331 protein-coding genes, 3 tRNA genes, 1 other RNA gene, 4 pseudogenes and 3 riboswitches (1 of these 342 cut by a window edge) are annotated in these 339,854 nt (G+C 55.0%); of the genes and pseudogenes, 255 read left to right on the forward strand and 84 right to left on the reverse strand.

Annotation, left to right across the window (positions count from 1 at the left end):
- The 14 genes and pseudogenes from atoS to G7K71_RS09170 all read left to right on the forward strand — a co-directional run.
- Positions 1-289, forward strand: partial view of a two-component system sensor histidine kinase AtoS gene (atoS, locus tag G7K71_RS09105; protein WP_313884943.1) — the 3' portion only. The gene continues 1,520 nt to the left of window position 1, outside the view; only the last 289 of its 1,809 coding nucleotides appear in the window; the start codon falls outside the window, past its left edge; the stop codon is at positions 287-289.
- 30 nt (positions 290-319) lie between these two features.
- On the forward strand, positions 320-1,681 hold the full coding sequence (locus G7K71_RS09110; RefSeq protein ID WP_207712826.1) for a sigma-54 dependent transcriptional regulator: 1,362 nt from the start codon (positions 320-322) through the stop codon (positions 1,679-1,681).
- A gap of 40 nt (positions 1,682-1,721) precedes the next feature.
- Complete coding sequence (locus G7K71_RS09115) at positions 1,722-2,213, forward strand: HPP family protein (protein ID WP_013823871.1); 492 nt, start codon at positions 1,722-1,724, stop codon at positions 2,211-2,213.
- A 386-nt stretch (positions 2,214-2,599) separates the two neighbouring features.
- Positions 2,600-2,845, forward strand: coding sequence for a hypothetical protein (locus G7K71_RS09120; protein WP_166345485.1), 246 nt, complete (start codon positions 2,600-2,602; stop codon positions 2,843-2,845).
- 1 nt (position 2,846) lies between these two features.
- Positions 2,847-4,022 (forward strand): sulfite exporter TauE/SafE family protein, encoded by a 1,176-nt coding sequence (locus tag G7K71_RS09125; RefSeq protein ID WP_207712827.1) that lies wholly within the window; start codon positions 2,847-2,849, stop codon positions 4,020-4,022.
- 1 nt (position 4,023) lies between these two features.
- Positions 4,024-4,272 carry a hypothetical protein gene (locus G7K71_RS09130; RefSeq protein WP_013823868.1) on the forward strand — a complete coding sequence of 83 codons (249 nt, stop codon included), beginning with the start codon at positions 4,024-4,026 and terminating at the stop codon, positions 4,270-4,272.
- A gap of 111 nt (positions 4,273-4,383) precedes the next feature.
- Positions 4,384-4,851 (forward strand): hypothetical protein, encoded by a 468-nt coding sequence (locus G7K71_RS09135; RefSeq protein WP_013823867.1) that lies wholly within the window; start codon positions 4,384-4,386, stop codon positions 4,849-4,851.
- Positions 4,852-4,889: 38 nt separating this feature from the next.
- The gene (locus G7K71_RS09140; protein ID WP_166345488.1) at positions 4,890-5,303 is read left to right on the forward strand and encodes a CBS domain-containing protein; all 414 of its coding nucleotides are present in this window, start codon (positions 4,890-4,892) and stop codon (positions 5,301-5,303) included.
- Between the two features lie 549 nt (positions 5,304-5,852).
- Positions 5,853-7,808, forward strand: a complete 1,956-nt coding sequence (acs, locus tag G7K71_RS09145) for an acetate--CoA ligase (RefSeq protein ID WP_166345490.1) — start codon at positions 5,853-5,855, stop codon at positions 7,806-7,808.
- A 301-nt stretch (positions 7,809-8,109) separates the two neighbouring features.
- Positions 8,110-9,441, forward strand: coding sequence for a histidine kinase (locus G7K71_RS09150; protein WP_013823864.1), 1,332 nt, complete (start codon positions 8,110-8,112; stop codon positions 9,439-9,441).
- Positions 9,413-10,197 (forward strand): annotated as a pseudogene (locus tag G7K71_RS09155) (LytR/AlgR family response regulator transcription factor). Before G7K71_RS09150 ends, G7K71_RS09155 begins: the two are co-directional and overlap by 29 nt.
- A gap of 454 nt (positions 10,198-10,651) precedes the next feature.
- The gene (locus G7K71_RS09160; protein ID WP_166345493.1) at positions 10,652-11,002 is read left to right on the forward strand and encodes a hypothetical protein; all 351 of its coding nucleotides are present in this window, start codon (positions 10,652-10,654) and stop codon (positions 11,000-11,002) included.
- Positions 11,003-11,080: 78 nt separating this feature from the next.
- On the forward strand, positions 11,081-11,491 hold the full coding sequence (gene acpS / locus G7K71_RS09165; RefSeq protein ID WP_166345496.1) for a holo-ACP synthase: 411 nt from the start codon (positions 11,081-11,083) through the stop codon (positions 11,489-11,491).
- A gap of 14 nt (positions 11,492-11,505) precedes the next feature.
- Entirely contained in the window at positions 11,506-13,065 is a 1,560-nt protein-coding gene (locus tag G7K71_RS09170) for an NAD(P)H-hydrate dehydratase (RefSeq protein WP_166346176.1), read from the forward strand.
- Here the strand turns inward: G7K71_RS09170 and G7K71_RS09175 are convergent.
- The 4 genes from G7K71_RS09175 to G7K71_RS09190 form a co-directional block, all read right to left on the reverse strand.
- The gene (locus tag G7K71_RS09175) at positions 13,062-14,570 is read right to left on the reverse strand and encodes a diguanylate cyclase (protein ID WP_166345499.1); all 1,509 of its coding nucleotides are present in this window, start codon (positions 14,568-14,570) and stop codon (positions 13,062-13,064) included. The two genes, G7K71_RS09170 and G7K71_RS09175, sit on opposite strands and share 4 nt — an antisense overlap.
- A gap of 252 nt (positions 14,571-14,822) precedes the next feature.
- Positions 14,823-14,954, reverse strand: coding sequence for a cyclic lactone autoinducer peptide (locus G7K71_RS09180; RefSeq protein ID WP_166345502.1), 132 nt, complete (start codon positions 14,952-14,954; stop codon positions 14,823-14,825).
- A 21-nt stretch (positions 14,955-14,975) separates the two neighbouring features.
- Positions 14,976-15,605, reverse strand: a complete 630-nt coding sequence (locus tag G7K71_RS09185; RefSeq protein ID WP_166345505.1) for an accessory gene regulator ArgB-like protein — start codon at positions 15,603-15,605, stop codon at positions 14,976-14,978.
- A 7-nt stretch (positions 15,606-15,612) separates the two neighbouring features.
- The gene (locus G7K71_RS09190; RefSeq protein WP_166345508.1) at positions 15,613-16,089 is read right to left on the reverse strand and encodes a hypothetical protein; all 477 of its coding nucleotides are present in this window, start codon (positions 16,087-16,089) and stop codon (positions 15,613-15,615) included.
- A gap of 574 nt (positions 16,090-16,663) precedes the next feature.
- On the opposite strand from G7K71_RS09190, the gene G7K71_RS09195 reads away from it, so the two are divergent.
- The 4 genes from G7K71_RS09195 to G7K71_RS09210 are packed head-to-tail and all read left to right on the forward strand — an operon-like array spanning position 16,664 to position 22,945.
- Positions 16,664-19,111, forward strand: coding sequence for a DUF4350 domain-containing protein (locus tag G7K71_RS09195; protein WP_166345511.1), 2,448 nt, complete (start codon positions 16,664-16,666; stop codon positions 19,109-19,111).
- On the forward strand, positions 19,108-20,034 hold the full coding sequence (locus G7K71_RS09200; RefSeq protein WP_166345514.1) for an ABC transporter ATP-binding protein: 927 nt from the start codon (positions 19,108-19,110) through the stop codon (positions 20,032-20,034). The genes G7K71_RS09195 and G7K71_RS09200 overlap by 4 nt, the downstream gene beginning before the upstream one ends.
- A complete protein-coding gene (locus G7K71_RS09205) occupies positions 20,031-21,101 on the forward strand; it encodes an ABC transporter permease (RefSeq protein WP_166345517.1) in 1,071 nt (356 codons plus the stop codon). The genes G7K71_RS09200 and G7K71_RS09205 overlap by 4 nt, the downstream gene beginning before the upstream one ends.
- On the forward strand, positions 21,098-22,945 hold the full coding sequence (locus G7K71_RS09210; RefSeq protein ID WP_166345520.1) for a hypothetical protein: 1,848 nt from the start codon (positions 21,098-21,100) through the stop codon (positions 22,943-22,945). The genes G7K71_RS09205 and G7K71_RS09210 overlap by 4 nt, the downstream gene beginning before the upstream one ends.
- Before the next feature lie 25 nt (positions 22,946-22,970).
- On the opposite strand, the gene G7K71_RS09215 is transcribed toward G7K71_RS09210, so the two are convergent.
- The 3 genes from G7K71_RS09215 to G7K71_RS09225 form a co-directional block, all read right to left on the reverse strand.
- The gene (locus G7K71_RS09215; protein ID WP_166345523.1) at positions 22,971-23,975 is read right to left on the reverse strand and encodes an anti sigma factor C-terminal domain-containing protein; all 1,005 of its coding nucleotides are present in this window, start codon (positions 23,973-23,975) and stop codon (positions 22,971-22,973) included.
- A 2-nt stretch (positions 23,976-23,977) separates the two neighbouring features.
- A complete protein-coding gene (locus G7K71_RS09220) occupies positions 23,978-24,457 on the reverse strand; it encodes an RNA polymerase sigma factor (protein ID WP_166345526.1) in 480 nt (159 codons plus the stop codon).
- 384 nt (positions 24,458-24,841) lie between these two features.
- Positions 24,842-27,508 (reverse strand): protease complex subunit PrcB family protein, encoded by a 2,667-nt coding sequence (locus tag G7K71_RS09225; protein WP_243174794.1) that lies wholly within the window; start codon positions 27,506-27,508, stop codon positions 24,842-24,844.
- Here G7K71_RS09225 and G7K71_RS09230 point away from each other — a divergent pair.
- On the forward strand, positions 27,495-27,875 hold the full coding sequence (locus tag G7K71_RS09230; RefSeq protein ID WP_166345532.1) for a hypothetical protein: 381 nt from the start codon (positions 27,495-27,497) through the stop codon (positions 27,873-27,875). The two genes, G7K71_RS09225 and G7K71_RS09230, sit on opposite strands and share 14 nt — an antisense overlap.
- A gap of 105 nt (positions 27,876-27,980) precedes the next feature.
- Positions 27,981-28,538, forward strand: coding sequence for a DUF6141 family protein (locus G7K71_RS09235; RefSeq protein ID WP_243174795.1), 558 nt, complete (start codon positions 27,981-27,983; stop codon positions 28,536-28,538).
- A gap of 221 nt (positions 28,539-28,759) precedes the next feature.
- Here the strand turns inward: G7K71_RS09235 and G7K71_RS09240 are convergent, their stop codons facing one another.
- On the reverse strand, positions 28,760-30,370 hold the full coding sequence (locus G7K71_RS09240) for a PD40 domain-containing protein (protein WP_166345538.1): 1,611 nt from the start codon (positions 30,368-30,370) through the stop codon (positions 28,760-28,762).
- A gap of 140 nt (positions 30,371-30,510) precedes the next feature.
- Between G7K71_RS09240 and tnpA the strand changes: the two genes are divergently transcribed.
- From tnpA to G7K71_RS09265, 5 genes are all read left to right on the forward strand, one after another.
- On the forward strand, positions 30,511-31,026 hold the full coding sequence (gene tnpA / locus G7K71_RS09245) for an IS200/IS605 family transposase (protein WP_243174796.1): 516 nt from the start codon (positions 30,511-30,513) through the stop codon (positions 31,024-31,026).
- Positions 30,929-32,197 (forward strand): RNA-guided endonuclease TnpB family protein, encoded by a 1,269-nt coding sequence (locus tag G7K71_RS09250; protein WP_166345541.1) that lies wholly within the window; start codon positions 30,929-30,931, stop codon positions 32,195-32,197. The genes tnpA and G7K71_RS09250 overlap by 98 nt, the downstream gene beginning before the upstream one ends.
- Before the next feature lie 171 nt (positions 32,198-32,368).
- The gene (locus tag G7K71_RS09255) at positions 32,369-32,854 is read left to right on the forward strand and encodes a hypothetical protein (protein WP_166345544.1); all 486 of its coding nucleotides are present in this window, start codon (positions 32,369-32,371) and stop codon (positions 32,852-32,854) included.
- Positions 32,855-33,274: 420 nt separating this feature from the next.
- Positions 33,275-33,607, forward strand: coding sequence for a nucleotidyltransferase domain-containing protein (locus G7K71_RS19405; protein ID WP_166345547.1), 333 nt, complete (start codon positions 33,275-33,277; stop codon positions 33,605-33,607).
- A complete protein-coding gene (locus tag G7K71_RS09265) occupies positions 33,604-34,050 on the forward strand; it encodes a HEPN domain-containing protein (protein WP_313884944.1) in 447 nt (148 codons plus the stop codon). The genes G7K71_RS19405 and G7K71_RS09265 overlap by 4 nt, the downstream gene beginning before the upstream one ends.
- Here G7K71_RS09265 and G7K71_RS09270 read toward each other — a convergent pair.
- The 3 genes from G7K71_RS09270 to G7K71_RS09280 form a co-directional block, all read right to left on the reverse strand.
- Positions 34,039-34,254: a hypothetical protein gene (locus G7K71_RS09270; RefSeq protein WP_166345550.1), complete on the reverse strand. Its 216-nt coding sequence runs from the start codon at positions 34,252-34,254 to the stop codon at positions 34,039-34,041. The two genes, G7K71_RS09265 and G7K71_RS09270, sit on opposite strands and share 12 nt — an antisense overlap.
- 98 nt (positions 34,255-34,352) lie before the next feature.
- The gene (locus tag G7K71_RS09275; protein WP_166345553.1) at positions 34,353-35,546 is read right to left on the reverse strand and encodes a VCBS repeat-containing protein; all 1,194 of its coding nucleotides are present in this window, start codon (positions 35,544-35,546) and stop codon (positions 34,353-34,355) included.
- 96 nt (positions 35,547-35,642) lie between these two features.
- The gene (locus tag G7K71_RS09280; protein WP_166345556.1) at positions 35,643-37,037 is read right to left on the reverse strand and encodes an ATP-binding protein; all 1,395 of its coding nucleotides are present in this window, start codon (positions 37,035-37,037) and stop codon (positions 35,643-35,645) included.
- A 261-nt stretch (positions 37,038-37,298) separates the two neighbouring features.
- Here G7K71_RS09280 and G7K71_RS09285 point away from each other — a divergent pair, with 261 nt between their 5' ends.
- Positions 37,299-37,811: an RNA polymerase sigma factor gene (locus G7K71_RS09285; RefSeq protein ID WP_013823835.1), complete on the forward strand. Its 513-nt coding sequence runs from the start codon at positions 37,299-37,301 to the stop codon at positions 37,809-37,811.
- 41 nt (positions 37,812-37,852) lie between these two features.
- Here G7K71_RS09285 and G7K71_RS09290 read toward each other — a convergent pair whose 3' ends face one another.
- Entirely contained in the window at positions 37,853-38,536 is a 684-nt protein-coding gene (locus G7K71_RS09290; protein ID WP_166345559.1) for a response regulator transcription factor, read from the reverse strand.
- A 186-nt stretch (positions 38,537-38,722) separates the two neighbouring features.
- On the opposite strand from G7K71_RS09290, the gene G7K71_RS09295 reads away from it, so the two are divergent.
- From G7K71_RS09295 to G7K71_RS20045, 4 genes are all read left to right on the forward strand, one after another.
- Positions 38,723-39,781, forward strand: a complete 1,059-nt coding sequence (locus tag G7K71_RS09295) for a MoxR family ATPase (RefSeq protein WP_207712828.1) — start codon at positions 38,723-38,725, stop codon at positions 39,779-39,781.
- A gap of 21 nt (positions 39,782-39,802) precedes the next feature.
- Positions 39,803-40,729, forward strand: coding sequence for a DUF58 domain-containing protein (locus G7K71_RS09300; protein ID WP_166345562.1), 927 nt, complete (start codon positions 39,803-39,805; stop codon positions 40,727-40,729).
- Positions 40,730-40,873: 144 nt separating this feature from the next.
- Positions 40,874-42,796 carry a BatA and WFA domain-containing protein gene (locus tag G7K71_RS09305; protein ID WP_166345565.1) on the forward strand — a complete coding sequence of 641 codons (1,923 nt, stop codon included), beginning with the start codon at positions 40,874-40,876 and terminating at the stop codon, positions 42,794-42,796.
- Complete coding sequence (locus tag G7K71_RS20045) at positions 42,786-45,806, forward strand: VWA domain-containing protein (RefSeq protein ID WP_166345568.1); 3,021 nt, start codon at positions 42,786-42,788, stop codon at positions 45,804-45,806. The genes G7K71_RS09305 and G7K71_RS20045 overlap by 11 nt, the downstream gene beginning before the upstream one ends.
- Positions 45,807-45,827: 21 nt before the next feature.
- Here the strand turns inward: G7K71_RS20045 and G7K71_RS09315 are convergent, their stop codons facing one another.
- Positions 45,828-46,712 (reverse strand): SDR family oxidoreductase, encoded by an 885-nt coding sequence (locus tag G7K71_RS09315; RefSeq protein WP_166345571.1) that lies wholly within the window; start codon positions 46,710-46,712, stop codon positions 45,828-45,830.
- Between the two features lie 17 nt (positions 46,713-46,729).
- Entirely contained in the window at positions 46,730-49,039 is a 2,310-nt protein-coding gene (locus tag G7K71_RS09320; protein WP_166345574.1) for a CRISPR-associated endonuclease Cas3'', read from the reverse strand.
- A gap of 281 nt (positions 49,040-49,320) precedes the next feature.
- On the opposite strand from G7K71_RS09320, the gene G7K71_RS09325 reads away from it, so the two are divergent.
- The gene (locus tag G7K71_RS09325; RefSeq protein WP_166345577.1) at positions 49,321-49,809 is read left to right on the forward strand and encodes an HIT domain-containing protein; all 489 of its coding nucleotides are present in this window, start codon (positions 49,321-49,323) and stop codon (positions 49,807-49,809) included.
- Between the two features lie 95 nt (positions 49,810-49,904).
- On the opposite strand, the gene G7K71_RS09330 is transcribed toward G7K71_RS09325, so the two are convergent.
- Positions 49,905-50,939 carry an alpha-hydroxy-acid oxidizing protein gene (locus G7K71_RS09330; RefSeq protein ID WP_166345580.1) on the reverse strand — a complete coding sequence of 345 codons (1,035 nt, stop codon included), beginning with the start codon at positions 50,937-50,939 and terminating at the stop codon, positions 49,905-49,907.
- 76 nt (positions 50,940-51,015) lie between these two features.
- Positions 51,016-53,619, reverse strand: coding sequence for an alpha-glucan family phosphorylase (gene glgP, locus G7K71_RS09335; RefSeq protein ID WP_166345583.1), 2,604 nt, complete (start codon positions 53,617-53,619; stop codon positions 51,016-51,018).
- A 239-nt stretch (positions 53,620-53,858) separates the two neighbouring features.
- Here glgP and thrC point away from each other — a divergent pair, with 239 nt between their 5' ends.
- The 6 genes from thrC to G7K71_RS09365 all read left to right on the forward strand — a co-directional run bounded on the left by thrC (position 53,859) and on the right by G7K71_RS09365 (position 60,709).
- On the forward strand, positions 53,859-55,355 hold the full coding sequence (thrC, locus tag G7K71_RS09340; protein ID WP_166345586.1) for a threonine synthase: 1,497 nt from the start codon (positions 53,859-53,861) through the stop codon (positions 55,353-55,355).
- A gap of 201 nt (positions 55,356-55,556) precedes the next feature.
- Positions 55,557-56,795 carry an HD domain-containing phosphohydrolase gene (locus G7K71_RS09345; protein WP_166345589.1) on the forward strand — a complete coding sequence of 413 codons (1,239 nt, stop codon included), beginning with the start codon at positions 55,557-55,559 and terminating at the stop codon, positions 56,793-56,795.
- A gap of 86 nt (positions 56,796-56,881) precedes the next feature.
- On the forward strand, positions 56,882-58,063 hold the full coding sequence (locus tag G7K71_RS09350) for a Xaa-Pro peptidase family protein (RefSeq protein ID WP_166345592.1): 1,182 nt from the start codon (positions 56,882-56,884) through the stop codon (positions 58,061-58,063).
- A 150-nt stretch (positions 58,064-58,213) separates the two neighbouring features.
- Positions 58,214-58,993 (forward strand): LytTR family DNA-binding domain-containing protein, encoded by a 780-nt coding sequence (locus tag G7K71_RS09355; protein WP_166345595.1) that lies wholly within the window; start codon positions 58,214-58,216, stop codon positions 58,991-58,993.
- The gene (locus G7K71_RS09360) at positions 58,972-59,832 is read left to right on the forward strand and encodes a sensor histidine kinase (RefSeq protein WP_166345598.1); all 861 of its coding nucleotides are present in this window, start codon (positions 58,972-58,974) and stop codon (positions 59,830-59,832) included. Before G7K71_RS09355 ends, G7K71_RS09360 begins: the two co-directional genes overlap by 22 nt.
- Positions 59,833-59,854: 22 nt before the next feature.
- Positions 59,855-60,709 carry a Spo0B domain-containing protein gene (locus tag G7K71_RS09365; RefSeq protein WP_166345601.1) on the forward strand — a complete coding sequence of 285 codons (855 nt, stop codon included), beginning with the start codon at positions 59,855-59,857 and terminating at the stop codon, positions 60,707-60,709.
- Positions 60,710-60,925: 216 nt separating this feature from the next.
- On the opposite strand, the gene G7K71_RS09370 is transcribed toward G7K71_RS09365, so the two are convergent.
- From G7K71_RS09370 to G7K71_RS09395, 6 genes are all read right to left on the reverse strand, one after another.
- Entirely contained in the window at positions 60,926-62,446 is a 1,521-nt protein-coding gene (locus G7K71_RS09370; RefSeq protein ID WP_166346184.1) for a PQQ-binding-like beta-propeller repeat protein, read from the reverse strand.
- Positions 62,447-62,609: 163 nt separating this feature from the next.
- Positions 62,610-63,833 (reverse strand): PD40 domain-containing protein, encoded by a 1,224-nt coding sequence (locus G7K71_RS09375; RefSeq protein WP_166345604.1) that lies wholly within the window; start codon positions 63,831-63,833, stop codon positions 62,610-62,612.
- A gap of 119 nt (positions 63,834-63,952) precedes the next feature.
- Positions 63,953-64,588, reverse strand: a complete 636-nt coding sequence (locus G7K71_RS09380) for a hypothetical protein (protein ID WP_166345607.1) — start codon at positions 64,586-64,588, stop codon at positions 63,953-63,955.
- A gap of 99 nt (positions 64,589-64,687) precedes the next feature.
- Complete coding sequence (locus G7K71_RS09385; protein ID WP_166345610.1) at positions 64,688-65,086, reverse strand: zinc ribbon domain-containing protein; 399 nt, start codon at positions 65,084-65,086, stop codon at positions 64,688-64,690.
- Positions 65,087-65,097: 11 nt separating this feature from the next.
- Positions 65,098-65,649, reverse strand: coding sequence for a zinc-ribbon domain-containing protein (locus G7K71_RS09390; RefSeq protein ID WP_166345613.1), 552 nt, complete (start codon positions 65,647-65,649; stop codon positions 65,098-65,100).
- Positions 65,650-65,670: 21 nt separating this feature from the next.
- Positions 65,671-66,174 carry a hypothetical protein gene (locus G7K71_RS09395; protein ID WP_166345616.1) on the reverse strand — a complete coding sequence of 168 codons (504 nt, stop codon included), beginning with the start codon at positions 66,172-66,174 and terminating at the stop codon, positions 65,671-65,673.
- Positions 66,175-66,931: 757 nt separating this feature from the next.
- Here G7K71_RS09395 and G7K71_RS09400 point away from each other — a divergent pair.
- The 4 genes from G7K71_RS09400 (at position 66,932) to G7K71_RS09415 (ending at position 71,607) form a co-directional block, all read left to right on the forward strand.
- Entirely contained in the window at positions 66,932-67,696 is a 765-nt protein-coding gene (locus tag G7K71_RS09400) for a stalk domain-containing protein (RefSeq protein ID WP_166345619.1), read from the forward strand.
- A 207-nt stretch (positions 67,697-67,903) separates the two neighbouring features.
- Positions 67,904-69,172: an FAD-dependent oxidoreductase gene (locus G7K71_RS09405; RefSeq protein ID WP_313884963.1), complete on the forward strand. Its 1,269-nt coding sequence runs from the start codon at positions 67,904-67,906 to the stop codon at positions 69,170-69,172.
- A 54-nt stretch (positions 69,173-69,226) separates the two neighbouring features.
- Positions 69,227-71,089, forward strand: coding sequence for an anaerobic carbon-monoxide dehydrogenase catalytic subunit (cooS, locus tag G7K71_RS09410; RefSeq protein WP_166345625.1), 1,863 nt, complete (start codon positions 69,227-69,229; stop codon positions 71,087-71,089).
- 14 nt (positions 71,090-71,103) lie between these two features.
- Positions 71,104-71,607, forward strand: a complete 504-nt coding sequence (locus G7K71_RS09415) for a 4Fe-4S dicluster domain-containing protein (RefSeq protein ID WP_166345628.1) — start codon at positions 71,104-71,106, stop codon at positions 71,605-71,607.
- Between the two features lie 495 nt (positions 71,608-72,102).
- Here the strand turns inward: G7K71_RS09415 and G7K71_RS09420 are convergent, their stop codons facing one another.
- Positions 72,103-72,630, reverse strand: coding sequence for a hypothetical protein (locus tag G7K71_RS09420; RefSeq protein ID WP_166345631.1), 528 nt, complete (start codon positions 72,628-72,630; stop codon positions 72,103-72,105).
- Between the two features lie 49 nt (positions 72,631-72,679).
- Complete coding sequence (locus G7K71_RS09425) at positions 72,680-74,035, reverse strand: penicillin-binding protein activator (protein ID WP_166345634.1); 1,356 nt, start codon at positions 74,033-74,035, stop codon at positions 72,680-72,682.
- 506 nt (positions 74,036-74,541) lie between these two features.
- Between G7K71_RS09425 and G7K71_RS09430 the strand changes: the two genes are divergently transcribed.
- Genes G7K71_RS09430 through G7K71_RS09450 form a run of 5 tightly spaced genes read left to right on the forward strand, consistent with a single transcriptional unit; the run spans position 74,542 to position 77,723 of the window.
- On the forward strand, positions 74,542-75,249 hold the full coding sequence (locus G7K71_RS09430) for a nitrite reductase (RefSeq protein WP_166346187.1): 708 nt from the start codon (positions 74,542-74,544) through the stop codon (positions 75,247-75,249).
- 13 nt (positions 75,250-75,262) lie between these two features.
- A complete protein-coding gene (locus G7K71_RS09435) occupies positions 75,263-75,718 on the forward strand; it encodes a hypothetical protein (protein WP_166345637.1) in 456 nt (151 codons plus the stop codon).
- Positions 75,719-76,501, forward strand: coding sequence for a globin-coupled sensor protein (locus G7K71_RS19860; RefSeq protein ID WP_279286318.1), 783 nt, complete (start codon positions 75,719-75,721; stop codon positions 76,499-76,501). It begins immediately after the preceding gene.
- Between the two features lie 11 nt (positions 76,502-76,512).
- Positions 76,513-76,842, forward strand: coding sequence for a hypothetical protein (locus G7K71_RS09445; protein WP_166345640.1), 330 nt, complete (start codon positions 76,513-76,515; stop codon positions 76,840-76,842).
- The gene (locus G7K71_RS09450; RefSeq protein WP_166345643.1) at positions 76,824-77,723 is read left to right on the forward strand and encodes a methyl-accepting chemotaxis protein; all 900 of its coding nucleotides are present in this window, start codon (positions 76,824-76,826) and stop codon (positions 77,721-77,723) included. The genes G7K71_RS09445 and G7K71_RS09450 overlap by 19 nt, the downstream gene beginning before the upstream one ends.
- Here G7K71_RS09450 and G7K71_RS09455 read toward each other — a convergent pair.
- Both G7K71_RS09455 and G7K71_RS09460 read right to left on the reverse strand, forming a co-directional pair.
- Entirely contained in the window at positions 77,691-79,763 is a 2,073-nt protein-coding gene (locus G7K71_RS09455; protein ID WP_166345646.1) for a cell division FtsA domain-containing protein, read from the reverse strand. The genes G7K71_RS09450 and G7K71_RS09455 overlap by 33 nt on opposite strands.
- 102 nt (positions 79,764-79,865) lie before the next feature.
- Entirely contained in the window at positions 79,866-80,957 is a 1,092-nt protein-coding gene (locus tag G7K71_RS09460; RefSeq protein WP_166345649.1) for a DUF2225 domain-containing protein, read from the reverse strand.
- 343 nt (positions 80,958-81,300) lie between these two features.
- Here G7K71_RS09460 and G7K71_RS09465 point away from each other — a divergent pair, with 343 nt between their 5' ends.
- From G7K71_RS09465 to G7K71_RS09540, 16 genes are all read left to right on the forward strand, one after another.
- Entirely contained in the window at positions 81,301-81,894 is a 594-nt protein-coding gene (locus G7K71_RS09465) for a TetR/AcrR family transcriptional regulator (protein ID WP_166345652.1), read from the forward strand.
- A gap of 303 nt (positions 81,895-82,197) precedes the next feature.
- Complete coding sequence (locus G7K71_RS09470; RefSeq protein WP_166345655.1) at positions 82,198-83,421, forward strand: efflux RND transporter periplasmic adaptor subunit; 1,224 nt, start codon at positions 82,198-82,200, stop codon at positions 83,419-83,421.
- Positions 83,418-86,549: an efflux RND transporter permease subunit gene (locus tag G7K71_RS09475; RefSeq protein ID WP_166345658.1), complete on the forward strand. Its 3,132-nt coding sequence runs from the start codon at positions 83,418-83,420 to the stop codon at positions 86,547-86,549. The genes G7K71_RS09470 and G7K71_RS09475 overlap by 4 nt, the downstream gene beginning before the upstream one ends.
- A 142-nt stretch (positions 86,550-86,691) precedes the next feature.
- A complete protein-coding gene (locus tag G7K71_RS09480; protein WP_013823795.1) occupies positions 86,692-86,943 on the forward strand; it encodes a thioredoxin family protein in 252 nt (83 codons plus the stop codon).
- Between the two features lie 37 nt (positions 86,944-86,980).
- Positions 86,981-87,196 (forward strand): heavy-metal-associated domain-containing protein, encoded by a 216-nt coding sequence (locus G7K71_RS09485; protein WP_013823794.1) that lies wholly within the window; start codon positions 86,981-86,983, stop codon positions 87,194-87,196.
- A 2-nt stretch (positions 87,197-87,198) separates the two neighbouring features.
- Positions 87,199-89,124: a cation-translocating P-type ATPase gene (locus tag G7K71_RS09490; RefSeq protein WP_166345661.1), complete on the forward strand. Its 1,926-nt coding sequence runs from the start codon at positions 87,199-87,201 to the stop codon at positions 89,122-89,124.
- A gap of 298 nt (positions 89,125-89,422) precedes the next feature.
- Entirely contained in the window at positions 89,423-90,001 is a 579-nt protein-coding gene (locus tag G7K71_RS09495; protein WP_072866855.1) for an HPP family protein, read from the forward strand.
- A gap of 36 nt (positions 90,002-90,037) precedes the next feature.
- Positions 90,038-90,604, forward strand: a complete 567-nt coding sequence (locus G7K71_RS09500; RefSeq protein WP_166345664.1) for a CBS domain-containing protein — start codon at positions 90,038-90,040, stop codon at positions 90,602-90,604.
- A gap of 16 nt (positions 90,605-90,620) precedes the next feature.
- Positions 90,621-92,264 carry a DUF3365 domain-containing protein gene (locus tag G7K71_RS09505; RefSeq protein ID WP_207712829.1) on the forward strand — a complete coding sequence of 548 codons (1,644 nt, stop codon included), beginning with the start codon at positions 90,621-90,623 and terminating at the stop codon, positions 92,262-92,264.
- A 131-nt stretch (positions 92,265-92,395) separates the two neighbouring features.
- Entirely contained in the window at positions 92,396-93,106 is a 711-nt protein-coding gene (locus G7K71_RS09510; protein WP_166345667.1) for a response regulator transcription factor, read from the forward strand.
- Between the two features lie 221 nt (positions 93,107-93,327).
- A complete protein-coding gene (locus G7K71_RS09515; protein ID WP_166345670.1) occupies positions 93,328-94,656 on the forward strand; it encodes a cytochrome c biogenesis protein ResB in 1,329 nt (442 codons plus the stop codon).
- Positions 94,646-95,461, forward strand: a complete 816-nt coding sequence (gene ccsB / locus G7K71_RS09520) for a c-type cytochrome biogenesis protein CcsB (protein ID WP_166345673.1) — start codon at positions 94,646-94,648, stop codon at positions 95,459-95,461. Before G7K71_RS09515 ends, ccsB begins: the two co-directional genes overlap by 11 nt.
- A gap of 106 nt (positions 95,462-95,567) precedes the next feature.
- Entirely contained in the window at positions 95,568-96,200 is a 633-nt protein-coding gene (gene nrfH / locus G7K71_RS09525) for a cytochrome c nitrite reductase small subunit (RefSeq protein ID WP_166345676.1), read from the forward strand.
- 24 nt (positions 96,201-96,224) lie between these two features.
- On the forward strand, positions 96,225-97,634 hold the full coding sequence (locus tag G7K71_RS09530) for an ammonia-forming cytochrome c nitrite reductase subunit c552 (RefSeq protein ID WP_166345679.1): 1,410 nt from the start codon (positions 96,225-96,227) through the stop codon (positions 97,632-97,634).
- 213 nt (positions 97,635-97,847) lie between these two features.
- Entirely contained in the window at positions 97,848-98,621 is a 774-nt protein-coding gene (locus G7K71_RS09535; RefSeq protein ID WP_166345682.1) for a phosphate ABC transporter ATP-binding protein, read from the forward strand.
- A 6-nt stretch (positions 98,622-98,627) separates the two neighbouring features.
- Positions 98,628-99,395, forward strand: coding sequence for an ABC transporter permease (locus G7K71_RS09540; RefSeq protein ID WP_166345685.1), 768 nt, complete (start codon positions 98,628-98,630; stop codon positions 99,393-99,395).
- Here the strand turns inward: G7K71_RS09540 and G7K71_RS09545 are convergent.
- The 3 genes from G7K71_RS09545 to G7K71_RS09555 all read right to left on the reverse strand — a co-directional run bounded on the left by G7K71_RS09545 (position 99,367) and on the right by G7K71_RS09555 (position 102,858).
- Positions 99,367-100,575 (reverse strand): glycosyltransferase, encoded by a 1,209-nt coding sequence (locus G7K71_RS09545; RefSeq protein ID WP_166345688.1) that lies wholly within the window; start codon positions 100,573-100,575, stop codon positions 99,367-99,369. The genes G7K71_RS09540 and G7K71_RS09545 overlap by 29 nt on opposite strands.
- A gap of 156 nt (positions 100,576-100,731) precedes the next feature.
- Positions 100,732-101,406, reverse strand: coding sequence for a deoxyribose-phosphate aldolase (gene deoC / locus G7K71_RS09550; RefSeq protein WP_166345691.1), 675 nt, complete (start codon positions 101,404-101,406; stop codon positions 100,732-100,734).
- Between the two features lie 54 nt (positions 101,407-101,460).
- Entirely contained in the window at positions 101,461-102,858 is a 1,398-nt protein-coding gene (locus G7K71_RS09555; protein ID WP_166345694.1) for an SLC13 family permease, read from the reverse strand.
- 152 nt (positions 102,859-103,010) lie between these two features.
- A riboswitch (cyclic di-GMP riboswitch) is annotated at positions 103,011-103,100 on the reverse strand.
- 165 nt (positions 103,101-103,265) lie between these two features.
- Here G7K71_RS09555 and G7K71_RS09560 point away from each other — a divergent pair.
- Both G7K71_RS09560 and G7K71_RS09565 read left to right on the forward strand, forming a co-directional pair.
- The gene (locus G7K71_RS09560; protein ID WP_166345697.1) at positions 103,266-103,700 is read left to right on the forward strand and encodes a universal stress protein; all 435 of its coding nucleotides are present in this window, start codon (positions 103,266-103,268) and stop codon (positions 103,698-103,700) included.
- Between the two features lie 165 nt (positions 103,701-103,865).
- Positions 103,866-104,387, forward strand: a complete 522-nt coding sequence (locus G7K71_RS09565; RefSeq protein WP_243174798.1) for a nitroreductase family protein — start codon at positions 103,866-103,868, stop codon at positions 104,385-104,387.
- Between the two features lie 41 nt (positions 104,388-104,428).
- Here G7K71_RS09565 and G7K71_RS09570 read toward each other — a convergent pair whose 3' ends face one another.
- Positions 104,429-104,935, reverse strand: coding sequence for a 4Fe-4S dicluster domain-containing protein (locus G7K71_RS09570; protein ID WP_013823781.1), 507 nt, complete (start codon positions 104,933-104,935; stop codon positions 104,429-104,431).
- 194 nt (positions 104,936-105,129) lie between these two features.
- Positions 105,130-105,798 carry a Crp/Fnr family transcriptional regulator gene (locus G7K71_RS09575; protein ID WP_013823780.1) on the reverse strand — a complete coding sequence of 223 codons (669 nt, stop codon included), beginning with the start codon at positions 105,796-105,798 and terminating at the stop codon, positions 105,130-105,132.
- A gap of 546 nt (positions 105,799-106,344) precedes the next feature.
- On the opposite strand from G7K71_RS09575, the gene G7K71_RS09580 reads away from it, so the two are divergent.
- From G7K71_RS09580 to G7K71_RS09605, 6 genes are all read left to right on the forward strand, one after another.
- Complete coding sequence (locus G7K71_RS09580) at positions 106,345-107,535, forward strand: sulfite exporter TauE/SafE family protein (RefSeq protein ID WP_166345703.1); 1,191 nt, start codon at positions 106,345-106,347, stop codon at positions 107,533-107,535.
- An 89-nt stretch (positions 107,536-107,624) separates the two neighbouring features.
- Complete coding sequence (locus tag G7K71_RS09585; RefSeq protein WP_166345706.1) at positions 107,625-108,164, forward strand: hypothetical protein; 540 nt, start codon at positions 107,625-107,627, stop codon at positions 108,162-108,164.
- An 89-nt stretch (positions 108,165-108,253) separates the two neighbouring features.
- The gene (locus G7K71_RS09590; protein WP_166345709.1) at positions 108,254-110,338 is read left to right on the forward strand and encodes a molybdopterin-dependent oxidoreductase; all 2,085 of its coding nucleotides are present in this window, start codon (positions 108,254-108,256) and stop codon (positions 110,336-110,338) included.
- Between the two features lie 20 nt (positions 110,339-110,358).
- Entirely contained in the window at positions 110,359-110,868 is a 510-nt protein-coding gene (locus G7K71_RS09595) for a 4Fe-4S dicluster domain-containing protein (RefSeq protein ID WP_166345712.1), read from the forward strand.
- Positions 110,869-110,884: 16 nt separating this feature from the next.
- The gene (locus G7K71_RS09600; RefSeq protein ID WP_166345715.1) at positions 110,885-113,671 is read left to right on the forward strand and encodes an FAD-dependent oxidoreductase; all 2,787 of its coding nucleotides are present in this window, start codon (positions 110,885-110,887) and stop codon (positions 113,669-113,671) included.
- Between the two features lie 97 nt (positions 113,672-113,768).
- Entirely contained in the window at positions 113,769-115,652 is a 1,884-nt protein-coding gene (locus G7K71_RS09605; protein WP_166345718.1) for a methyl-accepting chemotaxis protein, read from the forward strand.
- Here the strand turns inward: G7K71_RS09605 and G7K71_RS09610 are convergent.
- Both G7K71_RS09610 and G7K71_RS09615 read right to left on the reverse strand, forming a co-directional pair.
- Positions 115,649-115,819, reverse strand: a complete 171-nt coding sequence (locus G7K71_RS09610) for a hypothetical protein (protein ID WP_013823773.1) — start codon at positions 115,817-115,819, stop codon at positions 115,649-115,651. The two genes, G7K71_RS09605 and G7K71_RS09610, sit on opposite strands and share 4 nt — an antisense overlap.
- 85 nt (positions 115,820-115,904) lie before the next feature.
- Positions 115,905-116,774, reverse strand: coding sequence for a CoA ester lyase (locus tag G7K71_RS09615; RefSeq protein ID WP_013823772.1), 870 nt, complete (start codon positions 116,772-116,774; stop codon positions 115,905-115,907).
- A 224-nt stretch (positions 116,775-116,998) separates the two neighbouring features.
- On the opposite strand from G7K71_RS09615, the gene G7K71_RS09620 reads away from it, so the two are divergent.
- The 7 genes from G7K71_RS09620 to G7K71_RS09650 all read left to right on the forward strand — a co-directional run bounded on the left by G7K71_RS09620 (position 116,999) and on the right by G7K71_RS09650 (position 121,996).
- Positions 116,999-117,484 (forward strand): hypothetical protein, encoded by a 486-nt coding sequence (locus G7K71_RS09620; protein WP_013823771.1) that lies wholly within the window; start codon positions 116,999-117,001, stop codon positions 117,482-117,484.
- A gap of 66 nt (positions 117,485-117,550) precedes the next feature.
- Positions 117,551-118,219 (forward strand): DUF421 domain-containing protein, encoded by a 669-nt coding sequence (locus tag G7K71_RS09625; RefSeq protein ID WP_166345721.1) that lies wholly within the window; start codon positions 117,551-117,553, stop codon positions 118,217-118,219.
- A gap of 237 nt (positions 118,220-118,456) precedes the next feature.
- Positions 118,457-119,116, forward strand: a complete 660-nt coding sequence (locus tag G7K71_RS09630; RefSeq protein ID WP_166345724.1) for a ComEA family DNA-binding protein — start codon at positions 118,457-118,459, stop codon at positions 119,114-119,116.
- Between the two features lie 87 nt (positions 119,117-119,203).
- Positions 119,204-119,917: a lytic transglycosylase domain-containing protein gene (locus G7K71_RS09635; protein ID WP_166345727.1), complete on the forward strand. Its 714-nt coding sequence runs from the start codon at positions 119,204-119,206 to the stop codon at positions 119,915-119,917.
- A 112-nt stretch (positions 119,918-120,029) separates the two neighbouring features.
- Complete coding sequence (locus tag G7K71_RS09640) at positions 120,030-120,209, forward strand: small, acid-soluble spore protein, alpha/beta type (protein WP_166345730.1); 180 nt, start codon at positions 120,030-120,032, stop codon at positions 120,207-120,209.
- 147 nt (positions 120,210-120,356) lie between these two features.
- Entirely contained in the window at positions 120,357-120,791 is a 435-nt protein-coding gene (locus G7K71_RS09645; protein WP_166345733.1) for a MarR family winged helix-turn-helix transcriptional regulator, read from the forward strand.
- Positions 120,792-120,811: 20 nt separating this feature from the next.
- On the forward strand, positions 120,812-121,996 hold the full coding sequence (locus tag G7K71_RS09650) for an MFS transporter (RefSeq protein ID WP_166345736.1): 1,185 nt from the start codon (positions 120,812-120,814) through the stop codon (positions 121,994-121,996).
- Positions 121,997-122,301: 305 nt separating this feature from the next.
- Here the strand turns inward: G7K71_RS09650 and G7K71_RS09655 are convergent, their stop codons facing one another.
- Positions 122,302-122,544 carry an alpha/beta-type small acid-soluble spore protein gene (locus G7K71_RS09655; RefSeq protein ID WP_166345739.1) on the reverse strand — a complete coding sequence of 81 codons (243 nt, stop codon included), beginning with the start codon at positions 122,542-122,544 and terminating at the stop codon, positions 122,302-122,304.
- Positions 122,545-122,672: 128 nt separating this feature from the next.
- On the opposite strand from G7K71_RS09655, the gene G7K71_RS09660 reads away from it, so the two are divergent.
- The 12 genes from G7K71_RS09660 to G7K71_RS09715 all read left to right on the forward strand — a co-directional run bounded on the left by G7K71_RS09660 (position 122,673) and on the right by G7K71_RS09715 (position 135,472).
- Positions 122,673-125,168 carry a DNA internalization-related competence protein ComEC/Rec2 gene (locus tag G7K71_RS09660; RefSeq protein WP_166345742.1) on the forward strand — a complete coding sequence of 832 codons (2,496 nt, stop codon included), beginning with the start codon at positions 122,673-122,675 and terminating at the stop codon, positions 125,166-125,168.
- A gap of 131 nt (positions 125,169-125,299) precedes the next feature.
- Positions 125,300-126,277: a GTPase gene (locus G7K71_RS09665; RefSeq protein WP_166345745.1), complete on the forward strand. Its 978-nt coding sequence runs from the start codon at positions 125,300-125,302 to the stop codon at positions 126,275-126,277.
- Between the two features lie 225 nt (positions 126,278-126,502).
- Complete coding sequence (locus G7K71_RS09670; RefSeq protein WP_166345748.1) at positions 126,503-127,099, forward strand: RNA polymerase sigma factor SigX; 597 nt, start codon at positions 126,503-126,505, stop codon at positions 127,097-127,099.
- Between the two features lie 4 nt (positions 127,100-127,103).
- The gene (locus G7K71_RS09675) at positions 127,104-128,210 is read left to right on the forward strand and encodes a zf-HC2 domain-containing protein (RefSeq protein WP_166346199.1); all 1,107 of its coding nucleotides are present in this window, start codon (positions 127,104-127,106) and stop codon (positions 128,208-128,210) included.
- Complete coding sequence (locus G7K71_RS09680) at positions 128,207-129,121, forward strand: ABC transporter ATP-binding protein (RefSeq protein WP_313884945.1); 915 nt, start codon at positions 128,207-128,209, stop codon at positions 129,119-129,121. The genes G7K71_RS09675 and G7K71_RS09680 overlap by 4 nt, the downstream gene beginning before the upstream one ends.
- 1 nt (position 129,122) lies before the next feature.
- Positions 129,123-129,953 (forward strand): ABC transporter permease, encoded by an 831-nt coding sequence (locus G7K71_RS09685; protein ID WP_166345754.1) that lies wholly within the window; start codon positions 129,123-129,125, stop codon positions 129,951-129,953.
- Positions 129,954-130,265: 312 nt separating this feature from the next.
- Positions 130,266-130,706 carry a MarR family winged helix-turn-helix transcriptional regulator gene (locus tag G7K71_RS09690; RefSeq protein WP_013823753.1) on the forward strand — a complete coding sequence of 147 codons (441 nt, stop codon included), beginning with the start codon at positions 130,266-130,268 and terminating at the stop codon, positions 130,704-130,706.
- Positions 130,707-130,791: 85 nt separating this feature from the next.
- Entirely contained in the window at positions 130,792-131,247 is a 456-nt protein-coding gene (locus G7K71_RS09695) for a hypothetical protein (protein ID WP_313884946.1), read from the forward strand.
- Between the two features lie 75 nt (positions 131,248-131,322).
- The gene (locus tag G7K71_RS09700) at positions 131,323-131,955 is read left to right on the forward strand and encodes an IS607 family transposase (RefSeq protein ID WP_243174801.1); all 633 of its coding nucleotides are present in this window, start codon (positions 131,323-131,325) and stop codon (positions 131,953-131,955) included.
- Positions 131,912-133,345, forward strand: a complete 1,434-nt coding sequence (locus tag G7K71_RS09705) for a zinc ribbon domain-containing protein (RefSeq protein ID WP_166345757.1) — start codon at positions 131,912-131,914, stop codon at positions 133,343-133,345. Before G7K71_RS09700 ends, G7K71_RS09705 begins: the two co-directional genes overlap by 44 nt.
- Positions 133,346-133,849: 504 nt before the next feature.
- Complete coding sequence (locus G7K71_RS09710; RefSeq protein ID WP_243174804.1) at positions 133,850-134,551, forward strand: 4Fe-4S dicluster domain-containing protein; 702 nt, start codon at positions 133,850-133,852, stop codon at positions 134,549-134,551.
- A gap of 63 nt (positions 134,552-134,614) precedes the next feature.
- On the forward strand, positions 134,615-135,472 hold the full coding sequence (locus tag G7K71_RS09715; protein ID WP_166345760.1) for a carbon-nitrogen hydrolase family protein: 858 nt from the start codon (positions 134,615-134,617) through the stop codon (positions 135,470-135,472).
- A 190-nt stretch (positions 135,473-135,662) separates the two neighbouring features.
- On the opposite strand, the gene G7K71_RS09720 is transcribed toward G7K71_RS09715, so the two are convergent.
- Positions 135,663-135,944, reverse strand: a complete 282-nt coding sequence (locus G7K71_RS09720) for an AbrB/MazE/SpoVT family DNA-binding domain-containing protein (protein ID WP_166345763.1) — start codon at positions 135,942-135,944, stop codon at positions 135,663-135,665.
- Between the two features lie 244 nt (positions 135,945-136,188).
- Between G7K71_RS09720 and G7K71_RS09725 the strand changes: the two genes are divergently transcribed.
- From G7K71_RS09725 to G7K71_RS09760, 8 genes are all read left to right on the forward strand, one after another.
- Positions 136,189-137,388, forward strand: coding sequence for an MFS transporter (locus tag G7K71_RS09725; RefSeq protein ID WP_166345766.1), 1,200 nt, complete (start codon positions 136,189-136,191; stop codon positions 137,386-137,388).
- Between the two features lie 96 nt (positions 137,389-137,484).
- On the forward strand, positions 137,485-138,849 hold the full coding sequence (locus G7K71_RS09730) for a uroporphyrinogen decarboxylase family protein (protein WP_166345769.1): 1,365 nt from the start codon (positions 137,485-137,487) through the stop codon (positions 138,847-138,849).
- 92 nt (positions 138,850-138,941) lie between these two features.
- Positions 138,942-139,565, forward strand: a complete 624-nt coding sequence (locus tag G7K71_RS09735; RefSeq protein ID WP_166345772.1) for a B12-binding domain-containing protein — start codon at positions 138,942-138,944, stop codon at positions 139,563-139,565.
- A gap of 59 nt (positions 139,566-139,624) precedes the next feature.
- Positions 139,625-140,425 (forward strand): methyltetrahydrofolate--corrinoid methyltransferase, encoded by an 801-nt coding sequence (locus G7K71_RS09740; protein WP_013823745.1) that lies wholly within the window; start codon positions 139,625-139,627, stop codon positions 140,423-140,425.
- Between the two features lie 81 nt (positions 140,426-140,506).
- Positions 140,507-141,196: a Vitamin B12 dependent methionine synthase activation subunit gene (locus tag G7K71_RS09745; RefSeq protein WP_243174806.1), complete on the forward strand. Its 690-nt coding sequence runs from the start codon at positions 140,507-140,509 to the stop codon at positions 141,194-141,196.
- A 73-nt stretch (positions 141,197-141,269) separates the two neighbouring features.
- Positions 141,270-141,989: a GntR family transcriptional regulator gene (locus G7K71_RS09750; RefSeq protein ID WP_313884948.1), complete on the forward strand. Its 720-nt coding sequence runs from the start codon at positions 141,270-141,272 to the stop codon at positions 141,987-141,989.
- Positions 141,982-142,617: a B12-binding domain-containing protein gene (locus G7K71_RS09755; RefSeq protein ID WP_243174808.1), complete on the forward strand. Its 636-nt coding sequence runs from the start codon at positions 141,982-141,984 to the stop codon at positions 142,615-142,617. Before G7K71_RS09750 ends, G7K71_RS09755 begins: the two co-directional genes overlap by 8 nt.
- Position 142,618: 1 nt before the next feature.
- Entirely contained in the window at positions 142,619-144,454 is a 1,836-nt protein-coding gene (locus G7K71_RS09760) for an ASKHA domain-containing protein (protein WP_166345778.1), read from the forward strand.
- Between the two features lie 16 nt (positions 144,455-144,470).
- Here the strand turns inward: G7K71_RS09760 and G7K71_RS09765 are convergent, their stop codons facing one another.
- Positions 144,471-145,325, reverse strand: a complete 855-nt coding sequence (locus tag G7K71_RS09765; RefSeq protein ID WP_166345781.1) for a uroporphyrinogen decarboxylase family protein — start codon at positions 145,323-145,325, stop codon at positions 144,471-144,473.
- Positions 145,326-145,625: 300 nt separating this feature from the next.
- On the opposite strand from G7K71_RS09765, the gene G7K71_RS09770 reads away from it, so the two are divergent.
- The 16 genes from G7K71_RS09770 to G7K71_RS09840 all read left to right on the forward strand — a co-directional run bounded on the left by G7K71_RS09770 (position 145,626) and on the right by G7K71_RS09840 (position 157,543).
- Complete coding sequence (locus G7K71_RS09770) at positions 145,626-146,762, forward strand: sensor histidine kinase (protein WP_013823739.1); 1,137 nt, start codon at positions 145,626-145,628, stop codon at positions 146,760-146,762.
- A 54-nt stretch (positions 146,763-146,816) separates the two neighbouring features.
- On the forward strand, positions 146,817-147,458 hold the full coding sequence (locus tag G7K71_RS09775) for a response regulator transcription factor (protein WP_166345784.1): 642 nt from the start codon (positions 146,817-146,819) through the stop codon (positions 147,456-147,458).
- Positions 147,459-147,603: 145 nt separating this feature from the next.
- Positions 147,604-147,801, forward strand: a complete 198-nt coding sequence (locus G7K71_RS09780) for a Flp family type IVb pilin (protein ID WP_166345787.1) — start codon at positions 147,604-147,606, stop codon at positions 147,799-147,801.
- A 21-nt stretch (positions 147,802-147,822) separates the two neighbouring features.
- Positions 147,823-148,353 (forward strand): prepilin peptidase, encoded by a 531-nt coding sequence (locus tag G7K71_RS09785; protein ID WP_166345790.1) that lies wholly within the window; start codon positions 147,823-147,825, stop codon positions 148,351-148,353.
- A gap of 8 nt (positions 148,354-148,361) precedes the next feature.
- Positions 148,362-148,751 (forward strand): TadE/TadG family type IV pilus assembly protein, encoded by a 390-nt coding sequence (locus tag G7K71_RS09790; protein ID WP_166345793.1) that lies wholly within the window; start codon positions 148,362-148,364, stop codon positions 148,749-148,751.
- 13 nt (positions 148,752-148,764) lie between these two features.
- Complete coding sequence (locus G7K71_RS09795; protein ID WP_166345796.1) at positions 148,765-149,700, forward strand: TadE/TadG family type IV pilus assembly protein; 936 nt, start codon at positions 148,765-148,767, stop codon at positions 149,698-149,700.
- A gap of 36 nt (positions 149,701-149,736) precedes the next feature.
- Positions 149,737-150,462, forward strand: a complete 726-nt coding sequence (gene cpaB, locus G7K71_RS09800) for a Flp pilus assembly protein CpaB (RefSeq protein WP_013823733.1) — start codon at positions 149,737-149,739, stop codon at positions 150,460-150,462.
- 27 nt (positions 150,463-150,489) lie between these two features.
- Positions 150,490-151,767, forward strand: coding sequence for a CpaE family protein (locus tag G7K71_RS09805; protein ID WP_166345799.1), 1,278 nt, complete (start codon positions 150,490-150,492; stop codon positions 151,765-151,767).
- 16 nt (positions 151,768-151,783) lie between these two features.
- A complete protein-coding gene (locus G7K71_RS09810) occupies positions 151,784-153,163 on the forward strand; it encodes a CpaF family protein (protein WP_166345802.1) in 1,380 nt (459 codons plus the stop codon).
- 13 nt (positions 153,164-153,176) lie between these two features.
- Positions 153,177-154,151: a type II secretion system F family protein gene (locus G7K71_RS09815; protein ID WP_166345805.1), complete on the forward strand. Its 975-nt coding sequence runs from the start codon at positions 153,177-153,179 to the stop codon at positions 154,149-154,151.
- A gap of 101 nt (positions 154,152-154,252) precedes the next feature.
- Positions 154,253-155,089, forward strand: coding sequence for a type II secretion system F family protein (locus G7K71_RS09820; protein WP_243174810.1), 837 nt, complete (start codon positions 154,253-154,255; stop codon positions 155,087-155,089).
- 12 nt (positions 155,090-155,101) lie between these two features.
- A complete protein-coding gene (locus G7K71_RS09825; protein ID WP_166345810.1) occupies positions 155,102-155,497 on the forward strand; it encodes a DUF192 domain-containing protein in 396 nt (131 codons plus the stop codon).
- The gene (locus G7K71_RS09830; RefSeq protein ID WP_166345813.1) at positions 155,460-156,368 is read left to right on the forward strand and encodes a HAMP domain-containing protein; all 909 of its coding nucleotides are present in this window, start codon (positions 155,460-155,462) and stop codon (positions 156,366-156,368) included. The genes G7K71_RS09825 and G7K71_RS09830 overlap by 38 nt, the downstream gene beginning before the upstream one ends.
- Positions 156,368-156,538, forward strand: a complete 171-nt coding sequence (locus G7K71_RS20235; protein WP_353928532.1) for a HAMP domain-containing protein — start codon at positions 156,368-156,370, stop codon at positions 156,536-156,538. The genes G7K71_RS09830 and G7K71_RS20235 overlap by 1 nt, the downstream gene beginning before the upstream one ends.
- On the forward strand, positions 156,514-156,579 hold the full coding sequence (locus tag G7K71_RS20240; RefSeq protein WP_395858275.1) for a hypothetical protein: 66 nt from the start codon (positions 156,514-156,516) through the stop codon (positions 156,577-156,579). The genes G7K71_RS20235 and G7K71_RS20240 overlap by 25 nt, the downstream gene beginning before the upstream one ends.
- Before the next feature lie 55 nt (positions 156,580-156,634).
- Entirely contained in the window at positions 156,635-157,543 is a 909-nt protein-coding gene (locus tag G7K71_RS09840; RefSeq protein WP_166345816.1) for an NAD(P)/FAD-dependent oxidoreductase, read from the forward strand.
- A 119-nt stretch (positions 157,544-157,662) separates the two neighbouring features.
- Here the strand turns inward: G7K71_RS09840 and G7K71_RS09845 are convergent, their stop codons facing one another.
- Entirely contained in the window at positions 157,663-159,021 is a 1,359-nt protein-coding gene (locus tag G7K71_RS09845; RefSeq protein ID WP_166345819.1) for a PFL family protein, read from the reverse strand.
- A gap of 35 nt (positions 159,022-159,056) precedes the next feature.
- The gene (locus tag G7K71_RS09850; RefSeq protein ID WP_166345822.1) at positions 159,057-159,350 is read right to left on the reverse strand and encodes an ACT domain-containing protein; all 294 of its coding nucleotides are present in this window, start codon (positions 159,348-159,350) and stop codon (positions 159,057-159,059) included.
- A 534-nt stretch (positions 159,351-159,884) separates the two neighbouring features.
- On the opposite strand from G7K71_RS09850, the gene G7K71_RS09855 reads away from it, so the two are divergent.
- The 6 genes from G7K71_RS09855 (at position 159,885) to G7K71_RS09880 (ending at position 166,073) form a co-directional block, all read left to right on the forward strand.
- Positions 159,885-161,090 (forward strand): ABC transporter substrate-binding protein, encoded by a 1,206-nt coding sequence (locus G7K71_RS09855; RefSeq protein ID WP_166345825.1) that lies wholly within the window; start codon positions 159,885-159,887, stop codon positions 161,088-161,090.
- Between the two features lie 76 nt (positions 161,091-161,166).
- Positions 161,167-162,039, forward strand: coding sequence for a branched-chain amino acid ABC transporter permease (locus G7K71_RS09860; RefSeq protein WP_013823722.1), 873 nt, complete (start codon positions 161,167-161,169; stop codon positions 162,037-162,039).
- A 5-nt stretch (positions 162,040-162,044) separates the two neighbouring features.
- The gene (locus G7K71_RS09865) at positions 162,045-162,929 is read left to right on the forward strand and encodes a branched-chain amino acid ABC transporter permease (protein ID WP_166345828.1); all 885 of its coding nucleotides are present in this window, start codon (positions 162,045-162,047) and stop codon (positions 162,927-162,929) included.
- Between the two features lie 43 nt (positions 162,930-162,972).
- Positions 162,973-163,737: an ABC transporter ATP-binding protein gene (locus G7K71_RS09870; protein WP_166345831.1), complete on the forward strand. Its 765-nt coding sequence runs from the start codon at positions 162,973-162,975 to the stop codon at positions 163,735-163,737.
- Positions 163,734-164,444, forward strand: coding sequence for an ABC transporter ATP-binding protein (locus tag G7K71_RS09875; protein WP_166345834.1), 711 nt, complete (start codon positions 163,734-163,736; stop codon positions 164,442-164,444). The genes G7K71_RS09870 and G7K71_RS09875 overlap by 4 nt, the downstream gene beginning before the upstream one ends.
- A gap of 15 nt (positions 164,445-164,459) precedes the next feature.
- Positions 164,460-166,073 carry a sigma-54-dependent Fis family transcriptional regulator gene (locus tag G7K71_RS09880; RefSeq protein WP_166345837.1) on the forward strand — a complete coding sequence of 538 codons (1,614 nt, stop codon included), beginning with the start codon at positions 164,460-164,462 and terminating at the stop codon, positions 166,071-166,073.
- On the opposite strand, the gene G7K71_RS09885 is transcribed toward G7K71_RS09880, so the two are convergent.
- The 7 genes from G7K71_RS09885 to G7K71_RS09915 all read right to left on the reverse strand — a co-directional run bounded on the left by G7K71_RS09885 (position 166,070) and on the right by G7K71_RS09915 (position 173,222).
- Positions 166,070-167,890, reverse strand: a complete 1,821-nt coding sequence (locus G7K71_RS09885; RefSeq protein WP_166345840.1) for a sigma 54-interacting transcriptional regulator — start codon at positions 167,888-167,890, stop codon at positions 166,070-166,072. The genes G7K71_RS09880 and G7K71_RS09885 overlap by 4 nt on opposite strands.
- 42 nt (positions 167,891-167,932) lie before the next feature.
- Positions 167,933-169,480 carry an L-glutamate gamma-semialdehyde dehydrogenase gene (gene pruA, locus G7K71_RS09890; protein ID WP_166345843.1) on the reverse strand — a complete coding sequence of 516 codons (1,548 nt, stop codon included), beginning with the start codon at positions 169,478-169,480 and terminating at the stop codon, positions 167,933-167,935.
- Between the two features lie 87 nt (positions 169,481-169,567).
- Positions 169,568-170,710: an FAD-binding oxidoreductase gene (locus tag G7K71_RS09895; protein WP_166345846.1), complete on the reverse strand. Its 1,143-nt coding sequence runs from the start codon at positions 170,708-170,710 to the stop codon at positions 169,568-169,570.
- Positions 170,697-170,981, reverse strand: a complete 285-nt coding sequence (locus tag G7K71_RS09900; RefSeq protein ID WP_166345849.1) for a (2Fe-2S)-binding protein — start codon at positions 170,979-170,981, stop codon at positions 170,697-170,699. The genes G7K71_RS09895 and G7K71_RS09900 overlap by 14 nt, the downstream gene beginning before the upstream one ends.
- A gap of 337 nt (positions 170,982-171,318) precedes the next feature.
- Entirely contained in the window at positions 171,319-171,810 is a 492-nt protein-coding gene (locus G7K71_RS09905; RefSeq protein ID WP_166345852.1) for a 4Fe-4S dicluster domain-containing protein, read from the reverse strand.
- Positions 171,811-171,829: 19 nt separating this feature from the next.
- Positions 171,830-172,921: an FAD-dependent oxidoreductase gene (locus G7K71_RS09910; protein WP_207712832.1), complete on the reverse strand. Its 1,092-nt coding sequence runs from the start codon at positions 172,919-172,921 to the stop codon at positions 171,830-171,832.
- On the reverse strand, positions 172,905-173,222 hold the full coding sequence (locus tag G7K71_RS09915) for a (2Fe-2S)-binding protein (protein WP_166345855.1): 318 nt from the start codon (positions 173,220-173,222) through the stop codon (positions 172,905-172,907). The genes G7K71_RS09910 and G7K71_RS09915 overlap by 17 nt, the downstream gene beginning before the upstream one ends.
- Positions 173,223-173,538: 316 nt before the next feature.
- On the opposite strand from G7K71_RS09915, the gene moaA reads away from it, so the two are divergent.
- From moaA to holA, 6 genes are read left to right on the forward strand one after another with little or no spacing between them, the layout of a single operon-like run.
- Entirely contained in the window at positions 173,539-174,519 is a 981-nt protein-coding gene (gene moaA / locus G7K71_RS09920) for a GTP 3',8-cyclase MoaA (protein WP_166345858.1), read from the forward strand.
- Between the two features lie 18 nt (positions 174,520-174,537).
- Positions 174,538-175,035: a cyclic pyranopterin monophosphate synthase MoaC gene (gene moaC, locus G7K71_RS09925; RefSeq protein ID WP_166345861.1), complete on the forward strand. Its 498-nt coding sequence runs from the start codon at positions 174,538-174,540 to the stop codon at positions 175,033-175,035.
- The gene (locus G7K71_RS09930; RefSeq protein WP_013823709.1) at positions 175,026-175,481 is read left to right on the forward strand and encodes an MOSC domain-containing protein; all 456 of its coding nucleotides are present in this window, start codon (positions 175,026-175,028) and stop codon (positions 175,479-175,481) included. Before moaC ends, G7K71_RS09930 begins: the two co-directional genes overlap by 10 nt.
- Before the next feature lie 5 nt (positions 175,482-175,486).
- Complete coding sequence (gene mobB, locus G7K71_RS09935; RefSeq protein ID WP_013823708.1) at positions 175,487-175,981, forward strand: molybdopterin-guanine dinucleotide biosynthesis protein B; 495 nt, start codon at positions 175,487-175,489, stop codon at positions 175,979-175,981.
- A gap of 21 nt (positions 175,982-176,002) precedes the next feature.
- Complete coding sequence (locus tag G7K71_RS09940) at positions 176,003-176,305, forward strand: MTH1187 family thiamine-binding protein (RefSeq protein WP_166345864.1); 303 nt, start codon at positions 176,003-176,005, stop codon at positions 176,303-176,305.
- 31 nt (positions 176,306-176,336) lie between these two features.
- Positions 176,337-177,389 carry a DNA polymerase III subunit delta gene (gene holA / locus G7K71_RS09945; RefSeq protein ID WP_166345867.1) on the forward strand — a complete coding sequence of 351 codons (1,053 nt, stop codon included), beginning with the start codon at positions 176,337-176,339 and terminating at the stop codon, positions 177,387-177,389.
- Between the two features lie 82 nt (positions 177,390-177,471).
- Here the strand turns inward: holA and rpsT are convergent, their stop codons facing one another.
- Entirely contained in the window at positions 177,472-177,741 is a 270-nt protein-coding gene (gene rpsT / locus G7K71_RS09950; RefSeq protein ID WP_166345870.1) for a 30S ribosomal protein S20, read from the reverse strand.
- A 124-nt stretch (positions 177,742-177,865) separates the two neighbouring features.
- On the opposite strand from rpsT, the gene G7K71_RS09955 reads away from it, so the two are divergent.
- Positions 177,866-178,207 (forward strand): phage holin family protein, encoded by a 342-nt coding sequence (locus G7K71_RS09955; RefSeq protein ID WP_013823704.1) that lies wholly within the window; start codon positions 177,866-177,868, stop codon positions 178,205-178,207.
- A gap of 93 nt (positions 178,208-178,300) precedes the next feature.
- Positions 178,301-179,344, forward strand: a complete 1,044-nt coding sequence (gene spoIIP / locus G7K71_RS09960) for a stage II sporulation protein P (RefSeq protein ID WP_166345873.1) — start codon at positions 178,301-178,303, stop codon at positions 179,342-179,344.
- A 16-nt stretch (positions 179,345-179,360) separates the two neighbouring features.
- Here the strand turns inward: spoIIP and G7K71_RS09965 are convergent, their stop codons facing one another.
- The gene (locus G7K71_RS09965; RefSeq protein WP_166345876.1) at positions 179,361-180,140 is read right to left on the reverse strand and encodes a tRNA (adenine-N1)-methyltransferase; all 780 of its coding nucleotides are present in this window, start codon (positions 180,138-180,140) and stop codon (positions 179,361-179,363) included.
- A 137-nt stretch (positions 180,141-180,277) separates the two neighbouring features.
- Between G7K71_RS09965 and G7K71_RS09970 the strand changes: the two genes are divergently transcribed.
- From G7K71_RS09970 to G7K71_RS10050, 17 genes are all read left to right on the forward strand, one after another.
- Positions 180,278-180,442, forward strand: a complete 165-nt coding sequence (locus G7K71_RS09970; protein WP_243174813.1) for an HPP family protein — start codon at positions 180,278-180,280, stop codon at positions 180,440-180,442.
- 65 nt (positions 180,443-180,507) lie between these two features.
- Positions 180,508-180,813 (forward strand): hypothetical protein, encoded by a 306-nt coding sequence (locus G7K71_RS09975; RefSeq protein WP_166345879.1) that lies wholly within the window; start codon positions 180,508-180,510, stop codon positions 180,811-180,813.
- Positions 180,814-180,882: 69 nt separating this feature from the next.
- A complete protein-coding gene (gene lepA / locus G7K71_RS09980; protein WP_166345882.1) occupies positions 180,883-182,685 on the forward strand; it encodes a translation elongation factor 4 in 1,803 nt (600 codons plus the stop codon).
- Complete coding sequence (gene hemW, locus G7K71_RS09985; RefSeq protein WP_207712833.1) at positions 182,686-183,843, forward strand: radical SAM family heme chaperone HemW; 1,158 nt, start codon at positions 182,686-182,688, stop codon at positions 183,841-183,843. It abuts the gene before it with no gap.
- Between the two features lie 83 nt (positions 183,844-183,926).
- Positions 183,927-184,973, forward strand: coding sequence for a heat-inducible transcriptional repressor HrcA (gene hrcA / locus G7K71_RS09990; RefSeq protein ID WP_166345885.1), 1,047 nt, complete (start codon positions 183,927-183,929; stop codon positions 184,971-184,973).
- A 13-nt stretch (positions 184,974-184,986) separates the two neighbouring features.
- Positions 184,987-186,555 carry a TCP-1/cpn60 chaperonin family protein gene (locus G7K71_RS09995; protein ID WP_166345888.1) on the forward strand — a complete coding sequence of 523 codons (1,569 nt, stop codon included), beginning with the start codon at positions 184,987-184,989 and terminating at the stop codon, positions 186,553-186,555.
- Between the two features lie 17 nt (positions 186,556-186,572).
- The gene (gene grpE, locus G7K71_RS10000; RefSeq protein WP_166345890.1) at positions 186,573-187,307 is read left to right on the forward strand and encodes a nucleotide exchange factor GrpE; all 735 of its coding nucleotides are present in this window, start codon (positions 186,573-186,575) and stop codon (positions 187,305-187,307) included.
- Between the two features lie 16 nt (positions 187,308-187,323).
- Entirely contained in the window at positions 187,324-189,150 is a 1,827-nt protein-coding gene (dnaK, locus tag G7K71_RS10005; RefSeq protein WP_166345892.1) for a molecular chaperone DnaK, read from the forward strand.
- Between the two features lie 157 nt (positions 189,151-189,307).
- Positions 189,308-190,444, forward strand: coding sequence for a molecular chaperone DnaJ (gene dnaJ, locus G7K71_RS10010; RefSeq protein ID WP_013823693.1), 1,137 nt, complete (start codon positions 189,308-189,310; stop codon positions 190,442-190,444).
- A 16-nt stretch (positions 190,445-190,460) separates the two neighbouring features.
- Complete coding sequence (prmA, locus tag G7K71_RS10015) at positions 190,461-191,387, forward strand: 50S ribosomal protein L11 methyltransferase (RefSeq protein ID WP_166345894.1); 927 nt, start codon at positions 190,461-190,463, stop codon at positions 191,385-191,387.
- Positions 191,375-192,145 (forward strand): 16S rRNA (uracil(1498)-N(3))-methyltransferase, encoded by a 771-nt coding sequence (locus tag G7K71_RS10020; RefSeq protein ID WP_313884951.1) that lies wholly within the window; start codon positions 191,375-191,377, stop codon positions 192,143-192,145. Before prmA ends, G7K71_RS10020 begins: the two co-directional genes overlap by 13 nt.
- Complete coding sequence (gene mtaB / locus G7K71_RS10025) at positions 192,142-193,479, forward strand: tRNA (N(6)-L-threonylcarbamoyladenosine(37)-C(2))-methylthiotransferase MtaB (RefSeq protein WP_313884952.1); 1,338 nt, start codon at positions 192,142-192,144, stop codon at positions 193,477-193,479. The genes G7K71_RS10020 and mtaB overlap by 4 nt, the downstream gene beginning before the upstream one ends.
- Before the next feature lie 76 nt (positions 193,480-193,555).
- On the forward strand, positions 193,556-193,900 hold the full coding sequence (locus G7K71_RS10030; RefSeq protein ID WP_166346220.1) for a histidine triad nucleotide-binding protein: 345 nt from the start codon (positions 193,556-193,558) through the stop codon (positions 193,898-193,900).
- 115 nt (positions 193,901-194,015) lie between these two features.
- The gene (rpsU, locus tag G7K71_RS10035) at positions 194,016-194,192 is read left to right on the forward strand and encodes a 30S ribosomal protein S21 (RefSeq protein ID WP_013823688.1); all 177 of its coding nucleotides are present in this window, start codon (positions 194,016-194,018) and stop codon (positions 194,190-194,192) included.
- 150 nt (positions 194,193-194,342) lie between these two features.
- Positions 194,343-194,843 carry an NfeD family protein gene (locus tag G7K71_RS10040; protein WP_166345896.1) on the forward strand — a complete coding sequence of 167 codons (501 nt, stop codon included), beginning with the start codon at positions 194,343-194,345 and terminating at the stop codon, positions 194,841-194,843.
- Between the two features lie 448 nt (positions 194,844-195,291).
- Positions 195,292-196,308, forward strand: a complete 1,017-nt coding sequence (gene floA / locus G7K71_RS10045; RefSeq protein ID WP_166345898.1) for a flotillin-like protein FloA — start codon at positions 195,292-195,294, stop codon at positions 196,306-196,308.
- Between the two features lie 3 nt (positions 196,309-196,311).
- On the forward strand, positions 196,312-197,034 hold the full coding sequence (locus G7K71_RS10050) for a hypothetical protein (RefSeq protein ID WP_166345900.1): 723 nt from the start codon (positions 196,312-196,314) through the stop codon (positions 197,032-197,034).
- 155 nt (positions 197,035-197,189) lie between these two features.
- Here G7K71_RS10050 and G7K71_RS10055 read toward each other — a convergent pair whose 3' ends face one another.
- Positions 197,190-197,540 carry a hypothetical protein gene (locus G7K71_RS10055; RefSeq protein WP_243174815.1) on the reverse strand — a complete coding sequence of 117 codons (351 nt, stop codon included), beginning with the start codon at positions 197,538-197,540 and terminating at the stop codon, positions 197,190-197,192.
- Between the two features lie 16 nt (positions 197,541-197,556).
- Between G7K71_RS10055 and G7K71_RS20245 the strand changes: the two are divergent.
- Positions 197,557-197,643 (forward strand): annotated as a pseudogene (locus G7K71_RS20245) ((2Fe-2S)-binding protein); the annotation flags it as partial.
- Between the two features lie 63 nt (positions 197,644-197,706).
- Here the strand turns inward: G7K71_RS20245 and G7K71_RS10060 are convergent.
- The 10 genes from G7K71_RS10060 to G7K71_RS10105 all read right to left on the reverse strand — a co-directional run bounded on the left by G7K71_RS10060 (position 197,707) and on the right by G7K71_RS10105 (position 209,090).
- Positions 197,707-198,834, reverse strand: coding sequence for an ATP-binding protein (locus tag G7K71_RS10060; protein ID WP_166345902.1), 1,128 nt, complete (start codon positions 198,832-198,834; stop codon positions 197,707-197,709).
- Between the two features lie 166 nt (positions 198,835-199,000).
- Complete coding sequence (locus tag G7K71_RS10065; RefSeq protein ID WP_243174818.1) at positions 199,001-200,185, reverse strand: MFS transporter; 1,185 nt, start codon at positions 200,183-200,185, stop codon at positions 199,001-199,003.
- A gap of 296 nt (positions 200,186-200,481) precedes the next feature.
- Positions 200,482-200,910, reverse strand: coding sequence for a HEAT repeat domain-containing protein (locus G7K71_RS10070; protein ID WP_166345904.1), 429 nt, complete (start codon positions 200,908-200,910; stop codon positions 200,482-200,484).
- Between the two features lie 136 nt (positions 200,911-201,046).
- The gene (locus G7K71_RS10075) at positions 201,047-202,819 is read right to left on the reverse strand and encodes a dynamin family protein (protein WP_166345906.1); all 1,773 of its coding nucleotides are present in this window, start codon (positions 202,817-202,819) and stop codon (positions 201,047-201,049) included.
- A gap of 82 nt (positions 202,820-202,901) precedes the next feature.
- Positions 202,902-202,963: riboswitch (Fluoride riboswitch) on the reverse strand.
- 9 nt (positions 202,964-202,972) lie between these two features.
- Entirely contained in the window at positions 202,973-203,404 is a 432-nt protein-coding gene (locus G7K71_RS10080; RefSeq protein ID WP_166345908.1) for a universal stress protein, read from the reverse strand.
- A gap of 135 nt (positions 203,405-203,539) precedes the next feature.
- Positions 203,540-204,712, reverse strand: coding sequence for a cation:proton antiporter (locus tag G7K71_RS10085; protein ID WP_166345910.1), 1,173 nt, complete (start codon positions 204,710-204,712; stop codon positions 203,540-203,542).
- Between the two features lie 67 nt (positions 204,713-204,779).
- Positions 204,780-204,843: riboswitch (Fluoride riboswitch) on the reverse strand.
- A gap of 81 nt (positions 204,844-204,924) precedes the next feature.
- The gene (locus G7K71_RS10090; RefSeq protein WP_166346229.1) at positions 204,925-205,674 is read right to left on the reverse strand and encodes a heparan-alpha-glucosaminide N-acetyltransferase; all 750 of its coding nucleotides are present in this window, start codon (positions 205,672-205,674) and stop codon (positions 204,925-204,927) included.
- A 16-nt stretch (positions 205,675-205,690) separates the two neighbouring features.
- Positions 205,691-205,894, reverse strand: coding sequence for a hypothetical protein (locus G7K71_RS10095; RefSeq protein WP_166345912.1), 204 nt, complete (start codon positions 205,892-205,894; stop codon positions 205,691-205,693).
- 52 nt (positions 205,895-205,946) lie between these two features.
- Positions 205,947-208,517 carry a heavy metal translocating P-type ATPase gene (locus tag G7K71_RS10100; RefSeq protein WP_166345914.1) on the reverse strand — a complete coding sequence of 857 codons (2,571 nt, stop codon included), beginning with the start codon at positions 208,515-208,517 and terminating at the stop codon, positions 205,947-205,949.
- 309 nt (positions 208,518-208,826) lie between these two features.
- Positions 208,827-209,090, reverse strand: coding sequence for a metal-sensitive transcriptional regulator (locus G7K71_RS10105; RefSeq protein WP_114362040.1), 264 nt, complete (start codon positions 209,088-209,090; stop codon positions 208,827-208,829).
- 409 nt (positions 209,091-209,499) lie between these two features.
- Between G7K71_RS10105 and G7K71_RS10110 the strand changes: the two genes are divergently transcribed.
- Entirely contained in the window at positions 209,500-210,567 is a 1,068-nt protein-coding gene (locus tag G7K71_RS10110) for a YncE family protein (protein WP_166345916.1), read from the forward strand.
- A 155-nt stretch (positions 210,568-210,722) separates the two neighbouring features.
- Here G7K71_RS10110 and yedF read toward each other — a convergent pair whose 3' ends face one another.
- Together yedF and selD are read right to left on the reverse strand one after the other, a co-directional pair.
- Entirely contained in the window at positions 210,723-211,340 is a 618-nt protein-coding gene (gene yedF, locus G7K71_RS10115) for a sulfurtransferase-like selenium metabolism protein YedF (RefSeq protein WP_207712835.1), read from the reverse strand.
- A gap of 18 nt (positions 211,341-211,358) precedes the next feature.
- On the reverse strand, positions 211,359-212,399 hold the full coding sequence (gene selD / locus G7K71_RS10120) for a selenide, water dikinase SelD (protein WP_166345918.1): 1,041 nt from the start codon (positions 212,397-212,399) through the stop codon (positions 211,359-211,361).
- Between the two features lie 239 nt (positions 212,400-212,638).
- On the opposite strand from selD, the gene yqfC reads away from it, so the two are divergent.
- The 9 genes from yqfC to mgtE all read left to right on the forward strand — a co-directional run bounded on the left by yqfC (position 212,639) and on the right by mgtE (position 221,732).
- Entirely contained in the window at positions 212,639-212,908 is a 270-nt protein-coding gene (yqfC, locus tag G7K71_RS10125) for a sporulation protein YqfC (RefSeq protein WP_207712836.1), read from the forward strand.
- Positions 212,909-213,367: 459 nt separating this feature from the next.
- Positions 213,368-214,657, forward strand: a complete 1,290-nt coding sequence (yqfD, locus tag G7K71_RS10130; RefSeq protein ID WP_166345922.1) for a sporulation protein YqfD — start codon at positions 213,368-213,370, stop codon at positions 214,655-214,657.
- Positions 214,658-214,705: 48 nt separating this feature from the next.
- On the forward strand, positions 214,706-215,662 hold the full coding sequence (locus G7K71_RS10135) for a PhoH family protein (RefSeq protein ID WP_013823671.1): 957 nt from the start codon (positions 214,706-214,708) through the stop codon (positions 215,660-215,662).
- Positions 215,663-215,686: 24 nt separating this feature from the next.
- On the forward strand, positions 215,687-217,873 hold the full coding sequence (locus G7K71_RS10140) for an HDIG domain-containing metalloprotein (protein WP_166345924.1): 2,187 nt from the start codon (positions 215,687-215,689) through the stop codon (positions 217,871-217,873).
- Positions 217,827-218,285 (forward strand): rRNA maturation RNase YbeY, encoded by a 459-nt coding sequence (gene ybeY, locus G7K71_RS10145; protein WP_166345926.1) that lies wholly within the window; start codon positions 217,827-217,829, stop codon positions 218,283-218,285. Before G7K71_RS10140 ends, ybeY begins: the two co-directional genes overlap by 47 nt.
- A gap of 18 nt (positions 218,286-218,303) precedes the next feature.
- Positions 218,304-218,699: a diacylglycerol kinase family protein gene (locus tag G7K71_RS10150; protein WP_166345928.1), complete on the forward strand. Its 396-nt coding sequence runs from the start codon at positions 218,304-218,306 to the stop codon at positions 218,697-218,699.
- A 1-nt stretch (position 218,700) separates the two neighbouring features.
- Positions 218,701-219,180 carry a cytidine deaminase gene (gene cdd, locus G7K71_RS10155; RefSeq protein ID WP_313884954.1) on the forward strand — a complete coding sequence of 160 codons (480 nt, stop codon included), beginning with the start codon at positions 218,701-218,703 and terminating at the stop codon, positions 219,178-219,180.
- Positions 219,181-219,234: 54 nt separating this feature from the next.
- Positions 219,235-220,140: a GTPase Era gene (era, locus tag G7K71_RS10160; RefSeq protein ID WP_166345931.1), complete on the forward strand. Its 906-nt coding sequence runs from the start codon at positions 219,235-219,237 to the stop codon at positions 220,138-220,140.
- Positions 220,141-220,379: 239 nt separating this feature from the next.
- Positions 220,380-221,732 carry a magnesium transporter gene (gene mgtE / locus G7K71_RS10165; protein ID WP_166345934.1) on the forward strand — a complete coding sequence of 451 codons (1,353 nt, stop codon included), beginning with the start codon at positions 220,380-220,382 and terminating at the stop codon, positions 221,730-221,732.
- Here mgtE and G7K71_RS10170 read toward each other — a convergent pair.
- Positions 221,725-222,294 carry a UbiX family flavin prenyltransferase gene (locus tag G7K71_RS10170; protein WP_166345937.1) on the reverse strand — a complete coding sequence of 190 codons (570 nt, stop codon included), beginning with the start codon at positions 222,292-222,294 and terminating at the stop codon, positions 221,725-221,727. The two genes, mgtE and G7K71_RS10170, sit on opposite strands and share 8 nt — an antisense overlap.
- Before the next feature lie 228 nt (positions 222,295-222,522).
- On the opposite strand from G7K71_RS10170, the gene G7K71_RS10175 reads away from it, so the two are divergent.
- Complete coding sequence (locus G7K71_RS10175) at positions 222,523-223,029, forward strand: YhcN/YlaJ family sporulation lipoprotein (RefSeq protein ID WP_166345940.1); 507 nt, start codon at positions 222,523-222,525, stop codon at positions 223,027-223,029.
- Between the two features lie 84 nt (positions 223,030-223,113).
- On the opposite strand, the gene G7K71_RS10180 is transcribed toward G7K71_RS10175, so the two are convergent.
- From G7K71_RS10180 to G7K71_RS10205, 6 genes are all read right to left on the reverse strand, one after another.
- A complete protein-coding gene (locus G7K71_RS10180; RefSeq protein WP_166345943.1) occupies positions 223,114-223,572 on the reverse strand; it encodes a pyruvoyl-dependent arginine decarboxylase in 459 nt (152 codons plus the stop codon).
- A gap of 21 nt (positions 223,573-223,593) precedes the next feature.
- Complete coding sequence (locus G7K71_RS10185) at positions 223,594-224,256, reverse strand: coenzyme F420-0:L-glutamate ligase (protein ID WP_243174869.1); 663 nt, start codon at positions 224,254-224,256, stop codon at positions 223,594-223,596.
- Positions 224,257-224,358: 102 nt separating this feature from the next.
- Positions 224,359-225,225 carry a lipid II flippase Amj family protein gene (locus tag G7K71_RS10190; protein WP_166346238.1) on the reverse strand — a complete coding sequence of 289 codons (867 nt, stop codon included), beginning with the start codon at positions 225,223-225,225 and terminating at the stop codon, positions 224,359-224,361.
- Positions 225,226-225,244: 19 nt separating this feature from the next.
- Positions 225,245-226,156 carry a peptidoglycan-binding protein gene (locus tag G7K71_RS10195; RefSeq protein ID WP_166345946.1) on the reverse strand — a complete coding sequence of 304 codons (912 nt, stop codon included), beginning with the start codon at positions 226,154-226,156 and terminating at the stop codon, positions 225,245-225,247.
- A 32-nt stretch (positions 226,157-226,188) separates the two neighbouring features.
- Positions 226,189-227,085 (reverse strand): N-acetylmuramoyl-L-alanine amidase, encoded by an 897-nt coding sequence (locus G7K71_RS10200; protein WP_166345949.1) that lies wholly within the window; start codon positions 227,083-227,085, stop codon positions 226,189-226,191.
- Between the two features lie 35 nt (positions 227,086-227,120).
- Positions 227,121-227,816, reverse strand: a complete 696-nt coding sequence (locus G7K71_RS10205) for an N-acetylmuramoyl-L-alanine amidase (protein WP_166345952.1) — start codon at positions 227,814-227,816, stop codon at positions 227,121-227,123.
- Positions 227,817-228,019: 203 nt separating this feature from the next.
- Between G7K71_RS10205 and recO the strand changes: the two genes are divergently transcribed.
- The 41 genes from recO to rnpB all read left to right on the forward strand — a co-directional run bounded on the left by recO (position 228,020) and on the right by rnpB (position 266,990).
- A complete protein-coding gene (recO, locus tag G7K71_RS10210; RefSeq protein ID WP_166345955.1) occupies positions 228,020-228,766 on the forward strand; it encodes a DNA repair protein RecO in 747 nt (248 codons plus the stop codon).
- Positions 228,767-228,827: 61 nt separating this feature from the next.
- Entirely contained in the window at positions 228,828-229,274 is a 447-nt protein-coding gene (locus tag G7K71_RS10215) for a DUF4342 domain-containing protein (protein ID WP_013823655.1), read from the forward strand.
- Between the two features lie 406 nt (positions 229,275-229,680).
- Positions 229,681-230,550, forward strand: coding sequence for a glycine--tRNA ligase subunit alpha (gene glyQ / locus G7K71_RS10220; protein ID WP_166345958.1), 870 nt, complete (start codon positions 229,681-229,683; stop codon positions 230,548-230,550).
- A gap of 39 nt (positions 230,551-230,589) precedes the next feature.
- The gene (glyS, locus tag G7K71_RS10225) at positions 230,590-232,695 is read left to right on the forward strand and encodes a glycine--tRNA ligase subunit beta (RefSeq protein WP_166345961.1); all 2,106 of its coding nucleotides are present in this window, start codon (positions 230,590-230,592) and stop codon (positions 232,693-232,695) included.
- Positions 232,696-232,807: 112 nt separating this feature from the next.
- Positions 232,808-233,446 (forward strand): helix-turn-helix transcriptional regulator, encoded by a 639-nt coding sequence (locus G7K71_RS10230; RefSeq protein WP_166345964.1) that lies wholly within the window; start codon positions 232,808-232,810, stop codon positions 233,444-233,446.
- A gap of 40 nt (positions 233,447-233,486) precedes the next feature.
- Positions 233,487-234,293 (forward strand): pyruvate, water dikinase regulatory protein, encoded by an 807-nt coding sequence (locus G7K71_RS10235; protein WP_313884955.1) that lies wholly within the window; start codon positions 233,487-233,489, stop codon positions 234,291-234,293.
- Positions 234,283-236,925 (forward strand): pyruvate, phosphate dikinase, encoded by a 2,643-nt coding sequence (gene ppdK, locus G7K71_RS10240; RefSeq protein ID WP_166345967.1) that lies wholly within the window; start codon positions 234,283-234,285, stop codon positions 236,923-236,925. Before G7K71_RS10235 ends, ppdK begins: the two co-directional genes overlap by 11 nt.
- Before the next feature lie 214 nt (positions 236,926-237,139).
- A complete protein-coding gene (locus tag G7K71_RS10245; RefSeq protein ID WP_166345970.1) occupies positions 237,140-238,153 on the forward strand; it encodes an HD domain-containing phosphohydrolase in 1,014 nt (337 codons plus the stop codon).
- Positions 238,146-238,727, forward strand: a complete 582-nt coding sequence (gene thpR / locus G7K71_RS10250) for an RNA 2',3'-cyclic phosphodiesterase (protein ID WP_166345973.1) — start codon at positions 238,146-238,148, stop codon at positions 238,725-238,727. The genes G7K71_RS10245 and thpR overlap by 8 nt, the downstream gene beginning before the upstream one ends.
- A gap of 109 nt (positions 238,728-238,836) precedes the next feature.
- Positions 238,837-239,454, forward strand: coding sequence for a flavodoxin family protein (locus G7K71_RS10255; protein WP_166345976.1), 618 nt, complete (start codon positions 238,837-238,839; stop codon positions 239,452-239,454).
- Between the two features lie 59 nt (positions 239,455-239,513).
- Positions 239,514-240,518 carry a deoxyguanosinetriphosphate triphosphohydrolase gene (locus G7K71_RS10260; protein ID WP_166345979.1) on the forward strand — a complete coding sequence of 335 codons (1,005 nt, stop codon included), beginning with the start codon at positions 239,514-239,516 and terminating at the stop codon, positions 240,516-240,518.
- 119 nt (positions 240,519-240,637) lie between these two features.
- On the forward strand, positions 240,638-242,449 hold the full coding sequence (gene dnaG, locus G7K71_RS10265) for a DNA primase (RefSeq protein ID WP_166345982.1): 1,812 nt from the start codon (positions 240,638-240,640) through the stop codon (positions 242,447-242,449).
- On the forward strand, positions 242,415-243,515 hold the full coding sequence (rpoD, locus tag G7K71_RS10270; RefSeq protein WP_207543829.1) for an RNA polymerase sigma factor RpoD: 1,101 nt from the start codon (positions 242,415-242,417) through the stop codon (positions 243,513-243,515). The genes dnaG and rpoD overlap by 35 nt, the downstream gene beginning before the upstream one ends.
- Positions 243,516-243,627: 112 nt before the next feature.
- Positions 243,628-243,703: transfer RNA gene (locus tag G7K71_RS10275), tRNA-Ile, on the forward strand.
- Positions 243,704-243,834: 131 nt separating this feature from the next.
- Positions 243,835-243,910, forward strand: a tRNA-Glu gene (locus tag G7K71_RS10280).
- 3 nt (positions 243,911-243,913) lie between these two features.
- Positions 243,914-243,989 (forward strand) — tRNA-Val (locus tag G7K71_RS10285).
- Positions 243,990-244,261: 272 nt separating this feature from the next.
- Positions 244,262-245,464: a CaiB/BaiF CoA-transferase family protein gene (locus G7K71_RS10290; protein ID WP_166345985.1), complete on the forward strand. Its 1,203-nt coding sequence runs from the start codon at positions 244,262-244,264 to the stop codon at positions 245,462-245,464.
- 159 nt (positions 245,465-245,623) lie between these two features.
- On the forward strand, positions 245,624-246,397 hold the full coding sequence (locus G7K71_RS10295) for an IclR family transcriptional regulator (protein ID WP_166345988.1): 774 nt from the start codon (positions 245,624-245,626) through the stop codon (positions 246,395-246,397).
- Positions 246,398-246,437: 40 nt separating this feature from the next.
- Positions 246,438-247,601, forward strand: a complete 1,164-nt coding sequence (acd, locus tag G7K71_RS10300; protein WP_166345991.1) for a glutaryl-CoA dehydrogenase Acd — start codon at positions 246,438-246,440, stop codon at positions 247,599-247,601.
- A 24-nt stretch (positions 247,602-247,625) separates the two neighbouring features.
- Entirely contained in the window at positions 247,626-249,167 is a 1,542-nt protein-coding gene (locus G7K71_RS10305) for an acyl-CoA carboxylase subunit beta (protein ID WP_166345994.1), read from the forward strand.
- 141 nt (positions 249,168-249,308) lie between these two features.
- Positions 249,309-250,079 (forward strand): electron transfer flavoprotein subunit beta/FixA family protein, encoded by a 771-nt coding sequence (locus G7K71_RS10310; RefSeq protein ID WP_013823639.1) that lies wholly within the window; start codon positions 249,309-249,311, stop codon positions 250,077-250,079.
- A 15-nt stretch (positions 250,080-250,094) separates the two neighbouring features.
- Entirely contained in the window at positions 250,095-251,090 is a 996-nt protein-coding gene (locus tag G7K71_RS10315; RefSeq protein WP_013823638.1) for an electron transfer flavoprotein subunit alpha/FixB family protein, read from the forward strand.
- Between the two features lie 57 nt (positions 251,091-251,147).
- Complete coding sequence (locus tag G7K71_RS10320) at positions 251,148-251,363, forward strand: biotin/lipoyl-containing protein (protein WP_041282950.1); 216 nt, start codon at positions 251,148-251,150, stop codon at positions 251,361-251,363.
- A 337-nt stretch (positions 251,364-251,700) separates the two neighbouring features.
- Positions 251,701-252,705, forward strand: a complete 1,005-nt coding sequence (locus G7K71_RS10325) for a TAXI family TRAP transporter solute-binding subunit (RefSeq protein WP_166345997.1) — start codon at positions 251,701-251,703, stop codon at positions 252,703-252,705.
- Between the two features lies 1 nt (position 252,706).
- Positions 252,707-253,201, forward strand: a complete 495-nt coding sequence (locus G7K71_RS10330; protein WP_166346000.1) for a DUF1850 domain-containing protein — start codon at positions 252,707-252,709, stop codon at positions 253,199-253,201.
- A gap of 633 nt (positions 253,202-253,834) precedes the next feature.
- Positions 253,835-255,148, forward strand: coding sequence for a TRAP transporter fused permease subunit (locus tag G7K71_RS10335; protein WP_166346003.1), 1,314 nt, complete (start codon positions 253,835-253,837; stop codon positions 255,146-255,148).
- A 259-nt stretch (positions 255,149-255,407) separates the two neighbouring features.
- Positions 255,408-256,100, forward strand: coding sequence for a class I SAM-dependent methyltransferase (locus G7K71_RS10340; protein WP_166346006.1), 693 nt, complete (start codon positions 255,408-255,410; stop codon positions 256,098-256,100).
- Positions 256,091-257,212 carry a Nif3-like dinuclear metal center hexameric protein gene (locus G7K71_RS10345; RefSeq protein ID WP_166346009.1) on the forward strand — a complete coding sequence of 374 codons (1,122 nt, stop codon included), beginning with the start codon at positions 256,091-256,093 and terminating at the stop codon, positions 257,210-257,212. Before G7K71_RS10340 ends, G7K71_RS10345 begins: the two co-directional genes overlap by 10 nt.
- A gap of 333 nt (positions 257,213-257,545) precedes the next feature.
- On the forward strand, positions 257,546-258,775 hold the full coding sequence (gene ablA, locus G7K71_RS10350) for a lysine 2,3-aminomutase (RefSeq protein ID WP_166346012.1): 1,230 nt from the start codon (positions 257,546-257,548) through the stop codon (positions 258,773-258,775).
- A 1-nt stretch (position 258,776) separates the two neighbouring features.
- Complete coding sequence (ablB, locus tag G7K71_RS10355; RefSeq protein WP_166346015.1) at positions 258,777-259,619, forward strand: putative beta-lysine N-acetyltransferase; 843 nt, start codon at positions 258,777-258,779, stop codon at positions 259,617-259,619.
- Positions 259,620-259,646: 27 nt separating this feature from the next.
- Entirely contained in the window at positions 259,647-260,411 is a 765-nt protein-coding gene (locus tag G7K71_RS10360; RefSeq protein WP_166346018.1) for an ABC transporter substrate-binding protein, read from the forward strand.
- Positions 260,412-260,468: 57 nt separating this feature from the next.
- Entirely contained in the window at positions 260,469-261,119 is a 651-nt protein-coding gene (locus tag G7K71_RS10365; protein WP_013823629.1) for an amino acid ABC transporter permease, read from the forward strand.
- Between the two features lie 19 nt (positions 261,120-261,138).
- On the forward strand, positions 261,139-261,861 hold the full coding sequence (locus tag G7K71_RS10370; RefSeq protein ID WP_166346244.1) for an amino acid ABC transporter ATP-binding protein: 723 nt from the start codon (positions 261,139-261,141) through the stop codon (positions 261,859-261,861).
- Between the two features lie 172 nt (positions 261,862-262,033).
- Positions 262,034-262,360 (forward strand): YtrH family sporulation protein, encoded by a 327-nt coding sequence (locus G7K71_RS10375; protein WP_013823627.1) that lies wholly within the window; start codon positions 262,034-262,036, stop codon positions 262,358-262,360.
- A complete protein-coding gene (locus tag G7K71_RS10380; protein ID WP_166346021.1) occupies positions 262,357-262,887 on the forward strand; it encodes a hypothetical protein in 531 nt (176 codons plus the stop codon). Before G7K71_RS10375 ends, G7K71_RS10380 begins: the two co-directional genes overlap by 4 nt.
- A 475-nt stretch (positions 262,888-263,362) precedes the next feature.
- Positions 263,363-264,373 carry a 4Fe-4S dicluster domain-containing protein gene (locus G7K71_RS10385; RefSeq protein ID WP_207712842.1) on the forward strand — a complete coding sequence of 337 codons (1,011 nt, stop codon included), beginning with the start codon at positions 263,363-263,365 and terminating at the stop codon, positions 264,371-264,373.
- Complete coding sequence (locus G7K71_RS10390; RefSeq protein ID WP_166346024.1) at positions 264,363-265,097, forward strand: formate dehydrogenase subunit gamma; 735 nt, start codon at positions 264,363-264,365, stop codon at positions 265,095-265,097. The genes G7K71_RS10385 and G7K71_RS10390 overlap by 11 nt, the downstream gene beginning before the upstream one ends.
- Positions 265,098-265,125: 28 nt before the next feature.
- The gene (tatC, locus tag G7K71_RS10395) at positions 265,126-265,884 is read left to right on the forward strand and encodes a twin-arginine translocase subunit TatC (RefSeq protein ID WP_166346027.1); all 759 of its coding nucleotides are present in this window, start codon (positions 265,126-265,128) and stop codon (positions 265,882-265,884) included.
- A 25-nt stretch (positions 265,885-265,909) separates the two neighbouring features.
- Positions 265,910-266,122, forward strand: coding sequence for a twin-arginine translocase TatA/TatE family subunit (locus G7K71_RS10400; protein ID WP_166346030.1), 213 nt, complete (start codon positions 265,910-265,912; stop codon positions 266,120-266,122).
- 190 nt (positions 266,123-266,312) lie between these two features.
- Complete coding sequence (locus G7K71_RS10405) at positions 266,313-266,480, forward strand: histidine kinase (RefSeq protein WP_166346033.1); 168 nt, start codon at positions 266,313-266,315, stop codon at positions 266,478-266,480.
- A gap of 78 nt (positions 266,481-266,558) precedes the next feature.
- An RNA gene (gene rnpB / locus G7K71_RS10410) (RNase P RNA component class A) lies at positions 266,559-266,990 on the forward strand.
- A gap of 106 nt (positions 266,991-267,096) precedes the next feature.
- Here rnpB and G7K71_RS10415 read toward each other — a convergent pair.
- From G7K71_RS10415 to G7K71_RS10425, 3 genes are all read right to left on the reverse strand, one after another.
- Entirely contained in the window at positions 267,097-268,197 is a 1,101-nt protein-coding gene (locus G7K71_RS10415) for a glycosyltransferase family 2 protein (RefSeq protein ID WP_166346036.1), read from the reverse strand.
- Between the two features lie 18 nt (positions 268,198-268,215).
- The gene (locus G7K71_RS10420; protein ID WP_166346039.1) at positions 268,216-269,313 is read right to left on the reverse strand and encodes a mannosyltransferase family protein; all 1,098 of its coding nucleotides are present in this window, start codon (positions 269,311-269,313) and stop codon (positions 268,216-268,218) included.
- A 118-nt stretch (positions 269,314-269,431) separates the two neighbouring features.
- Entirely contained in the window at positions 269,432-269,638 is a 207-nt protein-coding gene (locus G7K71_RS10425; RefSeq protein ID WP_166346042.1) for a hypothetical protein, read from the reverse strand.
- 147 nt (positions 269,639-269,785) lie between these two features.
- Here G7K71_RS10425 and G7K71_RS10430 point away from each other — a divergent pair, with 147 nt between their 5' ends.
- Together G7K71_RS10430 and G7K71_RS10435 are read left to right on the forward strand one after the other, a co-directional pair.
- Positions 269,786-270,559, forward strand: a complete 774-nt coding sequence (locus G7K71_RS10430; protein ID WP_166346045.1) for a DEAD/DEAH box helicase — start codon at positions 269,786-269,788, stop codon at positions 270,557-270,559.
- A gap of 11 nt (positions 270,560-270,570) precedes the next feature.
- Positions 270,571-272,133, forward strand: a complete 1,563-nt coding sequence (locus G7K71_RS10435; protein ID WP_166346048.1) for a helicase-related protein — start codon at positions 270,571-270,573, stop codon at positions 272,131-272,133.
- 154 nt (positions 272,134-272,287) lie between these two features.
- On the opposite strand, the gene G7K71_RS10440 is transcribed toward G7K71_RS10435, so the two are convergent.
- From G7K71_RS10440 to G7K71_RS10480, 9 genes are all read right to left on the reverse strand, one after another.
- Complete coding sequence (locus G7K71_RS10440; protein ID WP_166346051.1) at positions 272,288-272,413, reverse strand: cyclic lactone autoinducer peptide; 126 nt, start codon at positions 272,411-272,413, stop codon at positions 272,288-272,290.
- Complete coding sequence (locus G7K71_RS10445; RefSeq protein ID WP_166346054.1) at positions 272,403-273,050, reverse strand: accessory gene regulator ArgB-like protein; 648 nt, start codon at positions 273,048-273,050, stop codon at positions 272,403-272,405. Before G7K71_RS10445 ends, G7K71_RS10440 begins: the two co-directional genes overlap by 11 nt.
- Positions 273,047-273,703: an ATP-binding protein gene (locus tag G7K71_RS10450; protein ID WP_313884956.1), complete on the reverse strand. Its 657-nt coding sequence runs from the start codon at positions 273,701-273,703 to the stop codon at positions 273,047-273,049. The genes G7K71_RS10445 and G7K71_RS10450 overlap by 4 nt, the downstream gene beginning before the upstream one ends.
- Positions 273,704-273,898: 195 nt before the next feature.
- Complete coding sequence (locus G7K71_RS10455) at positions 273,899-274,495, reverse strand: hypothetical protein (RefSeq protein ID WP_166346057.1); 597 nt, start codon at positions 274,493-274,495, stop codon at positions 273,899-273,901.
- A 144-nt stretch (positions 274,496-274,639) separates the two neighbouring features.
- Positions 274,640-275,167: a gamma carbonic anhydrase family protein gene (locus G7K71_RS10460; RefSeq protein WP_166346059.1), complete on the reverse strand. Its 528-nt coding sequence runs from the start codon at positions 275,165-275,167 to the stop codon at positions 274,640-274,642.
- Between the two features lie 301 nt (positions 275,168-275,468).
- Positions 275,469-275,831: a nucleotidyltransferase domain-containing protein gene (locus G7K71_RS10465; protein ID WP_166346062.1), complete on the reverse strand. Its 363-nt coding sequence runs from the start codon at positions 275,829-275,831 to the stop codon at positions 275,469-275,471.
- Positions 275,832-275,933: 102 nt separating this feature from the next.
- A complete protein-coding gene (locus G7K71_RS10470; RefSeq protein ID WP_166346065.1) occupies positions 275,934-276,566 on the reverse strand; it encodes a GNAT family N-acetyltransferase in 633 nt (210 codons plus the stop codon).
- A gap of 173 nt (positions 276,567-276,739) precedes the next feature.
- Positions 276,740-278,092, reverse strand: a complete 1,353-nt coding sequence (locus G7K71_RS10475; RefSeq protein WP_166346068.1) for a sigma-54 dependent transcriptional regulator — start codon at positions 278,090-278,092, stop codon at positions 276,740-276,742.
- Positions 278,067-279,623 (reverse strand): ATP-binding protein, encoded by a 1,557-nt coding sequence (locus tag G7K71_RS10480; protein WP_166346070.1) that lies wholly within the window; start codon positions 279,621-279,623, stop codon positions 278,067-278,069. The genes G7K71_RS10475 and G7K71_RS10480 overlap by 26 nt, the downstream gene beginning before the upstream one ends.
- Positions 279,624-280,006: 383 nt before the next feature.
- On the opposite strand from G7K71_RS10480, the gene G7K71_RS10485 reads away from it, so the two are divergent.
- From G7K71_RS10485 to G7K71_RS10495, 3 genes are all read left to right on the forward strand, one after another.
- The gene (locus tag G7K71_RS10485; protein ID WP_166346073.1) at positions 280,007-280,678 is read left to right on the forward strand and encodes a hypothetical protein; all 672 of its coding nucleotides are present in this window, start codon (positions 280,007-280,009) and stop codon (positions 280,676-280,678) included.
- 194 nt (positions 280,679-280,872) lie between these two features.
- Positions 280,873-281,826 carry a sulfite exporter TauE/SafE family protein gene (locus G7K71_RS10490; protein WP_013823605.1) on the forward strand — a complete coding sequence of 318 codons (954 nt, stop codon included), beginning with the start codon at positions 280,873-280,875 and terminating at the stop codon, positions 281,824-281,826.
- A gap of 32 nt (positions 281,827-281,858) precedes the next feature.
- The gene (locus tag G7K71_RS10495; RefSeq protein WP_166346076.1) at positions 281,859-282,341 is read left to right on the forward strand and encodes a DUF1634 domain-containing protein; all 483 of its coding nucleotides are present in this window, start codon (positions 281,859-281,861) and stop codon (positions 282,339-282,341) included.
- Positions 282,342-282,461: 120 nt separating this feature from the next.
- On the opposite strand, the gene G7K71_RS10500 is transcribed toward G7K71_RS10495, so the two are convergent.
- Complete coding sequence (locus G7K71_RS10500) at positions 282,462-282,782, reverse strand: hypothetical protein (RefSeq protein ID WP_166346079.1); 321 nt, start codon at positions 282,780-282,782, stop codon at positions 282,462-282,464.
- Positions 282,783-282,802: 20 nt separating this feature from the next.
- Positions 282,803-283,792, reverse strand: coding sequence for a sulfite exporter TauE/SafE family protein (locus tag G7K71_RS10505; RefSeq protein ID WP_166346082.1), 990 nt, complete (start codon positions 283,790-283,792; stop codon positions 282,803-282,805).
- Positions 283,793-284,111: 319 nt separating this feature from the next.
- On the opposite strand from G7K71_RS10505, the gene G7K71_RS20050 reads away from it, so the two are divergent.
- Positions 284,112-286,148: an FAD-dependent oxidoreductase gene (locus G7K71_RS20050; RefSeq protein ID WP_166346085.1), complete on the forward strand. Its 2,037-nt coding sequence runs from the start codon at positions 284,112-284,114 to the stop codon at positions 286,146-286,148.
- On the opposite strand, the gene G7K71_RS10515 is transcribed toward G7K71_RS20050, so the two are convergent.
- Positions 286,105-287,685, reverse strand: a complete 1,581-nt coding sequence (locus G7K71_RS10515; protein WP_313884957.1) for a PAS domain S-box protein — start codon at positions 287,683-287,685, stop codon at positions 286,105-286,107. The genes G7K71_RS20050 and G7K71_RS10515 overlap by 44 nt on opposite strands.
- A gap of 273 nt (positions 287,686-287,958) precedes the next feature.
- On the opposite strand from G7K71_RS10515, the gene G7K71_RS10520 reads away from it, so the two are divergent.
- The 47 genes and pseudogenes from G7K71_RS10520 (at position 287,959) to G7K71_RS10740 (ending at position 331,820) form a co-directional block, all read left to right on the forward strand.
- Entirely contained in the window at positions 287,959-288,993 is a 1,035-nt protein-coding gene (locus G7K71_RS10520) for a bis-aminopropyl spermidine synthase family protein (protein WP_166346091.1), read from the forward strand.
- A 155-nt stretch (positions 288,994-289,148) separates the two neighbouring features.
- A complete protein-coding gene (rpsB, locus tag G7K71_RS10525) occupies positions 289,149-289,856 on the forward strand; it encodes a 30S ribosomal protein S2 (RefSeq protein ID WP_013823598.1) in 708 nt (235 codons plus the stop codon).
- Between the two features lie 146 nt (positions 289,857-290,002).
- A complete protein-coding gene (gene tsf / locus G7K71_RS10530; RefSeq protein WP_166346094.1) occupies positions 290,003-290,656 on the forward strand; it encodes a translation elongation factor Ts in 654 nt (217 codons plus the stop codon).
- Positions 290,657-290,737: 81 nt separating this feature from the next.
- Positions 290,738-291,469, forward strand: coding sequence for a UMP kinase (gene pyrH, locus G7K71_RS10535; RefSeq protein WP_013823596.1), 732 nt, complete (start codon positions 290,738-290,740; stop codon positions 291,467-291,469).
- Positions 291,459-292,019 carry a ribosome recycling factor gene (frr, locus tag G7K71_RS10540; protein ID WP_395858273.1) on the forward strand — a complete coding sequence of 187 codons (561 nt, stop codon included), beginning with the start codon at positions 291,459-291,461 and terminating at the stop codon, positions 292,017-292,019. Before pyrH ends, frr begins: the two co-directional genes overlap by 11 nt.
- 5 nt (positions 292,020-292,024) lie before the next feature.
- Positions 292,025-292,240: a hypothetical protein gene (locus G7K71_RS10545; RefSeq protein WP_166346097.1), complete on the forward strand. Its 216-nt coding sequence runs from the start codon at positions 292,025-292,027 to the stop codon at positions 292,238-292,240.
- A gap of 3 nt (positions 292,241-292,243) precedes the next feature.
- Positions 292,244-292,411, forward strand: a complete 168-nt coding sequence (locus G7K71_RS10550; RefSeq protein WP_166346100.1) for a DUF362 domain-containing protein — start codon at positions 292,244-292,246, stop codon at positions 292,409-292,411.
- Positions 292,412-292,507: 96 nt separating this feature from the next.
- Positions 292,508-293,332: an isoprenyl transferase gene (locus G7K71_RS10555; protein WP_207712843.1), complete on the forward strand. Its 825-nt coding sequence runs from the start codon at positions 292,508-292,510 to the stop codon at positions 293,330-293,332.
- Positions 293,311-294,099, forward strand: a complete 789-nt coding sequence (locus G7K71_RS10560; protein WP_313884958.1) for a phosphatidate cytidylyltransferase — start codon at positions 293,311-293,313, stop codon at positions 294,097-294,099. Before G7K71_RS10555 ends, G7K71_RS10560 begins: the two co-directional genes overlap by 22 nt.
- 10 nt (positions 294,100-294,109) lie before the next feature.
- Positions 294,110-295,183, forward strand: coding sequence for a sporulation integral membrane protein YtvI (gene ytvI / locus G7K71_RS10565; protein WP_166346102.1), 1,074 nt, complete (start codon positions 294,110-294,112; stop codon positions 295,181-295,183).
- A gap of 13 nt (positions 295,184-295,196) precedes the next feature.
- Positions 295,197-296,348 carry a 1-deoxy-D-xylulose-5-phosphate reductoisomerase gene (locus tag G7K71_RS10570; protein ID WP_166346105.1) on the forward strand — a complete coding sequence of 384 codons (1,152 nt, stop codon included), beginning with the start codon at positions 295,197-295,199 and terminating at the stop codon, positions 296,346-296,348.
- 5 nt (positions 296,349-296,353) lie between these two features.
- Positions 296,354-297,373, forward strand: coding sequence for an RIP metalloprotease RseP (gene rseP, locus G7K71_RS10575; protein ID WP_166346259.1), 1,020 nt, complete (start codon positions 296,354-296,356; stop codon positions 297,371-297,373).
- Positions 297,374-297,386: 13 nt separating this feature from the next.
- A complete protein-coding gene (gene ispG / locus G7K71_RS10580; protein ID WP_166346108.1) occupies positions 297,387-298,448 on the forward strand; it encodes a flavodoxin-dependent (E)-4-hydroxy-3-methylbut-2-enyl-diphosphate synthase in 1,062 nt (353 codons plus the stop codon).
- Positions 298,449-298,469: 21 nt separating this feature from the next.
- Positions 298,470-300,188: a proline--tRNA ligase gene (locus tag G7K71_RS10585; protein ID WP_166346110.1), complete on the forward strand. Its 1,719-nt coding sequence runs from the start codon at positions 298,470-298,472 to the stop codon at positions 300,186-300,188.
- 11 nt (positions 300,189-300,199) lie between these two features.
- Entirely contained in the window at positions 300,200-301,369 is a 1,170-nt protein-coding gene (locus G7K71_RS10590) for an MGDG synthase family glycosyltransferase (RefSeq protein WP_166346113.1), read from the forward strand.
- 31 nt (positions 301,370-301,400) lie between these two features.
- The gene (locus tag G7K71_RS10595) at positions 301,401-302,075 is read left to right on the forward strand and encodes an MgtC/SapB family protein (protein WP_013823584.1); all 675 of its coding nucleotides are present in this window, start codon (positions 301,401-301,403) and stop codon (positions 302,073-302,075) included.
- A gap of 505 nt (positions 302,076-302,580) precedes the next feature.
- A complete protein-coding gene (gene rimP / locus G7K71_RS10600) occupies positions 302,581-303,048 on the forward strand; it encodes a ribosome maturation factor RimP (RefSeq protein ID WP_166346116.1) in 468 nt (155 codons plus the stop codon).
- A gap of 12 nt (positions 303,049-303,060) precedes the next feature.
- Positions 303,061-304,146 (forward strand): transcription termination factor NusA, encoded by a 1,086-nt coding sequence (nusA, locus tag G7K71_RS10605; RefSeq protein ID WP_013823582.1) that lies wholly within the window; start codon positions 303,061-303,063, stop codon positions 304,144-304,146.
- Positions 304,147-304,172: 26 nt separating this feature from the next.
- The gene (gene rnpM, locus G7K71_RS10610) at positions 304,173-304,439 is read left to right on the forward strand and encodes an RNase P modulator RnpM (RefSeq protein WP_013823581.1); all 267 of its coding nucleotides are present in this window, start codon (positions 304,173-304,175) and stop codon (positions 304,437-304,439) included.
- 20 nt (positions 304,440-304,459) lie between these two features.
- Positions 304,460-304,753: a L7Ae/L30e/S12e/Gadd45 family ribosomal protein gene (locus tag G7K71_RS10615; RefSeq protein WP_166346119.1), complete on the forward strand. Its 294-nt coding sequence runs from the start codon at positions 304,460-304,462 to the stop codon at positions 304,751-304,753.
- A gap of 95 nt (positions 304,754-304,848) precedes the next feature.
- Positions 304,849-307,408, forward strand: a pseudogene (gene infB, locus G7K71_RS10620) (translation initiation factor IF-2).
- Between the two features lie 25 nt (positions 307,409-307,433).
- Positions 307,434-307,793 (forward strand): 30S ribosome-binding factor RbfA, encoded by a 360-nt coding sequence (rbfA, locus tag G7K71_RS10625; protein WP_013823578.1) that lies wholly within the window; start codon positions 307,434-307,436, stop codon positions 307,791-307,793.
- On the forward strand, positions 307,786-308,757 hold the full coding sequence (locus G7K71_RS10630) for a bifunctional oligoribonuclease/PAP phosphatase NrnA (RefSeq protein WP_166346262.1): 972 nt from the start codon (positions 307,786-307,788) through the stop codon (positions 308,755-308,757). Before rbfA ends, G7K71_RS10630 begins: the two co-directional genes overlap by 8 nt.
- A 1-nt stretch (position 308,758) precedes the next feature.
- On the forward strand, positions 308,759-309,511 hold the full coding sequence (gene truB / locus G7K71_RS10635) for a tRNA pseudouridine(55) synthase TruB (RefSeq protein WP_243174826.1): 753 nt from the start codon (positions 308,759-308,761) through the stop codon (positions 309,509-309,511).
- Positions 309,498-309,683 carry a hypothetical protein gene (locus tag G7K71_RS19435; protein ID WP_243174828.1) on the forward strand — a complete coding sequence of 62 codons (186 nt, stop codon included), beginning with the start codon at positions 309,498-309,500 and terminating at the stop codon, positions 309,681-309,683. The genes truB and G7K71_RS19435 overlap by 14 nt, the downstream gene beginning before the upstream one ends.
- 40 nt (positions 309,684-309,723) lie before the next feature.
- Entirely contained in the window at positions 309,724-310,680 is a 957-nt protein-coding gene (locus tag G7K71_RS10640; protein WP_013823575.1) for a bifunctional riboflavin kinase/FAD synthetase, read from the forward strand.
- Between the two features lie 370 nt (positions 310,681-311,050).
- Complete coding sequence (locus G7K71_RS10645; RefSeq protein WP_013823574.1) at positions 311,051-311,278, forward strand: hypothetical protein; 228 nt, start codon at positions 311,051-311,053, stop codon at positions 311,276-311,278.
- 13 nt (positions 311,279-311,291) lie between these two features.
- On the forward strand, positions 311,292-311,513 hold the full coding sequence (locus G7K71_RS10650) for a hypothetical protein (protein ID WP_041282941.1): 222 nt from the start codon (positions 311,292-311,294) through the stop codon (positions 311,511-311,513).
- A gap of 90 nt (positions 311,514-311,603) precedes the next feature.
- Positions 311,604-311,873: a 30S ribosomal protein S15 gene (gene rpsO / locus G7K71_RS10655; protein WP_013823572.1), complete on the forward strand. Its 270-nt coding sequence runs from the start codon at positions 311,604-311,606 to the stop codon at positions 311,871-311,873.
- Positions 311,874-312,046: 173 nt separating this feature from the next.
- On the forward strand, positions 312,047-314,242 hold the full coding sequence (locus tag G7K71_RS10660; protein ID WP_013823571.1) for a polyribonucleotide nucleotidyltransferase: 2,196 nt from the start codon (positions 312,047-312,049) through the stop codon (positions 314,240-314,242).
- 170 nt (positions 314,243-314,412) lie between these two features.
- On the forward strand, positions 314,413-315,141 hold the full coding sequence (locus G7K71_RS10665) for a polysaccharide deacetylase family protein (RefSeq protein WP_166346121.1): 729 nt from the start codon (positions 314,413-314,415) through the stop codon (positions 315,139-315,141).
- A 426-nt stretch (positions 315,142-315,567) separates the two neighbouring features.
- A complete protein-coding gene (locus G7K71_RS10670) occupies positions 315,568-316,779 on the forward strand; it encodes a D-alanyl-D-alanine carboxypeptidase family protein (protein WP_166346124.1) in 1,212 nt (403 codons plus the stop codon).
- A 118-nt stretch (positions 316,780-316,897) separates the two neighbouring features.
- Positions 316,898-318,160, forward strand: a complete 1,263-nt coding sequence (locus G7K71_RS10675) for a pitrilysin family protein (RefSeq protein WP_166346127.1) — start codon at positions 316,898-316,900, stop codon at positions 318,158-318,160.
- 59 nt (positions 318,161-318,219) lie between these two features.
- Entirely contained in the window at positions 318,220-318,549 is a 330-nt protein-coding gene (locus G7K71_RS10680) for a hypothetical protein (protein ID WP_013823567.1), read from the forward strand.
- Between the two features lie 15 nt (positions 318,550-318,564).
- Complete coding sequence (locus G7K71_RS10685; protein ID WP_013823566.1) at positions 318,565-318,834, forward strand: YlmC/YmxH family sporulation protein; 270 nt, start codon at positions 318,565-318,567, stop codon at positions 318,832-318,834.
- A 412-nt stretch (positions 318,835-319,246) separates the two neighbouring features.
- On the forward strand, positions 319,247-320,047 hold the full coding sequence (gene dapB / locus G7K71_RS10690; protein ID WP_013823565.1) for a 4-hydroxy-tetrahydrodipicolinate reductase: 801 nt from the start codon (positions 319,247-319,249) through the stop codon (positions 320,045-320,047).
- 78 nt (positions 320,048-320,125) lie between these two features.
- Positions 320,126-321,010 carry a dipicolinate synthase subunit DpsA gene (gene dpsA, locus G7K71_RS10695; protein ID WP_013823564.1) on the forward strand — a complete coding sequence of 295 codons (885 nt, stop codon included), beginning with the start codon at positions 320,126-320,128 and terminating at the stop codon, positions 321,008-321,010.
- A 30-nt stretch (positions 321,011-321,040) separates the two neighbouring features.
- Positions 321,041-321,628 (forward strand): dipicolinate synthase subunit B, encoded by a 588-nt coding sequence (locus tag G7K71_RS10700; RefSeq protein ID WP_013823563.1) that lies wholly within the window; start codon positions 321,041-321,043, stop codon positions 321,626-321,628.
- 162 nt (positions 321,629-321,790) lie between these two features.
- Positions 321,791-322,807: an aspartate-semialdehyde dehydrogenase gene (locus G7K71_RS10705; protein ID WP_013823562.1), complete on the forward strand. Its 1,017-nt coding sequence runs from the start codon at positions 321,791-321,793 to the stop codon at positions 322,805-322,807.
- Complete coding sequence (gene dapG / locus G7K71_RS10710) at positions 322,808-324,034, forward strand: aspartate kinase (protein ID WP_013823561.1); 1,227 nt, start codon at positions 322,808-322,810, stop codon at positions 324,032-324,034.
- Between the two features lie 50 nt (positions 324,035-324,084).
- On the forward strand, positions 324,085-324,969 hold the full coding sequence (gene dapA / locus G7K71_RS10715) for a 4-hydroxy-tetrahydrodipicolinate synthase (RefSeq protein ID WP_013823560.1): 885 nt from the start codon (positions 324,085-324,087) through the stop codon (positions 324,967-324,969).
- 608 nt (positions 324,970-325,577) lie between these two features.
- The gene (locus G7K71_RS10720; protein ID WP_013823559.1) at positions 325,578-327,242 is read left to right on the forward strand and encodes a ribonuclease J; all 1,665 of its coding nucleotides are present in this window, start codon (positions 325,578-325,580) and stop codon (positions 327,240-327,242) included.
- 119 nt (positions 327,243-327,361) lie between these two features.
- A complete protein-coding gene (locus G7K71_RS10725) occupies positions 327,362-327,595 on the forward strand; it encodes an AbrB/MazE/SpoVT family DNA-binding domain-containing protein (protein ID WP_166346130.1) in 234 nt (77 codons plus the stop codon).
- The gene (gene mazF, locus G7K71_RS10730; protein WP_313884959.1) at positions 327,592-327,933 is read left to right on the forward strand and encodes an endoribonuclease MazF; all 342 of its coding nucleotides are present in this window, start codon (positions 327,592-327,594) and stop codon (positions 327,931-327,933) included. The genes G7K71_RS10725 and mazF overlap by 4 nt, the downstream gene beginning before the upstream one ends.
- Positions 327,934-328,310: 377 nt before the next feature.
- Positions 328,311-328,523: pseudogene (locus G7K71_RS19440) on the forward strand (ISLre2 family transposase); the annotation flags it as partial.
- Between the two features lie 500 nt (positions 328,524-329,023).
- Entirely contained in the window at positions 329,024-330,388 is a 1,365-nt protein-coding gene (locus G7K71_RS10735; protein WP_166346133.1) for a short-chain fatty acid transporter, read from the forward strand.
- A gap of 58 nt (positions 330,389-330,446) precedes the next feature.
- Positions 330,447-331,820 carry a TIGR00366 family protein gene (locus G7K71_RS10740; protein WP_166346136.1) on the forward strand — a complete coding sequence of 458 codons (1,374 nt, stop codon included), beginning with the start codon at positions 330,447-330,449 and terminating at the stop codon, positions 331,818-331,820.
- A gap of 772 nt (positions 331,821-332,592) precedes the next feature.
- On the opposite strand, the gene G7K71_RS19445 is transcribed toward G7K71_RS10740, so the two are convergent.
- Positions 332,593-333,093, reverse strand: coding sequence for an integrase core domain-containing protein (locus G7K71_RS19445; protein ID WP_243174830.1), 501 nt, complete (start codon positions 333,091-333,093; stop codon positions 332,593-332,595).
- A complete protein-coding gene (locus G7K71_RS19450; protein WP_243174832.1) occupies positions 333,032-333,529 on the reverse strand; it encodes a helix-turn-helix domain-containing protein in 498 nt (165 codons plus the stop codon). The genes G7K71_RS19445 and G7K71_RS19450 overlap by 62 nt, the downstream gene beginning before the upstream one ends.
- Before the next feature lie 313 nt (positions 333,530-333,842).
- Here G7K71_RS19450 and G7K71_RS10750 point away from each other — a divergent pair, with 313 nt between their 5' ends.
- The 5 genes from G7K71_RS10750 to G7K71_RS10770 all read left to right on the forward strand — a co-directional run.
- Positions 333,843-334,670 carry an SDR family NAD(P)-dependent oxidoreductase gene (locus tag G7K71_RS10750; RefSeq protein WP_013823557.1) on the forward strand — a complete coding sequence of 276 codons (828 nt, stop codon included), beginning with the start codon at positions 333,843-333,845 and terminating at the stop codon, positions 334,668-334,670.
- Positions 334,671-334,767: 97 nt separating this feature from the next.
- Complete coding sequence (locus G7K71_RS10755; protein ID WP_166346139.1) at positions 334,768-337,257, forward strand: glycyl radical protein; 2,490 nt, start codon at positions 334,768-334,770, stop codon at positions 337,255-337,257.
- A gap of 114 nt (positions 337,258-337,371) precedes the next feature.
- Entirely contained in the window at positions 337,372-338,313 is a 942-nt protein-coding gene (locus G7K71_RS10760; RefSeq protein ID WP_013823555.1) for a glycyl-radical enzyme activating protein, read from the forward strand.
- 136 nt (positions 338,314-338,449) lie between these two features.
- A complete protein-coding gene (locus G7K71_RS10765; protein ID WP_166346142.1) occupies positions 338,450-339,163 on the forward strand; it encodes a GntR family transcriptional regulator in 714 nt (237 codons plus the stop codon).
- 227 nt (positions 339,164-339,390) lie between these two features.
- Positions 339,391-339,854: ATP-dependent Clp protease proteolytic subunit (locus G7K71_RS10770; protein ID WP_313884960.1), on the forward strand; the 464-nt coding region annotated here is incomplete at its 3' end.

Consider the following 339,854-nt stretch of genomic DNA (forward strand, 5'->3'; position numbering starts at 1 on the left):
TATAATCTTTAACGCCATCCAGGCTATGCCCGAAGGTGGCACCATATCCATAACCACCGCTTACCTGCCCGACCGGCACCAGGTGGCGATGACTATTGCCGATACCGGGTGCGGCATACCCAAAGAGAACCTGGCCCACCTTTTTGACCCATTTTATTCCACCAGGCCGAAGGGGACCGGCCTGGGGCTGGCCATTGCCTACGAGATCGTACAGGCCCATGGCGGGCAGATAGAAGTGGAGAGCGAAGTGGGCAAGGGAACCAGGTTTACCGTCTATCTCAGGGCATAGCAGGATTGTGTTTGCTTAGAGGTGAAAGTGATGGAAGATTTGATTTTAATTGTCGACGATGAAGAGAGCGTACGGCAAAGCCTTAAAGACATTCTTACCGACTACGGTTATCGTGTGGAGACGGCACGGGACGGCCGGGAGGGGTTAGAAAAAATAACCACGCTTGATCCGGCAACGGTAATAATGGATATCCGCATGCCGGAAGTAGACGGGATCAAGGTCCTGGAACTGGTGCGCTTAAAGGGGCAGGATACTCCCATTATTCTCATCACGGCTTACGGTTCCACCCAAAGTACCATCGAAGCCATGAAGATGGGTGCTTTCGACTACCTTTTAAAACCTCTTCAGGTTAATGAACTTATTGAAACGGTTAAAAAAGCCACAGAGGTTAAGAGGCTGATGCGAAAAACCCCCTCCTTGACCGCCCGGGATGTTATTGAGCGGGCTGATGTCATGATTGGGTTATCCCCGGAGATGCAAAAAGTGTACAAGGCTATCGGAAGGGTGGCCAATTCCAATGCCACGGTGCTTATCCGCGGCGAAAGCGGTACCGGTAAAGAACTTGTGGCCAGGGCGATACATTACAACAGCGACCGGCGCGATAAGCCTTTTATTAAAATCAACTGTGCCTCCATACCCGAGAATCTCCTGGAGAGTGAAATGTTCGGTTATGAAAAGGGCGCCTTTACCGGCGCGATAACATCAAAGCCGGGCAAATTTGAGCTGGCTCAGCGGGGAACTATTTTTTTCGATGAAATCGGGGAGATGTCCTTGAGCCTCCAGGCCAAGCTGCTCCGCGTCATCCAGGAGCGGGAATTTGAGCGCCTGGGAGGCACCGAAACCATCAAGGTGGACGTACGCATTATTGCCGCCACCAATAAGGACCTGGAAAATTGCATTGCCGAAGGTACTTTCCGGGAGGACCTGTTTTACCGCCTGAACGTGGTGGATATCTACCTGCCGCCTTTGAGGGAGCGCAAGGATGACATTCCCGTGCTGGTTGAACATATGATTAAACTCTGCAACGCCGAGTACAAAAAACAGGTGACCGGGTTTACGGACCAGGCCATGAAACTGCTGCTGGAATATGACTGGCCGGGCAACGTGCGGGAATTGAAAAATGTTTGCGAGCGGGCCGTATTGATGTCCACCGGTCCCCTGCTAACGGTGGAGGACCTGCCCCGCAACATCCGCAAAAGTTCCCGGCGCCTGCACTGGTTAAAGGGTTTGAGCGGGGATTCCTTTAAAGAAATGATCGCCGAAGTGGAGCGGGAGATCATTCTGCAGGCCCTGGAGGAGCATAACTGGAACCGTTCCGCGGCCGCCCAGGCGCTGAAGATGAACCGGAGTTCGCTTTATTTAAAAATGAAAGAACTGGGTATTATCGATTAAGATCCTGTTTGCTTCCTTGATTTACCAGGGGGGACTACCCATGCTTCCGCGAAAAGCCCGGGAAATTATGATTCCGATTGAGCAGTTTACCACTATTACCGAGGATGCCACCCTTCACGAGGGCATTCAGGCTTTGAGGCAATCCCTCCACCTTGAAGGAAGGCCGTGGCACGGTAGCCGTATTCTGGTTGTACTGGACCAAAACGGGAATCTAAGCGGTATTTTAACTCTGCGCGGTATTCTGACGGCAGTCGGATTGTATGAACTACTTAAAGATCCCCTGTTTAAATCAGAGTCATGGAGCTGGTATTTTTTACAAAAATTGAAAGAGGGTTCTCGCATGCGGGTCCGGGATATAATGCGACCTTATAAGGTGGCTACGGTACAGGCTGATGATGATCTTTTGGACGTGGTTCGCGCTTTTTTAAAGTACAGTGTTAATTCCCTGCCCGTTTTGGACCGGGGGCGCCTGCTGGGTGTTGTACGTATCGTAGATGTGTTTAAAGTGTTGAGTGATTACTATCAGCAGTAAAAAAGCATGAAAAATTTTTATCCCACCACTTTCCTGAACATGATATTGCACACACATTCTCAAGCAGCTTGTTGAAAAAATCAACATTACGAAAGGACGGCGGTCCGGCCGGCGGGTGGGAGAAGTCCGGCGTTGGGGCATGAAATCCCGGTTGAAAAGTTTTATGTTGAAGAGTTCAACAGCTGACCATGATTTAATCAGTCGGAAAATTAAGACAACTCTGTGGGGCCTTGAAATTACGGGCCTTTTTTTTGTGCCTAAAGGCACAGGCTTTGCACCATTGATCACAAAAAAGTTTCGGTTTTTAAGGAGGTGAGGGGCAAAATCGAGTAGCTCATTTGCTGTTCCAAATGAAAGCATTTCCCGGAGGGGGAGGTAGATAACTTATGAAAAAAAATAATCAGGGGAAAACTGTCAGGCATGTAATTACCTGGGGGATTATTACTTTAGCGGCGTATCTTTTAGTTTTTCTAAACGAACATACCGTGACCAGTTACTTTTCCCGGGGAGGGGGCCTGGCTGCCGCAGGCGTTATCATAACAGCTATAACTTTTTCCATCATTCACGGTTCTTTTGCGAATTATCTCCTGGAAATGTTTGATATCAAGCCTTTAAAGAAAGGGGTGCATTAAGATGGAGCGCCGTAAAAGAATAATGCGCTGGAGCCTGGCAGCCCTCGGGGCATTGTTTTTGCTTTCCATTCCCTCTGTGGGTGAAGCAGCCGGGGAAGTGCTTGGCTCGGGCGATGTGGTTAAGCAGTTTGTCCGGCTTGACGCCTTTGGGATGCTTTACCTGATAGTCCTGGGCTTTCTGGGGGGGCTGATCAGCGGCTTTATTGGGTCCGGAGGAGCCTTTGTGCTGACTCCCGGCATGATGAGTTTGGGTGCGCCGGCGGCCATCGCCGTGGCCAGCAATATGTGTCACAAGTTTCCCAAGGCTATGGTGGGAGCCTACAAGCGTTACAAGTATGGTCAGGTGGATATCAAGCTGGGTCTGATTATGGCCATTTCGGCGGTAATTGGCGTGCAAATAGGGATACGCATTCAAAAATTAATTTTTGCCAAATGGGGTGCGGCCGGTTCAAACCTTTACGTAAGCCTGGCGTTTGTGTCCGTTCTTACTCTTTTAGGTTTGTATATGCTTTATGATGCCAGAAAAGCAATGCATATAAAGAGGGAGGATACGACTTCCGGGCTTGCGGAAAAAATTAAGAAGTTCTCGCTCCCGCCGGTAATAAACTTCAATGTGGCCAACACCAGAGTTTCTTTCTGGGTCATCGTCCCTCTGGGCCTGGGTACCGGTATGCTGGCGGCAACAATAGCCGTAGGTGGTTTTATCGGTGTTCCGGGCATGATTTACTTGCTGGGCGTACCGCCCATTGTGGCCAGCGCTACTGAGCTGGTGGTTGCCTTCGTCATGGGGTTAACAGGTACCTTAACCTGGGCATTGGGTGGCTTTGTAGATATCAGGATGACCCTTCTCATTCTAGCCGGTTCCTTAATTGGAGTGCAGTTGGGAGCTGTGGGTACGACTTACGTCAAGGAATATATGATCAAATTGGTCATGGCCACCATAATGCTGATTGTTTCCATCAGCAGGGCCATAGCCGTTCCCACCTACCTGCACCAGCTGGGTGTTTTAAAGCTGGGCGAAGATACTGTGAAAATGCTGACAAGTACAAGTTTCGTCATTATGTGTATAGCCCTGGCCACAGGCGGAGTGATTATTTTAGGCAACATGTGGCAGAGCAGGAGAAAACTCAAAATTGAAGAGGAAACCGTTGTAGCGGTTGGTGAAGGGAGGATTTAGTATGCAGGACGGCAGGGCCGGTTGTCTTTCGCGGGAGGAATACCTTGGTGAGGAAGCTTTGCCGTCGCGCCAGAGCAAACCGACCCCGGATTACGACCCTTCTCTTTTAGAGTATCTGGAGGAATCTTTTGCCCGGATCGAGTTATATCGTGCCGGGGACCATGACGAAGAAAAAGGCAGTTTGTGGCCGGTTATTGTACTTGGAGCCGCTCTGTCAACCTGCCTGCTGTTTGTGCTGAGCATTGTTTAAGATCTTTATTGATGAAGGCCAGGACTGGGGGGAGGTAACACTCCCCTCCTGCATTACCTGGAGGAGAGGGAGGGAACTTCTCTGCACGCCAATCAGGACTGGGGAGTTCTTTTGAATGAAATTTGCCGGCGGATAGAACAAAATCTTTTGCAACGGGGAATAGCGGTTAAATGCGTTTCTGCGGCCCGCTGGGGGAAAGCGAGAAGTTCGGCCCTGTGCCTGGTGATGCCCGGCCTGCAGGATGTTTTCTACCGCCTGTGCCGTACTCAGCCGCGGACAGGAATTTATTCCGGGCGTAAAATCCTTATGGGTGAAGTTGTACTGGATGGCCATAAACACAGCCTTTACCTGCCGCTTCTTAACTACCAGTCCGAAATGGAGCGCCGCCTGGGCTTCCGGTTGGAACGGGAGTCTCCAAGTATGGAACAAACGGGCAGGTACCGGTTTAAAATGTGTTTTCCCGTGGACAAGGAGAAGGTGGATTTATCAACCATCGAGGAAATTGCCGGGGTGCTGACAGAATTTATCCTGGTGACCAGCGATTATATTCGAAAAATCCAGGCGGCAAAAACAGGGTAACCTGGAGCAGAGCTCCCCGGGGGAGAGGTGCGGACGCCATGCCCCTTCGTTTGAGGGTGCGTGAAATTATGGTTCCCGCAGAAGAATTTCCGGTCTTGCACGAAGATGCCGACGCTTTGTCCGCCTTTAAATTGCTGCGCGATTATTTTCGCGGTAAAGACGGCACCTGGATCGGCTTTGAATCTGCCCTGGTTTACAATCGCCAGAAGAAGGCGGTAGGCATCCTTACCGTGCGGGGGCTCTTGAGGGCCCTGCACTTCCAGGCTCTCCTGGATGACCTGTTAAAAGGCGATCCGGCAGGTCTTTTTTTCCTGCCCGCTTGCTGGAAGCAGCAATTTGTCACGGTTAAAGAAGTAATGAGGCCTGTGGAAGTAGCCTGCGTCAATGAGAATGCGGCTCTATGGGAAGCCGCGCTGGTAATGTTGAAAAAAAAGTCAATTCTATACCGGTAATGGCCGGGGATAACTTGTGTGGTGTTGTGCGGACTATTGACCTGTTCTGGCTCATTGGCGAGATCCTGGAGGATATGGCCTGAGAAGTGTGCTCGCTAAATCACCGTCTGAATTAGGCGGCCTTTTCAGGCGCTAACGCCGTCATCCAGGCAGGCATTGGCGGAAGACGCGCTTTTAGCCTGCAGTATGGGCCGCCGAACGGATGGAAGAGCACGGTGAATGTTTGTTCATTGGTTGGGAAACCGGCACGCTGAAAACATTTTTCCACTCTGTCCTGGGGTCCGGGGCAGAGTGTTTATTTTTGCCCGCCAACGGCGAACGCTGCACCCGGGGGTTCACTTTTTGCCATTTACATTATTTAAAAACACGCTGGAGCTATAATTTGGGCAATTGGACTTAAAATTCTTAAAATTTGTTCAGTTGTAGTGTAAAATCTTTTGCAGAGAAGAAAACACTGGCGCTGGCTTAAGACGGGGGTGATGCTGGGATCTTGGTTCCAGTTGGGGAGAATTAACATTATCAGAAAAAGAAAAAGGAGGTCTTGTTTTTATGGCCAATGAAGATAAGGTCCTTGAGGCGTTGTTAAAGGAAGAGCGGACATTCCCGCCGCCGGCATATTTTGTCGAGAAGGCGTTGGTAAAAGATACCTCCCCATATGAAGAGGCGAAGATAGATCGCGAGGCTTTCTGGGCCAAACAGGCCGAAAACCTGGACTGGTTCCAGAAGTGGGACAAAGTACTGGATACCAGCAACGCTCCCTTCTTCAAGTGGTTTGTAAACGGCAAATTGAACGTTTCTTATAACTGCATCGACCGCCACCTGAACACCTGGCGGAAGACCAAGGCGGCCATCATCTGGGAAGGGGAGCCCGGGGACGACCGCGTGTTAACCTACCAGGACCTGTACCGGGAAGTAACCAAATGCGCCAATGTGCTTAAAGAGCTGGGCGTCCGGCGGGGGGACCGGGTGACCATTTACCTGCCCATGATTCCCGAGTTGCCCATTGCCATGCTGGCCTGCGCCCGCATCGGTGCCCCCCACAGTGTTGTGTTTGGCGGTTTCAGCGCCGAATCCTTGCGGGACCGCATTAACGACTGCCAGGCCAAGCTGGTCATTACCGCCGACGGCGGCTGGCGCCGGGGCGGCATTGTACCCTTGAAGAAGAACTGTGACGATGCGCTGGCCGAATGCCCCACTGTGGAAAAGGTGCTCATGGTTAAACGCACCGGCCAGGACGTTAACTTCGTACAGGGGCGCGATTACTGGTGGCATGAAATGATGGCCAGTGCGCCTATCGGCTGCGAGCCGGAGCACATGGACGCCGAGGATATGCTGTACATTCTTTATACCAGCGGTACCACCGGCAAGCCCAAGGGCGTAGTGCATACCACCGGCGGCTACCTGGTTGGAGTTTCCACCACCCACCGGATGATCTTTGATATTAAGGACGATGACATTTACTGGTGCACCGCCGACATCGGCTGGGTGACCGGACACTCCTACATTGTTTACGGTCCCCTGGCCAACGGCTGTACCACGGTAATGTACGAGGGCAGCCCCGACTGGCCGGAAAGGGACCGCTTCTGGGCCATTGTGGAAAAGTATCGCATCAACATCCTGTACACTGCTCCCACGGCCATCCGGGCGTTCATGAAGTGGGGTACCGAGTGGCCCGCCAGGCGCGACCTCTCCAGCCTGCGCCTGCTGGGTACGGTGGGTGAGCCCATTAACCCCGAGGCCTGGATGTGGTACTACAAGTACATCGGCAACGAGCGCTGCCCCATTGTGGATACCTGGTGGCAGACGGAAACCGGCATGATTCTGATTTCACCGCTGCCGGGTGTTACCACCTTAAAGCCCGGTTCCGCTACCATACCCTTCCCGGGTGTAGAGGCCGCCGTGGTGGATAATACCGGCAAGGATGTACCCCTGGGCAGCGGCGGCTACCTGGTCCTCAAGTCCCCCTGGCCGGCCATGCTGCGTACCATTTACGGCGATCCCGACCGTTACGTGGCCCAGTACTGGAGCCGGTTCGAGAATATGTACTTCACCGGTGACGGGGCCAGGTGGGATGAGGACGGCTACTTCTGGATCATGGGCCGGGTGGATGACGTGATTAACGTCAGCGGGCACCGCCTGGGGACCATGGAAATTGAGAGCGCCCTGGTGGATCACCCGGCAGTGGCCGAGGCTGCTGTTATCGGTAAAGCCCACGAGGTAAAAGGTCAGGCCGTAAGCGCCTTCGTTACTCTGAAGGAAGGAATCCAGGGAACACCTCAACTGATTGATGAATTAAAAGCCCACGTGGTTAAGAAGATCGGCGCCCTGGCCCGGCCGGAGGATATATTCTTCACCGCTGAACTGCCCAAGACCCGCAGTGGTAAGATCATGCGGCGCCTGCTGCGGGATATCGCCGAGGGCCGGGTGCTGGGAGATACCACCACCCTGGCAGATCCCTCGGTGGTGGCACAAATTAAGGAACAGTACGAATCACAGGAAAGCTAAATGTAATTTGGGCCTGCCGGGCGGCGGTTATGCCAGCGCTTCCGCCTGCGGGGGCGGTTTAAGTGAATACTTGGGCATTACCTCCGCCCGCCGTCCGGCGGGTCCATTTATTTTTTGCGATAGCAGTAAACAGCGGGCACTGGCGGCGCCCGCTTTTTTCCGGCCTGCCGGCCGGTTTTTTTCTTTATGAAGGAATAGACATTTTAGTGTGGAATTTATATAATAAAGTTAACCGGTTAATAAATTTTTTATCTTAAAAATGTTGTGAATTGTTAAAAAACATGATAGGGAGGGGAGGGTAGTGCAGAGGAGACTGGCCCTGGGGGTAATTGCCCGCTGGTTGCCGATCAATTTTTTAGCCACCGGTTTTGTGCTTTTATGGGACCCCCTGGCGTGGAAGCTGGTGCTGGCCATGGTCTGTGTCAATGCCGTGGCTGCCTTTGTGGTCAGTGACTACATCCAAAAACAAAAGATAATTAACTTAAAGACCGAACAGCATCCTCTGGATTCCACCCTCCAGATTGCCAGCGAAACACTGCCCTATTTGCGCCGGGGATTAAACGAGGAGACGGCGGCAAAAACCGCGGAGATCATTCAAAAAATCAGCGACGTGGCGGCCGTGGCCATCACTGACCGGGAGAAAGTCCTGGCTTACATCGGTGCCGGGTCCGACCACCACCAGCCCGGGGGTGCCATCATGACTGACGCCACCCGGGAGGTGCTGGCCACGGGCGAGCTAAAAGTGGTCCGCAGCGGCCGGGATCTGCAGTGTCCCGTGCCTCACTGTCCTTTGGAGTCGGCGGTGATTTCCCCTCTTAAGTGTAAAGAGGAAATTGTGGGAACCATTAAGCTTTACCGGACCCAGCCGGGGGAAATCCCCCAGAACCTGGTTAAGCTGGCCGAAGGTCTGGCCCAGCTGCTGGGCATGCAGATGGAGCTGGCGGAGTTGGACCGGCAGGCCCAGCTGGTGACCAAAGCGGAGCTGGACGCCCTTCATGCCCAGATAAACCCGCATTTTCTATTCAATACCCTTAACACGATCATTATGTTCAGCCGTACAAACCCGGAAACGGCGCGGCGCCTGCTTATCCGCCTGGCCTCCTTTTTCCGCCACGCTTTAAAGCGCCACGGCCATTTCAACACTTTAAGGGAAGAAATAGAATACCTGAACACTTACCTTATTCTGGAAAAAGCGCGGTTTCGTGAGAAGTTGCGGGTAATCAGGAATATTGACCGGGAACTGCTGGACTACCAGGTGCCGGTACTTACCATCCAGCCTTTAGTGGAAAATGCCATTAAACACGGGATTCTCCCCAAGCCGGGACAGGGTACGGTGCAGATTACGGCCCAGCGGTTGGATGAGGATATGCTGATTGTGATTAGAGATGACGGGGTGGGTATACCCCCGGAAAGATTGTCCGAGGTGCTTCGGCCCGGCGTTGGCTCGGGCAACGGTGTTGGCCTCAGTAATGTGCATGAGCGGTTAAAGAGCCTTTTTGGCAAAGATTATGGCCTGCGCATTATCAGTGCACCCAATGCCGGAACGTCGGTTTATGTGCGGGTACCATTATTGTGCAAACTGGGGCAAGGGGAGGGGAATTTAGGTGAAGTTAAAGGCGCTCATAGTAGATGATGAATATCCGGCCCGGCAGGAATTGCGTTACGCCTTGAGCAGCTTTGAAAATATCGAGATTGTGGGAGAGGCCACCAATGCCCAGGAGGCCATGACTCTGATTAAGGCTCTGGACTACCAGGTTCTTTTTTTAGACATTTCCATGCCCGGGATGAGCGGTCTTGAGCTGGGAGCGGTTATCCAGGAACTGCCCAGGCAACCCCAGGTGATTTTCGTGACCGCTTACGATGAATATGCAGTGCGGGCCTTTGAGGTCAATGCGGTGGATTACCTTTTGAAGCCGGTAGATCAGGCCCGGTTAAAAAAGGCCGTGGACAAAGTGCTGAAAAAATACCAGGAGATCACTCCGGCCGAAGCTGCGGCTTCGGAGGAGGACCTGGTTACGCCGGCCGTCCGGGGTGGCAACGGGGCGGGTCAATTTAAAATCGACCGTATCCCCGCGGAAAAGCAGGGCAAAACGGTGCTGGTTGCCGAGTCGGATATTGTGTACGCCTTCACGGAGCAGGATTATATTTACATTAAAACTTACGCCGATAAGTTTTTTACCCGTTTCACCTTAAAGGAATTGGAGGCTCGCTTAAACCCCAACATGTTTTTCCGCACCCACCGCTGCTATATAGTAAACCTCCACAAGGTAAAAGAAATCGTGCCCTTCTTTAACGGCACTTACAACCTGGTGGTGGATGACAAGGAAAACGCGAGGTGCCGGTGAGCCGGGCCCAGGCAAAGAAGTTGCGCAAGATCTTGGGTTTTTGAACAGGCTGTATACCAGGCAATCGGAGAAAACGGCATGGCTATACACGGTCATGCCGTTTTTTTTGTGTTCAGCTGCCCTGAAATATCCCTAGTTTGTTAAAGCCCCTGTTTTGGCTCTGTAGCGAGCGACTTGAGCTGAGCGGCCGGCCAAACTTAGCGAGGTGAAAAGCGAAGGCAGGCCCGAGGGCATGGATGCCCGAGGCCGGCAACTGAGGCAGGATGCCGAATTTGCCGGGAAGCCTGCCGGAGCTTTGAACCGAGCATTAGTTTGGCCCGCGAAGCTCAGCGGAGCGAGCGGGAGCCAAAACAGGATAGTTGGAAAGTGGGGATAACTCAGCCAACTGCCTGCAGGTCGTGGGGCGTATAAACAAGTGTCCTTTTGTGAAAACTATGCTGAAGGACTACTGGCAGGAAGTTGTTCTCGAGTGGAAACCTGGCATGGATGGTGATGTAGATGCAGGCCGTCTGGGAGATGTTAAGCGACCAGAAGATCTGGAACCTGTTGGGCGACGTGCAACGCCCCCTGGATGGAGACATAATTCGTTTAATGTTCATTGAGCTTTTCAGCCGGGTTAAGGTTTTAGAAGAGGAGAATCTCGCCCTGCGCGTTTTGCTAGTGGAGCAGGGCCTGCTGGATGAGGAGCTTTACGCCCTCACCCGGCGGGCGGTGCGGGAATTTCTCAAAGAAAAGGATGATGAGCGGGCTGCAGAGAGCGAGTTCTTTGCCCGGTCGGGGATTCCTTTCCCCGAATGGGTGAACTTTAAGCTCCGGGGGACCTTCAGCAACAACGGCGAAGGGCTTTAAAGGCAGGGTTTTGCCATTTAAAGGAGAACTATTTAGAAGCAAGGAGTGGAATTTACTGAAGGAGACTTGAAGGGGAAAATGGAACGCGATACGCGAGGTAACATCTGCAGCATTGGTTCGGATCTGGTTTCCGTGGGCAGGATCAGGGAAGTGATAGTGAAATTTGGGGAACGCTTTATAACCAGAGTTTTTACCGGGCAGGAGCGCCGGTATTGCGCTGCCCGCCGGGATCCCTACCCCTGTTACGCAGCCCGTTTTGCCGCCAAGGAAGCGGTTTTAAAGGCCCTGGGCACCGGATTAACTGCGGGTTGCAGCTGGCGGAACGTGGAAATAGTTCCCGGCAGGCAAGGTGTCCCGCAGGTGCAGTTGTACGGTCGGGCCGCCCTGCTTGCCCGGGAGCGGGGGATTAAAAAGTTTCTGATCACTCTTTCCCACGACGATTCGTATGCCGTAGCTTTTGCTGTGGCCCTTGGTGATTTAACTGATTGAGCGAGGTGTTTCCCATGCGGGTGGTTACCGGAGGGCAGATGCGCGAGCTGGACCGCACTGCCATGGAAGATTACGGCATACCGGGGTTGGTGTTGATGGAAAATGCCGGTCTGGCGGTGGTACGGGTCGTCCAGCAGGTGCTGGGTGAAGTGGCGGGCAAACGGGTGGCCGTTTTTGCCGGTAAAGGTAATAACGGGGGAGACGGACTGGTGGTGGCCCGTCACCTGTTTAACGCCGGGGCGGAGGTCAAGGTTTTGCTCCTGGCTAAGCCGGAGGAAATTACCGGAGATGCGGCAGTGAATTTAGCTATCTGGCAGAAGATGGGCCAACCGGTGTATCCCGTGGCCAGGGGCGAGGACTTGAATGCGGTGCGCCTGTTCCTCGTAGGTGCCCACGCCGTGGTAGATGCCATCTTTGGCACCGGATTTAAAGGTGCGGCCCGGGAGCCGGCGGCGGGAGTGATTGAGGCCATCAATGCCAGCGGCAAGCCGGTGGTGGCCGTGGACATACCCTCCGGGGTGGAGGCCGATACCGGGCAGGTGCATGGACCCTGTGTGCGGGCCACCCACACCGTAACTTTTGCCCTGCCCAAGCTGGGCCTGGTGCAGGAACCCGGGCGCAGCCACGTTGGGGAACTGCATGTGGCCGATATTTCCATTCCTTCTTTTTTGCTGGAAGAGGGTGCACCCGGTCGCTATCTGATCACTGAAAAAATGGTCCGGGAATGGCTGCCTCCCCGGCCCGCCTGGGCTCACAAGGGGTCCTGCGGCCGGGTGCTGGTGGTGGCCGGTTCCCGGGGTATGACCGGGGCAGCCTGCCTGGCAGCCCTGGGTGCCGCCCGGGCCGGGTCGGGGCTGGTGACCCTGGCCGTGCCCGCAGAGCTGCAGGATGTGATGGCGGTAAAGCTGACGGAAGTCATGACGGTCGGACTGTCCGGAACCCAGGAAGGAACCCTGGCCCGCAGCGCCCGGAGCGAAATTCTGGCCCTGCTGGAAAGGGCCGATGTGCTGGCCATCGGCCCGGGTCTTTCCCGGCACCTGGAAACAGTGGCCCTGGTGCGGGAGTTGTTGCCGGCGTTACGGGTGCCCTGCGTGATCGATGCCGATGGTCTGAACGCCCTGGCCGGCGATGTACAGTTGTTGAACCGTATTTCCATGCCCGCGGTGGTTACGCCCCACGAAGGGGAGATGGCCCGCCTGCTGGGGCGTCCCCTGGAGGAAGTCCGCTCCCGGCGCCTGGCAGTGGCGGAGGAAGCGGCGGCGGCCTGGGGCGTGGTGACCCTGCTGAAAGGGGCCGCTACTCTGGTCGCCTGCCCCGACGGTACTACTTACATCAATCCCACCGGCAATCCCGGTATGGCCACTGGAGGCAGCGGTGATGTCCTTACCGGGATAATTGCCGGGCTTTTGGCCCAGGGGATGAGTGCTCCCCGGGCCGCGGCGGCGGGTGCATACCTGCACGGCCTGGCCGGGGACATGGCCGCCCGGGAAAAAGGCATGCGGGGCTTGCTGGCGGGCGATATTCTGGAATTACTGCCGGCGGCTATATCACGGGTGGAATGTATATTATCTTAACCCGCCGCCGGTTTTCGGCGGGATTGAGGTGAAATAGAATTCTTTCTTTCCTCCTGCTCCAGGATAAACTTCGTGAATAATTCGACCAGGTGGGGGTCAAACATTTTCCCTGCCTCTTCTTTTAAGACCATGCATGCTTCTACAGGGGTTTTAGCCTCTTTATAGGGGCGGTCTGTGGTCATGGCGTCAAAGCTATCGACAATCCGCAAAATACGGGCAAAAAGGGGGATCTCTTCTCCGGCCAGGCCATCGGGATAACCGCTGCCGTCGTAGTTTTCATGATGGTGGCGGATCAGCGGGACAATGGCCGAGAGCAGGGTAAGGGGCTGCACAATGTTGCCACCCCACTCGGGGTGGTTTTTAACTATCTCCCATTCTTTTGGATCCAGTTTATCAGGCTTATTGAGTATTTCCGGTGGTATTTCAACCTTTCCTATGTCATGCAGGTACGCGCCGCACTGGAGCAGGCTGACATGATCCGGGGGGAGCCCCATCCTCTCCGCCAGGGCAACGGCGTAACCGGCCACCCGTTCGGAATGCCCAAAGGTATAACGATCCCTGGCGTTGATAATGGTAAGAAGGGTTTTTAATGAATTAAAGAGCTCTTTTTCCGAGTGGCTAAAGGCGCGCAGTTCGTCCACCACGGAGAAGTACAGGTGGGTTTTCCGGCCGTATTTGGCCCGGTAAAGGGCGTCATCCGCCACCCGGATCAGTTCCCGCGCGGTGGTACCGTCCCCGGGGTAGCAGGCTATGCCCGAGGAGATGGTCATCCTGCCTGCCGGCAGGTTTTCGGCACCTTCAAAGGGAAAGCCGGCCACCTCCCGCTTGATCTGCTCGTCCAGTTCCCGGGCTGCCTCCCGGGTTGCCCCGGGCATAACTACTACAAATTCTTCCCCTCCATAACGGGCCGCAAAAGAAGGCTCCTTTACCAGCCGGGCCAGTATACGGCCGATGGTGGCCAGGACTTGATCACCCTTCTGGTGACCGAAGGCATCGTTATAAAACTTGAAGTAGTCTATGTCCATCATGATCAGGCTTAAAGGCCTGCCGGTTTTTTCGGCTTCTGTCAGGCGGCGGCGCAGTTCTTCCTGGAAGTACCGGTGATTGTAAAGCCCGGTCAGGCCGTCGGTATTGGCCAGGTGGATCAGGCTGTTCCTGGTTTCGGTTTCGATATCCGTAAGCCCGCCGATAAACCACCCCGTCAGGACGATTACACCGGCATTGACCAGATCTATCTGGAAAGCCCGGGGTGAAAAAGGATGCAGGATGGGGAATAAATCGCTGATAAGCACCACGCAGCTGGAAAAGGCGGCTACTGCCACCCCAACCTTTTTACCCCAGGTGGTAGCGGCGATAATTACCGGTATAAGGAGAAGGAATTTAGTTGCCGGAAAGGCTACGGCCAGGGAAAGGGTGAGGGGTAGTAAAATGCAAATTATAAATAGTTCACCTACATAAGGCAGGTAAGGCTCACTTTTGAGGGTTAATTTTTTGATTAAATACAAAGTGATAATTAAAGCGATTGTTGCCGAAAGGACTACTGAGAAGTAAAAAAAATTACGGTAAGCTTCCCACGGTGTAAAATTATATAGAGCCGGTAATACCAATAATGCTAACAGGATGCATACGATATGGGTACAGGTAATATGCTCTGTAATATTTCTTTGTCTTTTATCCTTCCATGTAACCATAACATTTCCCCGTTGTACAAAAGGTATTAGGAGAGGTATAAAAGCCTCTCCTAAATACACAAAATGTTACTTTTTTAAGGCGCGAGGTATTTCTGGTTGGTAGAACCATGTGAAGCATGCCGGTTTTATACTGACCGTGGCAACAAAGGCCAGGACACTGAAAAGAGCAGACAGAGCACTGAAATATAGCCTCTTCATTTGCCAGGATCACCTCCCCACTCAGATGAATTCTAACAGTTTGTCTATCCTGGCTACAAAGCGGTGACCGGTACGGGTCAGGGAAAAAACCTGCCACAGCATACCCATTTCGGCAGCCAGGATTAGGATTGCCATGTTGGGGCTGGAGAGTACTAGAAGAGCGAGTTGAAGCGTAACAATACCTAACACTGCTGCTGATGAGAGCCAGCGAAAACGTTGCCGTTCCCGTGATGAGGTAATGGGCTTGGCCGGGGAATCCACCGGCGCCAGCCGCCAGACAACCGCAAAAGCCAGTACCCCGCCGGCCAGAACCACCAGGGCCAGTAAAGGGCGTGAGAAAAATGGTGTAAGATTGGTTGCCAGCGTTCCAAACAAGGGGACAGTCAGGATACTTAAAATAGTACACCGTGCGGGCGATGTACAATGGGCGCCGCCGGAAAAAGAGCGCAGAAAGGCGCTTGTAAAAAGTGTTGCCAGGGCGGCCGGCAGGCATCCTGCCAGCCATGCCACCAGCGATATGCCCAGCAGGGAGATGACGGTTTGAAAGAGGATCAGGAGACTATAGGCCGCGACCTCTTCCTGCTCTTCTGTCAGCGCCAGGGTTTTGCGCAGGTAACCGGCTAATTCCCGGGAGGGATTGAAGCGAACCATCGAGGCATCACCTGGATGCTTGTTTGCGATTCCGCTGGTTGAAATAATTTTTCCCCAGGGCCAGCATTAATAAAGCAATCTCATAGGGAAGGCTGAAAAGGCCCCTTAACAGAGGGTTTTTAACTGCCTGTTCATATGAAAGATTGCTTAAGGCCATCAATGGCTTAACGCTAATCAATTCGACTAGAGATATTACAATAAAGCAGACGAGAACTGCAAAAAAACCCCTGCTGAGCCTCGCACCAGTGACCAGCCTGGTGTAAACTGCCAGGGAAATGGTCAAGATCACCGTGTGCATCCCAAAGGCAATGGGCAGTAAACGGACCAGGTTGGTGGCTGTCTGTAAAAGGGCTACCGCTGCAATCTTTTTCCATTCCAGCGGCAGGCCCAGAAGGGCAAAAACGGCCATGGCCATGGTTATGCTTTCAGGCAGGTCCTGTACGGGCAGGGCCAGTAAAGCCTGAGCTAATGTCTCTCCAAACATGTTATAAGTCTCTCCAGGTAGGAATAACCAGCCCCTTGTTTTTTTCTTCATAAAACAAGAAAATCCTGCTACCTGCCGCAAAAAGAAGAAACCTGCCCCCTCTTTTCCCTTCGACATAAAGTTGCAATGAACCCGGTAGACAGGATTCCGGACATTATGACCATAAAGAAAAATTTAAAAAAATTTTCCCGGCCATGGAACCGGAGGGCCTTCCGGTTCGTCTTATGATGTAGGGGTATGGATAGAGTATATGTTGATTTGAAGTGAAAGGGGCGTGCCTGGAAGTTCGATGTGTCCAAAATTGATGAGATGGTTAACTAAAACCTTGGCCGGAAGTGCAGGTTGTTATGCTTACCCGGGCCGGTTTCTGCCTTTTCAGTCAGGGAAGTGTTACTACCCGCCCGGTGTGATCGCTCAACTCTTGTGGTGGCTGCCGTTGCGGCGATGGTCCACCGCCGCACTGGCAGTTGTATTGATCTTTTGTTTTTTGCCGGCTGTTTTTGCCGCCCCTGATCCAGAAAGTCAGTCCGGTCCCGTAAAAATTAATGTTGAGCCCGGCTGGCAGGGGGAGGTGGTGCCGGGAAAACCCGGCCCGGCGGTGGTAACTCTGAGAAATAACAGCGGGCGGGACATCAGCGGTGTGGTGGAAGTAATCAACCACTATAAGCACCAACCACCTCCGCCTCCCGGTTCTCCACCCGGTACCAAACCGGGGCCGCCCATTTTTATTCCCGCTTCGGCCTTTGGCGAGAAAATTTCCCTGCCTGCCGGTGCGGAAAAGCGTGTGGTGCTGTGGTTTCCCTGGCATGGTCCCGGGGACAAGATGATCTTCCGTTTTCTGGAGGGGCAAAAAGTCCTGGAAAGCATAGAAGTGAATGTACCGGGCACCGCCGGCGTAATACACGGTCCCATGGCCGGGGCGGTGGGGGTGCTTGGGCAGGTGCCCCCGGCGCTGGAGAAGGTGCGTTTGACCATGCCCGACGGTGTTCCCCGGGCTCCCCGGATAATTTCCCTGAGCGCCGATCTTTTTCCCCGGCGTAGTGAAGACTTAAATGCCTTTGACACCATCCTGGTAACCGGGTCCGGGGCGGGTACCCTGACGGAAGAACAGCGGCGGGCCCTGGCCGGTTGGGTGGAGTTCGGAGGTCACCTGGTCCTGGCTGGAGGGCTTGAGATTAGCGATACCCTGGCCGTCCTGCCCGCCGGAACTACTACCATTAAAAGCGAGGGCATAACTGACCGGGGCAACTGGCAACCGGCGGCCGCCTGGTTGAAACAGCCCTCCTCAGAGGTAACCGGCGCCCCCGCAGCCCGTCTGGCCGGGAAGGGAACCTGGTGGGGGCCGGCGGAGAGCCCGCTGGGATTGCAGGAAGATTACAGCTACGGTAAAATTACCGTGCTTACCTTCGATCCCAATCAAGCCCCCTTCAGTCGGGGTTCCCTTGGGCAGGCCTTGTGGAAAGAGCTTCTCATGACAAGAAATCAAGAGGAATACAAGTTTAACCCCGCATTCCCCATGGTCCGGTTGGAGAGTATGTCCCACCTGCCCAACAACCTGCCCCGGACGGCCTTTCCACGCTGGTGGGTAGTGGGGATCTGTTTGCTGGCCTATATTTTGATGGCGGGGCCACTGGTTTATCTGGTCTTGCGGAAGTTGCAGCGGCCCGAGTTTACCTGGCTGGCCGTACCCCTGCTGGCCGTGATTTTTACCGGCAGCCTTTACCTTTACATGCTCCGGGCGGGCACCAGCGTACTGGTCAACACGGTACAGGTGGCCGATGCCGCCACCGGGGACCGGGTTAAAGGATATACGGCGGTGGGCTTTTTTGCTCCCACCCGGCCCACCTTTACCGCCACCCTGGCCGGGGGTGACCGTTCGGTACAGGTGCAAACCTTTGGGGGCCGGTCCTGGGAGATCTATGGCCCGCCCGCAGAACCGCCTTATACCGTAATCCGCGGCAACGACCTGGAGGTGCGTTTCAGCGATGCATCCCAGTGGACCATGCGCACCCTTGCTTTTCGCCAGGACATGGCGGAGGCTGTTGCCGGGCTGACGGCAAAACTGCGGGTGGAGGGGTCCCGGCTGATCGGCACGGTGAAAAACGGTACCGCCCTGCACCTGGATCACGTTACCCTGCTGCTGGGCGATGATTACCGGGGACTGGGGGACCTGGCGCCGGGTAAGGAGGTGGCCGTGAATATGCCCATCCCCGGGCCGGTTACCTACAACCCCCAGGGCACACCGCGCTCCCATCTGCCCATCTGGCAGATTTTCCTGCAACCGGGTGGTCGCAGTGATAAGAGTAAAGCTGGGGCTCTGCCGAGGGGGCCTTACCCGCCGGACTACCAGCCTCCGCCCCGGCCGCTGACTGTTGAGGAGCAGCGCCGGGCAATGATGCTGGAACAGTGGCTGGGCATGTACCGCTACGGGCCGGTGGAGAATGTGAGTCAGCCCCTGACCCTGGTGGCCTGGACCCACGACCCGCTGCAGGACGTGGAAGTGAAAAACCTGCGGGCCAAAACCCACTACCTCAGCATGATTTTCCTGCGCCCGGAACTGGCGATCCCCAGAGGTGCTTTTGACTTACCCCCGGGCCTGGTTGTGCCTCAACCGGTGGATATGCAGGTGCGGGGCATCTCCGGCCATAATAACCTGATTGGCCTGGATGGCGGTTCCATAACCTATGCCTTCCGGCCGTGTTTGCCCGCCGGGGCAAAGGTGGAGGAAATTACGGTGGAACTGCCTTTCTTTCCCGCCCGGTCCACTCCCGGTATGCCCAGGGGGGCCGTGGGACCGCCTTCTTCCCAGGCCGGGGATGTGGCGCCCGGCGCCCTGGAAATATACCACCCCGGACGGGGGCGCTGGGAGCCGCTGGCAGGGGCCAAAAGTTTTACCCTGCCTGGAGAATATGTCAAGCCGGACGGGGAAGTACTGCTGCGGGTAAATGGCGAGAGCTTTTCCTCCGGGAGAGGATTCTACTTCCTGCCGCCCACGGTGGCCTACAGGGGGGTGATGAAATGATCCGTACCAGCGGTCTGGTTAAGTATTACGGGCGGATCATGGCATTGCAGGGGCTGGATATGGCGGTGCCTCAAGGGGCCATCTACGGGTTCATCGGGCAAAACGGGGCCGGTAAGACCACCACCCTGCGCATCCTGGCCGGACTTTTGCTGCCCGACGGTGGTGTGGCCGAAATAGGAGGCTATGATGTGGTGCGTCACCCCCGGGCGGTGCGGGGCATTGTGGGTTACATGCCCGATTTCTTTGGGGTGTATGACGATTTGAGGGTGGGGGAGTACCTTTTGTTTTACGCGGCTGCCTACGGCATCCGGGGCCAGAGAGCGGCCAGGTTGCGGGATGACCTCCTGGAGCTGGTGGAACTGGGGGATAAGCGGGATGCCTTTGTTGATACCCTGTCCCGCGGGATGCAGCAGCGCCTTTGCCTGGCCCGCTCCCTGATCCACGATCCCCAGGTGCTGCTCCTGGATGAGCCGGCCAGCGGCCTGGATCCCCTGGCCCGGGTGGAAATGAGGGAAATTTTAAAGGAATTGTGTCGCCTGGGCAAAACCATCATCATCAGCAGTCATATCCTGTCGGAGCTGGCGGATCTCTGTACCCATATCGGCATGGTTACGTCCGGCCGCATCGTACGCCAGGGGCTATTGCACGAAGTGCTGGCCGCCGCTCACCGGCGGAATTTCATCGTGCGCTGTTACGGTTCCCTGGCCCCGGCGATGGCCGTACTGGAGGAGTGGCCGGGAGTGGAAATAATCAACACCACGGAGGAACAGGTTGAATTCCGTCTGTCCGACGGTCCGGCCCAGGCGGCGGCCCTGTTGAAGGAGATGATCTCCGCCGGGGCGGCGGTAACTCATTTTGCCGAAACACAGCAGAGCCTTGAGGATACCTTTTTGCAGCTGGCCAGGGAGGGGGATAAAGCATGAAAACATTCCTCCGGAACCAGTGGGAAGGACTGCGCAACGGCCTGGTTCCCATGCTGGGCAAGGAAATGCGCGGCCGTACCCGGGGACTGCGTTCCCCTTTGCTGCTCAGCTTTTTCCTGGGGCTGATGAGTGCCGGTACGGTGGCCTTTCTGTGGCTTATTCTGGAGCGCACCAGCCACATAATGCCTCAGGTGGGCTTAAACCTGTACAGCCTTCTGGCCCTGGGCATGATCTTGCTCCTGGCCTTTATTGCCCCGGCCGTAGCTGCGGGAGCTATCAGTGGCGAGCGGGAGAGACGCACCTATGATCTCCTGCTGGTAACAAAGGCTTCTTTAACGGGAATTGTCCTGGGCAAGTGGCTGGCCTCGGTGGCCTACCTCCTCTTCCTGGTGCTGGCTGCCCTGCCGGTGCTGGCGGTGGTCTTTCTTTTCGGCGGGGTACCCCTGGCCAACATGGGCATGGCCCTGGTGGTGGCCTTAACCACCGGTTTGGGCTACGGCGCCCTGGGCTTAGCCCTGTCGGCAATTTTGCGCCGCAGCCAGGCGGCCACCATTGTTTCCCTGGTCCTGGTCTTTATGCTGGTTTTTGGTTCCCTGGTGGTGGCAGGAGTGGCCAGTGCCGGCAGGCAGCCGGCTGGGGATGTGATCTTGCGGGCTGGTGAGTCGTGGGAGTCCGTCTCCGGCCCACCCTGGTATATTTATCTGAGCCCCCTGGCGGCTCTGTCCCCGGTTTTGCCCGGTATGGAAAATGAAGGGCTGGCCATGAGCGGGCGCATCCCCCTGGTGGGAACGCTGCTTAACGAAATCCTGCGCCAGTTCCGGATGGGTCCGGAAGCTGGAACCTATATTTACGGGTATGCTTACGGGCCGGGCTACCCGGGCGTATATCCCGGGGCCCCGGGAAGGGCCGGGTTACCGTCGTGGGCCCGTTTTGCCCTCTGCCAGGGAATACTGGCGGTGATCTCCCTGGTAGTATCGGTTCTGGTCATTGCCCCCCGCAAGCCCTGGTCGGTGTGGCTGGCCTCCCGGCGGGCCAGGGCCATGGGGCAGGAAGGGATTCCGTTATGAGCAATAACATTCGCGTAATATTATTGTCTTTTCAAAAGAAACGCTATGGCTGGCCTCATGCCGGCCTGGCGGACGCCCTGTCGCCGCTGGGGAGGCGGGTGCACACCCGCTACCTGCTGGAAAGCCTGCGGCTGGCCCTTTTGTGGGGGATGGCCCTGGCTGCTGCCTCACTGGTGTTGCTGCGGCTTTTGCCGGTGGGGTTGTCCGGCTTATGGTCTGCCCTTACCGGGGGGATTACGGCTGCGCTGGTGACAGCTTGGCGTACCTGGCGGCGTCCCGATGCCCTGGATGTGGTGCGGGTGGCCGATTCCCTTGGCCTGGACGGGCGTGCCGTTACCGCCTATCGCCTCCTGGCCGGGCAGCCGCTACCGGATCCCTGGGCACAGGCGGCGGTAGGGGAATCCCTGGCTGCCTGCCGTGAGCTGGGTACCAGGGTGGAACGTATTTACCCGGTCATACCCGCCGCCGGGCCCTGGGGGCACGCCGGCCTGATGGCGGCGGTGCTGCTCGTCCTTTCCCTGCTGCCCAATCCCCTTGCTTCCCACTGGGACGCCCGGCGTGAAGAACGGGCGGCCCTGGCGGAGGCGGCCAGGCAATCCAGGCTGGCGGTGGAAAAGGTGCAGCAGTTAAAGATAGGGGCGCAGGGGCTGCTTCCTGAGGAGCTGCGCCGTGAGCTGACAGCTCTTCCCCGGGCGGTGAGCCGGGCCCCCAACCGGGTGGAAGCGGCCACCCGCCTGGAGCGGTCGGGCCGGAAGCTGGATGACCTGCTGGCCGGCCTTAACCCCGGCGCCCGCCGGGATGTCCGGGAACTGGCGGCCCTCTGGGAGCGGAAAAATGACCGGGTTTTAATGGGCCTGGCAGCCGCTTTAAAAAACGGAGACGCTACGAAAGCCCGGGAGCTGGCCCGCCAGCTCTTCGGGGCAACTGACGGGAAAGAAAGGGAAGAGCGGGCCCTGGCCCTGTTCCAGGGAGCGGAAACGGTGAAAACCCCTGCCCTTCGCCAGAGCCTGCGGGATGCGGCCCGGGCCGTGCTGGAGGGTGATCCGGCGGGCACTTCCCGGGGAGTAGGAGGCGGTAAGGGTAATCATTCTGACAGTGCCGGTGAAGCCCTGGCCTCTGCGCTGGGTGAACTGGCGGAAACAGCCCTGGCTGCTTCCCGGCTGGCCGCGGCATCCTCCGTCTTTAACGGCCTGGCCCGGCAACTGGCTGCGGGGGCTCCGGCATCTGCCCTGGCTGTGGCCGGAAACGCCGGTTATCCCACCGGTCCGGGGGCCGAAATAGCCGGGGCCGGCGGTTACCCCGGTGGAGCCGCAAATCCGGCAGGTGCAGGCACTGGTGCGCCGGGGGCGGCAGGTGGGAGTGTAGCCGGTACCGGCGCTGCCGGAAGTGGTGGTTCCGGTGACGGCGCCGGTGGGAGCGGGGCCGGGGGCACCGGTCAGGGCCAGGGCACCGGAGATCGGACCGGTGGCGGTAACGGCGGTGGAGAGAATACCGCTTCCGGTGGGCGGGGTGGTAATGGCAGCGGCAGGGGTGGCGGCGGCAACGGGACGGGCGGCCAGGGAGCCGGTCATTCCGGCGGAGGAATGGAGACAATCTATGCCCCCTTCTTACTGGGAGGCAAAGGGGAGGAATCCCGGGTGGCCGGGCAGGTGCGTCCCGGTGAAGCCGGTGAACAGGTGGGCCTGCACCAGTCCCCCACCACCCTGGGGGCCATACGTCCCTACCGGGAGGTTTACGCCGCGTATAAGGCCGAAGCCCGGGAGTCATTGTCCCGGGCGCCCCTGCCGCCGGCCCTGCAGTCCCTGGTCTGGCAGTATTTCGAGGGGGTAAAACCGGAAGAATAAAGCCGGCTCATCCCCTGTGCCCCCGCTACTCCCTCCCGGCGACCGCTCCTACAACGGCTGCGGAAACCACCGGGTTATCCCGCAATTTTAAAAGGTCGGCCGGTTTGCCGCAAACCACCAGGCCGTAGTAGCGAATGCCGTTCTGCTGTAAATAATCGGCCGTGCGCTTGAGCAATTCAGAAGAGTAACTGGGAATCCCGCTTAAACGCCGCAATTCTTCGGGAAATTTTTCTTCGGTAAACCTTGGCTCCGCGTCCTCCCCGTCCCGGAAGCCGCCCAGGGGAAGGCCCACCAGCCGGTGTGCCAGGCTGTATGCCGCAAAGGGGCTTTTCTTGCCCGCCTCCGCAATTTCCTCGTTGCTGTAGGCGGAAATGGCGCCCCAGAGCGGCTCCACCCCCGCGGGAAGCAAGGCGGTCATCTCTTCCCTGGTGAGCAGGCGGCTGAAGGACAGGGCCATTTCTACCGTTTTACCGGCGGGTATGTCTTTCAGGCGGTCAAACTGGCGGGGAAGCTGGTCGTGGGTTACCGCCGGATGGAAAAACCTGAGCCGCGGGACTGCGCCGGGCAGCAGGTATTCCCGGACGCCCACCTGCAGTACGGTGTGGTCGGGTTCCCAGAACATTTCCCCGCCCCAAACCTGGTATTCCACCCTGGTGGTGCCTACGTAAACGGGGCGGTTGCCCACCATCCGGACCAGGTAGTATTCCCTTTGCTGCCCCAGCCAGCCCACATCCTGCCAGGAGCCGCGGATGGCGATGGTATTGGGTGTGCTGTACCGGACCAGGTCGGGGTAATAACTGTCGATGCGGTTCCCCTGTACGTTCAGGAGGTGCCTGGTCCATATGAACAGGAGCGCGAAACTTACTCCCATCACTCCCAGGGCAATCAGTATCGTGCGCAGGGCACTGCGCCACCGCACCCGGCGCAAAAAGCGCCGCTCATCCCATAAAGATTGTCCTTCCGTATTCCCGGCCGGTGCTCCTGAAGTTTCACTTTCTTTTTCGCTCATGTTAAAATTTTTTTCGGTCATGATCAGCCCTCCCAGAGCTTGATGAATTCCTCTTTGAACTTTTGCCTGGCCCGGAAAAGCCTTACCTTGACGGTTCCGGGTTTTATTTTCAGGACGGAGGCTATTTCCTGCGTGTTCAGGCCCAGGTTATACTTCAGCGCCAGCAGGGTCCGCTCCGGGGGGCTTAAGCGGTTCAGCGCAGCCGCTACCGTCTCCCGGACCGCCCCGGCGAGCGCGGCTTCCTCCGGACCCCGTACCCCGTCCGTCAGCTCTTCCGCAGGAAAATTCACCAGCACCACCCCCTTGGGGGAGCGGCGCAGCCAGTCAATGTACTTGTGGCGGGCGACAGTGAAAAGCCAGGCCCTTAACTTTCCCGGCCGCACCCCGTCCAGGTGGAGGTAGGCCGCCACCAGCGTCTCCTGGGCCAGGTCCTCGGCATCTTCCCGGGTCAGCCCCAGGCCGCTGAAGTAGCGGTAAGTCAACCGGTACAATTCCTGCCACAAGGGCCCCCTCTCCTTCAGGAACTTTTTGCCGGCCGGCCTGATGGCATCCGGCGCGGGTTGGATGAAAAAGAATTCTTTTTCATTCTATAAAGACGGTGGAAAACCAGAAAAGGTTACAGGTGATTTTACAACAAAAAAAGGGGGGCGAATAAAAAAGGAATAACATCACCACCCCCTATCCACAATTTTTCCCCTAAAAAAATCGCCCCTGTTCCAACTTTAACAGGGGGCTTCTTTCTGGCCGCAATAAGCTAATCTTTAATACCTGACACCTCATGAAAATTATTTGAACTCAACCATAGAGTCTTTCCGCTTCAATTAAAAAATCTTCAAAAAGGGTGGGTGCCCTGACTTAAGTCAGTTCGCCCGGCGTTCGGGCGCTTGTCACCTCACCTCCCGAAACTCCGGTGCCGCGCCGCCTGCCGGGATGCGGGCCAGCACGCAAGGGTGGGTGATTACCTGCGCTACCACCCCGCCGGGCGGCGGGCCGGCAACCCGGTAATGCACCGTTAGTTTGCCCCGGCCGTCATCGTGGATGCCGGTAATCTCCACCCTATAGCCGGCGGTGGGTTTTTCGCCGGCCGCGATGAAGATGTAGCGCCACTGCCCGGAAGTAAAGGAGCCCGCAAAGGGCTGCCGGCTGTTGGCCGCCACCCACTTTTTTACTTCTTCGGGGACGGGAGCGGTGGTTTCCAGTTCGCGCCATAAATCCCCGGCATCCCCGGAAACCAGCACCTTATAGGGCACGGCCGACCCATAAGGGCGGATATTTACGTAAAGAGGTAATTTCATCTCCTCCAGGAGCCTTTGCGCCTTTTCAGCCGCGTCGCCCTGAGGATATTCTCGAATGATTTTTTCCAGGTAACCGGCGTCGCCGGTGTAGGCGCCCAGGACCAGGAGCGCGTCGTCGGCCATGGAGTTCTCCGGATATTCATTCACGAATTGCCGGTAGGTGGAGATTATCTTTTGTCTCACTTCCGAGGGGGTAAAGGCAAACCAGGCGTCCTGACCCCACTGGTCCAGGCCGATGCAGCACAGACCCAGGGAGTAAAGCGCCCTGGCCTTTAGTTCGGGGGAAGCGGCGGGATGGCTGTAAACCTGTTGGAAATACGGGAGGCTGTGGCTGTAGTTGATCATTTCCCGGGCAAAGGCCGCCATCTCCGCCGGCGCCCGGCCGGAGGCGGTGGCGTTGATATAGCCGAGCCAGTTGTACCACTGCCGCTGTCCCGCCCAGAGGTGGTTGTAGTAAAGGAACTGGTCGTGGTAGATGGCCGCCGCCAGGTCGTACAGGCGGGCGGGATCTTGAGTTTTTTCCCACTGTTCTTTGAGATCAGCCAGCTTTTTCACCTGGGTCAGTTGCTTTTCTACAGAGCCCCAGAAATCGTATCGGGAGGCGGCGGGTAAATAACCGAGGGGCAAGAGATCCCGGTTGGAAAGTTTGCCGGCCTCTTTATATTTTCCCACGATCTCTTCCAGCGCGCCGGCAGCCTGGCGGTAGTCATCCCGGCGGATTTGCTTGACGGCCAGGGAATAGGAGACCATCGGGGGCAAGGCCGGGTCCAGCGCCGACACCGGCAGTTCCTTTAACTGCTCGTCAGTCATCCGCACGTCCAGGACGTAGACCAGGCGGCCGGAGGCGTGGTAGCGCATGTCCCCGTCGGGCAAGGTGCGGGCTTTTTGCAGCATGTTCAGGGCCTCGGCCCAGCGCCCCTCGATTTCGTAGCAGCGGGCCAGGCGGTAGGCGGCGTCGTCGGCGGCCGGGTGGCGGGAGAATTCCTGCAAAAACTTTTCCCAGCCGGGGATCTCCCGCTCCGGATCGTATTGTTCATCACCGTAAAAATACACGCCCCAGTCCTGCTGGTATTTTTCCCGGCGCGCCAGCTCAAAGTAAGGTTCGCCCCGCACCTCTTCGTAAGCCTTGATGCCCCGCGCCAGGTAGCTTTGCGGGTATTTCCCGGCCGCCTCTTTCAAGAACTGCCAGTCCGGGCGGCTAAAACCCGCGTCGCCGTCTTCGCCCGGCAAAGCAGCCATCCCGTTTTTATCGATGTCCTTCACAAGTTTGTCCAGCGCCTCCTTTTCCCCCAGCTCATAGAGGGTGTAAAGGCACTCCTGGCGGCTAAAAGGCGCAGTGTCCGTTTCGGCCGTTTTCCACAGCCACTGGACGACAGCATCCCTGGCGGCGCCTTTTAACTCCCAGCGGGCGGCGTTGCCGGCCTCCTGAATCAGGTGCGCTTTTTCTTTTTCCGAAGCAAGGCGGTGGTAAAGTTCGTCGACGGCCGCCAGCGCCCTTTCTTCGCCCAGTTTATACAGGTTGAAAAGCTGCCGGGAACGGGCGGCGGCATCCTGCTCTTTTTCCTGTGCCTCCCACAGCCAGGTGAGGAGCGCCGAACGTCTGGCGCCGGGAGGCTCCTCGCGGGCCATATTGAGGGCGGCAAGAACCAGGTCTTCTTTCGCCGCAGGTGCAGTTAACCGGGCGTAAACGTCAGTGAGCCACCGGGTCAGATCGCCGGGAGCGGGAAAGATTCTCTGCCCGGCTGCCTTCACCAGTTGATAAGAGGACCCCCGCAGTTCCTGTATAGAAAGGACGGCCGCGGTTAACGTCCGGGCGTCGGTTAAGCGCTCCGCCAGCACCGGAACCAGATACCTGGCGGCGTTGGCTTCTCCGTAAGCGGTGAGATCTTCGGCCAGCTGCGCCACCTGTTCCGCGGTCATCAGTTTCACCAGCGCGTCGCGGATGTTCCAGGCGTCGGTGCGCTCCTTTTCCCTTAAATAATCCAGCAGAACCTGCGCGGCTTCGGCATCCGGGCCCGGCAGGCTCTGGAAAGAAGCAATGACCTGGTTTCTTTCTTTGGCCTCGGCGGCCTGCCACAATTTTTCCTTTAAGGTGGATAGGGTTTCTTTTCCTGCTTTTGCTCCCGCATTGCTTGCGTCAGGGTGGTTCTGGCCGGCAGCGGCCCCTAGCGGCCGGAGACTTTTGCTCTCACAACCGGCGCCCAGGAGGAGCACCAGCACAACACCAAAAATCAAGGCCGCGATTTTGGGTTTAGTCATCACCTTCATCGTCCTTCCTCATTTTATTCCGCTGGTAAAGCACAAACCCGGCAAGGCCAAACACAAGAATAAGACCCTGCCTCCAAAGGGGCATTTCTTCTTATTAAGTATAGACGAGAAAGGTTCCGGAGAGGTTCCCGGGGTAAAAAAAATTTCGAGGCATAACCGCTTTGCCCGCAGGCAACAAGGAAAATTGTCGACCGGGGAAACCCTGTTCCGGGAGCAATGCCGGGGCAATTCCCCTGGTCCAATTCTGGAGATTGAAAATCAAGGGTCGCAGGCACAGTTCAAAGACCCCCCAGAAGCCTGGTCGATCTATTTCAGCAACGACTTTCCACGGCTTTTAACGGGTGGCGGATCGTTGTAGCTGTAGCAATGTTATCGGCAACCATGGTATAATACTCGTTAATGAAGGCAAAAGGATTGTCTATACCAGAACCAGGGATAGAAAATAAACAGCCGCGATGAGCGCATGATTGAGAAAACCCTTCACTCAGACGTAATTTACCGGGAGGTACAGCAGTTCCGGCAAATCTGGCTCTGGATCATCCTCCTGCCGGTTTCCCTGTTGGTGGCCATCCTTTTTAGTTACGGAATGTTCCAGCAGCTCGTTCTGGGTGTTCCCTGGGGCGATAGACCAATGTCGGACATTGGACTGGCAATTTTTGGTCCCCTTATCCTTCTGATCGTAATCGGCCTTCCTGTCCTTTTTTATACAGCTAAGTTAGTAACCGTGGTCGACCCCGAAGGAATTCATATCCGTTACTTTCCATTCCTTCGGCGAACAGTACCATTTGAAAATCTAAAAAATTACAGGGTTTACACCTACAACGCAATTTTCGAGCACGCGGGCTGGGGGATTCACTGGCACAAAAACGGCTGGGCGTATACCGTAAGGGGCAACCGGGGTGTTGAGCTGGAACTTGCCAGCGGCGAAATTCTACTGATTGGTTCACAGCAACCAGAAACACTGGTCCAGGCAATTGACACCGGCACAAAAAACTACAAGGCCAGAAAGGCGGTGCAATAAATACATATGCCCATTTACCTGGAAAGAGCAACGCGGTAAAGCGATCGAGAAAATCAGGAACCTCGGCCGTTGGCCAAGGGACCCTTTAAAAGCCTGGTTAATCTATTTCAGCAACCTGCTGGACGCCCGGACTCCGGAACAGGCCCGGCAGATCGTCACGGGGCCGTGAAAAAGCCTCCTTTTCCCGGAGATTGAATATTCGCCAGAAATAGCGGCGCTTCTCATTCGCAGGATAATACCACCAGCCTGCTCTCCTCGCCGGACCGGTCGTCCCGGATATAGACCAGCCGCTTGCCGTTTGCTCCCAGGACCATCTTTTGGCCGCCTTCGGCGGTGATTTGCGTTGCGCGGTCACCCTGCACCCAAAAAATCTCCTCCTCGCCCCCTGCGCCCCCGGTGAGGAAGAAGCCGTCCGCGCAGCCGGACGCGGGGAAGAGGTCATCCCAGAAATTAACGACGGAGGCGACTTCCACCGGCTTTTCCCCTTCCCGGGCAACCCACAGGGAGCGTTTATCCTGCCTGCTCACCAGGTAATGCACCTGCCTGCCGTCCGGGCTGACGTTTAAGGGTGTAATGTAGGCGGCGTCAGGGGGTAAATCGGCCACTTTCGTCATTTTTCCCTGGAGGTCGGCCACCCACAGGAACTGCCATTCCATCGCGGCCTCCCCCCAGGGTCCGTCCTGGCCGGCGGGGCTGCTCTTGATTTTCCCGGCGGCAAAAGCCAGGTGGTTGCCGTCCGCCCCCCAGCGGAAATTCGCCACCTTCGCCCCGGGGACAGTTAAACGGGCAACCTTTTGCCCGCCCGAAGTAATTATTTCCACCGCCGCGGCTACCGGCGCGGGGCCGTTTTCCCCTGGCACGAGGTCGTAGTCGTTGGCGTACCGGCCGGCCTTTTGACCGGGCTTCAACGGCGCCGCGTAATAGGCCAGGTGACTGCCGTCCGGGGAATACCGGGGGAGGAAGTTCCAGTTCTCGCCGTTTAGCGCCAGGGCTTTTTCCCGGCCGCTTTTCAGGTTCAAGAGGAAAATCCCTTTTTGGTCCGGCTCCCACAGTTCGTAAACGCAGCTGTCGCCGGCAGGAGAAAGCAGGGGATAAAAAAGGCCGTCGTAGGAAGGAATATTATCCTTTAAAAGCGTTTTTTTGCCGTCGGCAAGATCCAGCCGCCACAGGGCGCGGGAAGCCTGCACAAAAACGCCATCAATGCCGGGGAGCAACTGCACCTGGCGCACCATGCCCTCCGGCACGGGTAGCCAGGCCGCCTCCCGGGCCTCTCCTTGATCCGGCGCGGCCGCCCGCAGGGAAATCCCCCGCTGCCCCTGGTGGGCTCCGTCGGGCTGGGTTCCCTGGCGGGCGAAGACCACCTGGTTGTCCCTGGTCCAGCCCAGCAGTTGCAGAACCAGCGTACCGCCGGTCAATTCGTTTTCCCCGGTCCGGGCCAGGAGCCTTCCCCCGGAGCCGTCCAGGGCCATCACCCACAGTCCGGCCGTCCGGCCGTCCGGCTGTTCCTGCCTGCCCTGAAAGGCAATCCACCGGCCGTCCGGCGAAAACATGACCGCGGCCGGCGTATAATCAAGCGCGCCTCGCTCCATGGCAAAGGAGGCCAGGTGGATCGCACCGCCCCTGACCGTACCGCCGCCGGTGGTTACTTTTATCCCGTGAATTTCCGCCGTCTTTTCCGGCAGCGGCTGGGGCGGCTGCCCTTCCTGCTCCTGTTGCGCCTGCGGCGCCTGCCCCGGCCCCGCCTTCGGTCCGCAGCCCGCCGCCCCGATCACCAGCGCCGCCCCCAGGAGCAGGCAGGCGGCTAAGTGTTTGTAAGCCTTTTTAACAGCCACCCCGGTCATCTCCCTTGTCTGGTTTTTATAGAAATCCGCCCCTGAAAACCCACGGGCTTGTCCCGTGGGATGAAAGGGGCGTCGCCCGTTAGGGCGACAAGTGTATTCACAAACACCCGTTCTAGTGCTATAATCATGGTATGAATGGAAAAACGAACCACTGCGTCTACAACATCAATTACCATATCGTGTTTTGCCCAAAATACCGGCATAAGGTAATTACCGGCAGGGTGGAAGAAGACACCGTAAAACTGACAATTCAAGAAATCTGCAACACTTACGGATACACACTTATCCAGATGGAAACCATGCCGGATCACCTGCACATTTTCCTATCGGCTCCGCCCACGGTGGCCCCTACCGGTATTGTACGGAAACTCAAAAGCATCACCGCCAACAAAATATTCTCTGCCTTTCCCGGCCTTAAGAAAAAATACTTCTGGGGCAGCGGCATGTGGAGCAGAGGTTACTATATCGGTACAGCCGGTAATGTAAGCGCCGAAACTATCCGCAAATACATCGAAGCTCAAAAATCATTCCGGAAGGAGGTGAAACCGGGTGAGCCGGTGCAAAAACAATGCGGTCAAGAAACTGAAAGCTCATTCCCCGGGGCAAGCCGCAGACATCCTGGTGGAAAAGTTTCCCCTGCACCTTAATCCGGAGCAAACTCTTTTAGCCCGCAACCTGCAAATGGAAGCGGCCAAAGTCTGGAACGCCGCCTGCAACATCCACCGCACCATATACGGCAGGTATGGTTACTGGCTGAGCGAAGGTGCAATTAAAGCGCTGCTCAAAGGCAAATACGGCCTTCACTCCCAATCGGTGCAGGCCGTGGTGGAAACCTACTTCGAGTGCTGCGAGCGCACCAGGGAACTGCACCTGCAGGGTCACACTGAATGGAAATACCCTTACCGCCGGAAAAGGTTTTTCACTGTTACCTGGAAAAAAGCCGCCATTACCCATAAAGGGCGTATATTGAAACTTTCCAACGGTTGGGGCAGAGAACCGCTGATGGTAAAGCTCCCGAAAAGGCTTACCAACGCCGCAATCCTGCAGGCGCAACTGGTCTGGCACCGGAACCAGTACTGGCTGCACGTAACGGTGGAGAAACCGGCCCTGTTGAAAGTTCAGGGCGACGTTTGTGCAGCCATCGACCCGGGCGAAGTGCATGCCCTGACCATCACCGACGGCAATGATGCTTTAGTGATCAGCGGCAGGCTGCTCCGGTCGCTCAACCGCTTGAGAAACAAGGTGCTGCGGCAGTTGCAACGGGCCATTTCCAAAACGAAGGAAGGTTCCAGGAAGCGCAGGAAACTCCTGGCTAAAAAGTACCGTTTCCTCAACTGGATCGAACGGCGGATAGAACATATCCTGCACGCCATATCCGCCAACGCCGTCCGCTGGTGCCTGGGAAGGAGCGTTAGAACGGTTTACATCGGCAACCCGGAAGGAGTGCGCGAAAGGGACTGCGGCAGACACTACAACCAGCGCATGGGCCAGTGGGCCTTCGGCAAGCTGAGTGATTTGCTGGCATACAAGCTCAAGCGTCACGGTACTGAACTAATACAGGTGGATGAGCGTGGCACCTCCGGCACCTGCCCGGTATGCGGGGAGTACACCAGACAAACCGGGCGCGTATACCGGTGCGGCGATGTTTCCTGCGGGTTTACCGGGATTCACCGGGACGTGCTGGGAGCCAGCGGCATCCTGGACAAAGCTTTGCACGGGAGTTTCACCAGGGGCCGCAGGTTGCCCGGGAAAGTGGAATACCTGCGGCCGCAGGTATTGGCGCCGAAAAGAGCCGTTTTTAAAACGTATCTACGATGAGTAGTAGACGCCTATGGACCGGGCCTTCCCGGCAAATGCCGGGATGTAGCTCACGAGGAAAGCGTAAGACCTGCGCTTTAGCAGGCAGCATTCCGATGACATGAGAAACCTCCGGGACGAAGCCCCCGGGCTTGTCCTGGGGGAGGTTCACACGAGGAGGTTAAAGATTTAATGTATTCTCATCAATATAAAATATGTAACACAGATGACCTTACCCTTCAAAAAGACTGGATAACTATTACTAAGTTCATGCTAGATAAAGCCAGGTTTATACGGGTAAAATATTGGCCTGATGATACTATACTTTCTCTGCAAAATAAAGACTATCTCGCAACCACCTTTGGGATTGACTCTTTAAGAAAGTATTCAATAAGAACCTTAAAAATAGAGTGCAATATGGAGGAAATGGTTTGCCCTGTGAATGCTGAGACAAAACATATTATTTTACAAATTAACAATAGCCAAAGTAATATTCATAACCAGATTACTTCATGGTTTCATATAGAGCTACTGAACGATATATATAATATAGTTTTATATTCTGGAGATTTTGGCCATGACATTCTTTTGAATATATTGGTAGAAGAGGAAATGAAACTAAAAGAGTTGCTTCTTAAGCCTGCTAATCTAACCCGGTTTAAGTTTAAGAGCCAATAATCATGCGGGTTTATGGATTATAAAGCTGCCTAGCCAGTCAAAACTACATGGGTACACGTTTTATGTCCTAAAAGTTGTAATTAGTTGATTTGTGCATCAAGATACAAGTGGCACTTGCGCTCTTTAGGCAGCAAGTCTTGACGGCATAGGTTAAACCGGTGTTCATGGCCCTGGTAGCGATATTATAAGCAACTTCTTTCCTGGTGAAAATTTTGACTATAACGGAAGGTTCGTGTATATCGGTACTTTTCAGGGCGGCCCCGTAGGGGAAATCCATCTGAAGCAGCGCTGGATTTTCCACCGGCTCATCTGCCGGTAAAGCCTCCCTTCCGGTTAGTCTTTCACCTGCCGCATTGTTTACGCTAACAGGATATGGTATAATTCTTTAAAGAAATTCCCCCGAGGGGGGTGAAGGCATCTGTGTTATTTTTAACTCCGGTCGAGGAAAAGGCGCTTCGGGAATTTTCTTCGCGGATCAAGGCCGCCCTTGCCGGTAATTTACGGGAGGTTAAATTTTTTGGTTCGAAATCTACAGGGAGATTCCACGACGAATCAGACCTTGACGTGCTTATTATCGTCAACCAAAGAAACGAAGAAGTCTTTGATACCATCAGCGACATCCTCCTGGACGTGGAATTAAAATACAATTCCAAAATTTCTCCCGTGGTTCTCTCCACCAGTGAATTTATAAAAAACGCTGAATATCAAACTCTGTTTTACCACGAAATAGCCAGGGACGGGGTAACGCTGTGACCGACAACTGCGTTGACCTGGCCAACTACCGACTACAGAGAGCGCGCGAGCATTTGAAATCGGCTGAGATACTTTTGAATTCAGGGATGTACAGCGACTCCCTGGGGCGTTCGTATTACGCCATGTTTGCCGCCGCCAGAGCCCTTCTTGCCCTAAAGCAACTGGACAGCAAGAAGCATGCTGGCATAATCTCCCTTTTCAATCAGCATTTCGTTAAAACAGGACTCGTCGAACGCTCTGCGGGGAGAAACTTAAGTAAAGCCCGGATAAAACGTGAATCATCGGACTATACCGATTTTTACCTGGTCAGCAAAGAAGAAGCATACAGTCAGCTCGAGGCAGCAAAACAATTCATGGCAACAATCGAAAGCACTATAAATAAATTGCTGCCGGAAACGATCGAGAATCGAAGAGATGAAAACCCCTCTGAGTCAGATAATTAATCTTGAAATACGCGGGCCGGACAGCGAACTTTCGGCCGCCGTCCGCCACCTTTTCCGGCCGCGGCTGCTGCCCTTCCTGCTCCTGTTGCGCCTGGGCGCCTGCCCCGGCCCCGCCTTCGGTCCGCAGCCCGCCGCCCCGGTTACCAGCGCCGCCCCCAGGAGCAGGCAGGTGGCCAAGTGTTTGTAGGTTTTCTTAATATCCATCCCGGTAATCTCCTTTGGTTATCCTCTTTAACTTATATCTATTTATCTGACGGCGCCAGGAAAGGTTTTGTTTAGGGAAAGAAGACTTCAGGTTGAAATTAATTTTTGATTAATTTGAGGTCTTCCAGGGCTTGCCGGGGTTTGTCCCAGCCGGGCAGGTAGAGCAGGGCTTTCTGGAAATATTCAGCGGCCCTTTGGTTCTGTCCCAACCTGGTGTAGATCTCGCCTGCTTCGTAACAGGCTTCGCCCATCATGCGGGGGGAAAGATCGGCAGTTAAAAGACTTCGGATAGCAGAACCCATACTGGCGGGTTTTTGCGGGTGGGGAAGCTTTTTCTCCCCTGCGGCGATGATGTCCTGGTAGATGGCGGCGGCCTCATGATAGCGTTCAAGGCCGGTTAACGCCCGCGCTTTAATCAGTTGAAAACCATATATAGAAGGGTAGATTACCTTGTCTGCAGCCATCCCTTTTTCGGCTGCTTCCAGGGCCTGCCGGTATTCCCTTACCTTAACCAGGGCGTCTGCCAGGTAGTACCAGTAAAAGCTGGACTGCGGGTGTTCCCGCACCCTTTTCCGGTAGTACTCCACCACCCTTGGGAAATAGGCGGTGTAAACGTCTTCAGCGGGGATCAAATTTTTCCCATCCCAGCGCAGTACATCTACGGCCATGGCGTCACCGGTGTCCTTGACCCAGACGGCCAGTTCCTGCCGGCCGTCTTTACCTTTTTCACCGGCCAGGTCCTCCACTTCCAGGCGGTGGTAACCTGTGCCGGCAATTTTTTTCAGATTTCCATCCTGCCAGGCCAGGATGTCCAGGCCATTGCCCGCCGAGGCGCCGATGGTCCAGCCGATAAGCAATTCATCCCGCCCGTCGCCGGTAATGTCGGCCAGTTGCAGCCGTTCCAAACTATATCCGCCTTCCTCCTGCCACAACTTTGTCCACTTACCGTTCTTTATTTCCTCCAGAACCAGGACACCTGCACTGCCCTGGCTCGTGCGGTAACCGGCAATAATTTCCGGTTGTCCGTCATGGTTTAAGTCGCCGGTTTGAATTAATTCCCGGGTGCTTTGGGCCACCTCTCCCGCCGGTTCCGGGGCTAAAAGGTGTGCACCGGCAGGTAAGAAGGTCTGCACAATCTTTAGCAGCTCGTTCTGATTACCCGCCTTTCTTCCGGCGGCAGTGCTGGCGCCTGTTCCCGGGGGCTTAATCAATGCTCCGGGCGTGGGGAACTGGGCGCAGGCGCTGAGGATTATGCTTCCCGCAATGAGCACGGACATAAGTTTTTTGCGCATGGCCACCATCCTTTTGCCGCTGTTGTAAAAAAAAGGGCCTTTTAGCGCAAGTTTATCAGATCTTTAAACCGGAGTGGTTACAAAAAGGTTACAGAACTAACCTGTTATATGCGGTTTTTCTAAAGGCAGGGAAACGTAAACCGTTGTTCCGACACCCGGAGAACTCTCTATTTTCAAGTGCCCCTCGTGCAGCTGGACAATTTCCCGGCAGAGGGCCAGGCCGATACCGCTGCCGCTTTTGGCCGCCCGGCCCTGGAAAAAACGTATGCCCACCAGGGGCAGTTCATCCGGTGGAATACCGCAGCCTTCATCGGCGACGGCAATGGTGACCTGCCCTTTCCCCGCCGTTGTTCTTACTTCCACCTTTCCGCCGGCCGGGGTAAACTTGAAGGAGTTGTCAAGCAGGTTGATCAGTACCTGCTTTAGCCTGTCCGGGTCGGCAAAAACGGTTAGCCCCGCCACCGGTTTGAGGGTTAGCTTCAGGCCGAGCCGCCGGGCCCGGGGAAGCATCTGGCTGACCACGTTTTCCAGAAGCCCGGCCAGTTCAGTTTCCTTCCTGCGCAAAGTTATGGACCCGGCCTGCAGGCGGCTGAAGTCCAGCAATTCTTCCACCATTTCCGTTAGACGGTCGGTTTCCTGATCAATTATCCTCAAACCCTGGCGCCACTCCCCGGGGGATGGGGGACCCTGCAGCAGGGTGACGACCCATCCTTTGATGGAGGTTAAAGGGGTGCGCAGTTCATGGGAGATGGAGCTGACGAATTCGTTTTTCAGACGATCGAGCCGGCCCAGCTCCGAGGCCATGTGGTTCAGGGTGTCTGCCAGGCGTCCCACCTCGTCGTTGTAGCGTTTTGGGATGCGTACATTGAGGTCCCCGCCGGCAATTCTGGCCGCGGCCCTGGTAATTACTTCCACGGGGCGCGCGATGGTGTTGGCCAGCAGTAAACCGGCCAGGGCCGCCAGCAGCACGATAGCCGTTCCGGCCAGCAGGAGCCGGAATAACAGGCCCCTGATCATCTCTTCCAGGGGCTCCAGGGAGGTCATGTAGCGGACTACCCCTACCACCGCGCCGTTGGTTTTTAGGGGTGCGGAAACTACCAGCACCGGTTCTTTTTCAAGTTTGCCCTGCCAGGCGGCTACTTCCCCGGCCACCGCCCTGCGCCAATGGTCATCCGGCATAACCAGTGGGGAAAGATCACCCAGCGAATCCGCCAGCACGGTACCCTCGGGGGTGATGACCTGCATGCGGGCGGCAGTGATCCCGGCAAACCCCTCCAGGAGGGCGGAGGCGCTCCGTTCAATTTGTTCCTGGCCCAGGTATTGTTCGTAAAAGCTGCCGGCCAGTTTAGCCTGCTGCTCTAGAATTTCGCGGATGTTGGCCAGGTAGTACTGCCTTACCCCAACCAGGAAAAGGGTTTCTACCAGACCCACCGTTAACAAGGCCAGTAAAAAATAAGTTCCCACAAGTCTGCTTCTGATGCTCTGAAACATGCTTTTCCCCACCGTTCTCCGGGTTGGTCCGTGCAGCATGCTCATGGGTGTCCCGGCAAACCGGAGGCGGACCGGGCGGCAGGGGGTCCTTAAGAGGGACAACTGCTGCCCGGGGAGTATCCTGTGCTTTGGGAATAATTCGGGCCCGCCAGTAAATAAACCTTCCGGCGATGATATTTGTAACCGTTTTGTAACTATTTTTCAATTCCGGTCGTTTACTATATTTGTTGGGGAACGTTTATGGAGGGAGAGTGAAGCTATTTGCCGGCGGAAAACATCAATCATCAGCGGGAGATCCTCGCGCATTTATATCATCCCATATTCCATACCGTTTACCTGTACACGCGGGACTTGCATATGGCCGAAGATATTACTCAGGAAACGTTTTTGAAGGCGCTGAAAAATTTAAACCAGCTCAGGGATAAAAGCCAGTTGAAAGCCTGGTTGCAGCGGATTGCCGCCAACACCGCCCGTGATTACATGCGACGAAACGCCAGAAGTTTTTGCGTTAGCGATCCGGACCTTCTTTATGTTGCCGCAGGCCAGGATTCACCGGAAAACGAGCTGCTGAGGAAGGAAAAGATCAGGGCCATATGGCAGCAGGTGGAAAAAATGCCTCAAGGAATGAGGCGGGTATTGTTGCTCCGGTATTTTTACGATCTGTCTCTGGAACAAATCGGGGCAATTATGGAGATTCCCGTAGGTACCGTCAAATCACGTCTGAACAGGGGCCGCAACAGGTTGGCCGGCGAACTTAAGTGCAAAGAAGCATAACGGTATCCTGGAGGTCATCACTCATTCAGGTGGTACCCCGTCTATTCTGCCCGCCAGCGGTATCCCACGCCCCAGACTGTTTCAATGAAACCCGGGTTGGCCCGTCCGTTTTCCAGCTTGGCCCGCAGCCGGCGGATGTACACGTCCACCGTTTTGGGGTCGCCGAAATAATTCTCGCCCCAGACGTGGTCCAGCAATTCGTCCCGGTTGAAAACCCGCCCGGGATTCCGGGCTAAAAAGAGGAGCAGGTCAAATTCGCGGTGGGTGAGCTCTAAGAGTTTACCCCCTTTTTTTACCTGCCGTGCAGCCGGAAAGATGCTCAGGTCCCCATAACAAATCTCACCGTCGGCAGCCGGGAAAACACGGCGCAGGATTGCCTTTATCCTGGCCACCAGTTCCAGGGGATTGAAGGGCTTGACCACGTAGTCGTCGGCACCCATTTCCAGGCCTTTTACCCGGTCCATATCCTGGCCGCGGGCAGTGAGCATCAGTACGGCCACCTGGGGGTATTTCTGGCGCAGGATACGGCATACCTCCAGACCGTCCATCCCCGGCAATTTCAAGTCCAGCACCACCAGGTGGGGCAACGTTTCCAGCATCAGATTGAGAGCCTCTTCTCCACTGGCTGCCTCCCGTACCTCAAAGCCGTTGCGCTCCAGGTTTATCCTGATAAAGCCCCGGATAGGTTCCTCGTCTTCCACCACCAGGATCCTGAAACCGGACACCTTTCTCGCCACCCCGTATTTTTTCTTTGTGCGGGTTTTTGGACTTCATCCCTCTATATCAGGACGAATTGACCCTGCAAAAAGTTCCCCAAAAACAAAAAAATAACCCCTGGTGGGAACCAAATGGGCCTGCCCGTCGTCATATTAAGGTAAGGAAGAAAGCATCTCAAAGTAAAGGATGATTTTATGGCCGTAAGCGATAAAGAAAGGGACTATGGACCGGCAGGTACAGGGGGCGTTGGCCTTCCGGCACCGGAAGGCGCGGAGATTACCCGCCGTTTACATGAGGTTACCCGCCGGCTGGGTGAAGTACAGGAAGCCATCGGGCGGGTGATTGTGGGGCAGCAGGAGGTGGTCCACCAGGTATTGATTGCCCTTCTGGCCGGGGGGCACGTGCTCCTGGAAGGCATACCAGGTCTGGGTAAGACGGTGCTGGTGCGGACCATCGGCCAGGTAACGGGCCTTACCTTCCGGCGCATCCAGTTCACTCCCGACCTGATGCCGGCGGACATCACCGGCACTCAGGTTTTCGATGAGCGGGGGAGCGGCGGCGCCTTTCGTTTTGTGCCCGGTCCCGTCTTCGCCAATATCGTACTGGCCGATGAAATAAACCGGGCCACCCCCAAAACCCAGAGCGCGTTACTGGAAGCCATGCAGGAACGCACGGTAACCGTGGGGGGGACGAGCTATCCCCTGCCCAATCCTTTTTTTGTACTGGCCACCCAGAACCCGCTGGAGATGGAGGGAACCTATCCCCTCCCTGAAGCCCAGCTGGACCGGTTTTTATTTAAAGTTAACGTACCCTACCCCACGGCCGAAGAGCTGGCGGTCATTGCCGCCCGGACCACCGGTGCGGTGGAGCCCCCGGTACCGGCGCTGCTTGAGCCCCACGAGCTCCTGGAGTGGCTGGGGCTGGTACGGCACGTGGTGGTGGTTGAAGACATAATGAACTACGCGGTGCGACTGGTGCTGGCAACCCAACCCGAAAACCCCCACGCCCCCGAGCGGGTGCGCCGTTTTGTCCGGTACGGTTCCAGTCCCCGGGGGTTGCAGGCCTTGATCCTGGGAGCCCGGGCCGAGGCCCTGCGGGACGGCCGCCCCCAGGTGGTTTACCGGGATGTACAGCGGGTGGCACCGGCCGCCCTGCGCCACCGCTTGATCCTGGGCTTCGAAGCGGCCGCGGAAGGAGTTACGGCCGATGACCTGGTTGTCGAGATACTGGCTACGGTGCCGGCGATATCATGACGTTATAATGGCGGAGGATTTATGAAATTCCAAAATCCTTCTCAGAACCCTGACCCGGCTTCCGGCAGGTACTTGCTAGAGCCCGGCCTGGCGGCCCGCCTGGAAGGCTACCGCCTGGTGCGTTACCGCCCCGCCGGCGGTGAACCCGGCGGGGGCCGGCGTTCCCGCCGTAAGGGGGGTGCGGTGGAATTTGCCGACTACCGCCAGTATACGCCCGGAGACGAACCCCGCCGGGTGGACTGGAAGGCCTATGCCCGGTTGGGGCGGTTATATGTTAAGGAGTTTCTTGATGAGCGGCAGGACTGCGTCCTGTTACTGGTGGATACCAGCGCCTCCATGGATTACGGCGGGGAGGCCCACAAAGGGCGCTGCGCCCTGCGGGTGGCCGCAGGGCTGGGGGTATGCACCCTGGCGGGCAATGACCGTTTGGCCGCCGCGGCCAGCGGGAGCCAAACGGCCCTCTTAGCCCCTCTGGGAGGGCGGGGGAGTATTTTTCGCCTGCTGCAGTTTCTGGAGGGATTGACTTTTGGAGGCGTTTCCGACCTGGCCGGGGACCTGCGTGCCGCTTTAGCCATGGCACCCCGTACGGGCAGCCTGTACGTCTTTTCCGACCTGCTGGATCTGGAGAAGGTGGAAAAAACCCTGCGCCTGGCCGCGGGTTACGGTTTGGAAACGACGCTCCTGCATATCATGGCTCCCCAGGAGCGGCAGCCAGTTTTGGAAGGGGAATGGGCGCTGGTAGATGCCGAGAGCGGGGCCCGGGTGGAGGTATCCGTAACCCCCGCGTTGCTCCTGGCTTACCGGCGGCGCCTGGAAAACTTTATGGAGCAACTGGACGACCTGTGCCGGCGCTGGGGAGCCCGGCGGGTGATGGTGGACAGCGGTGAGAGGCCGGCCAGCACCTTCTTCATTACCTTGCCCCGGGCGGGGGTATTGCACCCGCGATAAAATCAAACAGTAGGGAATGACTGCCCGTAGCAAGCAATGTACTAACTTTGGTTGGCGGATCGGACATGTTTATCTACTCCCTGCCGGAGCTTTTGGGTTATCCGGGATATTTTCTGCAGACGGTTGAAACCGGAGGCGATTTGTTTGAGCTTTTTTCACCCCCTTTTCCTGTGGCTCGGTCTAACTTTACCGGCTATAGTGGCCCTGTACATATTGCGGCCCCGGCGCCGGGAAATGATTGTTCCCAGCACCCTTTTCTGGCAGACAGCGCCGTCCAGTATAGAGGCCAGCCGCCCCTGGGAGCGGCTGAAACCCCGGTTGTTATTGTGGCTGCAGCTGCTGGCGGCCGCATTCCTGACCCTGGGGGCTGCAGCGCCGGTGTGGTACTGGGGTTCACCTTCCAAAAGCGTCATAGTACTTCTTGATGCCTCGGCCAGTATGAACGCTACCGATTTAGGGCAGACCCGCTTTTCCCGGGCATTGCGGGAAGTGGAGGCCCTGGCCGATAGCCTGGAGAAGGGGGCTACCATGACGGTCATTGCCTTTGACCGGCAGCCCCGGGTGGTGGTGCGCGAGGCTGCCGATTCCCGGCAGGTGCACCGGGCGCTGCAGGGGCTCAAGCCGTCCTGTTATCCGGGGGAGCTGGGGCCGGCCCTTTCCCTGGCCCGGGCACTGGGCCGCCAGCAGGACCGGCCCCGGATAGTCCTGGTGAGTGACGGCGGTCTGGCTCCGGTGGACAATGCCGGGGATCTGGAACTGGTCACCGTGGGTAAGGATGGGGCGGCCAATGTGGCCCTGGCCGGTTTGCAGTTGCGCCCGGCCGGAGAGGGCCAGGCGGCCCAGGTAACGGTTGTTAACCATGGCGGGCGGGCGGCTTCCGGCCGGGTTTACCTGAGTGCCGGCCGCCAGGAAATGCAGGCCCGGAAATGGCGCCTGGAGCCGGGAGAAAGCACCCACCTCCTGTGGCCCCATTTGCCTGCCGGGGTACCGGTGGCGGCGCGCCTGGCCGTAGATAATGCCGGGATGGATTACCTGGCCCTGGACAACCAGGCCTGGGCGGTGCCCGAAAACAAACACCGCGTGCGGGTTTTGCTGGTCAGCCGGGGAAATATCTTCCTGGAACGGGCGCTGGGTGTATTGCCGGGCGTTGAAGTATATAAATGCACTCCTCAAGAATACACATCCCTTTTGGGCGGAGCTTATAACTACGAGATTACCGTGCTGGACGGCCTTAATTCCCCCTTGCCGCCGGGGGCGGCGCTTTTCGTAAATCCCCCGGCGGGGGAGGTGGCCGGATTAAAAGTGGGTGGCAAATTTCATCCTCCGGCTCTGGCGGGAATGGAAGGAAGTGCCATCCTCCGCTATGTGGATCTTTCCCAGGTGCATATTGCCTCTGCCCGCGACCTGGAACCGGGTAGCGGTTGGGCCGCCGACGTAAAGGCGGCCGGGAAAACGGTGCTGGCCCACGGTCAGGGGCAGGGAAAACGCCTGGTGGTCTGGGGATTTGATTTGCATGATTCCGATCTCCCCCTGCGTCCGGCCTTTCCCGTTCTCCTGCATAACACGATGGCCTGGCTGGCACCTCCTGACCTGGAGTTGCCGGCACAGGTTTACCCGGGTCAGGAGGTAAAGGTGGCCGCTTTACCTCTGACCCGGGGTATAGAGGTGGAGCCGGTTTCACCGGAAGCCGTTTTTTTCCGGGGAACTTCCCTTTCCAGTGTTCCCAATGGAAACAATTTAGATGATGGCAAGCCTGGTGCTCCGGTGGTGCTTGCCCCGCCCTTCCCGCCTGCCCCCTGGATTCCCCCTGCGCCGGGCCTGTACCGCATCGTGGAAAGCTGCGGGGATGGGGATTATCCCGGCAACCAGATCAGCTGCCTGGTGGCCGTAAACGGATACCATCCCCGGGAATCGGATCTGCGCGTGCGGGACCCCCGTTCCCAGCAGGGGGAGGAGGTAACCTCCACCGCCCCGCGGCCCCGGCCCCAATCCCTGGCGGGCTTGTTGAGTGCCCTGGCCCTGGCGGCGGTGCTGGTGGAGTGGGGGGTGGCCAGCCGTGGGCATTAGTTTTACCGAGCCTTTATGGTGGCTGGCCCTGCCGGTGATCCTTGCCGCCGCCTGGTACCTGCGCCTGCCCTGGCTGCAGATGGCCCGGCTGGCCGGTCGGGGGCCCTGGCGGCGGGAAATTTCCCGGGTCGCTTTTCGTTTTGCCATTCTCATCCTCCTTGTGACCGTGCTGGCGGGGCCGCACCTGATTATGCCGGTGCAGCGGCAGGCGGTTGTTCTGGCCCTGGACGCTTCGGCCAGCGTGGGGCCGGCCAGAAGTCGGGGAGAACAGTGGATCCGGGAGGCGCTGAAGGCCAAGCCGGCCGCCGCCCTGGCCGGCGTGGTTGCCTTCGGCCAGCGGGCAGTGGTGGAAGAACCTCCGGGGCTCCGGCCGGTGTTTCACCAACTGGGAACCGATCCCGGTATGGCGGGCAGCCGGGTGGGGGAAGCCCTGCGCCTGGCGGGGGCCCTTTTCCCCGGGGATGCCCGGCGGCGGGTGGTATTGTTGTCCGACGGGCGGGATACCGGGGGTGACGCCGTGGCGGCGGCCCGGCAACTACGGGAAGAAGGGGTGCGGGTGGATGTGGTGCCCCTGGGAGGCCCCGCCGGTCCGGACGTGCGTGTGGAAGCTTTAAAAGTCCCTCCCCTGGCCCGGGTGGGCGAAAGGACTACCCTGGAAGTGGTGGTTACTGCCACCAGGGACACCCGGGCCACCCTTTATATAGACCGGGACGGGATGGTGGTGGCCTCCCGGGAGGTACAGCTGCGGGCGGGGGAAAACCGCATCAGCATCTCCGTTGATGCGGGCAGTGCCGGCCTGCACAGCTACCAGGCCCGCCTGGTGGCCGCCGATACCGCCCGGGATGTTTTTACGGCCAATAACCGGGCCGGCGGCGTGCAGCGGGTAAGCGGGCCGCCCCACGTCCTGGTGGTGAGCCCCGATATAAAAGAAGCTGTTCCTCTGGTCCGCTCGCTGCGCAGCGCCGGAAAAGTAGAGGTCACGGTGGTAACCCCGGAAGGTGTGCCCGGGGGGTTGGCCGCCTGGGCCCGTTACCAGGCGGTGTTTCTGGTTAACGTGCCTGCTTTCAGTCTGGGAGAAAAAACCATGCAGGAGATTGAAACCTACGTGCGGGACGGGGGTGGCGGCCTGGTTATGGTGGGCGGACCCGACTCCTATGGTCCCGGCGGTTACGCCGGCACCCCGGTGGAACGGGCGCTGCCCGTGGAAATGCGCATTTCCGGCCGGGGTGAAATGCCGTCCCTGGGTTTGATGCTGGTTATTGATAAATCGGGAAGCATGAGCGGGGAAGCCGGTGGGGCGGATAAAATGAGCCTGGCCAAGGAGGCGGCTGCGCGCAGCATTTCCATTCTGACCAAAAAGGACCGGGTGGGGGTGATTGCCTTTGACAGCCAGCCCTGGCTGGTAGTTCCCCTGACGCCGGTGGATGACAGTGAGCGGCTGCGCCAGGAAATCGGGAGCATTTATGCCGGTGGAGGCACGGAAATTTTTCCGGCTCTGGCCAGCGCTTACGAGATTTTAAAGGATGCCCCAACCCGGCTCAAGCACATCATCCTGTTGACCGATGGTATCTCGGCCAGCGGGGGGTCTTATCAGGAACTGGCAAGGGCGATGCGGGAAAAGGGCATCACCCTCACCTGTGTGGCCGTGGGCCCCGGGGCAGATGCGGGGATGTTAAAGGCCCTGGCGGAACTGGGCCGGGGGCGTTTTTACGCCACTGCCGATGCCGGAACCATTCCGGCCATATTTACCAAGGAAACGGTTATGGCTACCCGCAGTTTTGCCGTGAACGAACGTTTCTTTCCCCGGGCTGCCGCAACCAGTCCCCTGCTCCAGGGTTTGGAAAAAGTGCCCGTCCTGGAAGGTTACATTACCGTTACGGCCAAAGACCGGGCGGAAACAGTGCTCGTCTCCCACCGGGGAGATCCGGTGCTGGTGTCCTGGCAGTACGGGTTGGGGCGGGCTGTGGCCTGGACTCCCGATATAGCCGGCCGCTGGAGCGCCGCGTGGGCGGAAAGCCAGGTTTTTCCCAGGTTGTGGGGGAATGTCCTGTCGTGGATCCTGCCGGCGGTGGATACCAGTCCGGTGCAGGTGCAGGCGGAAGCGGTCGGCGGAACGGAAGCAGCGGCAGCTATACAAGGCGAAGAGCCTGCGGCAGTTGCCGGGAGTGCCCCGCAGGCCGGTGCCCCGGGTGATTCTGTCGTCCGCGTTAACGTGGATGATCCCGGGCACTGGCAAATGGTGCGCCAATTTACGGCCATATTGACCGGGCCTGATGGGGAGACCAGAACCTTCGATTTACATCCTGCCGGTCCCGGAAGGTATACCGGGCAAACAACGGTTGCCGGTCCCGGTGCGTACCTGGTGAGTGTTACTGCCGCAAATGGCGGCAGCCCTGCGCTGGTAGCTCAAACGGGCCTGGTGGTATCCTATCCGGCCGAATACCGGGAAACGGGGGTGGATTTGGGCCGGCTGGAGGAAATTGCCCGGGCCGGCGGCGGAAGGGTGCTGGCCTCCCCGGTCGAGGCCTTTGCCCCCGATCTACCCCCGGTACGGGCCGGCCGGGATCTCTCCTCCCCGCTGCTGGCCCTGGCTGCCGTGCTCTGGTTGCTGGACGTGGCCGGCCGCCGTCTGGTCATCGGTGCCGAGGAACGGGCGGCCTTGCGCCGGGCCTGGTCAACGGCATGGCAGCGGCTGACCCGGCGTGGCGGGGACGCCACGGAACCTGCTCCCGCCTGGACCGGCCGCACCCTGGCTACCGTAGAAAAGCTTGGTTTCCGGTCCGGCAGGCGGGGGAATAACGCGGTTACCGGTAGTCAAACAGACGGTGGCGGAAAGGCAGGAAGTGAAGCGGCAGAAACACACCCGGTGGCGGGCAGGGCAGGCGGTGGGGAGGAAACCGGTTCGCTTCAAGAACAAAGAGCCGGCCGGGGTGCCGGACCTGTCCAACCAGATTCACCACAAGACACCGCCGCCAGGCTCCTGGCCGCCAAACGCCGGAGAAAAAGTTAGGCTGGGTGAGAAATACATGGGCTATTTCAGCTCCGCCAACCCCTGCGCCAGGGTCCTGGGTTTAAACCCGAAATGTTTTTCTACTGCATCCAGGTCGGTCACATTATCCAGCTCCATTTGCTTTAATTCCACGGAAGTTACCGGCGGATCGGACAGCAGGCGCTCCATCACCGGGACCACGAGGCGCATCAGGGTCAGGGGGACGGGCAGTTTGACCCGCCGCCGGCCCCGGCTGGCCAGCCAGATCTCCAGCATCTGGCCGTAGGTCAGGTGCTCCGGCCCCCCGATTTCGTAGGTTTGTCCTATAGACGCCGGGTTGTTTAGAGCAAGGACGACGCAGCAGGCCAGGTCTTCGGCAGCCAGGGGTTGAAAGCGGGAGGATGCGGCGGGGACCGGAGCAAAGGGGGGAGGGCTCATCCTTAAGGACTGGTCCATGCGGTCAAAAAAGCCGAAACCCCTGCCGTAGAGCACTGAAGGACGAAAGATGGTCCAGGCCAGGCTGCTCCGGCGCACGGCTTCTTCACCCAGCCACTTGGAATAGGCGTAGCGGTAGGCCGGGTCCGGGCGCACACCCAGGGCACTCATATGGACGAAACGCCGGCAGCCGGCCCTTTCGGCGGCGGCAACCATGTTGCGCGTGCCCCGGACATTGACGCTCTCAAAAGTAACCGGTCCCTTTTCCCGGATTACCGCCACCAGATGGACCACTGCCTCAGCGCCGCGGCAGGCATCATCCAGGGAAGCCGGGCCGGTAACGTCTCCAGTGTAAAACTCGGGCTCGTTACCCAGCAGGGAGCGGGCCTTTTCCCTGTCCCTCACCAGGCAACGCACCCGGTGACCTGCCTGCAACAGTGCCGGAACAATGTGCCGGCCCACCAGCCCTGTAGCTCCGGTAACCAGAATCATATGCTGCACCTCCATAATCATCCGTTTTCCGGCAATTCCAGCCCGCGTTCCGGGTCATATGCAAGGTGACAAAGGATGATCTTATCCCGGGGGCTGTCCAGGGTAGAAAATAATTGGGGATGGCGGGAGTACCATTCTGCGGGTACCTTCACTTTTCGCTCCCCTATGGCAGCCGGTATGGCAAGAAGTTCCTCCTGCCACAATTCAGCCGGGATTACGTCTATTAACCGCTTCCCGGGCTGCCACAGGTTTACCAGGGGAGATGCGGCGTAGCGCACCTCCCGGGGTGAATAGCCGAACAGCGTACAGGCGCGGAATATTTCCTCCAGATTGGTGGGAATGTGTTTATTCCGCGAATATTCCTCTTCCAGGATGGCTTCCAGGTAGCCCGGAGTGACGGAAAGGGGTTGAGTGAGAGCCGGGTTAAAGCTATGGCTTTCTGGTTCATTTCTGCTGGAGGAAGAGTGAAGCACCAGTACCCCCGGCCCACGGCAGCCGTTGTTCTTGTCCTCAAGACATTGCGGGCCAGTGTCCGTGCGCCAGAGGGGATAACTGTGCCGTAACAGAATGGTGGGTCCGGCACTCCCCGTATGCACGACATCGCATTCGGGAGGTCCCGCTGGATCGATGTCCCCACCAATTATTAACAGCCAGGGGCCGGGTTTTTCCCCCAGTGACAGCATTTCTCTTTCCAGCCTGTCCCGGTCCCCGTGGATGAACAGGGAGTGATAAAGAAAAACCGGGCATCCGGGCAGAGCCGGTTTGAGTTCGCGGGTGATTTGCCTTGCCTCCCGGGCGGACGGGGTGTAGACCACCTGCCTGAGACCCAGACGGTAGTATTCCCGGATCAGATCCGGCTGCCTGCCCTGGCAGCGGATCAACTCAAAGAGAGGCTTGTTGTGCCCGGCAACGTGATCTTCCACCACATAACCCGCATCCGCCAGGTATTTTTTTAATGCCGGAGCCAGTGCCGTTTCTAGAATTATATGGGGGATCTCCATTTTCCGCAGCAGGGCCAGGGCGTCCAGGGTATAATGAAAGGCCGGGCTCGACGGTTCCGGAAGCCCGTCTATGATCACCACCGCCTGCATCAGGTTGCCCAGGATGTAATCGGCCTGGCGCAGACCGTGGACCAGGGAGAAAACCAGATGGTCCATGGTGGCTACCGTTACCGGGCAGGCAAAAATGCTTTCCCTGGAATTAGTGGCCGTACCGTTGGGGCGGCCGTAATTGTTTTGCGGCAACCCCCAGAGGTAAGGGTCATTCCCGTAGTAGCTCGCAGCATGCACCAGGGCTACCTGTTCCGCACCCCAGAAACGGGTTACCTGGTGGCGGGTAAAGCCGGAGGCGATTTGTCCGGGGCAGATCCATACCAGTTTTTTCCGGCATCTTTCCCGGCCCAGGGACACGGCCCGGGCCAGGGCCAGCGTCATCCTTCCGGAGCCGGGGGGTGCCAGGAGCAGCAAAAAAGCGCCACCGGCCGCCGTACCGGTTGCTTTAACCGTCGCAGCGGCAAAAGGCGGCCGGTTAAGGGCCGGGCGGTCGAAGGCTGACTCAAGGTGATAAGGTCCTGAACTCCTGTCCTGTGCATTAACCACGTTCCTTAATAGCGATCCGCAAACCGTTCCGCCGGTCAGGGCGGCCTGGTGGAAAGCCCGGCTGGCCTGGCTGTCACAATACTTTAAAAGGGTAATGGCAAAACAATACAGGGCTTTGGTTCGCGCGGCATTGCCCCACAGGCTTACTCCTTGCTGAAGCCGGGCTACTTCCCCCTGCAGCCTTTCTCTCAAGCCGGTTTCGGCGATGTAAGCAGGAGGACGGAAAACCGGCCGGGCGGAAAGGGGAAAGATATCCTTAAAGTAACGGGCATGCAGGTCCTGGCAGCTTTGCAGGTAATCTTTTATCTGCTCAGTCAGGTAGTTTACCCGGGGAAGCAGTTCAAAGCTGTAATAAAGGTGGTCGAAAGGCTGGGTGTGGTGGGTAAGTACCAGTATCCTTACCAGGAGATTGTACTCCGGCGGCAGATCCGTTTCCACCAGGGGCAGGCTGAAAAAGGTATGGGAAAGCTCCCGGCTCAGTTCTTCTTTAACCAGCCGTTCTTGAAATTCCCGGGTGGCCTTGCCGATATCGTGTAAAAACAGGGCGAAAAAAAGGATCTGGCAATAATGTGTAAAAGGCAGGTTCTGCTCGTCAACCAACCTCTGCACTGCCGGGCGGTGTTCCCGCAGGTAGCGGGACAAAACAATCAGGGCATCTTCCGTGTGGCCTGCGAGGGTTTGATATACATCCACGCCCGCGCGCTTTTTGGCCAGGAGGGATACAGGCATGGTCGAACACCTTAAGATCAAAATTTTTATTACATATTACTCCAGGGGATAAATGAAAACAAGGGGAATTGCAGTCCAGGAAGGAATTGAGTAGCGAAAAACCGAAAAACTACATAATCAAAAAGGGAGAATTTCTGCTACTGAAGTATCCCCATTTTTCACCTGTTCTGGCTTGCGAGGCTCACCGGAGAGAGCATGCAAACGGCAGGCAGATGCTTCAGGCAGGCCAGTTGAAAAGTGGGGATAAGGTAAGATTCTACTGAAGGGGAGGAGTCAAGGCCTTGGAGCGGATCTGGGCACCGTGGCGAACGGTATACATCGGCAAGCATAAAGAAGAAGGTTGTATCTTTTGTGAGAAGTTACATTCTACGGAAGATGAGGCCAATTACGTGCTCCTGCGGGGGCAGGAGACCTTTGTTTTGCTCAATCTCTATCCCTATACCAACGGTCACCTGCTGATTGCTCCCAGCAGGCACGTGGGGGAATTGACGGAACTTACGGAAGGTGAATTGCTGGAGCTGGGCAAAATGACCCAGCGGGTGGTTTCCCTTTTGAGGGCGGCCTTTAACCCCGACGGCTTCAACATTGGGGTCAACCTGGGCACGATTGCCGGCGCCGGGGTGCCGGGCCACTTTCATATTCACGTGGTGCCCCGCTGGGCCGGAGACACCAACTTCATGCCCGTCCTGGGGGATGTGCGGGTTATTTCCGAAGCCCTGGACACGACCTACCGCAAGCTCAAAGAAGCTCTGGCCGGGAAAAAGGCCTAAACGCATAAAACGGTCGGAAACGACGGTGCGCTGGTCCCGGGGAGGCTCAGGTGCAGCACTGCAGTGAGGGGGAACCAGCGCACACTCTTTTTCGATTAGCACTCCATTCCCGGATAGGGACGGAGCACTCTCTCGTCGATGTCGCTTAATGAGGCACATCCGGTGAGAATCATGGCCTGTTTCAGCTCGCCGGTGAGCTTCTCCAGGACAAACTTTACCCCTTCGGCGCCGCCGCCAAAGGCTCCGATCACCAGGGGCCGGCCCACCAGCACCGCGTCAGCCCCCAGGGCCAGCAGTTTCAACACGTCAGCTCCCGAGCGAACGCCGCCGTCGGCCAGAATGGTCACCCGGCCTTTTACGGCCCGGGCAATGGCCGGCAATACCTCGGCCGCCCCGGGAGTATGGTCCAGAATGCGCCCGCCGTGGTTGGAGACCACAATGGCCGCCGCTCCCGCACCGGCCGCCAGTTCAGCTTCATCCACGGTCATAATACCCTTGACGATAAAGGGCAGGCGGGTGGCATTGACCAACTCCTTGAGTTCGTCAGCTGTCTTGGGTCCCACGGGTTGTCCGAACAGGGCCATGGTCACCAGACCCGCGCCGTCCACGTCCACGCCCACTGCCGGGGCACCGGCTTCTTCCGCCCGGCGTATGCGCTCAATGACGGCCTGTTGCTCCCGGGGCTTAATCACCGGGATACCGTGCCCCCCTTCTGTAGCAATGGCTTCCAGGCCGGAGTTGTAATATTCCGGGTCGCCGCCGTCTCCCGACATGCCCAGGGTGCCGGCCTGGCGGGCCCCGGCCATGATCATGCCGATGAACTCCCGCTCGGTGAGGGCACCCCCCATGTTATAGGTAACTCCGGTCATGGGTGCGGCAAGAATGGGGGTGGTCAGTTCTTTGCCAAAAAGGGTCAGGCTGGTATCCGGATTTTTGGCCCCGTGAAGCGTGCGCAGATTTAAGCGGTAACGGGCCAGGGCTTCTATGTTCGCCTTAAAGGATGCTCCCGTACCGGTTCCGCCCATGCCCGGGACTTCCCCGGCACAGGCCCGGCCATCACAGCTCGGGCAAACCCGGCAATACCCTTTCAGTTTTTCCCGGGCCGCCTCCCGCAGCTCTTTCCAGTTCATAACAGCAATACCTCCTCTCTTCTAGTGATCAGACCATATTATAAACTTCACCTTTCTTTTGCGTTTTCCTGCTTTTTTAAAAATGCGGGGCCCAGGCGACCAGGGGCAACTCAAAGATGTGGGCAAAATCGCCGTTTGCAGGGCGGACCCTGACGGTGTAGCCCACGGTGCCCTGGGGCAGGATGAGATTGCCCCTGTAAAGGTATGTCCCTTCGGGTGTTTGTCCCGTCATGGTCATGGCTGTTTTATTTATGTTACATAACTGCCCGTTGGCATTTATTAAACAAAAAGCGCCGGGCATGTGCTCAAAGCTGTCGAAACATTTTTCGTCCAGCCTGCCGTAGACTATCTCCACGGTAACGTCTTCCGGTGAAAGGGAGCCCAGCTGCACCACGGCTTCGATGGGCAGCGGTTCCCCTACCCCCATGGTCTGAGTGTCCCCGGCCTTCACGGATGTAATGGCCACCTGGGGCCAGTTTTCCTTGAGCCTTTCTTTAAAGGCGGCTAAATGCCGTGCGGGTTCGTAGTTATTGCGGCTGAGGTGCAGGTTCCGCTCGATGGCCGGCACATAAAACTGCTGGCAGTATTCTTTAACCATCCGTTCTGTGTTAAAAAAGGGCGGGATGGTTTGCAGGGATCGTTTCATCAGCTCGATCCAGGCCCGGGGTATTCCCTTTTGATCCCGGTCATAATACATGGGAATAATGGTTTCCTCCAGCAGGGCAAAGAGGGAGTAGGCATCATCCCGGTCCTGGGTTTCTTCATCGTGGTATTCCCTGGTTTCTCCCACGGCAAAGCCGTTTTCCCCGTCGTAGGCCTCGGGCCACCAGCCGTCAAGGATGCTGCAATGAATTACCCCGTTTACGGCGGCCTTTTGGCCGCTGGTGCCGCTGGCCTCCAGGGGGCGGCGGGGAGTGTTCAGCCACACATCCACTCCCTGCAGCAGGGACCGGGCCAGGGCGATGTCGTAGTCTTCCAGAAGGACCACCCGTCCTTTAAAGGGTTCCTGGTTGGTCAGTTCGTAAATTTGTTTGATCAGCTCCTGCCCCAGGCGATCTGCGGGATGAGCCTTCCCGGCAAAGATGATCTGGATCGGGCGCACCGGATCGCTTACCAGCCGGGCCAGGCGCTCCTTGTCCCGCAGGAGCAGGTTGGCCCTTTTATAGGTGGCAAAGCGGCGGGCAAAGCCAATGGTCAGTATTCTGGGGTCCAGGTATTGCTCCACTTCCCGGATACGCAGCGCCGGTTCCTGGTTGCGCAGGCGCTGACCGCGCAGGTTGTCCCGGGCGATGCGGATCATTTTTTCTTTTAACCGGCAGTGTACCTCCCACAGTTCTTCAGCCGGGATGGCCGAAACTTGTTCCCAGGCTTGCTGGTTGCAGCAGTTCTGCCGCCAGTCGGCTTCCAGGTAACGGTCGAACAGTTCCTGCAATTCCGGGGCGAGCCAGCTACCGATATGCACCCCGTTGGTGATGGAGGAAATGGGGATTTCCTCCATGGGTATGCCGGGATAGAAGCGGCGGAACATTTGCCTGGTTACCTGGCCGTGCAGCTTGCTTACCCCGTTGCAGTAGCTGGAAAGACGCAGGGCCAAAAGGGTCATGTTGAACACCTTTTGCTCATCATCCCACCCCAGGGCCAGAAAGTCTTCCCGCTCCATATTCAACTGATGATATAAATGATTAAAATACTTATCGATCATTTCTGCGCTGAAAACATCGTGTCCGGCCGGAACGGGGGTGTGGGTGGTAAACAGGGTGCCCGCACGCACTGCCTCCACGGCGGCATTTACCGGTACTCCGGCCTGAACCAGCTCCCGGATCCTTTCAATAAGCAGGAAGGCGGCGTGGCCTTCGTTGATATGCCAGGCCAGGGGGTGAATGTTCAGGGCGCGCAGTACCCGCACGCCGCCAATACCCAGCAGGATTTCCTGGCAAATACGTGTTTCCCGGTCGCCACCGTAGAGCTGGCCGGTTAAAGCCCTGTCGGCCATGTTATTACGGGTCACATCGGCGTCCAGGAGATAAACGTGTACCCGGCCCACCCGCATCTGCCATATTTTCAGGTATACGGTCCGGCCGGGGAGTTCCACGGGAACATACAGCGTGCTGCCGTCGGGATGGGTTACGGGGGTGATGGGCATCTGGTAAAAATTTAAGTAGGGATAATGGGCTTCCTGCCAGCCCTCCCGGTTAATGCGCTGGGTGAAGTAACCATTTTTGTATAACAAGCCCACACCTACAAAGGGCAGGCCCAGGTCGCTGGCCGACTTGCAGTGATCCCCGGCCAGCAATCCCAGCCCGCCGGAATAGGTGGGGTGGGATTCATGGACGCCAAACTCGGCGGAGAAGTAGGCAATAACGTGGTTATTATGCTCGGGGTATTGTCGGTTAAACCAAGTTTGAGCAGTCATGTACTGGTTCAGGTCTTCCATTACCTGGTTGTAGAGCAAAAGGAAAGACTCGCTTTTCGCTACCCTTTCCAGCTGATCCTGGCTGACGTTGAGCAGGAAACAGACGGGGTTGTGTTTTACTTCCTCCCACAGGGAACTGTTGATACGCCGGAAAAGTTCCTGGGCCTGGGGGTTCCAGCTGAACCAAAGGTTCCGGGCCAGCTCACCCAGGCGGGAGATTTTTTCCGGCAGTTTCGGTGCTACAGTAACAGTACGAATGAAGTACATACTCCGTTACCCTCCTTAATTTGTGGGACCAACCTGTTACGTTTTTCGGCCCCGGTGAGGTATTGGGTGAGGTATTAGGTATTCTATTTTCGTGTACAGGTACGATATTCCTCATGAGCGTTGTATTTCCTTTCCTTTAAGCAAAATTTAATTAAAACGGCCTGTTGTGCCTTGGGCAGGATTTTAACGATGCTATAGCTAATATAAGGATGGGAATTACATGCCAAGGAGTTGCTGCTATGTTATACCAGAGTACCAGGGGAAATAGCCAGCCGGTGAGTGCCGCCGGAGCCATCAAGCTGGGCATTGCTCCCGACGGGGGGCTGTTTGTGCCCGACCGCCCGGTCTTTGTGACCGCCGGCGAGCTGGCCTTGATGGCCGGAATGACTTACCAGGAACGGGCGGCAAGCATACTGCAATTGTTTCTGACTGACTTCACCTCCGGTGAAATCAGGGAATGCGTACAGGGAGCTTACGACCGGGAAAAGTTTGACGTGCCGGAAGTTGCCCCGCTGCAAAAACTGGATGAACACCTGTACGTGCTCGAGCTGTGGCACGGCCCCACCTGCGCCTTCAAGGATATGGCCCTGCAAATACTGCCCCGGCTTTTGCCCCGGGCGGTAAAAAAGACGGGTGAAGATAGGGAAATTGCCATCCTGGTGGCCACCTCCGGCGATACGGGTAAGGCCGCCCTGGAAGGTTTCCGGGATGTGCCCGGTACCCGTATCATTGTCTTTTTTCCGGCACGGGGGGTCAGTGAAGTACAGCGCCTGCAGATGATCACCCAGGAGGGCCGCAATGTCCACGTGGTGGCGGTGGAGGGCAACTTTGATCAGACCCAGAGCGGGGTGAAGGCAATTTTTACCGACCCCGCGGTAAATGCGGCCATTGACCGCCGGGGCTACCGCTTTTCTTCAGCCAATTCCATTAACTGGGGGCGACTGGTGCCCCAAATTGTTTATTATTTTTCAGCCTATGCGGATTTGCTGGCCAGAGGGGAGATCGCTTCCGGCGAAACCGTGAACTTCGTGGTGCCTACAGGTAACTTCGGCAATATCCTGGCCGCCTTTTATGCCCGGCGGATGGGACTGCCGGTCAAACGGCTTATCTGTGCGGCCAACCGCAACAATGTGTTGACGGACTTTATCCGCACGGGCACCTACGACCGCACCAGGGAATTTTATCGCACCATCTCCCCTTCCATGGATATTCTCATTTCCAGCAACCTGGAGCGTCTCCTTTATGAAGTTACCGGTGGCGATGCCGCGCGGGTGCGGGAGTGGATGGGGGCGCTGCAAACTGCAGGGCGCTACCAGGTGGACGGTGAAACGCTGGAAAAGATCCAGGCCGTTTTCTGGTCCGATTTTGCCGGTGACCCGGCCACCATGGAGACCATCCGCAATACTTACCGGCAGTATGGTTACCTGATGGACACCCATACCGCCGTGGGCAAGTATGTTTATGACCGCTACGTCGAGGCTACCGGGGATACCGGTAAAACGGTGATTGCCTCCACGGCCAGTCCCTTTAAGTTCAATCAAAGCGTGGCCACGGCCATCCTGGGGGAAGAGGCGGTACGGGGAAAAGGGGAATTCGAGCTGCTCGAGATCCTGTCCCGGGCCACCGGGCTGCCCATACCCAAAGGGTTAAAGAACCTGGATAAAAAACCGGTGCGCCATACTTTGACCGTGGCACCGGAGGAAATGAAACGGGTGGTGCAGGAACTTTTAACCTAACGCAACGCGAATATTCAGTGAACCCTGTTGGTTGCAGCCCAGCACTCATTAAAACGTGACTCCGCTCTTGGTGTTTCAAGTTTAATTGATACATCCGGTTTTAGGAAGACCTGGTATCCCAGTGGGTGCTGGGACTCCGCTCACCCAGCATAGTTGCATTGAATGGCCACTGATGTCAGTAACTCAGGGGGGGAACCTGGCATGCCCGTAATAGACCTGGCCCGGCTGCTCGTCAACCTGTCCCTGGCCCTGGATTTCTCCCGCCGGGGTTTAATGCGCCATCACCAGCGGGTGGCCCTGGTTGCCCTGCGCATTGGTGAAGCCGCGGGGATATCTTTTGAGGAGCGTTTAGATCTTTTTAAAGCGGCAATTATCCACGATGCCGGAGCGGTTACCTGGCCCGAAAAGGATGCCCTGGAGGCCTTCGATATCCAGGATCCCTGGGAACACTGCCGGCGGGGCCATCAATTTGTTTCCGATGTGGATATTTTAGCGCCTGCCGCCGAAATCATTCTCTCCCACCACGATCGCTGGCGGGGAGACAACCCTTCCGGGAAGGCGGGGGCCGGCATCCCCCTGGCGGCCCGGATTATTCACCTGGCCGACCGCCTGGATGTTTTGTTGACCGACCGGGAATACATCCTGGATCAAAGAGAGCCCATTATCAAGCAGATTCAATTGCTTTCGGGAAGGGTTTTTGACCCCGACCTGGTGGAGATTTTCATGCGCCTGGCCAGGGCGGAAAGCTTCTGGTTGGATATTACGGCCCCCTGTCTGACCGAGAATTTACTGGGCCTGGTGGGAAGACAGATTTTCATTGTCGATCTAACTCAGCTGATGCCCGTGGCCCGGCTTTTTGCCCGGGTAATTGACGCTAAAAGCCCCTTTACCCACCGCCATTCCCGGGGAGTGGCCGCGGTGGCCCGTCACCTGGCCCGGCACATGGGGATGGGTGAGGGGGAGTGCCTGCTGATGGAAATGGCGGGTCTGCTGCATGACCTGGGTAAGCTCACGGTACCCGAGGAAATCCTGGAAAAGCCCGGGCGTTTAACCGAAAAAGAGTTTAACCGGATCAAGCAGCATACTTACTATACATACTGGCTGCTTAAACCTTTCGACGACCAGCTTTCCGTAGCCCGGTGGGCAGCCTACCATCACGAAAAACTGAACGGCCAGGGTTATCCTTTCCGGCTGGCAGGTTCCCAGCTATGCTTGGGGTCGCGGATTATGGCGGTAAGTGATATGTTTACGGCCTTAAAAGAGGACCGGCCTTACCGGCCCGGCCTTTCCTGGGCCGAGATAGAACGCATTATCGGCAACCAGGTGCAGGAGGGAGCGCTGGACGGCTGGGTGGCGGGGGCTTTATTTGACAGCCGGCGGGATCTGGAAGAAATGTGGGGTGAGATAACTATAGCCGGGGACCGCTGTGAACTGGATTAAAAGGAAATTAGGTTAAAATTTTCACTCTGAATTCAGGAAGCCGGTACCCGGTGGCAAATTTTTTTTAACAAGGAAGGTGGCAAAAAATGTCTTACCCTCCCTTAACGGAACTGGCGGTCAGGCTGGAACGTTTTCAAGAGGTTTTGCGCGTCCAGGGCATGGACGGCGCCCTGCTCCTGCAGGGGGCGGATCTGGTTTATTTTTGCGGCACAACCCAGAGTGCCCACCTGTACGTCCCGGCCCGGGGGCGTGCCCTTTTCATGATCCGCCGGAGCAGGCAGCGCATTGATCCCGCCCTGGTGCCGGCGGAAGTGGTACCCCTGCGCAGGCCGGAAGAAATCCCCGGGCTTCTGGCCGCCCGTGGCCTGGCGGTACCTGAGGTGCTGGGCATGGAACTGGATGTGCTGCCGGTCAACCTGTTTCGCCGCTACGAAAAAATTTTTCCCGGCCAAATTGTGGACTGTTCGCTTCAGATCAGGAAATTGCGGGCTGTAAAATCGGCGTACGAGATCGGTCTTTTAAAAGAATCAGCTGCCATGATGGATGGCGTCTTCGCCCGGATTCCGGAAATGCTCCGGGAGGGAATATGCGAGCTTGAGCTGGCCGCCCGGGTGGAGGCGGCGGCCCGCTGTGCCGGCCATATGGGGCTGATCCGGGTGCGGGGGTTCAACCAGGAGTTCTTCTGGGGCTGCCTCCTGGCCGGACCCAGCGGGGGGGTGCCCAGTTACTTTGACAGCCCCCTGGGCGGACCCGGTTTTACGCCGGCCTTTCCTTTTGGCGTGGGCAAACACCTCATTGCTCCCGGCGACCCGGTGATGGTTGACTATGTAGGGGTGATCAACGGCTACCAGGTGGATATGACCCGGGTTTTTGCCCTCGGGTACCTGCCCGAAGACCTGCTTGAAGCCCATGAGACGGCGGTAAGCATTCAGAACGCCCTGGTGGCGGCGGCCCGGCCGGGAGTAACCGGCGGGGAACTGTACGAGCTGGCCCTGGAGATGGCCACCGGGGCCGGTCTGGCGGAACACTTTATGGGCTGCGGCGACCGGGTGCATTTTGTGGGGCACGGCATCGGCCTGGAATTGAACGAGCTGCCCGTGCTGGCCCGGGGGGTGAAGGAAAAGCTGCAGGCCGGCATGGTGGTGGCCATAGAGCCGAAATTTATTTTCCCGGGCCGGGGGGCGGTAGGCATTGAAAATACCTTTGTGGTCGGGGAGCAGGGGTTGGAGAGGTTAACTACATTCCCGGATGAAGTGGTAATTGTTTAGTGTTAATAGCAGCACCTGAGCGGATCTGGTTAGGAGTGGTCCGGGTCAAAGAAGGATTTTGAAACTGTGAAGAGAATATTATAAATAATTTTTATTTATCGCTTTAAAAATTTAATATTATAAAATCTTATTATTTACCGGAGGTTCCTTATGTCGGGCTCAGTATTAAAAATAGTAATTGCCGATGATGACGAGCCCATCTGCAACCTGTTATGCGATATACTGAGCACATTCGAGGGTGTCGCTGTCGCCGGCAAAGCCAGCAATGGCAGGAATCTCCTGAAACTGGTAAAGGATACCGGGCCGGACGCCGTTTTTCTCGACATCCAGATGCCCGGGCTGGACGGCCTTTCGGCTGTTCACCAACTGCAAGGGCAGCACCCCGGCGTCTTTATCGTTTTCATCACCGCCTACCCCCAGTATGCCGCCGAAGCATTCAACCTGGACGCCGTGGATTACCTGATCAAGCCACTTAACCGGGAACGAATAGGGCGAACACTGGACAAGTTAAAGCGCTTCAAAGAGATGCGAACCGCCGGGGGTAAAGATCACCGGCCGTACCCCGGGCCGGGCGGCAGCTCAAAAAGCGGGCCTGATTGCCGTACAAAACTTACCATCAAAAGCGGGCACGGGATTATCATCATAAACACGGACAGCATTTTTTTCGTAGAAAAAGTGGGCAAAAAGTGCGTCATCCACACGGACTCCGGACTCTACGAAACATCGGAGGGGCTTTCCCTACTCGAGCGAAGGCTTGACCCCGCCCGGTTCTTTCGCTGCCACAAAAGTTTCATCATCAACATCGACCGCGTGGAAAAGGTTTTACCCTATGCGGACCGCGCCTATGAAGTGACTTTCCGTAACTACCCCGCCAGGGTAACCATGCGCCGGGAGAAGTTTGAGGCCTTTTGCCTCATGATTCAGAAGTGAAGAAAAGCAAATACTCCGTCGTTCTGCTGGCTTTTTTCCAGTTGGTCCTGCTGGTTTTCGTATTGGCGCAGTACCTTCTCCAGCATCCGGTCCAACCTGCTGAAACATCCAAGCACCTGGTCATCCTCGGCTCCTTTGCCGGCAGCATAGTCCTCAACGTTTTCATCGTCGCCAGGATGGTCAAGGTTTACGAAAAAGAGGCCCTCCTTTCCGCTCGGGAAGCCATGTCCCAAAGCTTCGTCAGCCTCGCCGGCTCCATCAAGGTCCAAAACCAGGATTTTAATCTTTACATCGAGGAAATTTCCAGCTTAATCCATCAAGAACGGTGGGAAGACCTGTCAAGCTACCTCGAAAATATTTGTGCTAAAATAACCTTTTTAAACAACGTCCTCAAGGTGGACAACGCCATCATCGGCGCCCTGTTGAAGGCAAAGGTCTCCGAGGCGGATGTGAAGCGCATCAGGCTGGATATCGACATTTCCGCCTCCCTGGCCGGCCTGGATGCAAGGGCCGTGGATCTGGCCCGGATCATCGGCAACCTGGTGGACAACGCCTTTGACGCGGTCCTTCCTCTGGAGGAGTCCGAAAGAATTGTCTCGGTGAAAATACACCGGTCCGGGCCACTTTTGGAAGTGGAGGTAAGCAACCGGGGGCCGGCCATCGACCCGGGGACGCTGGAAAAAATTTTCGAGCCCGGTTACACCACCAAGAGAGAAGGGCACAGCGGCCTGGGCCTGCACATAGTCAAAACCCTGGCCGAAAAACTGATGGGCACGGTGCGGGTCTATTCGGACGGAACGAACGGAACGCGGTTTGTGGTGATGTTGCCGGGGGTATAGCATGTAAGGACGGTGGTGGTGAATGGGCACCGGTTTGGCCGCGACACTGCTTCATTACGGATTGTTTCTCTATAATTTTATCATCGAGAATGTAGTTTTTTTAGCGCTGGCCTTGACCCTTAACGGATATGACATTAAACAAAACTGGCGGCGGGTTTTGTTGGTGGGGACAATTTTTGGAATTGCCGGTGTAGTATTTTTTCACCTTCCCCAGACGTTCCGGATCATTCTGCTGTGGGTCTTCTTCTTTTGGACAATAAAGTTTTTTTTCGGCTTTACCATTCAAAAGTCGGTTTTAGTTACCTTCAGCGTTTTAACTGTTGCTTTACTAGCCGAAAGTACAGCATTTTTTATTTTAGTCTACCTTATCGGCGTTACCCCGGCCAGTTACTTTGCTTCGTTTAAGATCCGCGTGATTTGCCCGCTGGCATATGTTATTCCTTTGGCAATACTTACTTACGTTAGCTACCGGCGGCGTTGGCGCATCTTTAAGGAGACCGGACGTCTCAACATTCCCGTGGGAACCTTCTTACCTCTGCTCATACAGATGTTTCTGATCTACATTGCGGTCAACGAATTCTTCTCTGCCGCGCGTTTTGATGCATCTACCCAAAAATTAATGGTGCTAATTTTTGCTCTTCTGACAATATCATTGTTCCTATCACTTTTCTTAACCTGGCGTGTCCTGCGCTTTGCCGGGCGGGAAGCCGTTGTGGCCGCCCAAGAGAAACTGGCCGAGGAGATGCGCCGGGAAATTGACGCCCTTAGAAGCCAGCGCCACGACTTCATCAACCACGTCCAGATCATCACGGCCCTCCTCAGTGAGGGGCGGAAGGAAGAACTGGCAAGGTATGTGAAGGCATTAAAAGAAGGTTAGCGCCCCGGGGGTTCAAAGTATTACCCCCAGGGCAATTAACTTTACTTCAAAGCGTATAGGCACCCATCTTTGCAACCTAAGTAGATCATGCCATCGTAGACAATCTCCATTTTTCCTGGCCGGGCGTCCAAAGCATAGATGCTGCCAGCACTGCAATCACCCATTAGCGCTAGGTAAACCGCATGATCTATGTGCTGATCTGTATGGATATGACTTCTACTGGAGGGCATAGAGGTAGCCGTCTTCACTCACGGCGTAGATCGTGCCACCAGCTATAGCCAGGGGGTAAAGCGCGCTTTCTCCCGTTTTAAACCGCCACTTTTCCTGGCCGGTTTTGCGATCCACGGCATAGAGGTAGCCGTCATAACTGCCGAAGTACACCGTGCCGCCGGCTATGGCCGGGGAGGAATCTATCCCTTTTTCTCCTTTAAACCGCCATTTTTCCTGCCCGGTTTTACTGTCCAGGGCATAGAGGTAGTCGTCAGTACTGCCGAAGTACACCATGCCGCCTGCTATGGCCGGGAAGGAATACACCTCGCCTTCTGTTTTAAACCGCCATTTTTCCCGGCCGGTTTTACTGTCCAGAGCATAGAAGTAGCCGCTCCTATCGCCGAAGTAAACCGTATCACCGGCTACGGCCGGGGAGGAATCCACCCCGTCTTCTGCTTCAAACCGCCACTTTTCCCGGCCGGTTTTGCTGTCCAGGGCAATAAGGCGGCAGCCGTCTCCAGTGCAGAAGTAAACCGTATCACCGGCTATGGCCGGGGAGAGAAAGTCACCTCCATTCTCATACCGCCACTTTTCCCGGCCGGTTTTGCTGTCCAGGGCATAGCAGCCGTCAGTACAGCCGAAGTACACCGTGCCGCCGGCTATGGCCGGGGAGGAATACATCTCGTCTTTTGTTTTAAACCACCACTTTTCCCGGCCGGTTTTGCTGTCCAGGGCATAGAAATTGCCGCTGCTGTCGTTTATCTCGCCTACATCGCCGAAGTAAACCGTGCCGCCGGCTATGGCCGGGGAGGAATACACCCCGGCTGTTGCCTTAAACCGCCACTTTTCCCGGCCGGTTTTGCTGTCCAGGGCAATAAGGCGGCCGTCTACAGTGCCGAAGTAAACCGTATCACCGGCTATGACCGGTAAAGAAGCCACCCTTTCTTCTATTCTAAACCGCCACTTCAACTTGGGAGACTGCTGGACTCCTCTGGAAGAAAAAACGCCGGTACGGTGCGGATTACCTTGAGGCATTGCCGCCCTGGCATCTGCCCAGGCAGCCGCCCACTTCCCGTTGTTTTTCTCAAATCCAATAGTGCAGATGCAGTCGCCCTCTCCTGTTACCAGTTCTACATCAACTTTTTGTTTATCGTGTTCCACAACGTTATAATCAAATGTTGTATCCTCGGCCATGGTTAGCCCCGCGTTGATTGCCTCCGTGATAAACAGGCTTTCGCTTTCGTTTACGCATAATTTTGCAGCCTTTTCCGGATTATTTTCCATGACGCTGGCCACCAGCGATTTTGCCAATTCCTCAGGATTATTTTTCCGGCCCTGCCACACAGTGAAGGCCGCAACAGCCACCGCCACTACCAGCACCAGGGCAATGACCACCGCAAAGGGGAAACCCTTTCCTTTACTGGCCGGCAGAACGGCAGCCGGCAGGGCATCTAAAGCCTTTCCACAGCTTATGCAAAACTTTGAGCTGTCCTCATTTTTTGCACCGCATTCCGGGCAATAGGCCATTTTAACCACTCCTATTTCAATGTCTCGTTCATACTTTCTAACGCTTGCTCAACCGAAAAATCCCGGCTGGCTCCTTTAGAGATTGTTGTTTGTAGGGTGTAGAATTATAAGCACATATCTCCTTAAAATGGCGAACATTCATTAACAACTCCTTTTATTCAAGTTAAGGTGACCAAGTAAGTGGATAGGGAAAACCTTGTTCCGCATTTAATATCTGTGTTTCATTTTGCCCGTTTGAACTAACTACAAAAATACCACTCATATCAGTAACTACCGAGACTCTTGCTGATGTGTGGTTTTGATATGTGTTTTTTACGAAAGCTATCTTACTGCCATCTGGTGACCAGCAGGGACTTAAACTTAAACTATTGACACTATAATTGCTATAATTTTCATCATTTTTCAGGGATACTTGCGTTTCATCGATAAGATTAATGATATATAAAAACTGATCGCTGTCATAATTATTTTTTCCTGCAATTGCTATTTTTTCTCCGTCAGGTGACAAAGCAAAACCGCGAAATACAACATATTCTCCCAACTTTTTAATACCATTTCCATAGCTATTCATAATAAAAATACTTGTTACTTCAATAATATCAGGTGTAAAGCCTTTTTTTACGCCATATTTTTCATATGGTTCATTCCGATTAACAGCAAAAATAATCTTATTTTTTGCCCAAATTAATTGTACACAATATCCCAACTCTTTCATGTCTTTGATTATTTTGAGATCACTACCATCATTGTTGACGGTAAAAATAAAACTAGCAAGAGAAAATGCTATCGTTTTGCCATCGGGAGACCATGCAAAAGAGTTAGGAATATGAGGAAGAGTAGGGTGGAGAGATATCAATTTAGTTTCCAGGTCCTTCGCTTTTACTAATGTTGTATCCTTTAAATCTTTTAAATCGATTAAATGCAATTGAACGTTTTGATCTGATTTATCTAATTTAAGAAAGACGATTTTAGTGCCATCAGGTGACCATACTGCTTCACGGAAGCTTGGAGGAGGTTCCAGCGGTATAAAAACATCAGATATGCGCTTTTGTGTCTTGTCGCTTACATTTAAGATATATAGACCGTATGTATCTTCTTGTTCTTCTATAGTATATAATATTTTTGAGCCGTCTGGTGACCATGAAGGTCGTGATTTATCGCTTACATTGGAAACAAGAGGTTCTTGTAGGGTACCATCTTCATTCATTATATAAAGAGTGTCATTTTTTACAAAAGCTATTTTTGATGGTAAACTTTTTTTGTTGATCTTATTTTCCTGTTTTGAAGATAAATTTTTTCTGTCAGAATTTTTGACTTGTATGTCACGGGAACAACCCGTTAGTATAATTACTCCGATTAGAAGTAAAAGTATTAAATTTTTTTTCATTACCAAAACCTCCAAAATATGTTATCAAATGCATGAGAAAAGAAGTGTTGAATTATAATGTTGAATTATAATTTTTTTAATTGTGCCGGACCTGAATGGCTTTTGACAGAAAAGTAGCCCTAATCTTGGATACCAGCAATTCGCCAGCCTTCCTCAAATTTTTTTAGATAAAATGTTGGGGCCCATTGCTCGGTCCTGGCATTGCCCGCCTCGTCAATATCAATAATTTCTGCATTGATTTTAACTCTGGCATTATCTCCTCGCGATTCCTCAAAAACTACCTCTTTGACATTAATCTTTATATCACCACCATAAGGTTTGGTCATTTCGTAAAGTGCGGGGAACAGCTCTAAAATATCTGTTATATTTATCCCGATAAAATGAGAAAGGATATTGCTTGTGGCTTTAAAAGCCTTAGATATTTTAGGATCCAGGCATTCAATTGCGGCATTGTAATCCCGCTCGTTCAATGCATTAACGAATTTTGTAACCGTGTCCACGGGACTCGTGGCAAAAAACATGTTATACAAAACAATTCCCGCTATGATAACGCCCAGGGCTACAGAAACAGCAATAATTTTGGCCTGTATCGCCATGCCGCTGGCCTGCGCCACACCGGAAGCGACGGCTTCGGCAGTCTGACCTACTCCTGCCGCAAGCGGCCCAACTATATTTCCCGCGTTTACCGCGCTACCAATGGACTGATCGGTAGCGTTTTGGAATGTGTTAGTCGGGTCGGCCAGCGCCTGTACCATCGACCCGCAACTTCCACAGTAATGATCCCCGCTTCTCAACCTCGCACCGCATGCGGTACAGAACACTAGCTTTAACCTCCCTGAGAAAGCAGTTATTGTCTATAAAAGCAACACTTTCTTCCCGCACTTGCCGCAAAACTTTGCCCCCTGGATGATTTTTGCCCCACATTCACACGTTCCAACCGTCACCGGCTTACCAAGAGCCTCCTGCGACTTTATGTGAATCTCTTTCAGTTTCTCTCGTCTGGTTTCTAATTGTTTATCAATTTCCGCAATTATGGCGCACTTATCTTTAATCCGAACCTCATCAAATCCGCCTTGACTAAACATGATGTAAACTATATTCCCAAGCTCTTCGATGGCCTCCCGCCTGCGTTGCTCAATTACGGAAATTTCGCCTTTTATCCGCGAAGTCTCAAGGGCTTCTTTGGACTTAACGCTTACAGTCGCGACACCTTTTTGTACACTTTGCCTGACTTTATCAAAAAAATCAACCATTTTGGGTCCTCCTAGAATCTTGCCCCGCATTCGGAACAAAACTGTTGCTCCGCTTCAGCCTTAGAGCCACATTGGCTACAAAATTTAACATTCGGCCCCTTTGGCGGGCTTTGACCTGGAATTGCCAGCGACTTTTTGTTATCCATGGCGTCGGCAATGTTATAACCTGCGGCCACAAGGAAGAGGATCAACGGAAGGTAGAAACCAGAACCGTATTCTACGCTTAACATCCCCTCCCCTTCGCTGGACACTTTTTGGGTAATCAATAATCTAACTAACAATGTACATATAAAACCTACCGCACCCATAACCGCCGACACTACATTAGCCTTTCTGCTCGACCAAAAACCGATAATCAGACCGCCGACACCTGCGACAAAAGCGATGATAGCTAAAGGATTCGGATTTATTTTTTCGCCCTCCACCTCTGTACCTGTTATCATCTGAAAACCGGTAATTTTGGTCACTTCGTACCCGCTACATGAAACAGTAACAAACGGAAGTGAAAAACAAATTAGAATGAGAGCAAATAGTGCTGGCGAAATAAATCTCTTTTTGTTCATAAGTACTCCTCCTAACAAGGATTAAATTAAGTTTTGCTTGGTTACCAAGGATTCATAATTTTTTTTGTCCCGTATGTATTCATAAGCATTTTTAATAAACAAGAATGGACCAATTAACATTCCAAGAAGTACTGCAAGACATGTTAACCCAAACCCTACTATAAAGGAAACACCTGTTGCGGAAGGACGAAATAGAGCAGTTACACTTGTGCCAAGTAATGTAGCATACAGCATTTGTCTTACATAAGTCCATCCCCAATAAATACCACAAAATACCCAAGCCATATATAATGCATCAGTAAACCCACCTTCCAAAAAGATCCCATAGGCAGCACCTAAGGCTCCAATAATAGCCGTAACTATCAAAGTCCTTTTTCGGTACGAAAGGATTTCTCGCGTTTGCGATAATACACACTGGGAACAGGAAGGGGGTTGAAATATTGATGCGCATTCACTGCAAAGCCCTTTCCCACACAAACTACAAGTTGCCACTGCATCAATGTCATTGTGAACATGACATTTCATGGTTATAAAGCCTCCTAATTTTTGCTAACGCTGCAAAAACAAAATTTCTCATGTCAAGATCTAAATTGTGGTAAATCCTATATCACAAATTTCTTGTTATTAATTTTATCAAACAGTTGACCACTTAATCCTTAATAAACTTGAACGCTTTAGTTTTGCTTCGCTATGGTTTATTTTTTCTTAATTTAGATATGGGCATCACCTCCTGGTTCTGATCGTCAGGTCGCCGGCGGAGAGCCTGGTGTTGGCCAGCCTGCCGGCTGTGCGGAACCGGGCGAAGTCCGGCCCTTATCAGGCCAAAATTTTAAATAAGGATAATTTCCACGCTTATGATAAGACCTGATAACCTGGCTCTACAACCACAAGGACATAAGATTACCGGTTTCTTTCCTGAATACCGGCTTTCTAGAGCATAAAACAGCCCCAAAATGTCTTTTGGGGCGTTTAATTTATTCATGTCCCAGAAGAATAACGAAACCCGGGACGTCCACCTATAAATTCGTAATTACAGGACCAAAAACCGTAAATATGTGCAGCGGCTGTAGGTGTGGGAACATTCTTTTGTTAGAATTGCCTATGAGTAGAGAAAGGGTTTTCATTATGAGTGAACCGGAGTGGCAGGGGAGTGGCCGCAGTGCCGGGTTTCTCCTTAATACCGGATACTGGTAACGAGGAGGTGATATGAGGTTTAAAAGATGAGTGAACAGTAGTTGAATGAGCAGTAGTAAATCTTAGAATTTCGGGGGAGGGGAATCTTTTGAAAAAGAGAGTGTTTTTCCTGGTTCTTGCCCTGTCACTGGTTTTACTGGCGACCGTTGCGGTGGCAAATGTAGAAGGGATAAAAATGTACGTGAACGGCAATGAGGTGAAGTCCGACGTCCCCCCGGTCAAGCAGGAAAACAGGGTTCTGGTTCCAATCAGGTTCGTAGCCGAAGCCCTCGGGTGTGACGTTCAGTGGGATGAAGCAAAAAATGCCGTGGTTATAACCAGGAACTCGGGGGACAAGTTCCTCAGGGGTAAAAATGATCCCGCCCAGCAGAATCCGAGCATCCATACCAACTTTGTTAAAGCCGCCGACTTGCTGGCCGTTCTGGATGACGATAAGGACGGGGACCTCTGCGATTATCGCGACGGTCACAGCGGGGGTGACAGCATAGCCAACGATCCCCTGGTGGTGGACACCCGGTTGAAGAAAGACTATGATGCCGGGCACATTCCGGGAGCCATCTGGATCTCCCCCGCTGAGGAAATTGCAGCTCCGGCTAACCTGGCTGCCCTTAAAGAAGCTCTTGAGGCTCATGTGGCCAGAGGCGGCAAAAATGAGATTGTGCTGTACTGCTTTACCGCCCATACTGCCGGGTTGGCGGCAGGTGTCCTCGGCGCCGAGGGTCTTAATGTGAAGAACCTGCGCTTTGGCTACGCCATTGCCTGGGAAGGTACCAAGCAGGCCGATGCTCCCATCTACGGTCCCCGTGAGGATGCCAGCGGCAAGCCGGTTCCTTATGCCCCTGCAGCAAAATAGTTAAGTTTTCGATAGTTAATAAGCGGCAGGCTCCTGAAACGGCGGGTCTTTTAAAAAGCCTGCCGCTTTTTAGTATCGAAAATTTGATCCAGATACGCTTCTTGTTGGTTGTCCCAATCAGGGTATATAATTGTATATAATTAATCAAGATACTTTTCACTGGCAATTTGAGGTTGAGCCTGACAGGGGGGTGAGTGGTTGCGTTTTGTGATTATAGGCAACAGTGCAGCGGGGGTGGCGGCCGTGGAGACCCTGCGCCGCCTGGGCGGGTATCAGCACCCCATTACCGTGGTGAGCGATGAGCCCACGGGGGCCTATTCCCGCTGCCTGTTGCCGGACTTAGTGGCGGGCAAAAGTACAGAATATTCCATCAGGTTGCGGCCGGCGGAATTTTACCGGCGCCTGGAAGTGGAGCTGCTGGCCGGGGTGGCGGCGGTGGAGGTGCGGCCCGGGGAGAAAAGGCTGGTTTTGCAGGACGGCCGGGAACTGGCCTACGACCGCCTGCTGGTGGCCACCGGGGCCGGCCCGGTGCTCCCGGCGGTGCCGGGGATTGAAGCAGAGGAGGTTTTTACCCTGCGCACCCTGCGTGATGCCCGGCGGCTGTCCGCCCTGATCCCACGGGTTTCCGGGGCAGTGGTGGTGGGCGGCGGGCTGGTGGGGTTGAAGGCGGCCCTCGCTTTGAAACAGGCCGGCCTGGCGCGGGTTACCGTGGTGGTGACCAGCCCGCGGTTGCTCATCAGGCAGCTGGACGAAAGGGCGGCGGCCATGGTGGAGCGGGAACTGCTCAATGCGGGTATCAATTTTATCTATAACGCCCGGGTAAAGGCCTTTGCTGCCGGGCCTCAAGGGCGTTTGGCGGGGGTGGAGCTGGAAGACGGCCGGGAACTGCCCGCGGGGCTGGCCGTGGTGGCCAAGGGTGTGCGCCCGAACAGCGGCCTGGTGGCGAAGGCCGGCGGCAAGGTGGGGCAGGGTATTGTGGTGGACGGCAACATGCGTACTTCCCTGGAGGATATTTATGCGGCGGGGGATTGTATCCAGGTAACCGACCGGTTAACCGGGCAGAAGGTCAATTCAGCCCTGTGGACGCTGGCCTTTGAGCAGGGGCGCTACGCGGCGGCCAATATGCTGGGTATGGCCCGTCCCTACCCGGCTCCCCTCACCAGGCTGAACAGCGCCCGCTTTGGTGGGGTGGACGTGGTCTCGGTGGGGAACCTGGAAGGTGAGGAGGTGCTGGCCCAATATGATCCCCTGTGCCATACCTACCGCCGGCTGGTCTTTGATGGGGAGCGTCTGGTGGGCTTCATCCTGGCCGGGAAGGTGGACGGCGCGGGAGTGTACACGGCCCTGGTGAAATCGGGCCGCCTGGCGTGGGGTTACCGCCGGCAGTTGCTGGAAGGTCAGGTGGGAAGCGTATCTTTAGGAACCCTTTTAGAACAAAGGAAAAAGGATCTCAATCGGAACTGCCACATAAATTAAGATGCCGCCCGGGAATCCAGGGAGATTCAAATTTGCAGAAAGGAGAGGTATTCCATGAAGGGTACCAGTTCAATTGACCCGGCTTCCCTGCAGATGCTTAAAGTAGCCCGTGATGGGGGCCTGGAAACCGCCTGGGATCGTTACCTGGCGCAGCAGCCCCAGTGCGGTTTTGGCGAATTGGGTCTTTGCTGCCGGAACTGCAACATGGGTCCGTGCCGCATCGATCCTTTTGGAGATGGCCCGCAGAAAGGGGTTTGCGGGGCAACCGGCGATATTATAGTGGCGCGAAACCTGTTAAGGATGATTGCCGCCGGAGCGGCAGCTCACTCGGACCACGGGCGGGACATTATAGAAACACTTAGAGGCGTTGCTGCCGGAGAGATCAAGGACTATACCATTAAAGATGAGAATAAACTTAAGGCCCTGGCCCGGGAATTTGGCATTTCCACCGAAGGCGAAACGGTTCAAGCCATAGCCGAAAAGCTGGCGGAAGCAGCTCTGGAGGAATTCGGTACCAGGAAAGGCTACCTGCAGGCCATTGACCGGGTTCCTTCGAAACGTAAAGAAATATGGGAGAAGCTGGGCATTATGCCCCGCGGGATCGACCGGGAAGTGGTGGAAGCCATGCACCGTACCCACTTTGGCGTGGACAACGACCCGGCCAATCTCATTTTGCACGGCCTGCGGTGCAGCCTCTCTGACGGTTGGGGAGGCTCGTTGCTGGCCACGGAGTTTTCCGACGTTTTATTCGGCACTCCCCGTCCGGTGAGGGGCCGGAGCAACCTGGGCGTCCTTAGTAAAGGGGCAGTGAATATTCTCGTACACGGCCACGAGCCCATCCTGTCGGAAATGCTGGTAGAGGCGGCAAAAGATCCCGGGTTAATTTCCGCCGCCAGGGCCAAAGGAGCCAGCGGCATCAACCTGGTGGGAATGTGCTGCACCGGCAACGAAATTCTCATGCGCCACGGCGTTCCCGTCGCCGGCAATTTCCTCCAGCAGGAACTGGCGGTAATTACCGGGGCCCTGGAGGCGGTTGTGGTTGACGTGCAGTGCATCATGCCCGCCCTCGGCCAGCTGGCCGCCTGCTACCATACGAAGTTTATTTCCACCTCGCCCAAGGCAAAATTCCCGGGAGCCATTCATATACCGTTTAATGAACACAACGCTCTGGAAACCGCGCGGGAGATTATTCGCCAGGCCATCGAAAATTATCCCAACCGGGACAAAAACCGTGTCTTTATTCCTGAAGAAACTACCGCATACGTGGCCGGTTTCAGTGTGGAGGCCATTTTAAGCGCCCTGGGCGGTACCCTTACCCCGCTTATAGAGGCCGTGAAAAACAAAAAGATCAGGGGAATCGCCGCTCTGGTGGGCTGCAATAATCCGAAAGTCACCCAGGACTACAACCACGTGAACATGGCGAAAGCCCTGATTGCCCGGGATGTGCTGGTGGTCGAAACCGGCTGCGCGGCCATTGCCAGCGCCAAGGCGGGGCTGCTTCTGCCGGAGGCGGCGGAGCTGGCCGGCGCGGGCCTGGCGGAAGTTTGCCGGGCGCTCGGCCTGCCTCCTGTTTTGCACATGGGTTCCTGTGTGGACATCAGCCGGATTCTGACCGTGGCCGCAGCGCTGGCCAGAGAACTTGGCGTGGACATTGCCGACCTGCCGGTGGCCGGGGCGGCGCCCGAGTGGATGTCGGAAAAGGCGGTAAGCATCGGCGCCTATGTGGTTGCTTCCGGGATTTTCACCGTGCTGGGCACCGTACCTCCCGTGTTGGGGAGCAACGTGGTGGCGGATCTGCTCACCAGGCAGGCGAAGGATCTGGTGGGCGGCTATTTTGCGGTGGAAACAGACCCCTTCAAGGCAGCTGAGTTAATCATCGCACATATTGATGATAAACGGGCCGCTCTGGGCATTTAGGGGGGGTGGGCAGGATGCCGAAAGAAGTTTTAATCCGTTACGACCGTTGCCTGGGCTGCCGTTCCTGCCAGCTGGCCTGTGCCGTGGCCCACTCCAGTGCGGGCAGCCTTTTCGGGGCCGTGCTGGGCGGCGAAAAGCCCCGCACCCGCATCTTCGTGCACCAGGTGGGAGGGCAAAAGGCCCCCCTGAACTGCCGCCACTGCCAGGATGCCCCCTGTATTGACGCCTGCATAGCCGGGGCCATGCACCGGCAGGAGGACGGTACCGTGACCAATGTGGGCGGCGACCAGCAGTGCACTGCCTGCTGGATGTGCGTCATGGTCTGCCCGTATGGTATAATCCGTAGCGACGCGGAGGGCACCATGGCCCTGAAGTGCGACCGGGAGTGCCGGGATGAAACGGGGATACCGGCCTGTGTACGCGCCTGCCCTACCGGGGCCCTGGTCTACGACGAGGTGGACGACTACAGCGGACGGCGGCGGCTTGACGTCTTGCATCGTGCGTTGAGCAATGTGTAGTTTTGGGTGCATACGCGGAACACCATAAGACCGGATAGCTCCCGGTCACACTGAAAATGTAAAACCAGGTCTGGATAATCACGGGCCTGGTTTTATACATTGGAGCCTGTACACGGGTGGATTGTTGCACTTTCCAACTGCCCAGTTTTGGCTCTGGCTCGTTCCGGTGATCCAGCACTCACCGCCTCCAGGCAACCTGTATAGAGATTGAAACCGCAACACAGCAATCCAACAAACCCAGCATTCTGACCACAGTGAATGCTGGGCGGCAAATTCGGCATCCTGCCTCAGTTGCCGGCCTCGGGCATCCATGCCCTCGGGCCTGCCTTCGCTTTTCGCCTCGCTAAGTTTGCCCAGCACTCAACAGTTTTGTAAGTGATTGCGTTTAACCGCTCAGTATTCGAAGACTGTTGAGTGCTGGGCCAAGTCGCTCGCTACCCAGCCGAAACAGGCTAAAAAACTGGGGATACTTTCAGATATTCACAAGTGGACAGGTTATCGCTGCATTCTTTTGAGAATTTCTTCTATCCTACTGTTGATGGCATCATTACGTTTGCTGTCTTCGACAAACAAAGTGGTGACAGTGTGTTTATCAGCAGTAACCACGCGCTTATCTTTTATCTCTGCCGGGTGCTCCAGATATATTACATGCCCGGCGCTCTTTTTAAAACCAATATGTACCCTGGTTATCTTATAGTCGATTGTATATTTGTCATCGTACTTTATTTGGATCGTTTGGGGGCGTTTGTACTCTAATATTATACAGTAATATCTTTGCATGAGCGGCTCCATATTGGCTGTAATTTCGCTAAAATTTATCCTGTGATTTAAATTAAATTTTTCGAAACAATTCTTCAATATTTCTTCTTTGTGAGTTGTTATTTCGCGGCCGCCATATGTTATCCTGTCAGGTTGCGGTAAACTTACGTTCTTGCTTTTTAAGGGACCATTTAGTTTGCAGCCGCAAACTAAAAGTGAAAGACATATAACGAACAGCAAGGTAGTTGTAAAAGTTCTGTGCAATTTATTCACCCGTTTCATAAGGTATGAGATATATAACGGGATCTGACATTCAGGGCGCCACATTAGTGACATGGACCCTTTTCCCGTCCTTGATCCGTAGGATGGGAACCGGTTTAACCGGGTTGCCGTCCTGGTCGAAGGTTATCCGGCCGCTCACCGCCGGGAGATCCCTGGTGTTCTGGAGGGCTTCCTTGATTTTGACTGGGTCCCGGGAATCCGCGGTCTGGATTGCCTGCAGGAGGATTTTAACGGCGTCATAGGCAAGTGTGGCAAACATATCCGGCTCAGTTCCGTACTCATTTCTGTATTTCTTTACCCATTCCGATATTTCAGGGCACGGGTCTTCCGGAGAGTAGTTCACGGTAAAATAGCTTCCCTCCATGGTTGCATAATCCAGGTTCGGTGAATCCCAGCCATCGGGACCCAGAAATACCGACTGTATACCCATCTGCCGGGCCTGCTTGCCGATTAGGTTGACATTTATGTAGTAGTCGGGCAGATAAAGGACATCGGGTTTGAGCTGGGCAATCCTTTTGAGTACGGTTGTAAAATCGACATCACTCCTGATGTACTTTTCAAAAGCCAGCACCTGGCCGCCACCCTTTTCAAAAGCTTCTTTAAAGTTGTTCGCCAGGCTCAAGGAATAATCGTTTCCCCCGTCGGCAATCACGGCGGCGGTTTTCAATTTAAGGTTTTCCAGTGCAAATCTGGCGGCCGCGGTGCCCTGGTAAGGGTCAACGAGGGCAACACGAAAGACGAAGTCCATGCGCCTGCCGTTGTTCACGGTAACTTTGGGATTGGTGGCAGTGGGGGAAATCACCGGAACCTTTTCCTTTTGGGCAATGTCGGCAACAGGGATTGCGCACAGGGAAGTAAGCGGCCCTACAATGGCGCTTACCTTGTCGGCATGAATTAACTTGATCGCCATGTTGACTGCTTCGGCGGGGTCGTTCCGGTCGTCCGCAATAACAGCTTCGATTTTATAATTGCCCGCGCGGTAGTTGTTTTCTTCCAGCGCCAGCCTGAAACCTTTATTTATTGATTCTCCAAAATTCTTTACATCTCCGCTAAGGGGGGTAAGCAGACCAATCCTAATTACATTTTCACGCAAGACAGGCTTTGATTGTTGTGGGGAACCGGGTGCGGGGAATGAAATATAAACTGTATTAGTAGAAGGGTCCCATTGAACGTTAGCACCAAGGGCTTCGTAAACCGACCGCAGCGGTACGAGAGTGCGCCCGTCCAAAACTATTGCCGGTATATCATTTTTTAACTCATGCCCGTTAACGATTACTTTGACCACGGGATATCCCTGGTACGTATCACTGGAATTTGCAAACGACGGGCTGACACAAACAAGAAAGAATAAAGCCGCCACTAAGAGTAAACTCAACCTGCAAGCCATAAAAACTACCTCCTTTTTATTTTTGGTCTTAAAAGTCTTAAACCCGAAATGCTTTTCTTAACCAGTATGCCAATAACAAAAAGAGCCATCCTTAAAAACATCGGGACAAACAAATGTACCAACTTGCCTGCCGGCATATTTGAACTTGATATTATATAGACGTATCTAATCCTCCTGAGGTTTCAGCTATTTTAAAATTTAAAATAAAAATCGGGCATGTTCTGCTCATTTACAACACCAAAACGGTATATTTAACGATATTGTGTGCTTGAAAGACCTGCTCCTCTTTACCCCCCGGAAAGAAGAGCCGGTAGTCTAGACTGTCGAACAAAAGGGCCCCTGGTTAAATGTTTTTTCTTATAATAGTAATGAGAAAAAATATTATCTTTCCAGGAGGAAAAGTACCAAGCGTGGCAAATTAAACTAGAATATAATTGGCTAACCAGTTATTACATATTAAGCGCAAATGTCCAAAAATTTTATTTATCAGGAGGTTACAGGTGAACATGGGCGAAGGATACTTCAAGCAAAGAAACGGCTTGATTGCCGTGGACATCATGGCTGCCTGCGGCGTGATGACTCCGGAGCAGTGGTCCGGTCTGGGCCAGGCGGCCCGGGAAAACAACGTTTTCCGGCTAAAAATGACCACCCGCCAAACGGTGGTGGCTCTGGTACCGGAGGAAAACGTGGAAAGGCTGGTGGCCGCCCTGGAGTCGCTGGAGTTGAAGGTGGCCCCCTTTGGGAAAGTGGTGCGGCCGGTGAAAGCCTGCCCGGGAAACGAGTCCCTGTGCCCGCGGGCCATTGCCGATGCCCTGGGCCTGGGAATCGCGATCCAGGAAAAGTACGTGGGGCAGGAGGTGCCCAAGGATTTTAAAATTGCCGTGGCGGGGTGTCCCCGGGGCTGCACGGACCCCCAGTGCGCCGATTTTGGTGTCCGGGCTTCGGGTCAAGACCGGTTTGACGTTTTCATCGGCGGGCGGGGAGGTACGGTTAAACCGGTTCACGGCGTTCCCCTTGCCCGCAAAGTAACTGCTGAACAGGTGTTGGGGCTGCTGGATTTTGTACTGGAACGCTACCGCAGTCTGGCCCAGCCCTACGAGCGCCTCTGTCAAACCCTGGCCCGGGTCGGGGAGGGGCAGTTCCAGCCGCCTGCGGAACTCCTTGCGCCGCCGGGGGAAGAGGCGTCTGAATTTGCGAAGTTTTTGCAGAGTTAGGGGGGTAAATGAGATGGCCACGGTCAAAGTTGAGGAGATTGATTTAACTGCTTTAGAAGCACAATTGGATAAGATCTGCCAGGGCTGTGACCTGTATAATTCCGCCGGTTGCAAGGAGTCCCAGTGCCTGGTGGGATTCGCCCGCAAGGTTTTAAGCTTTGCCGCCCAGAAGAAGCTCCTGGATATTCCCGGGGCCAGCAAGCTTCTTCCCACCCAGGACTTTAAACCCTACTATCCGGAACAGGTGGCCGGGGCCATTGCCGAAACCTGCCGCCAGTGCCGGCAGTGCCGCGACAACCATTCCCCCGACTGCGTTATTGCCCTGGTGCGTTCAGCCCTGGAAAGCGCCCTCCTGCAGGAAACTATCGACTACCCGGGCAGCGTCTTCCTTTACCTGGCCCGGATCAAGGAGCAGCACTCCCAGCTGGCCGCCCTTTTAGCCCGGGAACTGCAAAAGGGCAGGACCTAAATGTTACCTAAAAGCGAGGAAGAGACTATGAAGGTAATGGTCGATCATGAAAAATCACGCCAGACTCAGGTCCAATACCTGGCCATTTCACCGGAAGACCTGGAAATTATGGCCCGGTACCGGGATTTGTTTGTGAAAGAAGCTGACCGCGTGGTGGATTATTTTTACGGACACATTTTGCAGTTTCCCCAGCTCAAAAAAATTATCGAGAGGCACAGCAATGTAAACAGGCTTAAGGAAACCCAGAAGCAGTATTTTATCAGCCTGACTTCACCGCTTTTGGACGAGCAGTATTTCAAGCAGCGCCTGTATATCGGGCGCAAGCACCTTGACATCGGCCTTTCCCCCCGCTGGTATTTGGGGGCCTATCAGATGTACTGCCAGGAGATCCAGCGCATTTTAATTGAACATCATGGAGATGATATGGCCGCCGTCCAGCGCGCTTTCAATGCTTTTGCCAGGAGGATCAACCTGGACATGCAGTTGGCAATCGAAAACTATATCATCCAGCAACTGGAACAACTGATGCAAATGCAGCAGGACGTGGGCAAGGTGGCGGGAGTCATTTCCCATATAGCCGATGAAACCAACCTCCTGGCTTTGAATGCGGCCATTGAGGCCGCGCGGGCCGGGGAGCACGGCCGCACCTTCACCGTGGTGGCCCAGGCGGTGCGCAAGTTGGCCCAGCAGTCGGCAAATTCTGCCAAAGAAATTGCCGGGATGATCCAGAAGAACAGGGAAGCTATTATGAAGATGCAGAAGATCAACGATGATAATCTATAGGGGGGCTTGCCATGGGATTGCAAAATGAGGTGTTGTGCCGCCTGGCCGCCAGGGGCAGTTTGTTCCGGGTGTTGTTTCTTTCCATGATGGTGATGGGATTGCTTATCGGAGCGGTTTTCCCTTTCTTTGTGGTAGCCCTGGGATTGCCCTACGAAATGGTATTCCGGCCGTCGTTTTTTGGAGCCTGTGTACTGGCGGGGCTGCTCGTCGGAGAGATCAACTACCTGCTGGCTCGTTTCGTGCTGGCCATTCCTTTAAAAACACTGGCCGGGATGGCTGAACGGGTGGCCAGCGGTGATTTGAAAGACGGGGGCGACCTTTTTTGCAGCCGGGAATTATAAGGCGGGGTGACATGGTGGAAAAAGACGCAATTGGACAACTAATCGGTTCGTTTGAACAAATGCGCCGAAACTTGGCCCACCTGATCGGCGAAGTGGCGGAAGAGGCCAGGAAGGCATCGGAGCTGGCCGAGCAGCTTTCCAGCGCCACGGATCAGATCTCCCAGGGGGCCACGGAAACGGCCAGCGCGGCGGTTCAGATTTCCGCCAGCGTGGAGGAAGTGGCCGGACGGGCGGAAACGGTGGCCCGAACGGCCGGCTGGGCCGCTTCCCTGGCCGAAGACGGCGGCCGGAAGATGGATGAGGTTAGCCGCCAGATCCGTACCATGCATGATACCACACGCCAGGCGGTAGAAAGGGTGGAGCGTTTTGCCCGGATGTCCGAGCAGATCGGGGAAATACTGGGCATTATCAGCAGCATTGCCGACCAGACCAACCTGCTGGCGTTGAATGCGGCCATTGAAGCCGCCCGGGCCGGGGAACACGGCCGGGGCTTTGCCGTGGTGGCCGAAGAGGTGCGCAAGCTGGCGGAGAGATCGGCCTCTTCAGCCGGGGAAATAGGCAACCTGGTTTCCGCCATCCGGGAAGAGATCAGCGAGGTTACTGCCCTGATGGAAGGATCGGCCCGGGAGGCGGACCGGGGCCTGGCGGTGGTTGAGGAGGCCGGCACCGCCTTTAAGGAAATTTTAAGTGCGGTGCAGGAAGTGGATTCCCAGGTGGCCGATGTAGCGACGGCTTCCCGGCAGGTGTCGGAGGCGGTACAAAATATCGCCGCCTCCACCGAGGAACAAAGCGCCCTGCTGCAGGAAACCGCCAGCAGCATTGCCACCCTTTCCAGCATGGCCGAGAAGTTAAAGGCCATGGCTGCGCGGTTTACGGTTTAAAACGCCGATTTCAATGATATCCCCGTCGTGCAACTCGTCGGTAAAGGATGCTTCTTTGCCGTTGAGGGTCAGGCGGATGGGCGGCTTAAGCCCGCCGGGGTCCAGGTCAATGTAATTGAAGATATCGATGAAGATGTAACTGGAACGTCCCGTCAGGTTGACGGTAGATCCGTTTACCGTTACGGTGATGCTTTGAGTGAGCTCCGAACTAAAATTACCCCCGGGTATTTCCTGGTGGCGGGGCAGTATTTCCTGGGTAGGGTTTTCCCTGCCCACTGGCCGGTAGTCTACCCTGTCTCCATCATGGAGGCGGTAGGTAGGGGGGACGGCCCGGCCGTTCACCAGCACCTCCCACGCGTCCAATTCTACCGGAGAGGCGGCCAGGTGCTCTGCCAGCCACTCAAAAAGGGGTTTCACGGAACATATTTCCACCTCACATTCCGGGGTGATTTCCCGGGTTGGTTCGGCGGCCTGTCCGTTGATTAAACAAAGGGCCGCTGTTTCTACCGGCCTGCCGTTGGCGTGAACGGTGATGGTGCCCGGGGGTGGCAGAAGGTCTGCTGCCGTGGCCCGGGCGTCTTTCCCGTTAACGGCCGGGTGGACCACAATCCGGTCCCCGTGGGCCACCCTGGTTTGCATGTTGGCTTCCCGGTCATTCACCAGAATCCTGGCCGGTTGGGAGAGCCCTCCGTAAATGACCTGGCGCTTGCCGTTTAAGGTGAAGGCCAGGTTTTTCCCGTTTTGCCCGATCAGCAGGCGGGGGTTAAAGCCGGTTAAAGCCAGCACGTTCCCCACGGTAAATTCCCGGGCGTTGAAGAGCCGGTGTTCCACCCCATTCACCATGATGTGGATAAAATCATGGCCCAGTTTGCGTAAAGCAACCAGGGCAATGCCCGCTACCGTCACCCCTTCCGGCCCGGGAATTTGATCCTCACCCTCCACCATGAGTACCTGTCCCAGGCTGCGCCGGTCCCGCAGGACCACCCGGTTTTTGTCCAGCTCCAGATGCCGGGCAATCTTTTCCGTCAAGCCGGGAATCTGCCCGCCGCCTCCCACACAAAATACCGAACGGGGCGGTCGCCCCCCGTTTTGGGCCAGGATTTGGGTGCTGATTTCCCGGGCCAATCTTTCCAGTGCCGGGTCGATGCGGGCCAGCAGGTCCTGGCAGGAGATGGTATTTTCCATGCCTACGATGTCCATGTAACGTATATCCTCGCCCCGGACCAGCTCCCTTTTCATGCGCTCGGCGGTATCAAAATCCACCAGGCAGGTCTGGACAATTTCCTCGGTAATTTCGTCTCCAGCCACGGGGACCATGCCGTAGGCGGTGATGGCACCGTCCCTGGTGATGGCAATATCGGAGGTGCCGGCGCCGATATCCACCAGGGCCAGGTTTAAAAGGCGGTAGTTTTCGGGAATGGCAGCTTCGATGGCGGCAATGGGTTCCAGGGTGAGGCTTAAAGGCTCCAGTTCCACCCTCTGGAGCACGGCGTAGAGGCTGTTGACCACCGAGCCGGGCAGAAAAGTGGCCAGCACATCGGCTCCAATGGTTTTGCCCCGGTGGCCCACCAGGTTGGAGATGGGGTAGCCGTCCAGGTAATAAGAAACGATGCTGTAACCTACGCAGGTGAAATCCTGTCCGCTGGGCGGCGGTTCGGCTGCCAGTTCCCGGTGGGCCTGCTGGATGGCTGCCAGTTCCAGGGCATTCACTTCAGGCCAGTCAATTTCCTGGCCGCTGGTTTCCTGCTCAATGTGGCAGGACCTGGTAATCAGGGAGCGTCCTGCGGCGGCAATGGCCACATGTCGCAGGGGGAAGCCCAGTTCCCCTTCCAGTTCTTTTTTTACCGCCCGTACCGCTTCGGCCACCCCCGGGATGTCGTGGATCTGCCCGTCCAACATGGTTCTCCGGCGGTGTTCCACCAGCCGCTGCGCCGCCAGCCTTAACCGGCCGTCCTCGGGGACGGCCACCAGTCCGATTACCGTGCGGGTGCCGATGTCCAGGGCAAAGATGGTGTTTTCAGGAGATGCTTTTAAAGCCATGCCTGATACCTTCCCGTTCATTGGAGTGGGGGTAGGGTATTTTTTTCCGTTATAGTACCATGAATGTTTTGCTTGGGACAACAATTCTGGTTATATTTTCCGTTAGCGACCGGTTTCCTCCACGCCGAATGAACCGGCGGCAGGTTGGCTGGTTGATTTAGCCAGTTTCCTGGTTAAGGCAATCCTGTCCCGGGCCTGCTCGTTCAGGGCGGCGCTGCCCCCACGCACGACTACCGCCCGGCGAAAGAAATCCAGTGCTCTGGCATACTGACCCAGTCTGAAGTGCAGTTCGCCGATGAGGTAGGCCAGCTGCTGTTCCTGTTTGGTGGACAGTGTCCGGGAACTGTTAAAGTAAGCCTGCCGGAAGTATTCCAATGCCCTGGCCCGGGCGTCTAACGCAGCTTCTTTCTGTTCTCCGTCCTCATACAGCCAGGCCAGGTGCAACCACAGGCGGGCTATTTTGTTCGGTTCCGCGGCCATCTGTTCTGAGTTGAACAGGGCCAGCCGGTGTGCCTGCAGGGCAAATTCCAGTGTTCCCGGGGTGGCCATCGTTCCGGAAAAAGCTTTTTGCCTTTCTGCCTTCCCGTCCTGAAGCAGCTTTTTTTGCCTGGCAGAAAGATTTGGAAAATCGGTGCGCTGGTTGGCGTAAAAGCAGCCCGGGCAAACCCAGACGCTGTACAAAAGCGGTTCAAAATCGCGGTAACGCTGGCGGAAATCGCTATCCTGGCCGGTGACGGATAATTTGTGTTCAAATACTTTCAGCACCGTAAAGGTGGTGCTGCACACCGGGCATTTAACCTCTGACTGGTAAAGAAAGGGGTGTTCTGATCCTGTGCGGAGAGTTTCTTTTTGAGCGGGTGGTTTATCCCCTGGCGCCCGCATGATTTTTGCGGCCAGTTGCGGGTGCATCTTGATTACCTGTTCCAGATTTTCCTCATTAATCACCAGCACCAGGGAATCTTCTACCGCCCGGGCATCGCTTTGCCGCGATAAACCTTCCAGCAGGGAGCTCTGGCCGATAAATTCCCCCGGTCCCACAAGGGCCAGCACTTTCCTTTGACCGCCGGTAACTTTGCTGAGCTCGATCTTGCCCTGTAATACTACATACATTTCCCTTTTATGTTCGCCCCGGCGAAAAAGAAACTCACCCGGCGCCAGGGAGTAAATCATTTTTGATCCGGTGTAATCTGGCACCAGTAAACATTCCTTTCCCAATTCATCATAAACGCAAGAAGACCCACTCGGGATTCAGGTGTAAACATTTACCAAAGGGTCGTCATGTTAAGTTATTCTACCTGTTCAGAAAAGGATCCTGCCTTGGGGTATGAGTTATTTGTTGCGGCTGTTGGTGCCTGCGGGCATAGTGTAATTGTGATATTGCTCACTGCCAGCGGGCAAAGGGCGGGGTATAATGGCGGGCAGGCAGCAATTTTTAAGGAAAAGGTGGCATCCTTGACAAACTATACCGGGTATGTTAGTTTACAAGTGAGTAATCACTTAATATAATGGAGTATAATTGTTCAGGAGGCAAATTTTCATGGCGCAGCGATACGATACGCAGATCAGGCAGCAGCAAATCGTCCGGGCCACATTGAAGATTGTTGCCGAAAGGGGCATTTCCGGGTTGACCACTGCCGAAATTGCCCGGGAAGTGGGCATTGCCGAGGGAACCATTTTTCGCCACTTTGCCAGTAAAAATGAAATACTGCTGGCCACCGTACGTTATATACGGGACACCCTCCTGGGCTGGAGCCGGGCCAGGGTTGCCGGGGGAGGTGAACCCCTGGAAAAGCTCGGTGATATTTTGCTTTTTCACCTGGAGCTGTTTGAACAAAACAGGGGGATTCCCAAAATTATTTTTTCCGAGCAGGTGCATCTGCACGACGAAAAGCTGCGTCAGTTGATGTCTGAGACCATTTGCGAATACATGGAGCTTATAGGGACCATTATCCGGGAGGGTATGGAGAAGGGACAGTTCAGGCCCGGCCTGGATGTACCCATGGTCGTTGCTGCCTACCTGGGCCTGGTGCAGGTAAGCCTGTTGCGCTGGTCTTTAAGAGGGTGTCAATCATCCCTTACTGAAACACACGGGCGGATTTTACGTTTTTTATCCACAATACTGCAAAATTAATTTTATGTTATTTAGCGAGTGAATACTTGCTTACTTTCGGCTGTAAGGGCATTGCTCCAGGATAATGACGGCCAATTGCTGTGCACGTTAAGTCCGTGGGCACGCAAGAACCGTCCCTGCTTGCCCGGCCATCATGCTTTCCGGCCGGCCTGTCGCCGGTTCAATAATGCCGGTAGCCATAAAAGGGTTGCTTTTCTGGCACCGGTCAACAGGGTTTCCAGCAGTCTTAAAGGCTTTCGCTGAGGAAGGACTTTTACTGGCAAGTTGACACTGGATACTCTTGATGTTAAGGGGGCTTAAGCCGTGAATCTTCCGCTGAACTTTCTAAAGATCTTTTCCACCGTTAAAAGACAGGTCAAAGCGGTTCTGCTGGTTGTTATCCTGGCAGCCCTTGGCCTGGTGGTAGGCACAAAGATTATGGCCCTGCGCCAGCTGCCGCCACCGGCACAGGCGGCGGGCGTGCCGGTGGAGACGGTGCCGGTTACCGCCGGTACCATCACGGAGAGCCTGAGCTATACGGGGACCATTGAATCCGCCCACCGGGCGTCCCTGGCTTCCAAAGTAATGGCGGAAATTCGAACGCTTACGGTTAAAGAAGGAGACCGGGTGACCAGGGGCCAGGTTCTGGTAGTTTTAAACGATGAAGAATTAAAAGAGCGCTTAAACCAGGCGGCAGCGGCGGTGGACCAGGCCAGAGCGGTTCTGGAACAGGCCGAGGGCGCCCTTTCCGTCAGCCGGACCAACCTGGAAAAGGCCGCGGCCAATTACAAACGCGGGCAGGAGTTGCTGGCCGCCGGAGCTATAGCCCCGTCCGTTTTTGAAAACCAGTACGAACTCCCCTACCAGCAGGCGAAGGAATCGGCGGAACGCACCGCTCCCGCCCAGGTCAGGGCGGCCAGGGCCCAGCTGGCCCAGGCCGAAGCCGGGCTGGCACTGGCCAGGTCAGCCTATCAGGATGCAACCATCAAGGCGCCTTTTAACGGTGTGGTTACAGCCGTACATAACTATCCCGGTGATCTGGCCGTGCCGGGTAAACCAATTCTTACCCTGGACGATACTGGAAAAATGGTTGCGCGGATAAAAGTAGCAGAAGCAGACCTACCCTTTTTAAAAGTAGGGCAAAAAGCAACGCTGCGCTATCCCGGGGGGCGGGAAACCGCCTCGCAGGTTTCCCGGATTTACCCGGCAGAAGACCCCCTCACCCGCAGCACCATCGTGGAGGTGCCGGTTTCTTCTCCCGGAGTCAGGCCGGGGATGAGCGTGGAGGTTTCCTTTGTAGTCGGCCAAAGCGAGCGGGCCCTGCTGGTCCCCCGCCGGGCGGTGAAAACGGAACAGGGCAGGGCCTGGGTGTTCGCCGTCAGAAACGGCAGGGCGGTACAGGTGCCGGTAACTCCGGGGTTAAAGAACGAAACGCACTATGAAGTAAAAGGAGACCTTAAGCCCGGCGAGCCGGTGGTGGTGTCCGACTTGACCAGGCTTTATGACGGGAAAGAAGTACTTGTGTACCAGGAAAGGAGAAAGTCATGAACTGGCCCGCCTTTGCCATCAAGCACAAATATACGGTGTTTGCCCTGGTCCTGGCCATAGTGTTTTTCGGCCTCTACGCCAAAAACGTAATTAAACTGGAGCTGTTTCCCGATACGTCTCCTCCCATGGTGAACGTGATCACGGTATACCCCGGGGTTGCCGCCTCGGATGTGGCCAGGGAAGTGAGCAAACCGCTGGAGGAAGAACTGGCTACTATCGAGGGAGTTAAGAAGATCTCCTCGTCTTCCCAGGATGGACTTTCCGTGGTCAGGGTGGAGTTCAACTACGAAAAAGACCTGGACCAGGCGGCGGTGGACGTGCAAAATGCCATCAGCCGGATAAAGGGAAGCCTGCCCGCAGGCATTCAGGAACCGCAGGTGCTCAAGTTCAGCTCCCAGGATAAGCCGGTGCTCACCCTGGCCTTAAGCAGCGATAGCCTGGATCTGGTCGCCTTGCGTACGCTGGCTGATAACGAAATTAAAAACGCAGTGCAGCTGGTGGACGGGGTGGGGGCCGTGGACGTGCTGGGCGGCCACCGGCGGCAGGTTAATGTTTACGTGGACCGGCACCGTTTGGAGGCTCTTAATATTTCCCTCGACCGGGTGGCTGCGGCCATCGGAGGGGGAAATATCAGCCTGCCCGCCGGGCGGGTTACCCAGCGGGAGCAGGAATACTTAATCAGGATCACGCAGGAGCGCCTGCATCCCGGGGAGCTGGCCAACATCCTCCTCGAAAACCGCGGCGGCCACAACATATACTTGAAAGACGTGGCCCGGATTGAAGATTCCAGCCAGGAACAACGCAGCAGCTATAACTTTAACGGCAAGAATTCCCTGGCCGTTCAGATCATCAAAAAGCGTGAGGCCAACACGGTTGAAGTGGTTGAGAGGGTAAAAGAAAAGCTGGCTGAACTGGAAAGGCAATTTCCCGAAATAAAGTTTGCCGTAGCTGATGATGATTCCATTTTCACCCTGCAGGTGGTGGAGAACATGACCGCCAGCGTCAGGGATGCCCTCATCTTCACCACGGCCATTATTTTGCTATTCCTCATCAGCTTGAATGAATCAATCATCGTTGCCTTTTCCATGCCCCTGTCCCTGCTGGGAGCCATTGTCCTTATGAAGGCCTCCGGCCTGTCGCTGAACATTATCACCCTTTCCGCCCTCATTTTGAGCGTAGGCATTGTGGTGGATGACTCCATTATTGTGGTGGAAAATATCATGCGCCATCACCATGAGCTCGGGAAGGACATCCGCACCGCGGCCATTGACGGTACAAGCGAGATCATGCTGCCCGCGGTGGCCGGTACGGCCACCATTGTGGCGGTGCTGATTCCCCTTTTGTTTGTAGGCGGGTTCGTGGGTCAAATGTTCAGCCCCCTGGCCAAAACGCTCATTTACGCCATCAGCTGTTCTTTACTGGTTTCCCTGACCATTATCCCCCTGCTCACAGTTATGCTGGGCGGCAGGCGCTGGGCGGCGGCTGAAAGGGCGTTAAACGCGGCAATTGCTCCTTTTACGAAAGCCATGAACCGCCTGAAAGACTCTTACGCCCTGCTGGTCGTCAGGGCCTTGAAAAGGCGAAAGATGACCCTGCTCCTGTCCCTGGGGCTAATTTTGCTGAGTATCAAACTCCTGGGCCTGATCGGTATGGAAGTGCTGCCCAAGATGGACGCCGGGTCGCTTTTGATCAGTTTGCAAACCTCCCCCGCCAGTTCCCTGGAGAAGACGATCGGGGTGGTGGCGCGGGTAGAGGAATTGCTGGACAGGGAGCCGGCGGTAATTGCCTACAGCACCCGCATCGGTTATGAACCGGGGTCGCATTACATGGGCGGTACCGGCGCCCTGGGGGTAACCCAGGCGGAAATCACCGTAACCCTTACCTCTCGGAAGGAAAGGAAGGAAACCATCTGGCAAATCGAAGAACGGCTGCGCCGGGAAATGGCCCGCATTCCCGACATTGAAACCTTTGTGGTGAAGGAAGTCGGCGGTACGGCTAAAAGCAGCACCGCCGCGCCCATAGACGTACGCATCACCGGGGATGATGTGCGGGTGCTGGATTACCTGGCCGGTGAGGTGCTTGCGCAGTTAAAAACCGTACCCGGTGCGGTCAACCTCTACCGGAGCTGGTCGCTAAACACGCCGGAGGTAAACATGGTGGTGGACGAAACCCGGGCGGCGGCCCTGGGCCTGACCCCGGAAAAAATAGCCCGGCAGGTTTATGCCGCTCTGGAGGGAATGAGGGCGTCCTCCCTGCAGGTGGAAAGCCGCAAGGATACCGATATCGTGGTACGCTACCGGCCCGAGGACCGGGGTTCCCTGGAAAGCATGCTGTCCGTCACCGTCACCTCTCCCCTGGGCGTGCAGGTGCCGCTGCGGGAGCTGGTACATGTGGAGATCAACCCGGCGGCCAGCGTGGTTACCCGGGAAAATCTCCTGCCCTCCATTGATATTCTGGGTTATACTGAGGGGCGGCCCTTCAGCCACGTGATTGCCGATGTGGAAAAGGCACTCCGGGAGGTGAAACTTCCCGAGGGCTACACGCTGGAAGTGACCGGTGAAAAGGCGGACCTGCAGGAGTCCGCCGGGGATTTAAAGCGTGCCCTGCTTCTGGCCGTGGTGACGGTGTATTTGCTGCTGGTGGCCCAGTTCAGGTCCTTCATTCACCCGGTAACCATTATGATGAGCATTCCTTTAGTGCTCTTCGGGGTAGCCCTGGCCCTGCTGCTGAGCGGCAAGAGCGTTTCTTTGCCGGCCATACTGGGACTGATTCTGCTTGTGGGTACGGTGGTGCGCAACAGCATTGTGCTGGTGGAGTTCATCATCCGCGCCCGGGAGGCGGGCACGGCCAGGGATGAAGCCATCGTGGAGGCGGTGCGGGTGCGCTTCCGGCCCATCATGATGACCGCCCTGTCCTGCGTGGTGGGGATGCTTCCTCTGGCCCTGGAATGGGCGCTGGGTTCGGAAAGGTTTTCCCCCCTGGCCATAACCGTTATCGGGGGAATGCTGGTGGCCACTTTGCTGACCATGGTGGTCATACCGGTGGTGTATTCGCTGTTTGATGATCTGGTGGACAGAGCTCAATTTAAACCGGCAGGGGTTAAAAATATGGAAACCGGTGTGAATTAAGCCCGTGAACAAGCAGGAACCGTCCGGGCTGGCCACATTACTTGTCACGAAAAAAATCATTCCGGAACTATGATCTGGCTCAATGTTTTGGCGGCAGAAATGTGCTAGGGTAAGGGAAAACTACGAAAGGAGCAGGTAAATTATGGAGATCAAACTTTTTGGTGCGGATGGATGTCCGGTATGCCGTCAGCTGGAACAAACGGTCTTCGATGTCCTGGCCGAGATGGGGGTGGCCGCAGCGGTCAATAAGGTCACCGATCCCGGGGAGCGGCTGCAGTACGAGGTTTACCGGCTACCCGGTTTGATGATAGACGGGGAGTTGAAGGCCAGCGGACGGGTGCCGGCCCGCCACGAGCTCATGAACTGGGTGAAAGAAGCATCTGGGCGGTCTTGAGCCTGAACATGAAACATTACAGGGGGTTGGAGCAATTATGCAAACCATAGTTTTCCGCCTGGAAGGGCTGGCCTGTCCCGAATGCGCCCGGAACACCGGGATGATCCTGGAAAGGCAGAAGGGAGTTAAAAAAGCCGTGGTGACCTTTGCCACGGGAAAGGTAAAGGTGGAATATGATCCGGCGGTTATAACTCCCGGGGAAATCGAACAGGTCATTGCGAAAACCGGGTACCGGATTACCGGGAGGGGTTAGTTATGTTCAGCTTCCCGTCACAAAGAGAAAGTGCCGTTCCCGTTGCCCCGGTTGGTGGCTTGTTCCGCCTGGAACGCTTGAGGGAGCTGTGGGTGGCTTATGACAAGCTTATGATCACCCTGGGTTCTGGACTGCTCATCCTGCTGGGTTACCTGGCCGGCCGCCTGGGCTGGCCGGCGGCGGCCAACGGGTTGATGGTGCTGGCCACTCTCCTGGCCGGCTACCGGGTTGCTGCGTCAGCCTGGCAGGCTTTGCGCTTCCGGGTGGTGGGCATCAATGCCCTGGTTACCCTGGCTGCCCTGGGCGCCACCATTATCGGCGAATACTGGGAGGCGGCCGTGGTCACTTTTCTGTTTTCCCTGGGAAATTATCTGGAAGCCCGGACCATGGACAAAACCCGTGCCGCTTTGAGGAAACTGATGGAGCTGGCGCCCCGGGTGGCCCGGGTGCGCCGGGAGGGAACCGAAGTGGAGGTGCCGGCGGAAGAGGTGGAACCAGGCGAACTGGTCCTCATCCGTGCCGGGGATAAAATTCCGGTGGATGGCAGGGTGGTCAGGGGACGGGCGGCGGTCAATCAGGCGGCCATCACCGGGGAGTCCCTCCCGGTGCAGAAGGAGCCGGGGGATTATGTATTCAGCGGCACCATGAATGAAAGCGGCTACCTGGAGGTGGAAGCGGAACGAACCGGTGAGGAAACCACCTTTGCCCGGATCATGCAACTGGTGGAAGAGGCCCAGGAGGAAAAGGCCAGGATCCAGCGCTGGCTGGAAAACTTCGCCCGTTACTATACTCCCGGGATTATGGCGGTTTCCGTCCTGACCTATCTGGTAACCCGGGATGCCCTGCTGGCCCTGACTCTGCTGGTGATTGCCTGTCCCGGGGCGCTGGTGATTGCCACCCCCGTTTCCATTGTGGCCGCTACGGGAAATGCCGCCCGCCACGGGGTTCTGATCAAGGGCGGGGAGCACCTGGAAAAGGCCGGACGGATCCGGGCGGTGGTTCTGGATAAAACCGGCACCCTCACCCGGGGCCGGCCGCTGGTAAAAAAAGTGCGGGTGTGGCGCGGGTCGGAAAAGGAAATGCTGCTTAAAGCTGCTGCCGTGGAAAAACTGTCCGGACATCCCCTGGCCAAACCCCTGGTGGAAAGGGCGGAGTCCCTGGGTGAAATCCCCCCGGCGGAAAATTTTCAGGTTCACCCCGGTTGCGGGGTAACCGGTACGGTGGACGGGGAGATTATCCGGGTGGGTAACCGCCGGTTGATGCAGGAAGCCAGCATCCCCGTTCCGGTGGATGTGGAAAATTACCTGGCAGGCGAAGAGTCTGCCGGACGGACAGCCGTCCTGGTGGCCATAGGGGAGGAAATATGGGGAGCAGTGAGCATTGCCGACGAGATCCGGGACGAAGCGAAAGATCTGGTGGCCCGGTTAAAGGCTGCCGGAGTACGCAGGGTGGTCATGCTCACCGGTGACAACCGGCGGGTGGCCCGGGCCGTGGCCTGCGAACTGGGGATGGACGAATACCAGGCGGAGGTTTTGCCGGAAGGGAAAGTGGAGGCCATCCGCCGTTTGAAGCAGGAGGGGCTGGTGGTGGCCATGGTGGGGGACGGGATCAATGATGCCCCGGCCCTGGCGGCTGCCGATGTGGGTATTGCCATGGGGGCGGCAGGGACCGACGTGGCCATGGAAACGGCGGACATCGTCCTCATGTCCGACCGCCTGGATAAACTCCCCTACGCCATCGGCCTCAGCCGTCAGACCTTGAAAAATATCCAGCAAAATGTCACCTTTGCCATTCTGGTGGTGGCAGTTTTGCTGCTGGGTGTTATGGGCCAAAAGGTGGTGCTGGCTTCCGGCATGCTTATCCACGAAGCCAGCGTACTCCTGGTCATCCTGAACGCCATGCGGCTCATGAGTTACCGGAATGGATGAGAGTTCATGTAGAAGTCGTATTTATTTTGTGGAGCTGTCCGTCAACCGTGTTACCCACGACCGGGCGGTTCTTTTAAAAGCCGCGAACTGATGGGTAAGATGATGGAGAGCAGATGGCCGTGGTGCACGGGATATCTTTTAAAGGAGTAGTTTGAAAAAACCGGGGCGAGTTTCTTCGCTCTTTTTTTTTGCCTGTGGCTGCTATGGTGCAGTTCCTGACCGCTTGTGATCCGGATCATTGTTTCGGCGGGAGCGGTGTGGTAAACTGGGTACGAGCATTTAGCTTGAGGAGTTGATTATGGTGAGCATAAGCCAGTACTCCCCTCCCGGCATTGAGAAGCAGGAAGTTGAGCAGCCGTACATAGCCATTTATTTGCGCAAAATGCTCGGCAGCAGGCGTACGACTCCCTTATCCGCCCCTTCGTGGAAGGAGCTTCTCGTTTCCTGGTTTGGTGCCTTTTCCGGTATAGGAGTGGTGGCTTTCCTGACCCTGGTTTACAACATGCCCATGATTGTGCCCTCCTTTGGCGCGTCGGCCCTGTTGATTTATGGTTTGCCCGATGCTCCCCTGGCCCAGCCCCGGAATGTCATTGGCGGGCATATTATTTCGGCCATATGCGGCGTAACGGTTTACGCCCTCTGCGGCCTGACCTGGTGGTCCGCGGCGCTGGCCGCCTCCCTGGCGGTACTGCTGATGCTCATTACCAGAACCGCCCACCCGCCGGGCGGCGCCACCGCTCTGGGAGCAGTGCTGACCAAGGCTTCCCCCATGTACATACTCACGCCCGTGGCCCTGGGCGCCGCCATACTGGTACTGGTGGGGTTGATCACCAACAACCTGCTGCCGGAAAGAAAATACCCGAAATACTGGCTTTAGGCTGCGAACAGGAACAAAATGGAGGTGGTTGAAAGAATGAGTAACAGGCCGGTTGTCCTACTGGAGGATGTGGAAGCCGCCCTGCAGCAAACGGGGAAGGTGATGGATATAACTCCGGAGGATTTGCTGACTATCGTCGATTTGACCCTGGACCAGGCGGAAAAACGTCAAAGTACCTTTGAAGGCAAACAGTGGATCGGGGAAATAATGACTGTACCGGTGATTACCTGTACGCCCGATACCACCATTGAAGAGGCGGCTCGTATTTTACTGGAAAAGAATATTCATTGTCTCCCTGTTGTTGACCGGGAGAATAAACTGGTGGGGATTGTTACGGAATCGGATCTTATCTTTCAGTTTTCCGCAGTTCCCGCCGGCGGCTCCCTTCTGGACCTGCTTATGCGCAAGAAATTACCAAAATCCGGTCATACCATTGGGGAAATTATGGTTAAAAAGGTGACCACCGTTCATCCCGGTGATCCCATTCAAAAAGCCATTCAATTGATTATAAAACATGGTTACGGGAGAATTCCCGTGGTGGATGGGGACAACAGGGTGGTGGGCATCGTTGCCCGCAAGGACATCCTGCATTTCCTGAAATGATGCGGGTGGGATGATTATGCGGGGTAGTTTGAGCCGGAAGTTTATGATCCGGATCACCGCAATCCTGCTTTTGATTACCGGCATAAACCTTGGGCTGGATTATTACGAGCAGAAAAATCAGATCCTGCAGGAGTTAAAGGAAAAGTCCCGGGTGATTACCGGCCAGCTTCTGGCCACCCGGGAGTTTATCGCCCGTAATCAGGACCGGATCAATTACGATTCCCGGGGCCATTTTGAATTTAAAGGCCTCAACCCGGCGGCGGTGGGGCGGGGTGTGGGGGAGATATTCAACCAATCCACCGGTTACCACATTAAACAGACCCGCCTCAATCCCCGCAATCCCGGGAATGCCCCCGATGCCTTTGAAATAAGAGGACTGGAAGCCCTGGCCCAAAACCCCTCTTTGACCGAGTTTTACGGTTTTGATGAGCTGAACGGAGAAAAGGTTTTCCGGTATATGGTACCTTTGCGGGTGGAGGAATACTGCCTGCAGTGCCACGGGGAACCGGCGGGACGGCCGGATATTTCCGGTTACCCCAGGGAAGGTTACCGGGTGGGCGATCTGGGAGGGGCCATCAGCCTGATAGTGCCGGTGAACAATTTGCTTGCCGCCCTGTGGCACAACCTGCTGCGCCACCTGGGCTTCTTTTTTATTCTTTTGCTGGTCATCCTTGGCGTGGTTTACTTTTTAATACAGCGTTTGGTCACCGGGCCGCTGAACCAGTTGCGCCTGGCCGCCGTACGCCTGGGGGAAGGGGAACTGGATCTGTCTTTTCCCAGGTTGGATAGTAGTGCGGAGATCGGCCAGCTGGCGGCCCAGTTCCGCCGGATGGCCCGGCAGTTACACGACCTGTATACCGGCCTGGAGCAAAAGGTGCAGGAGCGTACGGCCCAGCTGCAGGCGGCCAATGAACTCCTGGAGCGGCAGCGGCAGGAATTGGAGAATGCCAACCGGGAGCTGGCCCGGGCCAGTGAGATGAAGTCTCGCTTTTTGGCCGGGATGAGCCATGAGATGCGCACCCCCCTTACTTCTATCATTGCCTTCAGCGAATTGCTGCTACAGGAAACAAGGGAGGAAAACAGGTTACAAAGGCAGAATTTACAGGAAATCAAAGCCAGCGCCCGGCGTCTGCTGGCTTTGATTGAGGACCTGCTGGATCTGGCCAGAATTGAGGCCGGCCGTTTCCAGCTGCACCGGGAACTGGTGGACCTGGCTGATATTTTCGAATCCATTGATAAAACCTTGAGCCCCTTGATTGAAGCCAATGGTCTCGGCTGGTACTGGGAGGTGGAGCCGGATGTGCCCCTGATGGAGGTGGACGGGGAAAAGATTCGCCGGGCCATTTTAAACCTGGCCCACAATGCGGTGAAGTTCACCCCTCCCGGCGGGCGGGTGGAGATGCGGGCCGGATTCGACCCCGGGCGGAAAGAGGTGTTCATCCGGGTGGCCGACAATGGTATGGGCATCGAACCGGAAGAGCTGGACCTGGTCTTTGAACGATTCTACCAGGCCGGCAATTCCCGGGCGCATAAATACGGGGGGTCCGGCCTGGGATTGTCTCTGGCCAGGGAACTGGTGGAACTGCACGGGGGATATATCAGTGTAACCAGTAAACCGGGGGAAGGCAGTACCTTTGTGATTCACCTGCCCGTAGCTTAAGCGCCGTGGGAGCCGGTTGCCCTCTCAGTTGCATGATGCAAGGGCTATGCCTGAGGGAGCTCGTTAGAACGCTTGTACCCTGACATGATTATGCAGTATGGTGGTTTTTTGATTGGCATTGCACTTAAGGCATGTACCTTAATGCAGGGGGGAGAATTTTGGCCCGGATTCTGCTGGTAGATGACGAGATCAGTATCAAGCGGGTGGTGGAGCAGACCCTGGAACGGGAGGGTTTTACGGTGGACTATGCCGCCGACGGACTGGCGGCCCGGGAGCTCTTTGCCCGCCGGCGGCCGGATCTGGTCATTCTGGACGTCATGCTGCCGGAGATTGACGGGTTTGAGCTCTGCCGGCGCTGGCGGGAGGTGAGCGACGTGCCCATCCTCATCCTTTCCGCCAAAGGGGACATTGTGGATAAAAGTGTGGGGTTTAATTGCGGTGCCGATGACTATTTAACCAAACCTTTCAGCCCGGTGGAGCTGGCTTTGCGGGTCAAGGCGCTGCTGCGCCGCAGCCGGCAGGGCCGGACGGACCGTTCGGACCGGGTGGAAGCGGCAGGCCTGCAAATAGATGCCTTTCAGCGCCGGGTGTGGGTGGAGGGGAGGGAGGTGGAGCTCACGCCAAAGGAATTTGACCTCCTGTGGTTTCTGGCCCGCCACCCCGGACGGGTATTTACCAGGGAGCAAATCTTTGCACACGTTTGGGGCGATGACGTGTTAAGCGATTTGAGTACGGTCACCGTATTCATGCGCCGGCTGCGGGAAAAAATCGAGGCCGATCCCCGCAAGCCCCGCTATCTGAAAACCATCTGGGGCGTGGGTTACAAATTTGTCGCCGAATAACCCTTAATTTCACACTGGATAAACACCCCTGGTTATTAACAGCTTTTAAGTTTTCTTTAAGAATTTGTTAATAAAACGTTTCTTATGTATTAACAAGTTTATGTTAATTTAATGTAAAAGTAGTCACAAGCACTTGTCCTTTACCGGATTACATAAAAAGATTTTGGGGAAATGCGCTTTCCGCAAAACCAAAACCACTATTCATAAAAGGATGAATGTCCGTGGCAGAGCGAAACTTTTTCAATCGTACCTGGCGCTTGTTTACTTCCATGCGTTTCGGCTTGATTCTGCTTTGTATCCTTTCCGCAGCCCTGGCCTTTGCTTCCCTGTTCGCCCCCGGCACCGGTCAGGGATACGGGGAGACGGCCTGGCTGGTGCAGGTGCTGGGCCTGGATAACATATACCGTTCCTTCCTGTTCCGCCTCCTTTTCGCTCTTTTATGCCTGAATCTCATTGCCTGTTCAATTAACCGGTTATATATGTTAAAAATAACCACTTTCCCCTCCCCGGAACAGATCAAAAAGAGCAACATTGAACAAATGCCCCTGATTTACCGGACCAGCCTGGAAACCGGCGGGATTCCGGCAGAAGACCGCCTGGTTGATTTTTTTCGCCGGCGCCATTATTCCGTACGCAAATGCCGCGATGGATCCACCACCTGGCTCTATGCCAGCCGGGGAAAAGCGGGCCCCTGGTTCAGCTTCGGGCTGCACATCTCCCTGGTGGTAGTGGTGGCCGGTTTTGCCTGGGGGGGAGTGGCCCGGTCGGAAACCCGGGTGGTCCTTCCCGTGGGCGAGCAGGCGGAAGTGGTCACGGGTTCCCAGCAGTCTTCCGGTGTGGACCGTTTTACCATCAGGCTGGATGACTTTACCACCCTTTACGATGCCAGCGGGGCCATTGATAACTGGGTGAGCAGGGTGACCATCATTGCCAATGGCCAGGAAGTGCAAAGGGGGGATGTCATGGTCAACCACCCCTTTAATTATCGCGGCTATCATTTATACCAGTATTCCTACGGCCAGGCTTTAAAGGTGGAGCTTGCCGGTGGAGCACAGGGAACGCCCCAGGCGGCGGTCCTTTCCCCAAACCGGTTTTACCGGCTGCCCGGCCTGGAGAACTATGGCATATGGTTTGGCTCCTGGAATGAAAACGGTACGGTGGACTATGCCCTTTACAAGGGGCACCAGGAAATAGCTGCGGGTACTCTCTCCACGGGGGAAAGCATTACCCTGCCCGAAAGTGCCGGAATCCTGCGCCTGACCGGAACCAACCCCTTTTCGGTGCTGCAGGTAAAGCACGATCCCAGCATCCCCCTGGTGTTTGCCGGTTTAACCCTGATGAGTCTCTTTTTCTTCCTGACCCTGTTTGTGCGGCACAGGCGGTACTGGCTGCGTATGGAAGAGACGGCGGACGGTGCGCTGAGCCTGATTCTGGGCAGCGGGGCTTCCATGCATACCCGCGCCCTGGCCCGGGAGGAGTTTGATGGAATGGTCCGTGAAATAGAATCCAGCCTGGCCCGGCGGAAAGGGGATGAACAGGATGTGGCTTGAACCGCTTGCCTTTAAAATTGCCTTTGGTGCCTATCTGGGGGCGGTTATTCTTTACCTGGCCGATTTTATGGCGGACAAACCGGTTGCCGCCCGCTGGGCCGCAGCGGTGGCCTGGCTGGGTTTGCTGGGCAATACCGCCGCCCTGGGGGCCAGGATTGCCGCTACCGGCAGGCTGCCCCTGGCCAATCTTTACGAGTTCGGGTTGTGCTTTGCCTGGGGGATCATGCTGGGTTATTTGTTGCTGCAGCTGAAGGTAAAGATTAAGGGACTGGGAGTATTTACGACCCTCATGGGCTTTCTGGTAATTGCCCTGATATCCATGCTGCCCCGGGAGACCAGCGCCCTGATGCCGGCCCTGCGCAGCAACTGGCTGACCTATCATGTATTAACGGCCATTGTGGCCTACAGTGCCTTTGCTCTTTCCTTTGCCGGCGCGGTGCTTTATCTGATCGCCAGCGGGGATTCCCCCCTGTTTGCTGGCTTACGCCGGCGCCTGCCGGACCGGGAAGTTCTGGACCGGCTGGTTTACCAGGCAGTGGTCATCGGCCTGCCCTTTCAAACACTGTTGATTGTCACCGGGGCCATTTGGGCCCAGTACGCCTGGGGGGCCTACTGGAGCTGGGACCCCAAGGAAACCTGGTCTTTGATCACCTGGCTGGTGTACGCCGCCTACGTCCACGCCCGGTTTATGCTGGGCTGGCGAGGCCGGCCGGCGGCCTACCTGGCGGTGGCCGGTTTTATCGTGGTCATGTTTACTTTTGTGGGCGTTACCTTTTTAATGTCCGGCCAGCACAGCTACGTCTGAGGACTCTCCGGGATATCATGGAAGGGCCATTGTGCAAATATTTTAGAAACATTCCCGGCCGGCTGCCGTCCGGCGGGTGGTTTTCGGGGGAAGGGGGGTGGGAACAATGTGGGAAGATGCCGTGCATGAGGGAAAAAGCTCCGGTATCAGTGACACCCGGGGGATGCCGCCATCCGGTGCCGGTGATACCTCGCAGCCGGCGGGAGGCAGCGCTGGGGGGACAAATGGTGGGGATACCGGAGCCGGCGGCCCCCGGCAGAACCCTCCGGCCTGGAAAAGTGCCGTTTACCGCCTGCGCCGCCGTATTTGGTCCCTCCTGACCGGCCTGCTGGTGATGGTGGTGCTCCTGACCGCCGGGACAAAGGCCGTGGTGTCTTACACCGACCGCCCGGAATTTTGCATCAGCTGTCACGTGATGGAACCACAGTATGAAACCTGGTTCCATTCGTCCCACCGCCAGTGGGCGTCCTGCAGCGACTGCCATGTACCACACCAGAACCTGGCGGCCAAACTGGTGGGCAAGGGTATCGACGGCACACGGGATTTTTATCTCTTTTACACCAATCAGGTGCCGGATCCCATACACCTCAGCGACCGGGGCGGCCGGATAGTGCGGGAAAACTGCCTGCGCTGTCATGGTAATCTGATGGAGAACGTGATTGATCTTGAAGACAGGGATTGCTGGGAATGTCACCGTTCGGTGCCCCACGGGCAGGGGACACGGTTATTAATCAATTAACCACTGTGAAAGGAGGAGATATTCTTGAAAAAAGCCTGGTGGGCCTGGTTGCCGGTACTCATTCTGCTTTTTCTGGCCGGATGCGCCCCGCCCAGGGCCGAAATGGTCAAGACGGCTTCCATACCTTCCGGGGAACTGGACCCTGCCGTTTGGGGAAAGGTCTACCCCCTGGAATACGATAGCTTCATGAAGACGAAGGAGGGGGGGCAGGGCGAGAGCAAGTACAAGGGTTCGGAGCTGAAGGACAAATTGAGTGAATATCCTTTCCAGCTGGTGCTGCTGGAGGGATGGGGTTTTGGTATTGAATTCAACGAACCCCGGGGCCACGTGTACATGCTCAAGGACCAGCTGGATATTGACCCGTCCCGGCGCAAGCCGGGGGGCGTATGCCTTTCCTGCAAGTCCCCCTATGCACCCCGGTTAAAGGAGCAAATGGGCCTGGCCTATTTCCAGCAACCCTATGACCAGGTGCACGCCATGATCCCGCAGAATCATGCGGAACTGGGGTTGTCCTGCGCTGACTGTCATGATCCGGCCAACATGGATTTGAAGTTAAGCCGCTGGTTTATGAACGATGCCCTGAAAGCCCTGGGTAAGGATCCGGCGGGTTTAACCAGGCAGGAAAAGCGCACCCTGGTTTGCGCCCAGTGCCATAACACCTACGTCATTCCCAGGGATCAGAATATGAAACCCGTGGGCCTGTTCCTGCCCTGGCAGAAATCCCAGTGGGGTCACATCACCGTTGAAGACATTGAACGCGTGCTCAAGTCCGACCCGGCCAATCTGGAATGGAAGCACAACCCCACCGGGATCAAGCTCGGGCACATCCGCCACCCTGAGTTTGAGCTATATTCCAACGGCAGCGTCCACTGGCGGGCCGGGGTGGCCTGCGCCGACTGTCACATGCCCTACGAGCGGGTGGGCAGCAGCAAGATTTCCTCCCACCACGTGCAGAGCCCGCTGAAGGACAACATGAGGGCATGCACCCAGTGCCATAACCAGAGCCCGCAGTGGCTGCGGGAGCAGGTGATCCTGATTCAGGACCGGGTGAACAATATGTATACCCGGGCCGGCAACGCCGCCGCCCAGGCGGCCAAAGCCATCGAACTGGCCAACAAGACGGCCGGGGTGAACCAGGAGCTTCTGAACCAGGCCAAGCAGCTTTATGAAAAGGCCTACTACCGGGTGACCTTTGTTGGCGCAGAAAACAGCATGGGCTTCCACAACCCGGAAGAAGCCCTGCGCGTTCTGGGTGACGGCCTGTATTACGCCGACCAGGCCCTGATGAAAGCCCGGGAAGCTCTGGTGAAAGCTGGAGTACAGGTACCGGATAAATTTGACCTTGAACTTTCCAGGTACGCCAAACGGGGTACCAAGGGCGTCCCCTATAAGCCGGAAGAGAATCTGGAGTTTACCTTTGACGGGACGAAATAGGTTAATAAAGCATGTATATTAATTTATCCCCTCGTTGATTATGAAGTTTTATTCAAAAGCAGGTAACATAAGGAAACTCCCCCGCAAGATCGGGGGAGCTTCTTTGTTTGCGCCCGCATAATTCGGACTTGACCGGCAGGAGAACACAAAGTATAGTACGAAGGATAGAAGTTTTGAGATTTCAAGATTTTTGGGGTTTGGTGATGGTGAGTGGTGATCCCAGCCAAAGGCTTTTTTCTTGATCGGGTATGGCGGACGGTTACCGGCTATGATGGGCAATTGGTCACCATACTCGAGGACATTACGGCCCATTTTCCCGGGGGGGCCATCACGGCCCTGGTGGGGCCGTCGGGTTCGGGTAAAAGTTCCCTGCTGCGCCTTTTAAACCGGCTGGATGAACCCAGCCGGGGCAGGCTTTACTGGCAGGGCAAACCCCTGGAAGGGTATCCCGTGCGGGAACTGCGGCGTCAGGTGGGCATGTTGTTTCAAACCCCGGTCCTTTTTCCCGGTACTGTAGAAGAAAATCTCCTTTACGGTCCCCGGGTTACCCGCTCGGCCCCGCGCGTAGAGCCGGCGGAGTTGCTGGAACAGGTCGGGCTGGACGGCACGTTCTTGCGGCGGGAGGTAAGCAGCCTTTCCGGTGGCCAGGCCCAGCGGGTTGCCCTGGCCCGGGCACTGGCCAACCGGCCGGCGGCCCTTTTGCTGGACGAACCCACTTCCGCCCTGGACCCCGAAGCCCGGGAAGAAATCGAACTGTTAATTATGCGACTGCAGCGGGAAAATGCCCTCACCGTGGTGTGGGTAACCCACGATGCCGCCCAGGCCCTGCGGGTAGCCCAGGTGCTGGCCGTCATGCAAAAGGGGCGTCTTACGGTCTGTGGTCCGAAAGAAGATTTCATGCGCGGCGAGGTCGATCCCTGGGTGCGCCAGTTCTTCCAGGAGGGCCGGCACACCCCGCACGGGTGCTGCCGGCCTGAAAAGAGGTGAAATCCCTTGACCGATGCAGCCCTCTTATCCACCCTGGCCCTGGTGCTGGTGGCCATGCTTTTGTCTTTGTGGCAGCAGCTGCGCCTGGAGCGGGATTTGCTGGTGGGGACGGTCCGCACCTTTTTGCAGTTGCTGGCCATCGGTTATGTGCTGACCTTTGTGTTCCGGCAGGACCGCTGGTATTTTACCGCGGGGGTATTGTTGCTGATGACCCTGGTGGCCGCCCATAATGCGGCCGGAAAGGGCAAAAAGATCCCGGGGATATTCTGGCGGGTGATCCTGGCCATTGGGCTGGGGGAAGTGGTTACCCTGGGCCTGATGCTCTCACTCCACATCATCGAGGGTAGCCCCCGCTTTGTCATTCCGGTGGCGGGGATGATCGTCGGCAATGCCATGGTGGCTGCCGGCCTGGTGCTCAACCGTTTTCAAGCCGACATCCGCCAGCGAAGGCGGGAGGTGGAAGCCGCCCTGGCCCTGGGGGCATCTCCCCGGCAGGCGGTGGAAGGTGTGCTGCAGGCGGCTATTAAAGGAGGGATGTTGCCCACCATTGATTCCATGAAAACCGTGGGGCTGGTTACCCTGCCGGGGATGATGACCGGCTCCATCCTGGCCGGGGCCGATCCCCTGCTGGCGGTTAAGTACCAGATCATGGTTATGCTGATGCTCAGCAGCGCCACGGCCATTTCCAGCATTGCCCTGGGGTTTACCCTTTACCGGGCTTATTTCAACCAGGCCGAGCAGCTGATCATACCGGGTAACTCTGCTCGGCCGTGAGCATTTCCAGCCACCGTTTTAGATAAATGGGCAGGATAAAGTTCTTTTTCACGTGTTCCCTGGCGTTTTGCCCCAGTTTTTCTGCCAGGGAGGGGTCGCGCAAGATTCTAACCACCGCCCGGGCCATTTCTTCGGTGGTGGCGGCGGCCAGCCCGGTCTCTCCGTGAATTATCTGCACCGTAATGCCGCCTACGGGGGAAGCTACCACCGGGCGGGATTTCCACATGGCCTCGGTTACGGTCAGCCCGAAACCCTCTCGTACTGATTTCTGAACCACTACTGCGGCAACCCGCTGCAGCACATTAATTTCCAGATCGCTGGCGGGAGGGAGCTCCAGAATAAAGATGTCCGGGTCACCGGCGGCTGCCTGGCGTACTTCCTGGAGCACCTGGATGCCCTCGGGGTCGTCGGTGGCTCCGCCCCCCGCCAGCACCAGGCGGCATAGCACTTCCTGCCGCACCAGGCGAAAGGCCTGGATAACCCCCAGCGGGTCTTTGAGGCGGTCAAACCGGGAAATTTGCACCACCAGGGGTAGATCATTGGGTATCCCCAGTCGCTCCATAACAGCATCAATTTCTTGTGCCGAAACCTCCCGGTTTTTTTCGGCCAGGGGGTCAATGGCCGGGGGCATGAAGTATTGCCGGTGACCTAAATTCCGGGCGTAGGCCTGGATATGATAGATGGCGGCGTCACAACGCCTTGCCCAGGGGCTCAAAAAATCCCACACCTCCCGGTTCACGTCTACCGGATCAATGTGGCAGTACCACAGCCAGCGACCCGGGTGGCCGGGACGGATTTCGGCCAGGCCCAGGGGCTGCTGATCGTGGAGAATGACAAAGCCCGCCCGGGGGTCTACCAGGTCGTAGTTTTCCCGGGATATGCGGCGGTAGGTGTCCAGCATGGCGGGCGTTATTTGCACGGGCACGCCGTGAAAGGCGTTGTGAAAGGTTTTGGTCACCCGGAAAAATTCTTCATCCCCCTTGATGACGTCCCAGCGCACTTCCAGGCCCGCTTCCTCCATCATGGGCACGAGGCGCTTTAAAATTTCCGCCACCCCGCCCCCGGTAAGGGTGGAATTAATGTGCTGGACCCTGCACCCCTTAAGCTGCCGGGCCAGCTCGTAAATTTCTTCAATGAGTTGTTCACCAACAACAACCTGATAATCCCTGATACCGGCCATGAATAACCCTCTTCCTCTGCAGTTTTTCCTAAAACCCCTAGTATATTCGCCCGAAAAAAATTTTTTCCTCCACCTGCTCTGGTTAGTGTGGAGGAAAATTTTTTGCGATGGTTCTAGGTAGTTAAGTTGAAATTTCAGCGTGAGCAGCTTTCACTTTTACTGCGCCTGCAGGCCGGCCAGCAGGGCCGGGCCGGCGCTTGTACCCAGCCTGGCAGCCCCGGCTTCGATGAGGGCCAGGGCTTGTCCGGTGGTGCGAATGCCCCCCGAGGCTTTTACGCCCATTTCCAGGGGGAGGTTTTCCCGCAATAGCCTCACGTCTTCCACCGTGGCTCCGCCGGGGCCAAAACCGGTGCTGGTTTTTACATAATGGGCGCCTGCCTGACGTACCAGCCGGCAGGCGGTAATCTTCTCCCCGTGGTTTAAGTAGCCTGTTTCGATAATCACCTTGACCAGCCCCCCGGGCAAAAGGGCGGTCACTGCCTCAACCACTCCCCGGATATCGGCCACGACCAGGTCATGGTTTCCTTCCTTCAAGGCGCCAATATTTATGACCATGTCCACTTCCCTGGCGCCGTTTCTGACGGCCTCTTCAGCTTCCTTCTTTTTTACGGACGGCGTGGTTGCCCCCAGGGGGAAGCCAATCACCGTGCACACTGCCACACGGGAACCGGCAAGTATTTTCGCGGCATATGCCACATGGGCGGGATTAACGCATACGGCGGCGAATCCTTCAGCCATCGCCTCAATACAAAGTTGCCGGATGTCCCGGGTGGTGGCCGTGGGTTTAAGCAGGGTATGATCAATCATGGCGGCCAGCTGGTTTCTGGTCAACCGCCAACCCTCCTTGTGAAATTACTATTATTTAAGTGAACGGGTGCCGGGGAATTACTGGTTGCCTGTTGTTACCGTGGTTTCTATTTTGAGCTGCCTTTGCAGCAGGTTTGACAGCAGGCTCAAGGCCAGCCCTACTGCCAGCGTGCTTACCAGCACCAGAGTGGTATTAAATTGCAGCCAGGCCACCAGGTATGCTGTGGCAATGACAATGGAAAGGATCATGAGGGGAAAAGCTACTTTAAAGAAACCCAGGAAGCTGATGGGCGTACCCCTCTTTTCAGCCATGCCCACCACTACCACGTTGGCCGAAGCACCGATGATGGTGCCGTTGCCACCCAGGCAGGCTCCCAGGGAAAGGGACCACCACAGGAAATTGAGGTTTTCTATGCCCCCCAGGCGGCCCATGTCCTGAATTAAAGGAATCATGGTCGCCACAAAGGGGATGTTGTCCACAAAGGCCGAGGCCAGGGCCGAAAGCCAGACAATCAAAAGGCCGGCCGGGAGGAGTTCTCCCCCGGTAACCTCCAGGGCAAAATGGGCGATGGTTTCAATGACCCCTACTTCTTCCAGCGCTCCCACCAGGGCAAACAGGCCGATAAAGAAGAAGATAACCGGCCATTCTACGGCGTGCAGGGCATGTTCCGGGTCGGAACGGGTGATTACCAGCAACAGGGCCGCCCCGGCCATGGCGATCACCGAGCTCTCCAGGTGCAGGAACTGGTGCAGGGCAAACCCGGCAATGGTTAAACCCAAAACCCAGAGGCAGGGTTTCAGCAACGCGGCGTCTTTAATTTCGTCCCATTCATTAAGCTCCAGGATACTTTTTTGATTCTCAGGGTTTGTAACCAGGTCCCGGCGGTAAATGAGGCGCAGGAGGGAGATGGTCAAGACATAAATTACAACCACCACCGGGGTAAGGTTAATCACAAAATCCATAAAGCCGAGCCCCACGGCGCTGCCAATCATGATGTTGGGCGGGTCTCCGATCAGGGTTGCCGTTCCCCCAATGTTGGAAGCGATAATTTCAGAGATTAAGAAGGGCAGGGGGCTTACCTTTAGTTTGTGGGCGATGGCAAATGTAACGGGCACGATGAGCAGTACCGTGGTCACATTGTCCAGCAGGGCTGAAAGTACAGCCGTGACCAGGGCAAGGGCGGCCAGGATGCGCAGGGGCTCCCCCCGGGCCATTTTGGCCGCCTTGATGGCCAGGTACTCAAAAACTCCCGTTTCACGGGTAACGCCCACGATGATCATCATGCCCGTTAAAAGGCCGATGGTGTTCCAATCGATGTAATGGACGGCCAGTTCCGGGGTAATAATGCCGGCCAGTATGACTATCGCCGCACCGCAAAAAGCAGCCACGGTACGGTGAATCTTTTCCGAAATAATTATAGCATAGGTAAGTAAAAAGACGGACGTAGCTAAAATAACTTGCGTTTGAGGGGTCAAATTTCCCATCTCCTTTCTTTCATATTGTTTCGACAATCGTCCGGTCTTACTACGTTTAAGGAAACCACCTCCGTTGAACATAAGGATGTGACTAATTTCAGGCAAAATTAAAGGGGGGTAGTCAAGTGACTACCCCCCCCGGCAGTCGGTACCGTTGCAGCCTGGCGATCATAGTCCTGAAAAGGACCTTAGACCCATGGCTTTAGCGTCCCGGGCTTTCACCCGGTTTGCCCAACCCGTAAGCACCGTATTCTTTTTGCTTTTACCTGGTGCAGTATTTATTATAGCTGATCAATCCCTGTGGAGGCAATAGGGATTTAATTATGTTTCTAATAATGCAGGTTTTTTCCACTATAACGTAGAAGATCCTGCAATAAAGATTGTCTTTGGGGGAGGTAGTGGTTGGCATGAAAATCCTTCTGGCCGTGGATGGTTCGGAGAATTCAATGCGTGCTGCCAGACAGGCTTTGCGCTTAAGTAAACTAAACCCGGAAGTTGCAGTAACGGCTTTATATGTGGGGCCTTCCTGTTATAAACTTTTCCCCGAACCCGGAGTATGTGCCTGGCTTCAGCAAAAGGAGCTGGATCAAGAAATAGAAGCCCGCGCGGAAAAAGTCTTTGCAGCAGTAGAAAAAATTTTTCGGGCGGAAGGCCAGGCCGTAGCCGCCGCGGTGGAACGGGGAGACGCGGCCGAAGCCATCTGTCGCCTGGCCGCAGAGGGTCAATTTGACCTGATCGTCATTGGTAGCCGCGGTTTTGGCGATATTAAGTCCCTTTTCCTGGGCAGCGTGAGCCATAAGGTGCTGCACCTGTCCCCCTGCCCCGTAATGATCGTCAGGTAAGTGAAAAACGATTGTAGTTGCCCGGGCTTATGCTGAGAAAATTAGAGGGGAATTTCTTTAAGAAGGCTTTAAGAAGGCTTTAAGAAGGCGGTTGTGAAAACACACGAGATGGGGGGTCCCGGGGTATAATATAAGAGCATTTTGATGCAGGAGGGGAAATTGATCATGTCCACGATACTCTCCCTGGTGAGGAGCCGGTACTCCGTAAGACACTATAAACCGGATCCGCTGCCCGAAGCATTACTGGATCAACTCCTGGAAGCGGCCCGCTGGGCTCCTTCCGCCGGGAATCTGCAGCCCTGGTTTTTTTACGTGGTGATCCGGGAGGACAAAAAAGAAGCCCTGGCACAGGCCGCTTTAAATCAACGTTTTATAGTCCAGGCCCCTGTGGTGATTGTGGTTTGCGCGGAACCGGAACGCTCGGCCCGGGTTTACGGCGAGCGGGGGCGGCGACTTTACTGTATTCAGGATACGGCCGCCGCGGTGCAGAATATTCTGCTTACCGCAAATGCCCTGGGTCTGGGAACCTGCTGGGTGGGCGCTTTTGACGAGGAACGGGTGAGGGAGTGCCTGGGCATCCCCGCGGAGCTTGTACCCGTAGCTATTATTCCCGTGGGTTACCCGGCCGACGACCCGGCCCGGAGGCCCAAGAGGAGGGAAATAGAAGAAATTGTGAGTTACATTTAGGCCACCGGCCGGGATTTCCGGCCGGCTTTTTTGCGAAGCGGTTATACATTACCTGTAAATCTTTTGCGGATATAACGTACCCTTTTTACGTCCGGCATACGTTCTGCCGGACCAAAGAGAAGGCTGTTGGTGGGACAGGCGGTAACGCAGGCCGGCTCGAGCCCGGCATCAATCCGATCTTTGCAGTAGTCGCATTTCACAGCTACACCTTTTTCTTCATCCCATTGGGGCGCACCCCACGGGCAGGCCATAATGCAGCTCCGGCACCCCACACACAGTTCCTGGTCAATGAACACAATGCCGTCCCTGGGGCGTTTCTGGACGGCCCCAACCGGGCATGCCTGCACGCAATAGGGATCCTCGCAGTGGTGGCAGGCTGTGAAAACATACGTTGCCATTGCTTGACCGCTTCTGATAACAGGGCCGACCGCAGCAACCTTATTCGGCTTAGGCCCTACACCGAGCCCCTTGTTTACTTTGCACTGCACTTCACAGCTGCGGCAGGAAATGCATCTTTTCTCGTCCTGGTACAGGTAATACTTGCTCATTGATTAGCCTCCCAACAATCGCTTTGTAATATTGACTATAGTTCGATACTTTTATTAGATAACCTTCTTTAAAGCATTATTTTTATTTATAAATAATGGTAGACTTTGACCGGATTCACCGGTCAAAAAAATAAACCCCGCTCTTTTGCGGGGTTTGTTAGATATCTCAAGCGGGCCTGTAAGGCCGGCTACACTTACATAATCCATCGAGCCAGCTTATCGGGATCCACAATGCTGATAGTTCTTCCTTCATAAGCAATGCTTTTTTCCTGCTTGAAGGTGTTCAATAGTGAAGTTACCGTCTGCCGGGAGGTTCCCACCATATTTGCCAGTTCTTCGTGGGTAAGCTGCACGCCCAGTTTAATGCCGTTTTTGGTTTCCACGCCGCAGCGTTCGCCCATTTTTAACAGGGCCAGGGCCAGTCGTCCGGGAGCTTGCCAGCAAACCATCTCGTGGATAATCTGTTCCGCTTCCCGCATGCGTACTCCCAGTAATTTGGCAACTTTAATCGCCAGAAAAGGATGGGCGCCCATTAGTTCTTCAAATTTGTTCTTACGCAAAACCACCAGGCTGACATTGCTGATGGCACCGGCAAAGCAGGTACGTTCTCCTCCCCACAGGGCTTCGGCCAGACCCATCAACTCCCCGGGACTGCGGATACTGCCTACGGTAACCCGGCGGCCGTCGGCATTCAAGCGGTAGATTTTTACCCAGCCGCTTTCCACCAGGTAGACCCGGTCGGCCGGGTCACCGGCGGCAAAAATGACGTGCCCCTTCGGATAGTGCACCGTAAATCCCGCCTGGCGAATAATTGCCCTTTCCACTTCATTTAATGCCGCTATTTCCAGGTGCGGTAGTGACATGCCGTCTATCCCTCCCGGTAAGAAAGGGTCGATTGACAACCAACTTATTAGAAAATTCTTGGAACTATTAAGCAACAAATACTCACAACGCAAAAGGGAAAGTTAACACGTTTAGCAATTATTATATTCCCCCTTCTCCATTCCTGTCAATGGTGGTTGTGGGAAGCCTGAAAAACCAGGAATTGGATGGTGTGGTCTTTATTTTTTTGAAATTTTGTTTAAAACAGTGTCGTGAGCATGACATTATATTGTCTTCAAGATGACTTTTAGATTGTCATGCTCCTGACATTAACATGTTAATACATTGATTATATTTAATTATAACACATGAAAGTATGTCTTATTTTAAAAATCCATTGGGGGGAGGTGAATTTTTATTCAACACCTGTATTAAGGGGGTGGTCCCACAGTACATTAAAGTTTTGATCAATGTTTTCATACCCCGATCATTCATGCGTGATTGTGAACACATGCCTTTTTAGCTGTTTAAGTAATAGGTGCGTGAACTTATAAGGGTTTTCATCACTAATTACGGGGGAGGATTAAATGAAGAAGGGAATTATCAATAAAATTGCCCTGGCCACCCTGCTTTTGATGCTGGCCGTTCTGGCTTTGGGCGCCAGCGGCGTGGGGGCGCAGCAGGAAACAGTGGTGGGCAGTGACCTCGGCTTGAAGGGAAAACTGGGTGAAGCCATAGCTAAAGCCCCGGTGGGCACGGGTAAGGGGCAGATCGATCCCGATGCGCCCAGGGGAGCCTTCGGCATTCCCGGAGCGCCTAAGATCAACTACCTGGTGGCCATCCTGTGGGCCATCTGGGTGGGCTGGATCTTCTCCACTGTGGGTGCATTCGGCGGCATTATGGCTGGAGTAGGCCACATGACCGTTTACGGCCTGGGTGACTGGGTAAAGCCTTTTAAGAACACCGCACCCCAGTTGAACAAGCTGCTTACCGACAGTATCCGTACCTCCAACCAGTGGCTGGTTGGTTTGTCAGCACTTTTAAGTACCATTAACTATTTAAAAGCCAAGCGTCTGGCCTGGCCCCTGGGTATCGCCCTGGGATTGGGTTCCATTGTGGGGGCTGTGGCCATTCCCGCTCTGACCGGCGGCAAGGTGAGCTTCAGCCAGTACCAGGGATGGTTTGGCCTTTTTGTCTTTGTGGTGGGCGGCGTTCTTTTATATGAAACGACCCCCCGGGGGCAGGCCAGCAAGAAGGCGGCCAAGGAGGCGGCCAAAGCCTTTGAGCAGAGCATCAAAGAAAAGAAAGAAGAAGCTGCCCAGGGGATTACAGTTACCCAGTGGAGTCTTACCAACATTAAGTTTTCCTTCTTCGGCGTGGAGTTTAAGTTCAACCCCATCTGGGCCTTTGTGGGCGGCGTGGTAATCGCAGCCATTTCGGCCTTCCTCGGTGTGGGCGGCGGCTTTTTGTACGTACCTTACCTGACCAGTATTGTGGGCCTGCCCATGTTCGTGGTGGCCGGCACCTCGGCCATGGCCGTTCTGGTGAGCATGATGACCAGTATCACCACCTACATCACCGTAGCCGGTGCCGCCATGGACTGGGGCATGATCGGTGTGGAATTAATCGGCGTATTTATTGGTTCCATGATTGGCCCGCGCACCCAGAAGTATATCCCGGACATCTGGCTGAAGAGATTGTTTGTCGTTCTCGCTTTTTACGTCGGTCTTGGTTACTTCAGCAAGGGATTCTTCGGGAAAGCCTGGGTGCCGATGTAAGATTCGCTTAACAAATATTCCGCTCCAGGTTCCCCGGGCTGTTCCCGGGGAACCTGGAGCAACTACCTGAATAAACGGGGGCTTGAAGTATGGGCCTTTGGGAACTGGTGGATCAGGTCCTAATTATGTTTTACAAAATCAGCGGCCATCCGGTTTTTGATTATTTTCTGGGTACATTCCTGGTGGCACTCCTGGCGGTGGTCATCGGGGAATTCACCATCTCCATAGTCTTTCTGGTGAACAAAAACCACCTGGACCGGCTGAACACCCGGCTGGCGGATCTGCAGCAGCTATCCCTGGCTGCCTTAAAACTGGGGGATAAGAAGAGCTATGACGCCTGCAACAAAGAGGCCAACGATGCCTTTGGCCGGGCTTTCTTCAATATGTTTGGCCTGTCGGCGGCCGCCCTGTGGCCCGCTTTCTTTGCCCTTGCCTGGATGCAGCAGCGTTTTGCCGGCATCGGCTTTCCCATACCCTTTACCGGCCTGGCTGTAAATTATGTGTTTACTTTTCTCATCTGCTACATCCTGGCCCGCATGTTTTTCGGCCGGGTGAAAAACCGGCTCCCCTATTTCCGGGGCATACATCGGATGCTGATGGCTTATGAAGAAAATTCCAGCAAAAGCTAGGTTTTTATATAAGATATCCCTGCTGCTGTCAGCGGCAAAGTAAATATCCAATAACTCCGTTAAAAACTTATTTTATGGAGGCTTCCCTCATGGAAACTGTCTACAGCATTTGTTTCATGTGCACGGTAAGATGTCCCATAAAAGTAATGGTGGAAAATGACAACGTCAAGCTGATTGAAGGCAACCCCCACGTTGCCGGCATTGAGGGCAGCATCTGCCCCAAAGGCGCAGCCGGGGTCAGCCTTTTAAACGACGACGAAAGACTCAAAAGGCCCTTAATCCGGACCGGCCCCCGGGGTTCCGGGCAATGGCGCGAAGCATCCTGGGAAGAAGCGCTGGACTACGTGGCGGCAAAACTGGCGGAAGTCAAAGAAAAATACGGTGGGCGCAGCATTGCCCTGGCCGAAAGAGCTCACCTGAACTCCCACATCAGCAAAACCTTTATGAAGGCGCTGGGCTCTCCCAACTACTTTACCCATGATTCCTGCTGCAAAGGTTCCCTGAACACCGCCTTCCGGACTTTGACCGGGTATACCGACGCTCAGGTGGGAGTGGACCTGGGGAAGGCCAAACATGTGATCCTTTACGGCCGCAATATTTTTGAATCTTTGGAACTCAAGCCGGTCAAGCAACTGATGCAGGCCCTTGACAGCGGGACCAAACTCACCTACATCGACCCCAGGGTAAGCGTTACGGCCACAAAAGCCCACAAATACCTCATGATCCGGCCCGGAACGGATCTGGCCTTGAACTATGCCCTGATGCACGTCATCTTAAAGGAAGGCCTGTACGACAAGGAATATGTCAATCGCTGGGTCCTTGGCTTGAAGGAACTGCAGCAGTTCGTCGAGCCCTACACCCCGGAATGGGCGGAAAAAGAAACCGGCATTCCCGCTTACGAAATAGTTTCTTTAGCCCGTGAGGTCAGCGAGGCCAAACCGGCGGTGGTGTTCCACTACGGGTACCGCTGTGCCCACTACCTCAACGAAATCTATTTCCGAAGGTCCATTATCATGCTGAACGCCCTCATGGGCAGCATTGAAGCTCCGGGAGGACTCTTTTTCAAGAAAGGCGCCAGGGATGCGGGTAAGAAACCCCTCAACAAACTAACGGATCAGGACCTGCCCAAGGTAACCGAAGAAAGATGCGACGGCGTGGGCACACCCAGGCTGCCTTTGCCCGACCCGGCCCACGGGGTGGTACAGATGCTGCCCAAGGCCATACTGGAAGAAGACCCCTACCCGGTCAAAGCGTTACTTGTCTGGCGGTTTAACCCGTTGCTTTCCATACCCGACTACGAAAACACAAAGCGTGCTCTGGAAAAGCTCGACCTCGTCGTTACCATAGATATCCAGTTCAGCGAAACGGCCTGGTACTCCGACGTCGTCCTGCCGGAATCCATCTACCTGGAAAGGGGAGACTCCATCCAGGAGGCAAACGGCTTAAAGCCCGCCCTGTACCTGCGCAGGCCCGCGGTGTCCCCCCGCTACGACACCAGGCCTGGATGGGAGATTATGAAGTCTTTAGCCGACCGGTTGGGCATCGGCCAGTACTTCCCCTATCAAACCCTGGAAGACCTGTGGGCTTACCAGTTGCAGGGCACCGGCATCAGCATCAGCGACTTTGATGCAAAAGGCTTCGTTTCCCTCAGCGATGAAGCCATTTACTGGGACCGCAAAGATGGGATCAAGCTGAAAACTCCCTCCGGCAAAATCGAGTTTGTGTCCAGCCTGCTGGAGAAAAACGGCTTCCCGTCCTTCCCGGCTTACGAGCCCGTGCCGGCGCCCCCGGAAGGATATTTCCGTCTGATGATCGGCAGGACCGCAGCCCATACCCATGTATCGACGCAAAACAACCCGCTCTTAAACGAGCTGGTGCCCGAGAACGTGCTGTGGATCAACACCCTTCAGGCGGCAAAACTGGGCATCAAAAACGGCCAGATGGTGGAAGTCATCTCCTCCCGGGGCCGGGATACCATCCGTGCTTTTGTCACGGACCTCATCCACCCCGAAGCCGTGTTCATGCTCCACGGTTTCGGTCACAAGGTGCCCGTGCAGTCCAGGTGCTACGGCAAGGGGGCCATGGACGCCCTGTTGCAGGAAAACGTCACCGACATGGTAGGGGGCAGCCCGGCTTTGCAGCATGTCTTTGTCACCGTAAGGCCAATTAACTGATACCGTTGGGAGGTTAATCAATGAGCAAGTATTACCTGTACCAGGATGAGAAAAGATGCATTTCCTGCCGCAGTTGTGAAGTGCAGTGCAAGGTAAACAAAGGGCTCGGTGTGGGACCCAGGCCAACCCAAATAGTTGTGGTCGGTCCCGTTCAGATAGACAGTCAACCTAGAGCGACAAATGTTTTCATGCCCTGTTTCCACTGTGAGGAACCCTGGTGTGTGCCGGCCTGTCCCACCGGAGCTGTACAGAAAAGGGCCAAGGACGGGATCGTTTTTATAGACCAGGAGCTTTGTGTGGGTTGCAAGAGCTGCATCATGGCCTGTCCCTGGGGTGCGCCCCAGTGGGACGCCAGAAAAGGCAAGGCCGTGAAATGCGACTACTGCAAAGACCGTATTGATGCGGGGCTCAAGCCGGCATGCGTCACCGCCTGTCCCACCAGCAGTCTTCTCTTTGGCCCGGCCGAACGTATGCCGGACGTAAAAAGGGTCCGCTATGCCCACCAAATTGTTGCAGTGGGGCATAGTTAAAAAGGAGCAGGTTTTTATGGCAAAAATTGCCTGTAGCGTCAAGAAGGCAGAGGAAATTGTAAAATCATATTTAGCAATGGACAGACTTTGCGGCCAGTGTCGCTCCAACCTGAATACAGCTTTAAAACTGCTGTTCGGGATAAGGAGCGGAAAGGCCCGCCTTGGCGACCTGGAGGGCCTGCTGACATTGGTTAACAGGCTGCACCTTACGTGCCACTGCGGTCAGGGGAAGCGTGTGGCGCCGGAAGTTATGAGTATTTTGCGGGAAGGCAGGGACGATTTCATTGTGCATATTGAAAACCGGGTATGTCCCGCCTCGGAATGTCCCCAGTTGGTGCTCGCACCCTGTCAAGCGGCCTGTCCGGCAGGTATCGATATCCCGAATTATGTTGCCCTGGTAGGACAGGGCAAGTATGCCGAAGCTTTGCAGCTAATATTGGAGGATGTTCCCCTGCCCGGCGTTCTGGGGCGTATTTGCGAACATCCCTGTGAGCGTGCCTGTCGCAGGGGTGAGGTTGACGCACCCGTATCTATCTGCGCTCTGAAAAGACTGGCCTACGACCAGGTCCGGGAGATCCGGGAAAAGGTAAATCTCTTTTCGCTGCGGCCCGTAAGAAAATCCGGCAAGAAGGTTGCGGTGGTCGGGTCAGGTCCCGCAGGCCTGTCCTGCGCCTATTTCTTAGCCAAGAAAGGTTACGCGGTAACCATATTTGAAGCCATGCCCCAGCCGGGGGGAATGCTTGCGTACGGCATTCCCCCGTACCGGCTTCCCCGGGACGTACTCCGGGATGAAATTGCCCGCATCCAGGCCCTGGGTGTGGAGATCAGATTGAACAGCCCGATTACCGGGGAATACGGTATTGAGGCTTTGTTGAAAGATGGTTACGCGGCAGTGTTTTTAGGCACCGGAGCCTGGAAAGGTTCTATTCCCATCCCCAACCATGAGTGTTTCAAAGGCGTTATGGACGGGGTGACCTTTCTCAGGGTGGTAAATCAGGGCTTGTTGGCAGGTACCGGTCAACCCGCGGTAGAGGTCAGCGGCAAGAAAGTGGTTGTGGTTGGCGGCGGCAACGTGGCCATCGACGCCGCGCGGGTGGCCCGGCGTTTGGGAGCTCTTGAGGTGAGGATTATTTACCGGCGTTCCCGTCAGGAAATGCCCGCGCTGGATGAAGAAATAGAAGCGGCTGAAAAGGAAGGAATAATTCTGGAATACCTTATTTCTCCCACAGGGCTGGGTGGCAGAGACGGGTGCGTCCAGTACGTGGAGTGTATACGCAATACTTTGAGCGAGCCCGATGCCACCGGCCGCTGCTGGCCGGTGCCCATCAAGAATTCGGAGTTCAAGATGGAAGCCGACATGGTTATTTTTGCCGTCGGTCAGAAGCCGGATCTCTCCTTTATCACTGAAGGGCCGGAGCCGCCGCAGGTGCTGGTTTCCCGGGACCGCATTGTTGTTAACCCGGACACTATGGAAACATCCCGGCCGGGAGTTTTTGCGGGCGGCGATGTGGTTACGGGGCCCGCCAGCGCTATCAAGGCCATTGCCGCCGGTAAGCGGGCAGCGGCGGCTATAGACGCCTATTTGCGTGGAGAAAAACCTTCCGCTGCCATCAAGTACCCGGCCAAAAGAAGAGTTGCCGCGCTCATGCAGGTTACTGCCCAGGAAAAAAGCTGCTCCCGGACCTACTCTTTTGAGGAGCAGTACTTACCCGCTAGGCGGGACACGTTTGACGAAGTAATGAAGGGTCTCAGCCCGGAAGCCGGTGCGGTGGAAGCTGGCAGGTGCCTGCGGTGCGACCTTTGCATTGCCTGTGGAAAGTGTGTTGATACCTGCCGCAAAGTGGGGGCGGAAGCCATTCAACTGGGTTACGTTGAAGGCAGCAGGGGATCGGCAACTGATTTTTCGCGCCCGGGCGATAGGTGTATCGGATGTGGCAGTTGCTCCGTCAACTGCCCAACCATGGCCATAACCTTAAGCGATGAAGGCGGGTTCAGGGAGATGCGCATGTGCGGGGGGCTGATGAGCCGTGTGGAACTGGTTACCTGCCGGATTTGCGGGCAGTCCTATGCTACGTCAAAACATCTTGGCTTTGTGAAAGAACGTTTAAAAGATTACCCGGACCGCCTTCACAGCACAACCGAAATATGTCCCGCCTGCTCGCGCCGGGTATGGGCCCACCAAATCTGCGGCCATGAGTTCCGACCCGCCGATTGGACTGAACTGGTTTCCATGAAGTTGGAACAAGAGGCACTGGAACCAGAAAAAGATACGGCAGAAATCTTCTGGGCTTCCCGGGAGGAACGGGAGGTCATGGAGCGGATACGGCCCCAGATGCAGAAAATTCACGATTTGGTCAGTGAACTGTCCACGGTTGTCCATGGTCCCGGCCGGCTCGCTTTAGAAGCGGGTCGGATACTGAAGATGATTACCGATGTGGCTGAACAGATGAACCTGCTGGCTCTCAACGCTTCCCTTGAGGCGGTCGGGGTTGGGGGCCGGGGAAGCGAAATTTCTGCTTTGTTGAATGAGGTGCAGGAACTGGTTGCACAGTCCGCCCGTGTAGCGACGGAAATCGGCGTTTTCATTCACAAAGTGAAGCAGGAGACATCCTCCGGCGTGAGTGACGGCAGTTTTGCCGCAGGGGAAGGCTTCCCGCTTGCCCTGGAAACGAGAAAACACTTCAATGCCATTGTGCAGCATATTGAGAACGTTGTCCGGCAGGTGGGCCGGGTGGCCCGCATCGCCGGGGAACTAGGTGCCGGGCAGGAGGAAACTGTTCCCGTGGAGGAAAGATCGGCGTAGTAAGGGGCACCCGGAGTGCTTTGGAACCACACACTCCGGGTGCCCCAAGAAAGTGCCGCGTAATAATCCGGATGATATTAGTGAGGCGATTTTTGCTATGAAAGCTTTTTTTGCCAGCATTAAAACCCGCATTTTAATCCCTTTGCTGGTATTGCCGGCTTTAGGCTTTGGGCTTTTAGCTTATTACAACTACAGCCAGACTAAAAGCATGATCGTCCAGCAGGAAAAGCAGCATTTCCAGTCCATCCAGGCCTTTGTAGAAAACGATCTTGCCGAAACCAACCGGCGCATTCGTTTGGGTATTGAAAGCGTGGTCAACAACCCCCAGGTGCAGGAAGCCTTTGCAGCCAGGGACAGGGAAAGGTTGATGGCACTCACCGCTCCCATTTGGGAAAAAGTTAAAACCGAGGGGATCGATCAATTCCAGTTCCACCTTCCACCGGCCACGGCCTTTTTGCGCCTGCATATGCCCGATAAATTTGGGGACGACCTTTCTTCCTTCCGGGCCACGGTGGTGGAGGCCAACCGGAGCAAAAAGCCGGTGGCCGGCCTGGAAGAAGGGCGGGGCGGTTACGGCTTCCGCGTGGTGGTGCCGGTGTTCTACCAGGGGCAGCATGTGGGCAGTGCTGAGTACGGCCAGGGTTTTAACCAGTCTCTATTAACCAAATGGAAGGAGCAGTTGGGGGCGGATTTTTTTGTTTACCGGCGGGGGGACAGGGGTATCTCCCTGGTGGATAGCGGCAACCTGCTGGCCGCTACGGCGGACAAAGATACATATCCTGTGGACGAGGGCTTAATTAAAGCCTGCCTGGAACAGGGGAAGACGCAGGTAACATACATAAACAACGGCCGCCAGGCGGTGCAGTTGCTTCCCTTGAAGGACTACTCCGGCGCGACCGTTGCCTATGCCAAGATAGTTTTAAACCGGGAAGGTATGCTTTCAAAACTCAATGCCACCGTGGTTAACCAGTTTGTCGTTTTCATGGTTATCGGTGCCCTGGTACTGGTCATTATCTACATGCTCCTCCAGCGTTCCCTTGATCCCATCACCAGGCTGGTGGGTGAGATGGCGCGTGCAGGCGAAGGTGATCTTACAGTTTCTCCGGTCTGCTCTTCCCGGGATGAGGTGGGACAACTTACAAACAGTTTCTGCCGCATGATCGAAAGCATCCGTTCCCTGGTCGGGCAGGCCCTTGCCACCGTGCGCCGGCTTTCGGCGTCGGGCCAGGAGCTGTCCCTTTCCATCCAGCAGGTTTCCGCGGGGGCTCAAGAGACGGCCGGTATCGCCGACAGCCTGGCCCGGGTTGCCGCCCAGTTGAATCAGGGGGTGGAGGAACTGGAAAAAAACACTCAGGATGCTTCCCTGGCGGCCCGGGAAGGGGAAGAGGCCATGGAACGGCTGCGCTCCCAGATGGAGAAAAGCCAGAGCCTGGTCAGCGAGCTCTCCACCGTCGTTCACGGCCTGGGCCGCCGTTCTCTGGAAGTGGGCCGGATCGTGGAAATGATCACCGACATAGCCGAGCAGACCAACCTGCTGGCTCTCAATGCTTCTATTGAAGCAGCAAGGGCCGGGGAGCACGGCAAGGGCTTTTCCGTGGTGGCCGACGAGGTGCGCAAACTGGCCGAGCAGTCCGCCCGGGCGGCTACGGAAATAGGTGTTTTTATCCGCGAAGTGCAGCAGGAGACCGCCCGCGGGGTCAATGATATGGAAAAAAGCGTGCAAAGCATGGGGGAGGGTGTCCGGCTGGCCGTCGAAACCGGGAAACACTTTAATGCCATCGTACAGCAAGTCGAGCACATTGCCCGGCAGGTGGACCGGGTGGCCCGGGCCACCGGTGAAGTGAGTGCGGCCAGCCAGGAAGTGGCCGCCGCGGCCAGCGAGCAGTCGGGAACGGTGGAGCGGATAGCCCGGGCGGCCCATGAGCTTTCTTCCATGGCCGGAGAATTGGAGTCCCACGTGAACCGTTTCAAGTTGAATTAACCTGGTTCTACTTCATCAAAGGATAGGGTTGTTACCCTGGTAAATTCACCGCGTTTCTTTTCTTCTGGGGTGGCCGGTTGCTCCAGAAGGTCTTCCTTCCCCGGAGCAAACCGGGGTTCCTTTTTCTTGAGCCTTTTTACCTTTGGCGCTTTGTTCCCGGCCGGCATGATTACCATTCCACCTTTCGTTCTAACAAGTCTAAACTGTAAACACTACTTATGTTTTAAAATCTCTCAGTGAATTGTTGCATATTCATTGTTTTTTACCCAGGCGCCGGGCGGCAGCCAGCAATTGTTCCGCCCGGCGTACAATGGGCAGTTCCACCATTTTCCCTTCCACCTGTATGACGCCGCTGCCGGCGGCCTGGGCACGGGCAAAGGCCTCCACCACCTTCTCCGCCCAGGCAATTTCCTCGTCACCGGGGGTGAAGACCTCGTTTACCGGCGCCACCTGGGCGGGGTGGATCACCAGCTTGCCCTGAAAGCCCAGTTTGCGGGCACGGCGGGCGTCTTCCACCAGGAAGGAAATGTCCCTGAAGTCGGGGTTTACGGTATCCAGGGGCGGGGCGATGCCTGCCGCCCGGGAAGCCACCACCAGCTGGCTGCGGGCGAAAAATAATTCTTCGCCGTCCCGCGAGTAGGGGACACCGATATCCATGGTATAATCGTTGCCTCCAAAAGCCAGGCAGCTCACCCGGGGGGCGGCGGCAATTTCTCCGGCTCGGGAGATACCCCGGGCGCTTTCTACAAAGGGGATTATTTTGATTTTACCCACGGGCAATTGATGTTGCTGCTCCAGGAGGGAGAGCAGCCAATCTACCCGGCGTACCTCTTCCCCCGACTCGGCCTTGGCCAGCATCAGGCCCTCTACAGGCAAATCGACCACCGTTTGAAGATCCGGAAGAATATGGGGCGAACTGGCACCATTGATGCGCACAAAAACGGGAACGGGACGGGGAATACTCAAAGTTTGACGGATCTGCTGGCGTGCCCTTTCCTTCTGGGCCTCGGCCACGGCGTCCTCCAGATCGAGGATGACCGCGTCGGCCCCGGCTGCAAAGGCCTTTTCCCCTTTGCGGGGATCGTCACCGGGAGTAAAAAGAAGTGTGCGCAGTGGAAACATTCTGAAAACACCATCCTTATTGAAATTATTCCCGGGGCTTTTCGTAAAAACCGGTTTAACCTGCTACTTGCCAACAAGGTCTTTTCTATGGGACAATGTTACCATGAAGCTTTGTGGAATTGTATATTGTTTAATGCCCGGGTATAATTGCCTTTTATTCTTTTCGTACGGGAATTAATCCTGCCATTTAAGTTTTGTTAGCAGGTGGTGGAGGTGCGTGGGTTTTGCGGGAGATTGCCTTGCCTGATTTTATTGGCGAATCGGAGCACGGGATGATTGTAATGGTTTCGGCGCTTGAGGACGAGCTTGAACCGCTATTCCAGCGCTTTAACCGGGGCGAAAAGGTTCCTTACCGTTTTGGCTGGCAACTGGTACCCATCGATGGCCAAAACTACCTGGTTACTCTGGATTTAAACTGGGATGGCGGGCACGAAGTGGCCATCGGTTTTACCCCTGAAATGTGGGATATCCTGCCTGCCGTACGGCACAAAGACCTGACTGTCATCACCGACTGGGATCTGGTTGGACAGGAGACAAGGATCTCCCCATCCAAAGCCCTGGTTATCCGCCAGGCCTACCGGGGGTTCGACGAACTAATTCGACAGGTGGCCCAGGTGGTGCCGCCATTGCAGGGATCCCATCCGGGGGAGGAGCTGGAAAAACTCCAGGAAATTCTGGCCGGGTGTGTGGATCCGGGCCAGCTGCATTAAATAGACCTTCCAAAGAATAACCCGGCCTTCCCCGGGGCCAAACTACAGGAGCGGGGGGCCGGGTCAATGCTGATCACAATTTACCGCACGGTGCTAATATATTTTATTGTACTGCTGGTAGTTCGCCTCATGGGCAAGCGGGAAATTGGTCAGCTTTCGCCCTTTGATTTTGTGGTGGCCATCATTATTGCCGAGCTGGCGGCTATTCCCATGGAGTCCACCAATTTTCCGTTGTGGAAAGGGATTGTTCCCCTGGTTACCCTGGGTATTCTGGAAGTTATACTCAGCTACCTGGCCCTGCACAGCCCCTTCCTGCGCCGGTTGCTGGACGGTGAACCCCAGGTGGTAATCAAAAACGGGCGCATTATCAAGGATGAACTGCGCCGGGCGCGCTATAATTTAAACGACCTTCTGGCCCAGCTCAGGGAGAAGGGAATTGTTAATGTGGGTGATGTGGAGTTCGGAGTGCTGGAAACTTCGGGCAAGCTGAGCGTAATCCCCAAATCCCAGAAACGTCCCGTTACCCCCGAGGATCTGGGCCTGCCAACCAGTTATGAAGGTTTACCGGCTGTGCTGGTGATGGATGGGCAGGTATTAAGGGAAAACCTGCGTCTGGTCGGCCTCGACGAGGCATGGCTGAAGAAGCGCCTGGCCGCGGCCGGGTTGAAACCAGAGCAGGTTTTTCTGGCCACCCTGGGCACCGATGGCCGGCTGTTTATTAATGAGGATATTTAAAAATGGCCCGGCAAATATGTTTGAGCAAGTATTGACCCTGGTTTCCCGGGGGTTATTATTATGGATGAAGGGATTCATCCCTTATTCCGGCGCGGTTGCGTAGCCTGCCGGCGACGGGCGAGATCATGTGTTGAAACGGCCGGGGTGGATGCTGTAAAAATATCTTTTTTGCTTAAAAAGGAGGAATATACCTTTTGAGGTAGAATTATCTGGGAAAAACAAGGTGGGGCGAAACTGGTGTTTGAAATTACAAGGCGCCATCAGCTGATCATTTTAATAGTTGCGGCCATACTGATTTTTGGCGGGGGTTATCGCTATGCCCTGTGGCAGCAGCGGGCCAGTGCTGAAAGCAAACCGGCACTGGAACAGCTAAAACCTCCGGAAAATCTTGAAAAAAAAGAATTGGTGGTTCATGTTGCCGGCGCCGTCGAAAAGCCGGGGGTATATCGCCTCTCACCCGGTGCGAGGGTGCAGGATGCGGTTAAAATGGCCGTTGCCCGTCCGGAAGCGGATCTGGATATGTTAAACCTGGCCGCTCCCCTGGCCGACGGGCAAAAACTGGTTGTACCGGCAAAACAACCTGGTTTAACCGGTGGCGCGGTGCCTTTGCAGAACATGTCTGGTTCTGCTCTCGTTAATGCCACCTTGCGCAATAATCCTTTTGCTCAACCATCCGGTGATTCACCGGCTTCCAGGGGCGGTACGCTGGTAAATATCAACACGGCCGACCAAAAGGAACTGGAAACCCTGCCCGGGATTGGACCCTCCCTGGCCCAGCGCATCATTCAATACCGGGAAACCAACGGACCTTTTAAAGTGCCCGAGGACATTAAAAATGTTTCCGGCATCGGGGATAAAAGGTTTGAACAGCTCAAGGATTACATAACGGTATATTAGCCAGTTTGAAGTCTTCCCTGTCCACCGCGTTTTGTCCCAGAAGGTCCGCGGTCCCGTTATTGTAAGGAACAAATGGAGGAAAGGTCAATGTTTGTCCCCCTGGTGAACCCGTTTCCTCAAATCAGTAACAGGCAGGCCGCTTTCCCAATAGGGACTCTTAATACTCCCCGGCAGTCCTTTGCCCTGCTGCTGGCAGCAGCGCTGGAATCGTCCGCCGGGAACGGGAGGGCGGAGAAGGGCAAGCAATTGGACAAGCCCAAAATTACGGAGTTACTTTTGCCATTCTTTCTGCTGACGGCGGGTAGCAGTGAACTTTTGACATCCCTGTGGACAATTTTTAATACGTTGCTTCCCCAACAGGGACATGGGCAAAGGAATTTTTCTTCCGTCAGGAACAACGGTGCACCGGCTAAAGCCGGTGGGCTCGATGCCCTGATCAACGATGTGGCTAAAAAGTACGGTTTGGAACCGGCGTTGCTCAAGGCGGTGGTCAAGGTTGAATCGGGGTTCAATCCCTTCGCCCTTTCTCCTGCCGGGGCGCAGGGGTTGATGCAGCTTATGCCCGCCACGGCTGCGGCTCTAGGAGTGCGGAACCCGTGGGACCCCCGGGAAAACCTGGAGGGGGGCGCCCGTTATTTGAAATCCCTGCTGGAGCGTTTCGGAGGCAATGTCAACCTGGCCCTGGCGGCCTATAACGCCGGCCCGGGGGCGGTGCAGCGCTACGGCGGCGTTCCTCCCTACCGCGAAACGCAGCAATATCTGCAGCGGGTAGCTGCGGCAAGACATGAGTTTTTGGTGTGAAAGCGAAGATTTATTTAAAGTTGCTTTGGGACACTTAGCGTTTTTATTTTTTATAGGTCAAATAATAAAACTGCTGCCTTGTCCTGCCCGCAATAAAAAAGGAGGCAGGCTAATGGTGAGAAAACGTGGAGGATTGATGTCCGACAGGCTGAAGTACAAGTTAGCCGAAGAGCTGGGCGTAGCCGATGTGGTGCGCAGGGAGGGCTGGGGCGGCGTTTCTTCGCGAAACTGCGCCAACGTGGTCCGACTGGCTATCGAACGGGCTGAGCGGGCAATGATACAGGGGCAATAGCGGCGGGGGTGCGCCTGTAAAAAGGGGCGCACCTTTTTTCGCCGTCCCCGGCCGGCAAATGATCCCTTCCCTCTTGCCTTTTGGCTTCCCCTCCTTTATAATGTCAGTATACTGACTTATTTACTCCATTATAACCGGTGCAGGATAATGAAACGTCCTTTTGATATTGAAGAAAGCCTGGGCTATCTTCTGGCCAAAAACCACCAGCGGGCCTTTGGTCTTTTCCGTGCCGAACTGGAAAGGTACGACCTAACCCCTCCCCAGTTTGCCGTGCTGGCCTTTTTGTGGAAGGCCGACGGGCTGACCCAGGCCAGGCTGGGCCAGATGCTGACCATGGACCGCACCACCATCAGCGGGGTGCTGGACCGGCTGGAAAGACACGGACTGGTGGTTAGAAAGGAGGATCCCGCAGACCGGCGGGCTTACCGCATTTACCTCACCGAAAGGGGGAGGGCACTTGAGGAAGAACTGGGGAATGTTTCCCGCAGGGTGAACGCTTTAATCAGCAGTCACCTGGAGGCAGCGGAACGCCGGGAATTGATCCGCTTGTTGAAAAAACTGCTCGCTCCAAATGAAAGGTGATGTATCAAGGAGGTTCCTCCATGACGAAAGAACAAAATTTCAGCCTGTGGTCCCGGGATTTTATCCTGATCTGTATGGCCAACTTCTTTTATTTCGGCAGTTTTTATTTTCTCATCCCGACCATGCCCCAGTACGTTGCCATCCTGGGCGGTTCCCCGGAGCAGGTCGGTCTGGTCATGGGGGCCTTTACCGCCGCTGCCGTGGTGGTGCGCCCCTACTTCGGCCAGAATGCCGACAGGCGGGGACGCAAGCTGTTCATGCTCCTGGGTAGTGGTTTTTTCATCTTCTTCCCCATCCTGTACAGCCTGATGGCAAGCATTGCCCCCCTGTACCTGGCCCGGGTGTTGCACGGCTTCGCCCATGCCAGTTTCCTGGCTGCCTCGGCGGCCTATATCGCCGACATGGCTCCCCCCCACCGCCGGGGAGAGGTCATCGGCATTTACGGTACGTCCAACGTTGTGGCCATGGCCCTTTTCCCGGCCATCAGCACCGCCGTGGTTAAAGGCCCTGGCGACTTTCCCTTCCTTTTCACCCTGTCGGCACTGAGTGCCGCGGCTGCTTTTCTGTGCGTGGTCTTTTTAAGGGATATCCTGCCCCAAGGGAGCAGGGACCTCCCTCCCGGGAGGACATTGCAGGTGGGCCTGCGGCGGCCGGTACTGGTTCCTTCCCTGACCCTATTTGCCGGAGCCACATCCTACGGCGCCATCGTCACCTTCCTGCCCCTTTTTGCCCCCCAGCGAGGCTTAAAGGACTTCGGCCTGTTCTTTACCGTTTATGCCGCCAGCACCATCCTCAGCCGGGTGGTGGTAGGTCGCCTCTCGGACCGCATCGGTCGGCGGAAAGTTATACTGCCTTTTATGGCTGTACTGGCGGTGGGGGTGGGATTGCTGCCCTCCCTGTACAGCATGGCCATGCTGGCCTTAATTGCCCTGTTCATCGGCTTTGGTTTTGGCGCCTTTATGCCTACTTTAAACGCCCTGGTGGTGGACCATACGCCACCCCGGGAACGGGGCAGCGCCCTTGGCTTTTTTACTTCCTTCATGGACGTGGGTATTACGGCGGGGGCTATGGGCCTGGGATTCATCGGTGGAAGTTTAGGTTACCCCCTTATGTTTTATGTAGGCGCCGTGCTGATTGTAACCGGATTGCTATTCTTTGCCGCGGCCATGAAACCGGAGCAGGCGGCCAAGGGTATCGGCGGGTAAAAATTAATATACCCGTTTATTAACTTTCAACTTATTGTTGGTCCCGCCAACAGTTACCTCCAAGCACTTAGAGTAGTGGTGGCGCAAGTGACCGCCTCCTCTGGGAGCCGAAAGGCGTCTCACCAGAGTTACCCGCATAAAATTGTCCAATCGCAGCACGGGAAGATAGTTAGTTCGTAACACCCGGTGCGCCAGGCAAACCGATGATCCTGAAAGGGGTAGGGCTCTCATAGAAGCCCTACCCCTTCAGGGGTGGGGAGTAGTCATACGCCTTCCAATTGGCAGATTTTAGAACTAACCACCACCTAAAAGCCATCCTGAAGGTTCATACGTGCTTTGCGATCCCCTTCTTCGGCCAGCGCCTCTTCTCCGGCCTTCACCAGCTTGCGTACCATGTTGCCGCCAATTTTGCCTGCTTCCCGCACGGTCAACTCATCCCCGGCGTTGGCCAGATCATCCTCCAGGCCCAGTTCCTTGGCCGTCTCCCACTTAAGCCTGTCCAGTTGCCTTTCCGTACGCAGCTTGTCGTTGTCCTTCTTGTGACCCATTAGATCACCCCTTAGATTAAGATGTCTCAATCTAATTGCATTAATACACAGACAACGAGTAAGGCCGTTGACAAGGTAAAGCAGGTCGTAGCCCCTTTTGTTTTAACGCGACAGGAAGATGGAACCCAGTGGCGAACAATTCCCTTGTTACTACCTGTCATTTTGGGGTGTTGTTGTTGGTTTCCAGGCCTTTGGTGTATTTGACCCTGGCTTTTGCAGCCGGCATCTTCCTGGCTGGCGGTTGGGAGTTGTCCCCCAACACGGCCCTGTTGTTTTGTGGTGCCCTGTTTTTCGCAGCCGTGCTGGGGTACTTTTTTCACTGGTCTTTTAACCGGTGGGTTATATTAAGCCTGTTCCTGGCCCTGGGTCTTGCCCGGGCCACCCTGGACGCTTCCAGCATTAACCCGGCCCTGTACCAGTACACCGGCCATTGGGTAACCGTGGAAGGAATTATAACCCGGGAGGCGGATGTCCGTTCGGACCGGGTTTACTACTGGCTGGATGTGCAGAGGATTTCCCTGGGCCGGGAGGCCCGGGAGCTCCAGGCGCTGGTGCTTGTGCGGGCCGCCGCCCCGGGGCCCGTTTACTCCTACGGGGATCGTCTGCGCCTGCATGGTTTGTTGACTCGCCCTCCGGATGCAGGCAACCCCGGGGAATTTGACTATCGCGCTTACCTGGCCCGCCGGGGTGCCGGTGCGGTCCTTATGGTGCGGGATCCAGCTTCCATTCAGAAGCTTGGGGTGGGCGGGCACCCGGTGGTGCGGGCGGTTCTGCGGGTTAAGGAAAAACTCCTCACGGTCAGCCGGGCTACCCTGCCGCCGGATAAAGCGGCCCTTTTAAACGGCATTGTCTTCGGCAGCCAGGGGCAGATAGACCGGAAGACCTGGCAGCTTTTCAGTGAATCCGGTGTGGTTCACATCCTGAGCGTTAGCGGCCTTCACGTGGGCCTCGTTCTGGCCGGGGTGCTGGCCCTGGTCAGGTTGCTGCGCGTGCCCCTTTCCCTTACCGCTCCTACCGGTACCGCGATATTGCTTCTTTACGCCACCCTGTGTGGTTTGGGTCCGGCGGTGACCCGTTCCACCCTCATGGCCCTCATGTTTCTCTGGGCCCACCACCTGGGCCGGACAAGGGACTGGCCTACCACCCTGGCCGCGGCTGCCCTGGTCAGTCTCATGGCCAAACCCCTCTCCCTCTACGACATTGGGTTTCAGCTTTCCTTTACTGCCACCTGGGGGATCCTCTACCTGGGACCGGTGCTGGACGGGCTGTTGAAAAATGTCATCCGGCATACGTGGTTAAGGGCAGCCCTCTGGGTTTCCCTGGCCGCCCAGCTGGCTACCCTGCCCCTGATAGCCTGGTACTATAATTTGATTTCCCTGGTTTCCTTATTGACCAATCTGGCGGCAGTGCCCCTCACCGGGTTGATCCTTGCCCTGGGTACGGCGTCTGCCCTCCTGGGCCTGGTTGTTTCTTCCCTGGCCGGCTTTATTAATATCAGCACCTCCATGCTCCTGGATCTTTTCATGGGCCTGGTTTCCTTCTGCCGGGCCTTGCCCGGTTCGGTAATCTATGTTCCCACGCCGCCTTTTTTCCTGGTGGTGGCCTGGTATCCCCTTTTGTTTTTGGGAGTTTTGCTTGTCTCAAACGAGGGTCGGGCCGCCTTGCGCCAATTTTTCGGCCGCCATCACCGCTTATTGCCGGTGGCTTTCATGGGTGGAGGACTTTTGATAGCTATTTTTCTGTTCAAAAGTCCCGGGGAAAGTCAACTGGTGGTCCATTTCATCGATGTAGGCCAGGGAGACAGCATTCTTGTCCAGACTCCCGGCGGCAGAAATATGCTGGTGGATACCGGGGGCTGGCCGGGGGAACTGGACTCGGGGGAAGGGGCCGGGGAGAAGGTGGTGGTGCCCTACCTGCGCCGGTTGGGCGTCAGGCGCCTGGATGTGCTGGTGATCACCCATCCCCACGAGGATCACGCCGGAGGAATGAGGGCGGTGGTCGAGGCCTTTCCGGTTGATTTGGTCCTGGTGTCACCGGTGGGCGGAACAGGGGATCCCTCCGTATCTGCTGGGGCTCATTCCCCGTCTTCCGGCAAAGTCCCTTTAACCTACCGCACTCTTCTTGCCGGACTGGCCGCCCGGGGTGTGCCTGTAAAGGCAACAGGGGCCGGGGACCGCCTGCACCTGGACCCGGCTCTGGATATCCAGGTACTGGGACCGCCCCGGCCGCTGCTTTCCGGCACCCGGTCCGATCTTAATAACGCCTCGGTAGTGCTGCGTCTTCGTTACGGGGAAGAAGTGCTGTTGCTTACCGGGGATATTGAGGTGGAGGCCCAGCAGGCCCTCATGGATGGGGGCGTCAATCTGGGGTGTACCGTGCTCAAAATACCCCACCACGGCAGCCGTTACCTGCTCCCTTCTTTCCTGGAAAAAACTCATCCGGCCGTGGCGGTAATTTCCGTGGGACGGCATAACAATTTCGGGCATCCCGCCCCGGAAACGCTGGAACACCTGGCCCGGATGCCGGTGCGGGTTTACCGCACCGACCTGGATGGGGCGGTTATCTTGAGGACAGACGGTAAGCACATCTTTGTCAGGACAGGCCGCCAGCGCCGGGCGGCTTAAGAGAGTTCAGACCGTTCAGGACATAAAAAGACTCCCGTGAACCCCCAAACATATCCGGATTGCCTTATCCCTGTTTTTAAGCTAAACTGAAGCCAAACCGTTTTTGACATTTTAAAAAGGGGGAATAGCCAGTGCCCGCTAACCTGACCCCCCAGTATCACGCTGCGGAAGAAGCTTTTCGCAATGCCACCACCGTTGAGGAAAAAATCGCCGCCCTGGAAGAAATGCTGGCCGTAATCCCCAAGCACAAGGGCACGGAAAAGCTGCAGGCCGACATTAAACGCCGGCTGGCCCGTTTGCGGGAAGAGGGTCAAAAGAAAACCACCCTCGGCCGGCACGACCCCTTTCATATTGAAAAACAGGGGGCCGGGCAGGTGGCCCTGGTGGGTTATCCCAATAGCGGCAAGTCAGCTCTCGTTGGGGCTCTAACCAGAGCCAGGGTGAAGGTGGCGGACTACCCCTTTACCACTACCATTCCTTTTAGCGGCATGATGCCTTACGAGGAAGTTTACGTCCAGCTGGTTGACACCCCGCCCCTTACCGCCGAAGGATTTCCCCCCGGGCTGGCCGGTTTACTGCGCAACGCAGACGCCCTGTTGCTGGTGATTGACAGCTGCGCCGGTGACTGTTTGGATCAACTGGAGAATTCCCTGCGCCTGCTGAACGAACGCAAAATCATCCGCAGCGAGATTCCCCCCGGGGTTAGGGCCGTACCGCCGCACCGGTTGATCATAGTTGCTAACAAAGCGGAACAGCCCGAGGGGGAGGAAAACCTTTCGCTGCTGCAGGAGCTGCTGCCGCCCCACCTGGAAATTTTACCGGTTTCTGCCGCAACGGGTCTCAACCTGGAACAGCTTAAAACCAGGCTGTTTTCAGCCCTGGAGGTTATTCGTGTTTTTACCAGGTCTCCGGGCAAGGAGCCCGACCTCACCCGCCCCTTTATTTTGCCCCGCGGCAGCAATATTCTGGATCTGGCCGGGAATATTCACAAGGATTTTTTGAAAACCTTGCGTGGAGCACGCATCTGGGGGTCGGCCCGTTTCCCCGGCCAGAGTGTGCCGAAGGAATACGTTCTTCAGGACAAAGACATTGTGGAGTTGCTGGTATAGAAGATTAAGCCAGCACCGGGTAAAACCCTACGCCGGCTACGGTTTGCACTAAGGAGTAATTTCAAGCATGCGGGTACCCTCAGGTTGGGGGTACCTTTTCTGTAACCTTTCGGTTTTGCGGCTTACCCCGGCCTGTTTTCTTAGCGAACTGCTTGACTGACAATCCTGCCATTAAACATCCCCGGATAGCCATAATCAATAATTGTTTCATCTGGCTAAAACATTATGTCACAGAAAAGGAACCCGCGGTGTTATATAGGTGAAGGCGCAAGAAAGGGGGGAGCCCCGATCGCTAACCTGGAAACTGTAACCAATGAAGAAGTGCCCTGGGAGCACCAGTTCCGCCAGATTTATGATACCCACTACCACCAGATCTTGCGGCAGGTGAATTGCTTGCTTGGGGATAGAGCCCTTGCCGAGGATGTAGCCCAGGAGGTCTTTCTAAAGTTCTATTCCTGCCCTCCCTCCCACCTGGATAACCCCGGCGGTTGGCTTTCTAGAGTGGCGGCCAACCTGGCCTATAACTTTCTCCGGAGCGAAAAGAGGCGCCGTTTGCGGGAAGCACGGGTTGAACCGGGCCAGGAGACCTTCCGGGAATGTCCGGAAGAAAAAGTTTTCCGTCGCCAGGAGGCGGCTCTGGTCAGGGAAGTGCTGGAACAGCTGCCGCCCAGGGATAGGACCTGCCTGATCCTCAGATTTACCGGTTACAGTTATGAGGACATTGCCGGGATTATAGGGGTTGAAAAATCATCGGTGGGGACCATTTTAGCCCGCGCCCGGGCCAGGTTTAAAGAGAAATATTTACGGAGGGAAGGAAGGTGAACGTATGTGCTATGATGAAGGGGCATGGCAGGCTTATCTTGACGGGGAAGTGTCCCCGGAAGAAAAAAAGGCCATGGAAGGGCACTTGAAAAACTGCCTCCCGTGCCGGAGGAGATTCCACGAAGTAAAAGAAAACGCCGCCTTTGTTACTGACCGGCTGGCCCTTTATGCCCGGGAACTGGTTGACGGACGGGAGAGAGCCGGATTGCCGGCCAGCGACAAACGGAAAGGAGTGATTGCCGTGCTGAAGAAATATAGGAAGGTGGTTGTGGCGGCTGCGGTAATGATTGGCCTGGTTGGTTCTCTTAGCTTTGGGCCGGTAAAGGGTCTGGCCCAGGAATTTCTGACCCTCTTCCGCGTGGAAAGGGTGGAAACCATAACCATCGATCCCCAACAACTACAGCAAATGCAGGAAGCTTTCTATCAAAAGGTGGGGCGGCTGGACATAGAGAACTTCGGTAAAGTATCCAGCGAGGGCTTTGGGCCGGGTAAGAGCATAACCGTGGCCCAGGCAGAGCAGGAAGTGGATTTCCCGGTTGTCTTTCCCCGGTACCTTCCCTTCCAGTCTGCCGCAAGAAGTATTGAACTTCAGCCGGGGGGAAGGGTTAGCTTTACCCTTGATGTACAAAAGGCCAACTCCTTAATTAAAGCTTTAGGTGGCACTGCTTTATTGCCCCGGGAACTAAACGGCCAGACCTTTACCCTGGTTATGTCCGACAGCCTGAGCGTTAATTATCGCGCCAATGAGCAAAGCCCGCAAAACTACCATTATTTAAATATCATCAGGACCCGGAGCCCGGAGATTAAAGCCCCCGCAGGGGTTGATATCAACGACCTGCGCCAGGCTCTGCTCTCCCTGCCGGCCATCCCGGAGCCTGTTCGCCGGCAGCTGGCCGCCATTGAGGACTGGCAGGGAACCCTGGTTATCCCCGATAGCGACCAGCGGGTTAAAAAGGTTTCCATTAACGGCACCCCGGGGATCTATGTATCGAGAAACTATAGCAGGGAACAGTCGGGCTTCATTCTCTGGCAGAAGGACGGCATCCTCACAATCGTGGATGGAAACCTTAGCTTCAAGGAACTGCAAAAAGTAGCCGCATCCCTGAGGTGAGTGCCTTGATCATAGAGACCTTTAATTTAACCAAACTTTACGGCGGCAGGTTGGGCTGCCGGGATATTTGCCTCTCGGTTCCCGAGGGGCAAATTTTCGGTTTTTTAGGACCCAACGGGGCGGGCAAGAGCACCCTGGTTAAAACCCTGGTGGGGTTGATTTTTCCCACTTCCGGGACGGCCCGCCTGCTGGGGAGGCCTTTAGGGGACCTCAAGGCCCGGGAAAAGATCGGGTTCCTCCCGGAGAATTTTCGCTACCAGAGCTGGCTTACCGGCTACGAGGTGCTTTCCTACCACGGTTCCCTCTGTAAACTCCCGGAAAGGAAAAAGAAAGCCAGGATTGAGGAAGTGCTGGCCATGGTGGGCCTGGCGGGAAGGGAAGGCCACCGGGTGGGAACCTACAGCAAGGGAATGCAACAGCGCCTGGGACTGGCCGTTGCCCTTGTTGCCGACCCGGACCTGTTGTTTCTGGACGAGCCCACCTCGGCACTGGATCCCCTTGGGCGCAAGGAGGTAAGGGAATTAATCCTGGCCCTCAAAAGACAGGGCAAGACCGTCTTTTTAAACAGCCACCTCTTGAGCGAAGTGGAAATGATCTGCGACCGGGTGGCCATCATTAAGAAGGGGCGCATCATAGCCAGCGGCACCATGGCCGAGCTTAATTCAGGCAGAATTGAAGTGGAAGCCAGGGTGGACGGGTTTAACGAGGATATCCACCGCAAATTACGGGAGCAGGGATTTGATTTTAGTTTTGACGGTGAATGCTTAACGGCAACCCTGAGGAATGAAGAGGAAATTCCCGGGCTGGCCGGGGCTATCGTTTCCAATGGAGGCCGGCTATACCAGCTCGTTCCCAGGCGGCAATCCCTGGAAAGCCTCTTCATCAATCTGGTGCAGGAAAGAGAGGAATAGGATGATCACCATTATCCGGCTCACCGCCAAAGAAGTGCTGCGCAAAAAAATTTTCCTGGTCGTTATCCTGCTTACCGTGGCATTTTTTCTCCTTTACGGCCTGGCCACCCACTATGCGGTGGAGCAGTTTAACAGCTACAGCAATTCCCTCTATAAGCTCTTCATCTACCCCCAGCTGTTATCCCTGGGACTTTACTTTTCCAGTTTTATAGTGGCCCTGTTAGCCGTTTTCTCCGGTGTGGGGGCCATTTCCGGTGAGATCGACAGCGGTATCCTGCACGCCATTGCCACCAGGCCCGTCAGGCGTTCGGAAATAGTGCTGGGAAAGTTCCTGGGTTACGGAAGTATTGTTTGCATCTACGCGGCTTTCTTTTTCCTCGGCATTGTCCTGCTGGTCAAGCACATGACCGGTTTCAACCCGGGAAATATCCTTGAGGCGATGGGCCTGTATATCCTGGGCCCTATGGTTTTGCTGGCTTTAAGTCTTCTGGGCTCCACATTTCTATCCACCCTGGCCAACGGCGTGGCCATGTTTACCCTTTATATCCTGGCCGCGGTGGGCGGCATGGTGGAGCAGATTGGAGTAGGCTTAAAAAACAGCACCCTGCAGAATATCGGGGTTGTTAGCAGCTTGATCATACCTTCCGACGCCATGTATAAAAAGATGATCGCGGTGATCCTCACCTCACCGGACAACGTGGTGAACGTTCTTTCCATGACTCCTTTGGGCAGCGCCAGTTCCCCAAGCGGGGTTATGGTCGTCTACACCGTTATCTATCTGGCTGCCGTCCTGGCGGGGGCAGTGGCGGTATTTAACAGGAGGGACGTCTGAAACTCTCTTGGCATTTCCCCGGAAATCCTGAGTTCTCCCCGGGGAATTTTTTATTTTTCAGGCAAGCCATAATATGCCATATAACCCATATAATAACATTCATCCTGAGCTTAATCTTTCTTCAACTGGTACTTGTTGTTTGTTTTTTAGGCCTCTCGTCGCAACTGCCGCGCAGGTGGTTCCAATTAGCCGGGTCTTGGAATGCAGGACCCAAATAAACACGGCAAATTGTTATGTTGACACTGGCATAATTTGAAAATATAATATTGGTACACAAACAATTTTTATACAATCAAAGGGGTTTAAGGGACTATGAGCCATGAAATAAACCACGCAGGGCCCACCAGGTATATTTGCTATAAACTCAGCAAAGTAATGCGCAAGGTGCAGCGCTATTACGAAAACAACCTTGCACCTTACGGAATTACGCCAGTGCAGTTTTACGTGCTGAACGCCCTGTGGCAAAACGACGGCATGAAATTCAAAGACCTGGCTAAAAGTGTGAACATAGACGGTTCAACACTCACCGGAATTCTGGACCGGATGGAGAGGGGGGGGTATGTGGAAAGGAGGGACGACCCCGAAGACCGCCGTTCGCTGCTGGTATTTTTAACGGATAAAGCCAGGAAAAATGGAACGGCCATGATCGAGCTGGCCGAAAAACTGGACCGGGAAATAAGGGAACACTTTTCTGAAGAGGATTTTAACGTGTTTTTAAAAGTACTTGGCCGTCTTGGCGATATACTTGATTAATTTTTCAGCAAGATTATTTGTGCACATATAATTTTTATGGCAATTATGCGGGGGAATACAAAAATTGTTAAAGGGGGAACGGATTGTGGGTCACCTGGTTAACGCGAAGGAGGAAGTTTACCGGGCTCTGGCTGAGCGCCTGAACAGAAATCCGGTTGGTGCGCCGGTGAACGAGTATTTGATGGAAATATTGCATCGTCTTTATACAGTGAACGAGGCGGAGGTGGGCGCCAGGTTTCCGCTGCTGCCCATGCCCATAGAAAAAATTGCCGAAGCTACCGGAATGAAGAAGAGCGAGTTGAAAGAAACGCTGGAAAAAATGGCCGACAAGGGGCTGGTGCTGGATTTGCCCCGCCGGGACGGCACCTATTACATGCTGGCACCGATGATAGTGGGTTTTTTTGAGTACACCTTCATACGGGTCAGGGACGGCGTGAACATGAAGGAACTGGCGGAGTTGTTTGAAAAGTATTTTCAAAGCGACGGGGTGCGGGAGGAGGTAGAAAACAGCTTCTTCTCTTTTAATAATTATCCTAAATAGGCATTGCCAACCAACACCATCTGATATAAATTAATATCAGGTGGTGTTTTATGAAACTTTACACAATAAGCGAGTTTGCCGAAAAAACTTGGCGTCAGCGTATCAACGCTCCGCGCTTGGGATAAAGAAGGTAAACTGGTTGCTTTACGTACACCAACCAACAAGCGAAGGTATACTGAAGAGATGCTCTACCGGGCACTGGGCATAAAGAACCGCCAGGAGCCAAAGAAAATCGTTTTATACGCCCGGGTGTCATCAGCCGGCCAGAAACCGGACCTGGAAAACCAGCTTGAGTACCTGAAGGACTTTGCCGCCGGCAGGGGGCTGACCGTGGACGAAATACTTGCCGACGTCGGCTCCGCCCTCAATTATAAGCGCAAGAATTTCCTGAAGCTGTGCGGCATGGTCACCCGGGGAGAAATCAAGACTGTTATTGTTGCCCACAAGGACCGTCTGGTGCGGTTCGGCTTTGAATTTTTTGAAGACCTGTTTGCCAAATTCGGCTGCGAAATACTGGTGGTCAACAAAGCCGAAGACATGTCCCCGGCCCGGGAGCTGACGGAAGACCTGATCAGCATCGTCCAGCACTTCGCGGCCAGGTTGTACGGCCAGAGGACATATAAGGCGCGAAAGCTCACCAGAACCGTCCGGGAGGCGCTGAAAGATGCAGCAGACGGTAAGACAGAAGAGCCTGCCGTTGAACAATGAGAAGTGGGCCAGGATAACTGAGACGGCAGAAGCATATGCCCGGCAGAAGGACGCCTTCCTGGTGGAGTACGGGCATGTAAAATACCTGCACTATCTGGGCGAAAAGCGCAAGCTGCGGGACGAACTGGTTTCCGCCGGTTTTGTCAGTCCCTTTGGCCTGCAGGCCCGGCAGTGGAAGCTGGCCCTGGAAGATGCTCTTTACACCCTGGAGAGGCAGTGGGAGGCCGCCGTTGTCGAAGTCAAAGAGCGCCTTTACCGCCACGAAGAACTGACCGACGAAGAAAAGCACTACGCCTTCTGGTTGCTGTACAGGCACGAGAAGCACAGCCGCGACTGGAAACGCATCCAGGCGGTCTTCACCGGTGAAGATATCGTCAGCAAAGAGATAAAGCTGGACGCGGAAGGCCGCGCCAGGGTGAGAAAGTACTTAAAGCGCGTTTTTCGGCGCGTCCTGGGCAGAAAGCCCCGCGTTAAAAAAGCCCGCAGTTTCGCCGTTGATCAGCAGATGTACCGGGTGTTTGCCACCGGAAAGCGGCAGTACATTGCCGTGGCTACTTTAACCCCCGGCGAGAGGGTGGTCATCCCGCTGGCCGGGGTACATGCCGTAGAAGGCAACCTGCGGGTGATACTGTTGCCTGACGAGCGGGCGGTAGAAATCCACCTGACCAGGGAACCGCGGACTTACCCGCCCGGTGAGGAAGAAGCGGGCATCGACCTGGGCGTAACGGAAGTGTTCACCGACGACACGGGCAGAAAATACCGGCCCGAATACGGCGAGGCCCTGCAGGAAATGTCCGACCACATTCTGGACAAGAGCCGGAAGCGCGGCAAGCTCCGGGCACTGCGCCGGAAGTTCCTCGAAAAGGACCCGAACAAGGCCCGGCGCATCTTAAAACACAACCTGGGCCTTATCAAGCAAACCAGGAGGAACAAAAAATACCGGACCAGGTGCGAAAACGAAATCAACCGGGCGTTTAACGAATTCTACAAAGAACGCCGGCCGAAGATAATTGCCTACGAAGACCTCGCCCACCTGCGCGGGGAGGCCGGGAGCAGGGGTCTCTCCCGCAGGGTGAGCGGCTGGCAGCGCAGCATCATCAAAGAGCGGCTGGGATACAAAAATTACATTTACTCCGTCACCGACCCCGGTCCGGTGAATGCGGCGTACTCCAGCCAGACGTGCCCCGTGTGCGGGTGGGTGGACGCGAAGAACCGCTGCGGGGACGTTTTTAAGTGCCGGAAATGTAATTTTGAAGCCGATGCGGACAACGTAGCCGCGCTGAACCTTAAGTTGAGACTGTACGACGAAAAGATAACCCGTTACATGCCCTATAAAAATGTGAAGGAGCTTTTGCTTCAGCGTTATTATCAGAAACAGCAAGCCAATTAATTCTTTATTCTCCCGGGATGTTCCCGGGAAAGGGCAGGGGCTGGCCCGGTGGGAGAAAGACCGCTGGAACGTGCGGCCGGCTGGCTTTTGGCTGCACGCGAGGACGGCTTTGACGATGACGTTTTTCATGGAAAGCGGAGCACTGCCGGGTAGCCTGCACTGGGATGTACGGGAAACGGCATTCCGGTCGGCCAAACCGTTCCTGTTCTTCAGGTGGGAGCCCAGCACTCAACACGGAAGCTGAGTGTTGCGATGGGTGTTGAGTGCCGGGGCGATAAAACCACCCCGCCGTTTGGAAGCCGTCAGGCTGGATAAAGACGGTGGGCCTTTCGGGTCTGCCGGATGACGTACCGGCCTGAGCGGTGACTGTTTCGGGCGGGACTCCAGAAGCCCGTGGTTCACCTGCCCCGTCAGCCGGGCAGGTGGGGATACCCGGCCTCTCGGAGAGCGTGAACTGCTTTTGCTGTCACTTTTATCGCTACTTGATAGAAGTTGATAGCAAAAATGAAACAGATATTCGGCGGCGATACCAAGATGTTTCAAGCCCTGGTGTACGAAAGTCTGATTCAGGCTGTGGTGGAGACCGAAGTATTGAGTTACGAAAGGGCCTCGGAGATTATCCGCCAGTCCGGGGGCGGCGCGCTGGGCATGTGCTCGTGTCGCCACAAGGCCGCCCACCTGGGCACGGCCTGCGACGCACCGGTGGAGGACGTTTGCGTGTCGCTGGGCAACGCGGGCCGCTGGCTGGTGCACAGGGGCATGGCGAAACCGGCCAGTGTCGACGACCTGCTGCGGGTACTGGACCGGACGGAAAAACTGGGACTGGTTCACCTGGGCGACAACGTGCTGAACAAACCCGCCTACATTTGTCACTGTTGCGGGTGTTGCTGCGGAGTGTTGCGCGCCATCAACGAGTCGGGAATCAGGGCCGTTCACCCCAGCAATTTCCTGCCCAGGGTGGAGGAAGACAATTGCGCTGGCTGCGGTACCTGCACCGAAAGCTGCCACATTAACGCTATATCGCTTGCAGAAAAAAACGGAGCGGGAATTGCGGTGGTGGACGAAGGCCTGTGTATAGGCTGCGGCGTATGCGCGTCCGCCTGCCCCACCGGTGCACTGGGCATGTCCCGCAGGTCAAAATTGCACGTACCGCCAGCCGACAAGCGGGAGTTCGTCCGCATCGCCAGGGAAAAAGGACGGTTTTAAGAGGATTAAGCCAACACCGTAAAATCCCGCGCCGGCCACGAATTACGCTGAGGAGGAGAAATAATGTCCTGTTTAAAGCTGGCCGTTGTTCAATTTCCCAGGGATAGAACAAATCTTGATCAGAACATCGCTCAAATGCACAAATTTCTGGATGAAATTACCGCGGACGTAGATGTGGTTTTGCTGCCGGAGGACTGGCTGGGAGTAACAGTGATTGACTGGGATGATTACCAGGAGATCATTGTTAAGTTATTCTACGGAGCCATCCTCTCCCGGGGCAAGTCCGGAGGGTATATCCCGGGGGGTACCCCTGTCACCGGCGGCCCGTCTCCCAACCCCATCCTTATTTCCGGGGCCCAGTATGTCCGGGCGGAAGGAGGCATTTATTCCCGGGGCATGATCCTGGGCGGCGAACTGTCCGCCCCCGTTTTCTTTGAAAAACAGTTCCCCTCCCAGGCCATTGGCGAAAGAAACTATGTAAAGCCCGGCAGTTTATTGCCCGTGATCCAGCACCGGGGCACACCTCTCGGTGTGGCGGTGTGTGTGGATATCATGTACCCGGAAATAGTGCGCAGCCTGGCCTTAAGGGGGGCATTGTTAATCTTGAACCCGGCCAATATCCCGGCTGTCCGGATGCCCCTCTGGCAAAGCGTTGGCATCACCCGGGCCTGTGAGAACACTGTTTTTGTGGTTGCAGCCAACAATACCGCGACCAGCTACCCCGACGGCCGGGAAGTGCAGGGGGAAAGTTTTGTGGCCTATCCCGACGGGTATACCCTGTTATCCTGTGGCCGGGAACCGGGGGTATATTACTTCGACCTGGATCTGTCCCGGGTGAGCAAGGTCCGCCAGAGATGGCCCTACCTGGAGGACGTGCGGTCAAACAGGGGGAGTATTTGTCGGAAGTATTACAGTGAATAGCATCCACGGACATAACCCCTCCTGCACCGCTTCTGTCCCGTGGGCAGGCAGATGGGTACCAGGATGCCCCTGTACTCACAGTTCCCGAACAAAAAGCAACAGTGCATGACAATGTTCCTTGTATTGACTGTAAAGGCTTTCATGTCCAAAATCAGGCTTGAAAGGATGGTGCTAAGGCCGTGAAAATCGATCAAGACAACCCGGGAGGGGCAAAAAAGCGGCGGACGGGTTTAAAAAATGCCCGGACTTTAGAGTCTCCGGGTCTTATCTTTTCCTTATCCTCCGCGGAACCCACCAGCCGCCAGATGCCGTCGTCAAAGCTGGCGCGGGGGTAGACGGGCGCCTTGCGCAGGATCACGCTGTCCCCCCGGACCTCGCACACGAGGTAGTCGCCGGCGTCGGCCTGCACGGCCTTACGGACCGGAAGGGGAAGCGTTATCTGTCCTTTGGGGCGAATTCGTATAAGGTTCATGGTTTTTAGCTCACCCCATTCTAACTTTCTTATTGCTCCTCAAAAAATTTTTGAGGGGCAAATTTTTTTGATAAAAATTAAAGACCCAGGAGGAAAATTTCGAAATATCGAGAATTGTATAATTGCATAGATGTATATACATCTATGGTATTCAAGGGGGTGTACAAGGTGACGTGATTAAATTTTAAGAGTATTTACTGGTAGAGAAGTTAAAAATAACAAAAAGAAAGTGGGGTAATTGATTATGGCAACAGCGACCGCTGTTGAAAGTAAGGAAGTAAATCGTTACCGGTGGGTAATCCTTATTCTTATGTTTAGCTGTTTCCTGTTCACATTTATTACCAGGTTTTCCTGGCCACCGCTTATTCCAGTGGTAGTGCCTGTATTGGGTATGAAGATGACCCAGGCTGGGGCGTTTATGAGCGCATTTTATTTTGGATATATCATAACCCAGATCCCGGCGGGAGTGCTGGCAGACCGTTTCGGGGTGCGCACGATCCTTGCGTTGAGCCTGATCATTGAAGGTATAAGCACTTTCGCTATGGGGTATATGATCACGTTTGACATGGGATTCTGGCTTAGATTTATTACCGGCCTTGGTGCAGGAGCCGTATATGCCGCCTGTGCGCGTGCATTGATGGAATGGTTCCCAGCCAGGGAACGCGGTACGGCCTTTGGAATTATGCTGGCTGCTCCCTCGGGTGGTATAGTTTTATCGAACTATATTGTGCCTGCACTTAATAAATCTGTTGGCTGGCAGGGAGCATTCCAGGCAATAGGACTGGCAACCGCTGCTGTAGGTATTTTAATATTCATTTTAGTTCGAACCTCCAATGAGATTAAAAGCAGTGAAAGCATGTTCGGTGGATTTAGGGTTGTTTTTGGGAGCAAAGACCTGATTTTTACTGCACTGGCAGGTTTCTGCCTGATGTGGGTGGAGTTGGGCACCGCTACCTGGGCAAACGCCTACATAAAGAAGTTGGGATATACTGTACAGGCAGCCGGTTTAGTAATGATCTTTTACGGAATAGGTGGTGTCCTAGCTCCTTTGGTGTCCGGATACATCTCTGACAGAATAGGTCAGCGAAAGAACATCCTTATACTCTCCTATGCCCTGATAATTCCCCTGACAATAGCTTTTGGCTACCAGACTTCAATTACGATGCTGAGCACCCTGGGTTTTATTTTCGGATTTTGTTCTTACCTGGCCAACCCGCATCTTACAGTGTTAATTTCAGAGTTTGCCGGCAAGGAATGGGCTGCCACAGCCAACGGAACAGCCAACTTCATTTTCCAGCTTGCTCCTATGATTGGTCCTGTGGTGCTCGGCTGGTCAATTGACTTTACAGGGAGTTTTGAATCAGTATGGTGGCTTATGGCTGCCGGCCCCCTGCTTGGTATATTGCTATTGCTCCCTGTGAGGCCGGAAAATAAACGGGTATAACAGTAAAACAGAAAAGACCCGCACATAACCCTGCCGGGGGATAAACCGGTATTACAGTTTAATACAAAACAAAATTAATTAATGGGAGGTTTTACAATGTCGGAAGAGATTAAACAGCTCTACGAACAAAGGCTTGGTCGCTATCAGGCCACCATTGCCCTTGAAAAGACTGACCGGATGCCGATAGCAACGGGCAGCAACTATTTTGCTGAGGTATATTCGGGAAATACAAAACAGGAGACCATCTATGACAGCGAAAAATGGCTCCGGGCGGAAGAGGCTTTTATTCGGGACTTCCCGGAAGTAGACGTCCTCCGTGACAACAGGATTTGGGGGCCCCTTTACGATGCAGTGGGCTGTAAAACGTATAAACTCCCCGGGCGTGACCTGCCTCCCAGGACCCAGTTTCAATTTGTCGAAGACGAATACATGAAAGCCGACGAGTACGACGTGCTTATAAACAACCCGCTGGAGTTCATGATGGACCGTCTTCTTCCCCGCTTGCTCGGCGAGCTGGCCGAGCCAGGCTCCATCCGGGCCCGCATGGCTCTTTTAAAAGGCGGCATGGCCCAGGTGATGATGTCCCAGATCATGAGAAACAGATCTCTTTATCTGGAGCAAAAACTGGGCATGCCCCAGCCCATGACCGGCTTTTTCCTGGCCCCTTTCGATGCTCTGGCCGATGCTATGAGGGGCCTGCGGGGAGTACTTCTTGATATTTACCGCCAGCCGGACAAGGTGATGGAGGCCTGCGACGTTCTTGTCGACGAAATGGTGAACCTGGCCCTGGCAACAGCGGACCCGTTGAAGCGGTATCCCATTTTCGTGCCCACTCACAAGGCGTGCTTCTTGTCGCCCAAGCAGTTTGAAACGTTTTACTGGCCTTCGTTTAAGAAAACAATGGAGCGCCTGATAGAAGCGGGATATACCATCCGGGCGTACCTGGAAGGAGACTGGGGACACCACCTGCATCACATGCTGGAACTGCCGAAAGGGAAGGTTTTGTGTGATATCGACAACCAGGGAGATATCTTTAAGGCGAAAGAGATAATAGGAAATCACCAGTGCATTGCCGGAGGAATACCGGATTCGATGTTCATCCTCGGCACGCCGCAGGAAATACGTGAAAGGGTTAAACTTCTCTGTGAAACAGTCGGCAGAGATGGAGGATTTATTATCAACGGAGGGTGTAACATCCCCTATGATACAAAGCCGGAAAATTACAGGGCAATGATCGATGCCATTATTGAATACGGGACGTATGACAAGAGTATTGACCCGAAACCCAGGGTTCCGCAACCGGATGGATCAAAAGCCCCAGTCCAGCTCAAAATGGTAACCCCGTGGGAAGTAAAACTTGCCGAACTGGGAGGTGTATTAGGCGAAGAAGACTTAATTCGCAGGCCGTGGGAATTGCTGGAGATCATGGGATACACCTGGATATGGCAATGGGTGTTGTAAAGAGGAATACCTGGTAAAGATAGGTAAAATCTCAACATTTGTTTTTGTGGTTTTGCATGGAGATAAAATTAAACTAAGGAGGAAAATAAAAAATGACAGTACTGGCAGAAGCACTGAAAGACCTGGATGAAAAAAAGGTATATCAACTGGTTGAAGAAAAAATTAAAAGCGGTACATCCCCCCTGCAGATAATTGCGGAATGTAATGCCGGGATGGTCGGTGTCGGCGAGCTGTTTTCTTCGGGACAATACTTTTTAAGCCAGCTGATATTCTCGGCGGAGATATTTAAAAATGTCATTAATATGTTGGAACCCGTTATGCCGAAATCCGAGTCGGACGGTTCGGCGGGGAAGGTTGTCATAGGCACGGTCAAAGGCGATATCCACGACATCGGCAAGAACATCGTAGTCAACCTGCTGCGCGGCTCCGGCTTCGAGGTCATCGACCTTGGCGTGGACGTGCCGGCCGAAAAATTTGTGGAAGCGCTCAGGGAAACCGGAGCCAGGGTGCTTGGTTTAAGCGCCTTGCTTAATTTCACCTACCCTGAGATGAAAACCGTGGTAGAGGCTGTTACTGAAGCCGGTTTAAGGGATAAGGTGACCATCATCATCGGGGGAGCCCCGTGCAACGAGCAGGTCCGGCAGTTTACAGGGGCCGACTATTATGCGGAGGACGCTGTAGCGGGTGTTAACATTTGCAAAAAGGTTTATTCTTAATCATAACAACCCCTGGCCGGATACCACTCCGGCCAGGGGTGGAACACCGGGAGGCATCTATGTTAATCATCGGCGAGAGAATCAATTCCACCCGTAAAAGCATAGACAGGGCGGTTCGGGCCAAGGATGCGGACTTTATCCGCGAAGAGGCGTTGAATCAGGTAAACGCCGGAGCGCACATGCTCGATGTGAACTGCGGCACCCTGGACGCGCAGGAAGAGCCGGCTGTTATGGAATGGCTTGTGCAAACCGTACAGGAAATAGCCGGTGTACCCTTGTGCATTGACAGCCCCAATTACAAAGCCCTGGCCGCCGGGTTAAGCGTTCACCGGGGTAAAGCAATGATAAATTCCATCAGCGGGGAAACTGAAAGGTACAAAAAAGTATTGCCCCTGGTGAAGGAGTATGGTGCATCCGTAGTGGCCCTCTGTATGGACGACAGGGGTATCCCGGCAAACAAAAACCAGGCCCTGGAGGTTGGTGTAAAACTGGTCAACGACCTCCTGGATGCCGGGGTACCGGTTGACGATATTTACTTTGACCCCCTGGTCCGCTCCGTGGCCACCAATCCTGAAACGGTGGTGGAAACATTGCGCCTTATGGAAGAGATGGCATCCAGATTCAGTGGCCTGCACTTCGTTTCGGGATTGAGCAACGTGTCCTTCGGCTTGCCGGAACGCCGGCACCTGAACCGGGCCTACGTGGTGTTGAGTATGGCCAGCGGGCTTGACGCCGTTATCGTCGACCCGCTGGACAGCACCTTGATGGCTCTGGTGTACGCCACGGAAGCACTGCTGAACAAGGACCGGTTCTGCATGCAGTACATCCGCTGTTACCATCAGGGAAAGTTGAAAGCATAGTTTTTTTATATAGTTACAGTTTCACTATCTAACCTGTTTTTCTGGTGAAGAAAGTTGAGTAATTCAGCAATGTATGGTTTAATGAATTATTATAAGTTAAATGTTAAGCTTACCGAAAAGGACGTTTCCTGCACCGGGTGGGACTGCCTGTCCAGGACAACCAGTACCTATTCACGTTCGCTGGTTAATGAGATACTGCAGGAAGCACATCAGTTGGCCCGGGCGGAGGCCATTTGCAAAGCCGTGCCGGTGGTGAAAACAACCGGCAGGCAGATTTTCCTGGAAGGCGGCCAGGCGTTGACAAGCAGTTTGCTTGTCCGCCTGGCCGGCACTGCCCGGAGCCTGCTCCTGGTTGTCTGCACCCTGGGACATATGATTGACCGCAGGGTGGAGGAGTATAGCCGCAAGGGGCTGGCGGCGCATGCCTACTTTTTGGATATCGCCGGTACGTGCATTATTGAAGCGGCCGGCAGGCAGCTGGTAGAAAGGATTAAAACGCATCTGGAAGCCTGCGGCCTTAAGACGACAATACCTCTGGGTCCCGGCCATTCTTACTGGAAAAACCTTCAGGACCAGCGGATCATTTATGATCTGGTGAACCCTTCAACAATTGGTGTAACCATACTGAAAAGCGGCATTATGTTGCCCAAAAAATCCTTGAGCATGGTTATGGGAATCGGGCGCGAATTCCCCCCCAGTGCGGAAAACCATTGCTATTATTGCAGCATCAGGCGAAAATGTCCCTTGAGCCGGGCCAGAGATCCGTCATAGAGGGCCATGTCAGGACATTTATTGAAAGGGGGATAAAGGTCTGGCAGGTGACAGGATTAACAGGAATTCCTTTGTGCCTCCTTATTTTCAACTGGCCCAGATTTTAGAGCAAAAAATCCTTTCGGGAGAGTTCAAACCGGGTGATTCCCTGCCGTCTGAAAACGATCTGGCCAAAGAGTACAATTTAAGCCGCATGACTGTCCGCAAGTGCCTCAATATACTCGCTGAAAGAGGGCTGATATCCGCCTACCGGGGTCGGGGTACCTTTGTCTCCCGGCCGGCCCTGGACCGGGCTGTATTCACTATTGAAGAGTATCACAAGGAGATGTCTCGCCGTGGTTTAAATCCGGAAGCCAGGTTAATCGCAGTCAAGGTGCTCAAAGCCTCAGCGGAAATCAGTGGAAAACTGGAGTTGAAGGCTAACGAGAGGGTTTTATACTTTTGCCGGCTCCTCCTGGCCGACAATGTGCCGATGGCCATTGAACGCAAATACATGCGCTTTAAAAAGGGGAGCCCCATACTGGAAAACGAGTTACAGTACAAGGCCTTTTCGGAAGTAATTTCAATGCATAACGAGGTGCTGCCGGTGCGCAGCCGTATGGTAATGCGACCGGCAGTGGTTGAAGAAGAAGATGCTCTCCTGCTTCAGGTCCCGGCTGGTTCGCCCGTCCTTTATCTTGAACAGTATTTGTACGCCAATGACGAAACGGTTGTTGGTTGGGGGGTTTTTATTTTCCGCGGGGATCGTTTTAGTTTAGTGTCAGAAGTTCGACCGCTGAAGGGGGTTGAGTAAATTGCCTTCCCTGGCCCAGGCAATCAGCGATCTGAATGAAAGCCTCGCAATGGAGTTGGTTAAACTCCGCCTGGATATGGGTGCCACACCCCTGGACATCGTAGAAGAGTGTAGAACTGGTATGATAGCGGTGGGAGAGCGCTACTCCAGGGGAGAATATTTCCTGGGAGACCTGGTTTTATCCGCAGAGATTTTTCATGAAATTATGCAGGTACTTGCTCCTGCACTTGATAAAAAAGTAACGCACAAACCCGCCGGAAAGATAGTATTCGGAACGGTTGAAGGCGACATTCATGACATTGGCAAAAATATCACCATCTCTTTGTTGCGCTGTCATGGCTTTGAAGTCTGGGACCTGGGGGTAAATGTACCTCCAGATAAGTTTATTCACTATCTGAAAGAAACAGGGGCAAGCATTCTTTGCCTGTCCATCCTGCTTTCTTCCTGTTTTGAAGCCCTGCAGCGCACAGTGAATTTAGTTCGCCTTTTTGACAGCCAGAGAAGGATTAAAGTTCTCATCGGAGGGATGGTTAATGAAAAGGTGCGGGAATATTCTGGGGCGGACGAGTGGGTGACCGACGCCCGCAAGGGTGTAACCATATGCCAGAAATGGATGGGAGTGTTGTAAATTGGGTGTTATTATCGAATTTGAACCTGTCGGCCTCCGGCTAGAGGCAGAAACCGGTCAGACTGTCATGCAGGCCGCACGGGCGATGTTTACCCCTGAGTCGGGCGGAATCAGCGCGCCTTGTGGCGGCAAGGGTCTTTGCGGGCGCTGCAGGGTGCGCCTGGTGGAGGGGGAATTTTCCTCACCCAATGAGGTTGAGGTGAGACTGCTCGGTAAAAAAGGTCTCGAGGAAGGTTACCGCCTGGCATGCCAGGCGGTAATAATTGGCCCGGCAAAGGTGGAGATTCCGCCGGAAGCTCTCACCGGACGCCAGAAGCTGCAGCTGGATGGAACAGATGCCGCTGTTGTTCCGGAACCCACGATTAAACGCTATAACATTCCCTTGAAAACCACGTCCGTTGATTACCCGTATTCAACCTGGCAGCAGGTGGAAGTCTTCCTGGCCCAAAATTACGGGTTGTCCGGCTTGCGTATAGATTCCGGGCTGATAGGCCGGGTTGAGGCTCTGGCCGGAGATGATCCGATAACAGTTTCTATCCGCGGCAGGGAGATAACCAACGCCTTTTTGACCGGCGGGATGAGAAAACCGGTTGGTTTGGCGGTGGACCTTGGAACCACCAAGATAGCCGGATTTTTAGTCGACCTGGAGACCGGTGCAACCCTGGCTGCCGAAGGCATTTTGAATCCGCAGATTGCTTACGGTGAAGATGTAATAAGCCGGCTGGCTTATGCCCTTGAAAAGGAAGAACAGTACAGCCTGATTACACAGGTGCTGAGGGAAGGCCTTGACCGGCTGCTGTACACTCTCTGTGGAGCAGCGGGTGTGGTTCCTGAAGATGTTGAAGAGGCTGTGATTGTGGGCAATACCGCCATGCATCATCTTTTGTTGAAGTTGCCGGTAAGCCAGCTGGCAAGGTCCCCCTATGTGCCGGCGGTAACGCTGCCGGTGGAAATTAAGGCACGCGACCTGGGCCTGGGTATGGCTTTCGGTGCTGTTGCCTACCTGGTACCGGCCGTTGCCGGCTTTGTGGGGGGAGACCATGTGGCCATGATCTTGAGCAGCCGCATACATGAGGCCCGTGGGGTAACCCTGGGCCTGGACATTGGCACCAACACCGAAATTGTACTTGCCCGGGACGGAGAAATGATTTCCTGTTCGTGCGCTTCCGGTCCGGCCTTTGAAGGAGCTCACATTCAGCAGGGAATGAGGGCGATTGACGGTGCCATCAGCAGGGTGGAAGTGGCTGAGGGAGGGCTGAAATTGCACTATGAGACCATCGGCAACAGTCCGCCTGTGGGAATTTGCGGGTCGGGTATACTGGACGCCGTGGCAGGACTGTACCGGGCAGGAGTGATAAACTATAACGGCCGGTTGGACGCCAATCATCCCCGGGTCAGGTTTAACGGCGAAAGGAAAGTTGCTGAATATGTTCTGGTACCGTCGGAGGAAAGCGGAGTTGACCGGGACATAGTAATTACCCAGAAGGACATCAGCGAAATACAGCTGGCAAAGGCTGCTATTGCCGCCGGAACAAAGGTTTTACTTGAGAAGGCCGGTTTGAAGGAGGAAGATATAGAAAGGGTGATCGTGGCCGGTGCTTTCGGGACCCACCTGCGGCTGGAAAGTGCCGTCGCCATCGGCATGCTGCCTGATCTGCCGTTGGAACGCATTCAACAGGTGGGTAACGCAGCAGGTGCCGGTGCCCGGATGATCCTTTTATCTGAAACCGAACGCCGGCGGGCGGAAGAAATTGCCCGTAATATTAAGTATGTAGAACTGGCGGCGATGCCGGAGTTCGGCGATAACTTTTTAGATCAGGTGAGGTTCCCCGAATAAAAAATAAATAATACAGTTATACGACCAGCCTGTATATCTTCTTTAACCTCTCCAGGCTGCGAATGTCGGGAAGTCCGCACGATGAGGCCAGTATCAGCTTACAGCTATTTTTTAGATCATTAATATATTGAAGCATTTCTGCCTCTTCGTTATCATCCGGGTCCGGCCCCATCAGCCACCCGGCCTTTATCCCTGAAAGAATGATCACATTTTCAGGCAATCTGCGGCACAGCTCCACCAGGTGCATGGCTTCGGGTTCCAGGGAATAAGCCGAATATCCCTCTTGGATCAAAGAGATAATTATCGATTCAATGTTACCATCGGAGTGAAACCCCATCAATTTATCGCCACTTATTGTATTTCTCAGCCTGCGATATAAGGGCAGGAGTATACTCCTGAACTGCTCGGGAGAAAAGTATAAGCCCTGCGTATAGGCTATATCATCGCATAAGAGTAAAAGATCGGCGCCGGCGTTATCAGCTGCCTCCAGCTCAGTTGCCGCCAGTGCCGTGTTTTTTTTCAATTGTTCTTCCAGGCGGTCCGGGTTATAAAACCATTTTATAACTTCCATAAAACCGTGTTCTCTAACAGTCCGCTCAAAGGGGCCGTCAACGGCAACTCCACAGACCAGGCCTAAGGCATGGGCTTTTTTTATGAGGAGGCTCATCTCCCCGGAATTGACAGGGAGACTTTGAACGGGGCTGGTGTAGCTAAAAAAACAAATATCGGCACCAATGCTTGTACTGAGAGTGATCAGGGACTCCTGCGTTTGTTCCAGGCCTAACTCTCTTAGTATTTCCCCGGAGATCCAGAGTTCTCCCCGGGGAATTTTTCTTTTTATTTTTTCAAGTATGCTGCTATAACATTCCATATAACATTCTCCCCGAACTGATTCTCTTTTCAGTTGGTACCTGTTCTGGGGCATAAACGATGTACGCAAAACGGCAGTCAAAAGTACATAAGGTGGAAAGCATGTAAAAAGGGTATTGTCCTCACGCTCTCGAATAAAGCCTTATGACTTCACTAAAAAGCAGGAGGGGTAGCTCCAGAGGTGTCAGCAGTGCCTTAACAACAAAATTATATCAGAATGTCTCTACAAGACGGAAGAATGAAATGTACAGCATCCTGTGCAAAATGTGTGTTTCTGCTGAACGGGACGGGGTGAGAAGGCTTGTTTGACATTTCAGCTTTAGACAGGGTAATTAAAGATACTCTTGCCGCCATGGAAAATGGAAGGAGCCAGATTTTCGAGATCGCGGAAGCCACGCAGATTGAATGCAACCGCATCCAGCAAGAGTTGCAGCAGGTGATGGAGGAACTGAGGAAGACCATCGACCAGGTGGATGATCTGGAAATAAGGGAGAAAAAGGCGCGCATTCACCTCATGGAAGTGAGCAGGGATTTCAAGCGCTACCGGGAGGAAGATATCAAAAGCGCCTACGAAACCGCCCAAAATTTACAACTCCGTTTACGTGACCTGCGCAATCAGGAAAAAATGCTCCGCTTCCGCCGGGATCAGCTGGAAATAAACTTAAGGCACATGAAAACCAGCCTGGCCAAAGTGGAAAGCACCCTTGCCCACCTGAGCACGGCCATTAACTACCTCAGCAACAACCTGCAGCAGGTGTCGCTGAAAATAGGGGAACTGCAGCAGCTCCACGATCTCGGGGTCAGCATCATCAGGGCCCAGGAAGAGGAACGCAAGCGCGTCGCCCGGGAAATACATGACGGACCCGCCCAAATGATGGCCAACATCGTCATGCGGGCAGAATTTTGTCTTAAACTATTAGAAATCGATCCCGCCAGGTTGAAGGAAGAGCTCAATGCCCTGCGGGAGCTCGTCCGGCAAAGCCTGCAGGACGTGCGCAAAATCATCTTTGACCTGCGGCCGATGGTACTGGACGACCTGGGGCTGGTGGCGGCCTTAAAGCGTTATGTGGCCGATTTTCGGGAGCAGTACGGAATAGCCGCCGAATTTTCCTTTTTTGGACAGGACCGGCGACTCCCCGTTTCTACGGAGGTAACGTTATTCCGGATTGTCCAGGAGTGCCTGAATAACGTGCGCAAGCACGCGGAAGCCCGCAGCGTGCTGATTAAAATGGAGGTCCTGCCGGAGAGGGTAAACCTTTTGGTCAGGGATGACGGGAAAGGCTTTGATCTTGAGGAAGTAAAAAATAGCAGCCGCCCGGAAGGTTACGGGCTGATCAATATCCGCGAAAGGGCGCAGCTTCTAAACGGTTCTGTACAAATCAACACGGCTCCGGGCAGGGGGACTGCGGTATATGTAACGGTTCCGCTGCAGGAATAGCTGGAAGTGTTTTTCTAATTTATATTTAATCCTTATAGTAGAAAAGGAGTGGGGGTGCACTTGGCGATCAAGGTTGTTATTGCGGATGACCACCCTTTGATCAGGGAGGGCTTGCGCAGGATTCTTTCGCTGGCGCCGGACGTGGTTATCGCCGGGGAAGCGGAAAGCGGGGAGCAGGCCGTAGAATTGACTCGCCGGACGGGGGCGGACGTTGTACTCCTCGACGTCAATATGCCCGGCATGAACGGTATTACCGCCTGCAAGTTGATTAAAGCGGAAATGCCCGACACCAAAGTTATCGCTTTGACCATCCACGACCAGGAAGAATATTTATTTGAGCTGATCCGGGCCGGGGTCTCGGCCTATCTGTTAAAGGACGTGAGCCCGGATAAATTGCTGGAAGCCATTTTGGGTGTAACCCGCGGGGAATCCTTTATTTCGCCCCGGCTGGCGGCGAAAGTTTTTCAGGAATTCAACCGCCGGACGGGGAAAGCGGGAAATATCCTGACCAACCGGGAGTTGGAGATTCTCCAGCTGCTCGCCCAGGGGGAAAGCAACAAAAGCATCGCCCAAAAACTTTTCATCAGCGAAAAGACGGTGAAAAACCACCTGACCAATATCTTTCAAAAGTTAAACGTTAATGATCGAACGCAGGCGGTGCTTTACGCCATCAAAAACAAGCTGGTGCAGGTGTGAAAGGGCTTTTCGCTCTTATTTTTTTGGGACTTTGGTCCTATGGAAATTAAGACCAAAATCACAACTTGAAATGAGACGCCTGTGCGATGTGTAAAAAGTCTACCGGTGGTAGAATCAGAAGAAAAAGAAAGGATGGTGTTTTTGCATGCGGAATTTAGTGACCCGTCTGGTGAAGGAAGAGAGCGGGCAGGGGATGGCCGAGTACGGGCTGATCCTGGCGCTGGTGGCCATTGCGGTGATGGGAGCTTTAATGGCTTTGTCGGGCGGCATCAATAAAATTTTACAAGATATTGGCGACACGCTTAAGAATCCCGCCGGTAGCGGCGGCTCGAGTACCTCGTAGTCACAATTGTACCGGAGTACAATGATGATTTCTTTTGACATTCTCGTGATCGCTCTCACGGCCATCTGCCTGTACACGGATCTGCGCTGGAACAAAATATACAATAAAGTGTTGTTGCCCTTTGCCCTCATCGGCGTCATCATGCAGCTATATTTTCATGGTCTTAAGGGCCTGGCGGAGGGGATGGCCGGTTTTTTGACCGGCCTGTTGCTTCTCTTGATCCCCTTTGCCGTACGCCAGATGGGGGCGGGAGATGTCAAGCTGCTGGCCACGATCGGGATGATTAAAGGGCCGCAATTTACCCTTCTGGTCTTTTTAGGCGCGGCGCTGGCCGGCGGCCTGATGTCCTGTGTTTTGCTGATCAGGCAGGGGCGCCTGCTTTCCTCCCTGCGGGCGATCGGATGCGCTGCCCTCCTTCGCCTTGCCCGGGTTCCCGCCCCGTACGCCTTAACTCCCCTGGAACAGGCCGCGCCGGGTGACGCGATTCCCTTCGGGGCCGCCATTTTTGCAGGCGTTTTTGCGGCCTATCTGTTTCCGTTTATTTTGAGGTGAGCTGCCGGATGTGGAAAAGGATTATCCGCTCTCAAAAAGGTCAGGCGATGGTGGAACTGGCCCTGTTGCTTCCGGTGTTGCTGTTGATTTTAGGGGGAATTATTGAATTCGGGCGCATTTTCCATGCTTATCTGGTGATCACCGGTGCCAGCCGCGAGGGTGCCCGGGTCGCCGTGGTGGGGGAAACTTACGATGGGGTGCGCGAGAAGGTAATCGCTTCTGCACCGTCGCTGGACGCCAATTCCCTGGATGTTTTGCTGGAACCCGAGAGTTACGGGCGGGGGGACATGCTCACAGTGACGGTGACTTATCCCGTGGACCTGGTCATTCCCCTGATCAGTGCGTTGCTGCCGGACCCCTTCACCATTAAAGCCGCTACCACGATGCGGGTGGAATGAAAGGAGCCTGCCGATGATTAAAAAAGCTCTTTCCCGGCTGGCGGCGGATGAAAGGGGCGGCGCTTTCGTTCTGGTTTCCCTGATGATGCTGGGCCTGCTCGGGTTTGCCGCCCTGGTCACCGATTTCGGCCTGTATAACTTAAACAAGCAGCGCCTGATTAACGCCGTGGACGCCGCGGCGCTGGCAGGAGCCGCGGAACTGTCTCCAGCCGGGAGCGGCGACGAAGCGGTCGCCAAAAGCTGCGCCGAGCAATACGCGCTGCAAAACGGGGCCGATCCCGCAGGGCTGACGGTTTCTATTTCCACCAGCCCGTCCGGGCTGAAGGTGGTTGAGGTAACCGCCGGGAAAGAAGTGGACTTCATCCTGGCCCGGCTGCTGGGGTATACATCCGGAAAAGTGCAGGCCGCCGCTTCTGCCGCCGTGGCGGGAGTTACCTCCTGCCGGGGGGTTGCCCCCTTGCTGGTGCCCAAACAGAACTTTCAATTTGGAAAAAGGTACACTTTAAAATACGGAGATCCCGCCTTTCCCGGAAATTTCGGCGCCCTGGCCCTGGGCGGCACCGGGGCGAGCACTTACCGGCAGAACTTGATTTATGGATACAGCGGCGAGATCGCGGTAGGAGACATGGTCACGACCGAGCCGGGTAACATGAGCGGTCCTACCGAGGGTATCGACGAGCGGCTGGCCCGCTGCAAAAACAACTGCACGGTGGACCATTTTGAGCCGGGCTGCCCGAAAATCCTGATTATTCCCGTTTACGATCCCGGCGGTACGCTCCACGGGAGAAGCCAGGTAAAAGTAGAGGGTTTTGCCGCCTTTTTGGTGGACCGGGCCGATTCAGAAAAAGACGAAATACACGGGTATTTTATTTGCACCACGGTGGAAGGAGAGGCGGATTTTTCCCGGCCTCCGGATACCGGCCTTTATGCGGTGAGATTGCTGGAGTAGCCCGGGCAGTGAACAGCGTGAAGGGGGGCTTTTCGCTTGTTGCGCGGGAAAGTTAACCTGTTCCTTATCCTGGCCGTGGTTTTTGGCCTTGTGGCAGCGTATGGAGTTTATACCTATCTTCAGCAGTTAAAGGCCACCTACCGGAGCACCGGTGATTTTCGACCGGTGGTCCTGGCCCGGGAAAAAATCCCGCCCCAGACAAAGATTACAGAAAATATGCTGGAGGTCAAGGAGATACCGTCTTCTTACATCCATAAGGAAGCGCTTGTGAAGCGGGAAGAAGTGGTGGGCAAAATTACCACCACCGTAATCTATCCCGGGGAGCAGATTTTGAAGACGAAAATAGCCGGACCCAAAGATCCTTCCCAGGGGTTGGCCTTTCTGGTCAGTCCCGGCAAAAGGGCGGCCACCATTGCCGTCAACGATGTTTCCGGCGTCGCCGGGCTCTTACGGCCCGGGGACAGGGTGGACGTGGCGGGTACGGTGGACGTGCCTTCAGGAGGCGCCAGGGAAACTGTTACTTCCCTGCTCATTCAAAATGTAAATGTTTTGGCCGTCAACCAGTCCGCGGACCCGAACCCGGTCAAAAACAACAATAAGTCCGTGCAGACTCAAACGGTTACTCTGGAGGTTACCCCGCAACAGGCACAGACGCTGATCCTGGCCGCCGAAAGGGGGTCCGTTCGCCTGCTGCTGCGTTCACCCGGCGATGGAGTTGAAGTGGCGCTTCCGTCTGCCCGGCTGGGAAATCTCGTACGCTAGCTTTCCTGATTCGGGAGGTGAGTTAATTTGGAGACGACCAGAGTTTTAATTGCCGACGACATTGCCGGCACCAGGGAGGACATTAAACGCCTTCTTTACTTCGAGGAAGATATCAAAGTAGTGGGGGAAGCCGCCGACGGGGAGGAAGCCCTGCGCCTCACCGAAACCCTGCAGCCGGATGTGGTTTTGATGGATATCAACATGCCCAGGATGGACGGTATCCAGGCGACGGAGCTGATCTCAATGCAGTTTCCGGAAGTTGCCGTGGTGATCATTTCCATCCAGGGGGAACAGGAATACCTGCGCAAGGCCATGGCTGCGGGGGCGCGTGATTACCTGGTCAAGCCCTTTAACAGCAGCGAGCTGGCCGAAACAATCCGCAGAGCAGGTGCTTTTCATAAGAAAAGGCAGGTTCATTTTAGCGGCGGGCAGGTTGCCGGCGCCACCCCGCAACCGGCCCGCATCCCCGGCAAAGTGGTCACTCTTTTCAGCACCAAAGGCGGTGTAGGGCGCACTACCCTGGCCTGCAACCTGGCCGTCGCCCTGGCCCAGGGGACGGGCCAAAAGGTGGTTCTGGTTGATCTGGATCTGGCGGGCGGGGACGCGGCGGTGCTCCTGAATATGCCCACCAAAGGAACCGTCACCGAAGTAATTCAGGAACCTGATTACACGGACCCCTCCCTTCTGGAGAGCTATCTTGCCCCCCACTTTTCGGGGATCAATGCTCTGCTGTCCCCAGCCGACCCGGAGCAGGCAGAAACGGTTACGGGAGCACAGGTGACGGCAATTTTGCAAACTTTAAAGAAAAGTTATGACTACGTGGTGGTGGATACTTGCGCTTACTTAAATGAGGTGGTTGTTGGCACCCTGGAAGCCGCCGATCAGGTTCTCGTCCTGGTTACCCAGGATCTGCCGGCCTTGAAACACGCGCGCCTGAACATCGATATTCTCGAACGCTTGAACTTTCATTCCAAAATAAAGCTCGTTTTGAACAAGACCCGCCCGGATGTGCTCAAACCAAGCGAGCTCGAAAAAAGCTTGAATTTTTCCCTCTGGCACGCCGTGCCTGACGAAGAGAAAATCGTCCTGCCCTCCATCAACAGGGGAATGCCCTTCGTTCTGGCCGAGGCGGGGAGCGCCATCAGCCAGAGCATATTTGAGCTGGCCGGGATGCTGTCGCACGGGGAGGAAGAAGCGGCCGGAAAAGGCAGGATTGTTCCGGAAAGCCGCGCCGATTATCGTGAGCGGAAGTCGCTGTTGGGCAAGTTTTTCAAAACATCCGCGAAAGCCGTTTCGTTAAGATAGAAGAGAGGTGATTGGGGTGTCCCTTTTTGCGAGGTTTGAGCAGAAGAACAGGAGAACTTTTGAACCCGGCGGAGCTGTACAGGCAAATAAAAGCACCCAGCCTGCCAGGCAGGCTTATTCCGCTCCCCCCAAAGACCCCTTCCAGGACCTTAAAATCGACCTGCACAAGAAAGTTATCGCCGAACTGGCGGAACTGCCCCAGGAGAAAAGAGACCGCCGCGAACCGGTGGCTGAAAGGATCGGGGACCTGGTCGGCAGATTGATTGATGAATCCGGGCGGCACGTCTCCCGTTCCGACCGCCAGCGGATCATCAATGAGATTATCGATGAAGCGATTGGTTTTGGCCCGATCACCTCCCTGTTGAAAGACCCGGAAGTTACGGAAATTATGGTCAACGGGCCGCATCAGGTCTACGTGGAGCGGGGGGGCAGGCTGGAGCTCACCCCCATTACTTTCCGGGACGACCAGCACGTCATGCACGTGATTGAAAAAATCGTGGCCCCTCTGGGGCGAAGAATAGACGAGAGCTCCCCCATGGTCGACGCCCGGTTGCCGGACGGCTCCCGGGTAAACGCCATTATTCCTCCCCTGGCCTTGAACGGGCCTACCATTACCATCCGGAAATTTTTTCAGGATCCGCTCACGGTGGAAAATCTGCTGTCGCTGGGCACCCTTACGGAAGAAATGGCCCTTTTCCTGGAAGCGTGTGTGCGTGCGCGCCTGAACATGATTGTCTCCGGAGGCACGGGAAGCGGGAAGACAAGCATGCTGAATATTCTCTCCTCTTTTATCCCGGCCGATGAGCGGATCATTACCATTGAGGACGCGGCCGAATTGCAGCTGCGCCAGGAGCATGTCGTCACCCTGGAAAGCCGTCCCGCGAATATGGAAGGGCGGGGGGAGGTAACCATCCGGGACCTGGTGCGCAACGCTTTGCGGATGCGCCCGGACCGCATCATCGTGGGTGAGGTGCGCAGCGGCGAAGCGCTGGACATGCTGCAGGCCATGAACACGGGGCATGACGGCTCTTTGACCACCGGGCACGCCAATTCCCCCCGGGACATTCTTTCGCGCCTGGAAACCATGGTGCTGATGGCGGGGGTGGACTTGCCCGTGCGTGCCATCAGGGAACAGATTTCCTCGGCCCTCGATGTGATCGTGCACATGGCGCGCCTTAAGGACGGGTCCCGAAAAGTCACCCACATTACGGAAGTACAGGGGATGGAAGGGGACGTGATCGTCCTCCAGGATCTTTTTCTTTTCGAGCAGACGGGCGTGGACGGCAACGGAAAAATACTCGGCCGGTTCCGGGCCACCGGGATCAGGCCGAAATTTACAGACCGCCTGGAAGTGTGCGGGATCGAGCTGCCGCCGAATATATTCTGGCTGCGCTAAAGGAGTGGGTGGCGTGGATTTAAAGGTTATTGCCCTTTTTACTTTTCTGGCCGTAGCGTTGTTTGCGCCGGGGCTGCAGCAACTCATCCTGACCCGGAAGAAGTTTATCACCGACCGGCTAAAAGAACTGGCCGGGCGGGGAGGCCCGGACGGAAACGGCCGGATGGAAAAGATTAATCAAGACCTGCGCCATAACTTCTTTAAATCGCTGCTCGCCCACGCGGGCCGGTTGTCCCCGCGGGTGTTGAGTATGGCCGCGGACAGGCGGCTGGCCGAAGCTGATCTGCCTTTCAAAGGAGAAGAATTTGTCGCCCTGGCCGCGTTTTGCGCGGCCGGGGGAGGTGTTATCGCTGTTGCGCTGACCGGGCGCCCGGAGCTGGCCGTGATGGCTGCGCTGGCCGCCGGGGCGGCGCCTTTCTGGCTGGTAAAGGCAATCGCCAGAAGACGGGTGATGCTTTTTAACGGTCAGATTGCCGATACTCTTTTAATCATGGCCAACTCTTTGCGCGCCGGCTTTAGTTTTATGCAGGCCATCGAAGTGGTCCAGCGGGAGATGCCGCCGCCCATCGGGCGGGAATTTGGACGCACCTTTCGGGAGTTGAGCTTGGGCACGCCGGTGGAGGAGGCGTTGACCAGCCTGGTCAAAAGAGTGAAAAGCGAAGACCTGTCCCTGGTGGTTACCGCCGTGCTCATCCAGCGGCAGGTGGGAGGGAACCTGGCCGAGGTGCTGGATAAGATTGCCCGGACCATCCAGGAAAGGGTGCGTATTCAGGGGGAAATCCGTGCTCTGACCGCCCAGGGACGCCTTTCCGGAACAATCATCAGTGTGTTGCCCGTATTCCTGGTTGCTGTCATGCTGCTCATCAATCCCGGGTATATCAGTGTCCTGTTTACCCATCCCACCGGGCGAATGATGCTGGGCGCGGCGGTGCTGGCCGAGCTGTTGGGATGGATTTTAATTAAAAGGATCGTCCGCATAAGCGTTTGACAGGAAGGGGTTGTTTATTGATGATCCTTTCAGCGGCCGCGTTTTTTCTGGCTATTGCATTTTTTCTTCTGGGCCTTTACCAAGCCCTTTGGGGGGAGCGCTTGCAAATTTCCCAAAGGGTGGAGGAAGTGTTGGGAGCTCCCGCCTTATCTTTCCGGGAACAGGAATTAAAGGCGCCCTTTTTGCAAAGGGTGGTCCGGCCGGTTTTAAGAAAGATGATTGGCCTGGCCGGTGTTTTCATCCCGGCCGAGAAAACTGCCGTTCTGGAAGAGAAACTGAACCGGGCGGGGAGGCCGGGCGGTTTGAGCGCCGGCGAGTACGCCTTGCTCAAGTACTTTACCGCCGGAGCGGCCGGGGTATTTTCCTTTTTCTTTTCCGGAACGGTCCACCTGGAGCCGGTTCAAACCTGCCTGTTGTCCTTCCTGGGCGTTCTGCTGGGCTGGCACCTGCCGAACTTTTATCTTGAGGCCCGGATCCGGGACCGCGCCGAACTGATCAGAAAAGAGCTTCCGGATGTGCTGGACCTGTTGACCGTAAGCGTGGAAGCGGGGCTGGGCTTTGACGGCGCCCTTTTGAAGGTGGCGGAGAAAAAGAAAGGCCTGCTGGCCAAAGAGTTTTCGCAAATACTGCGGGAAATAAACATGGGCAAGCCGCGGCGTGAAGCCCTCCGGGATGCAGCCGAAAGGCTGGGGGTGGACGAGTTTTCCTCCTTTGCCGGCTCCATCATTGTCGCCGACCGGTTGGGGATCAGTATTGGCAACGTGCTGCGCGCGCAGTCGGCACAAATGAGAAACAAGAGGCGCCAGCGGGCCGAAGAAAGAGCGATGAAGGCGCCGGTGAAAATGCTTTTCCCCATGGTGTTTTTTATATTTCCCGCCGTATTCCTGGTTCTCCTGGGGCCGGCGGTGATCAAAATCAGTAAGGTTTTTACCAGGTGAGGTTTTACAGGGATGCGTTTGATTAATTTAACCCGCAACGCATTGCTGGCCCAGAATGTGCGGGTGGCGGCAAACTTCTGGTCACGGTTGAAGGGGCTTATGGGCAGGCGGAAGATGGAACCCGGCGAGGCTCTTGTTCTGGAAAAATGCCGGGCCGTCCACACCTGCTTTCTGCGTTTCCATATTGATGTGGCTTTCCTGGATGAAAAAGGGACGGTGCTCAAAACCCTGGTCAATCTGCCTCCTTACCGGTTCACCATGCCGGTGCCCGGGGCGCGCCGGGTGGTTGAGCTGCCCGCGGGCGTTCTCTTGAAAACCGGCACAGTACCGGGAGACACACTCAGTTTTTCTGAAAAAGAGGTGATTCGCAATGAAAAACACGGGGCGCAGAATTTCCATTGCCACTAAAATAAGCATTTACTTTGGCCTGTTAATTTCTTTTCTAATCATTACGGTGGGTTGTTCTACTTACATCCGTATCCAGCAAATCATGGAGCTTCAAATAAAGGAGAAAGGCGAGGCCGTTGCCTCCGCTGTTACCGCCCTGGCGGCCGAGCGGCTGCAGGCCGGCGACCCGCAGCTATTAAACAAGCTCTTTTCCGACCTGAAGGCAAATGAAGATATCGGGGAAGCGGCCATCGTTAATTCCGGCGGGAAAATAGTTGCTCATACCAATACCCTTTTGATTGGCAGAACTGTTTCCGGGGGCTCTCCGGAAGGAATCTTTCAAAAAAGCGTTTCCCCCGGTCCGGTGATCAGCGCTCCGGTAAGAACTGCCGAAGGCAGTTTGCTGGGCTACTTTTACATCCAGATGGATCAGGAACGAACAAAAAAATACATGCGCAACCTGGCCCTGACCATGGTTTTTGTTTTGCTGGCGGCGTTGTATGCTGGGATCATGCTGGCACACATCATCAGCAAACGTGTTTTACGCCTGCCCATTAATGATTTAATGGAAGCCACCCGGCATATCGCCACCGGCAATTTCGCCTATAAAGTCCCGGTACGCAAGCAGGACGAGCTGGGCAACCTGGCCCAGGCGTTTAACACCATGACCGTCTACCTGACCAATCTTTTCCGGACGGTCCAGCTGAGCACCATGGAGATGGCCAAAAACAGCCAGCTTATTTTGGCCCGCACGGAAAGCTACTGTTCCACCGCCGGGAAAGATCAGAAAGAGATGGCGGAGCTGGCGGAAATAAACAATGCAGCCCGCCGGCTGGCCCGGGTGGTGGACAGGTTGAACAGCCTTTCTCTGCAATTTAAGATTACAAATTGATGGCTGCCGGCGATTTAACCCGGCAAATTCCGGTTTCCGGGCAGGATGAACTGGCCCGCTTGACGGAAGTCTTTAATGACGGCGGCCAAACTGCGCGGCAATTGAGGCAGCCCGGGCCGGGGATTACAGGCGCGGTTTTGCCGTGGTGGCCGAAGAAGTGCACCAGTTGACCGAAGGGTCGGTCCGGGCGGTGGGGGAAATAGCCAGGTAAATGTTGTATTAATTTTCCCCGCCGGGAGAAAATAATGGCCAGGGGGAAATTTGCAATGTACGACCTGGTCATTATCGGGATGGGCCCGGCAGGGTTAACGGCGGCCGTATATGCGGCCCGCAAAAAGCTGTCTACCCTCTTAGTTGGAAAACAGTATGGAGGCCAGATGGCCTGGGCTTCGGGAGTAGAAAACTATATCGGTTTTCAATATATTACCGGTGCCGAATTGCTGTCTAAATTTGAAGATCATGTAAAGCAATACCCCGTTAAGCGGGTCGAAGCCGAAGTGGTTAAACTAACCCGGGATAACGGTCATTTTATCACCCGCACTGCCGGCGGCGAGGAGTTTTACTCGCGGGCGGTGATTGTAGCTTCCGGCAAGGCTCCCCGCCGGCTCAATGCGCCCGGTGAAAGGGAGTTGACGGGCCGGGGGGTCAGCTACTGCGCGGTTTGCGATGCCCCCCTTTTTGCCGGTATGGACGTGGCTGTGGTGGGCGGCGGCAACTCGGCCCTTACGGCGGCTTACGATTTGATCAAAATAGCCAAACAGGTCTACGTTGTCTCCCTGGTGGAATGGACGGCCGACCCCATTCTCGTCGATAAAGTGAAAAACGCGCCGAATCTGACCAAGCTGGTGGGGTACGAAACGGTGCGCATCGAAGGAAACGAAAGGGTGACGGGCATCACTTTGCGCTCCCTGGATGGGCGAAAAGAAGAGAAAAAAATACCCGTGCAGGGGGTATTTATCGAAATTGGCACCGTACCCAGCACACATTTTGTCGAAGGTCTGCTGGAGCTGAACGAGAAGGGGGAGATCAAGGTCGACTGCGACTGCAGCACCTCCGTGCCCGGTGCCTTTGCAGCCGGGGATGTGAGCAGCATTCCGGAAAAACAGATTATCGTTGCTGCCGGGGAAGGGGCCAAGGCCGCCCTGGGGGCCTACCGTTATTTGCTCAATCAATAGTAAGTAGTCCGCCAACGGTAAGCCGTAAAGTGCCGATGGCTGTTGGGCTGGCCCCTTTCTGGGCAAAAAACCGGGCGGTTCCCGTTGTGCCTCCATGGGATGGGATGGCTTTTCCGGTCTTAATTGGTCAGACTCTGGATGGGGGCGGGGATGCGGCCTCCCCGGCGCACAAAGTTGTCCGCGGAAAAGGGATGCACCGCCATTACGGGCGCTTCTCCTAAGAGCCCGCCAAAGGTGACTTTATCCCCCACCTTTTTGCCCGGGGCGGGAATGATTCTGACGGCGGTGGTTTTATTGTTGATCACACCAATGGCCACCTCGTCGGCAATAATGGCGGCGATGGTTTCCGCACTGGTATCCCCGGGAACGGCAATCATGTCCAGGCCCACCGAACAAACGCAGGTCATGGCCTCCAGCTTGTCCAGGGAAAGGGCTCCCCCCTCCACCGCCCGGATCATCCCCGCGTCTTCGCTGACCGGGATAAAGGCCCCCGACAATCCGCCTACGTAGGAAGAGGCCATGGCCCCTCCTTTTTTAACGGCATCGTTTAACAGGGCCAGGGCGGCAGTGGTGCCGTGGGTGCCGCAACGTTCCAGGCCCATGGCTTCCAGGATCTCCGCCACGCTGTCCCCCACTGCCGGGGTGGGGGCCAGGGACAGGTCTACAATGCCGAAGGGCACACCCAGCCGTTCCGCCGCCAGCCGGCCAACCAGCTCCCCCATCCGGGTAATTTTAAAAGCCGTCTTTTTCACTGTTTCCGCCAGTGTTCCGAAATCCGCATTGCCCACCCGGGCGACGGCGTTTTTAACCACTCCCGGTCCGGACACCCCTACATTGATGGTACATTCGGGCTCCCCGACTCCATGAAAGGCGCCGGCCATAAAGGGGTTGTCCTCGGGGACGTTGCTGAAAACCACCAGTTTGGCACAGCCCAAACCGCCCTGTTCCGCCGTCCGCGCGGCGGTTTCTTTAATCACCCGGCCCATCAGGTAAACGGCATCCATATTTATGCCCGCCCTGGTGGTAGCCACGTTTACCGAGGCGCAGACCCTTCCGGTGCCGGCCAGGGCGGCGGGGATGGAAGTAATCAATATCCGGTCCCCGCCGGTAAAACCTTTGTGTACCAGGGCAGAAAAGCCGCCGATAAAGTTTACCCCTACGGCGGCCGCGGCGGCATCCAGGGTAAGGGCGTATTCCACGTAATCTTCCTGACGGCTGCATTCGGCAATCAGGGAAATGGGGGTGACGGAGATCCGTTTGTGTACGATGGGAATGCCGTATTCCCGGCTGATTTCTTCTCCCACCGCAACCAGCCTGCTGGCCAGGCGGGTGATTTTATCGTAGATTTTCCGGCATGCCCTCTTGGGATCCGGGTCCGCGCAGTCCCGCAGGCTGATGCCCATGGTAATGGTGCGAATGTCCAGGTTTTCCTCCTGGACCATCTTGATGGTTTCCATGATTTCTGCCAGGGTAAGCATGGTATTTGTTTCTCCTTTGTATTCCTAAGTTTAGGTTAGATTCTATGCATGAAGCGGAAGGCGTCCTCGTGCTGGGCGTCGATGCGCACCCCCAGTTCGGACCCTTTTGCCGCCAGGCGTTCTTTTAAAGTGCTCAGGTCGATGCGACTTTTTTCCATGTCGGCAATCATGATCATGGCCAGAAATTCCTGCAATATGGTCTGGCTGATGTCCAGGATATTGATGTTGTTTTCGGCCAGCACCTGGGCCACCCCGGCGATAATGCCCACCCGGTCGGGCCCCAGGACGGTGACGATAATCCGGTTTTTCTTTGGTTCCTGTGCACACATATGGACTTCTTCCTTTCTGTAGGCTCGGCAAATAACTATTCGCTTTAAAAGTGTGGAACTCCTGCCGGTAACGTAGCCTTTAAAACATACCGCCTGCGGACCAGTTAAACAGCTCTCCGCGCAAGGTGTTTGTATAGTTTTTTAAACAGTTGACGAAATCAAGTTTTGGTGAATAAAAAGATTGACACCTGGCCTTTGGCAGGTGTAAAATGGGGAAAACAAGGAAAAATTGTTTTCTCGGCCGGGTAACGGCGCCCGGCCGGGTGGATCGGGGAAAGATCCGAAAGCCTTCTAACTAAAGGGGGTGGCGGGATCTTTTTTATTTTTGACAAGGGCCAAGGTGTCTAAAAATGTGGACAAAAAAATTTTTCTTCTTTGTCGATTTTTTGAAAAGGATTTGTCCCCTTTAAGTCGAAATGCTTTTATACAAGGAATTTTCAGAAAATGGGGGTGAAAGTGCTACAGGGGGTACATGGCGAGTTAAGGGGGTAGGCGGAAGAGTTTTGGAGAGTAAAAGAAAAAGGAGGAGGACAGTTGAAAAAGTATAAAGTAGCCCTGGTATTATTAAGTGTGTTGCTCATGATCGCCCTGGTGGCCGGGTGTGGTGGTAAAACGGGCACCTCGGGCGGTGGCGAAAATAAAGGCGGGGCGTCGGGTGATACCATTAAGATTGGTTTCATGGGCGCTTTGACCGGGAACGAGGCCAGTTACGGTATAGAAACCTTAAAAGGCATGAAAATGGCCGCCGAGGATTTAAATAAAGAAGGCGGCGTGCTGGGCAAAAAGATTGAAATCGTGGAGTCGGACCACGGCAGCAAGCAAACTGAGGCTGCCGCCGTGGTGCAGAAGATGATTAGCAAGGACCGGGTGGTGGCCATTGTGGGCGACCCCACTACCGGCAAGACCAAGACGGCGGCACCCATCTGCCAGCAAAATAAAGTGGTTCTCCTTTCTGCCGGCGCAGTGGGTCCAGGCGTGGTGGAGTTGGGCGATTATATTTTCCGGGATACCCTTTTGGATGCCGTGGCTGCCCCGGCGGTAACCGATTATCTGGTCAACAAGCTGGGGTGGAAGAAAGTGGCCATCGTTACTTCCGCCAACAACGACTACAGCGTGGGCCTGACCAAGATCTTTGAAGAAGCGCTGGCCAAGCATAACGCCCAAATAGTCGATAGAGAGAGCATCCAGGACGGGGACCAGGATTTCAGCGCCCAGGTGACCCGGATCAAGCGGGCCAGGCCCGACGGGATTATCTTTACCGGCTATTACACCGAGGGCGGCCTGTTTATGAAAGAAGTGCGCAAGCAGGGCCTGGACCTGAAGATGGCCGGCGGCGACGGTCTGCTTTCCCCGGTGCTCTGGAAGCTGGGCGGCGATGCGGTTGAGGGCAGCATGGTGTACACCGGTTTTGCCGCCGACCCGGCCAATGCCGCTCCCCAGACCAGGGAGTTCATCAAGAAATACCAGGCGGCCAATGACAACAAGCTGCCCGATATGTTCTCCGCCCAGGGTTACGATGCAGTGATGTTGCTGGCCAGGGCCATGAAGGAAGCCAACAGCACCGATCCTTCTAAATTTAAAGATGCTTTAGCAAAGACCAGGGATTATCCGGGTGTTTCCGGTACGTTGACCTTCCTGCCCAACCGGGAGCCCGTCAAGAGCCCGGTGTACTTGCTGGAAGTGAAGAACCAGGAGTTCAGCATCAAGGCAACTCTGCCCACCGAGGCGCCGAAAGCCTGATCCTTATTTCCGGATTCCGGTGGAACCGGGTCGAACTTGCCCGGTTCCACCAGAAATTTATTTTGTGGAGGGAGCCATGTTACTGCAACAAATTATTAACGGCCTCACCCTGGGGGCCACTTACGCCTTAATTGCCCTGGGTTACACCATGGTTTACGGCATCATCCAGTTGATTAATTTTGCCCACGGCGACATTTACATGATCGGCGCCTTTATCGGGGTGGCGGCGGTAGCCCTCTTCCACCAGAATTTTTTCCTCACCCTGGCCACCGCCATGCTCGCCTGTATGGTCCTGGGGGTGACCATCGAGCGGGTAGCCTACCGTCCTTTGCGCCGTGCCCCCCGTTTGAATCTCCTCATTACCACCATTGGAGTATCCATCTTTCTGGAAACCTTTATGACCGTCCTCAAAGGCCCGCAGCCCACCGGGTTCCCTCCCGTTTTGAAAAATGTGACCCTGCGGGTGGGCACCCTGGAATTCTCCAGCATCCAGCTGGTTATCTTGCTGGTTTCTGTGGCTCTGATGGTGGGATTGCAGTTTATCGTCAAGTACACTAAAATCGGCAAGGCCATGCGGGCGGCCTCCGAGGATTACGATACGGCCAGCCTGATGGGCATCAACATCAACCGGGTGATTTCCTTCACCTTTGCCATCGGGTCTGCCCTGGCCGCGGCGGGTGGAGTGCTGGTAGGGATTTATTTTAACTCCGTATCTCCCTATATGGGTGTAACTGCCGGTCTGAAAGCCTTTGTGGCGGCGGTGCTGGGTGGTATCGGCAATATTCCCGGCGCCATGCTGGGCGGCCTGCTCCTGGGTCTGGCCGAGGTTTTTGGCGTGGCCGCAGGCTTTTCGACCTATAAAGATGCCATTGCCTTTACCCTGCTGATCATCATTTTGCTGGTCAGGCCCACCGGTCTTCTGGGGCGGCCCATCCAGAGGAAGGTGTAGAAATTATGTCACAGTGGCTAGCCAGTGTAATTGACCCCTATTACCAGCAGGTGCTCATGCTGGTGGGTATTTATATCATTGCGGCTTTAGGTCTGAACCTCATTACCGGTTTGTGCGGTCAGCTTACCTTTGGACATGCTGCTTTCTTGAGTATTGGCGCCTACACGGCGGCAATCTTAACCAGGGATTTCCATATGCCTTTTCTGGCCAGCCTTATCCTGGGCGGATTGATGGCGGCTTTATTTGGCATATTGCTGGGTATTCCCGTACTCAAACTCACCGGTGACTACCTGGGTATTGCCACCCTGGGCTTCGGGGAAATTGTGCGGGTGGCCTTTACAAATATGAAAATAACCGGGGGAGCCATTGGACTGGCGGCCATTCCCCGTGCATCCAACTTGATAAATGTAACCATTTTTGTCATCCTGGCCGTGGTGGCCATGGTCTTGCTGGAGAATTCCCGTTTTGGCCGTGCTTTGAAGGCCATTCGGGAGGATGAAATTGCCGCCGAGGCTATGGGTATTAACGCCATGTGGTACAAGATCCAGGCTTTCGGCATCGGTTGTTTCCTGGCCGGGATCAGCGGGGGCTTTTATGCCCACATGCTGCAATATTTGAATCCCAACGACTTTGGCTTTTTGAAGTCCTTTGAAATTTTAAACTTCGTGGTGCTGGGCGGTCTGGGAAGCATCCCCGGGACCATTGTTGGCACGACCGTGCTCACCCTGGCTCCCGAGTTCCTGCGCTTCGTCCAGGAATACCGGATGATGATTTACGGTTTACTTCTGGTATTAATGATGATCTTCCGGCCCAACGGCTTGCTGGGTGGCGTTAACTTCCGCCGCCTGCTGCGGCGCAGAAAGCAAAAGGCGGCGGCCCTGAGCAGTTAAAAAAACGTCGGACTGCTTGTTCGACCTGATGGCGGGAGGATGTATGGCAGCAATCCTGGAGTTAAGAAATTTAAGCATCCGGTTCGGCGGCCTTTGTGCCGTGGATGATGTGGACATGTCCATAGAGGAAGGGGAAATCCGGGCCCTGATTGGCCCCAACGGGGCGGGAAAAAGCACCATCTTCAACCTGGTCACCGGCATCTACCGCCCCACGGGGGGTGAAATCATTTTTCGCGGGGAAAAAATAAACGGCCTGCCCCCCCACGAGATAACCGCCCGGGGCATCGCCCGCACCTTTCAAAACATTCGTCTTTTTGGCAACCTGACGGTGCTGGAGAATGTGCAGATCGGCCGGCATTGCCGGGGCAGGGCGGGCGTGTGGGGAGCCCTGTTGCCCTTTGGCCGCGTGCGGGCGGAAGAAACAAGGATCACCGTGCGGGCACGGGAACTGCTGGAATTCATGGGTCTGAATGCCAAGGAGGAGGAGCTGGCCAGGAATCTTTCCTACGGTGAGCAAAGGCGGCTGGAAATAGCCCGGGCCCTGGCCACCGACCCTAAAATAATTTTGCTGGATGAGCCGGCGGCCGGCATGAACCCGCAGGAAAAACAGGACCTTTCCGGGATGGTCCGCCGCATCCGGGACATGGGCATCACCATTTTCCTGGTGGAACACGATATGAAGTTCGTCATGAGCCTGGCCGACCGGGTGGCGGTGCTGGATTACGGCAGAAAGATAGCCGATGGGACTCCCGCCGAAATACAGCAGGATCCGGCGGTGATTGAGGCCTACCTGGGGAAGGATGTGTGAAGGTGCTGGAGGTTAAAGAGGTCAGCGTTGCCTACGGAGTAATTGAAGCCTTGAAGGGCATATCTTTTTCGGTAGAGGAAGGGGAGATTGTGGCCCTGATTGGTGCCAACGGGGCGGGTAAGACTACCACCCTGCGTACCATTTCCGGACTTTTGCGGGCCAAAAAAGGTCAGATCTTTTACAAAGGCCGGGAGATCACCAAGTTGCCTCCCTACAAGATTGTAGAACTGGGCCTGACCCAGGTACCCGAGGGCAGGCGGGTATTCAGCCGCATGACGGTGCTGGAAAACCTGGAGATGGGGGCGTATGTGGTGCGCAGCCGCTCTGAGTTGAAGGCGGGGCTGGAACGGGTTTTCGAGCGTTTTCCCCGCCTGGCCGAGCGCAAACACCAGCTGGCCGGTACTTTAAGCGGCGGAGAACAGCAGATGCTGGCCATGGGCCGAGCCCTGATGTCCCGGCCGGAGCTTTTACTGTTGGATGAGCCCTCCATGGGGCTGGCGCCGCTTCTGGTGCGGGAAGTGTTTTCCATCATTCAGGAGATTAATAAGACGGGTACAACCATTCTTTTGGTGGAACAAAATGCCCACATGGCCCTCTCTATTGCCCACAGGGCCTATGTGCTGCAAACGGGGGAAATAACCCTGGAGGGTCCGGCGGCTGAGCTTATGCAGAAACCGGAGGTCAAGAGGGCCTATCTGGGTGAATGATGGGGAGAATGACCTATGTACCTGGAAAAAAGGCTTTTGGTGCGGGATTTCTTAAGCGAGCCGGTTCCGGAAAATGACCTGACCGAATTTGTCCTCCACGGGGAGGAAATCCTGGACCAGCACATTTTAAGTGTAATCCCGGCTTTACGGGAGAAAAATATTGCCGTTGTGGATGCCAGCGGGACGGTAACGGGCCTGCTGATCTTGGAGCGGGTGGCGGAGCGCCTGGTGGATTTCATACGGGAAACGGAGGCGGCCCTCACCGCCGTGCTGGGGGTCACCGATGACGTTATCTGCATGATCGACAGCCAGGAAAACGTTACCGGCTGGAACCGCAAGGCTGAATTGCTCTACGGCATCAAATGCCAGGACATCCTGGGGCGTTCCATCCACGATTTTTTTACCAACCTGGTGGTTACCCGGGTATGCCGGGAAGACCGTGAGGTATACGCGGAATACCACCAGCCCTGCCAGGACACCCATGTTTTAATTAATTCCGTGCCCATCAGGCGGGACGGGCGGGTTATAGGCGGTGTTTCAGCCGAGAAGGATGTCACGGAAGTAATCCAGCTCAACCGCGCCCTGTCCCGGGCCAGTTACCAGGTCAAATGCCTGAAAGAAGCCATCCAGAAAAACGAGATCAAGCGCGTGGACCCCTTTGCCAAGCTCTACGGTCACCACCCCCGCCTGAAGGCTGTAGTGGATGTGGCCCGGCGGGCCGCCCCCACCGATGCCACCGTGCTGATCCGGGGGGAGAGCGGTACGGGGAAGGAGGTTCTGGCCAGGGCCATCCACGAGGCCAGCGACCGGGCGGGCAAGCCCTTCGTGGTGATCAATTGCGGCGCCGTTCCGGCGGAGCTCTTTGAAAGTGAGATTTTCGGCTACGAGCAGGGCGCCTTTACCGGGGCCGGGCCCCGCGGAAAGCCGGGTCTGCTGGAAATGGCCAATGAAGGAACGGTTTTCCTGGATGAAATCGGGGAGCTGCCCCCCAACCTGCAGGTTAAGCTCCTGCGCGTGTTGCAGGAAAGGGTGTTTTACCGCGTGGGCGGGTCCCGGCCCGTGAGTGTGAACATCCGCATTATTGCCGCCACCAACCGCCAGCTGGAGGAAATGGTTTCCGGCGGCGAATTCAGGGAAGATCTGTATTACCGTTTAAATGTAATCAGCGTCGAGATGCCTCCCTTGAGGGAGAGGCGTTCCGATATTCCCGAATTGCTCTACCGCTTTTTGCAGGAATACTGCCAGCTTTACGGCAAGGAAATCAGCAAGGTGGAGCCGGGAGTGGTGGCGGCACTGCTCTCCTATTCCTGGCCCGGCAATGTCCGGGAATTAAAGAATACTGTGGAGCGAATGGTAGTGCTGGCCGAAAACGAGGTGATCACGGAAAGGGATCTCCCCAAGTACCTGCAGGAGCATGCCCTGGGTTTTGCCGCTGCCCGGGAATTTCCACCCGATTTAACCGTGGCCGCTAAAGAAACCGAGAAGGAAATCATTCTCAAGGCACTGAAAGAGGCGGGAGGCAACCGCACCGTTACCGCCCGCCTGCTGGGAGTGCCCAGGAGCACTCTGTATTACAAAATGAATCGCCTGGGCATCCTGAGAACAAAAAAGCCTTTGCACAAGAATTAACGTTCCCTGGTGAGAGTTCCTTCCCGGGTCGTGGGGGAAAGAAGGTTGTATTTGGCAATTTTGCGGTAAATGGTCGCCCGGCTTATGCCCAGCGCCCGGGCGGCTTTTGTTTTGCCCTGTTCATTCCAGCCGAAATGATCCAGGGCGCTGATGATGGCCTCCTTTTCCATCTGCTCTAAAGTAACCCAGCGGTTTTCGCGGCCGGGGATTTCTGCCATGCGGTGACCGCCCTCCTGTACCGCACGGGGCAGGCTGCCGGTATCAATAAGGTCGCCTTCCTCCAGGTTTACGGCATATTCCACGGCGTTGATCAGTTCCCGCACATTTCCCGGCCAGCTATAGGCAAGGCAGGCCCGTTCCGCCCGGGAAGTATAACCCCGGATTTTCTTGCCCAGGAGATTGTTATAGTGCTCCCGGTAGTATTCCAGGAGCAGCTTGATATCCTCCGGCCTTTCCCGTAAAGGGGGTATGTAGAGGGGAATCACACTCAAGCGATAATACAGGTCGTCCCGGAAACGCCCCTTGGCAATCATTTCTTCCAGGTTGCTGTTGGTGGCGGCAATGATGCGTATATCCACCGGGATCAGGCGGTTGCCGCCGACGCGTTCCACCTGGCGCTCCTGCAGTACCCGTAGCAGCTTCGCCTGCAGGTAGAGGGACATGTTCCCGATTTCGTCCAGGAAAATGGTCCCGTGATTGGCCAGCTCAAACTTGCCCGGTTTGCCCCCTTTGCGGGCACCGGTGAAGGCTCCTTCTTCATAGCCGAACAGTTCGCTTTCCAGCAGGGTTTCCGGTATGGCCCCGCAGTTTATGGCCACAAAGGGCTTGTTTTTCCGCGGGCTGGCGGCGTGGATGGCCCGGGCAAAAATTTCCTTGCCCGTGCCGCTTTCCCCGGTGATCAGGACGGTGGAATGGCTGCCGGCAATTTTCGCCGCCCTCGCTTTTAGCTCTTTTATGGCCCGGCTTTCCCCGATGATGTCGTCAAAAGTGAAGACCTTCTGGGCGCTCATAATTTCATAGGCCAGCTTTTGTGTCTCCTTGAAGTCCCGGGCCGAGGCCACCACTCCTACGGGCCGGCCGTCGCTGCCCATTATGGGGCGGGCCGTAACCAGAAGATGCAGCCGCCGTCCCCTGGCCTGGACAAAACACTCCCGGGAAGTGAAGCCTCCAGGCTGGCGCAGGGCCTGGAGGAGGGGCAGGCCGGTTAAGTGTTCTTCCAGGCGCTGGTGCAGAATTTCGTTTTTGGGGATGTTAAACATCCGTTCGGCGGAGAGGTTGAAGTGGGTCACCACCCCGTCGCTGTTGATGGCAACGACCCCTTCATCCACCGCATCCATGACCGCGTTCACCTGGCTGGCCATGATCATTTTCTCGGTCATGGCCTCGGTTTCCAGGACCTTGGCTGCGATCAGGTCGGCCATGCGCCCGATAAATTCCATCAAAGATTCGGTGCGGGTAAGCAGGGTTACTTTTTGCTCGTCGCTAAAGGCAATCAGGCTGATAGTGCCGATGACATTCTGCCCGGCAATGATGGGGTAAACGATGGAAGCTTTGTAAAAACAGCTCCCCGTCAGGGGGCAGGACATACAAATGGGATGGTAGCCTGCCTCCTTGATGAAAATGGGCCGGCTGGTCTTGAGCACGTGTTTGTTCACCAGCCCCCGCAGGAGGCGGGAGCCCACGTCGTTGCGCACCTTGCCCGTGCCGGCCACCCGCACCAGGTCGAGGTCGATTACTTCGACCTCGACCCCCAGGGCGGCGGCAATGGCTTCGGCAGCCCGCTGGCAATCTTCTTTTACCTGATCCAGTCTGGACACAGGACCTCACATCCGATCAACAACGTTTCGGTTAAATCCGGGCTAAAAGCGTTCGGAAATGGATTTGGCCTGCATGAACAATTTAAGATAATCCCGGCCACCGGCTTTGGAGTTGGTGCCGGACATTTTGAAACCGCCGAAGGGTTGTACTCCTACCAGTGCACCGGTGCACTTGCGGTTGAAATACAGGTTGCCCGCATGGAACTCCTGCCGGGCCTTTTCCAGGTGGGCGCGGTTGCGGGAGTATACGCCCCCGGTAAGGCCGTATTCCGTATCGTTGGCAATGGCAATGGCTTCATCGAAGGTTTTAGCCTGAATGACCGCCAGCACCGGCCCGAAAATTTCCTCCTGGGCGATGCGGGCCCGGGGCGCTACGTCGGCAAACACCGTGGGCCAGATAAAGTAGCCCCGGCTGTTGTCCCCCTGGCCGCCGGCGAGCAGGCGGCCTTCCTCCCGGCCAATCTGGATATAGCCCATGATTTTGTTATATGAGGCTCCGTCAATGACCGGGCCCACGTCTATACCGTATTCTTCGGCAGGTCCCGTCTTAAGTTGAGCCACCCTTTCGGCCAGTTTGTCCAGCACCGGCCGGTAAGCGTCACCAACCACAATCAGCCGGGAGCAGGCGGAACATTTCTGGCCGGAAAAGCCATAGGCCGAGGTTATCACGCCGGCTACGGCTTCATCCAGGTCGCAGTCCTCATCAATAATGATGGCGTCCTTGCCGCCCATTTCCGCCGCCACCCGTTTAATCCATTTCTGGCCGGGGGCGATCCGGGCGGCCAGGCTGTTAATATGCAGGCCCACATCCCTGGAGCCGGTGAAATTAATGAAATGCACCAGGGGATGCCCCACCAGAAAATCACCAATTTCGCCGCCGCTGCCGGGCAGGAAGTTGATTACCCCGGGAGGCAGGCCGGCTTCCTGCATGATCTCCATGAACATGTACGCGATTACCGGTGTATTGCTGGCCGGTTTTAAAACCACCGTATTGCCGGCCACCACCGGCCCCACGGTCGTACCGGTGAGGATGGCCAGGGGGAAGTTCCAGGGTGGGATGATAACCCCCACACCCAAAGGCAGGTATTCCAGGGTATTTTCCTCCCCGGGATAGGGGGTGACCGGCTGGGGTTGGGCCAGGCGGATCATTTCCCGGCCGTAAAATTCCAGGAAGTCAATGGCCTCGGCGGTATCGGCATCGGCCTCGGCCCAGTTTTTGCCGGCTTCCAGCACCATCCAGGCCGAAAGCTCGTGTTTTCTTTTGCGCATGATGGCCGCGGCCTTAAAGAGATAGCGTGCCCTGGCCTCGGGGGGCACCTGCCGCCAGCTCAGGAAAGCTTCCGCGGCCGTTTCCACCGCCCGCTGGGCCAAAGCCCGGTCGGCCCGGGAAACCCGGCCGACAGCCTCACTGTGGCAGGAAGGGTTGTAAGAGACGATTTTTTCTTCAGTGTAGATTTGTTTTCCCCCGATGATTAAAGGATACTCCCTGCCCAGGCGGCTTTTGACTTTCTGCAGGGCTTCCTTCATTTTCTTCCGGTTTTCTTCCCGGGTGAAGTCGGTTAAGGGCTCGTTGGCAAAGGGTATGAGCATGGCTCTTCACTCCTTATTATAGGCCTGGTTTTTGCCCGGAACAAGATTCCGGGAGTAAAAGAAGTGACGGTAACCTTTGTTAATTGCCTAGACAACCGACGGTTCCACAAATAGCTCGCCGGTGGTAAAACGGGACAGGCTGAACATATCCACGGGCAGGGTGGTGGGCAGTCCTAAAATGATTTCCGCCATCAACTGGCCGGTCATGGGGGCAATCATGAAGCCGTGTCCGGAAAAACCGGCGGCAACATAAAACCCGGGCACCCCGGCTACCTCGCCCAGCACGGGCTGCCGGTCGGGGCTCATGTCGTACACCCCGGCCCACTGCCGGACCACCCGCACGTTTTTCAACACCGGCAGGAGCCAGACCGCTTTTTGGGCCATCTGGGTAAGAAACTGCCAGCTGGAACGGATGTTGTATTCCTTGGGCTCGTTGGGATCCCCCAGGCCCATGATAAAGCTGCCGTGGGGCGTTTGCTGGCAGTAGAGGTTGTGGTAGAAACTCATCACCATGGGCCCCAGGACCTGTTCCACCGGTTCGGTTACCAGGATCTGGTGCCTTTCCGGCACCACGGGCAGGTCTACCCCCACCATGCGGCCGATTTCCGCCGCGTGGCCGCCCGCGGCGTTGACCACCACCGGAGCCTGGAAAGCCCCCCGGTTGGTGATGACCGTTTTCAGGGAGCCTTCGATTTTGATGTCCTGTACTTCCGTATAGGTGTGGATTTTCACCCCCAGCCGCCTGGCCGCCCGGGCATAGGCATCGGTGACCTTAAAGGGGTTGGCGTGGCCGTCCTTGGCACAGAAGGTGGCTCCCAGAAGGCCCTCGGTGTTTAAAAAGGGTACGATTTCCCGGGCTTCCTGGGGTGTTACCCAGCGGGCGTCGATGCCCAGGCTTTTCTGCAGGGCCAGGTTTTTCTTGAACTGCTCTTCCATTTTGGGGGTGTAGGCCAGGATCAGGTAACCCCCCTGCTTGATTTCCACGCCTCCGGGATAGTCCAGCTCTTCGGCCAGGCGCTCCAGCTTGGCGATGGCGTATTTGGCCAAAAGGCAGTTGGTTTTTGTGCCCCACTGGTGGCGGAAACCAGCTCCGCAGCGTCCCGTGGCGCCGGAGGTGAGGTAGGCTCGTTCCAGCACAGCCACATCACGCATGCCCCGGGCGGCCAGGTGATAGGCAATGGAACAGCCGGTGACCCCCCCGCCAATGATAATCACTTCATGCCTGTTCATTTTCAGCACCTCCCCGGGCCAGGGTACCCAGCTTTAAGGGGATTACCGGCGGCCGGAAAGTGGGCAGGGCCAGGTTGGCCGGGTCCTGTCCGGTGATGCGGGCGATTTCCCCGGCAATAAGGGGCCGGCAGGTACGCCCCTGGCACGGGCCCATGCCGCAGCGCTTCAGCCGCTTGATTTCATCCAGGGTACGGGCCCCCCCGGCAATGGCCTGCCGGATTTCCTCCAGGGTTACGTCCTCGCAGCGGCAGACAATGATTTTATCTTCCATGGCTTTCACTCCTGGAATGTTAAATATCATGTACTGTCGCAAAACCAGAAACAAAACGGGCGGCGGTCGTCCCTTAAGGAGCGACATTGCGGAGGGCCGGATACGAAACACGGCGCTGCCGAGGTTAGCGAACCGGCAGCGCGAATCGCGCTGGCAACAGTATCGATAGAATGATTGAGCTACTTATGCTATAGCTATCCATAAGGAGAAGAGACTTCCGGCGCATATGCAGCGCTGCCAGGTTCGCTCCGAGGCAAGCCGATGTTTCGTCCGGCCCGTAGCACGGAGCGACGGGGGACGACCGCCGCCCTGGGTAGTTAGTAATGCGACAGTATCTTTAAACATGCGTTATAACAAAATGCCGTACCTCCATGGCCTGCTCTTTGGGTACGGCCAGCCAGACGACCGCGGTTTTATCCATCTTTTCCGTGGTCACCACTTTGACCACCCGTGCCCGGCACACTTTTTCCCCCGCCCGGTTCACCCCGGCCACTTCCTGGCCTTCCGCGGGGAGGGGGAGGAACTCATAGGGCAGCTTGACCAGGGCCTCCTTTTCGCTGTAAGTCAGATCCACGACGAAAAGGGCCAGCCCGGGGCAGCGGGTGATGCACTGGCCGCAGCCATTGCATTTCTCGTAGTCCACCTGCGGTATTTCGTTGATGTCCTCAAAGGGTCCGATGGCCTGGCGGGGACAGGCGTGGCTGCAGGGATCGCAGGGAATGGGTTGAAAGCATTCCGCTATGACCACCGGCCCTTTGGCCAGCCGCTCCGGCGGCGGTATCTTTGCCGCCAGGTCCTCCGGGGTGGGAATGCCATCCACAGCCAGCATAACCTTCACCTCCCAAACTCTAGCCGGCCAGCACCCTGGCCAGCCCGGTGCGAATCTTTTCGCCCACGGGGCCGGAGCGCAGGCTGTCCAGCTGGTGTTGCAACTCCCGGCGCCGGGCCTCGTAGCCGGCCCGGCCGTAGCCCAAACTGTAAGCGGCATGCAGCCCGGCCAGGGCGCCTTCCATCATCGCTGCCGAAGCTTCTTCCACCCCGGCCGCATCGCCGGCCACGTAGACTCCCGGTACGGTGGTCTGGAGGTTGGCATCACGCAAAGGCACGTGCCCGCCCAGCTGGGGCACGTAGGCCAGCCTGCAGCCGGCCTGGGCCAGCAGTTCCACCAGGGGTGAAAGGCCTACGGAAAGACAAATGGTGTCTACGGCGAAGTCCTTTTCCGTCCCCGGCACGGGTTGGCCCTGTCCATCCAGTTGCCAGATCACGGCCCCTTCCACTTCCCGTCCGCCGTAGGCCCGCTTGATGGTATGGCTGGTATAGATGGGCACTCCCGCCCGGCGCACCTTGGCCGCATGAACCCAGTAGGCGCCAATTCCCGGGGCAGCCTCCACAATGGCGGCTACCTCCATGCCGGCCTGCAGCAGCTGGTAGGTGACGATAACCCCGATATTGCCGGCGCCGACCATCAGGACCCGCTTTCCGGGCAGAATGCCGTAAACATTGACCAGTGTCTGTACCGCACCAGCACCATAAATGCCCGGCAGGTCATTGTTGGGGAAGGCCAGGGTTTTTTCCGATGCTCCCGTGGCCACAATTACCCGGGAAGGCTTCAGGTAAAAGACCCTCCCTTCCTGTTCCACTCCCAGCACGCCGTCTTCGTAGAAACCAAAAACGGTGGCACCGGTCAGGGCTTCAATCAGGGGATGGGATATAACCTGTCCGGTGAGTTCGGCGGCGATATTGATCCCCCGTTCCGAGGCCCTGTGGCTGCGGGAACCGAAAAAGCGGTGGGTTTGCTTGATCAGCTGGCCCCCAAGCCGGTCCTGGCGGTCCAAAAGGACCACCCGGGCACCGGCGTTTGCTGCTTCCAGGGCGGCACAAAGTCCGGCCGGACCGCCGCCAATGACCGCAATCTCTACAAAGCTAATTTCCTGCTGCATAAATAACTCCCTTTCCTTTCTGGCTTTCCACCACCATCCCCGGGCGCAGCTTTTCCACACAAATCCGCACGTTGGGTTCCCCGTTGACAGTCATGAGACAGGAGGAACAGTTGCCGATGGCGCAGAAAAGGCCCCGGGGGCGGTGGAGCACCGGGCTTTCCCGCAGGACCCGGATGCCGGCGGCGTGCAGGGCCGCGGCAATGGTTTCTCCTTCGTAGCCTACATACTCTTTGCCGTCGAAGGTGAACTTTATTTTTTTGCCCCGCCGGAATTCCAGGACCGGGTGCTGCTCTATGCGCATGGCCATACCCCCCATTTCAATTTGCGAAGATCACATGACGATTTGCTACGGTACAAATACCGTTCGCAAAAAGAATGCCAGGGAAGGGCCATTTCTGCTGCCCCATCTGGCCGCTAAAAAAGATTGTGTTGTATAATAAACTGGACGGTGTGTTTAGACAATTAAACATAATTTAAACAAAACCGGAAGGTTGGCCGTACAGGGACATAGCCGGGCGGTTTACTTGTCCTTCTTTGCGGGGATACCGGCAGGAAAGTGCGGTTTTGTCGAGAATACTATCTTGAGCGGCCTAACACCGAAGGAAGGTGCACATTTTATGGAAGATCGTTATCAAAGGGAGATCAACTACCTGCGGGTTTCAGTCACCGACCGCTGTAATTTACGCTGCCATTACTGCATGCCTCCCCAGGGTGTATCCGTCGTACCCCGGAAGGAAATCCTTACCCTGGAGGAAATTGTCCGGGTGGTCGAGGCATCGACGAAGGTGGGAGTGAAAAAAGTGCGCCTTACCGGAGGAGAGCCTTTGGTACGCCGCGGGATAACCGATCTCGTGCGGGCCCTGGCTGCCATACCGGAAATTGACGACCTGGCCCTCACCACCAACGGCATCCTGCTGGCCGCCCAGGTCGGCCAGTTAAAGGCTGCCGGCCTGCGCCGGGTGAACGTCAGCCTGGATACATTAAAACCCGAACGCTACAGTTATATTACCCGGGGAGGCCGTCTGGAAGCGGTGTGGCAGGGAATAGAGAGGTCTTTAGAGCTTGGCCTTCATCCGGTCAAGCTGAATGCCGTGGTCGTACGCGGATTTAATGATGATGAAATTTGCGATCTGGCCCGCCTTTCACTGGACCGGCCCCTGCACGTGCGTTTCATTGAATTGATGCCCTTTGGAACAGCTGCCGCCGTTTCCAGGGAAGGCTATATGTCCACGGCGGAAATCAGGGGCCGGATTGAGGAGGAACTGGGCCAGTTGCAGGAAGTGCGCAAGCTGACGGGTAGCGGGCCGGCACGCTACTACCGCCTGGCGGGGGCGGCGGGGACCATTGGGTTTATCAGCGCAGTGAGCGATCATTTCTGCGGGCGGTGCAACCGCCTGCGCCTGACCGCCACCGGCGCTTTGAGGCCCTGCCTTTTTCATGAATACGAAGTTGATCTCAAAGGGCCATTGCGCCGGGGTGCCACCCGGGATGAACTGGCTGAGCTGGTGGCCCGGGCCGTCCGGGACAAGCCCGGCCATCACAATATAAACCAGGGGCAGTCCTGCTCCCGGAAAAACATGTCTCAAATTGGCGGGTAGGAGCTGGTAAACAATATTATGGAAGGTACGACTTTAAATCATTTTGACTCCCAGGGCCGGGCTCATATGGTGGATGTGAGCGGGAAAGGGGATACCGTCCGGGAGGCAGTGGCCCGGGGAGAAGTGTTCATGCGTCCGGAAACCTTAAACATTATTGCCGGCGGCACCGCAGCCAAGGGAGATGTGCTGGGGGTGGCCCGGCTGGCCGGAATCATGGCCGCCAAAAAAACGCAGGAGCTCATTCCCCTGGCCCACCCCATTCCTTTAACCAGTGTGGCTGTGGATTTTCGCCTGCAGCCCCCCGACAGGGTGGAAATCCAGGCCCGGGTACGGACCACCGGCAAGACCGGGGTGGAAATGGAGGCCCTCACGGCCGCAAGTGTGGCCGCCCTGACTATCTATGATATGTGCAAGGCCGTGGACCGGGCCATGGTAATCCAGAATATCCGGCTGGTGAGCAAAAGCGGCGGCAAAAGCGGGGAATTCCGGCGGGAGGGAGAAGAAGAATGGGAGTAATTGTAGCAGTGTGCGCAAGCCCGGAAAAGGGCACGCGCAAGAAGAACATTGGTGCCGGTATCCTGGTGGCCAATCACGGTCTGGAGGGGGATGCCCACGCCGGGCCCTGGCACCGCCAGGTCAGCCTTCTGGCCATGGAAAGCATTCAAAAAATGCGTGAACTGGGTTTGGACGTCAATCCTGGTGATTTTGCCGAAAACATTACCACTGAAGGGATAAATCTGACCAGCCTGCCCGTGGGTACCCGGCTGGCCATCGGTCCTGAAGCCATTGGGGAAGTGACCCAGATCGGCAAGGAATGCCATTCTGCCTGTGAGATTCGCCGGCTGGCCGGGGACTGCATCATGCCCCGGGAGGGCATCTTTGTGCGCATTCTTACCGGCGGGCCGGTGAAGGTGGGAGACCGGATAGAAGTCCTTGAACCGGGGAGTAGTTCCGGGAGATGAAGAACATGTCCGGCCCGCCTGGAATATGTATCGTAGGAACTTCCAATGCAGGCAAGACCACTTTTCTGGAGAAGCTGATTGCGGAATTTGAACGGCGCGGCTACCGCGTGGGAACCATCAAGCACCACCATGGCGACTTTGAAATAGATAAGCCGGGGAAGGATACCTGGCGCCATGCCCGGGCCGGTGCCCGGGCGGTATGTATTTCCGCTCCCCGTAAAATTGCCCTCATCCGCCAGGTGGATGAAGAGTTGTCCCCGGAGCAAATCGTTCCTTTGCTTGGCCCGGTGGACATCGTCCTGGCGGAAGGATACAAAAAGGCGGACTGGCCCCAGATCGAGGTCTGCCCGCCCGGTGGATGCACCGCCCCGGTGGGGAGAAAGGACCGGTTGATTGCCGTGGTAGGTGACGGTGCTCACCATGCAGAGCTTCCCTGTTTTGGTAGCGACGAAGTAGGAGCGGTGGCAGATCTCATTGTTAATTTCCTGGGTCTGGATTAACCTTTGGAAAGGGTGATGGTAATGGCCGTGGTGGAAGTAAGCATCGTGCCTATCGGCACCGCCGGCACCAGCTTGAGTGCCTATGTAGCCCGGTGTGTGGATGTCCTGGAGGGCGAAAAGAATATTCGCTACCAGCTGACCCCCATGGGGACCATCATGGAAGGGGATCTGGATCTCATTCTTTCGGTGGTCCGCCGGATGCACGAAGTGCCCTTTACCCAGGGGATTGCCCGGGTGGTGACCACCATTCGCATTGACGACCGGCGGGATAAGGAACTGACCATGGCCGGCAAAGTGTCGGCGGTAGAGAAAAAGCTGAAGTAAATATTAATATTTACAATCAGGGGGGGTGGGCTTGAAATACTATCTTGATTTAATTAATGACCTGGAAAAAGGGAATATTGCACCGGTTTATCTTTTTTACGGCCAGGAGTCATTTCTGCATGAAAAGGCCGTCCAAAGGTTCCGGGAAAAACTTCTAATGCCCCCGGCAGGGGAGTTTAACCTTGACATTCTGGACGGGGAAGAGGTCACCGAAGGGGATATTGTTGTGCGGGCACAAACCCCCCCTTTTATGGCCGGCTGGCGCCTGGTCGTGGTCCGCCACGCCCCATTTTTTACCGGTTCTCCCGGCACATCCAGCAATAAGAGAACTAGAGCTTCCTCCCGGGATACGGCGACCCCTTTGCTGGCCTACATGCAAAAGCCTACCCCCACTACCTGCCTGATTTTTACCACCACCCATCCCGTAGATCAGCGGGGACGCCTTTTTAAATCGCTTAAAGAAACCGGCCGGGTAGTGGAATTTACCTACTTAAAAACCCGGGACCTGGTGCGCTGGCTGGAAAAACAGGCGCGCCTGGCCCACAAGACCATCACTCCAGCCGCAGCCGGGTTGCTGGTACGGCGGGTGGGCCCCAGCCTTTTTGTTTTGAGCCAGGAGATGGCCAAGTTAATTTCTTACACCGGTTGCAGGGAAACCATCCTGGAGGAAGACATTTATCGCCTCACCGTGCCGGCGCTTGAGGAAAATATTTTTAACGTGGTTGATGCCATCGGGGAAAGGCGGATTGGAGCGGCGCTAAAGGGCATCCGGGAGTTGTTGCAGCAGGGTCAGACGGGCCCGGCGATTCTGGCCATGGTGGCCCGGCAGTTCCGGCTAATCCTGCAGACCCTGGAATTAAACGCCGGAAAACGGTCCCCGGGTGAGGCGGCGGCAAAGCTGGGGGTGCATCCCTTTGTCGCCCAAAAGCTTTTGGCCCAGTCATGTAATTTCACCCGGGAACAGGTAGTCACGGCTTTACAAAAGCTTTTGGATTTGGACAGGGCGGTGAAGAGGGGCAGGCTGGAGTTTTACCCGGGTATCGAAATGCTCCTGCTGGAGATGGGCCGGGGAACCGTGTCGTAAAAAGGTACTAAAAAAACCACCTCTGCTACCGGGTGGTTTTTTTGCCGCTTTCATCATTTTTGTTCCGGGAGGAGTGTGTGGGTTAGCTTACCTGGCGGTTGAACCGTCTGGTCAGGCGGGATTTTTTACGGGCAGCAGTATTTTTATGGATAATACCCTTCGTTACCGCCTTGTCAATGGCCCTCAGCGCCCGGCGCAAGAGTTCCCTCGTTTCCTCCACATTGACACCGGCTGTCAGAGCCCGCTCAAACTTCTTAATGGCAGTGCGCAGGGCGGACTTCAGCTGCTTATTGCGGAGGGTGCGTTTGCGGGTAACCTTAACTCTTTTCATGGCGGACTTGGTATTGGGCACCGTTCAGTCACCTCCCAACAGCCCTCATTTTACCACGGGCCCAAAAAAATTGCAAGGGTAACTGGTATAGCCGGCCGCTTTTTTGTCAAAGCTATGGGCGAGTAAAAAGGAGGAGGTGATTGCCATGACGCAGTGGCTGGGAGTGATTGTAAGGTTTATCGTCTCCGCGCTGGTGCTCATTGTGGTGAGCTGGCTTTCCCCGGGCTTTGTGGTGCGCGGGGGGTTCGTAGGGGCACTGATTGCCGCGGTGGTTATTGCCGTGCTGGGTTATATTGTGGAAGCCCTGCTGGGCGACCGGGTTTCGCCCCAGAGCCGGGGTATAGTAGGTTTTATAACCGCCGCAGTAGTAATCTATGTGGCCCAGTTTATCATTCCCAACCTGCTCAGTGTTAATTTGCTGGGCGCGCTGATTGCTGCCTTTGTTATCGGACTTATAGATGCTGTAGTGCCTACGGTGTTGCGCTAGCAGTTAAGCCACTTCAGCCCGCAGGCAGGGTGGCTTCATAAAGATCTCCTTCCGGGAATAAAATGGTACGGGCAGTCCGGGAGGGGATTTTTTATGTACCACGCTCTTTACCGCTACCGCTACCGCTGGCTATGGAATAAATTCTACGGTTTCCTGGTGGTTGCCGGGATTGCTTTTTCGCTCCTTGCCCTGGTTGTCGGGACGGGAGTGTTATTTTTTCGGTGGGGGGGACAGGTCTTATTTTACAGGGATCCGCGGCTGTTCCTGGAGGCCGCCATGCCCACTCACGCCGCCGGCGAACAGGGTGAAGGTGAGTTGGCAGGCTCGTTTTTTAGTTTATGGCCCGGTTTGGCTGGCTCTTTTGCCCTTCCCGACAAAGACCCCCGGGCATTGCTTCGTTCCCAGCTCCCCCTGCTGGCTTATGTACCGGTAAAGCAAGAAGTGGAGGTCAATCCGGTAAAACCTGCCTCTGAGCACGCAGGTATGGCCCCAAAGATCTCCGGGAAGTACCTGGTGGCCATTTATCACACCCACACCGGGGAAAGCTACACCCTTACAGATGGGATGGCCAGGCTGGAGGGCAAAGAAGGAAGCGTGGTTAAGGTTGGGGAGCTTATACGCCAGGAGCTGGAGTCCAAATATGGTATTCCAACCCTGCACATAAAAAAAATCCATGACCGGCAATACAATTCATCATATATGGAATCCGAAAAAACGGTTCGGGAATTGTTGAGGGAAGAGCCGCAGCTAAAAGTACTCCTGGACGTCCACCGGGATGCCGGAAAACCCCGCCGGGACTGCCTGGTAAAGGTGAAGGATATTGAGGCAGCCCCCATCCTCTTTGTCGTCGGTTCGGACGCCAGGGCGCCCTTTCCCACCTGGCGGCAGAATGAGCAGTTTGCCAGACAGCTGGCCGCAGCCCTGGACAAAAAGTACCCCGGTTTATGTCAGGGGGTAAGGATTAAGGAAGGACGTTACAATCAGTTTCTCCATCCCCGGGCGCTTTTGGTGGAGATTGGCAGCGCCAATAACACCACCGGGGAGGCACTGGCTGCGGCCCGCTTGTTTGCCGGGGTGCTGGGGGAAGAGGTGCGGAAGCTGGTGGAAGCCGAGCCCGCTCAACCCGGCGCTGAATGAAAGAGAAAAAGAACATTTACTCCTGGCCGCTCAGTTTGCGCGCAAACGTAAGGAACCCGGTATGACCCACCATGCGGTGTTGGGGCCTTACAGCCCGGCCCTCTATGTGCCAGCTTCTAAGCATGACTTCTACGGTCTCAATCAGACCAAAAATGCCGGACTTTTGCAGGACAGTTGCAAAAGTGCGAACCTGTATGATGGAAGGCAGGTAAGAACACAGTATACCTCCGGGGATAAGGGCATTATCCACAGTCTTGACCGCCCGCCAGGGTTCCGGTACATCCAGGAGCACACGGTCGAATCCCGATTCCCCGGTTGGTTCGTAAATGTCCCCAAGCCTGAGTTCAAGATGAGACGGCAAGTCGCCAAAGCAGGCTTTTATATTTTCTATGGCACATTCCAGCATATCCTGCCGAACGTCGTAAGCTACCACTTTCCCGGCCGGCCCTACCTGCCTCAGTACGGCGAGCAGAAGCGCCCCGCTGCCCACACCTCCCAGCAACACCCGGTCACCGGGCCGGACATCCGCCCACATCATAATAATGCCTAAATCCTTCGGGTATATGATGCCGCTTTTGCGCGGCATCTTTATTATATAGTTCGAAAGAGTGGGGTAAAAAACATAGAGTTTCTTACCCTCTGAAGTCTTGACAACACTGCCGGGTTCCAGGCCCAGCACTTCATCGTGTTCAATGTAACCCCAATATGTATTTAGGCGCTCTCCTGGAATCAGGCGCTGCAAAAATTGAACGCGGCGATCGGCGAAGATAACCAATTCTCCCTCCTTGAACGGCATAGCTACCACCTCCTGGCAGGTAATCCGGCTGGTTCATCGCCGCTCGTATCACGCCAAACATTTACCTCTGGCATTTTTATTTTATTTTATCACACGCTGAAATCCCAGCGGGGAATGGTGGTTCCTTTACCCGTACGATGCATCCGCCGGGAGGGGCTACCGCCCTGACTGCCATTTTGAATGGCCAGGGATATATGTTTGTTTTGGAACCGGTATTGCTTGGTGTGGTGGTGTTGCTTGCCGTCGCTCTGCTGGTACACTGGTGCCGGGGAGGCGGTTGTTATCCTACATACTGGTTTTAAGAAATTTTAAGGGGCAAATCAAAAGACTACCTGGCCGGTTTTGGATGGCGGGTGGTCTTTTTATTGTGAGGTATAAACCCGCCTTTATCGCTCAATACTGGAAAATGGGAAGTGATGCCATGGGTATCAGCTGGTGGAGGACGGTCATTACCCTGGGATTATTTCTGGGTCTGGTCATCTTCGGCCTGGAAGTTGTGGCGGAGGGGTATAATCAATTTCTTTTGCCCCCGGAACCCCTGCACCTGGGGCAGGCCGCAGAAGCTTTTGGGGGATATTTTCAAAAACCGGGGTTTGACCGTTACATGAACTTAATAAAGGAACTCATTATGACGTATCAGGACAGGCTACGTGCTTTAAGCACGCATAAGTAAAGCATCCTTTTCACCATCAGTATTTGATGTTATAATAAAGCTTTGAGAGATCTGGGATGGTGATTTAGTATGGGGAGAGAACGCATCCGCAATTTTTGCATAATTGCCCATATTGATCACGGCAAGTCTACCCTGGCCGACAGGCTTTTGGAATATACCGGAGCGCTCAGCCCCCGGGAAATGACCGACCAGGTGCTGGATCAAATGGACCTGGAACGGGAGCGGGGCATTACCATCAAGCTGCAGGCGGTACGCATTGCCTACCGGGCTGAAGACGGGGCGGAATACCAGTTAAACCTGATTGATACTCCCGGACACGTGGATTTTACCTACGAAGTGTCCCGCAGCCTGGCGGCGTGCGAGGGAGCCCTGCTGGTGGTGGATGCGGCCCAGGGCATTGAGGCGCAAACCCTGGCCAACGTGTATCTGGCCATTGAAAACGACCTGGAAATTATTCCGGTGATTAATAAAATTGACCTGCCTGCGGCAGATCCCGAAAGGGTCAAACGGGAAATTGAGGACGTAATCGGCCTTGATGCCTCCGGGGCCGTTTTGGTTTCGGCCAAGTTTGGGACCGGAATAAAGGAGTTGTTGGAAGCCATTGTGCGGCGCATACCGCCCCCCAGCGGCAATCCCGCTGCTCCTTTAAAAGCTCTCATTTTCGACTCCCATTACGACCCCTATAAGGGGGTTATTGCCTATGTGCGGGTGGTGGATGGCCACCTGGAAGAGGGTATGCACATAAAGATGATGTCCACCGGAAAGATGTTTGAGGTCAGCGAGGTGGGTATCTTTAAGCCGGCCATGACTCCCACCGGACGGCTGGATACGGGTCAGGTGGGATATGTGGCTGCAGGCATAAAAAATGTCAGGGACACCCGGGTGGGCGACACCATTACCGATGCCGCCCGTCCGGCGGCCGAACCTTTGCCCGGTTACCGCAAGGTCACGCCCATGGTTTACTGCGGCCTTTATCCGGTGGATACGGTGGACTACGAAGACCTGCGGGACGCCCTGGAAAAACTGAAGCTAAACGACGCATCCCTGGTTTACGAACCGGAAACCTCCGAAGCCCTGGGTTTTGGTTTTCGCTGTGGCTTCCTGGGGTTGTTGCACATGGAAATTGTCCAGGAACGCCTGGAGCGGGAGTACGGTTTGAATTTGATTACCACCGCACCCAACGTGGTGTACAGGGTTATCACCACTTCGGGAGAAGAGCTTTACATCGACAACCCGACCAAAATTCCCCCGGCGGGCAAGGTGGTCCGGATGGAGGAACCCTTTGTTACCGCCACCATTATGGTGCCCAGGGAGCATGTGGGGGCGGTAATGGACCTGGCCCAGGAACGCCGGGGCACTTTTAAAACCATGGAGTACCTGGGCGAAAACCGGGTCATGCTGGTCTACGACCTGCCCCTTGCCGAGATCATTTTCGATTTCTTCGACCAGCTCAAGTCCCGCACCCGGGGATACGCTTCCCTGGACTACGAACTGGCCGGGTACCGGGAAAGCGACCTGGTTAAACTGGACATCCTGATTAACGGCGAGCCGGTGGATGCTTTGACCTGTATTGTCCACCGGGACAAGGCCTATCACCGTGGCCGGCAACTGGTGGAAAAATTGCGCGGTTTGATTCCCCGGCAGCTTTTTGACGTGCCCGTCCAGGCGGCCATAGGCAGCCGGGTCATTGCCCGGGAAACCATTAAGGCCCGGCGCAAGGACGTGCTGGCCAAGTGTTACGGTGGCGACGTAACCCGCAAGCGCAAGCTTTTAGAAAAACAAAAGGAAGGCAAAAAGCGCATGAAGCAGGTGGGCAACGTAGAAATTCCCCAGGAGGCTTTTATGGCGGTGCTGAGCATAGAAGAGAGGTAAATGGGGAGTGAGCCCGTGGCCATCAGCCTGTACATTCACGTACCCTTTTGTATTCGCAAATGCCGGTACTGCGACTTTGTTTCCTATGCCTATGACCCGGAAGCCGCCCGCCGGTACCGGGTCGCTCTTTTGCGGGAAATGGCCCTGTACCAGGAGCGGCTAGCCCCGCAGGAGAGGCGGCTACAGACCATTTTCATCGGCGGGGGCACCCCCACCTGTCTGCCGGAGGAAGACCTGGCAGCCATTCTGGAAGGATGCAGCCGTTATTTTCAGTGGCTTTCCGGGGTGGAGGTGACCGTGGAAGCCAATCCCGGCACGGTGGACCTGCCCAAGCTAAAGGCTTTGCGCTACGCCGGTGTCAACCGCCTTTCCCTGGGGGTGCAGACCTGTTCGGACCGCTTTTTAAAATTGCTGGGACGGGTTCATGATTTTACCCAGGCGGTAGAGGCGGTGCAGCTGGCCCGCCGGGCTGGTTTTGACAATCTTAACCTGGATCTTATCTTTGCCATACCCGGCCAAACCATGGCGGACTGGCAACACTGCCTTGATAAAATTTTGGCCTTACAGCCGGAGCATATTTCCGCCTACTCCCTGCAAATAGAGGAAGGCACCCCGCTGGCCCGGGCGGTGGCTGAAGGCCGTGTCCTTCCCTGTGACGAGGAAACCGAACTGGCCATGTACCAGGAGGTGATCAACTTTCTGGCGGCCCGGGGTTACGAGCATTATGAGATTTCCAATTTTGCCCGCCCGGGCTACCGGTGCCGGCATAATTTAACTTACTGGCACAACGAGCCCTATCTCGGCCTCGGCCCGGCAGCCCATTCCTACCTGGGGGACGGGCGCTTTTATAACACCGGTTCCCTGGAGGAATACGAGGCGCGCCTTTTATCCGGGGAACTACCGGTGGCCGGCCGCGAGAAATTATCCCGGGCCACCATGATGGCCGAAACGGTGTTTCTGGGCCTCCGCCTTATAGAGGGACTGGATCTGGAGAAATTTGCAGCCCGTTTTGGGAAAAATATTGAAGAGGTTTTTGGCGAGCAGGTAAAAAAATTAAGCAGTTTAGGTTTGGTGGAAATATGTTCCAATCGCCTGAGGTTGACTTCGCGGGGTTTACCCCTGGCCAATGCTGTCTTCCGGGAGTTTGTGTTGCCTTGACAAATGTTCAGCCCGGTGCTATGTTTAACATAAAAGGGTTTAGCACTCAGCACAATCGAGTGCTAACAAAGGGGGTGTTAAGGGTGAGAATGGATGCCCGCAAGCAGGATATCCTTCTGGCCATTATCACCGATTACATTGCCACCGCTGAACCGGTGGGTTCCCGCACTATCGCCCGGAAATACCGGCTGGGCATCAGTCCGGCCACCATCCGCAATGAAATGGCCGATCTGGAGGAGATGGGTTATATTGAACAGCCCCATACCTCCGCCGGACGAATCCCTTCGGAGCTGGGATACCGTTATTACGTGGATTATTTGATGAAACGGCAGGAGTTAACCCCCGAGGAAGAAGAGTTGATCCGCAAAAGCTATCGCCAGAAAGTGCGGGATGTGGGAGAAGTAATTCAACGCACGGGGCAATTATTGTCCCAGTTGACCCAGTACGCCGCCATGGTGCTGCCGCCTAAAATCGGCACCAGCAGCTTTAAATACATTCGCCTGGTTCAACTGGGTCTCGAGCAGGCCATGCTGGTCGCCATTATGGATTGCGGTACCGTACACCACCGGATCATTGATATACCCAGTGGCATAACCTCCGAGGACCTGGAAACCATCTCCGCGGTCCTGAATGCCAAACTTCAGGGTCGCACCATGGACAGCATTAAGCTCAGCCTGGTGAAGGAAATTTACTTTGAACTGGTCAAGCATAAGCACATTATTGAGCTGGCCATGGAACTGTTGCAGGACAGCCTGACCAGGCAGCCGGAGGACAGAATATATCTTGGCGGGATCCTTAATATACTAAATCAACCGGAATTCCATAATGTGGAGAAGGTTAAAACCTTGCTCAGCCTGCTGGAACAGGAAAATCTTCTGTGCAATTTATTAGCTGACAACGTGGGCAAAGAAGGCGTTACCGTGCGCATTGGCCGGGAGATCCGCTGCCGGCAGATGAGCAACTGCAGTATGGTCGTGGCCACCTACCGGTTGAAAGGGAAGCCCGTCGGGTCTATTGGCGTTTTGGGCCCAACCCGCATGGATTACGCCAGGGTGGTCACCGTAGTGGAGCATTTGACCAAAAACCTTTCCCGCGCCCTGGAAGATCTCCTGGGCGGCGGGGACAAGTAAGGGGGAGCGGGTTTTGAGTCTCAAGCAGCAGGCCAGCACGGGCACGGAAGTGGATGAGCGGCTGGCGGCCCTGGTCACCAATGCCAACGCCGTTCGTGCCATTGCTTCGGCAGTAGAAGGTACCCTGGGGCCAAAGGGCCTGGATACCATGCTGGTGGATAAATTTGGAGAAGTGGTCATTACCAACGACGGTGTAACCATTCTCACCATGATGGAGGCCAATCATCCCGCGGCCCGGATGTTAATCAATATTGCCAAGGCCCAGCAGGAGGAAATTGGCGACGGTACCACCACCGCTACGGTAATGGCCGGGGCCATGGTTGGTGCCGGGGTGGAGCAGGTGGCCCGGGGAGTGCCGGTAGCCCGGGTTATTGAGGGCATCCGGGCGGGAGTTAAGCGGGGCCTGGAGGTTATGATGCAAAAGGCCCGGCCGGTGGCAGATCTGGACGACCCATTAATCTATCAGGTTGCCCTGGTGGCCGGCCGGGGGCACGAGGATATTGCGGCCCTGGTGGTGCAGGCAGCCAGGCTGATTGGCCGGGATAAGCTCTTAGACCGGGCCTTTCGCTTTTCAGACACCGTCGTGGCTGAGGAAGGGGCGGATAACCAGGTTTTTATGGGCGTGATTGTGAACAAGGAGCCCATGAACCGCCAGATGCCCCGGGAACTAACGGATGTTAGGGTGCTGGTAATTGATGATGCCCTGGAGCCGGAGGAAATAGAGGAAGAAGCCCTGGCCACCGAAGCCGGCTTTGCCCGTTACATGGAGTTGCAGAACCAGTTCAGGGAAAACATACAGAAAATTATTGACCTGCAGGTAGGACTGGTGCTGGCCGACCGGGGTGTCCATGACGTTGCCGAAGAAATGCTCACCGATGCCGGCATCATGGTCGTCCAGAGGGTGGCCAACAAGGAACTGCGCCGGGTAGCCGAACACGCCGGGGCGCGGATGATCAAGCGCACCGGGTTGAAAAAGGATTTTGAACAGATCAAGCAGTGCCTCGGCCGTTGCCGCCGGGTTTTTCATGATGAAAAGCTGGAACAGGTCTGGATTCAGGAAGGTGCCGGAAAGCCCATGGCTACCGTCCTGGTGGGTGCCGCTACCGCCGAGGTGGTAGGGGAAAGGGAGCGCATTGCCAAAGATGCCGCTTCGGCCATACAGGCCGCCGTGAGGGGAGGAGTTGTCCCCGGCGGGGGAGCTTTGGAGCTGGCCGTGGCCCGGGAAGTGGAAAAGGTCCGGGCTTCCATGCGCGGCATGACCGCCTACGGGGTGGATTGCGTGGTGGAAGCTTTGAAACGCCCGCTGGCCCAGATTGTGGCCAATGCGGGCTTCAACCCTCTGGAAAAGATTGGCGATGTCATGGCCGCCCAGGTGGAGACGGGGAATGATGCCCTGGCCGTGGACTGCGATACGGGTCAGGTGGCGGATATGTATGAGCTGGGAGTAGTGGACCCCGTTCTGGTGAAGACTTACGCCTTTAAAGCCGCCGGGGAGATTGCCGAAGCCATTTTACGGATTGATACCATCATCAAGAAACGGGAAGACAGGGAGGCAAACCCGAAACAGGAGACGGACTTATAACTGGCGAGGTGACGGAGATGGAAGAACAAAAAGTCCCTCAAAATATAGAGGCTGAGGAAACCAGGCCCGCCGGTGCCGTCCAGGAAAGCCCACCGGCAGGGGAATCCGGCAGTGAAGCCCGAAATACCCCTGCCGGTCAAGGCGGTTTGCCGGACGATGGGCAGCAGCCGGCGGGTGAATCCCGGGAGGAAGTTGATGTAAAGGAGCTGGAGCAACGCCTGGCGGAACAGACGGCCCTGGCCCAGGATTATTTCCAGCGCCTGGCAAGGATGCAGGCCGATTTTGAAAACTACCGGCGCCGCATGAACAGGGAGCGGGAGGAATGGTTCAAATATGCTTCCCAGCCCCTGGTGGCGGAGCTGTTGTCCGTACTGGATAACTTTGAGCGGGCACTGGCGGCCCGGGAGGAGGACCCCGCCCGGGTGGTGGCGGGGGTGGAAATGATCTACCGCCAGCTTAAGGAAATTCTTACCAAAGAGGGGCTTTCTCCCGTGCCAGCGGTAAATGAACCCTTTGATCCTGCCAAACACGAGGCAATTATGCAGGAAGAAACCGATGCTTACCCGGACAACACCATCATAGAGGAACTGCGCCGGGGCTACTATTTTAAGGACCGGCTGTTGCGGCCGGCCATGGTCAAGGTGGCCCGGGCTGTGTCCGTGCAGGAACAGCAGAAGGAACAGAACAACCACTCTAAACCTGAAAATGAAAAAGAAAACAAAGAGAACAACCAGACCAGCAGTGTCTGTTAAGGAGGGGAAATGATAGATGGGGAAAGTTATAGGCATTGACCTTGGTACTACCAACTCCTGTATGGCCGTCATGGAAGGCGGCGAGGTAATCGTTATTCCCAACGCCGAGGGAGAGCGCATTACTCCTTCTGTGGTTGGTTTCACCAAGACTGGCGAGCGCCTGGTAGGCCAGCTGGCCAAGCGCCAGGCAGTGAGCAACCCGGAACGAACCATCAGGTCCATCAAGCGGCACATGGGTACCAATTACAGGGTAAAAATTGACGATAAGGAATATACCCCCGAGGAAATCTCGGCCATGATTTTGCAGAAACTAAAGGCGGATGCCGAGGCCTACCTGGGGGAAAAGGTGGAGAAGGCGGTTATTACCGTACCCGCTTACTTTACCGATTCCCAGCGGCAGGCCACAAAGGATGCAGGTAGAATTGCCGGTCTTGAGGTGCTGCGCATTATCAACGAGCCTACGGCTGCCTCCCTGGCCTACGGTCTGGACAAGGAGGAGGACCAGACCATCCTGGTGTTCGACCTGGGTGGAGGCACCTTCGACGTATCCATACTGGAGCTGGGCGACGGCGTCTTTGAAGTGAAGGCCACCAGCGGAAACAACCGCCTGGGCGGCGACGATTTCGACCAGCGGATCATGGACTGGCTGATCGAGCAGTTTAAGAAAGAGACGGGCATTGACCTGCGCAACGACCGTATGGCCATGCAGCGGCTGAAGGAAGCTGCCGAGAAGGCCAAAATTGAACTGAGCAGTGTCACCACAACCAATATCAACCTGCCTTTTATTTCCGCCGATGCCAGCGGTCCCAAGCACCTGGACGTGACCCTTACCCGGGCCAAGTTTGAAGAACTGACCGCCGACCTGGTGGAAATGACCATGGGCCCGACCCGGCAGGCCCTGGCGGACGCCGGCCTGGAGCCCAAGGACATCCACAAGGTGATCCTGGTGGGCGGTTCCACCCGGATTCCGGCAGTCCAGGAAGCCATTCGCAAGTTCCTGGGCAAGGAGCCCTACAAGGGGATCAACCCGGACGAATGTGTGGCCATTGGGGCGGCCATTCAGGCCGCGGTGCTGGCCGGCGAGGTCAAGGACGTGCTGCTTCTGGACGTAACGCCCCTCTCCCTGGGCATTGAAACCCTGGGCGGCGTCTTTACCAAGATCATTGAGCGGAATACCACCATTCCCACTTCCAAGAGCCAGATCTTCACCACCGCCGCCGACGGCCAGACCACGGTGGAAATCCACGTGCTCCAGGGCGAACGCCCGATGGCGGCCGACAACAAGACCCTGGGAAGGTTTACCCTTACCGGTATTCCCCCGGCACCGCGGGGAGTACCGCAAATTGAAGTTAAGTTTGATATAGACGTAAACGGCATTGTCAACGTTTCCGCCAAGGATCTGGCCACCGGCAAGGCCCAGAGCATTACCATCAGCGGCACTTCCCGGCTCTCGGAAGAAGAAATCCAGCGCATGGTTAAAGATGCGGAAAGACATGCCGAGGAAGACCGCAGGCGAAAAGAAGAGGCGGAACTGCGCAACCAGGCGGACAGCATGATTTACCAGGCGGAAAAAACCATTAAGGACCTGGGAGACAAGGCCGACAAGGCGAAGGTGGAAGAAGTGAAGAAGGCCGTGGAAAGGCTGAAAGAAGCCCTGGGCGGCAAGGACATGCAGCTCATCAAATCCCGCATCGATGAACTGACCAAGCCCCTTTATGAATTGTCCGCCCTTCTTTACCAGCAGCATGCCCAGCAGGCCCAGGCCGGCGGTGGCGGCGCTGCCGGTTCCGGGGGCGAAAAAGTGGTGGATGCCGATTACGAAGTCAAAGACGATCAGAAGTAATTGGCAGTAGCTGCAGCAATATTGTATAATACTAGCGGATGTATTTTCGCGTCGCATCTGGCCGGTGGGTTTATGAAGACGACTGCCGGCCAGGTTTGCATTGTTACCAGGATGCGTTTGGCAATACAAGAAGGTATGGTCAGGTGGTGGTAACGCCATGGCAAAGCGTGACTACTACGAAATCCTGGGAGTATCCCGGGACGCCACGCAGGAGGAAATCAAAAAAGCCTACCGCAAGCTGGCCCGGCAGTACCACCCCGACGCCAATCCCAACGATAAGGATGCGGAGGCCAAATTTAAGGAAATAACTGAAGCCTACGAAGTTTTGAGCGACCCGGAGAAAAGGGCTCAGTATGACCGCTTTGGCCATGCCGCCACCGGTAATCAAGGATTTGGCGGGTTCGAGGGGTTTGGCGGTTTTGGCGGCTTTGGTACCGATTTTGGAGGCCTTGGGGATATTTTCGACATGTTCTTTGGGGGGTCCACCCGGCACAGGCGCGGCCCGGAAAAAGGCGATGACATCCGGGTGGATGTGGAGCTTTCCTTTAAAGAGGCCGCCTTTGGCCTGGAGAAGGATATCCGGGTGCCCCGCATGGAACCATGCAGCACCTGTGACGGTACCGGGGCCGCTCCCGGGACCCGTCCTGTGACCTGTTCCCTGTGCGGTGGCTCCGGGCAGATTCAATTTGCCCAGAGCACACCCTTCGGGCGTATTTTCCAATCCCGTACCTGCGATCGTTGCCGCGGTGCAGGCCGCGTTATCGAAAAGCCCTGTGCCAACTGTCACGGCAGCGGGCAGGTCCGCCGCACCCGCACCATCAACATCAAGATCCCCGCCGGTGTGGACGACGGGACGAGACTGCGGGTGGCCGGCGAGGGAGAGGCCGGCTTAAGGGGTGGACCGCCGGGAGACCTGTATATTTACATTCGCGTCCGGCCTCACAAGATCTTTAAACGTGAGGGCAATGATGTGATCATGGAACTACCCATTTCCTTTGCCCAGGCTGCCCTGGGAGATGAGGTGGAAGTACCCACTCTTGAAGGCAAGGCAACCATACGTATTCCCGAGGGCACCCAGCACGGCACCGTCTTCCGCCTGCGGGGCAAAGGCATCCCGGATTTGAATGGATACGGGCGGGGTGACCAGCTGGTGCGGGTCAAGGTGATGGTTCCCACCAGGCTTACCGAGGAACAGAAGAAGCTGTTACGCCAGTTTGCCCGGTTGAGCGGGGAGAACCCGGCCGGGGTGGAAAAGGGTTTCTTTGACAAAGTAAGGGACGCCTTTATGGGTTAATGGGAGGCCGGTTAATTTGCAGTGGTTGGAGATTGCCGTCACCACGCCTGACGAGTGGGTTGAGGCGGTAAGCAATATGTTTATTGAGCTGGGTACCGGCGGGGTGGCCATTGAGGACCCCGCCCTCTTTTCTTTGTATTTACAGGGGCCGCAGGATGAGGTGGCTCTGGACCCTCTATCCCTGCCGCGGGAGCCGGTGGTGAAGGCTTACCTGCCCGTGGATGAAAATCTGGACGCCCGTCTGGCCGCCCTGAAAGAGCGGCTTGCCGCTGTTATCGGCGAAGGTACCTTTAATATAAACACTAAACAAATCAGGGAAGAAGATTGGGCCGGTTCCTGGAAGGCTTACTATAAGCCCGTTTGTGTGGGCAGGAAACTGGTGGTGAAACCTGCCTGGGAAGAATACCGGGCCCTCCCGGGCCAGGTAGTGATTGAAATGGACCCGGGGATGGCCTTTGGCTGCGGCACCCACCCCAGCACGCGCCTTTGTCTTTCCCTGCTGGAGGATGTTCTGGCCGGCGGTGAAGTGGTGGTGGATGTGGGTACCGGTTCGGGCATCCTGGCCATTGCCGCCGCCCTGCTGGGTGCCCGCCGGGTGGTGGCGGTGGACAACGACCCGGTGGCCGTGGCAGCCGCCCGGCAAAATGTAGAGCAAAACCGGGTGCAGGACCTGGTGGAGGTCGTGTGCGGCGATTTACTGGCCGGTATGGAAGGCCCCGTGGATGTGGTGGTGGCCAATATCGTAGCCGATGTGATTATTCGCCTCGCCCTCCAGGCGCGTAAGATTCTAAAGCCCGCCGGCCTCTTTATTGCCTCGGGTATCATCAGGGGGCGGGAGCAGGATGTGGCTGGCGCCCTGCATTCTCACGGTTTTGAGATTATAGACCGGCGTTGCAGTGGCGAGTGGCATGCCCTGCTGGCCCGTGGGGGGTGCCGGCCATAGGTTATTTCTTTGTTTCCCCGGAGCAGATTACCGGGGAGCGGGTGACCATTACCGGGCCCGATGTGGTGCATATTTCCCGGGTGTTGCGCCTTGGACCCGGAGACGTGATCACGGTTATGGACGGTCGGGGCAAGGGGTACCGGGTGAGGTTAACCGGCACCACCGGAACTGCCGTCGAAGGGATGATCCTGGAGCAATTTATCCCCGGGGGAGAAGCTCCCCTGAAGGTGACCCTGGTCCAGGGGCTTTCCAAGGGCGACAAAATGGACATAATTATACAAAAAGGCACCGAGCTCGGCGTATCCTGTGTGGTTCCTTTAGCCTGCCGCCGTTCCGTGGTCCGGCTTACCCCGGCCAAGGCCCGGGAACGCCAGCAGCGCTGGCAGCGGATAGCCCTGGAAGCGGCCAAGCAGTCCTGCCGGGCAATAGTGCCCCGGGTCACCGGAGTTATGGACCTGCCGGCTGTGCTTGACCTTATATCCCCGGGGGCGCTGGCCCTGATGCCCTGGGAGGAAGAACGGGAGTTTTCCCTGAAAGCAGCCCTCAGAGGGCAGTCCTGCGGGGAAGTATTTGTCTTCATCGGTCCCGAAGGGGGGTTTGAAGCCGACGAAGTGGCCATGGCCAGGGAAAGGGGCGTGCTTTCCGTTTCCCTGGGCCCACGGATCCTGCGCACGGAAACGGCGGGACTGGCCACACTAACTATGGTTCTTTATGAGCTGGGGGACCTGGGCGGGTATCCAGCAGGTAACGCCCGGTGAAACCAACCGTGGGGGTGAAAGACGTGCCCAGGACTGTAGCCGTGACCACCCTGGGATGCAAGGTTAACCAATATGAGTCGGCGGCCCTGGCCACCCTGTTCCGGGAGCGGGGCTATAAAGTGGTGGACTTCAGCGAAGCGGCGGACATTTATGTCATCAACACCTGTACGGTTACCCACCTGGGGGACCGCAAGTCAAGGCAGCTTATCCGGCGGGCCACGCGAAACAACCCCCATGCCCGCGTGGTGGTAACCGGCTGTTACGCCCAGACCTCGCCGGAAGAGGTACTCTCCATCCCCGGCGTGGACCTGGTGGTGGGGACAAGGGACAAATCCCGCATTGTGGATCTGGTGGAGGAACTGGAAAGCCGTAAGGAAGGGCCGCTGGCCGTGGTACGGGATGTTTTTGCTGACCAGGATTACGAGGAACTGCCCGTACCGGCGCTGCCCTCCCGGGTGCGGGCCTTTTTAAAAATCCAGGAAGGGTGCAATAATTTTTGCGCCTACTGCATTATTCCCTATGCCCGGGGGCCGCTGCGCAGCCGGGACCCGGAAAATGTCCTGGCTGAAGCCAGGAGGCTGGTAGCCGGGGGCTTTAAGGAACTGGTGCTCACCGGCATTCATACCGGGGCCTACGGCCAGGACCGGCCCGGCGGCCCGGACCTGGCCGGCCTGGTGGAATGCCTGGCGGAAATTCCGGGGTTGGTGCGCCTGCGCCTCAGTTCTGTGGAACCGATGGACATTACAGGTAAACTGGTGGATATAATGGCTACCAGGCCCAATGTCTGCCGCCACCTGCATATTCCCCTGCAAAGCGGCGATGATACGGTCCTGGCCCGCATGCGCCGTCACTATACCACAGCCTGGTTTCGTGAGCTGGTTCAAAGAGTAAGGGGGTGCGTGCCCGGCATAGCCATTACCACCGACATTATTGTTGGTTTCCCCGGGGAAACCGATGGCCAGTTTGAAAATACGTTTAATTTTGTGCGCGAGATGGCTTTTGCCCGGCTGCATGTTTTCAAGTATTCCCCCCGGCAGGGTACGGACGCGGCCTCCTTTCCCGACCAGATCAGTGCCCCGGTGAAAGAGGCGCGGAGCCGCCGGATGATTGCCCTGGGAGATGAGCTGGCCCGTTCCTTTGCCGCCAAGCATATTGGCCAGGAGGTCCAGGTGCTGGTGGAAGAAGAGTTGCCGGAGAAAGCAGGTTTCTTTGCCGGTCTTACCGATAATTACCTGCGGGTAATTTTTCCAGCCCGGAAAAATCCTGTGGGTGAGCTGGTGACGGTGCGGGTGGAAGAGATAGAGGGTGCAGATTTAAAAGGAATGATAATTTAAGTTTACCGGCAGGATTTAATTCCTTCAATGTTGAATAAAATACCGTTGTTACTATTTACGGGAGGGAGGTGGCATGATGCAGGATTGCATTTTCTGCAAGATCGTGAAAAAGGAGATTCCCGCCGAGATCGTTTATGAGGATGAACACGTAATGGCCTTTAAAGACATCCACCCGGCGGCTCCCGTCCACCTCTTGCTCATTCCGAAAAAACATATCCCCACCTTCTTCGACCTGACGGATGAAGACGTTTCCATAATCGGCCGTGTTCAGCTGGCGGCAGCCCGGGTCGCCCGGCAGTTGAACCTGGAGGAAAAGGGATTTCGGTTGGTCAGCAACTGCAAGGAAGATGCCGGCCAGCTGATTTTCCATATTCATTATCATTTGCTGGGGGGTAGAGCGCTGCAGTGGCCACCGGGCTAGTTGACGCAACTATGGAAAGCAGGCTATAATAACAGGGTATTTTGCAATTTCGAGTTGGGGGTCTTTGCACTCATATGAACAGCCTTACAGCCTGGCGGAGGGAGGGAAAAGAGCAGTGCCAGAAGTACGTGTTGGTAAGAATGAGACCCTGGATAGCGCCCTCCGTCGCTTCAAGCGTTCCTGTCAGAAGGCCGGCGTCTTAGCCGAAGCAAGACGGCATGAACATTACGAAAAACCCAGTGTGCGGCGCAAGAAAAAATCCGAAGCGGCCAGAAGGCGTAAGTACCGTTAATTGCCTGGCCGAACCGCACGTGTGGCGTCAGCAGGAGAAGCCCGGTGCTGGATCAAAGCACGCCGGGCATTTTTACACCTTCTACGGCGGCCGTCCCGGCGTTGCGGATCTCCCCGGGGGCTTTAGCGAATAGGGGGTGATCCAGAGATTATGTCTGGTCAACTTTTAACCTGGCTCTCGGTACTGGCTTTTTTGCTGGGCTTTATTGCCCTGGTGCTTGAAATTTTCGTCGTTCCGGGCTTTGGCGTGGCGGGGATGGCCGGGATCATTCTCCTGGCCTGGGGGGTATTGTTGCTGGCGGTGGATTTTACCCAGGCCACGGCTGCGCTGGTGGTGGCCCTGGCCCTCACGATAGTGGTATTTTTCCTGGGGCTTAAATTTATGTCCCGGCTTAATCTCTGGCAGCGTTTAACCCTGGGTACCAGGCTGGAAAAAGATGAGGGTTATGTGGCCGGACAGGTTGACCTGGTACACCTGGTGGACCTTACGGGGGTGGCGTTAACCCCCCTGCGGCCCGCGGGGACGGTGGAAATTGCCGGCCGGCGGCTGGATGTGGTTACCAGCGGGGAATACATCCCCGCCGGGGCGAAAGTGCAGGTGGTGCGGGTGGAAGGGAGCCGGGTGGTGGTACGCCGGGCAGACTACATTTAGCGATATTGCACAAGCTAAATGTAAATGTTCAGTAGAACCGCTCTGTTAACTGCAAAGGCACGGCGTTGTCCAGAGCGAACGATTTTGCGGAGCGCCGGTAACAGCACCCGGTGAAGCGAGGTTGCCGGCTCGGCTCTCGAGGACGCCAACGAAACCAGGCGAAAGAAATGTGGAAGAACCACATCGGTAGAAAAAGTGAGACAGCATAAAAACAGTATCGATGGTAATCCGCAGAGAGCCAGAGCCGGCCCGAAGCGAACCGTGGTGCGTATCTTACGCGAAGCACATGAGTGAGCGGGACAACGCCGTGCCTTAAGCGGGTTGACTGAACATTTACAGCTAAATATAAGCCGGGATGGCAGGTAGTGTTTCTTCACTGCAAGGACAGAAGTGGCCGGAGCCAGTTACCATACTGCGCTTTTAATTAATTCACTATAGGAGGTGCTCGATGTTTACCCTGCTTGGACTTTCCACAATTATCTTCTTCCTCCTCGTTTTAATTGGCGTGGCTGTGATTTTTAGTTTCATCCCAGTTGGCCTGTGGATTTCCGCCCTGGCCGCAGGAGTGAAAATCGGCATTTTCACCCTGGTGGGCATGCGCCTGCGGCGGGTTCCGCCGGCAAAAATTGTCGGCCCGTTGATTAAGGCCGACAAGGCCGGCCTCAATGTAACCGTTAACCAGCTGGAAGCTCATTACCTCGCCGGGGGTAATGTGGACCGGGTGGTGGATGCCCTCATTGCCGCCGAGCGGGCCGACATTCCCCTCACCTTTGAGCGGGCCGCGGCCATCGATCTGGCCGGGCGCAATGTCCTGGAAGCGGTGCAGATGAGCGTCAACCCCAAGGTGATTCAAACCCCCATGGTGTCTGCTGTGGCCAAGGACGGCATTGAGGTCAAGGTTATCGCCCGGGTCACGGTGCGGGCCAATATCGACCGCCTGGTGGGTGGTGCCGGCGAGGAAACCATCCTGGCCCGGGTGGGTGAAGGCGTCGTAACTACGGTCGGCAGTGCCGAAAGCCACAAGCACGTGCTGGAAAACCCGGACTCCATTTCCCGGACCGTGTTGGGGAAGGGCCTGGATGCCGGGACGGCTTTCGAAATCCTTTCGATTGATATTGCCGACGTGGATGTGGGGCGGAACATCGGCGCCCAGTTGCAAATCGACCAGGCGGAAGCCGACAAGCGCATTGCCCAGGCCAAGGCAGAGGAGCGGCGGGCCATGGCCGTGGCCAAAGAGCAGGAGATGCGGGCCATGGTGGAGGAAATGCGCGCCCGGGTGGTGGAAGCGGAAGCGGAAGTGCCCCGGGCTATGGCCGAAGCTTTACGCCAGGGGAAACTGGGTGTCATGGATTACTACAACATGCAAAACCTGCTGGCCGATACCCGTATGCGCGAGGGTCTGGCCAGAATGGGCGGCGAGCCGGGTGAGCCCGGCGAGTCCTCCATGAAAGGAAAGGAACGCTAACCCATGGAAGCGCTCATTTTCTGGGCCTTTCTCCTGTTCATTTTCTGGACAGTCTTTGCCAGGGATCGCGGCAGGTCGGACCGGCGTTATCCCGGGGGTCCCATTCCTCCCTTTCCGCGGCCGGATTCGCGGGAAGAACCGCAGGATGGTTCCTTGAGGGAACCAGGGAATAACCGGGGGGAGGAAGATTTGCCTTTACCGGGACCCTGGAGCCGTCGACAGGAAGAGGCGGATCTACCCCTGCCCGGGCCCTGGGGTCGCAGGCCGGAAGAGACTGATTTGCCCCTGCCGGGTCCGTGGGACCGCCGGGAAAGTGCTCCGGAGGATGTTCCCCTTCCCGGCCCGTGGAACCGGCAGGAGGAAGGACCGCTTCCCGGCCCCTGGCACAGACGGGAAAGGGATCTGCAAGATCAGGTGCCCGGCGGGGAAAGGGTGCGCAAAGCACCTGACGGTGTGTCCCGGCGGGAGCAACAGGAGCGCCGCCCTGCCCCCGCTTTAGAAGATAAACCGGAACGGGAACGGATGGCTGAAACGAAGCGTGAAGCCCTCCGGGAACGTCCCGTACGGGACGTTCCCGGAGTTGAAGGTGCGGACCAGGTTTTTATGGAAGCCAGGGAACCCTGCCCTTTGCTGTCGTCCCGCAACCTGGCTGCGGCGGTGATCCTGTCTGAAGTGCTGAATTTCCGTGGCGGCCGGCAGGCGCGGAGAAGAAGAGGGTTTTGGTAGGAGGGGGAACGTACTTTTGCTGGAGACGGCCTCCAGATAAAAACGGGTCATCCGGCCAGGAACGTATTTGAAACGCCGGGTTTATGATCCACCTTTATTGAGGTAAAGTTAAAAATCCGGCAATCGTAAAATGTTTATCAAACGCGAATGCTTCCTTAACACCGGTGTGTTGCATTAGTGCAAAAGAAACCGCAAAGCCCCTTCTCACTTATAACTAGGTAGTGGTCATGTTTTTCTGCAAGGTCCGGGATTTTACCGTTACCCAGTCCTACGATGTCCATGGCGGGATCCTTTTGACCGAGGTCTTTTTCCAACCCCTGGTAGATGTATTTTCTAACCAACTCCGATTGAGGTACTTTTTGCTTTTTCGCTACAAATCGTAGTTGTTCATGCAAGGTTTTATCGATATGTACCTGAAGAGGCACCTTTTTCATGAAAAACATCACCACCACTTGAGTTTTCATGTGCAGATTATATATGAACATCATGGCAAAATCAAGCTGCAATTGAGGAGGTGCATTTATGCAAAACCACATCTGTGGGGCCGGTTTATCCGCCCGCCCGGGAAAACCCTGCCCCCGTTGCGGAACTCCCGGTTTGCCTGTTAATACGGGTAAAGAATGCCTGACCAGAACCCCCGCCGGCCGTTGATGTAAACCGGGGTCTGGTTTTCTACCGGTGTTCGCCCAGGATGTATTCCTGAAACATCGGTTCAACAAATTTATATGATCCGCGCCCGTCTTTTTCGATGATTGCTTTGGCCATCAGGTAATCCAGGGCTCTTTTGATTTCGTTGGGATTGGCTTTCCGGCTATACACCCTGTTTCCCGCGGCAATACGCTTCAACACCTCGCGGACATGAGATTTTTGGCTGAGCTCATCCAGTATTTCGTCGTAAATTTGGGCCAGGATCAATAAAGCCCGGTCATATCCCAGCTGAACAAACTTTGGAGTTACGGTATTTTTTCCTGCTTCAAGGAGAGCGTAGTAAATTTCCGAACAAACGAGCATAGTGTCCTGGGGGTGGCCGCCGGTTTTTTGCAAAATTCCCCTGGTAATTTCACTATCCACTTCAATATTTTGTTCGGCAAATTTTCGGGTAATATATGTCACCCACGAATCTTCGGGAATAGGAGGGATAGGAAGGATCACGGCGAAGCGGTAGAAGGCTTCTTTCCGGTTGCTGAACAGGGTTTTCATTATACCTTCTTTGGAACCAAGAAAAAGATAAGATACGTTCTTATGATTTTGGAAATGTGACCGCATTTTTTTATAGATTTCTTCCTGGCTGACCACGCGGGAAGCGTCCTGGAACTCGTCAAACAGGACCACCATATTTCTTCCATCGCGGGTTGCAAGAATTTCCGGCAAATCCAGCGCGTAATCCAGCAGTGCGTTTTCATCTGGCTCGCCGTGGAGGAAACCAAAACCGAATTCCAGGTCTTCAAGCTTAATCGTCAACTTCGCCATACCGGCGATAGCTTCGGCACGATCTTTCAGGACGTCCAGCGTTTTGCGAACCCCCGTTCTGTTTTCCAGGCAGGCGTTGATCAGAGAAACAGCGAATTCTCGTTTGTTTGAAAGGCGGAAAAAGTCTACAGAAGCTGTGTAAAAACCCTGCTCTTTCAATCGTCTCAAAACTTCGTAAGCAATGGAAGTTTTTCCTATTCTGCGGGGGCCGGCCAGCATCACACTCTGTCCGTCACCCAGCCTGATTTGAAGGGAAGTGATAAATTCTTCTCTGTCCACGATGTCTTTTTCTGAAACAGGACCACCGACGGGAAATAATTTGCCGGGCAAAAGTTGCACACCTCTATTACAGATATTACTTTCTGTGTAATATTATATTACATGTAAGGTAATATGTCAACATTACCGGCCTGCCGGGCCGTCAACCCGGCAAAAACTTCGAAGAAGCGTGAATGTCGATACGTAAATTAACTGTAACCCTCAAATCAGGGTAATATCAGTTGCGTTTCGCCACCCAAAGCATCATTGGCACTGCCAGCAACTGAACTATTACCGAAAATGCCACCACATACCCTACCGACAGGTCATACAAAATCCCCATCAGGGCGCTGCCCAGGAACCAGAACAGGCCGTAGCCGGTGTTGAACACCCCGTAGGCAGTCCCGCGCTTATCAGGAGGGATCATACCGGCAATGGCTGCCCTTAAAACCGATTCCTGTGCCCCCATACCAATACCCCAGATTACCATCCCTATTACAACTGTTATAAAGTCCCCCAAAAACACTAAGGGTGCAAATGAGGATGAAACCAGTACAGCTATGACCAGAATATTGATTCCGGTACGGTCAAACAAGTACCCAAAAATTAAAGCCGCCAGGGCATCGGCTGCCATTGCTATGGCATAAAGTACTGGAAACCATTCGGGCGAAATCAGAGAAGTTTTACCCAGGTGGAAGGCAATTAAAGGATAATCAACATAGCCGGCCGCTATGAGGGCGACGGCTGCCAGGTAAAGCCAGAATTTTGACGGCAAACCTTTGCCTTCCGCCATGATTGGAGCTGCCTCCAGCTCTCGCGGGACCGGATATAAAATCCTGGCAGCGATGAGGATTATTAGCGCTACAGAAGCCGGCACCAGTAAAACGGCAAATCCTGCTTTATAATTGCCTTTTAGAAAGTATAACACCAGGGCCACAATTAAAGGACCGGTAATGGCGCCAATTTGATCCAGAGCTTCGTGGAGGCCAAATCCCCGTCCTCTCCCAACTTCTGAAGTGGCGTAAGAAAGCATGGCATCACGGGCAGGAGTGCGGATGGCCTTCCCCACTCTTTCCGTAATCATTAAACCTGCTGCCATTGGCCAGTTGCCTGCCAGGGCCAGAAAAGGAACCGCCAGGAGGTTGAGAAAATACCCCAGTATTGTAATCGGCCAGTATTTCCCCGTACGATCGCTTATATAACCGGAAAGCAGCCGCACGCCGTAACCCAGCAGTTCTCCCAGTCCGGCAACGAAGCCAACGATTGTTCCGGTGGCCCCCAGCATTGCCAAAAAAGGACCGGTAATGCTGCGGGCACCTTCATAGGTCATGTCTGAAAAGAGGCTGACGATTCCCAGCAGGATGATAAATTTAAATGCTCTCCGGGTGGTGTGATTCATTTTCTTTTCTCCATGAGGTTCCATCAGAGGTCCTCCTTTCCTGTTTGCTCCTCCAGTAGAAACAACTATCTGTAAGTTGAATGGTATCCAGGCGGGGAAAAATTAAATCAACCACTTTATACATTCAGGTGGAAAAGTGAAGCTCATCGATACCAGGTTACCGCTAATAGCCGGCTTATCCAAAATCCCGTACAACCAGGCAGGCGTTCTGCCCTCTAATTCAAAGGCTCATGTTTCATGGTTTTGTTCTAAAGGCAACAAAGGGAAGTGTATGATCGCATCATGGACGTAAAGAAATAGAATTGACTCCTTTCGGCGAGTCACGAGCGACTTTCCTTGCTTCTTACTGAATTTTTAAAATCCAAGGCGTGCAGCGCCTCTGCGGCGGCTATACGCACCACCTGATTTTGGTCCTTCAGAGCTTCGGTGAGGGCTTCCCTGGCCCGGTTGCCGCCCAGCCTGCCCAGTGCTTCGACGGCTGCCAGACGGGCCGGCAGAAACGAATTGTGTTGTAATAAAAATATTAGATGCGCCGTCGCCTGCCTATCACCGATTTCTCCCAGGGCAAGAGCCGCATCGGCCAAAATGTAAGGATCGTTGCCGTTTTCCATAAGGCAATGGAGGAGCGGCAAGACAGCCGATTTTTCTTTCAATTTTCCCAGCAGCCAGGCCGCCCTTCGCCGGATGGTGGGATCTTCATGTCTGAGGGAGGCGATCAATTTTTCCATATATCTCCCCGTCGGTTTCATGGCAAACACCTCCACTCTACCGGCAAAAGCAGTTTGTTGACGAATCCTGCACCTGAAGCCAGGCCCACAAGCCGTTGCACTGGCAACCAGACCGGAAACGGGCCGGTGATCTCCCGCGTTCCTAACTGGGCCTTCTTCAATCATTTTCCAGTTTAAAAAGGCCTTCTAGATTTTGCCTTAAAATAGAGAGCTTTTGTTTTTTCTCTTCGCATTTGGCACGGGATTTTTCTTGTTCGGCGACACTGGCTTTCTTTTCCTCAAGGGCTTTTTGCAAAGCGTTTTTAAGGCTGAAGGCAACAGTGTCCGAGCGCAACCTCAGCTCACCTGCCACCTGGCGTACTTTTTCCTTTAAACTCTCCACCAGGTCGGCCCGCACCCTACCGCAGTTGCGGTTCAAAAGCTCCGCCAAACTGGCACGGCTTTTGGTGAGGATGTGTTTCTTAAGTAGCGCCTTCGGTAAAAGGGAAGCCACGGTCAATTCTTCAAAAGCGGGAATAAAGGTGGGGTGTTCGTAAAAGTGGAAGTAGAAATAGCGATCGCCCAGAATATAGTCTTTATAAGCCGTTTTGTGTACTTCTACCTGGAAAATTTCTGCCGAGGCAGCCATCAAACGGTCTACTATATCTTCGATGCGCCGGAAAAACCGTCCTGCCACCCGGGCGAATTCCTGCTGCATTATTTCTTTTTCGCGTTCCCTTTGTTCTTCAAGCACACCCAGGATGATCTTCTTGATGTAATCCTGGGCCAGGCCGGCAGTTTCTTTCACCGAATGCCTGGGGTAATTATCCTCAATAAAATCCTCCAGTTGTCCGGCCAGTTGAGGAAACACGCGGTGTTCAAAAGCTTCCATATCTTCCGCTACCCTGGCGGCCAGCTTATCCACCTCCCGGTAAAGCAAGTAGATGCTGTCTTCCCGTTCCTGCTCCAGATGGGCCAGTTCCGCTTCAAAGGCGGCAATCTTTCTTTCCAGTTCTTCCAGGGAATCTTCCATACCGCGCCGCCAGAGCTCCAGGCCCAGCTCCAGTTCGTTCAGGATGCGCAGCGCCCGCGAGGCAGTGGCTGAAATAATGAGCGCTCCCTTCTGGCGCCTGATCAGATCGTTTATCAGGTTCTCCAGTTCCGTCATCCGGCTTGTTTTCAGCCGTTCTGCATCATTCTGCTCCTTTCCTTCCAGGGCCAGGCGGGCTGAAAGCGGGACCAGTAATATATCCTGAGTCTGAAGTTGTTCCTGCAGCATCCTGCGGGTGAAGTCCAAAGCTTCCGCCAGGTCATGCGGACTGACAATGTCAATTTTGTTTAGCACAAATATGAGCTTGTGTACGTGGTGCCGGATGTCGCGCAAGTAATCCAGTTCTCCCTTGCCCAGCGGTGCATCTACCGAAATAACAAAGAGTGCCGCGTCGGCCCGGGGCAGGTAGCCGTAAGCTGCTTCGGTATTATGGGTGTAGGCCGAACCCACCCCGGGAGTATCCACCAGGATAATTCCTTCAGCCAGGAAAGGGGCGGGATAGATAACCTCCACTTCGCGCACTTTTTTAATGTTACGGGGGTTTTCTTTTTCCGTTACGTACTGCACGATAGCTCCAACGGGTACTTTTACGCTTCGTCCGTCCAGGAACACGACCGTTGCCTGCGGTTCCGGGCCATGGCGTATAAAGGTGGGGATCGCTGTAAGAGGTACGATGGCGGTAGGCAGGATGCGCGTTCCCACAAGGGCATTGATCAGGGTCGACTTGCCCCGCTTAAACTCACCCATCACCACCAGGGTGAATGTCTCTGAGGCAACCCGGGCCAAGCTTTCGGTGAGCAGGTCCACCGCAAAGCGGTTTCCCCCGGCCTCAGCCAGAGTGACCAGTTGTTCGACCGCGTTGATGAGCAGTGTTTTTTGCTCACGAAAATATTCCAGCATCAACCAATCACCTCTTTGCTTCCGTGTTTAAGGGAGCAGTATGCCGGAAAATGAATAAAAACTCCTACCATCACCTTACTGGATTTTGGTAGGAGCCATCAGCCTTTCCGGGCGTTCCAGGCGAGCCCCATCGCCATGGAGCAGTTTCTTGGATTAATCTTCCCTGCCTTTTGCCACCAGTACATCACACGTTGCGTGACGGATTACGTAGGAAGAGACGCTGCCCATGACCAGCTTTTGAATGGCGCTCCAGCCGTGGGTCCCCACGACTATCAAATCAAAATTATTCTCCCGGGCAAAGCGCACGATGGTTTCCCCCACGTGGCCAAAGATTAGATGCGTGGTCAGCTTTACGTTTTTGCCGGCTGCTCTGGAAACCGCATCTCCCAGCTTCTTTTCGTAAAATTCCCGCGCCCTGGTTACCATGTCGTCTACTTCTGCTACGGTGCCCGCATAATCGGGCAGGTTTACCACGGCAACCGCGTGCAGCTCGCAACCGCAACAACGGGTCAGCTCGATTCCTGCAGACAGGGCCTTGTTGGAGTAAGGAGAACCATCGTAGGCCACCATGATCTTGCGGTACATAATCTCACCCTTTCGTTGATCTCCCGTCCTTCGGGCGATTGCTTTCAGAATCTTAATCTTTTCACAGCTATTAACTCCTCTTTTTCGGCAGCGACTTCCAGATAACGTGTCCCGGGGGAATTCTTATAACGGGCCTCACTTCTCCGGAACTGGGCGACTTTCGGAAAGGGAAACCGTTTCCCCGGCCCCGGACGGCTCTACCCGGGGACGGAAAAAGGCCTGGGCGATAATGGTGGGGATTACCCCGCTGGCTATCACCACCGTGACCAGGACGGTATATTGTTGCTGGTTGATGAAATTGTGGCTCAACCCGAAAAGTGCCGAGATGGTGCCAAAGGTTAGGCCGGTGGACATGAGCAATGTGGTGTACATGCCCTCACGGGGGTTATACCTGAACAGCCAGGTTAAAGGCCATACCCCGGCAAACTTGGCGGCCATTTTCACCGCCAGCAGGATCAGGATCAGCCCAAGGGAACCGGCGACGGCGGGCAGGGAGACGTAAAGGCCTGCTTTCAGGAAATAAAAAGGGGTGAGGAAGGCAAAGGCGGCGGCCCGGATGCGCTGCAAAAGTTCTTTTTCCCTTTGAAAGAAACCCGCCAGGGCCAGACCCAGCAGGTAGGCCGGCAAAACCGCTTCGCTGTTGGCCTTGTTGGCCAGCCCGCCCAGCAACAGCAGGGCAAAAAGCACGTATTTTACCTCAATCTGGCTTACCTGGCGGCCGAACCTTTCCTGAAAAGCGGGTGTGATTTTGGGCATTAAGAACAGGACAACCGCGGTGGCCGCGATAAAAATGAGCATCCAGTAGTCATAGTTGGCAAAGAGTATGCCCAGGGCCAGCACCGTGCCCAGGTCGGTAATAAAACAGGCGGCCAGGATGATTTGCCCCAGTTCCGTTTCATTCAGGCGCGTTTCCACCATGACTGCGTACACTATGGCCACGGAAGTGGTGGAAAGGGCGATGCCGGCAATCTGCGCTGCCTGCAGATCCCACCCGGCCACATAGTAGGCATAAGCAAAAGCCCCCAGGAAGGGAAAAAGAAAAGATACAAAACCTAAGGAAACACTCTCCTTGAACTTGCTTTTCAGCACCGCCGGATCCACTTCGGCCCCGGCCAGAAAGGTGAGGACGATGGCGCCCAATCCCGCCAGGAAGTTAACCCAGGTATTTACTTCCAGTCCCAGGTAATTGCCGCCGATTACCCCCACCATGATCTCCACCATGGCCACCGATATACCGGTACGTACGGAAATCAACCCGGCGGCCAGGGCAAGTCCAATCCAGGTAGCCGCCACAAGCCACGTGTTCAAAGAAATACCTCCTTTTCTCGAAAAGTTAAAGTTGCATTAAAAAAGCTCCTACCGGAAACCCCGCGGGATTCTGGTAGGAGCTATTAGCCCGAAAGAGGCGCTTAAAGGCGAGCTCCATCGCCTGGTGTGATATACCTGACGAAAGTATATTAGCATGTTCAGCCAGAAGGTGTCAATAAGAAACTACTTGATACGGACACAGGATCACTCTACTATTTTACAGCCAGGAAAAACAAGTACAGGAGTAATAAAATCACCGGCTGGTGTACCAGGTAGATGGTCAGCGAATGCCGGCCCAGGAATAGCAATGACCGGCCCAGCGGGTGGAAGGGCAGGGGAGAATGGGGAAAAAGGCTTCGTTTAGAGGGGTAAAACATTTTTCCCAGGGCCATGCCCCACAGGAACACCCCAAACCAGGGGAAGAGGGGGTAATAGTCCACGGAAAAGAAGTCCTCCCTGATCAACCCCAACCAGGCCAGCCAGTTGTGGGGCCAGGTAAGGGTGCCGGTATAGCGTCCGGTCAGCAGGATGAGGGCGCCCAGGACCGTTAGAGCCGGTGAAGGTAGCCCCATGAAAAGGGGGGCCAGGATCATACTTGTCCCCAGGAATTGCAGGATGCCGAAGATGATGTTGCTTCCGGGGAGCACTACCCCGGTAACGATATAAATGATGAACCCCCACAGGAGAACTTTTAAACCCCGCCGCAGGTTACTGGTGCTGAAGAAAGAGCTCATACCCGCAATGAGGATGAAGAGAGTGGCCGCTCCTTTTCCTGTATAGTAAATCAGCCCCTTCTGGTAATCCAGGGGAAGATGGTAAAACTCTGCCAGGTCGTAAAGTAAGTGAAAGGTCACCATCAACAGGAGGGCCACTCCCCGGAAAAGGTCAATTTCCCATACGCGGTTGATTGATGCGGCTTTTATGTGCTTTTTTACTGTACTCGCGCTGACGGTGGGCTTTATGGCCGGATTCCTCCGTTCAGATGTGCCTTTTGTTCATGTACGAAATGACAATGGGCATGGTGATGATCATGCTCAAGATCAAGACCCACACGGCGCCCCCGATGCGGGCCAGGGGCGGGTAGGAAATCCCCGTGGCATATGTGGCCAGAAGAAAGAGAAGGGCGGCGGCCAGGGAAATGCCCGTGTAGATCAAGACGCTCGTGCGGGCGGGATTATTCATGTATCTTCGACTCCTTTCCGATTCCTGGTGGCCAGTGTTGATTCACCGGGTATTAAACCCCCGTTTTTGCTGTTACCGCAATGCCGGGCTGGGTAATGGTTGTCCTGCCTCCCTCCCATTGTCCCCTCTTCATGGAGGGGACAAAACGTTTTAAGAGCAGGGTGTTCAGGGTTACCGAAACCGAGCTCATGGCCATGAAGAAGGCGGCCAGCTCCGGGCTTACAATCAACCCGGTAGATGGATAGAGAAGGCCGGCGGCTATGGGAATGCCCAGGCTGTTGTAGATAAAGGCCCAGACCAGATTTTGCCGCACTTTGCGCATTGTCGCCCGGGCTATTTCAATGGCCGAAACCACGTCCCGCAGATCTGCCTTGATCAGGATTACCTCGCCCGTCTCCTTGGCGATGTCCGTACCGGTACCAATGGCCATGCCCACGTCGGCAGCCGCCAGGGCCGGGGCGTCGTTGATGCCGTCTCCCACCATGGCTACCCGCAGGCCGCGGGCCTGCAGCTTGCGCACCTCTTCCGCTTTGTCCTGAGGCAGCACTTCCGCCAGCACTTTTTCAATACCAGCCTGGCGAGCGATAGCTTCGGCGGTGCGGCGGTTGTCCCCCGTGATCATGATCACCTGCATGCCCATTTTTTTCAACCGGGCAATGGCCTGGGGCACATGCTCTTTTATCGTATCGGCCACTGCAATTACCCCGGCCGCCTGTCCGTCCACCGCCAGGAACATGGCGGTTTTACCATCCTGCTCCAGGGATTTCACAGAAGGCAGCAGGGTTTCAATGGACACTCCTTCCCTTTCCATCAGCCGGCGGTTGCCCAGCAATATCGTGCGGCCCTGGTAGCGGGCCTTGATGCCATGGCCGGGGATGGCTTCGAATTCCTCCGCTTCTTCTACGGCTACGCCGGCCTTTTCCGCTCCCCGGACAATGGCTTCACCCAGGGGGTGCTCGGAATTTTTTTCCGCCGCGGCGGCCAGGCGCAGCAGCTCCTCTTCGGGAAAACCCGGAGCAGGGACGACGTCGGTGAGGGAAGGTTCGCCCCGGGTAATGGTGCCCGTTTTATCAAACAGCACCGCCTGCAAGGCGGCGGTGGCTTCCACGGCATCGGCTCCTTTGAAGAGAATGCCGTTTTCCGCCCCCTTTCCCGTCCCGGCCATCATGGCGCTGGGGGTGGCCAGTCCCAGGGCGCAGGGGCAGGAGATGACCAGGGTGGTTACGCTCAGAAGCAGGGCAAAGCCGAAAACCCCCACTTGAGCCAGGTTGTATGGTGACAGGATAAAGTGGCTGTCCGGCCGGAAAAAGGTATGGTAACCGTAGAAAAACCAGAAAAGGAAAACGACCAGCGCCAGCACATGGACTCCGGCAATGAAGTGCCCGGCTACGAAGTCGGCCAGCCTTTGCACCGGTGCCTTGGTGGCCTGGGCATCTTCCACCAGGCGGATGATCTGGGCCAGGGCCGTATCCCGCCCCACCCTGGTGGCCTCAAATTTAAAGGTCCCGGTTTTGTTGATGGTGGCTCCAATTACTTCGTCACCCGGCTTTTTCTCCACCGGGATACTTTCCCCGGTGATCATGGACTCGTCCACCGCCGAATGCCCTTCAATTACCCTTCCGTCCACCGGGATGCTTTCCCCTGGACGCACCACAACCACATCGCCGGGCACCACATCAAGGGCGGCAATTTCCATCTCCCGGCCTTCCCGGATCACCCGGGCGGTTTTGGGCTGCAGGTTCAGCAGCTTCCGAATGGCTTCGGATACACGCCCCCGGGTGAGGGCTTCCAGGTAGCGGCCCAGGACGATAAAGGCGGTTAACAGGGCGGCCGATTCAAAAAAGGTGGCCCCTTTGCCCCCAAAGCCGGCCCCGGGCCAGAAAGTGTTAATGGTGGCGATGATATAAGCAGCTCCTATTCCCGTGGCATAGAGAAGGTTCATATCGGTGGCGCCCTTCTTTAGGCCGTTGAAGCTGTGCACGAAGAACTGCCAGCCGGCGATGAAGACCACCGGGGTGGTCAGTGCCCACAAGAAGAGGGTATTGCCCATAAACTCGGGTACAAAACGGGGGAGAATCCATACGTCCCGGAACATGCCCAGCATTACCAGGAGGGATAGGGGCCAGGCAATCCACATGTTCCGGGCCTGGCGGCGTATTTCCTGCCGGCGGGCCTGCTTCTCCCGGTCCAGGGCTTCCTGTCCCGTGGCTTTCTCGGCCACCTCGTAGCCCAGACTGGCGATTGCATCTTTAATTTGGGTCGGTGTTACCGTTCCCGGATAAAAGGTTACCCGGGCGGATTCCGCGGGAAGGCTAACGGCTACATTTAATACCCCGGGCAGCCCGGAAACTGCCCGTTCCACCCGGGCCACGCAGGCCGCGCAGCTCATGCCCCTTACAGTCAGGTGTATTTCCCCGGTGGGCACCTGGTAGCCCAGTTCCCGGATGGTCTTGACCAGTTGTTCCACGGATACCTTTTCCGGGTCGTATTCTACACCGGCCTTTCCGGTGACCAGGTTGACCACGGCGCCAGTTACCCCGGGTGTGTTTTTTAAGGCCCGTTCCACCCGGGCAACACAGGCCGCGCAGCTCATGCCTTCCACGGGAATGCTGATTTGTTTCATAATTTTTCCTCCTTAACCGGTACCGGCAGCCTCGCCCGTTTTCTTCTACTGTACCCCTGTAGGGTATTTATTTAATCTTAACCCTGTCTTTTGGAAGAAGTCAATATTTTTTTTAGGATTTCCCGAGTACTCATTTTAAATAAGAAACCCGCAGGTTTTTTGTCTCTGCGGGCTTTTACGCGGGCAGTTTACCGTCTTGTCCGGGACTGTATTCAGCAACCGCCTTTACAATGAGCTACGGGGCGCAGCATGTAACGTTTTCTCAGCACGCGGGTTGACCCTCCTTTCCTGCCCGGCGCTGGACGCCGGTTATCTGGTGAACTGATCCAGTACCTGCATGAGCTCATCGATGACCTCGTCACCCCGGTTCTGGCGGATGGCCCGGGCCACGCAACCCCGGGTGTGACTCCGCAGAAGGGAGAGGGCCACCTTTTGCAGTGCCGCCCGGGTGGCACTGATCTGCAGGAGGATATCCACACAGTAGCGGTCTTCCTCAATCATCTTTTGAATGCCGCGAATCTGCCCCTCAATTTTTTTGAGGCGGCTTAAGAGGTCTTCCTTGTTTCTTTCCACATAGGACAAGCCAGATCACTCACTATCCTACCCTACTGGGGTATCCTATAAAAAATATATCAGGAGGCGAGCGCTGGTGTCAAGAAGGGTTTTTTAGTGCTTGTCCAGATCCGGCACAGGTATCTACACTACACAAAAAATTTTTACTTTTATTAACCCTGTGGCAACCTTTGCTGTGTAGCTTAGTAGTAAGTCTTCCATAAGCTAAAAATCTTATAGCTTAAATTCGACAAGGATTTGCAAATTATATTTATTGACAGATTGTTTATTTTATGTACTATTTCCATAGTATGGAGAAGGGGGCGAAGTTTTTAGTTCTAGACAATAACCAGAAAAAATGTTGTTTTCATAAACCTTGGACTTTGACAGGGAAATAACCTTGACCAATCTATTTAAAGGTGAAGTTGTCATGACCAGAAAAATTTTACCTGTTGTCTTTATAATCCTGGTAATTTCTGCATATTTTTATTACATTTATTCCATTCATAGGGATCCATTTTACATTCATATTCATAAGGATTTATCAAACAATGATAAAGTTATAATGGGCGAAGAAAAAGGCATTTATTGCATGACACCCGGATATGTATTTTATATTTCCGACAAAGATTATAAAATTTTAAATAAAGTAAGGGTTAATGGCGGTTGGAATATGGCTCCGGTAAGGGATGGTAAAATATATGTAGCAATTAGGGGGAATCTTTCCAAAGCTGGCAAAGCAGTAGCAGTGCTTCAAAATGGTAAAATAATCAAGTACATAGAATTAAAAAACCCGCTGCCTAGAATTGTTAAATATAATGAGTATGATGGCAAGGTATATATTGGCCATATTTTTTTTATGAGTAAAAACTTTATAACTGTTTTCAATACGGAAAATGATACTGTTGAAAGATATTTGCCTTACAATGGTGAAATAGAAGATATTTCGTTTGCAAAAGATAATAAAATGATTATAAGTTCATGGATGCCCGATAAGGATAAATATAAGGATAAAATAGATGTCATCGATCTGGATAATTATTCTCTCATCAGATCAATACCACTAAATTTTAAAGCATCATCTATCGAAGTTATTGGCGATGCGATATATCTTATAAATGGCTTGTCAGGAGATCCTTTTATATATGCAGTGGAGTGGAAGAAAAATGATTCTACGATGATTAAAAAAATTAAACTTAGTGATAATTACCCATGGAGATTATATAAAAATGAAATTAGCGGCAAAACATATTTATACGTGACACACTATAATATTAATAATATGTCGGGGCAATCAATTTCGTTGATTGATCCCGATCAAAACAAAGTTATCAAGGTTATTCATAATGCATATCACCCGGGGGATATAGCATTTAATAATAACGAAATACTCGTATGTGATCATGTGAATGAAAGGTTATTAGTTTTAAGGGACAGCAAAATAGTTCATGAAATTAAATTGGGAGAGAGACCCATATTTATAGTAAAGGCCAAATAAAAATTTCTATATTACCGCCACAATTCGGGCCATCTGGTTTCCCCGAAATTGTCCACCTGGCGCCCAGGCGTTTCATCCGCTGGGCGCCACTTTGTGCTGGTTCTGCCCCTCAATAGCACCCAGGAGTTTTGAAATATATACCATATGGCGGCTGCTTACGGTACGGTGATCACCTTTCCGGGGCCGCGCAGGGCCTCGTTAATCTCGTACATGTTGCTTATCCGGCCCACCTGGAGGCTGTCTTTTATCCTGTAGTACTCCAGGCAGGTACCGCAGGAGATGATGTCCGTGCCCTTTTCGGCCATCTTTTTTAAATGTTGCAGGACCGGGGAGTTGGTGCAGGTCAGGAATACCCCCGTATTTAAAAAGATGAGCTTATCCGGGGGCGGGTCGGTTTCGGCCAGGGTGGCGCATAAACTTTTCAACAGCGTCATCCCCAGTTCGGGAGCACCCTGCCCCAGCAGGTTGGAAGTGAAGAAATAGATCAGGGGGCGGGCTTCCCCGGTACTTTGTGCTACGGGTTCCATGGGCTTGTCCGGGGCTTTTCCCGGCGCTTCCCCCTTGGTTATGGTGATCACAAAGTTACCTTCTTCTTCGGCAACCTGTACGGCATAGCCAGCATTTCTGGCAAACATGGCTACGTTTTCCCGGGCCACCGGGTTGTCTACGGTGACGATTACTTGACCGGCGGTGATTTCCTCCAGCGCCTTCCTGGTGTTGAGCACAGGCTGGGGGCAGGCCAGCCCCCGGCAGTCTACTTCTTTTTTCACCATAACATTCACCTCTGATTATTATTCCACCCGGATTAGCCAGCTCTGCCTTTCCACCACCCGGCCGATGGCCCGGGCCGCTGTTACCCCGCTGGCGTGAAGCTCTTGCAGGAGGCGGTCCGCCCGCTCCGGCGGGGTGGCAATGAGCAAGCCCCCGGAGGTCTGGGGATCAAACAGGATGGCCTGCTGGGCGGGGGTGAGGCTTTTGGCAAATGCAACCGCTTCACCCAGGTGATCCCGGTTGTGATAGGCCCCGCCGGGAATCAGGCCCATGGAGGCCAGTTCGACTGTTTTGGGCAAAAGGGGCAGCCGGTCATACTCAAAAACCATGCTTATCCCGCTGGCTTCGGCCATTTCCGCGGCATGTCCCAGCAACCCGAACCCCGTGATATCGGTACAGGCATGTACCCCCACGGAAAGCATGGCCGAGGCTGCCTCCCTGTTTAAGGCAACCATGCTGGCCAGGGCAGCTTCCCGGGCTTCCGGAGGAGCCAGCTCCGCTTTGACCGCCGTGGCAATGATACCCGTACCCAGGGGTTTGGTCAGGATCAGGACATCTTGAGGCAAGGCGCCGGCATTGGTCAATACCCTCTGGGGATGTACCAAACCGGTGACGGCCAGCCCGTACTTGGGTTCCTCATCCTGGACCGTGTGTCCCCCGGCGATGATGGCTCCGGCTTCCCTTACCTTATCCGCCCCCCCTTTGAGAATCCCGGCCAGGATCTCCGGCGGCAGGCAGGTGGGGAAACAGGCAATATTCAGAGCTAGAAGGGGCCGCCCGCCCATGGCATAAATGTCGCTCAAGGCGTTGGCTGCGGCCACCTGGCCAAAAAGGTAGGGATCATCCACCACCGGGGTAAAAAAATCCACCGTTTCAATGATGGCCATATCTTCTGTGAGCTGGTATACCGCTGCATCGTCGGCCTTTTCCAGCCCTACCAGCAAGTGGGGGTCTTCAAGGCGTGGCAGCTGCCGCAGTACCTGCGACAGGGTGGCCGGTCCCACCTTTGCCGCTCACCCGGCAGCTTTGGCCAGGGTGGTCAAACGAATCTTTTCAGCCATATTTACTCACCCCTAACTTTTGCAGTTTCCTTGTCCCCGGCCTTTCTTACAAGATAGCATATCATTTTTTCGTTCTTTAATAGATAGGTTCCTTTATTTGTCCGATAAGAAGATTTTATGGGCAGGTTGCGGTACAGAGAAGATCTTTATAACCTGCGGGCTGCCCGCCGGGGCTTTTCAGCCCTTAAGTAATCTTGCCCGTGGCGGGCGCATATATTTTGGCAGGGAGGGATTGGAAGATGGCCTGGCGGGAATGGAAAAAGCGGTTATCGGAATTTTTGGAGATCCCCAACGATGTAATGCTGAACCTTCCCCGCGTTGTGCTCATGGGAAATCTGCAGGCCTTCATTGAGAACCACCGTGGCATTTTAGAATATACCCCCGAAATTGTGCGCGTTGGTATTGAGGAGGGAGAGCTGGAAATTACCGGTGAGAAATTGATCCTGCGCAACATTCTCCCCGACGAGATTTGCGTGGAAGGGATGATTAAGACTATTACGTTTAAATAGGAACAGGCCAGCGTAAAAATTGTGCCCATGGCCCAGGAAAATGTAAATGTTCAGTGACCCCGCTATGGTGCCGCGTTGTCCACGCTCACTCCAGTGCTCCGCGCTGACAAAATGGTTTCAGGCGCAAAAGCTAATAATTCTCGCCGCAGCGGCATTTGAAAAATTTTGCATTAACTGAAATAAAACCGATGCCGCTGCCATACTCGCTTCGGACCGGACTAGCGGCGCTGCAAATGCGGCATGGTAGTAGTCCTTGCTATCATCTTTTTGTCGTTTCAGCAAGTTACCTTTTCTAACGCTACATTTCGGTGCCGCTGGTTTCACGCCGCAGTCCGGTTACCCTCGCTTCGCCGGGTGCCGTTACCAGCGCTCCGCAAGTCGCTCGCTTTGGACAACGCGGCACCGTGCCGATGGTAGCGGTTTTACTGAACAGTTACAGGAAAATAAGGAGGCCAAGCCATGTTTCTTTTTCGATTAATGAACTTCATCATCGGTTATGTTACCATAACCATCCGTGGGGAAGCGCCGGAAAAATTTATTAATATGGCTGCCGCCCGGGGTATTTTCCTCTGGGATATCGCCCGGCCCGGTGAGCAAACCGTGAGGGCCAATGTGCGCTTGAATGCCGTACGGCCTTTAAGGCATATAGCGCGGCGCACCCGCTGCCGCTTTCATATCACACGGCGGGTAGGCTTGCCTTTTCTCTGGATGCGCCTGGCCCGGCGCAAGGCACTGGCCTTTGGCGCCGTACTGTTTGTCCTTGGACTGTATTTGTTAAGCTCCTTTGTCTGGACTATCGAGGTTACCGGCAACAGCAGGGTGCCCACGAAGGAAATCTTATCCGTGGCTTCAGCGGCCGGCCTGAACCGGGGGGTGCCCAAATGGCGTTTGGACTGCCCTGCGGTGGAGAGGGCCCTGAAGGCAAATTTGCCCGCCATTTCCTGGGCCGGCGTATATGTCAGGGGGACAAGGGTGGCCATTGAAGTGGTGGAAAAAACCATTCCCGAGGAAAAAAACCAATCTCCCGCTCATATTGTAGCTATTAAGGCGGGCGTAATCAAAGAGGTCCTGGTATTTAGCGGCCACGCGGCGGTGAAGGAGGGGGATACGGTGGTTCCCGGTCAAATATTGATTTCCGGCATTATTCCTCCTCTCCAAGAACAAAAGCCCGAACAACCGGGAACAGAAACACAGGGTGAACGACCGGTCCCTCGCCAGCCCACATACGTTCACGCTGCGGGTATCGTGAGGGCACGGGTATGGTACGAAGGTTACGGCGAAGCCCTCCTCGTAGAAACGGGGAAACGTTTTACCGGTCGCCAGGTTACCAGGGTTTGTATGAAAATAAAAGGCAGGGAAATAATTTTAGCAGGTCCCCAGAAAATACCCTTTTTGCATTATCAAACCGAGACCAGTGTGAAAAAGCCTCCCCCATGGAGGAATCTTCGTCTGCCCGTCGAAATTGTTATCAGTAAATATCGTGAAGTGGAAAACTACCGGTTGATCAGGAACCGGGCTGAGGCCCGCCGCCTGGCCGGGGAAGGGGCGTTGCATGCGGTACAAAAGCAGTTGCCTCAAGGAGCCAGAATAGTCCACAAACAGCTGGATGAGCTGGTAGTGAAAGAGCCGGAGAGCCTGGTGCGGGTCAAAGCCTTCGTGGAGAGCCTTGAGGAAATCGGTACCGAACAACCCTTTACCCCGGCGGAAGAGTCTCAAAATCAGGCACCGGCGCTCCCTTCCCAGCCATAACAGGTCTATTATAAGTTTATAGAAACAAGAGGGAGTTGGAGGGATAAGTTGGGCGAACACACTGAAGCCAGGGTGATCCTGGACAATATTGCTACGGCGGCTGAGATTTTCGGGCGTCACGATGAACATCTGGCTTTAATGGAACGGGCCCTGGGCATAAGGGTAGTAACCCGGGGCGAGGAAGTGATTATTATCGGTCCTCCCGAACAGGTTGCCCAGGCCCGGGAGGTTTTCAATCAGTTACAGGACTTTTACCGGGCGGGTAACCGTTTAACTTTACACGAAATTAACTACGCCATTAAAGCCGTGCGGGCGGGTATGCAGGAAGCCCTGTCCCACCTGGCGCGGGAGGTGACCCTGGTTACCGCCCGGGGGAAGCAGGTTAAGCCCAAGACACTGGGACAAAAGCAGTACATCGAAGCCATTCGCAAGCACGACATTGTTTTTGCCATCGGCCCCGCGGGAACGGGGAAAACCTACTTGGCCGTGGTTATGGCCATTCGCGCGCTACGCAATAAGGAAGTCAACCGGCTGGTACTAACCAGGCCGGCTGTGGAAGCCGGAGAAAAACTCGGTTTTCTGCCGGGGGACCTGCAGGAAAAGGTAGATCCTTACCTGCGTCCTCTTTACGATAGCCTTTACGATGTACTGGGTGTGGAAAATACCCAAAAATATCTGGAAAGGCATGTTATTGAAATTGCTCCCCTGGCCTACATGCGGGGGAGGACACTGGATGACGCCTTTATCATTCTTGACGAGGCGCAAAACACCACCGACCAGCAGATGAAAATGTTTTTGACCCGCCTGGGTTTTGGTTCCAAGGCCGTAATTACCGGAGACATTACCCAGATCGACCTTCCCAGGGGCCAGGTTTCCGGCCTGGTCCATGCCCAGAAGGTTTTGGCCCGGGTAAACGGTATTGCCTTTTGTTATCTGACGGGGGAGGATATAGTCCGCCACCCGCTGGTTCAGGAAATCATCAGGGCCTATGAGGAAGGGTCATAGGACGGTGGCACAGGAGTGAATTTGATGCTCCCTCTGGCCACAATTGGAAAACAGTTTGTTCGCCGGGTGGCTCCGTTAATGGGACGGCGCAGGGTACGCCGGAGCGCAGCCGCGGTCATCTTTTTTTTGCTCATTACCATTCTCATTTCCATTGAATTTGTTCCCCAACGGGTTAATTTGCGGGAGGGACAGGTTTCCCCAGTCCAGATTCCGGCCCCCCGCAGTATTGTTTTTGAAGATAAGGCCAAAACCGAGGAAATGCGCCGCCAGGCAGCCGCGGCAGTGCGCGACCAGTACGACCGGGATCCCCTGGTAAGCGCGGCGGTCCAGCGGGATATTTCCACTGCCATTCAGGGGATCCGCGAGGTGCAGGCGGATACCAGGGCCGATGAGGAAGTCCGGGTAACCCGCCTGCGGGGGGTGCTGCCCTTTTCTTTGTCCCGGGAAACCCTGGTGGCCCTTACCAGGCCCGCTCCCCACACCCTGGAGCAGGTGGAACGGAGTGTAAACGGCCTGGTGGCCCAGGCCCTGGATAGCGAGGAAGGTATTACGCCGGACAAGTTGGAGGCTAAAAAGGCAAGTCTGGCCGACCAGGTGGCCCGCTGGGGTTTTAGCAAACCCTACCAGGAACTGGCCCAGGGCTTAATCCGTTATTACCTGCGGCCGAACAGCTTCTTCAATGCGGAAAAAACCCGCCTCTTAAAGGAGGCGGCCATGGCCACGGTGCCGCCCCAGATGGTGACCATCAGGCAAAACGAGATTATCATCCGGGTTGGGGATGTGGTTACCAAGGAACACCTGGCCAAGCTGGAGGCCCTTGGCCTCACCCAAACCGGGGTCCCCTGGCGCATATTGCTGGGCAGTGCTTTTCTGGTGGCCCTCTTGATGGTGGTGGTACTGCTCTATCTCTACCAGCAGAACCGGGAAATTTACGAACATGCCGGTCACTTATACCTGCTGGGTATCGTTGTCGTGGTGGTACTGGCCGTGGGTAAGGCCATTACGGCCATCAATATCCCCTACTGGCCCGAGCTGGGTAACCTCGTGGGTTATATGACCCCTATTGCCGCCGCCGGGATGCTTATTGCCATTTTGCTTGATACGCGCCTGGCCATGCTGGTGGTGGCGGTAATGAGTTTTCTGGTGACCCTGATGATTGACGGACAGGTCCGTTTCGGACTGGTGGCCCTGGTGGGGGGGTTCGTGGGAGTTTACAGCGTCAGCAAACTCAGCCAGCGGGGCGATCTGGCCCGGGCCGGTGTTTACACCAGCGCCGCCAATATCGTTGTCATTCTGATCATGGGCCTTTTAAGCAACACGCCCTGGGGCCTCATGATTACTTCCGGCGTGGGTTTTGGTCTGATTAACGGTATTTTATCTTCCATTCTAACCATTGGTGCCCTTCCTTACCTGGAAAGCGCCTTTGGAATTACCTCGGCGGTCCATCTTTTGGAGCTGTCCCATCCCAGCAATCCCCTGCTGCGGCATTTGCTTACGGAGGCACCAGGGACCTATCACCACAGCATTATTGTGGCCAACCTGGCGGAGGCTGCAGCCGAGGCCGTGGGCGGGGAGACCCTTTTGGTGCGTGTGGGCGCCTATTATCATGATATCGGCAAAATTAAACGGCCCTACTTCTTTATTGAAAACCAGTTGAACGGTGAAAACCCCCACGATAAAATTGCCCCTTCCTTGAGCACTTTGATATTGACCTCCCACGTCAAGGACGGGGCGGAAATGGCCCGTGAGTACAAGCTGCCCCAGGCCATTATTGATATTATCGAGCAGCACCATGGCAGCGGGCTCTGTTCTTACTTTTATCACAAGGCCCTGGAGAACGGCCACTCGGAAAATGTCAATGAGGACGAATACCGTTATGATGGACCCAAGCCCCAAACCAAAGAGGCGGCCATTGTCATGCTGGCCGATTCGGTGGAGGCAGCGGTCCGTTCCCTGCAAAACCGTACCCCCGGCCGCGTTGAGGGGATGGTACGCAAAATTATCAAGGATAAGCTTATGGACGGCCAGCTGGATGAATGCGACCTGACCTTTAAGGATCTGGATAAAATTGCAGAGGCTTTTTTGCAGGTACTGGGCGGAATATTTCACACCCGCATTGAATATCCCGACCTGAGTAAGGAAATGGAAAGGAGAAGAAACAAAAGTGCCGGTTCTCGTAAACAACCTGCAAGAAAAAGTGCCGGTGGATGAGCAGCTTGTTGACCTGGTGGTAAAGGTTGCCGGGGAAGCTCTCTCTTTAGCCGGCGGCCCCCAGCACGCAGAAGTAAGCCTGGTGTTTGTGGACGACGAGTATATCCACCGGTTAAACCGTGAATACCGTGGGGTGGACAGGCCTACCGATGTGCTGTCCTTTGCCCTGCAGGAAGGAGAACCGATGCCCGAAGCGGGAGAGGAAACCCTGTTGGGGGATGTGGTGATTTCCCTGGAGACGGCGCGCCGGCAAAGTGAGGAGTACGGGCACAGCTTTGAGCGGGAAGTGGCTTTTCTGGTGGCCCATGGCGTGCTGCATCTCCTGGGATACGATCACCAGACGGAAGAAGAAGGCCGGGAAATGCGGGAAAAGGAGGAGGCCATCCTGGCCCGGTTGGGGTTGAGCAGGTAAGGGGGATGTGACATTGTAATGGCCAGGGGCAGTTTCAGAAAAAGCCTTGGTTATGCTCTGGCTGGCCTGGCTTATGCCCTGCGCACACAGCCAAACATGCGCTTTCACTTTGGCGCCGCCCTGGTGGTAGTGGCGGTTGCCCGGTTACTGGGTGTAGAAGTACGGGATTTTCTTCTCCTTTTGTTTGCCATTGCAATGGTTCTAATAGCGGAAATGTTCAATACTGCCGTGGAGTCGGTGGTGGATCTTTATACTGATCAATATCACCCCCTGGCCAGGGTAGCCAAAGATGTTGCCGCCGGGGCCGTACTGCTGGCCGCCCTTAACTCGGTGGTAGTGGGTCTGTTGGTTTTCTACCCTTACCTGGACAGCTTCAGCCGCTACCTGGTACGTTTCCTGGGAGGTGTCCATTAAAGTGATTGACCTGCCGGTGATGCAGTTTCCTGTGGAAAAGCTCATTAATACGGCCCGGGCTTCCCGGGAACGGGCTTACGCTCCTTATTCCGGCTTCCGGGTGGGGGCAGCCATACTGACATCGGAAGGAAGATTGTATGCCGGATGCAACATTGAAAACGCCTCTTACGGTTTAACCGTTTGCGCCGAGCGGGTAGCCCTTTTTAAAGCAGTAAGCAACGGGGAAAGGCAATTTGCCGCCCTGGCGGTGATTGCCGACAGCGAGGATTACTGCACGCCCTGCGGCGCCTGCCGGCAGGTGCTGGCTGAATTCGGAAGCGAAATAAAGGTTTATATGTGTAACCGTCGTGGTGAATATATAGTAAAGAGCCTGGCCGAACTGTTGCCGCTGGGCTTCACACTAAAAGCGGGGCAGGCCGGTAATATTGAAGGCAGCCCACGCCCCAATCCTGTTCGTGTTGTGGAGCCGGTGGACAGGTAAGTTTGGTGCTGCCCGGGGGAGTTTCTTTAATGATAAAGGGCTGAAAGGAGGAAAATGGTGGAACAGGAGAAATTCAAGTCGGGTTTTGTGGCCATAATTGGCCGCCCCAATGTCGGGAAGTCCACCCTTTTAAACCAGTTGGTCGGGCATAAGGTGGCCATTATGTCCGATAAGCCCCAGACCACCCGGCATAAGATCCACTCGATCATTACCCGTGATGATGCCCAGATCATTTTCCTGGACACGCCGGGAATTCACAAGCCCAAGCACAAACTGGGTGAATACATGGTGGAAGTGGCCCTGGGCGCCCTAAAGGAAGTGGACGTGATCCTTTTCCTGGTTGAACCCCAGTTGCCGGGGCCGGGGGACGAGTACATAATCTACCAGCTCCGGGAGGTAACCACTCCGGTAATTCTGGTCATCAATAAAATAGATTTGCTGGAAAACAAGGCGGAATTGCTACCCCTGATCGACGTTTTTAGACAAAAATACAATTTTGCCGAGATTATCCCCGTTTCAGCTCTCAAACCGGAAAACCTTGACCGCCTGGTTGAACTGGTGGTTTCCTACTTACCCTATGGACCCAAATATTATCCCGACAATATGATTACGGACAGGCCGGAACAGTTTATTATGGCCGAATTGATCCGGGAAAAGGTGCTTCACCTGACCAGCCAGGAGGTGCCCCACGGGGTGGCCGTGGTGGTGGAAGAGATAGAGCCGCGGTCGGACCAGTTGGTCTATGTGCGGGCGGTCATTTATACCGAAAAAGAATCGCATAAGGCCATTTTAATTGGCAAGGGAGGTCGGATGCTCAAAGAGATAGGCCGGCTGGCCAGGGAAGAAATGGAACTTCTCCTGGGCTCAAAAATATACCTGGACCTGTGGGTCAAGGTCAAGGAAGACTGGCGTAACCAGGACCTGTACCTGCGGAACTTTGGTTACGCCGGCAGGGATTAATTTTCCTTGACAGTACAAGAAAGGTTCTGATAAAGTAGTGTTGGCTGGAAAGCCAGCTAAGGTTTTCGGGCTTCCTCACGTAAGTGAAGGCCCTTTTCATTTTGCAAAAAAATTCCCGGAGGTGGTACTGTGGACGGCGACCCTAGTAGGCACAAGTTCATACTAAAACAAACAGGGGCCGGCCCCGGTATCCACGCTCCAGGGATGGTGGGCCGCCCCTGAAAAAAGGAGGTGGCCTGATGTCCAGAGATCGGGAAGAAGTACGCCGGGCAGTCCTTTCCTGTCTTGAGGAAGGCTCTACCGACAGGCTGCGTCAGTGTCTGAAAGACTTACACCCGGCGGACATCGCCGAAGTGCTTCCGGACATTAGTTTGGGCCAGCAGGTCAAGGTATTGCGGGTCATGGAACCGGACAGGGCTGCCCAGGTAATTTTTGAGCTGGACCGGGAAAAGTTGCCCATCCTGATGGAATGCCTGGGCTTACAGCGCACGGCCGATATATTAAGCGCCATGTTTACCGACGATGCGGCAGACCTGCTGGGAGACCTGCCCGGGGACCTGAGACAAAAACTGCTGGGTCTGATGGAAGCGCATGAAGCCCGGGACCTCAAAGAGCTGTTGACCTACGGTGAGGAAACCGCCGGCGGGATCATGACCACGGAGTACGTGGCCATTCCCCAGGATATAACCGCCGGCCAGGCCATTGAAGTGCTCCGTGAAAACGCACCCGATGCCGAGACGGTTTACTACGTTTATGTGGTAGACGATCAAAACCACCTGGTGGGAGTGCTCTCGTTAAGGGAACTTATCCTGGCAGCGCCCAATATGCGTATTGAGGACATCATGCGGCGCAAGGTAATCAGCGTGAATGTGAACACCGACCAGGAAGAAGTGGCCCGCCTGGTGGCGAAATACGACTTTCTGGCCGTACCTGTGGTCAGCGATGCTGGTGAACTGCTTGGTATTGTAACGGTAGACGATGTTCTGGATGTTATTGAACGGGAAGCCACCGAGGATATGATGCGCATGGCTGCAACCATTGATAGTGAAGGGGAAGACCCCGACGCCAGTCCTGTGAAGCGGGCACTGCGGCGTTTGCCCTGGCTGGTGGGTTTGCTCTTCGGAGAGCTGGTGGCCGGTCATGTAATCGAGGGCTTTTCCGAAACCCTGCAACATTTAACGGCCCTGGCTTTTTTTATGACAGCCATAGCCGGAGGTACGGGCAATGCAGCCACCCAGTCCCTGGCCGTGGTGGTAAGGGGAATTGCCACCGGAGAGGTGGACCCCAGCCAAATTTTAAAGGTGATCTGGAAAGAGGCCCAGGTGGGGCTGTGGGTAGGGCTGGTTTGCGGCCTGGTTGTAGGTTTTTTTGCCTTTGTGTGGCAGAGTTCCCCCTCCCTTGGTTTGGTGGTAGGCGGGGCGCTGGCCTTAAGCATCACCGTTTCCACCATCCTGGGCAGTTTCGTGCCGGTGATTATCAACCGCATCGGGGTGGACCCGGCCCTGGCCTCGGGACCTTTCATTACTACCTTGATGGACGTTAGCAGCATGTTTATTTACTTCACCCTGGCAACCCTTATACTGGTCAGGTAAGGTTATCCGGTGCCCCCCATCTTTTTACCAGGCTATTTTCGATACCCAAAAGATCCAGCACCCGCCCTGTTGTTTGCAGGACCAGGTCTTCAATGGTTTCCGGGTGCTGGTAAAAGGATGGCACGGGGGGCATGATGACTACCCCGAGCCGGGCCAGTTTGAGCATATTTCCCAGATGGATGGCATTTAACGGCGTTTCCCTGGTCATCAGGATCAGGGGGCGCCTTTCTTTTATGGTCACGTCGGCGGCCCGGGCAATCAGGTTATCGCTGTAGCCGCATGCTATGGAAGCTAAGGTTTTCATGCTGCAGGGAGCGATGACCATTCCCTGATGTATAAAGGAACCGCTGGCCACGGGGGAGGCCAGATCGGTAGCCGCATACGAGTAACTGGCCAATGCCATTACCTGTTCCGGCGTCCACCGGGTTTCCAGGGCGATGGTTTTTGCCGCCCAGGGGCTCAAGATAAGGTGGGTTTCAATCCCTAAGAGCTTTAGTTGTTCCAGCAGGGTTATGCCGTATACGGCTCCTGATGCTCCGGTTATGGCCACAACAATGCGCAACTTTTCCTACCGTCCTTAAATATAAATTTATGCCTGCTTTATTTTATCCCAACGGCTATGATTGTTCAATAAACCAGAGGTGCAAAAGAGGATGACGGGGGAACTCCCGTTTGCTCCAGTGTTCCGCACCCACCATGAGTCAGCCCGTGATGGTTGTGGGTGGTATCCTTTTACAGCATAGGAGGAAGCCCGGCAGTAAATATTAGATGTAGAAATGGGGGTGAGCTAATGAGAAAATGGCCGGTCTGGTTTTCTATAATATCCCTGGCGTTGATGCTGGTATCCGGCTGCGCCGTATCCCGTAAACCCGCCCCGCCATCTCCTGCTGCGCCGGGACCTGCGCCTGCAGCCCCCGGTCCGGCGGCACCGGCCCCCCGGCCCTTACCCACCACGCCGGCGGAAGCCCACCGGCTGGCCACAAAGCTGGCGGCTGAAGCCGAGAAAGTGCCCGGCGTGAAATCGGCCACTGTCGTCCTGACCGGGAACACGGCCATTGTGGGGCTCGATATTAAAAGCGGGGTAGAGAGGGGGCGCACAGCGGCCATTAAGGATGAAGTGGCCCGGAGGGTCAGGGCGGCAGATAACCGCGTGGTCACCGTGCAGGTAACTACCGATCCGGATACCGTTACCCGCATCCGCAGGGTGGCTCAAGGCATCAGTCGGGGGGAGCCCGTAGCCAGTTTCAACCGGGAAATTCAGGAAATCCTGCGCCGTATTACACCCACCACCAGGTAATGATTTTGAAGCGGGAACAATTAAATGATAACATGAAAAGCCGGTTTTTCTTACCGAAAAACCGGCTTTTAAATATCGGACAGCTCAGTACCACAGTAGTATGCCGGCAAAAACTGCCCCGGTCCTGACTACCTGATGTTCCACGGACTTGACCATATACTTTTTCAGTTCCAGCCTGCGCGTGGCAAAAGCTTCCTCCACCATTTGCCGGATGATCCTTTCCGCTTCCTGGCGGGAGGTGTGGCCCGAATACTCCATAATTACGCCAAAACCTTCCTCGGGGATGCCCACGGCCACGGCGGCGGCAATTCTGTCTCCGGGGGTGGTGGAGGTAGTTGCACCGTAGGCTACTGGTACCAGTGCCCCCGGGGGCAGGGATAATTCTTCCACATATTCGGCACCGGGCGGCAGGATGCTGCTTACCCGGATCAGGTTTACGTTTCCCGCCCGGGCTTCCAGCAGTGCCCGGTCGAAGGCGTTTAACGGCGTCTGCCCTTCGCCGGCTCCTGCCACCAGGGTAAATCTGGTTGGTGTCGGTAGCAAGGTGTTCCCTCCTATCATCGGTCAGGCTGCTCTGTCTTGCGCCTCCTTTTTAACCTTGATGACCACAATGGGTGTTTGCTGGTCGTCGTTGCCAAAGGGGTTGTCTACCAGCGCTTCTTTGGCTATTTTGACGCTGGCGGGGCTGGTTGCAGCCAGTATATCCACGCATTTGATATCGTTGACGTCGGCAATAACCACCTCGGCACCGGTATCTTCCTTGATGGCGGCTACAATCTTGTCCGGTTTGTGGGGGCCGAGAATGATATGCCTTTCGTAGGGCCACATGGTGCCGGCAATATCATCGATAAAAGCCAGTTCCCGGCCGGCCACCAGGTAGAAAAAGCCGCGCCTGCCTATGAGCCGACCCAGGGCTGCGGCCACGCAACCGAGGAGAATTCGAACGGTGCCCACTTCCCTGATGGCCAGTTCCATGGCCGGTGGGGTAGCCAGGCTGCCGTGTTTGCCGGGGAAGCGGCACAGAAAGCGGGCCAATAAGCCCGGCTGAACTTCCTCGGGTAAGATGGCTCTTTTCTGGGTAATGGCTACCACACTCTCGGCAATGGCAATGATATCCCCCGGCTCCACCACCCCTTCGGTGTAACGTTTGGCCAGCTCGATGATGTTATCCTGCTCGGTAATTACATGGGTTCGAATGGGGATGGTATAGCAGGGCATACGCATCATCACCTTTCGCCGTGCTCCTGGTATTTGCCCGGGCATGTTAGGAGCTAATATCAGGTTATACCTGAGGGTAAATTATGTGCCTGTCCCTCTCTCTCCCATTTTTTAACGATCCGGAACGGCAATGATCAGGGCCACATCCTTGATCAGGTAGGCGGCCGGTAGAAAAAAGGCCTGGGCCAGAATAGTCCCCAGCACCCTGGTTAAACACAGGTAATAAACCATTTGCCGGACATCCCTTTGATCCCTGGTTCCCCGCAGGGCCTGGTCGGTAATCATGGCGGCGGTGGGGTCCACGATCATGGCCGAAAGAATGGTGGCCATGCCGTTCACCACGCCTGAAAGAAGGCTGGCCGTTGAACGGTATTCGGGCAATAGCGCACCGGCATACAGGGCCGATAACACCCCCGTGGTCCAGATGCCGATGACCATGGTATTGGCGATTAAAAAAGCTAAAGGGATGTTTTTAGGGCGCCCCGGTAAGGATGCTCTCAGGGCGCTGAGGTACCCGGGTCTTTTGCGCAGGGTCCTGACCAAAAGGTGCGGCGAAAGGAGGATTACAATCAGGCGGGGAATAGAACCGGCTTCTTCAAAGAGAAAAATCACCCGGGTAAAAACATAATTAAAGGCCGGAGTAAGCAGCACTCCCACCACTGTACCGACGGTGGCGGAAAAAATAACCAGGCGTATATCCATGCTTAGCTGGGTAAGCTGGTGGTGATACAAAGGTGACTCGAGCAAAGAACCGGAAGCAATTTTGAGGCCGGTATTGATGGTTTTCTCCACCACGGATGATAACAGGGGAGCCTGAATAAGGTTGGCTGTGCTGGCTAGTAAGGAAATGATTTGAAACAAGGAAAAGGCAGTGGCCAGCCGGCGCGTGGTCACCCCTGAAAGGCGTACGGCGTAAACTAATGTATCAGTTAAATGAATAATTGCCGTTAGAACGGCAATCAGAAGCACCCGGTCGATTATTCCTCACCTGCCTTCCTTAAAATCCCAGCAAACGCCAGAGCTCCTCATCCACCACGGGTTTTTCTTCGAGGTCGTGTTTTTTACGAAAGAAAACTACGGCTTCAGCCGTCTGAGGGCCAAAGATGCCGTCGGGCTTTTGGTTGTAATAACCCAGCCGCTTCAGGGTGCGCTGGACTTCCTGAACTGCCGTGCCGCAGCTTCCCTGGTAGAGTACGGGATACTGCGGCAAAAAGGGATTGCCCAGGACCAGTACCGGCGTGCCCTCGGAAACCCAATCATAGAGTTCCACCACGTGGGCGTTATGCATACGCACACAACCGGCACTGGCAAAAGTCCCAATGGACCAGGGGCTGTCCGTACCGTGGATGCCATAGGTGCCCTTGGGGATGTTCAGTCCCATCCAGCGGGGGCCCATGCCGGGGACGTATTCGTCCGATTTGTCTATAACTTTCCAGAGGCCTAAAGGGGTTTCCGAGCCCGGTTTGCCCAGGGCTACCGGGTATTGCCTGATGGGTTGTCCCCGGGAAAAAACGGTCATGGTCAGGGACCGGGTATCAACCAGGATAAAAAGATCATGCCCGGGGGAGGGGGTTGCCCCCTGTTCCGGCTTGGACAACATGGCCTGGCTAATGGTCTGCCAGGTGGACACGTCCGCCACGCCGGTGGGTCGAAGGCCATGATCCTTCTGGAAACGTTCCACGGCCTGGATGGTGGATTCATTATACAGGCCGTTAACCGGGCCCCTAAAGTAACCCAGGGAAGACAGGCATTGCTGCAGGTTGGCGATATCCCGTCCCTGATGGAAAGGAGTCGTCAGCCGGGGCTGTTCGTTACCGCCGCATTGATGTGCCCTGGCCAGGGCCGGAGCACTGGCAGGCCGGCAAAGCAAAAGGCAACATAAGATGAGCAAGCAGATTGATCGACGCATGCATATCACCGGGCAGGTAAAAGAGTCGTTGTTTATTTTTCCCCTTTTTTCTCCCCCCAAAACCGTAAAAGGCCGTTAAAGATTCCCTGGGCAATTTTTTTATACAGGGTGGGGTTGCGCAAAAGACCTTCCTCGACCCAGTTGGAAATGGCCACCGGTTCTACCGTAAGGCCGGGGATGAAACCTAAATGGTGCAGCTGCTGGTCCGGCTCTACCCCCCGCGAGGGGCGTTTGATTTTGCGCACTATTTCTTCCAGGGTAAACCGGGCGAGATAATCGCACCCCGGTGCCCTGGGGTTGTATTTTACCGCCGTCCCTTGAATGGAAGTGTCCGTACTGTGGTAGGTATGAAAGCTGATAAACACATCCGCGTTCATTTTTAGGGCGAGGTTGCAGCGCATCCACTGGGAAAGGGGATAATCCCCGGCGCGGGTGAGGTAAATTTGACTTTTCAGGGGTTTGAGCAGGTCTTGCAGGGCGGTGGCCATGGCCATGGTAACGTTTTTCTCCAGGAGATCGACGGGTCCCCTTCCTCCCGGATCATTACCCCCGTGGCCCGCGTCAATAACAAGTACCTTTGAAGAAAAAAGATTAAAAAGGTGGTCCCGGACAAAGTTGATTACTGTACGGTAAGGTATGCCCGGTTCACTTGCTATTTGCCAGGGGGAAGGGTGGTTGGTCTTGATTTCAAAGATCACGCCCTGCGGTTGCTCTCTAACCCTGATCCATTCAATCAACCCGTCATACACTTCAATTGTTTCGCAATACATATTGGCCCGGGCTCCCCGGGCAATGAGGGTGATGCCTGAAGGACTTTCTTTTGCATCGAACTGAAAAGAGGTGGTGGATTCAACTACTACCCGGGAGACGGGGCGGTTGGGGTTGTAGTGGACTTTGCTCCAGATGTTGGTGATGCGGCTGGCTGTCATGCCCTTACCCCCTTTAGGAAATGATACTTTTCCCTTTATCTGGGTTGAGGGGGGACTTTTCCCTCTCCGGCAAAATATCTGGCGATGCCGGCATAAAGGCACCAGGCCACCTTGCTCTGGTAAAGGGGATCCTGCAACAGGCGGTATTCCCTGGGGTTGGTGATAAAACCAATTTCTACAATCACCGTGGGCACCCGGGAATGGCGGAGGATGTAATAATCCCCGTGTAAGGGTACCCGGTGGTTGATTTTCAGCAGGCGGTTGAGTTCGTGCTGGATGGTCCTGGCCAAAGCTCCGCTCTCCTGCGAACTGGGTTTGGCAAAAGTTTGTGCCCCACACTGGGACGGATTGCCAAAACTGTTGATGTGGATGCTTACCATGGCATGGGCCGGTAAACTATTGGCCAGGGCCACCCGGCGGGCGAGATCCTGGCGCTTCCGTTTATACAGGCCGGTGAGCTCCGGGTCGGCCAGGTCGTGGTCCCCTTCCCGGGTCATGATTACCCTGGCTCCACCCTGGCGCAAATAAAGGGCCAGCTTTTGCCCTACGGCCAGGACCAGGTCCTTTTCCAGCACGTTGTTTTTCCCCACCACTCCGGGGTCCACACCCCCGTGCCCCGGATCGACTACGATCACCCGGCCGGCTAAGGCCCGGGAAAGGGCGCTGATGGATGCCTGGTGGCGGGCATTGACGATGGCGCGCAAACCCAGCCAGAGAATGAACAAAACCATGGCGGCGACCAGCACAATTTTAATTTTTTGTGTGGGCAGAACAATGAACTTAATATTTCCACCCCCCGGGCGGCTGGGGCACCCTGGTCAGGCTGCAGGTGATACAGTAAAATATATGGTAAACCACGGGAAGACTTTCATTATATTGTTTGGATTGTACACACGAATTTTGTCTTTCCAGACATTCGGGGGTGTGGGCCCAGGTGAAGTTATATAAGGTCAGGGCCGTGGTTCTGAAATCCGTAAACATCCAGGAGGCCGACCAGTTATTAACGTTGTTCTCCCGGGAGAAGGGAAAAATCCGGGTGATGGCCTACGGGGCGTGCAAGCCTACCAGCCGTAAGCGGGGGGCCGTGCAGCCCTTTTCCCATTCCCAGTTTCTCCTCCGCCGGGGCAACGGTCTGGATGCGGTGAGCCAGTGCGAGCTTTTAGAGATGTTTCCGGAACTGCGTTGCCGGCTGGATAAATTGGGCTATGCCGTTTATCTGGCCGAACTGGTGGACGGTATGACCGCCGAAGAAGAGCCCAGCGAGGCGGTTTTTGGGCTGCTGCTGGGAACACTGCGTGCCCTGGGCAGCGGAGACGGCGAGTTGTTGGCCCGGGCCTTTGAAATAAAACTGCTGTCCATTCTGGGTTACCGGCCCTGCCTGGAGAGGTGTGTCCTGTGCCGGGGTCCTATTAGTGCCGGCGAAGTGGTTTTTCATGCCGGTGCAGGGGGTGTGCTCTGTGCCTCATGTGCTGAGAGGGCTGAGGGTGGCCTGCCCTGTTGCCGGGGTACGGTGGAACTGCTGAGGCTTCTTTTGCGCTGGGATCCAGGCAGGCTCAACCAGCTGCAGGTGGGGAAGATTGCCCGCAGGGAGTTGAAGGAAGTGCTTCGCCGCCACATGGAGTACCATCTGGACCGGCGCATGAAATCCACGCGATTTCTGGAACTGCTGGAACATGTATAAATAGCCGGACTCCCGGGTTAAATATGGTTAATAATAAAAGAATCAGGGAGGATGGCTGTACATGAACAGCGAGCTGGAAAAAATTGATCTAATCAGGTCCCGGCTGGGGGTGGGTTACAAGGAGGCCAAGGAGGCACTGGATGCAGCCGGGGGCGATGTGGTACAGGCTCTCATTCGCCTGGAAGAAGAGAGGAAAAACATCACCGAAAAGCTCCAGGACCGGGGACAGGAATTTTTGGAGCACTTGAAGGATTTTTTTCACCGGAGCCAGGAAACTAAAATCAAGATAAAACAGGGGGAAAGGACGGTCATGGAACTACCGGCTTCCCTGGGGGCTCTGGGTCTGGTGGGGACCCTGGCCAGCAGCCAGCTGGCTGTTTTGGGAGCCCTGGGTGCAGTTACGGCCATGGCCAAAAATTATACCCTGGAAATTGAACGGCCCGGCCGGGGAGATCAGCAAAATGAGGGTCAGGGTGAACAATACGTAGAACCGGCGGGCCCTACGTAAGGGGAGGCCTGAAGAGATTCCGGCCTTCCCGTTGGAGGAGGAACCGGCCGCGGGGAATGGTGCGCCGGGGAAAAGCGTCCCCGTTGACTTTGCTCCGCCAATTTGGTAAATTAACATTGTTCAACAGAATATCCGGCGATGAGGGAAAGAGTAGCCGGGGGAGTTTTTACAGAGAGCCGGGAAGAGGTGGAAGCCCGGTAAAACGAACCCGTGTGAAGGGGGTTCCCGAGCGGCAGGAGGAAAGCCGCCGTGTCAGGTGGCGGTGAGTAAAGCCTGCACCAAAGGAGGGGGCCGCTTTTGTGGCGGCCAAACAGGGTGGAACCGCGGGAAGTGCCTCCCGTCCCTGGCCTAGTTTGCCCGGGCGGGAGGTTTAAATTTTTATAGTAATTCAGGGAGGAATGTATGCATGAACTTTCAAGAATTGATCCTGGCTTTAAACCGTTTCTGGGCCGATCAAAACTGCATCATCCAGCAGCCCTACGATGTGGAAAAGGGCGCCGGCACGATGAACCCGGCTACTTTCTTGCGGGTTTTAGGGCCCGAACCCTGGCGGGTGGCCTATGTGGAGCCTTCCCGCCGGCCCACCGACGGCCGCTACGGGGAAAATCCCAACCGGCTGCAGCATTACTACCAGTACCAGGTTATCCTGAAGCCCTCCCCCGATGATGTGGTGGAGGTATACCTGGACAGCCTGGCGGCCATAGGGATCAACCCCCGGGAGCACGATATCCGCTTTGTGGAAGACAACTGGGAGTCCCCCACCCTGGGTGCCTGGGGCCTGGGTTGGGAGGTATGGCTGGACGGTATGGAGATCACCCAGTTCACCTATTTCCAGCAATGCGGGGGCATGGACTGCCGCCCCGTTTCGGCGGAGATTACCTACGGTTTGGAACGGCTGGCCATGTTCATCCAGGGCAAGGATAATGTCTTTGACATCGAATGGGTCAACGGCCTGACTTACGGGGACGTACACCACCGGGGCGAGGTGGAACACTCCCGTTACAATTTTGAAGAGGCCGATACCAGGATGCTTTTTCAGCTATTTGATATATACGAAAGGGAGGCCCGGCGCATAGTAGAAAAGGGCCTGGTCCTGCCGGCCTACGATTATGTGCTCAAATGCTCCCATACCTTCAACCTCCTGGATGCCCGGGGCGCCATCAGCGTTACCGAACGCACTGCCTTCATTCACCGGGTACGCAGCCTGGCCCGGGCCTGTGCCGGGGCCTATGTGGCCCAGCGGGAAGAAATGGGTTATCCCCTTTTAAAGAAATAACCCTCAAAAACAATAACTAATAATCAAGGGAGGAAAGCCATGCATACCCAGGATTTCTTACTGGAAATTGGTATGGAGGAAATACCGGCCCGGTTTTTAAACCCGGCCCTGGAACAATTGAAGGAACTGGCAGCGAACCTGTTGCGGGAGAACCGGCTGCCCTTTGGTGAAATTAAGACCTATGGCACCCCCCGGCGCCTGGCCCTCTACGTCCACAACCTGGCCGGTATGCAGGAATCCCTGATCCAGGAGGTAAAAGGGCCGGCAGTTAAAGTGGCCTTCAATCCGGCCGGTGAGCCAACCCGGGCGGCCCTGGGTTTTGCGAAAAGCCAGGGGGTGGATGTTTCCCAGCTGGTGGTGAAAAACCTGGGCCCCGTGGAATATGTATTTGCAGTGAAGCGTCAGGAGGGCCGGCCTGCAACGGAAGTGCTGGCCGAGCTCTGCCCCTCTTTAATTGCCGGCTTGCATTTCCCCAAACCCATGCGCTGGGGATCTCTGGAGGTGCGTTTTGCCCGTCCCATTCGCTGGCTGGTGGCCCTCTACGGTGATCAGGTGATTGATTTCTCCTATGCCGGGCTCCGGTCCGGGCGGATTACCTGCGGGCACCGCTTTTTAAGCCAGGGTCTTCTGGAAATCCCCCATGCAAGCAAGTATTTCGAGGTTATGGAGCGGGGCCGGGTAGTTGTAGATCCTGAGCGGCGCCGGGAGATGATCTGGAACCAGGTGAAGGAGCTGGCAGCCGGGGCCGGCGGGCAGGTGGTGCCTGACGAAGAGCTGCTGACGGAAGTAACCAATCTGGTGGAATATCCCTTAGCCCTTTGCGGCAGCTTTGACGAGAGCTTTTTGCAATTGCCCGCCGAGGTGCTGGTAACGCCCATGCGGGAACACCAGCGTTATTTCCCCGTGCGGGATACCCGGGGTAAACTGCTGCCCCGCTTTATTGCCATCAGCAACGGCAATGAGGAGCACCTGGATACCGTCCGGGCCGGGAATGAAAAGGTGCTGCGGGCCCGTCTGGCCGATGCCGCTTTCTTCTGGAAGGAAGATCTGGCCACACCCCTGGCCCAACGGGTAGAGGCGTTAAAAAAGGTCGTCTGGCAGGAAAGTCTGGGTACGGTCTACGACAAGGTGGAACGCCTTATCGGCCTGTCCCGTTACCTGGCCCGTGTCTTTGCCGCCGGCGAAAAAGAAACGGAACAGGTGCTGCGGGCGGCATACCTGGCCAAGGCCGACCTGGTTACCAACATGGTCTACGAATTTCCCGAATTGCAGGGCGTCATGGGCCGGGAATACGCCCTGGCTTCCGGGGAGGATCCGGCGGTTGCCCGGGCCATTTACGAGCATTACCTGCCCCGTTTCTCCGGCGATGAGCTGCCGGTTAGTACCCCGGGACGGATATTGAGCCTGGCCGATAAAATGGACACCCTGGTTGGTTGTTTTGCCACCGGCATCGAGCCCACCGGTTCCCAGGATCCCTACGGCCTGCGCCGGCAGGCTCTGGGGATATGCCATATCTGCCTGGAGGGTGAACTGGTGCTTTCCTTGCGCGGTTTGATTGAGCAGGCCTACGAACAGTACCGCGGGCGAGTGGAACTGAAGCTGAGAAGGGAACAGGTTATATCCCACCTGATGGACTTCTTCGCCCAGCGCTTGAAAGGAATTTTTGCCGACCGGGGATTATCCTACGACACGGTGGAGGCGGTGTTGGCGGCCGGTTTTGATGATCTCACCGGCGCCTGGCAGCGCGCCCAGGCTGTGGAGGCGTTCCGGGACGAACCCCATTTTGAAGCGGTGCTCACGGCCTTTACCCGCGCCCATAATTTGTCCCGCAGGCACGGTTCCACCACGGTGGACCCGGCTGTCCTCGTGCACCCGGCAGAAGTAGCCCTGTACAGGAAATTAAAAGAAGTACAGGGAGAGGTTGCCCGCAACCTGGCCGCCCGGGATTACCGGGGTGCGTTGGCGGCCATGGCTTCTTTGCGGCCGGGAGTAGATCAGTTTTTTGATGCCGTCATGGTCATGGTGGATGATGAGAAAATCCGGAACAACCGTCTCAGCCTGCTTAAAGGAGTGGCCACCCTGGCCCTGGGTGTGGCCGATCTGAGCAAACTGGTTGCCGCACCGGGGGACAAATTGTATACATGAATTTTGGGTTTGATGCAGGAGGAAAATCTAAGACGAATATATAATATTATATAACATTGCTTTAAGTGGGCCGATTAGTATAACATAATTGCTCTTTTAAGGGGCGATGAAATTGGAACTTTCCAAACGACAGGAAGCCATTCTGGAGATTGTCAAAAAGGAAGGTCCCATTACCGGTGAGCAGATTGCCGAGCGCCTCTCCCTCACCCGGGCCACTTTGCGTCCCGACATGGCTATTTTGACCATGGCCGGGCTTCTGGAGGCCCGCCCCCGGGTGGGCTACTATTACAGCGGCAAGACCCCGAACAAGGTGATTGCTGAAAAGCTTCACCGCATCAAGGTGGGAGAAGTAAAGTCCATACCTGTGGTTGTTTCGGAGCATTGTTCGGTATACGATGCGGTGGTCACCATGTTCATTGAGGACGTGGGGACACTGATTGTGGTCCGGGAGGGAGGGATTTTGGAAGGGGTTATCTCGCGGAAGGATCTGTTGAAGATCACCCTGGGGGGGCAGGATATCCATAAATTACCCGTGGGTGTGGTAATGACCCGCATGCCCAATGTTATTACCGTGGGTCCTGATGATTCGGTCTGGTTGGCAGCCAAGAAACTAATTACCCACGAAGTGGATGCCCTGCCCGTGGTACGTCCGGTTGAGGGGGGCGACAAAAACAAGGACCTGGAAGTTATCGGTCGCCTGAGCAAGACTAATATTACTCGCCTCTTTGTTGAGCTGGGAGAAGGAAACTAAGGGGGAGGTAACCATTACCACGACCAGTAATACACACCCGGTGATTTACATCATCTCCGATTCCATTGGTGAAACGGCGGAGTTGGTGGCCCGGGCGGCGGCCAGCCAGTTCAACTCCGGTGTAGGGGATATCCACCGGGTACCCTTTGTGCATGATGTGGAAGAAATTGTCGAAATTGTACAGGAAGCCAGTACCAGGCCCAGTGTCATAGCTTATACCCTGGTTGTTCCGGAGTTGCGGGAAGCTTTGGAAAGGGAAGCGTGCAAGTACAACATACCTACTGTGGACATACTGACCCCCATGCTGGATGCCTTGACCCGGGTAGGGGGTCTAAGACCGAAATTAGAACCCGGCCTGGTCCGCCGTATCGACGATGATTATTTCCGTAAAGTGGAGGCAGTGGAATTTGCCGTAAAGTACGATGACGGTAAAGATCCCCGGGGAATTTTGCGGGCGGACGTGGTGGTGATTGGCGTCAGCCGGACTTCTAAAACTCCCTTGTGCATGTACCTGGCCCACAAGGCCATAAAGGCGGCCAATGTTCCCCTGGTGCCGGAGGTGGCGCCACCGGAAGAAATCTTTAAATTGCCGCCTCACCGGGTAATCGGTTTAACCATCCAACCCCAGCAGCTAAATGAAATCCGTCGGGAACGTCTGAAAGCTCTGGGGCTTGCTTCCAAGGCAAATTACGCCAGCATGGAACGCATACTGCAGGAACTGGAGTACGCGGAAGAAATCATGCGCCGGGTAAAATGTTCGGTCATTGACGTTACCAACAAGGCGGTAGAGGAAACGGCCAGCCGCGTGCTGGAAATTTATTACAGGGGGGAAAGGCATGTCAAGTAAAAAGTATGTCTACCTGTTTGAAGAGGGCCGCGCGGACATGAAAAATCTGCTCGGCGGCAAAGGGGCAAATTTGGCAGAGATGACCAATATAGGCCTGCCTGTCCCGCCCGGCATGATTATTACTACGGAGGCCTGTAAGGAGTTTTACGTTAATGACCGGCGGTTTCCTCCCGGGATGGAGGAACAGGTGCGGGAAAAGATGCGTGTGCTGGAGGAAAAAACGGGCAAGCGGTTTGGCGACCCCGCCAATCCCTTGCTGGTGAGCGTGCGCTCCGGTGCTCCAGTATCCATGCCCGGGATGATGGATACAGTGCTCAATCTGGGGTTAAACGATGAAACGGCGGAAGGCCTGGGCCGGGTTGCCAACCGCCGCTTTGCCTTTGACTGCTACCGCCGTTTCCTAAATATGTTTGGTGATGTGGTTCTGGGCATTGAACATACCAAGTTCGAACGGATCCTGGAAAGATACAAGGAGCGCCGGGGGGTGACCCTGGACCAGGAATTGCCGGCCGAAGATCTGGAACAGGTGGTCGCGGAGTACAGGGCCTTAATCGAACGGGAGACCGGTCGACCCTTCCCCCAGGACCCCATGGAGCAGCTTTTCATGGCCATTTATGCCGTATTTAACTCCTGGAACAACGATCGGGCTATCGTTTACCGCAAGATCAACAAAATTCCCGATGACCTGGGTACTGCCGTTAACATCCAGGTGATGGTCTTTGGCAACCTGGGGGATGATTGCGGTACCGGGGTAGCCTTTACCCGGGATCCGGCCACCGGTGCCCGGGAGCTTTACGGGGAATACTTGATTAATGCCCAGGGCGAAGACGTGGTGGCGGGCATCCGGACACCGCGGCCAATTTCCGATTTAAAGGAAGAAATGCCCGATGTTTACCAGCAGTTTGCCTCCATATGCGAGCGCCTGGAAAAACATTACCGGAACATGCAGGACATTGAGTTTACCATTGAACGGGGAAAACTGTACATTCTGCAGACCCGCACCGGTAAGCGCACCGCCCAGGCGGCCGTGAAAATTGCCGTGGATATGGTCCATGAGGGATTGATCAGCAAAGAAGAGGCCGTCATGCGCGTTGAGCCCGCCCAGCTGGATCAGCTGCTGCACCGCCGTATCGATCCCCGGGGCAGCGTAAAGGTTATTGCCAAAGGTCTGCCTGCTTCCCCTGGTGCGGCCAGCGGCAAGGTTGTATTTGACGCCGATGAGGCTGAAATGCTGGGCAATGAGGGTGAAAAAATCATCCTGGTTCGTACGGAAACCACCCCCGACGACATCCACGGCATCGTTGCCGCTCAGGGGGTGCTCACCTCCCGGGGTGGAATGACCAGCCATGCGGCAGTAGTGGCCCGCGGGATGGGCAAGCCCTGCGTTTGCGGCTGTGAGGCCATACGCATTGATTACGAGGCCGGCGAGTTTCGCGTCAATGACCTGGTGGTCAAAAAAGGAGATGTCATTTCCATTGACGGATCTACCGGCCAGGTAATTCTCGGGGAGGTGCCGCTGATCGATCCCGAGCTATCCCCCGAATTTCTTGAGCTGCTGCAGTGGGCCGATGAGATCCGCACCCTGGGCGTAAGGGCCAATGCCGACACTCCGGAAGATGCGGCTAAAGCCCGGGCCTTTGGGGCCGAAGGTATCGGTCTGACCCGCACGGAACACATGTTCATGGCCCCGGACCGTCTGCCCATAGTGCAGGAGATGATCCTGGCCACCACCACCCAGGAGCGGCAGGCCGCCCTGGATAAGCTTTTGCCCATGCAGCAGGGGGATTTCTACGGGATTTTGAAGGCCATGGAGGGTTTGCCGGTTACCATCCGCCTGCTGGATCCCCCCTTGCATGAATTTTTGCCCAACGCGGAAGAACTGGCCGTGGAAATTACCCGCCTGCGCCTCACCGGTGGCGATGAAGAAGAACTGCGGAAGAAAGAGGAGTTGCTGAAAAAGGTAAGGGTGCTGGCGGAATTCAACCCCATGCTGGGTCACCGGGGCTGCCGTCTGGGCATAACCTTCCCGGAAGTTTATGCCATGCAGGCCAGGGCCATTTTCCAGGCTACGGCCCAGCTGGTAAGAGAGGGCGTAAAGGTGTTCCCGGAAGTAGAAATTCCCCTGGTTGGCGAGGTCAGGGAGCTGGCTTTGCTTCGCCAGCTGGTTGACGAAGTAGCTGAACAGGTAATGAAGGAAACAGGTGTGGAATTTGAGTACAGCGTGGGGACGATGATAGAAATACCCCGCGCGGCCCTGCTGGCTGATGAAATTGCCCGGGAAGCCGATTTCTTCTCCTTTGGCACCAATGACCTGACCCAAACCACCTTTGGTTTTTCCCGGGATGATGCCGAGGGCAAATTCCTGCACGAGTATGTGGAGAAGAAGATCCTGCCGGAAAACCCCTTCATCGTTCTGGACCAGGCCGGCGTGGGCAAATTGATGAAAATGTGCGTGGCTTTGGGCCGCCAGACCAAACCCGATCTGGTCATCGGTATTTGCGGCGAGCACGGCGGGGAGCCCGGTTCCATTGAGTTTTGCCACCGCATCGGGTTGAACTATGTCAGCTGTTCCCCCTTCCGGGTCCCCATTGCCCGCCTGGCCGCAGCCCAGGCCAGGGTAAAGAACGGTTAAAAGTAGCGCTTGAGAACTGTAGTGAGGAGGGCGGTCGGTGTTTCGGAAGGAGCGTCTTCCGTGATGAGTTAACCGGCCGCCCAGGGTCATTTCTGACGATACTGCACCCTCCCTTTGGGAGGGTTAATAATTTTGGGGGGGGTTGATTACAGGAAAAAGGCGACAAAAAGAGAAAGATTAAAGCGGTTATCGTTTAGGGGAAAGGGGACCTAATATGGATGGTGAAACCGCATCGCTAGACCGGCTGATTTTAGATGCTTTACCCTGTCCGGTGCTGGTTGTTGACACCGGGGGAATCCTGATTTATCTCAACAGCGCTTCCGAGGGGGAACTGGGGGTTAAAAAAGAAGAGGTTATTTCCCGTTCCTTGATTGAAACCCTTTACCAGGGGAGAAAATTTGACCGCAAGGGGAGGTATTCCAGCGCTTTAATTGAGACGCTGGAAACGGGCTGCGAGTTTTCTTTGCGTGTGGAAGAAATAAAAACCACGTTGCATGTTCTGCCGAAAGTTTTCCTGGTTGATACTTCTCTCCTGCGGAACCGGGATGGAGGGGTGGCGGGAGTCTGTGCCGTCTACCACAATTTCCTCCGGGACCGGAGGCTGTTAAAGGAAACGGTAATGAACCGCCTGACCACCGTCTCCGAACAGTTTGAAACCATCTATGCCTTCGCCGAAGCCATTGGGGCCCGGGATCAATACACCATGGGGCACAGTGAAAAGGTGGCTGAATATGCCCGTCTGACTGCGGAGGCCCTTGGGCTTGATGAAAAAGAGGTTGATCTGGCTTACATATGCGGTATCGTGCATGACGTAGGTAAAATCGGCGTGCCGGAAAATATTCTCAACAAGCCAGGGTCCCTAACAACGGATGAATTTAAGCAGATTACCTCCCATCCGGAAAAGGGGGCCACTATTTTATCCCATATCAGCTGGTTGGAGGATGTGGTTCCGGTAGTGCTGGCCCACCATGAACGCTATGATGGCCGGGGTTACCCGCGGGGGTTGCGGGGTGAAGAAATTCCCCTGCTCAGCCGGATTCTGGCCGTAGCTGACGCCTTTGATGCCATGACCTCGGATCGCAGCTATCGCAAGGCATTGCCGGTGCCGGTGGCCATCAACGAATTAAAGCGCAACGCCGGGGGCCAATTTGACCCCCGGGTAGTCGAGGCTTTTATGCGCATTTTGGGCGAGTATAAGGGCGGGGAAGAGGAGGGAGGGAATGGGTAAAACCATGCGGCTTTTCTGGGCTGTAAACCTTCCCGACACAATTAAAGAGCGGCTTTGGGAGATCCAAAGGCAGTTGCAAGGAACCGGGGCTGATGCCAAGTGGGTGGAAAGGGAAAACCTGCATTTAACTATCCACTTTCTGGGTGAAGTGGAGATTGCCATGATCAATGCCCTCATTTCCGCGGCCCAAAGGGTGTTGCTTACCCAAAAGACTTTTTCCGTGCAGTTGGGTGGTTTGGGCGTGTTCCCGGACCCCCGGCGTCCCCGGGTTCTCTGGACCGGTGTCACCGGCGGAGGGGACGAGTTGCGGGAAATCCACCGGTTGGTGGGCGAGGCCATGGTGCCTTTCGGGATACCTTTGCCGGGTCGACCCTTTTCTCCCCACTTAACGCTGGCCAGGTTGCGTTCTCCCCGGGGGGTGCCGGAATTGATGGTGCGGGTGCGTGAACTTGGCGATGCCTGCACTCACCTTGGAACGGTTCAAGTGTCTTCGGTAGATTTGATGCAGAGCGAGCTTACCCGCGGCGGCCCTATATATACCTTGATGACTCAAATTCGCCTGGAAGCCCGTTAAAGGTCTAAATTTGTTTGGCAAGGCATATTTTTTTAAAAATCTCAAGGAAGGAAATTTGTTTTTTCAGGTATAATAATTTAGTTTAAGTCCTTGAAGAGAGGGTATGAAGATGCTGGTTTTAGCTATTAACGGTAGTCCTCGCCGGGCGGGCAGTACCGCCCAGATGTTGCTGGCCACCAGGGAAGTAGTAGAAGCGGCGGGTGCAAAATTCGTCTTTTGCCAGGTGTCCGAGGTTCTGGCGGAATTAAAGGTCCCCTATTGTGCCGTCTGCTCCGATCCCTGTGCGGGGAAGTGCTTTTCCGGAACCCGTTTGGAGGACGTGTTTAATTTAATGCGCCAGGCCGATGGCATCATTATGGGCAGTCCCGTATATTTCAGTACCGTATCCTCCCACCTGAAGGCCTTTTGGGACCGTACCCGTCTTTTGCGCCGGGAGAAAGCTCTTTTAAATGTTGTCGGGGGGGCATTAACCGTAGGCGGTGCCCGTTTTGGCGGTCAGGAAACCGCCTTGCGGGCCATGCACGACATGATGCTTTGCCAGGGAATGACCGTGGTGGGGGACGGCTACCTGGAGGATGATGCGGGGCATCAAGGGGCCTGTGCCCAGGAACCCGCCAGCGAGGATGCTCTGGGATTGCAGCGGGCGCGAATACTGGCCCGGCGGGTGGTGGAAGTAGCCCTGGCTACCCGGGGTCTGCGTGATAGGTCCCGGGTAACAGGCGGGTAGAAACTTCATGCCCCCGGTTTTGCCCGTGGCTCCGGGGGTTTTTCATCGGGGTGATAAAGGTGAACATTCGGGAACGCACGGAAAGGTTGGAGGAACAACAGTTATCTCCCTACGCCTGTTGCAGTTCGTCCAGTGCCGGTCGCCTGTACCCCGAGGAACCCTGTCAGGTGCGTACGGCTTTTCAACGGGACCGGGACCGGATCATCCATTCCAAAAGTTTTCGTCGTTTAAAGGGCAAAACCCAGGTTTTTATCATTCCCGAAGGGGATCACTACCGTACCCGGCTTACCCATACCCTCGAAGTGGCTCAAATTTCCCGCACGGTGGCCAAAGCACTGCGTCTGAATGAAGACCTTACCGAGGCCATTGCCCTGGGCCATGACCTGGGGCATACCCCTTTTGGTCATATCGGGGAAGAAGCTTTAAATGAGGTTTTCCCTCCCGGGTTTCGTCACAACGAGCAGAGTTTGCGGATCGTGGATGAACTGGAAGGGGGTAGGGGTTTAAACCTTACCCGGGAAGTCCGGGACGGGATTTTAAACCACACCGGTCCGGTAAGGCCGCTTACCCTGGAAGGCCAGGTGGTAAAAATTTGTGACCGCGTGGCCTATATTAACCATGATATTGACGACGCCATCCGGGGTGGCATTCTTACCCTGGAGGATCTGCCTAAGCCCTGCCTGGACGTTCTAGGACGCACGCACCGGGAACGTATTAACACCATGGTGCTGGACCTGATCAACAACAGCTGGGAAAGACCGGTGATCTCCATGAGCCCTGAAGTCCAGCAGGCCACAGATGAGTTGCGCTCTTTCCTTTTTGCCCACGTTTACATTGGTTCAGAGGCGAAAAGAGAGGAATCCAAGGCAAAAAACGTGGTCCAGTACCTTTATATTTACTTCACCAAGCATCCGGAAACGCTGCCTCCGGAACAACTCAAGAGGGTTGATGAGATGGGGGTGGAAAGGGTTGTTTGTGATTACATTGCGGGCATGACCGACCATTTCGCCATTACCCAATTTTCCCGTCTCTTTATTCCCCGGGCCTTTCCCACGCCGGGATAGGTTAACGGAAGGATAGAAAAATTGTCGAAGGTCTGGGGAGGAAAATCTATAGTGATAGCGAATACCTCATTCACAGAGGGACGTGACGCCCCTGGGCTGGATGTGGAAGGGTGGTTCCCATGGGTGGCCTGATCCCTGCCGATGTCGTGGAATCCGTCCGCCTGGCAACTGATATTGTGCAGCTAATCGGTGAGTATGTTCGCCTGGAGAAGAAAGGTAAAAACTATGTTGGTAGTTGTCCCTTTCACCAGGAGAGGGATCCGTCCTTTACGGTCAGCCCCGACAAACAGATCTTTTACTGTTTTGGCTGCGGCACTGGGGGCAACGTCTTTAAATTTTTAATGCTTCAAGAGAACCTGACTTTTCCAGAGGCGGTATACAGGTTGGCGGACCGGGCCGGCATAACAGTACCGCGTCCTGGCGGGCCCCGGGAGGGGTCGCGGGCCTGGCTGGAGGAGCAGGCCTGGGAAATTAACGCCATGGTGCGGGATTTTTATCACCACTTTCTCATCCACCGGCCGGAGGCGAGGGAAGCCCGCAGCTATCTGGAAAGGCGGGGGGTGTCCCGGCATACCCAGGGGATTTTTCAACTGGGTTATGCTCCTCCCGGATGGGATACCCTGTTGCAGTTTCTTGCCTCCCGCAACTGCCCTTCCCACCGGGCGGTGGAACTGGGTCTTTTGATCAGGGGGGAGCGGGGAAAGCTTTACGACCGGTTTAGAAACCGCCTGATCTTTCCCATTTGCAATGCCCAGGGGCGGGTGGTGGGCTTCGGGGGCCGGGTACTGGATGACAGCCAGCCCAAGTACCTGAATACCCCGGAGACCATAGTATTTAATAAGGGGCAGCTGCTTTTCGGCCTGCATCTGGCCCGGGCAGCCATCCGGGAACAAGGTTATGCCATCATTATGGAAGGCTATATGGATGTGATTACCGCTCACCAACACGGCATTCACAATGCGGTGGCTTCCCTGGGGACCAGCCTCACTGCAGAGCAGGGCCATCTTCTGTCCCGTTACACCAAAGATGTGGTCATTGCTTATGACGCTGATACGGCTGGCGTTGCTGCCACCATCCGGGGGCTGGATCTTCTGCAACAGCTTGGATTTCGCGTGCGGGTGGTCACCATTCCCGAGGGTAAAGACCCGGATGAATATATCAGGCAGCATGGAAGGGAGAAGTGGCAGCAACTGGTGGAGACGGCGACCTCCCTGCTGGACTACAAGCTAAGCCGGGCGGCGGAAAAAGGTGGTGATACCGCTTCCCTGTTGGCCCAGGTTCTACCAAACCTGGCTGCCATGCCTGGGGAAGTGGAACGGGAAGAGGGTATTAAGCGGGTGGCTGCCCGTTTAAGCTTAAGCTGGGAAGCGGTGAGAGATGCTTTACAGCGATTTAGTAGAAACTCGGGAAAAAAATGGCCAAATCCGGATAAAATTGCTAAAAATAAGCATAATATAATAGCAAGCGCCCGAAATAAAGCGGAATTGCTCCTTGTCCAGCTGTTGTTGCATTATCCCGGGTATGTGCAGGAGGTTCGCCGGCAACTGGGCGAATCCTTCCCCAGGGACCCTGGTTTACGCCAGATTTACCAGTTTATCTGCCGTGAGGGGGAAGCGGTTCGGGTTGATCCGGCTGCGTGGATGCATGAATTGGATGAAGAAGAACAACACTTATTAAGCCAATTGCTCATGGAAAAAATACCCGGGGATGACCCGGTTAAAATAATTCCCGATCTTGTCTGTACCATTCAAAGAAATAATATACAGGAAAAAAGGGAAAGACTGGTACAGGAACTGGCTGAAGCCGAAAGGATTGGCGATCAGGGGCGTGTAGCCCGGATTTTAAGTGACCTGCAAAGTCTGTTACAGACCGGCAAACCCTTGTTGGAAAGGGGGAATGAGCAAATTGGGGGACGAATTGAGCAAACTTGAATGTGTCAGGGAATTAATCGAAAAGGGTAAAAAAAGGGGCGTCCTCACCTACAGTGAGATTATGGATACCCTGCAGGGTATTGATTTAACGCCGGAACAAATTGACGATATCTATGAAAAATTAGCCGGTATGGGTATCGAAGTGGTGCCGGAAATCCCGGACCTGGAACCTATAGATGACGCCGTTATGGAGCCGCCAGCAGAAGAGGATGTGGACCTTTCCATTCCCGAGGGGGTCGCCATAGACGATCCCGTAAGGATGTACTTGAAAGAGATCGGGCGCATTCCCCTGTTGACCCCGGAAGAAGAAATCGAATTGGCCAAACGCATGGAGCAGGGAGATGAGGAAGCGAAACGACGTTTGGCGGAAGCCAACCTGCGTTTAGTGGTCAGCATAGCCAAGCGTTACGTAGGCCGGGGTATGCTCTTTTTAGATCTGATCCAGGAAGGCAACCTGGGACTGATCAAGGCGGTAGAAAAATTTGACTATCGCAAGGGATATAAGTTCAGCACTTATGCCACGTGGTGGATCCGGCAGGCCATCACGCGGGCCATCGCCGATCAGGCCAGGACCATCCGGATACCGGTCCACATGGTGGAAACCATCAACAAGCTGATCCGGGTTTCCCGCCAGCTTTTGCAGGAACTGGGCCGGGAGCCAACCCCGGAGGAAATCGCCAAGGAGATGGGCATTTCCGAGGAAAAGGTGCGGGAGATCATGAAAATAGCCCAGGAACCCGTTTCCCTGGAAACGCCTATTGGGGAGGAAGAAGATTCTCACCTGGGGGATTTCATCGAGGACCAGGACGCCCGGGCGCCGGCGGAAGAGGCCTCTTATACTCTCTTGCGGGAGCAACTGGAGGAGGTTCTGAAAACCCTCACCGACCGGGAACAAAAGGTGCTGCGCCTGCGCTTTGGGCTGGACGACGGCCGCGCCCGTACTTTGGAGGAAGTGGGTCAGAAGTTTGGGGTGACCCGGGAACGGATCCGGCAAATTGAGGCGAAAACTCTGCGCAAGCTGCGGCATCCCAGCCGCAGCAAGAAGCTTAAAGACTACTTAGATTAAACCACCAGCCCCGGTATAATTTTTCTCCACAAAGCCATTGACCGGGGCTGTGTTTTTATGTATAATCATTTATGCACCGTTCTCCAGTCTCACATCTCATATCTTAATTTGTGGGCCTATAGCTCAATTGGTAGAGCATCCGGCTCATAACCGGCTGGCTCCAGGTTCGAGTCCTGGTGGGCCCACCAAAATGGAAGTCGGAGGTCGGAAGTTGGAGGTCAGAGATTATCATTGATTTTGAAGCCATTTTTTGGGTATGAAAGATATAGTCGGCAATTATTTCTGACTTCTGACTTCCGACGACTGACGACCGTTTTACGGCCCCATGGTCAAGTGGTCTAAGACACCGCCCTTTCACGGCGGTAACGCGGGTTCGAATCCCGCTGGGGTCACCATACGGGCGATTAGCTCAGCTGGGAGAGCACATGCCTTACAAGCATGGGGTCGGCGGTTCAAATCCGTCATCGCCCACCAGTGAAATCAAGGCCTCCCTGAATGGGAGGCTTTCTCTATAGAAGATAGCTGGATAGATTGCGAAAAGGCAAATTGCACACTTTCGCACACCGGTAAAACCAGGGTCCCCTTGAATAAGGGGGCTCTTTTTTTTCTTTCTAGCGCTTTAAATCTCTCAAGAATATTAAGTAAAAATTTTTTGTCATAACAGCAGGAAAAAACAAATATTTGTCTAAATGATAACTCATCTATTGGAACCCATTTTATTATTTGGAACAAGGAGGGGAGACAGCATGGCGGTGGAAAAAAAGGCGAAATTGCCCCTTGAGGGAGTCAAGGTGCTGGATATTTCCCGCGTCCTGACGGGGCCTTTCTGCACCATGATTCTGGGTGACCTGGGGGCGGAAGTGATCAAGGTGGAGATGCCCGGGGTCGGCGATGAGACCCGGAGCTGGGGCCCTCCCTTTGTTAACGGGGAAAGCGCCTATTTCTTAAGCGTCAACAGGAACAAGAAAAGCATTACCGTTAACATGAAGTCGCCCAAGGGGCGGGAAATCATCTACAGGCTGGCCAAAGAGGCAGATGTGATGATTGAAAACTTCCTGCCCGGAACGGTGCAGCGCCTGGGTGTGGATTACGAGCGGATTAAAGAAATTAACCCGCAAATTATCTACTGTTCCCTGTCCGGTTATGGGCAGGACGGCCCCTACCGCGATCACCCCGCTTACGACCTGTTGATGCAGGGTGAGGGCGGGCTGATGTCCATCACGGGGGAAAAGGACGGCGAACCCGTACGCATTGGCGTGGCCATCATTGATATTGGAGCGGGCATGTATGCCGTTATTGGGATCTTAAGCGCCCTGATGGCCCGCAGAGAAACCGGCAAAGGCCAGTACATTGACATCTCCCTCATGGATACGGAGGTTTCCTGGTTGACCTACATGGCCAGCAACTATTTTGCGTCCGGGAAGGATCCCATCCGTATGGGCTCGGGTCATCCTTCCATCGTGCCGTACAGGGCTTTCCGCGCCAGGGACAAGTATTTCATCCTGGCCGTGGGCAACGACGCCATCTGGCAGCGTTTTTGCGCCGCCCTGGACCTCAAGTTTGTGGACGATCCCCGGTTCGTGACCAACGAGATGAGGGTAAAACACCGGGATGAACTGGAGAAGCTGCTGGCTGAGATTTTCATCCAGAAAGAGGCCAGCTACTGGGTAAACTTGCTGCACGAGCACAAGGTGCCCTGCGGGATGATCAACGCCATTTCGGAAGTGGTTTCCCATCCCCAGGTGTTGCACCGGGGCATGGTGGTGGAAATGGATCATGAAAAAGCGGGGAAAGTCAAGGTGCTTGGCAGTCCCTTGAACTTCTCCGAAATGTCCATTGAGTACCGGCTGCCCCCGCCGCTTCTTGGCCAGCACACCCATGAAATCCTCTCGAGTTTAGGTTATACTGCCGCCGAAATCGAAGAACTAAAGGCGTGCGGGGCAATCTAAATGGAAGTCGGAGGTCTGAAGTTAGAGGTCTAAAAATTAACTTTAATTTTTGTATTTTTGCCGGATTGCAGGAAAAAAGAAAGAAATGTCTAAATAAGATAAATTAAATTTCCACTATTTATCGGAATGAATTTCATTATATGAAATGGTCTGATGCTGATGAGCAACACTCTACGCAAGGGCCTGATTGTCCTTCAGGCTATTTCGGAAAAAGGATCCGAAAACGGCTTGTCCATAAGGGAGCTTTTTCACCTCACGGGTTTTCCACCCAGTACCATCCATCGTTTTTTGCAAACATTTAAAGAATTTGGGATAGTCGAACAGGATCCTGAAACCAAAAATTACCGGCTGGGTCCCCAGCTGCTGAAGATGGGCTTGCAGGTCAGGGGAATGCTGGATTTGAGGAAGGCAGCCCTGCCCGTTTTAAAAGAGCTTACCCTTTGTACCGGCGAAGATTCCTATCTCACCGTTGTTCAGGGTAAGATGGGCATTTTCCTGGAAAGGTTTGAAGGCCCTTATCCGGTGAAAGTTATGGAACTTGTCGGCAAGGAGGTGCCCTTACACAGGGGTGCGGCCAGGAAGGCCCTGCTTGCTTTCATGGATGATGATTTTATTCACCTGTACATCAAAGAAATGACAGAGGACCAGGAGTCCCTGAACCCCAAAATGCTGTTGGAGGAGATCAAAAAAATCCGGGAACAGGGATACGCCATCACCTACGGCGACTATCTCGACCACGGCGTAGGGATCGCCGCACCGGTTTACGATTTTTCCGGCTCCGTCAGGGCCTCCATAGGAATCATTGGCATAGAAAGCCGCTTTCCCGAAGACCGGCTGCCGGTTTTAATCAGGGAGGTGAAGCGGGCTGCGGAAACATTATCCCGGAAACTGGGTTATTCCCAAGCACAGCCGTCCAGGGGGTTGTCCGGCTGACTAAGGGCAAAAATGAATTTCTCACCGGGGAGGAGATCTTATGAACTTCGATTTACCGGAAGAATTACAGGACATTAGAAGGCTGGCCCGCGATTTTGCCGTGAGCGAAGTGCTGCCCACGGTAGATGCCGACGACAAGGCACACCGCTTTCGCCGGGATCTGGTGGAAAAGATGGGGGAACTGGGCTTTTTAGGCTGCGTTATTCCCGAAGAATACGGCGGGAACGGGCTGGGCTACCTGGCTTTAGCCATTCTGGCCGAGGAAATAGCCCGGGTGCACAGTTCCCTGCGCATCATATTTGCGGCCAACACCCTTGGCCCGGCCATTACCATCTGGCGTCACGGCAGCGAAGAACTGAAGCAAAAGTACCTGCCGGGACTCACCAGCGGCAAGCTGCTGGGTTGTTTTGCCATGACCGAGCCCAACGCCGGATCCGACGTGGCGTCCATGAAGGCCCGCGCTGTTTTAGAGGGAGATTATTATGTTTTGAACGGCAGCAAGATGTGGATCTCCTTAGCGCCTGTAGCCGACATAGCCCTCGTTTACGCCTATACCGATCCCTCCCAGCGGGCCAAGGGCATGTCTGCCTTCATCGTGGACATGAAGAGTGAAGGCATTACCGTAGAAGCGATAACTGAAAAACTGGGCAACTGGTCTTCGCCCGTGGGTACCATTACTTTTGAAAACTGCAAGGTGCCCAAAGAAAACCTCCTGGGACGGGAAGGCCAGGGATTTGCCATCTGCATGCAGCAACTGGACAACACCCGCCTGGCCTCGGCCGCAGGTGCAGTGGGAGTGGCCCAGGCCTGCCTTGACGCCGCCATCGAATATGCCAATACCAGGGAGCAGTTTGGCCAGCCCATCGGCAAGTTCCAGATGATCCAGGACATGATTGCCCAGATGTGCGTGGACATTGAAGCGGCCCGTCTATTAACCTACCGGGCGGCCTTCCTGAAGGACAAAGGGGTACCCAACACTCTGGAAACCTCCATGGCCAAGCTTTTTGCCAGTGAAGCCGCCAATAAGTGTGCTGATTATGCCCTGAGAATATACAGCGCCTACGGCTACTCCGAGGAATACCCCGTGGCCCGGTTCTTCCGTGACGCCAAATACTATCAGATAGTGGAAGGCACCAGCAACATCCACAAGCTCATTATCTCCCAGGATGCTCTGGGTTATCGCAAAGCCAACCGTTCGTCCTGATCACGTCTGGAGGAGGAAGCATAAATGGATCGCTACCAGGAACTCAAGGAGAAAAAAGAAAAAATCCTGCAAATGGGCGGCCCCAGGGCGGTGGAACAGCAGCACAAAGCCGGCAAATGGACGGCCCGGGAAAGGATAGAATACTTCTTTGACCCCGGCACCTTCACGGAAATCGGCCTGTTCGTCAAACACCGCACCACGGCCTTTGGGATGGACAAAAGGGAAGTTCCGGCTGAAGGCGTGGTAGTGGGTTACGGCAAGGTAAACGGCCGGAACGTGATGGTGGCGGCTGAAGATTATACTTCCATGGCCGGTACTTTTGGTGAATACCACGGAAAAAAATTCGCCCAGGCCATTGACATGGCCAAGGAAATGGGCATACCCTTTGTGGGCATGAATGACTCCGGCGGTGCCCGCCTTCAGGAAGGCATGGACACCCTGGAGGCCTATGCCTGGTTGTTCCGTTCCCAAATCCTTGCCTCCGGTATTATCCCCCAGATTGCCCTGCTGATGGGGCCCTGCCTGGGAGGACAGGCCTACCACCCGGTGATGCAGGACTTCGTCTTCCAGTGCAAGAAGACCGGTTTCATGGGGATAGCCGGGCCGGCCTTTGTAAAGACCCAGCTGGGTGAGGAAATCAGCCTGGAGAATTTATGCGGCGTGCATGTCCATGCCACCAAGACCGGACAAACCCACGTGGTGGTGGAAGATGACAAGGACTGCCTGGACAAGACCAAAGAACTCCTGAGCTACCTGCCGCAAAACAACCGGGAGAAGCCGCCCCGGGTGGATACCGGCGACGAGGCCGAAAGGAGCATTCCCGAACTGGACGGCCTGGTGCCCGAGGAAGGCCACATACCTTACGACATGCACCAGGTGATCTATAAAATAGTGGACAACGGGGTTTTCTTTGAGATCCTGAAAGACTTTGCTCCCAACGTGATTGTGGGCTTCGGCAGGATTGCCGGCCGGACGGTGGGGCTTGTGGCCAGCCAGCCCCTGTATATGGGCGGCGTGATCAACTGCGATGCCGCCGACAAGGTGGCCAGGTTTGTGCGCTTCTGCGACCTGTTCAACATCCCCCTGGTTAACTTCCACGACACCCCGGGTTACATGATTGGTTCCTATGAAGAACACAGGGGGATCTTAAGGCACGGGGCCAAAATGCTTTACGCCTACATCGACGCCACGGTGCCCAAGGTCACGGTAATCCTGCGCAAATCCTTTGCCGGTGCCTACCTGGGGATGTGCTGCAAGGACACCGGGGCCGATCTGGTCTACGCCTGGCCCATAGCCCAGGTCTCCATTGTGGGTGCGGAAACGGCGGCCAGCGTAATTTTTGCCAAGGAAATTAAAAATGCCGAAGACCCGGCCAAAGTAGCCGCCGAGAGAATCCAGCAATACCGTGAAATGTATGAAAACCCGTACCGGGGTGCGGAACGCGGCTATATAGACGATATCATCATGCCCAGCGATACCAGGAAGTATATCGCCAGGGCGCTGGATATCCTGGAGAACAAACGGGTGGCCAGACCCTGGCGGAAGTACTCCAACATTAACCTGTAGGGTAAAGTTATGACAAGGATGCGGTGCCGTCCTCGCCCAATCCAGTGCTTCGCGTAAAATGCGCACCGCATCCAACCTGGTTCACCGAAGATTTGCGCCTGCAATATAATTGCGCCGCTCTTACGTTTAAGGAGGGGGAAGATGAAGGTAGTAGTATTCACCAAGCAAACCTTTGACACGGAAGCCAAAATCACCCTCGACGCCCAGGGCAAAATCAACCCGGAAGGCGTCAGCCTGATCATGAACCCCTACGATGAATTTGCCGTGGAAGAAGCCCTGCGCATCAAGGAAAAAACCAAAGGAGAAGTAACCGTGGTCAGCATGGGCGGGCCAAAGGCCCAGGACGTTCTGCGCCAGGCCCTGGCCATGGGCGCCGACCGGGCCGTGCTCATCACCCCCGAACTGGAAGAAATGGACGAATACACCACGGCCACCATCCTGGCCAAGGCCGTATCCCGCATGGAATACGACCTCATTTTGGGCGGCTGGCGGGCCATTGACGACGGCTCCGCCCAGGTAGCCGGGCGGGTGGCGGAAATCCTGGGACTGCCGGTGGTCAACATGGTCATCAAGCTGGAAATAGACGGCGGCAAGGCCCTGGCCACCCGGGAAATTGAAGGGGGCAGCGAAATGGTGGAAGTGCCCCTGCCCGCGGTGATCACCGCCCAGAAAGGGTTGAACGAACCCCGCTATCCCACCATGAAGGGCATCATGCAGGCCAAAAAGAAGCCCATGGAAAAACTCGCTCTGAGCGACCTGGGACTTACCGCGGAAGAAGTAGCGCCCAAAGTGCGCGCCCTCAAATACTTCCTGCCCTCCCCCAGGGCACAAGGAAAGATCGTACCCGGAGAACCGGCGGAAGCTGCCGCCGCCCTGGTGCGGCTTCTGCGGGAAGAAGCAAAGGTCATCTAAGGAAGGTGGAAGGAAATGGGGAAAGGAATCTGGGTCTACGCCGAACACAAAAACGGCAAGGTTAAAAAAGTCACCTATGAAATGCTGGGTGCCGCCCGCCAGCTGGCTGACCAGCTGGCTGAAGAAGTTGCGGCTGTAATCATCGGCAAAGAAGTGGGCGAACTGGCGCCCGCCCTGGGGGAATACGGTGCCGACAAGGTATACGTGCTGGAAAATGACGCTCTGGCCGAATACACCACGGACGGGTACACCAGGGCGCTGGCCGGGCTGGCCTTAGAACACCGGCCCACGGCCATTTTCCTGGGCTGCACCGTACAGGGGCGGGATTTGGCCGCCCAGGTGGCCCAGCGGCTGCAGACGGGGCTGTGCACCGACTGCACGAAAGTGGAACTGCAGGACGGCCAGATAACCCTCACCCGGCCCATTTACGCGGGCAAGGCCTTTGTCCAGGCCATCTCTCCGGAAGCCCGACCGGTGATGGCCACCATCAGGCCCAACGTACTGCCGGTGCCCCAACCCCAAGGGGGACGCGCGGCGGAAGTGGTACAGGTGGACGTAGAGCCGGGGGACATCCGCCAGATCATTAAAGAAGTAGTTCGCCAGGTATCCAGCCGTCCCGAACTCACCGAAGCGGACATTATTGTCTCCGGGGGCCGGGGGATGAAATCGGCGGAGAACTTCAAGATACTGGAAGAGCTGGCGGACGTGCTGGGGGCGGCGGTGGGAGCCTCCCGGGCGGCGGTGGATGCGGGGTATGCGCCGCACAGCATGCAGGTGGGTCAGACGGGTAAGACCGTATCCCCGCAGCTGTACATTGCCTGCGGCATCTCGGGGGCCATCCAGCACCTGGCGGGGATGGGTTCATCCAAGGTGATTGTGGCCATAAACAAGGACCCGGAAGCCAATATCTTCAAGGTGGCCGATTACGGGATCGTGGGTGACCTCTTTGAAGTGGTACCCCTGCTTACCCGGGAGTTCAGAAAGCTCCTCGGGAAAGAAAAAGAATGTTAAAAAGCCAATCTTAATAGGCAAAGCCATAGAACCCCATTAAACAGGAGGTTTAGTTCCATGAGTGTTCCCGTCAATTCTCCCATGGTAGGCAAACTTATCTCGGTTGATGTCAAAGTAGGCGATCAAGTCAAGGAAAACGATCCCGTGGCTACCATCGAGGCCATGAAAATGTACGTTAAAATTTACGCCCCGGCCAGCGGTGTAGTCAAAGAGATTAAGGCCAACCCGGGCGATGTGGTTAATCCCGATACGGTAATTTTAACTTTAGAGTAAGGTAAGGGCTTATACAATTGTATCAGACTTGTTATTGCTGCAGTTTAAAAGAGAAAGCAGTCCATCAATCAAGGAGAGAGGCCTTCTAATTAAGGTTGAGAAGGCCCCTCTCCCGTCCTGTTCCGGGCCTGTTTATCCAGTGGCAGTCCCGATGACTGTACATTAAAAAAGCTTTTAAAATACTCTAATTTTCAAAAATTAAAAAATATTACATTGGTTCAGTATGTTTAAAATTTAAAAATCAAGGCAGAAGGGAGGGGAGTTCCAGGGATACCATTTTGCAGTTCTCCGTCGGCCTTAATTACCAAAATAATTATTTCAAGGAGGTATTATGGTGGTGTCTTTCAGGAACAGGTTTAGGGTTTTGTTAGCCGTCACGCTGGCCATTTTGCTGGTTCTGGTCGTGGCCGGGTGCGGCGGCCAGGGCGGCGGTAAAGTGCAGCGGTTGTCCATTGCCACCGGCAGTACCGGGGGAACCTACTATCCTTATGGCGGCGCCATGGCGGGGATAATTAACAAGCACGTTCAGGGCGTTGAGGCTACGGCCGAAGTTACCGGTGCCTCCGTGGAAAACGCCCGCCTGCTGGACAGCAACGAGGCACAAATTGCACTGATGATGAACGACGTTGTTTACCACGCCATCAAGGGAGAGCAGGCTTTTAACAAGCCCATCGAGTTGCGTACCCTGTTTGCCATGTACCCCCACTTTTTCCACGTGGTGACGTTGAAAGACAGCAAAGTTAATTCCATGGCCGACTTGAAGGGCAAAAAAGTTTCCGTAGGAGCGCCGGGTAGCGGCACCGAGACCATGGCCAACCAGGTGTTAAACGCCCTCGGCCTGAGTTACGACCAGTTCCAGGTATTCCGTTTGTCCTTTACCGAAAATACTGAAGCCTTGCGGGATAAGGTAATTGACGTGGGCATATGGTCGGTCGGCCCTCCGACGTCCTCCATCATGGATCTCGCCACCACGCACCAGATCAAGCTTTTGAGCTTCAGCAAGGAAGAGATGGCCAAGGTACACGAGAAGTACCCCTATTATGGTGAGATGAAGCTGGAGGCCGGGACCTACAAAGGCGTCGACGAGGAAATAACGGCCCCGTCGGTATGGAACAGCGTGATGGTACACAAGAATATGTCCGAAGACCTGGCCTACAAGATTGTCAAAGCTATTTTTGAAAACAAAGAAGAAATCGTCCAGGTGTACTCCGGTGCCAAGTACACCACCCCCGAAAATTCCATCCAAAACGCCGTGGCGCCCCTGCACCCCGGTGCGGTGAAATACTTTAAGGAAATTGGGTTGGAAGTTCCCCAGCATCTCATTCCCCCGGAGATGAAGTAGTTTGATCAAAACCGGTAAATGTAAGGTTTGGGTACCCGTGCCGGGCCTCTTCCTGATTTTTGTGTTGCTGGTGCCGGTGTTGATTCTGCTGGGTTATCATATGGCCTCGCGACCCCATGTGCTGCTGGTGCGTGAGGTTAATTCAGGCCGTGAGTTACGGGTGGGCTACCTCAACCAGGGGGAGAAGTTTGAGATTCGTTACATACACTCCGTCGACCGCCTGCCCGTGTACGAAGAGTTTCAATTAATCAATGGCGAACTGGTTCTCACCGGCACCAGGTTCCTTTCTTTCGGAGCGGGGTTGGGGTACACCGGCGAGGGACTTTTGCGCGGCGAAGGCAAGTGGAACATCATCGAGGGTATGTACCGGCGAGTGGACTCCCTGCCATTGAGAGTAGGTACCATTGCCGACCACACCTTGCTTTACCGCGGGCGGGAAATTCACCTGGGCGACCACTTTGATGGGCAGGCGCTGGTGCGCATCGAGGTAAAATAGTTTTATTTTGAAAGGAGGAGCGCACTATGAGTGATCCCGCATTGAGCTCCAGCGGGGAAAGAAGGAAAAGGGATTTTCTAACTCCCCTTGCCATCACGGCCGTATCCCTGATCCTGACCTTCTTTCACCTTTATACTGCAGGTGTATCCATGCTCACAGCCTGGATACAAAGGGACATTCACCTGGTTTTGATACTTATTATAGTATTCCTGGCACTACCGGCACGCAGGGGCGGTGAACGGAACCGGGCCACCATTCTGGACTGGGTTCTTATTGCTTTAGCCATGGCGTCGGGATCTTATATCGTGGTAAATTACCAGGATATCGTGCAGCGGTTGGGTGCGCCCAACACCTCCGATATTGTTTTTGGTATCATTATGATCGGATTGATTCTGGAAGCCACCCGCCGGGCCACCGGGTGGGTGCTGGTGATCATTGCCGGCACGTTTTTGCTTTATAACTTTATCGGGCCCTATATCCCGGGATTGCTGGGCCATAAGGGCTACTCTGTAAGCCGTGTTGTCTCCCAGATGTATTTGACCACCGAGGGGATATTTGGCGTGCCCCTGGGGGTTTCGGCCAGTTATATTTTCCTGTTTATTTTCCTGACCTCCATGCTGGAAAAAACTGGGCATGGGCGATTTCCTGCTCAAACTGGCCATGGCCCTGATGGGCCGATTTGCCGGGGGACCGGCCAAAACGGCCGTGCTGGCCAGCGGGTTCATGGGTTCCATTTCGGGCAGCGCGGTGGCCAACGTGGTGGGTACCGGTACCTTTACCATACCCCTCATGAAGCGCAACGGCTACCAGCCGCACTTTGCCGGGGCGGTGGAAGCCTGTGCCTCCTCCGGCGGGCAGCTCATGCCGCCCATTATGGGTGCGGCGGCCTTCATCATCGCGGAATTCCTGGGTATTCCTTACATCAACGTGGTGGTGGCGGCGATCATCCCGGCGCTTTTGTATTACCTGTGCGTTCTCTTCGGCGTTCACTTTGAAGCCTGCCGGCTGGGCTTAACCGGGTTACCTAGGGAGCAGTTGCCCACCGCCTGGAAGGTGTTGAGGGAGGGCGGCCATTTCCTGATTCCCCTGGTCGTCCTGGTCTACTTCCTGGCCGTGCTCCAGTACACACCCATCCGCTCCGGATTTTACGCCATTATCGCCATGTTCATTGTCTCCTTCTTTAATAAGGAGACCCGGATAAACTGGTCGCGCTTTAAAGAAGGAGCCGTGGCGGCTGCGCAAAATACGTGTACCGTGGCCCTGGCCTGTGCCGCGGCGGGCCTGGTGATCGGCAGCATCAATATCACGGGTGCCGGGTTGAAGATCTCCTCGTTCATTGTCGCCCTTTCCGCCGGCACCCTGTGGCTTGCGCTTTTGATGACAGCCGTGGTGGCCCTGATCATGGGTATGGGCCTGCCTACCACCGCCGCATATATCGTGACCGGTACCATGGCCGCGCCGGCGCTGATCAAGCTGGGCGTGCTGCCCCTGGCTGCCCACCTGTTTGTATTCTACTTTGCCATTATTTCCGCTATTACCCCGCCGGTGGCCTTGGCGGCCTATGCCGCGGCGGGTATTGCCAAGGACGATCCCATGAGAATAGGTTTCACGGCCTGTAAAATTGGCCTGGCCGCCTTTATCGTGCCCTTCATGTTTGCCTACGAGCCGACCCTGATCGCAGAAGGCGACTTCTGGCATATTGCCTGGGCCGTGCTGACTGCGGTTATCGGGGTAATGGCCCTGGCCGGGAGTACCATTGGCTTTGTGGTGCGGGCGGCCAGCGTACCGGAGAGAGCCTTGCTGCTGGCCGGTTCCCTGATGACCCTTCATCCGGGTATATACACAGATATCATCGGCTTAATCTTGATTGCTTTGGCCCTGGGTGCCAACATTATCAAGGGGAAAAAGCTGGTCGGGAAAGTTTCGGCCCAGAGCTTTATACCGTGATTGTGCGCACAATACCGGCAGGTTGCAAATAAACCGGAGGTTAAAGATTAGGTCCCCCGCCAGTGGGGGCCTTAGTTTTTTTTGCCGCCCTTTTCTTGCGGTTGGGTGCTGGTAAATGTTACAATATACCGTAGCATAATGCCAGGGGTTGTCCCTCGTGCTCCGGTGCTCCTGGCCGGCCCCCCCGGTCTAAACTTCGGCGTTTTATTTGACGTGACGCTTGTTAAAATAGACAACGAAAAAGTGGAGGGACTATTTATTGCGTCTGACCAGGCGTCTGGAAGCCATTGCCGCCTATGTACCGCCCGGGACAGTGGTGGCGGATATCGGGACCGATCATGCCCTGTTGCCCATCTATCTGGTGGCGAAGGGTATCTGTCCCAAAGCAGTGGCTACCGAGTTAAATGCCGGGCCTTACCGTAGCGCCCGTACAGCGGTTCACCTGCAGGGCCTGGACGGTAAAATTGATGTGCGCCAGGGTGACGGCCTGCGCCCCCTTTTACCCGGGGAAGCGGAGGTGATTGTGCTGGCCGGCCTGGGGGGAAACACCATCCGGCAGATTCTGGCCGCTGCCCCGGAGGTGCTGGCCGCCGCCAGGCGGCTGATCCTGCAGCCCATGGTGGATGCGGGGGATCTGCGGTTGTGGTTGGTGGAAAAGGGCTGGCGCCTGGTTGATGAAACGCTGGTGGAAGAGGACGGCCATTTGTATGTGATTGTGGTGGCCGAACCCGGCCTGGAAAAAGTAACGGATCCTTTTACGCTGGAGATCGGCCCGCGCCTGGTGGAAAAGAAACACCCGCTCCTTCCCGCTTACCTGAACAAATTAATGGCGGAGTACCAGCGTGTTCTAAAGGCACTGGCCCGCAGCCGCAGTCCCCGGGCTGAGGACAAGTCCCTTGAAATTTCGGCCAAACTGACCCGGTTGAAGGAGGTTTTCATGAAGTGTCAGTGACTGGTGCAAACATTGCCGCCATCATTGAGGAGATGGCTCCCCTGGAGCTGGCGGAACCATGGGACAACCCCGGCTGGCAGCTGGGGGATCCGGGGGCTCCGGTCCGGCGCATACTGCTCTGCCTGGACGTAAATGAGGCGGTATGCCGGGAAGCCCTGGAAAGGGATGTTCAGCTGATTGTGGCTCACCACCCCCTGTTTTTTAAAGAGCTGAAGCAAATCCGGATGGACCGGCCCGCTGGGGCACTGGTGGCCGGCCTCATCCGCGCCGGTGTTTCCGTTTATGCCGCCCACACCAATCTGGACCGCTGTCGCGGTGGAGTAAATGACGTCCTCGCCCGGCGCTTGCGGTTGCAGGATATCCAGGTACTGAGTCCCGGAAAGGAACAATACTTGAAACTGGTGGTTTTTGTGCCCCTCGATCACGTGGATGCGGTGCGCTCGGCCATCGGGGCAGCCGGGGCCGGGTGGATTGGGAATTACAGTGATTGTACCTTTGGGGTGGAGGGAACAGGTACGTTCAGGCCCCTGGAAGGAACCAATCCCTATATCGGCCGGCAGGGCCGTCTTGAGCAGGTAAGGGAGGTCCGGCTGGAAACCATCGTCCCCCAGGGGCTGGTGGAGCGGGTGGTGCGGGCCATGCTTGAGGCCCATCCCTACGAGGAGGTGGCCTACGATCTCTATCCCCTGGCCAACCAGGTCACCCCTTCCAGCGGCCTGGGCAGGATAGGGGTCCTGGAAGAAACGTTACCCCTGAAGGATTTTGTTACTTATGTGAAAGAAGTTCTCGAACTGCCTGCGGTACGCTGGGGAGGAGAAAAGGGACGCCCGGTTAAGCGGGTGGCCCTTTGTGGCGGCTCTGGCGGTGATCTCTGGCCCAGAGCCCTGGCGCTTAACGCGGACGTCTTCGTGACGGGAGATGTCGGCTATCATACCGCCCGGGATATGCTTGCGGCGGGGTTGGCTTTTGTGGATGCCGGTCACTTTGGTACCGAAAGGGTAATCCTGCCGGTTCTGCGAGAATATTTACTCCAGGCCTGCCAGGGAAGGGGTCTGGCTGTAGAGTGCTTGCTTAGCAATGCGGAAGAGGATCCTTATTTCTTCTCTTGGTGACTCTTGGCGCGCCGGTGGGTTGCTGCCCGGTTGCCCCTTACCGGTGCTGCACGTTAGCTCAGGATAACACTGTTCCTTTCTGAACCACGAGCAATATTATATCTTTATGGCCAGAATCCGGTGACCAGGTGGTTGCCGGATTTTTGTGTTTTTAAAAGCATCTTACGGATATGGCTTGTTAATCAAGCCATATCCAGCCTGACGGGGAAAATGGGTGGATTATTGAACTGTTTGCCTCACAATTAGGTGTGTTATAATAAGGGAAACATGGCAACTTATAAGTAACAATAAAGTTGTCAGGTATCTTTTAGAAAAACTCTTGGGAGTGATCTAATGAATAACCAGTTAAAGTTGTGGGAAAGGTGGCAGGTAACCGAGGAGGAATGGAACGACTGGCACTGGCAGCTGAAGCATCGCATTACCACCGTGGATGAGCTGACCCGGTTTATTAAACTTACTGCCGGTGAAATGAGGGACATTGCAGCCTGCCTGAGAAAATTTCGTATGGCCATAACGCCCTACTATGCCGGCTTAATGGATCCGGTCGATTGTAAATGCCCCATACGGCTCCAGGCCGTACCGCAGCCCGAAGAACTGCAAACGGTGCCCGGGGATATGCGAGACCCCCTTCATGAGGAAGTCGATTCACCGGTGCCCGGGCTGACGCACCGTTACCCCGACCGGGTGCTCCTTTTGGTCACCGATTGTTGTTTTATGTACTGCCGGCACTGTACCCGCCGGCGGTTGACCGGTCAGCGGGACCGGCCCTTACCCAAATCCCACCTGGACAGGGCCATTGCCTATATCCAGAACAATCCGCGCGTTCGAGACGTGGTGATTTCCGGTGGGGACCCTCTCACCTTAACGGATGAGCAGCTGGAATACGTTCTGCGCAAATTGCGGGCCATTCATCACGTGGAAATCATCCGCATTGGCACCCGTGCTCCCGTGGTTCTGCCCCAGCGCATAACTCCGGAACTCTGTGCCATGCTGGAAAAATATCACCCCCTGTGGATTAATACCCATTTCAATCACCCCCGCGAAATAACCACCCAGGCGGCCATGGCCTGTGCCCGCCTGGCCGGAGCCGGTATCCCCCTGGGCAACCAGTCGGTACTTTTAAGGGGGGTAAACGACCGGCCGGACATCATGCTCCAATTGGTGCATAAGTTGCTGCAAATCAGGGTGCGCCCCTATTACCTGTACCAGTGCGATCTCTCCGAAGGAATAGGCCATTTCCGCACGCCGGTAAGCACCGGGATAGAAATTATTGAAAGTCTGCGCGGTCATACCAGCGGGCTGGCCGTCCCCACCTTTGTCATTGACGCTCCGGGAGGAGGCGGCAAAATACCCCTGGGGCCGAACTACGTCTTATCCCAGGGGCAGGGGAAGATAGTCCTGCGCAATTTTGAAGGAAACATCCACGTCTATACGGAACCTGGCTGGGAGGAAAAGAGATACGCCGGCAAGGGCGCGGGAGTGGCCGGATTATTACAGGGAAAGGCGGTTACCTTCCAGGCAAACAAGGAGAGCAGGGTGGCCCAGGTCAGAGGGGGTACTTGACTTGGGTAACCGGATGATCAGGCATTATGGGCCGGATTTTTGGGTGTCGGCCCGTTTGGACCAAACCAGCGAACGGATCTGGGTAATTGATTATCAGGCGGGGAATCCGGCGGCATTGCGCAGCTTTCTTAAGAAGCTGGCTTTAAGGCGGGGCATGGGTAAAATTATCTTTCCGGTCAAATCCGGGGATTTGCTTAAAATCCAGGGCGGCGGGTTTCATGTGGAAGGTATGATCGATGGTTATTTTCAAGGGGAGAATGCCTATTTCCTGGCAGCCTTCCCCCGGGCAGAGCGGAGAGACTCCAGGGTTTTAAACCAGGAACAAAAAGTGCTCCGGGAGATACTGGCCCGCAAAAAGGAATGGCGGGCTGATTTGCCGCCCGGGTTCACCCTGCGCCAGGCGGGAGGGGATGACATATTCCCCATGGCCAGGTTGTTCAAAAAGGTTTTCCGCAGCTACCCCACCCCGGTATGTGATCCCTTTTACCTGGCCTGCTCCATGAAAAAGGGAGATCTTTTCATGGTTGTTTATCACGGTGACCGGTTGGCGAGCGTGGCGGCAGCCGAAATTCAATGGGAGCACCGCAGGGCCGAACTGACCAACTGTGCCACCGACCCCGCCTACCGGGGTATGGCTTTGAACAGCCTTTTGCTTTTGCACATCGAAAAAGAATGCCTTAAACGCAATATTAACTGTCTTTACAGCCTGGCCCGGGCTTCGTCTTACGGAATGAACCTGGTCCTTCACCGCCTGGGTTATGTCTTCCGGGGCACACTCATCAACAACTGCCACATTGATGGCGGGTTTGAAAACATGAATATCTGGGTTAGACCGGTGGAATAGAATCGGATGAAAAAAGGAGGACTTAAAGTGGGAAAAAATAAGTGGCTTTCTTTGTTGCCGGGTTTTGTCTTTGCGCTGGCCATCCTGGCCGGCTGCAGTTCCAGTGGTGGTACGGAACAGGAGCCTACCTTTACCTACGCCATGTCCGGGCAGTACCGTCCTTTTAACTACTTCGACGAAAACAACCAGCTCACCGGGTTTGACGTGGAAATTGGCCGGGCCCTGGCTGAAAAGATGGGCATGAAGCCCGTGCCCATTGCCACACCCTGGGAAGGATTGATCAGCGGCTTAAAGGCGAAAAAGTACGATGCCATCCTTGGCAGTATGACCATCACGCCGGAAAGGCAAAAGCAGGTGGACTTTTCCGATCCCTATTACGTTTCCGGCCCCCAACTTTTTGTACGTAACGATTCTAACATCAAGGACATCCAGGACATAAAAGACAACACGCCCGTGGGCGTGCTAATCTCCAGTGTTTACGACCAGGAGGCCCGGAAATATACCAAAAACATTAAGAATTACACCAGTGATGTGACCGCCCTGCAGGATCTGGCCCGGGGGAGGGTGGAGGCGGTAATTACCGACCGGTTTGTGGGTACGATTGCCGCCCGCGAGCAAAAGCTGGACATCAGGCCGGTGGGGGACCTGCTTTTTGTTGAAAACGTGGGCATAGCCTTTCGCAAGGGCGACCCGCTAAGGGAAAAGGTAAATCAAGCCCTGGAAGAAATCAAGGCCGACGGGACCTATCTGGCCATCAGCAAAAAATACTTCGGCACCGATATAAGTAAGTAGTGTTGTTTTTGCTCCTGTGCACTGCCCGGATAGACATCACTTGTGGGAGGACGCAAAATGGACTTCTTATATTACCTGGTAACCTCCATACCCTTTTTTATCCGGGCTGCGGCGGTTACGGTGGAACTCACCGCTACCGCCCTGGCCATGGGCATGGTTATTGGACTGGTGTTTGCCCTCATGAAAATATCCGGGCGCAGATTCTGGCGTTATATCGCCGACACGTACATTACCGTCATTCGCGGCACCCCCCTCATTGTACAGCTCTTTGCCATTTATTTTGGCCTGGCTACCATTGTGGACTTTGGCAGCTTCTGGTCGGCGGCCATCGCCCTGGCCGTGCATAACGGCGCTTACATTGCGGAGATTTTTCGCGGCGGTATTCAATCCATTGACCGGGGACAAATGGAGGCCGCCCGTTCCCTGGGCATGAGCTACGGCCTGGCCATGCGCCGCGTTATATTACCCCAGGCCTTTAAGCGGGTCGTACCTCCTTTAGGCAACCAGTTTATTATCGGTTTAAAAGATTCATCGCTGGCCGCCTTCGTAACTATGAAAGAGTTGTTTGGTGTTTCCATGCAATTGGCTTCCACCCACTTTGCGGAGCTGCAATTTTATACCATCGCCGGCCTGTATTACCTGGCCCTGGTTGTTCTCTTTACCTTCCTGGTCAACCGCCTGGAACGCCGTTTGAAAATAGAAAGTTAAGGGGGAAGGGGAAATGAGCCTGGTCAAGGTGCGCAATCTCAATAAGTGGTTTGGTCGCCTGCATGCCCTCAAGGACGTCAACCTGGAGGTGCGGGAGGGGGAGGTGGCAGTGCTGATCGGGGCCAGCGGTTCCGGCAAAAGCACGCTGCTGCGCTGCTTGAATTTCCTGGAACAGCCCGAACAGGGCCAGGTTATATTTGACGGTAAAGTGATCGACCCCCGGCAGGATGACCTCAATCTTTTACGCCGGGAGGTAGGCATGGTCTTCCAGCATTTCAACCTTTTCCCCCATATGAGCGTGCTGGAAAATATTGTCGAAGCACCAGTTATGGTGAAAAAGGTGCCCAGGGAAAAAGCCATAGAAGAAGCACTGGCCCTCTTACATAAGGTGGGGCTGGCCGATAAGGTGGACGCCTATCCCTGTCAGCTTTCCGGCGGGCAGCAGCAGAGGGTGGCCATTGCCCGTGCCCTGGCCATGCACCCCCGGTTGATGCTTTTTGATGAGCCCACTTCAGCCCTGGACCCGGAGCTGGTGGGGGAAGTACTGGCGGTAATAAAGCAACTGGCCAGGGAAGGCATGACCATGATCGTGGTCACCCACGAAATGGGTTTTGCCCGGGAGGTGGCAGACCGGGTGATCTTTATGGATGAGGGACGCATTGTGGAAGAAGGGGAACCGGCCCGGGTTTTCAGCCGGCCACAAAAGAGCCGCACCAGGGATTTCTTGAGCAGAGTCCTGTGAAATTTCACTTCATTCCCCACCACCTTCATAGAAAAACTCCCTTTGCAGGTCAATTTGCGAAAGGGGGTTTTTCTTTGTTTTTTATTTAAACATTTTAAAAATCCCCGACCAGTCATATCTTTCCTGCCGGAAAAATACCTTTATTATGAACTTGTCCCGGGAGTGATCCGGCATGGAGACGTTTCTCAATAAAATGGTGTTGATTTATTTCACGGCGCTGGGCATTCTGCTGGGGGCATCGCTGGTAGGGTCCCTGGCTGCCGTTCTGGTTCGGGAACCGCCGGTGATCACCATGCTTAAACTGGCCCGGGACATTAAAATCTGGGCCATTGCCGCCGCCATCGGGGGCACCTTTTCCACTTTTGAAATTTTAGAAAGCGGGCTTTTCCAGGGAGAAGTCAGGGCGGTGATCAAGCAGCTTTTTTACATTGTCAGTGCCCTGGCCGGCACCCAGACGGCCCACTACCTGATCCTGGCCCTGTGCGGAGGTAATAAATGAAAGCTCGCTTACTGGCGGCCGTGCTAATTGGCATGCTTTCAGGCGGTGCCCTGGTCAATGCCCTGCTGGGACAGCAGGTGGACCGGCTGACCCTGGTCAACAACGAACTGAAGGAGAAGCTGACGGCTACGGAAAAGGAGCTGCAGCAGGTGAAGGAAAATTTGGCCGGCCGCCGGCCTCAAACCATTACCGCCCTGGAGGTTAGCGTTACGCTGGTCCAGGAAAAGGAAATACCCGGATTGGATCAGGCCCGGGCCCGCCTGGTTATAGAAAATCACGTGCGGGAATGGCTGCATCCTTTACTGGGGCAGGAGGTGAGCCGCCTGGACCACCTGCTGATCCCCCGGGTGGTGGACCGGCGCCAGGTGGATGTGGACGGGAGAAAGTATGTGCTGGAAGTAAAACTGGTGGTGGTGGCCGAGCGGACCATTATTTACCTGGAAGCGTTGCCCCAGAAGAACGCCTCTGCTCCCGGCATGTCCCCCAGTAGGGGAATTTATTTATCATGGTGTTCTAAATACCCCTAAAAAACTGAAGTATCCCCAGTTTTTTAAAGCCCCTGTTTTGGCTCAGTAGCGAGCGACTTGAGCTGAGCGGCCAGCCAAACTTAGCGAGGCGAAAAGCGAAGGCAGGCCCGAGGGCATGGATGCCCGAGGCCGGCAACTGAGGCAGGATGCCGAATTTGCCGGGAAGCCTGCCGTAGCTTTGAGCCGAGCAATAGTTTGGCCCGCGAGGCTCACCGGAGCGAGCGGGAGCCAAAACAGGGTAGTTGGAAAGTGGGGATAACTCAGCCCTAAAAAAGTATTGACAGAGCGGATCTCGCATGCTAATCTATAATCACCTAATACCCCTACGGGTACCCGTAGCAAACAACCGGTGTCTGTTTTTTTAATCCTTGTTTAATCTTTGGATGCATATTTGCCGGGCGGAATCGTTGGTCTTGCTTCAAGCTCCGGACTGGAAGAAAACCCGGTTGTTCACAAACTTAAAGGGGGGTAACTGATGTCCTTGTTATCACGGCGGGATTTTATCAAGCGCACTCTGGCGGCAGGTGTGGCTTCCGGGCTGGTGCTTACCGGGTTGGGGAAGACAGCCGAGGGTGCCGCCATTACCCCCCGGGGTACCTTCTATGATTTAACGAAATGTGACGGCTGCAAGGGATTGAAGGTACCCCGGTGTGTTAGCGCCTGCCGGGAGGAAAACAGCTTCAAGTTTCCAAAACCAGCCGAACACATTGAATACTACTGGCCCCACAAGAAGAAAGAAGACTGGCGGGACAAAAAGGATCTGACTGCACGCCTGACGCCCTATAACTGGACCTTTGTACAGCATGTGCAGGTGAAACAGGATGGTCGCGCGGTGGATGTATTTATCCCCCGGCGGTGTATGCACTGTGATAACCCGCCCTGCGCCAATCTCTGTCCTTTCGGTGCCCAGGGCAAGACTCCCGAGGGTCCGGTAATCATCAACCCCAACCTTTGCCTTGGGGGTGCCAAGTGCCGGGATGTTTGTCCCTGGGGAATACCCGCCCGGCAGGCAGGGGTGGGACTGTACATGAAGTTAGCCCCCAGGTACGTGGGAGGCGGGGTAATGTACAAGTGCGACCTGTGCTACCATCGGGTTAAAGAAGGGAAAATCCCGGCCTGCGTGGAGGCCTGCCCCAGGGGTGCCATTGCCTTTGGCGATAAGGAAGAAGTGCGGGAGCAGGCCTGGAAACGGGCCCGGGAAATTGGCGGATATATTTACGGGGATAAGGAAAACGGCGGGACGTCCACCTTTTACGTTTCGCCGGTTCCCTTTCAAAAAATTCATGAGCAATTGATGGCGCAAAAGAACAAGCAGCCGAATCCGGCTGCTCCGGGATTTCCGGGCATGCCGGTGGGTGTGGGGAACTTTCTGGATTCGGTCAACGGCATTGCCGGTGCTCTACTGGTAGCCCCGCTGGCGGGAGCCTTTGCGGCCGGCTATGCGGCCTACAGGACCATGAAAGGGGGAGAAGACCATGGCGGATAAGATCCTGGAAAAGGAAAAAAAGGTGCGCCGGTACAGCGCATCGGTACTCTTTGTCCACTGGGCCGTGGCCATTTCCACCATCCTGCTCATTTTCAGCGGATTCGGGCAGATGCCCGTGTACCGGCGCTACATGATTTACAAGATTCCGGGCCTGGGGTGGTCGGCAGATTTTTCGGTAACCCTGTACATACACTATGTAGCTGCGGCGGTGTTGATGTTTGCGGCGGCATACCACATTGTTTTTCACGTCATGCGCAAGGAATACGGCATCCTGCCCAGGAGGGGCGACCTTAAAGAGTCTTATTTGATCATCAAGGCCATGCTTACCGGTGGCAAGGAGCCCCCCAGCGACAAGTTTCTGGCCGAGCAAAGACTGGCCTATGCCTATATTGGCTTCTGGTTGCTGGTTATCATTGTCACCGGGATCGTCAAGGTATTAAAAAATCTGCCGGGCATTAATTTCCCGGGCAACACCATGATCTGGGTCACCGATATACACACTTTTGCCACCTTTATGTTGATTTTCGGCATTCTGGCCCACCTGGCGGCCTTCCTTTTCAAGGCTAACAGGCCCCTTTTGCGGGGAATGTTTACCGGCAAGGTGGACCTGGAATACGTAAAACACCGGCATCCCCTGTGGTATGATCGCCTGGTTAAAAAGCATGCCCCATCTCCAGGTTCCCGGGAACGGTCGGCTAATTTGCCACAGGACATGACGGTTTAATGCTGGTCAGCAAGGGGAGGTGAAGGGGATGGATGGGAAGACCATGCCCCTGGCGGGGCATCTTGGGGAACTGCGCAGAGTAGTTATTGTCTCAACCATAGCTTTAATAGCCTGTGCAATCATTACCTTCTTTGCCTTTGGCGATCAGCTGCTGGCCTTCTTGACCAGGCCCTTGAAAGAGCTGGATGTGCCCGTAATTGCCACCCGGGTGGGTGAGGCGTTCATAACCAAAATTAAGGTCAGCCTTCTGGCGGGATTCATCCTTGCGTTTCCGGTTATGGTGTGGCAGGTGCTGGGTTTTATCCTGCCCGCCCTCACCCGGGGGGAAAGGCGCCTTTTGCTCGTGCTCTTTCCCCTCTCGGTGACCCTTTTTGCAACCGGGGTTGCTTTCGCCTACTTTACGGTCTTTCCTCTCACCGTACGGTTTTTGCTGGTACTGGTAACGGAAGGGCTGCAGCCCATGATCACCGTGCGCGATTATCTTTCTTTTGTGCTGGCTTTCTTCATTCCCTTTGGTCTGGTTTTCCAGTTGCCCCTGGCGGCCTTTGTTTTAACCCGGATGGGGCTGGTCACTCCCCGCTGGCTGGTGAAAAAACGCAGGTACGCTCTGTTGGTAAATTTCATTCTCGCGGCTGTCTTAACACCGGGTTCCGATGTTATCTCCCAGTTGATGATGGCCTTGCCCATGGTGCTGCTGTACGAGGCAGGCGTTCTGGTTTCCTGCCTGGTTTACCGCCTGTCCCGCTCTAAAATGAACAAAGTGGGCATGGTGGAGAGCAACACTTAATCGGAACGAAAAAGGAGGGGTATCTATGTTTGGTATGGGACCGTGGGAGCTGATTTTAATCCTGATCATTGCCCTGGTGATCTTTGGACCGTCCAAACTGCCGGAAGTGGGGCAGGCTTTGGGGAAGGGCTTGAGAGAATTTCGCCGGGCGGCCAACTCGGTCAGGGAAGAGATGAAGGAAGAAGTGATGCAGGATCAGACCACAAATGTGACGAAAGCGGTTAGGGCGCAGGACTAAAATGCCGGCTTAAAAACACGCCGCCGGGGCCGTGTGCCGGTGGTGCCAGGCGCAAAGCTTGCGAAGTGCTGATAACAGCTCCCGATCAGTTGCCTTAGTAGCGTGGGCAGGATCCGGTCGGAAGCGAGACGGGGTGTGGTCGGTGCGGTGGGACCGGCACGCGGTTTTCAGGTGTGGTAGGGGTGGTTGTGTGGGTAACAAAGACTTGAAGAAGGAAATTGCTCGCCTGGAGGAAGAAATTGCCGAACTCAAAAGGCGCTGGCCGGCCCACTCGGTGAAAGCGGAAATGGTGGAGCGGCTTGAAGAGCTGGAAGAGAAGCTGGAGTGCTTACGCCGGCTGGAAGAAAGGGAACTATGAATAATGACCACGTGGGGGCACGGAATTTGCAAAAACAATTTGAATGTGTTATAATCATCTATGCGAAACGAGTTGCTGTGAGTAAACCGGGTGGTCGCGGGTACCCGCAGGGGTGCCTGAGGAAAGTCCGAGCTCCACAGGGCAGGGTGCTGGGTAACACCCAGTGGGGGCGACCCCAAGGAAAGTGCCACAGAAATGCAGACCGCCCAGCACTCAGCCCAGCAGTTTAAAAGGATACTTCATGACAGGCATGGACGGATAGCTGCGAGGTAAAGCACCTTCAACTGTTGGGCTGAGTGCTGGGCAAGGGTGGAACGGTGCGGTAAGAGCGCACCAGCGGCCACGGCGACGGGCCGGCTAGGTAAACCCCACCTGGAGCAAGACCGAATAGGGGGACAAGGGAGTGGCCCGCTCCGTCCCCGGGTAAAGGTCGCTAGAGGCGTCAGGCAACTGGCGTCCCAGATAGATGATCACCCAAGACAGAACTCGGCTTACAGGTTTGCTCACAGCATAAACAAAAAGACCGGACTGTTCTTCAAGAGCAGTCCGGTTTCGTTGTTTTCCGCAGCTTTTTCCGGCTTAATATTCCCATGTTTAAACCCTACCGGGCATTTTCCTACTGTGAATCGGGTTTTTCGTTGGCCAGCGGGGAAGTGGTGCTTGCCCAGGTCCAGCGGTTGTTGGCATAATAATTCCATGCCGTGGAAGCGAGAATGCCTGCCCCGTTGGCCAGGATGGCCGGTATGCGCAGGTAGCAGTGCAAGGCGCTTAGAACGGCTACATTAATCACCATGCCCGCACCGGAACAAAGGTAAAATTTTACGGCCCGGCCCAGCAGATGGTCCTCCTTTTGCTGTGTCCAGGTAAAAAGGTCGTTCAGCAGGAAATTTCCGAATATGGCCAGGCTGGTGGCCAGCAGGGCGGAAAGCACCACATCCAGGGAAAACAGGCGGGTAAAGAGCAGGAAGAAGAACATGTTCACCGCCACCCCTGTTGTACCCACCAGGCAAAACTTCCAGAAGCGCAGGTCTTCGGGGCTGCTTAAAACCAGCCGCACCAGGTGGCGCAGGTAATTAACCTGTTCGGTTAAATTCATTTTGGAGTGGTTATTCCGGCGGCGCTCGAAGACATAGGGAACTTCGGCCGGCCGGTGGTAACGCCCGCGCACCAGCACTTCCATGAGAATCTTCCATCCCAGGGGAGAGAGTGGCACATCTTCAATTACCTCTTTTTTCAGCATAAAAAATCCGCTCAAGGGATCATTTACCGGACGCACCTTTTTAAGGGCCAGGCGGCCAATCACGCGGGCCGTTAGGGAAATCATCCTTCTAAAGGGGGTTAAGCCGCCGTCTTCACCTCCGGGTACAAAGCGGGAAGCAATGACCAGGTCGTTCCCCTTTTCGATGCTCTTTAACAGGCGGGGAAGAACCTCCGGCGGGTGCTGGAGATCCGCGTCCATTACCGCCAGCACGTCGCCCCTGGCCGCTCTGAACCCCTCCACCACGGCCGTGGCCAGACCCCGCTGGTTCTGCCGGTGGATGAACCTGACCTGAGGGTTTTCACGGCTTAATTCTTCCAGAACTTTAGTCGTGCCGTCGTTGCTGTCGTCCACAAACAGGATTTCAAATGTTTTTCCTTTCAGGGACCGGCAAATGCGTTTGGTCAGCGGGACGATATTTTGTTCTTCGTTGTAGGTTGGGATGATTACCGTAAGCAAAGGCATTACCTCCCGGTTTTAAGCAATCCAGTACCCGCGGGCAAAAAGCAAGTAGAGGAAGAAGAACAGGGATGAGGTCAGGGCAAGGATGAAATTGTGCCTCCTTTCTTCCTTGACCAGCCGGGCCAGGGTCAGGTAAATCGGAAATAACACCATCACAAATCGCGGCATGCTCAATAAAGGTGCGTGGGGTGCCGGGGAGAAGAGCGGCACCAAAAGCCCGATCAACGCAAATAATGTATAGGACGGGCGCTCTCTCCCCAGGGATATGAAGAACAACGCCAATCCCGCCAGGGTGAAGGAAAGGTCCAGCAACTGGCGGCTAAAGCGCCGGTTTTCCCACAGGAGCACCGCGGCCTGCTCCAGACTGAACCAGGGCCAGCTAAAGGAGCGGTGCCAGAATTGCTGGGCCTTGATAAAGGCCAGGGGGTTACCCAGCTCTGCCTGCAGGAAAATCATGAAAAACAGTAAGCCCGCGGGGATCAGGGCTAGAAAAACAATGTCCTTGCTTATTTTCCCTTTAGTGGCGCGCCAGTATTCCCACAGCCCGGGAAAAAGTAAAAACACGCCCAAGTTCCGCGTAGCTGCGGCCAGCATGCCGCAAAGGCCGGCCGGAAGCCACCGTCCCTGGCGCAAGAAGTAAAAGGTTAAAAGCACCAGCAGAAGGTAAAGGGATTCGGTATAAATGGCGGAAAGGTAAAAAGCGGTGGGAAACAGGGCCAGGTACCACGTGGCCCCCCGGGAGGTTGGAGGGTCATAGTCCATCCTGGCCAGCCGGTAGAAAATGGCCAGGATGCCGGCCAGGGAGAGATTGGATATTAAGATCCCGGCTGCTGCCGGGGTCAGGCCCAGCCGGCTGAGCAGGTGAATGAGCAATGGGTAAAGAGGAAAGAAGGCAGCGGATTTTTCGTTGTAACCCTCCTGGGCGATTCTCAGGTACCAGCCCGCGTCCCAGCGGTTGAGCCCCTGGCCCACAATGGCAAAAAACTGCCTGGGATCATAATGGCCTGGGAAAAAAATAACGGCAAAATACCCGGCCAACACTATTAACAGCTGGTGGGCCAGGTAGATAGTAACTATATCTAAATTAAATAAAGAAAACAGCCGCCGGAACATAACCACACCCCATAAGTTTTACTTTTGAGTTTCTATTTATACACCGGCCCGGTTAAAAATAAAAAGCGAGATCAAGTCATCCTGATCTCGCCCGTAATACATTTAGCTTTAGCGTTGTTTATTCATCCTTATATTGGCGGAGATGGAAGTGGTTATGCTGGATGCGCAGAACATGGCGCGACCCACACCGGGGGCAGTTAAGAGACTGCTCGTCCACAAAGCGCACCTCACCTATGTGCCGGCCGCAGCAGGTAACCTCTACACTGATCATGCGCCCGTCCGGAAGATGATTTACCCGGTAGTCCACCAGGGCTTTTTGGCTCACGGGATACCACTCCTAACAGAAATTTTTTCTATTATACCGTGAATACCGGGAACAGTAAATTTAAAACGTTTATGTTACCGTGGCACATGGTGTATAATGGCCATAGTGAGAGAGCAAAGAAACAAAGAAAGGATGGTTTAGTTCACATTGGTACAGAAAAAAGAAACCGGTGCCCGGGGTAAACGCCGGCCACGTCGCCGCCGGTCAAAGATTGTTTTACCTACGGGACCGTTAAAGCTCGATCGCTTTCAGGAAGAAGCAATTGCCGCGTTGTTGGAGGGATATACCGTCCTGGTAGCTGCGCCGACGGGAACGGGTAAGACCCTGATTGCCGAAAAACTGCTGGAACATATATTGGCTGCGGGGAAGGGAGCGGTATACACGTCGCCCATTAAAGCCCTCTCCAACCAGAAATTCCGGGACTTCGGGCAGCTTTTCGGTCCGGAGCGGGTGGGGTTGATTACAGGGGACCTTTCCATTAACGAGAGGGCTCCCCTGCTGGTGATGACCACGGAAATCTTTCGCAACTGGTGTTTTGCCAATCCCGAGGAACTGGAGCACACCTCTCACGTCATTTTTGACGAGATGCACTACCTGGACGACCCGGAGCGTGGTACGGCCTGGGAGGAAAGCATCATTTTCGCCCCGCCCCACATGAAGATTCTGGGCCTCTCCGCCACCGTACCCAATATTCAGGAAATTTCCTCCTGGATGGCCGAGGTACGGGGGGAAGTGGTGAAAGTGATTGAAGAACGGTGCCGGGCCGTTCCCCTGGAAATCTCCTGGATTGCGCCCGGGGGAGATGTGCTGGACGAGGAAGAGGCCCGGGAGGAAATTGCCGAGAGACAGGAAATTCGCCGCTGGCGCCGTCACCGCTGGAACGAGATGACGGCTGCCGGGTGGGAGGAATTAGATTATTAGAGATAGGTGGTATGCCCTTGGCCGCCATATTTTCCAGTCCAACCTGTGTTGAAGTGATCGAAGCAATTCAGGACCACCTGCCGGCCCTTTACTTTGCCTTCAGCCGTGGACGGACCGAGTTGCTGGCGGAAGAACTGGGCCGGGAGTGGGATTTCCTTACTTCCGGGGAGAAGCGGGCCGTCCGGCGGATGATCCAGGAAGCGGAGGAGAATAACCCCGGCCTTTTCGGCCCCCGGCGTCAAAACCTGCGCCGCTTGCTGCTTCAGGGCATTGGCTATCACCATGCCGGCCTGTCGCCACTGCTCAAAGATCTGGTGGAAAGGCTGTATGAATCCCGGCTGGTTTATGTCCTTTTTTGCACGGAAACCTTTGCCGTGGGGGTTAACTTTCCCGCCGCCAGTACGGTTTTTGACGCCTGCCGCAAGTGGGACGGCCAGGAGTTCCGCCCCCTTTTAAACCGGGAATTTTTCCAGATGGCCGGCCGGGCGGGCCGGCGCGGGTATGATGAGGTGGGGCGGGTTTTCGTGCGCATCGACGAGCGTTTCCCCGAGCAAACCGGCTTTTACCGGGAGGACGAGGTGGAACCGGTCCGGGGCAGGCTTACCATCTCGCCCAATACGGTTTTAAGCCTTTTGCACTGGAAAACCGATGCGGAAATTCGCCGCCTGCTGGAAAAAAATTTATCCGTCTACCAGAGCAATAAAGAGAGCCGGCAGCTCCGCCGGGAGGTGCAGAAGCTGGAAGAAAAGGCGGCGGAACTGGCCCGGTGTTTTTGCCCCGACCGGGGCCGGGACTGCTGCGAGCTTTACCGGGTCAAGCTGCGCAAAGAGCTGAACCAGCTTAAAAAAAGCAAGCACCGCAATCGCTCCGACATAAGACAGCGCCGGCAGGAAGTTCAGCTTTTATTGCAAAAGGCGCGCAAAAAATGTCGCTATAAGATTTGTCTCGATGCATCAAGGGAGATACGCCGGCTGGAGGAAAGGGTTCACCTGCTGCACAAGCGGTTGAAGCAGCTGGACAAACACTCCCGGGATTATGTGCGGGAGTTTGAGAATGTGTGGAGCCTGCTGGAAAAACTGGGGTATGTGCAGGGCCGGGAGCTTTTACCCCGGGGGAGATTCGCCCTTTACGTGCACGTGCAGGAAATACTGGTTACCGAGCTGGTTTTCTCCGGTATTATCCTGGAGTCCCCTCCTGTTGAGGCGGCTGCCATCCTGGCCGGGGTGGACTACCAGCCCGGGCGGGATGAACAGGTGATTCCACCTCCCTTTTCCCTGGAAAGGGTGGAAGAATTGCGCCGTTTTTTACTCGGGAGCGGCGTACCGGAGCACTTTTGTGTCTGGTCGCCCCTTCCCGCCGCCCTGGCCGCGGCCTGGTACCAGGGAGCCACCTTTGACCAGCTTTTGGGCATGACCAACCTTCAGGAAGGGGACATCTTTTCCATCCTGCGCCGGGAAATAGACCTTTTGCGCCAGATTGAAAGAGCCGCCGGGGAAGACCGCGCCCTGGCCCTGCTGGCCAGGGAACTGCGCCGGCGGCTGGACCGGGACGAGGTGGCCGTGGTGGGGGTGTAAAGAAAAAAGCGGGCTTATCGCCCGTTGTGTTTTTGCTATCGAACGGGAGTTATGTATGAGCTGGCTGTTAAGGAGTTATGTTCAGAATGACCACCGCTGGCGCTCCAGCAGTAGCTTTTTCTCTCTAGCTTATACTTGATTTTGCTTGACCTTACTAACGCAGTTCTTCGGGTACCTCCGGCTGGTACCACGTGAGCCAGCTGGCCGGGTAGATGCCCGTGGCGGCCACCACCATGGCCACGGTGGCGACAAGCCCTAAAAACCAGTGCTTAAGCCGCATTCTTTACACCTCCTTTGCCGGGGATGAGTATGGAGTGCAGCCGGCCCAGGAAAACGTCCAGCCATTCTATAAAGCGGTAGCCGGCCGGAGTTACGGTAAAGGATTGAAAGGCCAAGCCCAGGGCGCTGGCGGCCACCAGGTCCCTCCGCAGAGGGAAAAACCAGACAACCGCAACGTAACACAGGGGTACCAGCAGGGAAATTACCTTCAGCGCCCGGCGGTGGCCCACCCGGGTGATGGGCTTGGCCGGGGTGTCCGCCGGCGCCCGGAACAGGGCTACTATAACGGCGAAAAGGGTTGCGGCCAGAGCCATACCCTGGGCGGGAATGTCCGTTTCCGGGAGCCAGCGGGCCAGAAAGCCCAGGCCTGTGAAGGTGGTTAGGGAGCCAATCAGGCAGCGGTAGTAGGCGGTGCAGTGGGCCCCCCCGGCCGCCAGGCGGAAAACCACACTGGCCAGCAGGACCGCCATCACCTGGGGCAAAATGCCCAAAAGCAGCGGTATCGTCACAAAGCATACCACTTTCACCACTGCACCCAGGAGCAGCTCCAGGCCGTAGGCCATCACCGCCGCCCGCTCCTCCTGCTCCAGCTCTTTGCTCAACCAGGAGGCAATTTTCCGGGCCAGGTTGTGGATCATTGTTCTTCTGCACCTGCCTTGGGTAGGGTTACCGTAAAGATGGTGGGCGGGGAGGAGACCTTTATCTTCCCGCCGTGCTGTTGCACTATCTCCCGTACAATGGCCAGCCCCAGGCCCCGGTTTTCCCCCTTGGTGGAGAATCCCGGTTCAAAGATCTTTTCCATCAGGTCCTCCCTGATGCCGGGGCCGGAATTGCCCACCGAGATGATGTAGTTCTCCTCGTCCTCGTTTATTTCCAGCCTGATATAACGGTCCCTGGTCGCCAAAAACGCCACCGCATCCATGGCGTTGTCCAGCAGGTTGCCCAGTATGCGGTTCAGGTTGTGGGGGCGCACGGCTAGTTTAGCCAGGTCGGATTCAATGACCAGGCCAAAGCTGATGTTGCGGCTGGCCGCCAGGGCCGCCTTTTGCTGGACCAGGGCGGCCACCTCGGGTGATTTCAACTTCAGGGTCTGGGTGAGGATGCGGATGTCCCCCGTCACCTCGGCCAGGTACTCCCGGGCGCTTTCCAGCTTGCCCATCTGCAGCATGCCGTACACGGCCTGCAGGTGGCTGATGAAGTCGTGGCGCTGGGCCCGGATGTTGCGGATCATTTCTTCCAGGTCCTGGATGTGTTTGGCCTGCTGGCGTATCAAGTTATCCTGTTCTTCCACAATTAATGACTTTCTTAATAGAATGAACCCTAAAATAGTGTTTCCAAAAACTACTATATCAACCAATACTATCCAGGCTAAAGGTATAGATGTTGTAAAGTAAACTAAGTATTGAGTAAAAATAGTAATAAGCAATGCCTGTCCCAAACTAAAAACTGCCATTAGATAGTTTGGAAAGAATAGTGCACTCATCAGTTAATCATGCTCCCGTTCTTTTGTTTGGTTGGAACGGTAAATGCCTAGTGAGCGTAACGTAACCTTCTTTCTTACACACCAAAAGGTGATTAAAGTCAGTACAATTAGCTCAGGGATGGCTAAGAAAATACGAAGGGTCAGCGACTCCCAAATTTCATTAATTGTTTTGCCCATCAGAAAGATTAATATAGGCAATATGAGCATTTCTACTGTTGCCAGGATAGCTATGCCGATCATGGCCACATTAATGGCCACGGGGAAGGAAGTTTTGAAAAATACGACCACCAGGAGGGTGATTACGAGTATCCCGATCAAAGTATGTACCCCATATGGTATGGGCAGTTCCCGTACGAAATAGGAAGCCACGGAAGAGAGCACTGCTGCCGGAATAATCCGCTGCCATTTGAGTTCTATGCCCATAAGGGTTAACCCCAAAGTCAGGATGATGATACTCTCCGGAATAGACTGAAGAATCAAAGCCACCAAAGGCATTTTATCCATTGTTGTCTCTCCATTTAAGATTGTCGGTATAATACTCATCACGGGTTTCAGCCACCCATCATGCAACTTCCCCGTCCCTGGTGCAAGGGCTTCCATTAAAAGCCATTCTTTGGCATATATTTCTGCAGAAACAAAAAATCTCCTTCTTTATTAACAGAAAAATTTTCTAATTTTCTACAGAAATTTTTTCTGTCTTCCATTTTTCGTGGAAATCAGGAAAACCCTTGCCGGGGCCTTGCCCTAAAGGGAAGGGGGAAACATGGTAGACCGGTATTGCTGTGCCCGCTGTCGATAATGGACGGCCAGTTTTTGGAACTTTTCCGTTTCCTGTGCTGAAAGCTGCCGGACCACCCGGGCCGGGGAACCCAGGGCCAGGTGCCCGGCGGGAATTTCCTGCCCCTCCACCACCAGGGCCCCGGCCCCCACTACGGCTCCTTTGCCGACGCGGGCTCCGTTGAGGACGATGGCTCCCATGCCAATAAGTGAGCCGTCTTCAACGGTACATCCGTGGAGAACGGCCCCGTGGCCAACCGTAACCCGGTTTCCGATTTTCAAGGGGCAGCCGGGGTCTTCATGCAACAGGCACCCGTCCTGAATGTTTGTCTCCTCACCTATTGTTACCTCGTCCACATCCCCCCGGATCACCGTGTTAAACCAAACGCTGCTACCCCGGCCGATTTCCACCCGGCCAACGATCCTGGCTCCCGGGGCAATAAAAACATCTTCCCCCAACTGCGGCTTATGGCCTTCGAATTCATAAATGCCCATGGCTTGTCCCTCCCTTATCTTTTTTATAAAAACTATACCTTGCCGTCCCGGGAAAGGCAACCAGTTTGAGATCCCGCCTTTTTGAGCCGTTTTAAAAGAGTGCGGCCAGAAGTACATGCGACCTTTCAGGATGCTAAAATGTATGTGCTTCTGTAGCTCAGAAAAGAGTAATCAAAAAAAGTACCCCTATTGCTAGGGGCTTTTGATGGGGAAAGGAGAGGCGGTTTACAGTTGTGAAAACTTTCACTTTTAAGTATACATCATACTCTTTCCCCTGTCAACAAAAAATATATAAAAGTGTCTACCACGTCTCCCTGTGAAAAATTATTCCTTTCCGGGTAATCTCGCGGTAGAGAGGCTCAGCTTGGAACGAGGGGGACTGAAATTCTTGCATATCGCACGCCAGGGCAGTTACCGGAACATTCTCTTTCAGGCTGATTCGATGAGCTTCATCTTTAATTGTATCGCGGATCTTTTTATCAAGCCTTTCCGTAATTACAAGAACATCAATATCCGCATTCGGGGTGCTGTTCCCTCTCGCATGAGAACCAATGGCATGGGAGCCGAACAGGATGACCGCTTTAACAGGTACATCTTTATTTTTGAGAGCGTCTGCGTACATTAGAACAATTGCTTTAACACGTTTATCTACGGGCACAGGCATAGATAGTCACCTACCGTATTCCCGGCCATCTGGCCGGTCATTATTTCCGCCATTTCGGCCTGCCGTTTCAGGGCGAAACTGCGTCCTTTCCGTAACCAGAGCCTAATCAACCAGCGAATTTTGATAGGTGAGAGCTTCAAAAGCCTTAACATGCGTTTTGCTTATCCTCTTGCCGAAGCGCACCATCAACATGTTTGCCGGATGTTCCAAAATTTCCGGATCATCCGTTCCCCGTCTTTTAAAACCTGCACTTCCGAAAAGCCGGGTCAACATGCGCTGGTAGCCAAAGGCGTCCAGCCCGCTTCCTTCCAGATCCCAGTGCCAGTAAAATTCGGTGGTGATGACCACGTAATCCTCCAGCATCTCGTTCTTAAAGGCCTGTTTTAGCAACTCTTTCGCTATTCCTAGCCTCTGCCAGCTCCGGCTGACTTCAATGGCGCCCAGTTCCAGCAGGCGGGGATGCCTGCTCCACCGGGTATATTCGCTGGGTCTGTGAAATAGCACGTAGCCTATGATTTCATGCCCGTACCGGGCAATATACACCAGTCCTTCCGGGTCGGCCGCGGCAATCATTAAAGCCTCTTTCTGCCGTGCGGGGCTGCGGAAATTGCGCAGCCTCTCGTTCATAGTAAGGCTGGCCAGGTACTCCTTGCTGACAGGTCCCTCAATGATTACCATGCCCTGGGGTGTGGTTAATTGTTTTATTTCGGTTATTTTGGCACTCGCAGTTATCATGGTCGCCCACCGATCTTTCTTTATATTCTTACCTGGTTGGGTAAGGCCATTACTGGTTATAAAAATATTCTGATAAAACCCTTAAAAATCCTGCCGCCGGAAAAAACTTTTCCCGGCTTTTTTAAAATCTTACTGCACCAGGACGGTTTGCCCTTCCTCCCCGGTCCCAACAACTAACTGGTGATAATGCCGTATTTTTGCGCCCGGTATAAGAGGGCCGAGCGGGTAATGCCCAGCAACTGGGCGGCGCGGGTTTGATTACCCCCGCTTTTCTGAAGGGCTTTGATGATCAACTCCTTTTCCACCTGTTCCAGGGAGATGCCTTCATCGGGGAAGTTGATCACCAGTTCCTTTTCATTTTGGGGCGTGTGCAGCAGTTCCTTGGGCAGGTGTTCGGGCAGTATTTCATTGCCCTGGCAAATAATGGCCGCCCGCTCAATTACGTTCTGCAGTTCCCGGATGTTTCCCGGCCAGTGGTAACTGCACAAAAGCTCCATGGCCGCCGGGGAAATTTTATTCACCAGGTACTTGGGGCGAAATTTTTCCAGGAAATGGTTGGCCAAAAGGGGGATGTCCTCCTTTCTTTCCCGCAATGGCGGCAGGTGGATCTGGAACACATTCAGGCGGTAATAGAGATCCTCCCGGAAGATCCCTTTTTCTATGGCTTCGGTCAGGTTGCGGTTTGTAGCCGCAATAACCCGCACATCAACATGGATTGTTTCCGTGCCTCCCACCCGCTCGAAAGACATTTCCTGGACCACCCGCAGGAGCTTGGCCTGCATGGAAAGGGACATTTCGGTGATCTCATCCAGGAAAATGGTGCCCCGGTCGGCCAGTTCAAAACGACCAAGTTTGCGGGCAGCGGCCCCGGTAAAAGCCCCCTTTTCATGACCAAAAAGTTCGCTTTCCAGTAAATGTTCGGGCAGCGCTGCGCAGTTAATGGCAATAAAGGGCCCGTCCCGGCGGGGGCTGTTTTGGTGGATGGCTACCGCGGCCACCTCTTTGCCGGTACCGCTTTCCCCGGTAATTAAGACGGTAGCATCGCTCGCGGCCACCCGCTCGATCAATTTAACCACTTCCTGAATGGCCGGGCTTTTTCCCACCAATTTGCTGTACCTTCTGGTTAACTCGGAGCGCAGAAAGCTAACCTCGGTGGCCAGCTGGGTGATCACCAGGTTTTGTTTGATGACCATTTTCAATTCGTCCAGGTCGAAAGGTTTGGTGATGTAATCGGCCGCCCCTATTTTCATGGCCTCAATGGCCGTCTCGATGGTGCCGTGGGCGGTGAGAATAACCACGGGGATTTTGGGCTGCATTTCCCTGGCCTTGCGGAGTACATCCATTCCGTCCATCTCGGGCATTTTTAGGTCCAGAATTACCAGGGAAGGTTGTTCCTCGCGGATTAGTTCCAGTCCTTTTAACGGGGAGGTGGTGGATAACACATGGTAGCCTTCCTGTTGCATGGCCCGTTCCAGTGCCCAGCAAAGATGCTGTTCGTCATCAATGATTAGAATTGTTGGTACCATGGTTGGCTTGCCCTCCTGTCGGATCCATTATGGGTAGGCATACGGTAAAGGTGGCCCCTTTTTCACTTGATGTCACATCAATGTTTCCGCCATGGCTGGCGACAATCTGGTGGCTGATGGACAGCCCCAGTCCGGTTCCGTCTTTCCGGGTGGTGTAAAAAGGATCGAAAATCCGTGAGATGTCCTCGCTGGCAATTCCCGGTCCGGTATCACTGAACTGGATGCACACGCGGTTGTTACCGGCATAGGTTTTGATGGTTAGCCTGCCTCCGTCGGGCATGACCTGGACGGCGTTCAGGATTAAATTGACAAATACCTGTTTAATGCGTTCTCCGTCCACTTCTATAAGCGGAATGTGCGGGTCTTTTTCTACATTTAGCTGTACTTGATGCTGCCTCAGCAGAGGGGTGGTAAAGGTAAGCACTTTATCGAGCAGGGAATTTACCGACGCGGGATGGACGAAATTTTTGGCCGGCCGGCCGAAATCCAGCAACTCCTGGATAATCCTGTTCTGCCGGTCGATTTGTTCTTTTATGATATTGGTATATTGCTTAATATCAGGTACGCCCTTTAAATCTTGTTCCATTACCTGGATGATGGTTTTAACAACGGAAATGGGGTTGCGCAATTCATGGGCGATGCCGGTGACCAGGCGACCGAGGGCGGCCAGGCGTTCGGACCGGTGCAGTTGCTCCTCCAGCTTTTCTTTTTCAGCGATGGAGCGGGCCATCCGGTTAATGGCCCGGGCAATTTGACCGGCTTCCCCGGGAAGGTCCGGAAGCAGGTGATTCAAATCCTTCTCCAGGTGGCCCAGCCCTTCCTTGATTTGGTTTACAGATCTTACTAGATTATGGACCAGAAAAAGAACCCCTCCGGTACAGGCAAAGAAAACAAACAAGGTCACGTAGCGGGAGATAAGCCGGAAGTAACGGCTCTGGGCAAAGATGGGATGCAGGCGTTCATCAACCCACGCTACCGCCACCAGCTTGCCGTCGATAATGACGGGTGTCAGGTATTCAAAAGTTTCATCATTCAAACTGGTAGTCAGGCGGGCCAGGGGGCGCTGGCTGGCCACTACCGCCATCAAACCCGAATCAGCCTCATTCAAAATGCGTCTTTCCCTTTCCCGGCTTTCCTGGGGGGAAAGCTGGCGGTACTCGTGCAGAAAACCCTGGACAAAAATTTGTTTATGATCAGGCAAGTAAAGGCCAAACCTGACACCGGGATGGTTGGGCACCAGGGGGCGGGTGACCTCCTCAAAACTGGCCTGCAGGTAACTGGCCTGGTTTTCGGGATCCAGGTCAATAAACCTTTCTTCCTGCAGTCTTTTTTGCAGCGCTTGTTCCAGACCGGGGACAACCTGCTTGTGCAATAGAGAGCCGAGACGTTCCTCTAGGGAGGAAATCATGGCCTCTTCACTTTTGGTGGCAAAAATAAGGTCGTAAAGAAGCAATAAAACCGGAATCAGCAGTAGCACCACGGTGATGGCCATAATTTGAAAGCGCAGGCTGCGCCAGCTGACCTTAATCATACTCCCCCTCTTTTCCCGCTAACCAAAGTGATGGATAACAAACACCTGCTGTCTGAAAACAGACAGCGGTCTGTTTTTGTAATCACCTTCACATGTCCCTTTTTGCTGGCTGGTTAGTTTGTGAAACTGTCTGTTTTTAAACACAACAGGCTACTTGCCTTGGGGGCAAAACCTGTATTTTTCCGGGCTTAACAGGCTGGTACGCAAAATGCAAGGTCAATTTATAACTTTTTTCACAAGCCTTTGCGTTTATTATAACATGCCGGTGTCGTTTAAGAAACATCATCCGGACAAATACGGGGGTTTTTTGTCGGCTAATATGTGCATGGGGTTACAAGCACAAAGCCTTCGCGGGATTGGTCAAGTGAGGTGATAAAGGGGTCATGGTGGAGAGGGATATCCTGCAGCTTTTCAACCGGCGCAAAGAAGAGTTTTTAAAAAAGGTTACCCAACAGGCCATGGAGGGCGAGGGGGAAAAGGCCGGTGTAATGCGCGAGCTTAAAAAGTTCCTGGACTGGTTCGAGTACTGGCTGCAGAGCGAAGAAGGCGTGAATATAGAAGAGGCTGCTCTCGTCCCCGAGGAAAAAACCTTCGACCAATTTTTAGATGAAGTGCTGGCCGAGACCAAGCGGATTCTGGCGGAACAAAACATCGAGGTGACGTACACCCTGCCCGGGCAAAACCTGGGGATCAGTGAGTCCTGGAAGTGTGTAAAGGTTTTCGGCAATAACGACATTTACTACCGCATTGGCCGGACCCGGCCGCGGAAGGGGCCTTATCAGGGCCGGGAGCTATTAGTTATCGATCTGGTTATGGATGGTTATAAAAGGCAGGTTTTCCTGCCCCTTTTGGAACTGAAGGAGGAAATTGAAAAACGCCTGGGGGCCGTACTGGAGAGGGAACTGCCCAAGGTGGAGGCAACCGGCAAATACCGGCTCAAGGTGATCCTGCCCTATGAAATTGTACGCAGGGGGGATGCCTGGCTGGCGGCGCGCAAGTTTGCCGACTTCGTTGCCGTAACCAAGCCGTTGATTAACAGGTTGGGCATTCAATGATAGCGGTTGGTCCCCAGTGGTTAATGATAGGCATTATGTCAAGGGGGAGGTGGAAAAACCGCTCGAGACAGGCAAAAGGGTTAACAAAAATGGGGACGTATGGTCCCGGTAAGCAGGCCGGATGGTTTCCGGAATTAATTCAGGATGTCCGGGATTTGAGGCCATACTAACAATGAATCCTGGAGGGATAAGATATGCTTGATTGGTTAGCTACCTTTACAGGGGGAGGACTGGCGGCCAAGGCAACCGCAGCCGTGACCACCACTGGGGCGGCGGTAAGCACGGCTGCCGGGACCCCGGGTATGCCCTGGTGGGTATGGCCGCTGCTCCTGTTTATTACCACTTTCGTGCTGGGTATTGTGGCTGTGCTTGGGGGTGTAGGAGGCGGTGTTTTGTTTGTTCCCATCGTAGGCAGCTTTTTTCCCTTTAATCTGGACTTTGTCCGCGGGGCGGGGTTGCTGGTGGCCCTGGCCGGGGCTCTGGCGGCAGGACCGGGCCTTTTAAAACTTAACCTGGCCAATCTGCGACTTGCCTTGCCGGTGGCTTTAATAGCATCCACTTTCAGCATGGTGGGAGCTTTTATCGGCCTGGCTCTGCCCAACAACGTGGTGCAGACCGCTCTGGGTATTACCATCGTGCTCATTGCCTTTTTGTTCGTAGTTTCAAAAAACACGGAATTTCCCCAGGTGGGAGGAAGCGATAAGCTGGCCCGGTTTTTAAAAATAGGTGGTACCTATTACGAACGTTCTTCCGGGAAAACCGTAGACTGGTCGGTATGGCGAACGCCACAGGGTTTCCTTTTATTTATCGCCATTGGTATTATGGCCGGTATGTTCGGCCTGGGTGCCGGGTGGGCGAATGTTCCGGTGCTGAACCTGCTCATGGGTGCGCCCCTTAAGGTAGCTGTGGGCACCAGCAAGTTCCTCCTCTCCATTACCGATACCTCGGCGGCCTGGGTTTACCTGAACCAGGGGGCGGTGTTGCCCGTTATCGCCGTGCCTTCCATCGTGGGCATTATGTTAGGTTCTTTCGTTGGGGTGCGGCTGCTGGCCACGGCCAAGCCTAAAGCCGTGAAATACCTGGTGATCGTTTTACTCCTGGCTGCCGGCCTGCGTTCACTGCTCAAAGGTTTGGGGATCTGGAACTAGCTTAGAGGGGACTTTTAAGGAGGGGAAAAAAGATGGCCAAACCGCAAGCGGAAATGCTGAAGAGCCCCGCGCCGCAAAAAGCACCGGCAAAAGCACCCGCGGCGCCACAGGTGGAGGTGGCGCCGGAACAGCTGGCTTATGCCAACGTGCTTCTCTACGGCTCCTGGCTGGGGATCGCCCTGTTGCTTTTGACCAATATTATTTATCTCACCGGGCTGGTTAAGCCGTACATTGAACCGGCTATGCTTCCCCAGTACTGGGGAATGAAGGCCAGCGAATTTGTCCAGGTGGCCCACATGCCCACCGGGTGGGGCTGGTTTAACATGCTCGGCTACAGTGACTTCCTGAACTTTATTGGCATGGCACTACTGGCCGCGCTGACCATCGTCGGGTACCTGATTTTATTGCCGGCTTACCTGTCCAAGAAGGATGTACCGTACACTTTTATAGTTCTTGCCGAAGTAGTGGTGCTCGTTCTGGCGGCTTCGGGTGTTCTGGCTGTGGGCGGACACTAAAGGCATACTGGTGGCGAAAAATGCTGCGGCGGCCCTGGTATCAAATGTGGCAACGGTTTGGACTACAGGGGTCGCCTCCTTTAAAGGTCGTCTTGTGACCGATATCACAATCCTGCCGGCTTAGCGAATGAAATAATTCACAAAGCCGTACAGGCAAAGGGCGGTGGGTATGCTCAGGGTAAGCACGGGCAGGAGAAGGTGCCAGCGGTTAACCCGGGCATCTTTTTCCGCCCGCAAAGCGCGGGAAATTTCAATTTCCGCAAAAGGATGACTTAAACTTTTTTCCCACCTTCCCAAAGGCGGCAGCCCCGGATGGGGTGCCAGCGGGGAACTCTGGAGCGGTTCGAAAAGGTAGATTATATTCCGCCGGCGGTAAGCGGCGGGCAGCCCGGCGGGCCGCTTTTTATTCCGGTCTTGATTGCCTTTAAGCGGCCATGACATTGCCCTCGCCCCCTTTATTTTTAAAGACTTTTAAAGTTCTCCGGTGCATTGCTGCGGGGTAAGGCCTTACTCCCGCGTAGCTGGCAAAGGGTGATCAAGGTCAAGCTGAGCATGGTGACCAGGGCCGGCCCAAACATAAGCGCGGTAGTATAAAAGGAGGCCAGGCCGGCCGCCCGGCTGCCCAGCAGCACTAAGGCGGAGCTAAAACCCCACCAGGCAAGGAAAATGCTCTCCTCCGGGTTTTGTAGTATGTCCCGGCGAAGATGCCATGCGTGGAGGTAGCCGGCCAGATAGCCGGTACAAAGGCTTATGAGAGTAATCCCCGCCGCGGAAAAAGTGAACAGGTCGGGAAGGAAGATAATCACGGCGAAGGCACTAACCGGATACAGGGTAAAAGATGCGGTGGCCCGGGCCTGCCGGCGGGATAAGCCGGTCACGTACATCAAAAGCGGTTCCAGCAGGGCACGGGTATTTAATCCAAACAGACCCGCACAAAGGCCGATGGACCCACCAACCAGGCTCACCCGTCCTGCCGTGATATGTTTGGGGAAGGCGAGCCCCGGTACCGCAAGGGGGTATCTCCAGAACAGGCCGCCCGGGGGTAGCGGGTTTTCGTCCTCAAAGCCGAACCGGTAGTAGTGACGATAACGGCCGGCAGCGATGAGGGCGGTGATGACCAGAACGGTGCTGTAGGTAAAAACGAGGACCGCCATGCCTTCCGGCAGGGTGCTGAGCCAGAGGAGGAGTTGTTTTCCGGTTAACATAAAGGGCAGGGATAGAATGGCCACGGTCATGCCCACCCGTTTATAAGCGTGCCGCGTGATTTCAGGGCAGTATATCAACTTTAGTTTGCTGGCTGCATTGAGGAGAATGCCGCTGCCTACAGCTGCGGGTAGGGGCAGGCCGGTAATGATCAGCAGGGGGACGGTAAACAACTGGTAGGCCGGACCGCCGGCGCGATATAAAAATCCTCCGGCAAAGCCGGTCAGGAAGAAAACGGCCGGGCTCATTTTATCCCTCCCCAAATATGCGGAATGATTAAATAAAGAGATCAAAGTGTGCTTGTGATAACTAGCACATATCCTGTTGCTGGTATAATATCATAAACCTTTTTTTAGTGCAATAGGTTGACAGGCTAATTTGTAATATAAGGCACAAAATAGTGGTACTTCCGCAAGCCGCGGAAAATGTGGGGACGGGTTCACTGAACATTTACTTTTTCGGTATGTTAATGAAGGAATTAGACGCCCGACAAAGAATCATAACCGTAAATGTGCTGAATTGTATAAACAAAAATGACCCGTTGTTCGAGAAAGGGGGGTTTTTATAGTGCTTGAGCCATTACCGCCTTGCAGCGCCAATTGTCCGGTTAACACCGATGTGCCCGGTTACCTGGCTGCCATAGCCCGGGGGGATTATCAAAGGGCTGCCAGGCTGATCCGGGCCAACAATACCTTTGCCTCGGTATGCGGGTGGGTTTGCCCCCATCCCTGCGAAGACCATTGCCGGCGGGGACAGGTAGATGCCCCGTTATCGGTACGGGCGTTGAAGAGGTTTGCCCTGGAAAAGGCCGGGGGAGAAAGCATTTTCCCCGATAAGCCGACTGCGCAGTCCCTTCCTTACCGGGTGGCCATAGTGGGAGCCGGTCCGGCGGGACTGACCGCAGCCTGGGACCTGGCCAGGGCCGGGTATACCGTGACGGTATTTGAGCGCCAGCCCGAGGCCGGGGGACATTTATATGCTTCCCTGCCCACCTATCGCCTGCCCCGCCGGGTGGTAAGGGAGGATGTGGGCCGCATCGCCGCTGCCGGCGTGGAGATACGTACCGCGGTGGAGATTGGCAAAGATGTTTCATTAAACGACCTGCAAAAGGAATATGATGCGGTAGTCCTGGCCGTGGGCCTTTCTAAAAGCCGGGGCTTAAACCTGCCGGGGTTTGATCATCCCGGTGTCCTGCTGGCCCTGCCCTTCCTGCAGGGGGCCAACCTGGGCCGCCCGGTGAACATTAAAAAAAGGGTGATTGTCATTGGTGGCGGCGATGTGGCCATGGACGTGGCCCGGACCGCCCTGCGCCTGGGTGCCCGGGAGGTACGGGTAGTTTGCCTGGAGACCTGCGACATTATGCCCGCCCACCCGTGGGAGGTAAAGGAAGCCCAGGAGGAAGGGGTAGAACTGTGCGCCGGATGGGGACCCGTCCGGGCGGTGGTGGAGGATGGGCTTATTCAGGGTTTGGAAGTTAAAGGGGTGTTGTCGGTCTTTGATGACCGGGGTTGCTTTAACCCCACCTTTGACGAAAGCAGGCTTTCATTTGTTCCCGGCGAAATGATCATTCAGGCTATCGGGCAGGTTGCCGATCTTTCGTGCCTGGCGGGCACCCCGGTAGCGGTAAACGAACGGGGCCAGCTGGTGGTGAACCGGGATACGTTGGAAACCAGCGTGCCCGGGGTCTTTGCCTGCGGGGAGGTGGCCTGTGGTCCCGGTCCGGCCATTGCCGCCGTGGCCAGCGGCCACCGGGTTGCTGCTGCCGTGCGGGCCTATCTGGAAGGAGCATCTCTTCCGGCCGGTAAGGCAGCAGTGATCGGTGATTTGCCAGAAGGGGTACGCACCCGTTTGCCATCTTTTGCCAGGCAGGAAGTACCCGTACTTCCTGCCGGTCAGCGCCGGTATTCCTTTGTGGTACAGGAATTGGAGTTTCCCCCGGTGCAGGCTCTGCGGGAAGCGGAGCGCTGCCTGCGCTGTGGTTTGGGGGCGGAAGTGCTTAAGGAACGTTGCGCTGCCTGCCTTACCTGCCAGCGGGTTTGTCCCTACGGGGTGCCGGTGGTGAAAGGAAGAGCGAACATACCGGTGGAGGGTTGCCAGGGGTGTGGTATCTGTGCGGCGGCCTGTCCGGCGGAGGCTATTGTGCTTAAGGGGTTGCCGGAGCAAGAAGTGCATGCCCTTTTGGAGGGGGAAAAAGGGCGGGTCGGCGGGGTAAGTCCCGCGACCGATCCACCGGTGGCCGTCTTTGTTTGCCAGCGGGCCTATTTCCAGGGACTGGTCCCGGAAGCTATCTCTTCCACCCCGGGGTTGGGGCAGGTCCGTATGGTTTCTCTGCCCACGGCCGGCGCGCTTGACCCGCTGTGGTTGCTTAAAGCGCTGGAAGCGGGGGCTTTGGGCGTAGCAGTGATCACCTGTGGAGAAAACAATTGCCGCCATGCCGGTGGGGCTGCCCGGGTCAAGGAGCAATTAAAGCGCTTCCAAAAGTTGCTTGGGGAATTGGGATACGAACCGTCCCGTTTACAATGGCACTGTCTGGGTGCCGGTGGGGATCCCCTGGCCTGGCTCAGTGAATTTGCCCGGGACCTTGTACAGGCAAATAAATCCTGAATTCGCTGCCGGCCCCCTCTTGACTGTTTACCTCAATCCTCCCGCCGTGGTTTTCAATAATGCGGTAGGATATGGTCAACCCCAGGCCGGTCCCGGCATCCTTGGTGGTGAAAAAGGGTGTGCTCAGCCGGGATAATATCTCCTCGGACATACCGTGGCCCGTGTCCCGTACCACCAGCAGGATTTCATCGGACCCGGCCGGCCAGCGGGAGATGAGGGTCAGTCTTCTTACCGGCTGTTCTTCCATGGCCTGCAGGGCGTTGTGAATTAAGTTCAGCAGTACCTGTTTGAGCTGGTCCGGTTGCGCCTTGATGGAGGGTAATTCCGGGGCAAGATCCGGAACCAGCTCCACCTGGGTCAAAAGACACTGGCTTTCCACCAGGGGTAACAGTTCATTGATCAACCGGTTCAGGTCCACGTTTTCCCCCTGGGTGGAATGGGGGCGGGCCAGCACGAGAAAATCACTGATGATTTCATTGGTCCGATCGACTTCCTGGATAATTACATCCAGGTATTCTTTACTTTTTGCATCCTCCACGCGTTCGCTCAGGAGCTGCGCAAATCCCTTGATGGAAGTAAGGGGATTGCGCAGTTCATGGGCCATGCCGGCGGCCATCTGGCCAACCACCGCCAGCTTTTCCTGGTTGTGCTGCAGTTCCTGCTGGCGGTGTAGTTCTGTAATATCATTGAAGACGGTGACTGCGCCGCTGACCCGTCCGTACTTGTCCCGCAGGACATCGGAGCGGACAAGCAGACAGAAATCCTTGTCATTAACTTTATAGTGTACTTCCAGGGGACCCACTGCTTGACCTTTTTCCAGAGCCTGAACGGTAACCAGTTCTTTTCTGTCCATATTAGGGAAGAGATCCCAGATAAATTTGCCTGTTATGCTGGATGGTGGTTGTCCCGTAAGCCGTTCTGTCTCCTGGTTGGCGATGAGCACTCTTCCGGTGGAGTCAACAACAACCACTCCCCCCACCATTTGCTGTAAAATTGTATCAAAGGTTTGCTTTAATAGCTCATATTTTACCTGGGTATTGATGTCCTGGAAGTAAATGACGGTACCCTCCCGGTTATTTCCCCGCATGATAGGTTTCGTTTTCAAGGCCAGGTGGATCCCTTCGCCGTTTTTGCCGGTAATCTCGATTTCCCGGCGCAGCAGGAAGGATTCAGGATCCTCACCCGGGGGGCAGCTGGTTGTCTTCTCTTCCTGGAGCAATTGTTGCAATTCCGTTAATTTTTTCCCCACCACTTCTTCCCAGGTGTATCCCACCAGCTGTTCCCATGCTCGGTTGATATAGCCGATGTTTAGTTCGTTGTCCACGATCATGATAGCCATGGGGATGGTGTCAAGTATACTGTTAAGAGAGTATTGTTCTGCTTTATATTTTGTTTGCCCTTCCATGGAACAGGGTTGGGATTGGTGTGACAAGCGGCGTTTGTATATACCGAGGGGCAGCAGCACCGCTATAAAAAGCAATAGAGTATGGCCCAGTGCCGTACTGGCAACAAGTACCTTGTATACAGTATACTGCATGGGAACAATTTTATGCAGGTGAGAGATCAAAGAATAAGTTAGATAAAATAAACCTGCTAAAGGGACCGCTATCAGGACCGGGAGCCAGTTCCGCACAAACAACCCGCATTCACCCTTTGCTCACAGCTTTCAAAGGACTAATTTATTCAACGTTTAGTATCATTTTCCTGCCCCTGGTGTAAAACTTTTCCTGAAAAACATCGAAGATTTTATTTTTTTCTCCACTCATGGTATAAAAAATTATGGCCATCTAAATTAACCAGCGGAGGTGGGATGTTGAACAGGACGCAGAAACAGATCTTCCGTGCCCTGATGGCAAAACCCAGCACTTTCTGGGAACTCATCAAGGAACAGGATGGGCACCTGGCTCATTTTACACAGGTAATGGAAGAAATGCTTGCCCTGGGTTTGGTCCGTTATGAAGGCAGTTATATTTATCTCACCGATAAAGGGAAAGAGGAGGCCCGGGGCCAGGGCCTGTCCCCTTTACAACCGCTGACCTGTCCCACTTGTGGCGGGAAAACCGTTACCTTTCAGGGCAGTTTTCCCCGGGTGCTTAGAGAGTTTGCGGAGATTGTCCGGCAAAGGCCAGCGGCCATTGCCGAATTTGATCAGGGGTATGTGGACACAATGAGTACAGTAGCCCGGGTGGCCATCATGTACCAGCGGGGTGACCTGGAAAACCAGGATATCCTGCTCATAGGAGATGACGATTTGACCAGCATTGCCATAGCCCTTACCGGTATGGCCAGGCACATTACTGTTTTAGAGGTGGATGACCGGCTGGTAGAGTTTATTGATCTCCAGGCCAGGAAAAAAGGTTGGACTAATCTTTCCGTACACAGGTATGATGTGCGCCACCCTCTCCCCCGGGAGTTTCAGGGCCAGTACGATACTTTTTTGATTGATCCGGTAGAAACACTGCCGGGCATCCGCCTGTTTTTGTCCCGCTGCGCGCTGTCTTTGCGGGGGAAAGGCAGTGCCGGTTATTTCGGTTTGACCCACCTGGAGGCTTCGAGGGACAAATGGTATTTCATTCAGAGGCTGATCCTGGACATGAATTTTGTGATTACAGATATAATCCATAACTTCCAGGAATACGAACTGGAAAGGGAAGGATTTGTGAGCAAAAACTATCCCCTTGTCCAAAGAGCCTTCGGCCCGTTGCCTGTACCGGACACCAACTGGTATACCTCTAACTTTTTCCGCCTCGAAGCCGTAGCTAAGCCGAGGGTTCCGGAACAAGAAAATATTCCCACCGGGCGCGAGTTTTATTTCGACGACGAAGCTTACGCTACTCTACCCTAGTGCTCTACCTTGCGTACGCGGGTAGTTTGTGTTAGAATACATCCTGGTGTGAATTACACACGCCGCCAGACTTCTACAGGGGTGCCCCGCGAAGGGTTTTGTGGAGGGATGAGGGCGGCGGAGGAATCAAAACCAGCAGGGGAGGAGGTGTTAGGATGGCGATTATTTCCATGAAGCAGCTCCTGGAGGCCGGGGTGCACTTCGGGCACCAGACCCGGCGGTGGAATCCCAAAATGGCTCCGTACATTTTTACAGACCGGAACGGTATTTATATTATTGACTTGCAAAAAACCGTTCGCAAGATAGAAGAGGCCTACAACTTTGTGCGGAACCTGGCCGCCGAGGGTGGAACCATTCTTTTTGTGGGCACTAAAAAGCAGGCGCAGGAGTCGGTGAAGGAAGAAGCCGAACGGTGCGGGATGTTTTACGTGAACCAGCGCTGGTTGGGCGGTATGCTGACCAACTTCCAGACCATTCGCCGGCGTATCGAGCGCCTGCACGAGCTGGAGCGCATGGAAGACGATGGGACTCTGGCCGTGTTGCCGAAGAAAGAAGTGGCCGAACTCATACATGAAAAGGAAAGGCTGCAAAAGTTTCTCGGCGGTATTAAGAATATGCGCAAATTGCCCGATGCCCTTTTTGTCATTGATCCCCGCAAGGAGCGCATTGCGGTGGCCGAGGCCCGGAAGCTGAAGATACCCATTGTGGCCATTGTGGATACCAACTGCGATCCCGACGAGATCGATTATGTGATTCCCGGAAACGACGATGCCATCAGGGCAGTGCGCCTGCTTACCAGCAAAATTGCCGATGCCGTTTTGGAGGGGCGGCAGGGTGAGCAGGTTGCGGCAGCAGGGCAATAAAGGGTAGAGTTTTGGTGGGGGCCCCGCAGGAAATAATTGCTTACGGGGAACCCCTGCTTTTTTCTATGGTCTTTTGTTTGGTAAGCTTACATAATGGACATAATACCATGAAGGAAAAACCTGGTATAAAGAAGGAGGAGTTAACAATGGCTGAAATAACAGCGGCCATGGTCAAAGAATTGCGTGAACGTACCGGCGCCGGCATGATGGACTGCAAAAAGGCCCTTATGGAAACTAACGGGGACATGGAAAAGGCCGTGGACTTTTTACGGGAAAAAGGTCTGGCTGCCGCGGCCAAGAAGGCCGGTCGGATTGCCGCCGAGGGTGTGGTGGATGCCTACATCCACGGCGGGGGGCGCATTGGTGTTCTGGTGGAGGTAAACTGTGAAACCGACTTTGTGGCCAAGACCGATGAATTCCGCCTGTTCGTGCGGGATATCGCCATGCAGGTGGCTGCGGCCCGGCCGGAGTACGTACGGCGCGAAGATGTACCGGAACACGTGATTGCCCGGGAAAAGGAAGTCCTGGCGGCCCAGGCGGCTAATGAAGGAAAACCCGAGAAAGTGATCGAAAAAATCGTACAGGGGCGACTGGATAAATTCTTTAAAGAGGTTTGTCTCCTGGAACAGCCATTTATTAAAAATCCCGATATTACCGTCCAGGAGCTTTTAAACGAAAAAATTGCCAAAATAGGGGAAAACATTGTCATCCGCCGTTTTACCCGTTATGAACTGGGTGAGGGCCTGGCCAAACGGCAGGACGATTTTGCAGAGCAGGTCGCGGCCATGACCAGGTCGTAAGGTCTAAAATTCCCGCTCCTGGAAAGAGGATTTTACCTGGCACTGTAGAAATAAAACTGGGGAAAGTGGAGGTTCTACCAAGTGGCTCAAGCACCCAGGTACAAGCGTGTGGTTTTGAAGCTGAGCGGAGAGGCCCTGGCCGGCAACCAGGGCTACGGTATAGATCCCGATGTGGTCAAATCCATTGCCAGGCAGATTGATGAACTTGTCCAGATGGGTGTGCAGGTGGCTGTTGTGGTCGGCGGTGGGAACATCTGGCGCGGTGTGGCCGGCAGCGCCAAGGGGATGGACCGGGCTACCGCCGATTACATGGGTATGCTGGCCACGGTAATCAATTCGCTGGCTTTGCAGGATGCCCTGGAGAAGCAGGGAGTGAATACCCGGGTCCAGACGGCCATCGAGATGCGGGAGGTGGCCGAGCCCTACATTCGCCGGCGGGCCATAAGGCATCTGGAAAAGGGGCGGGTGGTCATCTTTGCAGCAGGAACCGGGAACCCCTATTTTTCCACAGATACTACCGCTGCTTTAAGGGCGGCTGAAATAGAGGCGGATGTTATTTTGATGGCCAAAAGGGTCAATGGCGTTTATGATTCCGATCCCTTAAAGAACCCCAATGCCCGGCGCTACGAGCGGCTCACATATATTGAGCTCCTCAACAAAGGGCTGGCCGTAATGGATGCCACAGCCACTTCATTATGTATGGATAACCGCATCCCCCTGGTGGTGTTTAACCTGAACCAGGAGGGAAATATTAAGCGGGCGGTGCTGGGAGAAAACGTTGGTACCTATGTTGGGGGTGAATATGTTGGTTAATGCCAAAATTGCCGAGGCTGAAAGCAATATGAAGAAAACCGTGGAACTGGTCAAAAAGGAATTTGCGTCCTTAAGAGCCGGTCGCGCCACTCCTGCCCTTCTGGATAAGGTGCTGGTTTCCTATTATGGTACCCCTACCCCGATCAACCAGCTGGCTACCATTTCTGTGCCGGAACCGCGTCTTCTGGTGATTCAGCCCTGGGATAAAACCATTTTACCGGAAATTGAACGGGCCATTTTGAAATCCGACCTGGGGATTACGCCCACCAGTGACGGTACGGTCATCCGCCTGGCCATTCCCCAGCTGACCCAGGAACGCCGGGCCGAACTGGTGAAGGTGGTCAAGAAGAAAGCGGAAGAGGGTCGGGTGGCCATTCGAAATATTCGCCGTGAACTTAACGATAAAGTCAAGCAGCAACAAAAAAATGGTGAGATTTCGGAAGACGAATTGCGCCGTACCCAGGACGAGATTCAAAAACTTACGGATAAGTATATTAAGGAAATCGATCAGCTGGTAAGCGCCAAGGAACAGGAGATTATGCAGGTCTAACGGTCATGATCAAGGGGGAGCAAATACCGAATGTGCTGGCTCTGGAGGTAGAAGAAGCACTTTCTTTATGCCACTTGCTGGGCTGGCAGGTTCAGGTGCAGACAACAGCTCCTCCCCGCGGGAATCCCCGGGGGCCACAGCGTGTTGTTCGCTTTACCGTCATCGCCCCCAGGAAAGGTGTGTTGACGGTGGCGCGGGAAGAAACGGGAAAGGAGGTGTAATCCTTGGCCTATCGCATTACCGAGGAATGTCTGGCCTGCGGGACCTGTCTTGAGTCCTGCCCGAACGAGGCGATTATTGAGGGCGACACTTACAGGATTGACCCCGACAAATGTGAGAATTGCGGTACCTGTATTGAGGCCTGTCCTACCGGAGCCATTGTCGAAGAGTAATGGATGAAACCCCCTCTTCCGGAGGGGGTTGTTTTAGTAAATAAAAATAATAATTATGGTGATGTCTCTTCAGTCAGGTAAGAGGGGGAGGGCCCTTTGCTGAAAAACCTGGTGCGCGTTTTACGGCGCGGCGGGAAAAGGAATCCTTCTTTGGAAGAAGAAAGGCTTTTAGCGCAGCTGGACTTGAACCGTCTGCCCCGTCATGTGGCCATTATTATGGATGGCAACGGCCGTTGGGCGCAAAAAAGGGGTTTGCCCAGAACCTACGGCCACCGGGCCGGGGTAGAGTCTTTACGGGACACGGTGCGTACCTGTGCCGAACTGGGTATCGGCTACCTTACCGTTTACGCCTTTTCCACGGAAAACTGGAAACGTCCCAGGGATGAAGTGGATGTGTTGATGAACTTGCTGGTGGAATACCTGTATAAAGAAATAGAAGAATTATGTGCCAATAATATCCGCCTTCATCCCATTGGCCGCATTCAGGAGTTGCCTTCCCACGCCCGAAAGGCCCTGGACATGGCCGTCTCCCGCACCAGGAACAACCAGAAGATGGTCCTCAACCTGGCCCTGAATTACGGTGGGCGGATCGAGCTGGTGGATGCCGTAAGGTCCATTGTAACAGAAGCGCTGGCCGGGAAACTTAGCCCGGAACAAATTGACGAATCCACCGTTTCCAGCCACCTCTATACCGCCGGTCAGCCGGACCCGGACCTGTTGATTCGACCTTCCGGTGATTACCGGGTAAGCAACTTTCTACTGTGGCAGCTTTCTTACACCGAATTTTGGATGACCACCGTGATGTGGCCCGATTTTCGACGGGTGCACCTTTTGCAGGCCCTCGTGGATTTTCAGCGACGGGAGCGGCGCTTCGGCGGCCTGATTAGAGGTGAACAAAGGTGCTCAGGCACAGAATTTTGAGTGCGCTGGTGGGTATCCCCCTCTTCATTGCCGCCGTCTGGCACGGGAACCTGTCCCTTCTGGTGTTCACCGGGCTGCTGATGGTGCTGGCTGCCGTAGAAATGGTTGCTTTGTTTCAGCGCGTAAATTTATATCCACCCCACGGGCTGGCTGTTATGGGGAGTCTTTTCCTGCTTGGCAGCGCATATCTATACAAGGACGCGGGTCTGGGGGGGGCAATAGCACTGATACTATTTTTCATTCTGGTCTTCATGGTATTTCTTTATCCGGCCTTTTCCCCGGTGGAAGGTGCCGTGACCCTGCTGGCAACCCTTTATATCGGTTTGTTCGTTTATATTTATCTTCTTCGCTTGTTGCCCGATGGCTGGATATGGTTGACTTTTACGCTGGTGGGCACCTGGTCCAGTGATACCGTTGCCTATTTTGCAGGAAAAAGATGGGGCCGGCGCCAGCTGGCGCCGGCTTTAAGCCCAGGTAAAACTGTGGAGGGGGCAGTGGGAGGTCTGGTGGGCAGCCTGCTGGCGGCAGTAGCTTTTATGCTCATTTATCCTTTTCTTCCCCGCGGTCCCCTGCTTCTTTTGGGGCTGCTTTTGGGACTGGCGGCAATGGTAGGGGATCTGGTGGAGTCGGCTTTTAAGCGGCAGGCGGGGGTAAAGGATGCAGGGGATATTATTCCCGGTCACGGGGGCATCCTCGATCGTTTTGACAGTATGCTCTTTACTGCCCCATTAGTATACTACTATGTGGGTATGTTTATAATAAGCTGAGGTGACGCGGGTGCCCAGGTCTTTGCGGGTAGCTATCCTGATTACTACTGTTTTGCTTTTTTATCTGGCCTGGAAATACGTTGTTCCGGAGTTGCTGGTCATTTTAAATTTCCTTTTGACCGTGCTTACCCCCTTTATTTTGGCGGTAATTATTGCCGTACTCATTGAACCTATGGTACGCTTTCTACATCAGGTTTGCCGCATCAACCGTTCACTGGCCGTCGGCCTGTCCATGCTGGTGGTTATCGGCGGGGCAGGAGCTTTGTTAACCCTGCTGGTACTGCGCCTGGCGGTGGAGCTTTCCGAGTTGTCGGTGCGACTTCCCCAGTACATGGGGCCTTTACAGGCGGAGATCAACCGGCTGGTGGAGAAGGGTAAAATATTTTATTTTCATCTGCCGCCGCTGGTTACCGAACGTATTCAAGAAAATATGGGCACCTTCACCGGCTGGCTTTCCCATGTGGCCGGCTCTTTAGCCGGTTCCCTGTTTCATTTCATTACTTCCCTTCCCAATGCGTTGGTGGCTATTATAGTCGCCCTTATTGCCACCTATTTCTTAAGCCGGGATTACCAGTTGATCATAAATCTCTGGCTTAAGACGGCTCCGGAGCCCTGGGGCCAGCGGGTGGTGGAGGTAAGCCGGCGGGTTGTGGGGGCTTCCTTCGGTTATTTGCGCGCCCAATCTTTTTTGGTGACCCTGACCACAATCCAGAGCATTGTGGGGCTTTATATAATTGGGGCCAAATATTCCCTGACTGTTGGTCTACTGATTGGACTTTTTGATATTATTCCCGTGCTGGGACCGGCAACCATATATATACCCTGGGCCATCTGGTCCTTTTTCTCCGGTCAAATTGCCTTTGGGGTTAAGCTGGTAGTGCTTTACCTGCTGGTCTGGGGGGTGAGGGAAGTCCTGCAAGCCCGGGTGGTGGCGGCCACCCTGGGCCTGCATCCCCTGGCCGTGCTGGTGGCCATGTATGTGGGGCTGAAGGCCATTGGCGTGGTGGGCCTGGTGCTGGGCCCCCTGACCCTCATCGCCCTGCAGGCCGCCCTGGGTACCATCAAGCCCTTGAATCACAGGTAGGAGACGGATAAACATGAAAGAGATTGTCATCCTCGGCAGCACCGGTTCCATTGGCCGGCAGGCTCTGGACGTGATCAGGCGGTTTCCCGATAAAATGCGTGTGGCCGGCCTGGCCGCCGGGAGCAACTGGCCCCTTATGGCCGAACAGATCCGGGAATTCCGCCCCCGGGTGGTTGCCCTGGCCCGGGAGGAAGCGGCCCGGGAACTGGCCCAAAACCTCCCCCCTGAGGAATTGCCTGATATTTTCTGGGGCCCCGGGAGTCTGGTGACCGTGGCGACCGCCGTTGATAGCGGGGTGGTTTTAAACGCCCTTACAGGAACCGTGGGGCTGGGTCCTACGGTGGCGGCGCTGGAAAAGGGGCTGGATATTGCCCTGGCCAACAAGGAAACACTGGTAGCCGCGGGTGAGCTGGTCATGAAGCTTGCCCGGGAAAAGGGAGCCCGTATTTTACCGGTGGATAGCGAGCATTCGGCCATCTGGCAGTGTCTTGCCGGCCAGCCTCAAAACAGGGTGGGTAAGATTATCCTTACGGCTTCGGGGGGGCCCTTTCGCAAAGAACCCGCCGATCTTTCCCGGGTCACGGTAGACGAGGCTCTGGCTCATCCCAACTGGCGGATGGGAAAGAAGATTACCATAGATTCGGCTACCCTGATGAATAAGGGGCTGGAAGTCCTGGAAGCGCACTGGCTTTTTGCCGTGGATTATGATCAAATAGAAGTGGTGGTCCATCCCCAGAGCATTATCCACTCGATGGTGGAATTTGTCGACGGTTCGGTCATAGCTCAGCTGGGCCTGCCGGACATGCGCCTGCCCATCCAGTACGCCCTTTCTTACCCCGACCGCTGGCCCAGTGAATTGCCCCGGGTGGACTGGTTTGCTTTAGGCGAACTCACCTTTGAACCGCCGGACACCAAGCGCTTTCCCTGTCTGGCCCTGGCCTACGCCGCCGGCCGCACCGGCGGGACCATGCCGGCAGTGCTTAATGCCGCCAATGAGATTGCCGTTGATGCTTTCCTGGCCGGGGAAATTGATTTCACCGCCATACCCCGGCTTGTGGCCGGGGTTATGGAGGAGCACGCGGTCGTTTACGAGCCTACTTTGGAAGAGATTCTGGCCGCAGACCGGTGGGCCCGCGGGGCAGCGCGGGAAAAAGCAAGAAGGTGATGATGATGCAGACATTCTGGGCCTCCATTCTGGTTTTCGGATTGCTGATTATTTTTCACGAGCTGGGCCACTTCATTGCCGCCAAGCGAGTGGGCATTAAGGTTCACGAGTTCAGCGTGGGTTTTGGCCCCAAGCTTTTAAGCATCCCCCGCGGGGAAACTGCCTACAACCTGCGCCTGTTCCCCCTGGGCGGCTTTGTGCGCATGGCGGGGATGGATCCGGCGGAGGAAGTGGAGGACGAGGAAAAGAGTTACAAGAACAAGACCGTGGGGCAGCGGGCTGCCGTGATTGCGGCCGGTCCGTTGATGAATTTCCTCCTGGCCGCCCTTTTGCTGATGGTTATTTTCATGGTTCACGGCTTTCCAACCCCTACCACCACCATCGGCAAACTGGTTCCCGGCCAACCCGCCGAAAATGCCGGCTTAAAACCGGGAGATCGGATCATTGCCATTAACGACCAGCCGGTAACGCGCTGGGAGGATATAACCAATCTGGTAAATGCCCATCCCGGGCAGCCCATTACCGTGACGGTGTTGCGGGATGGAGGAAAGGAAAAGTTTAAACTGGTTACGGCCGTAAATGCCGAAGGCCGGGGTATGATCGGCATATACCCCCGCCAGGAGATGCGTCCTCTGGGCCCCTTTGCGGCTCTGTACCGGGGGATGGAGTATACAGTACGCCTCAGCGGATTGATCCTGGAGTTTGTCGGCAGGATGATTGTCGGTCAGGCTCCGGCAGAAGTGGGAGGGCCGGTGCGCATTGTCCAGGAAATTCATACCGCCGTCCAGCTGGGGTTCTTTTACCTCCTGCAGCTGGCCGCCTTTTTAAGCATCAACCTGGGCCTGTTCAACCTTTTGCCCATTCCCGCCCTGGACGGCAGCAGGCTTCTCTTCCTGGCCCTGGAAGGGTTGAGGGGGCGGCCGGTGGACCCCACGAAGGAAAATTTTGTCCACCTGGTGGGGTTTGGCCTGTTGCTGCTCCTGATCATGGTCATCACGTATAAAGATATATTGGGATTGCTCTAACGGGGGTAAATCCATGCAGCGAAGATACACCCGCCCCATCAATCTCGGTAATGTACAGGTAGGAGGAGGGGCGCCCGTTTCGGTGCAGTCCATGACCAACACCGATACCCGGGATGTCCGGGCCACCCTGGACCAGATCCACAGGCTGGTCCGGGCGGGCTGTGAAATAGTGCGGGTGGCCGTTCCCGATCTGCAGGCTGCCCGGGCGTTGAAAGAAATCAAGGCCGGGTGTCCCATCCCACTGGTGGCCGATATTCATTTTGACTACCGCCTGGCCCTGGCGGCCCTGGATAGCGGTGTGGACGGCCTGCGGATTAACCCGGGCAATATCGGGGGCCGGGAACGGGTGGCGGCCGTGGTGGATGCCGCCCGGAAAAGAAGGGTTCCCATCCGCATTGGGGTCAATGCCGGGTCCCTGGAGAAAGACCTGCTGGCCGAGCACGGTGGACCAACTCCGCGGGCCATGGTGGAGAGTGCCCTGCGGCATATCCGGTTGCTGGAAGAAATGGGTTACCGGGAGATCAAGGTTTCCCTAAAGGCATCCGATGTGCCGGTGATGATTGAAGCCTACCGCTTGCTGGCCCGGGAGGTGGATTATCCCTTTCATGTGGGCGTAACCGAAGCCGGAACTGTCCGCTCCGGAACAATCAAATCGGCTGTGGGTATCGGGGCGCTGCTGGCCCAGGGAATTGGTGACACCATCCGGGTGTCCCTTACCGGGGATCCGGTAGAGGAGGTGCGGGTGGGCTATGAAATTTTAAAGGCCCTGGGCCTGCGCCGGCGGGGAATCGAGCTCATTTCCTGCCCCACCTGCGGGCGGACGTGTATCGACCTGGAGCGCATTGCCCTGGAGGTCGAGGAGCGCCTTTCCTGGGTGGACAAACCTTTAAAGGTGGCCGTTATGGGTTGCGCGGTAAATGGTCCCGGGGAGGCCAGCCACGCCGATGTGGGCATTGCCGGGGGCAAGGGGTTTGGGATTCTCTTCCGGGGCGGCCGTATTATAGGCCGGGTTCGTGAACAGGACCTGGTGGACGCCCTGGTACGGGAAGTGGAAAACATTCTTTCGGAGAAATGAGAGTGAGGGGGATTTACATAAGTGCGTGTCAGTCAGTTGTTTTTGCCAACATTAAGAGAAGTGCCGGCCGAAGCAGAGGTGGTGAGCCACCAGTTATTGCTGCGGGCCGGATTCATCCGCAAGGCGGCGGCGGGTGTGTATACCTTTTTGCCCCTGGCCTGGCGGGTAATCAAAAAGATAGAACAAATCATCCGGGAAGAGATGGACCGCCAGGGCGGCCAGGAAATTATGATGCCCATCATCCAGCCGGCGGAACTCTGGCAGGAGTCCGGCCGCTGGGACGTATACGGCCCGGAGCTGTTCCGGTTGAAGGACCGGCACGGGCGGGATTTCTGCCTCGGTCCCACCCATGAAGAAATTATAACGGCCCTGGTACGGCAGGAAGTCAACTCCTACCGCCAGCTGCCCCAGCTGCTATACCAGATCCAGAATAAATACCGGGATGAGCGTCGTCCCCGTTTCGGCCTGTTACGGGGACGGGAGTTTATCATGAAGGATCTTTATTCCTTCGACCGGGATGAAGCCGGCCTGGAAATAAGCTATCAAAAAATGTTCGAGGCCTATACCCGGGTGTTCACCCGCTGCGGGTTAAAGTTTCGCCCGGTGGAGGCCGATTCAGGAGCCATTGGCGGCAATGATACCCACGAATTTATGGTGCTGGCCGATTCCGGGGAGGCTTTGGTGGTTTTTTGCCCGGATGAGTCATGTGGTTATGCGGCCAATGTGGAGCGGGCCACTTCGCCGGTACGGCAGCATGGCGTAACCCCTGAAGAAATGCCGCGGCCCCTGGAGACGGTGGACACTCCCGATATGCACACGGTGGAACAGGTGACCGGTTACCTGGGAGTGGATGCCCGCCGCCTGATCAAAACTCTTCTTTACCAGACCGAAAAAGGAGTGGTGGCCGCCCTGGTGCGGGGTGACCGGGAAGTTAACGAGGTTAAGCTGCAAAAGGTCCTGGACGTGCTGCGCCTGGAGCTGGCCGATGCGGCCACCGTGGAAAGGATCACCGGGGCCGCGGTGGGTTATGCCGGCCCGGTGGGCCTGCAGGGTGTCCCGATGGTAGCCGATGAGGAGGTCATGTTGCTGGTTAATGCCGTTGCCGGGGCCAACCGGGATGATGCCCACCTGGTCAATGTAAATCCGGGACGCGATTTTACTCCCCAGGTGGTGGCGGATATACGTGAGGTGCGGGCCGGGGGTCCCTGCCCCAAATGCGGCGCACCCCTCAAGGAAACCCGCGGTATTGAGGTAGGACAAATTTTCAAGCTGGGAGACAAATACAGCCGCGTTTTGGGAGCCACCTACCTGGATGAGCACGGCCAGAGCCGGACCATAATCATGGGGTGTTACGGTATTGGCGTAACGAGGACCATGGCAGCGGCTGTGGAGCAAAACCACGATGAAAACGGGATCATCTGGCCGGTGTCCATCGCTCCCTTCCATGTAGTGGTGGTTCCGGTGAACCACAGGGATGAACAGCAAATGGGCCTGGCCGAAGAGGTTTACCGGGAACTGCAGGCCAACGGAATAGAAGCGGTCCTGGACGACCGTCCCGAACGGGCGGGGGTAAAGTTCAAGGATGCGGATCTGGTGGGTTACCCCCTGCGTATTACTGTGGGCAACCAGGCAGTCCAGACAAGGGAACTGGAGGTGCGCTACCGGGCTAGCGGGGAAACCCGGCTGGTGCCGCGAGAGCGGATTACCGATCATGTCCGGGAGTTTATTGCTTTGGCTTAGAGGGGATGGTTATGGCTATCCTTGAACGGGTGGTCATTTTGTCGGTAACGGCCGGCACGGGTCATATGCGGGCGGCTCATGCCTTAAGAGAGGCCATTCAACAAAGCAACCCGGCCGCAGAAGTAATTGTCCTGGACACCTTCCGGTATACCAGCCCTTTTTTAGAAAAAGTGATTTTGGGCACCTACATGGAAATGCTCAAAATTACCCCGGTGGTTTATGGCTACCTTTACCGTCAGGCAGAACGGGGTCAACCCCTTTCAGGATTTGCCAAGCAGGAATTCAACCGCATCCTGAACAAATTGACCGCCCCTAAACTGGTTAAGTTTTTGAAACAAACCCGCCCCCAGCTGGTGGTTTGTACCCACCCCTTTCCCGTGGGCATTCTGGACCGGCTGAAAAGCCAGGGCCTTTTCCGGATGCCGGTTATGGCTACCATTACCGATTTTACCGTCCATTCCTTCTGGATCTTTCCCGGGGTGGATGCTTACGTGGTGGCCAGCGAAGACTTAAAGGAGCCCTTTGCGGAGTTTGGCATTCCCCTGAAACGGGTGCACGCAACGGGGATCCCCATAGACCCCGCCTTTGCCCGGCCGGTGGATCGCTTGAGCATCCAGCAGAAGCTTAACCTGGACCCTTGTCTCCCCACCGTGCTGGTCATGGGAGGCGGTCTAGGTTTGGGCCCTCTAGCCGAAGCGGTACAATACCTGGGGAACGGTTCCGTACCCTGCCAGCTGCTGGTAGTTGCCGGACGCAATGAACAGCTGCGGCAACGGCTGTTGCAGCTGGCCGAGTCCAACTGCCACCCCACCAGGGTTTTTGGGTTTATCGATAATATCCACGAGCTTATGTCGGTGTCCCATATCATGGTGGGCAAGGCCGGCGGATTAAGTTGTGCCGAGGCTCTGGCAAAAGGCCTACCTATATTTATTGTAGATCCCCTGCCGGGTCAGGAGGAGCGCAATACCGAATATCTCTGCCGGGCCGGTGCTGCGGTACAGGTGAACAGGGTTCAGGACTTGGGCCGGGAGATTCTGTCCTGTCTTTTAGATAAAAGGCGTCTTTGGGATATGTCGGCGGCGGCTACGCGTCTTGGTAAGCCCCATGCCGCCCGGGAGGCAGTGGAATTAATGCAAAGGATCTTACAACAGGATCTCCCGGCCGCGGCAAGGGAGCAGTAGTGGTGTGTTGAAGGTGGCGGGGGGATAGATTGTGTTAACGGAAAAGGAAATTATCTTGCGGTTGGTGCTGGCGGTCGTTCTGGGGGGAATGATCGGCCTGGAACGGGAAAGGCTGTACGTTTCCATCCGCACCTATTCGGCGGGCTTTCGCACCCATATTCTGGTTTGTGTGGGGTCGGCCCTGGCCATGGTGGTATCGGAGGGCCTTCATTTCCAGTTTAAGGGTGATGCGGCCCGGGTGGCCGCCCAGGTGGTCAGCGGCATTGGTTTTCTTGGTGCCGGAGCCATCCTGCGGGAAGGCCCCCTGGTGCGCGGGCTGACCACCGCGGCTAGTTTGTGGGTGGTGGCCTGTGTCGGTCTGGCGGCAGGAGGCGGGTTTTACCTGGCGGCTACCCTGGGTACCGTCCTGGTTCTATTCGCCCTGGTCATTCTGGGGGCCATTGAAGATTATGTGCGCAAAAGACAGCAGGAGGACGTATTGAACCTTGTGGTGACCAGTGCCCCCGAAGATATTCAGAGGGTGGGGGCCCTATTGGATGAATTTGGTCTTATTGTTAAAAATATTGAAATCGAAAAAATGGGTGATGGAGATCGCCAGTTACTGGAAATTACCGTTCAGTTCCGCCCCCATGTCAACCGCGTGTTAATCCTGAACAAGCTGGCCTCTTTGCCCGGGGTGTACCGGGTCGAACACCGGCACAGTTAAAACTGAAGTATCCCCAGTTTTTTTAAGCCCCTGTTTTGGCTCGGTAGCGAGCGACTTGAGCCGAGCGGCTAGCCAAACTTAGCGAGGCGAAAAGCGAAGGCAGGCCCGAGGGCATGGATGCCGAAAATGGAGGTTAGAGGTCGGAAGTTGGAAGTCGGAAATAGGAAGGAATTCGCGCAGCGAATTCCAACAGCAGTTCCAACCTCTGACATCTGACTTCCAACTTCCAATTGGCCGGGAAGCCTGCCGGAGCTTTGAGCCGAGCACTAGTTTGGCCCGCGAGGCTCACTGGAGCGAGCGGGAGCCAAAACAGGGTAGTTGGAAAGTGGGGATAACTCAGCAGTTAAACCCTTGCCAGCCGTTATTTTATGTGGTATACTATCATTTGGTTTATGTCTGTAACCTTTTGTCAGTAACAGGAGTGGGTAACACCCACTCTTTCGTCTTATAATATACAGATACAACTACAGATACAACCTTAATGATCTAAGAGGAGGATACAGCCGTGGTTAAAAACAAGGTTGTGGCCACAGTGGAGGAACTGGCCACTCCGCTGGTAACCGGCTTGGGGTTAGAGCTGGTCGGCGTGGAATATGTGAAGGAGGGGGGACGCTGGTACCTGCGCATTTTCATTGATAGGCCCGGGGGGGTAACGCTGGATGACTGCCAGGCGGTATCCGAAAGCCTGGATCCCCTCTTGGATGAGGCAGATCCCATACCCCATTCCTATCACCTGGAAGTTTCTTCCCCCGGCATCGAGCGGCCATTAAAGAAGCCTGCAGATTTTGAGCGCTTCTCGGGGCACCGGGTGCAGCTCACCACCTTTACCCCCCAGGATGGACAAAGAAAGTTCACCGGTCGCCTGGAGGGTTTGGAGGACCAGATGGTGGTGCTTACCCTGGATGACGGGCAGGAACGGCGCATCCCCTTTTCCCAGGTGGCAACGGCACGGTTAAAGGCAAGTTGGCTCTAGGAGGCAGGCAAGATGAATACCGAAATTTTGGCAGCCGTAAAGGAACTGGAAAAAGAAAAAGGCATTTCGGCTGAGATCCTTTTCGAGGCCCTTGAGGCAGCCTTGCTTTCCGCGTACCGGCGCAACTTCGGTTCCCTGCAAAATGCCCGGGTAATTGTTGACCGCCAGACAGGTGATTTCAAGGTTTATTCCCAGCGTACGGTGGTGGAGGAAGTGACCGATCCCCGGCTGGAGATTTCCCTCGAGGAAGCCCGGAAAATCGATCCCCGCTATCAGGTGGGGGATGTGATTGAAAAAGAGGTTACCCCCCGAAACTTCGGCCGGATAGCCGCCCAAACGGCCAAACAGGTGGTGGTCCAGCGGATTCGGGAAGCCGAGCGCAACATAGTGTACGAGGAATTTGCCAGCCGGGAAGGGGATATCGTCACCGGGATTATCCAGCGGGTGGAACAAAAGAATGTCTACATCAGCCTGGGCCGGACGGAAGCCATTTTAACCCCGCCGGAACAGATGCCCGGGGAAGAATACCGCTCCGGAAACCGGATTAAAACCTACGTGGTGGAAGTACGCAAGACTACCAAGGGGCCGCAAATACTGGTTTCCCGTACCCATCCGGGCCTGTTGAAACGGCTTTTAGAACTGGAGGTGCCGGAGCTCCAGGAAGGCCTGGTGGAGTTGAAGGCTATTGCCCGGGAAGCCGGCTACCGGTCCAAAATCGCCGTTTATTCCCGGGAAGAAAAAGTCGATCCGGTGGGAGCATGTGTGGGCCCCAAGGGCGTGCGTATCCAGGCCATTGTTAACGAGCTAAACGGGGAAAAAATTGACGTAATTAAGTGGAATCCCGATCCTTCTAAATTTGTGGCCGCGGCCCTGAGCCCGGCCAAAGTGGTGGCGGTGGAGATCTGGGAGGAAGAAAAAATTGCCCGGGTGATTGTGCCGGATTACCAGCTTTCCCTGGCCATTGGCAAGGAGGGTCAGAATGCCCGCCTGGCAGCCAAGCTCACCGGGTGGAAGATAGATATCAAGAGCGAATCCCAGATGCAGGAGATATACGCCCAGGAGTACAGGGAGTACTATGGTGATGACACTGTCCTGTAAATTAGGGCATAAGGAAGGTGATCCATTTGCCCAGGGTAAAAAAGGTGCCTTTGCGGATGTGTGTGGGCTGCCAGGAGATGAGGCCAAAGAAAGAGCTAATCCGGGTGGTGCGTACTCCCCAGGACACCGTTGAGATTGATCCTACAGGCAAGCGTTCCGGGCGCGGAGCCTATATCTGCCCCCGGCGGGAGTGTTTGCAGAAGGCCGTTAAAGGCAAGCGGCTGGAGAAGGCTCTGCAGCGCCCCGTTGCCCCGGAAATTATCCAGTCCCTGGCCGAGGGATTGCAGGAATGAGGGGGGGGGGAGTAACGCAGATGCTTTTTCTGGCCCGGCGTGCCGGGCGCGTCGTTGGGGGGGATAGAGCGGTACGTGCCGCCATCCAGCGGGGTTGCGCCAAACTGGTGCTCCTGGCCACCAATGCTTCCGGGCGTACCAGAAGGACCTTTTTGTTTTGGAGCCGTTCCAGGGGGGTTCCCGTGGTTACCTGGGGGCTAAAAGAAGAATTGGGTCGTATCATGAACCGGGCCACCTGTGCCGTCATGGCTATTACCGATGAAAACTTTTCCCAAGGGATTTTAAAACATTTAGAAAGGGGAGATAGTGGCTAGTCGTTAGTTGTTGGTCGTTGGTGGTTGGTGGCGACTGACAGCTGCAACTGACGACTGATGACTAACCACCAGCCACCCACTCTGGAGGTGTTTGCATGGTCAAAAAACGAGTGCATGAACTGGCCAAAGAACTGGACATAGAAAGTAAGGAACTGATGCAAAAGCTTGGTAGTATGGGCATTTCAGTGAAATCGCCCCTCTCTACCCTGCAGGATGCGGAGGTAGAGCGGGTGCTGGCCGAGTTAAAGGGCGGGAATGAAAAAGTGGTGAACGCTAAAGGTGTAAACCAGCAGGCCAAGGCACCGGCAGCCCAGGCGCAGGCCAGGACGGATAAACCTAAGGAGGGCAAAAACAACCAGAAAAAACGGCATTCGGAACGTCCCCGGCATCAGCAGGACGCCCGGCGCTATGACCGCGGGCCGGGGCTGGTGGACCGGGTACCCTCCCGTCCTCCGGACCGGCGTTTTCAGGAGCGCCCGTTGAAGGTGGAACCGCCCCAACCCCAGCCAAGGGTACAGGCCCAGCAACCCCAACAGGCTCAGCAGCCCACCAACAGGGTGCAGCAGCCTGCTGCCCGCGGCAGAACGCCTGCCGAAAGAAAGGTCCAGGCCGCCCCTTCCCAGGGTGAAGCTGCCGGGCGCCAGCCGGCCAAAACAAAGCCTGAACATTTAAAGGTACCCAAAGTCCCGCAGGAAATTAAGGCCGTTAGCGAAAAAGTGCGGTCCGATAAAAGCCGGGGGGAGAAGAAACAGGAAAAAACAACATACTGCCCGGGTTCGGGACAGGAAAGAGCTCCTGAATGAAACGCTGGCCGACCGCAAGTTGCGGCCCCTGACCAGCCAGAAAAAGAAAACGGCGCCCAGGGAGCCGGAACCCAAACCTGTGGCGGAGAAAAAGCCCATTGTTATTGGCGAATCCATCACGGTGAAGGAACTGGCCGAAAAAATGAAGAAGAGCCCGGCCGAGGTAATTAAGAAACTAATGATGCTGGGTGTGCTGGCCACCATCAACCAGGAAATTGATGCCGATACCGCCACTATCCTGGCCCAGGAATTTGGCTTTGAAGTGGAAGTCAAGGTGGAACAGGATGTGGAGGCTCTCTTCATGCAGGAGCCGGAAGATGATCCCGCCGATCTACAGCCGCGCCCCTGTGTGGTCACGGTTATGGGGCCACGTGGACCACGGGGAAAACTTCCCTTTTGGACGCCATTCGCGAGACCAATGTTACCGCCACAGAAGCCGGTGGGATTACCCAGCATATCGGTGCTTACCAGGTGGAGCATAATAACAAAAAAATTACCTTTCTGGATACCCCGGGTCATGAAGCTTTTACCGCTATGCGTGCCCGGGGGGCCAAGGTCACGGATATCGCCATTTTAGTGGTGGCGGCAGACGACGGGGTAATGCCCCAAACCGTGGAAGCCATCAACCACGCCAAAGCTGCCGGCGTACCCATTATAGTGGCCATCAACAAGATCGACCGGCCCGATGCCAACCCCGACCGGGTTAAACAGCAGCTCACCGAGTACGCTCTGGTGGCTGAGGAATGGGGCGGCGATACGGTGATGGTTCCCGTCAGCGCCAAGACCCGCCAGGGGTTGGAAGATCTCCTCGAAATGATCCTGCTGGTGGCTGAAATGCAGGAACTGAAAGCCAATCCCAACCGTCCCGCCAGGGGAACGGTGATTGAGGCCGAACTGGACAAGGGGCGGGGTCCGGTGGCCACGGTGCTGGTGCAAAACGGCACGCTCTCGGTGGGCGACAACCTGGTCGCGGGTACGACATGGGCGCGGGTGCGGGCTATGATGGACTATAAGGGCCGGCGGGTGAAAAAGGCGGGTCCTTCCACGCCGGTAGAGGTCCTTGGTTTTTCGGAAGTACCCCATGCCGGCGACCAGTTCTTTGTAGTGCCCGATGAAAAGACCGCCCGTCAAATAGCCGAAAAACGGGCCAGCCGCAAGCGCGAAGAGGAATTTAAAGCCGCCATGCCCCGGGTTTCCTTAGACGACCTCTTTAACCAAATAAAAGAAGGCCAGGTTAAGGAACTGCGGGTGATCATCAAGGCCGACGTACAGGGTTCGGCCGAGGCGTTGAAACAGGCCCTGGAGCGTTTGTCCACGGAAGAAGTAAAGGTAAATATCATCCACCAGGGCGTGGGGGGCAATCACCGAAACGGACATCATGCTTGCTTCGGCTTCCAACGCCATCATCATCGGCTTTAACGTACGTCCCGATGTTAACGCCCGCCGCGTGGCCGAGAAAGAAAAGGTGGATATCCGCCTCTACCGGGTAATTTACGATGCCATCGAAGACGTCAAGGCGGCCATGAGCGGTCTTTTGGAGCCCGAGTACCGGGAAGTGATCCTTGGCCGGGCCGAAGTACGGAAAACCTTTAAGATTTCCAAAGTGGGCACCATTGCCGGCTGTTATGTGACTGATGGCAAAATTGTCCGGGATGCGGGCGTCAGAGTCATCCGGGACGGCGTGGTTGTTTACGAAGGCAAGCTGGATTCCTTAAAACGGTTCAAGGATGACGTCCGGGAAGTGATGCAGGGCTACGAGTGCGGCCTTGCCCTGGAAAAGTATAATGAGATCAGGGAGGGCGATATAATCGAGGCCTTCACCACGGAAGCGGTAAAAAGGGAACTGGCCTAGCAGGGTGAAGGGGGAGGTGCGGATTGTGCCCTATCGTCCGGAACGGTTGGCCGAAATAATTAAGAAAGAAGTATCGGACATGCTACGGGATGAACTCAAGGATCCTCGCATCGGTTTTGTCACCATTACCGGGGTCGAGGTGTCGACTGACCTGCGCTATGCCAGGATCTTTTTCAGTGTCCTGGGTTCGGAGGAGGAGGCTAAAGCTTCCCTTGAAGCCTTGAATCGCGCCCGGGGTTACGTGCGCAGTGAACTGGGGCGGCGGATCCGCTTAAGGTATGCCCCGGAAATTTCCTTTAAGCTCGATCCTTCCATCCAGCGGGGTATCCGGGTGATGGAGTTGCTGCATGATGTGAAAGAACGGGGTGCCGCGGGTGATGACTAGCCTGGGTACAATAGCGGAATGCCTTAAAAAGTCCAGGCGGGTAGTTTTAAGCGGGCACGTCATGCCCGACGGGGACTGCCTGGGTTCGGTAGCGGCCCTTGGCCTCGGTCTTTTAAAATTGGGCAAGGAAGTAACCCTGGCCAGTCCCGATCCCCTGCCCGAGCTATATCACTTTCTTCCCGGGGCGGACCGCTTTCTCATCGGGGAGCAGGCCTTGAAGGGGAATTATGATACCTTTGTGGTCCTGGATAGTTCCGTACCCGACCGGCTGGGGCCTTTAAAGGAGCTGCTTTTTCGCGATTTGGTGGTCTGTATCATTGACCATCACGTGGGCAAACACGATTTTGGTCACCATGTCTATGTCGATCCGAAGGCGGCGGCAACCGGTGAGATTATCCAGGACCTTTTAGACTTGCTGCAGGTACCTCCGCAGGTGGAGATAGCCAGCTGCCTTTATACGGCCATTGTTACCGATACCGGTTCCTTTCGTTACCAGAACACTACCCCCCTCACCCACCGCCGGGTGGCCAGGCTCATGGAAGAAGGGGTTGATGCCGCCCGGCTGAATGTATTGCTTTTTGAACAGAAATCCCTTTTACACCTGCGGGTTCTCCAGGCGGCCCTGCAGACGCTGGACCTTACTCCCTGTGGGCGGGTAGGCTGGATGATCGTTACCCGTGAAACACTGGACAGTTTGGGAGCCCAGGAAGAACATACCGATGGGCTCATTGACTATGTGCGTTCCCTGCGCGGGGTGGAGGTGGCCCTGTTGTTCCGGGAAATTGTTCCCGGCCGCTGGAAGGTAGGTTTTCGCTCCCGGGGGCGGGTGGATGTACAGCGCGTAGCTTCCCAGTTTAACGGTGGGGGCCACCTCCGGGCTGCAGGAGCGGTGGTGGAAGGAGAAGGAGGGGTGATCACCAAAAGGGTGGTGGAGGCCGTCCTGAAAGCGATGCAGGAGGATTAATATGGATGGTATTCTGAACATTTTAAAGCCGCCCGGGATGACTTCCCATGATGTGGTGGCCTTTATCCGGCGCTTAATGGGTGGTGGGAAGACGGGTCATACCGGCACCCTGGACCCGGGGGCGGCGGGGGTGTTGCCGGTATGCGTAGGACGGGCTACCCGGGTAATCCAGTTTCTTCCCGGTGATAAGGAATACCGGGTGGAAATTACCTTCGGCCGGACCACTTCCACCGGCGACGCCTTTGGGGAAATAGTTTACCGGGGCGATGCCGCATCACTAACCAGCGGGGCGTTAGAAGAAGCCTTAAGGGCCTTTGTGGGCGAAATCATGCAGGTTCCGCCCATGACTTCGGCGGTTCGTCACCAGGGAAAAAAGCTTTATGAGCTGGCAAGGCAGGGAATAGAGGTGAAACGACAGCCTCGACGGGTAAATATTTATTCCCTGCGGTTGGTACGCATGGATCGCGCAGGTACGCCTCACCCCCGGGCCCTGGTAGACGTGGCCTGTTCAGCCGGAACATACATACGCACATTATGCACCGATTTGGGACAACTACTGGGATGCGGGGCGTATATGAGTTTTCTTTTACGCACCAGGGCGGGCGTTTTTTCCCTGGATGAAGCACTTACCCTGGAAGAAGTGGAGGAATTTGCCCGGCAGGGCAGGCTTTCCGGTAAGCTGGTCAGGTTGGAGCAGGCGCTGGAGCACTTGCCCCCCCATATATGTCCGCTCGGGGGCAGTGGACCGGGTTAAGTCCGGCAGCCCTTTATACTGGCCGGGTGTGGCTGCAGCACCAGATTTTTTGCAGGAAGGCCAGCTGGTCAGACTGTGTACTGGCCGGGCTGTTTTGGCTGTGGCCAGGCCGGTGGCCGATCCGAAACGGCCGGGTTACTACCAGTTTAAACCTGTAAGGGTGTTGATTTAATTACTTATTACGTATATGTTGCCAGGGGGCTTGATGCACTGTGAAAGTTTACGAAACATGGGAAGGAATACGAAATCAATATGCAAATTTGATGGTCGGCCTGGGGAACTTCGATGGAGTACACCTGGGACACCGGCAGTTGATTTGCAAAATGGTGGCCGCAGCTCGTGAAAGGAAAGCTACGCCGGCAGTTTTCACCTTTCATCCTCATCCCCTGGCGGTGTTAGATCCGGAACATGCCCCCCCTTTGCTGCTTACCCCCCGCGCCAAGGAGAGGATCATGTGCCGCCTGGGCGTGGAAGTTTTGCTACGCGTTCCCTTTACTGCCGGGTTTGCCCGGATTGGCCCGCGGGAGTTTATTGAAGAAGTATTGTTCCGGGGATTGGGTGTAGAAGCCGTTTTCGTGGGTTATAACTATACCTTCGGCTACCGGGGGGAGGGTACTCCCGAACTTTTAAAAGAATACAGCCACAAATACGGGTTCGAGGTACATGTGGTGCCTCCGGTAACTGTGGACGGCCAGGTGGTGAGCAGCACGCTGATCCGCAGCCTGTTGCTGGCCGGGGAAGTTACAAAGGCCGCCCGCTTCATGGGTTACTATCCCTTTGTGGAAGGCCAGGTGGTCACCGGAGACCGGCGGGGGGCAACTCTGGGTTTTCCCACCGCCAATTTAAATCCCGAGGAGGGGCTTTTGATACCGGCCAACGGGGTGTACTCGGTGGAGGTGGAGGTAGATGGTGACCGCTTCCTGGGTGTAGCCAATATCGGGACTAAACCCACCTTTAACGCTAAAAACGCCCGGCCCAACATCGAGGTGCACCTGCTCGACTTTCAGGGTGATCTTTACGGGTGCTGGATTCTCGTGCGCTTCAGGCGCCGCCTGCGGGAAGAGAGACGGTTTGCCTCCGTGGCCGAGCTGGTAGCCCAGATCCAGAAAGACATCCACCAGGCCAGGATGGAATACGGCGGGGAACAAAGGTCATATAAATACAAGTAAAGTAAATATTCAGTAAAACCGTTATGAGGAGGATGCGGCGCTGTCCGGAGCGAACGACTTGCGAAGCGCCGGTAACAGCACCCGGTGAAGCGAGGCTGCCGGCTCGGCTCTCGAGGACACATGATGAACTACCCGGAAGAAGACCTTTTAAGACATATTATTTCAAGAGGTAACAACGAAGAATGATTAGTGGCGGGCAATCCGCAGAGAGCCAGAGCCGGCCCGAAGCGAGCCGCGGTGCTGTCGGCGCGTGACAGCGCCGCATCCAACCGGGTTCACTGAATATTTACAGTAAAGTTTACTTCTTTCCGGGATTGTGCTAAAATAAAACCGCTAAGCCTCCCGTGTATGGGGAAGGGAGACTTTTTAAATGGGGGTTCCCAGGTTGGATTCTCCTGACGAGGAGATCAAAAAATGGCTCAATCATATCGCCCTAATTTGTTTGAGCGAGGAATTTCAGGAACTCAAAAAGGAACTGGAGCAAATTTATCGCCAGTCCGAGGTAGAGAATTACACACTTGCAGCCTTTGTGGACGCGTTGTACGCCTTTGTCGCACAGGAAGAGGATAACCGGATTTGCCAGTCCGGGACCTTATAGTTACAATTGGGCCATGCGGATTATTATTACCGAGCACGCCAAAAAGCGCCTCAAGGATTTGCGGCAGGAAGGCATCACCATAGCCGATATAACGGTAGCCGCAAGTAACATTCCCGGGCGTATTCCTACAGCAACACGCTTTCGCGGCTTTATAGCCCGGTCGGGCCGGGTTTTTGATATTGTGGCCAAAGATATCCCAGGCGGACGCCTGGTGATTACTATAATCGGGAAATAAATTTCCCGTGAACTGTTGGCTAGGGAACTCGTTTCTCCGGCGGTTAGCTTGGCCAGCAGCGATTACAGTTAAGGAGGAGGTGACTTCTCGGTGGCGCTGACGTCTGAAAAGAAACAGGCCCTCATTGCCGAACACAGACTGCATGAAACCGACACCGGGTCTCCGGAAGTGCAGATTGCCATCCTGACCGAACGGATTAACAGCCTGACTGAGCACCTGCGGGTTCATAAGAAAGATCACCATTCCCGGCGCGGTCTGTTAAAAATGGTCGGCCAGAGGCGGGCCTTGCTCAACTATCTAAAGGACAGGAATTTCGACCGCTACCGGGCACTGATTGAAAAACTGGGCCTGCGGAAGTAAGAAGGGCGGGGTGCTAACCCGCCTTTTTTCACTATAGGCCTGGCGGGCTTCGTTTGCCCCCCGGGGAAGAGTAGTATTTTTTACTTCGTCAGCAGGAAATAATATTTATTATGTAGAAGAAATATCATTTATGAAAATTTAGGTAGGTTAAACAGGAGGTTAGGTAGCTTTACATGTCAGAAAAACCTATTTTAATTAAAGAAATTGAAATCGGCGGCCGCTGCCTGAAGCTGGAAACAGGCCGGGTAGCCGGGCAGGCCGGTGGGGCAGTCCTGGTACGCTACGGCGATACGGTGGTGCTGGTTACAGCTACCATGTCCAAAACGGTGCGGGAGGGGATTGATTTCTTCCCTCTCACGGTGGATTACGAGGAAAGGCTATATGCAGTGGGAAAAATCCCCGGCGGTTTCATTAAGCGTGAGGGCCGTCCCAGCGAAAAGGCTATTCTTTCCGGACGATTGATTGACCGGCCCATACGGCCCCTCTTCCCCAAGGGCTGCCGCAACGAGGTGCAGGTGGTGGCCACCATTTTGTCCGTCGACCAGGACAATGCTCCTGAAATAGCCGCCATGATCGGAGCATCCGCCGCCCTGCACATCAGTGAAATTCCATTTCAAGGCCCCATTGGCGGTGTGATTGTGGGGCTGGTGGATGGGGAATATGTGATCAACCCCACGCTGGCTCAGGCGGAAAAAAGTTTAATGCACCTGGTGGTGGCCGGAACACGTGACGCGGTGATGATGGTTGAAGCCGGTGCCAAGGAGGTGCCCGAAGACCAGATATTAGGGGGAATTACCTTTGGGCACGAAAAAGTGAAAGAAATAGTTGAGTTCATCGAGAATTTCCGGGAAGAAGCCCTGGCCCTCGGCCTGGCCAAAGAGAAGATCACCCCCGTCCTGGCTCAGGTGGATCCCCAGGTAGAAGAGGCGGTTAGCGGGCCGGCCGCTGAGGAACTGACGGCGGCCGTGCGGCAGTGCATTGAGCGGCGGCTGGACAAACAGGCCCGGGAAGCATTCCTGGATGAAGTAAAGGCTAAACTGGTGGAATCCTTCCGGGAAACCTTCCCCGAGCAGGAACAATCCATCCTGGCCGTCATTGAGGCGGTAGAGAAAAAGATCGTGCGCCGTTTCATCCTGGAGGAAGGAGTTCGCATTGACGGGCGCGCTTTAGATGAAATACGGCCTATCAGTGTAGAGGCAGGGATTCTGCCCCGCACCCACGGCTCAGGACTTTTCACCCGGGGGCAGACGCAGGTGCTTTCGGTGGTCACCCTGGGCGCCATTTCCGATGAACAGATTTTAGACGATCTGGGTATTGAGGAAGCCAAACGGTTTATGCACCATTATAACTTCCCCCCCTACAGCACCGGGGAAACACGGCCCATGCGTTCCCCCGGGCGGCGGGAAATTGGTCACGGCGCCCTGGCGGAACGGGCGTTGGAGCCGGTGATTCCCGGCGAGGATACTTTCCCCTACACCATCCGCCTGGTTTCCGAGGTTCTTTCTTCCAACGGTTCCACCTCCATGGGGAGCGTGTGCGGAAGTTGCGTGGCCCTGATGGATGCGGGCATCCCCATTAAAGCACCGGTGGCCGGTGTGGCTATGGGACTGGTTAAGGAGGAGGACAGGGTTGCCATCCTCACCGATATTCAGGGTATCGAAGACCATCTGGGGGATATGGATTTCAAGGTGGCCGGCACGGCCAGGGGAATTACCGCCCTGCAAATGGACATCAAAATTCCCGGCATAAGTGCGGATATTCTCGAAAAGGCGCTGGCCCAGGCCCGGGAGGGACGCCTGTATATTTTAAACAAGATCCTGGAGGTTATTCCTGCACCCAGACCGGAATTATCACCCTATGCGCCCCGAATTATTCATACTGTTATCGATCCCGACAAGATCCGCGAAGTCATCGGTCCGGGCGGCAAGGTGATCAAGAAAATTATCGATGAGACGGGCGTGGAGATCGATATTGAAGACGACGGCCGGGTTTATATCGCGGCTGTAGATCCCGCGGCGGCCAAACGGGCCCTGGAGATCATTGAAAATATTACCAAAGATGTGGTGGTCGGCGAGATTTACACCGGTAAAGTAACCAGGGTCACCGACTTTGGTGCTTTTGTGGAAGTGGTACCCGGTGTATTTGGGATGCCGGGCAAAGAGGGACTGGTGCATATTTCCCACCTGGCCCACCACCGGGTGAACCGGGTGGAAGATGTGGTAAAAGAGGGAGACACCATTGTGGTGAAAGCCATCGGGTTTGACAACCAGGGGCGTTTGAAGCTTTCCCGCAAGGAAGCCCTGCCCCCGGAACCCAGGGAGGCAGCACCTCATCACCGGCGTCCCAAGGGTCGCCAGGGCCGCCACTAAACTAAAAATAACAAACTCCCCTACCATGGTTTATTTCGTGGAGGGGTTTTATTATTGTTACTGGCGGGGTGTGGCGTCGTGTGACGGCGTAATTTGAGGAAAAAAAGAGGCGATACAGAGCCCTTTCCCGGCATACAAATGTGGTGATGAACCGGGAAAGGGTGGCTGGGATGCGCGTTTATTTTTTTAGCCGTCAGCGATTGTTACGGGGCTTTTTGCTCCTGATGCTTAGTTTTTCCCTCCTGGCCTGGGGATACTGGTATAACCTCTCCCTGCAGGCGTTGCCGGTACAGTCGCAACCCGTTTACCAGGGCAGCAGCCGGGAAAAGGAAATTGCCCTCACAGTAAATGTGTTTTGGGGGGAAGAGTATCTGCCCCAAATGCTGGATATTTTGGAAAGGGGAGGTGTAAAAGCCACCTTTTTTATTGGCGGGCAGTGGGCGGAACAATTTCCGGTGTTGACCCGGACGATCCACCAAAAGGGGCACGAAATTGGTAGTCACGGCTATGCCCATCCCCACCCGGACCAGCTTTCAGTAAGCGGTAATTTACAGGACATCCGCCGGGCGGAGGAGGTGCTGGTGAAAATAACCGGGGAGCGCCCGAAATTATTTGCTCCTCCTTACGGCGAACACGGCCAGTCAGTGCTCCAGGCAGCCAGGGAAGCGGGGTACCGGACCATCCTGTGGAGTGTGGACACCGTGGACTGGCAGCGTCCCGAACCCCAGGTGATCAGCAACCGGGTTCTGGAAAAGGTCCATAATGGAGCGATTGTGCTGATGCATCCCACGGCTCCTACAACAGAAGCGCTGCCGGTAATCATTAAAGAATTAAAGTCCCGCGGCTACCGTTTGGTAACCGTGTCCCAGTTGCTGCGCCACCTGGAGGATGATCAGTAGCCTGTGAACCCAGCTGGATGCGGCGCCGTTTTACCGATATTTACACACACGATACTGTCGCATAACTACCCGGGGCGGCGGTCGTCCCCCGTCGCTCCGTGCTGCGGGCCGGACGAAACATCGGCTTGCCTCGGAGCGAACCTGGCAGCGCTGCATATGCGCCGGAAGTTTACTTTCCTCATAAAAAGTTATAGCCTAAGTAGCCCAATCATTATATCGATACTGCTACCAGCGCGATTCGCGCTGCCGGTTCGCTAACCTCGGCTGCGCCGTGTTTCGTATCCGGCCCTCCGCAATGTCGCTCCTTAAGGGACGACCGCCGCCCGTTTGGTTTCTGGTTTTGCGACGTATCTACACAAAACATAAACTGTTTTCAAACCGGGAAGCTTAGAGCTTGGACATACTGGAGTTAGAGGTGAAAAAGTCGTGCTTTCCCGGTTGATTTTTTCTTTGCTCCTTTTGGTGGGATATCTTGGGGGATTCAACATTCCCATGGCGCTGGCCGCCGGGTCCCAGCCCGCTCTCCCGGTGTTTTTAAATTTGGGGGAATTACCCGTTTCCTCTCTTAGCGGGCAGGACCCTCCCCGGGTGACTGCCGATGCGGCGGTGCTTATGGAGGCTTCCACCGGGCAGGTTCTCTTCGCTAAAAATGCCCACCAGCCCAGGCCGCCGGCCAGCACCACCAAGATTCTCACCGCCCTGCTGGCCATCGAAGGGGGCCGGCTGAATCAGGTGGTGACAGTGAGCCCCCGGGCGGCAGCGGTAGGGGAGAGTAGCATGCACCTGTTCCCCGGCCAGCGCCTTACCCTGGAACAACTCCTGTACGGGGCCCTCCTGCGTTCAGGAAATGACGCCTGTGTGGCCATTGCCGAACATATCGCCGGCAGTGAAGGGAATTTTGTTTTTCTTATGAACGAAAAGGCCCGGGAACTGGGCGCCTGCCACAGCCATTTCTGCAATCCCCATGGCTTGCCCGCCCGGGGTCATGTATCATCGGCTTATGATCTGGCCCTGTTGACCAGGTATGCCCTGAAAAATCCCACCTTCAAGGCCCTGGTGTCTACCCGCTACCATGGTTTTATAAACCCTCCCTGGGGGGAATATCACCTGCACAATACCAATCGCCTTCTGTGGAGCTACCAGGGGGCCGACGGGGTAAAAACCGGCACTACCAGTGAGGCGGGTATGTGCCTGGTTGCCTCGGCCAGCCGGGAAGGCCGGCAGTTAATCAGCGTGGTGTTGCACAGTGACGATCGCTATGGCGATACCATGGCGCTCCTGGATTACGGGTTCACCTGCTTTAAAAACATGACCTTGGCCAGGGAGGGCCAGGCCTGCCGGAGTATTCCGGTAACCGGCGGTGTTGTTTCGACAGTACCCCTGGTCAGCGAAGGCACCCTTGCGGTTGCTGTGCCGGTGCACCGTTCTCCGGCTGTGGAAAAGCGTTTTAACGCGCCGGCCGTGCTGACGGCACCGCTTCCGAAAGCCTTGCCCGTGGGTACTTTGGATGTCTGGGTAGAGGGTGAACCGGTGGCCCGGGCCCGCCTTTTAACCGGCCGTTCTGTGGAAAGGCTGCCCGCTTACAAGTTGTGGTGGAAAAAACTGCGTGCCATGCCCCCGGGCGTTAATGCCCCTTGAAGGATGTTATAGGGGAAAATTTGCTTGCGTCAGCCTTAAAGGATTTTAGCATGCCCGTGGCGAAGAGTTACCCATGGTTTGGCGAGCCAAACCAAGTTGATGTTGGGGGTGCGGCTGGTTGTTTCAAACCGTCAGGCTGGAGAACGGAGTCACTATTCTTACCGAAGACATTCCCCATGTACGCTCGGTAGTCTTGGGGATATGGGTAAATGTAGGTTCCCGGGATGAGAGCCCGGCTGTAGCGGGCGTTTCCCATTTTATCGAGCACCTGATGTTCAAGGGCACCGAGCGCCGTACGGCCCGGGACATCGCGGAGGCCCTGGATGCCGTGGGGGGGCAGCTAAACGCTTTTACCACCAAAGAATACACCTGTTATTACGCCCGGGTCCTGGATGAGCATTTTGACCTGGCTCTGGACATTTTGCAGGACATGTTGTTTCATTCCCGCTTTGCCGCCGCTGATATTGACCGGGAGCGCAACGTGATTCTGGAAGAGATCAAGATGTATGAAGATGCCCCGGACGAGCTGGTCCATGATGTTTTTGCCACTACCATCTGGCAGGGGCACGAGCTGGGGCGGCCGGTTATCGGTACCGCCGAGGTTATTTGCCGGCTTTCCCGGGAGGAAATTCTGGACTACTACCGGCTCCACTACCAGCCGCAGAATCTGGTGGTGGCCGTGGCGGGGAACATTGATCATGACCGGGTCGTGGAAAAGTTGCGACCCATTTTTGAACCGTTAAGGGGAGAGCAGGTAACCCGCAAGCTGGTGCGCCCCGTTCCCCAGCGGCAGATTACCTGCCGGACCAAGGACACGGAGCAGGTTCACCTGTGTGTGGGTGTACCCGGGCTGCCTCTAAATCACGAACGGGTCTACGTGTTTCAGGTTGTTAATACCATCCTCGGTGGTGGCATCAGTTCCCGTCTGTTTCAGGAAATAAGGGAACAGCGGGGGCTGGTGTATTCCATTTATTCCTATCACAGTTCCTATCATGATGCGGGGCTGTTTTGTATTTACGCCGGATTGAGCAAGGAAAACGTGCCTGCGGTCATGGACCTGATCTTCAAGGAAATCAGGGATATCCAGCAAAACGGGGTTAAAAGCGAAGAGCTGCACCGGGTCAAGGAGCAGATTATCGGTAATCTCTGGTTGAGCCTGGAAAGTGTAAGCACCCGGATGAGCAGGCTGGCCAAATCCCAGCTTTACATGGGTAAAGTGGTGCCACCGGAGGAAGTAGTTAACCGGGTGAAGAAGGTCAGCGTGGAGGATGTCCGGGAACTGGCCCGTGAAATGCTCAATCCCGAATCCTTTGCCATAGCTACTGTGGGCCCCTGGGAAGATTGCAGCACCCTGGAGGCTGCTGTGAAAAAGAATGCGTGACTGCTCCCTGTTCTAAAACATGTCCCACTCCCATATAATGCTAGCGGGGGTGGGATATAATGTTAGTACTGGTCGTTGCGCTCCTGGCCATATTAATCATCCTTTCCATCCGGGAAAGAATGCGTCTGGCCGGCGTAAGGAATAAAGCGTGGGATGTATCTGAAATCAGCACGCCTTCTCCCCTTTCCCAGGCTCTGACCGGTCTTGTGGGCACGGCGGGAGGGATATATCTTTCTTTAGTGCTGTTATTTACTTTTCTGGGCCTGCAGTTGCCCGAACGGGTTTACCTGGGAGAAGTGCAGATGGAGCCTCTAGCGGCATTATCCATCGCTCTGGCCATTGTGCAACCGTTCATTCTGAGGTTATTTCAATTAAAACGCAGGACCTAAAAGGGGTGGAGCATAATGAGATTAACCGAGTTGGCCGGCAAAGAAATAGTGAATATCTATGACGGCGCCCGTTTGGGCATAGTGGGGGAAAGCGATGTGGCCATCGATATTGAGACCGGGCAGGTGCAATCCATTATTTTGCCCCGCCGGGGTAATCCCATCAGCTTCTGGTTCGACCGTCAAAGTCTTGTAATTCCCTGGGAGGCCGTGCGCAAAATTGGCAGCGAGGTTATTATCGTGGATCTGGATCAAGCCAACCTCAACCTGCGCCGGTATTCACTGTGAGTGAAGTCCATTAGCCGTTTGGACTTTTTTTTATTTTTAGGTACTGTCGCAAAACCAGAAACGAAACGGGCGGCGGTCGTCCCCCGTCGCTCCGTGTAGTTATGCGACAGTATCTTTTAAAGGTATTTTAAATGATAATGGATCGGGCGGCAGGAAATAGCAAGATTAATGTCCATATTTTGTTGCAGGGATGCAAGACCATCTTGTAGAAAGGAAAATGAGAGCATGGTGACCCGTTGTGGAAGAACCGGGTCATTTATGCAAGTTATAAGGCAGGTCAACCATTTTATCTTGACATTGGCCGGGTTATGTGGTTTAAATTTTAACAAACAACAGAAGGGAGGAAACTGGTTTTGCCGGGATTGGGGACGGGAAGCATCCCTGTCCCCCAAAGCGTAAACCGGGTTTAACATTGATCAGAGTTGTCGTAACGGGTGCGTGCGGCCGGATGGGTCGGGAAGTCTTGAAGACCGTGTGGCAGGCTGAGGATATGGTCCTGGTGGGAGCAGTGGATGTGCGGGGAGAAGGCCAGGATGTGGGCCCCCTGTGGGGTGCTCCGGAGGTGGGGGTAACCCTGCAGGGGGATCTGGAAAAGGTGCTGGCGGAAACCCGCCCCGACGTAATGGTCGACTTTACCACCCCCGACGTGGTGGCGGAGAATATCAAGACGGCCCTCCGTCACCGCGTGCGTCCGGTGGTGGGTACCACCGGAATGAGTAGCAGGGAACTGGAAGAAATCCGTGCCCTGGCCGAAGAACTCAAGTTGGGTTGCGTGATTGCCCCCAACTTTGCCATCGGGGCAGTTTTGATGATCCGTTTTGCCGCTGAAGCGGCCAGGTACCTGCCCCATGTGGAAATCATTGAATTGCACCACGATCAAAAGCTGGATGCCCCTTCGGGTACCGCCATCAAAACTGCCGAAGTAGTGGCTGCTGCGCGGGGAGATTTCCGCCAGGGTTTGCCCACGGAAGTGGAAAAAATCCCTGGTGCCCGTGGCGGCTCTTTTGACGGGGGTATCCGTATCCATAGTGTGCGCCTGCCAGGGTTGGTGGCCCATCAGGAAGTCATCTTCGGCGGCCTGGGGCAAACCTTGAGCATCAGGCACGACTCCATTTCCCGGGAATCCTTTATGCCCGGTGTGCTGTTAGCTATTCGCCGGGTGATGCATCTGGAAGGAGTGGTATACGGACTGGAGAACCTGCTTTTCGAATAACCCATGACAAGCACCTCCCCTTTCGGCCCCTCATATATTGGTGGTAAATACGAGAAGCCCAAGGAGGGTTTGCCGGCCATGCAGCCAGATCTGCACGGGATGACATTGGCCGTACTTGGCGGTGATGCCAGGGAGAAGATCCTGGTTGAACGGCTGGCAGTATTAGGGGCACACCTGAAAGTAGTAGGATTACCAGTTGAGGGGAAGAATATCACTCCCTGTGGGGAAATCGCCCGGGCCCTGGCCGGAGCTAACGCTTTGATCTTGCCCGTGCCCGGGATCGACAACCAGGGCCGCATTCACACGGCATACCTGGAGCAGCCGCTGGTTTTACTGGAGGAACACCTGACCTTGTTAGTCCCTGGCTCGCCGGTATTGGTAGGCATGGCCAGGCCAAAGCTCAAGGAAATGACGGCCCGGGCAAACCTCCGTCTAATTGAGCTAATGGAAATAGATGAAGTAGCCATATTAAATTCCATTCCTTCCGCGGAAGGGGCTATCCAGGTGGCCATGGAGAAGCTGCCCATCACTATTCACGGCAGTAACTCCGTTGTGCTGGGTTTTGGGCGGACCGGTACCACTCTGGCCCGCATGTTGCATGCCCTGGGGGCCCGCACCGTGGTGGTAGCCCGTAATCCTTCCCAGCGGGCCAGGGCCTTTGAGATGGGGCTGGGAACTGCCGATTTACCTGGACTTCCGACCGTAGCATCAGAGGCGGACGTTATTTTCAATACCATACCGGCCCTGGTGCTAGACGAGCGGGTCCTTTTGCGGGTACGGCCCGGCACTTTAATTCTAGATCTGGCTTCTTCCCCCGGCGGCACCGATTTTGAGGTTGCCCGACGGCTTGGTATTACTGCCCTTTTGCTTCCCGGATTACCCGGCAGGGTGGCACCGCAGACCGCCGGGGAAATCCTGGCCAGGGTTGTTCCCAGGCTGCTGGCCGAACAATTGGCCCTCTAGCTTTCGGCTCTCTAGGCGGAGGTGCTAGTCATGCGTTTGAAAGATATACGGGTGGGTTTTGCCGTTACCGGTTCCCACTGTACTCTGGATGAAGTGATGGTCCAGGTCGAGAACCTGGTCAGGGAAGGTGCTGTTGTTTACCCCATCATCAGCGCGGTGGTGGATGGCACCGATACCAAATATGGCCCGGCTCAGAAGTGGAAGGATCTTCTGGGGAAAATCACCGGTCGTGCGCCCATAAACAGCATTACAGGGGCTGAACCCATCGGGCCGGGCAAGCTTTTAGACGTGCTGGTGGTGGCACCGTGTACAGGGAACACGCTTGCCAAGCTGGCCAACGGTATTACTGACGGCCCGGTGTTGATGGCCATCAAAGCTCACCTGCGCAACCTGCGTCCCGTGGTTCTGGCCATTTCCACCAACGACGGGTTGAGCATGAACGCCAAGAATCTGGGCTTGCTTTTAAATACCAAGAATATTTACCTGGTTCCCTTTGGCCAGGACAATCCCCTTGAGAAACCCAATTCCCTGAAGGCAAAGATGGACCTCATTATTGATACAGTTCTTCTTGCCCTGGAGGGAAAGCAGATACAGCCTGTGCTCGTGAATGTGTCGTGATGACTGGTTACGGGGGTAGCCAAAGAAAGATTTTTTCACATGAGGCCCGTACCTGAACCGAGCGGGCCGGTTTTTTGATTTTAAAGTGGACGTGCCATTTAATGGTGTCAGGCCCAATAAAAACAATTTTCGGTGCTTGTTTCCGAAAGGAGGAATTTTTCTTTGTACAATATAGTGGTTGTTGGTGCCTCCGGCGCGGTGGGGCAGGAAATTTTAAAGGTACTGGAAGAAAGAAACTTTCCCGTGGGAGAACTGAAACTGTGCGCCACCAGCCGTTCGGCCGGAAAGCAAATGGTCTTCCGGGGCAGGACTTACACAGTCCAGGAAACCAGTGTTGACTCCTTTGCCGGTATGGATATCGCCCTTTTTGCCGGCGGGGCCGCCAGTAAAGAGTTCGGCCCGGCGGCAGTAGAACAGGGCTGTGTGGTGATTGACAACAGCAGCAATTTCCGGCTGGATCCCAGGGTTCCCCTGGTGGTGCCCGAGGTGAATCCGGAAGATGTGAAGTGGCACCAGGGGATTATTGCCAACCCGAATTGTTCCACAATCATCATGGTAGTTCCTTTAAAAGCAATTAAAGATGTGGCGGGAATCAAGCGGGTGGTGGTTTCCACCTATCAAGCCGTTTCCGGTGCCGGTATGGAGGCTATCGAAGAGCTCACCGCCCAAACCCGGGCCGTCCTGGACGGCGGCGATTACCCGCCCAAAGTTTTTCCTTATCAAATAGCTTTTAACCTCATTCCCCACATTGATGTATTTCAGGAGATGGACTATACTAAAGAAGAGTGGAAGATGGTAAAGGAAACCCGCAAGATTCTCCATGACGACCAGCTGGCCATTACGGCTACTACGGTACGGGTTCCGGTTTACCGCAGCCATTCCGAATCGGTCAATGTGGAAACCATAGAAAAACTGACCGCCCAGAAGGCCAGGGAGGTGCTGGCCGGTTTCCCGGGTGTCGTTGTCCTGGATAACCCGGTCCGGAATGAATATCCCATGCCCCTTTTCTGTTCCCACCGGGATGAAGTCTTTGTAGGCCGCATCCGGGAGGATAACTCCGTGGAGCGGGGGCTTAACCTCTGGGTGGTGGCAGATCAGCTGCGCAAAGGTGCAGCCACCAATGCGGTGCAAATTGCTGAATTGTTGATTAAATACCGTTGTCTTCGGGGGAGGCAGTAAATGAAGTTTTTAGTGCAAAAATTTGGTGGTACATCCGTAGCCACGCCACAAGGGCGGGAGATGGTGGCTGCCAAGGTGGTGGCGGCAAAGGAAGAGGGTTATATGCCGGTAGTGGTCGTTTCGGCCATGGGGCGCAATGGTGATCCCTATGCTACCGATACCCTGATCAATATGGTCAAGCAAATCAACCGCAATGTTTCTCCCCGGGAAATGGATTTGTTGATGTCCTGTGGCGAGATTATTTCCGGTGTGGTGATGGTGGCCACCCTGGAAAAAATGGGTTACCCGGCAGTTTTTCTTACCGGTGCCCAGGCCGGGATTATTACCGATAACAGCTTTACCGAGGCAAGAATCCTGCGGGTTAAACCCGAGGCCGTCTTAAAATACGCCCGGGAGGGCAAGATAGTGGTAGTGGCCGGTTTCCAAGGGATCAGTGAGGAAGGCGAGATTACCACCCTGGGCCGGGGAGGTAGCGACACCACCGCTGCAGCCCTGGGAGTGGCCCTTAATGCCGAATATGTTGATATTTATACCGATGTGGATGGGATTATGACTGCCGATCCCCGCATCGTAAGCGATGCCGTGGCCAGAGAGATGGTCACCTACGACGAAATCTGCCAGCTGGCCCATGAAGGAGCCAAGGTGGTGCATCCCAGGGCGGTGGAAATTGTGATGCAAAAGAACATTCCCCTGCGAGTGAAATCTACTTTTAGCGATGCCCCCGGTACACTGGTGACCAGTTCCGGTGAAGTATATAAGGGAACCATTGATATAACCAGGGACCGGACGATTACGGGTATCACCCAGATTCCCAACGTAGTCCAGTTTAAAGTAAACACAAAGGGAGGTCCGGAAGGTTTAAAAGAGCAACGCCGGTTGTTTAAAGGCCTGGCCCTGGCAGGTATTAGCCTTGATTTTATCAACGTTTATCCTGACCAGGTGGTATTTACCGTTAAGGAGGAGGTTGCCGAGAAAGCCGCCCAGGTGCTGGAAAACACAGGTTTTGTCGCGGAGATTATACCGGGTTGTGCCAAAGTAGCGGCCGTGGGTGCCGGCATGACCGGTGTTCCCGGGGTGATGGCCTCAATTGTGGATGCCCTGACCAAAGAAAATATTCCTATTTTGCAGTCCAGCGATTCCCACACTACCATCTGGGTATTGGTCAGGCAGGAGGATATGGAAAGGGCTGTGCGGGCACTGCATCGTCAGTTTATCAGTGGCGCATAGGTAGTGGGTAAAGCGGTACGCCTTAATACGGAAGAAGGAAGGTGAATATTTTGGCCGTTGATTTTGGGCGTGTGCTCACCGCTATGGTGACGCCCTTTGGTAAGGATCTGGCGGTGGATTTCCAGCAAGCCAGAAAACTGGCCCGTTATCTGGTACAATCCGGTTCCGATGGACTGGTAGTGTGTGGTACTACCGGTGAGTCTCCCACCCTGACCAAGGACGAGAAGATTGAGCTCTTCCGGGTGGTGGTGGAAGAGGTTGGCGGGCAGGCTACGGTAATTGCCGGAACCGGGAGCTACAACACTGCCGAGAGTATCACCCTCACCCAGATGGCCGAAAAGGTGGGCGTGGACGGCGTAATGCTCGTGGCGCCTTATTACAACAAGCCGTCCCAGGACGGGTTATATGAGCATTTTAAGGCCATTGCCAACAGTACCAATCTTCCGGTAATGCTTTACAACATTCCCGGCCGGACGGGAGTCAACGTTCTCCCGGCAACGGTGGCCCGGCTGGCCCAAATCGAAAACATTGTAGCAATCAAAGAAGCATCCGGCAGCCTGGACCAGGTCAGTGAATTGCGCCGGTCCCTACCCGATGATTTTGCCATTTACAGCGGTGATGATTCCCTGACCCTGCCCATGATGGCTTTAGGGGCTAAGGGTGTGGTCAGCGTTTGCTCCCATGTGGTGGGACTGCGGATTAAGGAAATGGTCAATGCCTTTACGGCCGGAAACACGACCCTGGCCACGCAGATTCACCTGGAACTTTTCCCGGTTTTCAAGACCATGTTCATCACTACCAACCCGGTGCCCATAAAAGCAGCCCTCAATTTGCTGGGCTATCAGGTGGGGGCGCCCCGTTTGCCCCTGGTCGAAGCTACGGCCCAGGAAAAGGAAACCATTAAAAACGTGCTGGCCAGCTTGAAGTTGATTTGACTCTCCGGCCGGGACGTCTCTTACGTTAGAACGGGCGGAGGCGGTGCGGGGATTGCCATGGGGCGGTCGTCGCTAAGGAGCATGGAGCGGCGAGGGACGACCGCCTCCGTAAATATAAATATTCAGTAGAACCGTTATGACAAGGGTGCGGTGCTGTCGGCGCGAAGCACTGGAGTGAGCGAGGACCCAGCACTCACCGTGGCACTGGCTCTTCCCAAAACCGGATGTGTTAATTAGACCTGAAACACCGGGAACAAAGTCATATTTGGGTGAGTGCTGGGCAGCACCCAACCGGGTTCACTGAATATTTACTCCGCCCAACTGGTTATGCGACAGTATCTATTAAGAGCGTTTATGTGGGCAGTTATGGCCCATTTTTTTATCGAGTTTATAAGGGGGCAGGCTTTCTGGCAATTATTTTATTAGGCCAGGACGGCAGCGGCCCTTGTATAGCGGGAGGGAATCCAGTATAATTAGCATCGGGATTTAATTGAGTTGCCAACAAAACTACGTTAACAACGGAATATTTTCCCCGCCTTCTCCTGTTTTTTCTCACCGGGAACTTGTGACTTAGTGATTTTTTGAAAAACAGGTTAGGAGGTGCGTTTTTGGCCAAGGAACCAAGACTGGCTCTGATCCCCCTCGGGGGACTTGGTGAGATCGGGAAAAACATGATGGCGGTGAGATTCGGGGAAAATATTCTGGTTATAGACTGCGGTTTAATGTTTCCGGAGGAAGAGATGTTGGGGATCGACGTGGTGATCCCCGATATCACTTATCTCCTGGAAAATAAAGATGCTGTGCGCGGTATAGTGCTTACCCACGGACACGAGGATCACATCGGTGCCCTGCCTTATGTACTTAAGCAGTTGAACGTGCCCATCTACGGGACCAGGCTTACCCTGGGTTTGCTCCAGGGTAAGCTTAAGGAACAAGGATTGGCCGGCGAGGCAAATTTGCAGGTGGTTAAGCCCCGGGATACGGTGACGATCGGTCCTTTTAAGGTAGAATTTATCCGGGTGTCCCACAGTATTCCTGATGCGGTAGCCGTGGCCGTTCACACGCCGGTGGGAGTTATTGTGCACACCGGGGACTTTAAAATCGATCAAACCCCGGTGGACGGAGAGGTTACCGACTTTTATCGTTTCGCCCAATTAGGGGAACGGGGCGTGCTGGTGTTGCTGTCTGACAGCACCAACGTGGAGCGGCCCGGCTATACCATGTCGGAACGGGTTGTTGGGGCCACCTTTGATGAGACCTTCCGGCAGGCTAAAGAACGTATTATTGTAGCCTCCTTTGCTTCCAATGTGCACCGCTTGCAGCAGGCCATTACCACCGCCCACCGTTACGACCGCAAGGTGGCGGTGATTGGCCGCAGCATGATTAATGTGATCAATATAGCCCACGAACTGGGTTACCTTCATATTCCCGAGGGAACCCTGGTAGAACTAGAAGAGGCCAACCGTCTACCTAAAAATAAAGTGGTCTTCTTGTGTACGGGCAGCCAGGGTGAGCCCATGTCAGCTCTTACCAGGATGGCCCTGGGGGATCACCGGCAGGTGGAAATTCTTCCCGGTGATACCATCATTATTTCCGCCATTCCCATTCCAGGCAACGAAAAGCTGGTGGCGCGGATTATCGATCAACTGTTCAAGCAGGGTGCCCATGTTATCTATGAGGCGGTTTCAGGCATTCATGTGAGCGGCCACCCCAGCCAGGAAGAACTTAAACTGATGATCAACCTGGTCAAGCCCCGGTTTTTCGTGCCGGTGCATGGTGAGTACCGCATGTTGATCAAACATGCGGATCTGGCCCGCAGTATGGGTATTCCAGCGGAAAATATTTTTGTGGCTGAAAACGGCCAGGTGCTGGAGTTTACCCGGCGTTCCGGTCGTATTGCCGGGCGGGTAACGGCCGGGCGCGTGCTGGTGGATGGTTTGGGCGTGGGTGATGTGGGTAACATTGTACTGCGGGACCGCAGGCAGCTTTCCCAGGACGGGATCCTGATCGTGGTCGTGACCATCAATCGCGAATTGGGCCAGGTTATGGCCGGGCCGGATATTGTTTCCAGGGGCTTTGTTTATGTGCGGGAATCCGAGCAATTGATGGAAGAAGCCCGGCAAAGGGTCAAGGAGGCCCTGGAAAAATGCAACGATCGGGGTCTTTCGGAATGGGCGGCTATTAAGGCACAGGTAAGAGACGTGTTAGGGAAGTTCCTCTATGAAAAAACAAGGAGAAGGCCCATGATTTTACCCATCATCATGGAAGTATGATCACCGAATCATAAAGGGCCGGAAAGCCGTGGAACAAAGGCCTTCCGGCTTATTTACTTACTTGAATTTTATTTTTAGAATGTATATACTATGTATAAACATTGAAGGGAGGGATAGATATGCAATCCCGCGTTACAAAGTGGGGGAACAGTCTGGGCATCCGCATTCCCAGAACACTCGCGGAAAAAATTGGTCTGAGAGAGGGTACGCCGGTTGATTTTGAAATTAAAGACAATGCTATTATAATTCGCCGCAAACGTTACAGCCTGGAAATGCTTCTGTCCCAGGTTACCCCCCAGAACGTCCATCACGAAATTAGTACCGGGTATCCGGTTGGGCGTGAAATCTGGTGAGATCCGAAGTTTACGTTCCCAACCGCGGAGATGTTGTTTGGCTCCGGTTTAATCCCCAGGTTGGGCATGAACAGGCCGGTACACGACCGGCATTGGTTTTGTCCCCCAAACTATATAACAGGAAGGTCGGTTTGGCCTTAATGTGCCCTATAGCTTCAAAGACAAAAGGTTATCCTTTTGAGGTGCCATTACCTGACGAGTTAAATGTCTCCGGCGTAATTCTAGCAGATCAGATTAAGAGCCTCGATTGGCGGGCGCGGAAGGCAGAATTTTTCTGTAAGGTTCCCGAAGAAGTAGTAGCGGAAGTCCAGGCTAAAATTAATGTGTTGATTTTTTGAAACGGTCAGTTGGAAGCGAACCCCGCGTGGATTATCACGCGGGGTTTTCGTCCGTGTTAAGATCCAGTAGGCATCTCCACAAAAATTTTTCCCATTATGAGACATCACCTCTCAAAACCCTAGCTTCAAGGCAGCTGCCTTGACATCCACCCTGCGGGTGGTCAAATAAGCGCACCGGCGGGGCGGCTCCGGTAAACATGCAACTATTTTTACTGACGGATTTTACCCTGACAATATCACAGACGGCTTCACAACTTTTTTGTCGGCTAGTTGACAAAGATAGACTAGTTATTTTATAATATGAATAACTGATACGTACGACACTACGTAATGTTGTCAGGACAAGGAAGTACCAGGTTATTTTCACGTTTAATGTTTTATTTAACATGTGCTTATTATGGCCGATGAAACACGAAAAGCTGAGGGAATTAGCGTAGTTAAAGCCAGAGGTAAAACAAAAAGCCGGGGATGTGGAAAAATGGTTGCAGGCGACTTTATCGGCATTAAAAGGGCCTTTTGCCGACCGGCTGTGGATTAAGTATGTTTTACGGGAACTCGCCCGGCCAGATTTTGCTGCCCTTATTTGCTAACCTGTTCCTTGGTGAGCTCGAGAGGGCTTAAAAGGCAGCGCCATTAGGGGAGCCTTGACAGCCGGGGTCCCCGCAGGTGGTATAGTGGTTTTTCGACGGGGTGGTGTATTATTGATACCTGTTCCCCGGAGCCGCCCCGTCGTGGGTTTGTCTGACCACATCCGGGGTAGATGTCAAGGCCGTTGCCGTGAAGCCAATGTTTTTGAGCGGTGAGGTCTCATAACTCATGGGCTTCATATTAAATTTTGAGCAAATATCTTTTTATTTTCTCGTAGCTTGTGATTATTAATACAAGTACATACGTATTGGAAAATGTTAAATGTGGTGTTCGGCCAGAAAAGAGCTGAAAAGAAGGATTTAACAAAGCTTTTCTTTTTATTTTGCTTAAAGCTTTTATTCCTGGGGCCGGACCAAACATAAAGGAGGTGTTGCCCCCAAAAGTTATACTTCATATATAATCCACATTAAAAACAGTGTTAAAAAGAAAGGAGAAGGGATTAATGACTGTAGTGATTCGGAATATGGGTAATTTTTTCTCCCTGGTCGTTCAAAGATATCTGCCCGATGCTTTTATATTTTGTATACTACTGACATTTGTAGCTATGCTTGGAGGTATTTTTTTAGGTGGCAAAACTCCTTTGGAGGTATTTAAGTTCTGGGGTGATGGTTTTTGGGGGATGTTAACTTTTTCAATGCAGTCATCAATGGCTTTGATGACTGGCTACGCCCTTTCTTCCGCACCTCTCTTTAGGAAGGGTTTGTCAAAAATCGCGCGTTTGCCGAAAAATTTCGGACAAGCTGTGTTGCTTGCTACGACTGGTTCTTTCCTGCTATGGTACTTCCACTGGGGAGTAGGCGCTGTTGCTACCGGTCTCCTCTGCAGGGAAATTACAAGGCAAATGGCCAAAAAAGGCGTTAAGATGCACTACCCTCTTTTAGTAGCATCTTCGTATATCGGTTCCGGTACCTGGCACTTGGGTATATCCGGGGCCAGCCAGTTGTTGTTAGCCACAGAAGGTCACTTCCTTGAAGGTCTGGTGGGTGTAATACCCGTTTCCCAGACCATTTACGCGCCCTCGACCCTGATCATGTCATTGGCCCTTCTTATAGTTATTCCAATTATCACTTACTTTATGATTCCAGAGGAAAAGGATTTTAAAGAGCCTCCGGCTTCCCTTATCAAGATGATGGAAAAAGAGGCGGAAGCCGAAGGAAGCATTCAGCACAACGGCCGGAAAACCCTGGGGGAAGTCTTGAACAACTCCATCTTGGTTTCTATGTTTGCTGGGGTTGCCGGCTTGATATTCCTCTATTATTGGTTTGCAAAGTGGAACGGTGCCTTTGACTTGAATATTTTTATAGTCATTATGTTGGTATTGAGCATAATCCTGCATTACAGGCCTTCAAGTTTTTATAATTGCATGAAAGAAGGCGTGCGGGTGGCCGCGCCGATCTTCCTGCAGTTTCAGTTTTACGGCGGGATTATGGGGATTATGGTAAGTTCCGGTCTGGTTGCCATCATAGCTAACTGGTTTACCAGTTTTTCTACACCTTTTACATTTTCCTGGTTTGCATATATTGCTGCCGGTTTGGTTAACATGTTTGTTCCTTCCGGCGGAGGACAGTGGACCGTGCAGGGCGAGATTATTATGCGGTCGGCTTTAGACTTGGGAGTCTCCCCCGCTCAGGCTGTTACTGCTTTTGCTTGCGGTGACGGTTGGACAAACTTGATTCAGCCGTTCTGGGCCTTGCCGCTTCTTGGCTTTGCCGGATTGAGCATACGGGATATTATGGGCTATGCGACAGTCGTTTTTATCTTCGTATTTATCATCATGTCGGCAGGCATCCTGTTTTTGCCCTGGTAAAGGGCAGTGAAAAATGGGTTGTTTAATTATAAACTGACGTTAGATGGAGGAGGCACTAATGACTGGTAGTAACTTAAATTTAAATATTGAGACCGGTAAAAATAATAGTGCCGCAGGATGGCAGGAAAAACTGGGGCTAGTTTTCCCCAACCCGGGAACTTTGATTTTCCTATTGACAGCGGTAGTGTTAATTTTAAGCGTTTTTATAACGGGCAAGCCTTTTGCGGAAAACATAAAGGCATGGGGTAAAGGGTTTATCGGGCTGTATCCTTTTTGCATGGAGATTATACTGCTCTTTCTGACCGGGTACGCGTTGGCGGTTACGCCGCTTTTTAAGAGGATGATCAGGCCACTGGCCGAAGCGCCGCAATCTTCCGCCCAGGCAGCAATATATCTGTCAGTATTTTCCATTATATTCAGCTGGTTCAACTGGGGTTTGGGAACTGTTTGCGGTGTTCTACTTGCCCGTGAAACCGCCAAAAAGCTTAACCTTAAAGGAAAAATGGTAAGCTACCCCTTGCTTATCACCAGCGGCTGCGCGGGGCTGGTAGTTTGGGAAACAGGACTTTCCGGAGTCATACCACTCTATTTGGCTGAAAAAGGTCATTTCTTGGACCAAGCTTTTGGGTTGCTTCCGATCGGTCACACAGTGCTGTCGCCGGCCAACATTATTACTTCACTGGTGCTGTTAATTGCCATACCTTTTGCCTGTTACTTGCTGCACCCGAAGGAAGGAGCAGCCCTTACTGAAGAGCAGCTTGGTGCGGAGGGACTTGAAATTCCACATAATGAAAAGCTTCAGCCAAAAGTCCTGGCAGAACGGCTTGAGCGTTCAACCGTACTTAACTTGATTACCGGTCTAATCGCTTTGCTGTCTATGATCATGGTTTTTACCAGTGGTGGAAACTTAAACCTTAAAAATTATCTTTTTATTGTACTGATGTTAGGTATCGGTTTGCGCAAAGAACCCATGGACTACCCTCTTGATTTCAGTAATGGTACGAAATATTTATGGTTTGTTGCTCCCGTCCTGGTCATGTTTGCCGCACTGCAAGGCGTTATCACTATGACTGACGGGCTGGGGAATGCCATCGCCAACTGGCTGTCCGGGATTTCCTCAGCGAGCAGCTATCCCATAACCACTTTTGTAGTAGCGGCCCTTTCCAACCTGCTTGTGCCCATTACCGGTGCCCAGTGGATTTTAGAAGGCAGCTTCATCCTTGGCGGCGCCAAGACTCTGAATGCGTCTATGCCCGCCACGGTAATGGCTTTCGGCTACGGTGCCGCCTGGGCCAAGCTTATTCAAGTATTCTTTGTTCTACCCTGGCTCGGGATAACCGAAGTGCGGGTAAGAGAAGTAACAAAATATTTCAGCATTATTGCCCTGGTGTCACTGGCAGTATTCCTTGTGTCGCTTACTTTTATCTGGTAAAAGGGCATGGCTTCCTATGTTGGTGGAAATGGCAAGCGGGGCTAAACTTTAATTCGGTTTGTATAGAGATATAGCAGGGTTGCCCTGTTATATCTCTATCTTATAAGGAGAAATTTTATCTACGGTGGTGATTTTGAAGAACTGGTGCGACGACCATTTGGGGGGTCCTTTTGCCGACCGGCCGTGGATTAAGTATGTTTTACGGGAACTTGCCCGGCCAGATTTTGCTGCCCTTATTTGCTAACCTGTTCCCTGGTGAGCTCGAGAGGGTTTAAAAGGCAGCGCCGTTAGGGGAGCCTTGACAGCCGGGGTCCCCGCAGGTGGTATAGTGGTTTTTCGACGGGGTGGTGTATTATTGATACCTGTTCCCCGGAGCCGCCCCGTCGTGGGTTTGTCTGACCACATGCGGGGTGGATGTCAAGGCCGTTGCCGTAAAGCCAATGTTTTTGAGCGGTGAGGTCTCATAACGCAAAAAGTTTTTGTGGAGATACCTACTGGATCTTGACACGGACCTTTTTTGTCTGTTAGTTGACAAAGATAGACTGATTATTTTATAATGTGAATAACTGGTACGTACGACACTACGTAACGTTGTCTAAACAAGGAAGTACTAGGTTATTTTCACGTTTAATGTTTTATTTGAGTTAAGTTGGACATAATGAAAATGATTATCGCTCCCCTTTATGACATGGTCATGGTGAGTCTGATGAAGTTAACCTGATATGAGCACTACCGCCAGGAAAATCTTGAACGGCTCTTTGATGCTTATAACTTACGCAGCGTCTTTCGGTGCCGGTAGGCAGAGCTGATCCGGGTATGGTACGAAGAATGCTTGTGCCGGTGTCCGGCCCCTGGTGCGACGACCCTGGTGTGGACGCTCCCAGTTGTAATAGTGCAAATACTGGTTCAGGTCGGCTTGAAGCTCTTCTATGGAGGTATATCTTTTACGCCTCAAGGCCACCTGGAAAAATTCCTGGAACAGGGTCTGGATAAACCGTTCAGCGTAACCGTTGGTCCAGGGGTGTTTTACCTTGGTAGTTTTGTGCTTAATGCCCAGGATAAGGCATGTAGCACCATAGTAGTGCCCGTAGGTGGGTTCGGATGAGCCGTATTCCTTGCCGTTATCAGTCAGGACCCGCTGTAACTTAACACCCATGGATTGGTAATCGTGGTGGACGTAGCTTAGAAAATCAGCAGCGGAATCAGCCGTCTTATCGGTGTAGAGCCGTGCCCAACCATAGCTGCTGGCGCAGTCCACCCCAACCTGGGACATACACTTTTCCGATACCGGCCAGGCGACCGATAAGCTTCCCGTCCTGGCTCATCAGGTAACCTGGTACGGGGGCATGAACTTGCCGGTGTTGGTTGGCCTCCTTATCCAACTCCCAGGCCGTTTTCTCTTGTGGAGGCTGCAAAGAGTCAACCCACTTAAAACGTTTTTGCCTGGTATTGAGACCGTTCCGTTTGAGTACACCATATACGGCGGTTTCACCGACAATAATGCCGCCGTTTTCCGGCTTTCTCAGTTCAGCGCTGATTCTTTTCGGGCTGTAAGCAGGGTGTTCCTGGACAAAATCCAGAATGGCTTCCTCAATGTCTGGTGGGGTCTGATTAGGCCTGATGCCCGGTACACGTTCTTTATCATAAAGGCCGGCCTCACCCTGTTCCTCATACCTTTCTAAAAACTTGTAGAGGGTGGTATGAGACATGTGACATATTCTTGCTATTTCCCTGCGTGTGTAAACTTTTCCCTGATCAAGTTTTATGGCTTGCTTTTCTGCAGTGTAATGCTGTAGGATGAGTATACACAGCTGTTTCCCCTTATTTTGTTAATGTGGCAATTACCATTATAAGGGGAGCAATGTGTGTACTCAACCACCTGGGGCAAGCCTGGGTGGTTGTTTCATTCCCCAGTTAATCCCAATGTGTCAATCCATATCCAATCTTAACACAGGGTAACGGGAGGCGGCTGCCGTCCGGGTATTCGGGTGTTATATTGTGGAAAAAAGAGAGGGGATGGCTATGAAACTTAAGGATAAGGTAGCACTGATAACCGGGGGAACTGCCGGTCTGGGACGGGGAATTGCCCTGGCATTTGCCCGGGAAGGAGCCAAGGTGGCCATCAGCGGCAGAAATGAGGAGCGGCTGCAAAAGGTGGTGCAGGAGATAGAAGCTCTGGGCGCCGAAGCATTGGGGATCAGGGCGGATGTATCTTCCAGTCAGGAGGTAAAAAACATGTTCGCCCGGCTCCTGGAACGGTTCGGCACTATAGATATTCTGGTTAATAACGCCGGAATCTTCCGTTCCCATGAAGCCGGCGTGAAGGACAGAATGAGGCACCTGGATCTTGTAACCACCCCGGTTCCAAGGCACTCCCTGCAGATCACCCGCAACATGAGCGATGAGGAATGGCAACGCATGTTTGAAGTGAATGTCAACGGCGTTTTCTATTGCACCCGTGAGGCCCTCAAGATCATGGAGGATAAGGGCTATGGCAGAATCATTAATATTGCCTCAATAGCCGGGATTTCAGCCATGAGTTCCCACAGCCCCAACTATTCGGCTGCAAAAGGAGCCGTGGTGGCCTTTACCAAGTCTGTGGCCCACGAGGTGGCCGGTGCGGGTATATGTGTCAACTGCATTGCTCCCGGATATATCGAGACGGAAACCTTCATGCGGGGAATTAACCAAATGTCCCCTGAGAGAAGAAACCGTCTCATGCAGTGGATCCCTGTGGGTAGGATAGGCAAGATAGAAGAATATGCTTCCCTGGCCGTTTACCTGGCTTCCGATGATGCCGGCTACATGATTGGCCAGGTAATCAGCCCCAACGGTGGTCTTTATATCTAAAAAATAGCTTTTAAAAAATGACAGGTGTAGCCCGCATCCCGGTCGCTGGAAGGTAAATTCATCAAAGACTTTTAATATAAAAAAGGGGGAATTCTTCATGTCCTGTTGTACGGTTCTCACGCCACAGGAAGAAAGAATCTATAAAGAACAAACCGGCACGCTGGACTATAAGCAGATGCAAAAGGGCAGGGAAAGGGTTTATAAAATATTGAATGACATCCGGCATACCGTTCCCTGGATCAGTGTGGACAGGGCCCGCCTGTTTACCGAATCCTTTAAAGAAACCGAAGGACAGCCCATTGTACTCAGGTGGGCTAAAGCATTAAAACATATCGTGGAAAACATACCTGTTTACATTGGGGAAAATGATCTGATCGTGGGGCGGGCGGACGGCCGACCGGGGAGGCACGGGCTGATCTACCCGGAACTGGACGGCAGCTTCCTGGACAAGGCCATCGACCGTTTAACCACCGGCAGGACATCCTACCGGATTACGGAAGAAGATGTGCGGGTGATCAAAGAAGAAATAGCGCCATACTGGAAAGGCAGAACGTTTCACGAACTTCTTTATGCTGCTCTGCCCGAGGAAACAAGGAAGTTAATCTTTGACTCTGAGAATATCTTTATACAAAGATACGTGGTGACCCAGACGGCCAGCATTCGTAATTCGCTGCAGTGGGTTCATGATTACGAGAAAGTGTTAAAAAGAGGCTTCGGAGATTTAAAGAGAGAAGCCGAAGAGAAACTGGCCGCTCTGGACCCGCTCAATCCGAAGGACACGGTGGAAAAGAAGCCCTTCTTGGAAGCGGCCATCATGGCCTGCGAGGCAGTAATTACCTTCGCTAAACGATACGCGCAACTGGCCGCCAGCATGGCCGAAAAGGAAAAAGACGAGCAGAGGAAAAGCGAGCTACTGGAGATCGCCCGTGTCTGCCAGTGGGTACCGGAAAATCCGGCCCGCACTTTCCATGAAGCCGTGCAATCGGTATGGCTCACCCAGGTAGTTTCCAGACTGGAGCAGTGCATTGGCGCTGTGGTCGGAAATGGGCGCATGGATCAGTATTTATATCCTTACTACAAAAAGGATCTGGAGGAGGGACGTATTACCGAGGAAGGGGCGCTGGAATTACTGGAGCATCTCTGGGTGAACATGGCTCAGTTCGTTAACCTGAAAGTATCGCCGGCCGGGGCAGCCTTTACCGAGGGCTATTCCCACTGGGAAGCGCTAACCATTGGCGGTAAGACCCGGGACGGGCGCGATGCCACTAATGAGCTGTCCTATCTTATCCTGCGGTCCAAACGGGAGTTTCCGCTAAATTATCCCGACCTGGCGGCCAGAATACACGCCCAGAGCCCGGACAAATTCCTTTATGAAGTCAGTGAAACTATTAAAGAGGGATCAGGCTTCCCCAAACTCCTTAATGACGAAGAGATCATCCCCCTACTGCTGGCCAAAGGCGCCTCTATTGAAGAGGCAAACGATTACTGCGCCTCCGGCTGCAGTGAAGTGCGCATGGTGAACCGGGATACTTATACCAGCCCCTGCGCCTGGGTGAACCTGGGGGCTGTGCTGGAAATGGCCCTCAACGACGGCAAAATAAAGGCCTTTAACAATGAGCAGGTGGGGCCCAGGACGGGTGATCCCCGAAACTTTGGCACTTTTGATGAACTCTGGCAGGCCTATTTGAAACAGCAGGAATTTGTCTTAAAACATACCTTTATCCAGCAGTATGTGGTAGATACTTTAAGACCTAAATATTTTGCTGCTCCTATGGCTTCAGTATTACACGACCTGTGCATGAAGGAATGTAAAGACCTTCACTCTGGTGACATACCGGGCGGTATCAGCCTGGGCTTTTACGATTTAATTGGTTACGGTACAGTGATCGACTCCCTGGCAGCCATTAAAAAGCTGGTATACGACGACAAAAAGATTACCATGGCTGAACTGCTGGAGGCACTGGACAGCAACTTTGAGGGGAAAGAAGTTATCCGGCAAATGTGCCTGAACGCACCCAAATACGGCAACAATGATCCTTATGCCGATTCAATAGGCCGGGCCATTGAAGAACATGCATTAAGCTTCTCCAGGCGGTATCCCACAGCCTTTGGCGGAGAGCTGGATGTGCGGTACGTACCGGTTACAGCCCACATTCCCCTGGGGAAAATTGTAGGTGCCACTCCCAACGGAAGAAAGGCCGGCGAGGCTCTTTCGGACGGAGGTAGCCCGTCGCAAGGTGCCGATACAAAAGGGCCGACTGTAACACTGCTCTCCATAGCCGCCACCAAATGCATGGGAGCCAAAGAGCGCGCGGCTCGCCTGGTAAACCTGAAGCTAAACCCGGCATCAGTGGCCGGGGAAGAGGGAACCAGAAAGTTAATGTCCCTGATCCGGACGTTCTGTGATTTGAAGCTCTGGCATCTGCAGTTCAACGTTATCAACCGGGAAACCTTGCTGGCCGCCCAGAAGAATCCGGAAAAATACCGCAACCTGCTGGTACGGGTTGCCGGTTACAGCGCCTACTTCGTAGACCTCTCCCCGGAACTGCAAAACGAAATTATAGCTAGAACCGAACATACCTTTTAAAACCAGTGTTCCGGCACCCTGTTTGCCACCGATGGCATTAGTTTCCAGTTAGCGGTCCTGCTCATTTTGAGCAGGACCCGCACTCTTTATTTCCCAAAGAGGGGGTAGGATTTGATGGCCGACAGTTATTTTGCCGGGGAGCAGGCCGGCCTGATATTTAACATACAGCACTTCTCGGTTCACGATGGACCCGGAATAAGAACCATTGTTTTTTTAAAAGGATGCCCTTTGAAGTGCCGGTGGTGCGCCAATCCGGAGTCCCAGTCTGCGCAACCGGAACTGGCCTTTAATGAAAATAAATGTATCGGCACATCGGAGTGCCGTTTATGTTTGTCAGTCTGCGGTCATGACGCCATCCAGGAAGACCCGGAAACCCAAAAAGTGCGCATCGAACGCAGCCGGTGTACCGGTTGTGGAGAATGTGCCGCGGTCTGCCCCTCTAAGGCTCTGGAGATTTTTGGTAAATACATGAGTATTGCAGCAGTTCTGAAAGTTGTGGAAGAAGACAGTCCTTTTTATGCCCGGTCAGGCGGCGGGCTGACGTTAAGCGGCGGCGAACCATTGCTACAGGCGGGGTTTGCTGCGGCACTGCTCAAAGAAGCCCGTTCACGGGGTCTAACGACTGCGGTAGAAACTTGCGGCTACGCGGACTGGGAAAGCGTGGAGCAGGTGCTCTCCCGGGCCGATACTGTCTTTTACGATCTTAAATGCATGGATCCAAATAAGCACAAAAGATATACCGGAGTTTCCAATGCCAGGATATTGCAAAACTTAAAACAGCTAGCCGCCCATTTCCCCGGCAGGGAGCTAATTGTAAGGACACCGGTGATTCCGGGGTTTAACGATTCACCGGAAGATATACTGACCATCCTGGATTTTCTAAAGGGTATTCCTGGGGTGCGCTACGAACTTTTGCCCTATCACCGTTTCGGCGAATCCAAGTACCGCTATCTCGGTCGGGAATACCTGTTAAAAGGTGTCCAACCACCGTCAAAAGAGCAGATGAACTCCTTGAAGGAGCTGGTACAATCATTTATGAACACCAGGCTGTCTTGATAGGTTGTCAAACAGGAGAAGGCGTCTAACCCACGTCCTTGCAACTGTTAATTAAATTGCAGTTATGGTATAATTCCCTTGAAGCTGGCTCTGCCGTATTTTTCCGAAAAGAGGATCTTTAAAGGAGAGGTGACCAATGTCTTTAGATCACGACAGTCCAATCCCCCTGCACATACAGTTGAAAGAAATATTAAGAAGGGAAATAGAGCAGGGCAGTTATACAGAGAAAATTCCCAGTGAAAGGGAGCTGATGAGCAGGTTTTCCGTCAGCAGGACCACTGTTAGGGAAGCAGTATCGGCACTGGTGAGGGAAGGGATTCTGAAAAAGATCCACGGCAAGGGTACCTTCATTTCCCCGCAGCTCATTAATGAATGGCTGGGAACTATTAGAAGCTTTACCGAAACAATCAAGATGATGGGCATGAAACCGGGCATCCGGCTCCTTTACCACGGTGTAGAGTCACATTCTGAGATAGCATCCATCCTTGGGGTTGAAAAATATTATGCCATCGAAAGGTTACGTTTTGCCGACGATATGCCTGTTGCTATCGAACGCACTTATTACCCAATAGAAATAGGGATCAAGCTGGCAAATTTTGATCTGAACCATGTAACTTTATATGATGCTCTGGAATCCATCGGAATATTTCTTTACGAAGCTGAACAAAAGATTACAGCCGCACAGCCCACGGAGCAGGACGCACAACTGTTGGGTATCACCCCGGGGACAGGCGTGTTAGCAGCAGAGCGTTTATCCAGAGATAAACAGGGTAATATAGTAGAATACTTTTCAAGTATTTACCGGTCTGATAAATATGCTTTCTGGATAAAACTTTCCCGCAACCGGTGAAATGATGCGGTTGAAATTCTTTTTCCTAGCTTTCCGGGTAGCCACCATTCCCCCGGTTCGTCTTCCGGGTAATGGTATTTATAACTGCTCCGGCGGGGGAATATACAAGGGTTCAGGACTTTGGGTAAGACACGGGTTAGCCAGCCCGTGTTTATGTTTATATGTGTATTTTGTCCGTAACATAACCATACTAGAGAATAGAAAAACTAACGAGAGGATGGATAAGCGTGTCTGGTGATCAGAATATATGGGGTCACGAGGGAGAGTATCCCTGCACGCCCCCGGAAAACCCTCCGGGAGAGCCCAATACACCCCCCGCGCGGGAACCTGGTCACCCCGGGGCTTCTCCAGCACCCCAACGGGTCCAGGGGCGTACCAAGGAAAGCATGGAATCCATTAAAGAGCTGGGAGCCAGTCCCGTGCCCGAAGTTAAAAGCAACATTCACTGTTTAACTATTGTCGGCCAAATTGAAGGCCACCTGGTGTTGCCCCCCCAAAACAAGACTACCAAGTATGAACACCTCATCCCCCAACTGGTAGCCCTGGAGCAGAGCCCGGAGGTGGAAGGGGTGCTGGTAGTATTGAACACGGTAGGGGGAGATGTGGAAGCCGGCCTGGCTATTGCAGAAATGATTGCCAGCCTTTCCAAACCCACGGTATCTATCGTACTGGGTGGGGGACATAGCATCGG

This window comes from Desulfofundulus sp. TPOSR (genome assembly GCF_011393055.1).
GTDB classification, from domain to species: Bacteria; Bacillota; Desulfotomaculia; order Desulfotomaculales; family Desulfovirgulaceae; genus Desulfofundulus; species Desulfofundulus kuznetsovii.

What these genes read in the sequence shown, in the direction of transcription:
- G7K71_RS09110 (WP_207712826.1), top strand. Translation starts at nt 320, where the DNA reads ATGGAAGATTTGATTTTAATTGTCGACGATGAAGAGAGCGTACGGCAA.
- G7K71_RS09115 (WP_013823871.1), top strand. Translation starts at nt 1,722, where the DNA reads ATGCTTCCGCGAAAAGCCCGGGAAATTATGATTCCGATTGAGCAGTTT.
- G7K71_RS09120 (WP_166345485.1), top strand. Translation starts at nt 2,600, where the DNA reads ATGAAAAAAAATAATCAGGGGAAAACTGTCAGGCATGTAATTACCTGG.
- G7K71_RS09125 (WP_207712827.1), top strand. Translation starts at nt 2,847, where the DNA reads ATGGAGCGCCGTAAAAGAATAATGCGCTGGAGCCTGGCAGCCCTCGGG.
- G7K71_RS09130 (WP_013823868.1), top strand. Translation starts at nt 4,024, where the DNA reads ATGCAGGACGGCAGGGCCGGTTGTCTTTCGCGGGAGGAATACCTTGGT.
- G7K71_RS09140 (WP_166345488.1), top strand. Translation starts at nt 4,890, where the DNA reads ATGCCCCTTCGTTTGAGGGTGCGTGAAATTATGGTTCCCGCAGAAGAA.
- acs (WP_166345490.1), top strand. Translation starts at nt 5,853, where the DNA reads ATGGCCAATGAAGATAAGGTCCTTGAGGCGTTGTTAAAGGAAGAGCGG.
- G7K71_RS09160 (WP_166345493.1), top strand. Translation starts at nt 10,652, where the DNA reads ATGCAGGCCGTCTGGGAGATGTTAAGCGACCAGAAGATCTGGAACCTG.
- acpS (WP_166345496.1), top strand. Translation starts at nt 11,081, where the DNA reads ATGGAACGCGATACGCGAGGTAACATCTGCAGCATTGGTTCGGATCTG.
- G7K71_RS09170 (WP_166346176.1), top strand. Translation starts at nt 11,506, where the DNA reads ATGCGGGTGGTTACCGGAGGGCAGATGCGCGAGCTGGACCGCACTGCC.
- G7K71_RS09180 (WP_166345502.1), bottom strand. Translation starts at nt 14,954, where the DNA reads ATGAAGAGGCTATATTTCAGTGCTCTGTCTGCTCTTTTCAGTGTCCTG.
- G7K71_RS09185 (WP_166345505.1), bottom strand. Translation starts at nt 15,605, where the DNA reads ATGGTTCGCTTCAATCCCTCCCGGGAATTAGCCGGTTACCTGCGCAAA.
- G7K71_RS09190 (WP_166345508.1), bottom strand. Translation starts at nt 16,089, where the DNA reads ATGTTTGGAGAGACATTAGCTCAGGCTTTACTGGCCCTGCCCGTACAG.
- G7K71_RS09200 (WP_166345514.1), top strand. Translation starts at nt 19,108, where the DNA reads ATGATCCGTACCAGCGGTCTGGTTAAGTATTACGGGCGGATCATGGCA.
- G7K71_RS09205 (WP_166345517.1), top strand. Translation starts at nt 20,031, where the DNA reads ATGAAAACATTCCTCCGGAACCAGTGGGAAGGACTGCGCAACGGCCTG.
- G7K71_RS09210 (WP_166345520.1), top strand. Translation starts at nt 21,098, where the DNA reads ATGAGCAATAACATTCGCGTAATATTATTGTCTTTTCAAAAGAAACGC.
- G7K71_RS09215 (WP_166345523.1), bottom strand. Translation starts at nt 23,975, where the DNA reads ATGACCGAAAAAAATTTTAACATGAGCGAAAAAGAAAGTGAAACTTCA.
- G7K71_RS09225 (WP_243174794.1), bottom strand. Translation starts at nt 27,508, where the DNA reads ATGACTAAACCCAAAATCGCGGCCTTGATTTTTGGTGTTGTGCTGGTG.
- G7K71_RS09235 (WP_243174795.1), top strand. Translation starts at nt 27,981, where the DNA reads ATGATTGAGAAAACCCTTCACTCAGACGTAATTTACCGGGAGGTACAG.
- tnpA (WP_243174796.1), top strand. Translation starts at nt 30,511, where the DNA reads ATGAATGGAAAAACGAACCACTGCGTCTACAACATCAATTACCATATC.
- G7K71_RS09255 (WP_166345544.1), top strand. Translation starts at nt 32,369, where the DNA reads ATGTATTCTCATCAATATAAAATATGTAACACAGATGACCTTACCCTT.
- G7K71_RS09270 (WP_166345550.1), bottom strand. Translation starts at nt 34,254, where the DNA reads ATGGATATTAAGAAAACCTACAAACACTTGGCCACCTGCCTGCTCCTG.
- G7K71_RS09275 (WP_166345553.1), bottom strand. Translation starts at nt 35,546, where the DNA reads ATGCGCAAAAAACTTATGTCCGTGCTCATTGCGGGAAGCATAATCCTC.
- G7K71_RS09280 (WP_166345556.1), bottom strand. Translation starts at nt 37,037, where the DNA reads ATGTTTCAGAGCATCAGAAGCAGACTTGTGGGAACTTATTTTTTACTG.
- G7K71_RS09295 (WP_207712828.1), top strand. Translation starts at nt 38,723, where the DNA reads ATGGCCGTAAGCGATAAAGAAAGGGACTATGGACCGGCAGGTACAGGG.
- G7K71_RS09300 (WP_166345562.1), top strand. Translation starts at nt 39,803, where the DNA reads ATGAAATTCCAAAATCCTTCTCAGAACCCTGACCCGGCTTCCGGCAGG.
- G7K71_RS09315 (WP_166345571.1), bottom strand. Translation starts at nt 46,712, where the DNA reads ATGATTCTGGTTACCGGAGCTACAGGGCTGGTGGGCCGGCACATTGTT.
- G7K71_RS09320 (WP_166345574.1), bottom strand. Translation starts at nt 49,039, where the DNA reads ATGCCTGTATCCCTCCTGGCCAAAAAGCGCGCGGGCGTGGATGTATAT.
- G7K71_RS09330 (WP_166345580.1), bottom strand. Translation starts at nt 50,939, where the DNA reads ATGAACTGGAAAGAGCTGCGGGAGGCGGCCCGGGAAAAACTGAAAGGG.
- glgP (WP_166345583.1), bottom strand. Translation starts at nt 53,619, where the DNA reads ATGTACTTCATTCGTACTGTTACTGTAGCACCGAAACTGCCGGAAAAA.
- thrC (WP_166345586.1), top strand. Translation starts at nt 53,859, where the DNA reads ATGTTATACCAGAGTACCAGGGGAAATAGCCAGCCGGTGAGTGCCGCC.
- G7K71_RS09345 (WP_166345589.1), top strand. Translation starts at nt 55,557, where the DNA reads ATGCCCGTAATAGACCTGGCCCGGCTGCTCGTCAACCTGTCCCTGGCC.
- G7K71_RS09350 (WP_166345592.1), top strand. Translation starts at nt 56,882, where the DNA reads ATGTCTTACCCTCCCTTAACGGAACTGGCGGTCAGGCTGGAACGTTTT.
- G7K71_RS09355 (WP_166345595.1), top strand. Translation starts at nt 58,214, where the DNA reads ATGTCGGGCTCAGTATTAAAAATAGTAATTGCCGATGATGACGAGCCC.
- G7K71_RS09365 (WP_166345601.1), top strand. Translation starts at nt 59,855, where the DNA reads ATGGGCACCGGTTTGGCCGCGACACTGCTTCATTACGGATTGTTTCTC.
- G7K71_RS09370 (WP_166346184.1), bottom strand. Translation starts at nt 62,446, where the DNA reads ATGGCCTATTGCCCGGAATGCGGTGCAAAAAATGAGGACAGCTCAAAG.
- G7K71_RS09375 (WP_166345604.1), bottom strand. Translation starts at nt 63,833, where the DNA reads ATGAAAAAAAATTTAATACTTTTACTTCTAATCGGAGTAATTATACTA.
- G7K71_RS09380 (WP_166345607.1), bottom strand. Translation starts at nt 64,588, where the DNA reads ATGGTACAGGCGCTGGCCGACCCGACTAACACATTCCAAAACGCTACC.
- G7K71_RS09385 (WP_166345610.1), bottom strand. Translation starts at nt 65,086, where the DNA reads ATGGTTGATTTTTTTGATAAAGTCAGGCAAAGTGTACAAAAAGGTGTC.
- G7K71_RS09390 (WP_166345613.1), bottom strand. Translation starts at nt 65,649, where the DNA reads ATGAACAAAAAGAGATTTATTTCGCCAGCACTATTTGCTCTCATTCTA.
- G7K71_RS09395 (WP_166345616.1), bottom strand. Translation starts at nt 66,174, where the DNA reads ATGAAATGTCATGTTCACAATGACATTGATGCAGTGGCAACTTGTAGT.
- cooS (WP_166345625.1), top strand. Translation starts at nt 69,227, where the DNA reads ATGAAGGGTACCAGTTCAATTGACCCGGCTTCCCTGCAGATGCTTAAA.
- G7K71_RS09415 (WP_166345628.1), top strand. Translation starts at nt 71,104, where the DNA reads ATGCCGAAAGAAGTTTTAATCCGTTACGACCGTTGCCTGGGCTGCCGT.
- G7K71_RS09425 (WP_166345634.1), bottom strand. Translation starts at nt 74,035, where the DNA reads ATGGCTTGCAGGTTGAGTTTACTCTTAGTGGCGGCTTTATTCTTTCTT.
- G7K71_RS09430 (WP_166346187.1), top strand. Translation starts at nt 74,542, where the DNA reads ATGGGCGAAGGATACTTCAAGCAAAGAAACGGCTTGATTGCCGTGGAC.
- G7K71_RS09435 (WP_166345637.1), top strand. Translation starts at nt 75,263, where the DNA reads ATGGCCACGGTCAAAGTTGAGGAGATTGATTTAACTGCTTTAGAAGCA.
- G7K71_RS19860 (WP_279286318.1), top strand. Translation starts at nt 75,719, where the DNA reads ATGTTACCTAAAAGCGAGGAAGAGACTATGAAGGTAATGGTCGATCAT.
- G7K71_RS09445 (WP_166345640.1), top strand. Translation starts at nt 76,513, where the DNA reads ATGGGATTGCAAAATGAGGTGTTGTGCCGCCTGGCCGCCAGGGGCAGT.
- G7K71_RS09455 (WP_166345646.1), bottom strand. Translation starts at nt 79,763, where the DNA reads ATGGCTTTAAAAGCATCTCCTGAAAACACCATCTTTGCCCTGGACATC.
- G7K71_RS09465 (WP_166345652.1), top strand. Translation starts at nt 81,301, where the DNA reads ATGGCGCAGCGATACGATACGCAGATCAGGCAGCAGCAAATCGTCCGG.
- G7K71_RS09475 (WP_166345658.1), top strand. Translation starts at nt 83,418, where the DNA reads ATGAACTGGCCCGCCTTTGCCATCAAGCACAAATATACGGTGTTTGCC.
- G7K71_RS09480 (WP_013823795.1), top strand. Translation starts at nt 86,692, where the DNA reads ATGGAGATCAAACTTTTTGGTGCGGATGGATGTCCGGTATGCCGTCAG.
- G7K71_RS09485 (WP_013823794.1), top strand. Translation starts at nt 86,981, where the DNA reads ATGCAAACCATAGTTTTCCGCCTGGAAGGGCTGGCCTGTCCCGAATGC.
- G7K71_RS09490 (WP_166345661.1), top strand. Translation starts at nt 87,199, where the DNA reads ATGTTCAGCTTCCCGTCACAAAGAGAAAGTGCCGTTCCCGTTGCCCCG.
- G7K71_RS09495 (WP_072866855.1), top strand. Translation starts at nt 89,423, where the DNA reads ATGGTGAGCATAAGCCAGTACTCCCCTCCCGGCATTGAGAAGCAGGAA.
- G7K71_RS09500 (WP_166345664.1), top strand. Translation starts at nt 90,038, where the DNA reads ATGAGTAACAGGCCGGTTGTCCTACTGGAGGATGTGGAAGCCGCCCTG.
- G7K71_RS09505 (WP_207712829.1), top strand. Translation starts at nt 90,621, where the DNA reads ATGCGGGGTAGTTTGAGCCGGAAGTTTATGATCCGGATCACCGCAATC.
- G7K71_RS09510 (WP_166345667.1), top strand. Translation starts at nt 92,396, where the DNA reads ATGTACCTTAATGCAGGGGGGAGAATTTTGGCCCGGATTCTGCTGGTA.
- ccsB (WP_166345673.1), top strand. Translation starts at nt 94,646, where the DNA reads ATGTGGCTTGAACCGCTTGCCTTTAAAATTGCCTTTGGTGCCTATCTG.
- nrfH (WP_166345676.1), top strand. Translation starts at nt 95,568, where the DNA reads ATGTGGGAAGATGCCGTGCATGAGGGAAAAAGCTCCGGTATCAGTGAC.
- G7K71_RS09545 (WP_166345688.1), bottom strand. Translation starts at nt 100,575, where the DNA reads ATGGCCGGTATCAGGGATTATCAGGTTGTTGTTGGTGAACAACTCATT.
- G7K71_RS09560 (WP_166345697.1), top strand. Translation starts at nt 103,266, where the DNA reads ATGAAAATCCTTCTGGCCGTGGATGGTTCGGAGAATTCAATGCGTGCT.
- G7K71_RS09565 (WP_243174798.1), top strand. Translation starts at nt 103,866, where the DNA reads ATGTCCACGATACTCTCCCTGGTGAGGAGCCGGTACTCCGTAAGACAC.
- G7K71_RS09570 (WP_013823781.1), bottom strand. Translation starts at nt 104,935, where the DNA reads ATGAGCAAGTATTACCTGTACCAGGACGAGAAAAGATGCATTTCCTGC.
- G7K71_RS09575 (WP_013823780.1), bottom strand. Translation starts at nt 105,798, where the DNA reads ATGTCACTACCGCACCTGGAAATAGCGGCATTAAATGAAGTGGAAAGG.
- G7K71_RS09580 (WP_166345703.1), top strand. Translation starts at nt 106,345, where the DNA reads ATGAAGAAGGGAATTATCAATAAAATTGCCCTGGCCACCCTGCTTTTG.
- G7K71_RS09585 (WP_166345706.1), top strand. Translation starts at nt 107,625, where the DNA reads ATGGGCCTTTGGGAACTGGTGGATCAGGTCCTAATTATGTTTTACAAA.
- G7K71_RS09590 (WP_166345709.1), top strand. Translation starts at nt 108,254, where the DNA reads ATGGAAACTGTCTACAGCATTTGTTTCATGTGCACGGTAAGATGTCCC.
- G7K71_RS09595 (WP_166345712.1), top strand. Translation starts at nt 110,359, where the DNA reads ATGAGCAAGTATTACCTGTACCAGGATGAGAAAAGATGCATTTCCTGC.
- G7K71_RS09600 (WP_166345715.1), top strand. Translation starts at nt 110,885, where the DNA reads ATGGCAAAAATTGCCTGTAGCGTCAAGAAGGCAGAGGAAATTGTAAAA.
- G7K71_RS09605 (WP_166345718.1), top strand. Translation starts at nt 113,769, where the DNA reads ATGAAAGCTTTTTTTGCCAGCATTAAAACCCGCATTTTAATCCCTTTG.
- G7K71_RS09610 (WP_013823773.1), bottom strand. Translation starts at nt 115,819, where the DNA reads ATGCCGGCCGGGAACAAAGCGCCAAAGGTAAAAAGGCTCAAGAAAAAG.
- G7K71_RS09615 (WP_013823772.1), bottom strand. Translation starts at nt 116,774, where the DNA reads ATGTTTCCACTGCGCACACTTCTTTTTACTCCCGGTGACGATCCCCGC.
- G7K71_RS09625 (WP_166345721.1), top strand. Translation starts at nt 117,551, where the DNA reads ATGCTGATCACAATTTACCGCACGGTGCTAATATATTTTATTGTACTG.
- G7K71_RS09635 (WP_166345727.1), top strand. Translation starts at nt 119,204, where the DNA reads ATGTTTGTCCCCCTGGTGAACCCGTTTCCTCAAATCAGTAACAGGCAG.
- G7K71_RS09640 (WP_166345730.1), top strand. Translation starts at nt 120,030, where the DNA reads ATGGTGAGAAAACGTGGAGGATTGATGTCCGACAGGCTGAAGTACAAG.
- G7K71_RS09645 (WP_166345733.1), top strand. Translation starts at nt 120,357, where the DNA reads ATGAAACGTCCTTTTGATATTGAAGAAAGCCTGGGCTATCTTCTGGCC.
- G7K71_RS09650 (WP_166345736.1), top strand. Translation starts at nt 120,812, where the DNA reads ATGACGAAAGAACAAAATTTCAGCCTGTGGTCCCGGGATTTTATCCTG.
- G7K71_RS09655 (WP_166345739.1), bottom strand. Translation starts at nt 122,544, where the DNA reads ATGGGTCACAAGAAGGACAACGACAAGCTGCGTACGGAAAGGCAACTG.
- G7K71_RS09670 (WP_166345748.1), top strand. Translation starts at nt 126,503, where the DNA reads ATGTCACAGAAAAGGAACCCGCGGTGTTATATAGGTGAAGGCGCAAGA.
- G7K71_RS09675 (WP_166346199.1), top strand. Translation starts at nt 127,104, where the DNA reads ATGTGCTATGATGAAGGGGCATGGCAGGCTTATCTTGACGGGGAAGTG.
- G7K71_RS09685 (WP_166345754.1), top strand. Translation starts at nt 129,123, where the DNA reads ATGATCACCATTATCCGGCTCACCGCCAAAGAAGTGCTGCGCAAAAAA.
- G7K71_RS09690 (WP_013823753.1), top strand. Translation starts at nt 130,266, where the DNA reads ATGAGCCATGAAATAAACCACGCAGGGCCCACCAGGTATATTTGCTAT.
- G7K71_RS09705 (WP_166345757.1), top strand. Translation starts at nt 131,912, where the DNA reads ATGCAGCAGACGGTAAGACAGAAGAGCCTGCCGTTGAACAATGAGAAG.
- G7K71_RS09710 (WP_243174804.1), top strand. Translation starts at nt 133,850, where the DNA reads ATGAAACAGATATTCGGCGGCGATACCAAGATGTTTCAAGCCCTGGTG.
- G7K71_RS09715 (WP_166345760.1), top strand. Translation starts at nt 134,615, where the DNA reads ATGTCCTGTTTAAAGCTGGCCGTTGTTCAATTTCCCAGGGATAGAACA.
- G7K71_RS09720 (WP_166345763.1), bottom strand. Translation starts at nt 135,944, where the DNA reads ATGAACCTTATACGAATTCGCCCCAAAGGACAGATAACGCTTCCCCTT.
- G7K71_RS09725 (WP_166345766.1), top strand. Translation starts at nt 136,189, where the DNA reads ATGGCAACAGCGACCGCTGTTGAAAGTAAGGAAGTAAATCGTTACCGG.
- G7K71_RS09730 (WP_166345769.1), top strand. Translation starts at nt 137,485, where the DNA reads ATGTCGGAAGAGATTAAACAGCTCTACGAACAAAGGCTTGGTCGCTAT.
- G7K71_RS09735 (WP_166345772.1), top strand. Translation starts at nt 138,942, where the DNA reads ATGACAGTACTGGCAGAAGCACTGAAAGACCTGGATGAAAAAAAGGTA.
- G7K71_RS09740 (WP_013823745.1), top strand. Translation starts at nt 139,625, where the DNA reads ATGTTAATCATCGGCGAGAGAATCAATTCCACCCGTAAAAGCATAGAC.
- G7K71_RS09745 (WP_243174806.1), top strand. Translation starts at nt 140,507, where the DNA reads ATGAATTATTATAAGTTAAATGTTAAGCTTACCGAAAAGGACGTTTCC.
- G7K71_RS09765 (WP_166345781.1), bottom strand. Translation starts at nt 145,325, where the DNA reads ATGGAATGTTATAGCAGCATACTTGAAAAAATAAAAAGAAAAATTCCC.
- G7K71_RS09780 (WP_166345787.1), top strand. Translation starts at nt 147,604, where the DNA reads ATGCGGAATTTAGTGACCCGTCTGGTGAAGGAAGAGAGCGGGCAGGGG.
- G7K71_RS09785 (WP_166345790.1), top strand. Translation starts at nt 147,823, where the DNA reads ATGATGATTTCTTTTGACATTCTCGTGATCGCTCTCACGGCCATCTGC.
- G7K71_RS09790 (WP_166345793.1), top strand. Translation starts at nt 148,362, where the DNA reads ATGTGGAAAAGGATTATCCGCTCTCAAAAAGGTCAGGCGATGGTGGAA.
- G7K71_RS09795 (WP_166345796.1), top strand. Translation starts at nt 148,765, where the DNA reads ATGATTAAAAAAGCTCTTTCCCGGCTGGCGGCGGATGAAAGGGGCGGC.
- G7K71_RS09825 (WP_166345810.1), top strand. Translation starts at nt 155,102, where the DNA reads ATGCGTTTGATTAATTTAACCCGCAACGCATTGCTGGCCCAGAATGTG.
- G7K71_RS09830 (WP_166345813.1), top strand. Translation starts at nt 155,460, where the DNA reads ATGAAAAACACGGGGCGCAGAATTTCCATTGCCACTAAAATAAGCATT.
- G7K71_RS20235 (WP_353928532.1), top strand. Translation starts at nt 156,368, where the DNA reads ATGGCTGCCGGCGATTTAACCCGGCAAATTCCGGTTTCCGGGCAGGAT.
- G7K71_RS09840 (WP_166345816.1), top strand. Translation starts at nt 156,635, where the DNA reads ATGTACGACCTGGTCATTATCGGGATGGGCCCGGCAGGGTTAACGGCG.
- G7K71_RS09845 (WP_166345819.1), bottom strand. Translation starts at nt 159,021, where the DNA reads ATGCTTACCCTGGCAGAAATCATGGAAACCATCAAGATGGTCCAGGAG.
- G7K71_RS09850 (WP_166345822.1), bottom strand. Translation starts at nt 159,350, where the DNA reads ATGTGTGCACAGGAACCAAAGAAAAACCGGATTATCGTCACCGTCCTG.
- G7K71_RS09860 (WP_013823722.1), top strand. Translation starts at nt 161,167, where the DNA reads ATGTTACTGCAACAAATTATTAACGGCCTCACCCTGGGGGCCACTTAC.
- G7K71_RS09865 (WP_166345828.1), top strand. Translation starts at nt 162,045, where the DNA reads ATGTCACAGTGGCTAGCCAGTGTAATTGACCCCTATTACCAGCAGGTG.
- G7K71_RS09870 (WP_166345831.1), top strand. Translation starts at nt 162,973, where the DNA reads ATGGCAGCAATCCTGGAGTTAAGAAATTTAAGCATCCGGTTCGGCGGC.
- G7K71_RS09880 (WP_166345837.1), top strand. Translation starts at nt 164,460, where the DNA reads ATGTACCTGGAAAAAAGGCTTTTGGTGCGGGATTTCTTAAGCGAGCCG.
- pruA (WP_166345843.1), bottom strand. Translation starts at nt 169,480, where the DNA reads ATGCTCATACCCTTTGCCAACGAGCCCTTAACCGACTTCACCCGGGAA.
- G7K71_RS09895 (WP_166345846.1), bottom strand. Translation starts at nt 170,710, where the DNA reads ATGAACAGGCATGAAGTGATTATCATTGGCGGGGGGGTCACCGGCTGT.
- G7K71_RS09900 (WP_166345849.1), bottom strand. Translation starts at nt 170,981, where the DNA reads ATGGAAGATAAAATCATTGTCTGCCGCTGCGAGGACGTAACCCTGGAG.
- G7K71_RS09905 (WP_166345852.1), bottom strand. Translation starts at nt 171,810, where the DNA reads ATGCTGGCTGTGGATGGCATTCCCACCCCGGAGGACCTGGCGGCAAAG.
- G7K71_RS09910 (WP_207712832.1), bottom strand. Translation starts at nt 172,921, where the DNA reads ATGCAGCAGGAAATTAGCTTTGTAGAGATTGCGGTCATTGGCGGCGGT.
- G7K71_RS09915 (WP_166345855.1), bottom strand. Translation starts at nt 173,222, where the DNA reads ATGCGCATAGAGCAGCACCCGGTCCTGGAATTCCGGCGGGGCAAAAAA.
- moaA (WP_166345858.1), top strand. Translation starts at nt 173,539, where the DNA reads ATGGAAGATCGTTATCAAAGGGAGATCAACTACCTGCGGGTTTCAGTC.
- moaC (WP_166345861.1), top strand. Translation starts at nt 174,538, where the DNA reads ATGGAAGGTACGACTTTAAATCATTTTGACTCCCAGGGCCGGGCTCAT.
- G7K71_RS09930 (WP_013823709.1), top strand. Translation starts at nt 175,026, where the DNA reads ATGGGAGTAATTGTAGCAGTGTGCGCAAGCCCGGAAAAGGGCACGCGC.
- mobB (WP_013823708.1), top strand. Translation starts at nt 175,487, where the DNA reads ATGTCCGGCCCGCCTGGAATATGTATCGTAGGAACTTCCAATGCAGGC.
- G7K71_RS09940 (WP_166345864.1), top strand. Translation starts at nt 176,003, where the DNA reads ATGGCCGTGGTGGAAGTAAGCATCGTGCCTATCGGCACCGCCGGCACC.
- G7K71_RS09955 (WP_013823704.1), top strand. Translation starts at nt 177,866, where the DNA reads ATGACGCAGTGGCTGGGAGTGATTGTAAGGTTTATCGTCTCCGCGCTG.
- spoIIP (WP_166345873.1), top strand. Translation starts at nt 178,301, where the DNA reads ATGTACCACGCTCTTTACCGCTACCGCTACCGCTGGCTATGGAATAAA.
- G7K71_RS09965 (WP_166345876.1), bottom strand. Translation starts at nt 180,140, where the DNA reads ATGCCGTTCAAGGAGGGAGAATTGGTTATCTTCGCCGATCGCCGCGTT.
- G7K71_RS09970 (WP_243174813.1), top strand. Translation starts at nt 180,278, where the DNA reads ATGCATCCGCCGGGAGGGGCTACCGCCCTGACTGCCATTTTGAATGGC.
- lepA (WP_166345882.1), top strand. Translation starts at nt 180,883, where the DNA reads ATGGGGAGAGAACGCATCCGCAATTTTTGCATAATTGCCCATATTGAT.
- hemW (WP_207712833.1), top strand. Translation starts at nt 182,686, where the DNA reads ATGGGGAGTGAGCCCGTGGCCATCAGCCTGTACATTCACGTACCCTTT.
- grpE (WP_166345890.1), top strand. Translation starts at nt 186,573, where the DNA reads ATGGAAGAACAAAAAGTCCCTCAAAATATAGAGGCTGAGGAAACCAGG.
- dnaK (WP_166345892.1), top strand. Translation starts at nt 187,324, where the DNA reads ATGGGGAAAGTTATAGGCATTGACCTTGGTACTACCAACTCCTGTATG.
- dnaJ (WP_013823693.1), top strand. Translation starts at nt 189,308, where the DNA reads ATGGCAAAGCGTGACTACTACGAAATCCTGGGAGTATCCCGGGACGCC.
- G7K71_RS10030 (WP_166346220.1), top strand. Translation starts at nt 193,556, where the DNA reads ATGCAGGATTGCATTTTCTGCAAGATCGTGAAAAAGGAGATTCCCGCC.
- G7K71_RS10040 (WP_166345896.1), top strand. Translation starts at nt 194,343, where the DNA reads ATGTCTGGTCAACTTTTAACCTGGCTCTCGGTACTGGCTTTTTTGCTG.
- floA (WP_166345898.1), top strand. Translation starts at nt 195,292, where the DNA reads ATGTTTACCCTGCTTGGACTTTCCACAATTATCTTCTTCCTCCTCGTT.
- G7K71_RS10050 (WP_166345900.1), top strand. Translation starts at nt 196,312, where the DNA reads ATGGAAGCGCTCATTTTCTGGGCCTTTCTCCTGTTCATTTTCTGGACA.
- G7K71_RS10065 (WP_243174818.1), bottom strand. Translation starts at nt 200,185, where the DNA reads ATGGAACCTCATGGAGAAAAGAAAATGAATCACACCACCCGGAGAGCA.
- G7K71_RS10070 (WP_166345904.1), bottom strand. Translation starts at nt 200,910, where the DNA reads ATGAAACCGACGGGGAGATATATGGAAAAATTGATCGCCTCCCTCAGA.
- G7K71_RS10075 (WP_166345906.1), bottom strand. Translation starts at nt 202,819, where the DNA reads ATGCTGGAATATTTTCGTGAGCAAAAAACACTGCTCATCAACGCGGTC.
- G7K71_RS10080 (WP_166345908.1), bottom strand. Translation starts at nt 203,404, where the DNA reads ATGTACCGCAAGATCATGGTGGCCTACGATGGTTCTCCTTACTCCAAC.
- G7K71_RS10095 (WP_166345912.1), bottom strand. Translation starts at nt 205,894, where the DNA reads ATGAATAATCCCGCCCGCACGAGCGTCTTGATCTACACGGGCATTTCC.
- G7K71_RS10100 (WP_166345914.1), bottom strand. Translation starts at nt 208,517, where the DNA reads ATGAAACAAATCAGCATTCCCGTGGAAGGCATGAGCTGCGCGGCCTGT.
- G7K71_RS10110 (WP_166345916.1), top strand. Translation starts at nt 209,500, where the DNA reads ATGACCAGAAAAATTTTACCTGTTGTCTTTATAATCCTGGTAATTTCT.
- yedF (WP_207712835.1), bottom strand. Translation starts at nt 211,340, where the DNA reads ATGGTGAAAAAAGAAGTAGACTGCCGGGGGCTGGCCTGCCCCCAGCCT.
- yqfC (WP_207712836.1), top strand. Translation starts at nt 212,639, where the DNA reads ATGGCCTGGCGGGAATGGAAAAAGCGGTTATCGGAATTTTTGGAGATC.
- yqfD (WP_166345922.1), top strand. Translation starts at nt 213,368, where the DNA reads ATGTTTCTTTTTCGATTAATGAACTTCATCATCGGTTATGTTACCATA.
- G7K71_RS10140 (WP_166345924.1), top strand. Translation starts at nt 215,687, where the DNA reads ATGCTCCCTCTGGCCACAATTGGAAAACAGTTTGTTCGCCGGGTGGCT.
- G7K71_RS10150 (WP_166345928.1), top strand. Translation starts at nt 218,304, where the DNA reads ATGGCCAGGGGCAGTTTCAGAAAAAGCCTTGGTTATGCTCTGGCTGGC.
- era (WP_166345931.1), top strand. Translation starts at nt 219,235, where the DNA reads ATGGTGGAACAGGAGAAATTCAAGTCGGGTTTTGTGGCCATAATTGGC.
- mgtE (WP_166345934.1), top strand. Translation starts at nt 220,380, where the DNA reads ATGTCCAGAGATCGGGAAGAAGTACGCCGGGCAGTCCTTTCCTGTCTT.
- G7K71_RS10175 (WP_166345940.1), top strand. Translation starts at nt 222,523, where the DNA reads ATGAGAAAATGGCCGGTCTGGTTTTCTATAATATCCCTGGCGTTGATG.
- G7K71_RS10185 (WP_243174869.1), bottom strand. Translation starts at nt 224,256, where the DNA reads ATGATGCGTATGCCCTGCTATACCATCCCCATTCGAACCCATGTAATT.
- G7K71_RS10195 (WP_166345946.1), bottom strand. Translation starts at nt 226,156, where the DNA reads ATGCGTCGATCAATCTGCTTGCTCATCTTATGTTGCCTTTTGCTTTGC.
- G7K71_RS10200 (WP_166345949.1), bottom strand. Translation starts at nt 227,085, where the DNA reads ATGACAGCCAGCCGCATCACCAACATCTGGAGCAAAGTCCACTACAAC.
- G7K71_RS10205 (WP_166345952.1), bottom strand. Translation starts at nt 227,816, where the DNA reads ATGGTTTTGTTCATTCTCTGGCTGGGTTTGCGCGCCATCGTCAATGCC.
- G7K71_RS10215 (WP_013823655.1), top strand. Translation starts at nt 228,828, where the DNA reads ATGAACAGCGAGCTGGAAAAAATTGATCTAATCAGGTCCCGGCTGGGG.
- glyQ (WP_166345958.1), top strand. Translation starts at nt 229,681, where the DNA reads ATGAACTTTCAAGAATTGATCCTGGCTTTAAACCGTTTCTGGGCCGAT.
- glyS (WP_166345961.1), top strand. Translation starts at nt 230,590, where the DNA reads ATGCATACCCAGGATTTCTTACTGGAAATTGGTATGGAGGAAATACCG.
- ppdK (WP_166345967.1), top strand. Translation starts at nt 234,283, where the DNA reads ATGTCAAGTAAAAAGTATGTCTACCTGTTTGAAGAGGGCCGCGCGGAC.
- G7K71_RS10245 (WP_166345970.1), top strand. Translation starts at nt 237,140, where the DNA reads ATGGATGGTGAAACCGCATCGCTAGACCGGCTGATTTTAGATGCTTTA.
- thpR (WP_166345973.1), top strand. Translation starts at nt 238,146, where the DNA reads ATGGGTAAAACCATGCGGCTTTTCTGGGCTGTAAACCTTCCCGACACA.
- G7K71_RS10255 (WP_166345976.1), top strand. Translation starts at nt 238,837, where the DNA reads ATGCTGGTTTTAGCTATTAACGGTAGTCCTCGCCGGGCGGGCAGTACC.
- dnaG (WP_166345982.1), top strand. Translation starts at nt 240,638, where the DNA reads ATGGGTGGCCTGATCCCTGCCGATGTCGTGGAATCCGTCCGCCTGGCA.
- rpoD (WP_207543829.1), top strand. Translation starts at nt 242,415, where the DNA reads ATGAGCAAATTGGGGGACGAATTGAGCAAACTTGAATGTGTCAGGGAA.
- G7K71_RS10290 (WP_166345985.1), top strand. Translation starts at nt 244,262, where the DNA reads ATGGCGGTGGAAAAAAAGGCGAAATTGCCCCTTGAGGGAGTCAAGGTG.
- G7K71_RS10295 (WP_166345988.1), top strand. Translation starts at nt 245,624, where the DNA reads ATGAGCAACACTCTACGCAAGGGCCTGATTGTCCTTCAGGCTATTTCG.
- acd (WP_166345991.1), top strand. Translation starts at nt 246,438, where the DNA reads ATGAACTTCGATTTACCGGAAGAATTACAGGACATTAGAAGGCTGGCC.
- G7K71_RS10305 (WP_166345994.1), top strand. Translation starts at nt 247,626, where the DNA reads ATGGATCGCTACCAGGAACTCAAGGAGAAAAAAGAAAAAATCCTGCAA.
- G7K71_RS10310 (WP_013823639.1), top strand. Translation starts at nt 249,309, where the DNA reads ATGAAGGTAGTAGTATTCACCAAGCAAACCTTTGACACGGAAGCCAAA.
- G7K71_RS10315 (WP_013823638.1), top strand. Translation starts at nt 250,095, where the DNA reads ATGGGGAAAGGAATCTGGGTCTACGCCGAACACAAAAACGGCAAGGTT.
- G7K71_RS10320 (WP_041282950.1), top strand. Translation starts at nt 251,148, where the DNA reads ATGAGTGTTCCCGTCAATTCTCCCATGGTAGGCAAACTTATCTCGGTT.
- G7K71_RS10335 (WP_166346003.1), top strand. Translation starts at nt 253,835, where the DNA reads ATGGGCGATTTCCTGCTCAAACTGGCCATGGCCCTGATGGGCCGATTT.
- ablA (WP_166346012.1), top strand. Translation starts at nt 257,546, where the DNA reads ATGAATAACCAGTTAAAGTTGTGGGAAAGGTGGCAGGTAACCGAGGAG.
- G7K71_RS10365 (WP_013823629.1), top strand. Translation starts at nt 260,469, where the DNA reads ATGGACTTCTTATATTACCTGGTAACCTCCATACCCTTTTTTATCCGG.
- G7K71_RS10375 (WP_013823627.1), top strand. Translation starts at nt 262,034, where the DNA reads ATGGAGACGTTTCTCAATAAAATGGTGTTGATTTATTTCACGGCGCTG.
- G7K71_RS10380 (WP_166346021.1), top strand. Translation starts at nt 262,357, where the DNA reads ATGAAAGCTCGCTTACTGGCGGCCGTGCTAATTGGCATGCTTTCAGGC.
- G7K71_RS10385 (WP_207712842.1), top strand. Translation starts at nt 263,363, where the DNA reads ATGTCCTTGTTATCACGGCGGGATTTTATCAAGCGCACTCTGGCGGCA.
- G7K71_RS10390 (WP_166346024.1), top strand. Translation starts at nt 264,363, where the DNA reads ATGGCGGATAAGATCCTGGAAAAGGAAAAAAAGGTGCGCCGGTACAGC.
- tatC (WP_166346027.1), top strand. Translation starts at nt 265,126, where the DNA reads ATGGATGGGAAGACCATGCCCCTGGCGGGGCATCTTGGGGAACTGCGC.
- G7K71_RS10400 (WP_166346030.1), top strand. Translation starts at nt 265,910, where the DNA reads ATGTTTGGTATGGGACCGTGGGAGCTGATTTTAATCCTGATCATTGCC.
- G7K71_RS10420 (WP_166346039.1), bottom strand. Translation starts at nt 269,313, where the DNA reads ATGTTCCGGCGGCTGTTTTCTTTATTTAATTTAGATATAGTTACTATC.
- G7K71_RS10435 (WP_166346048.1), top strand. Translation starts at nt 270,571, where the DNA reads ATGCCCTTGGCCGCCATATTTTCCAGTCCAACCTGTGTTGAAGTGATC.
- G7K71_RS10440 (WP_166346051.1), bottom strand. Translation starts at nt 272,413, where the DNA reads ATGCGGCTTAAGCACTGGTTTTTAGGGCTTGTCGCCACCGTGGCCATG.
- G7K71_RS10445 (WP_166346054.1), bottom strand. Translation starts at nt 273,050, where the DNA reads ATGATCCACAACCTGGCCCGGAAAATTGCCTCCTGGTTGAGCAAAGAG.
- G7K71_RS10455 (WP_166346057.1), bottom strand. Translation starts at nt 274,495, where the DNA reads ATGGAAGCCCTTGCACCAGGGACGGGGAAGTTGCATGATGGGTGGCTG.
- G7K71_RS10460 (WP_166346059.1), bottom strand. Translation starts at nt 275,167, where the DNA reads ATGGGCATTTATGAATTCGAAGGCCATAAGCCGCAGTTGGGGGAAGAT.
- G7K71_RS10465 (WP_166346062.1), bottom strand. Translation starts at nt 275,831, where the DNA reads ATGCCTGTGCCCGTAGATAAACGTGTTAAAGCAATTGTTCTAATGTAC.
- G7K71_RS10470 (WP_166346065.1), bottom strand. Translation starts at nt 276,566, where the DNA reads ATGATAACTGCGAGTGCCAAAATAACCGAAATAAAACAATTAACCACA.
- G7K71_RS10475 (WP_166346068.1), bottom strand. Translation starts at nt 278,092, where the DNA reads ATGGTACCAACAATTCTAATCATTGATGACGAACAGCATCTTTGCTGG.
- G7K71_RS10480 (WP_166346070.1), bottom strand. Translation starts at nt 279,623, where the DNA reads ATGATTAAGGTCAGCTGGCGCAGCCTGCGCTTTCAAATTATGGCCATC.
- G7K71_RS10485 (WP_166346073.1), top strand. Translation starts at nt 280,007, where the DNA reads ATGGTGGAGAGGGATATCCTGCAGCTTTTCAACCGGCGCAAAGAAGAG.
- G7K71_RS10490 (WP_013823605.1), top strand. Translation starts at nt 280,873, where the DNA reads ATGCTTGATTGGTTAGCTACCTTTACAGGGGGAGGACTGGCGGCCAAG.
- G7K71_RS10495 (WP_166346076.1), top strand. Translation starts at nt 281,859, where the DNA reads ATGGCCAAACCGCAAGCGGAAATGCTGAAGAGCCCCGCGCCGCAAAAA.
- G7K71_RS10500 (WP_166346079.1), bottom strand. Translation starts at nt 282,782, where the DNA reads ATGTCATGGCCGCTTAAAGGCAATCAAGACCGGAATAAAAAGCGGCCC.
- G7K71_RS10505 (WP_166346082.1), bottom strand. Translation starts at nt 283,792, where the DNA reads ATGAGCCCGGCCGTTTTCTTCCTGACCGGCTTTGCCGGAGGATTTTTA.
- G7K71_RS10515 (WP_313884957.1), bottom strand. Translation starts at nt 287,685, where the DNA reads ATGCAGTATACTGTATACAAGGTACTTGTTGCCAGTACGGCACTGGGC.
- G7K71_RS10520 (WP_166346091.1), top strand. Translation starts at nt 287,959, where the DNA reads ATGTTGAACAGGACGCAGAAACAGATCTTCCGTGCCCTGATGGCAAAA.
- rpsB (WP_013823598.1), top strand. Translation starts at nt 289,149, where the DNA reads ATGGCGATTATTTCCATGAAGCAGCTCCTGGAGGCCGGGGTGCACTTC.
- tsf (WP_166346094.1), top strand. Translation starts at nt 290,003, where the DNA reads ATGGCTGAAATAACAGCGGCCATGGTCAAAGAATTGCGTGAACGTACC.
- frr (WP_395858273.1), top strand. Translation starts at nt 291,459, where the DNA reads ATGTTGGTTAATGCCAAAATTGCCGAGGCTGAAAGCAATATGAAGAAA.
- G7K71_RS10545 (WP_166346097.1), top strand. Translation starts at nt 292,025, where the DNA reads ATGATCAAGGGGGAGCAAATACCGAATGTGCTGGCTCTGGAGGTAGAA.
- G7K71_RS10570 (WP_166346105.1), top strand. Translation starts at nt 295,197, where the DNA reads ATGAAAGAGATTGTCATCCTCGGCAGCACCGGTTCCATTGGCCGGCAG.
- rseP (WP_166346259.1), top strand. Translation starts at nt 296,354, where the DNA reads ATGCAGACATTCTGGGCCTCCATTCTGGTTTTCGGATTGCTGATTATT.
- ispG (WP_166346108.1), top strand. Translation starts at nt 297,387, where the DNA reads ATGCAGCGAAGATACACCCGCCCCATCAATCTCGGTAATGTACAGGTA.
- G7K71_RS10590 (WP_166346113.1), top strand. Translation starts at nt 300,200, where the DNA reads ATGGCTATCCTTGAACGGGTGGTCATTTTGTCGGTAACGGCCGGCACG.
- nusA (WP_013823582.1), top strand. Translation starts at nt 303,061, where the DNA reads ATGAATACCGAAATTTTGGCAGCCGTAAAGGAACTGGAAAAAGAAAAA.
- G7K71_RS10615 (WP_166346119.1), top strand. Translation starts at nt 304,460, where the DNA reads ATGCTTTTTCTGGCCCGGCGTGCCGGGCGCGTCGTTGGGGGGGATAGA.
- G7K71_RS10630 (WP_166346262.1), top strand. Translation starts at nt 307,786, where the DNA reads ATGACTAGCCTGGGTACAATAGCGGAATGCCTTAAAAAGTCCAGGCGG.
- truB (WP_243174826.1), top strand. Translation starts at nt 308,759, where the DNA reads ATGGATGGTATTCTGAACATTTTAAAGCCGCCCGGGATGACTTCCCAT.
- G7K71_RS10645 (WP_013823574.1), top strand. Translation starts at nt 311,051, where the DNA reads ATGGGGGTTCCCAGGTTGGATTCTCCTGACGAGGAGATCAAAAAATGG.
- G7K71_RS10650 (WP_041282941.1), top strand. Translation starts at nt 311,292, where the DNA reads ATGCGGATTATTATTACCGAGCACGCCAAAAAGCGCCTCAAGGATTTG.
- G7K71_RS10660 (WP_013823571.1), top strand. Translation starts at nt 312,047, where the DNA reads ATGTCAGAAAAACCTATTTTAATTAAAGAAATTGAAATCGGCGGCCGC.
- G7K71_RS10665 (WP_166346121.1), top strand. Translation starts at nt 314,413, where the DNA reads ATGCGCGTTTATTTTTTTAGCCGTCAGCGATTGTTACGGGGCTTTTTG.
- G7K71_RS10680 (WP_013823567.1), top strand. Translation starts at nt 318,220, where the DNA reads ATGTTAGTACTGGTCGTTGCGCTCCTGGCCATATTAATCATCCTTTCC.
- G7K71_RS10685 (WP_013823566.1), top strand. Translation starts at nt 318,565, where the DNA reads ATGAGATTAACCGAGTTGGCCGGCAAAGAAATAGTGAATATCTATGAC.
- dpsA (WP_013823564.1), top strand. Translation starts at nt 320,126, where the DNA reads ATGCAGCCAGATCTGCACGGGATGACATTGGCCGTACTTGGCGGTGAT.
- G7K71_RS10700 (WP_013823563.1), top strand. Translation starts at nt 321,041, where the DNA reads ATGCGTTTGAAAGATATACGGGTGGGTTTTGCCGTTACCGGTTCCCAC.
- dapG (WP_013823561.1), top strand. Translation starts at nt 322,808, where the DNA reads ATGAAGTTTTTAGTGCAAAAATTTGGTGGTACATCCGTAGCCACGCCA.
- G7K71_RS10725 (WP_166346130.1), top strand. Translation starts at nt 327,362, where the DNA reads ATGCAATCCCGCGTTACAAAGTGGGGGAACAGTCTGGGCATCCGCATT.
- G7K71_RS10735 (WP_166346133.1), top strand. Translation starts at nt 329,024, where the DNA reads ATGACTGTAGTGATTCGGAATATGGGTAATTTTTTCTCCCTGGTCGTT.
- G7K71_RS10740 (WP_166346136.1), top strand. Translation starts at nt 330,447, where the DNA reads ATGACTGGTAGTAACTTAAATTTAAATATTGAGACCGGTAAAAATAAT.
- G7K71_RS19445 (WP_243174830.1), bottom strand. Translation starts at nt 333,093, where the DNA reads ATGTCCCAGGTTGGGGTGGACTGCGCCAGCAGCTATGGTTGGGCACGG.
- G7K71_RS19450 (WP_243174832.1), bottom strand. Translation starts at nt 333,529, where the DNA reads ATGTCTCATACCACCCTCTACAAGTTTTTAGAAAGGTATGAGGAACAG.
- G7K71_RS10750 (WP_013823557.1), top strand. Translation starts at nt 333,843, where the DNA reads ATGAAACTTAAGGATAAGGTAGCACTGATAACCGGGGGAACTGCCGGT.
- G7K71_RS10755 (WP_166346139.1), top strand. Translation starts at nt 334,768, where the DNA reads ATGTCCTGTTGTACGGTTCTCACGCCACAGGAAGAAAGAATCTATAAA.
- G7K71_RS10760 (WP_013823555.1), top strand. Translation starts at nt 337,372, where the DNA reads ATGGCCGACAGTTATTTTGCCGGGGAGCAGGCCGGCCTGATATTTAAC.
- G7K71_RS10765 (WP_166346142.1), top strand. Translation starts at nt 338,450, where the DNA reads ATGTCTTTAGATCACGACAGTCCAATCCCCCTGCACATACAGTTGAAA.